Source organism: Cohnella sp. LGH (assembly GCF_017671885.1).
In the GTDB taxonomy this organism is placed as follows: Bacteria; Bacillota; Bacilli; order Paenibacillales; family Paenibacillaceae; genus Cohnella; species Cohnella phaseoli.
The window spans coordinates 7547998-8009370 of sequence record NZ_CP072117.1; the positions used below are offsets into that span (position 1 = coordinate 7547998).

The window sequence follows — 461373 nt, forward strand, 5'->3', positions numbered from 1 at the left end:
GGAGTCAGGCTGTGGAATACAACCGACGAACCGCAACGAATCTGCTGCGCCTGTAAAGATAGCCTATCGAATATGGAATGAAGGAAACATGCGTCTCTTGCCACGGCTGGCTCATCTGTTCCTCATGAATAACCGGATTGTTGGCCCAATCGAGTTGATTTAACTTATACATGCTCCCTCACTCCTTTCTCGTATAAATGATATTGCTGGTAATCCTAACATCTCAGCTTTAACCATGTCAACCATTAATTTCATGAAATACAGAGGAAAATGTGCGGAAAGGTAATCACCACACCACCGTTGCAGCTTCCTGCGGAGGTGGCGGATTGGATTCGAACCAATTTTGAGCCACCGAAGTAACCCTTCCAAGCGCCTCTGTTACCGGGAAACCGTCGACCGTGCGGCCTCGGCTTCACAACCTGATTTTCGCCGATAATCGGATCCGCGAACAGGGCGAAAGTATGGCAACGGATAAAAGTTTCTACGCCGAACCTCTTTATTCACATGAGCAAACCCTGTGAGAAAGCCTACGTAATACAAAATTGACGCCCCTTACTGTCTGGCAGACCGTTACAAGAGTCAATCCGTTCAGTTGACTGCTTCTTACGGTCTGGCAGGCCGTTACACCTGCCAATCCGTTCAGTTGACTGCTTCTTACGGTCTGGCAGGCCGTTACACCTGCCAATCCGTGCGGTTGACTGCCTCTTACGGTCTCACAGACCGTTGCACGAGCGAATCCAAGCGGTTGACTGCCTCTAACGGTCTGGCAGACCGTTGCACCGGCCAATCCGTGCGGCTAGCTCCCCCTTACGGTCTCACAGACCGTTGCACCGGCTAATCCATGCAGCTAGCTCCCTCTTACGGTCTGACAGACCGTTGCATGAGCCACCCTGAGCCAATTAGCCGCCATTAATAATCGCTTCCAACTGATTAGCCGTATCGTACACCGCTTGGTAAGCGTTTGAAGGATACGGGCTGATTTCCGCCGTTAATGTATCGGTGTAGCCGATCTCCTTAAGCGCGGCGATCACTCCCGGCCAATTCACATCGCCCGCCATCAAAGGCACGAAACCGCTGAAATTGCCTGCCGAGGTCTTGAAGTCTTTCACATGAATTTTGGCTATACGGCTGCCCAGAATACGAATCCACTGCTCAGGATAGCCATATAACAGAATATTGCCGACATCGAAATAAACGCCGACATTCGGAGAATCCAACTCGTCCACATATCGCTTCATCTCCAACGGCGAAAGCAAAAACTTGTTCCACACGTTTTCGATTCCGATTTTGACGCCGCGACGCTCGGCCTCTGGAAGCAGCAATTCCAGTTCGCGTTGGCTGTTTGTATAGCAATCATCGTAGGAGGAGTTTTCATTAACTGTACCAGGTACGACGAGAACGGTATCGGCTCCGATTAGTTCGGCAATTTCAAGCTGCTTGTGCACGATCTCGCGGCCGCGCTTTCTCTCATCGGCATCCGAAGAAGAAAGAGGAGCGCCCCACAGCAAGCCGGTTGAAATACTGCGCAGCTTCAAGCCATGCTCGGCTGCCTGCTTGGCAATCGTATCCGCCTCTGCTGCCGTTGTATCCATCGTAAATCCGGCGGGCGCGCCTGAAGCATACAAATTAAGCTCAACGGCATCCAGCCCCGCTTGCTGGCTGACCGAGAACACCTTGTCCAAAGCTGTGCCCTCTGGAAAACACCATTGATTCACACTTTTTAACATACCCGTTTCACCTTCCTCCGCCTCAAATTTTATTCTCCTACAGCAACAACGCCTTGTTTCTCCGCCGCCTCATTAAAAGCCAACGTCGCCGTCAATGTGGCCGCCGCCTCTGCGTAACTGCCCAGAACAAGCTCCTGCCGCCCGGAACGAATGGCCTCGACGAATGCGCTATTTTGCGCAGCATAGAAATCGGTCGTACATGTTTCCGTGATATTCTGGTGAGCATCGCGAATCGTAAGAGAATGGCCGTCAATCGACAGATAGAAATCCGGACCGTAAATCTCGATATCGCCGCGGCCGTGGTAGTCGGATACACAGCTATTCACGAACGAACCTACAGCGCCCGACTTCAGTCGAAACGAAACAACGCCCACATCGGGGATCGTAGCGTCAGGATCTATATTTCGAATGCTGCGCTGCGCATAAACCGCCTGAACTTGATCGAACTCGCCGACCAAATAACGAACAAGATCCACCTGGTGCGTGGACTGCTCCACCATTTGTCCGCCCGACTGATCCATCTGCGCAAACCATTTGGTCGGAGGAAGACCGCCAATGCGATAAGCGACAACCATGTTAATCGGTTTATTCGTCAAGTAAGCTTTCGCCTTCTGCACATTGTCCAAATAACGCAAGCAGTAGCCGGAGCTGTTAATGATGCCGGCCTCGCTAATTTTGCGGCCGATACGGTTTACAGTGTCCATATCGAGGCCGACCGGCTTCTCGGACAACAGATGAATGCCTCTCTCAGCTGCCATCGTCTCCGTATCCCCTCTAGTGAACGGCGGCGTACAAACATAAAGCGCATCCACTTTGCCCGAATCCAGCAGCGCCATCTCGCTCGCAAATACTTCCGCGCCGAACTTATCGCCAATTTGCTTGGCTCGCTCGCCATTAATATCATAGACAGCTGCCAATACGGCCGTTTCGATATTTTGCAACGTATTCATATGATGCTCTGCCATGCCGCCGACGCCGATAAATCCGATTCTCACTTTGTCCAAGATCGCAGCCTCCTTGTATTTCGTACACACGTCAAGAATAGTAGATCGGGCCATAAAAGTATTCATCGAAATCGAAACGGAATTTACGCAAAAAAGACACCCTCAGGTGTCGGAGAATGTACTAGGTTGTTTGGGGCTGCTTGGATCGATAGGACCTTCAGAGTGGGCTTTAATCATTCATGTGAAGCTGCCTCTTCCTCCATCGCGATGGAGAGATGCCTTCCGCTTCTTTAAACCATTGGGAAAAAGAATGCAGCCTGTTAAATCCGATCTGCTCGGCAATTTCATTCAAATCCTTGTCGGTGGCGCTAAGCAGCCATTTCGCTTCCTGCATGCGGCATTGCTGCTGATATTGTTTTGGACTTAAGCGGTAAATCTTCTCGAACGTGCGACGAAAACCGACAGCAGACAAGCCGGTCATGGCGGCCAAATCAGCTACTTTCGGCTGCTGACGCAAATTTTCGCGCAAAAAATCGGCCGCTTTCGTAATGGTCATCGCCTGCGAATCGGCTTGAGAATGCTCGTACAAATAGAGCAGCAGCATCTCCGCCCATACCGCGTATGTTTTGTCTTTCTCCTTCAACGGATAGTTTTGTATATAGATCCACTCGCGTAACAGCTTCGCGAAGCGATCCCGATCCAAGCGAGACAAAGCATAAATTTTCGGCTCTTGACCGCTTTGAGTCAGCTTATTCGCAATCGCGGCGAGCGATAGGGACATGTGCTGCAAATGGATCACGCCAAGTCGAATTTTGGATATCGCGCCGAAACGATGCGGAATCCCTGGAGGAATAACAATGACATGCCCGACTTCTATGCCCATTTTTCTAGCCGTCCATTCGAATATTCCTCTGCCTTCCAGCACGATCTCTATCTCCAGCGTTGCATTCCGATGAAAGCCGGGGTCTTCCCAGTCCTCATCATATGTGCCTATGCCGCTAAAAATAGTAAATCTCTCGTCCACCGCCAGTCCTCCCCCGAAAAACCGGAAAAACCGACACCCTCCCTAGGGCGTGTATACATACACGCCCTAACGTGAAAACGAGGTGTCGGCTTTATAGCCCCTCTCTTGCCATTCAGTTTATTCCTTCACGCTTCCGAGCACAATCCCCTGTACAAAATATCTTTGCAAAAACGGATAGACGAGCAGGATCGGAAAAGTGCCTACGAAAATCTGCGCGGCTTTGGCCGTTCGATCGGATACTTGAGACATCACGAGTGCGTCCTGCCCGGTTATTTTAGTTAAGTCTATTCCTTTAATTATCCTTTGGAGATAGCTGGCAAGCGGATACTGATCCGGCGTATTCATTAAGATCAATCCGTCAAACCAAGAGTTCCAATGCCCGACGATCGTGAACAAGCCAATCGTGGCCATCGCCGGCAGAGAGATTGGCACGAATATTTTCCACAACGTGGTCCAATAGCCCGCGCCATCGATGAAGGACGATTCCTCGAGCTCCTTCGGCAAGCCGCGGAAGAAATTCAATAACAGAATGACGTTGAACACCGGAATCGCGCCCGGCAGCACTAAAGCCCATATGCTGTTCAGTATGCCGACATACTTAATCGTCATGTACCACGGGATCAGTCCGCCGCCGAACAAGATCGTAAAGATGAAGAACCAGGCATACATCGTTCTGAACTTCAAATCTTTACTTTCCTTCGATAGCGGGTAGGCAATCACAATCGTCAAAAACATGTTGATGATCGTCCCCAGGATAACCCGCTGTCCCGTGACAAGCATGGAACGGAGAAACTCGGGTTTGGCCAGTATAAACTCATACGATTTCGTGGTGAAGTCAACCGGCCATAGCTTAACGAAACCGGCGGCAGCCGCGCTGCTGGAGCTGAAGGAAATCGCCAATACATGCAGTAACGGAAACAAGCAGGCAAACCCCAATAAAAACAGCACCGTATAGTTAAAAGTCGCAAACACTCTCAAAGCGCCACACACTCCTTTTTACTCAGAAAATCCGGTAGTTTGCAAACCTGTAGGCTAACCAATAGGAGGTTGAAATCAGGAAAAACGAAATGACGGACTTGAACAATCCAATGGCTGTGGCCAAGCCATATTGAAAATCAACAAGCCCCATTCGATATACCATCGTATCGATAATATCCCCGCTCTCGTATACGGCCGGGCTATACAAATTGAAGATTTGGTCGAAGCCCGCGTTCAGCACATTGCCCAGGCTGAGCGTGGCAAGCAGAATAATAATCGGGCGCATGCCCGGCAACGTGATGTGCCAGGTCTGTCTCCAGCGATTGGCCCCGTCCATTCGCGCCGCTTCGTACAAGGTCGGATTGATGCTCGTCATCGCGGCCAGATAAACGATGGTGCTGAAGCCAAACTCCTTCCACACATCCGAGATGACAATCACATACGGGAACCAGGAGTTGCTGCCCAGGAAAAAGACAGGCTCCAGGCCGAACGAAGATAGAATCTGGCCGATAATGCCGTTAGACGGAGATAAAATATCGATTAGAATGCCGCCTAGAATAACCCAGGATAGAAAGTGGGGCAAATAAATCAGCGTCTGTATGCCTCTCTTAAACCACATTCTCCCGATTTCATTCAACAGCAAGGCAGTGATTAAAGCCGCGATTGTGCCCGCCACGATTTTCATCGAGGAAATGAATAGTGTATTTCGCATCACAAGGCGAAAATCGGGCAATTCAAAGGCGTAGCGAAAGTTGTCCCACCCGATCCACTCCGAGCCGAATAAGCCATGAGTCGGTATAAACTGCTGGAACGCGATCACAATGCCAACCATCGGCACATAACTGAATAGAAGCAACAGTACAATGCCCGGCAGCAGCATCATATGCAAGGGAAGCTGCTTGATTATTTTTTTATTCATGCCGCGCCATCTCCTGATTCTGATCTCTTTCATGCACAAACGGCTGCGTCTTGATTGCGAAGACGGCAGCCGCTATGCTTACGAATTACGTTGCTCGTATGACCTTATCTTCCTGCCGCCCACTCATTCACTTCTTTCATAATGTCGTCGCCGCCAAGCTTGTGCCAATTCGCGACAAACACATCAAACTCGTCCGGACTCTTCTCGCCCATAATGATTTTAGTGAACGTTTCCATCATCATTTTCTCCAGGTTAGCGGTTCTCTGACTCATCGTTGTCGTAGGCGCTCCGAAGAACTCCTGATTCTGAATCAGGCTTCCGTCAACCTTCTCTTTCACGTAAGGCCAAGCGCTGTCTACTCCGTACATTCCCTCATTCGTCCAGCTTGCCGGGTCGCCGGCGCGGTAAGCCATGATCTTGTCGTAGTAGCCTTTCTCCTCCCCAGTCAGCTTGGAAATATCGCCGGAGCTCAATGCATCCTTCAGATGCAAGTGAATGGCCAGATTTCCTTCTGCAGGCGAAGCATATACCAAGGGGTAATTGTTATATAAGAAACCGTCTTCCGCGATGAAATACTTGGTAATATCGGCATTGTCCGAATAGCCGTTCTCGACCAGAACATTGAGCAATTTGACCAGCGCCTCTGGATTCGCAGCGCCTTTCTTCACCACGTAATACTCGTAAGTCGGGAAGGCGAGCTGCAGCTTGCTGGCCTTATCGTCAATAGACGGAATACCGTAGGCTTTCCATTCTGCGGTCGGATCTTGATCTTTGACCGCCTGCAGCGGCCAGGCCGGATTCCACCATGCCCCGTACGATATGCCGATTTTCCCGGAAACCAGCGCTTCCATCACTTTGGAGCCGTCTTTGACTGCGAATTCCTTGTCGATGATCCCGCCCTTGTACATTTCCTGCAGCTTGGCCAGCGCCGCTTTCATCTCGGGCTGTACGCTGCCATACACAAGCTGACCGCTATCATCTTTTACCCAAGTATCCGTGTAGGCATGGAAGCCGTTAAAGAAGCCCTGCAGATTGGCAAAGCCGCCCTGCTGCAGATCCTTCGTCAGAGCCAGACCGAACGTGTCGTTCTTCTGGTTGCCATCCGGATCTTGCGTGGTAAACGCTTCGGCGATCTTAAATACATCCTCCATCGTTTGCGGCTCGGACAGTTCCAGCTTCTTCAGCCAATCGGCGCGAATCCAGAGCACCTGCGAGGAATCATAAGGCGAGCCCGCTCTTGGCAGCGCCATCTGCTTGCCATCGAAAGCGGCGGAAGCCATCTGATTCGGATCTCCGGCCATGATTTGCTTCGTCAGGGGCGACGCGTATTGCTCGTAGACTTGAGTGAGATCCTCGATCTGCCCTGCGTCGACCAATTGCTTGAGCTGAAGCGCATTTACGCTGAAAATATCGGGCAGCTCGCCAGAGGCGATCGCCACGTTAATTCTTTGCGGGTAATCGGAGTTGCTCGTCCATAAATATTTGATCTTGATGCCCAGCCGTTCTTCGTACTCGCGGCTCCACACGTTATTGTCAATCGATTCGCCTTCGCGGAAAGCAATGCTGGCCGGCAAATCTCTTACGGCCGTCACTTCAATCGGCGGATCGTATTTGCCCAGCGGATCGATCTGCGGTTCGGCCGACGCTCCGGGCGTCGAAGAAGCTTCGGCGCCGCTCGCCGATGCAGATTCCGAAGGCTTCGCGACGTTGCTGTCGTTTTTCTTATCGGAGCACGCTGTCGTGATGAGCAGCACGCAAATGGTAACCAATGCGATTAAACTTTTCATTTTGCTGTGGCGCATGGTAATCCCCCTCTAGTGAAAAAATGTTATTGAAGTTTAACGTAATCCGCTCTATTATCGCGATATTTGACCCTAGATGCTTTCCTTATTGTATCCGCTTCAACCCTCCCCGCATCCAACTCAAGCATCGTTATGTTTTAAGTATAGGAATTGAACGGAGGAGCATCTACGAGAAACTTGTTACCTTCTTTATCTTTTGTTTACTACTGTTTTCGAGTATTCTGTGTTACAAGCGCCACACCAACGAAGATGAGGTGAGCACCTTTGTTCAGCATTTCCGCTAACTATCGCGTCTCTATTTTCCCTAAATTGTTTCTCTCCTTTGTGTTCATTATTGCTTCGCTCTACTTTCTTAATGTGACAATGAATCAGGCCAGTATGGGCACGATTAGAACCGGGATTGAAGATTCGCTGACATCGCGCGTTCATTTCTATAACAGTACATTGGTAACCGATCTGAAGCGAGTGATCCAATTGAAGACCGAGTATTTATACGATAAAGATTTAATGGAATTAAGCTTTATCCCCGAGCAAATGAGCGACTATCAGTTCGCCGAAGCTGTGCTTCGCATTCGAACGCGGCTGTCGCTGCTGGAAACGTCCAGCTTGTATATCGAGAACGTGAACGTGCATATCCCGTTAATCGACAGAACGATTTCTTCCAAGGGATACGTGGATTCGCCGCCGGCCGAAGAGCTGAACGCTCTGCAGGACTCGAACTACAGCCATCCGATTGTGGCTTGGAATAATCGGTTGTTGATCGGTGCGCTGTCTCCGGAAAATATGATTGAGGATACAGATCTGCTGATGGCGATTAAGATTCAGCTGTCCAGAGACAAAATACGCCAGTCGCTTAAAGAAATTAACAATGCCGGTGACGGAAAAGCTGTTCTGTTGGATAACCAAGGAGCTTGGGCCGTATTCAGCGAGAACTTGTCTGTGGAGGAGGAGCAAGGGCTGCTGGCGCAATTGCGGATGGAAATCGGGGACGAGCCGCAAGGGACGCTGTATCGGAAGATTAATGGCGATAACTATATTTTTATCTATGAACGCTCGGCGGTGCTGGATGCGACAACCGTCGTTTATTTTCCGGAAAATGAAATATTGGCGCCGCTGAAGACGCATCGTCTGTGGTTCTGGTGGTTTTCGCTATTATCGATCGGGGTTGTCCTTGCATTCTCTGTGTGGACCTATCGTCTTATTCACAGGCCGATCCATAAGCTGGTTCGTGCTTTCCGCAAAGTGGAGGAAGGCGATTTAAGCGTTGCGCTCTCTAGTCGTCAGGGAGACGAATTTCGTTATTTGTATACGCAATTTAACGTGATGGTGAGCAAGCTGAACGTTCTTGTGAAAGAAGTGTACGAGCAGAAAATTCGTTCGCAGCGAGCGGAGTTAAAACAGCTGCAGTCGCAAGTTAACCCGCACTTCCTGTACAACAGTTATTTTGTGTTATACCGTTTGGCCAAAATTCCCGATGTCGACAATGTGCTTCGAATGGCGCGCCACCTGGGAGAATATTTTCGCTTTATTACCCGCAGCCGTTCGGACGAGGTGACGTTGGAGGAAGAGTTCAAGCATACGCTTGCCTATATTCAAATTCAAATGTATCGATTCGATCAGCGAGTGGAGACGTATTGCGAAGAGCTTCCGGAAGCATGCAAATCGATCTCGGTGCCGAGGCTTATTTTGCAGCCCATTGTCGAGAATGCTTATGAGCACGGATTGCGGGAAACGGTCTCCGGCGGACTTGTGCGGATGGCTTTTCAACAACTCGATCAGGATTTGATCATTATCTTCGAGGACAACGGCTCCGAAATGACGGATGAGAAAATCGCTGAATTACACGACCTGCTGCACGCCAAAGCGGACGACGCGATCGAGACAACGGGAATACTGAACGTCCACCGCAGACTGCAATTGAAATATGGCAGCTCGTACGGTTTATCCGTTTCCCGAGCGCAGATTGGCGGTTTGCGTATCGAGATGAGAATTGGATTGGATCAAGACAGCGAATCGATGCCGCCTGGGCAGAGGATGTAAACAGAAGTCAACAAAGGCAACGAGATTCCCGTAGTTCGACCATTTGGGCGGGTCCTATAATAATCGTAAGACATCGTGCCGCGGCGATGTAATTGGGGAGTGGGAACAGGAAAGCGGCTGTCCCATAAATAGAGTTGCTTGAGATGATCGAGATATAAAGAAAGGGGGATGTGCCTCTCGGAGACTGCCTCATACGCTTCTGAAATCACCTTATCACGGGTTTACCTATTCAGATTTCAGAAAGCGTATAGCATCGGAGAGAGACACATCCCCCTTGTACCTTTATCAGCGATTATCTTTCACAGCAACTTGGTTGGCTTATGGGACAGCCCCTTCTTCTCGCAACCTTTTTTGTTTGCGCTTTCATAACGATTGACGTTCTACAACTACACGAAGAGGTGAACAGGATGCGATCCAAATTGGGATTGATTTTAAGTATTGTATTGCTATTTTCCCTGATTGCGTACCCGGCTCCAACCACCTATGCCGCTACGTCCACTATACTGTACCAAACCTCGTTTGAAGACCCTAACGACAGCACTTGGCAAGCTGCATTCACCGAGTACGATACCGCCGACGCCCATACCGGTTCTTACTCGCTTAAGTACACATTTAACGGAACTAATCCGGGGCTTGTAATCCGACTTCCGATTGAAGCCGGATACTCCTACGACATGAGCGTGTGGGTCAAAACGACAAATACTCCCGACTCCTGGCCGGGAGCCAAGATTGCGATTGACGCCTATAGAAATTGGGCATGGGATTGGGCTGGTGGCAAGTACATGTCGGCGCCAGTCAACACGAACGGCCAGTGGCAGAAGATCAGCTTGCCCACTTACACGGCTCCCGAGGGCGCCGCCTCCGCCGTTTTTACTTTATATTCAGAGGGAGCGAGCGGCACGATTCAATTTGACGATTTGAAGATTGTGGAGACTGAAATCGTTGATCCGATTGAGATCGGGACGTCCTATCAGACCTCCTTCGAAGATGCGAACGACAGCATCTGGACTCCATATGAACATACTTCGTATGCGGTCGACGAGCATCATAGCGGGTCGCAATCCTTAAAATACGTGATTCCCTCCGGAGCCAACAATCCAGGCGAAGAAGGGGCCGAAAGGCCGGGACCTTCGATTAAATTTGTAGCAGAGCCCGGTATGGCCTATGATACGAGCGTATGGATAAAAACCGTCGATACACAGGGACTATGGGCGGGAGCGATGTTCCGTATTACCGTTCTGGACCACAATGGAAACTGGTTGGAGAGTAAGAAACACAATCCGCACGGCACCGGCGGCGAATGGCAACTGCTGAAGCTGCCAACCCTTGTCGCAGGCGAAGGGGCCGAGCAAATCGAGATTACGCTATTCGCTTACGGTGGAGCAGGCACCCTCTATTTTGACGATTTATCGATAGAGAAATCTCAGCCTCCCGTATTTCAATCCAAACTCGTAAACCCTACCTACAGAGGGCTTCTGGTTCCTGGCGGAAATCCGCAGGTCGCAATAACGACCCGAGGCGCGGCAGGCATCAACAAACAGCTCTATACCACGGTTGCACAACTGGTAGACCAGAATGCTCAGGTCATGGAGGAGCAAGTCTATTCCGGAAGCTTGGATGTTAACGCCGAATTCGATACTTCTTCCTTATCGGCAGGCCATTACAAAGTCGTTGTTTCCTCGAAGCTGACAGGGACGGAGGGCGGCGGCTACTCGCAACAATGGCCGATCGTGAAAGTGCAGTCCTTGCAGGAAATGCCCGAATCTTATACAGACGATCAAGGACGGTTTTGGAAGGATGGGGAGTTGTTTTTCCCAATAGGGATCTATACGGCGAATACGGACAAGAAAGATTTGGAGGATTTGCTTGGCAGTGCGATCAACACGATCTTGCCATACGGTTATCCAGACAGAGAGAAGCTTGATCTTGCCCATCAGTATGGGATGAATGTTATTTTCTCCATGAAGGATTTCTTCTTCCGATCTCCCTGGGCGCCGGACTTTATCCAGTCCGAAGAAGACGAACTCACCGCTATTGCGCAATATGTTCAGGAATACAAGGATCATCCCGCTTTACTTGCCTGGTATGTAAGCGACGAGACGCCAACTGACAATCGCTTATCCGCTCATTATCAGACCGTTATAGCTAATGATCGGGATCATCCGGTATATGCGGTGGATTACAGATGGGTGGATCATTATACCGTAAACGATACAACAGACCTGTTTGGCTTGGACATATACCCTGTCTATGGGAAGCCAAATGATGATTTGAAGTATTTGGGCGACTTGCAAAAGGCCATGACTACCGATCTGCAGCATAAAGGGCAGTGGGCGGTTGTTCAGGCACATAATCATGGGAACTATGTCTCCTCGGGCGTTGATCCATTGCGGCCGCCGACGACGGAAGAAATGCGCAATATGGCTTGGCAATATATTGCCGAAGGCGCCCGGGGTGTGTTGTTCTATTCCCTCTTCGATCTAGCCAACGATGCAAGCGGAAAAACGTACGATGAGCTTCTTGGCAATGTGAAGACGGTGGCGCAAGAGCTGAAAAATATGGCTCCGGTCATTCTTTCCGCAGAAACAGCACCGGAAGTCAGCTATAATCCGCAAAGTTGGCTGCATGTGATGGTGAAAAGCTATGAGGGCAATACTTATATTATCGCAGTGAACAACAGCAAAGAAACGCAGCAAGCCTCATTCGGCGCGCAGCAATTGAGCGGCCTGTCTGTTCAGGTATGGAACGAAGGACGTACGCTTAATTGGAATAACGATCAGTTTAGCGACACCTTCGCCCCGTATGCCGTCCATCTCTATGAAATAGGCAATGGGGATTCGATAGCCTCTCCCGATCGTCCCGAATGGGCAACGGGAAATCAACTGGCTATCTCCAATATTCAGAGCACAAGTGTAAAATTATCCTGGCCGAGCGCCTCGAACGATACGGACGCTTATTACGTTTATGTCGATGGCGTCAAAAAAGCCGAAGTAGCAGGGACGGCGAATGAGTATGTCGTGCCTGGGCTGACAGCAAGCTCAACCTATACTTTTACCGTTACAGCGGTCAATGCGCAGGGCTTGCAAAGCAACGGATTATCGAGCTCGGCCACTACCGCAGTTTCTGTGCCCTCAACGACGGCGCCGCAGAGCAGCGGTGGCGGTTCGCCTCCTTACAGCCTGAAAACATTGAGCCAGCTTGGGATAACCGCGAACGGCAAGCCTCTAGTCTTGTCGCCTGCTTTCTCGGCAGACGTAACGGAGTATTCCATGGAAACGGCAGAGAAATCTGTTACGATTGCCGCAGCGGCTTTTGGAGCAGCCGCAATGACTTTGAACGGCAACGCGGTAGACAAAGAAGCAACGGTGAACCTGCAAGAAGGGGATAACAAATTCGAACTCATCGTGAAAGCCGCGGACGGAACCAAGCAGGTCTATATCCTCCATATTGTGAAGACTGGCGAAAAGGAGCCTTCTTCTTCAAACCACGAAAAAGCGTCGGATTCTTGGAAGGACATCGCCGGACATTGGTCGGAAAAATCGCTTCTGAAAGCTTGGGAGATGAAGCTGATTAAAGGTTACCCCGACCAAAGCTTTAAACCGAATCAAAGTCTGACTCGCGCGGAATTTAGCGTGCTGCTGATGAGAGCTCTACAAGCAACAGGGGATGATAACGCCCTTGACTTCACGGATCAGACGCAAATTGGAGCATGGGCGCGATCGGAAGTCGCCAAAGCGGTTGAGGCCGGCGTTATTCGAGGATATGATGACGGCAGCTTCCGCCCTGGCGAACCGATTACAAGAGCTGAGATGGCCGTTATGATCAGCAGAGCATTAAAGCTGCTCGACACGAATAATCAAGCAACGAATTTTGCGGACGCAACAGAGATTCCGGCATGGGCCGGCGAAGCTGTGCAAGCCGTGCAGCAGCTCGGCATCATCGAAGGGCGAAGCAGCAACCGTTTTGCGCCGAACGAACCGCTTACTCGAGCGGAAGCGGTCGTTGCTCTCCTAAGAATGCTGGAGAAGACCGCAGAGCATTCTGAATAAGCGATAGGCACAGAGGCCGACCCATAAGCAGAGTCGTACAAGATGATCGATCAGAAAAAGTGCATGTATCTCCCGGAGACTGCCTCATACGGTCCTGAAATTACCCTATCACGGGTTTACCATTCGGATTTCAGGATCGTATAGCATCGTAGGAAGATACATGCACGACAACATTCTCTATCGATCATCTTTTTGTACGACTCTTTTTACTTATGAGACAGCGTCTTCGTACAAATCGGTTTATCCCGTTCGATCAGATACTTGAGACCTCGCGAGCTTCCCGCAGATCATTATCGAAGAGTTGAACCTCCCCTGCTTCCGACCCCGAAGTGCGAAGAAATACGGTTGTGCCGGGAAGCGCCGTACAGTTGGACACACTTGCGGATTCCACATCCACCATCGCGATAGCCGGAGCTTGATCGCCATTCCCCGCCTGCCGACCGGTAAAGCCGCGAATCTGGAGCCGCTTGATCCGTTTGCAGGAGATCGCGCTCCAGCTTCCGTCATATTCGCCGTCCTGCCATACCAAGCTCACTTGATCCATACGAATGGTCTGAACGTTCCGCAAATAGATTCCGTAAGGCGCAAAGTGATGGTGAGCATACGATGGGATCGGTTCGGGAATTTCCAGACCGTACAGCTTTTTCTTAGCGGCAATCTCAAACTGGATATGGGTCAGGGAAACTTCCTCGATACAATCATCGGGCAAGCCGATTACCGTACAAGCCCCATTCGAATGTACAAGCCAATGATTCAGATGGACATGACGAATCGTTCCGTTGCTGCTCATCAGAAAAATAGCCGTTCCTTCCTGCTCCATCCGAACCGTCATATTGGACACTGAGATTCTTTCAATTTGGCCATGCTCTGCCGTCACATTCAGCACGCCCGCTGCATTGAAGACGGAGCAATTGCTGATTGATATATCGCTAATCGAGCTGTAGCTTGCCTCTTTGATCCATGGGTCGAGCCCCGTGTAAATGCGGAACGCATTTACCGAGGTGTCAAAGGTGCAGTCGCTAATCGTGAAATGGCACGAGCTCTGGCAGCCGTTGCTGTCAATCGCAATCGAATCGTCTCCGGTACGGAAATGACAGGATGTAATATGGACATACCGGCAGGAGCTGAAATGAAAGCCATCGCTATTCGGTCCATAAAAATGATTCAGGATATTAAGCCCCTGCAGATTAACGCGATCGCAATCGATGATCCACCCCGAGTATACCGGAGAATTGCACAATTCAATGCCGCTAATCCGAATGTTCGAACAGGCTTCGAGAAGAATCAACATCGGCCGCCACTCTAAGGGATCATAGCGCGACGGCGTAGAATTCCAGCCTTCGCCGATCGTATCCTTGGCGGCCCAGAACGCCAAATCCTGGCCGTGGATACAGCCCGTGCCTGTAATCGTAACGTTCTTTAAGTTGGAGCCGTACAGCAATCCCGGATATACAACAGGATATTTGCATGTAGAATACACTTCCGCAAAATCATAATCCTCTCTGTCCGTGCTCGCCTGCAGCACCGCGCCCGCTTCCAGCCATAGCGTGATATGGTCTTGCAATCGGAGCGTACCCGTTACATATTTTCCCGGAGGAATGTAGACAGTGCCTCCCCCAGCTTGTGCGCAATCGTCGATCGCGGCTTGTATGGCTGCCGTATCCTTGGTCATCCCGTCGCCAACAGCGCCGAACGTTCGAATATCCCGATAGTTCATCCTAGTCGCTCCTCCTGTTACATTCCCTTCGATCCTCTTCGCTATCCGCATAAGGACCGTTGCATTTTAAAGTATAGGAATGGAGCGGAGGAGCATCTACGTGAAACTTGTTACCTTCTTTATCTTTTGTTTACTACTGTATGGCGGCTCTATTGATTGAGCTCCCGGAATTCAGTCGGCGTCAAATTCGTCATCTTCTTGAAAAACCGCGTGAAATAAGCCGCCGATTCAAATCCGAGCGCCTCGGATATTTCATGGATTTTGATTGCAGGCTGACGGAGCAACTCCTTGGCTTTCTTCAATCTCATATCGAGAATGTACTCGGACAAGCCTTCTCCGGTTTTCTGCTTATAGAGCCTGGACAAGTAAGAACGATTAAACCCGACTAAATCCGCAATATGGGTAAGCGATAAATCGCCCGCCAAATTCTGTTCGACATAACGTTTGATCTTACGTATGACTTCCCGATCCCGTTCATCCAGATCGTCGTTTTTGACGGAAAACAGCAAGTCTGCAATCCCCTGCAAGTATTGAACGGCTCCCGCCCATGATCCGTGCTGTTCCATATGAGTTAATCGGCGAATGTCCAACTGACTCCCGCCCTTAGGCGGTTGGCCCAATTGGTGCAGATAGGAAAGGAAGAGGGTTACGATCCCGTAATAAAGGTGCATCTGAACGACATCGATTTCCGCTTCATTCTCCCCGGTTAAGCGCACAAGCTCATAGAACAACTCGTTAAATGCCTCTCTTTGCCCGGTTTCCAAATAGGTATCCAACAAAAGCATTTTGCGTTGCTGGCGTTGGGCGGATGTATCCGGGGACTCTGCATGCAGCCCCTCCTCCGCTTTTGTCAAATTGGCCTCGGATAAGGCCAACTCCCGCCGCATCGCATGATTCACGAATAGCAGCCGTCTTAACCGATTAAATTTGACACGGCAAGTCTCCCACGACACGGCCTCGCTCGCAACGATTAACGATATTGTGATCCCCAAATATCGTTTGCAGGCTTCCAGGATAGATTCGGACGCATTATTCATCAGCAAGGCGATCCGTTTGGAAGAACTTACTGTCTCCGCCGCCAACATCTGACTGTCCTGAATCAGCCAAACCACTTCGCCTTGACCATTCGCGAGCGGATAAAGCTCCGCTGTGGAACCTAAATATTCCTTGACGATATTGGTCATCGCGTACAGCATCAGCATTCGGTCGCTTGTATTCGTCTTATTGCCCCATTCGTCAACCCGTGCCACCATCAGCAGCACCTCCCGATCCAGCGACAAGGGAAAATCCAACTCCTGTATCTGTCTAAGCAATCTCGAATCGTTGTAGGCCCCTTCTTCTTGAAGAAACTCCCATAACAACTCCTTTTGCAAGATCGGCAAAGCTTGTTTTAATTTCAAAGCGGCTTCGGCCATCGAGATATGGATTTCAAGCTGCTTATTCAAGCGCTCAACCGCTTTGCCGACAGACAGAACGATCGTCGAGTCCTCTTCCGTTTTCAGAATATAGTCGGTTCCTTCGTTGCGCAGCGCCTCTTGAACGTAATGAAATTCATCGAATCCGGTCAAGAAAATAAACTGACAGCCCGGCCACAGCTCCTTTACTTTCTTCTGCAGCTCCAACCCTGTCATGCCCGGCATCCGGATATCCGACAATACGATGTCCATCGGCTGAGTTCGAATCAGTTCATACGCCTCTACTCCGGAATAGGCTCGAAAAAGATCCAACTGCAACTCGGATTCTTCTTCGAACAAGCGGAATAACCCGTTTACAATCGCCCTTTCGTCATCGACAATGAGCATCTTGTACATCGTTGACAGCAAAATTCCAATCTCCTTTATCATTGCCGCAGTCTAGTGTCGTACACCCATTATAGAATCCTGTCAAGCGCCAAACTAGGAGAATTTCGTTACCTTGTTGACTTCTGTTTACCTTATCCGCCCGTTCTGCTGGTTAACGCTGACTCCCGCCCCCGAACCCGTCCGCCAACCGAACGACATTAATCGTTGTATGGTATAGATTGTCCCGAGCCTGCTCCAAGCAATCGGACAACGGCATCGGTCTCGGAACGCAGGAGAAGCATGCGGTGAATTCGCTGTTTAATTGCTCCGATTGCAGCCCCAAGCTACCGGAGATCAGCAGCGAGCGAGCTCCGGCGGCTTTGGCCTGCCGTGCTACATAAACCGGCAGCTTGCCAAATAGCGTCTGGTTGTCGCTTTTCCCTTCGCCCGTAATGACCCAATCGGCGTCGATCAGCTTAGCTCGCAAATTCGCCGCGGAGCCGATCAGCTCCGCTCCCGGCATCAGCTGCGCCCCGGCCAGCAGCAGGGCGAAGCCCGCTCCTCCGGCTGCCCCTGCGCCCGGGTGGTTCTGGAAGACAATCCCCATTGCTTTCTCTAATAGGCCCGCATATCGCGCCAGCTCTTGATCCAACGCTCGCACTTGCTCGAAGGTCGCGCCTTTCTGAGGGCCGTATACCTCGGAAGCCCCGTCCTTGCCGCATAACGGGTTCTGCACATCCGACGCCACAAGAATCCGGCATTCCTTCAGACGGGCATCGATAGGGGCGACGTCGACGGAAGCGATCTCAAATAGATCGCGGCCGTAGCCTGCGAGAGGCTCTCCCTCCGCATCCTTGAACCGAACCCCGAGAGCGGCGAGCAGTCCCATGCCCCCGTCGTTCGTGCCGCTGCCGCCAAGCCCGATTATAAAGCTGCGAATTCCTTCGTCCAGCAGATGGACAATCAGCTCGCCCATTCCTCTCGACGTAGCGAGATAGGGATCGCGTTCATTTGCAGGAATCTGGGATAATCCGAACAAAGCTGCCGCTTCCAGCACGGCCGTATTTTGATCTGCTTCTCCGTCTACCGCCTGCTTAATCCTGCCGTAGACGGCGCGGATTCGTTCACCTCGCGGTCCGGTTACTTCTGCAGCATGCAGCGTGCCTTGAGCCGCTTCGACCAAAGCCTCGACGGTCCCCTCTCCCCCGTCCGCCATAGGCACTTTAACGATAGAGGCGTTCGGATTCACGCTTAAGATCGCCTCGCTGATCGTCTGGGCGACCTCGGAGGCTGTTAGACTCTCCTTAAACGAGTCCGGCGCAACGACATATTTGATCCCACCCGTTCTGTCCGCTCTTTTTTCGTCCGTGTGCATCCCTTATTCCTCCCGGCTAAATATTTGGTTCATATTATCATGCTCTTCGACTAGCAGATCCAAATAAATCGAAACCATCGTATTCGTATTCCGCAAATTCAACCCGGTAATCTCTGCGATCCGATTCAAGCGGTAGGTTAGCGTATTGACGTGAACGTGAAGAATGGAGGCGGCCTCCTTCAAGCTCGTATTGCAGCTCAAATAGACGGATAAGGACCGGATAAGATCGGCCTTATGCTCCTGATCGTGCTCTCTTAGCTTCATTAATAACGGGCTTTGCCGTCCGCTGCTTCTTCGCAGTTCAATGATCGCGGGAAGATCCGCGAACACCCCCATATCGTCGTAACGAAAAATATCGCGGGTGTGATACGGAAGCCGCTTCTTCACTTCCAACACGGACAATGCTTCCTGATAGGCGCGCCAAGCCTGACCGTAATCGTCGTATTGCCGGCTGCTGCCCGCGGAGATAGCGGATGGATTTTCGCTCGCGTCGTCCCACTGCTCGATAAAACCTTTAATGAACGACAAAAGCCCCCCCTTCTCCGACGCCTTAAGAGGATGCGAATATAATCCGATCAACTGGTTTCGATCGGACATCAGAAAATGGGCGTCTATGGTGGCAATGGCGGCTACGGTATTGCGTATGCGCTCGAGCACGGAAGACTCGATGATTGTACCGAAATCGCAGATGACGATCCAATACTTATCCGGCAGTCTGACGGATATCGACTGGGCCTCCTGCCTTAACTGCGCTGCGGAACCGTTGCGGGTCGTCAGCAGCTTCCAGAAAAATTCATCCTGAAGCTTGCGCTGCTTGGTCCCCCAGCTTCTCTGCCTAAGCAGGTACAGCTTCGCGATGTCCGCAGCCTTCTCCGCGACCCGCTCCGCCTCCCCGGCGATCAAACTCCCAGTGTCCACAATCCATATATATCCGAGCACCGAGTTATGGTTTTTGATGCAGACCGTCAGCCGCGGCCCCAAGCCGATCTCCGGCATAGCCGGAATCCTCAGCGCAACGTCCGACGTCTCCAGCTGCTGCAGGATACCCGCCTTTCTCAAGCCGGCGATTACTTCATCCGGCACCCGACGACCGATAATCGTGGAAATTCTCGCCGAGTCGCTCTCCTGGCGGTGCGAGCTATAAGCCATCACGTTGTGATTTTCATCCTCTATCGTAACCTGAGATTCCAAAGATTCGCTGATGGCATCGGCAAGCGCTTCCAGATTGGCGTACGTTTGCGCAAGAGGGGGGTAGAAGTGCATATGTCGACCTCCGGGAATATAGCTTTCAGAAGAAATTATAGATGGTTTGATCTTCGTTGGCTACACAAACACGCGAGGCGTTCTCCCGCCAATCAGACATACGACCTCGTAATTAATCGTCCCCATGAGCTCGGCAATGTTGTCCAGCGCCGCAGCCCCCGAATCCTCCGTTCCGATCAAAACAACCTCGTCCCCTAATCGGCATTCGGCAATTCCGGTCACGTCGATCATCGTCTGGTCCATGCAGACTCTACCGACGATCGGTGCCGCTTGCCCGCGGACCCGGACGCCGCCCCGATTGGATAGCAGACGGGAAATCCCGTCCGCATATCCGGCAGGCAATACGGCAATGGTGCGCTCTGTATTTGAAACCGATGTACACCCGTAGCCAACAGGCTGATTTCCCGGTATTCGCTTCAACGCGGAAATTCTCGTCAGCATGCGGAACGCCTGCTTAAGCCGGATCGGATGGCTGATCTTCAGTGTCTCCGCAGGATACAGTCCGTACAGGGCGATCCCGATCCGCACCATGTCCAGATGCATCTCGGGAAAATTCATCGTCCCCGCGCTATTGCAGCAATGCTTGATCTCGATGCAATGTCCCGCCTCTTCCAGATAGTCCAAAGTTTCTTGAAAACGCGAAAATTGGAGGCGAGAATAAGTCGGATTCTCTCCATCGGCGTAGGCAAGATGGGTGAAGATGCCTTCTATTCTAAGTTGGGCGTAGGACCGTGCTAGATTCGCAATTGCCAGCGCCCCTTCCTTGGAGCTCACGCCAAGTCGCGACATCCCGGTGTCTACTTTGAGATGCAGGACGGCAGACTTCTTCAAAGCGGTCGATTGCGCGGCAGCCTCCCGAACCATGTCGGAGCTGATCGCGGTAATGGAGATGTCCGCCTCGATTGCCGCCCTTATTGCACTCAGAGGAATGACCCCTAACACCAGAATCGGAGCGCGTATGCCAATCGCTCTCAATTCCAGAGCCTCTTCCAGCAGCGCAACCGCCAAGTAATCGGCTCCCGCCTCCAAAGCCGCATTAGCCGCGACTACGGCTCCGTGACCGTAGCCATCGGCCTTCACTACCGCCATTAGCCGGGTAGCCGGATCTATAAACTGCTTGAATTGCCGTACGTTGTGCTTAATGGCATCCAACGAGATTTCTATCCAAGTCTCTCTGTATCTCGTCAGGGACTGTGTGAGCTGCAAAGCTTACCTCTCCTTCTAACTCCGACCGGCTTGATGCTGCCGATTTTATCTCTATAATAAGTTGAACCCATGGACGGGAATCCCATTGCATTCCCTTTCTCCATTCCATTGGGCCATCTCTTAGAAGTATCTCTGATTCAACTTATATGCTGGCCGTCAATTGCAGCTTAAGCGCCTCCTCGACTGACACGAAAACCTCTCCCAAGTCGCGAGCAACCGCTTCGGAAGTAATTTGGCCGTTAGCCACATTTACGCCCTGCTTCAACGAATCGTTGTCGCTGATAGCTCGATTCAGCCCTTTGCCCGCAATCTGCAAGGCATACGGAACGGTAACGTTCGTCAGCGCAAGGGTCGACGTTCTCGGAACCGCGCCCGGCATATTCGCTACGGAATAGTGAAGCACGCCATGCTTCTCGAAGACGGGATGATCGTGCGTTGTAACCCTGTCGATCGTCGATACGATTCCGCCTTGATCAATGGCGACGTCGACGATCACCGACCCCGGCTTCATCTTCTTCACCATCTCTTCGGTAATCAGCTTCGGCGCCTTCGCTCCGGGAATGAGCACCGCGCCGACCAGCAAGTCCGCTTCGGCAACCGCTTGGGCGATATTGTAGGGATTGGAGATCAAGGTACGAATCTGCGTGCCGAAAATATCGTCCAGCTGACGCAGCCTGTCTGCGCTTACATCGAGAATCGTCACGTCTGCTCCCAGTCCAATTGCGATCTTCGCCGCATTCGTCCCGACGACACCGCCTCCGACTATGCTTACCTTGCCCCGACCGACTCCCGGAACGCCGGATAGCAGAATGCCTTGTCCGCCGTTGTTTTGCTGCAGAAACTGCGCGCCCAATTGAATCGACATCCGCCCGGCCACCTCGCTCATCGGCGTCAGCAGCGGCAGAGTACGCCCTACGGCAACCGTCTCGTAGGCGATTGCGACGACTTCCTTGGCCTTAAGAGCAGCCGCCAGCTCCGGCTCCGCAGCCAAGTGCAAGTAAGTAAATAATATCAATCCGGGACGGAAATGACCATATTCGCTCGACAGCGGTTCTTTGACCTTCATAATCATCTCCGCCGTCTGCCAGACCTCCGCAGCAGAATCGGCGACGCGAGCCCCCGCTTGCACATAGTCCGAATCCGCGAAACCGCTGCCTTTCCCCGCATTTTTCTCCAGAACGACTTGATGTCCTGCCGCAATGAAGGAAACGACTCCCGCCGGCGTCAACGCCACCCGATTCTCGTTATTTTTGATTTCCTTGGGTACTCCGATAATCATACCAGCCAACTCCCTTTTCGAAGGTTACGAATTTGTGTAAAAAATCATAGCATATTCTTCGGAGAGCTCTTTTGTGGAAAATGAAAAAATTGGCGGGAATTGATTGTGGATTTCAACAGGGGGCTTGAACCGCCAGCTGTCGCAAAAACAAAGCGAAACCCAGATCAGTTCGGCTGATCTGGGTTCCTCGTTCACCTGACTGCTACTGCCAGGCTCGGTTTCATGCTCCTGTTCGAACCATGCGAACAGTCTTTACACGGCTGCCCTGACTGCGGTCACGCCACACCGCTAAATCAAATTCGAACGCTCAAGCAGCCGCTCCGCCATAACCGCAACTTCGGCCCTTGTTACAAAATCCTTAGGCGCAAGCAAGCCGCCGCTCCGGCCGTTAACGACTCCGGAAGCTAAACTCTTCAAAATCCCTTCCGCCGCCCATTTCGAAATCTGCGTCATATCTGCTAAAGCGTATGACTCGTTCGATTCCAATCTCGCCGCTAGCCCCGTAATCGACATCGCTTTCGAGAGAATGACCATGGCCTGCTCCCGGGTGATTCTCTCACTCGGACGGAAGGAGCCGTCTTCGAAACCTTGGATTAATCCATAAGCATGCGCAGTAGCTACCTCATGGTTATACCAATCCACGGTCCGTACGTCTGTAAAAGAAGCGGTCCCGCTCTCCGGCTTAAGCCCTAAAGCCCGAACGATAATTGCCGCGAACTCCGCCCGAGTAATGTCTCTATTCGGGCTGAATCGGCCTTCGCCTGTTCCGTTAATGATTAAACGCGACCCCATATTGTTTATTGAGGCTTTGGCCCAGTGGTTAGTTATGTCTTCGAACTCGAGCGGATTCCAGATTACCGCGTATGCGCTGTTGGTCAAACTATTGATTGTTGCTGTGTACTTTCCATTCACCATTGCAATTTGGGTCGGCACATGACGAACGGTTCCATCCGGTTCTACGATTACGCCGGTTGTCATTCTATTGGGCGTGATGCCCTCCGGCATCGCGAGCGTACGTTCGACATAGGCATTGAATTTGCTGATTTCAATCGTTCGCCCATCTTGGACTGCATTGACTCTGAATTCCAGCGGAGGCGCGACAAGCTTCCATCCTCCCTTTGCTGCCGCAGTCTCAACGAGATTTAGCGTATCCTTCAGAGGTACGGCAATTTCTAAATGAATTTTGACATTTTGCAGGTCCGCGCCATTCCCGACTTGCCGCGCAATGGAGTCGATATCGAACTGTACGGCAGGAATCTTATAGGAGCCCTGACCAATGCGAAGCTCAACAGTCGCTTTCTGCGCTTCCATTTGCTTAACCATACGGCCGCTTAACTCGGCGATAAACACATCTCCAACCGCAGTTACCGGGATTGTAATGACAGCCCCTATCCCTTCGGCCTCCAACCGCTGCAGCAGCTTTCTCTCATCCACGGAAATCGTCAGAGTCTGCCGCCCATTTACTTTATTCTTCGTTACGGTTCCCGCGTTTTCGATCTTTCCGTTTACGAGAACGTTCAGGCCTTCGGCCGTCGACGAGTCGGTTTGTCCCGGCGCTGTCTCTCCTGAAGAGCTATTGTCCGTGCTCGACGAAGCTTGAGGATAAATCGCGTTGGACTCCGACGACCATTCGCTCTCGCCAACCGCATTAACGGCGGCTACCTTAAACGTATATCTTTTTCCATTGGTCAAACCGTTTATTGTCATTGGGCTTGAATTCCCGGTCACAGCGATGTTATCCGGCAAGACCAGCACCTTATACTCCGTAATGGGTCTGCCGCCATGCTCAACCGGAGGCGTAAACCGGACGACAGCCTGACGGTCCCCAGCCGAAGCCGTAACATTCGTCGGCGCATCCGGAGCCGATGGCAGCGTCACAAACCGGCTATTGAGACTAATCACGCCGTTAATGCTTTGAATCGCATAATAGGTTTTGCCGGCTGTCAGACCGCCGTAGCGCCAGACGCCGCTGCCTTGATCCGACGGACTGCTTGATATCACTTGATCGTCCGAGTCATACAAAGTGACGTATGCTCCGTTCAATACATTGCTTACGTCAACGTAGTCCAACCCTGCAGCAGCCGACGGCATCCGCAAGCTTGCTCCAACAAATGAGGAGTTCTCGCTTTCCTCGTTGCCCACCGTCTGCGTTACGTAGAAGCCCAAGCTGTTCGGCACCACACCTGTAAAAGTATAAGTCGCTTCCGTTACGCTTGGCGCTGTCGCGATCAACGATCCGTTCGTCAGATACAGCTTTAACGTCGCTCCCGAGGTAAAGTCGCTTGCGATCAGACTTTCTTCTCCTCCTGTCGCAGTCGGAGGGCTAGGGATATCCGGCTGTACGGTCACGAAGCTGCTATTGAGACTGACGACGCCGTTGATGCTTTGAATCGCATAGTACGTCTCCCGAGCCGTCAAGCCGCTAAAACGCCACACTCCAGCACCTTGATTCGACGGGCTTGACGATATTGCAGCTCCGCTGTCGTCGTAGAGACTCACCGTCGCACCATTAAGCACGTTGCTTACGTCAACGTAGTCCAGCCCTGCTACAACCGACGGCGTTCTCAAGCTTACTCCTACAAATGAGGAATTTACACTTTCTTCGATGCCCACCGTCTGCGTCACATAAAAGCCCAGATTGCTCGGCACCACGTCCGTAAACGTGTAAGTCGCCGTCGTTACACTCGGCGCTGTCGCGATTAACGAATTGTTCCCCAAGTACAGCTTTAACGTCGCTCCCGAGGTAAAGTCGCTTGCGATCAGACTTTCTTCTCCTCCTGTCGCAGTCGGAGGGCTAGGGATATCCGGCTGTACGGTCACGAAGCTGCTATTGAGACTGACGACGCCGTTAATGCTTTGAACCGCATAGTACGTCTCCCGAGCCGTCAAGCCGCTAAAACGCCACACTCCAGCACCTTGATTCGACGGGCTTGACGATATTGCAGCTCCGCTGTCGTCGTAGAGACTCACCGTCGCACCATTAAGCACATTGCTTACGTCAACGTAGTCCAGCCCTGCTACAACCGACGGCGTTCTCAAGCTTACTCCTACAAATGAGGAATTTACACTTTCTTCGATGCCCACCGTCTGCGTCACATAAAAGCCCAGATTGCTCGGCACCACGTCCGTAAACGTGTAAGTCGCCGTCGTTACACTCGGCGCTGTCGCGATTAACGAATTGTTCCCCAAGTACAGCTTTAGCGTCGCTCCCGAGGTAAAGTCGCTTACGATCAGACTTTCTTCTCCTCCTGTCGCAGTCGGAGGGCTCGGGATATCCGGCTGTACGGTCACAAAGCTACTATTGAGACTGACGACGCCGTTGATGCTTTGAATCGCATAGTACGTCTTGCGAGCCGTCAAGCCGCTAAAACGCCACACTCCAGCACCTTGATTCGACGGGCTTGACGAAATCAGAGCGCCGCCGTCGTCATAGAGCCTTACCGTCGCACCATTCAACACGTTGCTAACGTCAACATACCCAATCCCGGCAGCAGACGTCGGCGTTCTCAAGCTTACTCCTACGAAAGAGGAATTTACGCTTTCTTCTCCACTTACCGTCTGCGTCACGTAGAAGCCCAGATTGCTCGGCACCACGTCCGTAAACGTGTAAGTCTCCGTCGTTACACTCGACGCTGTCGCGATTAACGAAGCGTTCCCCAAGTACAGCTTTAACGTCGCTCCCGGAGTAAAGCTGCTTGCGCTTACGCTCTCTTCTCCTCCTACCGCTACCGGAGGAGCCGGGAGCGCAGCCGCCAACGACGCAAACGGGCCGAAGCTTACGCTTAAAAGGATTGCCAGCAACGTAATGCAAGCAATCGGTTTTCTCATTCGGGCATACCTCTTCTGATGCAAATCGCTTCCTTGATTCTTCCACTGTTTGCTGTTGTCCATGGACGGTTCTCCCCGATTGCAAAGTAAAAACAATAGTAAAGAAGTTCGATAGAACTCGTGTATTTCCTGCATTTTTCGACAAAAAAGTATGATGATGAGCTCCCCCTTTAAACTCCCGTTTGAGAGTACGATCCGCTCGATTCGGATGGCTGGTCAACTCGATCCGGGGAGTCCGCTCAGCTCGATCCGCTCTGAGGGGGGGGGCGACTAGTAAGAATAAAGCGGAGATGCCGCTTTAAATGTGACTTTGCACCGTTTCGGAGCCAAACAAAGCGGGTTTCCCGCTTTAATTTCCCAAATTATACTTTTTTATAAAAATAAAGATGATTTTCTGCGTTAAATCAACGCTTTTCTCCTTATTCGAAAAAATAAAGCGGATTTTCCGCTCAAAATTTTCGCCTGTTTGAAAAAAAACTAGGAAGCCCTTCCCTCTTAAAGACGCAGTGAAGCGAATATCCTCAAATGAGCAGACCGAAGAAAACCCGGGCCCTACACACGGCTTAGTACCCAAAATTTCGTAAACAAATTAGCCTATCTTTCCTCGTATTGAAATTGGACTTTGAACTTATGGCAATGAGCGGCTATCCGCTTTAATATAGATAAGAATAATTTGGAAACTGGGCGCAATAGAGATATTTGATACCGCCCGGGAAAAGGAGAGTAGCCTGCTTCATGATGAAAAAAACATGGATTTATATCGGTCTGTTGCTCATTCTGGCAGTGACGCTGAGCGCCTGCCAATCGTCCAACAATTCGCCAAAGTCGTCGAACACCGAAGCCGCGCAGAGCGGTTCGCCCGAATCGGCTAACGCCAAAATGCCAGAATACCTGCCTGCGGATTTCCCTCTTCCTAAGGATGCCAAAATCAACACCTCTCACTCCCAGCTGACGGAAGGCAAGAAGTCCGCATTGCTGATTTTCACAACTGAAGAGAACATGGCAACGGTCACGGAGATGTATACGGAATATTTCAAAAAGCAAAGCCTGGGCGACTCCGTTCAAACGATCGACGACAAAAACATTATTATTCAGGGCGATAATCTGGATAAAAAGGAAAGCTGGTCCTTAATCGGCGGAGCCTTAGCCTCCTTGGAGGGGGTAGTTGAGCTGACTGTTACTTGGTCGGAGTTGTAGAAAATATGGAAAAGGCTCGTTATCCCCTTGTGGTGGGATAACGAGCCTTTCTCTGATAGGCCTGGGCAAATTGCGATTATTCACCCGACTCCATCCATACCTCCCCAATCTGAGGAGCCCAAGAATACGTATTCGTTGCGGGCAGCACGACCTTCAGGAAGTTCGTTCCCGAGGGCAGAGAAGATACTTCGACGTTCCTGCTGAACCAAGGCGAGCCGCCTGGAGCGGAGACGGGCGCGCCCCAGACCGGACTAAGCGGCGACCAGGTGCTGCCGTCCGGCGAAGCGTAGAGCTCCAGCTGTCCCGAACCCTCGTAATAGATCGAGGCCTTGAAGCCGAGCATGTTTGTGCGTTTGTATACGAACCATTCGTCCGAATTCGCCGTCCGGCGAACCCGACCTGCATCCCCTCCCGCAATCTCGTTCGCGTAAGAGCCGTCCATGACGAGGTTGGCGCTGCGAGCGTGCATCCAGCGGAAATTGTCCATCGTATCGCGCAAGACAGCCGGAGGGCCTCCCGCTCCGTAGCCGGAGACGATCTCCATCCGTCCCAACTGCGGAACCCAGTCGTAATCATTGGCGGCGCTGTATACGACCTTCAAATAGTTCGTTCCCCATGGAATGTCGTCTGCGCTCAGTCGGATTCGGTTCCAGGGCGCCGAGGTCTGCACGGAGGTATCTTCCGTTACGGCGATTGGCGTCCAAACGCGATTATCCGGCGAAGCATAGAACCGGAGATCATGTGAGCCTTCATAATACAAAGTAGCCGTAAAAGAACGGATATTGAAGCGATTGTAGACGATATGCTCCTCGGAGCCCGCCGTTCTGCGAATGCGTCCGGCATCGTTCTCGGCAATGACGCCGGCATAGGAGCCGTCCACCGTCAGATTGGCGCTCCGTTCGTAGATGCCGCCGAAATCGTCCATCTCGTCTACGAACGTTTCGTTCGCACCGCTGCCCGCCAGATTGTCCAGAATCGCCTGACGCGCCATTCGAATCGCATTCCCGTCGGCATTGTAGCTCGTCCCGCTATAGATGAGCGCTTCGGCGATATTTTGCGCCAAGTCGGGCTTCGACTCCGCCAGCAGCATCAACAGCTCCCGGTCCTGGATGCCTTCCAGCTCGGCTTCGCCGCGAATCGATTCGAACAGGCCCAAGTTGGCTTTGTCCGGATATACCAGCCAGCGGTCTCCCGGAGTCGGCGTATCCGCCTCCTTCAGCACGTCGTCCATGCCATAGACGGCGATCTCCGCGAGCTGCATCCGATAAGCGCCTCCGTCATTCGGGTTGGAGCGCAAATTCGTGCCCTCGATCTTCACGTAACGAGCCGCCACCGGCGCAAACGAAAAGCTCGGCGCTTCATCGTATACGGTCGGCTGAGGATGGCCGGTTTCCGATACGACGGTCGTCCAGTTGACGTTATCTTCCGATACGTGAATCGAGAAATCGATCGGAAAGCCGTAGCCCCGGTTCGCTCCGTCGTCCCTCGGGAACAGCGTCGCCTTACGCACCTCCGTGCTCGCGCCCAGATCGACCGTGATCCATTCGGAATGGTTAGCCCCCGTATTCGAGCTGCTGCTCCATCCCATCGAGGAAGGCAGAGAGCTGATCGTGCCGTCGGTCAGATTCGCGGTCGACCACCCGGCAGCTTCATAGGAGCTGGATGCCGTAACCGGCCGATTGCCGGAAGCGGAGTTCAAATTCCAGAAGTTGAAGCCCCAATGCAAATACCCGTCCATTCCGTGCCGGAACGTGTACCAGTGCGGAAGCACCGTTTTCGCCAGCGAGGCGTCGATATTGCGCACCAGATACTCCCACGTCGGATAGTTGCAAATGTACAGCCACACTTCCTGCCCGAAATCCTGCCTGATTTTATGGTAGTTGGCTTCGTAATCGTAGTTGCTTTGCTTCACCACCTGCACGTCCAACGTATCCTCGAAAGCATAGGTCGGCACGAAGTTGGCCTCGATCGTCCGGATGCCCGGCGCAAGCGAATGCACCTTGCCGTAAAACCAATTGTCGTCCTCGCGGTCCTGATCGTTGATCGGCTCGTCCCCTCCGCTTTGGTAAAACAGATTCAGCCAGCCCTTCGCGTTCAAATGCGCCTTCAGCGCGGGAAGATAGACGTCGAGCCAAGCCTCCGCTTCGGCCGATTGGGCGGGAACGGGAACCATTTGCGGCGTGCCGTTGATTTTCTGAATCGTGCGAACCTGATAGCGGTCTCCGGCTTTCGTCATCAGGCTTGCGCCGTGCAGCTCCTTCAACGCGCCTTCGTCGATGAAAAGTTGCGCAAATCGATCGAACTTCGTCCAATCGAACGTGTACTCCCCGCTTGCATCGATCTGAACGTCGGGAACCAGATAGCCGATCGGATCGACCCAAATGACGTTATTGCGGTGCTTCTTCATGTACTGGGCAAAACTAGTCATCACGGTCCACCAGTCGTTCGAAAACTCCGTAATTCCATACTGGTAGCGCAGAGCTTCCATTGCCGCCGGCTCCCAACCGGCCGAGGAAAACCAGTTGTCGACCTTATACGAGGACAACCGTCCGTCCGGCAGCGTTACGTCGTACACCCGAACGTTAACCGGTACGCTGGCGCTTCCCTCGTTCGATTGGACCGTTACCGTTCCGGTATACATACCGGCCGGAGTACCGGCAGGCACATAAACGCTGTACCAGACCGGCTGCGTCGTGTTGGCGGCCAATACGGCTAACGTCGAATCGTGGGTGATCCGATCGGGGTAATCCATGCTGGCGTCCGGAGCGAGAACCTGGTGCTCCACCGGCAGTTGATCCGTATGCTGCTTCAGATGAATGAAGTCCACCAATCTCGCACTGATGTTGGAAGCCGCGATATGTGCCCCGCCCGGTCCCGTCAACGGTCCGACGGATACGGACAATTCATTCAGCTCCTGGGCGGAACGAATGCCGAGCTGTCCGGCCCGATACTCGTTGCGAGCCGCCAGCAGGCTGATCGTCCCCGGCGCATCGTCGGGAGGAAGCGTGGCCCGGAACAGCTTGGTTAGCCCGTCGGCCGCCCATACCGTCAAGTTCGGAGATGCAAAAGCGCGAGTCGCATCGGTCATCGGCACAGTCGTTACTGCAACCAGAAACAATAAACCAAGCAGGCAAAACCTTTTTACTCCGCGTTTCATCCTTGATCCCTCGCTTATTAAGAAAGTGGGTTGCCGTTACGGGCGCCAAGCTTCGCCATTGATCAAAATCCGTTTCCCTTCGAAAAAACGGCTGTTAAAATCATAGACCACCGAAACCGCCTCGGGATGACCGACCTTCAGCCTGACTTGACGCTCATCGCCGTCGATTTTCACAGAAATCGGGCCATGAGGCGTAGGGATCGCACCTTCGATCTCGGTCAGGCCGGCGCCAAGCCGCGGAGCGATCAGCGTCTCCCGGAATCCGGGCCGCAGCGGCCTTACGCCTAACGCATAGCCTTGCAGAATCGCCGAGATCCAGCCCGACCAGCCGTGGCAGGCGCTGTTCAGCGCATCCCCTTTGGAAAACTCGAAAAACGACCGCAGCGGAAATTCGCCGTTCTCGGCATCGATCATTTCCCAATACGTGCCCGGCTCTTGAGCCAGCATCGTTCCCCAGCATCTTCGGGTGAGCTCCAGCGCCTCGTAGACCTGATCCGCCAGGAATCGGGCTTCAACCTCGTAGCCGTTCATGAACGGCCAGATCTGCTTGTTGTGCGGCCACATAAAGCTCATCGTCTGCTCGTCCGTCAGGCTCATCCCCGGCAAATACGTCTGGAAATGCGTGCAGCCCACGGCGGGGACTGCCCTCTCCAGCTTGCGATCCAATGTCGCAGAACCGTAAGGGGTCCACATCTCGGCTTTCAAGTAGCTCAGAATGCGTTCGGACATCTCCCGGTCGGCCAAGCCGAAGACGACGGCGTAGCAGTTCACGTCGCTTAATACGACGTCCGCATCTTCGAGATTAAGCACATCGCGGAAGACTCCTTTATCCTCGTCCCAGTAGGTGTCGATAAGTTGACGGCGCAGATGGGCGGCCAGCCGTTCCAGCGCCTCTACCCGCTCGCGCTCTCCCGCTTCTTCTTCGATCCGAGCGGCGCACTGCAATGCCCGATACAAGACGCATTGCGTGGCCGAGCCGTATCCCTCGCGCGGAAACGTCCACATCCACGTTTTGTCGTTGTACAGAAAACCGCGGGAATCGAGTCGAAATTCGATCCAGTCCATTAAGGAGCGATAGCCTTCGTACATTTTATCGAGGAAGGCCCGGTCCTCCGTGAACAGATAATGCTCCCAGATCGAAATGATCCACCACAGGTTGTATTCGGTAAAAGCTTGCCGGGAAGCCGCGCTCCCCGGAATCAGCCCCGAGCTCTCTTGCAGCGCATGGAAAAGGTGCAGGCTGCTCTTCACCGTCTCGTTCGCTCCGAACGCGTAATAAATGTTAAGCGCTTCCGTGCGAATATCGCCGATCCAGGCTTCGCGATCTCTGCGCGGGCCGTCGAAAATGACGTGATCCGAATACGGGCTGCGCCACTCGTTCACGAAAGTCCGATGAGGCTCGGGCAGCTCGTTGCGGAAGGTGCTGGCAAAACGGGAACGCTGCAAGCAGAGCTGAGTCGTATAGGCACCGGTCCGCCACAGCTTCTCCCAGAAAGGATCGGCCGCACGGAAGCTGCCGCGATACACGCAGGGATAGGCGGAAAACTTCACGCCGATCCGCCGAATCGAAGCCTGGCAGGGAGACGGAAGCACCGCCTTGCTGCGGATAGACAGCTTCATGTAGCGCAGGGCGATATATTCTTCGTCGACCCACAGCACTCCGTCAGCAGGCATCGGGACGATAAGCGTTTTGATCAGTGCGTCGCGCAGAGGGCCGTACTGGATGACCAGCTCGTCTCCCGAGCTTTCCTCCAGCTCGACGAAAAAATAGCCGGTCGTCTTAATGCCGAAGTCCAGCAGCACGCTGGGAGCTCGCGATCCGCCCACGGATAGATAAGCGGAGCTTTCTCCCTTATCCAGCATTGAAGATACGTTGAGCGCCTCCCCGTCTCCGGCATCCGCGGACACCAAGCTCGGAAAGATAAATCCTGTTTTCATCACGATTCCTCCCTATCCTTTCACCGCGCCGACGGTCATACCCCCGATGAAATACCTTTGCAACAATGAGAACGCCGCGATCATCGGAAGCGTACACAGCACGCAAGCCGCGAAAAGCTGATTCCATTGCGTCGGGTTTTCCCGGTCTCCGAGAAACCGGATCATCACGAGAGGCAGCGGCTTCTGGTCGGGCTGGGTGATAAACACGAGCGGATAGAGAAAATCGTTCCAGATCCATACCGCCTGCGTAATGATGACGGCCGTCGTGGCCGGGAGCAGCAGAGGGAATACGATTCCCCAGTACCGTCGAAGCAGCCCCGCCCCGTCGATCACGGCCGCCTCCTCCAGCTCATACGGGACGCTGCTATTGATAAATCCGGTATACAGAAAGGTGGAAAACGGCAGGCTGCACGTCAAAAACATCAGGATGCTCGCCAGCTGCCCGTCCTTGATCTGCAAGGCGTCCATCACCGTGTAGATCGGGATCAGCGCCATTTGGCCCGAAACGATCAGCCCCGACAGAAAGAACATCGCCAGAAAACGGCTGGTCCGGCTCTGAATGCGGGCCATCGGATAGGCGGCCGCGGAGGCCAGCAGCACGACCGCCGTCACGGAGACGAAGGTCAGCAGCACGCTGTTCCATAGCGACAGCGGGTATTTCATCGTTTCGTACGCGACCCGGTAGCTGCTCATCGTCACCTGCTCGAACAGGTTAAGCGGAGCGGCCGACTGTCCCGGCGGCCGCAAGGAGCCGGACAATACGATCACAAGCGGATACAGGCTGGCGACAGAGAACAAAGCAATAGCCGCATGAAGAAGGATGGAGCGGATTCGGTTACGGGTTCTCATGCGGACACCTCCCTGGACCTTAGGAGTTTGACGAACACCATGGTTACGGCGGAAATGACCACAAAGGAGATGACGCCAAGCGCGGCCGCCTTGCCGAACAGCGACTCCGCGAAGGCCATCCGAAACATCTCGAACATGAGCGTTCTCGTCGATTTGCCCGGACCGCCCTGCGTCATCGTGTAAATGTAGTCGAATTGCTTAAGGCCGTTAATGAGTCCCAGCGTCACATTGATCGTCACGGCGGCGGCCAGCAGCGGAAGCTTGATCCGACGGATCAGCTGCCAGCCGTTCGCGCCGTCCATGCGCCCCGCTTCCTCCAGCTCCGCCGGCACGGATTGAAGTCCGGCCAAATAAATGATCATCGTTCCCCCGAAGCCTTTCCATACGTCGACGGCCATCGTTGCCCACAGGGCGGTGGAGGCGTCGCCGAGCAGGTTCAGCTCCCAGCCTCCGAGACCGATTTTGTTCAGCAGTGCAGCTAGCAGACCATAATCGGGCAAATAAATAAAGCCCCAAATAAAGCCGACCACGATCGTGCTGAACAAGGTCGGAACGTAGGCAAACGTTCGGTAAAGCCCGCTCAGTCGAAGCTTGGCGTTAAGCCCCATCGCTAAAGCCAGCGCCAGAACGTTGGTCGCGATAACGCTTCCGATCGTGTAGACGAGCGTATTTTTCATAGCGTTGGCGAGCGTTCCGTCTTTGAGAAGATACTCGTAATTTTGGAAGCCGACATACCGGTATTGGGTATCGAATCCGTTCGAATTCGTCAGGCTGTAGTAAAAGGTGAGAAGGACCGGACAGATCCAGAAGGTGACGTACACGGCCAAGGCCGGCACGGCGAACCAGTACATTCTTTTCTTAAAAGCCTCGCTCATAGCTGCTCCTTCCTAAGGGCGGCCGGGGATCGGCCGCCCTCTCGACTCCTACTGCTGCTGCTGGGCCATCAGCTCGGACAGCTTCAGATCGGCCGCCTTGGCCACGCCTTCGACCGTTTCCTTGCCGCTGATCATCTCCTGGATTTTGGCGCACAGCTCGTCGGACAATCCGCCCGGCCAAGCCTGGTTGCTGAAGTACCAGGACGGACTCGTCTGGAACAGCCGGTAATACTCGTCGAACACCTCGCCGCCTTGGAAGTCCACGCCTTTGTAGGACGGAACCTGACCTACGTTGTACTCCACCCAAGCTTTGAATAGCGGGGATTCGCCGTCGTACATGTACTCCATAATTTGGACGATCGTATCGTAATGCTCCGTCTTCGCGTTGATGAACGTTCCTCCGCTAGGCGCCGCGGACAAGCCGATCGACTCGCCCGGATCGTTGCCCGGCAGCGGGAAAAATCCGCGATCGAAGTCGACTGCGCCCTTCTGCGTGAGGTTGGACTGCGACCAGTTGCCGTCGATCGTCATGGCGGCTTTGCCGTCGATGAATAGCTGCTGGGCCTGCGTGTTGCCTGCGCCAAGAGAGTTCTTCTGGACGAATCCGCGATCGTACAGCGTTTTGTATTTCGTCAGCACTTCCTGCCATTTCGGGTCGGCAAAGCTCTGCTCTCCCGCCAACAGCTTGGCGTCGAAATCGTTCTCCTGCGGATACACGATCGAGGCCGCCAGCTGATACAAACCGAACTGCGCAACGAAGCCGTCTTTATCCCCGGAGACGAGCGGCTGTATGCCGACGTCCTGAAGCTTCTGGCAGGCGGCGAGGAAAGCTTCCCAATCCCCGGGAATTTCCGCGATGCCGGCCTGCTCGAACAGCGATTTGTTGTAGTAGACGCCGAGAATGTTAACTCCGGACGGGATGGCGTATTGCTTGCCATCGACGGCGAAAGCGTCTACGACGCCGGAATTAAACTTGTCCAGCACCGACAGCCCGGTAATTTCCTTCGCATAGCCCGGCTTCACGACGTCCAGCGCCTGCATTTTCGGCCAGTAGAAGAAGATGTCGGGTCCGCCGCCTGTCGCCATTCTCGCTTTCAGAGTCGTAATGTATTGCTCGTTCGGAAGCGTCTCGGATTGGATCGTGACGTGGGGGAATTTCTCTTTGACCAGCTCCGGGAAGATCTCCGTATTGAAATCCTTCTTATCCGTCGAAGCGTTCCCGGGTCCCAGCATCGTAATCGTGATCGGTTCGTTTTCTGGTTTCGGGGAATTGGCACCGCTTCCATTATTGGCGGAATTGTCGCCTTTACCGCATGCGGCCAAGGCAAATGCCAGCACAATCGCCAGCGCCGTTACTAAGCTTTTTCTCATTTCGGACAAGCCCTCCCTATGATTGTCGATGCTCGTATGTGTTGCGGCAAGCTCGCCCTTACTGTGCACAAGTCGATTATAATCGAGAATTCGGAACAGGATTTTGGCATTTGGGGTGTACTTTTTTTGGGGACTAGCGCCGCCGGGATTGTCGATAGGCTTGCGGAGTATCGCCTGTCGATTTCTTGAAAATCCGAATCAAATACTTGTCGTTGCTGTAGCCGACCAGTCTGGCGATACGGTCGAGCGGGTAATGGGTTCGTTCCAGCAGCTCCTTCGCCTTGGCGATTCGCTTGGCCGATAGAAACTCCGACAGGTTCATGCCGGTCTTTTCCTTAAAAATGTAGCTGCAATAGCTGGCGTTAACGAAGAATCGCTGCGCCAGCTTCTGCAGCGACAAGTCCTCGTGGTAATGGGCTTCGATATAGCTTTGAAGCTTGCGGACCAGACTATGGGACGATTCTGCGCCGGATGAGCGGAGCGGTGATTCGATCGTTTGCAGAAGCTCCTGCATGTATTCGGTCAACCGTCTACTGTCGTATCCTTCGTCTATCACGACATCTACATTCTTCGCCCAATCGTGAGGCGCGAGCAGCAACTCCTGGCGCGTCGCGTTCGTTATCGCTTCGATCAGCTGCCGGCATCGGGACTTGATCTCCCTCCATGTCGGGGCTTCGCGGAATAAAGCATCGTCTAACTCCTTCGCCGCCTTATCCGCCGAACCGGACTCCAGCAAATAAACAATCCGGTCCGTCTCCGCCCATCGCTCCGACTTTGCGGATGGACGTTCGTAGCTGCCATAGCCGTACTTCGTGTCTGTGGAACAGTCGTCCATCGCCGTCCGGCATTCCAAATAAGCTTCGTGAAGCTGCCCTAGCTCCCGCTTCGGCAGGCTTGCGGCGATCAGAAGTCGGCTTTCGGTCTTATCGTCCACGTGCGCCTCCATCATCCATTGCTTAGCCAGCTTATGAACGCGTTCGGAGTCGTCCTCCGAATTCAACGGCACAACGAGATAAAGCCACGCCTCCACCGAACCCGGAATGAGGGCAAGCTCCGAAGAGAACTCCTGTTGCTTCTGAAGCATCTCGGCAAGTCTACGTAAACCCGTCTTCTGCTTTTTTTGAGCATTGGCTGCATACTGCGTCAACATCATGTAGCGCTTGATCGACTGCAGCGCGCGGCCCCGATGCGACTGATACTCTGCAGAAGCCGCTCCAGGTCTTCCCGATTCGATCTGAACGCGGCACAGCTCCAAATCGTATTGTTCGTGCAAGCGTTCCTGCTCGGCCTGCATGTCGTCGAGCTTCTCCCGCAAACCTTTGGACGCCGCAGCCGCTTCGATCGCCTCGATCGCTTTTGCCATAACCGCCTGAACCTCCTCGCGGCTGAACGGCTTGAGCAAATAGCCCGCGACCTGCGCTTCGATCGCGCCCATCATATACTCGTAATCTTTGTAGCCGCTAACGACGATCATCTGCTTGTCCGAATAGCTCTGCTTCAGCAGGGCAAGCAGCTCCCGACCGTCCACTCCCGGCATGCGCATATCCGTCACGATAATTTGCGGGTCCCGTTCGGCGATGAGAGCCAGCGCCTCTCTCCCGTTGTTTGCTTCTCCTACGCAGAGCAGTCCAAGCGACTCGGCGAAGCTGTCGATTTTACTGCGTATGCCGCTGCGAATGAGCGGCTCGTCGTCCACGATGACATAGCTGTACATGATTGGCCTGCTCCCTCCCTATGGCTTAAGTCTCGGTACGCGGACACGCACGTTCGTGCCTCGGCCCGGCTCGCTGTCTACTTCGATTCCGGCTTCTTGCGACGCTTCGCCGTAATACAAGCGAATGCGCGAGTGAATGTTGGATACGCCGATGCCGCCCTTATCTCTGCGGCCCATCTCCGTGAAGCGAGGCGGCACTTTAAGCTGACGCCGAAGCTGCTCTAGCTGCTTCTCCGTCATCCCCGATCCGTCGTCGCGAATATCGATCTCGAGCGAGTCGTCGTTCATCCGCCCCGAAATCGTAATTTTCCCCGGCCCCTCTTTCGTCTCCAGACCATGATAGATCGCATTTTCCACCAAAGGCTGCAGGATGAGCTTCAATATTTTTTCCTCGCGCAAATGTTCGTCGATCTCAATTTCAAAAACCAGCTTGTCCCCGTAGCGCATCTTCTGGATCGTCAAGTAATTCAGCACATGGGTAAGCTCGTCCCGCAGCCGTACCTGCTCGCTGTCCGTCTTGATGCTGTAACGGAACATATCGCCCAGAGCCTTCGTAATGACCGTGATGCTAACGACGCCTTCCACGTCCGCGATGCTGTTGATTGACTCCAAGGTGTTGTACAGAAAATGAGAGTTGATCTGCGCCTCCAGCGCCCTCATCTGGGAATCCAGCACAATGATCCGGTTCTGATAGCGCTCCTTAATTATCGCCTTGTTCTCCGCAATCATCGCGTTGTACTCATTGTACAAGGTCGCGATCTCGTCGCTGCCCTGCAGGTATTTGTTGTTCAGGAGAACCTCATTGGACTTCTCCGACTTCATGATGCGGCTCAAGTTGACGATTGGCCTCGTGACCATGCGCGACAGGAAAAAGGAAATCGCCCAGAACATGATGCAGCAGGTGGCCGCTATCGCGATCAGCACGTTGCGCACGGGAACGAACTGGTTCTCCAATGCCGCCATCGACACCCGGAGGACGAGCTTCCACTCGTAATTCGGGAACGTTTTGAAGATCGTCAGCCATTCGCCTTTGTCGTCCATGAACTGCCCGGCCTCTTTGCCAGACAGCAGCTCTTCGCCGCTCGCCGATAGAGGTACGCCCTCCTTCCCCTCCGAGCTGTCGTATTCGATGCGTCCGTCCAAGCTCGTGATGAACATAGCGGACTGCTGCGGAAGTATGTTTTTGTCGATGCCGCCGAACAGCTCCAGATTGCAGTCGATCAGGACGACGCCTAACGGCTCGTTCGTCGTCGGGTCGACGATCAGACGAGAAAATGAAACCGACGGCTTGGCCGACATCGAATAGTCCTTGCGTCCGATATCGCTTACATAAATTCCGTCCTCCAGCGTTCTTTTGTACCAGTCCGCCCCCTCAGGACGGTACCCTAGCAGCAAATCATTGTCCGTTCTGGCGTAGTAGAAGGAGTTGCCCCCTGCGGCAAACAAATAAATTCCGTTCATATAGCGATGCGTATAGAGCAGACTCTCGAACAGAAACTTCAAGTCCCGATGGCTCTGAAGCAGCTCGAAGCTGTTCAAATCGTCGGTGTACGCCTTGTGCCGCCGCAAAATGTCGATGATTGAACGATTGTCCGGCGAATAGGGCTGGTAGGCGAACGTCTGGCTCACACCCGCGATCTCGTCTAAGGCATCGCCGAGCTTGTTCATGCTGCTATCCAGTAAGTTGGCGGCGGTCGCGCTCACCTGACGATGAATAAGATCCGAGTATCCCCTGTAAGACACGACAGTAATCAGGAAAATCGGAAGGAGCGAGATAACCAGGAAAATCGCGAACAGCTTATGCTTGATGCTGAATTTGTGCCGAATCGCTCCCATCCCCCGTCCATTTGGCTTTTTGGAATTGATTATAGTGGAACGGGCTGCCGGGGACCAATACTTTTTTTAATGGCGTTAATTGCGGCATAGCAAAAATAGCCGTGCTGTGGTACGTTTTTGCGTATAGTCAATATTAAAGTTGGAGTGAGGCCAATGACCAAAAAAGTAATCGTCAAAATACATGCTTTGATCCGACAACGCGAGATATCCCTAAGAGAGCTTTCACGCTTATCCGATGTTCGACACGCCGCCTTAAGCGAGCTGGCCAACGGCAAACGCGCTAACATCAACTTCTCCCATATCGAAAAAATCGCCGATGCTCTAGGCATCAGCGATATTCGGGAAATTATCGATTTTGTTGAAGTGGACGATTTTGAATAGGAAGCGAATACCTGCGTGTTATAACTCCGCTCCCTTATACCCCATTTTCCGATAACTTTTAATCCGTTTCTTGAACATACTCATCAACATTGGGACTTGAAGATCAATATAATCGTAAATCTTAACTTCCTGTTTGTTGGCATGGGAACGATGCAATCTACCGGCGTATTGTTGCAAGGTTCCGGTCCATGAGATCGGGTGAACGAGAAACAGCGTGTCCAACCGGGAGTCGTCAAAGCCTTCGCCAATCAGCTTTCCGGTCGCAATAAACACTCTCTCTTCATCATTTGGAATACAGGCCATCTTTGCTCGGATATCGTCTCTTTGCTTCTTCCCCATTCCGCCTTGCAATACGATCACATTCTTCGCAAATGGACGCAAGCGTTCTGCAAAATATTCAGCATGTGCTCTTCGCTCTACGAGCAGCAATGGCGATCTTCTCTCCTCCAAGCAATGGAGAAGATCATCGAAAATCATCGTGTTGCGCGCTTCATCATCTACAAGAAATTGGTATACTTCCTGTATCGACGGCTTTACAACGTTGGACGACAGACGAAAATCGGTATAACGCGGCACCACAGATAATGAAAATCCTCGCGATCCCGTCAACATTTTCGCATCCACACGAATACGAACAGGCCCTAACTGCATCATGACGATGGCCTCTTGTCCATCTTGGCGTTTCGGCGTAGCCGTCAGTCCAAACACATATCGCGCTTTGGCCTTCATTAGCACTTGCTCGAAACTAAACGCGGATAAATGGTGGCACTCATCGACGATCACCTGCCCATACTCCTCAATCAGCGAGTTTACTTCTCCTTTTCGGTTCAAGCTTTGGATGACGGCGATATCTACCATATTCGTCCGCTTATTTTTCCCGCCGCCTATCCACCCAATAGCATCCTTAGGCATGTTCAAAAAGGTTTGCAGTCGTTCCCTCCACTGATCCATAAGCTCGCGTCTATGCACCAGAATCAGCGTATTCACTTTGCGACTGGCGATGATAAATGAAGCTACAACTGTTTTACCGAAACCTGTAGCTGCAGACAATATCCCCGTATCATGTGCGAGTATCGCCTTCGCAGCCGTATCTTGCAACATCGTTAGCTCTCCGTCAAACCTAGCGTCAATGGCACTGCCGGAAAACCGGTTATCCTCAACAACGACCTGTACCCCATTTTGCTCAAAAAGATTCTGAACCGCACTTAAGCACCCTCTGGGAAGCGCAATATAGCGAGGCAAATCCTCTGCACAGCTTATCACTCTCGGCTTGCCGTATGTGGACAACCTCATAGCCTGATTTTTATAAAAATCAGGATTGGAGAATGAAGCAAGTCTCATAAGACGATTGATCGCGGAAGTAGGTAACTCCGCTTTCTCCACATATACCCGATCTGCCAATATGATTTTGAGCGTGATCGGTAATGAACCTGTTAGTAGGTCGTTATCGCGTTGGGGACTGGATGTCCACGGCTCCTTATCGTCATCTGAATCTGCATCCATGTCGACGATTCCGAAACGATCTTCCTTCGCATGCAACTGAATGAACTGAGTAACTTCAACCTCCGACAGCTTGCCTTGCTCAGCTAAAAAGCGCCATTGATCCTCATAAGGATTAAAATGACGATCAATAAACACGCTATTCCCTTGCTTGCGCGGCCCTCCTTGAAGCGGCAACGCAATCAAGTTCCCGAATCCACCTTTTGGCAATGTATCCTGGTTAGGAAACAGTCGATCGTAAGAATCCAACCCGATCTGGTATCTGTGGTTCATCGTAAGCGATAAAATAATCGTTCCCATTCTGCGCGCCTGACTTGCCAAGACCGGTTCGGAGAAGAAGAGCCAGATATGGCCTCCATTCCCGGAACGAGAGCGTTCCAATGCAGCAGGAATATGGTTGTCCCTGCATACTTGCATCACGGCCACCGCATCCTCTTTCCAGTTCTTTTTATCGAAATCCATGGCAAGAAACCAGCAAGTCTCATCCGGCAGCATCGGATAAATGCCGATGGCCCGGTCTTCTCTGGCATCCAGGTGTTTGGATAGAACCTCATCGGATAACGACAGAAAATTCTGATGCGTACATGCCGAACATTTGATCTTTGGTTTGTGACACACTGCCGTCCACTCGTTTCCGCAGACAGGCGAATAGCCCGATTTGCCCAGCTTATTCTGCCAGCGAATCGGGTATACATCTTCCCTGCCTCGAAAGTAGCTCCTATACAACGCAAGCTTCTTTTCTACAGTTGAATATTGCGTGACTTGATCATCCGTGTTCGAGACGCTGGGTAATGGCGCCGAATGTTCTGCTGGGGTTTCCTCTTCAATACGTTCTTCAGTTAGAAGCTTTAGCCGGCGATTCTCTTCTCTCAATCGGTCGATTTCGCGCAATGCCGCTTCGTACTTTCGATAGATATCGTCCACGATGTCACACGTATCCTTTCGGTACGTCTAAGTTCGATATCTATAGTTTACCTTAGAATTCAGTGTAATATGAACTGGCATGTACAGGAATTAGCGGGAATTCCATTGAAACCTGCTGTTCGCTTCTTCCGACTCCTCAGGCGGCACCGTCGCAAACAGACTGGAATCGTTATTCATCTGCTCGTGTTCCTCCCACGTAATACCGTATGGGAATCCCCATCCCGTGTAACCTACGATACAATAATAAGTTTCATCCTGCCATGGCGTTTCAATTCTATCTGCAAGCTTTTTGTTTCTTCGGGCTTTTCTCTTTTCATTTCTACTTCGAGCACTCGCGCCTTTTCTTCCATTGGCGATCTCTTCTTTTGTCAAAGGAACCTGCAGCAGCCGAAGCTCCTGAATCGCACATTCCGACGATACCCCAAAATGTTTGCGATAACTGCGAATCCACTTTTTTCCCTTATACTGGCTGACCCACTGCTTGGCCACTTCCAGACGTTGATCTCGTTTTAAGTTCTTGTGCAGTTGCCCTTACCTTCCTCTCGAGCAGAAATGGATGTTAAGTCATATTTTATTCCAAGGATGTATCAAAAGGAAACCTCTCGTTATTCTGCAGGCGTCGGATTGCAGATCTATTGACATCAACGATATCGGGCCTTGCAGCTTCAAGCCCCGCCTACCTTCAAGGCCCCTTCTCTTCATCGTCCAGCATCCTCCTGAACTTCGGAACGACAAAAAACACCGCGCATGCAGAATAAAGCTGCATACACGGTGCTTCCGCATCCGAACTTGCTACGTACATGTCTATAGCTCAACCCGCCGCCAGCTCACACTTTAAGCTGGTTAGGACTCGTATTCTCTATCGTGGCAAGCATTTTTTCGCTTCTGACCATTTCGGCATTGCATTGGGGACAGATAGGAACGATGGAAAACGTGAAATTATCTCTCATCCAGCCCTTGCAGTTCTCTCCGGGACAGGTCCATATGGCGGTGATCTCTTCCGGCAGCTCTTCCAACGGTCTTTTCCGAGAATAATACAAGTACATTCCCTCTTTCTGTTGTGAAATGGATGCAGCGGTAAAAAAACTGCGACTGAGCAATTCGCGTACATGAACACGAAGGTATTGTGCAACACGGTTCGAATTGACCTTGTGGCCAATGGGGCGAGCTTACGCCTTCTCTTCCGGCCTGGGAGACCGTTACATGAGCGAATTCGAGCGATTTGCTGCCTCCAACGGTCCGACAGAACGTATGCAAGCAGGCTGATGTACGTCAATTGATCAGCCGCAGAAAAAAAATGCCCCAAACGCTTGGTTCGGGGCAAGTCCTTATTTACAGCTTGACGACATTCTCGGCTTGCGGGCCGCGGTTGCCTTGAACGATGTTGAATTCGACTCGTTGACCTTCGTCCAAAGCTTTGTAACCGTCGCCGACGATTGCGCTGAAATGAACGAATACGTCGTTGCCGCCTTCAACTTCGATAAAGCCGAAGCCTTTGTCTGCGTTAAACCATTTTACTGTTCCCGATTCCATACTGATGACCACCTTATTAGTATTTACATGATCTTCTTATTCGATTAAAAATAAAAAATTCACATAGTGTACAAGGTTATTAACATAAAAGAATAACCCTCTACGTTATGTGAATTTGTCCATAAGTTCTATAAATTTCATTATAAACCATCGCACTACAAATAGCAAGCATCAATTTGACTCACTGGCCATTGGCCAAGGAATCCCGTTCTGACAACGACCAAAAGCTTCACCATGGAACCATACGTCGAAAAATTCCCATTCCCCCCACCTTCCGCAATTGCTACAATGGAACTTATATGGAAAAAGGAAGAGAACGGAGGAACGACAATGGCTCGGGAAAGCTTCGACAAAGAGGTACAGTTTCTCAGGCTGCTTGCGTTGGCCGGAGGGGCCTATTCCAGGCAGCAATTCGCCTCTCGTTTGGGCATTTCCGTACATACGTATGACAAGACGCTCCGCTATCTCAAGGATATGAGAACGTCTCTTCAGCCTCTCTCCGCTAATCAGGAATCCGACCTCACGGAATGGCTTCGCTATAATCACTATGAATCTGCCGACCCGCTGCTGCTGTTTCTGTTCCGGGCCAAATCGCTCAAGGAGTCGGAAAGCGTGCGGCTCTCTCTAACGATCACCCTTTTGCAGGATCGGGAGCTGACCGCCAAGGAGCTTCTGGACGAATGCAGCGACAACATGCCTCTGGATTTCCCATGCCCTGACGAGAAAACCATTCGCGGCGATTTAAAATACCTCGAAGAGGTCGGGGTCATTACGCGCTGCGAAGGCGGTCGTCCTTATCGCTATAGAGCGGCCAACGAATTGGTCGATCATCTGTCCGACGATGAGCTGCTTGATCTGTACGATTACGTGGACGTCATGGCCAACACGCAAGTCCCGGCGGTTCAAGGCTATCTGCTGCGCGATACGCTGAAGAAGGCGCTCGGTAAACGCGGCTTCTCTCTCGAAACGTCGGAAACTCATCTGTACAAGTACCACTACCATTCTCGCATTTTGGACGAAGCGCATTTGCATACCGTTTTTCAAGCGATTCGCGAGCGGAGACGGCTGCAGTTTCTCTATCTATCCCCCAAAAAGGGTAAAAACTACGCCTCGAAAAATACCAATCCGCTGTTTGAGCGGGATACGGAAGGCAGCGACGAAACGACGCTCCCTCTGCGCGTGATCTACGACCATCAATACGGACGCTGGTATCTGATCGGCCACAGCTCCAAGCTCGGCTTGATGAAATACCGTATGGAGGGACTGACGCAGATCGAGATCGGCGACGCTGTGGAGGAAACGCAATTCACCACTCAGCTTGCCCGCGCGCAAGAACAGTTGGAGCGAAGCTGGGTGACGGACACGCTGCGTCCGGTGAAGGTCGTGGCCCGTTTCTACAATCCCGACCGCGCGGGAGCCAACTTCATTCGGGATCGCGTTGAAGCGCAGGGCCAGTGGGGCACGATTCGCGAGGAGACGGAGGCCACCTTTCTGTACGAGATTACAGTTAATGGCATTTACGAAATCAAGCCTTGGCTCAGAAGCTTCGGATCAAGCTGCGAGGTGCTGGAGCCCGCTTGGCTTCGCAAAGAGCTGATCGCGGAATGGGAGGAGATTCGGAATAATTATGAATCCGTTCGAGAAAATTTTTAACTATCAGATTCTCTCTCGGCTGGACGAGTCGGATGCCCTCGCCCTTACTTCGCAGGAACGGGCATGGCTCCGAACGGCTCTGGCTCACGACTCTTCCGCGGAGGCTTTTACTTCTGCTACGCTGGAAAAGCTGAATCGCATCCTGCAAAACGGACCAGCCATCAACCACCGGGATTTCATCGTCGAGAAGGCCAAAAATGCCGAGCGCCAAGTTTACCACCCGCTACTTCGCACTCTGAGACGACTGATCATGCAGGATAAGGGCATACTGCTCACTTCCCGAATCAAACACGGAGGAACGAAGACGAATCAGCCAGGGCTTCCCGTCAAGCTGGAATATAGCATGGTCAAGAGAGAATGGTACTTGCTCTGGTACAGCACGCGGGGGCGCTCCTTCATGGCGACCAAGCTGCAAAGCATCGTCTCGGTCGAAGAGACCCTCCTCCCTCCCGAACGGGTCGAGGAACTGCGGGCCCGAGTAGCGGCGCATTTGGAGAAACGCAAGGAGCAGGCCGTCATTGAAGTCGTCCGAACCTACAACGCCGAGCTGTCGCGAATTTTGTACGCCTTCTCCTGCTTCGATAAGTCGGTGAGCTATGAGGAGGAGGAAAACCGCTACCTCATTCATGTAACTTACTTAGCGGATGAAAGCGAGTTTCTGCTGTCCAAAATTCGTTTTCTCGGGCTGCGGGTCAAAATTGTGGAGGGCGACGGCCTGCGCAAGCGGATGCTGGAATCGGCGGAGAAGGCTTTGGCGCGTTATGGCAGCTCGGACGATATTGCCATAAGAAAGCCGGCCCCTTGAGGCCGGCTTTCTTTCATTTTATTAAGCGCTTACACCCGATGACTGAGAAGATTCCTTTTTCGCAGCGCTGACCATCAACAGAATACCGGTAACGATGTGCATGATCATACCAACGAAAGGAATCCATGCGACCAAAGACGTTACGATTCCAAGAATGGATCCGTATTTGACTTCGTTATTTTTGGATGAAAGTACTAACGTGATGATGTGCAAAATGAACATGACGACGAGCGGAGTGTAATAGGTTCCGATAATAATCAAGCCGCCGACGAACGGAATTCCCAAAAAGATCTCAAAAGCTCCCGTCACCCATTTCATTACCTTCGAACTTGTCATAGAAATCCTCCATATCTGTTAGATGTTAGGATCAATATAACAAAAGTACTAGGAAAAATCTACTACTTATTTCACAGGTTTTCCCTTTTATCCTATCAGACGTTGTCGATCCCGGACCGAATATGTCGCAGGCGATTTCGATCCGGAATCCTAAGGCCAAGCTACCCTCTATTTCTGAACGATGCGCGCTTGCAGCTCCGCTTCGACTTGAGCGAACGTCGTCTGATCGAGATCGCTCACGAGAATATCGGCTTGAACAAAGTCCATCTGCTTCGTAACCGGGTTCGGAACGGCCAGCCCCCACAATCCGGCGGCTTTGGCTGCGCGCAGCCCGTTCACCGAGTCTTCGATCGCAAGCGCTTCCTCCGGTTTAACTCCTAGAGCTTCTACAGCGCGAATATACAACTCCGGATCGGGCTTGACCCGCTTCACGTCGTCGGAGGAACGGATGACCTCGAAATAATCTCTGATCCCCTGCCGGCGAAGATGCCCCTCTATCCAAGCAAGATCCGAACTGGAGGCAAGACCGATTTTCCAGCCCAAGCTGCGCGCCTCCTCCAACCGATCCAGCACGCCGAGACGAAGAGAGACACTCTGCAGCCGTTCAACGTGCCTCGTCCGAAACATTTTGTGCAGCCCATCCTTATCCAACGTTTTGCCCGTTCTGGTCTGCAGGTCCGCATGCGGATCGAAGCCGCCGATCGTACCGATGCATACGGCCCAAGTCTCCAACGCTAGCTCCTGCCCATGATCCGCATAGATGCTGTTGATGGACTCGTAAGCACTAGATTCGGTATCCATCAACGTTCCGTCAAAGTCGAACACGACTGCTTTTAACGCCATTTCTCCTCGCTCCTATCTCTCTATTTTCGTTAACGCCCCTATTGTAACATTTAAACGCACAGAAAATCGGGATGTATCCGGTATTCGGAAACACCCCGATTAGCTAGGATTATTGTGGCGGAAGCTGCTGTCGGTTCTTGATTGCCCCTATGTCAACAGCTTAGAAGTAGCTACCGCAATCGTTCTGAAGTTGCCGAAGTGAGTGGTTGTATCATCTGGCCGACCTGGCCTGCACGCACAGTAGAAATGATAAAGAATACCCTCATGAAAAATAACCGACGGTTTATGCGCATTGATGCTGTCGAGACTCCCCTCAGGTCCTGACTGAATAATCGGTTCAGAATGCTTAACCCATGTGAGGAGGTCCTCAGAAAACGCTATCCCTTCTTGCGCATGCACACCGTCGTATCCAAAATAAAACATGACCCACTTATCCCCGTATTTCAGCACGCATGGATCGCTGACAAACTTGCTTTGCCACGTTCCCGGTACCACTTGAAGTACGGGATTGCTCTCCAGTCGTGTCCAGTGGACCAGATCCGATGAAGTAGCCGCGCCCGTTTGTTCTACCCATTCGTGGTCAGTGCCCGTCTTATTCTTGGCGTTATAGAATAAATAAAACCATCCGTCGCGTTCAACCAGGCATTCCTTGTATAGACCGCCTTGCTCCCATGGAGCTCCTTCCTCAGGAATTAGAATCGGCTCCGGCATCCTGTTCCAAGAAAGCAATGAAGGGTCCTCCGTCCAAGCCATGCCGATTCGGCCAGGGCCGCTCTCATATCCTTCGCCGGGATAGGCGTGATAGACGAGCCAGTATTTATCGTCCCACTTTTTAAGTACCGGAATACCGTCCATCTCATTCTCGCGCAGAATCCACGTCCCGGCTGCGTTAAGCGAATCCCACCCATTTCCCTCGCCGCGACGAAGGATGGTCCCTAATGGGCGCCAATCAAGCAGATTCTCGCTTGTCGCCAGACCTGTTTGATAGCCAATCCCATCGTAACCAACGTACATCATATAAAACAATCCGAGATGTTTAAACACGAACGGACAGTCGACCGCTTCTTTATCAAAGGTGCCTGCACGACCAGAACCGGTAAGGACAGGTTGAGACCGTTTGTGAGGAGTTAAAAAATCGGATACGTTCATTAGCTCATCTTCTCGCTCTCTTGATGATTCGAATTCGGGGCTGTCCCATAAGGGGGATGTGCCTCTTTCTTTATATCTCGATCACCCCAAGCAACTCTACTTATGGGACGGCCCCGTCCGGATCTCACTATTGTTTAATAAACTCTACATGATCTACGTAGTACCATTTCATTGCCGGAGAATTGGAATAAAACCCGATCGTACATTGTCCGTTTGTTACATTAATATTCGCAATGGTAATCTGCGTCCAAGAAGAGAAGGTCGGAATATTTGTCGTTACGCTTGAGCCTCCATAATCTTTGGCCTGCATATAAGCGGTTCCTAGACCGCCATAATCATTTTTCACCCATGCTTTAAGCGTGTACAATCCATTGCTTAACCCGGTCATCGTTTGATAGGTGTAAGATTCGTAAGGACTGTTTTTCCAATGAACGAGCTTATAGGAGCCGCTGTAGGCGCCGCCTTCCGTATAATCCGAATCCAGGTTTTTACCCGTGGTATACCAACTGGACGGCGATTGAACGGAGGCCGTATTATCTTCGAAGCCCGGATTAACTACATGATTATATACATAATTAAGGCTCACTTTGCTCAACTGCGGATTATACGATAACGCACCGCCCGTAGGGAATTCGACTTTCAGGTATTCGGTTCCGGCAGGCACGGAGTTGAACGTGTACACCCTTCTCGTCCAATCTCCTCCATTAATTGGCGCATCCGCGTTCGTCCCTCCTGTTTGCTGAGTCCAAGTCGTGCCGTTAGGAGAGGTATAAAACTTGAAGTTATTGATGGCTTCCGCATGAGTCGCATACAGTCCCGTCACGCTAAAGCTTCTAATGCCAGGGTATTTATAGATGACATTCTCGGCTGGAGAGGCATTCGTATGGTTACGGGACGCACGGCTTGAATCCCCCAGTACCGTAGCGTTAGCCGTGTCGAAAATTAATCCGGAGCTATGGGAATACGTCTTACTCCAATCGTTCAGATCATCGGTCATTGGCGTCGTCGTGACGGTATTGGTTGCATTCGTAATCTCGTAAAATACCACCCCGTGAGTCGTCAGCGTCGGATTTAATACCAGCTTATTTCCCGTTACCGTTGCTGTCGTCGTCGTTGGAGTTATCGTGGCCAACGATTTATACACGGACTCGCGAGAGTACCAATAATTTCTATCCGAGGCGTTCACTAAGTATTTCGGCACTTCCATAGAATATTTCGACCAACTATATGCCGTGTTCTGCATTCCTCTCGCCAAGACGTCGGCCACCCAAGTATCCCAGAAGTTCCCATGCGTATCATCTACAATCCACTGTTTTACAGTAACGGTGTTCCCCGATACCGGCGCGATGTTATCGATCGTTAACGTAGGTGTCTCGCTTACGGAAGCATTCATATAGCTATTATGGTTGTAAGCCATGACATGCACGGTATTCGTCCCCCGATTAAAGCTGGCTACCCCGTCGACCTCATTCGTGGAATCCGCGGCCGATCCCGTAACGGCCAATCCGACCCGGTTATCCCCAACCATTTTATAAGCCAAATTAGCCACATGAGTACTTACCGGAATTACGCCGCCCCAGAAGGCTTCGGTACTGAGCCCCCATGTGGAAAGCCAGTCGATCTGCGCGTCGTTCATCGTCTTGACTAGCTTTGCATCATACGACCCTTGGTAGCTATGCGCTACGATTCTGGAAAATAAGGCTCTGTTGTCATCGCCCGGGCCGTTAAGAATTCTGCCCTCGTCAATGCCGAATTTCAGATTGGTTAATCCAACGGAGTTGGCTTTGTCGCGAAGCAGGTTGATCGTATCCGCGAACGAAAGTCCGGAGCTGCCTTGGCCGGGAGCGCCATCATAGTAGGATGCCGATAAATAGTCGATTTGCGTGCCTTTGGCGCCTGTTTTATAGTTTGTGCCCGTCGCCACATGGTCGATAAAATCCCTTTCGTCCCAGAGTGCATTAACGACGGTCATGCTATGCGCGCCGACATTCAGGTTTTCTGCGCCGATTGCGGCTTCCAATGCAGCAACCGTGTAGTCGTAAAGCTTGAAATAAGCGATCTTCGTAGAGTTCGGAGAACCGTCGGCGGCGATAAACCAATCCGCATTTTCGTATTCGGTTAGGACGCCCCATGTCCACGTCTTGACTTCATTAATGCCAAACTCCGCTACGACTGCATCGGCTATGGCTTTAATATAGTTATAGTATAAATTGTAATCGGCCGGCGGTCTGACGTTTACGCCAAACGCGGTAGAAATATGGGGATTCGTCGAATACTTCAGCGGTACGGCCCCAGTCTTAATAAACGGCTTCAGGCCTTGATCCACGACGTTGTGCAATGCGGCAATCAGCTCGTCGAATTTGTAATCCGTCATGGTTGACGTATTATTCGGATCGACGAATAAATCGCGCGTTGAATTGCCGCCCGTCGCTGTCATGAACTGCACGTTTTTCACAAAAGGGTAATGGCTGGCAAAATAATTAGAGGGCTGGCCCGCAGCTTGAGAGGTCCAATGAATCCTGAAATCCCATACGTTGATCATGGAGTGCTTGTTTTGCATGACAGGTCCTTGCGCCGCTAAGTTAACGTTGATTTTCACGGTTCCCGCCGCATCTGCGCGTTCGGGCAAAATCGTCAACAGCAGCGTCGATAAAAGTCCGAATAAAGCGCTCCATTGCGCAACTCGACCTGCAGTGTTCCCAAAAAAACTCATGCACGTCATCCCCTTAATCGGTTTGTAGGTGCTTCGCATTCTGAACCTTGTTACTCCTTTACGCTGCCTAGCACCATCCCTTTGACAAAGTACTTTTGAAGGAACGGATATACCATTAAAATAGGCAATGCTCCAAGCAGCGTTTGAGCCGCCTTGAGCGTTCGATCCGAAACTTCGGCTAGCATCGTGATATCCGTAGAATTAATCAGTGCTAGATCGTGATTGATCACAACGGTTTGCAAATAGCTTTGAAGAGGATATTTGTCCGGCGAATTCATCAGAATGAGACCGTCAAACCAGGCGTTCCAATGGCCTACGATTGTAAATAATCCGATTGTCGCGATGGCCGGCAAGGATAACGGAAGAAATATACGCCATAAGATCTTCCAATGCCCGGCCCCATCCATAAAGGCCGATTCCTCCAGCTCTTTAGGAAGAGAACGAAAAAAATTCAACAACAGCACGACATTAAAAACCGGAACCGCTCCCGGCAATATGAGCGCTCCAAGCGAGTTTAGCAAGCCCGCCTCCTTGATGACGAGATACCAGGGAATAAATCCGCCGTTGACAAAGATCGTAAGCACAAAAAACCATGCATACCACGTTCTTCCCGTAAATACGCGGGACTCCTTAGAGAGCGCATACCCCAGCATAACTGTTAACAACATGTTCACGGCAACGCCCAGAAGCACGCGCTGCAAGCTGATCTCCATAGAATGAAGAAATTCCTTTTTCCGCAGTACGAATTCGTAGGACTTCCATGTGAATTCGATCGGCCACAATTTTACGATTCCAGCGCCCGCAGCTGTGCTTGAACTGAACGATAACGCTCCGACATGAACGAGCGGAAGAATGCATAGCAGACCGAGAGAAATCAAAAACACGTAATTGAAAGCCGTAAACAGCCTCCCGCCGAAAGAAGTGTAATTCATCTGTCTCTCCCTCTCCCATCCATCTAGAAAATACGATAATTCGCTAGTCGATAAGCGAGGTAATAGGAAATGGAAACGAATAATACGGAAACGACGGATTTAAACATGCCCATGGCGGTCGCCACCGCATACTGCGCATCGACAAGTCCGAGCCTGTACACCAGAGTGTCGATAATATCGCCGCTTTCATAAACTTGCGGGCTGTACAAATTGAAAACTTGTTCAAAGCCGGCATTCAATACATTGCCCAAACTCAGCGTGGACATCAGAATAATAATAGGCAGCATACCCGGGAGCGTCACATGGAGCGTCTGCTTCCATCTCCCCGCCCCGTCGACGACTGCGGCTTCGTACAAGGTCGGATTGATATTCGTGAGTGCAGCCAGATAGACGATCGTGCTGAATCCGAACTCCTTCCATACGTCGGATAAGACAAGCAGATAGGGAAACCATCGATTGTCGCCCAAGAAAAAAATGGGTTGTATTCCGAATCCGCTTAATAGTTGATTTACGATCCCGCTGGATGGGGAGAGGATATCGATCAAAATACCTCCAAGAATGATCCAGGACAGAAAGTGAGGCAAATAAATCAGCGTTTGGACGCCGCGCTTGACAAACTCGACGCGAATTTCGTTAAGTAGAAGCGCGGTAACGATCGGCGCGCTAAGTCCAGCCGCTATTTTCATAAACGCGATAAATACGGTATTCCATAAGACGTCAAGCGTTCCCGGCAAGGCGAATACATAACGGAAATTATCAAGTCCCACCCAGTCCGAGCCGCTTATTCCTTTGACGATCGAATACTTCTGAAACGCGATAACAAGCCCCGCAATCGGGCCGTAACTGAACACAAGAACGAGAAGCAGCGCCGGCAGCACCATGAGATGGAGCGGCAATTGCCGGAACCCGTTTTTTTCGGACATGCGCTGTGCCACCTTTGCGGAGACATCGATGGGGACCCATTACGGCCCCCATCTTTGTTTACCGGTTTATTTCGTTGCGTACCATTCGTTGACTTCGGCAGTAATCTGATCTCCGCCAAGCTTCTTCCAATCCGCCACAAAGGTATCAAAATCGTCTAGGGATGCCCCGAGAATAATTTTCGTGAACGTTTCCAGTTCGAGCTTTTCCAGAGTAGCTCTCCTGTCTCCCATGGTCGGGGTTGGCGCGCCAATAAACTCATTGACCTTCAATTGTCGGTTCTGATCGTAATATTGGCCGATTACAGAGTAAGCGCTCTCGCTTCCGAATACCCGATCCGTTCCCCAACCGGAATTGTCGCCTCCTTGATGTGCGACGATTTTATCGTAGTATCCTTTTTCCTCGGCGGTCAGCTTGGAAGCATCTCCCGACTCAAAAGCCGCTTTTATATGTTTCTGAGCGCCAATCAGCCCTTCGCCTGTTCCCGTATTCGTGAGAAGGGCGTACTTGTGGAATTCAATCCCGTCTTTACTGTGGTAGATTTCAGGGTTCTGGCTGTCGCCCCCGAAAATATCCACGGTTAGGTTATACAGCTTGATGACGGCTTCCGGATGCTCATAACCTTTGCGGACGACCCAGAATTGGTTGTAGTCCAGGCTGCTTTGAGCATTAGCTATGTTACCGTCAATCGAAGGGATCGGATAAGCTTTCCAATCCGCTTGCGGTTCCTTGTCCTTATTGCCTTGTAGAGGCCATAGCGGATTCCACATCGCGCCGAAGTGCATGCCCAGTTTCCCGTTGATTTCCAGTTCGGATGCTTTGCTTCCGTCTTTGACGCCAAATTCCTTGTCGATTTGACCGGCATTGAACATCTCCTGCAGCTTGGCGAGAGCTGCCTTTACTTCGGGCTGGATACTGCCGTAGACCAGCTTGCCCGAAGCGTCCTTAATCCATATCTTCGGATAAGCATGGAAGCCGTTCATAAAGCCCGTCACGTCAGGGTATCCGCTGAACAGCTCCTTGGAAAGCGCCAGGCCCAGCGTATCCGCCTTTCCGTTGCCGTCCGGATCCTGTTTCGTGAAAGCCTCCGCTATCGTAAAAACGTCTTGCATCGTCGAAGGCTCGGGGAGTCCGAGTTTGGCGAGCCAATCCGTGCGTACCCACAGCAGCGGTGCGCCGCCAAAGTAATCTTGCGATTGAGGGATGGCCAGCAGCTTGCCTCCTACAGTCGACGCAGCCTTGGCGACTTGTCCGTTCTCGATCAGTTCACGGCCCATCGGGGAAGCGTATTTCTCGTATACTTCGGTCAAATCCTCCAACTGACCGGCGTCGGCAAGCTGTTTGAATTGAACAGCGTTAACCCTGAACACGTCCGGCAGATCTCCCGCAGCGATGGACGCATTCATTTTCTGATCGTATTGATCGCTTTGAACGATCCACTTATTCGCGATCTGAATGCCCAGCCGCTCCGCATAAGCTGTATTCCATGCGTTCTTGTCGAAGGATTCGCCTTCTTTGAATTTGTAAGTCGAATCCGTATTTCGGGTAACTGAGACCTTGATCGGAGGATCATATTTGCCGAATGGATCGACCGTTTCCGTCGAAGCGCTTTCAGGAGCTGCAGTGCTTGCTTGCGGGCTGGCCGTCGCTGCCGGCGAGCTGCTTTCTTGGGCGTTGCTGCCCTTGCTTTCGTTACCGCATGCGGCAGTCATGAACATCATCAGAACCGCCAACGACATGCCGAAATACTTTGCCGTTCTTTTCATGCGAATCCCCCTTGAGTCGATTTTGTAAAGAGCAGCTGTCTTACGCTCTTAATTATAGGAGTCTTAGATTTGGGATAAAATCGCACATTTTTGACATCACTCATTCTTTTCTTTACTTTCTTTCTCGATATTCCTGAGGCGTCATCCCGGTCTCCTTTTTGAAAAAGCGTCCGAAATAATTGGCCGAGTCAAAACCGACGCGCCCTGCGATCTCATGAATTTTCAGCATGGACCGACTTAATAAATCCTTGGCTTTTAATATTCTCATATCGGTGGTGTATTCCAATATCCCGACGCCTGTCTGCTGTTTAAACAACCGAGATAGATAAGACGGATTCAGATAGACGATATCGGACAACCGACTGAGCGACAGATCTTGGTCCAGGTTATCGGCAATATACGACTGGAGCTGTCGGATGATCGAATGCGTATTTTCCACGCGCTTTTCCTCCCGCAAATGGATCCAGCCCTCAAGCCGATCGTCCAGGTAACGCAGCGCTTGCTCCCAAGAAGCATGCTCGCCAAGACTTGGCCACTTGTAATCGCCGGATTCCCGCGCCGCTTGTCCACTGCGATTACGGTTGGACAAAGAAATCAGCAAATATCCGACCCCGTAGTAGATTTCGGACAATACTTCCACATCGTTGCGACAATGCAGGGAAATCTCCTTTAGCTTCAAATACGTCTCCGCGAAATCTTCCCTGGCTTCTTTGGAGCCTTCCGGTTCCATAGCAAGAAGCTGTTGCAATTTGCTTCTGGCCTGCAGCTCATAGACGCTTTTATCCTCTTTGCCGGTCGCTACCAAATACCGGTCAGTCAACAACATCTCTTCGCCTTCTCCAAGTCCGTGAAACAACACATCATTCAACTCTGCGTACTTGGCGGGCAGAGATGCCCAATCGGTAGCTCCCGACCCGGTCGCGAACGAGATCGCAACCTTCAAATAGGTCTTGCATGCGGACTGAATAGATTCCAGCGTCCCCTGTACGAAAAGGGCATGCAAATCGGGATTCTCCTCGTGTAAAGCATCCTCCCCTGCCGTTTCCGCCTCTGACTGCAGCAGCCACACGAATCGGGAAGTTTCCGTCATGAGGGAAAACAAGGCCGTTCGCTCGAAGAGCTCCTCCGCCATTTTCTGAATCGCATAAGAGAGCAGCGTGCGGTCCCTGGATGACAATCCGTCCCGCCAACGATCGACTCGTCCCACGACCATAAGCACCTTGCGCTCCGTGCTCAGCCCGATCCCGAGCTCGTCCATTCGCAATTGCGATGCCTGGTTATCCCCGCGCAACAGCGACGTCGCATACTCTTTACGCAGCATAGGCAAAGTCTCATTTATTTGTTCGGCGGCGCTCCGGATCCACCGCTCCGTTTCCATCTGCTCGGACAGCATTTCAGCAGCCTTGGCAACGGCGGCTACGATGGCTTCATCGCCGTCGGTTTTTAGAACGTAATCCACGCCGCCTTGACGGATCGCCGCTTGAACGTAACGAAAATCGTCATAGCCGGATAGAAAAACGACGCGGCAGCGCGGCCAGCGCCGGGTAACCTGACGATGCAATTCCAACCCGTCCATGCCGGGCATCCGGATGTCGGACAATAGAATATCGATTTTAATTTTCTCAAGGCACGCCAAGGCTTCGGATGCGGAGAAAGCCCGGTACACTTCCAATTCGAGACTGTTCTCCTCTTCGAACAATTGCTGCAGCCCTTTGACAATTTTTGGTTCGTTGTCCACGATCAGCAACCTGTACATTTCATTCGCCCCCTTTTTATCCGTTGGCAGGCGCAATTCAATCCGAAGCCCGCCGCTAACCGATCTTCCCGCCTCCATAGCGCCTTCTTCTCCGAAATACAACTGGATTCTCCTTTTGACGTTATAGAGCCCCGCATTTTCCCCCGGCGACTGCTTCTTGGCCAACAAGCCGTTGATCTTCGCTAATTGTTCGTCCGTGAGATCCCCGTTATCTTCTACGATAATCGTTAGAAACTGTTCGTTCTCCATGAATCCGACGCGGATGAATCCAGGTCCGTCCCGATCCTCCAGCCCATGCTGGTAGGCGTTCTCAAGCAACGGCTGCACGATTAATTTCGGAATTTGGCGGTCCCTCCAATGGATCGGAATTTCTTCAAATTCAACGCGGATTTGATCCTCGAAACGAATTTCCTGAATGTCCGCATAAGCTTTCGCATGCTGGACCTCTTCATCAAGACGGATATGGTCGCTTCCCCTCGTAATAAAGCGGAAATACTCCCCGAGGCTCTTCGTCACGCGAATGACCTGATCGATTTCATGCATTTTCGCGATGCGATACAGGTTGAAGAAACAATTGAATAAAAAATGAGGATTAATTTGCGATTGAAGCTGCTTCAATTCGGCAACTTTCGCTTGATATTGCTGAACGTACACCTCGTCGATGAGTTCTTTCAAACGATACACGGTCTTGTTAAAACGCTCGAACAAATATCGGAATTCACCCGTGCCTTTGAGTTGCATGGCCGCATCCAGGTCCCCCTTTTCCAGCTTGCGAAAAGAGAAAACAAGCTGCGCCAACGGTCGATGGATAAGCCTATAAATCCAATACGAGAATATCACGACAATAATGAAAGAGGCGACGGACAGCCACCAGACTCTATCTTTGTATTGCTTTAACGGTCCGATGATTTTGCTTTCTTTTATGAAAACCGAAAGCGAAAGCCCCAGCTTGTCCGACTTTTTAATAAACAGATAATAAGCTTCCCCGCCTACTTTTAAACTTTCGTAACCGTGATTTATCGTAAGGCTGCTGTTTTCGCGAATTCGCTCTTTGACAGTCTCCGTAACGGCAATCGGGGTTTCCCCGCTTTCAACCGACCAATTCGGATTATCATGGGTAAGCAGGCTGCCCCCGTCTTGAAGGTCGGTGAACTCGTCCAAATACGCCTTCAAGCTGGAATCCGCTATTTCCAGTCCTAAAGTGAACATCGGTTGACGGTTCAATGTGCCTGGGTAAGGCAACGTGATCCAGAGCTTTCCTTGGTGCACGATAAAAGGAGACTCGAAGCGGTTGGTCGGATTATTCAATGCAGCTCCGTCCCCCGCCGGAATTTCGCTATAGGCATCCGTAGATATTCGTCGGTCTATGAGGCCGATATCCACGAAACTGTCGCGAACGAAGCTGGCGGCGTGTTTCATAAGTCTAAGCCGGTCCTGCAGCCTGGATACGGCCTCTGTAAACTCTACATAGGACAGGTCTTCCCGCGTACTGAGAATATCGATATCGTCATCGTTGACATACTCCGTTTGCAATCCCATCACGCGGTTGAAATCCAATTCCAGCGTGCTGATATACGAGACCATCCTCTGCTCGATCGATTGCGTGATTTCTTTGCGAACAAGCTCCTTGCTTTGCTCGTTCATCCGAATGCTAAGCGCAAACAACGGCAGCAAAACAATTAAAAAAGCGAGGATTAGTTTTGGAAATATGGACATTTGGTCTCCCCAGCGCGTCTTCATCTGCAGCTCACCATTTTCCTCATAGGATATGAGCCCATTATAGGGAGTACAGGTAAGAATAAAAAGCAAAATCCGTAACGCTCAGTAATCAGCATCTCATTGATAACAAGCGGAAGAGGCGCCCCGTATGTCGGAAGCGCCTCTCGATATAGGATATGGGAGATGGAGTTTACTGTTTACTTGGCTAACGCCCCTTCACCGGTGGTCGGATTTTTCGGCTTGCGGTGAAAGATGCGGTCGGTGCCCTTATGAATCAGCGGGAGCACGTAGCGGTCAAGTCCGAAGCGTCCTGCGTTCGTTCCGGCGACGACGACCAGCATTCCGAGGAGCAGCAGCCAAGGGTTAGTGCTTGTCGTTCCGGCGAACAGGAACATGAAGTTCATCATGAGTCCGAAGAAGGCGGCGGTCAGCGTCAACGTTCCGAGTATGAGTCCAAGTCCGACGAGGAATTCGCCCCAAGGGATTAAGATGTTAATGATCTTCACGTTTGGCAGTGCAAAGTGTTCAAGGAACGCTTGGTAGGTCGGGTAGACCGCTTCCCCTGTCGCCTTGTCGATGATCGGGTTATTCACGGCGTTGTTGAGGAAGCCTCCTGCGTTAAAAGGTGTTGCTCCGGTCAGCTTGTGCCAGCCTGCGGTTAACCAAGCATATCCGACTACGAATCTAACGATCATTACGATCACTGCCGCGATGCGGTGTTCTCTCCAAAGTTTCATCATGTCACTCACTCCTCAATTGGGTAAAGGTTTATTTGAACTGAAGCGATTATGCGTCCGTTAGCTGCTGCTTGTTCGCCGATGTTCGAGATCGTTGGGGAGACATCGGGATCACCTTCCTCGCTGCTTTGTGTTTGTCTTTCATGGCTTTATTGTACATCCGGTTGCGGAATGAGTTTGTGATTAAAATCACAAATTAAGTCGTGTTCAGGAATTAGACATTTTTATCTCCATCGAATGACGCCTTTTAGGGGGAATTACCCATTCGAAAGTCCGTGGCGATGTCCGTATTTATCTCTTGCAATTCGACGTCACGGGTAGAAAATCGTCGATTAGGCATTAGGCCCACGGTCTTAGGTGTCGAATTATGTACCGTACTTTATCATCATTTACATGAAATTACAAATGGTGTCATACTGGTAGCAGAAGGGTTGCAGTTCCCGAAGAACGCTGGCCAGCATTCTGCTCCTGAAACTCCTTCTGCCAATTTCCCAAATTGAAAGGATGGATATTCGTGAAAATGAGCAAGTTAACGGTACTTCTGTTGTCTGTCGTGATGCTCTTTGCTTTCTCGACTGCCTCGAGCGCCAACACTCCGTTGAACCACACGGATACCGTTACAGGGCAAGGGGATATTCTTATTACCGGGACTGCGTATTTCAGCAACAGCCCTCCAGCAGGAGTCATCTTCGCGGACGTATATCGCATCGTGAACGGGGTAGAGGAATATGTAACGAGCTCACGCTCGAATATTTACACCAACCCTAGCGTTGTGAACTATACGATTACGTTTAATACTTCGTTTGCGCAAGGCACGTACAAAATCAAGTATTCTTACGCCGGCTCGCTCGTCGACATGACCACTTATGCTCGGTTTGTCTAAGCGGTAGGTTGTCTATTAGGAGCCGAAAGAGGCTGTCCCACAAGCCAAACCAGTTGCTCTAAAAGATAATCGACGAACAGGTCAAAAGGGGTATGTATCTCCTTCCGATGCTATACGCTCCTGAAATCTGAATGGGTAAACCCGTAATAGGGTAATTTCAGGAGCGTATGAGGCGTCTACAGGAGATACATCCCCCTTCTTTGTCTATCGATCATCTCAAGCAACTCTGCTTATGGAACAGCCTCTGAATTAGGGCTAAGCAGCGGTAAGACAGGGTCTTCCCCTCATTGCATTTTCTTAACAAGAATCGGAGTCAAGCTGTCCTTAAAGCTCGCATCTCCTAGCTGTCCGGCATTATTTTTTCCCCACGCCCATAGATTACCGTCTTCCGTAATCGCTACGGCATGCTGATCTCCCAAGGCGACTGAGATAACCTTCTCTATTCCCACAATACGTCTTATTTCATGCCCCTTTTTAAACTCGATAGGATAGTCGCCAATATTGTTTCCCAAGACCATGAGAGAGCCGTCCTTTTTCAGAGCCAGCGTGGATAACCGATTCGTAACAATTGAAGACACATCGGATAATCCGGTAATCTTTGCAGGTCGATCTACGAATTCCGTCTCTTCTGGCAGTCCCAGGTTTCCTCTGAAGTTCTTTCCCCATCCCCAGACGGATCCATTCTTCTCAATGGCAAAATTATGCTGACCACTACCTTTCGATAAGGCGACGACATTTTTCAAGCCCTCAATCTTAATAGCGGAATAACTCGGATTCATCTCAATATTACGAACGGCATAGCTATTATTTTCGGTAAACTTATGAGTTCTGAACTGCTTATCCGCTAAGACAAACTTGATATCTTCGCCATAAGCCGTCCATTTCCATACCGTTCCGTCTTCCCTCAGGATATGAACTCCGGCTTTGCCGTCCCATGAAATATCTGTAGCATCATTAATATTTTCAAGCTGGTGGTACCCGTTGTAATTCACTAAAGGATGCCACACCCATACAGCTCCGTCTTTGTCGATGGCGGAATAGACCTCGCCGCCCGCGATTTTTACAATATTGGACAATTCCTCGATCCGTTTCGGTTCTGGAAATTCTGTAACCGCCTCATAAGGATGCGCTGAAAGCACCTTCAAATCGGATCTCCAATCCCACACCGTACCCTCTTTTTTCAAAATGATATGATTATTTCGAAATGCTTGAATATCAGCTACATCCTTCAGGCCGGGCATAATTTGCGGGGTATTGTCTCGGAGCGAGTACTTGTCTTTAATAACATCTGCTACTCCTCCCCAATAGAAGATCGATCCATCCGAGGTTTGAGCAACGCTGTGATAATCGTCAGCGATAACGGTAGGGGGGTTCACGTCGGGCTTTGGCGCGGCAAGTGCCGGCACGGATAAGGCTAGGGCTAGTCCGGCAGCGAATAGAACCGACCAGCGAAGCTTCGCCACCGTGCCCTTTGGAGCATTAACTTTCAACAAACTCACTCTCCAATCCTTTTTAATACTTCCAGTAATTAGACAGAATTTCCAGCAGAAAAGTTCCTCACTTTGGTAATTCTCATAATTCTAATGATTGGGAGGATTATAACCATGCAAAATGGCGGCAAGGGATTTTGCCTCTCCCTAGTGCCGCCATTATGATATACATCTTCTTTGCAGCGGGCTAACCTAACCTCGATTAACCTTACACTGTTAATGAACGCCAGAACCCTCATATTTCCTTCAATCGTTATTTATTTGATTGAGGTTTTTAATCGATTTTGCCGGTAATCGACGAAACGAACGGGCGCTCCCCCCGCCGCGACCGACTGCACGGATAGCGGAAACACCGAGCTCCACATTACCGCATCGTACACGTCAACGACAGGCTTCCGGCGTCCCTGGACAGCCGCGACGAACTCCTTCATGACGAACAAATCGCCGCCGCCGTGGCCAGCAGCCATCGCCTCGTCAGACCATTGCTGCCAGTGAGGATGCTCCCACTTCGGCGCACAGGCCCACAGCGACTTCCATTGCGTATCGCTATTGTCTTCGGCAGACTCATTCTCGAGCCAGATCACCGGAGACTCGCCATCGAATCTCGGCCCCATGTAAGCCCCCTTCGTGCCTTGCAGGCCGTAATGAACCATATTGTGCGGACGCGACGATTGCAGATCAACGCGCAGCGAGATAAGGACGCCCCTCTTAGTACGGATCAGTGTGCTTGACGTATCCCCCTGCCGCCAAAATCCCGCCTGCGCACCCGGATGCTCTGCACCGAACCGCTCGCGGAAATAGTCGACCGACGCTCTGCTATTAGAGCTCAAGCTCACCAGTTCCTCGAAGTCGTCTCCGCCTTCCTCGCCAAGACCAAGCCATTTGACGACCGGTCCGAGTGAATGCGTTGGGTACGGCGCTCCATTATAGTCCCGAATATACTCTCCCCGCCATGTCAAACGTCCATCGTCATGATGGAAAATACTTCGGCAATCATGAATGTACCCGCACTCCGCATACGTAATTTCCCCGAATTCTCCAGCGCGCGCGAGCTGCTGCACCATCATATTCTCACGTGTAAAGATGTAGTTTTCCGCCAGCATATATGTTAATCCGGTTTGTTCGACCGTCTCGATCAGCTCCCACCCGTCTTCGATCGTATGCGCGGCTATCACTTCGCTCAATACATGTTTACCCGCGCGCAGAGCCTGAATCGCCTGACGAGCATGAATCAACATCGGCGTCGCGAGGAACACCGCATCGACCATCGGGCTGTCAAGCAGCTTCTCGTAGCTGTCGAACGTCGCGATACCCGGATACTTGCTCTGCCAGCTTGCCAGAACGAGCGGATTAAGATCGCATACCGCCACCAGTTCGACCGCATTGACCATACTTGCGAGCACGTTGCCGAAAGCGCCTCCCCGTTGTCCGCCCACGACTGCCATTCTTACTCTATTCCCCATTGTTAAGCCTCCGTTAAATGCTTATTACGAAAGTATCAGTTTGACCAATCGCTCCATAATCGTTGCAGCTTGCTCGCGCGTAATCCATTCTTTCGGCTCCAAAAGCTTACCAGAAGTTCCGCTAAGGAGTCCGTTGGACGTCGCCCAGGTGACCGCTGGCAAAGCCCAGGTCGAAATATCGCCGTGATCGGCAAATTCTCCGATGGTATTCGCTGTTGTTTGTTCTCCATTCCGGTTGTGCAAATAATTGTAGAGTATGACGCAAAACTGTTCGCGGGTCGCCATGTCCTCCGGATTGAACATAGCGTCGCTTGTCCCGGCAACCAGCCGATTTTCCGCGGCCCAGGCAACTGCTTGGCTATACCACTTGCCGTCTGCAACATCACCAAATCGCGGCTTCCCCGAAGGTGCGGGCGCGCCCTCCAACCGATGCAAAATCGTAACAAGCATCCCCCGTGTCACAGGAGCGGTCGGGCTGAACGTAGTGCCGGATGTCCCCGTGAAAAGTCCTCGGGCCGCTGCAAATCCAATGCTTTCAGCGGACCAACGGTTTACGGCATCTTGGAAGCCGTGCCGCTTCTCCATGAGTTGGAAATCAGACGATCCTTTCAAAGCCATGATCCATTGTTTCCCGATGACAGCCGACTTGCTGACGATATGGCCATCGGCTAGCACCGGAACGCTTTCGGCGGACAACGCCTCCTTGGCGTCCACGGCAATCTTGATGTCGCTACCGAGATGATTCAGTACCCGGTCTCCCGACTTGAGCTTGAACGAGTAGCGGTCAACCGGTTGAATGCCGATGGAAACCGTAAGCTCGCCCTTCATGGCTGCAAGCTCTTTCAGATTACCGGCTGTTAAGGTTACAGTTCCCTGCGGCAAATCGATGAGCAGCCTGGAGACGGCATTGTTGACAAGCTGATCGACGGCTTCTCCGGGAAAAACGACTTCCGTCGCATCGGCAGCTTCCGTTATCCGAGGTCGGATGACAACCTCCCGATCATTCGGCGCGGAACGGGCGATGAGCTGCTCTATCTGTTTAACTGTTATTTTGATATGCGCAATCCCATTTTGAAGGACGACTTCCAGAGCTCCTTCATCGATGTCGGATCCAGGAAGATTCGTAGCCGCACCCCCGCTCCCGCCAGAACCGATCGGCAGAAACTTGGCACGAACGGCCACATTGCCCGCTGGCATGACGAAGCTCGTCGAGGGATTATCCACGCTCTTCAGTACCGCTTCGCCCGCTACAAGCTGCCAGCCTTTGAAGACATAACCCGGGTCTGCCTTTGCATGCAGAAGCACCAATTCGCCAGCTGCTGCGCGCGAGGTATGAGCGATTGACAGACCTCCCGCCGACGATTCTACCTCAATAGAATAAGTAAAAACCGATTCTCCCAACAGTTTGGTAGCACCCATCGCTTCGGCACTCTTCGTACTGACGATGCCCCCATACAGCTCGATAAAGCTGCGTCCGATGTCGTCGCTGTCGTTGGCAGCCACATTGATTCCCACGTTAGCATTTTCAAGCGGGGCAACGCCATTCGCTCCTATTATTGTCCATGGCAGAGCCGCGAAATAAACGGTATGCTTGGTCTCGTCATTGCGTACAATGCGCAATCCTATCTCTTCAGCGGCAATTTCCTGCAGCAGTAACGGCGTGCCAACGATCGTGTTGGAGTGGATATAGGCTTTAGGCGCTGTTCCGTTATTCGTCAGAGCAAACGTAAATTCAATTTTCCCTGCCGCCCCGTAGCCGGCATCGCGTCCGGGATCTATCGCGAACTGAACGCTGTCCTGCATCCACATTTCACCTGTCTGCATCTCTTGAAGATGAACATCGTCGATCACATCCGCTAACAAATAAAAGTAGTTTTCGTCCCATAACGTTTGGACCGTCATCGATAAGTTATCGGGCTCATTGGACGTTCTGACAAGCTTGTCCGCCAGCTGCCAGACGCTGTCGGCGGCTCCGAGGGTTGGCGCAGCTTTCGGTGTCGTATTGAAGAAAGCTTTGCCACTCAACTTGCCCGATACATCGGTATCTTCGATTTGGATGACAAGGTTGACATTGCCCGATGACTGCGCAGGAATCATATCCGACGGTAAGGTTAAGATGTCATAGTAGAAGCTTACCGTCTGCCCCGCCGGGATAAACTTCGCTTCATATATTAGACTACCGTCTATAAAATTAGCAGTAGCCGATTCTATGAGAATGCGAGCAGACACCGGTTCGGCGGAAGTGTTGACGAGTACAAGCTTCATTTTCCACTGATCGTCCACGAATACCGGCGAGATGTTAGCCTCCAAGTAATCCGACAACACCCCGTTCACATCGGTTCCGGTTATGTTCTTGGAGATAACCGTCGCCTCCAACTTTTGCGTGACTGCCGAGGGATAGTTATTGTCCGACACGACTACGCCGTTGACGCCGTTCAAATAAATCGCCGGAGCGTCATCGTTGCTGTCCGTGTACCCCTTGCGCGGTTCGAAAACATTGCCCTCGATCGTTACATCCTGCGCACCGTTGACATTGATGGCGTACATGGTGTTCCGATTCCGGATGATATTGTTCCGGATCGTAATATGCTTGTGCAGCAAATATTGCGGGTCGCTGGTCATCTGCCCATCGCCCGAGATGTTAATGGGACTGTGCAGGACGGAGCCTGTATAAAACCCGCTATTCTCGATCAGGTTATTCTCGATTAATAGGTTCCATACCGGTCCACTTTCGCTCCATCCATCCTCGATTTCGGATTTGACGAGAATCGCGCTCATCCCATTGTTTTTTAAGGTGTTATGCGCGATTTTCCCATCAAATGCCTTAACGAGCAGGCCGCGGGAACGGTTATTGTCTATATAATTGTTGTCGAACACAAACCCTCCGCCGTTTGCAGACTCGTTCTCGATCAGCGTTCCGACCTCAAGGGCAAATGTTCCTTCAATGGTAAATTCGTATTGGTTGTTGCCCAAGGATCGGGTGGCCGAGGTGGCTACCGTGTCCGCCAGCAGCTTGCCTTGACGAGTAAAAACGAGCACATGATCGCCTACCCGGAAAGGGGCATTGAGACCGGTATAGAAGTTATCTCCTTTGGTATAAACAACCGTGTTTCCTACCACACTGACCACTTTTCCAAATTCGCCGTTGACATTCGTCGCATCGTCCGTCATGTTCTCGAACAGGGAGTGGTACACACGCATACCTTCACGCTTGTTCGTAGAGTGGGTCGCGTCAGCGGTGGAGATCAGATGCTTCGGCCCTCGATCCCGCCCCATGGCATCGGATTCTACCAAACCTTGTACGATAGCATTAATCGTTGGTGTAGAACGATTGTAGTTTTTGAAAAAATCAGCGGTCCCCTCTGTCAATAACGGAGCGGCCGCAGGAGTTGCCGCTACGCGCCACAGAGTCGTCGCCTTGTCGCCGCCGTATTCGCTAAATCCAAATCCGCTGCCGTTCAGGACACTGACGTCCTCATAGCGAATATCGCTGCTGTACATCAATTTGTTCACATTTGCCGTAAGGCCGCGCATCACGATTTTATTGCCGACCTCCAGATGATCGCTAGCTGCGCCGCTTACTGTAAAGGTGTTCAATCTCGTATTAGGGTCGTACGTGCGATTGCCCAATCCGCCGTCAGCGAACGGGGTCGCGAAGTTGCCGTTTGCGTCGGGCTTGAGCAAGGTTAATCCGGCGCTTTCCGGGTAGTATGCCGGATCGGTGAAATCAGGCAAGAAGCCCGGATCGGCAATAACCGTAATCGCTTTGCCATTCACAGCAACGATTGTGCCTTGCGCATTGGCGTTATTTTTGGAGTCCATGACAAGACCCTTAATTGTAATATGGGAACTATTGTTCATTGCAATCCCCGGAACGGTATACCGTTCGAATTCCGCCAACGCCCCGTAAGCGTAAATGCTCGTGCCGCTAAGCTGATCGAAGGCGATTTCGTTAGTGGCATATGCGCCTGGAGGAATCAAAACCGTTTGTTGCGTCCCAACCGAATCGGACAAAGCCTTCTTGAGGGTCACCTGTCGACCTTTCCAGTTAAATGTATCTCTGCGCGGCATGCCGACAAATAGCTCCTTGTCGATTTTAGGAAGCAGATCCAGATTGGCGCCGCTCGCCGCGCGAACGGAATAATCCAAAATATTATTTCCGTAGGCGTTGGTTGCCGTCCCCGCATCCACGGAGACTGCGCCCTCGTTGCCGTTAACAAGCGCATATGTGGTGTCGTTTAGTTTAATCGATCCGGTATCCAGTTGATTTTCAATAATGCTGGCGTTGCCGCTGCCATTCTGATAATCGATGTCGCCTTGAGCCTCGTTCCGAACGGAGACAACGTTCCGAGCGCCATTAACTGTAATTGCACTGCCATCGGCGACGATCTTGTTTAGACCAATCAATACATTTTGCCTGCCGGGCTGAACCCTGATCCCGGATTTGCTATTAATGGAATTGTTCTGAATACTCGTGTAGCTCGTGTTTACGTTAATTGCGGTATTATCCTGATCTACGAATACGTTGTTGCCGATATATGCCCCGTTTAAGCTGTTATCGTTCACGGCGTGCTTGCCGCCCTGAATGTAACTATTCATAACGGTAGCGTTGACCGTTTGGAAGGTGTCCACGCCTGTTGATTCCTGACCGTCCATTACAATTCTGACCTTGTCCAGTACAAGATCGGTGATTGCCTCGCCGTTATCCACCCTTACGATCGGCATAGCTCCGCCATTGAGGCCTGCGCCGGCGTCTACATGGATTTCAACATTTTTCAGAGTCAATTTCTCGACATTCCATGTATTGATTACCGCTTCCGGCGCGCCTCCGCGCACATGGATCGTCAGGTCCTCCAAGACAACTTCTTTATAGCCTTGTATAAAGACAGAGAAACGTCTGTCGTTCCACGGTTCGACAATGATATCGCCAATGGTCGATGTTTCAATTTTGGCATTGTTGCCATTGATGAGGATCGATTCGCTACCGTTACCATAAAAGCCTAATGTGGCATTATCGCTGGAACGATAGATCGCCCGCTCTCCGGCAAGACCATTTTTCAGACGACTGGCTATCGCGCTTGAAGATTCCTCAATAACCGGTGTATCTCCGTAGTCTCGCGCTACCAAAGGAAATTCCCCTTCCTGAAGCGTACTGCCGACAACTGTAGGAATAAGCGGTTCATCCGTGACTCCAGGGTCGCTTGGGTCAAAGTTGTTATAGGTAATGATCGGATTTAGCGTGACGGAGTCATGCCAGTTCTGCGTCCCGCCAAGATTGAGACGAAACCAAATATATTCATTCTTCCTGACATTCGCGGAAATCGGAGCGATGCTCTTCGTCTCGCCATTGGCGATATCCTGCATTACATTCATATCCTCCGTATGGCCCGGATACAGATTTTCTATCAAACTGCCGGTACTGCTTAAGAAAATACCGAATTTAACGCCGTCGCCCGCATCTGCGCTTCCGTTGGAATCTGCCAAGCTTACGGCTCCGTTTTCTAGCGCAATCTGAATCGTACCGGTATAAGGCGCCTTAAAAGCGATCAGCGTATCGTTCTCCGCTCCCGCCAACATCCCATTTTGGCGAATGAGACCGGCGCTGTAGCTTCCGTCCATTCTCCAGTTTTCACCATCGTTATGGGGCATTCTAACAGCCCTTTCGCTCCCGAAAGGCACATACATATACTCCCATTGGCCGGAAGGATTATTTGTATTCAAGTACTGCGCTTTGAAATTATAGACGAGATTGGTCGAAGGGATATTCCTCTCGAGATCGAGACTTGCGACATAATTGAAATCGATGTAGTCAATCATCGGGTCAATCCAAACCGGCTGAATGGGCTGCGTGTCGCTCTTGGCAACCACAAAGCGAATCTGATCGCCCACGAAGCCAGATACCGTCAAATTGTCGAATGCAATTGAGGTATCGTTGTTATCCACGGAATGCCAGCCTTCGCCCGTAGGCCAGATTTTAACGTTTCCTTTAAATAGGGCTACATTCGCACCCGATTCGACCGTTATGGCATCGTTCTTCGTTGCGATGCTAACCGTGCCGTTACGAGGCATAGTGTAGGCATATACAGCTGCGCCATTCTCCCCGGGATGCACGGCCATGTTCGCGCTATTGATCGCGCCGTTGCTTGACCCCCATAGACTCTGGCCGGTATAAAGCCATTGACCGTCCACTTGATCGAGCTTCGTAAAGCTTTTGGCTCCATAGGAATAGCTTTCGTACGTCCAGCCCTTGCTCAATTCGGCATCGTTGCTAGCCAAACTTATCATTGCATCTTGAGAAACTGAGGTGTGAGGCAACTGCTTCGCTTGCTCGCTCAGGTCGGCTTCTACCGTATACGTCTCCGACATCAAACTTACATATGGACGCCACTCCAGGTTATCGTTGGATGGATTATCGCCCGCGTTCACGCGGAAATAGAATTGGTCGCCGGCTTTAGCCGCCGTCGTGATTTCCGGCATAGGGATGGCCTCGTTGCTGCTTGCCGTCACCTCAACCCTTTTCCACTTGCTGTATGCGGGCCAGATCCGCTGATCATTTTGATACACTGCAACATTCACATATCCGTCAACCGCCGCGCGTAAGAACAACTTGTCGTCGGAACCGAGCGAATAAACGCCAGTCTCGGAAACTGCATAAGAATAGACCGCATCGTAATCGTCCGAAGGACTGATTTTTACATTGCTGATCCGGCCGTAGGTCCAATTGGGCCCTTGCTGCGAACCGCCACCCGCCGGGGTGATTTGATGAGAATAAGTCCAGTTGTTGTCATAATCGTCATAATAAAAGCTATCCATGTTCGTGTATTGACCCGGCGAAAACGAATCCTTCCCGACAAATTGGTACGACCAACTATTGTAAGGGTTTTTGTTATTATAAATGGTTCCGGAAACAAGATCGGAGGCGAGATACTGCTGGCTCATTTGGCTCTTCGATACGACTTCTGACGCACTGGCCACTGGAGTGTTTGTCCATAAATTAAGTAGCATGCTCGTTACTAATGGTACGATTAGCAATTTTCTCTTCATAGTGGCTTATAACCTCCTACTGAGATGTTTGCGTTTCTTCTAGCTCTGTTGCGCTGCGGCTTTGTCGCCTGCCAAAAGTTAAAGGGCTTTAAAGTAATCCTGACACTTAAGTAGCGACAAGGCGGCAATTGCATTGCAGCCATACCAATCTGCAAAAGATGGATCCAAATGCGTTCCAAACCGCCAATCCACCCCTGAAGTTGAATACCTGCCCTCGGCATGCTGCATCCGCGTAATGGCATTAGCCGCACGCAGCGCCTTGATTTTATAAATTTCTTTCTTGGTTGCCTGGTGCAAGGAAATAAGCGACATAAGCCAATTGCCGGTATGCACTTCCATAGGGAAATAGAAGATATATTGCTCCATGACAGTCGGATAAACCGTTTGGCAAGCCAAATGATTCACATGAGGGCCGAAAATAACAAATTGGTCTTCAACAAAACGATTAATGCTTTCGGCAATATCGATTGCAGAGGGAATTTCATCCGCGTACTTGCAAAGGAAGCGGATCATTTCGCATGCGTCCCAATTTTCCAAATTGCTGTATGGCGGCTGTTCTTTCACATCTTCGTACATGCCTTGCCACCGGTTTGTTCTAACGGGGTGATCCAACGTCCAGCGAATCGCTTTGTTAATGGCAGATTGGTATGAATCGCGATGTCCGACTTGCTGCATTCCATCCAGAAATTTAGCAATCAGTATGCCGGATGACGTATATTCTTCAACGACATCGCCCGTCTCCGGATTCACCCGGTAGGGCCAGCTCCCGTCCTCATTCTGCATGCCGACCAACGTATCGGCCAAATGTTCGGCGTAGTCAAAGTAACGCGCATCGCCGCTGCTATGATATAGCGACAGCATCGCTTCCCCCACTCTTGCCGCTCTGAATACGGTAGTACAGCCACGTTCAGGTATATGTTCTTCCGATATATCCCCGGTAATCCAAGCCGAGATTGGAAATCGGGAGCATTTCCAGTCGGAGTTCAGTGTGTGGGAGATCAACCAATCCCCGATGAAGAGGGCAAGCTGATGTGCCCTTGCCCCCAACACCGTATCGGGAAGGCGCCTTGATACTTCCAGAAACAAAAAAATGTAACTGGGGTAATGGAGCGCCGGATACACGATCTCATGCTGGCTCCCCTCGGTTCTATAATCAATAGTGCTTTCATAGAGCGTAACTGCGCTGCTGCGCATCAGGAGAGGCAGTTCTTCTTCCGGATTTGAAAACGCGAGCAGCCACGTCGTATTGCACAACGCACTCTCTTCCCAGTTCTCCGGAACTTCGATCTCCCCGTCAAAATCCGGCACCTTGGTAAACCTCTGCATTTTGGACTGTTCAAATACTTTTCCATTCGTGTCTTTGGCAATGACTACCCAATAGACTTCGCCTAAGGGAAACTGATTCCAATAAGTTGAAAAATCAAAAGTAGATTCCTTCGTGACGTTCTTTACGGCATGATTGTCAGCAGCAGCAAACTGAATCTCATAAGCTGCCGCGCCTTTTACCGGCTGCCACGTAAACTGGGGCGGGTCAATGAACCTTATCGCTTTCTGATTCCAACTCGTAATCTCAATCATGAGAATGTGTCCCTCCATTTTTCCGGCTAGCCCTTGATGGAACCAATCAACAATCCCTTAATAAAATACTTTTGCAAAAAAGGATATACACAGGCGATCGGCAAGATGGTAATCACGGTGATCGCCATTTTGAACGTCTGCGGCGTGATCGAGCCCATCTGTCTATTCCCTGCCTCCTGCAGCTGCTCAATCGTCGAAAATTGATTCAGCATGTTATATAGCACGTATTGCAGAGAATGCAGCTGCGGATACATCGTATTGTAGATTTGCACATCCATGAACGAGTTCCATTGATTGACGCAATCGAATAGGACAACCGCGGCAAAAACAGGGGTACAGATAGGGAAAATGACCCTGAAAAACAGCTTGATATCGTTTGCCCCGTCCACAACCGCAGCCTCGGATAGTTCCTTCGGCAAAGCCTCGATATAGGTTTTGATGAGCACCATATTAAATACCGATATGGCGCCAGGTATCACATAGATCAGAAAGGTGCCTTTCAGATGGAGAAAGCCCATCAATAAATACATGGGAATGATGCCGCTCGAAAAATACAAGGTAAAAATAAAATACCTGCGAAAAAATTTAATGCCGAGCAGATCAGGCCGGGACACGACGTATGCGGCCATCGAGGTAATAAATAGCATAATCGCCGGCCCAAGTATGCTTCGTGCGATCGAAATGAACGCCCCGTTTAATACGGCGGGATACGCGAATGCTCGTTTGAACGAGTCTAACGTGAATCCCTCCGGCCACAATACGAGCCCCCCCTTCAGCATATTGGGGCTGCTTAGGGAGTAGCTGAAGATGTAAATGAACGGGATGATCATAACCGCAAGGATGATCAACATAAACAACTGATTGGATAAATCGAATGCAGTACCGCTTAAAGATCGTTCTTTCATCTCGTTTGCCTGCCTTGTTAGAAGATTGCCTTATCCGTCGCTTTTTTCGAAATGGCATTCACTGCGACAATGAGGATGAGACTGACAAATGTTTTCATAATGCCGACCGCTGTCGCATAGGGGAAATTCAGCAGTTGAAGGCCGTACTTGTAAATATAAATATCGAGAACCTCCATCTTCTCCCAATTGGTCGGATTCGTGAATAAATAGAATTGCTCGAAATTCGAATTCAAAATCCAGCCGCTGTTCAGTATAAGCAGGACGATTAAGGTCGAAATCATACCCGGAATCGTAATGTACCACATCCGTTGAAAACGGTTCGCTCCGTCTATTTGCGCCGCTTCGTAGTACTCGTTCGATATAGACGCGATGGAGGAAATAAAAATAACGCTGTTATATCCGAGATATTTCCATGCACCCAGTGCGATCATGAACACCCAGGCGTACTTTGGATCTCCCAGAAAATTGAATCCCTCTTCAACGATCCCCCATCCGACAAGCGTCTCGTTAATGGCGCCGGCCGAAGTGGCGAACAGCGCGCTGGAGAACGAGTAGATAATGACCCAGGAGATAAAAAAGGGAAAGAAGGTAATGGTCTGAATCAGCTTCCCGAAAAACCTTACCCGGATTTCATTCATTAACAAGGCGAATATAAACGCGGTCACCAAGTTCGTAATGAGCGATCCGATATTCATAGCCAGCGTATTGCGCAGCAAATAGATATAGTCGCTGCTTTTCGCAAAGAAATTCGTAAATTGCTGCAGTCCCGTCCATTCCAGCGAAGAATAGTCGCTCCCCGGCCGGTAATTGACAAAAGCGATGATCCACCCTGACAAAGGGATATAGGAGAACAGGAAAACCAATACAAACGCCGGCAGCAGCATCAGGAACAGATACCGTTGCTTGACGAACGTTGCCATCACTTTACGCTTCCTTGCAGGTGCAATCGTATTTCCCATGAAACGTCCCTCTCTGTCCGTTGAGCGGAAATAGAGGATCGAATTCTTTGCCCCGATCCTCCATTTCCCTTTCAGCGGCTTCCTTATTTATACTGAGCTAATAGACCAACCTTTTCCTGATAAAGCCTGTTGTATTCGTCCACGACTTCGTTCGGGTTAAGCTTCATATATTCGGCGACGATGGATTGATACAACGATTCGAATTGCTCATCCGTTTTCGGTTCAACAATCAGCTTCGCAGAGTTTTTCACGCGGAAATCGACCATTTTCTGCTGCAAAGCGCCGATCTCCGAAGTGGTGTCGAGCGAGATTGTCGAAATCACGCCGGTATGAGCCGATACTCCCGTTTCCAGGAAGTAATCTTTCGAGCTCGACCAACCTAGTTGATGAAAAGCATCCTTCGCCTCGGGCGTAAGCGTCAGATCATCTCGGATTGCCGGATCCTGATTCAAGCTGTAAGGACTGCCATCTGGGGCATTCGTCGCTACATTGCCAAGGAAGTTAAACAGGTCGAACCCGATTGCGTTATACTTTTCCGAATCTTTCAACGCATCAAGGTAAGCTTCCGTAGGGGTGCGCTTGCCATCCTGAATTGTGTAATGCTTGCCCTCGATACCCGACTGCAGGAGCAGCTTCCCTTCCTCTGTAGCCACCCAGGCAAGCAACTCCTCAATGCGCTCAGGATGCTTGGCATTCTTGGTAATCGCGTACATGGCGTTCGGCCTACTGTCTTCCACGCGAATTAACCGTTTCTCGTTCCGTTCGACCTGCGTCATGCTTCGAACCGGCATATTGATGTATTGCATTTCCGGGTGACCGGCTTTAATGAGCCCTTGATTGGAATCCCCTAGCCCCCACACGTAATACCATGTCGATAAAGCTCTGCCGCTGTTCAACTTTTCTTGTACTTGATCCGCTTTATCCGTGAATGAATCTTTATCCAGAATGCCCTCGCGATACAAATCGTTAAAGAATTGCAGGCCTTCTTTGACATATTCGTTCAGCATATAATCCTCGAAATTCTGCTCCGCGTCATTCCACACGACCCCGAGATTGCCCGCCGCAGCGAAATATCTTCCGCCCTTCTCGTACATAATTCCGGAAACGCCCTGAATTCCCCACGGCTCGCCGAAAGGCACAACCATACCAATCGTTTTCTGTCCGTTCGTCGTCGGATTATCCTTCAGCGCTTGCTTCAAAAAACGGATATAATCGTCAGTCGAAACCAGATTCGGCCAGCCCTGTTGCTTGAGCGCATCGATTCGTACGCCGACATCGTTGACTTCTACCAAGTTCTCGAAGTTCTGAGGTACGCCGCCTTCCCATTTGTACAGCTTCCCGTCGGGTCCTGCCAATTTCCATAACGGAATCTGCACCTTGTATCTTTCCGCGAATTCCGGCGCGCTCTTCACGAAATCGTCCAGAGGCCGCAATGCGCCCGCTCTGGCATATTTATCGAATGTGACGTTGTCCGATATGGCGACGATTTCCGGGTAATCCCCGCCGGCCAACATCAAATTCAGCTTGTCCACCATATTCCCCGGAGTTTGGACAAATTCGAATACGAGATTGAACTTGTCCTTAATGATTTGGCCGATTTCGGTTTCATCGCTTCTTTTCTGTTTGATGGCCAATTGGGTCAGGACTTTAATGACATACTCCTCTTTTGCAGCCTCATTCCCTGATTCTCCTTGCCCGGCGCTTTGACTCGATGTGGACGGAGAAGAACCGGATTTGGAACCGGACTCACACGCAGCTAACGCAACAAGACTTAGAACGATAACGACAGACAACCCCATTTTCCATAACGCCTTCAACTGTATCCCCCCAGAAATTTTAAGTATAGCGCTTACAATTAAAAGCTTATCGAATCCGTGCTAGCTTTCATATCGCTATACATTAGCTGTTTTATATCATTTTTTTAGATGATCCTCGCGATATTCCGTAGCAGAGAAACCTGTTATTTTCTTGAATACTCGAGCAAAATGGAAATAATTGATGTACCCCGCTTCGTACGCAACCTCCTGTACCGAAAGCGACGTATCTCGAAGAAGCCCGCACGCATACGCGATTCGCTTACTGGTCAAGTATTGCAGGAACGTATCGTTGCCCGCCTTGCGGAACAGTTGACTCACATAGCTTATATTCAGGTTAAGCTCGTCGGCAACGCTCTGAAGCGACAAGTCCTCATGGAAATGTTCGTCAATATACGCAATCATTTTGCCATATGTCGTATCGTTAGATTTCGGTTCCCGGGCGGAATGCAGGAGCGTAGGGAAATCCGCAGCTTCCGTTCGTTGGATCGCCTTTTTAGCCAGCTGTCTCTCGCTGAACTTGTCCAGCGCCTCTTTGATCTCCGCCTTTTCAAACGGCTTAAGGCAATAGTTAATTGCCCCATATTGGATCGCCTTCTTCGCGTAATCAAAATCCTTGTAGCCCGTCGCTATGATAAAATCCGCACGATCTCCCCGTTCTACGCACCTTCTTATCAATTCCAATCCATCCATGCCTGGCATGCGGATGTCGGTAAATACAAGATCCGGCGAATGCTGCGCAATTTTCTCGTATCCCTCGATACCGTTAAAGGCTGTGTCCACGATATGAAAACCGTGCGCTTGCCAATTGATCATATTATTCAGGCTTTTGACCACCCATTTCTCGTCATCGATCAACATCACCTTATACATGAGGAACACCTCTTCGTCCTGGAATGTGTATGCTGACTTCCGTTCCTAAACCCGGGGCACTCTTAATGCCGAGCCCGTACTCGTCTCCGTACATCGTCCGCAGTCTGTTGTGCACGTTGACAATTCCGAGATGCTCCTTATTCCGGTCCCTCTCAAGAAACTCGTCTCCGGCGGCAAGGTCCATGCGGATGGATGCAAGCTTCTCCTCGCTCATGCCGACTCCGTCGTCCCTCACCCGAATCACGATATCGCCATCCGGCTTCATTCGGCCCTCAAGATGCAGATGTCCTTTATCTATCCGATTCTCCAAGCCATGCGTAATCGCATTCTCCAGAATAGGCTGCAAAATCATCTTGATGACGCAGCAAGAGAGAACCGATTCCTCGACATCGATCTGAGCTTCGAATCGGTCGTCGAATCGGAACAACTGCAGCTGGATGTAGGATTTCGCGATATCCAGCTCCTGTTTGAATGTCACTTCTTCGTGGCCTTTGATACTGTATCTCAGCATTCGACCCAAGGCAGTAATGTGGTCCAGCAAGTCGTTCGCTCCGGTCTCGCTAGCCATCCCCTTGAACGATTCCAGCATATTGTACAGAAAATGCGGATTTACCTGCTGCTTTAAATAGGCAAGCTCCGCCTGCTTCTTCATCAGCCCGAGGGACATTATACGGGTCTTCGAGGCAACGACCTCATTCGTTAAGTTGCCGATTTCGTCAAGCATTTCGTTAAATTTGTCAGCCATTACCGTAATCTCGTAGTAACCGGTCATTTGCAATCTCATTTGATGATAATAAATATTTTTGACTTGTCTGATTTGAACGAAGCGCATGAATGTGCGGATCGGGTCGATCAGATTGCGGTTGATCACCCATAGCACGAACAGCATGAATGGAACAACCAGTGCAAATATCCATAAATATGTCTTCCAGACCTTCTCCAAACCGCGCTGCAAATCGTACTTCGAATAGATGTTGACCACTTTGCCCTGGATCTCCGGCACATCCGCCGACTGGACAACATATCGTCCGTCGCTGTTCCATTCGGTAAGGTCCAGCCTTTTTCCAAGCATCGCGCTATCGTTTCCGGCACTGACAATTCCGTTCCGGTCTAGCACATAGAAATTTCCGAAACCGTTTTCAAGCATCGTATCGAATTGGGGAAACAAGGCGTCCAGATCCAGAATAGCAACCATATACCCGAGATGTTTGACTGGAACGACATTGCGAATTTCCGCTCCCAGCATGAAGAAATTCTGCTCGCTCCCGTTCGCGACGATCGTTCTGAAGCCGGCGTAATACAGCTTGGACCGACTGTCATTCATCTGCGAGATCTCATCAATCGTTTCCATAACCGCCTGTCTCTTGTACGGATCCGACATATAGTTAAAGTTGCTTCCATTATCGCCAATGACAGTCATGCTATTTATGCCATTCTGCACTTGGGTGACTAGAGCGACATGGGAATCTACCTTACGAAAAAAGTCCATCTTTTCCAGCACGTCTTCCGTTTGCAGATACAGATGGATCTCCGGGTTATAAATCGTATTTTTGACCACACTATCGATATTGTCTAACTGGGATTGAATATATTGCGTAACCTTGTCCAACAGCTCGGCAGAATATTCGCGGTTTTTCTCGTAAAGCATCTTCTTCGACTGGTTAAAGGTCAAAGCCATTACGAGGACCGTCACAAGCAAAAACATAACAAAAACAACCAGCAGTTGGAGCTTAATCGGACGCTTCTCAAATAAATTCAACGTTCTCTCCCCCCTGATTATGCATAGTATAGTTCGCAGTCTCATTACGCTCGTAAAAAACAAAAGCGGGATTATCGACAGTATAAACGTAAGTTAATATAACATAAACGAAAGCATTCCAAATACAATACGAACTAAAATAAGCGGGTTGGGTTAGTGAAATCCGTCAACCCGAACACTTCTGATTTTGGAGGAACTGTTAGAGATAAGAGGGGCGAGCAAAATTGAGCGGATGGGCCGCCTCTAACGGTCTGGCGGACCGTTACGCGGGCGAAATCGAGTGGAAGACTGCCTCTAACGGTCTGGCAGACCGTTACGCGGGCGAAATCGAGTGGGCGACCGCCTCTAACGGTCTGGCAGACCGTTACGCGGGCGAAATCGAGTGGGCGACCGCCTCTAACGGTCTGGCAGACCGTTACGCGGGCGAAATCGAGTGGGTGACCGCCTCTAACGGTCTGGCGGACCGTTACGCGGGCGAATTCGAGCGGATGACCGCTTCTAACGGTCTGGCGGACCGTTACGCGGGCGAATTCGAGCGGATGGCCCGAGCCGGGGAGCGAAGGCCAAAAATGTGCCTCGACGCGACCCGGGCCGGGATGCGAAGGTCGCTCACCGTTCGCCTAACCTGACAACATTGGGAGGAGGAGCAGTCCTCAAGTCGGCTCTAATAAATTTCTAAGACTGTCTATGTTGCGAACGCTGATTTTCTTCCGATCGATACGGATTAGCTGCTCGTTCTGGAATTCAAGCAGCAATTTCGTCACCGTCTCGCGAGCCGTTCCCGTCATATCCGCCAAATGCTGATGCGTCAGCTTCAAATCAATTAAAATGCCGCCGGAAAAGGGCACGCCATGCTGCTCTGCTAATCGCAGCAGCATACGGGCAATACGCGTGCGCGCATCGTGAATGGTCAAATCCGTGATTAATTTATTGGCACCGCGAAGGCGCTCCAAGGTGGTTTCCAGAATGCCAATCAGGATTTCGGGCTTGCTTTTAACCAAGGGAATGAAATGACGTTTCTTCAAAATACAAAGCGTGGACTTCTCGATTGTTCTTGCAGAAGCGGAGTGTTCCCTTTCATTTTGCAGCAAAGCCATCTCTCCAAAATAGTCCCCTTCTCTAAATATAGAAAGAATGATGTCCCTGGAATGGTTATTTTGATAAATTTGAACGACTCCCGATATCACCAGATAGAGCGCTTCCCCTTCATCGCCTTCCAAGAAAATATACTCGCCTTTGGAGTAATTGCATATGCTGCACAGCTTAGAAATCTCGGCTAGATGTTCATCGTTAAGCTGCTCGAAAAGCGGAAAATCACGCAATAATTGTGGATTCATCCTTGCCACCTCCGTTATAACCATTATAACGGTTAATATCGCGAAGAGTTGAAAAAGCTTCGACGAATGCGCAAAAGGCGCTCCGGATATCGGAGGCGCCTCTTGGCATCAGGCTATGGGAGATGGGAATGGAGCTTACTTGTTATTTGGCTAGCGCCCCTTCGCCGGTTGTCGGATTTTTCGGCTTATGGTGGAAGAGACGGTCGGTGCCCTTATGAATCAGCGGGAGCACGTAGCGGTCAAGTCCGAAGCGTCCGGCGTTCGTTCCGGCGACGACGACCAGCATTCCGAGGAGCAGCAGCCAAGGGTTCGTGCTTACGGTTCCGGCGAAGAGGAACATGAAGTTCATCATGAGTCCGAAGAAGGCGGCGGTCAGCGTTAACGTTCCGAGTATAAGTCCAAGTCCGACGAGGAATTCGCCCCAAGGGATCAAGACGTTAATGATCTTTACGTTCGGCAGTGCAAAATGTTCCAGGAACGCTTGGTAGGTCGGGTAGACCGCCTCCCCTGTCGCCTTGTCGATGACCGGGTTGTTAACGGCGTTGTTCAGGAACCCCCCTGCGTTAAACGGCGTTGCTCCGGTAATTTTATGCCAGCCTGCCGTTAACCAAGCATATCCGACTACGAATCTGACGATCGTTACGATGATAGCCGCAATGCGGTTTTCTCTCCAAAGCTTCATCATGTCACTCACTCCTCAATTGGGTGTAGGTTTATTTGAACTGATTCGATTATGCGTCCGTTAGCTGCTGCTTGTTCGCCGATGTTCGAGATCGTTTGGGAGACATCGGGATCACCTTCCTCGTTGGCTTTGTGTTTGTCTTTCATGGCTTTATTGTACGTCCAGTTGCGATTTTAATTTGTGATTAAAATCACAAAGTGGATCATGTTCATTTTTATGCCACATTTGATCGCCCCACTCCGCTCAATTTATCGACTCAGAAACTGAACCGCGGCAAGGCAAACTCCTAGGAAGAGACATAGCGGACTATGCAACTGTGCATCCCATTTGGCGAATAACGTGTTCGTTGGCTTCTTAAAGAAACCGACCCAGCGGAAATCCCCAATAGCTCGCAATAAAAATACGACAGATAATGCCCAGCCTCCATACCGTAGCAGCCACTCCGAGAAAAGAAACGACTCCACAGCTTCATTAGCCTCCAGAACAAACCATCCGGCCAGAGCCAAAGCCACAGCAACGAGGATTGTAGCGGTCTTGGAAGGCCGAAACAATGGAGCCTTGCCGTTGCTTGGAACCGCGGCTTCGCCTCCCCATCTTCCTCCCGCCGCCCAATACCAATGAATTCCGCTAAGCAGAAATAAGATTCCTCCAACGATCCAGGCAATGACCTCTATCATGTGAACGCCTCCCTTATCTATCTGATAAGAATATCCCGTCGCCGATGGCGAACGAAATCAGTTCTTTCTCCCGCTTATATCGTTTGTTCTGTTCCAAGGCCGCCGCATCGTCCACTTCCGCCGCCATCAGAACCATTCGATCCTCAAGCATCCATTCCAGATCCAACGTTTTCAGCCGAAATTCGATTCATCTTAATGTCCGTCACGATCACGTCCGGATCGAGCCGTTCGACTAACAGTAAGGCCTCTTCACCGTCTTCCGCAGTATAGACCTCGCCCACTCCGCACTCCGCCCACGGGAAGACCGTCTTCAGCCCCTCGCGTATTTCCTTCTCGTCGTCGACAATAAGTACCTTATGCATCTCCGCCACGCCCCTCTTCAACGACTTCCATCTATCGGCATCATATTGCATCGGCGGCAATTGTTCAACCTCCGGTGTCGCAATAGAAAATCGGACAACGCAGCCCGGATCAGGCTCAAACGACGTTTGTACGAAAAACCGTACAACGCAGCTCGAATTAGGCTCAAGAGACGGACGTTTGTACGAAAAACCGTACAACGTAGCTCATATCAGTCCCGATCAACGAACATTTGTACGAAAATTCGTACAAAGCGACCAAAATCAAAGGTTGTATGACACTAAAGCGTCTTCGTTGATGATAGGAGGCTGGAATTATCTGTGCTATACTATAAGATCGCATGACTACATAAAATTAAAGGAGATCAACATGAACAGTCACAGCAGTTTACAAGTTTTGCTTGATGACATTTCAAGTAAACAAAAGAAAGGCTTACCCTTTATTTTAGCGTCGATATGTATTTGGGGAATTATCACTATAATTACATTCAGTTCGCTAGATCTAATGGTAAAAAACATCATTACGCTGTCTTGCGGAGCGCTGTTGTTTCCGATATCCACCATTTGGGCAAAAATACTAAAGGTAAATTTATTTTATAAAGAAAATCCCATGATTAACGGACTACTTATTGCCACAAACAATCAAGTGTTATACTTAATTATTTGCGTCTTCCTTCTAATTAAGGCTCCCACGCTAGTACTGCCGGCATATGCCGTCATTTACGGCGCACATTTACTACCCTATTCCTTTTTTTATCAATCAAAAGGCTATAGGATTGTTTGTATTTTTATTTGCTTAGCCATTTTGGTAGGGCTTGTTTTTTTACGACTAAGTGTTGGTTTTATACCCGTAATTGTTGAAATTGGTGTAATTTCTTTAGCCATTCTGCTGCGCAAAGAATTACAAAAAACGAATTAATTCTAGCACAACATAGACAAAGCCCGGGAGCCGAAGCCCCCGGGCTTTTAATTTATGAAGTGGTTCACCTATCATACTCGTCCACGTCAAACGTCAGAATCTTATCGAAGATCACGTATTCGCTGCGCATGGCGAACGGACCTTGATTCCATGTCTTAGTGAACTTGTATTTAGCGGGGCCGACTCCCGCATCCTTGGCATCGTACCAGGCGAGGAAAGCGCTAAGCTCGGCTTCGGAAAGCTCGTATTCCTTGATCTGGCCGCCCAGCAGGTAGATCGTCAGAAGCGCCCCCGTCGAAGTTGTCCCGCCTACTTGGGCAGAGGCTTCGTTCGAATATGCGCTTTCCTGCCCGAGATCGTTCGTTGCCGTGACTACGTAGTAATAAGGAGTGTTCGAGTCGACCTTACTATCAGTGTACGTAGTCCCATAGACGCTCTTGGCAACGGTGATGTACGGCCCTTCCTCGTAGACCGATCGTTTCACTTTATAGTACGTTGCGCCGGTCACGGACACCCAATCCAAGGAAATCGTTCCCTCCGCATCGTTGCCGCGAGCTTGCAGATTTTGAGGCGGGCTTATTTTCGGTACAACCGACACTTCGTTCGATCTCTCGCTCTCTCTTCCCTCCATGATATAGGTCACGACATAATAATAAGTCGTCCCGTTCGTGACAGTGCGATCTTCGTAAGAGTTGGATGTCGAGGTCCCGATATGAACATAAGGACCATCCGGAATTTTCGAACGTTTGATATAGGCGTATGTGGCTTCCGTCACGCTGGGCGTGGACCAACTCAGGGTTACCTTTCGGTCTTCGGCAGTGGCCGCAAGATCCTCAATCGGAGGTTGGGTAAGCGCACCGAATACATCGAACTCATATAGTCGAGCTGCGTTCAGGTTAGGATCGATATTCTCAATATGGATATAGACAACGTTTCTAACCGGCACCTGTAAGTGCACCGTTTGAATCGCAGAGGTGCGTTCGATCTCCTCCGAGTATAAAAATTGTCTCAACCCGTTATAGAAAGTTAATCTGGCCCTCCCCTCGGTTAAAAACGACTTGTAGCTCGTAATCGTCACCGGCGACGATCCCCATTCCAGAATAGACCCCGCATAGATATCCGCAGAAGTTTGCAGATCATTATCCGTTGCACGGCTGTCATATTGCCCCGGCCACGTCGTATAATAGCCTTCTTTACCATTCAATAGTCCGCCCATTGCGGCATAGATCTGCGTTGCAGGAACGAACAAGCCGAAGATCAGCATCAAACCTAGCCATACACATATGTTCTTTTTCACCCGTCTACCTCCAGTAGTTTTTATTACTTTCACTAGTAGGTGGCAATCGTATGACATTGAGTTGTCCCAGGTCGATCTCTCCATCCGCCCCGCTTTATCAATTTCACTTTTCCATGTATAATTGTAATAACAGTTAAACAGTATAATAAGGGGGAATAATTGATGAGTAAGGGGATTGAGATGGAACGTAAAGTAACTAAATTCGGCAACAGCCTCGGCATTACGATGACCGAAGCGTTGAAACAAATCGGACTTGAAGTTGGCGATACAGTGTCTATCGACGTTAAAGAAGAGAATGGCGAAATCATCATTCGCAGAGCTCGTAAAGTCCAGTTGCCGGCCGGAATCAGCTCTGATTTTCTTGATACATTGTCTCAAGTCATGGAAGATTACGATGACACATTAAAGGGTCTGAAGGATCGCTAACATGGACATTCGTTACCTATCCGTTCAAGAAGTCATCGCAATTAACGTAGCTGTAATTCAAAAATATAGCCCTGGTGAACAAATAGGCGTCAAAAGTAGCAGTCTGCTTGAATCCGCTGTTTTACGGCCGCAATCCTCAGCCTTTGGAGATGACGCCTACCCCACTCTATTCGACAAAGCTGCTGCTCTTTTCGAGTCACTCGGGCAGAATCATCCCTTTCATAACGCAAACAAGCGCACGGCCTTTACAGCTCTCGTCATTTTCATTCGATATAACGGCTACCATTTTGTCATGGATCAAAAACATGCTGAGGATCTGACGGTTGACATGGTAAACCACCATTATACTTTCCAGCAGCTTTCCGCCATCAAACGTGAACATAGCAAAATGTAACATTATTCTCGGTTAATCGAACCACAGCGTAATTTCGGCTTTCCCGTCGAATCGTTCGATCAAGACGGTTTGTCGCGAAGGGGAATAGGAACCGCCCATCGTTCGCGAGGGAACCGCGCCTTCCGGGTGCGGGAGTCGGATGCTGACGAGACTCGGCTTTCTGTCCGAATGACAGACGACTTTCGCGGTAATCGTTCCTTGTTCCAAATTCGATTCTACGCGCAACGAGACGGCTCCGAAATAAGTTGCGATTCCGTCCAATTCGATTACGTTGCCGTCCTCCAGCCATTGGCTCGGAATTCCCGGCAGCAAGTTCAACCGCTCCTCCCCGTCTTCCATATAAAGCATCCAACGGGTTTGCATGAGGAACCAGCCTTCTTCGTGCGTCTTGTGCGGGCTGGCGTGCCAGAAGTGCTCCCAGAACGTATATGTCTCCCGGTCCGCCAATCCGGCGAAGCCGTTATAGTAGGCTTTCAGGAACGATTTGACCTCGCCGCGTTTCAGATGCACCCAAGGATGAATGCTGTAGTAAGGCTGGCTTAGCGCGACGTTGCGGGTACACATCAATTCATGATGATAATTCAACATGAATTCCGCTGCGGCTTCGTCCGGACGAACAACCTCTTGAAAAACGAGGTAGAGCGGGCCGAGAAGAGAATCCCGAGCGGCGACCGAACCGTGCGTCAGCCATTTGCCTCCTTCCCCGTTCACGGAAAGCGGTCCTCTGTGCTCCACCCAAGGAGGGACGGTCGGCACCCAGCTTCCGTCGGCAAGCGGAACGACCGGTGAACTCCTCATCGCGGCGAACAAAGCCTGACGGATATCCTCCTTCAGCGCTTGCGCTTCGGTTTCTACTCGCGCGGAACTGTCGGGATCGACGTTCCTCAGCATCTCCGCCAACCGGCTCATCCCCATATACGCATACCCGTTTAACATGAAGGAACGGAACGGGTCTTCCGGATCCGCCGTCTTCCCTTCCAGCATGCCGTAGCCTTTGCCTCGCAGCTCCTCCGTTTTATTGCGGTCTCTCCACTTCGCCAGATAATCGAACGCCTTTAGCAGGTGGTCCTTTACGTTAAGAATCCAATCTTCGTCTCGGGTATACCGGTAATGCTCTCCGAGGCTCCATAATGCGGCTCCCGTTTCCAGCATATAGCCGCCGTAGTTTTGCATCAGACCGTCCTCGTGCTGCTTATCCAAGAAAAATTGCAAGGCTCTCTCCGCAACGTCATTCCAGCCCATAGACTCCATGAATTGGATAATCGGCGAGCTCTCCGAGCCGATCGCCGTATAGACGCCTATCGTCGGAACGATCGTTCCGACGGGCTCCAGGCCGTAGGAGACGAGATCGAGATGGAGCAATCCGGCCTTGACCATCTCTTCGATCCGCGGCTCGGGAAGCTTGATCGACGCCGCCTGGGAAAGCTTCTTCTGCCAGAACGCGCGGCACTCCGCCAATCTGTCTTCAAAAGACTGCCGGCTCAACCCTTCGGCGCGTTCCTTGGAGATCGGACGGTGAGGCAAATAAAATTCAAACGTGACCGATTCTCCCGGAGGAAGGAGAAAGGCCGTCTCCTCCGTTCCAAGCGGCCGTCCGCCCAGCTTGGATACGCAGCAAACCCGCTCCTCCGAGTAGCTGACGAACCCGTTATCTCCGTCGAACTCGTATTGCTTGTCGTCGTTCAGGACGAATGCGTTGGGAACAACGTTCTTGAACCAAGCGTATCTGGGCACTCGCGCTTGGTTCGTGGCTACCGCCCGGAAGTAAAGCACCGTCTCCTCTTCCCGGTTCATCTCCTGCGGAAGGATCCGTTCCCGCAGCGCCGTCTGCTCTTCCGTCAACATATGAAAGTGGCCGAAGCCGTCGGCGGCCAAATAATGAGTGCCCCTTAACGTATCGGCATTCAAAGGGCTGCTTTCGTAGGAGACAAAAGATACCGTGTCGTAGACTACGTCGTTATCCTGGATAGATGCGTGCAGGATGGGGAGCGATCCGTCTTCGAGCCCGCGGGAGACGCCTTCCACGCAGCCAACACCTCGGCCAAGCATATACCGGTAGCAGACGGGCTTGTCCTCGTTCTCCGGCAGCGTCACTTCGTGACCGTGAAATCTCGGCTGCACCCAATCCCACAGCCTTTCCTCTCCGCCGACGCCGCGAAACCCGACGCCGAAAATCCGAATATCGCGCGACAACCCGAGCCATGTCTGCGAAGCGAGCTCGCGGGTATGGGCGGCTGCATTCGCGAAGGTTTCCTCCGGCTCGACTTCAATCCGTTGTAGCTCGGTAACCAGGTTCATCGCCTTGATGTCGAGCTCGATTTGCTCGTAAGTCCGATCATCGTCGGCTTGTGTGACGGCGACTCCGTAAGCGGGTATGTAGATCGGATAGGCCTTGTTCACATCCCGTAGAAAAAAGCTGAACGGGTGCTCCGGCGTATCGATCTTCACCAGGATGGACCGCAAGTCCTTCGCATCCTCCGTTTGCAACGTTACTTCCAGCCGCGCCGGACTTCCGTCGGTGGAGAAGCAAGCCCCTTCAGACTTGCCACTCCCCCGTACAATTGCCGCGTTTATCGTTCCAACGGTTGTCGAGACGGTTCCCCGGCTAGGCCCCTTCCTCCACTCCACCGCGATATTCACATCCATCTATCCAAGTCCCCTTTCTTCGTTCACGATCACGGGTCCTTTCCTTCAATTTTCTATCCTTTCACGCTTCCTAGAATCAAGCCTTTAGTAAAATACTTCTGCAGGAATGGATAGATTATAATGACTGGAATCATAGCAAGTACGATTTGAGCGCTCTTATTGGTCCTTTGATTAACAAAATCCAATAACCCGCCGCTTCCGTTGCTCGACATCGCTTGTATTTGAGCAGCGACATTAATAACTATCGTTTGAAGATAGCTTTGCAAAGGGTAATGTTGAGGCCTATTCATATATAGAAGACCATCAAACCACGCATTCCAATGATTCAGAAAGCAGAATAACACTAATGTTGCCAATGCCGGAGTGGACAATGGGAGGTATATTCGGAACAATATTTTCCAATGGTCTGCCCCATCTATGTGCGCAGCTTCTTCCAGCTCCTTTGGAATTTGTCTAAAGAAATTCAGTAGAACAATCATATTGAAAACAGGAAGTGCCGTAGGAAGTACCAGCGCCCATATCGTATCAATCAGATAAGTTTGTTTAATGACCATATAGGTAGGAATCATCCCACCGGAAAAAAGAATCGTAATAAGAAAGTACCAAGCGTATTGTCCCCTCAACCGAAACACGCTTTTTTCTTTGGATAGCGGGTACGCAGCCAATATCGTTAGAAGCATATTAATCCCAACACCCAAAACCACTCTATGAATAGAGACACCTAGAGCTTTAATATACGCACTTGTACTTGCAACATATTCATAGGATTTTGTCGTAAATTCCACCGGCCAGAACCAAACCTCACCTGCCGAAACTGCTGTACTACTGCTTAACGAAATGGCCAAAACATTCAATAATGGAAGCAAGCATGATAAGGATACCAGTATAAGTATCACGTAGTTCGATACCATAAATAGCTTTCTACCCTTGGTATTATTGTGAAGCAAACTCGCACATCTCCTTTAAAAAATACGGTAGTTGGCAAATTTATCAGCTAATTTGTAAGAAAGAGCAATCATGATAAAAGAAATGACAGATTTGAATAGCCCCACAGCCGTTGCCGGTGAATATTGTGCATCAACGATGCCAAGCCGGTAAACCAAAGTATCGATAATGTCCCCTGTTGCATACACCATAGGGTTATATAAATTGAAAATTTGTTCAAATCCTGCATTCAAAATATTGCCCAGGCTGAGCACAGTCATGAGAATGATAACAGGCTTGAGACCCGGCAAAGTAATGTGAAGGGTCTGCTTCCACCGATTTGCACCATCAACAATTGAAGATTCATATAAGGTCGGATCTATCCCCGTTAATGCTGCAAGAAAGATAACTGTACCAAATCCGAAGCTTTTCCAAATATCCGTAATGACCATAATGAACGGAAACCAGGTTTGATCTCCGAGAAAAAACACTTCTTGAATGCCAACAAAGTTTAACGCCTTGTTGACAATCCCCTCTGAAGGAGACAGGATATCAATAATTAAGCCAGATACAATGACCCATGAAAGAAAGTTAGGCAGGTACACAATGGTTTGAAAAGCTCTTTTGTGAAACTGTTTGGTTAACTCATTCAGTAGAAGAGCAATGAGGATAGGCACGATTAAATTCCCGATAATTTTCATCAGCGCAATGTATATCGTGTTCCATAAAACCTGATAAATATCCGGAAACTGAAGGATATATCTGAAATTATCCAAGCCGACGTACTTCGACCCCAAAAATCCATTTACAGGCGTGAAATTCTGAAAAGCTATAATAATTCCAAACATGGGGATGTAGCTATAAATAAAGACAAAAATAAAGGCCGGTAAAATCATCATGTGCAAGGGTATTTCTCTAATCCATTTCATTTTGTGCAAAGTTAATCACCTTCTCTGGTTATAATTACTTGGGAAAGATAACAAGACTGTGACCTTTCCCAAGAATTATGATCTACGCTTTTGCAAAATTAGTTGTTATAAGTCTCATTAACTTCCTTAGTGATCTGGTCTCCGCCAAGCTTTTTCCAGTCCTCGACGAATTTATCGAAGTCATCCACTGGGCGTACTCCCATAATGATTTTAGTTAGTACCTCTTGCTCCAGCTTTAGCAAGGTAGATTTCTTTTGTACGAGCGTATCGGTTCCCACGCCAGGCATCTGGTTAATCATTAAAAGATTATTGTCTCTATAATGCTTAAGTATGGCATACGAGCCATCGTCGGCCATTTTTTGCATATAAATCTGATGGTTCCCGTTGGAAACATCCCCTTTTTCCACAAAAGCCAGTCCTTGTTTATATTGGCTCTCCAACAAACTGTTGATTTCGCCTTTCATAGGACCATCGGTATATCGAAGCGTCTCATCGCTTTTATTCTTTAAAGCCGTATTTAATTTGTAAAAATCGTTCATCGCCAAGTCCGGATTATTCATGGCAGCAAGGGCGTAGGAGCTGTATAAATACGTACCGTCTTCCGATTTTTCAAATTTATTGCTATCTTCTTTCGTTCTATTTTCATCCACAACATACTTTACATATAGGTTCAGCATCTTGATTAAAGCTTCCGGATGTTTACTATCTTTACTAGCAACCATGTAACCGGATATTGGCCATGGATTTTCCGCCATGGCAGGCTTATCATCTATAGATACCAATGGATAGGGCTTCCATATGGCTTTAGGGTTCGTTTTAAGCATTTCGTCGAACGGCCAGCCTGTATTCCACTCCATCCCTATACTCATACCAATTTTATTTTTATTAATGTCCTCTACGACTTTACCGGGGTCTTTAACCCCGAATTCCTTGTCTATAAGCCCTGCTTTAAACATCTCCTGTAGCTTTATCAATGCATCTTTCATTTGAGGTTGAACGCTTCCATAGACAAGCTGGCCGCTATCATCCTTTATCCAAATGGAAGGATAGGCATGATATCCATTAAAGAAGCCTTCAAGTGAAGCTACCCCCATCAAATAGTCGCCTTGGAATCCACCGAAAAAGGCATTCGTTACAGCCAATCCGTACGTATCGTCCTTCCCGTTATTATCGGGATCCTGTTTCGCGAAAGCTTCGGCTATTTTCACAAAATCGTCCATTGTTTTCGGTGGTTGCAACCCCAGTTGCTCCATCCAATCCTGACGAATCCAGATCATCAAGGACTGACCGGCATAATCTCCTTGAGGGGATAACCCCAATAGCTTTCCATCCAGCTTCCCTGACTCAAAGCCTTGAGGAAAAGCGTTCATATACTTTTTAACAAGAGGGGAAGCGTATTTCTCAAAGGCATCGGTTAAATCCGCTAACTGACCATCATTTGCCAGCATCTTAAATTGTTTGGAATTCACAACGAAAAAATCAGCATATTCACCCGATGCAATAGATACATTTAATTTGTTATAGTAGTATTGAGTTGCTTCATCTGCTGCCCATGTCCATTTCAGTTTGATGCCTAGCTCATCCTCATAAGCCCTAATCCACCGGTTGTCATCAATGGTTTCTCCCTCTTCGAACTTTGTACTTATTCCAATCGCCTTAAAACCTGTCACTTCGATGGGAGGCGAATATTTACCGAATGGATCGGAAGAAGAAGCGCTTTCAGAAGCAGTTGCGGAAGCGGTTTCAGAAGCGGCCGATTCAACAACGGATGACCCCGTTTCGCTAGTAGCCGTATTCTTTGTATTGTTTGTACAGGCTACAAGCGAGACAATCAGCAATACGGATAGGAATGCCACTCTATTCTTGTTGACAAATAATCCCCACATACGATTACCTCCAATTTAATGTAAAGGCAGAGACATAGGTTGTGCACAACGCTATAAATAAATCATACTCGCAGTTAGCGAATCGCATAATATACAAACCGTTTACAATCTTGCCTTCCCTTTACTTGTTCATGCTAAGGCTATGGTCACGATATTCCTGGGGACTCATATTTGTAGCCATTTTAAAGGAACGTGTAAAATAAGGTGCGGAGATATACCCGACAGCTGCGGCAATTTCGTTAATTTTTAAGTTGCTATTTATGAGAAGCTCCTTCGACTTGGCCAACCGAGCCTCTTTGATAAAGTTGAAAATATTGTTGCCTGTAACTTGCTTGAAGAGTCGCGAAAGATAAGATGGATTGAAATGGACTTGCTCGGCTAGCAAGACAAGCGTCAAATCCTCTCCTAAGTGATCGATAATATATTTCTTGATGTGCGATACGGCAACGTCGGAGCGCTTATCTTCTTCTTTTCTTTGAATATCAAAAATCACATTCGCCAGCTGTAAAAAATAGGAGCCTGCATCTTTCCATGACGAGTGTTCATCCGCGCGCGTAAGCTTATTAATATTGATTTTCAATGCTATTTTCTCCATCAGGTTCCAACGGTTAATGTACGATAGAAATAGGATCGAAATGGAGTAAAATAGCTCCAAGGATGGATGATGGTCTTTACTTTCAATATTGTTAAATCCATTCACAGCATCCGATAATCCGATTAATAATTGATCTTGTTTACCGCTATCTAGAAGTCCTCCAAGCTCTTTTATTTTTTTCAATTGAAAATAAAGCTTTTGAGCCTCTATGCCCTCTTGGGCAAATGTTTCGAATTCATTCAGCATAAGGCCGCTGTCAACTAAAAAACCGTCCAATCCGGTACCGATTCGAAAGTTCAATAACTGCTTCAGATGAAAAAATCTTTCCGAGATGACTTCCCAACTGATAAGCCTATTATCTATAACAAAGGATAAGGAAATATCCACAACGTCCTTGCAAGCTGCCTGGATATTGTCTAACATTCCTTTTACAAACACTTGTGTATCAGCCCGATTGTCATCTGTGCCCGATGTCATTCCATCTCCGTTCGGCTGAATAATCCAAAGAAGCGTCGAATGATCGTATAGGATTAAGTAGGTTCTGACTTGGGTGTGAAGGAGTTCTTCAACGATAAGCTTAATTTTGAAATACGTTTGCGTTCTTTCGAAGCTGACTTTGTTGGCATTGAACTTATCTATGCTTCCTGCAAGCAATAATAACGGAGTAGACGCATCCAACTGAATTTCTAAATGACCGAGCTGCTGAGCGATTTCTTCTAAGGAATACGGCACTCCATTCAACAAGTCGAGCAGAAACTCTTTTTGTAACAGCGGTAATGCCTGTAGCATTTGATTTTTGGCATTATAGATGAGCTCATTCATTTCTATCGCAAACTCAAATTCTTTGAATGCCTTTTGCACTTCATTTACGATTACTTCATATCCTTCACTCTTTAATAAGTATTTGACACCGTCGTTTTTAGTTGCTGCATATATATAATCAAATTCGTTATACCCTGTAAGAAAAATCACCTTGCATTTCGGCCACTTCACTTTGATAATATCCAGCAGCTGCAGCCCACTCATCCCCGGCATACGGATATCCGATAGGACAACATCAATTTTGGTTCTGTTCAACCACTCCAATGCTTCATTGGCCGAATAAGCCTTGTACACATCCAGTTCCATAACCTCTATTTGCTTGCAATGCATATACAAGCTGTCTGCTATGTCTTGTTCATCATCCACAATTAGTAAGCTAAGCATCATTTCGTCTCTCCCTTTCTAATTCCATGGTGATCTTAACCGTTAGTCCGCCGTCTTTTCCTCGGTAAGCTTCCACGCCGCTTAATGGACCGAATTTCATTCGGATTCGCTGGTGGATGTTCATGATCCCTGTGATCTCTCCTACATCCGCGTCGCCTGAAATTTTACTGGCAAGGATATCTAGATCTGAGTCACTCATTCCATATCCGTTATCTTCAACAATTACATACAGAAATTGATTCATTGCCGTAAATCGGACTTTTACAACGCCGTCAGACAATGTGTTCTCGAGACCATGCTCATACGCATTTTCTATAAGGGGTTGTAAAATTAGACGAGGTACGACGATGTTCTCGTATTCCGGCGGCAAATCCTCGAACTCCAGACGCATGCGGTTACGGAAACGCCTGGCTTGAATTTCAGCATACGTCCTGGCATGTGCCACTTCAGCCGCAAAACTCACCTCATCGGAAGCATTGCGCGTCATATACTGAAAATATCCACCGATCTGTTTTGCAAACCGTTTGGAATTGTCGTGGTCTTCATTCTCCATCATGCTGTATAAGGTGAAATAGCTATTATACAGAAAATGGGGATTTATTTGCGACTGTAACTGCTTCAATTCAGCCTTCTGAGCAAATATCTTCTGTTTATAGACCTGATCTATCAACGTCCTCGTGTTTTCAACCATGACATTAAATCTTTGAAACAAATACCTGAACTCATCTTCATGATGATGTTCAATGAATACGTTCAAATCGCCATTTTCGACTTTTCTGAAGGAACTAACCAATTTTAGCATCGGCTTGTGAATGTACTTATAAGTTGAATACGAAAATAAAATGATGATAATGAGGGAAGTAATCGAGAAAAACCACAACCAATTGCTGTAACCCTTCAACGATTCAAACATGAATTTTTCAGGAATATACGTAGCCAGCACTAGATTTGAATGAGCAGATAATGCATAAAACACTTGATACGCCTTACCCTTTATTTCGAGTAGATCGTTGCCCACTTTTTTCTTTTCTATTCGTTCACCCAAGTATTGTTTCAACGGGATTTCAACAATCGGGTTATCATCCGTCGTAAGAAAATAATTGTGTAAAGGGTTCATTAATACAGCCCCACTGTCTTTATAATTGTTGAATTGATTCAAGGCTGATCTTATTTCTTTCTCGGTGAGTTCAACCGCTATAATAAAGGGGGATGATTTCGTGTTCTTATTAAATTCCAAAGGGCTCAAAAAGCTTAGGAACAACCTATTATCCCAGAAGCTAAAGTAGTTATGTCTTTTGTCCGGGATGTTATTAAGTAGCTCCCTATCGTTGCTTGTTATTTTGCTTAAGCCATTAGAGGCCGTAATTTTAATTTCGTCTTCGCTCGTTGGTAATAGTACGATAACGTCCTTGATATAGGTACTGCTGTTCTTTATGGCCAACAGTCTTTGTTGCAGACTTAAAATCGCGCTCGTCCGATCATATAGATTCATCGTTTCAGGTAGATTCGCAATCTTATTCAAATTTACATCGTTAATCAAATCACTTTGAAGCAGTTTTATCCTATCCATTTCCTTTTCGAAATTCTCGAAATAGAAGTTGATTTGAGACTGTATGGAATTTGAAATCTCTTTTTTTACTGCACTCATTCCGAGATTAAAAAAATTGATTCCTAACAAACAAATTGGGATCACGACCACAAGAAAGGTAAACAGCAGCCTTCTGAATATCCCCCTTTTCCATAACGTAAGTAACATCTTCATAAAGTTTCCCCCTATGGATTAAAACTTGAATAAGGAGGCGAATAATTCGCCTCCTTACAGCTTAGAGCTTGAATCGGATGTAGTCGATGCTGAACGATCCGGTGGTTACACTATCCTCTGGATCGAATCGTAATTGCTTCAAAACCCCTGTCCATCCTGGCACGGTAGACATATCCACGACATACTCGGTATAGTTCGGATCATTTGCTATCGTAGCAAATGTTTGCGATTTCGCTTCGCTCCACGTCGTATCCGCATTTGTCGTAAAATAGAATTTAGCCGTTCTAGCTGCCGTTGCATTCTTCATTCTAATTTTAATAAAATGATGATCGACTAAGCGTATGCCGAGATGATCCGCAGACGTCAAATTCGGGTCAGTTCCCGTCACATTGCCACCCATATATCCGTCGGCTTGCCATCCGAAGCCACTCGTATTTCCTCCGGCTGTCCAATTCTCGACTGTTGAATCAAAATTCCATATTCCCCCATAGTACGTAATGGTCGGATCAAAGTAAACCGCGTCATAGGCTGAAGAAGCTTTAGAATTAACGACAAACTGGAATTGATCTCCTGCAGTAACTGCAGCAATCTGATCGATAACGATGCCGGCCATATCGCTTACTTGCACAAATCCTCCGCCGATCGGCCACCAATCCTGATCGTTTTTCTTGATTTTCACCTGTACCCCGTCAGAAGCCGCGTTACTGACGCTCCTTCTCACATTAGCCATGATTCTGACAGTGCCGCTCGCAGGAGCAGTAAAGACTTGAACCGATTCTTTGTTAAGATCGGGCTGTTGTATGCCTGCGCCGACGAAGCTATCAGCCGATGTCCCTATCCACCGATTGTTGGTAGAATCCCATGTCATGTTATTTATCGTTCTAGTCGCTCCATCCCAAATCCACTCCTCATAACTCCATCCATTTACCCCCTGCGTGGATGAGAAGCTTCTGGATTGAGTATACATGGCAGCATTAGAAATAGTTATTTCATCTATGCTGAAAGAACCGGATGAAGCATCCTGATTCGGATCAAACCTCAATTGCTTCAACGTCCCCGACCAACCCGGCACCTCCGACATATCAATGAAATATTCGGTATACTTGTTGTCGTTCGCAGTCAACGTGAAAGTCTTAGATTTCGCTTCCGTCCACGATGCGTCTGAGTTCGTCGTAAAATAGAATTTCCCGGTTGTATTCGAGGAATCATTTTTCATTTTAATTCTAATAATGGTATTGTCGTCCGCATCTATACCCAAGTTGTCAGTCGAAAACAGGTAGGGATCGGAGTCTATGATCTCTCCACCCGCATAACCTCCTGTCTGCCAACCGAATCCGCTGATATCGCCGGACGCTGTCCAATCATCAATCGTGGAATTAAAATTCCATGCCTTTGCAGGAGCGTTAAAAATTCTTATATAGTCGATCCCGAACGACCCGCTTGAAGCATTCACCGCGGGAACGAGCTTGATCCTCTTCAAGGTTCCGCTCCATCCTGCAACATCCGACATATCGATATTGTAAATGGTATAATCCGAGTTCGCGTTAATTGTAAACGATTTCGAATTTGTGTCGGAGAAGGCTGTTTTTACTACAGTCACACTGTCAATGCTAAACGATCCACTTGATACATCTTTGTTAGGATCAATCCTGATCCTTTTGATGGTTCCTGACCATAATCCGTTTATTGCTTCCGTCATATCAATCGAATATTCAGTATAATTACTGTCATTCGCATGGATCGGGAAAGTTACAGACTTGGCTTCACTCCAGTTTGTATCGCTTGTCGTTGTAAAGTAGATTTGCCCAGTCGTGTTAGATGTCCCGTTTTTCAATTTGACTTTGATGATTGTATGATTTGCTGCATCAATACCGAGGTTATCCGGCGAAACAAGGAATGGATCCGGACCTGTTACATTCCCGCCTATATAGCCTCCTGTCTGCCATGTAAATCCGCCAACATTGGCGCTCGCAATCCAATTCTCAAGATTGGAATCAAAATTCCAGGCCGTGACATCGGCTGCGGTCGTAAAATACAATTTAGCGCTTGTCGCATTGGTGGCGTTGCTCATCCTGATCTGCACGACCTTTTTATCCGCTAAATCGATATCGGCATCCTTCTTCAATACCGTATAGGAATTATTCATAGAAACCGTACCTTTAAGCGCTTGCTCCTCGGTAACCCCGAATGCAGCCATGGAAGGTTCGTACATTCTCATTGTATAATGATCCGCAATAGGTACGCCGTTGAAATAGGATGTCGTTCCGCTATAACTTCCGGCGCTTTTAATCACTCCAGCATTAGCAACGGGAGTGCTGCTCAACGACACGGTCCACAGATAATCTCCCGGAGGCAATGCCGTCTGCGTCCAAACATAAATCCACGGATTGGCGGCACCGACGCTGTTATGGATGTACGTCATGAAGGGTGCTCCGTTAATCGTCGTTCCGTAGTCCGTATCCCATTTATAGAGTGATAATCGTAGACCCGTACCGGACCCGGTATATACCGGACTTAAGAGTTCAATTCTGTTCAACCAGCTTGTTGTCGTGAACTTCTCCGCCGCTACATCCGCACTGCCAATCGCGACAGTCGTTCGAGCCGCGCTTGCATTGTACATATCCGTTTTAATCGTATCGACTTTCCAGCCCTCCAGATCTGCCGGATTAACAAATTCCCAGGACTTTGCCGTTCCAGGCACATTGACGTTTTCGGCTAGGGGAGCGAGCCCCGGCATCGAAGCTGGGGTAGGAGACGGCGTTGTTACTGCACTCTCGTCCGTATAATAAGCATAGCTTAATCTTCCGTCGGGCGCTGTGTCGCCATTCACGTAAAAATCCATCACATCGCCGTCATTCTGCATATTATCCGCCCATTTGAATGCGATATTGACAGGATCGCCGATAAGTCCCAGATCGTTTCTCGGTATTTGAATCATCATTTCTTTACCGGAAATGCTATAGCTTAGATTAGCGTTCACCGTGGACCAGTTCCATCCCCCCGTGCTTTGTTCAAGCGTTGTGGTACCGGCCGTCACCCCCGTCCGGTTAATCACATAGTCGAATCCATTCCAGCCGTCTGTCGGATTTCCATCCGTGTTGATGAATAGCCGCATCCATGAAGAATCGGTATAAGAACTAATATTCTCCACACATTTTACATAGAAATACAGGTTGTTCGAATCTCTGGCCACCTTCATCACATCGATATCGTTTCGACCGGAATTGTTTTTGAAATAGAGCGCGCCATAGCCCCTGTAGTCTCTCGCCGCCGTGTCTCCCGTATAGTCCTTATAGGCTGGCGAAACATCGCTCCATTGCGAGAAATCCGTATTGATCGTAATGGTTTTATCCGCGCTTGGCGTTGGCATCGCGTTAAAGCCTTTATATTCTCGAATATATTTAGCAAGAAGCATATAGTAATTGTCTTTAAAGCCCTCCTTCATGGGTTGAAGATCGCGACTGTAGGCCATCGTTGCGGCATCATACGAGTTCACCTTGCGATTTCCGATTCCATCCCAAATGCCGGCCATCCATTCATTCCATCCCGTGATAAATACCATCGGAGGATCCTGAGCGATCGCATTGTTCCACTGCTCGATAAAATTGTAGCCCGAGTTGACGGCCTCCAAGCTATCGTCATGCATCCCGTTATGGTAACCCCTTCCCCAAGTACTAGGCAAACCATGAAATGCATTATCGCTAAATAAAAGGGACCCCGAATTTTGAGCGGGAGATACGCTCATGATCTCCTTTTGTCCGTTATAAGTATGGACTTGCTGAGGTCTTACGAAATCAATCCAGGGAAAGCCGTTGTCTTTCGGCGCTTCTGTCGGCCACTGCGCTTCCTTGATCGTGAAGAAACTAGACACAGCCGATGAAGCCTGACTGGAGATGCCAACAATCATAGGCTTGGATCTCCAATTGAACCAAAGATCCGGGTGTCTGTCCGGTGCCCCCGTTTTATAATATCGGTCATAAATATACTCCATGGTGCTGCCTGAATCGGTATTGGTATAAAAGGCGATTTTAGGAACGGGGGCGCCTTGATCGTACAAATCCTGCATAACGTCTAGCAGATTTTTGAGCACCGTATCGTATGTCGGTACATTGGTTGTATCAAATACGATAAAATCGACTCCTGCCTCCCCAAGCATCTGCAGGTCCTTGCGTATGACCCAAGGATCGTGATGATCATAATACCCATATAACGGATTCCCCCATAGATGATTAGTCCCTATTCCTCCCCACTCCGGTCTTCTATTGTCTAAGACGGAATCCGGATATTTTCTATATAAAAACTCCATATCATAAGGACCAATATCAAAGAACGAATTCAGAAAATAGAACATGCCGACGTACCGATTCCCCTTGACGTCCCCCGTATCGCTGTTCAAAGGCAAGCTGCGATTCAAGCTGTCGGTTCCCACTGTTGCATTGTATACATAGGTATCTGCCGCTGTTGCAGGCTCTGTAGGTAGAATGATGATCATTACGCTGCTGAACAATGCAAAACAGGCCAGTCTCAATACCCTTTGAGTCCATTTGCCAACTCTATTTTCTATCATGTCAATTTCCCCTTTCTTTGATTGGACTTCCAATTCGGAGAAGACTTTAATTAATTTGTAAACGCTTTCATTTTGGGTCGTATTCACAACATCTGGAGTGGCTTTCACAGGATGAATTGATATCATCCAATCCAGATTATTTCGTACAGCTTTGTTCATTTTCGTACCTCGACTTCAAATTCCTCCCCTCCGATTTCAGTTAGATACTCGTGTTTCGGAATTCAAGTTGAATATTATTTGACTGATCGCAAGTTTGTCAACACTTTTTTTCGACGTTTTTGTTTAAAAAATAAACGAGCCGTGGACGATCATACAGATCATTCATGGCTCGTTACACGTTAGTCCAACGATTTATTCGAGGCCTATTTCTGTCCGCTCTCTGTAAACCGTAGGCGATGTTCCTTCGATCTTTTTGAATACGCGGCTAAAGTAGAACGGGTCTTCAAACCCGACTTCGGCGGCAATTTCTTGCAGGCTGGCGACGCTGTTCGACAGCAAATATTTAGCCCGCTGGATTCGAAGCTGTTGGACATACGTTACGATCGTGATGCCCGCATACTTCTTGAACACCTGGCAGATGTACTCGTATTTGCGTTCGAGACTGCGTTCTATCGCTTCCTTCCTGACGTTTTGTGTATAGGTCTCGTCCAGATAGTTGACGATTCTACGAAAGGTTAGAAACGAAACCGGAATGTGGAACTCGTTGCTTGATTGCCGCAGTTCTTCAGCGATAAGCCCCAGCATACCGGCCAGGATAAGCGACATCCGGTAGCGATAATACCCTTCCGGCTCATTGGACTCCTCTATCAGCCTTTCGAATTCTGTCATTAGCCGATATCGGTTTGACAACTGGAATTGTCTCGGAATGAGCAGTCCATCGACATCGCTGCGAGATGAGGTTCGCAATTCATTGGGCAGAGCATGGACAATATTAAGATCTTCGCTATAATTCGTCGAGCTCCCCAGCTCATGCAAAGGCGGATCGGACGAAAACTGCACCCAGAAAAACCTGCCCGACTCTGTTTGCTTCAAACTGCTATGCTGCTCCCAGGGCTTTAACAGCAAGGTTTCTCCGGATTTCAGCACCATTTGGCGCTCCCCCACCTGCAGATAAACAGGCCCTTCCGCTACCGCGATCAATTCATAATGCGGATTATGATGGCTGCTCTCCACTAAGCCGCTTCTCGCTTCAAATACACCAGTCCATCTAACATCGAGTGAGGAAGTCCGAGGTAGCAAAAAGTACTCCATGCTTTACCTCCCATTTTTGCGATAGTCCTTATCTTAAAGCTGTACATGGATTTAACAACTCTCTCACTGCTATGATCATTATAACAAAATATAAGCGCTCAGAAGGGGTTTGAATCATGGCTAGTAAGATTATCAATGAACAGGACTACTATCGCCGGGTGTATGGAGGCTGGCTGGGTAAAAATATAGGAGGAACACTCGGAGCGCCGGTGGAAGGCTCCAAGGAACTGCTCAATTTAACGTTCTATCCCAAGTTACCTGACGGACCGCTGGAAAACGACGATTTGGATTTACAACTCGTTTGGCTTCATGCTTTAGAGCAATACGGAGCGCGATTAACAGCTGTCGAGTTAGGACAGGAATGGGTGGAACACGTTTTCTTTCCTTTCGACGAATACGGCTATGCCTTAACTAACTTGCGTAGAGGTCTAACCGCTCCCGTGGCAGGGTGGTTCAATAATCCGTTCACTCATTGTATGGGCTCACCCATCCGCTCGGAAATATGGGCAATGGCGGCTCCCGGCGCTCCGCATGTGGCTGCCTATTATGCCTATCAGGATGCAATCGTCGACCATGCCGGCGGTGAAGGCGTATACGGGGAGATGTTTTTCGCCTCTATTGAAAGCGCAATCTTCTTCGAAACCGATAGGGATCGGTTAATCGGCATCGGCCTACAGCATATTCCTGCAACGTGTCGGACCGCAAAAGCCGTTCGCGATTTGCTCCGCTGGCATAATGAGGGAAAGGATTGGATGGAAGCGCGCCACCTGATTCTTGAGAATCACGGAAACCCCAATTTTACGGACGCTCCGCAAAATATTGCTTTTACGATTCTTGGCTGGCTGTACGGAACCGATTTCGAGGACTGTATCCTGAAGGCAGTCAACTGCGGCTACGATACGGACTGTACCGCGGCGACGCTTGGTGCAATTCTGGGTATGATTCTCGGACCGGAGCTTCTTCCAGAGAGATGGGTTCATCCAGTAGGCGCCAAGATCGTCGTCAGTTCGCAAATCAAAGGCTTTCCCGCTCCAGCTCATTTGGACGAGCTTACGCATCGCACGATGGCGGTCGGACGCGAGATATTGGCGACATGGGGAACGGGTATCGAAATTCGATCCGACGCCTCTACCTCATTTAACCGTCCATCCACCTTCCCGAAAGTACCGGAATCGGTGACATCGCTATGGCATACTCCGTTTACCGCTAATCGTTACCTTCTCCCTCAAGGCACACGGACTGCCGGACTAGGGGTAGAACTGACAATCGATTACGGCATGGACGGCCCTTCTATCGGACGTGGCGGAACCAAACAACTGTCATTGACCCTAGTCAACCATTCCCGGGAGGCATGGAACGGGGAGCTCGATTGGCAGCTTCCTGAGAGCTGGAGCGGCATAGGTACTCGCCCCTATGCCCTCGCACCTGGCGGCGTCCTGGCTTGGACGGAAACGATTTGCGCACCTGATGCCATTTCCGTAACTAACGAGATTTCGCTAATCGTCCGCCGCATCCATGATGGTGCCCTATGGTCGAATGAAACCGTTAAATTCACCCTACTGGCCGCATCCCGATGGCAAATCTCCGGCCCGAATCAATCGGTTCAAACGGTCGACTTCGCCGGTGATCGTATTGACATAACCGGAGCCTTGAATACTACAGCCCCCGGTACCTATACCGCGGTTTCTAAGCTTGTAAATCCAAATGAACAAGCCGTCCGGTTGATTGCCGGAACTGCTAACCCGGTAAAAGTCTGGTTGAACGGGAATGTTTTATTCGAAGACGACCAAGAAACTGAGTTCATGCCTGCTTATCACCGTTCGCCGAGAAGCAAGATGCATGAACTAATGCTGCCTGCCGGCACCCATGAAATCCGGATCGAGATCATTAAGGACGAAAATCCGCTCGAGCTTTTCGTACTGCCGATCCTCGCAGAGAACTTAGCTAAGATCGGCGAGTTTTTTTACTTAATCGAAGTTTACTTCGACGCAGATGCACCATCTGTTCTACTCGAATAAGGGACAATGAATAAGAGTCAACCTAAGACTTTTTTATTTTGCCTCGAAAGTCACATTCAATCTTAGGTTAATCTTTCTTTTGAATAACTAGAGATAATGTAACGACATTCGAATTGACTGCCTCTAGCGGTCTGCCAAGCCATTACGCGAGCGAAATCGAGCAGGTGATCGCCTCTAGCGGTCTGCCAGACCGTTATGCGAGCGAAATCGAGCAGATGATCGCCTCTAGCGGTCTGCCAGACCGTTATGCGAGCGAAATCGAGCAGATGATCGCCTCTAGCGGTCTGCCAGACCGTTACGCGAGCGAAATCGAGCAGATGATCGCCTCTAGCGGTCTGCCAGACCGTTACGCGAGCGAAATCGAGCAGATGATCGCCTCTAGCGGTCTGCCAAGCCGTTACGCGAGCGAAATCGAGCAGATGATCGCCTTATCGATCCATGGGAGGAACTCCGGAGAGGGCAGCAGTCGATGACTGCACAAAGGAATTTTCGAATTTGGAAAATGAATCTTATGAAGAAGTAAAGAGGATATCAAGGAAATTAATAACGAGGAATATCGTTCAGAATGTCCTCTCCACCATAAAACAGCAACCTTCGGGTTAGACGCATTAATAACCTTGCCTCCCTCGGCCCAGTTATCATTTAGCCACCTTAATTCATCTACTGGAGATTGCTTTCGGATAAACTCTTCCGCATATTCCGGTCCCCAAAACAAATGCACGGGCAATGTGTCAGCTCGATCTGAAAGCTTGCCCGACTTCATCGTCTCCAAAGATTACCCTCATTTTAGCAATGTCGACTACAAACTCCACCGCAAACTACGTTCTATTCGTAGTAACATATATACACCATAGAACACCACAGAAAAAGCCCAAGGGTCGAAAGCTTCGGAACAATGAATGTATGGCCCTTCTTCGTAGATCGATTGTTTCACTTTGTAATACGTCGCTTTGACGATTTGTTAATGCTTTTGATAATTTAGCGTATTAACCTATGTGAATTCCTTCAAAACAAATTGCGCAATTTGTAGAGCTTCGCTAAGAGGGAACACGGGGCCAAGGAGGTGGGCGAATGGAAGTTGTCCAAGGAAAGGCGGACCGCCGCAACTATGTAACAGCGCTGTATGGGGCAACGGTATCCAAAGAGGAATTTGCACAGCTATACGATCGATATTTTCAACGCGTCTTCAACTATATCTGCTATCGGATCAATAACCACTATGCCGCCGAGGATATTTGCAGCCAGGTTTTTGAAACGGTCATACGTAAATATCACACCTATTCCAGCGAAAAAGGCAACTTCGAGGTATGGTTGTTTGCGATTGTTCGCAACGCTGTAACCGACTATTTCCGGATGCAGAACAAACGCCGCCATTTCTCGTTGGATTCGATTCTGGATAGAGTCTTTCCCAAGCCATCTCCCGAAGAGCTGGCGATTCGCGATGACAATAACCGGGCATTGTTCGAGGCTTTGGCCCGTTTGCGCGACAAAGAGCGCAACATCATTGCGATGAAATACGGGGCAGGGCTGAAAAACTCGGAAATCGCGCAGCTCCTGGAAGTCAGCGAGTCCAACATCGGCGTTGTTCTGTACAGAAGCCTGAGGAAACTGCATGCAACCTTAGAAGCGGGAGGGTTCAGAAATGAATAAAAAGCACGATCCTACAGCATTTCATACGACCGTTCAGCGGCTGGAAGCTTTTGATCCCGGCAGCCCTTTAATCAAAGAGCGGATTTACAACCGACTGATCGACAAAATGGACAACCGCACAATGGAACCTCAAATTCAGAATAAGGACGGGATTTCTATGAAACAAGCAAAATGGCGCAAAGGATTGATTGCTTCCAGCCTTGTACTTTGTCTCGGAGGCGCCTTCTCGACAACTTCCTACGCTCACGACCTCTTCCAAACGATTGCGGCGAAATTCCAGGTTGGCAATATGACGATCACGAAATACGAAGGCGAGCTCCCTGACTCCTACAGCAGTCCGTCTGCCGGGGCCGAGGAGGAAAGCGGACGACCTACAGAAGTACAGGCACCAACCTCATTAAGCGTCGATGAAGCGCGTGCTGCGATCGGCCTGAACTTCCCGGCTCCGAATTGGATGGAGGGCTACGAATATGTTAACAGCGTCCTTCACGGCACTACGATGGCCGAGGTTCAGTATGCTTCGGGCGACCAAAGCGTGAACTTCCTAATCTCCACAGGCGGAGAAAATGAAATTCTTACAACCGACGAGGTTACAACGGAACTGATTGACGGGGTGAACGTGTACAAGGCTAACGGCATTGTGATGTGGGAATCGCATGGTTTCACTGTGGAACTGTACGCTCAAGAGGATTTCGACAATGTTACGCTTGGAAAAATCATCGACAGCTTTTCCATAGGAGCGCCGGTTAAGCCGTTGACCGAGGATGAAGCGGCCAAGAATGTGAAAGAGCATGCGGGGGCAACGGCGGCCCCTGCTCGCTAGTAGAATCATCCGGCTGTTCCCCGTATGGGAATAGCCGGCTTTTTATTGCAAGGAGGGACATCCCCCTTACACCTTTGAGCGGAAGTAATGTTATACAAGAACAAAGAGGCTGTCCCATAAGCAGAGTTGCTCGAGATGATCGGTAAAAAAAGAAGGTATATGCACCTGGCACCTTTATCATCGATTATCTTTCAGAGCAACTTGAATTGGTTATGAGACAGCCTCTCCTTATTCCGAATAGCCGATCATGCCGATATAAGCCAAATTGGGCTGGGCGATGTCCATTCTTCCATACTGGACGATGACATCCTTGTCGCTTCTGAACCGCAGCGAATACTGTAGCTGGCGCTCAAGCCGAATGCCTCCGATTTCCTCCGGATGGTCCATGCGAATGCATTTCACCCGCTCCGCCTTGACGAGAATGGGGATGTCCCGGTCCGGCTCGCGCTCCTCGTAAAAAATATCCATGCGCACTTCCGCGTCTTCCGATTGGCAGTTCAAAATCATCACCGCCTCGTGGCCTTCGAAAATATCGCCTTCCACTTTTCCCTTGTATGGCAAGTAGCCGTCGATAATGTACCAGTTTTTCGCGCCTTGTCGGCTCATTCCCGGTCACCGTCCCCTGGCAGCAGCGCTACGACACCGCGTTCCTCCATGTCCGGCTCAACTGCCGAACGAGCGCCGACATCGATTCGTAGCCATCCTCGGTAACGACCAAGCTTTCTTCCACCCGGTTCGAACCGTGCGGATGTCCAAACAGGCTGATGTCCGTATTCACCGTCATGCCGGCTTCGAACGCCGCTTCGCTGTTTTCGTCGGGGTACGGGGATTCCGCTTCCGCCAGCCCGCAGCCGTGCAGCGGCGGATAGAGATCATAGTCGGATACCCCTTTGTCCGCGAAATAAGATTTAACGGCACCGACAAGTTCGCCCATCCGCCTGCCGGGCGCAAGCTTCGAAAGCGCGATATCCTCCGCTTCGACAAGCAGCGTGATAAAGGCCCGCTGCTCCTCGCTCATCCGGCCCGCTACGAATGGAAAACCAACGGTCGCCACATATCCTTCATATTGAACAGCGATCGCAGTCATAATCATGTCGCCGTCCCGAATGATTTTGCGCGTTGGCCTGCCGATAATCGTGTCTACCCGCTCGCCGCTGGTCATGACGATAAACGGCACGTTCTCAGCCCCCGCCCTCATGCATTCCCCGTAAGCATAAGAAGCTAGTTCAAGCTCTGTCATCCCCGGCTTGACGTTGTGGATCATCGCTTTGTAGCCTTCGTCCGCGATGCGGGCCGCTTCCTTCAGGCAGGCGATCTCGTCCGTCGTCTTCGTCATGCGAAGCTGGAATAGCAGCCCGCCGGCGTCTATCCATTCCGCGTCTTTAGCGCTGCTCTCGATCGCCTTCAGCAGCGGAGCCGGCATCGCGTCGATGCCCGCGATACCGATCGCGCGCAGCGGATTGGCCGCGTTCAGCTCGTCGAAAATCGCCTTCAGGCTTGTGTAATTCGCCTGCGGATACTGGATTTCATCCGGCACCGTAACGCACGTGAACTGGGGCAGCAGACGTACATCCGGCCAAGCCGCCATCTCGCGGCACATCAACTCTCCCTCCGGCGCGGCGATAACGATCGGCTCGCCGACGAGCGGAACGATAATCGCGCCCCGCTCGAACAGCGGCCAGTAATTGCTCATATAACGCAAGTTTTCCTTCCGGTACTCGTCTCCGTAGACGAGGCACGCCTGAAGCCCTTTATCCGCCATCAACTTTCTTAATCTGTCCGCTCTCTCTCGAAACTCCGCGTTTCCTATCCGACTCATCTGTGTCGTTCTCCCTCTCTCTATTCAAATGAGCTATCCATAAATACGGCTGGGTTCTCGCGCATCAATACGCCAATCTGCTCGAACGAAATACCTTCGTCCTCCATCATCGGCACGACGTTCGTCAGCATGTGATCGTAACCCCAGCCGCCGTAGCGACGCAGCCCGATTTTCAGACAGACGTCGTTGGACACGAGAATTTGCCGCAAGTAGCCGTCGTCGATCAACGCCCCGATCGTTCGTACCCGCTCGATATCCCGGGCGAACAGCCCCTTCAGCACGCTTTTGTGCCGCCGATCCGCATAAAACTCCTTGCCGAAGTTGTCGAACTCGATATACGCCCCCCGGTCGAGCAGCGCCTTCAAATAGTCAGGCACGATGTCGACGTCAACGTGGTTGATGCATATTTTATCCGGCGCGGCCCCGTGCTCCGTCAAAATATCGATGACAGCGAGTCCTTGCCTTGCCCATAGATCCGTATGGACGTGCAGACCGAGCCCCGTCTGCTGTTGCACCATCGCAGCCGCGATCAGCGTCTTGCGCTCGTTCGGGTGAATCGCCGCGCTCGTACCGATTTCCCCTATGACGCCTGCGCGGATGAGCGTATCCTCCATGCCGTATTTGACATCGCGGTATATTTCGTCCGCGATGTCGTCGACTGTCTTCGCATCCATATCCGGCGGGTGCGAAGCGTGAACGTAATACCCGCAGCCCGCGACAATCTGCACCCCGGTTTCCTGGGACAATCCGGCGAGCAGTGCGGGATCCCGTCCGATATCCCGCAGCGTCAGGTCGACGAATGTGCCGCCTCCCGCTTTCTTGAACGCCGTCAGTTCCGCCTTCGCGACTTCCTCTTCGTCGATGACGGCGTTGTCCAGCACCGCGTACGGATTGCGGTGCAGAACACCTAGATTAGTCAAGCTTACACGTTCTTGCGCCAACCTCTTATCGGAAATGGCCTGAGGCGCGGGGATAAGCCCGCGCAAATCGATGAACGCATGCTCATGAGGCAGCACCCAGCCCAATTTCTCCTTCTCCACGCTGCCCGTTACCGTCATTACAGCCAATCGAACCCCTCCTTGAACCACGACAATATCAGCTGTATCGCATCGAAATCCGGCTAAAATTCAAGCTCGACGACGACCATTCCTCGTCCGGGAACGTACAAGCGAAACCGCGAATCGTCCGGAAACACCGGAATGCCCGGAAAATCTGTCATGACGCGCACAGCCGCAATGGTTCGGCCGACATCGAGCTTGGCAATTTTGTAATTCAAATGCAGATTGCGTATAAGCACCAGCCAGCGGTTCGGAGCCATTTCAAGCGCGATCGTGCGAATATAGTCGGCATTGGCCAGCGCTTGCGGCGCGCCGGTGTGCTTCGCAGCCATCTGCGCGCAGCTGTCGACGAAAGCGTCCGGAACCGGCGAGAACGCCAAGTGGTCCAGCCAAATGATCGCATCGTTAATTTCCCCGGTTTTCTCCTGCCATTGCGCCCACCCGGCTTCGTTTTGCGCAGCGACCAAGTGGTCCAGGCTTCCGTCCGCTTCCCTCACAGCACAGAAATAATCGCCTATCACGCACGCAAGCGACAAACCATCTGCGGCTGCAAACGCAACAATCCTCTCCGTCATCCGGCCGATCAGCACGGCGCGGCCGCCACGATAGGCAAGCAGCTCGCGCAGCTCGTCTTCGGGAAGCGCGTGAACGCATGTCGCCACGATCGCCCCTTCCGTCCGCGGAAGATCGCGAACATTGACCACGCCGTGCAGCGGAACGCCGCGGTCGATAAGCTCGTTCGTCCATTTGTGAACAGGCCACTCCCGGGAAGCGACATAATCTTCAAGCGAATGATGAAGCGCTTTGTCGGACCAGACGAGCGTAGGTCCGGCGATATCTTGCGGCTGGCCGTCGAAGCCCAATTGCCAGCGGCTCGTCAGCCATTGCCAGCCATCGCGACTGATGCCGTCCCCGAGGCAGGCCATAAATCCGGACGACGCCCTGCGAATGCCTTCCGGTTCCTTCAAATAAACGTTGGAAAAAGCGAAGATGTCCCGCTCCAGCACGGTAGGCGCATGCCGAAGCGCATCCCACTGCTCGTTCGTATCCTGAATCGCATTAAGGCAAATAAGCTTTGTATCCGGCACGTACGCCTTGATCGTCATAATCATCGTCATAAACTCCGTGCCCGGCTCGTATTCCGTTTCGTCCGCCCCGGCCGAAAGCGAAGCGCCGACGGATTCAACGATAAAGCCGTCGATCCCCGTTTCGGCAAGCAGCTTATAATCGACTCCATAGCGATACAGCGCTTCCATCGGCTCGCGCGTCCATGCCGTGTTGACGAATGTCTTTTTGCCCGCTCCGTGCACGGCGTCGACGATTTTTTGCCAGAATGCCGCCCAGCGCCGGCTGTGAAAAGAAATCCAATCCAGCCGCCGGCTGCGCCAAATCCAGCTTGCCCGTCGCTCCATCGCGTCGGGATCCCCGTCGCAAGCTTCGGCGAACGCTCCTTCAAAGGATATACCGGCGTAACGCGCGAACTGCCCGATCATATCGTCGGAATAATCCGTCTCGGCGAGACATTTGCGCGGGCTTGTATAGCCATCCGCCCCATGATAACCGTCGAAGCCGTAATCCTGCATGACGATCAGCAATTCCCGTATAAATAAATCCTCGTAAAGCGAACCGTCCGCAAGATGCTTCAGCGGATTAATAAATCCGAATCGCTCGCCCCTTCTCCCTGTCTCGTACAGCTCCGGGTGCGCGCCGCACCATTCGCCGTCCCTGTCGCCATGAGCATGGAATAGATCGAAGAAGCTGCAGTAAACGGGTACGCCGAATTTGCGGAGCTCCGAGACCAGACCCCGGAGCTGCACATTCGTCCACGACTGACGATTGCGGTCTCTGCCATACGGTCTGGCGTTATAAGAACAGACTTCGACCGGCAAGGCGTACTCTTGATCCATGCCGGCATGCGCATGTACGAAGTCCGGCGTAAAAAGGAGCAAACACATCCCGTCGGGCACAAAACCGATCCGCTCGATATATTCCGCCACGCCGAAATCGCCCAGCGTATTGTCGAACCCGATCAGCTCGATCCAAATCCATCTTTCGTAAGCGGTCATGCGATTTACCTCGCTTTATTCGATTTTGAGTGCATCTCAACGGCTTATTCTTATTTCCCTTTGTAATAATTCCGAAATTCCTGGGGCGTCATTTGCAGCTTTTGCTTGAACTTGCGAATGAAACTGGACACATCCTTATATCCGACCGCTTCTACGATATCCTGCACCGGCATACTGGTTGTCTTGAGCAGCTCCTTCGCCTTGGAGATACGCATTTCTTTGACATAATCCATAATCGTACTTCCCGTTTCCTCTTTGAAAATCCGACTGATATACGAGACCGAATAGCTTAGATCGTCGGCCATGCTCTGGATGCTCAGGTTGTAATCGTCAAAATGCTGTTGAACATACTCCATAATGCGGTCCGTACCTAAACGATCGGGATGCCGGTTAGCAGTCTGGATCGTCTCGCAAGCCATTATGCAAACTTTCACCGTTTCCTCCAGCAACCGGTCAATGGAGTTGAAGTTGGCGTAGGCGATAATATCGGGCAGCGGCACGGAACCTTTACCGGAGCCCGAATTGTAATGCTGGCGCAAATATTTCAGAATCGTATTGATCACTTCAATGCAGCTCGATTTGGCTTGAAACAACGAATTGCTTCTCTCCCTGATTTCAGACGCGATCATCTCAACCGTCTTCATCGCTTGCTCGACCGCTCCCCGGTCCATATGGACGAGAAGGTTTTCCACAGACGTTCTTACGTCCCAACCCTGCTGCGTCAGCTTCAGATCAAGGTCGGCGAAAAACAGCACCTTCCCGCTGCCGTATATGAATTTATGATCCAGCGCAGTAGAGGCTTCAATGTAAGAATGCGTAACCCGGCTTAACTCGCTGAAAACCGTTCCGACGCCGATTGTAACGGGCGCGTTGACGCTTCTGGTTAAGCTCGTCTGTAGGGCGGCCAATTCGGCTTCTGGAATCAGCCGGTTATCCTCTGCGGAAACAATCAATGTAACGCCTGCCTCCGTATGCACGTCAAATACCTGATGCCCCTTTTGCTCAAGCTCCCGGTAGAAGGATCGGTCTACGGAATCGGACGCCAGTCCGCTCTCATTCTGAATAACAGCGACAAAGTAGTTTTCTTGGACCATGCTAAGTCCGACAAAACCGCCTTGGCGGTTAAACTCCTCTGTATCCGTTAATCTTCCCTGCAGCAGGCCAAGCAGCAAATGCTGGCGGACATAGGGCGCGTTGAATTCGTTCTGCCGGTTCCAACGCTCTGCGGCTTCAAGCAAACGCCGGATCGGATTGTAATTGAACCGCATAAAGACGTAAATCGCGATGCTGCCGAGCAGCAAAATAATCACATAGGATAGGAGCGCAATTTGCTTGATTTCATTGACGTCCCGAAGCAGCTCCTGCTCAGGCGTAAGTACGATATAGGTGAGCCCGGTCGTTTTGGATTGGACCCCGGACGCATAGACCGGCTCGCCGTAACGCGTCTCGTGCAAGGTCTCGTTGTTCTTGGCAGCGGACAGCAATTCGGCAATGAGCGGCGGTTCCAAGGGCTCCTCTCCGTAAACGCCAGTTATGACCGTACCTTTGTTGTCGATAATAAACGCTTCATTTCCTTGAAACAACAAAACGGTTTTCAAGAGGTCGCGAAAGGTCTGTTCCCTGATCAAATAAACGGCAGTTCCACGCGGCTTGCTTGACGATATGGGTATCGGCCGTAGATAAGTAATATACCGATCGCCGTTCAGAGGCTCGGCTTTGCGGATCACCGGGGATGCGACCGTATTGAACTCGTTTCTTACCTGGTCGTCCGGCCACTCCGGATAAGCGAACAATTGATGAAACATATCCAGCGAATACATGCTTTCCGAAGAGTAAAAGGACTCTCCCTCGCGATCGTATAGAAACACCTGGTCGATAAAAGTATTGCTCATTTTGTAATTCATCACGTGCCGCATGGAAAAGAAGTAGAAATAGTTCCTATACTGGCTCAGCGACACTAACGGATTCCTCGACAAATCCGCCGCGATGCTGATCATTTCCTTAAAGCGCGTATCCACGACTTCTTCGACCCGCTTCAAAATTTGTTCGTTGTTGGTCAGAGACTGCGTCCGGACTTTATCGAGGATGCTGCTGTAGATAAACATGCTTGTAATAAAAATGGGTATAAGCAGAACGATCGCGTACGAAATCAAATACTGCATGTATATAGGCAGCCTTACCCGCTTTTTCATGACAACCCCAACCCCCTCATCTGACTGAAAGCGGTTCGACCTTCTATATGGAAGGAGGCGGCTCGAGACAGAAATACGAAGCCGCCTGCTGTCATCATAGCATTACAATTGATATTTCGAATGAATTTCCAGAAATTGATCTACATTCAGTTTTTTCAGCTGACCCAGATGTTTCTCCCACTTCTCGTCCGTCAACCCGTTGATAACGAAGTCGGCAAAGATCGTGTTGACGTAGCCGTTCCAGCCGTTCAAGTCGCTGAATTGCTCAAGCGCTTCATAGTCCTCCGCATCGTAGACGAGCAGCGCATTGATCGCTCCGTAGCGAAGCAGCGGTTCCTTCAGTTCGAAAGCGGCCAGTTCCTCCGTCTCGCGCGGGGTGATGAAGATCCCTTCGGAATAATTCTCGGACGGAATAATATTCGGCGCGTTAAAGCCTGGCGCCAGACTGAATCTAAACGCGACATTATCCATGCCTTCCGGCGGCGGAAGACTCTCATATTTGCCGTTGTCCAGCTTCTTCAGGCCGATTCCGACGGGGCCCTCCTGAATTTCCAGGCTCATCTCCAAATCGTAATGGCTATCGACCCATTTCATCGTAATTTCCGGATTTTGGTTCGCCGTCGTCAGCAGGAACGCTCCGCCCCAAATCCCCGGGTTTTCCCGCTTCCAGCCGTAATCGCCCTTCGGGCCTTTTAAACCGAGCAGCGGTACGTATTCGTCGCCGTTCGTCAAATAACTGTTGATCGGATAAGACGCGACACCCAGTACGGGAACCTCGTTTTGCATCCTTGAAGTGTACACTTGGGAGGTTTGCGTGAACAACTCTTTGTCAAGCAAGCCTTCGCTGTACAATTTGTTCATAAATTGCACGTATTCCTTATATCCTTCCTGCTGAGGGGCATACAGCAGCTTTCCGTCCAGGATATACGAATGATTGCCCTCGTGGTCCATGATTCCAAAGGAACCCGACAAGGCATTGCCGCCGATCCAGTTGGAATTGTACATGAAGCTCATCGGAATTTCGTCCTGTTTGCCGTTGCCATTCAAATCTTTGCCCTTAAACGCTTTCAGCGCTTCGTACAGCTCGTCCGTCGTCGTCGGTACGGGAAGATCTACCGCATCCAGCCATTTCTTGTTGATCCACATCGTATCCGGCGCTTGATAGAACGGAGCATCCACCACTTTCGGAAGCGCATAAATTTTGCCGTCCGAATGCGTAATGGCCGCCTTGTACTCTGGATGTTTCTCGAATATCGCTTTCAGGTTTGGCGCATACTGATCGATCAAATCGTTAAGCGGGAGCAATATGCCTTGGTTCGCCCAATTCGTCAGATCGATTCCGCTTGGCATCGCTCCGTATACGGCGTCGGGGTAATCCCCGCTTGCGAACACGAGATTCAGCTTTTCCATCTTGGTCGATTCGTCGACAAGCGTCCAGTTGATATGGACGTTTGTTTCCTCTTCCAGCCGCTTGAACAGTTCATACTCGTTATAATCCATAATTTTGCTTGCGCTTGCTTTAAAGGCCAGGATGTTCAAATTCGCTTGCTCGGCGAGCGGAAAAGCGAATTCCCCTTCCGCTGGAGGTGTGTCCGTCGATTCTGTCGTCTTCGTTGCCGGCGAGCTCGCAACACTGCCTCCCGAATTCGCATTGTTCTTGCCCGAGGCGCACGCAGCCAACAAGATCAGTGACATCATGAGTACGAAAGCCGTGCCTACCCGTTTCCTCAAATCAATTTCCCCTTTTTCGTTTAATATATATAATGTCGGAACTATGAAAAGCTATCCTTTCACAGAGCCGATCATCATACCTTTCACAAAATACTTCTGCAGGAACGGATAGAGCACCATCATTGGCAAGCTAGCCACGATGACGAGTCCGTATTTGACCAGTTCCGCCTGCTTGGCTTTCTCTTGTGCAGAATTCAAATCGCCCATCATTTCGCTTGACTGATTCTCGATCAGTATGCGGCGCAAAATAATTTGCAGCGGCTGCAGCTCTTCGCTGCTCAAATAGACGAGCGCCTTAAAGTAGGAATTCCACTGCGCCACCGCATTAAACAGTACGATTACCGCAATGATCGGCAAGGATAACGGCAGCACGATCCGAAAGAAAAACCGCAAGTTATTGCAGCCGTCCACCATCGACGCTTCCAGCAGCTCGTCGGGGATTGTCTGTTGAAAAAACGTGCGGACGATCACGATCTGAAACGCGGAAACGGCTCCAGGTATGACCATCGCCCACATCGTATCCAGCATCCCCAAGTTTTTCACCAAAATGTAAGTGGGAATTAGCCCCCCTTGAAAAAACATCGTAAACAGGATGAACAGCATGATGACTTTCCGGCCGAACAGGTCTTTGCGAGACAGCGCATACCCTCCGCTAATTGTGACCGCAGTGCTGATCCCCGCTCCAAGAACGGCATAAAACAACGAGTTGCTGTAACCGAGCCAGATCTGATGATGGTTAACGATGGCCGCATAACCTTTCCAGGAAACGTTCGCCGGCCAGAACCACACTTTGCCGGAATTGACGGCTACCGGATCGCTGATCGATGCAATAAGAATAAAGTATAGCGGGTATAGAATCACAATTAGAACAACAATAAACAACGCGGTGTTGCTTAGATCGAACAGGCGATCGGACAATGTTTTTCGTTGCATGGCGCACCCCCTACCACAAGGAAGTTTGATTCATACGCCGTGCGATCGAATTTACGGCGATGAGCAAAATAAAATTCATGACGGAGTTGAAAAAACCGATGGCCGCCCCATAACTGAATTGCCCGCCAACAAGTCCTTTCTTGTATACATAAGTTTGAATAATTTCCGCGGAAGAAATGTTCAACGGATTTTGAAGCAGGTATGCCTTTTCGAACCCGAGATTGAACATATTGCCGATGCTCAGTATAAGCATAATCGTTACGGTGGGCATAATGCCGGGCAGGTCGATATGCCAGATCCGCCGGAATTTACTGGCGCCGTCCATGACGGCCGCTTCATGAAGCTCGGGGCTGATCGCCGTGAGGGCAGCCAGATAGATGACCATACCCCACCCCAAGTTCTGCCATACGCCGGACCACACAAAAATCGACTTGAACCAGGACGAATCCCCGAAGAAATAAATCGCTTCTCCTCCGAGCATCGTAATGACGCGATTAACTAGCCCGCTGCCCGGCGAAAGGAACAAGTTCAGCATACCGGCCAGAACGACGGTCGAAATAAAATAGGGCGCATACGTTACCGTCTGCACGATTCGCTTGAATTTATGGCTTACAAGCTGGTTAAGCAGCAGCGCCATAAGGACCGCGATTGGAAAGGTGCTCAATTCGTACAAGCTCAACAAAACCGTATTTTTCAGAATGTCCCAAAATAAATAAAAATCGAAGAAACGTTCGAAGTACTTCAGCCCCACCCATTCGCTGCCGGCGAATCCGAGCGCAACCTTGAAATCCTTAAATGCGATTTGCAGCCCGTACATCGGAACGTACTCCAACAATGCATAATAAACGACCGTTGGCAGGAGCAGCAGGTACAGATCCCAGTGTTTGATCCTTCTTATTCTTGTCATGTTCGTATAATCGTATCTCCCCTCGATGTATGCGCTTCATGTGATTTGCTACCCCAATTTATAACGAATCTCGCGTCCTTCGCAATATGCCGTTCTTTGTGCGATAGGCGAAACTTCTACTAATGCGTTGCAGGTGCAAATCTCGCATACCTGTGCAAGAATAAAAGAAAAAGGCCTAGGGGCTTCCCCTGGCCTTCAACACAAACTTCTAATACCCCAGAAAACGAAAGTTATCAAAGTAGACGGTAGTCGGGCTGGTCGGCTTCATCCACAGCTCGATTCCCTTCATCCGAGTCAGATCGAGATTGCCCAGCTCACTGAGCGAGATGCTGACCGATTGCGACGAATTCGGACCGATGACAATCGGATGTGTATCGTTCGGCGTGTTGTCCTCATCGAAAAACTTCGCAGCCACCATCACCTGCGTACTGTTCGGATTGAAGACGTCGAAATTCACATAAATGTAATTCGACCAATCCGCCGACGGGAATGCAGTCCCCGCGCCGAACATTCTCACACTCGGGAATTCTACGTTGGTCGTATAATCCACCTTCAACGAAGAATTGCCTTGCGTCACATGCTGAGTCGACAAGCTCAAGTTGACGTTGTTACCTTGCAAACGGCCCAGATCCTGACTCGTCTCCGCGTAATTGAGCGGAGTTACCGTAAGAGGTTCAAACCCTAGAAAATGAAAATTATCGAAGTAGACGGTAGTCGGGCTAGTCGGCTGCATCCATAACTCGATTCCCTTCATTCGGGTCAGGTCGAGATTGCCCAGCTCATTAAGCGGAATGCTGACCGATTGCGACGAATTCGGACCGATGACGATCGGATGCGTGTCGTTCGGCGTGTTATCCTCGTCGAAAAACTTCGCGGCCACCATCACCTGAGTATTGTTCGGATTGTACACGTCGAAGTCCACTGAAAGATATTTCGACCAATCCGCCGACGGAAAAGCGGTTCCCGCGCCGAACAATCTTATGCTCGGGAATTCTACGTTTGTCGTATAATCCGCCTTCAATGAATAATTGCCCTGCGTAACATGCTCGGTCGACAAACTCAGGTTGACGTTGTTTCCTTGCCAACGGGCCAGATCCTGGCTCGTTTCCGCAAAATTAAGCGGGATTACCGGAACAGGTTCGTAACCGAGAAAATGGAAGTTGTCAAAGTAGACGGTAGTCGGACTGTCCGGTTTCATCCACAGCTCGATTCCCTTTATCCGAGTCAGATCGAGATTGCCCAGTTCATTGAGCGGGATGCTGACCGATTTGGACGAGTTCGGACCGATGACGATCGGATGCGTATCGTTCGCCGTGTTGTTCTCGTCGAAAAACTTCGCAGCCACCATCACCTGCGTATTGTTCGGATTGTACACGTCGAAGTCCACTGAAAGATATTTCGACCAATCCGCCGACGGGAATGCGGTTCCCGCGCCGAACAGTCTTATATTAGGGAATTCTACGTTTGTCGTATAATCCGCCTTCAACGAATAATTGCCCTGCGTAACGTGCTCAGTCGACAAACTCAAGTTGACGCTGTTCGTTTGCCAGCTGGCCAGATCCTGGCTAGTCTCCGCATAGTTGAGCGGAATTGTATATACCGGAGGCGCCGGATCTTGACCGAACAGAACGATCGTTTGCTCTCGCGAGATCCCGTTGCTAGAAACCGTCAACTGCAGCTCGTTAATTCCCAGCTGTACATCGACCGTCTTCGTGTAGACGACATACTGCCCGTGCTGTTCCGCCGGAGACAGTGTCTGTCCCTCCAACGCGACCGACGTCCCCGTCCCGACAAAGATGGTTACCTGCTGCTTCAAGTCCTCGACCGTCTCCGAAGTGACGAGAGCGAGCGGACTTTGTTGCAAGGCGACAATTCGCTCGGCAATCTCCCGGCGCGCTTGCAGCAATCGTTCAGGCTCCTCGTCGTATCGGCTAACCGACTTATACAGCCGATCGTAATAAGACTTCATCTCCGCGTCGACGTCGAACGAAGCGATGCCAAGCTGCAAAGCCGCAGCCTTCATACGATCTTCAAGCAGCCACAAATATTCATAATCCTCCAAGCCTTCGCGAATCGCATCGAGCCGAATGGTCGGTATCGGTCCGTTGATTCCGAGATCCCTGCCCGGATACAATAAGAAGCCATCGCCGTTCGCTCCCGGGTAAGCCATCGGATCGTTCCACACGTCGCGATCGACGTCCTGATTCTGAGACCTGTCATATTTGAGGAAGAAAGTAGTGGACCAGAACAGATTGCCCTCTATCTTGTTCTCTCGCTGCATCCAGGACAGCAGTCGCGCACCCAACAGGTCGTCATCGATATGATAGGACGGATAAGGATGCTGCGGTACGACGCAAGTATACCACCATACATGATCGCCGGCCGCCAGGCGAGCCTGAGCCGCGTTACGGTCGTACAGGTGCAGGAGCGGAGCCCATGTGTCTACGTAGCCGGTCAATTCCGGGACAGGCTCTTTGGTCACGAGAAATTTGGCGTCCGGCGCGATCGTCTTCAGCTCGTTGGAGATTTGCTGCACGAGCGGATAGCGGGCGGGCTCCGGCTCATCCGTGCTCCATACATAGAAATAACCTTTGCTTAGCCAGCCTTTGTTCCGAAGCTTATCCACAAGCTCTTTCGTCTTGGTCGGATTGCCCTCGTAGTAAGGAATTCGGAAACTATTCACCCGCGGATCCGTCAGGAACGGCTCAGCCTTCTGAATATATACGTCGACGTCGTCCGTCGGAATCGGCAAGTCCCCGGATGCGACTCTGTATTCCAATTGGGCCCAGTAATAATTCTCCATCAAAGTCCAATAAGCAGGAGTGTTGGGCGTTACCCCGTGGTAATAGGCCACTTGACTGTTTGTAATGGCAAACGCGGTCTGCGTATGAGGCGTGTCGCCCAATTCGAAATCCCAGACGCGGAAGGTGATCTTCACCTGGAATGAGGTCTCGTTGGCCTGAAGGGTAAGCTGCCCTTGGTAATCTCCCGGCTGCTGCCCTTTCGGAACCTTGACCGTAAGCCAGATCCCCTGGTTCTGTCCAAGCGGCACGTTGAAGACGCTATTCGCATTCAGCGGAATAAGGGCATCCGGATACCAGCCTGTCGGATAAGCGCCTGTCGTTGGCGTCGTCACTTGGACATAATGCTCTCGATACAATTGAATGCTGCTTACGGGAATGACAGCCGTTCCGCCGCCGGTCACGGTAAGAGGGGTGACGCTGGCACTCACGCCGGTCAAAGAAGTATCGGCGGCCTTGAAGATAACCTGTCCGCTTTCGTATTCATTTTTGGCCGCTTCCATGTTCAGAGTCTGCTTCGGGTTATTCGGGAATGGGGCATTGCGCAGCACCTTCTCCGTATTGGTCGGCACCCAGAAGGACGATCCTGCAGGCGTAGGTGTGGGTGGGTTATCCGCATACACAGACATGGCTCCGCTTGAGAACAGCATCAACATTACCAATAGCAAATGCTTCTTCACGGTGATCCCCTCTTTTCATCAAAATGATTACTTCAGACCTGTCATGGAAATGCCTTGAACCAGCTGCTTCTGAACGGCAAAATAAAGCAATAGAATCGGTATGGTCGCCACGGTCAGCATCACCATGATGTTGTTCCATGTCGCGAACGAGCCGTTCTGCGCGGTATAGATTCTGACCATGATCGTCCATAGCTTGTCGCTTGGAAATACGAATAACGGCATAATGAAATCGTTATATACCGCCATGAACGTCTGCAAAATATTTACGGCGAATACCGGCTTGGAAAGCGGTACGATGATTTGCGCAAACATCCGGAAGGCGCCCGCGCCATCAATTTTCCCCGCTTCCATCAGCTCGTTCGGCAAACCGTCGAAAAATCCCTTAAACAAAAAGATCATGTACCCCCAGGAAGCGGAGGGCAAAATATACGCCAGATAGTTGTTCAATAAATTCACGTGGATGATCGGCAGGTCCGATAGCATGATATAAGTCGGAAACATAAGCGCCTGACTGCTGATCATCAGCGTACCAAGAAAGAACAGCAGCAGCGTCTTACTGAATTTAGGCTTAAGCTTGGATAAGGAGAACGCCGCCATAGCGCTGATCGGGATTTGCGTCAGGATAACCCCTCCGCACAACACAATCGTGTTCCACAAATTCTCCCACAGCGGATATTTGGCAAATGTATCGACGACACCGGAGAAATTCCAGGCTTCCGGAAGCAGAGTGGGAGGAATCTGGATGATTTCTAGGCTCGTCTTAAAGGAGTTGGAGACCATCCAAAAAAACGGAAAGAGCTGAAACGGTATGCCAATGAGCAACAGCGCGATGATGCCTCCATGAAGCGCTCTGCCTTTCGTTTTTTTGATCTCGGCTTCATTCAGGACTGACACGTGCTTTCCTCCTACTTCTCTCGGGAAGTCAATTTCATCTGTAACGCCGTGATAATAAAGATGATGACGAAGGCGATATTCGCGAGCGTAATGGCGTAGCTATAATCCAGATTGTTCATGGCGGATTTGAGAGCATAGAGGATCAGCGTCGTCGTTTCTCCTACCGGACCGCCTCCCGTATACACGAGCGGAACCGCCGCTTCGTTAAACCTATTAATCAAATCCATAATAAACATGACTTTGACAATCGGCATAATGAACGGGAGCGTAATATGCCAGATTCGTTTGGCGACGCCGGCTCCGTCAATCATCGCCGATTCGTACATTTCCTTGGGAACCTCGTTTAAGGACGCCATATAGATGACCATCGACATGCCGCCGGAAATAATCAGACCCGGCAAGTACATCGCCCATTTCACCAGAGCCACGTCGTTCAGCCAGGTCAGACCCGGCAAATGGAAGTAATTAAGAATAGCGTTGGCCAATCCATAATCCGGCGAATAAATATATTTCCATAACACAAGAATCGCAATGCTGGGCGCTACGGCAGGAATAAAATATGTCATTCTGAAAAACGTCTTACCCTTCCTGACCTCGTTGACGAGCAACGCCAAAATAATGGGAGGCCAGAAATTCAGGATTAAGCCGATGACCCAAAACTCTACGTTATTGCGAAGCGCGGCATAGAAGTCCGGGTCCGCGAATGCGCGCGAATAGTTGCTGAACCCGACGAAGTTGCCGGGAAGCTCCACGATATTGATCTCATAGAAGGAGATAAAAAAGCCTAGCAGGATCGGATAATATTTGAATATCAAAAAAGCGAGCAGAGCGGGAAGAAGGAAAACCCATGCTGCGAATTGGTCATTCCCGCTCTTTTTTCTCGAAAGAAGTTTCATTTCTGTCTACCACCCAATCTTCAGGGTCTATTTACGGAAAGAGTCCGGATATTTGGCGTAAAGCTCATCCGCGGTTTTGTCCAAGAGACTCTTGACCTCGTCGCGCGAAATGTCCTTCTTCAGCAGAATTTTCTGCAACGGCTTCGACAGTGCGTTCTTCAGATCGTTCCAGTTCGGGCAGAACGGCTCCGACTTAGCGCCCGCGGCAGCGGCGACCAGCTCTTGCTTAATTCTCTCCGGCACGGTAGTGGATAGGCTCAGCTTGAGCTCGTACAGGTCTTTGCGGGCTGGAACGTTCAGGTCGGAAATATTCTCTCTCGCCGCAATTTCCCATTGCTCCTTCAGAAGCTCTTCGTCATAGGTGATATAGGTCAATACGTCGAACGCCGCCTTCTGCTCTTCCTTGCTGGCTTTCGGATTAATCGTAATGACTCTTCCTCCCGCTAGAGAAGGCCTAGTGATGGACTTGTCTTTCACGGGCATCGGCATGATGCCGAAGTCGCTCATCTGTTGACCATACTTATCCAGAGCAGTCTGATCCAGGCCGCTGACGTCAAACCAGGAGAAGGCTGCCCGGCCTGCCATAATATCATCTTGAAGCTTGTTCCAGTCCTGCAGCGTATCCTTTTGCGTCATTTGGTACTTCCATACCATCTCGTTCCAGAATACAGCGGCGTCTACGCCCGCTTCTTCATTAAATGCGATTTTATAGGTGCCATCGTCATTCGGTCTGACCATTTCTCCGCCAGCCGACCATACCCATGCCGTGAACGGCCAAGCATTCCAATCCATGCCGACGATTTCATAGCCGAATCTCGGTACGCTGACATCGGTAATCTTCTGCCCCATCTCCGCGAATTCCGCCCATGTTTCCGGAAGCTTCTCCGGATCTCCGCCGCCTGCTTGGATCGTTTTCGCGTTATACAGTGTATTGATGAATCCGCTGAACACCGGGACGGCATACCATTTCCCGTCTGCTGTCGATATCGATTCGTTGAAGGTGTCGATCATCTGGTCTTTGTATTCCCATGAATTGTAGAATTCGCTAATGTCCGCAATCGTTCCGTTCTTGATCCGGGTTGGAATATCGACGTTCGGCAATTCGCGCCAACCGGTCGGCGCTTCATTGGCCATCAGCGCTTTGTCATATTCCTGTCTGTAGTCCGTGCCCGGCTTCAGCGTCTCATCCTGGATTTCGATGTTGGGGAATTTCTGCTTCACCTTCGCCATCATCGCATTGTAGGCTTCGACTTTGCCCTTAGGCGCATCCGGTTGAGGCTTTTCCCATAATTTGATTTTTACTTTCGCGGCCTGCTCCGTTTGCCCGCTCTGCTCCGCCGTATTGCTCGACTTCCCGGCCGAATTCGACTCGGACTTGCTTCCCCCGCAGCCAGCTACGGTCAATAAGGCTACACCAACAACTGCCGACAAACAAACGGATTTCGTTAACATCTTTTTCATTCTTGTTACTCTCCCCTTTTGTTAGTTATCCTGTAAATCCGCCGGAAACGATGCGGAAAGACATCCTTCACTAAAACTGAATCAGAATTGCGCTAAGCGGCTTCACCGAGCACGAAAATGTTCCCGACTCATCTGCCTGCACAGTAAGCGGCTGCGAGCCGTCCGGATGCGTCAGCAAGACGGCATTCCTCCCAGAGAGAGCCCCCGTTCCCACGCAGAACTCCTGCTCTTCATGGGTATAATTGACGAACAATTGAGCCTGGCTGCCGTCGTCCGCCTCCCATCGGGTGGTAAGCACCGCAGGCACCGCAAACTCGCGGCCGTCATGCATACTGAACCGCTGCACCCCAACGCCGGACAACGGGAACGGCTTCAGCATGCGCCCTTGATAGAGATAAGCTTTGCCTGCTCCGGTACGCCATGGATTCGTATTGCGGATGAACTTAACAATCGACTCCTGCTCGGGCAGACCGACATCCTGACCGACTCCCCAGTTCCACGTTATCTCGCCGTTTTCCGTCAGTACCACGGTCGACATATCGCCCGCATGGAAGGAGTAAGCCATCCTGTACAGCAGATTGTCCGGAGAGCGGCCGTGGTCGAAGGCTTCGTGGGCCATGACCTGATTTCCCATGAAATTGTTGATGTAGCGGTGATACAGGAAAGCATATAGTGGAATCGGCGTCCCGATAAAATAGTTAAGGTTAAACCGAGCGTCGTTGAACAAAAGGTCCGAGATATACGGCTCCGCCGAAGCGGATTCGCATCCGAATAGCACCTTTCTGCCGACCTGATCGGCCGTCTCTCGCAGCTTGCGGAACAGGGCATTCATCGCCTCTGTCTGCCATTTTCCAGGTGCAGGCGGATGACCGTGCGTTCGGCTGTAGCAGAAATAAGAAGTTCCGCCATGGTTTTGGTCGAACGCTTGGATATAGTCGACGCCTCCCTCGATCATTTGCCTGGTCTCGGATACCATCGTCTCGATTGTAAAAGGATGAGTCGAGCACAAGTCGTAACCGCGGCGTTGGGCCGTGCAGATTTTCGAATAAGGCAGATCGCCTTCGGGCGACAGGCACATCGCATCCGCCAGATTTTCCTGATCGAACTGCTCCTTGCGGTTGTACGACGAGATCAGATTGCTCTGCTCCGACCATCCGATACCGCTGCAGTAGACGCCGAGAAGATGTCCAGAGGCATGCAACCGATCTGCGAACGCCCGAAACGCTTCCTCCCCGCCAAACGGCGGCCACACATACGGAGGCGCCCAAGGCGCGCTGCCCTCCCAGTGCATCAGAAGCACCATAATTTTGCCGCCGAACTCTTCTGCCAGCCGTTCGATATGCGGCATCGCTTCCAAGTAAGGAAACAGCTTGTTCGGATCCATGACGTCCATATCGTGCCTGCCCCGCACCGGGTAGGTCACGACAATCGGAGAGTCCGCATACCAGTCGGGAAGCCGATTGTTCTCGGCAATCGGAACCGAGTCGCGCCGGACGTTCGCCTCGTACCAGTCCCGATAAATCGCCGCCGCATCATGCCAGTCCCCGTCGAATACGCCCAGCACCATGTCGTAAGACATCTCATAGGCGCCGCCTCCCGGATACAGTCGAAACTGCAGACGTATCCCGTCTTCAACCGGGTAGAACTCGACGCACTTCACATGTCCGTCCGGATCATGCGCTCCGAAATAGAGCCCGCCGCTGTCGTCGTAGTACGCCATAAACTGCGACGGGACAATAGCCGGGTAGATCCCGTCGATGCCGCGGCTCGGATAATTGGGCTCAACGTAGTGGGCGAAAGTCGATTCGCGGACGGCGACGTCCTCAATCAAGACGCCTTCGTTAAACGGCCAGACCAGCTTGCCCGTACCTCCCGTTGCGATCAGGTCATTCGGCACGACAACAGTCGGAAAATCGATCCATTCGATGATCCAGTCCGTCTCATGATTGGCCTCTATACGCCAGTAGGTAAACGGCGAGTCTTCCGGGCAGCGAATCGTCACCAGCACGCGGAGCGGAAGCTCGCCGAACTCCGAATAGCTCACTTCGATTCGGTCGGCCCCTTCTGCCGCAGATACTGAAACCGCTTTCGATTCATGGGCTAAGACGTCATGAATTCCGCCGCCGGGATCACGAAAGCGAATCGTAAACAACGGCCTGTTCACGCCTGCGCGGATGAATTCTTTATCCCCCTTGTTCAGTGCCAGCAAAGCTCCGGACGTATCGTCCAGTTCCATTCGATAGTAGCGATTATGCACATTCATTGACTCTACGACCTTCCTTGCCTTGATGTTTCCTTTATTATAGAAGGTCGTTTTATGTAAAGCAGTCGCACCTTTTTACTTAATAGTGGTCATTTTGTTCCTGGCGTCTCGCATTTTGCTTGGCGTCAGTCCCGTATACTGTTTGAATATTTTATAAAACTGCTTCTTCTCCCCGTACCCGACTTGGCGTCCGATCTCCTCTACCGTCAGGTCGGTTTCCCGTAGGAGGCGGATCGCTTCGTCCATTCGCTTCTCATGGATGAACGCCATCGGACTTTTGCCGTAGCATGCTTTAAAGATCCGGCTGAGATAGGAGGCGTTGTAGCTGTACTTTGCGGCAAGCTCGTTCAGCGAGATTTTACCGAAGAAGCTCGCCTCCAGGTCCTGCAGCATATCGGAAGCCACTTTATGCGGTAGAAGAGAGGCTCTCTCGTCGCCTTCCTCCCTCATCTTTCTGAAAATATACGTGAGGAGCACCTGTAGATATCCTTGGATCGCCGTTTTATAGCCGATCGATTTCTCCTCGAATTCTTCCAGCATGCTCTCGAACAGCAAGTCCAATTTGAGAAGATCTTTTCCCCGGAAAATGACCTTCGGTACAAACCGACTGACCTTCGTGCTGAACTCCACATAAGCCGACAGCGTCAAAATATCTATCGCGTTCTCCGCGTTCATTAATTCTTTGCCGATAAAAACGGGATCGAGCAAGCAGTTGACAATCGTCATCTGCGTATCCGACGAGAAAGCATGCGTCTGATCGAAGTCGATGAACAGCACATCCCCGCGCTCAACTGAATAGCTCACCCCGCCTACGTTATGTACGCCGCTTCCGGAGGCGATGAACACGATCTCGAAAAACTCATGAGTGTGCTCGTAATCGCTGCTTGTTGTCGAATACCGAAACATATTGATATTCTCTTGAGGATCGATATTATCGGATAGCTTATATTGATACATAGCCGCTTCCTCCCGTGATTCATGTTGTTAACCGAGAAGCATCTAGGTAAAAAAGGCCCTTTGTTGCCTCTATTATCGCATAATCCCCAATTATTCGACACGATCAGATTATTTCAACGTAAAAAACTCCGACCGCTTAAGTCGAAGTTTAGAGAGAAGTCTTAATTTGTTCTCCGTACTATACCCGGTCTCAATTCAGTCACAACGGAGGGCGGCGACGGCTTCCCCCCCAAGCCCCGGTACTCAAGCTTGCTCGTACCATCGTAACAGTTCACGTGTCTCATCATGCGCTGTGCGACAAGCGGCTTCGGGATGCTTCTCTTTCATACACGCGATCGTCATTTCTGCTGTCGTACATTCGTGTCCTCGATCGCATGTATAGCAAAACTGAAGAAGATATTGGGTTAGTTGTTCATCTTTGCGGTTGTTTAACATGAGGATCACTCCTTGCTTCTTGTTATGTCTTAATTATATTACAAGAGGCTCAAAGTTTTTGTGATTTATTTCACAAACTAACTTTATTTCTGGGAGGATTATTTGGTTTGTATGAGCCTCCTCAACTGATTAAGAAGGCTGCATCTTGAGAGAAATCGCCACCTTAAACAAATCGCCATCGACATCAATCGTAAGATGGCCTTCATGGAGATCCACGATCGATTTCGCTATCGCCAGCCCAAGACCGGAGCCCTCCGTATGACGGGAAGAATCCCCGCGCTTGAACCTTTCGAACAGCTCATCCCTGTTTTCGCTGATTTCATATTTGGATACATTCTTAAACGAGATCAGCGCATGATCGCCCGACGTTTGGATCGTAATATAGACGCGCGAATTTTCCAGGGAGTATTTCAGGACGTTGCCGATCAAATTATCGAAAACGCGAAACAGCTTTTGCCCATCCACAAAGGCATATACGGGTATTTCCATATTGGGCAGCCGAAATTGAAGATTGGACTCCTTGATCAGATTATCGTATTCCGCAAGCGTCTGCTGTAAAAGCTGGACCAGATCGACTTTTTCCTTATTCAATTCCACGTTGCCGCTCGCCATTTTCGAAACCTCGAACAGATCGTCGATCAGTACCTTTAACCGCTGCGACTTTTGATCGATAATTTCCACATAAGCGATTCTGTCCTCGTTCGAGACATCTTCCTTTTTCAGCAGCTCAGTGTACGTAATAATGGAGGTCAGCGGCGTCCGAAGATCATGGCTGACATTGGTAATCAGCTCTGTTTTAAGACGTTCGCTCTTGGCTTGCTCGTTCTGCAGCGTTGTTACTCCTTGCTTTAATACGTTCATATTACCGGCAAGCGTGGCCAATACGGATTTCCCCGGCACCTGCACATCCGGGCCCAGCTTGCCGATTGCCAGCTCATTCGCCTGTAATACGATCCGATTAAAATACCCGATTCTCCTGATCAAGACCATCGAGAGAGGGACACCTATAGCGGCAAGCAGCACCATATAAGCAACCATAAAATCGGGATTCAGGATCACCATTAACGCCGCTAATCCTAAACCGAATACGATCGTTAACACGATAAACAATTGCGCCCCCGTGCTCGTCTTGAGGAAAGCGTCTTTCAGGCTGATCTTGATTTGAATGAATTGTGCCTTAGCGCTCTGCCCGGCCTTATTCAAGAGTCCCTTACGCCATTCTTCTTGTATATATTCCCAATCCTTAATTCGTCCCGCCATTAGCCTTCCTTGGGCAAGCGTAATCGCTAAACCTATCGATGCGAATACCATCCCGATAAAAAGACTCCAGCCGGAAACGAAGGGATTATCCAAGACATATAGGAATTGATCTTGTATCGAAAACAATAAATATAGAGTCACCCAACCTGTCAGGAGGATCAATGCTGCCCGTACGTCGATTGGGAGCTTATTGTAATAGGGTGCTCCTCTTTCGACTGCTGCCGGCATAACTCTTGCCTTCTTCATAACGAAGAGACATAGAATAAAAGAAACGATACTTGCCAAAGTATAGGCCCACACAAGGATTTGTTCTTGCTTGTATTTATTGTACTTGATCGCAATGGAGCTGGATGAGGGCAAGGCCTTCGATACCGCTACCTCTCCTTTGAACGGAATGAGTGAATTTGCTCGTTGATTGTATTGGCGTAGCCAGTAATAAGAATCCGAGTCTTCCGTTGGGATCGAATAGCTGGAGATATAGCTCATGCTATGGGAGTTCATCTTATCTGTAATCGATTCGTCATCGGCAAGAATGACATTAGTATAGACCTTATCGGACACATCGCTTGTAAAATAATACTGAAGCTGCCCCTTGTAGCTTAAAAAATCCAAATAATATTGTTCTTTTCCCTGGTAATACTCCTCCACCCTCTTTTCCTTATCCGTTATAATCTTTGCTCTAGCGTAATCGTCGCTTTTGAAAACTTGAGTGATCTCCTCGATCTTTTTATCTCTTTCCGCAATGTAGATCTCCACTGCGTCTTGGTTATTCGCCAATTCGGCTCCATCAATTAGAAATTTATACTCATCTTTGAGGAAGGTCAGTTGCTCCGTGATATTTCCAAACCTGTTCCGGTACTCCTCGATTTCGTCTTGGGATACTGTTATGGATTGCTTCGCACTCTCTATTGGAATATGGTTTAACTCAAACAAATTTAGATATTGGGCAAATAGGTTAAGCTCGTCGCGAAATTGAGTCGTGTGAAAATAATCGCGATGAACGTAAGTGGAACCGAATGCGGATACGATGATGAGCCCGCTCAGGCCAAAAGTAAACAAAAACGCGCATACGCCGATACTGAGCCTACTTTTCCATTTTGTAGCCAATTCCCCACACCACCTTTAAATAAGTCGGATTCTTCGGATTAATTTCGATTTTCTCCCGAATGTTTCGAATGTGGACGGCTACCGTATTTTCCGCGTTAAAGCCGGGTTCCTTCCATACTCGCTCGTAAATTTCATTAATCGAGAACACTCGGCCGGCGTTTGTCATCAGAAACTCAACAATTTTGTATTCAATAGGCGTAAGCTTTACCGGTTCGCCATGAACGGTGACTTCCTTGGCCGATTTGTCTAAGGTAAGCCCCTTAAGATCAATCACTTTCTTAATGCCTTCATACGAGCCCAGCGTTACATACCTTCTCAGCTGGGATTTCACGCGGGCTACGAGCTCCATCGGATTAAACGGTTTAGTCACATAGTCGTCCGCGCCGACATGAAGCCCCAATATTTTGTCGCTATCCTCGCTTTTCGCGCTTAGCATCAGGATCGGAATGTTTTTCTGCTCGCGGATTTTGGACGTAGCGGCAATTCCATCGAGACGAGGCATCATCACATCCATAATAATAAGATGAACGGGATGCTCGTTAATGATCTCCAGCGCCTCAGCCCCATCCTTTGCTTTCAACACTGTAACGCCTTCATTTTTCAAATAAATCTCGATGGCATCCCGTATTTCCTTATCATCATCCACAACGAGCACGAAGAACTTATCCATCTTTCACTCTACTTTCCCTAGGGCGTGTCTGCATACTCCGAGGACAGCAGATTTGGCCGAATTTTCGTTCCATGCGAGGAACTTTTGTGAAGGCGTACCGGAGGTACGTCAAGTAAAAGTGACGAAGCAGGGGGCGAAAAGGCGGTGAAAGATGCCCCTGAGCGAGTTTGCAGACACGCCCTAAGTCGTCTTTCCATATCTTAATAGTAAGCGGAAAATATGAACATCCGTTTAGGATAATTATGAAGAACTTCTTAAGGTTTTGGGGAACGTGGGGTATGGGGCATGCTCATTCGTTCTGGCGTCTCTTCTGGTTAACGCAAAAAAACACCGGCCTCTAAGGACCGATGTTTTATTTGCAGAGATGAACTTACTCTCCTGGGCAAGGTTTGAGGTTAAAAGGACTATGGGCGATCCCGGTCGTTGGCCTCCACTCCACAGCATCGGTAGCTCGGAGGCACTTTTTTAGCCTTCACTCCACAGCTTGGGTAGCGCCGAGGCACTTTTTTGGCCTCCACTCCACAGCATCGGTAGCTCGGAGGCACTTTTTTGGCCTCCACTCCACAGCATCGGTAGCTCGGAGGCACTTTTTTGGCCTCTACTCGCAGCATCGGTAGCTCGGAGGCACTTTTTTGGCCTCTACTCCGCAGCATCGGTAGCTCGGAGGCACTTTTTTGGCCTCCACTCCACGGCTTGGGTAGCGCCGAGGCACTTTTTTGGCCTCCACTCCACAGTATCCGGAATACACCGCCGCCTTTTCATTGGCTTCCGCTATTTTCTGATGCAAGCCCACCTCGGCCTACGTCCTCCCAGCTCTCTCGCGTTACGAAATCCTGTAGCGAATGCTAGGATTCCAACTGGCCCCGTCGTAATAAATATTCGCGTTCTGGTTCACGACAAAGTAAATACGATCGCCTTGCTGGACCTGGACATCGATGTCATGAGCGACGCCGATCAAATCGACCGCCTGGATAGACTGCCATCCGGAGGACGGCCAGACTTGCGTACCGTTTTTCATAATTTTGACCCGAATGCCGTCGCCGCACCCATAACACCCCGATCCGCCGTCGTCGTCCATCTTCGCCGTTCCGTAAATTCTTACCGTACCGTCAAATGGCGCCTCCCAATTCGTAAGCAAATCGTACGTTTCGGCCATCAAATGCGCGGTGGGTTCGACGAACGAGTAGTCGACGGATCCCGGCCCTTGCCATCTGTTATTGACCCATGTCATGTCCACAGGACCGCTGCCGCCGTCGTATTGATACCGCCAACCCTCCTGGCCTTGGACATTGGAATATTGTGCGGACAATTGATAGACCGGCGCCACGTAGCTAATGCTAGGATCCCAGCTCGAACCGTCCCAGTAATTATTCGTTTTCTGATTCATCACGAAATAAATGAGGTCGTTCTGAGCCACATTGACCGTTAGGTCATGCCATACACCTATCAGATCGTCGTCGGCCAGCTGTTGCCATCCGGTAGTGGGCCAGATTTGCGTGCCGTTCTTCATAATCTTGACTTGAATGCCGTCCGCGCACCCGGGGCAGATCGCTCCGGCCATATCGTCCTTCTTCACGTTCCCCTTGATTCGAATCGTTCCGCTCTTCGGGGCTTTCCATACGGGCACAACATCGTATCCGTCCGGCATCATATGGGTCGTGGACTCGATGAACAGATAGGGGTTTGGCCCCTGCCATCTCCCTGCGTTCCACGTCATATTCACGTACCCGTTTCCATCATGGTATTGATAATACCACCCGTTCTCCCCTTGAGTAGCGGAATACTGCGAGGACAAACGATAGATCTTCGGTGGAGCCGGAAACTCGGTAAAATGATAAGACAGAGCGTCCAGGTTAACGAAAGCATCGCTGGACAAGGCGTTTTTCTGACCCGTCGCCACAATTTTGATCGTATGCTCCCCGTCCGTCAGGTTGTCTTTCGCATACAGCACCTGTTGATATTGCTTTTGCCCCGCATACAAATCCACTCCGCTCGCTTCCAGAAGGCCGTCGATATAGATGTCCGCTTTCCCGTGATCAGTCCCTTTAGAACCGATCCATTCGATCCGGTCGCCGTTAAAAGTAAATTCGACGGAAGCTCCGACTTGATCCGTCGCCAGAACATCGCCTTGGAACGGGCCATCCTCCCGCTGCTCCGTCCAATTTCCTTGAAGGATCAGACTGGGATCGTCATTGTTCGTTTTGTGCCAGTCCAACCTGTCGATGTCCCGAAGCAAATGGACATTCATAGGTTCGGGATTGTTCACATAGAGCGTGTCGTAGTATCGCTGATACGCGGCGCTGTTGCGATTCAGCAGCATATCGTAGTCGCTGACGAACATAGATTGCGAAGGGTTGTTGATTTCGGTGACTGGGTCCCCTAAATAGTCGTCGACGATGTCTTCGAAAAGCTGGCCTCTATCGATAAACTTCTGTAAGCTCTTGTTCCAATTGCCGTTCGTGACGTATTTGGCGCCATGCTCGAACGCCGTGGAGGCTTGATGATAATATGTCGCATTGTCTGCCAGGTCCGGTCCGTCGAATTCATGGGCCAGTTCCTTGCCCGGCAGATTGGTTCTTAACAAATCCATCGAGAAGGCATGGTTGTATTCGGGGCCGTCATCTACGAAAACGATATCCGCTTTCTCGGCTAGGTCCACGAAATCCAACGTCCCTCTTTTGCTAGCCGAATCGTCGAACATCGAGCCCATGACCAACGGGAATTTCGTTCCCCCGATAGCGTGGTTGGCATCGGCCAGTCGATCGACCGCGCTTTTTAAGGCGTGGTGTCGAAACTGGTACCAGGTCAGCCCCTTATTCCCGTTGAAGTCGGTAGGCGGCTCCACTTGAGCGAAGGATGCGTATTGCGTGCCCCAGTGCGTATTCAAGCTAGAGATATCCTCATACCGATCAAGCAGCCAGGAACGAAAGGCTTGCTTCGAGGCTTCCGAGTAATCGCCCATTAGCCCGTTTCCGCCGCCCGAGATTTCGTTCTCGCCATACATGCCGAACAAAGCGGAGACGAAGATCGGCTTGTTAGTCGGGTACCGCGCTGTATACCGAGAAATCACCGCCTCGTACGCCTCGACCATTTTATCCATGGCCGTAGCGGAGTTAATAGAGAGATAAGGCGTGAGCGCTCCCGAAGCATCCCTCACTCTTTCCGCTTCCGGTAATCCGCCGTCCGGCCCCATCGCAAAATAAAGCGATAATGCAAACGGCATGTTTTTATTATCGATATAGTCGAGCTGCGCATCCATTAAGCTCCAGTCGAACGTACCGTCCTCATTCTGAAAGGACGACCAAGAGAACCATACCCGAAACGAATTCATCCCGTACACGATCGCCTGATCGACCAAATCCTCATACAGGTTCATGTCCTGCGTATCTCCGGCTCCGTACATGAAGTAGCGTTGATCCGCATTGCCGGAGTTGGCGCTTGCGATCAATTGACGGTTTGCAGGTTGATAGGCCGAGTAAACGGACAGCACAAGCAAAATGGATAGTGCGCAGATGGACGCTTTTTTGAACATTTCGAATTATCCCTCCTCGATGGGTTAAACGCCTACGATTCGAATAATGCCGGATTTTCCGCTTAAATGGCTGGCCCATACCCAGCGGCTATCTCCGGAATCGATGCAGGCGAAAGGAATTTCGCTGCCATTCCAGCACGCGCGCTCGATTCGGGTATCGGGCGGATAAGGTCCCAGACGGATGCTGAGACGATCGACAGGATGCTGGAGTTCGAAGGAGAAGGTATGCTCGCTTGCGCTTCCCCGCTCTCCTCGATCATATACATACGAGATCGATTGTCTTGTTTGGCCGGTCACCACCGGATATTCCGATATTGACATCTTCGTCCAATCCGCCGGGTAACGGGGGACGAGGCGCAGATGACCGGGGTCGTTATCGTCGATGCCCAGAAGCAGGCGAACCGCCTTGGTACTGTCCGCGACATGCGAATCCTGGCCCATGTATCCGTTGACCGGCAAATAGTACTGACCTGAGCGATGCACGATAATCCCTTCCGGGGCGGCCCAGCCTTCCAGATGAGGCAGGTAGGTATGAGTTAGCATCAGGTGCAGAAACTTCTCTGCATCCGCCATCCGATCGAGCAGCAGCGCCGATTGCGTCATCATCCCTTGACCGTACCCGAACATTCGCAAGCAATTGTAATTTTCCGATCTCATCAGATGTCGGTAGGAATTCTCGCTAATCTCCAAAAAGGTTCGATCCATCGAGTCGCCGCTTGCCCAGTCCTCCAACGGCGTATAGGAGTCGCCTTCCGTGGCCAGTTGGATCGGCACGAGCTTATGCGCATGATCCTGCCAATAGCAATCCTCCTCGGTATGCCAGATGGGCCCGTCCTCCGAGGGATCGACCAAATGATCCAGAATGCCTTGGCGAAGTCGCTCGTAAAGCTGCTTCCAGCGTTCCGCAAGCTCCGTTCTTCCGAGCTGTTCCGCCATTCGGATCGAAAGCTTGATTCCATGCAGGCAGTTGTAAGACGAGTAAATGTCATAGGAGCCGTGGGCGCATTCGCTTTCGGTGAACAGCACGTCTTTGCGAACTCCCGGCCGGATGCGATCGTTCGCAAGCTGCCACTCGATCCACTCTACCGCCGCTTCCGTAGCGGCAAAGTGCTGCTCGTTCCAGTCCGCCGGGCGGCCCATCCCGTGCCAAACCATGTAACGACCCCACATGCAGATGCCGTGACCGTCGTTCTCCCGGACTCCCTTCTCGACTGTTCCTCCCACCTCAACCTCGTACGTCGTATAACACGATCGGCCGACGATTCTGTTCCAGTGAGGCGGATTCGCTTCCGCGAACAAGGCGTTGTCCAGCCAATCGACATAGGAGCGGACGAACTTGTCGTAGCCGAACGCCATCGCCTCCCGCAGCAGCTCGCCGACTCCGCGGGCCCACGCTTCGCTAATCCCCGACAGCTCGCCGGGCGACCGCTCCCGATAAAGCTTAAACCAGTTGTCCAAGCTGCCGAACACCGGGTCGAACCCGAACCAGATACCCATCCCGTAGATATAATGAGGGATGGCCTGTCTGGCCGTGGAGGAGGAGCAATCCGTTCCGTTGTCCGCGATATAAGCGGCGCACTCCGGACCATTGCGATACAAAAAAGTAGCCGCGTATACCGAATCGGGATTCCCTTCGAAGCGGTAGCGCGGCCCGAAATAGCCGTCCGGCACTAACGGTTCGTCCAGAACGGGTAGCTCGTCGACGTACGTGTACAGCAGCTTCTGCAGCCGCTCGACTCGATCTTGCCAGTCGCCCGTTTCAATTTGCTCCAGGCTGACCGGCTTCCTAGCACTCTTAACGGAACCGAGATCCGGCAGCATCGGCAGTTCGGAGCACTGCTCCGCGGTCTCCAACGTAACGGCCGATACGACGGGATGTCCGTACAGCAGCGGGTCGTCTTTTAAGGAGATGGACTCCACTTCGCGTTCGCCCAAATCGACGGAGAAGACGAACCGGGCGTTGGAGCTTAACGAGCCCATCGCCCGAATGCCGTCGACAAGAGCGACGGCTTCCTCGACGATCTCCCTTCCATCGTCCCGGCCGCTGAACATTTGCTCGTCCAGATGGCCGATATACTGGCCGTACATCCACCAATGCCAGAACATGTCCCACGCGCGGGAGTACCACATGTTGAATCCGAATACGAGCGGAACGACAGTCTCTTCCCCGTCCGTCCAGCGAATTGCGATTTCCCCGGCCTTGTCTCCAACAAAGTGGGAATAGCCGTGATCTCCCTTCGGCGAAAACCAAGACCCGTTCGCAACGTCGATGCTGTGAATCATGCCGAGAAAATGAGCGGTTCGAACCTTCGCGCCATAACACGGGAGCGTCATTCCGTCGTTCCAAGGATGCAAGCTCCCCCGATCGCCCGGGGAGTCCTTCACCAGATCGTCAATCTCGAATTCGTTAAGCTCGGACAGATGGAACGGGATGCCTCTGACGATCGCCAGCTGCCCATCGGAGATCGGCGGAAGCGCCTGATAAACGCCTCCGCCTTCGTTCCGTCCGACGTCCCCGATCAGTCTCGTGTGCAGCGGTCTCGAAGCGCACAAGGTGAGCGCGAGCTGCAATTCCCTCTCGGAGCCTTGAGCCTCCTCTTCCAGTTGGACAAGAGCTCGATAGCCTTCCCTGGTCCCTTCCATCTTCAGAAAAGCCACTCGTACGGAGCTGCCGTTGATACTTAGACCGTCGAAGCCGTCGAACTTCTCCTCGATCGCTTTGCCCAAGCGGCTGTCCTGATCCGGCCAATAGACCAATTCCAGGGCATGAATTCCCGCAGGAGCCTGCAGCCTTTGGCGAAAGACAGTCGTCTGTCCCTGCTTCACTTCCGGTTCTCTCGTCTGGAGCCGATCAGCCGGCAACACATCGGATTCCCAATTGCCTGTAATATCGATCGCATTCATAGACAAGCTTTTGCCTCCAGTCTCGGTTACTCTTTCACGCTGCCCAGCACGATCCCGGACATAAAATATTTTTGCAGGAACGGATAGACGCACAGCACGGGCAAGGTCGCCATGAAGATTTGTGCGGCCTTCACTGTTCGGTCCGAGATTTCGCCCAGCAGCTTCGCCTGCACGGGGTCGATATTGGCGAACGTCGACGTGTTCATTTTGACGACAACAGTTTGCAAATAGCTTTGCAACGGATAATGCGAAGGCGAATTCATCAGCACGATCCCGTCGAACCAGGAGTTCCAGTGCCCCACAACGGTAAACAGCGTAACGGTAGCCAGCACCGGAGCCGAGAGAGGAACGAAGATCCGTCCCAACGTCGTCCAGTGACTCGCGCCGTCTACGAATGCCGCCTCCTCCAACGCCTTCGGCAAGCCGCGGAAGAAGTTCAGCAGCAGCAGGCAGTTGAACACCTGTACCGCTCCCGGAAGCACCAACGCCCATATGGAATCGAGAATGCCCGTCATTTTAATGGTCATATACCAAGGAATTAATCCCCCGTTAAAGAGGATCGTAAAGACGAAAGCCCAGGCATACAGCGTGCGACCCGGGAAAGCCCGTTCTTCCTTGGACAGCGGATAGGCGGCCAGGACCGAGATGAGCATGCTTAGCGCGGTCCCCAGCAGAACGCGTTCGAGCGTAATGCCGAGAGCGGTAAAGAACTCGTGCCGCAAAAAAACGAATTGATAAGAAGAAAGGGTGAAATCGACCGGCCATAGCTTAACCAAGCCCGCGGCCGCCGCCGTCTTGTTGCTAAGGGACAACGCCAGCACGTTAAGAAAAGGAAAGAGCGCCAGCAAACACATGATCGTCAGAAAACTATAGTTCGCCATGTTAAATGCGATTCTGGAGGTAGACATTTTTCCAACCATATCCGTTACACTTCTCTCTAAAAGATTCGATAGCCCGCCAACCGATAAGCCAGCGCATACGAGACGGAGATGAACAAGCACGAGATGACGGATTTGAACAAGCCGACCGCGGTCGCCACGCCATACTGCGTATCGATTAGTCCGATCCGATAGACGAACGTATCCAAAATATCTCCCGAGCTATACACCTGCGGACTGTATAAGTTAAAAATTTGATCGAATCCCGCATTCAGCACGTTGCCGAGACTAAGCGTAGCGAGCAAAATAATAACCGGCAGCATGGAAGGCAGCGTAATGCTCAACGTTTGCTTCCACCGGTTCGCCCCGTCGATCACAGCGGCTTCGTACAGAGACGGATTGGCGTTCGTGACCGCGGCCAGAAACACGATCGTGTTAAAGCCGGCTTCCTTCCACAAGTCCGTAAAGACGACCGTAAAGCGGAACCAGCTCGGATCTCCGAGGAAAAACACGGGCTTGAATCCGAAAGCGCGTAACAGATCGTTAACGATTCCTTGAGACGGCGACAGAATGTCGATCAAGATGCCGCCCAGCAGCACCCAAGATAAGAAGTAAGGCAAATAGATGATCGTCTGCACCGTTCTCTTGAACAGCTTCAGGCGAATTTCATTCAGCAGCAGCGCCAGAACGATGGGGACGATCAGATTCAGCACGATTTTGCAAAGCGCGATAATGACCGTGTTCGCGAGCACTTGCTTCGTATCCGGCAAACTCCACACGTACTTGAAATTATCCAATCCGATGAACGGCGAGCCGAACATCCCTTTGGAAGGCATAAACTTTTGGAAAGCGATGACGATGCCCGTAATCGGTCCATAACCGTAGATCAACAGCAGCGCCAGGGCAGGCAAAAGCATCAAGTGCAGCGGCAGGAGCCTTTTCCATCTATGCGAGAGCATCTGACTCCCTCCAAATTCCATAGTTCGATTTGGCGGAAGATGCGGAGGATTTCCGCACCTCCCGCTCCACACGTTTATTTGTTAGCGGCATACCAATCGTTGACTTCCTGCGTAATCGCATCTCCGCCGAGCTTCTTCCAATCGGAGACGAACTGGTCGAACGCATCGATCGAAGCGGCCCCCATGACGATCTTCGTGAACGATTCCAGCTGCAGCTTCTCCAACGTCGACTGTTTATCGACCATCGCGTCAGTCTTGGAGCCGTAGAATCGATCCGCCTGCCCCAGTCCGTTGCTCAGATAATAGTCGAGAACGCTTAACCCCGAGTTTTGGGGAGCGGTCCAGAGCGCGGTGGCGTATTGACTCTGATCGCCGTCCTTCGTGAATTTCGTGTAATTGTCGTAGTTGTCTTTCACCTGCAGGTTCTTCAGCGCGTTCTGATCGTTGTTCTCGACGACGGCCTTAAGCCCGCGGTAAATGTTGATGTTCTGCTCCGGATCCGTTGCGTACACGGGAGCGAACCTCCAACGGATGTAGCCGTCTGGATTAGGCACCGGTTGATGGAACGACAAGTCGATGCCGCCCGTATCCCACCCGTATTCTTTATCCGCATAATAGTTCGCCAGCTTAACGATCGCCTCAGGATGGGCGGCACCCTTCTTGAAGACGAAATAGCTACCTGCGCCGAGTCCGATGGACGGAGATGCCGGCTTGTCGTCGGAGGACACGATCGGATACGGTTTCCAGACGGCGTTCGGATCCTGCTTGTAGGAATCCGGCAGCGGCCAGAAGGCGTTCCAATGCGCGCCATAAAACATTCCGATCTTGCCGGAGACGACCGACTCGTTAACCTTGCCGGCATCCTTCACTCCGAACTCGGGATCGATCTGACCGGTCTTGAACATCTCTTGCAGCTTGGCAAGAGCGGTTTTCATCTCTGGCTGAATGCCGCCGTAGACGAGCTTGCCGTCGGCACCCTCGATCCACAGATTCTTGTAGGCATGGTAGCCTTCGAGGAAACCGGTCAGATCATGCAGCCCGCCGTTATACAGATCCTTGCCGATCCCGAGGCCGAACGTATCCTTCTGGTTGTTGCCGTCCGGATCGCGGTTCGTGAACGCATCGGAGATGGCCAGAATGTCGTCCATCGTCTTCGGTTCCGACAGCTGCAGCTTATCCAGCCAATCCTTCCGGATCCAGATCATAGGCGCGTCGTCGAGTCCGGCGGTCGTGACCGGAAGCGCCCTTACTTTCCCGTCAAAGGTGGCCGTTTTCAAAGCCAATCCGCCGTTGGACTCCAGGAATTTCTTGTATTGAGGGGATGCGTATTTCTCGATGGCACCGGTCAGGTCCTCCGCCATATCGTTATCCACCAGCTGCTTCAATTGCTTGGCGTTGACCGGGATAATGTCCGGAATATCGTTGGAAGCGATCGTGATGTTCAGCTTCTGCTCCCCCGCTCCGCCCGGCTCGTCGCCGATGACGGACCAATTCAGCTTGAGGGCGATGCCCAGGTCCGCCAGGATCGCGTCGGACCAAATGTTTTTCTCCGGCGTTTCTCCCGGTTCGAATTTATCGGCCGAGTTAAACACCTTGACGGTCGAGATCGTAATCGGAGGATCGTACTTCCCGAACGGATCGGGCGATTCCTCCGCGCCGGATGACGAAGCGGACGGCGATGCGGGAGAGGACGGCGTCTCGGACGATGCGGCATTTTCTTTGTTCTGGCTGCAGGCTGTCAGCCCGAGCAGTAAGGTAAGAGCTATCAGGAACAATCGATGCGACTTGTGGCCTTTCATTCTGTGTTTCCCCTTTCGATCGGCTGTGTTGGAATCGCTTGCAGTCTTAATTATAATGAGCTCGGCCTGGAACCTATATAGAACTCTTTTTACGTTTATCGTTTTCTGTTGATATGGAAGCAAGTCGACAGGCTGGCCGTTACGCGATGTACTCTATCGCAGGATTCCAGCTGGCGCCGTCGAAGTAGGGATTGCCATTGCGGTTCATGACGAAGTAAAGGCGGTCCCCTTGCTGGACTTCAATCGTGGCATCATGCGAGACGCCGACCAGATCCGTAGCTTGAATCGACTGCCATCCTGAGGACGGCCATACTTGCGATCCGTTCCTCATAATCTTCGTGCGTATCCCGTCCCCGCATCCGTAGCACGCATTCCCTCCGTCGTCATCCATCTTCGCCGTGCCGCGGATGCGGACGGTTCCATCGAACGGCGCTTCCCAGGTCGGCACAGCATCATACGTTTCCGCAAGCATGTGCGCGGAGCGTTCGATGAACAAGTAGGAGATAGCATCCGGCCCTTTCCATTTGGCCCCGTCCCATGCCATATCCACATACCCGTTGCCGTCGTGATACATGTAGCGCCAGCCGTTCTGCCCTTGCACCGAGGAATACTGCTCCGATAACTGATACATTGGATTAAAGCTGCCCGATATCGTCATCGGCTCAGCAGTTACCACTTCGACTCGTCCTATCGAGTCCTTAATGCCGTTGCCTGCCGTCAGAGAGATTGTATCGCCGGCCTCGACCGTCGGGTTATTGCCTAAGGTGATGGTTAACGTCCGATTGTCGCCGCTCCAAGCAAAAGAAGGATACGTGCCGAGCGTATGGCCGTTCGACAATACGAGCTTTCCGGCAACCGGATTTACGTTGCCGTTGGTCGCGTAATCGAACTTCAGTACCAGTTGATCCCCGCTTGCCGTTCCCGGCGTCCCGCCGACGTCGTAGGCTTTGGCTGCCTCAAGCGTTGGCAGCGACGGGATGACCGTCACTTGGCCGATTGTATATCTCTTCTCGGCGTCTTTCCCCTCAATGGCCAACTCGATCGCGGGATTCCCCGACAGTCGATCTACCATTGCAATTTTGACGTCATAGGTGCCGCCTTTCAGATGGGCAGGGAGACTGAACGTAGACTGAGCGGAATAGGAATTGCCCTTGAAGAAGCGGCGTTGATCGAACTCAGAGTCCGTTCCATACCAGACCGTTCGGCCGTTGCCGTCTACCAAGTAGATTTTCAGCGGATATTGCTCCGGCGATTTGCCGGTCGCCCGGTTCACCCAAGTATGATCGAACGTAAAGCTTTCGCCGGCCGCCACCTCCGCCGGATACTGCGCATTCGTCAGGACAAAGCGGTATCCGATGTTTTTTAACATTCTGCGGACTTCATCCGGTCGTTCATTGTAATAATCGTCTGCATCGTGCGCAGGCTCCCACCCCGGCAAATTCAAGAAGTTGAAATGCATTTTGTCGATTATCTCATTGTTGGCCCATTCGACTTTATTGCTGCTTTTGTAATGCTCATAAGCGAAACAATATTCCGCGCCTAACGGCAAATCGGTATTAAAGAAAACATCGTCCAGCAGCTGCTTCTCGTAATCGCGGTAAAAATCCGGAATGCCGTCCCTGCGGAAAGAAATTCGCGGCTTCGAAGCGCTGTAGTCGTAGGCCGACATGTACAGAAAGTCCTCGTAATCCTTATAAGACGGAGCATGATCGTCCGGCCATGCCGTGCCTTCCAGAATATTATTTTGCAGCAGCCATTTTCTTCCTTCCCAGGCGTTGTTCCAGATGTCGATCAAGCCGATAAAAGCCGATCTTCTGCTCTCGGTCGTCGGATACACATAGCCGGTCTGCCCTTCTCCCCACAAGCCGTACGTTCTTAGATCGACGTATTCCACATTCGGGTCGTATTTGTAGCGATTAGCGAATTCGGTCATAAAGGCAGTCAGCTTCTCTTTATAGATCGGATCGTTCTGATCCACCCATTTCGCGTCGCTTCCTCCGCCGAACGTCTGGTATTGATAAGGCAGATTGTATTCCGTGAACAGCCACTCCGGCAGCAGCTCCTGGTGACCGTCCGCGTAATAGAAAGGCTCGACGGACAATTTGAAAGCGATTCTCTTGCCCTTGGACACCCAGTAATTATAGAGCTGATCGACGTACGACCAATCGTATACTCCTTCCTCCCTCTCGATATACCCCCATGTCGTAGCGATCGCGACAATGTCCACTTCTTCGAAGCCTGAAGAGACCCCCATATCCATCAAGCCCGGATAAGCGATCTCGGTTACAGTCAGCCCCATGCCGGGATTATGCAGAACTTCATCCGTCTCCACCGGCGTAATATCTACCGTGGCCGACGCCTCCGCTTTAGGCAACAATCCGACGAAGTTCTCCCCCAGCAAAGCAACCAATAGTAAAATAGGAAGCGCAAATCGTCTGGCAAATTTCAGCTCCATCATCCACCATAACCTCCATTGTATTGGAATCGCTTACAATGTCGATTATAATGAGCTGGATTTTGATCCTATATAGAACTCTTTTTACGTTTATCGTTTTCTGTTGACGTGAGACGCGGCGTGACAGGAATCCAGCCCGCGATTAGCGAATCAACTGTTACATATTCTGACGAAGCTAGGTGGGGAACATCATGAAAGCGCTTTTCGATACGATTAAAATATACCCGAAGCTCATCATCACCTTCCTGATCGTGTTGACGCCGCTGTTCACGCTCAGCCTTGTCATGAACAAGTACGGCTCGGCCAGCGTAAAATCGGAAATTACGAACTCCATGCTATCGAAGGTTCACTTCTACAATAGCACGCTGGAGAACGAATTCGGACGCACGATTGCCATCATGCGGGAATTCGCCCGCTATGACGACCTCGATCTATTAAGCAATCGTACGGAGATTATGAACTACTACGAGCAGCGGGGAGCCATCCGCAACCTGCAGAAGGAACTGTCCGTCATTAAGAACTCAAGCACCTATATCCAAGAAGCCAGCGTTCATATTCCCTCCATCGACAGGACGATCTCGGACGACAACTTCGGTACCATTCAACAAGATGAATTCGATGCGCTTAACGTCCTTACCAATCACTTCGAGTCCCCTTTTATTTACTGGCAGGACCGCCTGTTCATCAGTTTGCCGTACCCGATCAAGTCGAATCGGCAGCCGCCCGATTTTGTCGTCGATATCGAAATCTCGATCCCACTGCTGAAAAACGCTCTGCTGCAATTTACGAACCACACGGCTGGCAATACGATGCTGGTCCATTTCGAGGACCGCTGGAGGATCGGCGGCGATGAGCCCGAAGGCTTCCTGCAAGCCATCAACTCCGTCATTCAAGCGGACAATGCCGACAATGCGGAGCTTCATTCGGCAACCGTCGACGGACAGAAGTATTTAATCGCCTTCGAGAAATCGAAAACGTTAGGCACAACGCTGATCATGTATGAGCGAGAGAGCACCGTACTCGGCCCGCTGGACCGATATACCGTCTGGTTTTGGATGATCTCTATCCTGACGCTTATCGTTATTATGATCGTGTCGTATTCGGTGTACCGTCTCATTCACCGGCCGTTAAGAACCCTAGTGCGCGCTTTTCGCAAAGTGGAGCATGGTAACCTGAGCGTCGCCTTCGACTATCGGGGCCGCGATGAGTTCCAGTACTTGTACACGCAATTCAACGCCATGGTTCAACGGCTTCAGCAGATGATTCAGGAAGTGTACGAGCAGAAATTCCGCGTGCAGCACGCAGAGCTCAAACAACTGCAGTCGCAGATCAATCCCCATTTCCTGTACAACAGCTTATTTATCCTGTATCGGCTTGCCAAGAAGAGTCGGGACGAAAATCAAATCCGCTTCTCCAAGTACTTGTCCGATTACTTTCAATTTATTACGCGCAACTCCAGCGATACCGTCACCTTGGCCGAAGAAGTGCAGCACGCCAAAAACTATGTAGAAATTCAGAAGATGCGATTCGCCGGCCAGATCGAGGTCGCGTTCGGAGAACTGCCGGCGTCGTATGTCGACCTGACGGTGCCTCGCCTCATTATCCAACCGCTTCTCGAAAATGCGTACAAGTACGGGTTGGAAGAGAAAGAAACAGGTGCGAAGCTGACGGTACAATTCGCCGAGGATCAGGCGGACTTGCTCATTCGGGTGGAGGATAACGGGGAATTGGCGGATGAGGAATTGATCGCGAATCTTCGGAGGAAGCTGGACGTACAAGATGCCGGGCTGGAGACGACGGGTATCCTCAACGTGCACAGACGCTTGCAGCTGCAGTTCGGCGCCGAATACGGCCTTGTCATTGCTCAGGGGGAATCCGGAGGGTTCTCAGTCACGATCCGATTGCCTCGAACGACGTCCATGTAACCGGAGAAAGGAAGTTGTTATTATATGTACAGATTACTGCTTATCGACAATGAACCGTTTATAGTAGACGGATTGTACGACCTGTTCCTGGAGCTCGAATCCGTGGAGCTCGACGTTCTGAAAGCCTACTCGGCTTCGGAAGCGCTAGCCCTCCTATCGGCGCATAAGATCGATATCGTGATTGCCGACATTCGAATGCCCGGCATGAGCGGGCTGGAGCTGCAACAAATCATTAAGAAACAATGGCCCTTCTGCAAAACGATTTTTCTGACCGGGTATAACGATTTCTCCTACGTGCAGACCGCCATGCGGCACGGGGGCCTGGATTACGTATTAAAGACGGAAGGCGACGAAAGAATTCTCGAAGCGTTCCACAATGCCATTGCCGCCTTGCAGGAGGAATGGGAGAAGGATCAGCTGATGGAGGAGGCGCGGAAAGAGCTGCATCTGGCCAAGCCCCTGCTGCAAAAAGAGTATTTGTTGAGCCTGCTGAACGGCGAACGTCTGCACAACGAAAGTATTCAACAACGCTTCGAGGAGCTCGACATCTCCTTAAGCACGGCCGATCCCGTATTGCTCGTCGTCGGACGCGTGGATGAATGGCCGGGCGACTACTCCTTCGCGGATCGAGAACTGCTGATGTTTGCCATTCACAACATCGCTCAGGAGTATTTCTCGAATTGCCGGATCGCGGTTCTGTCGTATGACCGTGCCAAATTCATATGGCTGATCCAGCCCCAAGAAGGGGACGGCGCTAACATGTCCGCATTCGTCCAACGCGTCCACGAAACGCTGGATTCCGTCCAGTCCGCCAGCCGCGGCGTGCTTCATCTTCCGATATCGTTCGCAATCTCCGGCAGCTTCTGTTCGTGGAGAGAGCTCCCTTCCGCCTTCCATCGGTTGATTCGTTTGCTGGGACGCGGACTTGGACTAGGCAGAGAAAGTCTGCTGACGGACCTCCCCCCAGTGGAGAGATCGCCCGGGACGGCTTCTAAAGGCGTCCATTCATCCGGAGACAACGCAAGCCTCGCGGGGCAGAGAAGAAATATTCCACTACTCGAATCTTACTTGGAGGGCGGGGACGCTGGGGAGTTCGCCTCCCTCTGCAGCGGGATGCTGCAATCCGCGGCTCACGATCCTTTACACTATACGGAGATGTATTACAGCATAGCCACGATGATCTTATCCTATCTGAATCGGCTGGAAGCGACCCAGGATCTGTTAGAACAGCAAGACTTCGACGGGCTAATGAGAACCGACGACCATCCGAACTGGGAAGCGGCCGCGCATTATTTCGAGAACGTCGTCGCTCTGCTGTTCGCCAAACGGCATGACGAGCAAGAGGAGAAATCCAATTCTGTTGTCACTCGCTTGCACTTGTACATCAAGGAGCATTTGCACGAGGATCTGTCCTTGACCAAGCTTTCCGAAGTGACAAATCTCAGTCCCTCCTACTTGTCCAGATTGTACAAGCAAACGACCGGGCACGGACTCGCGGAATACATTGCCGAGAGTCGCGTCGACAAAGCCACCTCCCTGCTAACTGAAACCGCCATGAAGATCCATGAGGTCGCGAGAGAAGTCGGATTGGAGCATAACTATTTCATCAAAATGTTCAAGAAGCATACGCATATGACCCCTCAGGAGTATCGTGAGCTGAAGGTGCGGGTGCTATAATCAATGAGGACTTACATATTTCACCATAGAGATAGGGGATTCGTATGACTAACCGAAAGATACCTTTTCTTATGCTTTTAACCATTCTTCTGTTTGTGACGGCCGTTCCGGTTTCTTCAGCAGCATCTGCCAGCAAAGCCATTTATGTTAATGGGACAAAGGTACAGTATGCGCAGGAGCCTATTTCGGAAAATGGAACAACGCTTGTTTCCGCCAGAGAGACGATTGAAGCGTTGGGCCTTAAGTTTCAATGGGACAAATCCAGCAAACGCATTATAGGCACTAGCGATAGCGGTGAAACGACGATCGCCATCGTAATCGGGGAGTACACCGCTACCATTAACGGCATGTATTTGATATTGGGAACGCCGGCAGTGGAGAAGAACGGCCGCGTCATGCTGCCCTTGCGTTTTCTGACCGACAGCCTTGGCGCAAGTCTCACCACGAAAGGAAATACGACTCTTATTAAGACGGTTGCCGAGAACAAAGGACCTTACTACACAGGTCTTCCTTTGGAAATCACCAACACCTACGTCAAAAACCGCAGCAAACAAACCCTCACCGTGAACTACGAGGAGTTCTCTTCCAACGATACGCACAACTTTACCTATAGCCATTCCGTGACTTTGGAGCCGGGCAAGAAGGGCGCCTTTAATCTCTACAAGCTCATCCCAGGGGATGCCGTTCCAGGTGAGGATGATACCTATTATCTTGGACGCGCCGTCAAGAGCATCTCCACGGGGGCCGATGACACGGAGAACGTTACGGAGAGCAAGAGCTATAACAAAGCCCATAAATACATCTTCTCCGGGGATTTCGAGAACACGCTTACCGCGCTGTTCAAGAAAGTCATCGAGGAGCAAACAGCACGATTCAAGCAAGAGCTGAAGCAGGAATTAATTAAGAACAAGTATGTTCCGCTTAAAGTCGTCGATTCCTTCATTACTTACAGCGTTCTCGATACTCCGGAAGCCAATATTCGGGTGGCCAATTTAACCGAGAAGAAGATCGTTTCTTTCGACGTCACCTTTAAGTGCTACGATAATTACGGAGATCCGGTAATCGACCCGACTTCGGGCTCCAGCCTGTTCAAAGGCATTACTCGAACCTTCGAGCTCTCTTCCGGCGACTACGCGACATTCACTTGGGATTTGCTGTGGCAGGACAACACAAGCTCCCTCCGCAACATCACAATCACCAAAGTCGCTTACTCTGACGGCACGGTTTGGAAGCGGAAGTAACTAGAGAAAAAAGGGCTGTCTCATAAGACAACCCAGTTGCTCTGCTGGATAATCGATGAACAAGGTGCAAGGGGTATATACCTCTCTCCGATGCTATACGCTCCTGAAATCTGCATGGGGAAATCCGTTACAATGTTGTTTCAGGAGCGTATGAGGTAGCCTCCGGGCTAATCATGACCCACAACGTTTACAATTTATTGGATATTAAACTTTTACGACGGATCTATTTGCACACATGAGCTTACGCAGGGAAGTTAGTCGGAAATTCGTACAAAGCAGCTCGAACCAGGCTTAAATGGCGAACTTTTGTAGGAAAAACTGCACAAAGCAACTCGGATCAGATTCAAACGACGAACGTTTGTAGTAAAAATCGTATAAATCAACCAAGGTCAGGAATTCTATGTCATTAAAGCGTCTTCGATCATTATACGAATAACTTCTGGGAATTAACTGGAAGTATTGTGGGTCAAGCATAGTTCTCCGGAGGTGCATCCCCCTTCTTTGTCTATCGATCGTCTTGAGCAACTCTGCTTATGAGGACAGTCCCTTTTGGTGTAAATGAACTTTTCGATGGCCTTCCCAAAGAAGGCGTTTAAATTATACCTGTCCATTAATCCATACCAATCTAAACGGTGGAACACTTTGCTTATAATCCATGCTACTGGAAAGTAATGATTTCATGACAGCATTGAAATTTAATTTATTGTCATTTGTTAAAACAACCACCTGACTATCCTTTAATGGATTTCCAAATTGCCCTTCTAAATTCAGGAGGTATGCTTCCCACCTCGCTGTTGACCGGTTTGTTCGTCGCGCTGCTCTGCCAACGTTTCCTCCAAACCAATTCAAACCTTCAGTCCCGCTCGGGGCCGCGAACCGCCAATTCGCTTGCCGCGGAGATCAGACGAATCAGGCTGCGCGTCGAGCGGTACAATCCCCGCTCGGCTTTTCGCATGCACTCTTCCAGCGTGGACGGGCCTTCGACGATAGAGAAGCAGCCCGCGAAATTCGGCGCGAGCTTCTCGCTTTCCGCTCCGAGACTGCCCGACAGCAGTACGGCTTTCGTGCCCTCCTCGCGGGCCAGCCGGGCGACGTGGAGTGGAAGCTTGCCGTACATCGTCTGCCCGTCGCTTCTCCCCTCTCCGGTGACGACCCAATCAGCGTCGCGGATTTTCTCCCGCAGCCCGAGATGGGCTTCGAGCACTTCGGCTCCTGGAGCGAGCTTCGCCCCGAGCGCCAGGAAAGCAAAGCCGAGGCCGCCCGCCGCGCCGGCTCCGGGAACGTCCCGCAGAGGAGCACGTCCGGCCTCTACCTTGTCCGCGTAAGCGGCCATCGCGGCATCCAGCCGTCGGCACAGCTCCGGCGACGCCCCCTTCTGCGGGCCGTAGACGGCCGAGGCACCGCTCTCGCCGAGCAGCGGATTGCGGACGTCGCACGCAACCGTAATCCGGGCGGACGCGAGCCGCGGATCGAGCCCGTAGAAATCGACGGTCGCGATCTCCGCCAAGTCTGCGCCGAACCCGAGCAGCGGCTTCCCTGAGCGATCGAGGAACGTCGCGCCAAGCGCCCGAAGCATTCCGATGCCGCCGTCATTCGTAGCGCTTCCGCCCAGCCCGACGACGAATTCCGCGTAGCCGGCGTCCAGCGCCGCCCGCATGGCGTCGCCCAGACCGGCCGACGTCGTCCGCAACGGATCGCGGTCCGCCTCCAGCACCATCGGCAGCCCGAACAGGTTCGCCGCTTCCAGCACAGCCGTTCCGCCGATCGTCCCATAGTACGAACGAACCTGATCTCCAAGCGGTCCCGTCGCTTCCACGAACCGCTTCTCCCCGCCGCCCGCCGTCACGAGCGCGTCGACCGTGCCTTCTCCCCCGTCGGCCATCGGCAGGGCGACCGCCTCCGCGCCCGGCAACTCGTCCCGTACGGCCCGAACCATGATCTCCGCGGCTTGCACGGCGCTTAAGCTTCCCTTGAAGGAATCCGGAGCCAACAACACCTTCATCTTCATGAACTCCCCTTTCTCTTTAGAGGAAAAGGGCCGCCCAGCCGCGATGACGGCCGGACAACCCCGCTTCCGATGATATTAATTTAATATTTAATGCCCGCACCTGATTCAGTCCTAACGCAGAAGCTCGATTACCGGGACTCCTAGAATACCGGAAGGAATCAAGCCGTACGCCTCCGTATACGATTCCCCTTGCGTCAGGAAATGGAATGGTCGGTACTCCGGAATTCTCGTCGGAACGAGATGCAGCGGGCCGAACGTGTTCCTCCGCGTCAGCACGACTTCCACGCATAGCGGACCGCGATTGCGCAGCTCCTTCGTAACGTCGGCTTCGTACGGCTGCCAGGCGACCATCTTCGTCTCCCCGCCATCCGCGCCGACTTTCACGCAGGCAGCGTCGAACGCAGGCAACTTGAGTATCGCTCTCCCTGCGTCTTCCGGCCATGCCCCGAACGCGTCGGCATCGACGAGATAACCAAGCTTGCCGCCGTAGAACGGAAAACCATGAACGGTCAGATCCCCGAAAGGGACAGTCTCCGGCAAGGCGACTAGGCATCTCCGTACGCCGTCCAACCGTACGCCAAACTCTCCCAGCAAATAGACGGTTTCCAGATTGATCTCGTTTCGGAAAGCGGTCTTCAGCTCCAGCCGGTTCTCGCCCAACCGCAGCAGCGCTCCCGGGAGCCTGATCTTGGCGAAACAAGGATCGACCCACCAGCCGTCCGCAACCGTGCGGTCGACCGCAACACCGTTAACCGAAATCTCGAACAGGTCCGGCCGCTCGATCGCGATCCATAAGTCGTCTTCCGGGACGACATCCGCCGAAAACTCGAATCGCAGCTCGAGCGGAGTCGCCGTCTCGTTCAGCTCACGATGATACAGCGCGGCGTACCACGGCTGGATCATCCGTCCGCCTCTGAGCGGCAGCCCGAGCTCGGCGCGAATGCTCCGGTCTGCTTGCAGAATTTCCGCCTTCTCGCTCCATACTCCGCCCGCGATCCTGTAGCTCGCCATGTCCAGCACACAGACATTGCTCTCGCTCAAACGGTAAGGATAAGCGCCATCCAGACGAATAGGCCTCGACAGCGACGTAGGCGTAGTCGTTGTCGTTGTCGTTGTCGACCCGACGACGGCCGCACTGGTCGACTCCGCTACCGGCTCCTTCCCATCGATAACATATAGATGCTCTTCCGACGGATGGAACCGAACGGTCCAGATCAGCTTCCCGTCGCCGCTTTCGCAAGATACCGACTGCTTCCCGCCTGTCTTGCAATCCCACTCCTCGATTGAGCCAACGACGCCGAGCTCGATCCGAACGTCGTAAGCGACGCCTGGATTGACGTTCAGCAGCGCGAAATAATAGCGCCCGTTCTCGTCCTCGTTCAACCGGCAGAAAATATCCGTCGCCGGAGATCCCGTCGCGGCGTCGACGACCCGTACCGGCGCGCTCTGTCCGCCGCGAACGGCTTCTACCATGTCGTCGCCGTCGAACGGAACCGACACCGACCTAGCCGCCAACCGCGCACATCGATCCGAAGGGAGCGCATCGACGTACGCGGGAACCTCGCCCGCGAATACGACCCGGCCCCCGGCTTCGGCGAACTTCTCCAGCGCGGCCACCGTGCTTTCGCGAATCGTGGCCATGCCCGTGACGAGTACGACGCGATACGCCGCTTGTCCGACCCGGAACACTGGCGCGCCAACGCCCCCGGCTTCGACCGAGTACAATCGCCCGAGCATCTCCTCGTCGGCATAATCGAAGTCGACCTGCGCCCCCGCGAGCCAGTGGAACGTATCGCGATACTGGTCTTCCAGCTTTTGCACGTCAGCGGACTGCGTCTTCATATCGATCGACCAGCCCGGATACACCTGGCACCAGACGCTCTCCACCGGGTTCATCACGAGCACGTCGCACTTGCGCTCGCCCTGGGACAACGCCAAGCCGAACCGGGAGAAGTATGTCTCCACGAAATCGTATTCGTCCCACCAAGCCGATTGGAAAGAGATGCTTGCCGGATAATCCCGCTTCGACTCTCCCTCCATCGTGTACCAGGACAGATGATGATTGCGGATGTTAATGCCGAACAACGTCTGCCAATCCCCGACCGCCTTGTGCGATTCGAAAGTCATCTGCCAGCCCGTACAGCCGTACAGCTCCGACAAAAGCCATTTCTGGCCTAGTTGCCTAGCTGCCGACGATAGCTGCTTGACGAGCCAATACTGACGATTGCCTTCGCGAAGCACGTCGACGCCCGGGTCGTCCTGGTATTCGTAGAAACGCATCGCCGAACCGAGGTACGCCGTCTGCGCCGTCAACGTGTCTTCGTGCAGCATGTGGCCGGTCAGCCGCAAGCCGTTCTCCCTCGTCCAAGCTTGCATCGGCTTCAGGTAGTGCTCCAGGAAAAGGCGTTGCGTCAGCTCGACGTAATGCCATTTCACTTGGGAGACGAGCCTGCCCTCCGGCTTCAGGAACAGCTCCGGCAGCCTGCCGCGCAAGTCGTAGCCGAAAGCCCGCTCGAAATCGTCGAACAGCGTATACGTCCAAGGCACGCTCCACAGCCGAAGCTCGTTCGTGATGCCGAAGCCGTCCATCAGTGCCCCGCGGTGCGGTTCGTCCGTGAATACGCCCTGGATCGCTCGCCCGAAATGCCGGCCCACGCGTTCCTTGTAGCGGTCGTGCGTGATCTCCAGATAACGGTCCGTCGCTTCGCGGTTCATCGTATCCACGTACGTGTATCCGTTATAGAAGCTGTCCTTGTTCATCTCGACGATCTCGAACAACAAGACCGAAGTTCCCGCCCCCGGGAGCTCCCCGTGCGCCAACGGAACGCTGTCGGAATAAGCGACGCCCTCCAACCGGCAAGCGAAGGCCGCTACTAACGCTTCCGGATCCGGCACCGACAAAGTCCAGTCGAATTCCTCCGCGGGAACGACCCGCAGTTGAATGAATTTCAACCGGAACCGGGGCTCCTCGGTAACCATCCCCCCGGCCGTGCCGCTGGGCCAGCGATCTTCGTCGTAGATCCACACTTCCATGCCGAGTTTCTCGGCTTCCAGCGTGCAAGCCTCGACGAATTCGAACCATTCCTCTCCCAGATACTCGGTAACGAGACCCGTCCGGGAATGGATGAAGAAACCGCCCAATCCCATCCGGTGGAACACGCCGATCTGCCGAAGCAATTCTTCCTTCTCGAGCTTGCCGTTCCAACTCCAAAAAGGCTTGCCGCGGTATTCGTTGGGAGGCTGCAGGAACAGCTCGTATACGCGGTCGGTCATAGCCCCTCTCTCCCTTCTTTTCTCCCCGGATTAGCCTTTGTTGGCGCCGGCCGTAATACCTTGCACGAAATATTTCTGCATGAACAGGAACACGAGGACGAGCGGCAGCATGACCATGCAGATCGCCGCGGACAACGGTCCCCAGTCGGTCGCGAATTCGGATTGGAACACGATGATGCCGAGCGGCAGCGTCTTCATCGTCGCCGTCGACAGCGCTACGGTCGCCCATAGCAGCTCGCCCCATAGAGAGACGAAGTTGAAAATGATAACGGTCGCGATCGCCGGCATCGCCAGCGGCACCATGATCTTGCGGAACGACAGCCACTCCGAGGCTCCGTCGATCCGAGCGGCTTCAAGGAGCGAATTCGGAATCGATTGAAAATAGTTTTTCAAAATATAGACGGCGATCGGCAGCCCCCACCCCGCATACGGCAGAATGAGAGAGATATGCTCCCCGATAATGCCCATCCGGCTCATCATCAGATAGAGCGGCATGACGAGCGATTCGTGGGGCACCATTTTCATCGCCAGAAAAAAGAGCAGGATCGCTTCGGCATACGGAAGGTTCAACCGGCCGAGCGCGTAGCCCGCCATGACCCCGAACACCGAGATGATCAGCACCGCTATGACGACAACGATCGTGCTGTTCGTGAAATATTGGCCGATCTTCGCGTCGAACCACGCTTCGGAATAGTTGCTCCAGTGGATCGCCTTCGGAAGCGCCCAGACGTTCGCGTAGAATTCGTCCGTGCTCTTCAATGAGTTGATAGTGACGAACACGATCGGATAGATCGTGATCGCCACGAAGAAGAGAAGAACGACGCGCGTGATCCAGCGTTCGAGCCGTTCGGAGTTTTCGCTAAACTTCATAGTTCTCCCCCTTAAACAGGCGCTGCAGCAAGACGATCGCCAGAATGCCCGCCACGGAGAACAACAGCCCCAGCGTAGCCGAATAGCCGAAATTACTGTACGTGAACGCCGTTTTCATCATATAGATCGGCACGGTCTGCGAGACCGTTCCCGGTCCGCCCCGCGTCATGATGTAGACCAGATCGTAGGTGGACACGAGCACGATAAACGAAAATACGGTAGAAACTTGCAGCGACGGACGAATAAGCGGCAGCACGATGGAGAAAAACTGGCGTGGGTACCCCGCGCCGTCCAATCGGCTCGATTCGAACAATTCCCCCGGAATCGAGATCATCGAGGCGAAGCTGAGCATCATCGTGAGTCCCGCCATTCTCCAGGCGCCGATCATAGCGATGACCCAGAGCACCGTGTCGGGATTGGCCAGCCAGGCGCGCTGCAGATTTCCCATGCCGAGAAGCTCGAGCACCTTGTTGATCAGCCCCATCTCCGGGTTCAGCAGGAACGTGAACAGCAAGCCGATGATGGCCAGCGGGATCATGACCGGGACGAACAGGACGACCCGGTAGGCCGAGCCCTCGTACTTGCCGACCTTGAAAACGCAAGCCGCGAGAAGGACGCCTAACGGTACGGCGCCCAGCGTGGATAAGATCCCGATGAAAAACGAGGCCTTCATGCTCTCGATAAAATAACTATCCGAAAAGGCGTTGCTAAAATTGTCGAAGCCGATCCACGTCGCCGCCCCGAAACCGTTCCAGTCCTGAAAAGCGATGACCAGGTTGGACAGCACGGGCAGCAACGTAGTCGCGATAATGGCTGCAGCCGCCGGCGCTAACAACAAGATGCCGAATAAAATGTTCCGTCTCGTCGGATGTTGAGCCATTCCGCATTCTCCTTACTTAAAGGCGTTCTCACGCAGTTTATCCAATTGGCCGAGCACGTCTTTGATTTTCGCTCCCATCAGGTAGTTGGGAACCATTTCGCCTTCGTAGTAGCTCTTCATCTTCGCTTCTTTCGTATGGAACTCGAACGGATACAGATCTTCCGTGAACGTCATGATCTGCTGCAGCACCGGGTTCTCGACCTTGATCGTCCGATTCGCAGGCGGATAGCCGTGCGACAAATGGATCGATTGGATATCCGAGCCGAGCAGCGTCTTCAGCACTTCCACGGCCGCGTCCGGATTGGCCGCGTTGGCCGGGATGAAATAACCGTTGGCTCCGCCCAGCAGCACCGTTTCCGGACCCATCGCCGGCCACTTCACGACCGTCACGCCGAACTCGGCTTTTTCCGAGATCGACAGAGCCGTTCCGGCCACTTCGGCCAGCATGCCGACTTTCCCTTGAAGGAACGCAGCGTTGATCTCGTCGCGAGTGATATTCAGAGCGCCTTCGCCCGGATACCAGTAACCTTTTTTATACAGATCTTTAATGTTGTTAAGGGCCGTTTCGTAGTAGCCGCTGTCGGTCGCGACTTCGCCTTTGGACAGCGCCTCAAGCTTGCCGTCTCCGTTCGCGAGGCTCATGACGCCTTGGCGAATCAACCAGCTTTGACGGTCGGGTTCGGAGCTGACGGCGAACGGGGAGACGCCTGTCTTCGTCTTGATCTGCTCGCAAGCCGCCATAAATTCCGCCCAAGTCATCTTTTGCTTCGGCTCTACGCCGGCTTTCTCGAAAATCTCGTTGTTTACGAGAATGACCGGATAAGCGCTTCCAAAAGGAACGTTGTAGTATTTGCCGTCGATCTTGCCCAGGTCGAGCAGCTCCGGCGTGAACGTGTTCTTCCACTCGCCGCCGTTCGCTTCGAGATAGGGCGTCAAGTCGAGCGCGAGCTTATCCTTGACGATGTTGGCCATGTTCTGCGGCCAGTAGAAATAGATGTCGGCGGGGCTTCCTCCCGCGATGCCGGTCCGGATCGACGTATCGATCGTTCCGGTGTCGACTGTCAGCAGCTCGATATCGTATTGAGGCATCTTCTTTTGCAGCTCGGCGCCCATCTCCTCCATCGAGGTGTACGCCATGTTCATGCCGAAAAATTTGATTTTGACCGGTGCCGCGGCTTTCTCTCCGCCGGACGCGGACGGGCTTGCCGCCGGCTTGCTCGCAGCTCCGCTTGCCGCCGGTTCGTTGTTGTTCGCTCCTCCGCAGGCGCTGACGACAAGCGACAATGCCGTCGCGAGGGCGAGGCCGAATACTCTTTTCTTGGTCATGGGGTGGAACCTCCCTGATTGGTCGCGGTTTGATTAAGTTTCGGATCGACGTAGTCGATCGCTTGCTCCAGCAGCTCGGCCGCTTCCCGGCCGTCCAGCTTGGAGGTGAGCAGCTCCGCCAATACCGTCTGCCGGTAGAGCGCGGGCGCGTCCATGTCCCTCTTGGACAGATGGGCCATGATCGTCGTGAAATTGTCGACGCCGTCGTCGTAGCTCATCAAGTCCTGAATCGATGGCTGCGGCTCAATATCGTCCAGGATCGGAATCATCCCCGTATCGTCACCGAGCAACTGCTGCGCTTCTCTGGAATTCAGGTATTTCAAGTACTCGACGGCTTGGTCGGGATACTTCGAGTTGCGGGAGACCGCATACGTCGTCCAGTTGTTGTAGCTGATCGGAGCGATGCGTTTGCCCTCCGGATTCGGCACGTAAAACTTCCCCACGTTCACTCCGCTGTTCTCATACAACAAATTGTTCCAGCTTCCGTCCACGATCATCGCGGCGTCGCCGTTCGTAAACGAGAGCTGCCAGCCGACTCTGTCCTGGGTCACGTAGTCGCGGCCGAAATAGCCTTTTTCCGCGAAATCGCGAAACGCTTGCAAGCCTTGAACGATCGCGGGATCCGTCAAGCGGACGCCGGGCTTGTCGTTCATGAGCGCCTCCGATTGCTCGGGGGCGAACAGCGCCAGGAAAGCGTAGCTCAGCCACGAACGTTCCTTGTACTCCGTGCCGGGCATGGAGATCGGGGTTACGCCCCGGGAGACCAGGACGTCGAGCAGCGAGACGAAATCGTCCCACGTGCGGGGAGGAGCAAGATCGTACTTCCGGAAAACGTCCTTGTTGTAGTAAACGAGCTGCGTGTCCATGAAAGCCGGCAACGAGGAATACAGCGTGCCATCGACCGTTCCGTATTGCACGGCCCCTTCCGGGAATCTTCGCAAGTCCAGCCCGTAATCGTCGAGCGGCAGCAAATATCCGTTCAGGGCGAGTTCTCTCATCTTGGTCGTTTTGTTCCCTTGGACGTAGAAGACGTCCGGGAGCTCGTTGGACAGGACGCCGAAATCGAGGCTTTCGGGCGTCTGGACGTACTTGTAATTAAGGCGAATGTTCGGATGAAGCCTCATGAAGTTCTCGTTGATGCGTCTGAACGAAGCTTCGAGCGCGACCTGGTTGCCCAGGTCCCCCCATACTTGCAGCGTGACCTGGGGACCCGCGGCTTTAGACGTCGCGTCCGGATCTCCGGCCCGCAAGGAATCCCCTTTCGAACAGCCGGCCGATAAGACGAAGGCCAGCAGCAGGAACGCCGCCGCATGTAATCGCTTGTTCATTGGACCGTACATAGACCACCACATTTCTTTTGTTTCCCGATGTCTTCGATTGTAAGTTCGAGCCGCGTTCCGTTCCATGCACAGTCCCCTCGCTTTGATGCCGGATATTCCGCTTCTGTCCCCGGCCGATTCCCGATTCTCCGATCTCATGCCCGAATCTACGATTTATGTTGGGCTTTGAATTCCGACACCGTCAGTCCCGTTGTTTTCTTGAACACTTTCACAAAATAGTTGGCGTTCACGTAACCGACCGTGGCGGCGATATCCTCGGTCGAACGGTCGCCGCTCTTCAGCAGCTCTTTGGCTGCCGCGATCCGGACGCCGGCGACGTATTCCAAGAAAGTCATGCCGGTTTCCTGGCTGAAGCGCTGGCTGAAATAGTTTTCGCTCCAATAGACGTGTGCGGCCGCGGCCTCCAGGCGGATGGGCTCGGCGTAACGCTCGTTCACGTAGGCTTTGATCTTGACAAGCCATGCCTTGTTCGTCCGCACAGAAGCAATCAACGCATTCGTCCGTTCGAAGACGAGCCGGATCGCCGCGATCCAGCCGTTTTTGCGCTGTGGCCAGCCGATATGGCGCTCCAGCGGCCACAGATCGCCGAAATGCTGCTTGATCTTGTCGACGTCCAAGGCGTAATGCTCGATCAGGAAGTCGGTCGTCTGCGTCGCCAGCATGCCGCCAATTCGCAGCCAATCCCGCGGCCGTAAGAGCCCCGACCCTGAGGAAGGCAAATCATCCAGCCAGGCGAGCAGCTCAGCGAACTTCTCTTGCTGCACGTACTTTTTCAGCGTTTTATAGAGGTCGAGCCATTGCTCTTCCGTATATTCCGTCCACACGAACGCGCCGGCGTCGAGAGCGATGTCACCGTCGCCGTAAAACAAAGAAGCCAGCGCATCCCCCGCCCCGCGGTACGTCGCTTCGTATTCCTCTAAAGGGCCCGGCCGGCCGATCCCGATCGCGAAGTCCGCGTTGCACTTCTGCCGCAGCGTGTCCAGCAGATTCTCGCAGAACGGCAAGACGTGCTCCCGCAGCGTCATCTGCCCCTTCGGAAACTCTCCCGCGTAAAATAAAGCATGAACGACGGAACCTCTCGCCCCGAGATACTCGGTGTAACGGTAACGCTCCAGCTCCTCTTGCACGAGGAAAGAATAGGACGGCGGGAGACTCTCGTCCCGCCAAGCCGGGCCGATCGGGCGGATCGTCATCCAGCACGCGTAAGGCCCCAGCTCCGCAACTTGCTTCTCGAGCTCGCGAAACGCTCCCGGCGAGACCGGCCCCTCGGGGCCCGCTGTCCGAGTCGCCGCAACGATCAGCTCCTCCTTCTCCTTTTTCAGCTGCTGGCTGATCGCCCGCTCTTCTTCTCCGCCGCGTCCGTTCTCTTCGATCTTCAGCCCGTCGAGCATGCGGATCAACTCCTCGGGCTCGAGCCGGTGCTTCTGGATGTAATCCTGCACGCCCAGCTTGATGGCCGTGCGCGTATATTCGAAATCGTCGTAGCTGCTTAAGATGACGATCGGAACGCGCGGCGAGATTTGCCTAACGTTCTTGATAAACTCCAAGCCGTCCATGACGGGCATGCGAATATCGGTCAGGATCGCGTCGGGCATCGCGCGCATGCAGGCGTCGAGCGCTTCCCGGCCGTTATGGTATACGCCGGACACGGAGTAGCCGTAGTCCTCCCATGGAATGATCGACTGCAAGCCGACGCGCACCAACGATTCGTCATCCACGATGATGATGGTTTTCATTATCCGTTCTCTCCTCGTATTTAAGAGTCGCTTCGATCGTCGTTCCCCGGCCGGGCTCGCTGTCGATCGTCATGCCGTAAGGATAGCCGTAATGGGCGACGATTCGCTCGTGTACGTTCAGTATGCCAATGTGCTCCGTCGTTCCCTTCGGCGCAGCGCCGCTCAACTGCCGCCGGATCTCGGCCAGCTTGTCCGGGGCGATGCCGATGCCGTTGTCTTCCACCGTCAGCTTAAGAACGCTTCCGCGGATCGAAGCGCGCACCGTGATCTGGCCCATCCGGTCGAGCGGCTCCAATCCGTGCAAGAGCGCGTTCTCGACTAACGGTTGGATGATGAACTTCGGAACCGAGGCGTCCAGCGCCCGCTCCTCGAGGTCCGTCGCGTAGCCGAATTGACGATAGCGAATTTTCTGGATCGAGATGTAGTCATCGAGTTTCGACGCATCTTCCCGGAGCGTCGCCAGCTCGTTGGCGTCGCGCAGCGTGTAGTTCAGCAAGCTGGACAACGAATCCACGATCGCCTTGATGTTGTTTTGCTTCTGCAAGATGGCGAGCCAGCGGATCGAATTAAGCGTGTTATACAAAAAATGCGGCGACAGTTGCTTGCGCAGCGCCTCGATCTCCGCGGCGCGTTTCTTCTGCTCCTGACTGACCGTCTGCTGGATCAACTGCTCGATCTCGTACATGACGGAGACGAAAATATCGTTCATCTCCCGGATTTCGATCGCGCCCTTGAACTTCGCGAGCTTGCGCGGACTGGCGGACTGAATGCCGGACATCATGTTGTTCATGAGTTTGCGGATCGGATTGACGACGTCGATCGCCAGGTAGCGGGTGACGACGAGCCCGAACACGAACACGACCAAGATGATGAGGATCGTCAACCGGATCATCCGGTTGATCTGGGCGTACAGGTCGTCCATCTTCAAGGAGGCTGATAACGCCCAATCCTCCCGGATATCGGAATAGTCGAGGTGCAGGTCCTGGTAGCTTCCCGCGTCCTCCTCGCCGTTGCCATTGTCTACGAGAATGCGTCCGTCCGCCGTCTGCAGCCGAAGCAACGCGTTCTGGTCCAGCTTCGTCTGGTTGAAGATCGAGCGTACCGCCTCGACGTCGACAACGATCGTCAGAAAGCCGACCTCGTTCAGCTTGCCGTCCCGCACCCAGCGGCCGACCCGGAAAGCTTCGAACTGCTGGAAGCCGTTCGAGAACCGGGCGGGCTCGAACCAGACGGCGCCGCCCCGGTTGTTGCGGACGGCCCGCTTATATTCCGGGTCGCGAATGCGGTACTGGCTCACTTCGTTCTCGTTGTAGAGATACGTGTCGTCGCCCGTATCGAGTACCATCGCGACGATAAATTCGTTCATGTTGTTGTTAAGCCAATAATGATTCATCCAATTTTTGATCGCCATCGTTTTGTCGAGCTGCTCGTAAGTCGACACGTCCGTTCGGCCGACCAACTCCAGCAGCTCTGCGTCGGTGATCATCTGCTTGCCGAGATCTTCGATGGAGGACAGCCGGTAATCCATCTGCTCGACCATCAAGCCGACGAGGTCGCCGGCGTAATCTCGGGAAGCTTGCTTGCTGGAAGCGGTATAGCTGTTCATCAGCAACAGGGACCCTAGCAACGTCGGGATAACGATCAGCGGCATGTACACAAGCACAAGCTTTCGGGGCAATCGGATCCCGCTCCAATATTTTCTGAACCATTTCACGAAGGTTAACCTCGCTTTTGTTAGGATATACGACTCATTTCGACATATCTCGTTAAAATCTTCGGATGTATTCACCCATTTTAAGTCTAGAACAATAGAAACTTCAATTGTATTCGCAATGTATTGATGGCTAAAGACTTCTAGGTATTTGTGCAATTTCGGGCAAATACACCTTCGGCGTCCTTTGACGCTGAAGTAGCAAGGGAAGCCGTGCCTGACTTATCTGTCGCTATCGTCATTCGCGACATCCGAACTGCCAAATATCGGAACGAGGGCGTGATCGCGACCGATTAGTTGCCTGCATTCTCTTCAATCGACAACGAAATCACATAGCTGGAAATGCCATCAGCCGCTACAAACCTTGTAACTACCAAAATAGCACAACGAGGCTGCCGACATGGATCGGCAGCCTCCTTAAAATAACCCCTTCCTTTACCGCCCCCGCCGTTCAAAACGATGAGAGCTTTCCTTAAGTCCGCACAAGTAAACGTAACGCTCATCCTCGTGACGGAAGCCGCTTGTTCGTTATCCGGAAAGCCGATGGCCAGCGCCAGCGCGGACACGGGACCGGGATTACGGCGAATGACGAACTGAAACCCGAACCGATAATCCTTCCAACGCTCCCCTCGGACTGTCAGGCCGACGTCGTTGCCCTTAGCCAGCTTGCGCAGGATGAGCCAGCCCTCCACCATCGTCCAGGCATCAGTGTTCGGAAACGGCGAGACCTGTGCCGTGTACGTGCTCGCATACCATACCCCATCTTTGTTTATCGATCGTCTTGAGCAACTCTGGTTATGGGACAGTCCCTTTCGAGAAGTCGTGGCCTTAAACAGACGCACGGCTTGTTATACGTTGCACAGAACAAGCGGTCAGCGTACCCGACAATATTCTGGAAAACTTTACGCCATCTGCTTATGGGCATTATGCTTTATCAGTAACACCTCTACTCCATTAAAGTATTAATGAAGAATATGAAAAAAAATCGCTGTCTCTCCTTTAACGAAGAGACAGCGATTTTTCTAGGATTATGAGCTCTGTGATTTTCTTCTTCGTAAACTAGCACCTATTACTGTGCCAACAAGATACAAGCCATAACAGAGTAGCATACAAAGAAAAACTAGCCTATAGTCGGATGGAATATCTAATAGTCGTCTGATGCCATATGTCGGTCCTGGAAGTATAAATCCAGTAATAAAAATCAATGGAGTGACACTGAGGAAAAAACCTACAAAGTATAATGCGGATCCTACAATCCAATAGTAATTAAACATTTTAAACAAAGTTGTTTTTCTAGTGAGTCCAAAAAAAAGCCCATATAAAGACCAAAGAATTATATAAAGAATGGAAGTACATACCTGAATTAAGTTTGGCTGGTTTCCCCAAAAATATGCGTTCGAATTCACAAAACTAAAAGCAATAGATATAGCTAAAACTAGTAGCAAATGTATGATAGGTTTATTCATTAGGGTGACTTTGGTACCGAAGACGTAACTAATACTAGGTAATCTTTCTGTATTTTTGGGGTAACTGTAAACACTGAATGCATTTCTTTATTATCCATTTCAGCTTTTGTTATATCCCAATAGTCATTATTGCCGTAAACTCTAAACCCATACCATTCATAAGAATACTCGATTACCCCGTCACATCGTATAAGAGTTATCTCATCAACATCTATCCAGTCACCGAGACTAGTATCAGCATCGTCCCAGTTAAGCATATGCCAGACTGTGTATCCAATTTGTGCATCCTTAAGTGCTCTCGCTTTTCCAACAAATAGATCTCTATAATTTTCAACAATTGATCCACTTGGTTTATAGACGCCCTTGAAGTTGTTACCATCTAAGAAGTTAGCCCAAGAGTCCCACTTAACGACACCTGAACCTGAGTGATGAGTGACGGGTAGATAATAATCGCTATATGCACTATCCATCATTCCAGCATGCCAATCTGCACCAAAGAATACCCCATCTCTATATATCGCATATCCCTGATATCCGGTTGCGGCACTAGTAGTACCTGTATATACGGATGTTGCTACTAATGTAATAAGCAAAGCAGATATAATCAGTTTATATTTCCTCATTTATAGTCGCTCCCTTCAATATTATTAATATTTATTAGTGCTATTAATACTTTTTGATTTTGTTTTCAGTACTTTTTCGCTTTTTTCTATAAGTTCTGAATCATTGATGTTTTTCGTCGCCGTTTCAAGGTCTTCAATTAAATTATTAACTGGAAGTATTTCCAATGCCTGAATCACCATTTCTATATCTGAAATATCAGAAGAATTCTTTAAAATATCCTCTAGTACTTTTGCGTTCTCATCTATTGCATAAGCCTTAAGTTCAATATCGATATTTTTATTGTTGATAATTTCCAATAAAGATTCTTTTGTACCTAATTCCGAAAGTGAAAATAGCGCAGCATCCTTTAATAGTGCACTTTCGTTACTATTAATAATCTTTTTATTCAATTCAATAAACTCATATTCATTTATAGAATAAACAGTATCGCTGGACTTATTTACATTGTTTTTGAAGTATTTGCTAGTTGCTTTCAATGCAGCCGATATTTTGAGTTCTGAATGGGAATCCTGTTCGGAAAGAATATTACTTGAAATCTCGTAAGCAAGTTTTTCATTTATTTTACTTATTCGTTTTAAGCTGTTAAATGCCAGTATTCCAGCATCTTTCTCGACAAAATCAACAAGTAAGTTAATATCCTCAGTCTTTAACGGCACTATAATAACAATTCTAGCTTTAAGCTCTGTTTCAATCTCATCATCAGTAAGCAGACTCTTAATCTCGTTTTTCTTGGCGGGATCTTCAGTATTTTTAATCATAAAAAAGTCTATCATATTTTCTCTAGCAACCACTGAATTCGATTTATTACTAATAAAATCAATAATCTCACTGTTCTGAATCTCATCTTTCCTGTTAACTAATTCTTTCATTAATGGAATCAATACACTGACATCACTTTGTATATTTGTTACACTTGCAATTTTATTGAATTCCGCAAACAGTTGTGCTGTATTAAAATCTTGTATTTCTTGGGTTAGTTCAACTTCATTTTTTCCTAGATATTTTTGAAATGAATCGTAGTTAGATGCAACAGAAACTGAAGAAAATAAAAATACGATACAAAAAACCGATACAATAATTTTCACACTTTTCGTCACTTGAACACACTCCTCTGATTAAATTTCAAACACTTTTCCGCTAACTTCAATTCACCTCGCTACATATCATTTTTACCAATAGTCACACAATTCTCCTATTGGTCAATTGATTTTACCAGATATTTGTAATTAATTACAATAGGTAATCAGAACTTATATATGTCGGATCATGTAGGTTTTTGCATTATTAATAAACCGTTAAGTTGCTTCATTATCGTGCTCATTCGCTCAAATAGTGCTTGTACGGCTCTTCTTGATATTCTTCTCATCCTTTGACTCTCTGGCCAGTATGATAGCCACAGTCACTACAATAGAACACTCAACTGAAAAGGCAGTTGGATCGGAGTCTCCGATGCCTATTGGCCAAATCGAAAGAAGGGAGCTCTCCCCAACTCTTGAAACTCTCGTTAATTTAGCTAGCCGCTTGAGCGTCACGATCGATTATCTCCTTCTTGACTCCCTCGTACCGGGCGATGATAATGTTATCGATTAAATCAGACAGTTGTTTGCAAATCGTTCGTTCGGCCAATGAAAAACAAATGGCTTAGATTTGATAAAAGTGATGTTTGGACATTTGGGGAACAATACGGGGAAAAAATAACGCTCTCCATCATAAAACTCTGACCTCATGTGGTCAGAGTTTTATAATGTTATTTTATGCTCTTCGCTTCTTCACCGGGCCCCATTTGCCCCATCTTCTCAGCTTGTCTTCCAGAAGAGCTCCATGCCAGTAATCAACTCGGAATTTATCGGCCTCTTTTCTTGCCTCTACCGTTAAATCCGATGCCGTTACCAGCATAGATAACATGCAGTCATGGTTTCTTTTGGCCGTATTTAATTCGCGAATAACGCTAGGACCTACATTGTTTCGGTCCGAATAGCATTTCGCTTGAACGGCCGTTTTCTCGCCTCTTCTGTCGATGATGACTAGATCAACTCCGCCATCTCTTCCCCCAACGCCAACTTCATGTACGACATACCCTTGATCGCGAAAATATAAAGCAAGAAGACGCTCAAACTCGACCCAGCCTAATTGATTTAACGGAAGAGAGAGAATGACTTCGTCCGAGCGACAAGTGCTGGACTTTCTCTGACTTGAAGCCCCATTTCCACTGGATGTCGAAACGCTTCTCTTAGCTGTAGGCTTACGTTTTCTTTTTCTCTGTTTTTTCGAAGGTTGCAGTATGCCCGCAATAACACCGAGTATGATTATGCCAATTATGAACCATTTAAAGGTGGGAGGAATCGAAAATTCCAAGCCTTCAAATGAGATGGCCTCAAGTCTCATGCGTTTGTCTCCCCCTGTTTCAGCTTTTCGATAAAAGAAACATCCGCCGGAGCCCACTCGAACTTATCTAACTCCGCCTTCTCCACCCACCGATGGTCATCGTGATCGACTAACCGAATGTCGCCTTGGATGTACTTGGCTTTATAGGCGATCAATCGGATCTGAACAGTTCCGTAGTCATGTTCGTTCGCTCCAAATCGCTCGTACGGCTCAATTCGAATATTCATCTCTTCCTCCAGCTCCCGGATCAAGCACTCCTCCGGCGATTCGGTTGGCTCCAACTTGCCTCCTGGGAACTCCCATAAACCTCCTTGGGCTTTCCCCTTCTTACGCCGAGCTATCAGAATCTGCCCATGCTCATTCTCGATGATCGCCGCTGCCACTTCAATCATGCTGTTCACCCTCTAAGATTAACCCGTTTAATCGATTGGCTTGGTCCAAGTGATAGTCGTTCCAAATAAGCTTAACTTTCCCCAGGCGCCGCTTTTCTCTCCACTCTCGAAGCTCATCATCCGAGTCCAGCCGCAGCTCCGCGATTTCTTCTGCACGATTAAAGATGTGCTCCGACGTGAGCAGAATATTTTTAATCCCATGTCCGCCGGGCAAAATCGGCTTGCTTCTAGGCAGCCACTCCTCCACATCGAACTTGACGTAAAGCTCGGCTGCCGCTTTTCTTCGGGACGGAATTTCAACGATCTGATCTCGAGGAAGAACGCTCCATGCTTTAATTCGGCCGTATAGATGTACTCCCGCGTTCTGCCGTCCGAATTTATCAATCGATTGATAAACCGCCACAATCTCCAGCTTCGCCAGATCGGCATGACTCGCAAAACGAGCCAGAGGCACATGATAGAACCGATGCTCCCGAAGCTCGCTCAATTGGTCCTTGTGGCTTAGCGCCCCTACGAGAACCGTTTTCCCAGCAGTCTGCTCCACGTAATATTCCTTAGTTCCTCTCGGCTGGGTGGCACGTTCGAACGCTTTTTCCGGACTGTCCAGAATCAGATCGTCCAAAAACTTCTCTACTAGCGAAGTCGCGCTAGGCAGGAACGGAAGCGCCCCAACGTTTACGAGCTCTATGCTCCGGTAAAAAGGATGCTCCCGATACTCTTCCTCGTTCGAATACGGGAAAAGGACGTATGCCCCGAACATGGTCCGTTCGAATTGCTGACGATCGCCACCCGCTTCATAGACAATGGCGTCCCTATAGCGATGCATCGTGTTGATATCGTCTTCTTGCGGCCCCGGTGTGACGTAGTCCCTTTTATACGCTGTGCCCTCGAAAGCAGGATTGATCCGGTACTTCGCATCGAAAATATACTTATATTCCATGCGGGATTCCTGCTTCTTAAGCGTGAGGACGTTGTCCGGTCTTTGCGATACTGTCTGGCTCCGATCACCGGAAGGCAAAGCGTTGTAATATAACGTAAACTCTTCGCCGTTGCTCGGATTCCGATAAACCATTCGCGCGTTTTGCGTCCGATCCAACGTTACGAAAAGTCCCCCTCGGTTTAGCTTGATCGCATTCTGTTTTACGAGCTCATATTTTCGGTTTAACAAGTCGTGGATTTTCAAGAAGCACCAGTACTCGTAAAGCTGGGCCACATCTTTCAACGACAGCTTAAACAAGTCGTTTTGGATGGACAGGCCCTTCATGAGAATCAGGTAGTTCCGGTACACTTCACGATAACCCGGAGCCATCTGCAAGACCAGCGAGATCGTGAGCTGACTCATGTCCCCTACACGCAAAAAATCAAACTTCAGCAGTCGCTGCAGTTCCGTTTGCATTCGGTTGAGTTTAGCTAGTAGTACAGGGTCCGTCGCGCAGTCTTTCTTGTTGAGTAGTTGCTTCATTCTTTTCAAGCGTTGCTGGATTCGAAGAAGAACCCAACGAACGAACCGATTTTCCGGCGTATCGTAATCCACCTGTCTTTTGGTCTCCAGCACTCGTGTTGGCATGTAGCTTTGGTTCTGTATCCGAATGATCCCCTGTCCGCCTGTCGGGGCAAGTAGGTGCGGATTCTTCGAGAGATAGGAGATATTGACGCGTCCGGCCTTCTTTACTCGCGAAGAATCGACCACTCGGTTCTCCACACGATGGCGATGATGCGGTGCTTGCTCTATCCGCTCTAAGTGATGTACGAGCTGTTGGAACTGGGTTTGCAGAATTACGAAAAATTCAGTCAGGCTTTGATTGGAGGTCTCTTTTAATCCCGTTAAGTTGTAGGTCTTGCGCAGAAAATCGAACGACAGGTTATAGATCTGTTCGTTCACGTCTCGCAGAATCGCATCATAATCGTTCCTGTAGTCCATTTTCGACGGGAAAATCTCCAGTTGCAGCCGAAAGACCGGCTCCCCATGCAGACGAAGCTCCAACTCGGTATATCCGACCTCGTTTTGGAAGTTCAGCACTCCCGTAAGCAGCCGTTTCCCCTTCGGCAATACCGAGTCCCGCAGCGACACATGGTCATGGTAAAAGGTGAGAGGAATATTCTCTTCCAGTTCAATGACCAGCTCGTACGTTTGCGTTTCGTAGAAAAGCGGCGGACAAGCTTCCCCGAGATCCCACTCCGTAAGTCGTCCCGCCTCGGGAGAGAATCGTTCAACGGCATGTATCGTCAGTTCCGGAGTCAGAGATTGCGGCAGCATCCGTGCCTCTACCCAGGAAGACTCTTGTCTATGAAGTTGCAAAGTTTCGACGGTCGGGTGATAAGGCTTTCCTTGCAAGTAAAGATGAAACCAGTTCGATTTGATCCGAAGCAGCTCGACGGTTCGATTAGGAGAGCCAGTAGGAGGTGAAGCCATCCTCGTCTAACCTCCGTAACATGTATACGATTTTCTGGGTGCTGTGCCGATACTTGGCCGACTCAACCGTCTTGGCCACGTTGCTCCACAATTCGGAAGCGTCGTCTTCCAGCTCGCCTTTTGAAAGCCTCTTATCCAGCGCAATCTCCAGCAACTGAAGCAGAACACGTTTGACCGATCGATTGCTTCCTTGAATTCGCGGCAATATTTTCTGTAGCAGTTGGAAGTCGAATGCTTCGTTGTTGGTCAGTAGAGCGGCTTGCTCGTTATAGATCAGATAGAAGCAAATGGCATCTCGAATACGAAAGCCGACGTGAGAATGAATGGATTCGAGAATGCCATTGATGCGGACCAATTCGTTTGTTGCGTTTTCGATGGTAGGGATTGTAGCTCCCTGATACGCATCGACCAATTGCAAGTAATCCGTGCGCAAGAAGGCATTAGGGGCCGGAAACACTGTAGTTTCACTCGCTGTTAACGAGGGGTACTCGTCCAATTTAATCTCGTTAAACTCGATCGTATTGGCGCGATCCAACACCTTTTTGCTAAACGGATGTGTGGTTTCGTCCATGTTGACAGTACCGATCAAATACACGTTATCCGGGATGTGGAGTCCGCCATATTTTGAGCGATCCTCCTCATTGGCGAGAGAGGAAGAACGAATCAGTTCATCCGTAACGATGCGATCTTCTTTTCGTTTTTGGGTCTCCAAGATACTGAGAATATCGCTAAAATAATGCTCGACCCGCGCCAAATTCATCTCGTCTAGACAAACGAAAAATGGCTTGTCCCGATTGGCCGGTTCGGATGCCTTCACCAATACGTCCGTAAGAGGACCAGGGCGAAAACGATCACTGAGGTCTTTATAACCGATCAGGTCAGATGGATCGCTCCAATCCGGTCTAACCGGGATCAAAGTATACTGTCCATTCTCGCTTGTTGCTCCAATCGCTTCGGCGAAGAGCTGAATAAGCTTGGTTTTCCCGGTCCCAGACACTCCGGCAAGAATAACGAATGGCTTTGTTTTTAATGAGAGGTAGAAGTTGTTGATTAGGTGATCTGGGAACGAGAAGCCTCTCTGGCGGATATAGTCTTTTATAGCTGTCAGTCGTTCGCTTGTGCTTAGATTTGGCACGGGCAGTTGAGCTTCACCCACGGTTGAATTCTCCTGTCCGTCTTCGGATTGTAGAACCATACGAACATATTGTTTGTAGTTGTCGACTAGGTTTTCCAAATCCGCTGAGAGCTGTTCTTCCGAGGGCAAGTTGTCTCCGTCGTACTTATAGTACGCGACCGTTGATACTTGATAGTCACGCCCTAACCCGCCCGAGGTTAGATGGATTTCCTCATCTTTTTGAAGACCTTCCAAGGGAATCATTGAACGGATTTCTTGAACTTTGTGGCGGAAGTATTTATAGGCTTCATTTTTTCCGTTCTTGTTCGGCTCTGTAACTCCTTGAATAAATGTGAGGTACACTGAACTCATGTCTTCAGAGAATAAGTAGACGATATATTCCCCTTTTTGGGTGGTTTCCGTTAATCGACGATCCATAATAGCGATCCATGGTATAGTTGCCCAGGTCCCCATACCGACAGAAGCCTGAACCCTTAAATTAGGATCATTAATGAATGGGTACTCTTTTATGCCAGTAGGGATTTTCTGACGAACGTATACGCCTAAAGAGTTGTTCTTCAGAGGTTCCCGCTTTGCTTCTGGGTACTTAGTCAATACGTTTAAAAGAGCGCCTCTAATTGTAAAATCCGAAATCTGCCGCTGATAGAATTGTTCTAATTCCTGTACGGCATGATCGTGCAACTCGATTAATACATCCTGATGCCATGTATTATATAGGCGTTCCTTAAACCCTATGGTCTGTTGTTGGGTATTCACATCTAAAATGCTATTCAACGCGGAGATCGGTGAATAAATGATTTGCGTGATAAGTGACAACGTAACATCGGCCCACCGAGGGATGTTGTTTGCTGGCGAATCTACGGGTTCCCGATGTTTTTCCCGTACCTGCAAGAACGCCAAAAAGTGTGCCTTCACGTTCTCCAGTGAAACTTCACGCTGATTGGTTTGACTCATTTCCTGCAAGAGCGCGATGATGAGGACCATTTTATATGACTTTTGTTTATGGGTAAAAATACCGGATAACTCGGCTGGTAAACTCATAAATAAACCACCTTGGTTGGAAGATGTAGGAATGAGACAATTTACCTACAAATTCGACAAGATGGTTTGGGGGTCCTGCTATTATGTATATAGTATTGCATTTTAAGAAGATCCAAACGTACCTCTTCAGTAGATGCTATATGTACCGTATGCGGGAAGCGACCGCATTATTGTGACTTCTGTTATAGTCGCTTAGAACCGCGTAGAATCAAGGCTCTTGTAGTTTGCTGTCTTAGTATTATTTTTCTTTACTATACTTTAGCACGAATTTTTGCGGCAGTTTTACGGCAGATACCGGCAGATACCATCTTAATCCCAACGCACTTGAGAATTAAATATACACTACAATGTCGTTGTTTTTCTGAATTCTTGCTCACTCTTCCATAATGCCATGCTACCATGTCAATTCTACGACATCAACTCTATTTTTGTTTTAGAAATTAGGGGATAAATTTATTAGAGATCTATATTAAACCTTGATACTAGTAACTCCACTCAATCTAATTATCTTCTTAGGTCTGAGCGGCTTGTGAAGATGCCTTGGAGGATGCGTCGGGGTGGTAGCATTCTGAAAATGACGTGTAATGCTTACACCATTGTTAAGCAATACTTGATCGTTTTCAGTAGGGCCATCACCGTTTGTAATCAGAGCGGATACCTCAAATGCTGGAGGCCATCCGGCCAAAGGATCGTCGGCACTATTGGGACGAGGAACGCGCAAATTCTCTCTCAGCCAAGCAAAACTCTGGTACTCATGATCACTTATTCTCCCTCTGGCCACCGAATCTTCCTGCCCACGCAACTTTGCATCCCAAATCGCCTTAACATCTTTATACGTTGGAGTAACCCCAGCATGTTCGACCTGCAAGCTAATATCGGGTGCCCGTAATTCACCAAATGGATCTTTTATTTTGGTTCCATGAACCACCTGCCATTTCTTCTTTGTCACCTTGTTCTCAAGAATAAAATAACTAAAATTACGTTTTAACCCCGGCTTTCTTGGTAGAACAATGTCCCCATTGTGCTGCCGATTCTCTATTGATCCTGTCCAGCTATTCTCTGTCATATGGTCAAGAAGACTGAACAATACCTTCATTTCGAACAGATAGTCCGCTGCGTCGGTTGATTTCGCGACTGATCCATATAAATCTTCCGAAGGTAATAAACCAATTACTTGACTTAGATTTTTGGAAAGTTTTTGAATGTTATTTACCATCTGTGGGGACGCCATTCTTTATTTCCATCCCTTCGTGTATCAATATATTCCTGATTTTCTGGTAAGAGCTCGTTTATCATTTTCCAACTTGGCTGAATATCTCGAAGTAGACCAGGCGCTCTATTGATCAACTTAGATATACTCCATCTGCTTGCTTGTCTTTCTCTTACTATATTACTTTCACTATCGTGATCTGGCAGCTTAGCTTCAACATAGGGATTCTCCAAGCCCATACGCGCTAAAGATTTCCTAAACGCTGGCTCGGTTTCCGAACTAATCTCTAGTGGCTGAATTACTAATTTATTGATAAGTCCCTGCAATTCGTATATTGGAAATGTACGGTCTATTTCATAACGTCCTTTGGCGGAGTTCTCTGCCATCGAGCTATATTCGAGATATGCCCTCCAATCAGCAGGTAGATGTCGAAGCAACCCAAAGTACAATGATCTTCTTGTATTTATTGTGCCAGAAATTAATGTCTCTAAATCTGCCTCTTCGATTCGTCCTAAATGACGAAAGTTCAAATACGGCTTACTGAAATTTGATACGCGAGTAAGACTAAACATGAAGGCACCCAGCGTTCTATCACTTGGCAATGATTCAACTTCATCTAGCTGTAATTTAGTTACATATAAACGCTCACTGTCTTCGTTTATCGTTTTTTGCTCTTGTACCTCAACATTTACATCCAAAACAGTAGACGTCCCAAAGAAGTGAAGTTCATCGCCTCTTCCCCTCGCAAACAATATAGTATCGCCCACATTAACGAACCATCGCCTTTTAGAATACTCCAGAATCTCGTTAGAACCCCAATAAAAATGTCCAAATCGATCTACTTTATACAAAAAAATAGTCAATCCTGTTATCCTCCCCTATTTAAATTAAATCATTAAATATCCCCTTTCTAAGGTTGAAAGAATTGTCGGTGATTTCATATTAATAATTGATTTTATTATTATAGATAATTGAAGCCTAGTAGATCATTTCGTAAATTCACATAATTCATCTATCAACTAAATGTCATATTACAACGGTATGAAGTGTTCTACAACAAAGTGCGAACTTTTGAAACGATCCACTAGGATATCTCTTTAAGAAGTTTCATACAATATACCCATTATTTCTTTATCATGAATATCCTGCCATTCGGACGGAATATCTGCTATCCCTTCTCTATGTACAATATATAAATAAACTTTAGCTTCATCTGAAAGTTTATCAAATGCTGTTTTATTAAAATATATATTTAGTGCATTAATTAGCAGTTCCTTTATGAAATTCCACAAATACATAAGTTGTTTATTTTTGTCTTTGCAGGATTCATACTGCTTTTTCAATTTGTCAATGCTAACAATTCTTTTTAGATCTTTATAATAAGAAACAATAATATACGGCTTTTTGCTATTTATTACATTGACATAACAAAATATATCCTCAAACTCAATAACTTCTGAAAGAGAAAGGTTAATCCTGTCAACAGGCAATCCAAAGTAAATGGTTTCTAATTCAGATTCTGCTTCCTGCTTTTTTAATTGTTTTAGTTCATTTAACATTTTTAACATTAAGGGATACAGCCTAAATAACGTTTCAACTGAGTTATAATAGTTCCTAAAGTATTCAGACTGGGAGCCATCAGGTTTACATGTAGCATACCTATTTTCACAAATTAGTTCTGCCATATAAAAAATATTCATAATTCGGTAGTAAATATCAAAAGTAATAGCCTTTAATGAATACTCGATATTTTGGATACTTGTTCCCGAATAATCAGTATTTCCATCCTTTTCAATTTCAGCAAATAGTTCTTCATCATGCTTTTCGCAAAACGAGACTGTAACACTCGCTTTTCTAATAGGCACTTCAGAATAAAACTTTGAGATTTCTTTAACAAGTGTCTCCACATTAGGTACTTTATGATCATTAAATCGAATTACTTTGTTGCCAGAACTTAAGTTATTCAGAACGTTTCCCCGAGACAATGTATGCGAATGTACTATGGTCTCATCGTGATTGCAATCACCAAAAACTTCATGAGCAGAGCAATAAGCAATGTTTTTTTTATTTACAGATTTTTCTTCTATTTTATGACTTATCAATTTGCTGTCTTTTTGGAAATAAAATTGATTGAGCTCTTCTTCTACTAATTCAAAATTCTCTTTTCTAAATTTAATAGCTTCAACAAGTTTTTTTTTGCAACAGTCTTTATAATGTTTCCCTATTAAGCAAACACATACTTCCTCATCCATGGGTAAGTATGATTCTGGTGAAAATTTAGGATACTTTTCTCTATTAAAAAAATCTTCATATTTTTGAAAAATACCTTTATATTTTCGAAAAACACCTTCATATTCTTGAAAGTCCAACCTAATCGCCCCTAGCATATAATTGGGTGAAGTTACAAAAAAAATAAAATTTGTTTAGCGTGTTGTACATCGATGCACACTCGCTATTAATATTCTATTTTCAATTAATTTTGAAGAAATCCGTCAATTTCTGGTTCATACTATATTCTTATTATCGAATTTGCTATACGTTTTTCTCTACCGTCGGGAGTTGTATAAAAACGTTGCCCGATACCGTACAGAAGCAGTTGTAAATCACTCTCGTTATTAACATTAAATTTTCCATTACTAGATAATAGATCAGGGCAGTATTCTTTAATTGATTCGAATATGACAGTTTTCTGTTCTTCTTCAAAAGAATTAAGTTGTTCAAGAGCAAGAGCTATCCGCTTCCTATTAGGAATTTTCACATGATTATAAGTAAATTGTTCATCTACTATTAAAAAATCTTTTGATAAAAACTCAACAATCTCTGCATCAGTCGCTTCACGATAGAGCGAATCAATACCTTTAAAAATGCTGGTTATTGAGGAAAGTTTCTTGAAGTATAATAAGTCTTTGTCTTTTACATACAGTGCATCAGGAAAATCATTGATAATAATTCGTTTACTGCCTTCCACAACCTTGAATTCATCACCCAAACTTATAAACTTCCTGTTAATTACGGTTGCTTTTTGAACTCTTTGAAAATGAAATTCATTTGAGTTTTGATATGAAATGATATATTCTATTTTTCCGATCTCACTGCGTTCTAAAGTTCTGAACCTTGTGGAATTGATATCACTTCTTAATATATCTAAGCAATATTCTTTTGTTGAAAATTCGTTTAAAACAAACCAATTTTCCTCGTCAAGATTGTGTTCTGGAGAATACTGTACACAATTATCATCTGGAATGGTTAATGAGAATATTGTCGTATCAGAGATTACCGTCTTAAACGTAATTCCTCTTCCGAGTTGTGTTACTTTTCCTAAAATTTGATCCAAATTACTCCACCTCTTCATCGATGTAAGTATGATAGTTTATCCTTCTTAAGTTCATAAATTCAAGTTCATTCTCACCTTCAAAAGTTCTTTTAGAAATTATGATATTCATACAATTATCGTCTGTAGTCACATAATAAAAGTGATATTTCAGAAGCAGGAATACTGGGTTGAAGTAGTGTGTTTGGGAAAAGTAAACGAATATAAATAAGATAGAAAACACAAACAAGAATGTATATGTATCAGGCACGCTAAGAGCTACAAAAAAATAGCCCAAATAGCTTGGCAGGTAAGCATTGTTTGCTTCCTCAATTTGTAATATTTTACCTTCAATACTGTCTTTTTTTAGAAGTTTGGAGGTTTTCAAGATCAGTAAAGATAAAGGAATCGGTATTAATACATAAATTAAATGAAGCGTCCATGTTGGGATAAGATGCACTTTGAAAATAGTGATTTTCTCTTTTATCAAATAAACTATCACTATAAATAATAAAGAGTTCAAAGTCAGAAATAACCTGTAAGCTAGTTTTATAAAGCTCACCTCACTAACACAGAAATAAAGTTTAACAGAACGCATGTAATCCACTTCTTGTCCTCATCATTGTGAACGGCAGTGGTAAAATCCCCAATAACGGCACTTGAAAATCCCCCATAATCGGCAGATACTCCATTATTTCTATTATCTACCACTCCTTATTAAAATTAAAAAGATCTTTCGTATCTTCAAAGGTTCGCAATAATACCACTATCTCTTTTATTTCATCAATAGATAACGAGCTTCTACAATCTCGTAAAAGTACAACTAATGATCGTAAGATCATATCCACTTCCCAATTCTGGCGATAACCTACTGAAAGCGTATTCTGGTATTCCGTAATTTTCAGACAGATATTCTCCTTGGTCAATTCTTTTAGTATTAATTTTGATGAGATATAACCAAAAACATCATCTGTAATCTTTGACCTGAATAAAGCCAACTTCAATGCTTCATATACTTTACTTACGTCTACTGCTAAAGTCATATCACGATGGATAGTATAATAACTCTGTATTTCTAAAATAAGATCATGGAGATCTTTTACATTAGCTATAGCTTTGGATTTCGCTGGTAGATAGTTACGCATTGACTTTAAATAATATGGATAGAAATCGTCGACTATTTTACAAAGCTCTTCTACTTCATCACTGTTCAAATGGAAGCGGTTATGTGGGAACTGAACAGTATATGTAGCTGTCTTTTCATCAAAACCAACTAGAAATCTCCTTTTATATTCTTTTGCAGGTGTACTTTTACCATGAAAGAAGGTCTCAATAAGATTTTGTCCATGCAGAGTGAATTTGCAACCTGAGATTTCTTTTTTAACAAATTCAACACTACATGATGCCGAATCATATTTATTGGGCAAAAATGCGGATCAAAACCGAAATGAGTGCTTGACGAAATGAATTGAGGATAGAAATGGAAAAACATCTGCTACTCCTGTATTGTTGTAAGTCCTACCCAACAACAAAAAGGAATAGACAGATGCAAACTCAGTATATCAATGAATGGCTCGACATACCAGAGCTAAAGATTCATCAACTGTTATCCATTCATGACGATGAAGTTCACATAGAAGCCTTGCCGCTAGACGACAAGCAAATCTGCCCATGCTGCGATTCAGATCAAGCAGTGATTCGGAAGGGAAGCAATGGGATGCGAACCGTCCGACATCTATCCGTTTTTGAGAAGAAAACCTATCTGCACGTGCCGACCATTCGTATGTTTTGCAGTAACTGTGAAGCCGGATTTGTATGGGCATACGATTTCGTCGGTCCCAAACAGCGCTACAGCAGGCTTTTCCGCTCCCATACGGTCGAACAGGCGCTTGGGTCCACGGCCGCGCATGGCGCTCGGATACAGCAAGCGCCGGCGAGTACCGTACAACGTATGCATAACGAGGCGGTCCCTGCTCTTTGCGATGCGCTTTACAAACAAGTGTGGGAAGAAGCAAAAGAAACAGCTGAACTGGTTCTGGGTGTCGATGACTTCGCGATCAAGAAGGGTCATACGTATAACACCGGCATTCACAACCTCAAAGGCGAGACGATGCTGGACCTGTTGCCGGGCCGAAAGCTGGAAGCGCTGCGTGCGTACGCTCAGGCGCACCCTGAGTTCCTTCGGCTTGATCCGAAGGCAGTGGTCATGGATTTGGCTCAGGCGTATCACACCTGGATCAGCGAGTGTTTCCCGAAAGCGATTCGCATCGCAGACCGTTTCCATGTTCACGGTTATGTGATTGAAAGCGTACAGGAAGTTCGTAAAACTGTTCAGCCAACGTTATCTCCGCGAGCCAAAACTTATCTAAAAGCAAACCACCGTCTGCTAAATCCGCCTGCCGAATCACTGAGTGAAGAAAGTGCAAAGAAGTTGGACACGATGCTGAATTACTCCCCGCTGCTACGCAGCATGTGGGAATGGAAAGAAGCGTTCACGACTTGGTATGACTGCTCGCCAAACTATACTGTTGCCAAGCTGGGATTTGAGCGTTGGTGTACGCAAGGCGATCAGATCGACCACGCTGCCGTCCAAAGTGCGCTAAAGACCATGCGCAATTGGCAGGAAGAAATCGTGAATTACCATCAATGCCGATGGACAAACGCAACCGTAGAAGGCCGCCATAATCGTATTAAAGCCTTTCAACGCCGCCATTATTTCACAAGGAATCGCAGTCGCTATAAAGCGGGCATTCTGATCGAATGTAACCGCCATCGGATGTTAAGCTATTAATCAAGCACTGATTTTGAGGTTGAGCCAAAATGCAGTTAAATTAACATTTTTAATGCTGTGTTTGTGGTTTGTATCATCAGATCTGAATTTATGCTCATAGAACTCTACTATTGGCTTGTTCTGGTCCCCCTCGGAAAACTCCGCATCTTCTTGCAATCCTACTTTATTTTGTAAGATAAACTCTGGAATATTCCCCAGTTCTGGTTCTTCGTGTTCGGCAGTTTCATAAATTGTGTAGAGCAACTGCTTATATCCTGTCTCATAGCAACTGGCACTTGATAAATCGATATAGATCAATGATGACATGAAGGTAGGTATACATTCCGCGCCATCTTCACCACGTTCGGCTAGTATTGGTATAAACTTCTCCTGCTTAACCCTAGTATAAATACTGTTTGTAATAACTTGCGTCTCAATTCCAACTCCACCTATTCGTTGATTAGCTTTTTCTTTGTATCCTTTATCGCATATTACTAAAACCTTATGGATATCTTCAGAGCCAATCATCTCTTCCATAAATGCGAATCTGTCATGCCCAGCCTTTAGCCGCCACTTATCAATAACTGCATTTACGCCATCCCTGCGTAATCTTCTTGCCAAATCCATTACCCAATTTTCATGATCCATAGATGTCCAGCTATACGATATAAATACACTTGGTGTAAAATTATTTTTTGTCATGATTCGACTCAACTTTCCATGCTAAATTTCGTTGAAAATGTGAAGCGTTTCTTAGATATGATCAAAAAGAAACTACTACCGAGATATTTACCACAGAATATTGACTAGATTCCCCGCATGAAGTTATCGCCTGTTTACTACAACAAATTACATATTTCGGCAACCACTCCTAAAAATCCTCTATAAAATAGGAAAAACATCCTTACGGATGCTAGAAATTTTGGCTATTTAGCACCAATGATCAACTTTGTTATTTATTCGTGTACATTTTCACTAGCTCGACTAAAGTATGAACTGATATCAACTGATCTAGATCTCAAAGCGATGACATATGAGCTTGGATCTGCCCTAAAAAACATTCGTAACATTTGTTAAGCAAGTCCGTTGTCCATGCTGACGAGACAGGACTGCGTGTAGATGGAAACCGCCAACGCAAATGGCTTCACACGGTCTCTACCCCAGAGTGGACACTGCTCTCAAAGATACGATGTATATCCCAACCGGCAGTGGACAGCTGGTCTAAATGCTGTTCACAACCATCTTTATGTGCAGCTACACAGAGCATATGAGTTGGGCGCGTCATTCCGACATACGCCATTTTCAATCCGCTTAGAAGCGTTGAGCCTCTCGGTGGCGAATGGTTGCCTTTCATATATTCGACGATCGATTGAATATCATATTTAATATAAAAGGTTTCAAGGTATAATGTGGCTGTGTGCGTTTCGCCTTTCACACTATGGACACTACAAACATCGATGCTGATCTTCTGATTTGCCTTCTCATGAATATATGTATCGGCTTTTTGTTCTAGTGCAAGTTGAGTTGATGCAGGCGCATCCAAAAATGCCTGCAATTCAGGATTTATTGCTACACCGAACTGCGGACATATTTGGGTTCTGATGAAGTTCCTTAAGTCTACCCCAATATCTTGATTTCTGAACAAGTCTTTGCACCAATGAAGCAGCTTTAAGTTCAACATTTCATACAAAGCCTTGTTTTCTTTGCTTATAAACTCAATAAAGGAAGTTTCGGTATAATGTACGTTATTGTTTTTTCTGATCCCTAACAGTCGTAAGCTTTTCAGTATCGCCGCGAGTATGAATTGTCGGATTGTGGCAATGGATTCACCTTGCTGGTGATCACGTGCCACCTTTAAATAATCTAGTAGGCTCTCAAAATCTTGTTTTTGTTTGCCACCTAATTTACCAAATGAATCAAAGTAAGAAGGCAGTGTACGTCTAGGGTTTGGCTTACCAACCCAGCCGACAGCTTTATATATTTTCTTTTCAACCGTATGCAAGCTATTTTCAATTATTAGATCGCCAAACTTTGGTATAACATTTGCAATTGAAGAATCATCAAAAACAATTAGCTTTGGATTTATATTTTCTATTGCTGGGTTACCGTTTAGATTTTGAGGGCTTGGACAAATAGTTTTAACCCTTTCTGCAATCACAGCGGAGAACCGCTTGCTGTCGGAAATTGATAAGTGATCAGCACGTATTTGCCAAGATGAATTATAAATCGCCTGATTACTATCTCCAATTCTCTGAACGATAACCTTTTCTTGATCAAAAGCCATATCCAATATCCCTTGTTGCTTTGCGTCAGTATCTTGCATTTCATCGATAAACACGTAGGCGAATCTCTCGGATATCACATCTTTAAGGTGAGGATATTCACGCAAATACCAGTATGCAAGCGAATATGCGTCATCAAAACACAGTATGCCTTCGCGCAAAACATCTTCTTTTAAAGACTTTATTCGCTGATACGTTGGTGTGGTACGACCGACTACAATCGTTCCATCAATTGTTTTGGATATGACATCTAAATCATTTAAGGTAAATCTTAATGAAGGCAAATAAATATTATTTCTCTCTAGATATTGTTTAGTTCCAGGAGGGAGTGTTCTGCCCTTCCTCTCTATATACCCTTGGTGTATGTCGTCGTCAATGCGCGCGGGTCGTTTGCCATATTTGTTTATGAAAGCCGGAATCGCCAAAAATTTATTAACAAAAGATTGAATTGTCCCAAAATGATTTGGATATTCAAATAATATTTCGGCTTTATCATCCAGTCTTTCTTTGATTTCATTTACAGCGACATTTGTATGCGTAAGCACGCAAATTCCTTTGTTACTCTTCAGCGGGAGCTTCTGGGATAGTATTGATAGCTTAGCCAGCAATGCTGTAGTTTTCCCGCTTCCCGGACAAGCTTGAATGTCCTTTGATTCCATGCAGCGAATTACGGCTCGTCTTTGCTCATCAAAAGATTCGCCAGCAGGAAGTAACAAACGCTCTGCAAGCTCAATTTCATGATCTTCGATACTAAGCATTTGCGTCATCTAATGTACCTCCTGTTGCGTATGTAATCGCATCAACGAGATATTTAAGATTTGGATCTTGGCTAATGCGCTCCTTCAATTCTTCCTTATCTGCGGTTTCCAGTAATATCTTTGCTAGACATTGGGCCACTATTGCTTTGGATATTGAATTCGCAACTAGTATCTCGTGGTATATTGCAAATGCAATTTCATCGCGTGAACGCTGTGCCTGTTGCCATGCCGCTAAGTATTCTTGTACTTCCTCGTCACACTCCCGCTGCTTAGCCTCTGTTAAACCGAATCTATCACTGCCTTCTATTTTTTTGGCGTACAATACAGCCTGATATAGTTCTTTGGTTAAACACCCTGCAGCCATATCAAACTCCAATGTCCAATATGGAGAGACGAATGCCTTCACAGTTTGATGGGTAAGACGATTTATTTTGTTTTGTCGCGGATTAAGTCCAGTATAATCCATAGCTGTTCTGGCATTTGGGTTAACGCGTTTATATAAATTTGGCTTCACATCGTTATCGGTTATAATCGCAACAGGAATATTCATCTGCCCAAAGGACTCATCCTGACGTTGAAAGATTCTACTGTAACGCAAAAACGCAGTGCTACCCACATTCACAATGGTAGTACCATAACTAGAAAGCGGACGACCAATTATCTCGGCTATTGTAGGAATAAGCAGGTTCTCCGCATCTCCCTCGACCAAAATGACACCTTTGGCGAAAAACAAATTTGACTTGGTAGAATCCAAAAACCTTTCCAAGAAGGAATAATCCCCTTTTTCCAATTTTGTACTTTTATGATCCATCGGGAAACAAAAGCCGTTATTACAAAGAATCAAGTTGTTAAGCGAAACTTTGGACGCAAGTACAGTACTGTGTGTAGTTAAAAGCAGTTGTATGCCTAACGCGTTAGCTTCTTTCTGCAAAAATTCAATTAACCGAAGTTGTGCTTGGGGGTGAATGTGAGCTTCAATTTCTTCCACCAGTGCAATTTTTAGTCCCGTAAACTCTTCTTGATTTAATAGCAATAATTCCACAGCAATGAACAAAAGGTTGTGCGATCCAAGTCCAGATTTATTGGAGGACAGCTGTAGACTCAATTTTTCTAAAATTGACCTGAGCCTCATGTCGGAGACAGAAAAATTTGAAGCAAGTGGTGAAGTTAGTGGTGAAAATTCTTTCAAGTATGTATTGATTTTCTCAAGCATCAACTTTCCGTTTTGATCATCTAAATCGTTTTCCCCATCAGTACCCTTAAAATACTGCTCAATCATTTCATTGGCACTTGCCATCGCTGACTTGAGATGATGCATCTCCTTGTCTTCAAATGCCTGGTGGCTATCCAAGATTTGAGACAGACGAGAATTTTTTCTTGGTGCCAATTCATTTTCTGCATCCCGCAATGGCTTAAGGTACGTAGCCTTAAGAAGCGCCCTGGCTAAACTGTTCATTTGAGTACCTTCGTCATCGCTACCTGCTTTCACATCAAAAAAAACGCGTCTGCCCTTACGAGTAGCCTTTAGAAACACTTTTAGATAATACTGCGTCTGGCCATCAATTGTTTCAATGCTCAGCCATTCAAGAAAGTTTTTCGCTTCTACGGGGGTCATATTGCGAAATACACATTGAATTTGTAAATGGTCGGAACGATACTGCTCTTCAATTCTTCCATTTGGCATGTGAAAGTCATCATACTCGATTTTGAAAAAGTCGCTACTCTGCGTAGTCAAAACTAACTTGATCGCATCGATAATTGCTGTTTTTCCGGCATCATTTTCGCCAACAATTAGGTTTAATCCGGGATTGAATTTCAGTTTTAAACCCGGCTTGGGTTTATGTGTAACCGCATCTATTTCACCGCTACCGTATTTCCTAAAGCTCCAAATACTTAGTTCTGACAAAAACATGTCCCGAGAACCCCTTTATTGATTTGTCTATTCCAATATTCGACAGGGACAACTCTTTTCCTCCATAAAATGGGATTGTCTATGGATACTATATGTATTTAATAATATAATACGGCAGATGCATTCCAAGCCTATAATTTTATGGATTGCAAAGCTCTACAAAAGTTTGTGAGTTTTTAAACAACTCAAAGAAGCTACGCATCAGCATACACTGATTAGTTGCTTCTTCATTCAACCTTGTGACGGCGACTCCTCTCATGAATTCATAGCCGCCCCCCTTTATTCTTTCGGCTCTTCGATATCGAACCCACCTTTAAGAATGAACTCCTGAAGTAAATAGTGTACTTTTATGTTGATCTTGAATGGTGATATCTTTGCATTTTCCAGTTTTTCAAAATAATCCTTTGCCTTAGCTTTGTCTACCGAAGCCTTCAAATCATCGAAGCGACCGAATTCGTTGATGCTTGCCTCAGTTACATTGACAGCCATCAGATTGCGGAGCTTCCTTTCATCAACCCCTAAAAATCGTGAAACACGCCGGATTTGGTCATTCTTTGCTCTGAATTGATATTCTGTGACGTATTCCCTGAAAGTTTTACCACTTTCCATCTTGGCATTTCCGCTTTCTACGTCGTGAAGAAAAATATTTGCATACTTTTGTTCTTCCTGCGTCAATGTAGCGAATGACTTGTGCAGATCATCAAGCGTATTCCGCATTTCAGCTTCATCTACATTATCTTGAGTAAGAATTCTCTGAAACTTTTCAAAACGCGAGTTCATATAATCTGAATCGATTCTCCCGGTATCAATCTCCGTCAGGTAACCAACGATCTCGAAAGGAACATCGTCGCCGCCACCCCCGCCTCCGCCGCCGAACAGCTCTTTATACCGCATAGCCAGAACCAAATAAGTATTTTCATCCAGTTTCATTTCGACTCGGGTCTTTGGCTTACCACTGCCCTGGCTGAACATGTAAGTTGATTGATTCCACTTAAAACCTTGAATTTTTGAAGCTTCCAGATAGTCATTGAATGATTTGAAGAGCGAGGCAAATTTACCGCGGTCCGAACGATCATCCGGCAGTTTTTCAAAGTTCGGAATCCCAGAACGAGCGAACAGTTCACTGATATCAACAAAAATTGCATTCAGCTTGTTTAAGTTATACTCAAGCCGTTCTACAAACAATCCAATTGGCTTATCGCCAGAATAGGTCTTCACAGCTTCTTCGATGTGTTGCTCCATTGTATGCGGATATCTGTAGTATCGTATAGTTCCAAAGGGTTTTTCCGGGCCGAACAAACGATTGGTGCGCGAGAATGCCTGAATGATATTTTCGTATTCAAGCATCTTATCCATGTACAGCGTGTTAATCCACTTGGAATCGAAGCCTGTAAGCATCTGGTTGACAACAATCAGAAGATCGAGCTGCATTTCGGGTGTTCTCTCAATAAATTGATATGGCTTTTTGTGAGCAAGTCTTGCAGCAATGTCCTTTTTCAGCTTGTCGTATCTCTTCAGACTAAATTCCTGTTTGTATCTGGCGTTATAATCCTCGATTATTTCAACAAGACCATCCTCTTTGAAAGCTACTCCACCGTTATTGTCAATGCTTGGGTCAAACAAGCAGGTAGCCTTTAATGTGGGCAGGGCTTGTTTTATTATTCGATAATAACGGATCGCCTCTGGAATGCTGCTTGTAGCAAAGATTGCATGAAACTTGCTATTATGGCTTAATGTCACCCAGTTATCTGCAATGTCACGAATAACCGTACTCCGATGTTCTTCCCTTTGATATTGGGATTTTGCCAAATAGTCCTCAATACCCTTCACATACTTTCCATCATCACCAATATAGCCAGCCATTTTTACTTCAGAGGAATTCATATATTTATAAAAGACTTCGCTCTTATCAGGATCAGCTAGCGCTTCTTCAACGGTAGAGGCTTTTGCCCGCTCCAAAGCAACAGCCTGCCGAATATCCCGATCTCTGTAGGTCAACACTTTATAAGGATCAAATCCAAGAACATTTTTATCACGAATCCCGTCGGCAATGCTGTACCTGTGCAACTCGTTGCCGAAGATGGTCGAGGTAGTGTTCATGTTTTTCTGGTTTTCATCCTGAATGGGTGTTCCTGAAAATCCAAAGAAAACGGCAGACGGAAAAGAATCCTTTATATTTTGGAGCATATCTCCAAAGGTAGTGCGATGCGCCTCATCGACAATAATAACAATTCTCTTGGAATTCATTATCTTAATATCATGAGCATTTAATCCGTCTTCTTCGTCCTTGATATTGCTCATTTTCTGAATAGATGTGACGATGAGTGTATTGGCCGGGTCGTCGCTTTTTAGTTTTGAAATTAATACTATCGTATCTTCCGTTGCCTGAACGGACTCATTTTCATCTGCAAAACCGCGATACTCTTTTAAGGACTGAGTTCCGAGTTCAATTCTGTCCATAAGGAAGATGACTTTATCGGCATCTTTGGAGTTTGCAATCAATTGCGCCGACTTAAAACTTGTCATCGTCTTGCCTGAGCCTGTGGTATGCCAAACATATCCGCCAAGCCTATCTCGACCGTCCCAGTTGGTTTTGGAAACCCGGTCAGAAATCGCATTTGCTGCATAGTACTGATAACTACGCATGACTTTCAATACGCCATCGGTGTCATCAGCAACAGTGTAAAAGCCGATAAGCCGGTGTGCCATCGGAATGGAAAGCAGTGAAGAAGCAATCGTTTTCCAATCATTAATAGGCTCGTTATTAAAATCTGCCCAGTGAAAATAGTAATCTTTATTGAACTTTCCGTCCATTCCGGGATTAGCGAAATAAACAGTTTCTGCCGGTTCCATAGCAACAAATATTTGAATCAGCGCAAATATTCCGGTGAAAATCCCTTCATCGGAGTATTTTTCGATTTGGTTATAAGCCTGGCTGACCGAAACGCCGCTGCGCTTCAGCTCAATATGTATAACCGGCATACCATTGATCAAAAGCATCAAGTCGCCGCGGCGGTCATTTAATATTTGGGACTTGCTCTTATATTTAGGCTGTTGTACGATCTGATAGCGGCTTTGTCCGGCAGCGATTTCACGGCGGTCATAAATTTTAAGGCTAATTTCTTTCCCGAAGTGAAGAGTATCATCGGGATTATCACGAATAATGGCTACAGTTCTCCCATTGATAAATCCGTTTAATTTCAAAGGAGTCCTCAATGTCGTGATCTGCTCCATAATCTGTTGCATCTCGCCGCTTGTCAGAGGATAATTATTTAAACGGTCGATTCCTCTGTTGTTTTCAAAAAGAATATCCGCCCAGTTTCTTATCAAATCTTCTTCAGAGGGATTCTTTAAAACCTTAGATTCCCAACCTTTATGTGACAGCACCTCAATCAAAGCTTCCTCAAAATCAGATTCTTTGTTAAAGACCATCGTGCGTTCCCCCCTCCTATACAAACATTTTTCCGAGCATGGCTTTTTTGATATTTTTCAACTTCTCTAACTTACGCCGATGAAGGGTGATGAGATTGTCGAGATGTGAAAAGAAATCACCAATAACCCTTTGTTCCTCGACTTTTGTTATCAAAATTTCAATATCGTTAATAGCTGTTTTGGATAAACTTGGAACTCCGGTTGACTCATCTTTATTCTTCCAATCTATTCTTTGAAAAATAGCAAATACAAAATTCAAATCATTATTTTTTCTTGGAATTGCATAAAACAATGTATCTACGGTCCAAAACGGTGCTTTCAGAATGTAAGGTTTATCTATTGTTCCTTTTCTTCCAATACCAATCGCATTTTCATCATATGATAATGCTTCATTCACACTCAGCATATATCCGCCTGTTCCGTAAACGGGAATTGTACCTTCGGAAAGATGTTTATAGTCTTTTCCGCTTCGAACATCAACAACGTCCCCGAGCTTACGCTGTTCCCAAGCATCGGTAAATCCCGCAAAGCGAATTTCCGGAACATTTGATCCATCCTTAGGGAACATTTTTTCGAGCATGGATTTTTTAACGATCACCAGCTTGTCATACTTACTCTGATGAAGGGTAATAAGGTTATCAAGTTGGGTGAAGAAGGCCGTAATTCTTTTCTGCTCAGGCAACGCAGGTATACGACACATTACTTTAATAAACGAGTCCCAATATAGCCTTTTTCTGAAGTCGGTCACTCCATAAGAGAGATTATTCATCTGAATAATCATTTCATCTCGGCGTAAACAATAATCCATAAACAGAGGGTAAAGCTGAGCACTGGGAATAGCAGTAATATAAGCAGGACTTACCATCCCTTCGGACTTCACAACTCCGATTGCACCTTGCCACGCACGCATCATGTTTAGAACGAGATCACCGAAATACACATGTTTATAGAGGGACTTATCTTCGCTTCTGCGCACTTTTTTCCCTAAAGTATTGCTGTCTAATTCTCCGTTTGAAATACCATGATGGATGGAAACGGAAAGGATCGGTAACGAATCGTCTCCTCGTTCGTTCCGCTCCGTGTATATTTCCCCCAACTTTCGTTGTTCCCAAGCATCGGTAAATCCGCTGAACCGAATATCTGGTTTTTCATTTTTTCTGGTCATAATGTTATTCACCCTTTAATAGCTTCTGAAGCTCGCTGAGACCTTTCATATCATACTCGGTGCCGACGAGTTCATCCATAAGTACCGAGAGAGTAGACTCCGTTTCTCGAATCTCCGTTTCAACAGCAAAGTAAGTGACAGCGTATTTTTCAGAAAGAGCTTTGACGTTATCTACCAAAACAGAAATTAATGCATGAGGAAGCTGCTTAATACTCTCCGCAAGCGGAACAATCCATTTTAGTTCAAGCAGTTCAAGCGCCTGTTCGTCGGATAGCGATTCAATGGTTTCCTTGGTTTTCATATGCAAGGCTGCGGCATCCGCTTTTACCTGAGCTTTTACTTCCTTTTCTTCGGCCATCAGCTTACTAACTTTGATAATCTTCGCTTCAAAGGATTCTTCCGGGAATTCAAAAACAGATTGAAGCTCCGCTATATAAGCATATACTACTTTTTTAGCATAGGTGCCATCATGGCTTGCTTCCATATTGGACCATACTATGTCGTCGTGTGCGCGGATAAAGGCAAGTTTATCGGCTTTCCTTGAAAGTGCGGCGTAGGCGTTAAGAGCCTTAATTTCCTGGGTATCGACGTCAGCATAAATTTCTTTAAGTTTTTCGTTGACTTCTTTTGCGACGAACGCATCACTGGACTCGTTTGTCACGCTTGAATCCTTTTCTTCTTCGGTAAGTGAGTCGAGTAACTCATCATATTCAGAAGAGATTTCGGCAAGGCGGACCTCTTTTTGCATAACCGCTTCATATTCATCCGAAAGAAGTGTCCGCTGCACAAGTTCAAACGGAATCACATGACCGTTCCAACCATCCTGTACTTCTTCCTCTTTGCCGTCCTTCTTCTTGATGACCATGTTGGGATCAACCTTCTTAACAGCATTGAAGCCCTCTGTCTGAATAACTTCAAGATCAACAGATGTTTTTGCCCACTCATCAGCGAGATATTGATAGGCTTCGTATTTGTTAATAAGTGGAATGGAAGCAAGTCGGGCAAAAATTTCAGCACTCAATACAGCCTCTTCCTTTGAAATATTCAGGCTCGCCATATTTGTTATAAGCTCGCTTTTCATGAAGCCTTCGAAATCTCCAAAAGCATCCATGAAATTGGAAATAAAAGCTTTTACAGCGGGATGCTCGTTGACAGTCTGTTCAATATTTTCAGCTGTCAATTCAGCGTAAGGACCATCACCATATTTAAACAATGTCTCCTTTAATCCCGGAAAAGCACTCCAGTACGCGTCAAGTTTATCAGTTTCGCTCATGGGAATGCCTCCGAACATAGAAGCATAGAGATCCCATTTCTCTGCGCCTTCGGAGGAATCAACATATCTCGGAATATTCAAGTTGTATTCATTCCGGCGAATCTCCTCGAGGCAGACTTTTCTTGCGTATTTGTCAAGATTAGCTCTGGCCGTTACGGTATCAACGATCTTCTTAATATCAGACGCTCTGAGTTTATTGTTCTTACCAGCTTTAATAAAGCCCTTGGATGCATCAACAAACAGAACATCGGTATGTTCACGCTTTTGCTTCAACACCATGATGACTGTCGGAATACCCGTGCCAAAGAATATATTGGCAGGGAGTCCGATGATAGCATCAATGTGATTGTCTTCAATCAGATTTCTGCGAATCTCGCCTTCTTCACCGCCGCGGAATAGGACACCATGCGGAAGAACGATCGTCATGATGCCATCCGGCTTAAGATGGAACAAGTCGTGGAGCAGGAAAGCATAATCAGCTTTTGATTTCGGAGCGAGGCCGAAACGTGCGTAGCGAGGGTCTGATTCCTTATTGCTCGGATCCCAATGCTGAGAGTATGGAGGATTGGAAACAACTGCATCCACATAAAGTGGATTGTACGTTTCAATCGGGTTTGCTTCATCAAAGTATGGCCAATCATCCTCCAAAGTGTCGCCATTGCGGGTTACGATATTATCCGGAAGGATGCCGCGCATAACTAAATTCATACGAGTTAGGTTGTATGTATTCTGCTTCAGTTCCTGTGCAAAATATTTGATGTTATCTTCATCATCAATATACTTTGCAACAGAACGACCGATGTTAATCAAAAGAGAACCCGAACCGCTCGTCGGGTCGTAAATGTTGATTTCCGCCCTGTCCTTCAAATGTCCTGCTACAATTTCGGACATAAGAAGGGATACTTCATGTGGCGTGTAAAACTCGCCTGCCTTTTTTCCAGCATTGGCTGCAAACATGCTAATCAGATATTCATAAATGAAGCCTAGGACATCATAATCCTGCTTGCCATTCATTGGAATATCTTTAATCATATGAATCAGATCGCTGATCGCTTTGGTTCGAGATGCGGAGCTATCACCGAGTTTGCTCAAACCGGCCTGCAAAGTATTAAATATACCCTCGAACACCATCTTATAAGATGGATTAATCAGACGGTTAAATGCTGACAAGGCATCCGTGACATTAGACACGTCGAAATCTTTACCCATTCTGAGCCAGGTTGAGAACAAGTCCTTGTAAGCAATAAAATATCCGATACGTTCACGAACATACTTTACGGTTTCGGCATCGTCTTCAACAAGCGTCTCGATGTCTTCCTGGGGAAAGCCTTCTTCTTTCAGAAACTTTAACTCCCTGTCCGAAAGATACTTATAAAATATGAAGCCTAGAATGTAATCTTTATATTCGTTGGCCTCGATCTTTGAGCGCATTTTATTAGCGGATTCCCATATTTTCGTGGCGAGTTGTCGCTTATTCATGATAATCCTCCTATAGATTCATGTATTGCGGTGTATTTAAAGTTTGTTCATCGTCATTATGTATTGCTACTCCAACTCAAGTGTATCAAAATCAGCTTGAACACCTCCTTATACTATGTTGCATCCGTGCAGTCGTCAACATTATGGAGACAATCATTGATTTCCGATAGATTGCGCAGTGGGGTGCGACAGCACCTTGCCTGTCGCGATAAGGAGTCGGGTTTACTCTTCTATCGCTTCATTAAAAAGGCCGAACCCCACGGGGCCCGGCTTCCTTCATCCTCATTTTAGAGTGCTACGATAAAAATGCAGTCGAAAAATGAAAGCTAACGAGGGGACGGGTGACAATGAACAGGTACGACAAAGCATTCAAAGAAGAAGCAGTAAGATTGAGCGATGAGATTGGACCAAAGAAAGCCGCCGAGCAGTTAGGCGTATCCTACTATACCTTGCAGGAATGGAGAAAGCGAAGAACCCTGCACGGCGACGGAGCGCATATCGGGAGCGGACGGACTTATGCATCTGCCGATGAGACTGCGCGTGAAATCGAATTAGAAAGAGAAATAGGCGAGCTACGCCGAGCGAATGAGATTCTCAAGGACGCACTCGGTTTTTTCGCAAAAGACGGAAGCGGTAAAGGCAATCCAGCTCTATGCTTACATCTGTGTACGACGGGATCGATGGCCCGTCATGATGATGTGCGAAGTACTTACTGTCAGCGAATCGGGCTATTACCGTAGCTTGAAGCCCACGCCCAAACAGGAGCGGCAACAACGCCTTCTGGTCAAAATCAAAGACATCATTGGCGAACATGAAGACAACAGTAATTACGGCGTCCAGCGTATCCTGTTGGCGCTGTCACAGATCGAGATCACAGCCAGCTACAGCACCGTCTATCGCATCATGAAGCAGCATGGCCTACTGAAGAAAGTGAAGCGTCATCCGAACGGCATTACCCGCGAAGATGCCGCAGCTCAAAAGAGCGAGAACCTGATTCAGAGAGACTTCAGTTCTTCAGCCCCCAACCAAAAGTGGCTATCGGATATCACCGAAGTCCCTTGTTCAGATGGCAAGCTCTATCTGTCCGCAGTACTGAATTGCTTTAACGGAGAGATCGTAGGCTTTGCAATGGACGACAATATGCGTAAGGAACTCTGTATTGAGCCTTTGAGAAACTTTGAGAACGCCTGTAAAGCAAGAAACGCTCGCGGAATGATCTATCACAGCGATCGAGGCAGCCAGTTCACGAGCCATGCTTTCCGGAAGTGTCTGGCTAACCGTGATGCCATTCAAAGCATGAGTGGTACGGGGCGCTGCTATGATAACGCAAGGATGGAAAGCTTTTTTGCTACGCTAAAGAAAGAGAAGCTGTACAAGATCCACACTGAGCGCTATCCGATGGCCTCTATTAAATCGATCATCTTCAGGTACATCACCGTTTACTACAACAGACGGCGGATCTACACCTCTAATCCAGGGGGCTGGCCCCCAGCTATTTACCATGAAAGAATGCTGTCACAAGCAGCTTAGCAACCGAATTTCTGCATCAGCATCTCTTGCAGCTTTGCGACGCTGATCGCGATGACCTCTTCGAGCGTTGTGTTCTCTGGACGATATTGTTTTGGCGTTTCCGTCCAGCCGTCGCTTAATTGGTGGCGATAGTCCAAGATATGAAGAAATATTTGTTCTTTGCTCTCGAAGTGCGCGTAGAAAGCTCCGTTGGTCTGCCCGGTCAGCGCCACGATATCCGCAATCGTCGTGGTCGCGAATCCTTTCTCCAGAAAACACTTATCTGCCGCCTCGATGAGCTTTCGATAGGTCGCCTCTCTCTTTAACTGGAACTTGTTTTTCTTCAAATCGCCCGCTCCCTGTCCGAATATAGAATGAATGCAGGTCCCTTTGGTAGAGGTCCCTGCATTAGATTTGCAACTTGTTAAATTATAAATCTATTATATCCGAACTCCGCGATCGATACCTCTGCGAGAGGTCATGGGTAGATAGCGGAGCCGGGACCGAACGGTTCGGGCGTAAAGAATGTCACTTCGAACCGTGTCAGAGCAGCCTCCCTAGATCCCCCGTTCTCCGTTTACCGCCCCCGCCGTTCAATACGATGAGAACCTTCCTTAAGCCCGCGCAAGTAAACGTAACGCCCGTCCTCGTCCAGCGTAAGGTCTTCGGTTGAATCCACCGCAGGCGCAGCGGAATGAAATACCACCGCTCCATTCCAATAGATGACGAACTGCTGACCCTCCGGCTTCGGAATGCCGACGACCGCGTTTGTTCCTTCCGGCGCTTCGAGCGAGGCGAGGAACTCTGTCTCCGCCAATCCCCATTGAAAACGGATTTCGCCGTAAGGTGTAGGAACCGTGCCCTCCGCCCGTTGCAGATCGCACGGATGCGGGATGGCTGCAAAAGAGCGAAACCCGGGCTCCGTAGGTTGAACGCCCAAGATGTAGCCGGACAGCAAGTGAGCGACCGCGGTATCCGGGTGGGAGCTGTCTCCCCAGTTCTTACCTGGCGGCATGACGGACGGTGGATAGGTCATGCATTCCCAGGTTGCATGAGGTCCGCGCCAATCGGCTAATGCGCAAAGCCAATCTACGCCGCCTCCCGGCTTGCGAAGCGTTCCGAGAGCATCCTCGTCATAGCCGTAGTGGAATTTCCCGCGAATCGCCAAGCTTTGATACTTGCCCATGTCTGTTTCCTTAAGCTTTTCTCTGACGGACGCCGCTTGCTCGCCATCCGGAAAGCCGATGGCCAGCGCCAGCGCGTTGGCGTAAAACTCGAATTCGCGGCTGCCCTTCAGCTTGACGTAATACCCCTGCTCTTCATCCCACAGGTGCTCCTGGATGCCCCGACGCAAGACCTCGGCTTTCTCTTCGAATGCCGCGGCATCCGCATCGAGACCCAGCAATCCGGCCAGATATGCGCCTTCCTTGAACGAATCATAGACGAGAAAGTTCACGTACGCGCCCTTTCCTGTATATTCCAGAAGATGGCCCCAGATGCCCTTGGACGTCTCATAGCGCTGATAGAACAAGCCGTCGCCTTCCACGTAGTTCCACAAGTAATCCAAGCTTTTAACCATCACGGAATACAGTTCGCGGGCCAGCTCCAGATCGCCGGTGAATAGGACATAATCGGCCAGAACGGGCGCGAACCAGGCGGAAAATTCATCGGATTGGTAATAGCCGTATTCGCCGATTCCCGGCTTCACCTGATTTTCCGGATAACAAGCGGCCCAGATGTAGCCCTCCGGCGTTTGATGCCATGCGAACATCCTGATCGTTTCTTTCATGTAGGTGTAATTGTCGAATGCGTAATAGACGTTGCGACCCGCCCAATCCAGATCGCCGAGCCACGGCAGTCGGTCCCGCTTGGCGCCGTCCGCAATAAATGCGGGAGTACGGGCGAAGGACCAACCGCTTAGATCCCCATTGAAATCATCCGCGAATAGAAGCTGCCCCGCAGCGTCCTCTACGCGAACCTCGCGTATGAGCGCCCACTTGTCCATGGGTTGGCAAAATCCGACTTTTCCTTCGGCATAAGTATCGTCTATGGTCGTATCGATCAGCGTCCCGTTAAGCAGCGTCTCCATCCTCGCTCCGTCCAGCCTCACCTCCAGATGATAGACGCGCCCATCGACAATTGGAATGGAGAGAGATACCGCCGGCTTCAAGCGCACATATACCCCGTCCGACCGCTTGAACAAATGCAGCCTTCCGTCCAAATCGATCTGACCGACATAGCCGTTATTTTCGTCGGAAGCCCGAACGATCCACCCCACCGCGGACACGGGGCCGGGATTACGGCGAATGACGAACTGAAACCCGAACCGGTAATCCCTCCACTGCTCCCCTTGAACCGTCAGGCCGACATCGTTGCCCTTAGCCAGCTTGCGCGGGATGAGCCAGCCTTCCACAACCGTCCAGGCGTCGGTGTTCGGAAACGACGAGACCTGTGCCGTGTACGTGCTCGCATACCACAACCGATTTAACTCCTCGTCGCTCGAATGGAAGCGGCCTTTGTACGGCGACAAGTCGGACGTGATTTCGAGGCTGAAATATTCGAGCTCCACGCTGCCTTCGGTATCGAGTTGTATGAGCACCCAGCGCTGCTGGCCTTGAATCATTGGCGCGATATACAAGCCGGCTTCTTCAATCGTGTACAGCTCGTACCTGTAAGGGTTAGCAGGCGGAACAGGCAATTCCACGCCGAGATACGTGCACGACCCTCTGCTAAAATCTCCGTTTTCCCCGTGTACCGGATCGACGATCCATTCATACCAGTCGGCATATGCGATTCGCAGCGTCGGACGCCCCGTCTGTCCGGCTATCTTAATGATCGGATATCCTCCCGGAGCGGAAGGGCCAAGATCGAGCAGGATCGACGGTTTCTCGCCCCCTGGAGCGTATACGAGCTTTGCTGCCAGAGCGTCCTCCCGCAACATGTGCTCCGCATCCGTCACGTCGCCAGTCGTCGAATGAACGGCAGTCCCGAATACGCGTTTGGACGCCGGCGTCAAAATGTACTTCTCCTCTTTATTCATTTAAACCACACTTCCTCTCGTTACCGCTTTCGCTATCTACGATCCATTATATTTTTTATCGCTCGCATGCCCAGCCATTATTCAAACCGAAAGATAAACGATTTAAACCTATTTTCGAATTCAGGTCTTTGTTGTATCAACGAATCGCTAACTATAAAATATAGGTATCCAAACTCTCTACCTTCGAGGTGAGCAACCTGTCCGTTCTCTACTTTACGGCCCCTCCCCTACCGCATTACATCAATTCCGGCGAGTCCCGGTTTAAGCCTGGAGACATTCATCCCGCCCGCGGCCCGATCGGATTGTTCGACCTGCTCGTCGTTCATCAGGGCACGCTGTTCATGGGAGAGGATGACCGGACGTGGACCATTAACGAGGGACAGGCGCTTCTGCTGAGGCCCGACCGACATCACTATTCGCCTCGTTCCGTCGACATGGACACGAGCTTTTATTGGCTTCATTTTCATACGAAAGAGCTGTGGGACGATCGGATGCGAGAGGATCGGATGAGGGATAAAGCTGAGGAGGAGCTTTCGGATGGCAAAAATCAATTCCACGTCGAGCACGGGCTCATTCCGCGCGAGTTCGGCTTTTCTATCCCGCAATATTTTACGCTGCAGGATCCCGTGGACGTCTATCGCCGCCTTCGAGAGCTGATCGAGCTGGAGCGGCAGCCGCTATCGTGGGCGCGATGGCAGCAACAGATCCATTTGCAGAACTTGCTTAAAGTATTGGCCCAGGAGCAGGACAAGCTCAGCCAATCGCCTGCCGCCCTGCTCGCCGAACGCGTCGCCGTCCATCTGCGCACACATTATCGCTCGCACCTGACGAACGAGCTGCTGCAGCGCGAATTCAATTTCCATCCCGTCTACATCGCCCGCTGCATGAAGAGAGCATTCGGCTGCTCTCCTCTGGAGTATCTGACCAGGTACAGAATCGAGCAAGCCAAACTGCTCATGATCAGTACGACGCTGTCGATCGAGGAAATCGCATGGGAAATCGGCTTCCGTCATCAGACCTATTTCTCCAATACGTTCCGCAAGCTCGAGTCGATGTCCCCGAGCGAATTCCGCAAGCGTTACGGCGGCCGATAATTGAGGCTAACATAAAAGAAGCTGACCCATAAGTAAAAGAGTCGTACGGAAGGATGTACGACTCTACTTATGGGACAGCTTCTATAGCGCATCTATTCCATTTACCGCCGGCTTTACTTTTCCGCCAACAAATTCGCGATAATATCCAATTGCTGCTCTACCGAGATCGGATCGCTGGGAAGAAACTGATTGAAATCCAGCCTATAGATCTTTCCTGTTTTCCCTGCTGGAGAGTTTTGAATGAGCTTCTCCACTTCCTTCACATGTTCCTCTGCGCCTTCATTCACAGCCAGGAATAAGCGATCGCCTATAAAGTCGGGAATGACCTCGGAGGAGATTTCCCACGTTTCTCCGTTGATGACGTCTGTCTTTACTTTGTCGGTTGGCTTCAACCCCAAATACTTATAGATAATGTTGCCGCCCATATTCGTATCCCCGTAAATGAAAACTGCATCCTTACGCACATTTAAAATGGAGAAGGTTTCATCTGCGCCGACAATCGGACTAATCTTCTCCTTATATTCGGCTATTTTTGTCGCAAATGCTTCATTCCATTGCTTCGCTTCCTCCTGCTTGCCGAGAATATCGCCAAACATTTCGACGTCCTTGATCGGGTCGTTGTACTGCTCCACCACAATGGTTGGCGCGATCTGGCTCAGCGCTTCGTAACCGCCCTCTACGACCTCCGCGAATGGGGCCGTTGTCACAATCAGATCCGGCGCCAGCGATAGAATCTTCTCCGCATCGGGCGGAACTCCAACATCTTCAATCCCGGAAACATCGCTTAGCATCGGATTGCTCAGAATGAAAGTAGTTGCGCCTACCGGCTTCACTCCCAACGCCATGAGTTCACCCAGATGAAAAAGGCTGACTACGCGTTGAGGCTTCACAGGAATTTCTGTCTCGCCATTCAAATGCTTGTAGGTCCGCGTCTTGGCAGCAGTCTCGTCGGTAGGGGCGCCTGTTGATGCAGATTGGGTAGCCGGCGGCGTCCCTGCATTACTGCCTGTATTGCCTCCTGTATTACTGCCTGTTTGACATGCACTCAGAATCAAGCTTGTGCACAATAGCATCATGGCTCCGAACGATGGTCTTGAAAATCTAAACATGGATGTGTCCCCTTCTCTAAATGATTGATAATAATTCTCATTATCATTATGAGAAACAGACATTTGAGATACAATGGACGATTTTAATAGCTGTAATGGATTATTCTGAACAGCCTTCCGATTGTCCTCGCGAAATTGCAGCGGAGAGCGCCCCGTATGCTTTTTGAACAACCGACTGAAATAATAGACATCCGCGTAGCCGACGCTGCTCGCGATTTCCTGGATACGAGCCTCCGACTTCAATAGAAGCTGCTTCGATTTGTGTATGCGTACATGAATCAGATAGTCAATCGGACCGACCCCTATCTGATTTTTGAACAAGCGGGACAAATAACTCGTACTGCAGCCGTAAAATCCGGCCAATTCCTCGGCTGTAATCGGCTCCTTGTAATGGTCTTGAATATAGTGAATGGCTTGCGATACCAAGTTTGGTTTACTGTTTTCCGCTGCCGATGTGCGTATTTGCCTCATCACCTCGTACACAAACGGAAGAAACGCCGACTGCGCCTGCAGCTTGTCCAGCGGAGATGCCTGCTGCCACAGGCGACTCATGGCTTGACACTTTTCCAGTAGGGGTAGCATTGCATAAGGAGTGAACGTATACGACATACGAAAGCTCTGCAGATCCTCCTGCGATTCGCACTCGGCTTGATATAGCACCAAGTAACAAGCAAAGTCGTTCCCTAACGGCATAAAATTCAGCTCCGAGCCCTTCCCTCCATGCAGAATGTGAGGCGAACAAGCCCGATACACCGTTCCCGACAGGCTCACGTTTGCTTCTCCTTGGGTCGTAACTACGAAAAAGCTAGTATGTGCCTCATAGCGTTCAGGGACAGTTCCGCTTTCCACGCGTAACTGCCGAATATCCAGCAATCTTACGGCAGCTCGACCCCACCGCTCGATATGAGCCTCCCACTCCATACTAACCCCCTCCTTTTCACCATTCATCGGCTTACGCCAGTATAACAAAAAAACTCTGACCTCGTACGTGTACGGTCAGAGTTTTGCTGGCGGAGAGAGTCGGCAATTGGGGTGAAATCGGCCGGCGTAGTTGAGATGCCCCCGACCGGCCTCAACTGAAAGCGCCCCTGCCCCTCACAAGGGCAAAGGCGCTTTATCCGACTACCAGCGCAGATTGCTGCAATACTTCGCTTTGATGGACGCTTCCGCTTTCAAGCCGCTTTTCTTGAACAATTCTTTAATCGTCTTCTTAAAGTCGCTTTCCTTGCCCTTAACTGCCGATTTCTTCGGTTTAAGCAAGTCGATGCGGAAAGGACCGGCTTCCGCCCGCAGCATAGGTCCGTCGGTTCGGCAGCGGGTGTCGAAATCGTAGCCCAACTTGTAGCCGGCCTGCAAATTCCCAAGTCCGGCCGTCAGCTTACCCATCGCCTCCAAGGTGAGCTCATGCTTGGCAAGATCCTCAAATGGAGAAACTTCAAGGCCAACGCCGACGCCAAATCCCGTATCCCCGCATGCAGAGACGCCCTCGTCGGTAATACACACTTTTCCGCCAATCCCGACGACAGCATACACCGAGGCTCCGACGCACATTTGGCCGCAAGGGTCGCGGAACATAACCGGGTTGTTGTTCACATAGGCGTACAGGTTCGCTTGACCGCTCTCGATCAGGACCGGGTCTCTCGCCGTCCAGCGGCTCGACGCCGGGTCGTAGTCGCGGAAGCCAAAGCGAATCAATCCCGTATCCCGATCCTCCAAACCGCCGGCATAACCAAGCAATAGCTCGAACGCCGGATTGGAGTCGGCTTGCAGGCTGCCAAAGCTGTCATAACGCAGCTCTTTCACAACAGCTCCGTTATCGTCCAGCACCCGTTGAGGCGTTCCTACGCCATCCGCGACGACATAATAACGCTGCCCGCCGCGCTCCAACGCGATCAGCACTCCCATCTCATTGTAGGAGTAGATCGTTGGCTCGCCGCTCGGATCGACCGACGCCGTCATTAGATGCAGAGAATCCGGGCTGCCGTACAGGTATTGATACGTCCGCCCTGCGCTGTCTTCCTTGGCTACTCTGCGTCCAAGGCCGTCATACGTGTACTTGTAGGTACCGTTCGCCACGGTCGCTTCCAGCAGCTCTCCGCGAACGCCGTAAGTGAACGTATCCGCGCCGCGCTGCGTCAGAAAACCATCCGCGTCAAAGCTGTAGGCAAGATCGCCCACACGCGTCAACACATCGTGCTCTGCGTAGCTGCTGACCACGGGTCCGGCGGCTCCGCCAGTCTGGCTGGTGATCCGGTTCTTGTTTGCATCGTAGCCGTACGCCTCCGTCACGACATTGCCGCTCGGCTCGACTCGCGTCACGCCTGTCAGTTGCCCATCGAGGTCATACTCGAAATGCGTCGTTTCCCTTCCCTGCGCCGAATCCGCGGCAATGTCCGTGACGTAGCCTCTCTTATCGTACGTATAGGCCGCTTTGTAGACTTGGCTTCCCTTCAGCGTATAGGTGGCGCTGCTGATTTTGCCATATTGGTCATAGTCCACTTGAATGTCCAGCTTGTCGTCATGGATGGAATCGACCGCCTTCAAAGGACCTCCCCGATTAAATTGAAAAGCCCCGTACTGAGTCAGATTGTCTTCGTTGTCATACCGGATCGGGGTATGATATACAGCGCCGGCAACCGTCATCGCAATATTCGTCATGTTAAAGAAATCGTCATACGTGTAGCTGAACGAAGCGTTCGCTTTCCCGGTCAGCGCCATTGTGCTGATGCTCTCTCCCGAGTATCCGTACTCAATCTTCTGTCTTCTGGAGCTATCCTGCTGCATGACGCTTTCGATCGTTTGCGCATAATCGGATTGCCCCACATACGTAAGAATGCGCTGAATATCGGCATCGTTAATGCCCACCGGCCGCTTGCCGTCCCCCGGTTCCAGCACGTGGTCGATGACCCGTCCGCTGCTCAGCGTAGTTCTCAGCAGGCTGCCGCCATTGTCATGATCCGCAGCATACCAGAGTCCGGCGCCGCTCGGAGCGAAGCCTTCGAATTGCCCCAGCGGATTAAACTGCTGCTCGTATACCGCGCCGTCAGGCATCGTTAACCCCGTTAAGTTGCCCAGGCTGTCATAGCCCTTGCCGTATACTTTGTTGCCCGGAGTAACCACAGAGATAATGCGGCCTGCGGCGTCGTATTCGTATTTTTTCACGCTGCCGAAAGCATCCGTCTCCTGTTCGACCCGATTTTGCGCGTTATACGTATATTGGATAAACCGCTCTCCCTGCTGCATCCGCTCCAGCCGGCCAATGGAATCGTAAATCGCTTCAATCGGGAAGAGATCGGTTCCCGGCCAAGCCACCTTGCCGATCCTGTCTTTCTCGTCCAGATAGGTTTCCGTCTTGGTACCTTCGGCCGTCGTCTCCGTAAACTTATGGCTGGCCCGGTCGTATTCGATGGTGGACACATCGCCGTTCACCGTATGTTTGACCCTGTAAGATACCAGCTTGCCGTTGTTATCCGTCACAGCGGATCGTTCTTCCTTGAATTTCGTTACTGTACCGTCAGGCGATGTGTAGGTTAATTCCGCAACGAACGGCGTATTTTTGCCCATGCGAGGGTCAGTTCCGAACGTCTTGGTCATTGTCGTGCCGTCGGGTAACGTCGCCGTCTCGCTCTGCTCGCCGATCCTCTCGGTTACGGTCTGATATCCGTTCGGGTCCGTCAGCGTATAAATCTTTTTGCCGTTGGCAGCCACGGTCTCATATGTCGTTGTCCGATTGCTCGGGTCCGTAAAGGTAACGCTGTAGCCGTTGTCGAAAACCGATCTTTGCAGCGTTTTGACGCCGCCCTCCGGATTGACCGCTCTCACCAGCATCCCGGCATCATCGTAAGCATACTGGCTGACGCCTTGCTCCGGGTCCGTGAACTCTGTGAGCAGTCCGCCCTCCTCGTACTTCATGCGGTACGTCTCCCCAGCGGGGTTCGTAATCGCGACCAGCTCGCCGCCGGCATCCACTTCAACAACCGTCCGCTGCCCGCCTGGCGCGACAATCGCTGTCGGGTTCCCTTGCGCATCGCGTTCGATCTGTGTCAGATTCCCGCTACGATCCGCTATCGACAGTAGCCGACCGTCCGGATCATACGCAAAATCTCTCAGCACAACACCGGAGAACGCACTGACATTTTGCAGAATCCGGCCTGTGTGCAGATCGAAGGCATTCACCGACAAGCCGTCCTCCTCCGGAAATTCGGCGATTTGGAGATGAGACTCGCTCATCCGATAGCTGCCGCTGGAACCGTTGCTATAAATGAAGTTCCCATTATAGTCTATCGCAGCCAACGATAACGTGGTTTGGGCTGCTGCGTTGAGGTGATCGAGATCGACCTCCTCCACAATCCCCTCCTTGTTGACTTTATACAGCTTTTCTCGCTCGTAGGTGTTCTTTGAAGCGATAAACCACAAATCCCCTTCCACATCAATGAACATTTTCCTCATGTAAAATAACGCCTTATTCGCAGCCACGCCGTGGGCAATGACCTGATTGCTGTAAGTGTCCGGCGTTTTCCCCACGATCTTGGTGATCGTGCCGTCCGAGCTCATTTTTCTTACCCTCGATGTATATTGCATGTGATTGAAGTTATCATAGATGCGATCGTGAATGTACAAGAAACCGTCGGCGCCCATCGCAACGCTAGTCACTTCGCCGATCGTGGCCGGATTGGCTTTGCCGCTGTCCGCTCCGGATACCCCTTGCGTCGTGTTGCTCATCATCTGAATACGGCCTTCGGCATTAATCCGATATAACAGACTTTTGCGCGCATCCTTATTGTAGCCGACAACGTACAAGGAGCCTCCGCTTGCCGCAGCTATACTATAGACGACATACAAATCCGATTCGACCGCCATAGCGCCATCGACGATATCTCGATTTGCATTCCCCGTCCCGGCAAAAACAGTCCAACGATTTTCGTTAAATTTCTTCAGATAAATCTTTCTGTCCGTGGGAGAGTACCGGTATACATTCCCCTGAGGATCGGCGGTAATGTCTCCGTAAGTTTCATTCGGGAAGCCTTCGCTTTTTTGGAAGGTGCCGTCATTGTTCATACGGATGACAACTTGATCGCGATTGCCGCTTCCCACCTCTCCGTAAGCCATGAAGTAGAACGTATTGCCAGGGCCGGGAACGATTCCTGTATTGGCAATCCGATAACCTCCGAGACCGCTTAATTCGATCTTTTTTAGTTTTTTGTAAGACGCCGTTTTTTTATTGCGATCCCCTGTATACAGAATATTCGTTTGCATACTGAGCAAATGCTGCGCATCCAGGCTCCAGCCCGCGACTCCCGCTTGCTCGTACGGGTTGTTCGGGCTCTCCAAATTCCCGTACCAGACACGGGAGACAGGCTGCCTCATGGAGGCTCTGCTAAAACCGATGACCACGTTAGATCCGCTGACCCGCCCGAAGCTTTGCGTCTGTTCGTCAGCCTCATAATATTGAAAATCGTAGTAAAAGGATACGGTAACCTTGTAAGGGTGCGTGCCGATCAGCTTCCTCTCGTAAGCGTCCAACCCATCCCATTGAAAAGTATGCGTCACGTTCGTGGCCGGGGCGAACGATTTACTGTACGCTTTGCCTCCGATTTCGACCGTAACACTCATGGATTTCAGCGAATCAGGAATCGTATCCCCGCTGACCGGTATCGTGAGCTTTGATTTCTCCTTATAGCCCGGCGTTCTCGTGCTCACGTAATTCAGGTTCATGCCCGTTCCTTCGATCGGGATCGCTTGGCCTAAGCTCTGATTCTGACAACCGATGATCGAGCCTGCTTGCTCGCAAGGATCGTCATCCTCCTCGTTTCGCGGATCTTCGTCGAGCGGCGGCTCGGCATCCATCGGCGGGCCGTAAGGCCAGTTGCAATCCCATGGCGTGAAATGCTCAATCGGCACGCGCCATAAGCTTTGGCCTGCGGCATACAGCTCTGCAAGCTGCTGTCTTTCCTTATCCGTAAATCCGGCTGCGGCCAGCTTCTCGGCGCTGTCGGCCATCCCGTCCCCGTCCGTATCGACAGTGGCGATTCCTCCGTCGATCTGGAGAATGCGGATAACCCGCCCGTTCTCGGACGCCACCCAGCGCCCGGCCTCACGATCGTAGTAGCCCATCGGCACAACTTCTCCGACCGGGAACGCCAGGTAGTTCTCTACATAGTAAAATAATGGCTGATTGAAGCGAATCTCCGTCGCTCCCGCTTGCACCGCTTCGTCGGCGGACAGCTCCACGGCGTGCGTATAGCCGACATAGTCCGGCAGCTCGCCCGGCATGGCCTCCGGCCCGTTCTCGCCCACGGTGTATTCGGTAGCGCGCAGGTGAATCTCCGTGAGCGGCACGACAGACCCGTCCGGCAGCTCCATCGTTGCCGACGACCCCTCCGGGAAAATGACCGTCGATTGCCGGGTGCCGTCCGCATCCGTTACCGGAGAGCCTTGCGCCGCCTGAACGCCTGTCGCCCCATCCAAGTCAACAACCGTCACCTTCGTATCGTAAGCCTTCAGCACCACATCCGGCAGCGTCTCATATTTTTCGGCTACTGCCGCTACTTTCCGCTGGACGGGCATATACCCTTCCTTGGTCATTTGAAGCGTCAGAATACCGCCGCCGTTGACGACCAGATCAAACATTCCGTCTTCGCGGCTCTTGGTAGAGCCCAGCTCGGGCTGGTTCAGGACGCTAACCTGTACGCCTGCCAGCGGCTGATTCCCTGCATCCAGCACCTTGCCGCGAACAACGGCCACCAGACTGTCTTCAATCGCTCCGGCAGCGACTCCCGTCTGCAGCGGTTCGCTTCCCTCGTATAGAAACTTGATCGTCGAAGAAAAGGTCGGCAGCGCTGTTGTTGATATCGGAGTCGCCACTTTAACCGGGTCCGGCGTCCCGCTCGAACCCTTCGGCGTGACTGTGATCGCTTCCGCCCGCTCCGAGAATCCGCCCGCCGTATTGAAGGCCCTCACCGTGAAGCGGTACGCTGTCCCGTTAACCAGACCTGTTACTGTAGCCTCCGTTACTTTGCCGACTTGGGGGCCATTCATCCACGTAGTTCCAGCGTCTGCGGAATAGAGAACCTCGTATCCCGCCAGATCCGTCTCGCTGTTCGCCAACCAGCTTAACGTAACGACCGTATTGCCGGCCACACCCGTTAATCCGCGCGGCGCAGCCGGAGGCGCCGTTTCAACCGGTGGAGCTTGCGGCGTCGCATCCGCTCCGGCCGACTTCTCCGACTCGTTGCCCGAAGTGTCGTATGCGGTCAGCGCGAAGCGGTACGCCACTCCGTTCGTTAATCCGCTCACGATGTAGCTCGTTACGCTGCGGCCGGCGACATTCGTTCCGGCATCCCATGTCGCCCCATGATCCGTTGACCGGTAAACCTTATATCCCGCCAGATCATTCTCGCTATTCGCCAGCCAGCTTAGGCTGACACTGGCGTTTCCTGAAGCTGCGCTCAAGCCCGCAGGTGCGGCCGGCGGCGTCGTATCGACACGTACAGGGTTCCCCGAGCTACCGCCGCCTCCACCGCCCGATGTTGTAACAGGTCGAGCCCCATCAATGGACACCTTCCCCAGCTTCAACGTTTGTCCTGCGCCTAATGAGGTGAAGGTTTGACTCGCTTCATACTTATGACACTCGCAGCCCGGCGTCTGCGTCTGCTCCGAATCGAGCAGAGACAATCCCGGGAATGCCGAACCGCTCGCCCCGTAGATGGACGCCGATCCTCCCCCTTTTACTACGATTTGCGATAGACTCGCGTCCTCCACAAGCGTCAACCGGTACGTCTTCTCCGGCAGCACATTCGCACGAAACGTACCATCTGCAGCCGTAACGGCGTAGAACGTCGGGTTGGTCGTAAACGAAAGAAAAGCCCCGGCCAACGGCTTGCCGTCTGTTCCCAGCACCGTTCCTTCAATCCACGCAGATTGCTGAGCCGTTACTTCCAAGTCGCTCTGTCCCTCGCCGTGTACGACGGGCTGATAGCCAGCGAATCCTTCTTTCACAACGTGCACATCGTAATTCCCGTAAGGAATCGCCGCCGTTGTCCAAACTCCCTGCGCATTCGTGCGCCCCCACGCCTTGTACACGCGCTTCCCTTTCTCATGCACGAATACTTCGGCATCCGCCAGCACCGCCCCGTCCGCCTGACGAGCCTTAATGGACAGCGGTCCTGCTTTCGCCTGATTTCCTCCCGCGCCTGCAAGCTTCTTGGCACGCTGAAGAATGACGGCCACTTCCGCCCGGGTTATGCCGTTCTGCCCCTGAAACGTGTTATCCCCGTAGCCCTGCAGCACACCTGCTTCAACCAGAGCCGTTACCGCAGACTGCGCCCACTTCGGGATCATCCCTTTGTCCTTAAAGGACACTGCTCCCGCAGCGGTCTTGCCCACAATTCGATTCAGCATCACCGCCGACTCTTGGCGGCTCACTGCGGCGCCGGGTCTGAATAGGCCAGCTTCATTGCCTTGTACAATCCCGAGATTGGCCGCTTGGCGAACCTCCTTGGCGAACCACTCTTCTCCGACATCCTGAAAAACCGGAGCCTGCACCTCCTGCAGCTCCAAAGAAGCCGCCTTCACGAACCGAAGCAGCATAACGGCCATCTCCGCCCGTGTGACACTGCGCTCCGCGCGGAACGTCCCATCCTCATACCCCTGAATCACACCCAGCTCCGTCATCTCGGCAATCGAATCCTTCGCCCACTCCGGAATCCGCTCCTCCGGCTTCTGGAGGCTTACGCCGACATCGCTAGCCTCAGCTCCAGCTCCAGTCCCAGTTCCAGTCCCAGTTCCAGTTCCAGTTCCAGTTCCAGTTCCAGCCTGCACCACACCAAACGGGAGCGCTCCCTGGATCAATAAGGACAAGAGGAGCAGCAGGGAAAGCCCTCTTCTCGCCAGCAATTTCTTCATAGGTTTGAGCCTCTTTTCCACACTATTTTGGAATCTCACGTTCCCTCCAATCTACCATGGCGAATTTCACCCTGAGAATTATACGAAAGTATACTTTTTCACCTATACTTTGGCCGCCGGTCCAAACGCCCATTAAAAAAAGCGACACCCTCCGAAAAGTCCGAAGCAAGTGTCGCATTTTATTTTTGTTCAAATCAGGCACCGCTATAACGAAAAATCGGTAACCCCCTTTTTAGAGGCATATTTCAGAGTATAGGTTTCCCCTTCTTTTCCATAGGGCATTGTCGCAATTTTGATACGAGTGTAATCCAGCCTGCTCTCTCTTAAAACCCTCTTAACCAAGGCTATACTCCGTTCTTCGTCCGTTACGACACAAAATATATTAAGTGCAAATTTTTTCGGATCGGAGATGCATTTCCCCATATCAAAACCATCAACAGAGCCTAAGTCGGCATCTGATAGAGCCAGGTCCAAGTATTCCATGACTTTATCTCTTAACCAGTTGTCGCGTTGGCTTCCTTTTGCGCTGTTCAGCGGATATTGTACCGCTAACCAAAATTTTTCGCTCATTTCCACACACCTGCCTTTATTGTTTTACCTTATCCTCAATATCGGATCGCGGGGCTCATTCAGCAATAATTATGTGAAAATTTATATATGAACTGGGCGATTCGATGCCGTTCGACATCATTTCCTATTGTAAAAATAAAGAATTAAATGGTAAATTAAGAGATATCAACTGATGCCCACGAATCTTCCGCCTAATCCTTCATTTATCTTCAAAATGAAAACGCTTTAACATCCTCGCAGACTAAAGAATCCAACCTTTCACATATGTATCATAGCAGTGCCTGTACCGCCACCATCGTTCTCCCATAACTCAGCCTATTGAAGTCCCACTTACTACTGAAAGGAGGTGAGGTCGAATTCGTGCTTTTCAATTAAAAGGAGGTGAGGCTTGACCAGCGATCAGCAGTACCCATTTCACTATTAGCGTGCCCACTCAGCATCGTACGAGCACGGAATAGTGACTAGTCGTTTTAAAAAAGGAGGAGAATTCATGATTAACGGAGGATTTGGATTAAAGAAAGTCGGTTGGGCCTGGGTCTGTTTGCTACTTATTCTCATACCGCTAGTATCCAGCATTGGCGTACAAAAAGTAAGCGCAGCTAACCCCAATGGCAATTACAAAATCGTTGGGTATTTCCCCTCCTGGGGAATCTATGGCCGCAGCTATAACGTTACGAATATCGACGCCTCCAAAGTCACGCACATCAACTATGCTTTTGCCGATATTTGTTGGGAGGGTCGACATGGGAATGGTTCAACAGCGATAGACAATCCGAACAAACAAACCTGGTCTTGTACGGTAACGGGGATTCCGCTTCAATCCGGCAGCGTTCCCAACGGCAGTATCGTCCTTGGCGATCCGGATGCCGACGCCTTGCGCCCGACCCCTGGCGGTCCAACGACCGGCTGCTGGGCCGATGCGGCTTGCGGCAACTTCGGAGCTCTACGGAATTTGAAGGCGCAAAACCCTCATCTAAAAACGATTCTCTCGGTCGGAGGCTGGACATGGTCCAATCGCTTCTCCGATACGGCGGCATCCGATCAAACTCGGAAAAACTTCGCCAAGTCCGCCGTCGATGCACTGCGAGCCTACGGGTTCGATGGGGTGGACCTCGACTGGGAATACCCGAATGTCGAAGCCATTCAAGGCAATAGCTACCGCCCGGAGGATAAGCAAAACTTCACCTTGCTGCTGCAAGAAATCCGCGATCAATTGGATGCAGCAGGAGCGGAGGACGGCAAGCATTACCTTCTTACCATCGCATCCGGAGCAAGCCAAAGATTCGTCGATAACACCGAGCTCAACAAAGTTGCTCATATCGTCGATTGGATCAATATTATGACTTATGACTTCCACGGCGGTTCTTTTGAAGCTACGACGAGTCATAACACCGGGCTTTACGGCGATCCTAGCGACCCTTACTACAGCAACAACTTCTTCGTGGACGGTGCGATCCAGGCCTACAAAAATGCCGGCGTGCCTCTCAATAAAATCGTTGTCGGCTTGGAGTTCATGGCTCGCAGCTGGAAAAACTGTCCTCCAGGGCCGAATAACGACGGCCAATACCAGACCTGCGCGGCAGATACCGGCTCCGTATTCAAATGGGCGCCTAATGGGACCTGGGACGATACCAATTCCGGGAATACAGGGGTGTTCGATTACGGGGATCTCGCCGCAAACTATGTGAATAAGAACGGGTATACGCGCTATTTTAACAACATTGCCAAAGTTCCTTACCTCTACAATCCGACGACCAAAATCTTTATCTCCTACGACGATACGGAATCCATCGGTTACAAAACCGAATACATCAAGAACAACTATCTCGGCGGAGCCATGTTCTGGGAGTTCAGCTCCGATTGCCGCACAAGTCCCAAATACAGCTGCACGGGACCTAAGCTGTTGGATAAAGTCGCTGGAGATTTGAGTCAAGCTACTCCGCCTGCAGATACGGTTCCTCCGACAGCGCCAACGAACCTGGTCGATGCAGGGCATGGCGATAAGAAAGTCACACTAAGCTGGAGCGCTGCTACGGATAATGTCGGTGTTATGGCTTACGATATTTATCGGAATGGTTCGCCGGTTCTGTCTGTTGACGGAGCAACAACATCTGCGCTCATCAAAGGATTAACGGGCAGCACAACGTATATTTTCACAGTCAAAGCCAGAGATGCCGCGGGCAACTCTTCCGCAGCCAGCAGCGCCCTTTCCGTCATCACTTCGCCGCCGATCGTCGACCATCAACCGCCAACTGCTCCAACCAACCTCGTCTCCTCAGCCAAAACAAAAACGACGGTAAAACTAAGCTGGGGAGCTTCGACCGACAACGACGATATCGCCGGCTACGATATTTACCGGAATGGCACGCTTATACAAACGACGGAAAACACAACGGAAACGATCACCGGACTTTCTGCGGGAACGACCTACAGCTTCTATGTGATTGCCAGAGATTTGTCCGGTAACCCTTCTGCATCTAGCAACTCCCTCTATGTCACAACGCCGACCGACCCTGTTTTCCCTGCCTGGCAAACCAACACAACGTATGCAGTCGGAGCTTACGTCACTTACAACGGCAATCTCTACAAATGTACGTATGCCCACTCTTCCATCCAAGGCTGGGAGCCTTCGGCCGCTCCAACGTTATGGCAGCTTCAATCCGCTCCGCCTGCGGATACGCAGTCTCCGAGTGCGCCTACGAATCTCGCCATTTCTGCACAAACGGCAACGGCCGCTACCTTAACATGGACAGCGTCTACCGATAATATCGGCGTAACCGGCTACGACATCTATCAGGATTCGAATTGGGTCGGTAGCTCCGCAACAACCACTTATACAGCGTCAGGCCTCACAGCAGCCAATTCCATATCCTTCTATGTGAAGGCCAAAGATGCCGCAGGTAACGTGTCCGCTGCCAGCAACATTGTGACTAAGACGCCGACAACGCCAGATACAGTACCTCCTGCGGCTCCTGCAAATCTGATTTCTACAGCCAAAACTCACACGAGCGTCACATTGGCTTGGGGAGCTTCTACAGATAATGTTGGCGTAACCGGCTACGACGTCTATAACGGTTCTACGCTGGCCGCTTCCGTGAACGGCACGACGCTCACCGCAGTTATTGGTAGCTTGACGCCTAACACGCCCTATACTTTTACGGTCAAAGCCAAGGACGATGCGGGCAACGTTTCAGCTGCCAGCAATGCCGTGACCGTCACGACCGATGAAACGCCTTCAGTGGATACCGAGCCTCCAACAGCTCCGACAAACTTGACTTCCACAGCCAAAAACCAAACGAGCGTAACGCTGGCTTGGGGAGCTTCCACCGATAACTTCGGCGTAACGGGCTACGACGTCTATAACGGCTCTACGCTTGCCGCCTCCGTGAACGGCACGACGCTTACTGCCGTCATTAGTAACCTAACGCCTAGCACGTCCTATACTTTTACAGTCAAAGCCAAGGACGACGCAGGCAACGTTTCGGCTGCCAGCAATGCCGCGACAGTTACAACCGATGCCCCTGCAGCTGCGGCATGGGTTGCTAATAAGGCGTATGTCAAAGACGATCTAGTTACCTATAACGGAAAAGTATATAAATGCGTACAACCGCACACATCGCTTGCCGGTTGGGAACCTACGAACGTACCGGCTTTATGGAGCGTTCAACCTTAATTCCAGCCGCAGCGATACAGTCTGAGTAGAAGGAGGGGGCGGCAACGCCCCCTCTCTGCCCTCCCTCTTCCCGTTAGGAAGTCGGGAGGGTTTTTGTTTTTGTTTTTGTTTTTGTTTTTGTTTGTGTTTGTGTTTCGGGACATATCCTATGCTATATCATGCCCATCGGTGTGATAGTTAGAGACTGCCCCCGTTAGGATGCAGTCTCCGATACTACGATTTATTACGATCATTGATTATTTGTTATTTATTATTTTTAGAAGTTCTTTCTCAAATAATTCATAAAATGAAACCTCTTGCTTGATAAACTCGTTTAGCTTTTCTTTTCTATCCTCTTGTATTTTATCTTCTGAGTTGTCTATAAAGTTAATTGTAATTAGGATCTTTTGTACTGTAATGTAGTATTCATCCATCATAGGTCTGTCAATATCCTGATAACCCTCTTTTATGTTGGTATTATCTAAATCATTTATTGAATTTATGGTTAGAAATGAAGTGCTTTCATTGTCAGATAAAGTAGGCATATAAATAAAATTTACCTTTATCAGTAGGTCAGATGTTAGAGACTTGTAATATACCTCATAACGAGCAGGAAATTCAACGCTATCGTTAATGACATCGGCCGCTCTATCATCTATCCTGTTATTAGGAAAAGAAGTTGTTTTAACCACTAAATTATCTGGGGAAACCAAAATATAATTAGGACTAGGATTAAATGATTCTTTGAATTCCGAAAATATGCTTTTGAATTTTTCATAAGTGAATGTTGAATTTTCTGGATTATCAACACCTGTGCTACATCCAGTTAATATAAGAAGTAGAATAATCAGAAGAGTCTTTTTTTTAATAATTTCCATCATTTTCACATCCTATGTAAAAAAAGGCCAACAATAATGTTGACCTTTTTTGTTTTTTATTGAACCCAAGATTGCGAATGTAGATCGACATAATCAGCCTTAAAAACTTTGGTAATTACTTGATGATTGGTATAATATCTTACACTAGGATTTTGTGTGTTGTAGGTATAAGTCCTTAATGTCCCCCCACTTTTTTGAGCAGCATACCACACATTAATATATCCCGTCTTATAAGCTGGAACACTCAGTGGTCCAGCTGTCATACCAACAGCTTCGTTAGTAGTGCGAGTTTCTTTATATGATCCACCAACAGTTGCACTTATCTTCGCGAAAATACCCGCTTTTATTTCCCCTGTAAAGCTTACGCTCCCAGTCCATTCGGATCCCTGTGATGTAGAATTAGTAATTGTCACAGACATCGGGAATGGCTGAGAGTTTCTGGTGTTATCATGGGAAAATGAAGCGATTTGCCTGAACATTGGTACTCTAACCTGTGAGCTTGGGTCTGGGGTATATGAGTCGAAATATGGTCCTGCAAGAACGTCCATGGGGCGTATAATTTCTGACTCAGGGACTCCATTTATTGTGGTTTCTGTAGATGGATATACAATTTCATTAAAGTTATATTTTGGTGAAGCTTGAGCGCTCAAAGGTAGAGACAAAATTAATGCGATAACACCTAATTTAATAATAATCTTGTTTTTCATTGATATACACCTTATTTTATTTTAGTATTTTACTTTATGTTCGTTCTAGTTGGATCGCTCGTCCCCCCATTAAGTTATTGTATACCTTTCAAATCGGTACGCTTGTACAAAATCCCTTTAGGGCTTTTATACTCCGCTTCCAATATTTAGCTTACACTAACAACACCCCATTAATCAACGATTTAATTACAAAATCACACTAAATTAGTAACAAAATCCTATAGTTGCGTCAGATTACGACATGTTGCGACGAATCATGGAATCTACCTTTCCCCCCCTGTCGCTAGTTATGACTCATTCCCCCTTCCGTAGCCACACGCAGAAACTGGTTTCTAATTCCGTCTGTGGTTAACCTATTGGCTAGAGCAAATCGTATAGCCTTTTAATCTAGTGTTCCATGGCAGGTTATAATCAATGGAAGAATAGGAGTTGTTTCGTTGAATAACCTATAGCTTTTACTACCGTAAACCCTTTTATATTTTTAAGTATTGCAGAAGAGTGGCAATTTTCTCCGTCATCTCGCTCGAGCTCGCAGGTTCCGAATCGTGGTTATGGGTCTTAGTATCCCTCCCAAGTGCTTGAATCGTAGAGCCACTCGGGCGTTAGCATGACATTGATGTCTAAGGACTGACAGGCATTCAGATACTTATACAGAGACAGTATTTGCGGAGAGTCCCAGGTGAAGCCTTTATAAATTATAAATGTTGAGTCATTATTGTCGTTGACCGGTTCGATAAAGAAGCTAACCATAACTCGATGAATGATGGTTGCGACTTCAGCACGAGATGCCGCACCTGTCGGATCAAGGGTGCCGTTACCTTTGCCGGAAAGCAATTGGTTGCTTACAGCCCATTTCATCGCATCCACAGCCAAAACTCAAACGAGCGTCACACTGGCTTGGGGGGCTTCGACATATAATTTTGGCGTAACGGGTTACGACGTCTATAACGGTTCCACGCTGTCCGCTTCCGTGAACAGCACAACGCTTACTGCCGTCATTAGTAACCTAACGCCTAGCACGACTTATACCTTCACAGTCATAGCCAAAGACGCCGCAAGCAACATATCGGCCGCCAGCAATGCTCTGACGGTGACAACAGATGCGCCAGCAGCTGCAGCATGAGTGGCTAATAAGGCGTATGTCAAAGACGATTTAGTTACCTATAACGGAAAAGTATATAAATGCGTACAACCGCACACATCGCTTGCCGGTTGGGAACCTACGAATGTGCCAGCTTTATGGAGCGTTCAACCTTAATTAAGTTCAGTCGCGGCGATATGCAGCACAGAAAATAAGTAGAAGGGGGCGGCAACGCCCCCTTTTTAACCCTCCCTCTTCCTAGCAGGAAGTTGGGAGGGGTCCTTTACAGTCGTAAAATCGTACCATAATCGTCAAGAGTTGTTTTATTTGTAATCGGGGTTAGCAATGCTCGAAGCCCCCGCCCCAAACTGATAACGATACAAAATAACTACAGCAATGATTAACAGAGACATGACGACAAAAATATTGCTGTATACATGGCCGGCTTCATTCGTAATCACAGGATTAAACTGTACGGACGCGGCGCCCTTATCCAGTATTTTCCCGACTACGCTCATGGCCATCGCGCCAGAGATAAAATTGATCATGGAGAGTAATCCCATGCCCACGCCTGTCTCCTCTTTGGACAGCGTCCGCGAAATCGTATTGGACATCGCAATCTGCATGAAAGTCTGACCTACATTCCCCAGTATCAAAATAATAGCGATGAGATATGCCGATCCCCAATAAAGGTAGATAGCAGGGAAAAAGGAAGAAATAATAATATTGAAGCGACAAAAACAAGGGCAAAATTGCCGCGATCGTCCGCCAGTCGCCCGCCCTTGCGTCCCATGATGGCCGAAGCAATGGCAGCCGGAACTAACACGAAACCGATATTCGCAGGGGACAAACCATTCACTGCCGCTAAAAACTGCGGTGTCAGGAATACCATACTAAAGCTCATTGCAGTGGTCGCAAAAGCAAGCGTTAACCCCTAGCTTTCTAGATCCGCCCAACTAGGCATGAAACATCCTCGCTACCGACTCCACATCATCTTCCATTAAGACACGTAGTATATAAGGAGCGTGTTTATGCCGATTGGGCGAATTGTAGAATTGTGAATAATTGTTCTCGTAGTCTAATGCATATTCTACTAGATGACGTGCCAATTCATATCTAAGCTGATCAAGTGATTCGCCATCTGCTACGATATCTTCAATCTGCTCTATCGAACCGGCGTATCTACCATCTTCATCTTGCTCATACTCGAATGTTAATTCATATACAGCGAGCAATTCCTTCATTTGTTGTTTAGAAAATGCCATAATTACATCTCTGTTACGTTTTACAGCTTGAGGTTTTTCTCGAACAATCGTATCAATGAAGCCCCCAAAATTTGCTCTAACATCAGTCGCATTCAGGATTGTTTGCATGTTCATCCTCCTCACCCCCATTGTAACAAAGTATGTACGCGACGTACACAACGTACACAACGCACATTCTGTACATTCTGTATTTTACTCATTATTTATTGAAAATATTCACTTCATTCACCCCACCTTCTCTAATCACGCGATCTCAAGTTTTGAAGAACAATATTCCCATATCAAGTTTCATTAACCGAATAATTTGAGTAATAAGAAACGAGGGTATTCATTCTTTTTTCAGGAGGCTATAAAATGAATGGGCTCTGTAACGAAGAAGTGAATAATGCAGTGTTACAATTCGCGAATCTTGCCAAGAGGAAGTTTGAGAACGGCTCCTTCTTCAAACTCTATAAGATTATCTTTGCTCACTTACGAGAGACTGAAGAGGATATGACGATAAAAAACCCGGCAGTTTCTTTCACTATCGCAACCTTCGAACATGTACTAACCGGAGCGACAGAATGTCCAAATTGCAGGATGCGCTATCAATTCCGACATAGTATCTCTGACAAGGACTGGCACGGTATCGAGATCCATTGTGAATCTTGCGGCGATCATTTCAATTACTCGGAAGAGAAGGAAACGGAAACCTACTACAACATTAATGTGATGAATAAAATAGCTAGCTATAACAGGAGAAGGAAAGGTCTTAGGATCAAAACTTTTAGAGGGGACCTGTTCCATAAAGCAAAACTAGTATGGGAAGGCGACGATCTGCCGGTTTTATGGCTCAATATTAATAATGTTCGAAAAGTAGACGAGGTTGAAGCCTACTGGCATCAATGTAAGAAAGAAGTTCAGAAGAGAAATCGATTACGAAGAATGCTGCTGGATAATATGAAAACTCCGATGGCTCAATGATATCGGAATAACCACGGACGTCCCCCTATAGATCAGGTTGACCCAACACAAGGTTTGGCCAACCGATCATTCTAATGGGGGACGTCCGTTTCGAATTTACTTTGAATTACAAGTTAAAACTAACCATAAATCGATGAATGATGGTGGCAACTTCAGCACGAGATGCCGCACCTTTGGGATCAAGGCTGCCGTTCCCTTTGCCGGAAAGCAATTGGTTGCTAACGGACCATTTCATCGCATCTACTGCCCACTTAGAGATTTTTTTCTCATCTGTGAAAGCCGCTAGCGACTGATTCGCGCTGACATTCAGCTTGTTTGCTTTGGCATAATTGTAAAGGATCTGCGCAAGCTGTTCCCGAGTAATCGCTTGATTTGGGGCAAAGCGGGTTGGATCAATCCCATTCACGATGTTATTCTGGCTGGCCCAAGCGACTGCCTCTTTGTAATAGTCATTCGCTTTCACATCTTGGAAGCGATGGGTCCCTGCTTCAGGTTTGCCGGCCAAGCGGTGCATGATCGTGACCAGCATGCCGCGAGTCATCGTTGCGTCCGGGCTGAATGTATTTGCAGCCGTTCCGGTGAACAAAGAATGCTCCACAACGTAGTTGATGGATGAAGCCGCCCAATGTTTCGAAATATCATTAAATGTAGGTGTAGACGGCACTGTCGGTTTGGTCGGCTCGGTTGGTTTCTCAGGCTGCTCCGAAATCTTCTCGAAGGTTACAACAACTTGATCGGTAGATTTCACCCCCGTCAATTGCGTGAGCGCGCCCTTGGATACACCATTAATCGTAACCTCTTTAACCTTATAACCTTGATCTGGCGTTATCGTAACATGGCCATTGGAATCGACAACTGCCGTTCCTCCAGCGCCAGTGACGGACACATTCGGTTTACTGGCGTTGCCGCCACCGCCGCCTGATGAGCCGTTGCCTGGCGTGCCGCCGGAAGGGTAAGCTTTTACGATGACAGTATACGGTTTGTCCTGGCTATGGTCGCCTCGAGATACCGTTGCAGTCAGCGTGACATTGGCATTGCTCGAGCCTGAAGATGGGCGTGTAACGATTGCCATGTTGTTGTCGATGCGAATAACATTCTCGTTGCTGCTCTTCCATTCGATTCGGGCGCCATGCACCCCTTCGGCAGGGAGCGGGACGTTCGCAACAATCGCACTCGTATCGCCCAGCGTTGACGTTACATTCGCAATCGTATCGGCAATGGCTTGCTCGTCGCTATATGCAGCCACATCAACAAAGATCGGATTGGAATAAAACCACAAACCTGTATAGTTGCGATCATTAATATTGTTAAAACGCTCTTCGTTCTGTTCCGGAGTTACACTGCCGCTATAATCATAGGACTGATCCTGCAAGGGCTCGCCGTTAGCCGTGAAGCCTGCAACATCCGTGCCTAGGTTCGTTCCCCGCAGACGGTAATAACGGCTTTTGTCCGCAGGAACTTTGTAGGAAACCGTGTAATAACCCTCCGCGTCAGGTTGCCCCCAATCGGCTTCCGTAAACCTTTTGACGACCTGCGTCGTGGCATTGGTCGTGTTGCTGGCATATTGACTTTCTTCAAGCTTGCCGGTCACTTCTCCGGAGATCAGATCGACATGATCGACTTTGACCTCATTTGTGACCGAGGTAGGATGAGGGCTAATCGGCGCATAGTTGTTGCGCTCCGGGCTCTTGAAGCGAATGCTGATCGTTGTCAGATCCCCTTCGGTCACCTGCAGGTTCTCGCCCATCTCAGCCTGATTGCCATTCCCGCTTGCCTTAAAAACAAGCGCATGGATGAGATCGCCATACACAGCATAGGACTTCCCTGAACGCATCCCCTCTACGACGTCTTTAAAGGTATTACCCTCGACCCAAGTCATGTTTCTCGAATACTCGCTCGGCCAGTACCCGCTTGAATAACTTCGATTGCTGCTCACTTTAAAATGAAAGTCGGAATTGGTGAAGTTCCAGAAGCGGCGGCCTTCGCCAAGCAAAGCATCCCACATTCCGCCAAGCTTGCCGACCATGACGTCAGCTCCGCCGTAGATGTCGGCTAATTCCGCTCTGTTCTTACTGGCTGCCATCTGGTTGCCCGGCAACCCTTCCATGCCAAATACAATGTCAGGAGCAGCATCGTTCATTTTGCGAATGTCTTCGATTGTGACCACACCCGAGCTGTCGCCGTTATGTCTGGACGGATGGTTAAGCAGCACATAGCTCTCCGGATAATTCGTTTTCAGCCAGTTAAGGGCTTCAAGGGTTTTATTTTTGTCGGGCTTCAACGTATTCTTGTCCGGCCTTGGTCCCCAAAGCTCGGCCTCATTGGCATGAAACATGCCTGGAGCCGTATCGTAGCTGTACAACCACTCGAATTGATGAATCGCATCGATGGGCACTTCATCGCTCATGGAATCGATAATGCCGACAGACCCGTGGTCCAATCCCATCATATCCCATTCAAAGCCGGAGTAAATGAATTTGCCTTGATACTTGCCGGCGGCCTGGAGCGCTTTAATTTTATCCTGTTGATCTTTAATCGCCTCCCAACGCGCAGTGGCCTTGTTGTTGCCATCCGGGTCTCGCGGCGAGTCGCGCAGATGATCTGCGAGTACGATATAGTCGAAAGGATCGCCGTAAACCAGCGAAGTGACCGTTTCGGCTGGCTTGTTGTCCATATCCTCTCGGAAGGCGGCATCGAGTACATTTTCCAATTTCATAAAAGACTCGGAAGCATCAGCCGATTGTACGGTATGAGTATGATACTCGCCCGACATCCATCTCCCAGTAGAATTAGCTGAGGGCGAATAGTCTGCTGCAGACGTCAACGCCGCGCTCTGGGCAAGTGTTAAAAAAGCGAACGAGGTGCAAAATAATTTCTTCAGCTTGCTGTTCATATTGTCGTAATCCTCTCCAAAAGCAGTATGGTATCGATACCAGTATGGAGGCGAACTGTAAACTTACATCCTGAAGTGATGAAGTGTTTTGTAAAAAGTATCTTGGCCCCCCTCTCTCACGGCTGCAAAAAAAGACCTTTGTCTGATGGAATTCAGGACAAAGGCCGTTATTTCGTTATATTTTCGCTTCTCAGCCACCGGAAAGATGTTTGGCAAGCGCCCTCGCGGCAACATGACCGGAGCTCCAGGCCCACTGCAGGTTATAGCCGCCGCAATCCCCATCCACATCCATCACTTCGCCAGCCAAATAGAGCCCAGGTACGAGCTTGGATTCGAGTGTTCCTGTTGTTAACTCCTCCGTATCGATGCCGCCTGCTGTCGTCTGCGCATGCGTGAAGCCGTTCGTATCGGTCACTTTAAATTCCCAACGCTTCAAGAGTCGATAAAACTCCTTCTTCATCTTCCATGTCAGATCCTGGCAAAGCAGGTGCGACTGCTCGTCGATACCCGCCTCCTTCAGGAGAACAGGAATCAGCTTCTTGTTTAGAATACCCGCAAGAGAGTCCGCAACCGTCCGATGTCCAAAAATCCCCCAGTGAGTCTCCAGAAAATCTACGAGCTCCTCCTCGGTGCGTCCCGACATCAGATCAACCGCTAAGATCACCTCTTCCTCTTTCGCGAGCTGATAGGCAGCCTTTCGGCTTAGCTGGAGAATCGGAGGGCCAGAGATGCCATAGTCCGTAAAAAGAATTTCGCCATATTCACTGCGGATGACTTCATCTCTGACGAGGATACGTCCCATTCCCTCGAACTTGATGCCTGACAGTTCCTTTAAATACGGATAATCCAGCTTCAACTGCACAATCCCAGGCACAGGGTAGATTCGCGTATGTCCCAGACGCTCGGCAAGCACATAACCGGAGCCGTCCGTTCCTGTTTTCGGAGCAGTGAGGCCACCCGTACATAAAAAGAGGTATTCGCTGGTATAGACCACCTGCTCCTCATTCTCTGTCTGACATTGAAGCGTAAAGCGCGGATGGTTCGGCGAATAGGTAACATCCAGCACTTTGGTTTGGAAATAGACGGGAACGTTCCTATCCTCTAACGCAAGCTTAAAAATCTCCAAAACCGCTGCAGCCTGCAGCGACATCGGATACATCCGGCCATCCTCCAAGCTAATCAGCGGCAGCCCAAGCGTAGCAAAGAAATCGATCGCTTGCCGGACCCCGAATTGCTGCAGCACAGGCAGCGGAAATGCCCCTTGATTACTGTGATATTTACGCGCTAGAGCCACCGCTTCATCTGTCCCCGTTGCAGTCGATTCGTTCGTAATGTTACAGCGCCCATTGCCCGTCGTTAATACCTTTTTTCCAATCCGGTCGTTGCTTTCAATAATCGCGGCATCAATGCCCAAGTCCCGTGCAGTAACCGCAGCCGTTAAACCGGAACCGCCGGCGCCGATAATGATGAGTTGATGATGCTGAGAAGTTTGTTTCACTTGTTTTTCCCTTCCGAAATTTGTTTAGCGAGCGCTATCGCAGCCACGTAGCCAGAGCTCCAGGCCCATTGCAGGTTATACCCGCCAAAATCCCCGTCAACGTCCATCACCTCGCCAGCCAAATAAAGCCCAGGCACCAGCTTAGATTCCAACGTTCCTTCGATTAGCTCTGTTGTATCAATGCCGCCGGCCGTCGCATGCGCATTCGCGAAGCCGTTCGTATCGGTCACTATAAATTCCCAATGCTTCAAGATTCGATAAAACTTTTTCTTCGTCTTCCACGACAGATCCTGGCAAAGCAGATAAGGCTGCTGATCGATCCCTGTCTCCTTCAACAATACGGGGACCAGCTTCTTATGAAAAATGCCGATAAAGGAATCCACAACCGTCCGATGTCCGAAGATCCCCCAGTGCATCTCTAGAAAATCGACGAGCTCCTCTTCCGTGCGGCCCGGCATTAAATCAACTATTACAGACACATCGTCTCTTCTCGCGAGATGGTGCGCAGCATTCCGGCCTAGCTGGAGAACGGGAGGTCCGGATAAGCCCGATTCCGAGAAATGAATTTCACCCGATTCGCTGCGAACGACTTCCCCGTTGACTTGGATATGAGCTTTGCCCTGCAGTTTAATGCCGGACAGCTGCTTCATATTCGCATATTGCACCTTCAACTGCACAATCGCCGGTACCGGGTCGATCAAGGTATGCCCCAAACGCTCGGCTAGCGTATAACCTGAACCATCGGTTCCCGAGCTCGGAGCGGTAAGGCCGCCAGTACAGAGAAACAAGTAGTCGCTCGTGTAAACCGCCTGCTCCTCTACTTCCTCCGTCACCACTTTGCATACGACCGTAAAACGCGGATGCTCCGCCCGGACGATAACATCCTCCACTTTGGTGTTGAAGTACACAGGAACATCCCGATCCTCCAGCGCAAGCTGAAAAATATCCAGCACCGATGCAGCCTGCAGCGACATGGGATACATCATCCCTTCCTTCAGCTTGGTGAGCGGAAGCCCGAGCCCAGAGAAGAAATCGATGGTTTGACGGATGCCTAATTGCTTCAGTACTGACACTGGAAATCCAGCCTGATTACTATGGAACTTGCCCGATAAGGCGGCCAATTCGTCCTCTGCCCCCGTCGCAGTAGATTCATTGGTAATATTACAGCGGCCATCGCCCGTCATTAATATTTTTTTCCCAATTCGGTCGTTTCTCTCTAGAATCGCGGCGTCGATGCCTTGATCCTTCGCAGTAACGGCGGCTACCAGTCCCGCAGCCCCTGCACCGATAATTAACAACTTATGATGCATAGAAGTTTGTTCCTCTTTCAGTTGTAGTCGATATGCCCTTAGTTCAACATTATAGTACAAGTATAACCCTTTGCTTGCCGTCGAGCCAAATGTAATAAAAACCGAAGCTCGTTAATCCACTTATTACCTGATCGTCCCCAAAATTTTATAACGGGAGGCTTTTAGTTCAGGCCCTATTGGGTTGTCCTTTCTAGCCCTCGTAAAAACAAAATAGCCCGCCCAGTTTCGCATTGTTAAGAGGCGTGGGCGGGATCGGTTAAATAGATTATGTCTCATCGAATCCGCTGTGCTATTCGAAAGGGTCAGAAGATATTGAGGTCGTATCCTTCATATTTGTTATCCCAAAAGGAACATGAGCAGACGGAGAAATACTTGAAACCCCTTCAATGTGGCCTACTTGATCATCAAAGAAGATATGTGGGCGAAATACCCGAAGTACCCTTCCTTTATCTATCCCCCCTAAGAAAAATGCTTCATCAACGCGTATTCCTAAGCTTCTCAAGGTTGTAACGACTCGTTCATGAGCCGGTGCGTTTCTTGCTGTAGCAATTGCGATTCTTATTCGCGGAATATGAGATGAGTCCTTTTGCTTCTTTTCCCACTCACGATGCTGCATTCGAGCAATTTCTCCAAAAAACTTGGACAAAGGCCCAGGCGGAAGTGCTTCGTTTGCTTTTTGTTTCTCATTTTCATGGAACTGTTGCATCCCTAATTCCTGATAGATCCCTTCGGAAGAATCGTCGGCAATGATTCCATCAAAGTCAAAAGCGATTCGAAGTTCTAATTCGCTTTCATCATCCACAAACTGCGAAGGAAATATTTGTGCAGCAGGAAGCCCACTCCTCACCGCTTCCCTGACATCATTAGGATTGGCTGAAAGAAATAAAGAAGCGTTAAAGGCCTCCATGTAAACAAACGGATTTGCCCCAGCCGTAAAAGCAGCCCTTGAGATTGAAAGTCCGTGGTGTTCGATGGACTTAAATACCCGAAGTCCTGTATCAGGATCGTTCCTCGACAATAGAACAACTTCAACTGGCTGATCGTTTGGATCCTGACCATTGATCATGAGTAATCGCTTAATTAGTGGGAAAGCTACCCCTGGATCTAAGATAACATTTTCGTTTTCGTGCTGGTATTTCCGATACTCCTCTTCACCCTTCTCTCTGAATATCTTATCGGATTCATCAAGGTTAAAAAGAGCACTGGAGGCAACTGCAACTACGAACTTTTCTTCTATGGGAAATGGCATGAGTTCCTCCGCATCTGGGTCTGGAGTGTTCGTAATCCAATTACATCGTAAAGCGAAAAACACTCCGCCGTTTAATAACATCGTCTCCCATTATAGCAAAAATCCACAACCTCTTGCGGTTGTGGAATTACATGTGAGGTGAACCGTGGGAGGTCAAATCCTTAATTGGTCGCCGCTTCTGAATAAGGATGTTTGGTGATGCTGCATAGTTTAGGATCACCAATGGCTCAGTGTAACGACTATACGTCGAAAAACAATTAAATAACAGCAAACTTTTATGATGAATGCAAAAAATCGCTAAAATTGCATGTATTGCGTTTATCAAACTGTAAGTAGACTTCTTTACGTTTTTAAGAAACTTCTAATTTCATCAGTAACACTGAATGTTTTTAGTCCATAATTATTGAGGTTTTGGATGTTTATATTGAACTTGTCATAGAGTTGACTATCTTCGAATGATATTATTTTTATTTTTACACAAGAGACGTTAGATTTAGAATCCACAAAACTTTTAAGTTCGATTTCACTATTAAATCCACAAATTATCTTATTAAATATTTGGTCATTCCATATAGACTCTATACTTTTTTGGGAGTTAGATTCTATAACGACAGAATAAATAACTTGTTTGTTTTCTTGAATAACAAATAAATCTCCAGGACTAGGCAGCAGACTTTCTTTCAATATCCATGGCCATGGAAAGTTTACAGTTCCCGTATTACTCCTGAATATATTTCTAAACCAACGTGATTTCGTTGGAGTTGTAACTTGCATATAGCCGGTTTTTGAGATAATAAATTGATCTGTATGATTTTCTAACGCCTCATGATTTTGCAAAAAAGGACTCTCTCTAAGTTCTCTATGTGTTTTTGATTTTATAACATTTGAAAGTAAGACGAGAGATATTCCGAAAGCCAATAATGTAGAGGCATTATTTATTCTATTAATTGCATCTGAACTCAATTGAAGAAGTCCATACAAGCCGTTCTCATTTATACTACATAATATTGCGAGAAATAATACGATAGTAGATGGTACCCCGAATTTTATTAATTTTTTATTATCGGGTGTAAAATAAGTCGCTAGGAAATCAAACCAAACAAAGATAAAGCCTGAAAACGTAATAAAGGAAATAAAGTTTGGGTTTATATTATTTAAAAAAAGTGCACATAGTCCGCACAAAAAAAATATTAAGCCAGTAACAAGTGTTGAATAGTCTCGATTATTTTGCATAAGCATCTCCGTTAACGATTTAGTAATTTAGTATTTCAAAAATTCTTAAGTTTATTAATTAATGAACACCATAAATTATACCATGAATGGAAACATTATATGTAGTCATAAATATACCCTAAAATCCGTCTTTAGGGGGACACCTACAATTTCTATATCACTTCTATAGATTTTGCCCCCTCTCTTTCTTCCCCCTGTTCTTCGCCCTACTTATGATAAGGCTCACCGTATCATAGGTAGAAGATGGCTGCAAATAAGAAGAAACGGAGCATACAAAACCAAAGAAAATAATCTCTTATCCGGCCTTATTTTCTGCGGAGAGTGCCTTATTTATCATGGTACTGACTTCGCCATGATGGGTAACTCGCGAAATTGCGGTAGGAATAAGTCCAAGTATGTGACCTACCACTGCGGCAACCGTGATCGTACCAACAGCTGCAAAACGGCGTGAGTACATCGGGAACTACGTATTGGACGAGTTGCAGAAGCTTATTTTCAACGACGCGGTGCTCGTGCAAAAACTGAATGCATTCCGGGAGCAGAAGGACGATGGACAACAGGAAGAGAAGAAAAGATTGGAGAAGGCAATCCGGGACACGGAACGCGAAATCGAGAATATCGTTGCGGAGATCGCGAAAGGCTTCACGCGGCCAGCGTTTCTGACGAAGGTGGAGGAAACTTGAAACGCAGAAAATCGACATGTCGTCCCGTTTAGCGGGAATCCGGACCGAAAAAACAAAAACAGCCATCTCTGAGGGAACCTCTGCGAAAGCTGTTCGGCATGTTCAAAAGCTATGTAGCCGAGAAGAACGTCCCGGAAGTTAAGAAGTTCATCGGCAGCTACATCAAAAAAGTCATCGTGTACAAAGAGCACATATGTTATATTTAACCTCAAAATTGAGGATTTGGTTGGGTGGAGGCGAGAGGAGTATTCAATTCCTGATTTAATCTGCTGCCGAAGCCTACTCCACGATGACAACCTTAGCGGTAGAATTGAATTGCGTGCTCAGACTGCTCCGCAGTCTTCCGCGCGATCGAACCCCAATGTCCTCCTTCGGACTGGGTGACTCCCCAAACTTTCCACCAGCACAAAAAAGCCGAACTCATGCGGTCGGCTTTCATGATGGTGGAGGCGAAGCGCGGCTGAGCAAATCCACAATACGCCGCCATGAAACTATTAACAAGAAATAACGTCTTCCTAGAGTCTTAACGAACTTCAACATAACACGTCATGCCAATGGTATAGTGTTCTTCAAAAGTTGCCGTTCAGTGCTCAAGCTAGGATATCATTGAAGATTCAATATTCCATAAGGGAATATCTATGTTATTAGTTTCACTTGACTTATTACTTTTTGTTCCATTGCATTCCCAACAAAGCAGTTGTAAGTTTGTAGGATCATTGCTTCCGTAACTCGCTATTGGTACAATGTGATCTATTGCAAATCTATTTTCTAAATTTAATGTCCCTGAAACATCTTTTCTACAAATAGAGCAAACGCCCTTATCACGAAAAATTATAGCCCTTTCAAGCCATTTCGGCCATGAAACTCTACGAACTTTCCCACCAACAATATGCTCAGGATTTTCGATCATCAATAAATTGATGTCAGATTCGATACATTCTGAAATATGCTCATTAAAATCCCTTAAAAACTTCTTATTACTCATAAACAAATGAAAGACAGTATGCACAAGAGAAAGAACAGAATCATCCCAAGCAGTTCTAATCTCTTTGTTAATTTCCGCATATTTAGAGCACTCGACACATCCATCACAAAAATTGCACTCATTCAACAAATCAAAATTTGGATGCTCAGACAATAGAAAACCTGCATCCTCCACAATCTTCGATTCCAAACTAAAAACATCCCTTTGCTCAAAATGTCGATCCGCGTACCAGTGATGGAAGTTAAACACATAAAATATCCATTCATGCATAATAGTCCATTTATGTGGCTTAAAAATCCTTGGTAGCAGTTGATGTCTTGAATCCCTCCAAAATTCTGGTAGAAGCAGATTGCTTTCTTCATAAAATTCTCCGATGGTGGCTTCCGCCAACCAATACGATTCCAGATACGCGAACGAAAAATGCTTAGCCATTACCTCACCTTAAATATTGAGATTGTCATTTCATTTCACAGAACTAATAGGTATAAGCCACCTAATGCCGTTTTATAAATAGTACTTCTCCAATACATCTAACTCTTTCTTGTATTCCCGTTCTTTCATGAGCCTTTTCAATTTCTGACCATCGTAATAAACATCCAGCATGGACGGCTTCAAACTGCTCTCATTTAGTTTGTTGAGCGTTTCCAGAGCCTCTTCAGAGAATCGAGCCGTCGTAATGTAACATGCCTTCATAGGATGCTGATTAGCTTTATCAATATCACCGTAATATTTCTTGGCAAACGGGAATGTTCTTCTAAAAAACCATCGTACAGTATTTTTAGAATCTTGATCCCCAAGCTTTATTTCGTTACTCCCTTTGTGTCCCTTTAGTTCAAAAATAATACGTTCTTTAGGACCGCCTTTTTGGATAATCAAATCGTACTCGTAATATTCCACCTTGCCTTCCGAATTCTTTTCTTTCAGCACAACACTCTGTTCAATGTATCCTTCACCAATAATTCTACGAAGAACCGAATACATCAGAAATTCAAAAAGATCCCCTTTTAAATTCTGTAAGTTTGTCTCTTGACCGGACTCCCTTAAGTTCTCCAGTATATTCGTTACTTCTGGAATGACCTCTGCAGGATGCGACCGGAATCTAAAAAGCTCATTTATCTTATCCAAGCTCTTCAAAACTTCATATATCCGCTCCCCATAAATCGTACCCAGATGAAATGACAAGAAGCCAAGCTTTCTAATTCGATTTTGTACGCCTGTTTCCGCTATTTCATTTATGATGATGATTGGCAGTACCTTTCTTTTCCTGCTCGAAGAACTGCAAATCACACCCTGAACTCGATTATAAAATCCGTCCAAGTCTTGCTGGGAGTAAGGTCGACTCATTTGAACATCCAGAACAATAAGTGTGTTCTTACCATCCTCTCGGTCATTAGTTATTCCTGTGGCAGACGAATAAGCAAAAGCATCCCATACAAAGTTATTATGTTGAGCACCTTTAGAAAGCTCATTTTTACTCCGATAAACAACTTCTTCACGATTAATTAAGTTATGCTTTTTTAACCAAATAAGCACATCTCTTATAAACGTGCAGTCTAACTTCATCTTACACTCATGGCTTTTCACAACCGATGGCCAATTTGCTCCATGTAACTTATCGATTATGTAGGTCACACTGTTATACGTCTGTAATTCCATAATCAAACCTAGATGAAGCAAGTCTTGAATAATACGATCTAAATAATCCATCTTGGTTTTTTCTCTGTCCAGCGGGCTTGAGGTAACCTTCAGAGCCTCGTAGTACGAGAGAACCCCTTGTGAATTCTCAAGAGTAACTATGAGTCGATACAGAGAAGGTCGATGATTCTTCGTAATATGCTTAATGGCAGATTTGTTTAACGGTCGAGTAAAGTAAACGTATTGATTATTTCCAAAGGTAATCGGAGAAGTCGAGTTAATTTTCCCACTAGCAGTCATGCGTTGAACAATTTTTCTACAGTTCGCAGAAGTAATATGAAATTGCTCGGACAATTTCTGATTTAATTCTTGTGCTGTTAAATATCCTTGCAGTTCAATCTCATTCTTGATAAACGTAAAGTAATCCATGATCCGCTTTGCCTCCAGCATGTCACACTGCTCTTATAGAATATATTAAGTTATTTAAGACGCTCCTCGCAAACCTAATTTTCGTTGTTATATCGGGCTTTTTCCGCATTGATCTTATTGAAAATCGTAAATTCTCTGTCACACTAAAGTAATGATAGCATTAACCGATGCACCATAAATTGCTAGATACGACCTATTTGCTAGTGATGAATTTCACACTGAAGGTTGTGGTTTGCAGGGAGGAAGGCCTAATTCGCAAATGCGAAATACTCAGGTTATGCGGAAATCGCATTACTCAACAGACTACCACTTATCTGTAATTACCATCAAGCCGCTTTCCAATGCATCCTCTCGACCCCCGTATAATGCAATTTCTTTACCCATACAAAAGAAGCCTCACCATAAAAATTTGATCAAGCTTGGAGCAAAAATGAATATCTTTCCGGCATTAATGGTTGTGGTTTTGTATAGACAAGGATTCAAACAACTGAAGCGCGGCGGGGCAAATCCGCAATTTGCCACTGCGCGATTGTTTGGAGAGGTGGCATTATATCCTTCCATATTTAGCTCGACTACACAAGCCTAGACTTTATTGCCTTCTTGACATAATAGCTTAACTTCTGCACACAGTTACTCATCTTCACTACAACCTCATCAAAATTGCTGTCAACCTGTGTATGCCCCACTTGATTACGAAGGTAGGTGTAAATGGTTTCCTTTGTACCATTCCCTCTTGTTGAATCCATTTCTACTTCGGTATCATCAATTCCCCAAATAAACCTGTCTACCTCGTTCTGGGTTCGAAACATATGATAAAACAATCCATACAATAACATAAATTTAGTGAAACTATCATTATTGTTCATAGCCGCACGATACAGCTTATACAAATAACTCTTAGCTTTTCCATTCTTAATCTTTCTGCCAACTTTTTCGAAATTTTCGTCCGAAAAATTTGAAAAAACTTCCATAATCCCGCCGATTTCAGAGTAGTTAATATTTACATGCAGTGCGTAGCTTGAATCAACCTCTTCATATTTATAAAATGATCTTCCGGTGATATAAGTCAAGGAATTAAGAAATTCAACAACTTTTCTCTGACATATTTTCTTCGCTAAACTTCGATCCTTAATGCTATCAAACAATATGAATTTAAGCGTCAACTTTCCTCTTTTATATTGAGATTTATCGTCAGTTGTTGCTTCAACTTCTATTCGCTTAATGTTTTCATGGTCCAACTGTAATGTATATTTCTTATCACGAAAAAAACAGTCCGAGTATGCCTCGTATGTGATGTAGTTATCTTCCATATTTCTCCCTCCTCGATTGCCCTCTTAAGTTTAAACAACGCTAAAGTATTCAATCCGCAGTCGAAATGTACTATTCATAAGTCTTTCTTTCTTGCATGATAACATATCCTCATTCGGATAGTGATTAACATGAAGATCATCAAAACACACATTAACTGTCTTCGTTGCCTCTGCGTGCTTCGGCGGTGTACGATACGGAAAAAGACTGGAGCAGTCTAATAGTCACCATTTAAAACGGTAGACGGCCTTAGCACAATCTGTGCTCTACACAAGTGGGTGCTCTTGTCGGTTACGGGGTCTCCGAAATGCCACCGAGCAAGCGTTAATGACTGCAACGGTGCAGAATATGAAGAAAATGGCCCTCCATCTTGAGAAGAGGGCTTAAGGGCTAATCCCTTTTCCTTACACTTCGCTTCCCTAGAAATACAAAGAGAAATCTTGACGTTTAAAAAACGTAGGGTTTCTCGACGAATCTGAGAGTCAACCATTAACATTAATGGTTTGACTCTGTTATTCCATCTCTCGGGTTTAATTCCAGTGAAACTTAGAAACAATAGATACATATTCATCCGCAATATGCTTAAACCTATCGTATGAGCCTCGAAATAAACCTGCTTTTAGTGGAGGCCACTCCTCTTTTTGAGCCTCTGCTTCTGCTAAGAGAAGTTTGAGCGGACTATCCCCGTAACTATTATGTTTCCAAGCGAATCTCCCAGGAGGCCCCCAGATACCGTATCCCTGGGTATCGTATAGGTCAGCATACACAAGTGCTTGCAAAATTTCATATTTGTCAAATATACCCTCGTAGCTTTTACCCAGAAAAAATAAATCATCCATTTGGGGCTGAAGCATTTTAAAAAGATATTCACTTCTCGGAACATAGTTCCGTTCATGACCCGGTATAGTTTTGAATGCATCATTTAAGTCAGTTAATTCAGAAATCGTTGCAAGTAAAGCTGCTTGATCTCGACTTCGGCGTTCATTCGTTACTTTTGTCAAAAATAAGGCAGCTAACATTTCGTAATTTTGGCTTGCAATGGCCCCTATTCCTCCAGCATACATTGAAAGCAGGATTGGGTACCAGCGCAAATGCAACCACACGACAAGACCACCGTTAACTCCATTTAGATCAGCCAATCGAGAAATTGTTTTCCTCAAACAAGGCACATACCTTGAAGTTCCCCAATAGGACACTGCTGCTACCATTCCAGCAATGTTCTCGGTGATATTTTCATACTTTTTCAGACGTTCAACAAACTCTTCATTACTAAACCTGCCCTGCATTTCAAATTCATTGTTGTATAGTCCAACAGCATGCCTTAACTCTCGGTTAACCAGATCATCCAATTTAATATAGCAACGTTCTTCCGACAGGTACTCTTTCACTTCATCAATCATTTTATCTTCATCATGCTGTCGGCCACTATAAACCGGCTGCACGACAATCATTTGATCAGCTTCTGCACCTCCAGCATCTACTGCCGTAAGAATTGGCGCTTTAAAGATAAAATCACCGTCACCATCAAAATAACCAAAGTGTGGAGTTTGATTAGAATACTGATCCTTCGATACTTTTTCGTAAACGTACGACATGACGCCGTTGGCTGTAATTGTGCCATCCTGCTGAGTCGCCTTACCTCTGAGGGCTTCAATTAAATGTCCAGTAAAGATCGAATGTCCAGGAATGGGCCCTCCAGCATCGGCAACGACTTCATCAGCCTTTCCAGCTGTTAGTACCTGCCGTGTATACCTTCTCAACATATCTTTTAGAAATCTCGTACTTCCTGGTTGTAGTGATCTCGTTATTGCAAGACCACCATAGCACGCATCCATTATAAACAACGCATGTTTCGCTTGAAACAATTCGGAATTTCTGGTTAATTCATCCCATCTAATGAAGCTTGATATGTCGTCAATCTCCCCATCTACGGGTATTAAATAACCAATTTCGCCTCGTTTTCCTCGAATCGTGTGACCATGTCCAGCATAGAACACAAAAATCCTATCATCAGCGGCTGTATAACCGTTTGCATGCTTCATGAATTCTCTCAGAATGTTTGCCTTAGTAGCATTTTCATCGAGTAAAAGAACTACATTGTCAGCAGGGAAATCGAATTCTTCGACCAATAAACTTGCTACTGCCTGTGCATCATTACACGCAAAGCCCAATGGACTAACGTTTTGGTATTTATTAATTCCAATGACAATCGCCCAACTGTTTGAATACGTAGGCTGATAGACTGTAGACAAGCTTCTTCCCCCTAAAGTTTACTATCAATAAGTATAGCAAAAATCCACAGCCTCATGCGGCTGGCTTTGATGATGGTGGAGGCGAGGGGAGTCGAACCCCTGTCCGAAGACAACGCCACATGTGCTTCTACGGGTGTAGTGACAGATTTGATGTCACCCTAGAGACTCCCCGTCTCCATTGAAGGTAATGCCGAGCTGATATATACTAAAATCAAAAGCAATGAACGGAGGTTCATCATGAAGTGGAACGAAGTGCAAAATCTTTACCCTAACGAATGGGTAGTCATTGAAGCTATTCAAGCACACTCAGATGACGGGCTCCGTCTCGTAGACGAAATGGCAATTGTACAAAAGTTCGACGACTCTTTTGAAGCAATGAAGCAATGTAATGAATTGCAGAGAACTCGTCCAGCCAATGAATTTTACTTCTTTCATACTTCTAGACCAAGGGTAGAAATTCGTGAACGGAGATGGATTGGAATTAGAGATAGAGGATGAACATTGAACTTATTGACGGGTTACCTTTCATATCTGTTTCAATTTCATTCCGAGGTCAGGAAATCACCCTCAGCAATGTGCTCGTAGATACAGGGTCAGCTGGAACAATTTTCAAAGCTGACTTGTTGCGCAATATCGGGGTATATCCAGAATCAACTGATTCAACCTGTGCCATTAGAGGTATTGGTGGCTCAGAGATCGTCTTCTTCAAAACAGTAAATTTCTTAAAGATCGAAGACATTCAGTTAGATCATTTTGAAATTGAAGTTGGAGAAATGAATTATGGGTTTGAAATCAACGGCATCTTAGGTTTTGATTTTATGCAATTAGCGGGTATCATTATTGATACTGAGATGCTAGAGATTCATAAAAAGTAAATAGTGTGTATACGATTAACTCCGATCGCTTGCTATCGGGGTTTTACTTTGTTGCAAGAGTCACTCAGCTTCCCAATCGAAACCGACCATTTCATGTCGGATTCTCGTGTCGCAATTTTGGGGAGGCTCGGGGGTATCTGACTTCATTGATTGAACTTGCTGACGAAGCTAATTCGACGAGGACAACCTTAGCGGTAGAATCAGATGCCGTGCTCGGTTTGCTCCGCAAACCTGCGCGCGGAACGCCCCCAACTGTCCTCCTTCGGACTGGGTGACTCCCCAATACTCTCCACCAACACAAAAAGCCGACCTCATGCGGTCGGCTTTCATGATGGTGGAGGCGAGGGGAGTCGAACCCCTGTCCGAAGACAACGCCACATGTGCTTCTACGGGTGTAGTGACAGATTTGATGTCACCCTAGAGACTCCCTGTCACCGGATTCTCTTCGGGTCAGCCTGATTGTCTTCTTCAGCTAGCCCCAGGCGGAGACTAGACAGCGTATCCCACTAAAGTTGAGCCCTTAGCCCGCCACATGGGCGATGGAAGGTAAGAGCCTGGTGACCGTTATTAGGCGGCCAGAGCCAGAGTTGGTTGTTTAGCTTTGCCGTTTAAATTGGCTTCCGCGTTAGTGAAGCAGACGCAGCCCTACTACCCGCTACCCACGCTCGTCCTGTCCCCGTCGAATCCATAAACGCCCCCGAATTTGGGTTGCCGGACGTCATTAACGCCGGAACTCCACAAGGTCACCCGCGACGGATGATTAGAATCAAGCTGTGTTGCAAAATCTATTATAACACGAGCGACTTACCTTTACCGAAAATGTTGATGCCAGCAATGCCACTTTATATCCGTATAACCAATGTCCGAATATAACCCGAGATTGCCGGTATGCACAATCCGTATTAAACCTTCTGCTTCTCCCGAAGAATCCGCTGAATGTCGCGCTGGGCATCCCGCTTAGCATCGGACTCGCGCTTGTCGTACAGCTTTTTCCCTTTACCGAAACCGATCAGGCATTTGGCATAACCATTGCGCACGTACACTTTAAGCGGAACCAGCGTATAGCCTTCTCGTTTCGTCAGTCCAAGCAGCTTGTGAATCTGCTCTCTATGAAGCAGAAGCTTGCGCGCTCTTGTCGGGTCGGACGGATTGTGCCGATTGCCTTGTTCAAACGGGCTGATATGCATGTTGTGCAGGAAAATCTCCCCGTTACGGATCGTCGCGAACGAATCGTTCAGATTCGCCCGGCCAGTTCGCAAGGATTTGATTTCCGTTCCTGTCAGAACCATGCCGGCTTCGTAGGTATCCTCGATGAAGTAATCATGGGAGGCCTTCTTATTTTGCGCCAATGGCTTGTCATACTGGCTTTTCTTGCCCACTTTCCTTCACCTGCTCTCTTAGAATTGCCGGATTTCCATTATACCATGCAGCATGCCGCACCTTCAACCGAACGCTTCGGTTAGGTCTCACATAACCACATAAGTATATACGCATACCTGAATTTCGAGAAAGTTAACAAAAGGAAAGGGAGCACAAGTTGCGCCCCCACGACCCACACCTTAACCCTGCCGGGATTCCGTAATACACTTGTCCACGAGCGCCATCCGAATGTACAAGCCGTTGACGGCTTGCCGGAAGTACGCGGCGCGAGGATCGTCGTCGACTTCCTCGGCGATTTCGCCTGCGCGAGGCAGCGGGTGCAGCACGATCACATGCTTGCTCATCCGCGACATCAGCTCGGCGTCCACGATAAATTGACCAGAAGCTTTCTCGTACTCCTCGACGGAAGGGAAACGCTCCTTCTGAATTCGAGTTTGATACAGCACGTCGATCGATCCGGCTACCGAGTTCAGATCGTTCGTTTCTTCGTACCGTACTCCCTTCTCTTCCATGTATCTCTTGACGTTGTCTGGAATCCGCACATTATCCGGAGAAATATAATACACCATTACATCCTCGTAGTTCGCCAGCATGTAGCTGAGCGAGTGAACCGTCCGCCCGTATGCAAGGTCGCCGACCATCGCGATTTTGAGACCGTCGATCTTACCAAACTCCTTGCGAATCGTATACATGTCAAGCAGCGCCTGCGTTGGATGCTCTCCCGCTCCGTCGCCGGCATTGATGACCGGAATCGAAGCAACCTTCGCAGCTCGCTTTGCAGCGCCGATTTCCGTATGACGCATAACGATGACATCGCTGTAGCCGCTGAGAATGCGGATCGTGTCTTCCAGCGTCTCTCCTTTGATTGCGGAAGAGAACTGCGAAGCATTTTCCGTCCCGATCACTCCTCCGCCCATCCGATGCATCGCCGATTCGAAGGATAGCCGAGTCCTCGTACTCGCCTCGAAGAATAACGTTGTCATAATCCGTCCTTCGTGACGCCGGTCCCCGCCTCGAGCAACGACCTTTTCCATATCCAACGTCGAGTCGAATAGCCGATCGAGCTCATTCCTTTCGAATTGCTTCGCGCCAAGCACATGGTATAACTGCTTCATCTCATGTCATCCTCCCCGTACCTGTCCAGTGCACACCAAATATTATCCTAAAGGATACAGGCACAGTTGTAAATCGGCAATCTTCAACAAATTCCGCTCACGGGATTAAGGCTTCCGACGTTCCCCTGCCATCCATGCCTGCAGCGAAGGCATTAGATTTCTCGCATCCTCCATCCCCCGTTCATACAAAGCCAGCAGCTTCGCCGGATTCCGTTCCATCCGTCCGACTTCAAGAGGGACGCTAGGCCGAATGACATACGCTTTGCCCTCCTGCGCTCTCTTGTCGATATAGCTCAACGTCTCGTTGTAGATCTCATGTCTCCGGAGAATCGTTTTTACGAAGGCCGGATATTTTCCGTAAGCGGCCCGAAGCAGCCAAGGATAACGATTCGGAGATTTCCGGTAGTTCTCGTTTCTCGTTAATATAAGAATATTGTGGGTGCAACCATCTCGTTCCGCTTGTCTCAGCGGAATCGGATCCGAGATTCCTCCGTCCAGCATCGGATGACCATCATACTCGACGCTCGGAGCAATAAACGGCAAGGAACTCGACGCACGCAGCGCCCTCAATACATCAAAGCCAGGAGCACTCTTGTATCGGTATACCGTTTCCCCGGTCTCGCAATCCGTCATCCCTACCACGAGCTCCTCCTTGCTCGCAGAGAATGCTTCGAAATCAAACGGAACAAGAGAATTCGGAATTTCATCGAAAATAAAATCCATGCCGAACAGCTGCCGCTTCCTCAGCCAATTTCTCCAGGACAAATATCGCGGATCCGCTACCCAATCGATATTGACCACTTTATTCCGCCCTCGTTGCCTGGACAAATAGCTTGCCGCTGTGCACGCGCCTGCCGACACTCCGATCGTATAAGGCAAATAAAGCCCCTGCTCCGCAAAATATTCCAGCACTCCGGCCGTATACGCCGTGCGCATTCCGCCGCCCTCCAGCACCAGTCCGATCTTTTCCAATGACAGCACCTCCCTGCGTCCCCTCACCATTTCTTTCCACACTAGCATCTATGCTGCGCACATGCAAACGGACGACTCAATGCCGATCGACTGCTGGAACCCTCCGCCCCGATCCGCTACAATTAGAAGATACGAAAGGCGGTTGAATACGGATGACAGAACGAATCACAAGACTTCAACAATATATGGATCGACAGCAGCTGGATGCGATGTTGATCACCTCTCCGAAACACGTCTATTACTTAACCGGCTTCGCGACCCATCCTCACGAGCGGCTGCTGGCGCTCCTTCTTCCTAGAGGAGAACAGGCCCGCCTCCTTGTACCAGCGCTTGATTACGAAGCGGCTCAGGCGGCTTCCTCCGTCGCAAGCATCCATACACATCAGGATACGGACAACGCATACGAGATCCTCGGACAGTTGCTCCCTCCAGGTATAACGACGCTAGGGGTTGAAAAGGACGACCTCAACGTCAATCGATTCGAGGCCATCCAGGCAGTTGCAGCTGCAGCAAGCTTTGTCGACATCGGTCTTCCACTAAGGGAAATGCGAGCAGCAAAAACGTCGGCAGAGGTCGCGAGCATGAAGCACGCCGTGCGCCTAGTCGAGGAGGTGCTGCAAGCCGGGCTGTCGCTCGTCAAACCCGGAGTGACGGAGATCGAGCTTGTCGCTGAGCTGGAGTATCAGATGAAGAAGCTTGGAGCAGAAGGGCCCTCCTTCGATACGATGGTGCTGACCGGACCGAAAACAGCGCTGCCGCACGGCTCGCCCGATCGGCGGTCGGTAGCCGAGGGCGAGTTGATTCTATTCGATCTTGGGGTATATGCCGAAGGCTACGCTTCGGATATTACACGTACGTTTGCGGTTGGAGAAGTATCTGAGGAACTAAAGCGAATATACGATGCGGTACTTCAAAGCAACCTGCGAGCCATCGAGGCAATTCGCCCTGGCGTATCGCTCGGTAGTCTCGACCGCATCGCTCGGGAAACGATCGCCACAGCTGGTTACGGCCCGTATTTCAACCACCGGCTCGGTCACGGCCTTGGCATGGACGTTCACGAATACCCTTCGATTCACGGGATGAACGAAGATCTTGCCATTGAAGGAATGACTTTCACCGTCGAACCGGGAATTTACGTTCCCGGCGTAGGCGGTGTGCGCATTGAGGACGATGTGCTCGTCACCGCCGGCGGCGTCGAGGTGCTGACATCGTTCCCCAAGGCCTTCACGACAATCGGGGGCTGACGTTGGAGAAAGCCACGCGGTGCTGTCAGCCAAAATGGCCATTACAGAAAAAAAACCTTCCAGCCAGAGCATCGGATTAGGGGCTGCCCCCTTAATCCCGCTGTTCTGCCGGAAGGTTATTTTTATTCCTTCTTTTTTTTGCGTTTCCGAGGCTTCTCGCTGCCGCCGGACTCTTGCGGAACCGCCGCGACGGGCTTGACAAGCGGCTTGGACGGCTTGCCCGCTCCGCGTGCTGCTCCGTCTCCGCGACCTTTGCGTTTGCCGTAGGATTTGCCGCCATCGGCCTCGTCGTCAATCGTCTTGTAGTTGCCGGAACGCGGCAGTCCCCACATATCCAGCCCAGGACCGCGCTTCTTTCCTATGGCCGTTTTGGCGCTCTCACGATCGCCTCTGCCCACCTTCTGGGCGTCCCGATCGCCGCGCCCTCCGCTTGGGTCGCCGTTCTCGCGAACTCTGCTACCCCTTGCCTCATCCCGAACGACAGGCTTCGCCGACTCATCCGGCATAGGCGCGTTGACCGCCTCGGCTCCGCCGCCGCGCGGCTTCTTCTTCCTCTTCCCGCCGCCGGAGACGACGCTGTTGTAGAAGCCGCCGTCCAGCTCATCCGGCACCGACTGACCACGCCCAGAACCGGAGCCGCCGTTACCTTTGCCGCCATGGCGTTCCTCGCGTCCGCCATCAGCTAGGCCGCGCCCTTCGCCTTTGCCACCACTTCCGCCGACTTGGCTGCGTCCGCCTTTGCCGCCACGTCCGCCGTCACTGCGACCGCCGGAGCCTCTGCGCCCGCCGCGCTCGTCCGAGCCGCCGCCGATGCCGACCCAACGGCCAGCTGCGTTCAGCTTTTTGCGCTTGCGATCGGCATTGCGACCGGAACCGGCAGCTCCTCTTGCATCCACGTAGCTGATGCGTTCCGAGCTCCGCGGTCTCATGTTAAGCAGCTCGAAATCGATCGTATGCTCGTTCATGTTGACCCGAGACACGCGAATTTCCACCTCGTCGCCGATCCGGTAGATTTTGGACGTCCGCTCCCCGATCAGCGCCATATGAAGCTCGTGGAAGTGGTAATAGTCGTCCGTCATATCGCTAAGACGAATAAGTCCTTCGACCGTATTTTCCAATTCGACGAACATGCCGAAGCTTGTCACGCCGCTGATAATTCCGGAGAACTCCTCGCCGATCTTGTCCAGCATATACTCGGCCTTCTTCAGCTTCTCCGTGTCCCGCTCGGCATCCACAGCCGTGCGCTCTCGCTCGGACGACTGCGTCGCAATGTCCGGCATACGCGCGTTCAACGCTTCGAAGCGCGACTCCGGGAGCGCCCCTCCGTTTTCCAAAACCTCGCGCATGACGCGGTGAACGATGAGGTCGGGATAACGACGAATCGGCGAGGTGAAGTGCGTATAGTAGTCCGCAGCCAGCCCGAAATGCCCCAGACTCTCCGCATCGTACTTCGCTTGCTTCATCGATCTCAGCAGCATTGTGCTGAGCACCGTCTCTTCCTTGGCGCCGCGAATTTCCTCCAGCAGCGTCTGCAGCGCTCTCGGGTGGACGGTGTTGCCTTTGCCCCGAACCGCATAGCCGAAATTGCTCGCAAACTGCATAAAAGTCAACAACTTCTCGTTGGTCGGCTCCTCGTGAATCCGGTACACGAACGGCACCTTTAACCAGTGAAAATGCTCCGCCACCGTCTCGTTCGCAGCCAGCATGAACTCCTCGATAATCTGCTCTGCGATCGACCGCTCCCGCTTGACGATATCGACCGGCTTGCCCTGTTCGTCCACGATCACCTTCGATTCCTGAAAATCGAAATCGATCGCGCCCCGACGCATTCGCATCGAACGCAGTCCCAAAGCCATCTCCTTCATCAGCTTAAACGTATCCACTAGCTCCGAGTAACGCTCGGCCACTTCCGGGTCTTCTTCGTTCACAATTTTCCGCACGTTCGTATAGGTCATTCTCTCGGTCGTTCTAATAACGCTCGTAAACAGATCGTAGCGAACCCGCTTCATCGTGTCCGGTTCGAATTCCATCTCGCACGACATCGTCAGCCGATCCACCTTCGGATTCAGCGAGCAAATTCCGTTCGACAAGCGATGCGGCAGCATCGGAATGACGCGATCGACGAGATAGACGCTGCAGCCGCGATTGTAGGCTTCCTCGTCCAGCTTCGACTTCTCGCGCACATAGTAGCTGACGTCAGCGATATGCACGCCAAGCAGCAGATTGCCGTTCGGCAGCCGCTCCACGTTCACCGCGTCATCCAGATCCTTCGCGTCCTCGCCATCAATTGTCACGATAACCTTATTCCGCAAATCCCGACGGCCCTGCTGCACGATCTCCTCTTCAGAGATTGCATCCGGCGCCGCTTCCGCCTCGGCCAGCACGTCGTCTGGAAAGCCCTCCGGCAAGCCATGCTTACGGATAATACTCAGAATATCGACGCCCGGATCGTCCTTGTGACCGAGAATCTCGATAATCTCGCCTTCAGCGGCCGTACGACCTTCCGGATATGTAATAATGTTCGCGACGACCTTCTGCCCGGTTACCGCTCCCTTGAAATTTTCCGCCCGGATAAAAATATCCTTCGTAATTCTTTTATCGTCCGGCTCCACGAAGCCAAAGCTCTCGTGATTGTGGAACAAGCCGACGACCTGCGTCACCGCCCGCTTGACGATGCGGACGATCTCTCCCTCGAATCGACCGTTCTCGTTCTTCGCGGACACCCGCGCCAGCACGATATCCCCGTTCATCGTCCCCTTCATGTCGTTGGCATGAATGTACAAGTCGGGATGCTCTCTATCCTCCGGAATCAGGAACGCAAAGCCTTTGGGATTGCTCTGTATGCGTCCGCGCAGCAAATTCATCCGTTCCGGAACTCCGTAACGGTTGGAGCGCGTCAGCAGCACCTTGCCCTCCTGCTCCAGCTCGGTCAACAAACGCAAAAATTGTTTGAATTCCACCGCGTCCTCAATGCCGAAATGTTTCTCAAGCTCTTTGTACGTCAATGGTTTATAAGCGGTTTCCCGCATGAAATCGAGCAGCTCCTGCTCCGTGCACAGCGGCATCCGAATCACCTCTTCCAACTATAGTATGTACATGATATGGGTTTGGCAATCGGACGACGCCCTGTCCAGTATGCCGTTCTATGCAAAAAAGGCGGGAAGCTCTCGCCCCCCGCCTGATTGTTATCCCGTCCTAGTTCTTCACGAAATAAGCAACCACCAAAGAAAGGATGAAGAAACCAACTGCCAAGCCGATCGTCAGACGCTGCAGGAACAAATCGATCCCGCGAGCCTTCTGTTTTCCGAACAAGTGCTCAGCGCCCCCGGAGATCGCCCCAGACAGACCTGCGCTCTTCCCGCGTTGCAGCAGAACGACCGCAATCAGTCCGATCGAGAAAATGACCAGGATAATTTTCAGTACGATGTCCATCGACTACACCCCCTAAATCCCGTTACAAAAACAGTATTTTTATTTTATCACAATCACCGCCCGGTTGACAACCTTCCAAAAAATGCCCGCCGCGGATAGCAAAGTACCTTTACATCGAACATAGCTTCAGCTTTTACTGCAACTCGCCCCGCATCCCCGCAGCGGCAGCCGTCCGGTATTCCGTCGGGGACATTCCGATCTTCTGCTTGAATTTGCGAAAGAAATAATTCGAATCGGAGAATCCGCATAAAGACGCGATTTCCGATGCCTTAAGCGAAGTCCCGGCAAGCTGTTGCATCGCGTCCTCAAGCCGCAGCCGATTCAAATAATCGCTGAAAAACTCCCCCGTCTCCGCTTTGAAAAGGCGCCCCAGATAGATCGGGCTTACATGCAGCTCGTTGGCGACCATTTGCAGTGTCAACTCCTCGCGGAAGTGCTCGCGCAAATATCGTTCCGTCTCCACCGTCAGCCGATTTTTCTCGTGGGAGGATAGCTCTCGGACGATTTCATCGACCGCCTCCAGCAGACGCAGCACGTCCTGGCGAATCGCCGGAACCGTAGCGGACGCGAACGGCCGGGCGAACAGTTCTTCCGGCAAGCGTTGACGAGCATCCTCGGCCCGAAGCAGCCGCAGCGCCTCCTTCACGGTTGCGATCCATTCCGAAGCGATGTATTTTGCCGCAGCCAGCGGGTCGTCCTGTTCCAGCGAGACCGCGAAATCCCGTTCCAACGCTGACTCCCATTCCTCCCGGCGACCGGCGGCCAGAGCGGGAACGATCTGCCCGTGATCGCTGGCCTCATGCCCGGCTTCCGCGGAAGCGGCAGCCAGCGAACGGCGGTCTGCGCATTGAGCGGGACCGGTCTGCTCCATGCCGTCCAGTAGGCGCAGCGCGTCTCCGTACGAGACGTGTGCGAGGTGCAAACGCTCCGCGGGTTTGCCTATCGCGCAGTACCACGGCGTCTTCAACAGACCCGAGCATTTCTCCGACGCGCTTCGCAGCCAGGCCAGATTCGCGTCCGCGAACGCCTCGGCATCCTTCCCTTCGCCAAATAGCAGACAGACGATCTGCTGTCCGGCGTTGAGGAACGCCACGCCCTTTCCCTCCTCCGCGAGCAGTTCGTCCATCGCGTTATAGATCGCGAAAGAACGGAAATTACGCTCCGCCTCGGTTAGCGCTCCCTCTCTCGCATCCTTCCACCCAATCACCGCAGCCTGAATGAGACGCGTATGCGCGACTCGAATTTTCAGAAAATCGAGCTTCTCTCGCAATTGCTCGTCTTCGATTCTGTTCTCTACCCAGCGGTTTAATACATTGTTGCGAAGCAATTGGAACGTTTCCCGGCGGATTTGCTCGTCCATCCATCGGCTTTCGATCTGTTCCACGCAGGATTTGGCGATCTCCTCCAGCTCGCCCGGATCGACCGGCTTGAGCAAATAATCCTCCACCTGGTATTTCATCGCCTGTCGAACGTAGGAGAAATCGTCATAGCCGCTCAGCACGATGAGATGCGTGTTCCAGTTTTTCTTGCGGATTTTCTCCATCAGCTCAAGCCCGTTGCCGCCGGGCATGCGAATATCGGTGAGCACGAGGTGCGGCGCCTTGCTCAGAAACATGGCGTAGCCTTCGTTTCCGCCTTCAGCCTCTCCCACGATCTCGATGCCGAGATTTTCCCAATCGATCAGATGCTTTAATCCGTTGCGGATATATTCGTCGTCGTCGACGATCAGCAGCTTAGGCATGCTTATGCGCCCCTCTCGGTGTGGAATCGGCCGGAAGCTTCATCGTCAAGGAAAACCCCTTCTCGGGAGGCAAGGAATTGACGAACAGGCCGTAAGCGTCCCCATAATAGGACCGGATTCTTTCGTGAATGTTTTTCAGTCCGAGATGCTCCGTCGGAATGACGTGCTTGGCGTTCAGCCAATCGTTCAGCTTGGCCTGTTCGGCGAGCGTCGCTCCCTTGCCGTTGTTCCAGATTTCGATCAGGCGCGCTCCCGTTTCCCGCTCGCGCCCGATTTTCAGAAGAATAAACGGATCTTCCGCCTTCTCCAGTTCCCCGTGCAAAATCGCGTTTTCAACGATCGGCTGCAAGCTGAACTTCGGCATCATGCAATCTCGCAAATCCTCGTCGCTCTCCGCCTCCAGCTCGACTTGTTTCGTCTTCCCCATCAGCAGCAGATCGAGATAATACTGGGTATACCGAAGCTCCTCCTCGACCGGAATCTCCTCGCTCTCGGTTTTAAGCAGCCAGCGGTACAGCCGCCCGAGATAGAACAGCTTGTTCGCCATTTCCGGCTGCTTGCCGACGACCGCCTGCATCCGTAGCGATTCCAGCGTATTGTACAGAAAATGGGGATTGATCTGCATTTTCAGAGCCAAGTATTCCGCATTGCTCTTCTGAACGTCCGCCACGTACACCCGGTTGATATAATCCTGAAGCTCCCGGGTCATTCGGTTAAAGCGGTCGATCAGATCGCCGATCTCGTCGTTGCCGGTGTTCTCCATCGGCTCGGCGAACGGATTGGCCTGCACGCGCTTAAAATGCTGGGTCATGCCGCGGAGTCGCTTGGTGACAAAGCCAAGAATGTAATGGATAAGCAGCATACATAGAATCCAAATCGCGAACAGCCCTCCAACGATTAACAGCGTAATCTCGGACAGCCTGCCCTGAATGCTGGCTTTGCTAACCATGCCGGCAACGCTTATCCCGTATGCAGGAATGTCCGCTGAGGCCCGCAGCATCACTTCTTCGCTCAGTTCCTCTCCCTCGCGGCTGTCCAGAAGCGTCCTCCCCGCTTGGCGAATGACGACCCGTCCATCCCGCTCCTCCGTCGGCATGAACTTGCCGAACAACGTGCGCGAATCGATGACCGTCATAAAATATCCCGTAGCGTTGTCGGCGCGAATATCAGAAAAGTCGAATAACGGATTGATCAGATAGAGCAGCGGACGATCTATATTGCCGTACAAGCCGTCTACGCGCCCGATGAACGGGTATTCGTAGGTTTGAGGCAATGCGGCGAACAAACCCGTCAAATCGAACTCGCGATCCAGGGCGGCCGACGGATAACGGCTCTTGTGAAAAAGTGCTCCATCCGCCCCTCGGTACATGAGCACCGACATCACGTTCGCGTTTCTCTCCAGCATGTAGGATTGCAGTCCGGTGAAATACTTCCGTTCCGCGATCGCCTCCTCTTCCGTCCTTGCAACGCCCTCCGGTAAAAAGCGGGAATAATAGCCGGGTGTTCCGCTCAGCGGGTAGATGGCGATCGTCTCCCGCTTGAACTGAGTGATCAGATCGGCCAGTTCTTCCCGCAACAGCTCCGTACGGACCTTCAGCAAATCATTTTCCCGTTCCTCAAGCAATCCGTAGAACCGGTAATACGTTAGCAGCCCGATCAGCACGAACACGAGCAGCAGCGCCGCGCCGATGCCGAGCGTCAGCTTGCGGAAGACAAACCGTCCAATCAAATTACGGTATAATCTGGCTAACATCGGCACCCTCCTGTCCTCGCGGTGCGAATTCGTTTAATTCGTCCAGCAAATCGCAAGTTATTCCTGTAGAGAGCGTTTTCCGCCTCGAAATATACTAGAACTGTAGCAAATCTCAACAAGATTCGAAAGGGGATCATCAGATGAAAACAAGAAAATGGCCGCGTCTGGCAGCCGCTTCGACGCTTGTTCTGTCCTTGGCGTTCACCGCCGCTTGCGGCAAAAGCAACGATCCGGTCGCATCCGGCAGTCCGTCGGCTTCTCCTGGTCAGTCGTCGTCCCAAACACCTGAAGAGCAGGTGGAAATTTCTTTTTTGTCCCTCATCACGACCAACCTGACGGAAGAATTCTGGGACAAATGGATCGCAGATTTCGAGACGAAAAATCCCGGCATCAAAGTCAAGCGGATTCAGGCTCCTTCGCTTGAGGGCTTGAACGACAATTATGCGAAGACGCTGCTCACTGCCGGAGATTTCCCGGACGTGCTAAGCAACATCTCCTATCAGGATTTCGCCAAGGCCGGAGCGTTGATGGACATTCCGATCGACGACGACATTAAGAAAATCAACGATTACGAATCGCTGCTGCTCGAAGGCAAGCTCTACACGCTCCAAGCCTATCTGCAACCGCACACGCAAATTTTCTACAACAAGGACCTGTTCGCCCAAGCCGGCATCGAGAAGCTTCCTCGCACATGGGACGAGCTTGAAGCGGTCGCCGACAAGCTGAAACAAGCGGGCATCACCCCATTCTTGACCGCGGGCGACTGGATGACGACTCTGACGTTCTCCATTCTGACCGGTCCGGAGATTTTCGGCAAAAATCCGAACTGGTACGCGGACAAGAACGCCGGCAAAGTCAGCTATCAGGACGAAAACTGGATGGCCGTCGCCGGACGCTACAAAGATTTCGCCGCCAAAGGCTATTTCAACAAAGGCGCGCTTAGCATCGGATATGAGCAGGTCGAGCAGGAGTTCCTCAAGGGCAACGGCGCGATGTATCCGATGGGTTCCTGGTTCACTGCAGCCTATGCGGCGGCCGATCCGGGCTTCGAGGCCGGAGTGTTCGCTCCGCCTACGCTGGATGGGGAGAAAACGTACATGTCCGGCTCCCGCGGAACGAGCTTCGCCGTATCGAATACGACGGCTCATCCGGAAGCCGCGCTGAAGTTCGCCAAGTATTTGGTGCTCGATCCCGATTTTCACAAAGCTTTCGCCGCTAGCGACGGCATGTTCTCCGGTCTCGCCGAGCCGGACAACTACGAGTTCTCTCCGCTGCAGCAGGAGATTGCCGATCTGCTTGCGGAAGCAGGCACGATGTCCGGCTACGAGACGCAGCGCGCCGGGGATTTCCCGGTGAACGGGCTCGGCAACCAACTGGCCAAGGTTGGACAGAACCTGCTACTGAACGGTAGCGAGCTCGCCAAGGAAATGAAGAGCCTCGACGATTATTGGGAGAAGAACAAGTAAGAGGCCCGGACGCCCGATCCGCGGCTGGCTTGACCGCAGTCCCGAATCGAACGCCAAGGGTACACGCGCTCGTCGCCTGTACCCTTCCTTTTTCCCGCCGGATCTCGCAAGCAAGGGAGTGAATCGACTATGAGAAAAGACGTATGGACGCGGGGACTTCTGTTTGCCCCGGGCTTCCTCGTCTACCTGATCTTCATGATGATCCCGATCGGCATGTGCGTCTACTACAGTCTGCACGATTGGGACGGACTAAGTCCGGTCTATCAGCTTGTCGGCTTGGACAACTTTATCGCCGCCTTGTCGGATGCCGACTTTCTGCGCGCCCTGCGCGTGACCGCCGTCATCACGATCGCGGGCACGCTGGCGATCAACGTGCTCGGCCTTCTGTTCGCCGTGCTGCTCAACAAGCCCGGCCGCATGACCAATCTGTACCGTTCGGTATTCTTTTTCCCGCTGCTGCTGAGCGCCGTCGTCGTCGGCTTCCTGTGGAAAGCGATTCTGAATTATAACGGCATTCTCAACGGCGTACTGGAGCAGCTTGGCTTAGCGAAGCTGGAAATCTTCGGCGTCCCGAGTAACGCCATCCTGACGATTACGATTCTGATCGTCTGGCAGAACCTTGGGGGCGTCATCGTTCTCTATCTCGCCGGCTTGCAGGGCATACCGAACGACCTATACGAAGCGTCCAAGATCGACGGAGCCGGGCGGCTGCAGACGTTCCGCAGCGTCACCTTCCCGATGCTGGCGCCCAGCATGACGATGTGCATGATCTTCATCTTCACAACGCTGGCGCGGGAATACGACCGCATCGCGGTCCTGACCAACGGCGGGCCCGGGGGCGCGACGGAGACGGCCGCTTTCACGATCGTCAAGCTCGGCATCAACACGAACCGGTTCAGCTACGCCGCTTCGCTGGCCGTCATTTTGATGGCGCTTGTCGCCTTTATCTCCATCGTCATGACCCTTTATTTGCGCAAGAGAGAGGAGCGGATCTTATGAGCGAACGCGCGGCCAACCGACTGCGGCACGTCTTCTTGATTTTGCTCTGCCTCGTGCTGCTCGTCCCTTTCTATATCGCGGTCGTCAACGCCTTCAAGCCGAAGGACGCAATCGTTTCCGATCCGATGGGCATCCCGTTCGCGAAGCTGACGCTGCGCAACTTCGCCGAAGCGGCGTTCACGCCGACGTTCAATATTTTCAAAGCCTACGGCACGACCGCGATTATTACGATCGCTTCCATCGTCTGCCTCGTCGCGCTCGGTTCGATGATGTCGTATGTGCTGGCCAGAACGAAGCATCGCTTCTTCACCTTCGCCTACCTGCTGCTGCTGGGCGGGATGATGATTCCTCCCCAGGTCATCCTCATTCCGATCATTAAGCTGCTGCGGGCGCTTGGTCTGATGTTTTCCGAAACCGGGCTGATTCTGTACAACACCGGATGGTACATCCCGTTTACCGCATTTATTTATACCGGCTTTATTCGCACGATTTCGAAAGAACTGGACGAATCGGCCATGATGGAAGGCGCGAACGGGTTTCAGATTTTCTGGCGCATCATCTTCCCGATTCTGAAGCCGCCGACCGCATCCGTCGTCATCTTCCTGTTCCTGTTCGTCTGGAACGACTTCCTGAACCCGCTCGTACTGCTCGGCTCGACCAAGGGCTACACCGTCACGACCGGAATTTATATGGCCGTCGGTCAGTACAGCACTAACTGGGACGAGATTTTCGCCCTTGTCGTACTCGCCTCGCTGCCGGTTCTGATCGTCTTCCTGTTTTTGCAGCGCTACTTCGTCTCCGGCCTCGCCGACGGGGCCGTCAAAGGATAACCGAAAGGATGATTCGCAATGGGAAAAACGCTGATGAGCGCCCTCGTCTACGAGGGTCCGCGAGAGATGAACGTCCGGGGAATGTCGATCCCTGAGCCGGCAGACGGCGAGGTGCTGATTCGCGTAGCTAAAGCCGGAATCTGCGGCTCGGAGCTGAGCGGATACCTCGGGCACAATTCGCTGCGCAAGCCTCCTCTCGTCATGGGCCATGAGTTTTCCGGCACGATCGCCGCGCTTGGACAAGGCGTTCAAGGCTTCAGCCCAGGGGAGCGGGTGACGGTTAATCCGCTCCTGTCCTGCCATGTCTGTCGAAGCTGCCGGGAAGGGCGCCCTCAGCTGTGCGAGAGCCGGAAGATCGTTGGCGTTCACCGCCCCGGCGCGTTCGCCGAATATACGACGGCTCCGGCCGCCAGCGTCTACCGGCTGCCGGAATCCGTCTCCATGGAAGCCGGCACGTTAGCGGAACCGCTCGCCTGCGCCATACACGCGGCCAGACTGGCGGAGCTGGACCCTGCCGACCGGCTGCTGATTTACGGCGGCGGCCCGATCGGCCTGCTGCTCCTGCAAGCCGCGCGGCGCTTCGGCCTTAGTGGCATCGTGCTGGCCGAGCTGAATCCGCATCGCCGACGGATTGCGGAGGAGCTCGGCGCGATCGCCGTAACCGGCGAGGAGGAACTCCGCGCGGTGATGCCCGAAGGCGGCTTCGACGTTGTTGCCGATGCCGTCGGCGCGGCGGCTACGCGAATGCAAAGCGCTCTGAACGCCCGGCTTGGCGGCAGAGTAGTGTTCTCCGGGCTGCACGAAGCGGACAGTCCGCTGCCGGTCAACGTGATCATTCGCAACGAGCTTAAGCTTAGAGGAGCCTTCTGCTACGACGACGCCGACTTCGAAACCGCGCTGCAATGGCTGGCGGATGGCAGCGTCGGCTTGGACGATTGGTTCAAGATCAGCCCGCTGTCTGAGGGCAAAGCCTCCTTCGAGCTGCTGCTCTCCGATCCGGGCCCAGTCGCTAAAATTGTTCTGTCTATTTAGAGGAGGTTAATCAACCATGAAGAAACTGCATGGAGTCATTCCCATTCTGCCGACTCCCTTTACGGACGACGGAGCGAACGTTGATTACTCCGATCTTCGCTCGATCATCGACACGGTCATCGCCGAAGGCGTTCACGGCGTCGCCTTGCTTGGAGTCGCCAGCGAGTTTTACAAGATAGACGACGCCGAGAGACGGCTAATGATCGAAACAACAGTCGAGCACGTCGCGGGCCGCGTTCCCGTCGTCGTCAACATTACGCGCAACGCCACGGCGCTGGCGGTCAAGGACGCCCGCCATGCGGAAGAGGCCGGAGCGGACGCAGTGATGATCGTTCCGCCGTCCTTCATCCCGCCGGGCAACGAAGCCATTATCGAGCACATCCATGCCGTAGCGGACAGCGTCAAGCTCCCGGTCGTGATCCAGTATGCCCCGAATGTCACAGGCGTTTCCATTCCGGTCTCCACTTTCCTGGATATCGAGCGGCAGCGCGGCGGCGAACTGTATATTAAAGCCGAATCGGTGCCCCCGGGGCCTCTGCTCAGTTCGATCGTCGAGCAGACCGAAGGACGGATGGGCGTATTTATCGGCAACGGCTGCGTCCAGATGTACGACTCGCTGGAGCGAGGAGCGGTTGGAATGATGCCGGGAGCGGCAATGGTCGTCCCCTACCTGGCCGTCTACGAAGCCTTCATGCGCGGAGATAAAACGACCGCTTTCCGCCTGTTTAACGACCTGCTTCCGGTTCTGAACCATACGACGCAAGCGGCGGAGCTGTTCGTCCAATTCGAGAAAACGATTCTAAAGGCCCGCGGCGTCGTCAAGAACGACGTCTGTCGACGGCCGAACGCCGTTCCGGATGAAGCGATGAAAACGATGCTCCGCCGTTACAGCGATTATGTACGGGAACGCTTCGGCGCTCCGCTCATGCCTTAACCCGGGAAGGAAGTGACGAGGATGAGAAGCGTTAACGCCCAATCTCCGGCACGCATCGCCTTCATCGGCTGCGGCGGAGTCGCGGATTTTCACGCCCAAGCGATCCTGCGCTGCTCCGCCGCCCGTCTGGTCGCTGTCAGCGATCGCAACGTCGGCTTGGCGGAGGATAAAGCCGCTGCATGGGGCGCGGAAGCGCGGACGACGGAACGGCTTTTGCTGTCGGACGACATTGAGGCGATCTACGTGCTAACCCCGATGGAAAGCCACATCGAGCTGGCAGAAGCCGTCCTAAAGCACGGCAAGCACGTATTGGTCGAGAAACCGGTCAGCCACGATCTCGAAGGTATCCGCCGCCTGATCGACTTGTCCGGGCAACAGGGCAAGTGGTGCGTTCCCGGCCACAGTTATTTATATTTGCCGGAGCTGGCGCGCATGAAACGGCTGATTGGCGAAGGCGCCGTCGGCCGTCCGCTGTCGATGTTCATGAGCGAGATTTACCGGATGCCGGACGAGCGGGCCCGCCTCTATCACGGCCCCTCCATCGAAGTGCTGTGCCATCAGATCTATCTAATGATCGCGTTGCTCGGCGTACCCCGACGTATTCAGGCGTTCGCGGGGACGATCCGGCGAGAGCTCTTCCCGGACGGCGACGAACAGGTGACGGTAAATGCAGAGTTCGAGAGCGGAGCGCTTGCTCATCTGTACGTCTCCTGGGCTGGAGAAGACGAGACGAGCGATCCTTGGACCTTCAAGCTTAAAGTGCTGGGCGAATCCGGCGGCATGCACTTCTCCCGCCGCGACCAGGTGAACGGGTCGGCGGAGACGCAGCGGGAATACCCGCTCTATCTGGAGATGTTCGAGCAGCAGACCGAGCATTTTGTCCGCCGCTGCCTATTAGGCGGGGAGTCGCCCCTGTCGACAATGGCCGACGCGCTGCGAACGATGGAGATCGCGGCTGCCGTGCGACGCTCCTTCATAAACGGAACGGTGGAAGCTTTGACATTTTAACGAAAGACGGTGATTTTCATGAGCGAGTTGGTCATTACGAATATCGAGACGATTCGCCTGTCCTACCGCTACAGCGAGGAAGAGCGCTGGCAGTGTCCGGGCTGGACGACGCTGCAGCGCAACGCGACCCTTGTACGCATCTGGACGAATAAAGGCATTCACGGCATCGGCGAAGTCAGCGAGGACTCCTGTATTCCGCAATCGGTATCCTCGATTATCGACGAACACTTCCGAGCCATGCTGATCGGGGAAAACCCCTTCGACATCGAGAAGCTATGGCGCAAAATGTTTGTCCGCTCCCTGCACTGGGGCCGTAAAGGCGGCGCGATCAAAATTATTAGCGGGTTGGAGATTGCCCTGTGGGACATCGTGGGCAAGGCGCTGAACCGGCCGGTGTACGACCTGCTCGGCGGGGTCTGCCGCGATCGCGTCCGCGTCTATGCGAGCGCGGGCATGAGCAATGAAGAGAACGAGTTGATCGAAGAGATGCTACGGCATAAGGATGAGGGCTATACGGCGCTGAAAATGCGGATCGGCAGCAGCCCTCGCGGCGATGTGGAGAAGGTGCGTAAAGTCCGCGACGCCATCGGCAAAGACATCGACCTGATGGCCGACGCCGGCATGAGCTACGTGGATGCGACCTGGGACTTCAACACGGCGCTGCGTGTGGCGCGGGGATTGGAGCCAGCCGACTTGTTCTGGCTGGAGGAGCCGCTCATTAACGACGATATCGACGGCTATGCCCGCCTTGCTGCCGAGATCGACATTCCGATCGCCGCCGGCGAGAACGAATATACGAAATACGGCTTCAAGGAGCTCATCGCTCGACGCGCAGTCGACATCGTTCAGCCGGACGCCACCCGCAGCGGCGGCATTATGGAGTGCAAGAAAATCGCCGCGATCGCGGACGCGTTCCAGATGCGCATGGCGCCGCACATTTTCACGTCCGGCGTATCGCTGATGGCGAACCTTCACCTCATCGTTTCCTCGCCCAACGCGATCGTCATGGAGTACGACCGTACGATTAACCCGCTGCGCGACGAGCTGCTGGTCGAGCCGCTGAAATACGAGAACGGCTTCGTCACGTTCCCGAAAGGTATTCCGGGCCTGGGCGTCAACCTGACGGACGAGCTGATCGAGAAATTCAAGTTCATTCCGGGCGAAATTTTGAGCAAGGGCCCCTTCACCTGCGATCATGCGTTTTGATGCGCATCAGCATTTCTGGAACATCGAGCGGCTGCATTATCCGATCCTGAGTCCGGAAGCATTCGGAGAGCTGTACCGCTCAATCGAGCCGCCGGATCTGGAGCCGCTGCTTCGGGAAGCCGACATCTCCGGCACCGTCGTTGTGCAAGCGAAGGACGGCTTGGACGAAACCGAGTATTTGCTCGAGCTGACGGACCGGTATCCCTGGATCGCCGGCGTCGTCGGCTGGGTCGATCTTGCTTCCCCGGAGCAAGCCGCTTCGCAGCTTACAGCGTTCGGTCGCCATCCGAAGTTCAAGGGAGTCCGGCATCTGGTCATGGTCGAACCGGACGACGATTGGCTCGTTCGGCCTGACGTTCTGAAAGGACTAAGCGCGCTCGCCGCTTCGGGCTTCTCGTTCGATGCCGGCGTGGAATTCCCGAAGCATCTGCGCCATGTGGAGACGATCGCACGGTCCGTACCCGACCTGAGAATCGTCATCGATCATCTCGGCCGGCCGCCAGTCGGCACGCCGGACATGGCGGCCTGGGAAGCGGAGCTGGCCCGTGCCGCTGCATTTCCCAACGTCTACTGCAAGCTGTCCGGCCTGAGTGTCGCTCAGCCCATAGCTCCTGCTGTCGTAGCCGCTCTGCGCCTGTTCGGCGCCCGGCGACTTATGCTCGGAAGCGATTGGCCAATCTCGAATGCTGGCCTCCCGTACGAAGAGGCGCTGGACACTCTGGTTCGTTCAGCCGGAGAACTCTCGCAGCCGGAATTGGATGCTTTGCTCGGAGGAACGACTAAGGAATTTTATCGCTTGTAAGCGGCAGCCGGTCCATTCCGGATGATAGGAGCTTTTATGTCGCATATGTCGACGCAACCGCGTCGTTTCGGCAGCGTTGTTCGCGTTCGCGCGGAGCGCTGGGACGAATATCGCAAGCTGCATGAAGCCGTATGGCCCGGAGCACTCCTCTTCGTCCGGCTCTTTGTGGGCCGACATGCAGGAAATTTTTCATATGGATGGTCGCGCGAAAGGAGATTAACGACATGAAATGGTTAACGATGAAAAAAAACGGGGCGCATCGATTGGGCGTGCAGTTGGAGGAAGGCGTGCTCGACGTAGAAGCCTCGCTGGCCTCCCATCCCGCGGATGGCGTTCCAATCGAGCCGACGGCTCTGCTTCAATCCGGCACTCAAGGACTTCAGGCTCTCGCCGACTATGTCTCGGAGATTCGCCGTCTAGGTCTTCCCAAGCTCCTTGCGGCCGATGAAATCGATTGGGCGGCCTGCGTGCCGAATCCCGGCAAAATCATTTGCGTCGGACTGAATTACCGCAAGCATGCCGACGAATCGAAGCTGCCCTATCCGCCCGTGCCGCTGTTATTCAGCAAGTACGGCAATACGATCGCGGGACAGGGAGCGGACATCTGCATTCCGGAAGGAACGGCGGAGGTCGATTACGAGGTCGAGCTCGGCATCGTCATCGGTCTCACGGCCGCCTCGGTCGACGAGCAAAAGGCGCTCGATTATGTACACGGCTATTGCGCCGTGAACGACGTCTCCGCCCGGGACTGGCAGATGCGCACATCGCAATGGATGCTCGGCAAGACGGCGGACGGCTTCTGCCCGATCGGCCCGTATACGGTGACGGCCGACGAGGTCGGCGATCCGCAAAATCTCGGTCTGCGCACGTGGGTGAACGGGGAGCTGCGGCAGAACTCCAACACGAAGGACATGATCTTCTCTTGCGCGGAGATTGTCAGCTACGTCTCGCGCCATATGACACTGGAGCCGGGGGACCTGATCCTGACCGGTACCCCAGAGGGCGTCGTCTTCGGCCTTCCGCCGGAACGGCGCGTCTATCTGAAGTCGGGAGACGTCGTCAACGTAGAGATCGACAAGCTGGGCAAGCTGACGAATCGATTCGTCTAATACGGCTCATGCAATGATTGAACCAAAGTTATGGATAAGAGAACGATGAAAAAGGGGGCATGTATCTCCTGTAGGAGCGGAGCGTTTGCCTTTGCCGATGTGAAATCTCCCTGTTGCGGGTTTACCTATTCAGATTTCACATCGGCAACAGCAACCGGAAGGAAATACTTGCCCACAAAAGTCTAATCGTGAGCATAATCGTCCTTATCGTCAGAAAAAATCCATAAAGAACGGAGTCCGCTCAGGAATACGTCTCTCCAACAGCCTCAGGCTATCCGATGGCCCGCTGACCCGGCCGACCGATGCAAGCCAAGTCGGCTTCCGCCCGCCGAGCAGCATCGCCGTCAGCGCACGAATATCGCAACGGATCGCTTCCCCGTTTCCGCCCGCTTCCTGTGACGTGCTGCCTTCAAGCCGTTCCAGCTTGCCTTCGCCCTCCGAGCTCCACGATAGCCGGAACGCGCCTTCGTTCCATGGCGCATGCCGATCCTCCATGCATAGCAATACGCTCTCTCCGTCCTTCCCGCCGTTCCAAACATATTGCTCTGCGAACGCCTGCGCATCCACGATCCGGGACATGAAGTACGGAACGACCTCTTGTCCGATTCTCGGATCGTCCAGCAAATAAGGAAGATCGTCGTCTATCGGCGCATTAAGGATCGTTTCGCTGAACATGGAGTCGTGATTGGCGATGAACGTCCAAATGGCCGCTCTTGCCGTCTCGTTAAGCGCCGTCAGCTCATGCACCGTCATTTTGCCGTTCAGGCAGTCGTAGAGCAGATAGCCTTCGGGAGAACCGTCCTCATTATAGTAAACGGCAGCCGTCCCTTCCTGTCGCCGCACTCGATCCTCCCACCACTCTGCCGAACGCGCCAACGTCCCGTTATAACGAGAAGCGTAAGCCGTATAGACCATATCCAGAACGGAAACGTCCGGTACCGTCATCCGTCTCACCTCGCCCGGCGTTTCCTTGCGAGTAGGCAGCAGACGGGTCGCGATTGTATACTTCTTGCGATCGATCGTCTGCTCGTAGCCGTACTTCTTATAGAAGGGGAAGAAAAACGGGTGAAGCATGCTCACGCTTTGACCGTTCTTCCTCATCGTCTCCAGCGCATGCGAGAGTAGCCGACCGACGCAGCCCTGCCTTCTGGCTTCCGGCCATGTTGCGACGCTGCCTATGCCGCCGAGAGCCAGCTTTTTTCCCTGAACCCATGCTTCAAGAGGCATAAGCCCCAAAACCGACAGCAGCTTATCTTGTTCATCGAAAAAGCCCCACTGCTGCTCGGGACGAAAGTTCTTCTTCCGCTGCTCCAGTTGCTCTGCCGTTAATCTCTGTTGAAAGGCGAATTGAAACAACGCCATTCTTTCATCGTAATCCGCCATCGTCAATTGTCTGAGTTCCATCGTCGTTCACCGGCCTTTCATCCTCATTTCCTCTCTATCCTAACAAAAAGCGATCCCGCAGTCTCTCTAGTTCCGCGACACCGCACCTCATGACAACAAAGAGACCCGGCTTCCGCCGAGTCCCTCCGCTCTAAATCGATATCGTCCTAATTAGATCCAGCCGCGAGCTTTGAACCACTCGAAGTTGTTTTTCGCGCTGACGATCGAAGACACCTCGTATTGCTCTTGCTCGATGATAACGTATTCCACGCCGGCCGATTCGCAAGCCGCGAGCGCCGAATCCCAATCTACAGAGCCTTTGCCGATCTCCGAATCCGTGCCGTCCTCTTTGAAATCCTTGGCGTGCACGACCGGGAGACGTCCGGCGTATTTGTTCACATAAGCTGCAGGATCTTCGCCAGCCACCTTCACCCAGCCCAGATCGAACTCGGCGAACAGCAGCTCGGCCGGAACTCTTTCCAGAATGTGATCGATGACGAGCTTGTCGCCTACAGGTTTGAATTCAAAAGCATGGTTATGGTAGCCGAAAGACATTCCCGAATCTTTGACGATCCGGCCAGCTTGCTCCAGGGTATCGGCCATTTTGTACACGTCGTCCAGCGTCGGGTTGTCGCCAAGCGGATACCACGGCACAATAAACCGTTGAATGCCCAGCTCTTGCGCATATTCCACTTGCTTCTTCAGATTGTCCCAGATCGCAGCGTCGTTCACCGACAGCCCTACGTGAGCGGAAGGAGCGTGCAGTCCGGCATCGGCCAGCGCTTGCTTCACTTCCTTAGCGGAATGTCCGTAGTAGCCGGCCAGCTCCACGTTTTTATAGCCGATTTCCCCGATCTCCTTGATCGTGCCCAAGAAATCCTTCTCGCTGCGGTCGCGCACGGAATACAATTGAATGCCTACCTGCGGTTTGCTCATTTGATCTCCCACCATCCCATGGTTTCGTTTTGTACGCACGGTGTTCCGCACGGCTTCAAACTTTGCTCCTCTCTATTATAGGCTTGGAAATGCATTCTCACGAGCGGGGTTTTTGTCTTCTTTATATGCATTTTGGAGATCGATTTTATGGAATGGAACAACTTTCCTCCCATTTGCTACGTATTATGGATATCGAACCTTCGGGAAGGATGGACAAACGTCATGGAGCAAGAGTCGACAGACGCAACGAGCCTCTCCAGATCGCGCGCACCCAAGAAACGCATAAGTAAAAAGAAAATGCTGCTTTACGGGGGCCTTGGCGTCTTTCTCATCATCGCTTCAATCGCAGCCTATTACATCTATACGATCGTTTCATTCGCCGGAGAGATCTATCAACCCCCGGCCGACAACCAGCCGAGCGCCGTCATGCCGGCGGACGGAAGCGCTCCCACTCCGGTGCCGGTTATCGAGCCGCCCGAGCGTTTCGCGGACGAGCGGATCAATATTCTCCTGCTGGGAGGCGACTCGCGGGGCGTCAAGAGCAACGCCAAGCCCCGCTCCGATACGATGATTGTCGTATCCATCGATCCGGTCTCCAAGAGCACCCATCTATTCTCGCTTCTGCGGGACACTTACGTGGACATTCCGCGCCATGGCTCCAATCGGCTGAACGCCGCAATTACTTTAGGCGGACCGCTGCTGGCGATGGAAACGGTGCAGAACCTGATCGAGCTGCCGATCCATTACTACGTTTACACCGATTTCGAGGGCTTCATTTCGCTGATCGACGCGTTGGGCGGAATCGATTTCGAAATCGAAAAAAATATGCGGCATATCGACAAACGGGACGATCCGAGATACAGCATCAACTTGGAAAAGGGCGTACAGCACCTTGACGGGCTCACCGCGCTGCAATATGTTCGATTCCGCAGCGATGCCCTATCCGACTTTTCCCGCTCCGAGCGCCAGAGGAATTTCCTCTCGGCGATCGCCGACAAGCTGAAATCGACGACGACCTTGCTCAAACTGCCTCAACTACTCAGCGGGATCGCCCCCTATATCGAGACGAGTATTCCGCCAAGCGATATGTTCGAGCTGGCCCGACTCGGTCTTAAGCTGGACACCGGCAACCTGAACGGTATTCAGGTTCCGCAGATGAACGCGTTCAAGAACGCCATGATCGGAGGGATGGATGTGCTCGTTCCGGATGTGGAGAAGGTTAGAAGCTACGTCCAAGAGCAGCTCTCCGGCCAGCTCGTTCAAGATCCATAAAGTCGACAAAACTCTGATCTTAAAACTTATTAACATCATAGGATTAATATGTTACGATGGGTTCATCTGACAATGGAAGGGATTGGACGGCATGGCAATCACGACATTCAAAGCATCGGCTCATTTACAAGAAGGAGTCGTCGTTAAAGTTAGCTCCAGAAATTTCGAAATGACGATTGACGAGCCAAAAAGCTTGGGCGGAACGGATACGGGAATGAATCCGGTAGAAGCGGTTCTAGGCGCGCTAGGCGCATGCCAATCGATCGTGGCGAGAGTGTACGCCAAGAAGTTCGACGTTCGCCTCGACGATTTCCGCGTAGAAGTGGAGGGCGATCTCGATTTGGACGGTTTCTTCAAAAAATCCGACGTTCGTCCCGGCTATTCGGACATTCGTTATACGTTCTACATTAAAACCGACGCCCCTCAGGAGCGTGTCGAGCAGTTTGTGAAATTCCTGGAAGAAACGTGCCCGGTCGGCGATACGATCGCTAACGCCGTTAACCTTAAACTGAGCAATATCGTGATCGAAGCTCCGGAAACGGTAGAGTAATCCGCAGCTCTCATACGTTTCTCGTTCAAACGGTCCTCAGCCAAGCCTCCCGTGCAAGCGGAAGGCGGCCGAGGACCGTTTTATGATGTATGATGCTTATTCCTACCCTTTGCTCGCTCCCGCCGTCAAACCGTCGACCAAATTGCGCTGCAGCACAAGGAACAGGGTCATGACCGGAAGCGCAACGAGCACCGCCCCTGAAGCGAACAGCGTAAACTCCGTCGAATTGCGCTGGTTCACCATTTTGTACAGCCCGACGGCCAGCGTCCTCTGATCCTCCGAGCGCAGCACCAGATCGGCGAAGATGAAGTCGACGAAGCAGCCGTTAAAAATCATAAGGCTAGCATAGGTCAGCATCGGCTTGGCTAGCGGTATCATAATTCGGAAGAATACGGTCAGATGGCTCGCTCCATCGATCCGTGCGGCTTCCTCCAGACCGGATGGAATCGTATCGAAGAAGCCTTTGGCCACGAACACGTTCGTGACGATCGCCCCGGAGCTATAGACGAGTACAAGCGCCAGATGCGAGTTGAGCAACCCCATCGTATTCAGCACGACATACACGGCGATCATCGCCATGAAACCGGGAAACATCTGCAGCACGAGCAGCGTATTCAACGAAAAACGACGTCCGGCAAAACGGAACCGGGACACCGCGTAAGAGGTCAACAGCAGCAGGAACGTGCCCAGCACCGTCGACAGCGTCGCAATTTTAAGCGTATTCATAAACCATAGCGGATATTTGGTCGCACGAAAAAGCTCGCGGTAATGATCTAATGTAAACTGACGCGGAAACAGCGTCTCGCTGTACAGACTGTTCCCTTCCTTCAACGAGGACAGCACGATCCACAGCGCGGGATACAGGCTGACGATCGTCAGAATAATGAGGATGGCATAGCTGAGACTGAGCTTCAAGCGAGCGTTGGAGCCGTTCATGCGATCATCCCCTCCTCTTTGTAGGATCGGGTGCGGCGGTAGCTCCAGATGGACAGGGAAGCGATCATCAGGAAAATGATAATGCCGATCACCGACGCGAAGCTGTACTGTGCCTGATCCAACGCCAGCTTATATAGCCAGGTGACGAGCAGATCGGTGTGGCCGGCGTATTGGTAATGCGTATTCACCGGACCTCCGTCCGTCATCAGATAGATCACGTTAAAATTGTTGATGTTCCCGGCAAACTGCATGATCAGCACCGGAGCAGTGGCGAACAGCATCATAGGCAGCGTAATGCGGCGAAACTTCTGATAAGAGCCCGCTCCGTCGACCTCGGCAGCTTCATAAAGGTCTCGCGGTATAGTCGTCAAAATTCCGAAAGCGAGAATCATCGTAATTGGAATGCCGATCCACATATTAACAACCATCAGCGTCGCTTTGGCCCACATCGGATTGGTCAGCCACGGCACGCCTTCCAGTCCGATCATGCGCAGCATATCGTTGATCGGACCGAACTTGTTGTTGAACATGTTGCGCATCACCAACAGGGAGATCAGGCTCGGGATCGCGAACGGAACGATCATCACAGTGCGCCAGAATGCCTTGAACCGAATGCGCGGCTGATGGATCAACACCGCCACCAAGATTCCCCCGACATAAGTGGTCGCAGTCGCGACGGCCGCCCAAATGACGGTCCACAGCAGCACGCCGAAGAACGTATCGCTCCATACCTTTAAGCTCACCAGCTTGACGAAGTTCGCGAAGCCGACCCAATCGATGAGGTTCGCCGGCGGCAGGTTCGGGTCCGCATAGTTCGTAAAGGCGAGCAGAATCGAGAAGATCAAAGGAAGCACGGTCAAAAATAAAATGAATACGGCGGGCAGCAACAGAACGAGGTAAGCGAAATTCCGTTGGCTCATCGCCCGGAGCGTCTGCCGGAACGTTCGGATCTTCTGCCCCGCTTCCCGCAGAACGCCCGTCTTATAGGCGTCGCGAATGCCGGCCGCATATAGCGCGACAGCCAGCAGCGCTGCGAGCAGCGCCATCAGGCCTTTGATTAGAAGGAAAATCGAATGATCCCCCTCGACCATCTGCGTCAGCTTGCCGACCTTGACCAAGCCGCTCGGCTGGTCTCCCAGCGTCCACAGCCCCCGCAAATATTCCGGCAGGTCAAGCGCCGCGGCTCCGCCTAGAAAGCCGATTCCGGCAGCCAGAAACAGAAACCCTTTCATCCGCTGTCCTTGATAGAGCTGGCCCAGGCCCATGAAGAGCGCCGACAGCAAGGCGCCCGCGATTGGTTTGCGCATGCGCGATTCCTCTCTTTCTTCGCCTCGGACGGCCTTCACCCGACAGCCGGAGGCCGTCGGGTGAAAGCCGCTCTTGGGCGAACCTTCTCTCTATTGGGAAGCGATGGCCGTCTTCACCGTCTCGACCATGGCGTCCAGCGTCGTCTTGACGTCGGCTTTCGGATCGTCCCACAGCGTCGTGAACGCCGCCTTAAGCGGATCCCATAGCGCATTGATCGCGGAGATGCCGGGCATCGGAGTCGAATTCTCGAATTGCTGGAAGAATCCGCTGACATAAGGATCTTTCTTGATTTTCGGATCTTCTCCGGCCTCTTTGTTCGCCGGGATCGCTCCTGTCATTTCGTAGTTTTTCAGTTGATTCTCTTTGTTCGCCGCGAAGTTCGCGAACAGGCGAGCCGCGATCGGATACGGCGAATACGAATTGACGTAGTAGGATTTGACGCCGGAGAACGAAGTGGACGGCTTCCCGCCGGGTACGGCCGGAAGCGGTGCAACACCGAAATTGACCTTGTCCTTGAAGGCGCCGACCGACCAAGGGCCGTCGATGTTCAGAGCCAGCTTGCCGTCCGTGAACAGCTGCGTCTTGACGTCGTAGGTGATGTCCGCCGCGTTCATCGGCAGAATCGGTTTTAGCGACCGCAAGAACTCGAAGCCTTGCACCGCCCCCGGGCTGTTCAGCCCGATGTCGGTCGGATCAGTATTGTCCTGCCCGAAGAAGTACCCGCCGAAGCTGCCGACGAACGGATAGGAATAATAGCCAACGAATTCCCACATGACGGCGTACTTGTTCTCCTTGGAATTCGTAAACGTCTCCGCGAACTTAATGACCTCGTCCCACGTTTGGGGCGGTTCCGGGAATAGATCCTTATTGTAGAACAGCGCGTACGTTTCTACCGACTTCGGATAGCCGTACAGCACCCCCTCGTAGGAAGAAGCCTTGACGGCCGCTTCCGCCATCGAAGATCGGGTTTCCTCTTCGAACACGTCGTTGGGAAGCAGCAGCCCCGCCTTGACCGCCTGGGCGATCTGATCGTGCGGAAGCGTCAGGACGTCGCCCGCCAGCTTCGAAGGGCCGTCCGTCGCCAATCTTCCGCCTTGATCTCCTCCGGCCACCTCCTCCAGCGTAACGGGAACTCCGTATTCCTTCTCGAAAGCAGCCACCACCTCTTTCATATAAGGCATTTGCTCCTTGGATTCCCACACCTTCAGCTTTGCTCCCGCTTCCGGCTTCAGAGCCTCATCTTCCTCCCCGGACGAAGCCGGACTGGACGGGCTTTCAACCGCGGCCGAAGGACTCTCGTTCTCAGACGGCGAGGCGCTCCCGTTAGCTCCGTTACCGTCCCCTCCTCCGCAAGCGGTCAATGCCCCGAGCAGCAATACGCTTACCAAGCCGATACTCCATTTCTTAATCTTCATGTTCTCAGCCTCCCGTTTTAAGTGCTTCCCCTTTTCATGCATCCGATGATCCGACTGCCGACTGTGCCGATCGCTTCCGCTCCCTTACGTTGACCGCAAAAAAAGGGCACACCCTCGCCAAGTGAATAACTCAACGAGGATGTACCCTTATGGGGTAGCAGTGCCTTCAGAATGTGGAAAAGCCTAATTCCGAATGTTCGTGAAAACGATTGCACAAACTCATCATATACGATGAACAAAAAAGTTAGCAAATTCCATTTTCAGCTCATATTCATGATTTTCGGCTTAAAATTCGCATTAAATCTCATTTTTTCTGTTAAACCCTCCGAAATCGTCCGTATTTCATTCTATTTACAGATTTGGCGATTTGGGATAACATGAAAATTAAGGATAGAGCGTGGCCTCACAGCTAGGGCAAACGGTTGCACCCTGTGTAAGCCACCGAATCGGCCGTATTCCGCTATCCGAATCCGCAAACATCGCACAAGCAACTTAAAGGCGCTGTTACCGTAAGGTACAACCTCGTCCGTGCACGACGAGGCTGTGCCTCTTTTGCATTCTACTTTCTATCCAAAAGGAGTTATGCGCTATGCTGCGAGAAGCCATCTATCATCGCCCCAAACAAAACTGGGCTTATGCCTACGACAACAAAACCATTCATTTGAGGGTTCGGACGAAAAGAGGCGAAGCGGATGAGGCCTTCGTGATCGCTGGCGACAAATACGCCTGGGAACAAACGCGCTATATCGTCCCGATGAAGCCTCTCGCATCCGACGAGCTGTTCGATTATTGGGAAGCAGAGGTCGTTCCCCCTCTTCGTCGATTGAAGTACGGCTTTCGCTTTCGTTCAGGGAACGAGGAGCTTTATATGTCCGAGAAAGGCTTTTCCTCCGTCGAGCCTGAGAACTACCTGACGCTGTTCGAGTTTCCTTTTCTCAACCCGGCCGACGTATTCGAGCCTCCCGCTTGGGTGAAGGACGCGGTGTTCTATCAGATTTTCCCGGAACGGTTCGCCAATGGCGATCCATCGCTCAATCCCGCAGGGACGCTGCCTTGGGGCGGCGCTCCGACTCCGACAAACTTCTTCGGAGGAGACCTGCAGGGCGTTATCGATCATCTCGATCATTTGGTCGATCTGGGCGTCAACGCTATCTATTTTAACCCGCTGTTCGAAGCGACGACCAACCACAAATACGACACGAAGGACTACATGAAGGTCGATCCTCGGTTCGGTACGAACGAGAAGCTGAAGGAGCTCGTAGACGCCTGTCACGCCAAGGGTATTCGGGTCTTGCTGGACGCCGTATTCAACCATTCGGGCAAAGAATTTCCGCCCTTCGTCGATGTGGCGGACAACGGGGCCGATTCCCCTTTCGCCGATTGGTTCCATGTACGGGAGTTCCCTTTGCGTGTGGAGAACAGGATCCCGACCTACGATACGTTCGGCTTTGAACCGATCATGCCTAAGCTGAATACGGAAAACGCAGAGGTCAAACGCTACTTGCTCGACGTCGCTCGTTATTGGATCGAGGAAGTCGGCATCGACGGCTGGCGGTTGGACGTGGCCAACGAAGTGGATCATGCTTTCTGGCGGGAGCTCCGGTCGGTTGTCAAAGGCTTGAATCCCGAAGCTTACATTCTCGGGGAAATCTGGCACGATTCGATCGCATGGCTGCAAGGGGATCAGTTCGACGCGGTGATGAACTATCCGGTGACGGAAGCCGTTCTGGACTTTTTCGCCCGCGGCGTAATTGAAGCGGTTCCCTTCGCCAACACGATCGGCAACCAATTGGCCGCTTATCCGCGTCAGGTCGTGGAAGCGTCGTTTAACCTGCTCGGAAGCCACGACACGCCGCGCCTGCTCACCGTATGCGGAGAGGATGAACGGCGCATGAAGCTGGCCACGCTGTTCCAGCTGACGTTCCCCGGGACTCCAAGCATCTACTATGGCGACGAGGTGGGGATGAACGGCGGCGGCGACCCTCACTGTCGAGGGTGCATGGTATGGGAGGAAGATAAGCAAAACAAAGAATTATTCGAGTTTTTTGCGGCGGCAATCCGACTTCGCCACAATCACGAAGCGCTGCGGAGCGCAAGCTTCAAGTTTCTGGTTGCCAATGGAGGACTGCTCGTGTACGAACGGCTGTCCTCCGACAACTCGGAACGCCTCGTCGTCGCGATGAACGTCTCGGAGCAGCCGGTAGAAGTCGTCCTCCCAAGAGCTACAGCCGGTCAAAGCTGGACACCAATATTCGGCGAAGCCCTCGTCGAGGAGACTGGCGGCCCCATGAAGGCCGAACTAGCGGCCTTCGGCTATTCCATCTGGCGGTGCTAGACAAGGGGGTTGTCCTCTAGACGCTAGGTAAAAGGGGAATGTACCTCCTTCCGATGCTATACGCTCCTGAAATCTGAATTGGGAACCCGTGATACGGTGATTTCAGGAGCGTATGAGGCATTCTCCAGGCTAATCATGATCCACAACACTTCCAGATAATTCCTCGGAATTATCCTTATAATCATTGAAGACGCTTTAGTGACGTACAAACCCTTGATTTTGGATGCTTTGTACGGTTTTCCCTACAAACGTTCGTCGTTTGAGCCTAGGCCGGATGGCTTTGTACGATTTTCCCTACAAAAGTCCGCCGTTTAAGCCTGGTTCGAGCTGCTTTGTGCGGTTTTCCCTACAAAAGTCCGCCGTTTAAGCCTGGTTCGAGCTGCGTTCGGTTGTACGTCTTTCCGACTAACTTCCCCTTTGTAAGCTCATGTGTGCAAATGGATCCGCCGTAAAAGTTCAATTTCCAATCAATTTGAATCGTTGTGGTTTATAGTACATCCCCTTAACAGGCGGCAATACGAATGTAATCCACTTTCAACGTACCCGCAGTTGAAGAAGGAGCCCTAACTCTAATTTAGCTTAGACGGGCTCCTTGTCCATTTATTTTTTTGCGAAAACGATGTCGGAATACAAATAAGTGCCGCCCGGCAAGGACGATTGCTCCGGAGATACGGGCAGAACGAAGATGTCCTCGTCCGCGGGATTCCCTTCAATTCGGAACTCCAAATCCAACGTATGCTCCCCAGCCGCTAGATTCACGTAAACGCAGCGGTTGTGCGCCGCACGATGGAAGGCTGGCATATTTTCTGCCGGCTCGGCGTTATCAAGGACGACTTCGCCGTTCAAACGCGCAACGACCGGTGCCGTTGTGCCGACGATCAGCTTGGCGTCGCGTGCCGTAGGAATAATCAGCTTGGTCGAAGCGCGATACGTCCCTGGAGTCTCGTCGCCCGACGCTTCCGCAAGCCGCAGCTGGTGACCCGGGAAGACGACGTCCTTCCCATCCGGCATGCCGGGTCCGGCAATCCGCCAATGGGTGGCGGCAGCCAAAGCCAAAGGAATATGCTCCGTACTCCATACGACGCGATCGTGGTTTCTGTGAACGTTTAGTTGGAGCGCATATGACGGTCTCACAATCGCGCCCGCTTCAACCTCCGCCTCCCACTCGAACGTCTCTCCAACCGCCAAGGCGAATGGGCGCTCCAAAACCGCCGACCAATCCTCCGGAGTTTCAAGCTCCAACGTTCCGCTCCATGGCTCGCGCGAACGATTGGACACGGCTATGCGGATACTTTTGCGCTGTCCCGCGCCGATCGAAGGTCCTTCCGCTCCGTAGTCGACCGTAACGGATAGTCCCTGCGGCTCCGAAGAACCCTGCGGCAGCAGATAGCGCACCGCGGTGGGAGCGATCTCGTAATCCTCTAACCGAATCGTCCGGTCTTCCCAGACGGCGAGCACTTCCCGAGACATGCGAATCGTCCGCCGCGTCAGTTCGTCCAGATTGGTCGGCGCGGGGAAGCCCTTCACCGGCGGGCTGACGACGACGCGGTCCCCGACCGGCTCGACCCACTCCGCAGGCAGACTGGCGCGCCCCCCGATGATGCCGAGAATCGCTCCGAGCGTCGCCGCCGTGCAGTCCGTATCGTAGCCGCAGTTCGTCGCCTTCAGCAGCGCATCCCCGAAGTTCTCCCCGTATAACCAACCGAGAATCGTAAATGCGATATTTTGTGGTGCGTCCGTAAAATTATCCCGCCCGTGATGCTTGAGAATCAACTCCCGCGCTTCCTTCCAATCGACGCCTTCCCCATGCCAACGAATCAGATCGCGAACGGCCAGGGATGTGCGGCAGTCCTCCGGAATCATCGACAGACCGATGGCGATCAGACGGTCGCGGTCGCTCTCGGAGAAAGCAGCGGCTTCGATGGCCGCGAAAAACATTTCCCCAAAGACGCCCTCTCCCCCCGCATGGTCAACGATCGCATCCTGGTATGCGTAATAGGCGGCCACGTCAGGGCGGTTCGGCGCGACCATCGCCCATATCTCGGAGCGGATCGGCGAGCCCATGCAGTCGTTAAACGGATTGTTGAACGAGCCGCTAAGCGGTGCCGGGAGCCCCCGCCGCAAGTTGCCCAACGCATAGCCGTACTCGTCAAAAGGAAAGAAGATATGCTCCACCCATTCCTGACCCAATTCCTTCGCGGTCAGCCGGGCGCCGTATTGCTCCAGCGCGTGCAGCCATACGAGCTGCATGTCCAGGTCGTCGTTTTCCAGCGGTTCGTCCGGAAGCACCGGATAGAAAGTCAGATCGAGCAGCTCCTTTTTCCCTTCCATGGGGACGCCCAGCGTGCCTCCGATATTTTTGCCTAACCAACCTCCGTACACCTTTTCGTAAAACTCTTCTTCAGATAGCCGGGTCATAGGTACATCTCCTCTGCGCGGTGATATAATCGATTCAAACCGACTATACCGGAGAGCATTCCGCGATAAAATGGACGACGTTACGATTTGCGGCCGTCCGAATCGGAGAGGTGTCCAGTGAACTTCTTGTCAATATCCAGCCGCTCGCGCTTGGACGTAAAATGGGCCAACAGCCATACGGGCGATCCGTTGTTCTTCAACACACCCCATGCCAATCCAAATTTTCAATTGTTTCTCGTGAATGACGGCCCCGTCTATCTACAGGTCGAGGAAGAAAAACTGACTCTGCATTCCGGGGAAATCTTGCTGCTCAAGCCCTGGCAGCGGCATTTCGGATGGAAGGAGGGCGGGGAACATTTCAACTTCTTCTGGGTGCAGTTCAGCGCAGACCCGCAGATCGAGGAAGTGGACGACGAGACCGACTACGCGCAGGATTTGTCGTTTATCGGTTCGTCCGGCGATCTTCGCAGCGCGGCCTCGACCGAGATCCGAATGCTGCTGCCCCGCCGTCATCGTCCCTCGTGCCGATTCGAGTTGGCTTTGAAGTTCGAGCGGATGATCGCCGAGATGAGAAAACCAGCCGGTTATTTTCGCGTACGGCTGTCGGTACTCATCTGGACCGTGCTGGAACTGATCGCCAACGACTTTATGGAGAGCCAGCATCCGGACCCGGCGACGCCGGAATCTTTTATTCTGTATCGCCGGATCGTCAACACGCTGGATGAAAATTTTCAGCGCGAGCTCTCCAAGGAGATGCTCGAAGCGGCGGTCGACCGCACGTACAACCATATCTGCTCCGTCTTCAAAAAATATTCCGGAACGACCATCACCGCCTACACCCACTCCCTGCGCATCCAACGCGCCAAATATTTGCTGCAGACAACGGGCGACACCGTCGCCGCGATCGGGCTCGAGGTCGGTTACGACGACCCTTATTATTTCGGTCGGCTGTTCAAGAAAATAACCGGGGTCACTCCTCTGGAGTTCCGGTATCGCTCTGGGCAATAGACAACGGACCTCGCCATTGCGCGGGGTCCGTTTGTTTTCCTCGAATGTGTATATATTTACCCCAAACAATCTATTTATGAACTTGAAAGCAATTGTCTTCCATTTTATGTTGGTATTACATATGGAGTATCATATTTAACTTACAGGGGTTAGATAAAGGGAGGAATTCTTTTGTCAGAACCTCGTACTCGCGCTCGCGTCACCATACTTTTATTCACCTTCGCCGCACTAAGCCTTGTCTTCCTCTCAGCCTGTCAGAAGAGGGAGAAAGACGACCTGGAAGATTTCGATCCGAATGAACCTGTTAAGCTGAAGGTCATGTATATTCTCGAAGAGACCTTTGGTCAAACCTACGGAAATCTGTTGCAACGGAAGTTTCCCAATCTTGAACTTGAGATTGTAGCTCCGGGACTGGGGACCTTTACAATCGATGATTATTTACAACAGATCAATAAGGAACAACCGGATGTTCTCTTCCTTAGCCTTCCACTCTACGAAAAGCTTGCCGACGCAGGGCGTCTTATGGAATTGGATTCGGTCATCCAGCAGGATCGGTTCAATTTAAGCGGCATTTATCCGGCTGTGATCGAGCAACTGCGAGTCAGTGGAAACGGCAAGTTATACGGACTGACTCCAGAGTTGTTTTCTCACGCGATTTATTACAATGCTGATCTATTTCGGAAATATGGGGTGGAGCTGCCCACAGATCGAATGTCCTGGGATGAAGTTTTCAAGCTCGCCCAACGGTTTCCGTCCGATGGGAACGAAGAGGAACGCGTATACGGTTTTAAAAAAGATGTTACTGGCGGGTTATCCGAGCTGGTTATGGTCGTTGGAGATACGATCGGATTGACATCGGTTAGCTCGGACGGCCTTCGCCTCACGCTCCAATCCGACGGCTGGCGGAAAGTCTTCGAATCCGTCATGAAGACCTATCAATCGGGAAACCTGCACATTCCTACAGGCCCAATAACATTTGCCCCTGAAACTGATCCCTTTATCAAAGGTCATCTTGCCATGAGATTAGATTCCTTTTCGTATTATTCACAAATGTTAGAAGGTAGAAGAAAATGAAATATCAGCGATCCGTTTGAACTCGGAGTCGTCACCGCCCCTGTCAATCCGGCGACTCCGGATATGACCAATCAATTTACGATCGGTTGGATTTTTGCAGTCAATAACCAGACTGCCCACAAGAGAGCCGCATGGGAAGTCGTCAAGTACATCAATAGCGAAGAAGTCGCCAAAATTCATTCTCGGACAGCCTATCTGTCAGCCCCGGCACGCAAGGAATATGCCAAGGCATTCGAGGAGCTTAATATCGAACCTTTTTACGCTTTGAAGACGACTGCGACGCGGCATAGTGATAGCCGTTTCCCGCATACGTTTGCCAGGGTATCATTAGGCCCGCTCGTCACAAACGAGCTCCAACTCGTCGCCGACGGAGCAAAATCGTTGGACGAAGCAATCGAGACGATCCAAACGGAGGGGCAGCGATTGCTGGATGCCTATCTGGTTAAGCCAAGTCCGCAGGGAGGTGAATAAAATGCCAAAGCCTATAATCCCTCACCGGGCTGCTGCCCTTGCGCTTATCGCGCTTAGCATAGCTCTCATAGCCGGCTGCCAAGGCGAGCGTTCAGGGCCTTCGGAAACCTTCGATCCCGATCAGCCGGTTAAACTGAAGGTTATGTTTTCGAGCAGCGATTACTTCTATCAACGTTACGGAAATATGCTTATCGGCCAGTTCCCTAATGTGGAGTTCGAAGTGATCGAACAACCGTCCGGTTCAATCGAAGAACAGAAAAAAGCAATTCTGGCGTCGCAGCCCGACGTCCTGCTGCTCAGCTCCCCACTGTACGAAGCGCTTGCAGAAGATGGCGCTTTGATGGATCTGGAGCCCGCCATCGAACGCGATAAATTTGATCTAAACGGGATTTCCCCCTCGGTGACCGAGCTGCTAAGAGAAGGAGGAAGCGGGAAGCTATATGGTCTTGCTCCCGAGTTTTCGACTTCTGTGCTCTATTACAACAAAGATTTGTTTAATCAGTACGGGGTGGAATTGCCCAGGGATCGCATGTCGTGGGATGACGTATTGAAGCTCGCTCAGCGTTTCCCTTCCGAGGGAACCGAAGAAGAACGTATTTACGGTTTTGAACCCGAATCAGCTCAAGGTTTGTTCGATTTAATACTGGACGCAGGCACTGCGATCGGATTAACTCCGATCAGCGTCGACGGCTCCAACATCGTCATCGCTTCCGACAGTTGGAAGAAGATTTTCGCGTCTGTTATGCAGGCTTATCAGTCGAATGTTCTGCACTTTCCTTCGGGAGACATCGTCGAACAATTTAGAAACGATCTCTTCACGAAGGGCCGGGTCGCCATCAAGGAAAATGAATTTTTCTACTATTCGACGATCGCTGACAAACAGAGAACAGAGCCAAACAGCAAGCCTCTTAACTTCGATGTCGCAACTGTTCCCGTGGATCCCGCGAACCCAGATGTGACGAACGCTCTTTCTCTGAACTCCATTTTTGCGGTTAGCAATCACTCCGTACAGAAGCCGGCCGCTTGGGAGGTCGTGAAGTACATCAATAGCGAAGATCTTGCCAAAGTCGAATCCAAAACGATGAACGGCCAAATTCCGGTACGCAAAGACTATGTTCCGAATAAAGAAATCTTCAATATCGAACCTTTCTTTGCCCTGAAGCCCGCCGCAAAACGTTCGAGCGACAGCGCCGCCACTCCTGAATTTAAGCAAGCGTTCAAAGAATTGGCATCCAATGAACTTCATCTCGTTGCAGATAATGCGAAATCGTTGGACGAAGCAATCGAGACGATCCAAACGGAAGGACAGCAGTTGTTGGATTCTTTTCTGCTTAAGGCGACTCCTTGAGAACCTCCACCAAATAAAAAAAGGACGAACCGCGTCTAAGCGCAAGGGTTCGTCCTTCTTGTCGTTCGTTCTGTCTGACTAAGATGTCGCTATTTACCTTATTTCAGGTTGCTGAGGTTATAGAACGCCGCTTTGCCGCCGTACTTAGCCGTGGAGCCAAGACGATCTTCGATGCGGAGCAATTGGTTGTACTTCGCAACGCGGTCCGTACGGGACGGAGCGCCGGTTTTGATCTGGCCAGCGTTCGTCGCAACTGCGATGTCGGCAATCGTGCTGTCTTCGGATTCGCCGGAACGATGGGAGATTACAGCTGTGTAGCCTGCGCGCTTCGCCATCTCGATCGCGTCGAACGTCTCGGTCAAGGAACCGATTTGGTTGACTTTAACGAGGATGGAGTTGCCTACGCCTTTCTCAATGCCGTCAGCCAGACGCTCGGTGTTCGTAACAAATAGGTCGTCGCCAACCAGTTGAACTTTGCCTCCGAGTTTCTCCGTCAGCAATTTCCAACCTTCCCAGTCGTCTTCGGAACAGCCGTCTTCGATGGAAATGATCGGATACTTCTCTACCCAGCTAGCAAGCAGGTCAACGAACTCAGCCGGCGTGAAGGACTTGCCTTCGCCTTCGAGGTGGTATTTGCCGTCTTTGAAGAACTCCGTGGAAGCGACGTCCATGCCCAGGAAGATTTCTTCGCCGGCTTTGTAGCCCGCTTTCTCGATTGCTTCGAGGATCGTGGACAACGCTTCTTCGTTGGAACCAAGGTTCGGAGCAAAGCCGCCTTCGTCGCCAACTGCCGTGTTCAGACCTTTTGCCTTCAGAACGCCCTTCAGAGCGTGGAAGATTTCCGTGCCTGCGCGCAGAGCTTCGGAGAATGTCGGCAAGCCGATTGGCAACACCATGAACTCTTGTACGTCGATGTTGTTATCTGCGTGCTCTCCGCCGTTAACGATGTTCATCATCGGTACAGGCAGCGTTTTGGCGTTAAATCCGCCCAGATAAGTATACAGAGGAACGTCAAGCGCATCGGCAGCAGCGCGAGCAACCGCCATCGAAACAGCGAGGATCGCGTTTGCGCCCAGGTTCGCTTTGTTAGGCGTGCCGTCGAGTTCGATCATTTTGCTGTCGATTTCGACTTGATCGAGCGCATCGTAGCCGATGATTTCCGGAGCGATAACCGTATTGACGTTCTCTACAGCCTTCAGAACGCCTTTGCCCAAGTAACGGCCTTTGTCTCCGTCGCGAAGCTCGACCGCTTCGTATGCGCCGGTAGAAGCGCCGGACGGAACGATGGCATGGCCTTTAGCTCCGGATTCCAATTGAACTTCGACTTCGACAGTCGGATTGCCGCGAGAATCGAGCACTTCGCGCGCATATACGTCAGTAATGATCGTCATAGGTAGAACACTCCTTCGGTGGGTTTATTTTTAATGCGGTTAGACAATTAAGGATTGGCCCGTCATTTGCTCCGGCTGCGGCAACTGAAGCAGCGCAAGCAGCGTCGGGGCTACATCAGCCAGAATGCCGCCTTCGCGAAGCGTGAGGCCGGCTTGGGTCACAATGCACGGAACGATGTTGGTCGTGTGCGCCGTAAACGGCCGATCATTGTCGTCCAGCACCATGTCTGCATTGCCGTGGTCGGCGATAACCACGCAAACGCCGCCTTTAGCCGTTACCGCGGAAACTACCCGTCCGAGACATTCGTCAGTCGCTTCCACCGCCTTGATCGTCGGCTCCAGCATGCCGGAGTGACCGACCATGTCGGGGTTCGCGAAGTTCAGAATGATCGCATCGTGCTTGTCGTCGGCAATTTCCTTTTCCAGCGCTTCCGTTACCTCGTAGATGCTCATCTCCGGCTGCAGGTCGTAGGTGGCGACCTTCGGCGAATTGATGAGAATCCGAGTTTCGCCCTCCAGAACGTGGTCCCGTCCGCCGCTGAAGAAGAACGTGACGTGCGGATACTTCTCCGTTTCGGCGATTCTGAGCTGCTTTTTCCCGTGTTGAACGAGTACCTCGCCAAATGTATTATCCAACTCTTTAGGCTTATACGCAACCAAGCCGCCTACGGTTTCCGCGAACAGCGTCATACACACGAAATACAGGTTCTTCGGGAAGCCCGGGCCGCGGTCAAAACCGCGAAAATCCTCATTCGTGAACACATTGGACAGCTGAATTGCACGGTCGGGACGGAAGTTGAAGAAAATGACCGAGTCCTCGGACTCCACCAAGCCGTTCGGCTTGCCGTCCGCTCCGACGATCACCGTCGGCACGAAAAACTCGTCGTATACGCCTTGCTCGTAAGAAGCTTTGACCGCTGCGATCGGATCAACCGCCGTAGGACCGTCGCCGTAAACCATCGCGCGATAGGACTTCTCTACCCGCTCCCACCGCTTATCGCGGTCCATTGCGTAGTAGCGGCCTTGCAGCGTGGCAATGCGGCCGATTCCGAACTCTTCGATCTTGCCTTGCAATTGGGTCAGATAGCCGACTGCACTGTCGGGAGCTACGTCGCGGCCGTCGAGGAAGCCGTGGATATACACTTCCTCAAGCTCCTCCCGCTTCGCCAGCTCAAGCAGCGCGAACAGGTGGTCGATATGGCTGTGAACGCCGCCGTCGGACAGCAGGCCGTACAGATGCAGCTTCTTGCCGTTCTGCTTGGCATGGCGCACCGCGCCGACCAACGTCGAATTGTCGAAGAATTCCTGATCGCGGATCGACTTGGAGATACGGGTCAAATCCTGATACACGATGCGGCCCGCGCCGATATTCAGATGTCCGACCTCGGAGTTGCCCATCTGGCCCTCCGGCAAGCCGACCGCTTCTCCGCTCGCCGTCAGCGTCGTGTGCGGGAAAGTGCTCCAGTACTTATCGAAATTCGGTTTGTTCGCTTGAGCCACGGCGTTGCCGTGCTTCTCTTCGCGAATGCCGAAGCCGTCCAAAATAATTAACGCAACCGGTTTGGGAGCTGCCATCTTACTTCGCCCCTTCAACCAACGCCACGTAGGAAGCCGGCTCCAAGCTTGCGCCGCCGACCAACGCGCCGTCGATATCGGATTGGCCGAGGTACTCGGCTACCGTATTCGGCTTAACGCTGCCGCCGTATTGAATGCGCACCTTATCCGCCGCTTCCGCGCCGAACTGCTTGGCTACGACGCTGCGGATGTAGGAGATCGTCTCGTTCGCTTCCGCGGACGTGGACGATTTGCCCGTGCCGATCGCCCAGATCGGCTCATATGCGATCACGGTTGCCGCAACCTGCTCAGCCGTCAGGCCGGACAGCGCGCCTTCCGTCTGTACGCGAACGACTTCGTTCGTCGTGCCGGCTTCGCGCTCTTCCAGCTTCTCGCCCACGCATACGATCGGAACCAGTCCGTGACGGAATGCCGCATGTGCTTTCTTGTTCACAATCTCGTCCGTCTCGCCGAAATATTGACGGCGCTCGGAGTGGCCGATAATGACGTAATCGATGCCGAGATCTTTCAGCATAACGCCGCTGATCTCTCCCGTGTACGCGCCGTTGTCTTCGAAGTGCAGGTTTTGCGCGCCGACTTTGATTGTCGTGCCCTTAACCGCCTCGACCAACGTTGGAAGCGCCGTGAACGGAGCGCAGATAACGCTCTCCACGCCGGATACTTCCGCTTTGCCTTTGACTTCGGCTACGAAGGACGCTGCCTCGCCTGCCGTCTTGAACATTTTCCAGTTGCCCGCGATAATCGGTGTTCTGCTCATCCTTGTCACCTCTATTTGTCGTTAAGAGCTACGACGCCCGGAAGCGCCTTGCCTTCCATGAACTCCAGAGAAGCGCCGCCGCCTGTGGAGATGTGGTTCATTTTGTCAGCCAGATGGAACTTCTCAGTCGCAGCAGCGGAATCGCCGCCGCCGATGACGGTGTAAGCGTCCGAGTCCGCGCAAGCTTGCGCAACTTCACGAGTACCGTTTGCGAAATCATCCACTTCGAATACGCCCATCGGTCCGTTCCAGAGAACCAGCTTGGAGTTTTTGATGACTTCCGCGTAGATTTTACGCGTTTTCGGACCGATATCGACGCCTTCCTTGTTAGCCGGGATTCCGTCGATGCCGACAATATCCATGTTAACAGCCGATTTAAAATCTTCCGATACAACGATATCAACCGGGAGATAGAAGTTTTTGCCGAGCTTCTTCGCTTTCTCGATGAATTCGAGCGTCAGGTCCAGCTTGGAATCATCGCACAGCGACAAGCCGATCTCATTGCCTTGCGCCTTCAGGAACGTATAGGAGAGACCTCCGCCGATGAGGATGTTGTCCGCGATCTCGATCATTTTGTTGATGACGTCGATCTTGTCTTTTACCTTGGAGCCGCCTACGATGGCCGTGAACGGACGCTCCGGGTTGTTCAGAGCTTTGCCCAGTACGTCGAGCTCTTTCTCCATCAGCAAGCCGGAAACTGCAGGAATGTGATGCGCGATGCCTTCCGTGGACGCGTGAGCGCGGTGAGCCGCTCCGAAAGCGTCGTTCACGAACAGGTCCGCCAGCGCGGCCAGCGACTTGGCCAGCTCGGCGTCGTTCTTCTCCTCGCCCGCTTCGAAACGAACGTTCTCCAGCAGCAGCACGTCTCCGTCATTCAGCTCGTCAACCTTCGCTTGCACCGAAGCTCCGACGACTTCGTCAGCCTTCGCTACCGGCTTGCCCAGCAACTCGGACAGACGAGCGGCAACCGGCGTCAAGCGCAGTCCGTCGACGACTTGACCGTTCGGACGGCCCAGGTGACTCGCCAGAATGACTTTCGCGCCCTTCTCGATCAAATGCTTGATCGTAGGCAGAGTTTCGCGAATACGCGTATCGTCCGTGATTGCGCCGTTTTCCAGCGGCACGTTGAAATCAACGCGCACGAACACTTTCTTCCCTGCAACCTCTACGTCTCTTACACTTTTCTTGTTCACGGGTCGAACCTCCTCAGATGGCTGTCTATCTCCTTGCGCAAAGCTAGGCTCCTAGAGGGAGCCCGCCTTGTTTTTGTATCTTTTGACCTTGGTTCGCGAGCGGCGCAGTCATTGCGTGGGGAACTCTCGCACTTGACCTTGGTTCCCGAGCGGCGCAGTCATTGCGTGGGGAACCCTCGCCCTTGACCTTGGGTTGCCGAGCGGCGCAGTCATTGCGTGGGGAACCCTCGCCCTTAGCCTTGGGTTGCCGAGCGGCGCAGTCATTGCGTGGGGAACCCTCGCCCTTAGCCTTCTCTCCTCAAGAAGCGCAGTCATGCGCAGAGGAGAGCCGCCCTTCTTCCGGCCCGCGGCCGCTCTTCCTGCTCGATAGTTAAGCGTAGTCCCGGGTTTGCAGAGCAAATCCGGGACGCAGCGATCCAAGCAGCCGTTCCCCTTCCCCCGTCCTCTGCCACTCATCCGACAGCGCCGGGTGTCCAGAGGGCGGTGCCCTTTGGGGTCCCCCTTCGGGAAGGGGGATTTAGGGGGTAGCGACTTATTATAGGCCTTTGCTTGCGATATAAGCAGCCAAGTCAACAACGCGGTTGGAATAGCCCCACTCGTTGTCGTACCAGGAGATAACTTTAACCATGTTGCCTTCAACGACCATCGTGTTCAGCGCATCGATCGTGGAAGAAGCAGGATCGCCGTTGTAGTCGCTGGATACGAGCGGCTCTTCGGAGTAGTTCATGATGCCTTTCAGCGGGCCTTCGGAAGCAGCTTTCAGAGCCGCGTTCACTTCTTCAACCGTAACGTTGACTTTCAGTTCGGCAACCAGGTCCGTAACGGATACGTTAGGCGTAGGAACGCGCATGGACATACCGTTCAGCTTGCCTTTCAGCTCAGGCAATACGAGAGCAACGGCTTTCGCAGCGCCAGTGGAAGAAGGAATGATGTTCTCTGCGGCAGCGCGAGCGCGGCGCAGGTCTTTGTGAGGCAGATCCAGCACTTGTTGGTCGTTCGTGTAGGAGTGGATCGTGTTCATCATGCCCTTAACGATGCCGAACTTGTCGTTCAGAACTTTCGCGAACGGAGCCAAGCAGTTCGTCGTACAAGAAGCGTTGGAGATGATTGTGTGCGAAGCTGCGTCGTACTTGTCTTGGTTAACGCCCATTACGATCGTGATGTCTTCGTTCGTTGCAGGAGCGGAGATGATAACTTTCTTCGCGCCGCCTTTCAGGTGAAGCTCGGCTTTGTCTTTCGCAGTGAAGATACCCGTGGATTCAACTACGATTTCAACGCCTACGGAAGCCCAAGGCAGGTTGCCCGGATCACGCTCTGCGAAAACTTTAACCGATTTGCCGTTCACGATCAGCGCGCCTTCGCCGACTTCAACCGTTCCGTTCAGTTTGCCGTGCGTCGTGTCGTATTTCAGAAGGTGAGCAAGTGTATTTACATCTGTCAGATCGTTGATTGCAACGATTTCTACTTCAGGGTTGTTCAACGCTGCGCGAAATACGTTGCGTCCGATACGTCCGAATCCGTTAATGCCCACTTTTACTGCTGCCATGTTGGTTCCTCCTTAGAATTGAAAAAGGTGTTGATGCTATATATCAAGGCGCACAGGCGCCGAGACCTCTATAAAGTAAGGATTACCCGATTTGCCGGCTTTAACGCTCTACATACCGCAAAGCTTCGCGGGCCGCCGCCTCGTCCGTGACAAGCACGTCATCGTGCCCGAAACGCATGACGGATGCGATCGCTTCGCCCTTGCTTCCGCCTCCAGCAATACCGATAACCATTTCTGCAGCTTCGATGTCCTCCAGCCTGAGTCCGGCCGTCGCCATCCGATGAACGACCTTGCCATTGCGGTCGAAATAATATCCGAAAGCTTCCGCCAAAGCTCCGTCCTTCACCAGTTCGTCTTTCGTCTCGTCCATCAGCTTTCGCCGACTGGCCATCGTGACCGCGTCGCCGATTCCGTGAACGACGATACGCGCGCCTCGGATCATGTCGACGACTTCCCTGACGTTCGGCTCCTGCATAATCGACTGGTAAGCTTCTTCGCTCAAGTGATCCGGAACGTGCAGCATTCTATACCGCGCGCCCGCTCGCTTAGCCAGCTCCGATGCGATCGTGTTGGCCTGGTAGTCGACGCTCTCGCCCAATCCGCCCCTGGCAGGTACGAACCAGTTATCCTTCAATTGGGACGTAGTAGAAAATTGTTTGGCCAGATGCGCCATCGTAGATCCGCCCATGACGGCAACTACATCTCCGGAGGAGAGACTTTCCCGCAGAACGCGGCTGCCCGCTCTTCCGAGTTCCGCTTTGACGAGATCGGATTCGTCCGAATCTCCCGGAACGACAATAACCCGCTTCAAGCCGAAAGCTTCGCGAATTCTGTCCTCCAGATCGGATAGGCCGAACAATTCCTTGACGATTGGCTCCATCTCTTCCACCAACTGTCTGCCGCCGGCGGTCAACGTCATTCCAGTTGTCGCCGTGTTCAGCAGCCCTTGGGACTTAAGCAGCTCCAGCTCCGAACGCAGTACGCGCTCCGTCATCTCCAGGCTCGCCGCCAGCGTGCGCCGTCCAATCGAACCCTCCAGATAGATCCGGTGCAAAATATCGTACCTCGTCTCCATCACCTGAAGGAGATCCGGAAGCAGCTTTTTCTGTATGTCGATCATTTTTCGCATTCCCTCCGCCTATCCCCCTAAGACCGAATGGTCACCGTCGGCAATGATGCGAATTGTATGGTTGGACGAAAAATGTCCCGCCATATCATTTTGAGTCCCACCTCTATATTAGCGAATTTTCCCGTTTGTTGCAAGGGCTGCGTCGCACGAAATTCTGTTCGCCATTATACAGGTACACGCGAACAATCCGGAAGCCGCGTTTCGCGCCACAAGCGAAATTGCTTAAGATGACCCATACACAAAGTAAGGGGTATGTACCTCCTGTAAATGCCTCATACGCTCCCGAAATTACTCTGCAACGGGTTTACCCATTCAGATTTCGGGAGCGTATCGCATCGGAAGGAGGTACATACCCCTTTAACCTTTAGTATCGATCATCTGTCAGAGCAACTTAAAGGGGCTTATGGACAGCCCCCCTCTTAGCCTCTTACGCAAACGTCAGCGTCAAGCTTTCGCCGACTTCGATCCAGCCGTTCACCCTTCTATCTCCCTCTGCCTCATCCACTCCGTCAATCGCATACTTGGAGATATTACCGTTCTCCACCCGGATGCGAATCGGCCGGTCGGTCGTCAGCGCATACGACCAGCCGCCCGCTTCCTCCCGCTTCCATTCGATGCGAATCGAAGCCCCCTCGTCGGTCAACGACGGGATGACGCCGGAGGCGGACGATACGGAGCCCGGCTGGAACAACAGCCGGTGACGGTTCGAATCGCGATCATCTGGGGCCGGGATCAAGCCGAGCAGATAGCGGGACAGCTGCCAAGTCGGGGCCGCCGACCACGGATGGCAGTGGCTCCAGCGCGTGTCGAACACCTCCAGCAGCGTCGTTGCGCCCTGCTCCAGCATCCACCCCCAGCAGCTTCGGTACTGCTCCAGAACGAATTCGGCCTCCCCGGCCTCCCATAACGCCTGCAGCGAAAAATAGGCAAAGCTGGGGGTGATCAGCCGATCGCTCGCCGCATCCGGGTGGGACAGCCTCGGCGCCTGCGGGTCGTTCGGGAAGCAGCTTGATATATGCCGCTTGACGAATTCGACCGCAAGAGGCTTCGTCCGCTCGTCGAACATCTCGTTCAGCAAGCCGAGAACCGTCGCATGAAACCCCGCCTTGCGCTCTTCGGGCGCACTCGCTCCTTCCGCCGGAACCGACTTGGCGAGCAGCCCTTCCGCCGTCGAGTAACTCTCCCCGGCGATCCGCCGCATCTCCTCGGCCTGCGCCAGCCGCAGCTCCGCCTCGTCGGCCATGCCGAGCGCCCGCTCCCATGCCGCCATTTCCTTCAGCGCCATTATTAGCAGTAGATTCAAGCTGACGTTGATCTCTCCCGCGGAAACCGAATGCCCCCAATCGAGAAAATCCCAGGTGCCCGGTGGCGGACATGTGCCTCTAGCCCCCTTGTGCGAGATAAAGAAGGCAAGCGTGCGCTCAGCCGTGTCGTAGCCTTCCCGCAGCAATTCCAAGCTCCCGGTCAACCGACTGTAACGAACGCAACCGATAATCCAGTACAGGGCGTACGAAGTCAAATACGCCTCCTGACCCGGACATAGCCCGGCCGCCAGTCCATCCTCGCTTCTCCTGCGATAAGAGGCTTGCAGAAGCCCTCTCCGCACCAGCTCCAGGTTGCCGTAGACGACGCTTAGCGTCTCCATTCCCGTAACCGCCGCATCCCCCAGCCACTGTCCTCGCTCCCTCGTCGGAGTATCGATCAGAGCGTCTTCGCAGCAAGCCTGCAAGGTCGCCGCGCCCATACTCCAGATTTCGTTCAACAACGGATCCGCGCACTGAAAGCTTCCTGCCGGTCGGTCATAAAGCGTCCGCATCGTTCCTTCCGCACGAAACACCCGAGCTTCGGACGAGGAAGCGGCGATATGGACCTCCAAATACCGGAAGCCCCGCGGAACGAACGTCTGCAGCACCTGCCGCCCGCCTTTGGCGATCCAGCGGTCCATACTGCAGGAGGTGCTGGCGGAGAGCGTGATGACGGGATGCACCTTGCCATCGGTTAGCGACTCGCTGTACCCCGCCTCCACGATCGTCCCGGCGGGAGCCTCGATCTCGATCCGCGGCCGGTACAGGCCGATCCGGCCGAGATCGTAGCGCACCCAGAAGCCGTCGGCCGGAACGCCCGGCCGAAGATCGCGGCTAAGAAAGCGCAGCGGGGGATCGTCGTCGATATAGCCGAACCGGTCGGCGTATTCGCCCCGGGCGATCTCTTCCGCTTCCGCGGGCAGACTCAGGCAATCTCCGATCGTCTTCGGCCCGTATGCCGCATCTCCGAGCGGCTTAGCAACGACAACCGGCTCCGTCCAGCCTTCGCCTTCGAAAGCCAGCTGCAGATTCGGCAGCCTCCGGGTGTCGCAGTTCTCCATCCAGCCCAGCTGCCCGTTCACCCTGCGTTCGGTCGGCCCAAAGGCAGACAGCTCCATGCACTTCCACTCAAGCGGCAGCGCTCCGTTCGGACCGGTCGCCTCGCATTGCAGGAAAGGAGGGAGCCCGCCCATCAGAATGCGCGTGTGCACGCCGTAATCGTGGACAATCGCGGAGAGGACATGCTCCCCGCCGTCCAAAGCCGGCAGCTCAAGCTCATCGTATTCCGGCCGATCGGGAGAGAAACGCGCCGGACCTTCCCCGATCTCCTCGCCGTCCCAATACAGTCGATACAGACTAATGCCAAAAACGCGCAGCCGCAGCGGACCTGCACCGGCAGCTTGGCCGGAAATTCGCGCCTGAAACAGCACGTAGACGTTCTGCGACCGACTGGGCGCAGGATGCCATAAACAAGGAACGCCGATCATGCGAATCCCTTCCTCTCTTCGAATGCTGCGCGGCTTTCCCAAGCCGTCAATGCTACAGGGCCGATCAGACCAGCCGGGGCCGGAACGTCCCTGCGGAAATCGTCTTCCCTGAAATTGGGGCCGAGCGTGTTGGTCACGGTTACCCTGAGCCGATTCTCGCCGGACTTAAGCGCCTCAGGCGGGAGCACCCACCGGTAAGGAGGACACAGCCTTGGAGACAGCTCTTGGCCGTTTACCGCAAGCGCGGCGATTTCTCCGACCTCTCCCAGATCGAGCGCGTAACTTTCCTTCAAGCTGTCCAGCTCGAACGACGCCTCGTAGTCGACGCTCCCGCAGAACGTCTCCATCCCCTCCATACGGCCCCAATCGCCAAGCCCGGACAAGCGTGCCGAGTCAGGCGCCAGAGCTTCCAGGAGAGAGCTGCGAACGACCGTCGCGCGCCATTCCTCGACACGTCGCTCCCCGATTCGCATCTTCAGCCGGAGATTTCCATCCTCCGTCCGCTGCGCACGATGCCACTCGTCTGTAGACAGTCCCAGCTCCGCCGCGCTCCCCCCATGTCCGTCTCCGTCCGGATCGACGATAATAAAGCAGGATTCGTACGGCTCTAGACGAATCGGAGCGCGAATCCGATCTCCCGCACGGTCGTACAGCGGCAGCTTCTCGATTTTTCCGTCCATCGGCGTCCAGCGCTCAGCCACTCCGTCAGCGGGAAACTCGACGATGTCCTCGAACGTCTCTTCGACGCTTTCGTTGTTGAGGAAGAAAATCTGCAGGCCACTCTTCTCGTAATGACAGAAGCGAAGCTCAGGGAACGGCTTCGTCGTTCCGACGCCTGGCGCCAGCCAATGGGACAGGCGCTCCGCCAATTCGTCCAGCCCGACGGGCTCTCCGCCTTCCACGGCGGCACGGTTCACCGACACCACCTTGCCTCCGGACCGGATAAATGCCTTGAGCCGTTCTCGAACCGATGCCGGAAGCCGGACGATCCCCGGAAGCACGACGACGGAGAAGCGTTCGTCGCGGATACGCAGCGTTCCTCCCCCAATCTCGCAGCGATCCTCGTCTACCAGCAGATCCATCGACAAAATATCAAAATCGTACTGGCTCTGCATCAACGCCTTGCACACCCCGTCCAGCTCGTTCTCGTCTCCTCCCCAGTGCGCCTCGGCCGGATAAAGGACGGCGATCGGCGCGACATGCCGCGCTTCCCTGAGCATGAGGCAGGAACGGTTCGCGTAGTCCCCCCATTGCCTGAAATACGGCCACTGCGGATTGCGTCCGCCCGCATAGAAGTGAGGAGGACAATCCGGATCCGGAAAAATCGGGGAAAACGCGTGCGGCACATACCAATTCGTACCCCTGGCCGTCATCCAGTCGGTCAGCCATTTCATCTCCCGTAGGCCGAGGTCCCAGCCGTAAGCGCCGAAGTTCTCGCACATGACCAAGCTTGTGCCTACCTCCAGATGCGCCGCCGATTGGGCCAGCTTGGCCAAGGTGTAGTGGAAGAAGTCGGGATAAGGACGATCACGATACGTTTTGAATTGCGGAAAATGCTCCTCGTAGGAGGAGCTCTTCTGCTCCGAATCGACCTGGCGCAGCACGAAATCGTAACCGCCCATATCGAAGTGCTTCGTCGTACGAAAAAAATGCCCGACGCCGAAGCCGTGATTCATATGCGCCCGATTATCCTCAACGACGTGCCCGATGAACTGCACTCCGTTCGCGTGGCACCAACGCTGGATGCGGGCGAAAAAGTTTTCCGAGAACAGCTTCGTAAGATGATCCATAAAATCGGTCCGGAAGCTTGCGGTATTCTCCTCGTCTTCGTCCAGCCACAGCGCTTCGACGCAGCCATACAGGTCGTATCCGCACCTCTGCTCGAAAGTATGCCGCACCGAACTCGGCCACGGGAAGCATGGCGTCTCCTCCCCGAATAGCACGTCGTAGGAACCGAAATTTTCAAAGCTGGTCTCGTCCCCGAAGAAGCCCTTCAAGGTCGTGCCCCAATATTCCGGAAAACGGCGCTTGGTCGCTTCGTAGGTAAGCTCGATAAAGCAGTCCGTCACTTCGGGCGACAGGTAATCGACCATCTTGTCGAACATACGCCCGCTCCACGAGGGCTTAACCCCGATGACATGGACCGTCCACGAAGCCGCCTCTCCCGCTTCCCGACGCTCGCGCGCCCATGCCTGCCATTCCGTCCATTGCGCGAATGCCGCCCGTTCTCCCCTCTCCTCAGGAACGCAGACGATTCTGAACAATTCCCCGTCCAGAGGCATGGCCTCGGGCTCTTCCCCTTCGGCGCTCCACAGGAAGCTCGTCTTCGTCAGCACCTGCATCCGATAATCGGGCATTCTCTCCAACACTTTGCCTCCGGCAATGCCTGACGGATAATATTCTTCGTCGAACATCCATACGTCCATGCCAAGCCTTCTCGCTTCGTCCAGACAGATGCCGACGTCCCTCCACCAGTCATCGCCCAAATAATCTGCGTGAGGGCGAGACTCGATGACGAAGCCGCCGCAGCCGCCCTCCTCCATCGCGCGGATCTCCCGCCGCAGCGCTTCCTCCGTCTCCTCTGGCGCTCCGTGCAGCCACAGCAACGGAAACAGGCTGCGCGGCGGTTCGTCGGAAACAAATCGCTCGCGCAGCAAGTCGGATGCTTTCATGAAAATGCCCTCCTCTGTCGATCATAAGCCGATTGTAGCAGTCGGCCGATTCGACCCGGGAGGGCGCAGCTATCGGATGAGGTGGACAATACGATCATTTTCCGGCGAGAAAGTGCTCGCGGTATTGCTTGGGGCTCATTCCTTCGCGCTGCCGGAACAAACGGCTGAAATACTTGCTGTCCTCGTAGCCGCAGACGAAAGCGATCTCCTTCACCGACAGCTCCGTCCCCAGCAGCAGCCGCGCCCCTTTCTCCATCCTGAGCTTGGTCGCATACTCCAGCGGCGGGAGCCCGGTCTGCTCCTTAAACAAGCGATGAAAATGAGGAGCGCTAAAGAACACTTCCTCTCGCCAACGATTGTGGATCTCGCCCGCGTCCGTGTTGTCCCTTACGGCATCGTGGATTTTCAGGATATAATCGGTAATCTCCGCTCTGCCCTTCGATTCCGTCTTCGTCTTCCTGTCGCCCAGCGACTCGTATGTCAGTTCGCCTTCCTGAAGCCCCGTCGCCAGAACCAGCAGCAGCCGCAGCATAGCAGACTGCAGTTCAAGCTTGCGGAGAGGCCGCTCCTGGCGGAACGCCTCGACGACGCTCTCGATCAACCTGCGGATTTCCTCTCCTACCCCGTCGATCCTCACCAGATTCGGCAGCCAGACGGAGCTCAAGCTTGATGCTTCCCCGGGAGCTTCGTCCGGGCGGATCGGTCCGGCCTCTTCCCCGACGATCTGCAGAAGCTCCTCTTCCGAACGAGGCTCCCAATCGAAATGAATCGCCCAATGCGCATAACCGGACGATGCGTCGAGGTCGTCCCGAAAAGAGTGCAGCACCCCCGGAGGGATCATAAGCAGGCTCCCTTCCTTGTAAGCATGGGGCCCGCTTTCCGTGTACAGGACTCCCCGTCCCTTGTCGACCAGAATAAACTCATGGTCGCGAATATAGCGAGAGGGTACCTTTAACGGGAAATCCGTATAATGAGCGAAGCGCACGTAAGGCCTGATCTCCCTGAATTGCGCCAATTGAACGAAGGGCGGCATCGTCTTTCATTCCCCTACTATAAGCTGTGTGATTGGTCTTTTATAACTTTTCGCAGAGGACGACCGGATTCCTCCTAGACTCTATAAGTTGAACCAATGAAGGGGAAGCCCATTACATTCCAAAAGAGATGATTTTGCCGACTTCAGACAGGTTGTTTTGAGCTGCTTGGATCGATAAGAACGATAGAGGTAAGCAGCCCAAAGCCAAAACTCGCGGCAAAACCATTCCCTTTCTCCATTCCACTGGGTCATCTCTTCAAGGTATCTCTGGTTCAACTTATATAGTGGACGATCCTTTTGTTCGCACCCGCTCCGAACTCCAAAATTTAAATGCCAAATCCCTTGCATTTTCAGCCTCCATCCCCTATAATAACTCTTGCTGTACTTAACGAGCGCCCGTGGTCCAACGGATATGACGCAGCCCTCCGAAGGCTGAGATTGAGGTTCGATTCCTCACGGGCGCGCCACCTATACAATTAACATACCGGCCGACTCGGCCGGTTTTTTTGTATTCTCTCGATCGATGAAACGCTCCACGCAAATCAACTTTGACTTTCTTTGACTTTTGCACTCGAATTCGCTATGATAAAAAAACCAATACATGAGGAGGGACGCCAAACATGAGTTTTGTACCTATGGTTGTCGAGCAAACCAATCGAGGAGAGCGGGCTTATGATATCTATTCCCGCTTATTGAAAGATCGAATCGTATTTCTGGGCACACAGGTGAACGACGTAGTCGCCAACTCCATCATCGCTCAGCTGCTGTTCCTGGCGGCCGAAGATCCGGAAAAGGACATCCACCTCTACATCAACAGCCCGGGCGGTTCGATTACGGCCGGAATGGCCATATACGACACGATGCAGTTCATCAAGCCGGACGTCTCCACGATCTGCGTAGGCATGGCCGCATCGATGGGCGCATTCCTGCTCGCCGCCGGCGCGAAGGGCAAGCGTTTCGCCCTGCCGAACAGCGAAGTGATGATCCACCAGCCGCTCGGAGGAGCCGAAGGCCAAGCCAGCGACATCGAAATCCGCGCGCGCAGAATACTGAAGCTGCGGGATAAGCTGAACGGCATTCTCGCCGAACGCACAGGTCAGCCTTTGGAGAGAATCGAGAAGGATACCGACCGCGACAATTTCATGGAAGCCGAAGTCGCTCGCGAATACGGACTGATCGATAAAGTCATCGACAAAGTCAATTAATCCGCTTCACCGCCAAGGAGCTGTTCCGCCTCGTCAAGAGGATGAGAACAGCTCCTTTTTTAACGAAAAATAAATAGCATAATTCCATATTTATGTCAATAAAAATTCAAAAGATTGAATGCCCTCTCTGCTAACCCGCCAAACCATGGTATCCTGTAAGATGTAGGATTCCATTTAGACCCAGTTCTAGCTATCTCTTAGGAACTTTGGAAGAGAGGAATTATGTATGCTCGAAAGACCGTATCCTTATTTAGTATCGTCCGAGACTCCGTCTGCGGCAGGCTGCGCGAACTCCGTTCCCGTAGACATGGTAGCAGCTCGTCGATTGAGCGATAAAGCATCCTTGCTTCGCCCGCTTAAAGATGAGCATCTGTTGGAAGTTTACAGAGAAGCCAAGAAGATGAATCTGTCTCACGAGTTCATCGAGTTGTTGGAAGAAGCGCTCTCTATTCGACAGTTGAGCCACTATAAGGAAGCCTAAATCTGCATCTTGTTATCGCACATCTTATTCCTGCCCGCCCGCCGGTCTTGGCGAGCGGTTTTATTTTTTTTCGAGGTGGGACAATCGTAAAAAGGCCGCCTCGCGCGCCGAAGGTTCCCTGAACGGGAATCCGATCGATGCGCGAGACGGCCTCTACCCAGCCATCCGCCTTACTGCATTTCGTATTGAACGGTCACCTGCGTGCTGATCTCGATCTGCCCCGATTGCACCGAGGAGGATGCACCGGCTGCCGAAGCCATTTCATTCATCATGACCTTCGCTTGGTCGCGGGCGTAAACAACCGGAACGTTGGCAACGTCGCCTTGCACGATGTTGACGACGCCCTTCAGCTGACGGTTGGCCGACGTCGCTAACACTCCTGCTTTAGCGGCCGCATTTTCCATCGCCTTCTTAAGCGCATCCAGCTCGTACTGCTCCTTCTTCTCCGTAGAGAATTGCACGCCGTCCAGACGATTCGCGCCGGATTCGGTCAGAGCGTCGAACAGCTTGCCGATGTCCGGAAGCTTACGGTAAGTCACTTGAAGCGAATGAACGGCAATATAGCCCTTCAGCACGCGTCCGTCCTTCTCCGTATAATCGTATTCCGGCTGTACGTCGAACCCGGTCGTCGTGACGTCCTTCTTGGCGATGCCGAACGTCTCGTACAGCGTCTTCTCCACTCCCGCGAACTGCTTGGCATTCGCTTGCTGAGCTTCCGTCGCTTTCTTCCCGCGCGTCTCGACCGCCAAGCGCAAATAGGCAACGTCCGGCTCCACCATTACCGAACCGTTGGCTCCGACTGTAATCGTGTAAGGCGCCGCTTGCGCAGTTTCAGCAGACACTGTATTCCCCTCCCCCTTAACAAATCCGAACCATCCAATCACCGCTGCGGCCAGTACGACCGACAACACCTGCAAAGCTCCTTTTTTCATGACCATGCCCCTTTCATCGGTTTGTCTTTATAAACGCGACGAGAGAGACAAATGTTTCACGCCTAGGACAAAAAATCCATAAACGCAAAAAGCCCCTCCAGGGGGCCTCATGCAGAACTTATTATTGATTTTCCAGTTCTTCCTTGCTCACAAGCTGCACTAAAGCGGTTACAGCCTGTTCTGCGTCCGAACCTTCCGCACTTATCGCAACTTCCGTCCCCGAGCTAATCGCCAGGCTCATAATGCCCATGATGCTCTTCGCGTTAACCTTCTTCTCGTCCTTCTCTACGAAGACGTCGGAAGAAAATTTATTGGCCTCTTGCACGAATAGTGCCGCCGGTCTGGCGTGAAGACCTGTCTTAAGCCGAACGACTACCGGCTGTCTCGTCATGGACCGGATACCCCCTATCTTTAATTCGTCCCACTAGTCGGGACCTCCCGTACTCCAGCTCTACATCATTATAACATTGATATGAACAAATGCGCCATACGGTTATGCCCCGCCGTTTCGGATTTTTTCCGCCAGTTCGTCGAGCTTGCGGAGCCGATGGTTGACGCCTGACTTACTGACTTGCCCTTTCAGCAGATCTCCGACTTCCTTCAAGTTAATATCGGGATGCTGAAGTCTGACTTCGGCTACCTCCCGCAGCTTGTCGGGAAGATTGTGCAATCCGACTTCTTTGGCGAGCAGCTTGATATTATCGATCTGCCGAACGGCGGCTCCGATCGTTTTGTTCAAGTTGGCCGTCTCGCAGTTGACGATGCGGTTCACGGAATTGCGCATGTCCCGCATAATGCGGACATCCTCGAATTTGAACAGCGCCTGATGCGCGCCGATGATGTTCAGAAATTCGATGATCTTCTCGCCTTCCTTGATGTAGAGGATAAACCCTTTCTTCCGCTCGATAAACCGGGCGTTCAGATGGAACCTGTTCGCCAGATCGACAAGCGCCTTGCAGTGCTCCTCGTACATCGACGAGATTTCCAGGTGATAAGACGAGCCTTCGGGATTGTTCACTGAGCCGCCCGCCAGGAACGCGCCCCGCAAATAAGCTTTCTTGCAGCAGCTTTTGCGCACAAGCTCCTTGTCGATGCTTGGATGGAACAGAAACCCTTCCGAGACGATGCTCAAATCGTTCAATATCGCTTCGGAGCCGGCCGGAATGCGCACGACATAGACGTTGTTTTTTTTCAGTCGCATTTTTTTACGAACGAGCAGTTCGGTCACGACTGTAAAATGACGCTTTAACAACGTATAGATCCGGCGCGATATGGCGGCGTTCTCCGTAGCGATGTCCAGCATGACCCTGCGGTTCGACAGCGAGATCGTACCGTTCATTCGAATCAGCGCCGACAGTTCCGCCCTTTCGCAGCAGCTGTCGCCCTCAAGCATCGTGAGCTCCTTTTTGGTCTGCGCTGCAAAAGACATGCCTTTGTCACCCCTTTCTGAGCATCCAGCCCTCGACCAGCTGGTAAATATGCTCGCTTAGTTTCTTCGCGTCATGACGCAAGTAAGTGCGGAACAGGACAAGCTTGTCTGCAATTACCTTGTAGCCTCGCCGGGTAACTTCCTCCAGATCGAGGTGAACCGCCTTGGACCCCTGTTCGGCGTACAAGCTTTCCACCTGCGGGGGAATTTCCCCATCGTTCACAATAACATAATCGAATAGATGATGGCCGATATGGGCGTGAACGGCGGCCAGGTGATCGCTGACGGAGTAATTGTCCGTCTCTCCCGGCTGCGTCATGACATTGCAGACGAACAGCTTAACCGCATCCGATTCCACGATCGCTTCCGCCAGCTCCGGTACGAGCAGATTCGGGATAATGCTCGTATATAGGCTTCCCGGACCGATCAGTATCGCATCCGCTTCCCGGAGCGCTTCTACCGCTTCCGGAAGCGCCTTAACGTCGGGCGGCTCCAAGTACACTCTGCGGATAGCGAGTCCGGACTTCGGAATCGACGATTCTCCGACTACGATCGAGCCGTCTTCCATCTCCGCCTTCAGCACGATCGACTGGTTAGCCGCCGGCAGAACGCGTCCCCTGACGGCGAGAATCCGGCTTAGCTCGGTAATGCCTGTAACGAAATCTCCGGTAATGTCCGTCATCGCCGCCAGAATGAGATTGCCGAGACTATGTCCGGCCAAGCCCGTACCGTTCTGAAATCTGTATTTCAACACTTCGGCCATCAGCGGCTCCCGATCGGCAAGCGCGGTCAGTACGCTGCGAATATCGCCGGGCGGCGGAATCTGCAGCTCCTCTCGCAAAATACCGGAGCTGCCGCCGTCGTCGGCGACCGTGACGATGGCCGTGATGTCCAGCGGCTTTTGCTTTAAGCCGCGCAGCATGACGGACAGACCGGTGCCTCCGCCGATCACGACGATTCGCGGCTTGCGCGCAAGGGATTGTATTTTGCTCATTCCCTCACCTCAATGCCGATCGCGCTCGGAATCGCGGTGGCTCACCCGCACCGATTCCGTTTCGCTGGCTCCCAGTCTACGTCCCAAATATTCGGCCAGCGCCACTGATCTGTGCTTGCCTCCCGTACAGCCGATACCGATTACGATCTGACTTTTACCTTCCTTGTGGTACATCGGGATCAGAAACTGCAGCATATCGAGCAGCTTCGTCAGGAAGGTCTGCGTCTCCGGCCACTTCATCACGTAATCGTACACGTCCGGGTCGGCGCCCGTTTTTGGACGAAGCGTGTCGATATAATGCGGATTCGGCAAAAACCGGACGTCGAAAATGAGATCGGCATCGATTGGAACGCCGTATTTGAATCCGAACGACGTGACATTGATCGAGATGTTGTTCTGATCCATATTCGTAAACCGGGCGACGATTTTCTCCTTTAACGCCGCCGGCTTCAGGTTGCTCGTATCGATAACCTGATTGGCCCAGCCCTTCAAATCTTCAAGCAGCTTGCGCTCCGAATGGATCCCGTCCAGCGGCAGTCCGTCCGGAGCAAGCGGATGGCGCCTGCGGCTCTCCTTGTAACGCTGCACAAGCACCGCATCCGTCGCGTCGAGGAATAAAATCTCGTAATGGATCGTACTGTTCTCGCGAATGTGGTTCAACGATTCGGACAGCGCCGTGAAAAATTCGCGTCCGCGCAAATCGATAACCAGGGCCACCTTGGCGATTCTCCCCTGCGACTGGTCGATTAAATCCGCAAACTTGGGAATAAGCACCGGCGGCAAATTGTCGACGCAGAAAAAGCCTAGATCCTCCAAGCTTTGCACGGCGATCGTTTTGCCGGCTCCCGACATCCCGGTTATAATGACGAGCCTTGGCTGCGTCGTTATCGTATCCATGCCCTTCCACTCCCCCTGAGGCTCATCTTGCCATCGTCCCTTCGCAGAACGACGAATAACATGAGGCGCCCGGACCGCCTCACAAGCTGCGGAGCCGAGCGCCTTGCTGCGATTATGCCCGCAGGAACAACCCTGCCGCTCCTACCACTCCGGCGTTGTTGCCGAGCTCCGCCGCTACGATCTCCACGCCTTCCGTAGCGTTCGCCGGCGTCAGCTTGCGAAAGACTTCGCGGATTTGCGAGAACAAATATTCTCCTGCTTTGCTTACCCCGCCTCCAAGAATAAAGCGCTGCGGATTGACGACGAGCGCCACGACCGCCATTGATTTGCCCAAGTAGAACGCCGCCCGGCTGACGATCCGTACAGCCACCTCATCGCCTTCCTTCGCGGCGTCGATGACGTGCTTGGCCGTTAATTCGCCCTCCACAAGGGCGAGTGACGTCTTGTCTCCCCTGGCAACGGCGTCCTTCGCCATCCGAATAATGCCCGTGGCCGAAGATACGGTCTCCAGGCAGCCCATCCTGCCGCAGCCGCACTGGATCGCTTCGAGATCGGGCACGATCGTGATATGGCCTAGCTCTCCCGCCATTCCCGAAGCCCCTTCAATCAACCGATCATTCAGAACGACGCCTCCGCCGACACCGGTTCCAAGCGTATAGCAAACGCAATTCTGCACGCCTCTCCCCGCTCCGCCCCAGGCTTCGCCCAGCGCCGCTACGTTGGCGTCATTGTTGATCTTGACCGGCTTGCCCAGCTTCTCTTCCATAATGAACTTCGCCGGCACATCCTTGAACGGAAGATTCGGCGAGAAGTTGATGATTCCTTCCGGAATGTTAAGGAACCCGGCAATGCCGATGCCTACGCCGACGACCTTCTCCCATTCCTCCGTTCCCGGAGGCACGAGCTCCCGGACATAGGCTGCAATATTGGACAGAACGGCATCCGCTCCATCGGAAGCTTGCGTGGGGCCTTCATAAGTACGGAGCAGGTCTCCCTCCTCGTTGCACAAGCCTACCTTAATGGACGTTCCGCCCAAATCTACGCCTACGAACAATGAATCTGACATATTGTCGACACCTCATAAGAAATAATAAGAATACTCGCCGTCAATGGAACGACGGCCTCGTCAAGTCCAGCTTCTCCCGAATTCCGCAGGCTTCGTCGATCCGATTCGCATACCGGCTAATACTCGCCTGAGACACGCCGTATCGGCTGACCAGGTCCGCATAAGTCACTGTTCTGCGATGCATCTTGGCCGTCCAATACTCGAGCGCCGCCGCCCATCCCGTCGACTTGTGCAGCTTCGGCACATCCGGATATACGCGCGACAGAAAATCGACCCACAACGTCATCATATCGTGCTGCTGTACAACGTCATAACGCCCGGACATTCCTTCGAGCGCCTGCTCCAGCACCGTCTGCCATGCGCTGTCCCATACCGGAAGCTGCGCGGATTTGCGACGCGCCTCCAGCGTCAGCGCCCGTCCGCTGAAGATGACGGAAAGCGAATCCTGCACTCCGATGGAGCGGAGCACCAGCACAGCCACCCGCTTCAGTTCGTCCTCCTCGTCCGGATCGACCAGGAAAGCTTTTAGCGCCTCGACCACCTCGTCGTCCGCAACAAGTCCAAGCGCCTGAATAACCTGCACCTTCGTGCGGCGATCGCCGTGCCTAAGCGCCCAGAAGAAAGAGGAGCGGATGAGAGGATCGCTCTTAAGCGCCTCCGTCACCTGGCCGGGGCTGTTTTCCCACTGTTTGAACTGCTCTTCGAAAGGAAGATGGTAGTGATAATGCGCAGGAGGACTCTCCTCACCCGCACTTACCCGCTCCAATCGCTTCAGATGGAATGCCGGCACCTGGGAGCCTGGATCGAGCTTCTCGGCCTGCTGCCAATGCTTCTTGGCGTCCTCATACCTATGCAGATTTACCGCCGCAATCGCGGCAAAATGATGCAAACTCGGCTCTCCCGCCAACTCTCCCGTGCGCAGCAAACGACGGAAATGCTGGTACGCCTCGCGATGCTCCCCTACGATGCCCAGCGTTGTCGCCATTTTGAACACATGCTCGGGATGAAACGGAATCGTCTTGTTCAGCTTGGAGATCAGCGCTTGAAGCTGCCCCTGCTGATTGGAATGCTGATAGAAGATCGCCAGATTGCACAGCGCGTGCAGATTGCCCGGTTCGGCATCCAGCACCTCCGTAATCGTCGCAATCGATTTGTCGAACAGTCCCATGTAATAGTATGCCAATCCCAGGTTATTCCTTGCGGCCAGAAAGTCCGGCTGCCGTCCGATAATTTCTTCCAGCATTTTGACCGCCTCGGCGAACCGGCCTGCCTCCAGCAGCTCCCGTGCCTTGTCGTGCGCGTAAATATTTTCTTTAGCCTTGATGGTCGACAGCTTCGCCGGGCGGTTCAGCTCATAGTGAAGCAGGTCGAGCAGTTCGTCCGACTCCTCCAGAAATTGGCCCTCCGTATCGTTCTCCAGATACCGGACGAGCGCCTCCTCGGCCGCTTCGAAAAGCTCCATATTGGCATAGTTATTGGCCAAATAGTAATAGCATTCCGTCATTGCCGGATCGATCTGATCCAGCACCGAGCGCAGAATCACATTCGATTCCTCGTACCGTCCCATCTCGGATAGAATGCCGGCCATATTGCAGTGGTTGACCGGATTCTCCGGCTCATACTCCACCGCGCGGCGAAAATATTTCAGTGCCTTGTCGTAATGGTACCGATCCAGCGACTGTACGGCGCGCTCGAAGAAAAATGTCGCATCCAATCTCATCGGGATAACTTTGGGACGCCGGGGTTTCGCAGCGCGCTTCCGCTGGTTCATCGCAAGGCACCTCCCTCGTAGTCTGAAACTCGTTATCCAAGATTATAACACAGCCTGCGCCGTCCATAAAATAAAACCCGCTGGCGATGATGAGGTTCTGGTTGCCGCATGCGTCTCGACGCGAATAACAAACAGCTTGCCGCTTGTAACGGCAAGCTAAAGATGGTGTTGCGGATACAATCTATGGTGCGATTTGGCAACGTTACGAACTAATTGTCGTTGTCCGCTTTCTCGCCGCCGCTATAAGCCACATTTATCGAAACATCCGATTTGCGATCGTCGCTCCATCCGGTAGTCGTAAAAGATTGAACGATTTCGGACAGCATCTCGATCCGTTTTCGCAAAGTCGTGCAAAGCGCCTCTTTTCTGGTTTCGTCAATAAATAAAGAGCCCTTCAATATTTCGCGAAATTCTTCCTCGATATCGTGCAGTCGAGACAAATCAAGCCAGTCAAAGCTTGTCACCAGTTTAATTTGCTCTGCATGATCGGTTTTGAATGGCTTGCATGTGATTTTCCGGGTTGCCGAGATGAGTGCCGTCGGCTTGGAAAACCACAGCGACGAACCGCTGTCGTAGATTGGAGCGGCCCCGATCCATTCCAGCGTGTCGGCATTCCGCACCACGCCGAAATTGTTCTGATGCCGATCCTCGTTAGCGATCAGATAGTCCACGACGATCATTCGGTCAAGCGCTTCTACAATATCCGGAATATCCAACGCTTCGCAGCAATTCACATAATGCTGATACACCGAGACATGGTTTGGTTTTTGCTGCGTCTGCATGATATACCATGCCGTGACAAGCTCCGTTTGCGGCGTAATGAAGTTCTCGCATACGCTATACGGATAATCCTCTTGGACCATCAGCGTGTAAGGGACGTGGGGAATGCCGAGCCGCTCCATCAGCTTGCTGGCCAACACCTCGTTGTATGGCTCCTGCTGAGTGGCCCCGCTTCCCCCTTTGACTAGACAGCGCCGACCGTCCATAATCGTCCATTTCTTTTTCAGCCAGCCGTCTGAGGTATTGTCGGGAGACATTAAGCTGATCGCTTCGCTTGAACCGCCCTTGCCAAGCAGCACATTCCCGACGTCTTCGGAGAAATCATTTTCAAAGAAGTTGTACTGGGACCAAGCGGCATCCGTATCCAACGGACAAATCCAATATTGGTCGGACAAACTTAGCCCTAAGCTTTTATCCAACAGCTTATGCGTAGTGGACAGCCTCAATTCGAGCAGCGCTTCTTTAATGCCATCCCGGCTTGCCGGAATGGCTCTCCCTCGCCACCATTCATTGAGCGCTGCCCGATCAATCCGCCCTTTTCTGACGAAGACCCCAATAGGCAAATGACGCTCGTCGGTTGCAGGGCCAACTGCCGAGATGGCGCCTGTCGCCTCATCAAGCTCGATTTCCGTAACCGCGATATTTTTATGTTTCAGCACATACTTCTTGTTCCAAGCATCTGCCATATGATCTACTCCCTAATCTAAGTACTCCTATCATACCCTCTCTTTGTTATTTCTTCTTTTCCTGTCAAATCCCTGCCTATACAAGTTGAACCTGTGAAAGGGAATCCCTTGCATTTCCGAAGTTGCTTCAAAAGATCGATAAAAAAAAGAAGGTGTAAGCACCTCCCGAAGATTGCTTCATAGGAGGTACTTACACCTATCTTGTTTGTCGAATATCTTTCACAGCAACTGGGTTGGCTTATGGGACCGCCCCTTCCGCCTAACCTATGCTTTCTATACGCCCTTAGTCTTGAACAGCGTGCTGATCGAGCCACCCTCCATGATAATGCGCGTCGCTTCCGCAAGCATAGGCGCAACCGAGATGACCTTGAAGCGAGAAGAACGCTCTTCCGGCAACAGGATCGTGTCGGTGACGACCACTTCCTTGATGCTCGGGTGGTCGAGACGCTGCAAGGCGGGATCGGAGAACAACGGGTGAGTGGCGCATACGAACGGGTCTTCCGCTCCGCGCTCCTTCAGCCCTTCCACGACGTTCACGATCGTCGTGCCCGTATCAATCATATCTTCGATAATAATTGGCGTAAAGCCTTCGACGTCTCCGATCACGTGCGTAATGACGGATTCGTTGTGCGCGGGACGCTTCTTGATCATGATAGCGAAGGAGCAATCCAACTGGTTCGCCAGCTTCTCCGCCGTCGAAGCTCGTCCGGCGTCCGGAGATACGACGACCGGATTGCGGATGTTCTTCGACTTCAGATAATCGCTGATTAAATCCAGTGCGGTCAAATGGTCGACCGGAATGTCGAAAAACCCCTGGATCGCAGGAGCATGCAGATCGATCGTCACGATACGGTGAGCGCCGACCGTCGTCAGCACGTCGGCCACCATCTTCGCGGAGATCGGCTCTCGTGGAGCGGCTTTCCTTTCCTGCCGGGCATAGCCGTAATAAGGCAGCACGACGTTAATCGTTCGCGCCGAAGCCCGCTTGGCTGCATCGATCATAACCAGCAATTCTACGAAGTAATCGTTGATCGGATGAGATAGAGACTGGACCAAGAAAACGTCGCAATTGCGAATCGTCTCCTCGTAGTGAACGTACACTTCGCCGCTCTTGAATCGGGAAAGCTTGATTTTCCCCAGCGGCACTCCCAGATTGTCGGCGATCTTGCCTGCCAATAGCGGATTGGATGATCCCGAAAAGATACGAAGCTTACTACTGCTGTACATGTGCCCCTCCATATTTTGGCGATTCGACGCTCCAGGTGTCGAAATCCGTCAGTCATCATTTCCATTATACATGAGTTCGGGCCTTTTTTAAAAAGATTTCAATTTCCGTTTTCTTTCTGTAAACACGGCCAGCTCCGTATACCCCGCTTTTCGCAGCAGCTCCTTCGCCTCCGCCCCTTTTTGTCCGATTTTGTCGGGGTGGTGAGCGTCGGAACCGTACGTGACAGGGATATCGTAAGCTCTGGCCCGTTCAAGGATCGACACGGACGGATACATCTCTTTGCAAGGGGCATAAATTCCGGCTGCGTTCAGCTCAAAGGCCAAATCGTGCTTCTTGATCGCTTGCAGCGCAGCGTCTTCCAGTGCGCTTACATCTTCCTCCGGACGATAGCCGAACCGCTTGATCGCATCCATATGGCCGATATAGTCATAGAATCCGGTAGCCGCAGCCTTCGCGATCGCATCGAAGTATTGCTCGTAAACCTCGACGACACGGCGCCCTTCCCAGCGGTCGACCTGGCGGAAGTCCGTCACATCCCACGCTCCGAGAAAATGCACCGAACCGATCACGTAATCCCACGGATAACCGTTTACGATCCGCTCGATCTTTTCCTCCTGGCCTTCGACGTAATCGCCTTCCAGCCCGACGCGCACCTCGATGCGGCCCTTATACTTCTCCTTCAGGGCAAGAGCCTCCTCGACATAGCGGGGAAGCTCCTCCATCGGCATTGCGGAATCCGGGTTATCCTTGTCGGTGACATGCAGCAAAGGCATGTGATCGGACAAGCCGATCTGCTCCATGCCTTGCTTCATCGCGCTGAGGATGTAGTCTTCGAGCTTGCCGACCGCATGGCCGCAGCGCTCGTGATGCGTATGATAATCGATGAGCATGCCTTGCGTCTGTGTCATGGCCGCTTCACCTAATCCTTCTTGACCGGCTTGCGATGGCGGAACTCCAGCTCTTTCAGCACATCGTCGAACGGAATGCCTTGCTCGCGAAGCAGTACCATCAGGTGGAAAATGAGATCGGCGGACTCGCAGCGCAGTTCGTCTCCGTCGCGGTTTTTCGCGGCGATGATCACTTCGGCGGTTTCCTCTCCGACTTTCTTGAGAATTTTGTCGACGCCTTTCTCGAACAGATATGTCGTGTAGGCACCTTCCGGGCGCTCCGCATCGCGCTGGGCGATCGTCGCCTCCAGCCTGCTGAGCGGACCGAAGCGGTCATCCTGCTGCGCTGCGGCTTCAGATGCATGAGCCGTTCCTTCGCGATAGAAGCAGCTGTAAGCTCCCGTGTGGCACGCCGGTCCGTTCTGGCGCACCTTCACGAGCAGCGTATCGCCGTCGCAGTCATAATGCAGAGACTCGATCTGCTGCGTATGGCCGCTCGTCGCTCCCTTGTTCCACAGTTCGCCGCGCGACCGGCTCCAAAACCACGTTTGACCGGACTCCAGCGACTTTTGCAGCGACTCCTCGTTCATGTAGGCGAGCATAAGCACCTCTTTGCTCAGCGCGTCCTGCACAACCGTCGGCACAAGCCCGTCGGCGTCCCACTTAATCTCTTTTTGCCATTGCTGTTGCTGTTGCGTCATCTGACGTTCACTCCTTTTTCCCGCAGCGCTGTCTTAACCTCTTGCACCGTAACTTCCTTGTAGTGGAAAATGCTCGCCGCCAGCGCCGCATCCGCTTGCCCTTCCGCGAACACATCGGCAAAATGCTCGGCATTGCCCGCTCCGCCGGAGGCGATGACCGGGATGCCGATGCTTGTCGAGACCGCTTTGGTCAACGCGACATCGAAGCCGTCCTTCGTGCCGTCCGCGTCCATGCTCGTCAGCAGAATCTCGCCCGCACCGCGGCGCTCCGCCTCCTTCGCCCACTCAAGTGCGCGAATGCCCGTCGCATTGCGGCCGCCGTGGGTAAACACTTCCCACTCGCCCCACTCCGCGTTGAACTTCGCGTCAATGGCCACCACGATACATTGCGCGCCGAACGTCCGCGAGCCGTCCGTAATCAGGTCCGGATTGCGAATCGCCGCCGTGTTGATGCCGATTTTGTCCGCGCCGGCGCGAAGCAGCCGCTTCATATCCTCCACCGCCGAGATGCCGCCGCCGACCGTGAACGGAATCGTAATCTCCCCGGCCGTTCTCCGCACGACGTCGACCATGGTCGCCCGACCCTCTACTGAGGCGGAGATGTCCAGAAACACCAGTTCGTCCGCGCCTTCCCGATCATAGATCGCCGCCAGCTCCACCGGGTCTCCGGCATCTCGCAAATTCACGAAATTGACGCCCTTAACGACTCTTCCGTCCTTCACGTCCAAGCAAGGTATAATTCTTTTAGCCAACATGTAGCGTTCCCCCTTATCCCTCGTTATCCGTTATGACGACCGCGACGGATCGCAATAGGCCACGACTTCGCTATAGGGAAGAGTCCCTCCGAAAATATCGAGAGCGCTGCCGATCGTAATGTCCAGCTTGCCCCGCGTCAATTCGCGGAATCGCGCCAAATCCGCGAGCGATCGCGCACCGCCTGCATAAGTGGCCGGAATCGTCGCCCATTCGGCGAGCTTGGCAGCCAGCCTCTCTTGGACGCCCTCTCGCTTCCCTTCGACATCGACCGCATGGATCAGGAACTCGTCGCAGTAGCTTTCAAGCTCTCGGACAGTGGTTTCGTTGACTTCCAGATCGCTAAACGTCGTCCACTGGTTGGTCACCACGTACCATTTGCCGTCCCGTTCCTTGCAACTGAGGTCGAGTACGAGCCGTTCCCGGCCGACTTCCGCAACGATACGCCGCAGATTGTCCATCTGAAGGCGACCGTCGCGGAAAACGTAAGAAGTGACGATGACGTGCGAAGCCCCTTCGCGCAAGTAATCTGCTGCGTTCTCCGCCGTGATGCCTCCGCCGATCTGCAAGCCGCCGGGATAGGCCCTTAGCGCAGACAGCGCAGCCTCCCGGTTGCCGCCGCCGAGCATAATAATATGCCCGCCGGTTAACCCGTCTTGTTTATACAGCGAAGCATAGTATTCCGCCCCCCGTTCGGAGACGAAGTTCTCCACGACCTTCGAGGCGTCCGCTTGCAGCGTTTCCCCGACGATCTGCTTCACCTTGCCTTGGTGAATATCGATACAAGGTCTAAACTTCATTTCCCGACAACCCTCTCCGTGAACTTGCGGAGCAGCGCCATGCCGAGCTCGCCGCTCTTCTCCGGATGAAACTGCATGCCGTACACCGAACCCCGGCCTACGATCGCCGTGACCGGCTGGTAGTAATCCGTCACGGCCAGCAGATCGGACTCCCGCTCCGGCAGCGCGTGATACGAGTGGACGAAATACACGTGCCCCGGCTCCACGCCCTCGAACAACGGGCTCTCCTGCTTAAACGTCAGCTCGTTCCAGCCCATATGCGGAACCTTGTAATCCCCTTGAAACCGAACGACGCGGCCCGGCAGCAGATCCAGCCCCCGATGCGTCCCGTGCTCCTCGCTCTCGGTGAACAGCAGCTGCATTCCGAGGCAGATACCGAGAAACGGCTTGCCCGAAGCCGCGTATTCCTTCACCGTATCGACCAGCCCGGTCTCGCGCAAATTCGCCATTGCATCGCCGAACGCGCCGACGCCCGGCAGAATCGCCCCGTCCGCCGCCAGTATTTCGCGCGGATCGGAAGTGACCCGCGCCTCGCAGCCCAGCCGCTCGACGGCTTTGCTGACGCTGTGCAGATTGCCCATGCCATAGTCGATAATCGCAATCACTTACAGCACCCCTTTGGTCGAAGGCACGCCCTTCACGCGCGGATCGATCGAAGTCGCTTCGTCCAGCGCGCGTCCGAGCGCCTTGAACACGGCCTCGACCATATGATGCGTATTGCGTCCATAGTGGACGATGACATGCAGCGTAATACGCGCTTCCAGCGCCAGTTTCCACAGGAACTCATGCACAAGCTCGACCGTGAAGCTGCCTACGTTAGCCGCCGGGAATTCCCCGCGCAGCTCGAAATGCGGCCGGTTGCTAATGTCGACGACGACTTGCGCAAGCGCCTCGTCCATCGGCACGAACACGCTGGCGTAGCGTTTGATGCCCTTCTTGTCTCCCAGAGCCTCGCGCAGCACCTGACCTAAGCAAATGCCGATGTCCTCAACCGTATGATGATCGTCGATGTCCACATCGCCGCGCGCTTCGACCTTCAAATCGAACTGGCCGTGCTTCGCAAACAAGTCGAGCATATGATTCAAGAACGGAACGTCCGTCTCAAGCGACACCTCGCCGCTTCCGTCTACTCCAAGGGACAATTGGATGTCCGTCTCATTCGTCTTGCGGGATACGGCCGACGAACGGCCTCCTTGCACATTTTCTACGCTCACTTCGTCTCCCTGCCTTCCAATCGGATTTCCACCGCGCGCGCGTGACCTTCCAGCCCTTCGTGCCGGGCCAGCGTCGCGATTCCTGCGGCGTCTCTTAACAATGCCTGCTTGCTGTATCGGATCAAACTCGACTTCTTCAGAAAATCGTCCACGTTCAGCGGCGACGAGAACCGCGCCGTGCCGTTCGTCGGCAGAATGTGGTTCGGGCCCGCAAAATAATCGCCTACCGGCTCCGAGCTGTACGGGCCGATGAAGATCGCCCCCGCCGTCTCGATGCGTCCGAGCAGTTCCATCGGCTCGTCCGTCATCACTTCCAGATGCTCCGGCGCCAGCTTGTTGACCACGTCCAGCCCTTCGTCCAGGCTGTCCACGATCAGGATCGCCCCGTGCCGCTCCAGCGAGCTGCGGGCGATGTCCACCCGCGGCAGAGCCGCAACCTGGCGCTCCAGCTCCGCCTGCACCGCAGATGCCAAAGCCTGCGACGGCGTCACGAGCACCGCCGAAGCCATCTCATCGTGCTCCGCCTGCGACAGCATATCCGCGGCCACATAACGCGGATCGGCGCTGTCGTCCGCCAGCACGACGATCTCGCTCGGGCCCGCGATGCTGTCGATGTCGACCGCGCCGTACACGGCGCGTTTCGCCAGCGCCACGAAAATGTTGCCGGGCCCGCAAATTTTATCGACGGCGGGGATGCTCGCCGTCCCATAGGCGAGCGCGGCGACCGCCTGCGCTCCCCCGACCCGGTACATCTCCGTTACGCCCGCCTCTGCGGCCGCCACCAGAATGTACGGGTCGATCCCTTCCCGTCCGCCGGTCGCCGGCGGCGTCACCATCGCAATCTCCGGCACGCCGGCCACCTTGGCCGGAAGCACGTTCATGAGCACCGACGATGGATACGCCGCCTTGCCTCCGGGAACGTACAGCCCGACGCGGCGCAGCGGGCGGATCGCCATGCCCAGCATCGTGCCGTCCGGCGCCACGTCCATCCACGAGCCGCGCTTCTGCTTCTCGTGGAACGCCGTAATGTTCGCCGCCGCCTGCCGCAGCGCTGTGAGAAACTCCGGCTCTACCCTAGCGTAAGCGCCCTGAATCTCTTCCTCCGTCACCCGCAGCTGTTCGGGCGTCAAAGACACCTTATCGAACTCCGCCGTGTACCGCAGCAACGCCTCGTCGCCTTCCAGACGCACCGCCTCCACGACCTCCCGCACGGTCGCGTTCTGCTCCGGAGAGCCGTATTCGCTCTGCCGATCTAACCGGAATCCGTCCGCTTTTCCAATATACATGCCTTCGCCTCCTCGCATCACCGTCTCAAACCCGCCTCACACCGGAGCGCCGATAATCGCGCCCAGCCGGTCGCAAAGCTCCTGAATCGCCGCATTTTTCAGCCTGTAGCTGACGCGATTGGCGATCAGCCGGCTCGTCACCTGGAATAGCGTCTCCATCTCCACGAGTCCGTTTTCCTTAAGCGTCTGCCCCGTTTCCACCATATCCACGATCCGATCGGCCAAGCCGATCAGCGGAGCAAGCTCGATCGAGCCGTTCAGCTTGATCACTTCCACCTGCTGCCCCTGCTCGCGAAAATATTGCGAAGCTACGTTCGCATATTTCGAAGCCACACGAGGATTGATGACCGGCTTCCAGTCGGGCAGTCCGATGACCGACATCCGACACTTCGCAATTCCGAGATCAAGCAGCTCGTAGACGTCCTTATTTTCCTCCATCAGAACGTCCTTGCCCACGATGCCAATGTCGGCCACTCCGTACTCCACGTACGTCGGAACGTCGACCGGCTTCGCCATGATGAACTCCATGTTCGCCTCCGGCACCGGAATAATCAGCTTGCGGGAGTCGTCGAAATCCTCCGGAATCGGCAGCCCCGCCTGCCGGAACAGCTTGCTGGCCTGCTTATAGATGCGCCCCTTGGGCATCGCGACTTTCAAAGTGCCGCTGTCCGTCATGCCAACCCTTCCTTTCCGTCGTCAAAAGGAACCAGCTTGTCGTACGACTTGCCCCGATAAACCAATTCGCCCTTGCTCAAGTGTCGTTCCAGATCCGCAGCGCGCAACTCCTCCAGCTCCGCAGTCGATACGAGCGCCGTTACCACGATCGCTCCTTGCTCGCGAAGCTGGCTTGCCTTCACAAGCGCCTCTTGTCGCCGCGTGCTTGCATACGCGACCAGCGTCCGCTCGCGCTGCTCGGCGACGTCTTCCACGACTTCGAGAATGCGCGTCGTCTTCAATGCAAAGCCCGTCGCCTGAGCGGGACGCCCGAACTGCGCGAGCAAGTTGTCGTACCGGCCTCCGCTGCACACCGGAAAACCCAGATGGGAAGCATAGCCTTCAAAGGTCATCCCCGTATAATAAGAGAAATCCCCGATCATCGTCAGATCGATCAGCACATGCTCTTGAATGCCGTAGGCTTCCAGCACGTCCCATACTTCGCACAGATGACGGATCGCCGATTGCGCTCTCTCGTTCGCGCTCAGCTCCAGCGCTTGATCGCATACCTCCTGACCGCCGCGAAGCCGCAAAATATCCTCCAGCTCCCGCTTCCACGCAGCGTCCAGCGTTAGCTTGCGGATCGCATCCCGGTAGCCGACGTGGTCTCGCTGCAGCAGGCAGGCTTTTAGCGTCTCCTGCTCGCTAACCAGCCCAGGCAGCGTCTCCTCGAACAAACCGTTCAGGAAACCGACATGCCCCATCGCGATCTTGAACGACGGCACTCCCGCCGCCTTTAAGGAAGCGACGGCCAGCGCAATCATCTCCGCATCCGCCTCAGGAGAAGCGTCTCCGACCAGTTCGACGCCGGTCTGATAAAACTCAGAATCCCTTCCGCCCTCTTCCTCGAATGCCCGGAACACATTGCCATGATAGCTGAGCCGGATCGGGAACGAATCGTCCTTAAGCAGCGAGCCGACGACGCGCGCGATCGGCGCCGTCATGTCGGAACGCAGTACGATCGTCGTCCCGCGGCGGTCCAGCAGCTTAAACAGCTTCTGATCCGATGTCGAGCTGGCCATTCCGACCGTGTCGTAATATTCCAGCGCAGGGGTGATGATCTGTTCGTAACCCCACAGCTGCATGCACTCCAGCACGCTTCGCTCGATCTTCCTCAGCTTGGAGACCGCGTGCGGCAAATAATCCTTTACCCCGGTCGGCTTCTCGAACACTTTCGGTTTCGTCATTTTCGCGCACCTTCTTCGTTTTATCCTCTATTGCAAACGGGTTATTTTCAAAATGGGGGGACCGCATCTATAAAAGTTGAACCAATGAAGGGGGAAGCCCATTGCATTCCAAAAGGGATGGTTTTGCCGACTTCAGACAGGTTGTTTTGGGCTGCTTGGATTGATAAGAACGATAGATGTAAGCAGCCCAAAGCCAAAACTCGCGGCAATACCATTCCCTTTCTCCATTCCATTGGGTCATCTCTTAGATATCATTGGTTCAACTTATATAACACCCCGCCAATTACTTCGTTGCGTTAAAGTGCTACCATGTTACCATACTGCCAAAATAAAGAGATTAGTGGTATATTACCATGTCGCTCTATTCGAGTCAATCCTCGCCTGCGCCTGTAAGGACTGCCGCAGGAAATCAAAAAAACCGCCCGTTGCCGTCATCGGCAGCAAGGCGGTGATTCGCGCGCCTAACCTACAACTCCCTGAGAGGATTGCCCCCTACTCTCATTCCAGGCGCAACATCCTTATGAACAACCGCACCGGCCGCAACGACCGCACCGTCTCCGATCGTCACTCCCGGCAGAACCGTTACGTTTGCCCCGATCATCACGTTAGAGCCGATCCGGATATCTCCCAGACGGTATTCTTCAATCAAGTATTCGTGCGTCAACAGCGTCGAATTATAGCCGATGATCGTGTTATCTCCAACCGTAATTCGCTCGGGGAAGAAGACGTCCACCATTACCATGAGCGCAAACGCCGTATGCCGCCCGACTTTCATTCCGAGGATGCGCCTGTAAATCCAGTTTTTAACCGGCAAGCTCGGGCAGTATCGCGCGATCTGGATGAAGACAAAATTGCGAACCGCCTTGAACCGGGACACCGTGCGGTACACCTGCCACAGCGCATTCGCCCCTTCCACCGGATACCGCTCCACGTTCCTCAACTCAAGCACCCTCATTTCCGATTCCGCATAGGGTCAGCAGTTCGTCCATCTCCTTGATGATATACGATGCCCCGGAACTGCGCAGCAGCTCCTCGCCTTTGAGCGACCATGCCACGCCGACGGGAACGGCCCCCGCCCGGAGCGCCGACACGATGTCGACGGAGCTGTCTCCCACCATCAGAGTCTTCGAGGCTTCCGCGCCAAGCGCGGCTACCGCTTTCGCCACCGGCTCGGGATGCGGCTTGGCGTTGTCCACATCGTCCAACGTCACGATCGTATCCATATAGGAATAGATCTCCAGCAGCTTAAGCGCGCGAAGCGTCGTCTCCCTCATCTTCGTCGTCACGACGCCAAGCCGAATGCCCTGCCGATGAAGCTGTTCGATCGTTTCCTTCACGCCGGGGAAGAGCGATACCATCTCGTCATGCTTAAGCAGATTGTAATCCCGGTAAGCGCCTACTAGCGTCGCTACATCTTCTCTCCCGGTAAAATGCTTCATCTGCACGGACAGCGGCTCTCCCATCGACGGGATGATATGCTCCCTCCCGAAGCTTGCGGGAACATGACCGATCAGCGCATGCATGAAAGACTGAATGATCAGTTCGTTCGTATCGATAATCGTACCGTCGAGATCAAACAGGACGGTCGTGATTTTCGCTTGGGGCTTCCGTGCCGCCGACGCCGTTTCCTCCGTCTGCGTCGTTGGAGTCGTTCTTGTTTGCGTCATTCTTGCTGTTCTCCGTTTCTTCGCGCGTCTGCGACGCGGTTTTCCCGGTTTTGAAATTAACTAGCGGGTCGTTGTACCTCTCCGCTACGTATCCCATCGTTCTTCTCGCCACGATCAAAATGATACCGCCAAGGACGAGCAGAAGCGCAAGTAACTGAGAAATCCGGATATTGCCCTCAGCCGGATTCAAATAGCCTTGCTCGAAGACGGCCGTCATCGGAGACCATAGCGCGTCGAGCACCGACTTAAGCCACTCCGGCCCCTTAAAGGCCAAGCTGTCGGTACGAAGCGCCTCAATAAAGAAGCGGCCTATGGAATACCAGATGAAGTAGGTAAACAGCAGCTCGCCTTTCTTCAGGAAATTGCGGCGTCTGATCACGAACAACACAACGAGGCCGAGCAGGCTCCACAGCGATTCGTACAGGAAAGTCGGGTGATGGAACACTCCCTCGACGTTCATCTGATTCACGATAAAGCCCGGAATATGCAGCGTATCGCGCAGGAACGACTCCTCCACCTCTCCGCCGTAAGCCTCCTGATTAACGAAGTTGCCCCAGCGTCCGATCATTTGCCCGATCAGCAGCGAGGGCGCGCAGATGTCCGCGATTCTTAAGAAGCTGTAGCCTTTGGCCCTTATGTAGAAAAAACCGCTGAGCAGCGCGCCGATCAACGCTCCGTAGATGGCGATTCCGCCGTTCCATATCTGGATGATCTCGCCCGGATTCGCCTGGTAGTAGTCCCATTTGAACGCAACATAATACAGCCGCGCGACGATAATGGATGATGGAACCCCGATTAACAGCAAGTCCAGGAAAAAGTCGGCGTTCAGGCCGAAGCGCTTTCCTTCCTGCACCGCAAGCAAAAGGCCCGCCAAAGCCGCCGACCCCAAAATGATGCCGTACCAATGTACATCCAGAGAGCCGATCGAGAACGCGATCGGATTGAGCAGCATCGTAAACATCGTCTTCCTCCACTCGATTATTCGTAGTCGTCCTCGGATATCGCTTCGGTTAGCTTGTTCGTGAACTGCTGCGCCGCATTGTATCCCATCCGCTTAAGGCGATAATTCATAGCCGCCACTTCCAGAATGACCGCCAGATTTCGTCCCGGCCTTACCGGAACAGTGAGCAGCGGCACTTCCGTCTCGATAATCTTGGTCGTCTCCTCGTCCAGTCCGAGACGATCGTACTGCTTGTCCTGCTGCCAGTTTTCCAGACGAACGACTAGGCTGATGCTCGTCTGATTTTTCACCGCTCCCGCACCGAACAACGTCATTACGTTTAAGATACCCAAGCCGCGAATTTCCAGCAAATGCCGAATCAGCTCAGGGGACGTGCCGAACAGATGATTGTCCGCCGTCTGTCGAATTTCGACCGCATCGTCCGCAATCAGCCGATGGCCGCGTTTGACCAGTTCCAGCGCCGTCTCGCTCTTGCCGATGCCGCTGCCTCCGGTAATGAGCATGCCTACGCCGTAGACGTCCACGAGTACGCCGTGAATCGTCGCCGAAGGCGCCAATTTTTTCTCCAGGAAAGTCGTAATCCGACTTAACAGGATCGTCGTCGCGACCGAGCTTCGCAGCACCGGAAAATGACGTTCATTCGCAATCTCAACGAGTTCGCCCGGGATGTCCTGTCCGCGCGTAATGATAATGCAAGGCGTTTCCTCATGGCACAGCCGCTCCATCCGGTCGCGCCGTTCTTCCGAAGTCAATGTTTCCAGGAACGCGAGCTCCGTACGGCCTAACATCTGCGCCCGCTCCGCCGGATAGTAATTGAAATAGCCGGCCATTTCCAAGCCAGGACGATTAAGATCATCCGTTACAATAGTGCGCCGCAATCCGTCTTCGCCGGCCACAATTTCGAGGTGAAATTGCTGCACGAGCTCGGATACTCTCACTTTCTTGGCCATCGTACAGCTCCTTTCCTGTTTTCCCCTATTTATCGTATCGAAAATAATCGGACAAATCAATTTATACTTTCTCTAACCTATATAAAGCTGACCAAGTGACAAAAACCGTCCGGCCATTGGCCGAACGGTTTCCGCTCTTACCGATCTATTAGTTCTCGAAAATGTTCAGTTCCGAGTCTTTGTCGAAAATATGGATTTTGTTCATGTCGATCGCGAGCTTGATGTTTTGGTTCTCGCGAAGACCGGAACGTCCGTCTACACGAGCAATGACGTTCTCTTTGCCCAGACCGTTCAGGTACAGATACTGCTCGTGACCCAGGTTCTCGGCAACCTCGATCGTCGCGTTAACGACAGTGTTCGGGGAAGCTTCGATGAATACGGGTTCTTCGTGAAGGTCCTCTGGACGTACGCCAAGGATGATCTCACGACCGATGTAGCCTTTAGCGCGCAGCACTTTCGCTTTGCCTTCCGTAACTTCAACGTTGAAGCCCGTAGCGCGGAAACGTACGGAGCCGCCTTCTTCAACCAGTTGGCCCGTGATGAAGTTCATCGCAGGAGCGCCGATAAAGCCGGCAACAAACAGGTTGATCGGGTGGTTGTACAGAACATCCGGAGTAGCGGCTTGCTGAATGAAGCCGTCTTTCATAACGACGATACGATCGCCCATCGTCATGGCTTCCGTTTGGTCATGCGTTACGTAGATACAAGTCGTCTCAAGACGCTTCATCAATTTGGAGATGTTCGCGCGCATTTGCGTACGCAGCTTAGCATCCAAGTTGGAAAGCGGTTCGTCCATCAGGAACACTTGAGGCTCACGAACGATTGCGCGTCCCAGGGCGACACGTTGACGCTGACCGCCGGAGAGAGCCTTCGGCTTACGGTCGAGCAAGTGCTCGATTTCCAGCGTGCGAGCAGCTTCGCGTACGCGACGATCGATCTCGTCTTTGCGGAATTTACGCAGTTTCAGACCGAACGCCATGTTCTGATACACGTTCATATGAGGATACAGAGCGTAAGATTGGAATACCATCGCGATATCGCGGTCTTTCGGAGCGACGTCGTTCACGACACGGTCGCCGATATACAGCTTGCCTTCGGAGATTTCTTCAAGTCCTGCGATCATACGCAGCGTTGTGGATTTTCCGCAGCCGGAAGGACCTACGAGAACGAGAAACTCTTTGTCCTGGATGTCCAGGTTAAAGTCGGTTACCGATGCTTTATCGGATCCCGGATATTTTTTATACACGCTTTCTAAACGAACGCCTGCCATGTACATTTCCCCCTAAACTTCGTTTGAAGGTACATGACTATCTTACCTTAAGGCCGGGCCAGATGACTATGCACAAAGCGTACAAAAAATTCATTTCCTTTTCGTGACTTTGTACAATAGCAGCAAGATCCGGACAAGAACGGCGTCGTTGAAGGAACGCACGTCCAATCCCGCCTCGTTTTTGATCTTGTCCAGCCGGTACAGCAGCGTGTTGCGGTGAATAAACAGCTTTTTGGCGGTTTCGCTTACATTGCAGTCCATCGAGAAGAACGCGTCCAGCGTAGCGACCGTCTCCGAATCGGTGAACAGATCGGGCCTGCCCATCATCTCTTCGACAAACCGGGAACGAACCGTCTCGGGAATGCCGCTGAGCAGCCTTTCGAGATGAACGAGCCACGGCAGATGGATCTGCATCCCTACATGGAACTTACGGCCCAGGAAAGTCGTTTCCCTCAGCGTAGCGACGATGCGTACGACGTTCTCCGACGGCACGATCGGCTCCCCCACCGCGATGTGGCACTCTCCGCCCCATTCGGTCGTGATCAGCTCGTGCAGCCCTTGAGCCAACGAAGCAAGCAGCTCCTTCGTCTCTTCATGGCCGATTTCCTCGTCCCCGTCCGCATCCGCCTCGGACAAGACGCTGTCGCTGGTGAGCACGAGCCATTCGTGCTCCCGAAGAGGAATCAACAGCGTGTCTTCCGGAATATACGTCCGAATCGTCTTCTCCAGCTCGCTGTACGACGGTTCCTTGTCTTCCACTTGCTCGCATGACAAAAGGAACGGCACCATTCCATCGAATAGCCGATTGCGCAGCTCCATGCGCTCGGGAACCTCGGCTCTCCACTCGCCCGCCGCCACCGACTGCTGGACCCATTCCCCGAATCGTCTGGCTTGACGTTCCAAATCGGAGGCCGCCGAAACAGGGCGCATGTTTCCTTGACGAATCGCCCAGCTCAGAAGCCGTTTCTCGAGCGGAGTCAGCACGGTGCTAATCTCGACGCAATGAAGCTCGGAGCCGTTAACGCGCGCGATCATCAAACAGCCCGAGTCCGTCTGAATGGCGTCTCCGGCTTCGGGGTGCTTCTCGCCGCCCTCCTTCTGCCATTCGGCTCCGGTCAGCACTTTGGCGACGACCGTCACGTCGAGCAGCTTGCTCAGCTCCTGCAACTTGGTTTTGTTCATCGTTGAAGCCCCTTGTCAGCAAAGATAGCGATATGCGTCATTGTACCATATTTGACGCTGGCCGGGCGATTCAACGAAGAATGAGCAGCACGACGATCGACAATAGCGAGAACACTGCCGCGATCAGATAAAGGAAGCTTACGGTCTGAACCTGAGTCAGTCCCCACTTCATCAGACTGTGATGGGTGTGCAGATTGTCTGCTCGATGCAGGCCTTTGCCTTCGAGCAATCTGCGCGAAAATACGATCATCGTATCCAGGATGGGCACGCCAAGAGCGAGCATCGGAACCGATAGGGACAGCAGCGTCGCTCCCTTGAGCGTACCGTCCACGGCCGTTACCGCAAGCGTGTACCCCAGGAAGGTCGCACCCGCGTCTCCCATGAAAATACGGGCGGGGTGAAAATTGTACGCGAGGAAAGCCAGGCAAGCGCCGGAGAGCGCAATGGCTATGAGCGCGGTGTCTTTATGTGAGAATAGGAGCGAGGCGGCGAACAACGTCATCGAGGAGATCGCGGTTACGCCGGAAGCCAAGCCGTCGACCCCATCGATGAAGTTGAGCATATTAATAAGTGCGAATACCCATAGCAGAGTAAAGAAGGCCGCCCAGCCCGGGGAAAACAGGATCATCGCGGAACGAGACGGCGCCGAAATGCCGGCAATCGAAATTCCGAATGCGGACGGAATGAGCGACACGCCGATATAAGCGATCAGTCTCGGCCACACCGGAAACTCCTTGCCGTAGGCCTTAAAGGCGTCGTCGATCAAACCCACGGCTACGAGCAGCCCTCCCCCGAGCGCCAGCGCGCCCAGCTTCGGACCGCTTCCGAGGAATGCCCATACAGCCGCAATGACTCCAGCATAGATAGCCAGACCGCCGCTGAGAGGAATGGGCTTCGAATGCACCTTCCGCTTGGTCGGACGATCCACGAAACCGATTTTAAGAGCGAGTTCCCTTATGGCAGGGACCGTCAAGAGCACGAGCAGAAAAGAAAGGCCACACGCGTAAAGGTAGATCATCGGGAAATCCTCCTGATCGGTTGCTCGACGATTTCCCTTACTTTTCCCCAAAGACATTCAAAACACCCGGGCTATTTCTACTCCCCTGTTTTTTTCGCTTTATCCGACGACAGAGGGATAACCACACTCCGGGTATGCTCGAATTGGTAGGGGCCTTCTCCCGTACCCGCTGCCGCAAACAAATGCGTCGGTTGTCCGTTCTGAATCAACAAGTACGGTCTCTCCAGGTTGCACATCTCCGTAAGCGTGCCATCCTCCCAGATCACCGTTCTGGAGTAAGCCTTCGGATCGGGATGGATCCGCCACTCAATACAATCCTCGCTCGTCGCATACACTCCGGCTCCCCACTCGCCTGTCAGTCCATACGATCCGTTCTTGCTATCGTCCTTGATCAGCAGATGGAACATCCCGTCCGAATACCATAGGAAAGGGTCCTCCACATGAAGATCCGGATCGGAGAAGCCCAGGATCGGATCGTCCGTCAGTCGGCGAAAAGGGCCTTCCGGGCTATCCGCGGCCGCAATACCGAGCTGCAACGTGGCGCCTGCGTACTCTCTCGACTTGTAAATCATATAGGTCCTTCCGTCGGGCAAAATCGTCACAGCGGGGTTTGTCGTCACTGTGCAGTCCCAATGGCCCAAACGCGGCTCCAGCAACGGCGTATCCCGTCGTGTCCACGGACCGAATATTGACGAGGCTACGGCCAGTCCGATCCGTTTGTTGTTCCACACCTCGATTTGCCGTTCCCCCGGCACCTCGTCTCCAGGTCCCGGAATCGGGCCTCCGTATGTAGTCCCCATATAGTAAAGATAGTAGGTGCCATTCCAGTATTGAATATATGGATTATGCTGGCTCATTCCGTCGAAAAACGAACGATCCCTTCGACTCAGCACGGTCTCCTCATACTTGTAGGGTCCTTCCGGAACATCGCTGGAGGCCCTTACGACTTCGCAATTGAATAGCCAGTTGCTCCCGAAGCCCAACTCCTTGCTCCACCGGGATGCGAACAGATGATAACGCCCATCCTCGCCTCGCACACAAGAGCCGCACCATATATAATGGTCCTTTTCACAGTAACCGCCCCCTGCAGGAGCCGGCATCAGCCGTTCGAAAATCGGATTTGTCACGCCTTGATCTCTCCTTATATCTCCATTTGTTTTGCCAACGATCGACGGCAATCAAATCCCCCGCTCGATTCGCTGATGAGGGAGTACACGCTGTAGTTTTAAAGCTGAAAAACCGCTTTAAATTCGCGGCCGCACTATTTTTGAGCTTTTTAAGGCGGGTTTTCCGCTCTATTCCTGGAATTCTTCCGTTTTGGGAAAATTAAGTAGAATTTTCCACTCTAAATCAACTTACTTTGCTCTTTTAGCCAAATTAGGACGGGTATTCCACCTTAAATTCTCCTATATCGGCCCCACTCGGCGGCCAAATTATCGTGGGCTTCTTCTTAAGCGGGTTTCCGCCTAAATTGTTACGCCTCCTGCTGTGCATAAATCAAAAAAGCAGACGTATCAACGTCTGCTGTCAGTTCAAAAACTGGTGAGCCATGAAGGACTCGAACCTTCGACACCCTGATTAAAAGTCAGGTGCTCTACCAACTGAGCTAATGGCTCGGGTAATGGTGGAGGGTGATGGATTCGAACCACCGAACCCGAAGGAAGAGATTTACAGTCTCCCGCGTTTGGCCACTTCGCTAACCCTCCATATTTGAAACCCGATGAAACGAATGGTGGCTCGAGACGGAATCGAACCGCCGACACGAGGATTTTCAGTCCTCTGCTCTACCAGCTGAGCTATCGAGCCTTGCTTGTCCCTGTTAAAGGCAACCGATGCATAATCGGAAAATAAATGGCGGAGCCGACGGGATTCGAACCCGCGGTCTCCTGCGTGACAGGCAGGCATGTTAGGCCTCTACACCACGGCTCCGCATTGTTATGGTGGAGGCTGAGGGGATCGAACCCCCGACCCTCTGCTTGTAAGGCAGATGCTCTCCCAGCTGAGCTAAGCCTCCATGGGAATAAGGTATGGTAGCGGCGAAGGGACTTGAACCCCTGACCCTCCGGGTATGAACCGAATGCTCTAGCCAGCTGAGCTACGCCGCCACATCGAGTACACGATTCGGCACGATACCTGAACCGATACACGTTTGTTTCAATTCGCAAGGCTTGCGCCCTGAAAACCGGATACGAACCAAACTCGCGCATTGTTCGTAGCGATTTGCATCGCACGATGTTAGGATAAGCCCTCGACCGATTAGTACTCGTCAGCTCCACACATTGCTGCGCTTCCACCCCGAGCCTATCAACCTGGTGTTCTTCCAGGGGTCTTACGAATTGGGAAATCTCATCTTGAGGCAGGCTTCGCGCTTAGATGCTTTCAGCGCTTATCCCTTCCGCACTTGGCTACCCAGCGATGCTCCTGGCGGAACAACTGGTACACCAGCGGTGCGTCCATCCCGGTCCTCTCGTACTAAGGACAGCCCCTCTCAAATTTCCTACGCCCGCGACAGATAGGGACCGAACTGTCTCACGACGTTCTGAACCCAGCTCGCGTACCGCTTTAATGGGCGAACAGCCCAACCCTTGGGACCTACTTCAGCCCCAGGATGCGATGAGCCGACATCGAGGTGCCAAACCTCCCCGTCGATGTGGACTCTTGGGGGAGATAAGCCTGTTATCCCCAGGGTAGCTTTTATCCGTTGAGCGATGGCCCTTCCATTCGGTACCACCGGATCACTAAGTCCGAGTTTCCTCCCTGCTCGACTTGTAGGTCTCGCAGTCAAGCTCCCTTATGCCTTTGCACTCTTCGCGCGATTTCCAACCGCGCTGAGGGAACCTTAGAGCGCCTCCGTTACTTTTTAGGAGGCGACCGCCCCAGTCAAACTGTCCGCCTGACACGGTCCCTCTGCCCGATTCAGGGCAGCAGGTTAGAACTCCGATACGATCAGGGTGGTATCCCAACGGCGCCTCCACTGAGGCTTGCGCCCCAGCTTCATCGGCTCCCACCTATCCTGTACAGACCGTACCAAAGTTCAATATCAAGCTACAGTAAAGCTCCATGGGGTCTTTCCGTCACGTCGCGGGTAACCTGCATCTTCACAGGTACTAAAATTTCACCGGATCTCTCGTTGAGACAGCGCCCAAGTCGTTACGCCATTCGTGCGGGTCAGAATTTACCTGACAAGGAATTTCGCTACCTTAGGACCGTTATAGTTACGGCCGCCGTTTACTGGGGCTTCGGTTCACAGCTTCGGGTTGCCCCTAACCACTCCCCTTAACCTTCCAGCACCGGGCAGGCGTCAGCCCGTATACTTCGCCTTACGGCTTCGCACAGACCTGTGTTTTTGCTAAACAGTCGCTTGGGCCTCTTCACTGCGGCCCCCTCGGGCTATTCACCCTACCGAGGCACCCCTTCTCCCGAAGTTACGGGGTCATTTTGCCGAGTTCCTTAACGAGAGTTCTTCCGCGCGCCTTAGAATTCTCATCTCGCCCACCTGTGTCGGTTTACGGTACGGGCACCTTCTCCTGGCTAGAGGCTTTTCTTGGCAGCGTGGGTGTACGACCTTCGGTACTGTGATTTTCCCTCCCCATCACAGCTCAAGGTTACAGTATGCGGATTTGCCTACATACCCCTCTCACTGCTTGGACGAGCACATCCATCGGCTCGCGTCGCTTCCCTCCTGCGTCCCCCCATCGCTCATAACGGATTACGGTGGTACAGGAATTTCAACCTGTTGTCCATCGACTACGCCTTTCGGCCTCGCCTTAGGTCCCGACTTACCCTGGGCGGACGAACCTACCCCAGGAACCCTTAGGCTTTCGGCGGACAGGATTCTCACCTGTCTTTTCGTTACTCATACCGGCATTCTCACTTGAATGCAGTCCACCAGTCCTTCCGGTCTGACTTCTACCCGCATTCAACGCTCCCCTACCCAAGTCGTAGTCTTCACTTCACCCTGGTGTGCTTAGCTGGGCGCATTTGGTCAGAATCCTTGAACAACCTTAGCGGTTGATTCTGACGAAATGTCCCGGTGCTTAACCAGAACAAAGTGAAGACTACGACATGCCATAGCTTCGGTGGTGTGTTTAGCCCCGTTACATTTTCGGCGCAGAGTCACTCGACCAGTGAGCTATTACGCACTCTTTAAATGGTGGCTGCTTCTAAGCCAACATCCTGGTTGTCTTCGCAACTCCACATCCTTTCCCACTTAACACACACTTGGGGACCTTAGCTGATGATCTGGGCTCTTTCCCTCTTGACGACGGATCTTAGCACTCGCCGTCTGACTCCCGAGTATACATCCATGGCATTCGGAGTTTGACTGGACTTGGTAACCCTTGGCGGGCCCCGCACCCAATCAGTGCTCTACCTCCATGATGCTCAACCTCGAGGCTAGCCCTAAAGCTATTTCGGGGAGAACCAGCTATCTCCGAGTTCGATTGGAATTTCTCCCCTACCCCCACGTCATCCCAGAGCTTTTCAACGCTCACGAGTTCGGGCCTCCAGTGCGTGTTACCGCACCTTCACCCTGCACAGGGGTAGATCACACGGTTTCGGGTCTACGACCACGTACTTAAGCGCCCTATTCAGACTCGGTTTCCCTTCGGCTCCGCCTCATCAGCTTAACCTTGCACGTGAACGTAACTCGCCGGTTCATTCTACAAAAGGCACGCCATCACCCCTAGATCGGGCTCTGACTTCTTGTAAGCGCACGGTTTCAGGTTCTCTTTCACTCCGCTCCCGCGGTGCTTTTCACCTTTCCCTCACGGTACTGCTTCGCTATCGGTCGCCAGGGAGTATTTAGCCTTGGCAGATGGTCCTGCCGGATTCCCACGGGGTTTCACGTGTCCCGCGGTACTCAGGATCCGTCTCGGAGAGAACACACTTTCGGCTACAGGGCTTTTACCTTCTGTGGCAGGCCTTTCCAGACCTCTTCGCCTAATATGCTCTTTTATCACTCCATGTGAGACGTCCTACAACCCCAGAGAGCAAGCCCTCTGGTTTGGGCTAATCCGCTTTCGCTCGCCGCTACTGACGGAATCACTGTTGTTTTCTCTTCCTCAGGGTACTTAGATGTTTCAGTTCCCCTGGTATGCCTCCGACGAGCTATGTATTCACTCGAAGGTAACTATCCATTACGATAGCTGGGTTTCCCCATTCGGAAATCTCCGGATCAAAGCTCACTTACAGCTCCCCGAAGCATATCGCTGTTCGTCGCGTCCTTCATCGGCTCCTGGCGCCTAGGCATCCTCCGTGCGCACTTATTAGCTTAACCCAGTCGTTTGACACTAGTAAGGCAGAGATGCTTCATTCTTCTTCGCGCAGCATGCAATCGTTAGATTGTATGCAGTTTGGTTCGATATCCAGTTTTCAAGGTGCAAGGGGTTATGAAATTGGTTGGCCTTAGTGGACTCGAACCACCGACCTCACCCTTATCAGGGGTGCGCTCTAACCAGCTGAGCTAAAGGCCATCGCATCTTTCCGCTTGCGCAGAAAATAGCATGCCCGGCTTGGCAACGTCCTACTCTCCCAGGACCCTGCGGTCCAAGTACCATTGGCGCTGGAGGGCTTAACGGTCGTGTTCGGGATGGGTACGCGTGGAACCCCTCCGCCGTCATCACCAAACCGGTTTTGCGAAAGATTGCTCTTTCAAAACTGAACATGAGCGTAAGAAACGTTTGCCACTTCCTTGCGGACCGTGGACTTTGATTAGCTCCGAAGAGCTCCTTAGAAAGGAGGTGATCCAGCCGCACCTTCCGATACGGCTACCTTGTTACGACTTCACCCCAATCATCTACCCCACCTTCGGCGGCTGGCTCCCTTGCGGGTTACCCCACCGACTTCGGGTGTTGTAAACTCTCGTGGTGTGACGGGCGGTGTGTACAAGACCCGGGAACGTATTCACCGCGGCATGCTGATCCGCGATTACTAGCAATTCCGACTTCATGCAGGCGAGTTGCAGCCTGCAATCCGAACTGAGACCGGCTTTGTTGGGATTGGCTCCACCTCGCGGCTTCGCGGCCCTTTGTACCGGCCATTGTAGTACGTGTGTAGCCCAGGTCATAAGGGGCATGATGATTTGACGTCATCCCCGCCTTCCTCCGGTTTGTCACCGGCAGTCAACCTAGAGTGCCCACCATAACGTGCTGGCAACTAAGTTCAAGGGTTGCGCTCGTTGCGGGACTTAACCCAACATCTCACGACACGAGCTGACGACAACCATGCACCACCTGTCTCCTCTGTCCCGAAGGCCGCCGATATCTCTACCGGATTCAGAGGGATGTCAAGACCTGGTAAGGTTCTTCGCGTTGCTTCGAATTAAACCACATACTCCACTGCTTGTGCGGGTCCCCGTCAATTCCTTTGAGTTTCAGTCTTGCGACCGTACTCCCCAGGCGGAGTGCTTAATGTGTTAACTTCGGCACCGAGGGCATGATACCCCCAACACCTAGCACTCATCGTTTACGGCGTGGACTACCAGGGTATCTAATCCTGTTTGCTCCCCACGCTTTCGCGCCTCAGCGTCAGTTACAGTCCAGAGAGCCGCCTTCGCCACTGGTGTTCCTCCACATCTCTACGCATTTCACCGCTACACGTGGAATTCCGCTCTCCTCTTCTGCACTCAAGCTCCCCAGTTTCCAGTGCGTCACGGGGTTGAGCCCCGCACTTAAACACCAGACTTAAAGAGCCGCCTGCGCGCGCTTTACGCCCAATAATTCCGGACAACGCTTGCCCCCTACGTATTACCGCGGCTGCTGGCACGTAGTTAGCCGGGGCTTTCTTCTCAGGTACCGTCATCGGATCATCAGTTAAATGATCCTTATTCTTCCCTGGCAACAGAGCTTTACGACCCGAAAGCCTTCCTCACTCACGCGGCGTTGCTCCATCAGGCTTTCGCCCATTGTGGAAGATTCCCTACTGCTGCCTCCCGTAGGAGTCTGGGCCGTGTCTCAGTCCCAGTGTGGCCGTTCACCCTCTCAGGTCGGCTACGCATCGTCGCCTTGGTGAGCCGTTACCCCACCAACTAGCTAATGCGCCGCAGGCCCATCCTCAAGCCACAGATTGCTCCGTGTTTCCCGATCCGGTCATGCGACCAAACCGTGTATCCGGTCTTAGCATTCGTTTCCGAATGTTATCCCGATCTTGGGGGCAGGTTGCCTACGTGTTACTCACCCGTCCGCCGCTAACCTCATCAGGAGCAAGCTCCATCAGAGATCCGCTCGACTTGCATGTATTAGGCACGCCGCCAGCGTTCGTCCTGAGCCAGGATCAAACTCTCCATAATAGAGAGCCAGAAGGCTCATTACTTTATTGCTGGTTTGCCTTCCGACGACCGAAGCCGTCTTCCGACGTTTTTGTTTCTTACGCTCAATGTTCAGTTTTCAAAGAACAATCGGTGTTTCTCAGTGTTGCTTTATTCCGTCACCGCGTTAACAGCGACCTTTATAATGTATCACAGCTGACTACCTCTTGGCAATAGTTTTTTTCAAAAACTTTTTTGCCGTTATTTCGAAGATTGTCCGCTCGTCCCCTCTAAAAGCGGGGCGAAAGCTAATTTACCACAATTTAATAGCGCTGGTCAAGCTCTAGATTCGATTTTTTTCAAGATTTATGAGTTTGCTGCTTTAACCCTAGCGCATAACGCGATAATTCCCTTGGCGGAGCAATGCGCGCGTACATGCGGAAGATGATTTTGTACCGCCTTGTAATTGCATCTTTTACAGGTCCGTCTAACCGACGATCGCTCATATCGAGCAGCATCTCGTCCATTTCCTTGCGAAGCAAGTAATCGAACTCCTTGCATTCCTTATCCGTAAACATCATACCGAGCATAGAACGGAATCATCCTCCCGTAATTAGAAGGCCGGAGCCTTCGCCCGACAGGTCGCGGGCAAACTCCGGCGCGTTCTACTGTTATGCTCCTTTTCTGCCAACTTTATGACATCGATCTGGAGAAATCGCCCTACTTAACTTCAAGGCTTCATTAGCCAGAAAGTAACCGTACTCTCCACAACGGCGCCAAGCAGCAGCAAAACGACGACAACGATTATAGCCGGTAACGCTCCCGTAGCCGTTCGGACGAACGGCTGCCAAGGTTCTTTTTTACCGAATGCCGAACCGAACACGCCCCTGATCAACGTCATACCAAATCTTATTCCGAACGCGCAAGCGAGGAATACGGCTGGCAGCTCCAAAATACCGTGAGGCAGCAAGCCTTTGACGATCAACATGAACATGTTCTCTCCGCTTTCCGAGAATTGCGACAACAAGTAGCCGAGAACCATTCCGTTGGCCACCAGCGTGTAGATCGGCATAATCCCCGCAATAATGCCCATCCCCATTGCCATCAATGAAGCAAAAATGTTATTCGCGGTGATCAGAAGAAACGCCATTATCTCAGGTGTGTCGGAGTTTTTGATCGAGTTCGAAAGGGTAGCGATTCCTTGGAGCTGGCTTTCCAGATATTCCGTAGGCGCGTTCGGCGTCCCCCCAATGACCATTCCGGCAAAAAACAAAATAACCGCAAAAATAAAATACGGGCGCGTTTCTCTCCATGAGAGCAGCAAGCCTTGACGCGTAAACATTAGCTTTATCCCCCAATCGAACGACTGATGTGAGCTTCAACTCTATTCGAATATCTCTATGGGCCAAGCATACATTGATAGTATCCAAGTTCTACGGCCAGTCCCGTCTTAGGCGCAACGAAGCCGTCGAACCATCTTAACCTCCGGAAAGGAGCCGATCGAATCCATGAATCACTTTTTCGTATTTAACGGGCGGCGCATTAAAAAGGCATTTTTTCTTACTATGGCGGCCATGCTATCCGTAGCCGTGATCTGGGTCGAAAAAAACAACCTGAGCGTCTTTGCTCCGCATCCTCCCTCCGCCGTATACAACGTGCCGACGGACCGCAAGGTGATTGCGCTTACGTTCGACATTAGCTGGGGAGAAAAACGAGCCGAACCAATCCTGGAAGTCTTGAAAGCCAAAAACGTGGAAAACGTCACCTTTTTCTTGTCTGCGCCTTGGAGCAAAGCGCACCCCGATCTCGTCAAAAAAATCGCGGATGCCGGTTACGAAATTGGCAGCCACGGTCACAAGCACGACAACTACAGTCAATACAGCGAAGAGGAAATCCGCAGGCAAATCACGATTGCGGACGGCATTCTAAGGGATATGACTGGCAAATCCCCGTCGTTGATCCGATTGCCCAACGGGGATTTCGACAAGCGCGTGCTCCGCATCGCGGACGAGCTTAACTACAAGGTCGTTCAGTGGGATACGGATTCTCTCGATTGGAAAAATCCCGGAGTGGATACGATCGTAAACCGAGTCGTCGAGAAGGCGCACGAGGGCGACATCGTCCTGCTGCATGCCAGCGATTCCAGCAAGCAGACGCATCAGGCGCTTCCCGAAATCATCGATCAGCTTCGCGCCAAAGGTTACGAATTTGTTACGGTATCCCAATTGATCAACCAGACAGAGACCAAAAGCAAAGTCGTGCAGGATCGTTCCGCATGGAACGAACTGGCCTCTCCTTACTTTATTTAGCTAAGGCGGCAGCCGCTCCGGCTCCGGACGGCTGTCCCAATATTTTATGCAATTGCATGATTTGATACCCGTTGCAGATAAATAGCGGGAGCAGTTGGTACAGCAGGGAAGAGATGTCCCCCGTTCTGAAAGCGGGGATGGACTCCAGCACCGTGATGGCGACCATGAAGAAAATCGTCGGAATCCAGGCTCCTGCCGCCGTCTGGCTGACTTTAAACCACGCAACCAGCACCGAACCGACCAGCAGCGCGAGCGGAACGACCAGGAACGTCAAGCTTGGAAAATTCGTGTCGTAAGTCCAATAACCGATTTCAATCAGCACGAACAGAGCGACAAAGCCTTGAATGGCCACCCAATAATAAGGCCGTTTGAAAATGCTGCGAGCGATATAATTCAACATCATATACGCGAAAAAGCCCATATGCGCAAAAGCGCCGAAAGTCATTCCGATCAAAGCCATCATTAACACGTAGGACAACCATCCGCTTGCCTCTACGTTGCGAAAATCAGGATTGAACAGCTGAATGCATACGCTCCCGACCACAGTTACAATAGCGCCGATCACAATCGTCATACCGAATAATTTCATCCATTTTCGTAAGCTCAAGTTAAGGAAACCTCCTCCGAATGTTCAACCTTCATTTTACCATGAACAAGCTAAAAAGCCATGAACAACTCCTTATATTCACAAGGTTGTCGAAGCATACTACAGCCATAACCCTATGAAGGGAATGGTCGGTATGCGATATCGCTTGCGATGGTTAGGATGTCTGCTGGGCGCCTCCCTCTTAGTGACGTCCTGCGGGCAGGAGTCCGGAGGCGGGGGCGGGGGTCAAGTCAGTTATAAAGAAGTCAAATCGATGGTCGTCGACATCCTCGGTTCCGAGGAAGGTCAGAAAGCAATGGAAAAGGCGTCTAACGCCCAGTATGGAGAAAGCACGCTGCAAATGAAGAGCATGACGCCTTCGGATCAGGTCCAGGTCCGACTCGCCGTTAAAGACGTCCTGACTGCACCGGAATATGCCACCGTATTGGAAGGCATTATGCGCGATCCCAAATTCGCAGGAGAGTTTGCCAAAGCCGTCAGCAAAGACAACAAACAAATTCATAAAGATCTTATGAAGGATCCGGCTTATCAGCATGAACTCGTCGACATGTTTAAAACACCGGAAATGACGAAAATTTTGACCGATTCGATGAAAAACCCCGACGTTCGCAAAGTAATTATGAGCTCGGTCACCGAACAAATGCAGAATCCGCTGTTTAAGCTGGAAATTATTAAGCTTCTGCAAAGCGTCGTAAAGGAAGAACTGACTCCGAAGACTCAGAAAAAAGAGGAGAAAAAGGATCAGAGCGGCGGTGCGGAAGAAAGCGGAGAAGGCGAAGGCGGAAGCGGAGATTCGGAAAGCGGCGGCGGTGAATAAAGTTAGACAACGTGGGGCTGTTTCCCGCGGCGGCAATATGCCCGCAGCAGGAAACAGCCCCTTTGCTTCATTATTTGGCGCAGCGGTCGATGATCGTCTGCGCCAGAGCTAGATATTCGCGCCCGATCTCCGAGTCGGCCTTGTACACCGACGGGGAGAAATCCGGTTCAGCCGGATGATTGTCGGGAGCTCCGAGCGGAAATTGCGCCAGCAGATCGGTGCCGAGCGTCTCGGCCAGCTTGCCGCCGCCCCCTCTGCCGAATACATATTCCCTTTCGCCCGTCGCTTTGCTCTCGAAGTAGGACATGTTCTCGACGACTCCGATAATCTCGTGATTCGTCTTGATGGCCATCGCTCCGGCCCGAGCCGCAACGAAGGCTGCGGTCGCATGAGGCGTCGTCACGATGATTTCTTTGCTTTGCGGAATCATCTGGTGAACGTCAAGCGCCACATCTCCCGTTCCCGGCGGCAAATCGAGCAGCAGGTAATCCAGCTCTCCCCAATCGATCTCGGCGAAGAAATTGCGCAGCATCTTACCAAGCATCGGTCCGCGCCAGACGATCGGACTATTGTCTTCGACGAAGAAGCCCATCGAGATGACCTTCACCCCAAAGCGTTCGATCGGCTGAATTTTGTTGCCGACCTGCACCGGACGCTCCTCAATGCCCATCATATCCGGCACGCTGAATCCGTAGATGTCGCTGTCGATCAGGCCTACTCGCTTGCCTTGGCGCGCCAGGGCGACAGCCAGGTTTACCGTCACCGTAGACTTGCCGACGCCGCCTTTGCCGCTGGCGATGGCAATGAACTCGACGCCGCTCTCCGGATGAAGAATCGTATGCTGCTCCAGACCGGCGCCATGCCCTTTAATCGGCGCTTCCTGAGCCTTGGCCGACGACTTGGACGCCGCGCTCTCCCCGCCCGCTCCCGCCTCCGACAGCTCAAGTTCCGTCATCGCGCGAACTCGAATATGAGGCGTGCCTTCGACTACGCTTGAGAGTGCCTTAACGACGTCCTGCTCCATGGCGGATGCCTGTCCCATGCTGTCCGGATGCAGCACGACGGTCAGCGAGACGGCCGACCCCCGAATCATTATATCTCGAACGAGCCCCAATTCGGTCAGGCTTCGTTTAAGCGCGGGCTCAAGCACGGGCTGCAGAGCTTCCAATACCTTTTCTTTGGTGACCACGAGTCGACCCCCATTACTTAATAGTGCATGCCTTTACAATAGCCATTATAACACAGGCTCTTTCGATTCACCGGATTGAGGCGGAGATTCCGGCTGCTCGGACGCAAATTTCAGAATTCCGCGATAAATGGACGCCGCCACCTTCCTCTGATACTCTTCGTCCGCGAGCAAGCTAGCCTCTTCCGGGTGCGACAGAAATCCGACTTCGACGAGCGCGGTCGGCATTTTGAGCGCCTTAAGCAAGTAGACGGTGTCCGCCTGCTTGGCAATCCGCTGCGTGTTGCCCAGCACGTTCCTCAGCTCGGTCTGGATATCTGCGGCCAGACGCTTGCCTTCCGCGTTATTCGCCGCATAGAACGTCTGAGCTCCAGACCATCTGGGTGACGGGATGCTGTTCATATGGATGCTTACGGCCAGATCGACCTGTCGCTTGCTGACCTGCTCGGCTCTGCGCAGCAAATCCTCGGTCTTGCGGCGGGTATAGCTCTTCGTACCGGGCTGCGCCAGATCGTAATCGCCTTCCCGAGTCAGAATTACAAGAGCTCCGGCTTGCTGCAGATAGTCCCGCAAATACAGCACGACAGCCAGGTTCAAATCCTTCTCGATCACCCCGTCTCGGCTGACCGCGCCTCCGTCGGCTCCTCCATGTCCGGCATCTAGCGCAATGACTTTGCCGGACAACGGCAGCGTCCAATGCGTCCACGTCCGCGCCGACGGAATTTCGCTCAGAAACAAAGCCGCGGTCAGAGCGATCAGGCATACGACGATCCCAAGGCGCAGCAGAGCCTGCCTCGTCACCCATACCACCAGATGTTTACGTCTCTTCAGCGTGTGAAGCCATGATTTGCGTTGTCCGTTTAACAAAATAAATCCACCTCGTCCCGGGAAAACTCCCTACATTTTATGGGACAAGGTGGATTTTTATGAGTTATATCGAGTAAGATTTGCTCGCTTCAGCCATGCCTTCGATGAGAATTGCTGCCACTTCGGGACGCGAGAACTCTGGAGGCGGACAGATTCCGTCGCGCAACAAGGCGCGGACCTTAGTGCCTGACAAAGTCAGATGGTCTTCTTTGCCATGCGGACAGGTTTTGCTGGATGCCATATTGCCGCATTTCGTGCAGAAGAAGCTATGCTCGAAATAGAGCGGAGTAATGCCCAATTGCTCGGGAGGGAACGCCTTCAGCAGTTCCTGGGCCTCGTAGGTTCCATAGTAGTCGCCTACGCCCGCGTGATCCCGGCCGACGATAAAATGGGTGCAGCCGTAGTTCTTGCGCACGAGCGCGTGGAAGATCGCTTCTCGCGGGCCTGCATAACGCATCGCCGCAGGGAATACCCCCAGAAACACGCGATCTTGCGGATAATAGTTTTCCAGCAGGGCCAGATAACTCTTCATCCTTACGTTAGCCGGGACGTCATCCGATTTCGTCTCCCCGACGAGCGGGTTCAGGAACAGGCCGTCGACGATTTCCATCGCCGCTTTCTGAATATACTCGTGCGCCCTGTGTACCGGATTGCGAGTCTGGAAGCCGACTACGGTCTTCCAACCTTTCTCCGCGAAAATACGACGGGTTTCCGTCGGTGTAAAATAAAATTCGTTGAACTTTGCGGGAACGGGACGATTCAGCACTTGAACCGGTCCTCCGATGTAGGTGTCGGGACGATCGAACAGCTTTACGACGCCGGGATGCTCGATATCGTCCGTCTTGAATACTTTTACGGCCTCATGCCGCTTATCCGCTTTATAGATACTCTCTACGGTGATCACGCCGTATAGGATGCCGTCGCTCTCTCCGACAAGAGCGGCCTTCTGACCGGGAGACAGCTTTTTCGCGTAATCCTCCGACACGGCCAGCGTAATCGGGATGCTCCAGATCGCTCCGTTCGCCAGCTTCATGTCGTTCACAACCGATAGGTAGTCGTCCTCGTTCATAAATCCGGTCAACGGGCTGAACGCTCCGACACCGATCAGATCCAGATCCGATATCGTCCACGCGTTGACAGGAATCGATACCCATTCGCAGGCTTGGGCCAACAATGCCTCGCGTTCCTGCCCTTCAACCACCCGATTAACCAATGCTCCGCCATGCGGTAAAATTGCGCTCATCTTCTGAGTAGCTCCTTCGTTAAGCGATAAAATGCGATAAAATTGATATCATTCCATTCAAACAGCTCGGCAACTTATTTGTGCAGACCGCACTCCGTCTTCTCATTGCCCGCCCAACGGCCCGAACGGGGATCTTCGCCCGGCATGACCGGCTTGGTGCAATACTCGCAACCGATGCTGGGAAAGTTCTGGTCGTGCAGCGGATTGTAAATCAGATCGTTGTCGCGAATGTAATTCCAGACGTCTTCCGAAGTCCATGCAGCGATCGGATTAAACTTCACCAGGCCGAACTTCGTATCGTATTCGACTTTCTTCGAATTTGCGCGAGTGGGCGCCTGATCGCGGCGAATGCCGGTAATCCACGCTTCGTACTGGGAGAGAATACGCGTCAGCGGCTCGACTTTGCGCAGGTTGCAGCAAGCTGTCGGATCGCTCTTCCATAGCTCCGCCCCGTGCTCCGCCTCTTGCTGCTCCGGCGTCAGCTTCGATTTCACTTCGACGAACTTCAGGTTGTACCTCTCAGCGATGCGGTCGCGCGTCTCGTACGTTTCCTTGAAGTGGAAATCGGTGTCCAGATAAAAAATGTCCGTAGACGGGCTGATCTTCTGAATCATATCCACCAGCACAACGTCCTCTGCTCCGAAGCTGCACGCGAACGTGATGTTCGGGAACGTCTCGATCGCCCAAGCGATGACGGTTTCCGGCGATGCGTTCTCAAACTCTTCGGCTTTGATTCGAATCAGATTTTCCTTTTCGATCAAATTCATCGTTAAGACCTCCGCTATACCCAAGTATTTAAGTATGAATACACCCATTATACGCCTGCAACCCAAATACTTCAATCCAAAATAGATTAAAGTGGATGCAAGATCAGCAATTTAATTGAAAAAAAGGAACGAAATTATCGCTCCTTCTCATTGAAAAACAACAAGAAAGCCCCCGACCATAGGGGTCGGAGGCTGAGTTTCCTTGTATGCCGAAGCTTCTTAACGCTTCGAGAATTGAGGAGCGCGACGAGCGGCTTTCAAGCCGTATTTCTTACGCTCTTTCATGCGGGCATCGCGAGTCAGGAAGCCGGCTTTCTTCAGCGCAGGGCGCAGTTCCGGATCCGCTTTAAGCAGTGCGCGGGAAATTCCGTGACGGATTGCGCCGGCTTGGCCGGACGTACCGCCGCCATGAGCCAGTACGATAATGTCGTATTTGCCGACAGTCTCGGTCAGGTTCAATGGTTGTTTAACGATCAGCTTCAACGTCTCGACGTCGAAGTAGTCGTTGATTTCGCGTTTGTTGATAACGATGCGGCCTTCACCCGGCACGAGACGAACCCGCGCAACGGAGTGCTTGCGGCGACCCGTTCCTAAATATTGCACTTGAGCCATTCGAAAGTCCTCCTTTTATTATCCGCGAAGTTCGTAAACTTCAGGTTGTTGGGCTTGATGTGGATGTTCGCTACCAGCGTACACTTTCAGCTTGCCTTGAAGCTGATGTCCGAGCTTGTTCTTAGGAAGCATGCCGTAAACCGCCAATTCGATGATGCGAGCAGGTTTCTTGTTCAGCATTTCCTGAGCGGTCGTCGTTTTCAGTCCGCCTGGATAGTGGGAGTGCGTGTAGTATTTCTTCTGCTGCAGCTTCTTGCCTGTCAGGACGATTTTCTCCGCATTGATGACGATAACGAAATCTCCGGTATCGATATGAGGAGTAAATTCCGGTTTGTGTTTGCCGCGGATCAGAGCAGCCGCTTCGCTGGCCAGACGACCGAGCGTTTTGCCAGCGGCGTCAATGATAAGCCATTTGCGCTCTACTTCAAGCGGCTTAGCCATGTAAGTTGTACGCATGAAACATCCTCCTTCGGGTAAATTCCCTGCTTTTATGGGTTAGATCAATTACATTCATACATCGGGTAATTCAGCGATGCGCTTGACTTGGATGTGGAAACCGATCGAGGATCGATTCCGTCAAACACACCAAAAGAGTGACTTCTCTGCGCTGGGGCCGTGGGTAGCCACGCAGAAAGCACAAACTCTATTTTACATGAAGCCCAATGCTTATGCAAGTTTAAAGTTGCAAATTTTCGCTCGTAGCCTCCGGCAAGAGTTCATAGACGACCTCCCACAAGGAAAGTCCTTGAGGAATGGCCGTCGGCCCCGACCTTGCGCGGTTGCGAGCCGCCAAAATGCCCGGCATCGCTTCGGGGGCGATCTTGCTTTCGCCGATCTGAATCAGTGTCCCGGCAATAATGCGCACCATATTGTAGAGAAACCCCGTGCCTGTCACGTAGAGATGAATCACACCGCGCGTCTTGCCCGGATAATGGCGCTCGTCCCACTCGCGGTTATAGATCGGATTGGCGTACAGCCCTTCCGCCTCGGTTCTTGTTTCGTGAACAAGCTTCGTCTCAAGAATGGTGCGTACATGACTCGGCTTGGTCGACAGCGGGGAAGTAAACGAAGTAAAGTCATGCTCGCCGACCAGATGCGCCGCCCCGGCTCTCATTGCTTCGAGGTCTAGCGGAGTCGGATGGTGGAATTCATAGCGTCGCCGAAACAAATCCGGCATGCGGTTGCAATTGATCGTATAGCGATACGTTTTGCTGAGGGCATCGCGGCGGGAATGAAAATGATCGGGAACGCTATAAGCGCTCTGCACGACAATATCGTTTGGCAGTCTCGTGCTTAGCGCGATTGCCCATCTCTCGATCGGAATAGTGGAGGACGTCTCAAAGTTGACGACTTGGCAGCGGGCATGTACCCCGGCATCGGTTCTTCCGGAGCCCATCAATCGCACTCGCTCGCCGGTCAGTTTAGAAATTACCTGCTCCAATTTATCCTGAATCGTATTGCCGCCGGGTTGGCTTTGAAACCCACTGTAGTCCGTCCCGTCATAACTGACAATGAGAGCGATATTGCGCATGCCATCTCCTCCAAGCGAGGCCTAAGCGGCCGAATTCCAAGCTTCAGCACAAAAAAAGGATGATCCGAATGCGGGATTCGGTCCATCCTTCTTTGCTCCGTTCCTTAAGCGCGATCTACGAGCTCGAGATACACCATCGGAGCCGAATCTCCGCGGCGAGGTCCCAGCTTCAGGATGCGCGTATAGCCGCCCGGACGCTCCGCATAACGCGGTGCGAGATCGGAGAACAGTTTTTGGATGGCGTCTTGCTCGCCATTCAGCGTTTCACGACGAACGAACGCCGCCACTTGACGACGGGCGTGCAAGTCGCCGCGCTTAGCCAAAGTGATCAGACGCTCTGCGATCGAGCGAACTTCTTTAGCTTTCGCTTCAGTCGTTTGGATGCGCTCGTACAGGAACAGGTCGGTCGTCAGATCGCGGAACAAAGCTTTCCGCGCGCTGGAATCGCGACTCAGTTTTTGATAAGCCATTTTGTTTTCCCTCCTTTGCTGCTGGTAACGATGCTATTCCTCGAAGCGTAAGCCCAATCCCAGTTCTTCCAGCTTCTCTTGAACTTCCTCTAAAGACTTGCGGCCCAGGTTGCGGACCTTCATCATGTCCTCTTCGGTTTTCGTGATCAGCTCTTGAACGGTGTTGATGCCGGCACGCTTCAGGCAGTTGTAAGAACGGACGGAAAGATCGAGCTCTTCGATCGTCATCTCAAGCACTTTTTCTTTCTTGTCCTCTTCTTTTTCCTTCATCGTTTCGGTATCTTTAGCCTCGTCCGTAAGCCCTACGAACAAGGAAAGGTGATCGGTCAAAATTTTGGCGCCCAAGCTCACTGCTTCTTCAGGCCGAATACTGCCGTCGGTCCATACTTCAAGCGTTAGCTTGTCGTAGTTTGTAACCTGACCGACACGCGTATTCTCAACCTGATAGTTCACGCGAGTAATCGGGGTGTAGATCGAATCGACCGGAATAACGCCGATCGGCTGATCTTCCTTCTTGTTCCGATCCGAAGGCACATAACCGCGTCCGACACGCGCGAAAATGCGCATGTGCAGACGGGCTCCCGAAGCCAGAGTCGCGATATGCAAGTCCGGATTCAGAATTTCGACGTCGCTGTCCGCGCGAATATCGCCGGCCGTTACGACCCCGTCGCCTTCCGCATCGATCTCGAGCACTTTCTCCTCGTCCGAATGAATCTTCAGCGATAACTGCTTCAGATTGAGGATGATTTGCGTTACATCCTCAATAACACCCGGAATCGTGGAAAATTCATGAAGCACGCCGTCAATCTGAACCGATACGACGGCTGCGCCCGGCAAGGACGACAGCAGAATGCGGCGCAGAGAGTTGCCGAGCGTCATGCCGTAGCCGCGTTCCAGCGGCTCAACAACAAAACGCCCGTATCTCTTGTCATCATGAAGTTCCACGGAATCGATTTTTGGTTTCTCGATCACTATCATAACCAAAACCTCCTTCAAAAACGTCGCTGACGTTGCCTTTGTTCACCCAATGAGATATTTCAGCAATGTTTATGGGCTAAACCGTGTAGTATGCCTAACCGTTACAACCATTATTCTCAAGTTGTTCTTGTTTGATACCACAACAGCAACGTTGTTATACGCGGCGGCGTTTCGGAGGACGGCATCCGTTATGCGGGATTGGCGTTACGTCTCGGATCATGCTGACTTCAAGACCGGCAGCTTGCAACGAACGAATCGCAGCTTCGCGGCCTGCGCCGGGACCTTTAACGGATACTTCAACCAAACGCATTCCGTGTTCCATTGCAGCGCGTGCTGCGGACTCGGCAGCCATTTGAGCGGCAAACGGCGTGCTCTTACGGGAACCTTTGAAACCGAGGTTACCGGAGCTAGCCCAGGAAACCGCGTTACCGTGCGGGTCCGTAATCGTAACGATCGTATTATTGAACGTGGAACGGATATGTGCCACGCCGGAGTCGATATTCTTGCGATCACGACGCTTGGTACGAACGACTTTCTTGCCCTTTTGTGCCATGTTTTGTTATCCCCCCTTATTTCTTCTTGTTCGCTACCGTACGACGCGGACCTTTGCGTGTACGAGCGTTCGTCTTCGAACGTTGTCCGCGAACCGGAAGACCGCGGCGGTGACGGATGCCACGATAGCAGCCGATTTCGATCAGCCGTTTGATGTTTAGTGCAATTTCGCGACGCAAGTCGCCCTCGACCTTCACTTCTTTGTCGATCGTTTCGCGCAGACGAGCCAGCTCGTCTTCGGTCAGATCACGAACGCGAGTGTCGGGATTGACGCCCGTGGACGCCAGCACCTTCTGGGAAGTGGACTTGCCAATTCCGAAGATGTACGTCAGGGCGATTTCCACGCGCTTGTCGCGCGGGAGGTCAACACCAGATATACGTGCCATAGTAAGAGGCACCTCCTTCTATCGTTAGCCTTGTTTTTGTTTATGCTTCGGGTTCTCGCAGATAACCATGACGTTACCTTTGCGGCGAATGACTTTGCATTTTTCGCAAATCGGTTTGACCGAAGGTCTCACCTTCATGATAATACCCTCCTTAAATGTGGAGCGAACGAACTTATTTGCGGTATGTGATACGTCCGCGCGTCAGATCGTAGGGCGATAATTGAATAACCACTTTATCCCCCGTCAGAATCCGTATGAAATGCATCCGGAGCTTACCGGAAACATGCGCAAGGATTTGATGTCCGTTCTCCAGCTCTACCTTGAACATGGCATTCGGCAACGGTTCAACGACCGTTCCTTCAACCTCGATGACGTCCTCTTTGGCCACCCGTCATTCTCCTTTCTCTTCAGCATCGAGCCGTCGTTCGATTTGATCGATAGCGTACCGAAGCTTCGCGTTGGTTACGCGTCCAGTGTCGCGAATGCTGCTGGCAACCTCCTCGCTTCGGACCCCGATCCGTTCGAGATGCAGCACGTTTTTGCGTTTGGGCCGGTCGAAGCGGCGTTTATCGCCGTCGGCCACGAGCGCGAATCGCTCCTCGACGAGGGCGATCACGACCGCTAGCTCACCTTCGTCTTTTCCACGCCGGCTTCTTACGATGTCGCCGGGCGCAAGCTTCACGTTTACCGTCATATCCTTCACCTGGCTTTATGCACGGGTCAGTATTTCATACCCGTCTTCGGTCACGGCTATCGTATGCTCGAAATGCGCGCACAGGGATCCGTCCACCGTAACGACCGTCCAATTGTCGGACAAGGTCTTTACATATCGCTCTCCCACATTGACCATCGGCTCGATCGCGAGCGTCATCCCCGGCTTCAGTCTCGGTCCGCGGTCCGGCGCTCCGTAATTCGGAATTTGCGGTTCTTCGTGAAGAGCCGCGCCTACGCCGTGTCCGACATATTCTCTGACGACGGAGAAGCCCGCGTCTTCGATCACCTTCTGAATACCATGAGAGACTGTAAACAACCTGACGTCCGGACGAACCAACTCAAGCCCTGCATAGAGGGAAGCTTCGGTCACGTCCAGCAATCTTTGCGCTTCGTCGCTGATCTGGCCGACTCCGTATGTCCATGCGGAATCGCCGTGGTAGCCCTGATACTGTGCACCGATATCGATGCTGATGATGTCGCCTTCTACGAGCTTCCGCGGTCCGGGAAACCCATGCACGAGTTCCTCGTTCGTGGAGGCGCATATGCTGGCGGGAAAACCGTTGTAACCTTTGAAAGAGGGAACGGCGCCTTGGCTTCGGATGAACGCGTCGGCGATCCGATCGAGCTCGGCGGTCGTCACGCCTGGAACGATCGCTTGCTTCATCAAGCGATGCGTCTCAGCGACGATTCGGCCCGCCTCCCGCATCAAGTTCAACTCTTTCTCGGACTTGATCACGATCATAGCCGATTAACCTCTGAGTAGGGAAGCAATATCGCCCGTTACCGCGTCGATATCCTTCTCTCCGTCTACTTCGCGGAGCAAACCTTTGTCGCCGTAATACGTCAGCAGCGGAGCCGTCTTGCTGATATACTCGTCAAGACGAGTGCCCACTTTCTCTTCCGTATCGTCGGAACGCTGATACAGCTCTCCCCCGTCCTTATCGCAGATGCCTTCCTGCTTCGGAGGGTTAAACACAATATGATACGTTGCGCCGCAAGTTTTGCAGATTCGTCTTCCGGTCAGGCGGGCCAACAGGAAGCCGCGGTCCACCTTGAGGTTGATGACGTGATCGATCTTGCGGCCCATTTCGGCCAGCATGCCGTCGAGCGCTTCAGCTTGAGCGAGCGTCCGCGGGAAGCCGTCGAGCAGAAATCCGCTCGCACAATCTTCAGCCGCGAGACGATCGCGCACGATGCCGTTCGTCACTTCGTCCGGAACGAGAAGACCTTGGTCGACGTACTCCTTAGCCTTCTGTCCCAGCGGCGTGCCTTGCTTCATGGCTAAACGAAACGCATCACCCGTCGAGATGTGCGGAATGCCGAATTGCGCTACGATCCGCTCTGCCTGCGTTCCTTTGCCGGCGCCAGGAGGCCCCATAAACAGAATGTTCATTGCTGTTCCTCCTGTCCGTCTCGTAGATTACTTATTGATAAACCCTTTGTAATGGCGTTTGATCAATTGGCTCTCGATCTGCTTCATCGTCTCAAGCGCAACCCCGACAATGATGAGCAGCGAGGTGCCGCCCAGTTGAACTGTACGAGGAAGATCCGCAAGATATCCGAAGAACACCGGCAGAACCGAGATCAAAGCCAGGAAAATCGCGCCTGCAAGCGTGATGCGGGTAATGACCCGCGTCAGGAAACCGGCGGTTGGCTTGCCCGGACGAATGCCCGGAATGTAGCCGCCGTTCTTCTTCATATTGTCCGCCAATTGCTGTGGGTTGAACTGAACGAACGTGTAGAAGAACGTAAATCCGATAATCAGCAGTACGTACAGCACCATGCCAAGCGGCTGGTCGTAGTACATATGATTGATAACCCACTGTGCCCAAGCCTTGTTCGCCCAGAACTGAGCAATCGTGATCGGGAACATCAGCAGCGATACCGCGAAGATAACTGGGATTACGCCCGCGCCATTCACTTTAAGCGGAATGTGCGTCGATTGGCCGCCGTACATCTTCTGTCCGACAACCCGTTTGGCGTATTGTACAGGAATCTTGCGCACGCCTTGCTGAATGAAGATGACGCCTGCGATAATCAGGACGATTACGATCAGGATGATCAGCACCTTCACGATGTTCAGGAACACTTGGCTGGAATCTACGAATTGGGTTTCGTAAATGTCGCGAATGTGTTTAGGCAAGGATGCGACGATCGCCGCGAAGATCAGGATAGAGATACCGTTGCCGATACCTTTTTCGTTGACCTGCTCGCCGAGCCACATCAGGAATGCCGTACCTGCCGTCAATACAATCGCAATCATAAGATACGTCGCGACATTCGCATCGATGACCATTTCGTACGAATACATCCGGTTAAAGCCGATTGCCGTAGCGAAAGCTTGGATAAGCCCGAGAACGATCGTTCCATAACGAGTGATCTGAGCCAGCTTACGCTTGCCGTTCTCGCCTTCCTTCTGCCATTCCGAGAACTTCGGAATAACGTCCATGGAAAGCAATTGAACGATGATCGACGCCGTAATGTACGGTGTGATTCCCAAGGCAAAGATGGAGAAATTGAACAGCGCACCGCCGGAGAAAGTATTCAGAAGGCCGAACAGGTCGGTACCCGCTTGGTCGGCCATCGTCAACACGTCTTTATTAATGTTCGGGACCGGGATAAAGGAACCGATACGGTAAATTAACAGGATGAAAAGGGTGAAGAGGATCCTCTTGCGAAGGTCCTCAACTTTCCAAATGTTAGTGACGGTCGCGAACATTAGATCACCTCGGTTTTACCGCCGGCGGCTTGAATTTTTTCTGCAGCAGACTGAGAAAACTTATGAGCTTTAACAGTCAGTTGCACACTCAACTCGCCATTGCCCAAAATTTTAATTCCGTCTTTTGGATTTTTCAGTATGCCTTCGCTCAGAAGCAATTCAGGCGTAACTTCCGTTCCCGCCGCAAAACGGTTCAAATCATCAAGATTAACGATCGCGAATACAGTAGCAAAACGATCGTTGTTGAAACCGCGCTTAGGAACCCGACGGTACAACGGGTTTTGTCCGCCCTCGAATCCGGGACGCACACCGCCGCCGGAACGAGCGTTCTGCCCTTTGTGACCGCGACCGGACGTTTTGCCGAGACCGCTGCCGGCGCCGCGTCCAACCCGCTTACGGGTGAACTTGGAGCCTGCGTTAGGAGACAGCTCATGCAATTTCATCGTACGTCGCACCTCCTTGATTTTTTATGCTTGGTGTCTATTTTACACTTCTTTAACTTCGATCAGGTGACTAACCGTATTGACCATGCCGCGAATCGCGACATTGTCTTCCTTAACTACGGACGAATGCAGCTTGCCGAGGCCCAGAGATTTCACCGTTTGGCGTTGATTCTCAGGACGGCCGATCAAACTGCGAACGAGGGTAATTTGAAGCTGTGCCATCTGTTTCCCCTCCTTAGCGGAATAGCTCTGCAACGGTTTTGCCGCGCAGTTTCGCTACGTCTTCGGCGCGTTTCAGGCGAGACAAACCTTCCAACGTCGCATTGACCATGTTAATGGAGTTGGAGGATCCCAGCGATTTCGTCAAAATATCGCCGACTCCAGCCAGTTCGAGCACCGCGCGAACAGGACCGCCCGCGATAACGCCCGTACCTTCCGATGCTGGTTTCAACAACACTTTGCCGGCGCCGAACCTTCCCGTAACGGCATGTGGAATCGTCGTTCCAACGAACGGTACGAAGACCAGATTTTTCTTGGCGTCTTCAACGCCTTTGCGGATTGCGTCAGGAACTTCGGACGCTTTGCCGATGCCCGCGCCAACCCAGCCTTTGCCGTCTCCGACAACGACGAGTGCGCTGAAGCTGAAGCGACGTCCGCCCTTGACGACTTTGGAGACACGGTTAATTTGTACCATTTTCTCCGTCAGTTCCAATGTGTTCGGATCTACACGCAAGTCGTTTACCTCCTTGTGTCAAAAGTGAATTAAAACTGTAAACCGGCTTCGCGTGCAGCATCCGCCAGTGCTTGAATACGTCCGTGGTACAAATAACCGCCGCGATCGAACACAACGTTCTCGTGTCCTTTTTCCTTCGCGCGTTTAGCGATCAGCTCGCCAACTTTGCGCGCAGCTTCCACGTTTCCGCCGTTTCCGTTTCCAGCAAGCTCCTTGTCGACTGTCGATGCGCTGGCCAGCGTTACGCCTTGAACGTCATCGATCAATTGAGCATAGATGTGCTTGGAGGAACGAAACACGGACAGACGTGGACGCTCGCTTGTCCCGCTGATTTTCTTACGAACCCGAAGGTGTCTTTTCAGACGTGCCTTGTTCTTGTCGGCTTTAGTAATCATCCGCATTTACACTCCCTTCATAAAATTAACGCCGAACGGCACTCAGGCCGCCGCGTTCGTCTTATTTCTTCTTACCTGCTTTACCCTCTTTACGGATAATGCGTTCGCCTTCGTACTTGATTCCTTTGCCTTTGTAAGGCTCAGGAGGACGAACGGCGCGAATTTTAGCCGCGATCTCGCCAACGGCTTCTTTATTGATGCCTTTAACGATGATTTTGTTCTGAGCAGGAACCTCGAATTCAATACCGTTCTCAGGAACGAACTCAACCGGGTGAGAATAACCAACGTTCAATACCAGCTTCTCGCCGGATTTGCTTGCACGGTAACCTACGCCGACCAGCTCAAGGTTCTTTGCATAACCGTCAGTTACGCCGTTTACCATGTTGGCCACTACGCTACGAGTCGTTCCGTGCAGAGCACGGTGAAGCTTGTTATCGGAAGGACGTTCAACAGTAATGACATCGGACTCGTACGAAACTTTCATATCTCCGTGGAGCGTGCGGGACAAAGTTCCTTTCGGTCCTTTGATTGTAATTACGTTGTTGTCCAGGTTCACGTTCACGCCGTTAGGCACCTGAATCGGTTTGCGTCCAATACGGGACATGGGTACACCTCCAATCGTGTGACAGTTAAATTACCAAACGTAGCAAAGCACTTCGCCGCCGGATTTGCCTTGACGGGCTTCCTTGTCGGTGATGATGCCTTTGGATGTGGAAATGATCGCGATGCCGAGGCCACCCAACACGCGCGGAACTTCGTTCGATTTCGTGTATACGCGCAGGCCGGGCTTGCTGATGCGTTTAAGGCCTGTGATAACGCGCTCGTTGTTCGCGCCGTATTTCAAGAAAATACGGATCAAACCTTGCTTGTTGTCTTCGACATACTCCGCGTCGCGGATAAAGCCTTCGCGCTTCAGGATTTCAGCAATTTGCTTTTTCACCGTCGACGCAGGCAGTTCCACAGACTCATGACGCACCAGATTCGCGTTGCGAATGCGCGTCAACATATCTGCAATAGGATCAGACATAACCATGGGGTAAACCTCCTTCCCGAACTAGGCTGATTACCAGCTCGCTTTTTTGACGCCAGGAATCTGGCCCTTATATGCCAACTCGCGGAAACAGATCCGGCAGATTTTGAACTTTTGTAATACGGAATGCGGACGTCCGCAACGCTCGCAGCGCGTGTAAGCTTGGACTTTAAACTTCGGCGCGCGTTGTTGCTTGATTTTCATCGATGTTTTTGCCACTTGCTTTCACACCTCCATTAGGTAACCTTTTGCTATTGACCGGGTTATCGTCACTTCGCAAACGGCATACCCAATTGGGTGAGCAGCTCACGCGCTTCTTCGTCCGATTGTGCCGTCGTGACGATGACGATGTCCATCCCGCGAACTTTATCGATCTTGTCGTATTCGATCTCCGGGAAGATCAGCTGCTCTTTCAGGCCAAGCGTATAATTGCCGCGGCCGTCGAACGATTTGGTCGAGACGCCGTGGAAATCGCGTACGCGAGGAAGAGAAATGTTGAACAGCTTATCCAGGAAGTGGTACATCCGTTCGCCGCGCAGCGTAACCTTGACGCCGATCGGCAAGTTCTCCCGCAGACGGAAGCCTGCGATCGATTTCTTGGAACGCGTAACTACAGGCTTCTGACCGGCAATCTTCTGCATGTCCTCAACCGCAAAATCGATGATTTTGGAGTTGGAAACCGCCTCGCCGACACCCATGTTGATGACGACTTTCTCGATTTTCGGCACTTGCATAACGGACTTGTAGCTAAACTTCTGCATTAGCGCAGGAGTGATTTCATTCAGGAAACGTTCCTTCATTCTTGCTGCCATGAGTCACAATGACCTCCTTTCCGTTGTTACTCCGATTAGTCGATCGATTCTCCGGAACGTTTTGCGACCCGGATCTTCTTGCCGTTATCGAGCGTTTTGTAGCCGATACGTGTCGGCTTGCCGCTCTTAGGATCGATATGCATGACGTTCGAAGCATGAATTGCCGCTTCGCGTTCGATGATACCGCCTTGTTGGTTTTGCGGGTTCGGGCGAGTATGACGTTTGATCATGTTCACGCCTTCGACAAGAACGCGGTTTTCACGCGGATAGGCTGCGATAATGCGGCCTTTCTTGCCTTTGTCTTTGCCGGAGATGACGATTACGTTATCGTCTTTCTTCACGTGCAGTTTATTGTTGTGCGATTCAAGCACTTTTTTCAGACGGGGCATGGGTACACCTCCTTGAGTCTTTCTCCATCGGTGCGTTCCGGAGTCTTACAAAACTTCCGGTGCCAGGGAAATGATTTTCATAAAGTCGCGTTCGCGAAGTTCGCGGGCAACAGGTCCGAAGATACGAGTGCCACGTGGGCCCTTATCATCCTTAACGATGACGGCTGCGTTCTCGTCGAACGCAATATAGGAGCCGTCCTTGCGGCGTACCGAACGTTTCGTACGAACGATAACACATTTGACTACGTCGCCTTTTTTGACAACGCCGCCTGGTGTTGCTTGTTTGACAGAGCATACGATCATATCACCGATATGTCCTACGCGGCGTCCAGTACCGCCAAGCACGCGGATGCACATCAATTCTTTCGCGCCGGAGTTGTCGGCAACTTTCAGACGCGTAAACGGTTGAATCATCGCAGGGTCCTCCTTTCAATAACGAGTAAGTCGAATTAAGCCAATACAGCTTTCTCGACGATTTCGACCAGACGCCATGTTTTGTCTTTCGACAACGGGCGGGTCTCCATGATTTTCACGGTGTCGCCAATTTGCGCTTCGTTGTTCTCATCGTGCGCTTTGAACTTCTTCGTGTATTTGATCCGCTTGTGGTACAGGCTGTGCTTCTTGTACGTCTCAACAGCTACCACAATCGTTTTGTCCATCTTGTCGCTGACGACTTTACCGATTTGCACTTTGCGATTATTGCGTTCGCTCATGGTCATCCTCCTTTTCCCGGGTTTTAGCCGATGCCGAGTTCACGCTCGCGCAAAATGGTTTTAGCCCGAGCGATTTCTTTCCGCAGTTCGCCAAGGCGGTGCGGGGTGTCCAGTTGGCCGGTAGCCAGTTGGAAGCGGAGGTTGAACAGTTCATCCTTGAAGCCGGCGATCTTCTGCTCGAGTTCCGCCGATGTCAGGTTGCGAAATTCACTGGCTTTCATTTGCTTCACCACCCAGTTCTTCACGTTTCACAAACTTCGTCTTCACCGGCAGCTTGTGAGCGGCAAGACGCATTGCTTCGCGTGCGATCTCCTCGGATACCCCTGCGAGCTCGAACATTACTTTGCCCGGTTTCACAACGGCAACCCATGCTTCTACGTTACCTTTACCGCTACCCATCCGCACCTCGAGAGGCTTTTGGGTGATCGGTTTCGAAGGGAAGATTTTGATCCAAACTTTACCGCCCCGTTTGATGTAACGAGTCATCGCGATACGAGCAGCCTCGATCTGACGGTTCGTTACCCAAGAAGCTTCCTGTGCCTGCAGGCCGAATTCGCCGAAGTGCACTTCCGTGCCGCCTTTGGCGCGACCTTTCATTTTACCGCGATGTACTTTGCGGTGTTTGACGCGTTTAGGGACCAACATGATCAGTTGCCTCCTTCCTGGACAGCTCTTTTCTTCGCCGGAAGGACTTCGCCGCGGTAGATCCATACTTTTACGCCGATACGGCCGTAAGTCGTATGAGCTTCCGCTGTTCCATAATCGATGTCAGCACGAAGCGTGTGCAGCGGCACCGTTCCTTCGCTGTATCCTTCTTGACGAGCAATCTCCGCTCCACCCAGACGACCGCTAACGGAAGTCTTGATTCCTTTTGCTCCAGCGCGCTGCGTCCGTTGCATCGCTTGTTTCATAGCGCGACGGAAGGAAACGCGACGTTCCAGTTGTTGCGCGATGCTCTCGGCAACGAGGATAGCGTCCAGCTCAGGGTTTTTGATTTCAGAGATGTTGATGTGTACTTTCTTGCCGTTCGTCAGCTTGGTCAGTTGGCCGCGAAGCACTTCGACTTCCGAACCGCCTTTACCGATGACGATACCTGGCTTAGCCGTATGAATCGTAACGTTGACGCGATTGGCCGCACGTTCGATTTCGATTTTGGAAACCGCGGCTTCTTTCAGCTTCTTCTTCAGGAATTCACGGATTTTGACGTCCTCGATGAGGAGGGAGCCGAAATCTTTGTCCGCATACCATTTGGATTCCCAGTCACGAATGATGCCGATACGAAGACCGACGGGATTTACTTTTTGACCCACACGTTGTCCCTCCTTATTTCTCGGATACGACCAGCGTAATATGGCTGGAACGTTTGAAAATACTGAATGCACGACCTTGGGAACGAGGCTGGAACCGTTTCATGGTTGGTCCTTCGTTAACGAAGGCTTCGGAAACGACCAATTTGTTCACGTCGAGCTGATAGTTGTGTTCGGCGTTAGCAATCGCGGAGTTCAGCAGCTTCTCCAGAACCGGAGAGGCCGAACGAGGCGTATGACGCAAAATCGCGATCGCGTCTCCAACCTTCTTGCCGCGGATCAAGTCCACGACCAGGCGGACCTTGCGCGCCGGAATGCGAATGTTATTCACAACAGCTTTCGCTTGCTGAGACATCGGTGTACCTCCTCCCTTACGTACGTCTCGTGACGATCGCCCGCTACGCCTTCAACGCTCGGGCTCGATCTCACTTCGTAGGGTTATATTAGCGTTTGCCTGTTTTCTTGTCGTCGTCCGTATGGCCTTTGAACGTACGCGTAGGCGCGAATTCGCCCAGTTTGTGACCGACCATGTCTTCAGATACATAGACCGGCACGTGCTTGCGACCGTCGTATACCGCGAACGTCTGACCCACGAATTGCGGGAAAATCGTCGAGCGGCGAGACCAAGTCTTGATAACGACTTTTTTATTCGAACCGGACAGTTCTTCTACTTTCTTAAGCAGATAGCCGTCCACGAAAGGTCCTTTTTTCAAACTGCGACCCATGGAATGCTCCTCCCTTCAAACCAGCTTGAGAGTTCGACGCTCGCGCCGGCAAGCAAGTAACGATTACTTGCTGCGGCGACGAACGATGTATTTGCCAGAAGCTTTTTTCTTCTTGCGAGTCTTGTAGCCGAGAGTTGGCTGACCCCATGGAGAGAGCGGGGATTTGCGTCCGATTGGAGCGCGTCCTTCGCCACCGCCGTGCGGGTGATCGTTCGGGTTCATGACGACGCCGCGAACGGTCGGGCGTTTGCCTAACCAGCGATTACGGCCGGCTTTACCGATGTTAAGCAATTCGTGGTCTTGGTTACCAACTGTGCCGATCGTTGCGCGGCAAGTTTTGAGAATACGGCGAATCTCGCCGGAAGTCAAACGAATTGTAACGTAGGCTTCTTCTTTACCAAGCAATTGAGCGCTTGTGCCTGCTGCGCGAACAAGTTGTCCGCCTTTGCCCGGCTTAAGCTCAATGTTGTGGATAACCGTACCAACAGGAATGTTCTCCAGCGGAAGCGTGTTGCCCACTTTGATGTCGGCTTCAGGTCCGGACGTAATCACGTCGCCGACTTTAAGGCCTTTTGGAGCGATGATGTAAGCTTTCTCACCGTCCGCATAGTTGATCAAAGCGATATAAGACGTACGGTTCGGATCGTATTCGATTGTAGCCACGCGAGCGGGGATGCCGTCCTTCGTGCGCTTGAAGTCGATAATCCGGTATTTACGCTTATGTCCGCCGCCGTGGTGGCGAACCGTAATTTTACCTTGATGGTTGCGGCCTGCGCGTTTGGAGAGCGGCGCGAGCAACGATTTCTCGGGCTCGTTCGTCGTAATCTCTTCGAACGTGGCGATCGTCATTTGACGACGGCTGGCCGTTGTCGGATTAAACTTTTTGACTGGCAATTGGATTCCCTCCTTACTTTAGAGACTTTTTATACGGAAGCTTCAAAGAAATCCAGCGGTTTGCTGTCTTCGGAAAGCTGCACGATGGCTTTTTTCCACTCGGACGTATAACCGCTGTGTCTGCCGTAGCGCTTCGGCTTGGCAGGCATTCTGAGCGTATTTACGCCGACGACCTTCACCTTGAAGATCTGCTCGATCGCTTGCTTAATTTCCGTTTTGTTAGCTTTCAGTTCAACTTCGAACACATATTTGCGCTGTTCGATGAACTCGCTCGTACGCTCAGTAATGACCGGCCGTTTGATCAAATCGCGAGGGTTTCTCATTACGCGAACACCTCCTCGACTTTAGCGACCGCATCCTTCGTGATGATCAATTGATCATGCTTCATCACGTCGAGGACATTAATTCCGTCTGCAGCGACGAACTTCACGCCTGGGATGTTGCGGGCGGACAGAGCCACGTTCTCTTCGTAGTCCGCAGTAACGACCAGCGCTTTGCGGGATACTTTGAGATTGTTCAAGATTTTTGCAATTTCCTTCGTTTTCGGTTGGGCCAGGCTCAGTTGATCTAGAACGATCAATTGGTTATCCACAACTTTGCTGGATAGAGCCGACTTGATGGCCAAACGACGAACTTTACGAGGCAATTTGAAGCCATAGCTGCGTGGCGTCGGTCCGAAGACGATGCCGCCGCCTTTCCATTGCGGCGAACGGATGCTGCCCTGACGAGCGCGTCCGGTACCTTTTTGTTTCCATGGCTTACGTCCGCCACCGCGCACTTCAGAACGTCCTTTAGTGTCGTGTGTGCCGGAACGAACGGCAGCTTGCTGGAGCAATACGGCGCTGTGCAGAACGTGTACATTCGGCTCTAGGCCGAATACTCCTTCCGCCAGATCCAATTGTCCGACTTCTTTGCCGTCTACGTTAAATACGGATACTTTCGGCATGAGTGGTCCTCCTTTCCTCTTACGTTACGAATTATTTCTTCACCGCTGTGCGGATTTTGAGATAGCTGTTGCGAGCGCCCGGTACGGAGCCCTTGATCAGCAGCACATTGCGCTCTGCGTCGACTTTGACGATTTCCAGGTTTTGAACCGTGATCGTCTCGCGGCCCATGCGACCGTGCATTTTCTTACCTTTCGGTACGCGGTTGGCGTCACGAATCGTCGCGAGCGAACCGTTACCGCGGTGGAATTTCGAACCGTGCGTCATTTTGCCGCGGGCAAAGCCCCAACGCTTAATGGCGCCTACAGTTCCTTTACCTTTGGAAATCCCCGTTACGTCAACAATATCGCCCTCGGAGAATTGGTCAACTTTAAGTTCCTGACCAACTTCAACTTCTGCTGGCGTAAGTCCGCTAACTTCGCGGATGAAGCGCTTGGGGCCCGTGCCTGCCTTCTTTGCGTGGCCGATCGCGGGTTTGGTAGCCAGCTTTTCGCGTTTGTCCGCGAAGCCGAGCTGAACTGCTTCGTATCCGTCGTTATCCGCAGTTTTCTTTTGCAATACGATGTTCGGAGTCGCTTCTACTACAGTAACAGGCACTACGCTGCCGTCCGCTGCGAAGATTTGCGTCATTCCGAGTTTACGTCCCAAGATTCCTGACATGTTGACACCTCTTTTCTTGATGAATCTGTTTGGCTCCAGGCCTTATTACAGTTTGATTTCGATATCGACGCCAGACGGCAGATCAAGGCGCATCAGCGCGTCTACCGTTTGCGGCGTCGGATTGACGATATCAATCAAACGCTTGTGCGTACGCATTTCGAACTGTTCACGCGAGTCCTTGTACTTGTGGACCGCACGCAGAATCGTGATGATCTGCTTTTCAGTCGGCAGCGGGATTGGACCCGACACACCTGCACCAGTACGTTTTGCAGTTTCTACGATTTTCTCCGCGGATTGATCGAGAACACGGTGATCGTAGGCTTTCAAACGGATGCGGATTTTTTGCTTTGCCATAGAATTCCCTCCTTCATTCGCCCAATTTTGGAATCGGACATACTCCGTGAGAATAACCCGACTTGCACCTGTTGGCCACCCTTATGGCAAAGGGGCCGGGTGTGTCGGCAACCTCTCACATCAGCGCACAGTCACAGACCAACATTCACTATTATAGCGATCTGCCCATGCAAATGCAACAAATAATTTTCATAAATTAAAAACGTACGGATTCGATCCGTTTGGCCCCTTCATCTTCTCATCACGGCTCATACATGAGGGCGATATTTTTGGAGACACTGAAGCAATGAACGTCTACAACTTCGGTTTGCAGCACAGCAACCCTTTAATGGAGGAATCGGTATGCCGACATGGCTGGAGATTACGCTTCGAACTTTAATGGCTGTAACAGTCTTATTTATCATCACTCGCATTCTCGGGAAGAGGCAGGTGTCCCAGTTGTCTTTATTCGAGTACATAACGGGAATTTCGATCGGCAACCTGGCCGCCTATCTGTCACTTGATACAGACTCCGAATGGTACATCGGTATTATTGCCCTTGCTGTCTGGGTAAGCATTTCCTTCGGGATCGAGTTTCTGCAGTTAAAAAGCAAGAGAGCGCGCGACTTTCTGGACGGCACTTCGACCATCCTCATGAGGAACGGGAAAATTCTCGAAGATAACTTGAGGGAAGAACGAATCACATCGGACGAATTGCTGGAGATGCTGCGCAAAAAAAACGTGTTTAACGTGGCTCAGGTCGATTTCGCAATTCTGGATACTAGCGGAGAACTGAACGTCCTGCTCAAAAAGGAATACCAGCCGCTTACTCCTTCCGACATCAACTTGCCGGTGCCTCCCGAGAAGTACAATATGGCGGTCATTATGGACGGAAAGATTATGGAGGACTCCTTGAAGAAAGTCGGGTTGAATCGCGACTGGCTGAATAGCAAGCTCCGTCAACTCGGAGTCTCTATGGATAAAATCTATTTCGCCCAGGTCGACTCGCAGAACAAGCTATATATCGATCCATATGACGACTCCCTTAAGCGCCACTAGTAGAGAACGTTTTTCCCCTTTTTTCCAGTTAAACGTCATTCTCCGCCTGTCTTCTCCATATAAATAAGACAGGCAGGGAATGAAAGGGATGATCGGTTTTGCTCTCGTTTCGAAAGCTTGTCGTTATCGTGGTCGGTTGTCTGTTAATCGCCGTAGGAATCGACTTCTTCGTTATGCCTCTCAAAGTGCTCGACGGAGGTTTTATCGGAATCGCATTGATCAGCAATTATTTGTTCGGAGTCAAGGTCGGCATTATCCTTATCGCATGCAGTTTGCCTGTCTTCGTATATACTTGGTTTAAGGATCGAGGCTTTTTTTTCAACAGCCTGTTTGGAATGATATTTCTGTCCTACGCCATCGATCTCCTCGATCCCTACAATCCGTTTGCCCCTATTATTGCGGTTCACCCCTTCGTCGCCTCGGTTGTGGGCGGAATGTTTATCGGAATCGGCTTCGGAATACTGCTAAAATTCGACACAAGCACCGGAGGCGTCGACCTGTTGGCCAAGCTGCTGGCGAAAAAGATGAAAATCAATGTGGGCATTCTTATTCTCATTATGGATGCGATTGTGATCGGAGCAGGAGGAATTCTATTTTCGCTCGATACGTTTTTTCTGTCCATTGCGACAATCACTTCCGGCGGTCTTGCGACGAGCCTCTGCACCTCTAAATTTTTCGCTTACTGATTACATATATAATAGAAGAAAAAAAATGTCCAAGGCTGAAAGCCTTGGACATTTTTGTTTTGAAGCTCTTATTTTTGGATGGATGCAACTGCGCCTGCGCCTACCGTACGGCCGCCTTCGCGAATAGCGAAGCGAGTGCCTTCTTCGATAGCGATCGGGGAGATCAGTTGAACCGTAACTGTGATGTTATCGCCAGGCATAACCATCTCAGTGCCTTCCGGCAGGTTGATGATGCCCGTTACGTCCGTCGTACGGAAGTAGAACTGCGGACGGTAGCCTGTGAAGAAAGGCTTGTGACGGCCGCCTTCAGCAGAAGTCAGAACGTAGATTTGAGCCGTGAATTCCGTGTGAGGCTTAACGGAACCTGGCTTAGCGATAACTTGACCGCGCTCGATATCTTTACGGTCAACGCCACGGAGCAATGCGCCGATGTTGTCGCCAGCTTGAGCTTGGTCGAGCAATTTACGGAACATTTCAACGCCCGTTACAACCGTTTTGCGAGTTTCTTCGTGCAGGCCGATGATTTCAGCCTCGTCGCCGACTTTGATGATACCACGCTCAACACGGCCAGTAGCAACCGTACCGCGACCTGTGATCGTGAACACGTCCTCAACCGGCATCAAGAAAGGCTTGTCAGTTGCGCGCTCAGGAGTCGGGATGTAGCTGTCGATAGCTTCGAACAGCTCAACGATTTTGTCAGCCCAAGGGCCGTCTGGATTAGCCAGAGCTTCACGGGAAGCGCCGCGAACGATTGGAGTGTCGTCGCCTGGGAACTCATACTCGTTCAACAGGTCGCGAACTTCCATCTCAACCAGCTCGAGCAGCTCTTCGTCTTCAACCATGTCGCACTTGTTCAGGTAGACGACGATGTAAGGAACGCCTACTTGACGGGAGAGCAGGATGTGCTCGCGCGTTTGCGGCATTGGGCCGTCAGCAGCGGATACAACCAGGATTGCGCCGTCCATTTGAGCAGCGCCCGTGATCATGTTTTTAACGTAGTCAGCGTGTCCTGGGCAGTCAACGTGAGCGTAGTGACGGTTAGGCGTCTCGTACTCAACGTGAGCCGTGGAGATCGTGATTCCGCGCTCGCGCTCTTCTGGAGCTTTGTCGATTTGGTCGAATGCTACAGCAGCACCGCTTCCGTATTTTTTGTTCAATACCGAAGTGATTGCAGCAGTTGTCGTCGTTTTACCGTGGTCAACGTGACCGATCGTGCCGATATTCACGTGGGGTTTGTTACGTTCGAATTTAGCCTTAGCCATTGATACTGTTCCTCCTTAATGAGTAAAAGGATTTGATTTTTTATTTAATGACGTGGGAGCGCCGCATCAAGCGATTCTCCCTCCGCCTGCTTTCCAGAAAAGGCAAACCTTACGCTCAGCCTTTTGCCTTGGACACGATTTCTTCGGAGATGGATTTAGGCACTTCTTCGTAGTGCGACAGCTCCATCGAGAATACACCGCGACCTTGCGTACCGGAACGAAGAGTTGTGGAGTATCCGAACATCTCTGCCAACGGCACCTTCGCACGAACGATTTGTGCGCCGAAACGCATATCCGATCCTTCGATGCGTCCGCGGCGGGAGCTCAGCATACCCATAACGTCGCCGAAATACTCTTCGGGTACCGTTACTTCAACCTTCATGATCGGCTCGAGCAACACAGGATTACATTTGTCCTTCGCTGCTTTAAGCGCCATCGATCCGGCGATTTTGAACGCCATCTCCGAGGAGTCGACGTCGTGATAAGATCCGTCGAAGATCGTTGCTTTGATATCTACGAGCGGGAAGCCGGCAAGTACGCCGTTCTTCATCGACTCTTCGATACCGGCTTGTACCGGAGCGATATATTCGCGCGGTACGACGCCGCCGACGATCTTGTTCTCGAACGCGAAGCCGGCACCCGGCTCCTGAGGTTCGAACTCGATCCAGACGTGGCCGTATTGACCGCGTCCGCCGGATTGACGAACGAATTTGCCTTCGACTTTCGCCGGCGTGCGGAACGTCTCGCGGTAAGCAACCTGCGGCTTACCAACGTTAGTCTCGACTTTGAATTCGCGAAGCATACGGTCAACGAGAATTTCGAGGTGAAGCTCGCCCATCCCCGAGATAATCGTTTGGCCGGTTTCTTCGTCCGTGTGAGCACGGAACGTCGGATCTTCTTCAGCCAGCTTCTGCAGAGCGATACCCATTTTGTCTTGGTCGGCCTTTGTTTTCGGCTCAACCGCAAGCTGGATAACCGGCTCTGGGAAGTTCATGGACTCAAGAATAACCGGATTCTTCTCGTCGCACAGCGTATCGCCTGTCGTCGTATCCTTCAGACCTACTGCCGCAGCAATATCTCCGGAGTAGACGATGTCGATTTCTTGACGGCTGTTCGCGTGCATTTGGAGAATACGGCCGATACGCTCGCGTTTGCCTTTCGTCGCATTAATAACGTAAGAACCGGAGTTCAGTACGCCAGAGTAAACGCGGAAGAAAGTCAGACGGCCAACGTATGGGTCGGTCATGATTTTGAACGCCAGCGCCGCGAACGGCTCGCTGTCCGAAGACTTGCGCGTCGTTTCCGTGCCGTCGTCCAGAACGCCCTTGATGTCAGGAACGTCCGTCGGAGCAGGCAGGTAAGCGACTACAGCGTCCAGCATTGGCTGAATGCCTTTGTTGCGGTAGGAAGTACCGCAGACGACCGGGAAGATTTTCACTTCGCAGACGCCTTTGCGCAGAGCTGATTTGATTTCTTCAACGGTAAGCTCTTCGCCTTCCAGATACTTCATCGTCAGCTCTTCGTCAAGCTCTGCAACCTTCTCTACGAGAATAGCGCGCAGCTCTTCGACTTTGTCGGCATATTCCGCAGGAATTTCGATCTCGTCCGGCGCTTTGCCCTTGTCGTCGGTGTACTTGTATGCGACCCGCTCAACGATGTCGATCATGCCGATAAATGTATCCTCGGCACCCATCGGATATTGAATTGCGACCGCATTCGCGTTCAGACGTTCTCTCATGTCGTTGATAACATTGAGGTAGTCTGCACCGATGATGTCCATCTTGTTAACGTAAGCGATCCGCGGTACGCCGTAACGGTCGGCTTGACGCCATACCGTCTCGGATTGCGGCTCTACGCCTTCTTTGGCGCTAAAAACGCCAACGGCCCCATCCAATACGCGCAGGGAGCGCTCGACTTCTACCGTAAAGTCAACGTGACCCGGAGTGTCGATAATATTGATGCGGTGACCTTTCCACTGAGCAGTCGTTGCGGCAGACGTAATCGTAATGCCGCGCTCTTGTTCTTGCTCCATCCAGTCCATCGTCGCAGCGCCTTCGTGCACTTCGCCGATTTTATGAGTACGGCCGGTAAAGAACAGAATCCGTTCAGTAGTCGTGGTTTTACCCGCATCAATGTGCGCCATAATCCCGATGTTGCGCGTATTTTGCAAGGAGAACTCTCTAGCCATGAATATAGTCTCCCTTCAAAATGTCTAGCTTCGCGAAAATTACCAGCGGTAGTGAGCGAACGCTCTGTTCGCTTCCGCCATTTTGTGAGTGTCCTCACGCTTCTTGACTGCTGCGCCCGTGTTGTTGGAAGCGTCCAGAATTTCTGCTGCCAGACGTTCTTCCATCGTTTTCTCGCCGCGATTGCGTGCGTAGTTCACGAGCCAACGCAGTCCAAGCGACGTGCGGCGCTCAGGTTTAACTTCGATCGGAACTTGATAGTTTGCTCCACCTACACGGCGAGCTTTAACTTCAAGCACTGGCATGATATTCTTGATCGCCGCTTCAAAAACCTCCATTGGGTCTTTGCCGGAGCGCTCTTGAATCAATTTGAACGCATCATAAAGCAATTGTTGCGCTACGCCTCTCTTACCGTCGATCATGATACGGTTAACAAGGCGAGTTACCAGTTTGCTGTTGTACAGCGGATCCGGGAGTACGTCCCGTTTCGGAACCGGTCCTTTGCGTGGCATTAAGGTTCCTCCTTTCTCGTTCTTAACGTTCAGTCAGCTTAGGCCGTCTGTAACGAATTAGGATTTCTTCGCTTTCGCTCTTTTCGTTCCGTACTTGGAACGAGCTTGTTTACGGTTGTTAACTCCCGCCGTATCCAATGCTCCGCGAACGATGTGGTAACGAACACCCGGAAGATCTTTAACCCGGCCTCCACGTACAAGAACGACACTGTGTTCTTGCAGGTTGTGGCCGATTCCTCCGATGTAGGCTGTCACCTCTACGCGGTTCGTCAAGCGAACACGAGCGTATTTACGAAGAGCGGAGTTCGGTTTTTTCGGCGTCATCGTACCTACACGGGTGCAAACCCCGCGCTTTTGAGGAGCGCTCAGATCCGTTTCCACGCGTTTGAGAGCGTTGAAACCTCTTTGAAGCGCCGGCGATTTCGATTTTACAACCTTCGATTGACGACCTTTACGAACGAGCTGGTTGATTGTTGGCATGTTGCCACCCCCTTCCCTTGACGGGTAAAAAATATAAAGAATAAGCGATCGGATCGACGCGGTCGCGAAGCCCACAGATCCAGGTGGTTCATTTTGAGAGACGAGAAAGGGCCCGACCGGAGATCCGCACGCAAGCGGTCAACCGCATCAAACCCGTTATTCCTATTCTCAAGCGGCTCGGCGAATCGCCGGCCGACAACACTTCACCATCGCCCAGGTCCGCACCGGTCAGGATACGTCGGATGGACGCACCTCTGGCACACACTAGAACATATTATCACTTCGAAAATGGCGTGTCAAGAACCTAGATTCCAACTTAGGCGTGTCTGCATACTCCGAGGACAGCAGATTTTGCCGAATTTTCGTTCCATGCAAGGAACTTTTGTGAAGGCGTACCGGAGGTACGTCAAGCAAAAGTGACGCAGCAGGGTGCGAAAAGGCGGTGAAAGACGCCCCCGAGCGGGTGTGCAGACACGCCCTAGAGCATCTTTCGTTTCATCAGTCGCAAATAAATGAGCAATAAAATCAGACCGTACAGCGGCGGAGCGAGCAGCGCGTAAGCCGCCTCCGCCATCGAAGCGGTTTCGTAGCGATTAAAAGCATCGATCAGGGAAAATACCGGAGGAAGCAAATAGGCGATAAAGCTCAGCCCTTCGGGAAGCGATTCCCGGATGCCGCCGGCGGCAAAGGAAAGACTCAATACCAGAACCAAACCCGTAATGGCGTAATTTAGTTTTCCAACCAGTCTGCAAGTGAAGAGATAGGCGATTCCGACTCCCAGCAGCGCCATTCCCATGTGACCGGCCAACGCCGACAATACTTCTTCGACTCCAGGCTGTCTGTCGAACTTGTTGAATAAGATCGGGTAGAACGTCGCAAAAATGGTCAGACACGCGCCAACTCCGAGCATAAGCAGCCACCTGCCGACAAAATACGTAATCCATCCTCCGGCATGCAGTACACCGACAAGCTGTTGCGTTTCATCTTCAGCGTCTACGAACCCGAAGCCTAGCCAAGCCGCAATCAAAAACGTCAAGGAGACCGTCATAGAGTAACTCGGCATCACCGGATTCGGCACAACGGTATAGACGAAGATGAGGAATGTCATGAACGCCAAGAGCGGTGCGACATAGCGATATGATCTGACATAATCATGGAAAGCAAAACGCAACGTTCCGATCATCTCGCTCCCGCCCCTCCTTCTTCATCCGCAACGGAATGAATGCGGCCTCCGGAGTTCAATATAGCAAGCAGGAAAGCGTCGGCCTGTCCAGCCTCGACCACGGCCCGCCAACCCGCCCGCACTCTCTGTAACCGAATATCCGCCGTCATCAAGTTGCACACCTGTTGCGCCGCTTCCTCCTCCGGTTGAAAATCAATTGTTTTGACGCGGATAGGAGCGATCTTTTCATTTTCCTCTATGGTGATTTTCCCTTCCGTCAGCCGTACGGTCCGATCGGCGATCCGCTGCGCAAGGTGGAGCTCGTGCGACGAGTATACGATCGCAATTCTCTAAAATGAAGTGGGGGTGCTCGTTAGCGCGCGAATTTCGCAAAAAAGCGGATACCGCTGTCGGTATCCGCTTCTATGTCTATCGATTTTACTCCGCGCCTACCGGCTCAAGCTCGGCCTCTTCATCCGTTTGCTCGTCAAACGGCGAGACGACCTTGATGTTGCGGTAACGTGCCATTCCCGTACCTGCAGGAATGAGCTTACCGATAATGACGTTCTCCTTGAGTCCTAGCAGGCGGTCGACCTTGCCTTTGATAGCGGCATCGGTCAGAACGCGAGTCGTCTCTTGGAAGGACGCTGCCGACAGGAACGAATCCGTCTCGAGAGACGCCTTCGTAATCCCCAGCAGTACCGGGCGAGCAACCGCAGGCTCCTTGTCGGAGAGGATCGCTTCGCGGTTGGCTGCTTCATACTCATGCAAGTCGACAAACGCGCCTGGAAGCAGCGGCGTATCTCCGGGATCAACGATGCGGATCTTACGAAGCATCTGCTTGATCATAACTTCGATATGTTTGTCGTTGATCTCAACGCCCTGGTTCCGGTATACGCGCTGTACCTCTTGCAGAATGTAGTTCTGCACCCCGCGAATGCCCTTGATGCGCAGCATTTCTTTCGGGTCGATCGAGCCGTCCGTCAGTTCGTCGCCGGCTTCGACCTGCTGGCCTTGCACGACGCGAATGCGCGAACCGTAGCTGACCGGGTAAATCTTCGATTCAGCTCCGCCCTGCAGCTCGATTTCACGACGGTCCTTCGTCTCGCGAATTTCCTTGATGACGCCGTCGAGCTCGGAGATGATCGCTTGACCTTTTGGATTACGCGCTTCGAACAGCTCCTGAATACGCGGCAAACCTTGAGTGATATCGTCTCCGGCAACGCCGCCGGTGTGGAACGTACGCATCGTGAGCTGCGTTCCCGGCTCGCCGATCGATTGCGCGGCAATGATGCCGACGGATTCGCCGATCTCCACTTGCTTGCCAGTCGCCAGGTTGCGTCCGTAGCAGAGCTTACAGACGCCGTGACGGGCGCGGCAGCTAAGCACGGAACGAATCTGAATGCTCTTGATGCCCGCGCGAACGATCTCTTCCGCCTTCGGCGTATCGAGCAGATCGTTGCGGTGAGCAATGATCTCTTTCGTCTCCGGATGGCGAACCGTCTCGAACGCGTAGCGTCCTTCGATTCGGTCGAACAGATCTTCGATAACCTCTTTGCCGTCCTCGATCCGAGAAACGGTAATGCCTTTATCCGTGCCGCAATCGTCCTCGCGGACGATGACGTCCTGCGCGACGTCGACGAGACGACGAGTCAGATAACCCGAGTCGGCGGTACGAAGAGCCGTATCGGCCAGACCTTTCCGCGCTCCGTGCGTGGAGATGAAGTACTCCAATACGGTAAGGCCTTCGCGGAAGTTCGACTTGATCGGCAACTCGATAATCCGTCCGGACGGGTTCGCCATCAAGCCGCGCATTCCGCCCAACTGGGTGATTTGCGACTTGTTGCCCCGCGCCTTGGAATCGACCATCAGCATGATGCTGTTGTAGCGATCCATAGACTTCATCAGGATGTCCGTGATCTCGTCCTTCGTCTTGCTCCAGATTTCGATAACGCGGTCGCGGCGTTCTTCGTTCGTGATCAGACCGCGACGATATTGCGTTGTAACGACTTTGACGCGCTCTTCGGACTTCTTGAGAATCTCTTGCTTCTCCTCAGGTACGATAACGTCGGAGACGCCGATCGTAATACCCGCCCGCGTCGAGTACGTAAAGCCGAGCTGCTTGATGTTATCCAGGATGACCGACGTCTGCGTCGTATGGTAAATACGGAAGCATTCGCCGATGATGTTGCCCAGATATTCTTTGCCTACTGCTCCAGGGATGGCCGGATCCTCGATAAACTTCGAGAGGTCGGCGCCCTTTTCGTAGATGAAATATTTATCCGGCGTACCTTTAACGAGGTTTTCTTTTGTCGCCTCGTTAATGTAAGGGAACGTGTCCGGGAAAATTTCGTTGAAAATGATTTTGCCGATCGTCGTTACGATCAGAGCTTCCTGCTGTTCCGGCGTGAACGTCTTCTTCTTCAGTTCCTTAACCGGAATAACGACGCGGGCGTGCAGCGAAACGCCTTCCGTACCGCGTTGATAAGCGGAAACCGCTTCGTTAACGTTGGCGAACTTAAACCCGGAGCCGTAAGATTTGTTGTTATCCATCGTCAGGTAGTAGCAACCAAGTACCATATCCTGCGACGGAGTAACGACCGGCTTGCCGTCTTTCGGGTTCAAGATGTTGCCGGCAGCCAGCATGAGCAAGCGGGCTTCCGCTTGCGCTTCGGCCGACAATGGCACGTGAACGGCCATCTGGTCGCCGTCGAAGTCGGCGTTATACGCTGTACAGACGAGCGGGTGAAGCTTGATTGCGCGGCCTTCGACCAGAATCGGTTCGAAAGCTTGAATGCCCAATCTGTGCAGCGTCGGCGCGCGGTTCAGCAGCACGGGGTGCTCCTTGATAACTTCCTCCAGCACGTCCCATACTTCTGGGCTTACGCGTTCGACTTTGCGCTTCGCGCTCTTGATGTTGTGAGCCAAGCCTTTCAGCACAAGCTCCTTCATCACGAACGGCTTGAACAGCTCCAGCGCCATTTCCTTCGGAAGACCGCACTGGTACATTCTCAAGCTCGGGCCTACAACGATAACCGAACGACCGGAGTAGTCGACCCGTTTACCGAGCAGGTTTTGACGGAAACGTCCTTGCTTTCCTTTCAGCATATGGCTGAGGGATTTCAGCGGACGGTTGCCCGGTCCCGTTACCGGACGGCCGCGGCGGCCGTTGTCGATCAAGGCGTCGACCGCTTCCTGAAGCATCCGTTTCTCGTTCTGCACGATAATGTCCGGAGCGCCCAGGTCGAGCAATCTCTTCAGCCGGTTATTCCGGTTGATGACGCGGCGATACAGGTCGTTTAAGTCGCTCGTCGCGAAGCGTCCGCCGTCCAGTTGGACCATCGGGCGAAGCTCCGGAGGAATGACCGGAAGCACGTCGAGAATCATCCAGTCCGGCAGGTTGCCGGAGTTGCGGAACGATTCGATAACTTCCAGGCGCTTGATCGCACGGTTGCGGCGTTGGCCTTGAGCCGTGCGAAGCTCTTCCTTAAGCGTCTCGAGCTCGCGATCGAGGTCGATGTCCTGCAGCAGCTTCTTGACCGCTTCCGCGCCCATGCCGGCATGGAACGCATAGCCGTACTTGTCGCGGTAGCTGCGGTACTCTTTCTCGGAGAGCAGCTGTTTCTTCTCCAGCGGCGTATCGCCCGGATCCGTGACCACATAGGATGCGAAGTAGATGATCTCCTCGAGCGAGCGAGGAGACATGTCCAGCGCCAGACCCATGCGGCTAGGAATCCCTTTGAAATACCAGATGTGGGATACCGGAGCGGCAAGCTCGATATGGCCCATCCGCTCGCGGCGCACCTTAGCCCGCGTGACTTCGACGCCGCAGCGATCGCAGACGACGCCTTTGTAACGCACTCTCTTATACTTGCCGCAATGACATTCCCAGTCCTTGGTCGGTCCGAAAATTTTCTCGCAGAACAAGCCTTCTTTTTCCGGTTTTAATGTCCGGTAGTTTATCGTCTCCGGCTTCTTGACTTCGCCTCTGGACCACGATCTGATCTTATCGGGCGAAGCCAAACCGATCTTCATAAACTCAAAGTTATTGACGTCTAACAAGGAGCAAGCCCTCCTTCATCGTTGCTAAGATTTCGGATCCTAAAGTTATTCGACGCCAACCTCGGAACCTTCGAGGTTCAGATTCAGCTTATCTCCCGCGGAATCCTCATCGTCGTCGATTTCCTTCATTTCGATCTCCTGCTCGTCGCCGGACAGGATCTTCACGTCCATACCCAAGCTTTGGAGCTCTTTGATCAATACTTTGAACGATTCAGGAACGCCCGGCTCCGGTACGTTCTCGCCCTTAACGATCGATTCGTACGTTTTCACGCGCCCGACGACATCGTCGGACTTGACGGTCAAAATCTCTTGCAGCGTGTAGGCCGCGCCGTAAGCCTCGAGCGCCCATACTTCCATCTCCCCGAAGCGCTGGCCGCCGAACTGGGCTTTACCGCCGAGAGGCTGCTGCGTAACGAGCGAGTACGGACCTGTGGAACGGGCGTGAATCTTATCGTCAACCATGTGCGCCAGCTTGATCATGTACATGACGCCGACAGTAACTTCGCGTTCGAACAGCTCTCCCGAACGTCCGTCGCGAAGGCGCCATTTGCCGTTGCGCGCCATGCCGGCCTCTTCCATCGTATCGAAGACGTCGTGTTCGGACGCTCCGTCGAATACTGGCGTAGAGGCGTGGATGCCGAGCAGCTTACATGCCATGCCGAGATGGACCTCAAGCACTTGCCCGATGTTCATCCGGGAAGGTACCCCCAGCGGGTTCAGAACGACCTGTACAGGCGTTCCGTCCGGCAGGAACGGCATATCTTCTTCCGGCAAAATACGGGCGATAACCCCTTTGTTTCCGTGACGTCCGGCCATTTTGTCGCCTTCGGAAATTTTCCGCTTCTGGGCGATATAGGCACGCACGAGCTGGTTAACCCCAGGAGGCAGCTCGTCGCCGTTCTCGCGGGTAAACACTTTAACGTCAACGACGATGCCGTCCGTACCGTGCGGTACTCGCAGCGACGTATCGCGCACTTCGCGCGCCTTCTCGCCGAAGATCGCATGCAGCAGCCGCTCTTCCGCCGTCAACTCAGTAACGCCCTTCGGCGTAACCTTGCCGACGAGAATGTCGCCTGCGCTGATTTCCGCGCCGACGCGGATGATGCCGCGCTCGTCGAGATTGCGCAGCGCGTCTTCGCCGACGTTCGGGATGTCGCGCGTAATCTCTTCAGGCCCAAGCTTCGTATCGCGCGCTTCCGACTCGTACTCTTCGATGTGAATCGAAGTGTAGACGTCCTCGCGAACGAGTCTTTCGGAGAGCAGGATCGCATCCTCGTAGTTGTAGCCTTCCCACGTCATAAAGGCAACGACGACGTTGCGGCCGAGCGCGAGCTCGCCTTTGTCCGTAGAAGGACCGTCCGCCATAATGTCGCCTTTCTTGATCACGTCGCCGCGGCGAACGAGAGGACGCTGGTTGATGCACGTCCCTTGGTTGGAACGCATGAACTTTTGCAGCTTGTATTTGATAATGTCGCCTTTGACTTCCTTGCCGTCGATGATCTCGACGCGGCGCAGTTGGATTTCATTGGCAGACACGCGTTCGATATATCCGTCGTATTTGGATACAATACATACCCCGGAGTCCTTCGCAGACTTATGCTCCATGCCCGTTCCGACAAACGGAGCTTCCGGAATGAGCAGCGGAACGGCTTGACGCTGCATGTTCGATCCCATCAGCGCGCGGTTGGAGTCATCGTTCTCAAGGAACGGAATCATCGCTGTTGCGACCGACACAACCTGCTTTGGAGAAACGTCCATGTAGTCTACCCGGTCGCTCGGCATCGTCAAGATATTATCGGTCTGCTTGTTGTAGCGCACGATAATGTTCTCTTCTTGGAACGTACCGTCCGGGTTCAGCAACGCGTTCGCTTGCGCGATAATGTAGTTATCCTCTTCGTCCGCGGTCATGTAGACGATCTCTTCGGTGACGCGGTTCGTGTTCGGATCAACTTTGCGGTAAGGCGCTTCGATAAAGCCGTACTCGTTAATTCTCGCGAAGGAGGACAACGAGTTGATCAGACCAATGTTCGGTCCCTCCGGCGTCTCGATCGGACACATCCGGCCGTAGTGCGAGTTGTGAACGTCCCGCACCTCGAAGCCCGCGCGTTCCCGCGTGAGACCGCCTGGTCCGAGCGCGGACAGACGGCGCTTGTGCGTCAATTCCGCCAACGGGTTCGTCTGGTCCATAAACTGCGACAGCTGGGAAGATCCGAAGAACTCCTTGATCGCCGCAATGACCGGACGAATGTTGATCAATGCTTGCGGCGTGATCGCATTCTGATCCTGAATCGACATCCGCTCGCGAACGACGCGCTCCATCCGGGACAGACCGATACGGAACTGGTTTTGCAGCAATTCGCCGACGGAACGCAGACGACGGTTGCCCAAGTGGTCGATGTCGTCGGTGTTGCCGATGCTTTGCAGCAGGTTCATGAAGTAGTTGATCGACGCGATAATATCCGCCGGCGTAATGTTCTTAACCGTCTTGTCGATGATCCCGTTGGAGATTACCTTCACGACTTTGCCGTCTTCCAGCGGAGAGAATACGTTGACCGTCTGCAGAGGAATATCCTCTGCTTCTTGAACGCCGCCGACAACGCGATAGTTCTTAAAGCCGACATTCTTCTCAAGCATCGGCAAGATTTGATCGAGCAGTCTGCGATCGATCATCTGGCCGGCTTCGGCGATGATCTCGCCCGTCGAAGGATCGACCAGCGTCTCGGCAAGCCGTTGGTTGAACAAGCGGTTTTTGATATGCAGCTTCTTGTTGACCTTATAGCGGCCCACGTTCGCCAGATCGTAACGCTTCGGATCGAAGAAACGAGCAATCAGCAAGCTGCGCGCGTTCTCGAGCGTAGGAGGCTCGCCCGGGCGAAGACGCTCGTATATCTCGATGAGCGCTTTCTCGGTCGAATCCGTGTTATCCTTCTCAAGCGTGTTGCGAATGTAATCGTCTTGTCCGAGCAGATCGAGAATTTCGGCGTCTGTTCCGAAACCGAGCGCGCGAAGAAGCACCGTAACGGGAATTTTCCGCGTACGATCGATCCGCACGTATATAATATCTTTAGCATCCGTCTCAAGCTCAAGCCAGGCTCCGCGATTCGGGATGATGGTGGCGGTGTAATTCTTCTTGCCGTTCTTATCCACTTTCGTACTGAAATAGACACTCGGGGAGCGCACCAATTGACTGACGATAACGCGTTCCGCGCCGTTGATAATGAACGTGCCCGTCTCCGTCATGAGCGGGAAATCGCCCATGAACACTTCCTGCTCTTTCACTTCGCCGGTTTCCTTGTTAAGCAACCGAACTTTCACGCGAAGCGGAGCCGCGAAGGTGACGTCGCGTTCCTTGGATTCGTCAACCGAATATTTGGGCTCTCCCAGGCTGTAGTCGATAAACTCCAACACCAAGTTGCCCGTAAAATCGGAGATCGGCGAAATATCCTGAAAAATTTCCCGCAAACCCTCGTCCAAAAATTTCTGGTACGATTGCTGCTGGATTTCGATCAGGTTGGGAACGTCCAACACTTCATTAATTCGGGCGTAGCTGCGCCGCGTACGGCGGCCATACTGAACAAGATGTCCTGCCAACTTAACCTCACCCCTTAAGTCTGCTTCAACACATAAATAAAGAAAAGCCACTTATGCGCCGGTAGGCGGCACAATGGCAACTCACCCTGCCTTTACCCCAAAACAAACCCATTATACGCCAATTGATGCAAAGTTATTCCTGGGAAAGGACCTGAGTTTGAGGGCTTCCGTGTTGAAGACAATTAGCCCATCCTAATACTGACATTTTCTAATAATACCACAGCGAATTTGTCAAGTCAATTTTTTTATGCACTTTTTGTTTTTTTGGCCTTGTAAATCCGAAATCCTTTGTCCTTAGCGACTTCCGCGACTTCTTCCTCGCCAAAAATTTCTTCCAATTTGGCTCTCGCGGATGGAGCGCCCTGCTTGTTCTGGATCACAATCCAAAGCTCCCCTCCGGGATTCAGCCTTTCGAAAGCTTCCGAGAACACCCGGTGAACAACGGCTTTGCCTGCGCGAATCGGAGGATTGGACAGAATGATGTCGAAGCTGTCCTCCCGAACGGCTTCGTACAGATCGCTCTGCGCGAACGAGACGTTGCTTATTCCGTTCGCTTCCGCATTCAGTCTGGCCAACTCAACCGCCCGCTCGTTAATATCGATCAGCTTGACATGTCCTTGCGGCGCAAGGCGGGCCGCAACAAGTCCGATCGGACCGTATCCGCATCCGATATCCAGCACCTTCGCATCGGCGGGAAACTCCATATGCTCGATCAGCGCCCGACTGCCGTAGTCCACCCCGTCCCGCGAAAACACGCCAGCATCCGACATCAGCCTCAGACGAACGTCGCGCAGCGTCGTTTCGAAGACGCGCCGATCGCTCGCCGACTGAGGCTTGACCGAATAGTAATGATCGTTCATTCGTGTGACACCTCCGCACTTCTGTAGGGATGCCTTCTTTGCGAGGGAGTTCATAAAGCCCGCTTTTGACCACATATTTAAGCATGATCAACTTTACGCATGAACAAACCCCTCGAAGAAAATCTTCAAGGGGTTCGTGAGGTCCCGCTTATTATTTTACTTCTACTTTAGCGCCAGCTTCTTCAAGCTTAGCTTTAACTGCGTCCGCTTCTTCTTTGGACGCTTTCTCTTTGATTGGCTTCGGTGCGTTGTCAACGAGGTCTTTAGCTTCTTTCAAGCCAAGGCCCGTCAGCTCGCGAACCGCTTTGATAACGTTGATTTTGGAAGCGCCAGCGTCAGTCAGGATTACGTCGAATTCAGTTTGCTCAGCAGCCGCTTCAACAGCGCCGCCTGCAACTACAGCTACAGGAGCTGCTGCCGTTACGCCGAATTCTTCTTCGATTGCTTTAACCAGGTCGTTCAGTTCGAGAACAGTCATCGCTTTGATGGCTTCCAAGATTTGCTCTTTGCTCATTTGTGTATCCTCCATTGTATTGAGATCAGTTGATCTTCATAATTTGATGAAAATTGGGATTATGCGCTTGCTTCGTTCTTCTCCGATACCGCTTTAACCGCGAGGGCGAAGTTGCGGACAGGAGCTTGAAGAACGCTAAGCAGCATGGACAGCAAGCCTTCGCGGGAAGGAAGATCCGCCAACGCCTTCACTTGAGCCGCGTCGTAGAACACTCCGTCTACGATGCCGCCTTTGATTTTCAGCGCATCGTTCTTCTTCGCGAAATCGCTGAGGATCTTAGCTGGAGCTACGGCGTCGGCGCCGAATGCAACAGCCGTCGGTCCGGTCAACACGCTGTCAAGATCGCTCAGGTCCGCGCTTGCTGCAGCGCGGCTAACCAGAGAGTTCTTCAGAACTTGGAATTCAACGCCGGCTTCGCGCAGCAACTTACGGAGCTGGGTCACTTGAGCTACGTTCAGACCGCGATAGTCGGCAACGACCGTGCTGCTGCTCTCGCGGAGCTTGGCTGCAATCGCGTCGACTTCCTGCTGTTTAGCTGCAATGATTTTCGCATTTGCCATTGTGTGCACCTCCTATAGTGGTTTGGATAAACTCCGTATATACTCTCGCAAAGTCCCGAGGCATAAGAAATGCCCCCACAGAAGTTGCGGAGGCATGGCACGACTTGCTTGCATGCGGACGCACACGGCGTCCGGCACGCAAGATAAGCTCTATTCACACACCTCGGTAGGAAATTAAGCTGGACGACGGTCTCATAGTCGGCGAATGCCGCTATTATACCCGCTCCCCAAGCACCTACGGTCTACGGTATCCATATTCGTTTGTCAACTTCATCAGACTACCATTAAAGCGGTCCGATGTCAAAGACCGTTTGTTGCCAGCAGCTTAGGAATTAGCGATATACCGCCACGTTAACGCGAGCGCCTGGTCCCATCGTGGAAGAAACCGCGATGTTCTTCAGGTAGATTCCTTTAGCAGATGCAGGCTTAGCACGGTTCAGCGCGTCGATCAGAGCTTTCAAGTTCTCGTTCAGCTTCTCAGCGTCGAACGAAACTTTGCCGATCGGAGCGTGAATTTGTCCGGCTTTGTCCAGACGGTATTCGATTTTACCGGCTTTGATCTCTTGGATAGCCTTCGTAACGTCGTTCGTTACGGTGCCAGCCTTAGGGTTCGGCATCAAGCCTTTGCCCCCGAGAATACGGCCGAGCTTACCGACTTCGCCCATCATGTCCGGAGTCGCGACGCAGACGTCGAACTCGAACCATCCCTGTTGGATTTTGTTGATGAGGTCGGCATCCCCCACGTAGTCCGCTCCGGCAGCTTCAGCTTCTTTCAGCTTGTCGCCTTTCGCGAATACGAGGACGCGTTGCGTTTTGCCGGTGCCGTGAGGCAGGACGACTACGCCGCGCACTGCTTGATCTTGTTTTCTCGGATCAACGCCGAGACGGACAGCCGCTTCGACAGTTTCGTCGAATTTGGCCGTTGCCGCTTTCTTCACGAGCTCGATCGCTTCCAACGATTCGTAGGTTGCGTCGCGGTCGATCAGCTTGGCGGACTCATTGTATTTCTTGCCGTGTTTTGCCAAGTTGTTCTCCTCCTTTTGTGGTATTAACGGTTTCGATCCGCCACCCGTAATAGGGAACAGGCAGAATCTCCTCCCACTTGCGCGTCCATTCGGGCGCGCGAACCGCCATTAAGGCGATTAATCTTCGATAGCTACGCCCATGCTGCGAGCCGTACCTTCGACCATACGCATAGCTGCTTCAACGGAAGCCGCGTTCAAGTCTTGCATTTTCTGCTCGGCGATCTCGCGAACTTTCGCACGCTTAACCGTAGCGACTTTCTTCTTGTTCGGCTCGCCGGAACCTTTTTGGATTCCCGCCGCTACGCGAAGCAGTACCGCTGCCGGAGGAGTTTTCGTCTCGAACGTGAAGGAACGATCCTCGTAAACGGAAATAACGACCGGAATTACCAGGCCGGCTTGATCCGCCGTGCGAGCGTTGAACTCTTTACAGAATTGCATGATGTTAACGCCAGCTTGACCGAGCGCAGGACCGATTGGCGGCGCAGGGTTAGCTTTACCCGCGTTAACTTGCAACTTTACCAGCTTAATCACTTTCTTTGCCATGTTGCACACCTCCCTGACCCATAATGCGGTTTAACGGAACTCTCGCCCCTCCCGCTCTTTCAAGAAACCCGAACCACAAAGATAACTTATATCTTCTCCACTTGAGTGAAATCCAACTCAACCGGGGTTTCCCTGCCAAACATGTTGACATGCACCTTAAGCTTGCTCTTGTCGGCGAGAATCTCTTCCACGGATCCGACAAAATTGGCGAAAGGACCGACTTTGACGCGGACGTTCTCTTTCAGTTCGAAATCGACTGCCGGCTTCGGCTCGTCCATGCCCATATGACGCAGAATTCCTTCCACTTCATCAGGCAGAAGCGCCGTCGGCTTCGATCCCGATCCGGTAGAGCCTACAAAGCCGGTAACGCCCGGCGTATTGCGGACTACATACCAAGAATCGTCCGTCTGGATCATCTCTACGAGGACGTAGCCCGGATACACTTTACGCATAACCGTCTTTTTCTTGCCGTCCTTGTTGACGATCTCTTCTTCCATCGGCACGAGGACGCGGAAGATTTTGTCTTGCATACCCATAGATTCCACGCGCTTCTCCAGGTTCGCCTTAACTTTGTTCTCGTACCCGGAGTACGTGTGCACTACGTACCATCTTTTCTCCATGGAAAAGCCACCTTTGGTTCCTGCGTCAGATGATCATATCGACGAGGGATGAAATACCGATGTCCAGCACCCAGAAATAGATCGTAACCAGAACCACCGTCACAATAACAATGACAGTGTAGCTTACGAGTTCTTTCCGGTTGGGCCAACGGACCTTCTTTAGTTCGTTCCAGCTATCGGCAAAAAACGAAAAAAAGGACCCAAAGTTTTGCTTCATTTTAGCCAGGAAAGTCACGTTCATACCTCCTAGGGTTACCGCGTCTCGCGATGAGGAGTATGTTCATTGCAAAATTTGCAGAACTTCTTCAACTCGATGCGATCGGCGTGAGTCCGTTTATTCTTGCTCGACGTGTAGTTCCGTTGCTTGCAGCTCGTGCAAGCCAGCGTGATGATCACCCGCATCCCTTCCACCTCCCGGGACCATGACTTCATAAAAATACAACCATTCAGCGGAAACTCCAGCTTGGCGAACCAAGGCTGAGTTTGAAATTGTCGACTGATGGCAAGCCATCAAGACAACAATTCCTGGTGTTTCGCCGATGATTCAGAGCCAGCGCATAAGAAACCACATTAAGGTTACTAAAATAATTTATCACAGGGGCATATCGATGTCAACGAAAACCGTCTGGACAAGTGTTAACCTTACAAAATCGGCTTAATACCATTCTTCCTGTTTTCGCTCTATTTAACCGTCGGCCCCGGAAAAATAGACTTCCCGCTAACCGATGCGCTTGTTGATGACGACCAATTTCGTCTCCGTCATTTCCTCGACCGCATATTTGACGCCCTCGCGACCCGTCCCGCTTTCCTTGACGCCGCCGTACGGCATATGGTCGACGCGGAACGTCGGAATATCGTTGATCATGACGCCCCCTACCCGCAGCCTCTCGGCCGCGCCAAGCGCCGTAAACAAATCGGTCGTATAGATGCCGGCCTGCAGTCCGTAGGGCGAATCATTCACCTCGCCGATCGCTTCGTCCACCGACTTTACGCTGCCGATTACGACGAGCGGAGCGAACGCTTCCCGACACGAAACCTTCATTTGCCGGTCCGCCTCCGTAATGATGGTCGGCTCGAGCATCCCGTTCTTGACGGCTCCCCCCGTCGCAATTTTAGCTCCTTCGTCCCTCGCCTCCCGAATCCAGCCCAGTGCCCGCTCTGTCTCACGGGGAGATATCATCGCCGACAGATCGGTCTCGGGATCGAACGGATCGCCCTGTTTTAAGCGTTTTGCCGCCTTTACAAACTTCTCGACGAAGCTTTTGTAAACTTCCTCATGGACGTAAATCCGTTGAAGAGAGATACATACCTGACCTTGGTTGGAGAAAGCGCCGGTCACGCAGCGCGGCATGATCGCATCGAGATCGACGCCTCTGTCGACGATAAGCGCCGAATTGGAGCCAAGCTCCAAAGTAACGCGCTTCAGTCCCGCTTTCGCTCGTATGCTTTTGCCAACCGCGGGACTTCCGGTGAACGTAATCATCGCGACCCGCTCGTCCTCCACGATCGCGGCGCCTGCGACCTCCCCGTGCCCGGGCACCACGTTCAGCGCCCCCGAAGGCAGTCCGGCTTCCGCGAACAGCTCGGCGATATATAGCGCCGACAGAGGCGTCTGCTCGGCCGGCTTCAGCACAACGGTATTGCCGGCGGCGATCGCGGGCCCGACTTTGTGCGCGACCAGATTAAACGGGAAGTTAAACGGCGTGATCGCCCCGATAACGCCCAACGGCTCCCGCACCGTATACGCCAACCTGTCTTCTCCTCCCGGAGCGGCATCGAGCGGTATCGTCTCTCCGCCGATTCGCTTCGCTTCTTCTGCAGCGAACTTGTAAGTCTGCACCGTGCGGCCGATCTCCGCCCTGGCCGCCTTGATCGGCTTGGCCGCCTCCAGGACGATTAGCCGCGCAGCTTCCTCAATGCGGCTGTCGAGCAGTGCGGCTACCCGCTCCAGAATGGCCGCCCGCTCATGCGCCGGCAGAGCGGCCATCGCAGCTTTCGCCTCGCAGGCCGCGCGAATCGCTTCGTCCATCTCCGCTTTATCGGCGACGGGGACTTCAGCAATGATCTCCCCCGAGTAAGGCGACCTCAGTTCCTCGCAGCTCCTCGCTTCCTGCCATCGACCGCCGATGAACAACCTTTTTCTCTCTTCCACTTCACTTCGACTCCTTTCTCTCCGCTCTTGCTTTTCTACGCTGAGTCCGCTTCTGCACTCCCCTTCGATCCTCATTGCCAATAAAGCGGGAAACCCGCTTTATTTCCGGCTACCGGGCCGATTCGGAGCAATTAAATCGAGTTTTCCGCTTTAATTTTCGAAAAATCGGCTTTTCTCAAATTTAAGATGGAAAACCCGCTTTATATTTTTTCAAAACGACCGACTCCCCAATTTAAGCCGGATATTCCGCTCTATCGCCGCCAATCGTCCAACCAGTTCATCTACTCCCCCCGCATCCGGGGAAATGAAGCTAGCGCCTGAGGAACGGAGTGTAGAAGAAACTACAACCTACATGAGTACCGGAAGGTCCGGCTGAACTCAAGCTTCGACGTCGAATCTGTTCCCCGAAATGCCTAGCGAGCAGAAGCGGACTCTCGGAACAACCTCACAAAGGGCGTAAAAAAAGCAGCTACATGTTGGCTGCTTGTGCTGTACTGCTTATAGAATGTATCGGATCAGTGCTCACTGCCTATGTCGCGAATCTCCAAGTACCGTTCGAGCTTGCGCTTAACGCGCTGAAGGGCGTTGTCGATCGATTTTACATGCCTGTCCAGATCAACCGCGATTTCCTGATAAGAGCGGCCATCCAGGTAGAGCATCAACACCTTGCGCTCCAGATCGCTCAAGATCTCGGACATCTTGTCCTCAAGCCCGTAAAATTCCTCTTGATTAATGATCATTTCCTCAGGGTCGCACACCCGCGAACCGCAGATGACATCGAGCAGCGTTCGGTCCGAGTCCTCGTCGTAAATGGGCTTGTCCAAGGAGACGTAGGAGTTCAGAGGAATATGCTTCTGCCGAGTGGCCGTCTTGATCGCGGTGATGATCTGTCGGGTGATGCACAGTTCCGCGAAGGCCTTGAACGATGCCAGCTTATCGCCCTTGAAGTCGCGAATCGCCTTGTAGAGGCCGATCATCCCTTCTTGAACGATATCCTCTCGCTCCGCTCCGATGAGGAAGTAGGATCTCGCTTTGGCTCGCACAAAATTGCGATATTTATGAATGAGAAACTCTAACGCTCCGCTATCTCCCAAGCGAACGAATTCAACGATGTCCTCGTCGGCCCTGAAGTCGTACTCTATTGTTGCCAGTCTCTCCAAGTCGACGCTCACGAACATCCCTCCGGTCTGCATTGGCGTACTGGAACCTCTTGCTCTAACAAACTATTATCAATATACTTGATCCGGCGCATAGCGTCAATGGATGCGCCGTTATTGGTCCACAAACCCGCCGTGGAAAAATTGTAAATAAAATGCACAATTCGACACAAAGCTTTACAATTCGTCACGAATCCTTAAGCCCGCGTCTCATCCGTTCCAGTCGCAACTGCACATCCTCCGGCAAAATTCCTTCCAAAGGATTTTTTTTCAGCTGCTTATCGTTCCGGATTGTCGCCTGAATATCGACGCTACTCTGCCGAACCGCATGCCTCAGCTCGCGCGCCGACACCCGAAGCGCCCCTCGTCCAAAAACGACATGTTGTTCGACAAGATCGGAAGTGGCGACGTAGACGTTGCGTTTGACCGACAGCCAATCTCCGACAAGCCTTTCGATGCATTCGTCGGCGGTTTCCCGCTCCCTGGTGTAGACGACGCTGAACTTCTTGCGCGGACGATACTCCTTGCCGGTTCCGGGCACTCGGAACGCGTCGAAAACGACGATAACGATCAGTCCCGCGTAGCCTTGGTAGTCCGACAGCATATCCAGCAGCCGATCTCTCGCATCCTCCAGTTTTTCGTCTTTGAGCGCGCTAAGCTCGGGCCACGCTCCGATTACGTTATAACCGTCGACCAGCAGAACGTCCTCTCTCTGGAACTTTCTTCCCTCACGCATGTCCGGGAGGAGACGCCGGAGGCGGAGGATTGCCGCCCTTCGCCGCCGCTTGCCCACGCTGGCGAACGACCTCGTACAAAATGACGCCCGTTGCTACGGACGCGTTCAAAGAATTGATCTGTCCGGCCATCGGCAGCGACAAAATAAAATCGCATCTTTCCTTCACGAGCCTGGACAAGCCTTGACCCTCGTTGCCGATCACGATTGCGAGCGGCCCGGTCAGATTCGTCTCGTAGAAGCCTTCCTTCGCTCCGACGTCGGCTCCCGCGATCCACAGTCCCGCTTCCTTGAGCTTCTCCATCGTCTGCACGAGATTCGCCACTCTGGCGACCGGAACGTACTCGACGGCCCCTGCCGACGTTTTTGCGACAACGGCGGTCAATCCGGCGCTCCGGCGCTTCGGTACGATGACGCCGTGAACCCCGGTGCAATCGGCCGTCCGCAAAATCGAGCCCAAATTATGCGGGTCCTCGACTTCGTCCAGAAGCACGATCAGCGGCGCTTCGCCCCGCTCGGCGGCGCGGGCCAGCAGCTCGTCCACATCTGCATAGGCTACGGCCGCCGCTTGCGCGACAACCCCTTGGTGCTGCATGTCGGGAACGAGCCGGTCAAGCTTGCTTTTGTCCACCTGCTGCACGACGATGCCGCGCGTTTTCGCTTCCTCCAGAATCGGCTGCACAAGCGAACGCTGCGCCTGGGCGGATAAGAAAATTTTGTTGATCGAACGTCCCGCCCTAAGCGCCTCCAACACCGGATGTTTACCGGCTACATACTCTTCCTCGTTCTTTAAAGCCCCGCCTTCGCTCTGCCAATCGTCATCCTGCGCGTTCGCATCGGCCTGAATGCTGCGGGGCGGACGAGCGTCATGCTTCTGCTCCTTGCGGTCGCCTCGCCAGGAAGCAGGGCCGCCGTGATTGCGCCCTCCCTTGCCTTTGGAAACCGGCTTCCCGCCTTGAGCGGGACGGCCGCCTGCCGAAAATTTCGGATCCTTGTTGCTCATTTGTGTCCATCTTCCTTTATCGTTTAATGCGCTTAGTCAACATCCGCTGCTGCGAACGTCAGCTCCATCAGCTGTTCCAAGCGCTCTTTTTTCCCTTGGTAATACAAATAACCGACAAGACATTCCAGACCCGTCGCCTGGCGGTAATCCGCAGGATCGGCATTGCGGGGCGGCTGACCGGACTTCGTATTGCGCCCTCTGCGAACGATGTCCGCCTCTTCCTCCGTGAGCAAGGGCGCCCAGCGCTGCAGCAGCCTCGCCTGCGCCGCGGCGGATACATATTTCGTCGCGGCGCGGTGCAGCTCGTGCGGCTTGCGGCTGCTGCCCGCGATTAAGCGCTGGCGGACGTACACCTCGAATACGGCGTCGCCCACGTAAGCGAGCACGATCGGGGACAGAAGATGAACCGGAACGTCGGCTGGAACGACCGGCGCAATGACGGGTGCAATGACGGACATCTGCGTGCGTTCCGTCATTTGCGGCGCCAGCGGATGCCCTGCGGGGTATCTTCCAGCACGATGCCTCGTTCCGCGAGCAGATCGCGAATTTCATCCGCTCTGGCGAAATCGCGATTCGCGCGCGCAGCCGTCCGCTCGGCGATCAGAGCGTCCACCTCTTCGTCCAGCAGCTCCGCGTCCGCTTGATCGGGGATTAAACCGAGGACGCCGTTCAACTCTTCGATAAGCTGGCCGATGTACAACAAATCCGCCTCGCTGACGATTTCCTTCTGCAAGTACGCATTGGCTTCGGATACGATCCCGAACCAGGCGGTAATCGCGTCCGGCGTGCTGAAGTCGTCCTGCATCCGGGAATGGAAATCCGCGCGCAGCTGCTCCAGCCGGGCCTTCAGCTCCGCGTCGGAAGCCAGAGAGAGCTTGCCCTTGGCCACTGTAGACAGCCGGTGCTTTACATTGTCGCGGCAGTTGGTCAGCCGCTCCACGCTGTTGGCGGCTTGACGGATCGTCTCGTCGCTGAAGTTCAGCGGACTGCGATAATGCGTCGCCAGCATCAAATAGCGGATCGCGTACTTGCTCGCGCCTTGCAGAAGCTGGCGAACGTTAACGCCGTTGCCGAGCGATTTGGACATTTTCTCGTTGTTGATGTTTACGAAGCCGTTGTGCATCCAGTAGCGCGCCAACGGTTCGCCCGTCAACGACTCCGACTGCGCGATTTCGCATTCGTGGTGCGGAAACTGCAGGTCATGGCCGCCTCCGTGAATGTCCAGCGTATCGCCGGCGAACTTGCGCACCATGGCCGAGCATTCAATATGCCAGCCCGGGCGCCCTTCTCCCCACGGGCTGGACCAATGAATCTCGCCCGGCTTTGCCGCCTTCCACAGCACGAAATCCTGCGGGTTTTCCTTGCGCTCATCCACGTCGATGCGGATCCCGTACTGCAGTTCATCGAGATTTTTGTGAGACAGTTTTCCGTATTCAGGGAACGTCGACGTGCGGAAATAAACGTCTCCCGCGCTTTCATACGCTTTGCCCTGCTCGACCAGCTCGCGGATGAATTCGACGATCTCTTCGATCGTCTCCGTCACGCGGGGCGACACCGTCGGAGGATAAGCTCCCAGCGCCTCGCGATCTTCTTTGAACGCAGCGATAAACTTCTCCGCCACCTCGGGCACCGTAATGTTCATGTCCGCTGCTTTGCGGATCATTTTGTCGTCGACGTCCGTATAGTTCACAATGTAATTGACCTGGTAGCCGATCGCCTCCAAATAGCGTCTCACGACATCGAAGAAGATAACCGGCCTGGCATTGCCGATATGAATGTAGTCGTACACAGTCGGGCCGCATACGTACATATTCACTTTTCCCGGATCGCGCGGGACGAAAGCCTGCAGCTCCCTGGTCATGCTGTCGTATATTTTCAAGTTCACGTTTATTTTAGCTCCTTTTTTTCTCCAAATCCGGAGAATGCATAAGATCGCGCATAGGGTCGGAAGTATTACCCTCTCCCGGCTGCGAATAGTCGATTGGGCCGGATGGCTGCCCTAATCTTCCGCCGTCAGGTTGAACGCCCGGTTGGCGTCCCCCTTTGAGCCGTTCCACTTCGGCCTTGAGTTCATTGATTTCCTTCTGCATGAACCGGAAAGTCTCGATAAGCGGATCCGGCAGGTTCGTATGGTCGAGCCGATCGCCGATCTTCTTGCCGTTGCGCTTGACGACGCGTCCCGGAATGCCGACGACGGTGCTGTTCGGCGGCACCTCGCGAAGCACGACGGAGTTGGCCCCGATATTCGTATTATCCCCGACCGTGAACGATCCGAGCACCTTGGCCCCCGAGGCGATGACGACGCGGTTGCCGATCGTCGGATGGCGCTTGCCCTTCTCCTTGCCCGTTCCTCCGAGCGTGACGCCCTGATAGATGACGACCTCTTCCCCGATCTCGCACGTTTCGCCGATCACGACGCCCATGCCATGGTCGATGAACAGCTTGCGTCCCAGCTTCGCTCCCGGATGAATCTCGATCCCGGTAAAAAAGCGACTGGCTTGAGAGATCAACCGGGCGACCGTATACAACCGACGGCAGTAAAAAAACTGCGCGACGCGATGCGCCCATATCGCGTGCAGCCCCGCATACGTAAAGACGACTTCAAACCAGCTCCGGGCCGCGGGGTCGTTCTCGAACACAGCTTCGATGTCCGATTTGACCGTGCGCCATATCCCCATAGCCCATCCCCCCTTTTCTCTGACTCCTACGGCACTACGATTTCAATGCACTCTATAATAAAAAAAGCCCCTGCAGCGAAATTTCGCTGCAGAGACGTCGTGACGCGGTCCCACTCTGCTTAAGCAAGCGCCAATCGCGGCAAGCCTGCTCCTCAACGGATCGGTAACGGGAATCCTCCCGGCACCGCTTAACGAAGCCGCGGCAAACGCGACTATCGTCGCATCCCCTGTCGGTTGTCCGCTCGGCGGCGCAGCTCCCAGGCGCATTTCGGTTCTGCGCGAATGAGGCGGCTCTCAGCCATGGCCGCCCTCTCTGGGCATTCTGCAGCAAAACTTACTTTCCTGTTCGTCGCACATTTTCGATATGACTCAAGTATATCCCAACCCCGAACCGGTGACAAGACGCAGCCGCCGATCCGGGCGCGGTAGCCCTACAGCCGCTCCGCCAGACGCTTCAGCACCTTGTCCCGGCCGAGCAGCCAGATTGTGCCGTTGAGGTCCGGGCCATGCATCTGTCCGGTCAGCGCGACGCGGATCGGCATGAACAGCCCTTTTCCCTTGACCCCGGTAGCCGTCTGCACCGCTTTAATCAGTGCCTTCATATTGTCGATCGTAAAGCCGGCTTCGCCCGCTTCCTCGATTTGCTGACGGAACGCCTGCAGCACGGTCGGCACGGTTTCTTCCGCAAGCACCGCGCTCGCCTCGTCGTCAAAAACCAGCTTCTCTTGGAAAAATAAATCCGACAGAGCCACAATCTCCGCTCCGAACCGCAGATGATCGCGGAACAGCGTCACCAACGCCGAAGCCCACTCCGTCTCCTGCTCGTTCGGCGCTTCCGGCAATCTGCCGGCCGCCTTAAGATGCGGCAGACACAGCCCCAGCACCCGCTCCGGCTCCGCCTGCTTCAAGTAATGCTGGTTCAGCCAGCTCAGCTTGGCCGTATCGAATACCGCCGGACTCTTCGACAAACGGTTGGCGTTGAAAATTTCAATCAACTGCTCCCTGCCGAAAATCTCTTCCTCGCCTTCAGGGGACCAGCCGAGCAGCGTAATAAAGTTGAACAGGGCCTCCGGCAAATAGCCGAGCTCGTCGTATTGCTGAATGAACTGCACGATGGACTCGTCTCGCTTGGACAGCTTCTTGCGCTGGTCGTTGACGATCAGCGTCATATGTCCGAATTCCGGAGGCGTCCAGTCGAACGCTTCGTAAACCATCAGTTGACGAGGAGTGTTCGTAATATGGTCTTCCCCGCGCAGTACGTGCGATATCGCCATTAGATGATCGTCGACGGCTACCGCGTAGTTATATGTCGGAATTCCGTCCTTCTTAACGATGACAAAATCGCCGAAATCGTCCGATTTGAACGAGATCTCGCCTTTAACGATGTCCTGGAACGTATAAGTGCGATCGGCGGGAACAGTGAAGCGAATGCTCGCCGCTCGTCCTTCCGCAGCCAGCTTCTCTTTCTCCTCCGCACTCAGGCGACGGCATTTGCCCGAATATTTCGGCGTTTCGCCGCGCGCGGATTGCTCCTCGCGTTCCCGCTCCAGCTCTTCCTCCGTACAGTAGCACGGATAAGCAATCTGACGATCCAAAAGCTGCTGCGTATGGGCACGGTAAATATCGAGACGTTCCGTTTGGCGGTATGGCCCGTATTCACCGGGGCGATCGATGCTCTCGTCCCAGTCGACGCCCAGCCATTTCAAATATTTGAGCTGGCTCTCCTCGCCTCCGGCAACATTGCGCTTAACGTCCGTATCTTCAATGCGGATAATAAATTCTCCCCCGTGATGACGGGCAAACAAGTAGTTGAAAATAGCGGTTCTCGCATTGCCGATATGCAGATGCCCCGTCGGGCTAGGCGCATAACGGACGCGGACTTTAGTAGACATAATCCGTTCCTCCTCGAACAATCGTGTATCTATTATGTTGCGCGCAGGCCCTTGCAGCCTACTCCTTCACCAGAAGAACGACCGCCTGCGAAGCGATTCCTTCGCCGCGCCCCGGAAAACCGAGCCGCTCGGTCGTCGTCGCCTTCACGTTGATCTGAGTCTCCTCGCATTCAAGCGCGCGGGCAATGACCGTGACCATTGCCGGAATATACGGAGCCATCTTCGGCGCTTGCGCAATAATCGTCGCATCGGCATTGCCCAGCTTGTAGCCCTGCTCCTTCGCCAGCTCCCAGACGCGCTCAAGCAGCTTTACGCTGTCGGCGTCCTTATACGCCGGATCGGTATCGGGAAAATGCTTGCCGATATCCCCCAGACCCAAAGCTCCGAGAACCGCGTCGCTGATCGTATGCAGCAGAACGTCGGCGTCGGAATGGCCGAGAAGGCCTTTTTCATACGGTATCGTCACGCCGCCGATAATGCACGGCCGGCCTTCCACCAATTGATGAACGTCAAACCCTTGTCCCACTCTAATCATATTGAAAGCTCCTCCCCTAACTCTGCCGTCTCCATTTATCCAGCAGAAGCTCCGCGATCGGCAGATCCTCCGGCGTCGTAATTTTCAAATTCGCGTAATCGCCCCGGACGATAGCCACCTTGCGCCCCAGACGCTCTATCAGCATCGCGTCGTCCGTCGCCGCCGCTCCGTCCTCCTTCGCCTGTCGGTGCGCCTGCATCAGCTCCAGCCGCCCGAACGCCTGCGGCGTTTGCACGCTCCACAGCGTGCTGCGCTCCGGCGTCGCCACGATAAAGCCCTGCCCGTCCGATACTTTGATCGTATCCTTCACGGGCACCGCCAGCGCAGACGCGCCATGGTCCTCGGCAGCGGCGCAGCAGGCCGCGATCTGCTCCGGGGAGACAAGCGGCCGCGCCGCATCGTGTACGAGCACGCCCTGCGTCCGCAAGGCTCCCAGCCCGGCATATACGCTGTCTTGGCGTTCCGCGCCGCCGACGATCACGTCGGCAACTTTGCCGTAGCTTCCCGCCGCCACAATCGTCGCCGCCCGCTCCGTCTCGCCTTCTCCGACGACCAGCACGATGGAGGAGACGACGGCGCAGCGCTCGAAAGCGTCAAGCGCGTAATCGAGCACCGTCTTGCCGCCCAGTTCCAGGTATACCTTGTTGTCCGCAGCTCCCATGCGGGTTCCCCGGCCTGCCGCGACAACCACGGCCCCCCACTCCCAAGACATTTTCAAGATCCCCCAACGCACGATGCTAGAATAACAAACGAAAGACGGGACACTGTAGGACGTGACTGAAAACCCGCTCGGGGGCATCTTTCACCGCCTTTTCGCCCCCTGCTTCGTCACTTTTGCTTGACGTACCTCCGGTACGCCTTCACAAAAGTCCTTGCATGGAACGGAAATTCGGCAAAATCTGCTGCCCTCGGAGTATCCAGACACGCCCTTGAGCGCGTCCCGCCCGTAATTCTATTATCATACCGCTTCAGAGCGCTTTTTCCAATAGCTTCGGCTTGGCGAAAATCATTCGGCCCGCCGAAGTCTGAAGCACGCTCGTCACGAGCACCTCCATCGTCGTTCCGATGTAATCTCTCCCGCCCTCCACAACGATCATCGTGCCGTCGTCCAGATACGCGACGCCTTGCCCGTGCTCCTTGCCGTCCTTGATGACTTGCACGATAATTTCTTCTCCAGGCAACACGACCGGTTTGACCGCATTGGCGAGATCGTTAATGTTCAGGACGGAGACGCCCTGCAGCTCGCATACTTTGTTCAAATTGAAATCGTTCGTTACGACCTTGCCCTGCATCGCCTTGGCCAGCTTCACCAGCTTGCTGTCCACCTCGCCCGGCTCTTCGTTCGCATCCTCGTAGATAAGTACTTTGACGTCCAGTTCCTTCTGAATCTTATTCAGAATGTCCAATCCCCTGCGTCCTCTGTTGCGCTTGAGCAGATCCGAAGAATCGGCAATGTGCTGCAGCTCCTCCAGCACGAACTCCGGAATGACAAGCGTGCCTTCAATAAATCCGGTTTTGCAAATATCCGCAATCCGGCCGTCGATAATGACGCTTGTATCCAAAATTTTATGCTCTTCGTAACGCGGTCCCGTCTTCTCGGAGGGTTCTCCCCTTCTACGTCCTTGCAGCAGCGTGCCGAGCTCGTCCCTTTTTCGCAGACCGACGCTCAACCCGCCGTAACCGAGCGCAAGCGCAACTCCCGCCGCCAGCACCTGTCCTACATAAGGAATATCAGTCACGTACGGATACAGGAAAGAAGAAAGCGCAAGGCCGATCAGCAGCCCGACCATACCGGTCAGCAGCTCTGACAGCGGATAGTCCGACAACCTGTCAATCGTGTGATGCAGCGAACGCGATAGCGGCCCCGCCACGGAAGTAGCCAGCAGGAATCCGGCCCCCGCTCCGATAACCAGGCTCAACGTACCGCTCGCCCCCGTAGTCGCTCCCAGCAGCGTACCCATCCAGGGCGACTCGCCGGCAAGCTGCGGAGCCGACATTTGCTGGCCAAGCAGCGCTCCGATCAGCAGCCCGAACGTCTGAATTACTCTTTTCATAAGCATAGAATCACTCCCTCTCTTGTGACTTTCTGAACACTTACTTCTAGTATGTTCCAATTTTTCGCTCGCTAACCTTCCCTCCCGTCTGCATGTTAAACTTTCCTTAGAAAAAACAACTTTCTTTGAAATCTTGCCCCCCTTGCTCTATAATGAAGAGGAAAAAGTAAATAAAAGGTAACCGAGGTGGAACGGATGAGCGCGCCTACGCTTAAGGAATTTCAAAGTCAGGTGTCAGAATTGTTGCTCCGCCATCGCAGTCTGCTCGACGTGGTCACGAAGTTCAGTCAATCTAATGCTTCCGTCAACCGTGCCGTCTCCAAGTCGATTACGGAATGCGGTTGTATCGCTCTTAATGCCAAAAACCAGGGATTCTCCGAAGAGATGCCGCTCGATCAGGCCCATCTCCAATCGAAGTCGCATATGGAGGGCGAGCTCTGCGAGCAATGTCGTGAAATTATTCGCAACGAAATGGGCAAAAATCTATTTTACATGTCGGCCATGTGCAATCTTCTGGATATCAGCCTTGAAGATGTCGTCGCAAGGGAATCTGACAAGTGCTCAACGCTCGGCTGGTTTAACCTCACTTAACTTCCATGCCGACAACTGAAGGGGCTGTTCCGTAAGCCAATCAAGCCGCTCCGTCTCGAGCAGCCCTGGTTATGGAATAGCCTCTTTCGTATAAGAAAAAAACGGGCGAGTTGCCCGTTCTTGAAGTCGCTGACGGATCGATCCAGTATTCAAAAAGACGCCGACCCTTCCCGTTAAAGGAAAGATTCGGCGTCTTCGTTTATTTATGCGCTGTGTTTGGAGCTTTTTTTCTCTTCGTCCGCTTCGTCTCGAGCGGCTCTTCTTCGGGAAGGGAACAGGCTTTCAACGTTTTTTTTTAGTCCCCACAATGCGTACAGAAGCAGCAAGGCCAGAATGACCTTCGGAATCGCCTCTTGGAACATATAAGCGAGCACCGCGGCGCCCAGCACAACGACGGGAATCGCCCAGATCGCTTTTCTCGGGAGGCCCAGCTTTTTGAAGTTCGGATACTTCATATTGCTGACCATCAGGAACGAGAGAGCGAGCGTGCTTAGAAGCAGCAAGGAATAGTGCAGCTCTGTATGGAACAGCGCCAGCGTTGCCAGCACGCCTCCCGCAGCCGGAATCGGAAGTCCGATGAAATAGCCCGGAATGCCGTCTTTGACGTTGAATCTAGCAAGTCTTAATGCGCCGCAAATCGGGAAAATCGCCGTCACGGCCCAGGCCAGCGCCGGAGGAAGTCCCTGGAAGGCCGCCTGATACATTATGAATGCCGGAGCAACCCCGAAGGAGATGACGTCCGACAACGAATCCAGCTCCTTGCCGAATTCGCTCTGAGCATTAAGCGCGCGCGCTACGCGGCCGTCCAATCCGTCCAGCAGCATGGCGATAATCACCAGCAGCGCGGCCGTATTCGAACTGTTCGTATCGTTATTGAATGCAAGGATGATGGCGATTACGCCCAAACCCAGATTACCTATGGTAAATAAATTCGGTATTGATTTCGTAATCATGTATGCCACCTCGACTTTACTATACCCTAATGGCTTGTTCGTTAAGCATTAAGCGACATTGTTCGCCATTCTAGAAAAGGGATGATCTGGAAAACGAGACCATTAAGACCCTTCCCATTGTAGTCCGCTTATATCTGTCTGTCAATAAACACCTGATCCTGAATTCTTTTTAAACCTTCCTTGATCGCCCGCGCCCGAACCTCTCCGATCCCGTCAACCTCATCCAACTCCTCGATGGAAGCCGTCACAATGCGCGGCAAAGCTCCGAACCGCTCAACCAGGTTGTGAATAATGACGGAGGGCAATCTCGAAATCTTGCTCAAAATCCGATAGCCTCGCGGATGCAAGCCTTCGTCCGCGACGGAATTGATCGACGGATAGCCCAGGATTCGAATCAGCGCGGCCGGGTCCAGCAGCTCTTCGGAAGACAGCTTGCGAATCGCTTCCTGAATTTCCTTGATCTTGGCTTCCCCGTTGTCCTTGGCGTAATCGCGCAGCAGCAGCCTGGCCTCTTCCTCTGCGGAGCCGATGAGCTCTTCTTTCTGCATGCTGATCAAGCGCCCTTCGTTCCCCAACTCCAGCACGTATCGGTTAATCTCGTTGTTGATTCGCAGCACCATCTCCGCGCGTTGAATGACATGGGCCACCTCGTGCATCGTGACCATCTCTTCGAACTCTAACGCGGACAAATTCGTTAGCGACTGCGTAAATACGACCCGATATCTCTCCAGCGTCTGAATCGCTTGATTCGCCTTCGTCAGAATAACGCCCATCTCTTTAAGCGCGTAACGCAGCTGCCCCTGGTACAGCGTGATGACGTTGCGTCGCTGCGAGATGGACACGACCAGCTTGCCCGTCTGCTTGGCCACCCGCTCCGCCGTCCGGTGACGGATGCCGGTCTCCGAAGAAGAAATGGATGAATCGGGAATCAATTGCGTATTGGCATAAAGGATACGCTTTACGTCTTCGTTCAGAATGATCGCGCCGTCCATCTTGGCAAGCTCGTACAGGTAGTTGGGGCTAAAGTCGCAATTGATCGAGAAGCCGCCGTCCACGACCTCCATTACTTCCGGACTGTAGCCGACGACGATCAGCGCGCCGGTCTTGGCCCGCAGCACGTTCTCCAAGCCATCGCGAAAAGCAGTGCCGGGGGCGACCATCCGAAGCAGCTGGTTCATCGTCCGTTCCTGCGGTTGGCGCTCTTTTTCTTTGCCGTCCTTTTCTTTAATCATGATGTGATCCCCCCTTATTCCAATGCAGCCTTTAATGCCTCGGCCACCGTACTGACGCCGATCAGCTCGATGCCCCGTGGCGGCTGCCAGCCTTTTATGCTCATCTCCGGCAAAATGACGCGTTTGAAGCCTAACTTGTGCGCTTCCTTGACTCTTTGCTCCGCGCGCGAGACGGCCCGCACCTCCCCGGTCAGGCCGACCTCTCCGAAGACGGCGTCGAACGGCTTGGTCGGAGCATCCTTGAAGCTCGACGCGAGGCTGACCGCAGCAGCCAAATCCGTCGCGGGTTCGTCCAGCTTTACTCCGCCCGCAACGTTCAGATAGGCGTCCTGATTTTGCAGGAACATTCCCATCCGTTTCTCCAACACGGCGATAACGAGCGACATCCGATGGTGATCGAACCCTGAAGCCATTCGCCGCGGAGACGGAAAATGAGTCGGAGACACGAGCGCCTGCAGCTCCACGAGCACGGGACGAGTTCCCTCTATGCTGGCTACGACCGTAGAGCCCGCGACCCCGAGCGGTCTCTCGGAGAGGAATAGCTCCGAAGGATTGGCCACTTCCCTCAAGCCGTCCTCCGTCATATCGAAAATGCCGATCTCGTTCGTGGAGCCGAAGCGGTTCTTCACCGCCCGCAAAATGCGATAAGTATGATGACGTTCGCCCTCGAAGTACAGCACGCAGTCGACCATATGCTCCAGCAGCCTCGGCCCGGCAATCGCGCCTTCCTTGGTCACATGGCCGACGAGCACCGTCGCCACTCCGTTTACTTTAGATATTCTCATAAAGTGGGCGGTACATTCCCGCACCTGCGCCACGCTGCCCGGCGCGGAAGCGACCTCCGGCCGATAAACCGTCTGAATGGAATCGATCACGAGAAAATCGGGCTCCACTTCAGTAATCGCCTCTTCAATCGTTTCCAAATTCGTCTCGCACAGAACGTACAGTCTGTCGTTCAATGCGCCCAGCCGATCGGCCCGAAGCTTCGTCTGGCGAACCGATTCCTCGCCGGACACGTACAGCACCTTGAGCCCCTGCGCGGACAAGGAATGGGAAGTTTGCAGCAGCAGCGTCGATTTGCCGATTCCGGGATCTCCGCCGACAAGCAGCAGCGAGCCGGGAACAAGCCCTCCTCCGAGCACCCGGTTCAGCTCGGACATGCCCGTCTCGACGCGGGGTTCTTGCCCGCTTTCTATATCTATGATCGCGCGCGCCTTTTCTTTCGTTCGGATCAGCTCGCTTCGTCCGACAGGCGCCTTGATCTCCTTCTCGGTCTCCTCTACCATCGTGTTCCATTCGTGGCAGCCCGGGCATTTGCCCATCCATTTCGGAGATTCGGTTCCGCACTGGGTGCACACGAATTTTATTTTAACCTTAGCCATAACAGATGATGGCTCCTTTAGCTTATGAAGTCCTTATTCAAGAATTTTACCACTTTCGCCCTCGCATAGGAACCGAACGGGATTTAAAAATCATCCAAAGAATGCTTGCCTTAAGCGATCCAAAGAATCTCGATTGATCATTTGACAACCATTCTGCTCGCGCAACGGCCTTCCAGACTGCAAGAGACAGATAAATGTAAAAAACGTCTACAGTGTGGGAGGGCTGTTCGGCACATCCCGGTTTGACGTTCTGGCCCGGCCCAGTCAGCTTGCAGCTTCAGACATAACGAACAATTGTTCGCCTAAGACGGAAAAGCCGCCTTAAAAAATGCTGCCGCACCATTCCGAGAGCCAATAAAGCGGATTTTCCGCCTTGTTTCTGTAAAATCACCCGTTTTGAAAAAATAAGCTCGATTTTCCTGCTTATTTTCACCATTTATGCCCATTTCGTGGAATTATGGCGGTTTTTCCGCTTTAATTTTGACGCCCGGGTGACCTGCTGCCCGTGACCTATTCCGCCGCTCGGGCGACCTACTGCCCTGTTGGCTCGCCGCCCGCCAGACAAAGAGAGGGTATCAACAATAGATCAGCTAATTGTACTTCCTGGCAGAAAAAAGAAGCTGTCCCATAAGCAGAGTTGCTTAAGATGATCGAAAGACAAAGAAAGGTGTATGTACCTCCCGGAGACTGCCTCATACGCTCCTGAAATCACCTTATCACGGGTTTATCCATTTAGATTTCAGGAGTGTATAGCATCGGAGGGAGGTACATATACCTTTTGCTCTTATCATCGATTATCTTATAGAGCGACTTGAATGGCTTATGGGACAGCCCCTTGCTATAGCATCAACCAACCTTATTTGACCTGCTCTCGTCTGCGAAATACTTTCGGCAGTGCCATCAGCGCCGGTACAAGCATCGGCAGCAGCACGAAGACGAGCGCGACGAGACCCACGATGACGGCCGTAGCCATCTCGATCAGCAGCACCAGCCCCGAAGGCATCAACGTAGCGAAGGTTCCGCCGAGGATGATCATCGCGGAGATGATGACCCCTCCTACGCTTCGCGTCGCCCGCTTGATCGCTTCTTCATGGTCGATGTCGCCGTATTCCTTATACCGCATCATCAAGAAGATGCCGTAATCGACGCCAACCGCAACGATAACGATGAAGGAGAAGAACGGCACGAACGAAGACAAGCCCTCCGTTCCGAGAATATGCTCGGCAACCAGCTTAGAGGCCCCCATCGCCACATAATAGGAAGCGATAAGCGACAGCACAATGTACAATGCAGGCAATATCGAACGAATGACCATCAGCAGCACCAGGAAGACGCTGACGATGACGATAATCGCCGCGCTATTGAACGACGCCAGCTGAGACTCGTTCATATCGTGCGTAATCGATGTCGGTCCCGCCGCTCCGCGAGCCGCATCGGCCAGCACGGTGCCGTCGAGGCGGCTGTCCGTCGTGGCGTTGACCTGGTCGATAATCTTAAGCGCTTCGGGGGAATACGGATCCTCGTTCAGCACGACGATCAGCTTTGTCACCGTGCGATTCTTCGACATGAAAGCATCCTTCGCCTGGGCGAATTGCTCGCTCTCCAGAGCCTCGCGCGGAATGAAGAACGTCTTCGTCGTTCCCATCTGCACGAGGAAATCCCCGGTCATCTTCAAGCCGTCCGAAATGTCCGACAGTCCTTGACCGCTCTTCTGCAGTCCGTCCTTCAACTGATCGAAGCCCCCGTTCAGAGCTCCGAGCCCTTCGTTCAACTGCTTCTGGCCTTCTTCGATGTCGGCCAACGCCCCGCTCAGCCGCTTCATCGAAGCCGCGAGCTTCTGGCCGCCGGATTCTCCTTGAGACAGGCCGGAGGACAGTTGCTTGGCTCCCTGCTCCAGCTCCTTCAGCCCGCCCACGATCTGCTGCTGTCCTGCAGCCAGCTTCCGCAAGCCGTCGGCGGAAGAGCCTAATCCGGTTTGCAGCTCGGACGAATTACGTTCCAATTGGGCAAATCCGTCGGCAATGCCGGCCAGAGCGGTCGCCAGCTGTTGTCCCGTGCTGCGAAGCGTCGCGTAGTCCTGGTCTTCGGCCAATTCGCTATGCGTCTGCCCCAGTTTGTCGATTAGGCCGTTCATTCCGGCCATACCGTTCTGCAGCTCCGGAATTCCGTTCCCAAGCTCCTTGTAGCCGCCCCCGAGCGCTTCGTAGCCTTGGCGAAGCCGTTCGAGCGCGTCAGCCAGCACGCCGGTTTGCGCGGCGATGTCCGTCATGCCTCCGCGCAGCTTGGCGATTCCTTCTTCCAGCGCGCGGCCTCCGCTTGCTCCGTCGCCGATACCGGAGACGATCCGGTTCACCGCGTCGGTGACCTGATCCAATCCGTCCCGTACCTGGCCGGTGCCTTCCGCCAACTGCTTCACCTGCGAGAAGTCGGGCGACTTCAGCTCGGAACGCATCTGATCCAGTCCGTCCCGCACGGCGTCAACTCCGTCTCGCGATGCGGCAATGCCTTTGGTCACCTCGGCCGTCTGGCCCTTAATATAGAATTCGTCAATTGGCTTGCCTTCCGGCTGAGTGACTCCGGACACTTGGTGCACGCCCGGAATATCCCTGATCGCGTTCGTCAGATCGTCGATTACTGCCAAAGCCTCGTTGTTGTCCAGCTCTTCCTTGCCTTCGATCACAAGCGTCGTCGGCAAAGCCTGCCCTCTGCTGAACCTCTCGGCCACGATGCCGAACGCCTTGGTCGACGGATGGTCGTCGCCGAGCTCCGCCAATTGGTCGAAGCTGAGCTTCTGGCCGCTGGTCAGGAAGACGGGAATCAGCAGCGCGACAATGACGGCAATCGTGATCAGAGGCCGCTTAACCGCCGTTTGAGTCAGCCCCGCCATCAGTCGGCTTTCCTTATGCCCGGCCGCTCCGCGAGAAGGCCAGAACAGCTTCGCCCCGAACGTCTTCATCACGAACGGCGTCAGCGTCAGGAGCACGAGCACCAGAATGACGGTTCCGATCGCGACTACGTTCGCCGACTGATAGATGCCGAAATCCGAGAACGTTAAGCCCGCAAACGCGATAAACACCGTCAGAATGCTGTAGATGATCGTCTTGCCCGCAGTCCGGTAGGAAGCGATGATCGCTTCGTCCGTCGTTTTACCCTGGGACAGCTCCTCCTTGAATCGGTTGAACAACAAAATATTGTAGTCCGTTCCGATTCCGAACAGGATCAGCACAAGCAGCATCTGGGTTACGCTGGTGATCGGAAATTCAAGCTTATCGATCAGTTGAGCCGCGATCCCCATCGACACCAGATACGATATCCCCACCGTCAGCAGCGACACGAAAGGAATGACGATGGAACGGAACATCAGCAGCAGCACGACCAAAATGAAAATGACCGTCAGCGCGGCGCTCTTCTCGACCCCGGCGATCGTCGCCTTCAAATAGTCGTTTTCAATAAAGTCTTCGCCCGTCAAATAAAACGGAACCTGTACGTCTTTGAGCGCCTCGGTGAATTGATCGCCAATATCGTCCACGCTGCGCCCGTTGACCTGGAGCACGAACGGGACCATAACCGTCGTACGATCTTGCGAGATCAACTGCTTGCCCGCTTCCGGGGAGGAGAACGGATCGATCAGCTCCGCCGCGCCAAGCGCATCCGACTTCGCTTGGATTCCTTCTACCCCGCTTTTGATACTCTTCATGTCGTCCTCGGACAGTCCTTCTTCCTTGAAAAAGACGACGATATCGCTCCGCCCCTTGACATTGCTCATTTTCTTGAGCAGATCGTGAGCGATGACGGCGCGGCTGTCCGCAGAAAGCGGGTTTTGTCCGCGTTCGTGCAGGATGGCGTTGACGTCCGGCTGAATGACCGTCAGCACGACGGTAACAGCCAGCCATATCGCCAATAGCGGCCAGCGCCAGCGTATAATTCGTTGCATTTCGTTTCCTCTCCTTCTCTCCTCAGTCTCTCTTCACTCCGCCAAGTCCGCTCGAAGAAACGATTGAGCGCTTCACCCGATAAGATCCCGGTAAACCAACAACCTTTTCTCCACTCTGCCGCCGAACACATCGATCAATTGCTCGACCAACGTTCCTAATCTTTCGGAATCGTGATACTTAGCCGCGATCCAGGCAACGCCTTCAATCAAGGTCGCCGACAGCATGCCGATCTCGATCCGTTCGTTCTCGTTCAGCGGTCCTGCCGCTGCTTTAGCGGCCGAGAAGGTTTTCGTCAGCAGGCTTTCGACGAACCCGGTAAGCTCGCTGCGGATGCTTTCGTACTTCGAGCCTTCGCTGCGGCACAGCAGCAGCAGCAGACTGGGGCCGGACGCCATCAACAATCCGATGAGCGTAGCCTGAACCCGTTCGAAGAAGATCGTTCTCGCCTGGACGTCCCAGCCACCCGTCACGATCCCTTCGGCAGTTTGCAAGTATTCCTGCGCGTAACGGCTATATTCGCTATAGAGAGGACCGACAATAGCGTCGAACAAATCCTCCTTATTGCGAAAATAGCGATAAATGTTGCCCGAGGTCATTCCGGCGGCGGCGGCAATCCGGCGTATCGACGCTTCCGAATAACCGCTCTGCCGAAACTCCTCGTATGCGGCCAGCAAAATGGCGCTGCGCACTTCCTCCTTTAAAACCTGCATTAGTAATCACCTGATCATTATTGTACTAAAAGCTATTATACTCCTGTTGCCGTCATTTTAACAATTTACAAAAATGTGAACGGAGACACTCCCCCGTTTTGAGAAACCCGCCGGGACTTATGGCCTGTCGCGAATAAAAATGTAGTATCGCTCATGCCGATTCATCCTGTCTTTTCCAGTGGCCAAGCATATGATGTGTTATCCGACAAGGAAAGGAGGTCATGATATGACGACGTTATTCAATTACAACGCGACCGTAGTCACTCCGATTGCCGGAGGGACAAACATTGCGGTCCCGCTGACCCCGGCCAAAACGGACATCGCTTCCGTCATCGTCAGCGTTCCGAATACGGTGCCCCGATATGTTCAAATCGTTGCAACGGTCGGCATCCAGAGCAATCCGGGTTCCGGGTCCGTTCTGTATCGCATTCGTCGCGGAGGTACAGAAATCTATTATTCCCGGATCGGCATCGAAGCTTCGTTCACCACGTTCCAATTGAACTCCTTGCTGACCATCGATGGAAACTCTCCTTCCGGCCCTCAGATTTATACGCTTTCTATCGAGAGCGTAACTCCCGGATTGACCGTTGCCGTCATAGGTCCCGTAGAAATCAGCGCCTCTTCTTTCGGCTAATGCGCGTCCGGATTCGTTCCCGAGTCGCGGCATCGCCCGAACGGCGGCGCGGTCCGACCGCGCAAATCCCCCGAGCGATTACCGCACGAGGACTGTCCGCGTCCATTCGTCCGAGGACGAAACTTGAGGGACGACGCCATAAAAAAAACCGTTCCAGGCGCGAGCCTTACGGAACGGTTTTTTTATGGCGTCTTAAGCCTTGGACAGCTCAATCTCGCCTTTCAGTTTAACTACGAGACTTCCATTCTCCTCGTCGATAACAAGAGCGTGGCCTTTGGCGATTTTGCCGAGCAGCAAATCCTCCGACAGCCGATCCTCGATATGCTTCTGGATCGCTCTGCGCAGCGGACGCGCTCCATATTGCGGATCGTAGCCTTCCTTCGCCAGGAACGCTTTGGCCGAGTCGGTCAGCTCGAAGCTGACGTTGTGCTCGACAAGGCGCTTGCGAAGATCGTCGGCCATCAGCGTTACGATCTGAGCGATGTGCTCCTCGTTCAGAGGGTGGAACACGATCGATTCGTCGATCCGGTTCAGGAACTCCGGACGGAACGACTTCTTCAGCTCCGCCAGCACCTTCTCCTTCATGTTCTGATAGTCGCGTCCCGCATCCTGCGCGGCGGTGAAGCCGAGCGTGGAGTTTTTCCGGATCTGCTCCGCGCCTACGTTGGACGTCATGATGATCAGCGTGTTGCGGAAGTCTACCGAACGACCCTTGGAATCGGTCAGACGGCCGTCTTCCAGCACTTGCAGCAAAATATTAAACACTTCCGGATGCGCCTTCTCGATCTCGTCCAGCAGCACGACCGAGTACGGCTTACGGCGCACTTTCTCGGTCAGTTGGCCGCCTTCGTCATAACCGACGTATCCCGGAGGCGCTCCGACGAGGCGGGACGTGGAGTGCTTCTCCATGTACTCCGACATGTCGATGCGGATAACCGCGTTCTCGTCTCCGAACATGGCCTCCGCAATCGCGCGGGCCAGCTCGGTCTTGCCGACACCCGTAGGTCCGAGGAAAATGAAGGAGCCCATCGGACGCTTCGGATCCTTGAGTCCGGCGCGAGCGCGGCGAATGGCGCGGGACACCGATTTAACGGCTTCCTCCTGGCCGATGACGCGATCGTGCAGAATGCTTTCCATCTTCAGCAGGCGCTCCGTCTCCTCCTCCGCCAGCTTGCTGACCGGGATGCCGGTCCAGCTTGCCACAACCTGAGCGATATCCTCAGGCGTCACTTCGGAATCGGTGCGGCCTTGCTTTTCCTTCCACTGGTTTTTCGTGAAATCCAGCTCTTCGCGGATTTTCTGCTCGGTATCGCGCAGAGCGGCCGCTTTCTCGAACTCCTGGCTTTGAACGGCGGCGTCCTTCTCCTTGCGGATGTCCTCCAGACGCGTCTCAAGCTGCTTTAGATTAGGCGGAACCGTGTAGGAATTCAGCCGAACCTTGGAGCCGGCTTCGTCGATCAAGTCGATCGCTTTGTCCGGCAGGAACCGGTCGGGAATGTAGCGATCGGACAGCTTCACCGCCGCATCGATCGCCTCGTCGGTAATTTTCACCCGGTGATGCGCTTCGTAGCGATCGCGCAGCCCAAGCAGAATTTGCACCGCTTCTTCCGGAGTCGGCTGATCCACCGTAATCGGCTGGAACCGGCGCTCCAGAGCCGCATCCTTCTCGATATATTTGCGATATTCGTCCAGCGTCGTCGCGCCGATGCACTGCAGTTCGCCGCGTGCCAGCGCCGGCTTCAAAATGTTGGAGGCGTCGATCGCGCCTTCCGCGCCGCCCGCTCCGATGAGCGTATGCAGCTCGTCGATGAATAGGATGACGTTGCCGGCTTGACGAATTTCGTCCATGATTTTTTTCAGACGGTCCTCGAACTCGCCGCGGTACTTCGTGCCTGCGACGACCGAGCCCATATCCAGCGTCATGACGCGCTTATCGCGCAGCGTCTCGGGAATTTCGTTGTTGACGATGCGTTGGGCCAGCCCTTCGGCGATCGCCGTTTTGCCGACGCCCGGCTCCCCGATCAGCACCGGGTTGTTTTTCGTCCGGCGGGAAAGCACTTGGATGACGCGCTCGATTTCCTTCTGCCGTCCGATGACGGGGTCAATATTGCCTTCCCGCGCGCTTGCGGTCAAGTCGCGGGCCAGGCCGTCCAGCGTCGGGGTGCTGACATTGGCGGACGGACCGTGGTTCGGCGATGCGTTCTCGTTGCTGCCGAGCAGCTGAAGCACTTGCTGGCGCGCCTTGTTCAAGCTGATGCCCAGATTGTTCAGCACCCGGGCGGCGACGCCTTCGCCTTCGCGAATGAGTCCGAGCAAAATATGCTCCGTGCCGACGTAAGTGTGGCCGAGCTTACGCGCCTCGTCCATCGACAGTTCGATGACCTTCTTCGCTCGAGGCGTATAAGCAATGTTCGTCGGCTGCTCCTGTCCGCGGCCGATGAGCGATTCCACCTCGTCCTGAATTTTCTCCAATCCCAATCCGAGAGCGATCAGCGCCTTGGCGGCGATGCTCTCCCCTTCCCGAATCAAGCCGAGAAGAATATGCTCCGTACCGATATTGTTGTGTCCCAACCGCACTGCTTCTTCCTGGGCCAGGGCCAACACCTTCTGCGCGCGTTCCGTAAATCTGCCAAACATCATGAGACACACCTCCTAATAAATTTAGAATAAAACATTTATGAAAGAGTTGCCAGTCGAGTGCGGATTAATTCCGCCCGCGACTTATCGCGATCCTCCGGGCTCATCGCTTCCCCAAACGTCAATTGCAGGAAGCCCGGCTGCGTCGAGACGAGCAATTCGTTCAATGCGTGCGGCTCAACCTCCGGCAGCAGCCCCAGATGGGAACCGAGGCGAATATCGGACAGGCGCTGCGCGGCTTCCTTCGAGTCGATGATCAGCGCCTGTGTCAAAACGCCGTACGATCTGCGCACGCGGTCCTCTACACGCAGCCTCGATTCGCCGAGCAGCTTCACCCGCGCCGACTTCTCGTGCTCGATGATCTGATGCGCTACCTGGAATAGATTGTCGATAATCTCCTGCTCCGACTGTCCGAGCGTCGCCTGGTTGGAGACTTGGAACAGGTTGCCCGTCGCTTCGCTGCCCTCGCCGTAGATGCCTCTGACGGCCAGCCCGACCTGCGTCACCGCCGACAAAATCCGGTTGATCTGTCCCGTCATGACGAGCGCGGGCAGGTGCATCATGACCGATACGCGTATGCCCGTGCCGACGTTGGTCGGACAGCTCGTTAAGTATCCGTGCTTCTCATCGAAGGCGTAATCAACCTGTTCCTCGAAAATATCGTCGATCTTGCTGGCCGAATCCCAAGCCTCATTCACCTGAAATCCCGGGTATAAACATTGAATGCGAAGATGGTCCTCTTCGTTAATCATTACACTAATATCTTCTTTTGGACTCAGAATCAGAGCCCCGTTGCGCGATTCATTCGCCAGATTGGGGCTGATCAGATGCTTCTCGACCAGCACCAGCTTCTCCAGCTCGGTCAGCTCCGCAAGCCGAATCTGATCGATCTTGCCCAAGCCGTTCAGCCGCCCGCTCTCCGCCACCCCGAGAAGCTGGTCCGCCGCCGACAGCGATTGTTCGGGACTGGCCATCAGCGGAAAAGGAATATTCCGCAAGTTGCGCGCGATTCGCACGCGGCTGCTGATCACGACCTCGGATTCGGGGCCTTCCCCTTTCATCCACTGACTGAGCGCTTGCTTCGTGAATTTTCTTTTCGCCATCGTTCAACCCCTCCCTTTCATCCGCTCATTTCGCTCTCGAGCTCGCGGATCCGGTCTCGCAGCTGCGCGGCGGTCTCGAAATCCTCCCGCTCGATCCTGCCCTGCATTTCCTTCTTCAGCCGCTCGATTTCGCGCTTCGTCTTCAAGTGACCGGCCGCCCGCTTCGGCATTTTGCCAACGTGGACCGTGCTGCCGTGTACCCGCTTCAGAAGCGGATCTAGCCGCTCGGAGAATTGCTTGTAGCACTCGCTGCACCCGAAACGTCCTACCTTGCTGAACTGAGTATAGGTCATCCCGCAAGCTTCGCACTTAACCGCCGGCTTGACCGTCTGGTTCCGGGGCTCGAAGTCGAGCAATCCGGAAAGCAGATTATGAATGGAAAATCCTCCGGCCGTCCCGGGAAGCATCTCCCCTTTGTCCCTGGCGCACGTCTCGCAGATGTGCAGCTCGGTTTTCTCCCCGTTGACGAACTTCGTAAAATGAAGCGTAGCCGGCCGTTTGCCGCATTCCTGGCACTGCATAGCCTTCTTCCTCCTCCCGTCATTTCGCAAGCAAGGCGATCAGCATCGCCTTGAGCAGCTTCGCCCGAATCTCGTCTCTGACCGGAAGCTTAAGCGCCAACGCATCCCGCGAGACGGCCGCCTTCAGCAAATGCGCTTCCCTCTCGGTCAGAAACCGGGCCTCCTCCAACTGGTAAATCAGACCCTCCGCGGTTGTCTGGTCGATCCGTTCCCCGACCGTCTGACGGATATGGCGCTGTACGGCCTCGACCGACGGCAGGCTCACGCGCTGAATACGGATGTAGCCTCCGCCTCCGCGTTTGCTTTCCACGTAGTAGCCCTTCTCAAGCGTGAACCTCGTGCTGATTACATAATTGATCTGCGACGGCACGCAGGAGAATCTGTCGGCCAGCTCGCTCCGCTGAATTTCAATAGCGCCTGCCTGGCTGTTCTCCAGACTCTGCTTAAGGTAGTGTTCGATAAGATCGGAAATATTACGCAACGTCCAACCTCCTTTCTTCGATCCAAGCCGGCATAGCCGGTTAGTCAATGAGGGGTGGATCTGACTTTGACTTTCTTTGACTATAACTTTATTATACGCCGCTTTTTGAAAAATGCAACTTCGCATGCACGAGATTCCGATGCTGCGGAAAAAGCAAAAAAAGCTGCCCGGATTCACGAGGCCGCATCGCCTCCCGGACAGCCATGCTTTTATCCGCTTCGACCCGGTTCCGGACCGTTCCTTCGCTTCTCCAACCGCTCCCGGATCTTCTCGCCAACCGCTTCCGGGGAAAAAAAAGTTCGGATCGTTCTCTGTCCGTTGCTGGCGATCCGCCGTCTCCATTCCTCGTCGTACACTGCTTTCCACATGAGATGGACGGCATGCTCCTGATCGGGCTCCGCCCATTGCTGGTGCGCCTTATACGGGCCGTAGTGGGTTCCGATCCGGGTTAGACGATAGCGCACCGCACCTGAGTTCATCTCGTCCATAAAATCCGCGTTGCCCGACCAATGCGTTCCGATGACCGGTTTGCCAAGATACATCGCTTCAGCCAGAGGCAGGCCGAAGCCTTCGGAGCGATGCAACGCAATGTAGCAATCCGCGCAAGCAAGCAGAGCGTTGGCTTCGGAGCGGCTGAGCACCCGATCGACGATCCGCACGTTCGGCAGTCCCTCCGCCTCCTGCTGCAGATTGTCGACCTCCGCCTGCTGTGGATTGTTCATTTTGATAACCAGCCCGGCCTGCATACCGTATCGCTCGACAGCTAAGCGATAAGCCCTCAGAACGGCCGACGGATTTTTGCGCGAAGAATAGCTGTAAGTATCGTACATGCATAGGAACAGAAACTTTTTCTCCGGCAGGCCGAACGATTTCCGCTGGACGTCTTGGGGAACCTCCACTCGAATGCCATGAGGGACGACGTAGACGGGAACGGGGGATTTGCGCGCCACGCTGTCCCGGACGAAGGCCGAAGGAACCCATACTTCGTCCAAATGACGAAAGCCTTCGGCGTATTCGTCGGGAAACTCCGGAAGCTCCCAGTGCCAGTAACCGATGTTCGTTCTTCCCCCGAACCATTCCTCTCCAAGCTCCGAATAGGCGAGCGGCATCCGATCGGCATTGATGTGAAACAGATTGACGGGGTAGAGCGGCGCGTCGATCTCGGCCGAGCTCCAGGACAAATCCCGATCGCGCGAAATATTGCCGCCCGAGTAGTTCAGAATGCCGAACGGAATTCCCGCTGCGCTCAGCGCCTTGGCCGCCAGCCTGCAGGACTCGCCGATCCCCATCTCATATCTCGCGTATCCGATCAGATTGACGCCAGGCAACATACCGTCCCCCTCCTAAGCGTAGATCATGGAATCGATCACCGGTTGCCAGACAATCGGGTCCATGCCGTATTCGATCGGAACGAACTGCCTGGCCCAGGTCATCAATCCCTGCCGGTCCGCTCCGTGAGCGGCGGGAAACAGCCTTTGCAGGTCGACCCGAGTCTCGTAGATTTCCTTCAGCAAATTCGGCATCGGAGCGGCGACGCTCGCCGGAGCGAACAGCCAGCGGTAGAATCCGTTCGGAGTCAGCGTGTGGAAAGGGTTGCCGAACGTCGATGGCGCTCCGAGCTTCCGATACAGCTTGCGGGCGACTGTCGGAATTACGACGCCGTTATCGAAGTAATTGTAGGTATAACGGCTGCCTGCCGTTGTCGGATAGCCGTTCGCGATCAGGCGAGAGACGTAGGCGTTGAACAGCCCGTGCAAATGCGGAGCATCCGTCCATTGGTGACGGTTCTGATGCTTCGAGATGCGGGAAAGATCCGGAGTCAGACCGCTGAAATGGTAGAAGATCAACGGCTTCCCGTATATCTCGTACATCCCGTTGCGCCAAAGGATCGGCCGTTCGTGAAGATTCCAATATGCGGCATTGTATGCCGGGTCCTTCAAAATATGAACGCCCTCGAACAGAGCCGGCGCGAAGTCCATCCATTTCTGATCGACGTGGTAGCCTTGAGCGGGCTCCATCAGACATTCGCATGTCAGCCTGTCTTTCCACCAGCGCAGCATCTTGAACGTCTCGTCCGTACCGTGCAAAGCGATAAAGCCGAGATTGTATACTCCCGCCTGCAGCAGCTCCGCCTCGCCGGGCTTATGCCGGTCGGATGGAAGAGGCGTCAAAATATGCGGAGTCAGCACGATCGCATGCTGCGGCAGCAGCCGGTACAGATCGTCCATCCGGTGCGTGATGAGAATGTCGGGATCCATGTACACAATCGATTCCAGTCCCCGCTTAAGCAGCAAATATTCGAGAAAGAACGGTTTTACCGCCGTATTGAATTCCGTAATGTCATACTGGAATCGCATATCGGGCCAAATCGGCAGACCGATCTCGGGCAGGCGCACCCATTCGAACGGCTCTTCGCGATGCGCAAGCGTCCCGTCGTCCTCATCAGCCAGCAAAACGTACACTTTGCCAGTCGGATGCTGCTCAAGGAACGATTGCCCAAGCGTTCGGGCAAACGCGATATAATTTTTAGAGACAATCGTGCACAGATTATCCATTAGTCCTCTCCTTCCTTCAAGGCTGCGAGCGCCAGTATTGAAGGAGATCCTGCATCGTCCGTTCGAACGGAATTTCCGGCTTCCACCCTGTCGCTTCGTTAAATTTACGGTAATCCCCGAGCAGGATTTGCACGTCCGAAGGACGCAGTCGGCTCGAATCGGTCTGCACTTCAATATTGACGTTGCTGAAGCTCAGCAGCGTATTCAGCATCTCGGCGATCGTGTAACAGGTTCCAGACGCGATATTATAGTTTTCGCCCGGCTGCCCCTTCTCCAAGGCCAGCCAATAGCCGCGGACAACGTCGCGCACGTCGGTGAAATCGCGTTTGGCTTCCAAATTGCCGACATGAATGACGGGCGCTTTCCGGCCCTTCTCGATATCGACGATCTGTTTGGCGAAATTGGACGTTACGAAGTTTTCCCCGCGGCGCGGACCGGTATGATTAAACGTAATCGTTCGAACGACGTGCAATCCGTAGCTTCTAAAATATTGGTAGCCCAAATAATCCTGCGCTACTTTACTGATCGCGTAGGGGCTCAGCGGACGAAGCGGGTTTGTTTCCCGAATCGGCGTCTCCTCCGGCTCCACTTGACCGTATTCCTCACTTGAGCAAGCGATCTGGATTTTCGCCGGCAACTCGAACCTGCGAACGGCTTCGAACAGATTAACCTGACCCGCGACATTGTTATGAATCGTATCGATTGGCGAATTCCACGACGTCGGCACGAAGCTCTGCGCCGCAAGATGGAAAATAAGATCCGGCTTCTCCTGACCGATCAGCGTCTCTACCGAGAATGGATCGCGCAGCTCGCACTCCGCGAGACGAATGTCCTTCCGCAAATGAGAGATATGGTCCATCCGGCTCCGGTTGCGAATCGTTCCGACCACTTCCACGCCCTGGCGCAGCAGAAATTCCGCCATATGACTACCCACGAAACCCGATATGCCGGTCACGAGCGCTTTCATCAACCGACGCCTCCCCCCTGTTTTTCCACGTGCTGAACGATCGATTTTAGCTTCTGCTCCATTGACTTATGGCAGATCAATACGCCTTCCGCGGTCGAGACGATAATCAGGTCTTCCGCTCCTATTACGATCGTCTTGCGACCTTCGGAGAAAATAATGCTGTGGCTCGAATCGAACGCATGGACGGAGCCGTGCAAAATATTGCCGTTCGAGTCCGCCTCCTCCTCCCGGATTCTCTCCAGCGAAGCCCAGCTTCCCATGTCCTCCCACTCATAGCGGAACGGCAGCGTAAACAAATTATCCGCCTTTTCCAACACGGCGTAATCAACCGATATTTTCGGCAGGCTGGCGTACACCTTTTCCGTATGCTGACCTGCTTGCGAAAGCGCGTTCCAGATGGTCGGCTGGTGCTTCTCCATTGCCTCCGCGATCGTAGACGGCCGCCATACGATTATGCCGCTGTTCCAGAAAACGTCCGGCTTCGCCGCCAATTGGCAGGCCGTCTCCAAGTCCGGCTTCTCGATGAAAGCGATGACCTGCCGCTCGCCCTCGATTCCTTTTCCCCCGGCGGTCTGAATGTAACCGTAATTCGTCTCGGGACGAACCGGGACGATGCCCAGCGTCACGATGGCGCTGGAGGCGTCGGCGATCGCCTCCGCTTTGCAGAACGCTTCATACAGTGCGAGAATATTCGGGATATGCTGATCGGACGGCATCATGACGAGCGTCTCATTGTCTTCCTGCCGAAGAAAATACAGCGCCGACAACGCCACGCACGGCCCCGTATCCCGCTGCACAGGCTCCAAAATAAGCCGACTCTCGTTCAATTCGGGCAGTTGCTCCAGAACGAGTGACCGATATAACTCCGCGGTGACGACATAGATCTGCTTCGGAGGGACGATTCGGGCCAAACGGCGGTACGTCAACTGGAGCATCGTCTCCTCCGAGGTCAACGCGAGAAACTGCTTGGGCCGATCCTCCACGCTTCTCGGCCATAGACGGCTGCCTTTGCCGCCTGCCATTATGACGATTTTCATTTGTCTGTCCCCTTCGCTGATATCAACGGAATCCGATCCCGGCGGATCGACCGCTGCAAATACACGGTTTATTGTATGGATCGCCCGCCCTGACGGCATGGACGATTAACTACCGCGCCGCAAAATGGTCCATCCGCCCTGCTCCGTCGCCTACGAGCGGAACCCCGTTACCGCATGCCCAACAGCTGCTTGATCCTGCTTCCGACAACGGAAGGGGAATATTCGAAATGAACGTCGAAAGCCGCCTTTCTGCTGATTTTCTCCCGCTTAGCCCTGTCCTCGTACAATTCCCGCATCGCCCCACCTACGCGATCGGGCCGAATGTCGGCCCACATATGGCTGTAGTAATATTCCGGACGTTCGGACTGCAGCTTGGCGTCGACCGGCACCAGCTCCTTCTCCGGCTCGATCAGCACGCTGTTGTCCTCATTCATAAATTCCGTGTATCCTCCCCAGTTCAGACCGATCGCCGGCTTGCCGAGCGCCATCATTTCCATCGCGGGCATCCCCCAGCCGGCCCGGTCTACGGATACGTAAGCGTCGCAGCTTAAATACAGATCGATCAGCTCCTGCTCGCCGAACGGTTCAACGATAACGAAAATTTGCGAGAACAGCCGATCTGCGGGAACGTAAGTGCGAATAACCGCCATGACGTCCTCCGGTTTATAGCCGCTGTGCACATAAACCTTCAGCACGAGCGAGACGTCCTCCGTCCGGTCGAACTCCCTGCAGAACGAATAGATCAGCAAGTCAACGCCTTTGCGAAAATCGAATCCGAATACGTAAAGGAACGAGAAATTCCTGAGCGGAGGAGAGAAGACGACCCGGTTATACGGCCTGCCCGGGTAAAAGCGCGTCACGTCGATCGGATAAGGAACGACCCGCAGCTTGGAGGCATCGACACCGCTTCGCGAAAACGTATCGTAGTTAAACTTGGAAGGCACCCAAACTTCATCTAATTGGTTGCACAGACGCGGCCAATCGACCGGAACGCGGTCGGTCTCGAACAACGTGACACCGATCGTTCCCGTAACTCTTACACTGGGGCGATGCATATGGAAATGAGCCGGAACCCCGTGCTGGACGCAGACCGGTCGGTCTCCGATGTTGCCCGTAGACAGCCGCTCCAGCCAGTTTACCGTCTCTTCCCCAATTTCCGTATTATGCCGGGTGGCCATACTCGGAGCGATATAGACGGGAATGTCCGCCGCCTCCAGCGCCCGCAAGTAGTTTCGCGATACGTTCCCGTAACCGCCCATATCGTACACCGGGCCGACCCAGTAAACTCCCGTACAGGTCACTTAAACACCGCCTCTCTTTCATTGCCACTCCTTTTCGTCAGTATATGAACGCTTGAGCGGGGTTGCTTCGCCCTCGCCGCCCTTAACGCGACCTGTACCGACATTTGTCCATGCACAATAACGTTAGCCGCATATACTTCATTACTGGTGTGAATTATCTACCCCGTTAAGGAAGGAGTGCGCCCTATGGGAATTACCGACCTGGAGCTGTTCAACTATTTTCTATGCGACCGGGAGCCGCTTCCCTACAATCAGCTCCCCTACGGCAATTGTTCCGAACGCACGATAGAAATACCGATCGCAATCCGTTTTCTTCGCCGGATGGAAGCAGGGATTCGTGAGCCGTATCTGGAGATCGGCAACGTCTTCGCCAATTACTTGTCGCTGCTCGATCCGCACCCCGAGCTGAAAAACCGCATCGTCCTGGACAAATTCGAGGAAGCACCCGGCGTGCTGAACGAAGATCTGATGGACTATACGCGCAAGCATTCTTTGATTCTCTGCCTCTCTACGGTAGAGCATATCGGCCAGCATGCGTACGGAGAGCAGAAATCGGGCGATCGCGAAGCCCCGCTCCTCGCCCTTCGCCACTTGTATAATTTGCTGGAGCCGGGCGGCTCCGCTCTCGTTACCGTGCCTTTCGGCAAACTGATGGACATGGGGTGGCTCATCCAGTTCAGCGACGAGTACCTCAGGCTGCTGACCGACAGCTACGGCGTCCCCGCCGAAGCGCTGGAGATCTCCTATTTCCGCAAGCTCGATATGGATATGCATCTGAACAATCCCAAGCAGTGCTGGATTCAATGCGAGAAGGAGGAAGTTGCGGAGGCGCGTTTCGACAGCCCCTTCATGTTCGCCAACGGCATTGCAGTCATTCATATGAGGAAGATCGGACGCGACGTCGCTTCCGCTCCGCTGGCCCACGAACCGTTGAGCTTCTTGTCCGCTCCGGCCGTCTCCAGCGTCTATTTCACCCCTTTTGTCCGACCGGCCGGCTTTGATAAGGACGGCTATTTTCCGGCGGTTCGTCCCGGTTACATTTTCTATGGTCCGTCGCTAACGTTGGCCCCCAAGAGCTATATCCTGCAAGCCTCGTTCGAAATCGACGGTCCGGGCGAGTTTACGTTGGAGATGACTTCCAATCGAGGACGACGCCTTCTGTGGAGCCGCACCATCCTTCGCAGCGAGCAGTTGTCCGAACCGATCGAAATCGGGCTCGAAGAGCAGCAAGCGGAAATCCGTCTGTATCAGCACAATGCCGCGCATTGTCGTGTCAGAGTCCCTGTACTCATCCTGAAAGAGGCGTAAACGAATTTAGGAGGAATTGAATTGTTCGATCTGACCAGACCTTACGTCTATGTAGGGGATCATACGATATTGACCAATTTAAACGCCGGTCCCGCCATGTTTCTGGATTTGCGGGACCCCGTCTGCATGGCGATCTATCTTACCGGTCAGTGGGAGAGCTGGCTGACGGGCACCTTCCTCTCCGTTGTCAGGCCCGGAATGATCGTTCTGGATATCGGCTCGCACAGCGGCTATTTTACTCTTCTGGCCGCCAAGCAGGTCGGTCCTACGGGGTATGTGCATGCGTTCGAGCCCAACCCGTTCCACCATCGCAATTTGATCAAGAGCGCCGCCCTCAACGGATACGCCCATGTGCTGCTTCACCGCGTGATGGTCTCGGATAAGAACGGCGAGGAAGTCATTGAGACGAATGGAGACGGAGGTTCCAGCATTGTCTATCCTCAGTTGGCCCCGCTCATCAAGCCTACTAAAACCAAGGTGCGCAAAGCTGTCCTGAAGGAGCTGATCCTTCCCCATACGAAAGTTGACGTTATCAAGATCGATATCGACGGCGGCGAGCCGTATATTATGGACAGTCTGTTCGAAGTAATCGACGCGAGCGGACGGATGGTGATCTTCATGGAGTACTTGCCATTTCTGTGGGGCGGAATCGATCCTGCTCCTATCATGCAGAGGTTTTACGATAAAGGCTTTGCGATCTTTAACGTGGCAATGAACGGATCGGGCATGAAGCCTGTTACGATACACGAGCTTGCCGCACATACCGGTCACTTGCATTGGGATTTGATCATGGTGCGCAACTAAAGTCCGAATCGAAAGAGCGAGGTGCATGCGTCTTTGCGAAGCAATCGGGAAACGGCTTCCCGGCTGCCTTCGGAGACGTATGCACCTCGTCTTTTGTTACGGTTTCTCGATAATCAGACCGATCGATGTCGAGACATATTGACCGAGCAGAAGCCGAAGATGAACGGGATTGCTATAGGGGGGAAGATCGACATAAGATTCGAACGGTCCGGTGCCCGCCGTATAATCGACCGTTACGAGATAGCCTTCTCCTCTAAGCTCCGCGGCCATCGCTTCAATATCCTGATGGCGGAAAATGACCAGCACCGGCGCTTCCAGCGTAGCTACGTTAGACGTCAGATTGTACTCCGTCGTATGCACGGCGACTCCTCCGGGACGAAGGCATTTCATCTGATTAACGATAAACCGTTTGCCGTGCTCGATCGATCCCAGATGCTCGAAGCTGCAGGAGGACCACGTAAAATCGAATTGGCCCGTGTATTTGGGATGGATATTGTTCATATCGGCGCTTTCATAAGAAACCAGCTGCTGGAATTGGTGCGGATCGCAAAGCCCCTTCTCATTGAGATCGGCGAGGCCGACAGCATGCTGATTCGTATCCACCCAGCCTTGAGCTTTGGCGAGGTCTACGTCCAGATCCGTAGCTACGATCTCCGCTCCCTGCGAAGCGAACGCGGCAGCAAGCGGCTCCTTGCCCACTCCGAAGCCAAGCCCGCGCCTGAACGGCATCAGCTTGCCGCGTTCGCGCAGCGCTTCGTAAATATAACACCATTCCCACAGCTTGCGGTGAAACCTCATCGGTTCGTTCAGCTTGACGCAAGCGTCGACAAACCAGGTCTGCGAGAAATCCGTCTCCCGGCACAATTGCGATTGAAGCATCGCACGTCCTCCTTCGTTACGTTGTTCGGATTTGCGGGACGCCTCCCGGACTTTCCTGAATTCGCCATAGCACCGTCGGATTTTCGCCTAAGGAACTGCTCAGCTCTATCGCCTCCTGCAGCGCTTCCGAGAAAGTCACCATCGTGCGGAGCTCGCCCATGCAGGCCGAGGCGCGGGCAGATAGAGCTTCTCTGTCCTCCTTGTCGCGATACAATCGACGCATCGCTGACAGCAAGGCATTTTCGACATCGTCTCCCGGTTGAATTTTTATCGCCGCATCATCGGGTACGAACCGGCAGAAATCCGCGTCGTACATGATCGTTGGAATGCCTGATGCGATCAGCTCATTCACGATATCCGACAAAGCATAGGCCTGCGGATCGCTCAGCTCGATCGCGGCATGCGCTTTAGCGAGCTGTCTTTTATACTGCTTATACTGAGGTGCGATCTTGAGGTGAACGTACTTCTCCAGCCCAAGCTCGGTCACTAGATCCTCTACTCCTTCGGGGAGTGCCGACCCGTCGCCGGACAATAACGTATAGCTGACATTCGAGCAACCCTCGTCGATCAGCCTTCTCAAGCAGCGAAGAATCAAGCGATAAGACGTTTCGCTTCGCTCCGTGCAGACCGTTGCGAAGAGGATGTGCGAACGGCTGCCAGGATTGCCGGGTTTGCCGGGTTTGCCGGGTTTGCCGGACGCAGACGAGATTGCGGGCGGCGGCGCTTCGATAACCGTGCGATACTTCTCCTGCAGCAGCCGTTCCCTTGTGTTCCGTTCATCGACAATAATGGCTTTGGCATGCTCCAAATAGTACCGATTGAGCGGTACGGCGGAACGGGGCGCCGCCCCTCCAAGTATGGCGTCCATCCAGTTCGGCGCAAGCGATCCGAACTCCTTGGCCAGTACCCGATAATACGCATGCAGATCGTTGCGTTCAATCGTAAGCCTCCAGGTCAGCTCATGCAGATTGCTGCCGTGTAAGACGACGATACCGGGAATATGCGCCATCTCGGTCAGATAGGGGGCGATAAACGAAAAGCGTTCCCCATTGCCGATCTCGTAGACGACAAAATCGTATTTACCTTTGCGACTCTCGAAATCGGTATGAACGTAAACCGCAATCGGACTGTCCTCCGTCCTTTCTTCTCCGACCCGGTCGTCCAGCAGCCGTTCGACGAACACGTCGACTTCCCCCCGGTTCGTTAAATAAGGCACGGTGTAGTAAAGCGCCCCGTAGGCTTGCGGATAAAAAGGATGCCGCGATGCAAAAACCGCGATTTTGCGCCGATATACCTTCTCGTAGCCTTCCATCACCTTCTGCGCGACCGAATCCCAGTTGTATTGCCGCGATTGCTGCAGCCCTCGGGCCGCCAGCTCCTGAGCCAACTGCGGATGGGTCAACATCTGAACGATGCCTTCCGCAATGCTGTCCCGGTTTGCGGGATCGACTTGATAGACTGCATCCCCTCCGATCTCCGCCAGCGAGGAATTGTTGGAGGTCAGCACGGGGGTGCCGCAAGCCATCGCTTCCACGATCGGCAGTCCGAACCCTTCGTACAGCGATGGAAAAGCAAACAACGCAGCTGCCCGGTACAGCTCCACCAGATCTCCGTCCGGAACATAGCCCGTGACGACAATCGAGCCCTCTCCTCCGAGCAGACGGGCATGCTCCAGCATGGCCTGTTTCTCATCCTCCGAGGAGTTGTAGACGATGACGAGCTGGTAAGCGTTGGACAGAATTCGATTCGCCGAAATGAAGGCTTCGATGAGCCGCGCCAGGTTTTTACGCGGATCGTCGCCTCCCGTGCATAGCACGTAAGGCTTCGCAATGCCGTAACGATATGGCGCCATTGGGATGGCTCCTGCGGGAAGTGGGGTGAATTTGGGATCGTAGCCGCCCATAATGACGCTGATTTTGTCAGCATCCATTCCGGTTAACCTGACGGCATCGGCTTTCGTCGTCTCCGAAATCGCGTAAATAATGTCGCATGAGCGGATCATCTCAATAACCCGCATGTAGATCGGTCTGACAAAATCGTTCATGTACTGATGCTCCAGCACAAGCGGGATGACATCGTACAGCGTGGCCGCAACGCGAGTGTAGCCGAACCATGCCTTGTTCAGCATCGTATCGCTGTAAGCCTGAAACAGATTCGCCGGCAGGTGGAAAAGATTGAACGGACTCGTCATATGGTACACGTCGATACGGTTGCGATACAGAAACTGCTGCAGCTGGTCCTTCAGATATTCCGCGCCTTTGCTCACGTCCGGATAGAAATAATAATAGGAGTGCCCCGTTTCCTGCTGCAAAATGGCCTCGATCATATTTTGCGAATAGCGACCGATCCCCCTCTTCATCGCCTCCGTCTTGGCGAAAAACATATCGAACGCAATATTCATCTGAACAGATTCACCACCGTTCGCAGACGTCTTCATCTTACACATGGTTATCGTATGTTTCCTCGGCAAGAGGGGATGGGCAAGCGCGGGGCATTCAGAAAAAAAGGGCGGGCTTTGAGGCGACAACTTCGCGGGGGAACATTTTTTCTGCGACGATCTCATTCACGTAGAGGTATATGCCCCATGGTGGGGCATCCGTAAAGCAAGTAACGCCAATTTCCTGAAAGATCATCGATTGCCTCTTACGGTCTCTCAGACCGTTACGCAGGCGGATTCGGGGGATTCGCTCCTTCTTACGGTCTCGCAGACCGTTACGCAGGCGAATTCGGGGGATTCGCTCCTTCTTACGGTCTCGCAGACCGTTACGCGGGCGGATTCGGGGGATTCGCTCCTTCTTACGGTCTCGCAGACCGTTACGCAGGCGAATTCGGGGGATTGGCCCACTCTTACGGTCTCTCAGACCGTTACGCAGGTGGATTCGGGGGATTCGGTTGCCTAAAGGAAGGGATTGCTCAAAAAAATCGCCTATTAGCGCTTTCGCACCATATAAACACAAAAAACACCCGGTTAAGGGTGTTTCTCTTGTCTATCCAGCCCTGGTCGTCGACTTCGTCGACTGCTCGGGCATGCATCCAGCCTGGCGACGTCCTACTCTCCCAGGACCCTGCGGTCCAAGTACCATCGGCGCTGGAGGGCTTAACGGTCGTGTTCGGGATGGGTACGCGTGGAACCCCTCCGCCGTCATCACCAGACCAGATTGCTTCATTTCAAGCCATGTTTAACATGGCATTCAAAGCTTGCGCCCTGAAAACCGGATACGAACCAAACTCGCGCTTAGAAGAAGGTGAAGTGTCTTGCTTTGTAGGCCAATTCACTGTTCGTAGCGATTTGCATCGCACGAGGTTAGGATAAGCCCTCGACCGATTAGTACTCGTCAGCTCCACACATTGCTGCGCTTCCACCCCGAGCCTATCAACCTGGTGTTCTTCCAGGGGTCTTACGAATTGGGAAATCTCATCTTGAGGCAGGCTTCGCGCTTAGATGCTTTCAGCGCTTATCCCTTCCGCACTTGGCTACCCAGCGATGCTCCTGGCGGAACAACTGGTACACCAGCGGTGCGTCCATCCCGGTCCTCTCGTACTAAGGACAGCCCCTCTCAAATTTCCTACGCCCGCGACAGATAGGGACCGAACTGTCTCACGACGTTCTGAACCCAGCTCGCGTACCGCTTTAATGGGCGAACAGCCCAACCCTTGGGACCTACTTCAGCCCCAGGATGCGATGAGCCGACATCGAGGTGCCAAACCTCCCCGTCGATGTGGACTCTTGGGGGAGATAAGCCTGTTATCCCCAGGGTAGCTTTTATCCGTTGAGCGATGGCCCTTCCATTCGGTACCACCGGATCACTAAGTCCGAGTTTCCTCCCTGCTCGACTTGTAGGTCTCGCAGTCAAGCTCCCTTATGCCTTTGCACTCTTCGCGCGATTTCCAACCGCGCTGAGGGAACCTTAGAGCGCCTCCGTTACTTTTTAGGAGGCGACCGCCCCAGTCAAACTGTCCGCCTGACACGGTCCCTCTGCCCGATTCAGGGCAGCAGGTTAGAACTCCGATACGATCAGGGTGGTATCCCAACGGCGCCTCCACTGAGGCTTGCGCCCCAGCTTCATCGGCTCCCACCTATCCTGTACAGACCGTACCAAAGTTCAATATCAAGCTACAGTAAAGCTCCATGGGGTCTTTCCGTCACGTCGCGGGTAACCTGCATCTTCACAGGTACTAAAATTTCACCGGATCTCTCGTTGAGACAGCGCCCAAGTCGTTACGCCATTCGTGCGGGTCAGAATTTACCTGACAAGGAATTTCGCTACCTTAGGACCGTTATAGTTACGGCCGCCGTTTACTGGGGCTTCGGTTCACAGCTTCGGGTTGCCCCTAACCACTCCCCTTAACCTTCCAGCACCGGGCAGGCGTCAGCCCGTATACTTCGCCTTACGGCTTCGCACAGACCTGTGTTTTTGCTAAACAGTCGCTTGGGCCTCTTCACTGCGGCCCCCTCGGGCTATTCACCCTACCGAGGCACCCCTTCTCCCGAAGTTACGGGGTCATTTTGCCGAGTTCCTTAACGAGAGTTCTTCCGCGCGCCTTAGAATTCTCATCTCGCCCACCTGTGTCGGTTTACGGTACGGGCACCTTCTCCTGGCTAGAGGCTTTTCTTGGCAGCGTGGGTGTACGACCTTCGGTACTGTGATTTTCCCTCCCCATCACAGCTCAAGGTTACAGTATGCGGATTTGCCTACATACCCCTCTCACTGCTTGGACGAGCACATCCATCGGCTCGCGTCGCTTCCCTCCTGCGTCCCCCCATCGCTCATAACGGATTACGGTGGTACAGGAATTTCAACCTGTTGTCCATCGACTACGCCTTTCGGCCTCGCCTTAGGTCCCGACTTACCCTGGGCGGACGAACCTACCCCAGGAACCCTTAGGCTTTCGGCGGACAGGATTCTCACCTGTCTTTTCGTTACTCATACCGGCATTCTCACTTGAATGCAGTCCACCAGTCCTTCCGGTCTGACTTCTACCCGCATTCAACGCTCCCCTACCCAAGCATGCCATAGCTTCGGTGGTGTGTTTAGCCCCGTTACATTTTCGGCGCAGAGTCACTCGACCAGTGAGCTATTACGCACTCTTTAAATGGTGGCTGCTTCTAAGCCAACATCCTGGTTGTCTTCGCAACTCCACATCCTTTCCCACTTAACACACACTTGGGGACCTTAGCTGATGATCTGGGCTCTTTCCCTCTTGACGACGGATCTTAGCACTCGCCGTCTGACTCCCGAGTATACATCCATGGCATTCGGAGTTTGACTGGACTTGGTAACCCTTGGCGGGCCCCGCACCCAATCAGTGCTCTACCTCCATGATGCTCAACCTCGAGGCTAGCCCTAAAGCTATTTCGGGGAGAACCAGCTATCTCCGAGTTCGATTGGAATTTCTCCCCTACCCCCACGTCATCCCAGAGCTTTTCAACGCTCACGAGTTCGGGCCTCCAGTGCGTGTTACCGCACCTTCACCCTGCACAGGGGTAGATCACACGGTTTCGGGTCTACGACCACGTACTTAAGCGCCCTATTCAGACTCGGTTTCCCTTCGGCTCCGCCTCATCAGCTTAACCTTGCACGTGAACGTAACTCGCCGGTTCATTCTACAAAAGGCACGCCATCACCCCTAGATCGGGCTCTGACTTCTTGTAAGCGCACGGTTTCAGGTTCTCTTTCACTCCGCTCCCGCGGTGCTTTTCACCTTTCCCTCACGGTACTGCTTCGCTATCGGTCGCCAGGGAGTATTTAGCCTTGGCAGATGGTCCTGCCGGATTCCCACGGGGTTTCACGTGTCCCGCGGTACTCAGGATCCGTCTCGGAGAGAACACACTTTCGGCTACAGGGCTTTTACCTTCTGTGGCAGGCCTTTCCAGACCTCTTCGCCTAATATGCTCTTTTATCACTCCATGTGAGACGTCCTACAACCCCAGAGAGCAAGCCCTCTGGTTTGGGCTAATCCGCTTTCGCTCGCCGCTACTGACGGAATCACTGTTGTTTTCTCTTCCTCAGGGTACTTAGATGTTTCAGTTCCCCTGGTATGCCTCCGACGAGCTATGTATTCACTCGAAGGTAACTATCCATTACGATAGCTGGGTTTCCCCATTCGGAAATCTCCGGATCAAAGCTCACTTACAGCTCCCCGAAGCATATCGCTGTTCGTCGCGTCCTTCATCGGCTCCTGGCGCCTAGGCATCCTCCGTGCGCACTTATTAGCTTAACCCAGTCGTTTGACACTAGTAAGGCAGAGATGCTTCATTCTTCTTCGCGCAGCATGCAATCGTTAGATTGTATGCAGTTTGGTTCGATATCCAGTTTTCAAGGTGCAAGGGGTTATGAAATTGGTTGGCCTTAGTGGACTCGAACCACCGACCTCACCCTTATCAGGGGTGCGCTCTAACCAGCTGAGCTAAAGGCCATCGCATCTTTCCGCTTGCGCAGAAAATAGCATGCCCGGCTTGGCAACGTCCTACTCTCCCAGGACCCTGCGGTCCAAGTACCATTGGCGCTGGAGGGCTTAACGGTCGTGTTCGGGATGGGTACGCGTGGAACCCCTCCGCCGTCATCACCAAACCGGTTTTGCGAAAGATTGCTCTTTCAAAACTGAACATGAGCGTAAGAAACGTTTGCCACTTCCTTGCGGACCGTGGACTTTGATTAGCTCCGAAGAGCTCCTTAGAAAGGAGGTGATCCAGCCGCACCTTCCGATACGGCTACCTTGTTACGACTTCACCCCAATCATCTACCCCACCTTCGGCGGCTGGCTCCCTTGCGGGTTACCCCACCGACTTCGGGTGTTGTAAACTCTCGTGGTGTGACGGGCGGTGTGTACAAGACCCGGGAACGTATTCACCGCGGCATGCTGATCCGCGATTACTAGCAATTCCGACTTCATGCAGGCGAGTTGCAGCCTGCAATCCGAACTGAGACCGGCTTTGTTGGGATTGGCTCCACCTCGCGGCTTCGCGGCCCTTTGTACCGGCCATTGTAGTACGTGTGTAGCCCAGGTCATAAGGGGCATGATGATTTGACGTCATCCCCGCCTTCCTCCGGTTTGTCACCGGCAGTCAACCTAGAGTGCCCACCATAACGTGCTGGCAACTAAGTTCAAGGGTTGCGCTCGTTGCGGGACTTAACCCAACATCTCACGACACGAGCTGACGACAACCATGCACCACCTGTCTCCTCTGTCCCGAAGGCCGCCGATATCTCTACCGGATTCAGAGGGATGTCAAGACCTGGTAAGGTTCTTCGCGTTGCTTCGAATTAAACCACATACTCCACTGCTTGTGCGGGTCCCCGTCAATTCCTTTGAGTTTCAGTCTTGCGACCGTACTCCCCAGGCGGAGTGCTTAATGTGTTAACTTCGGCACCGAGGGCATGATACCCCCAACACCTAGCACTCATCGTTTACGGCGTGGACTACCAGGGTATCTAATCCTGTTTGCTCCCCACGCTTTCGCGCCTCAGCGTCAGTTACAGTCCAGAGAGCCGCCTTCGCCACTGGTGTTCCTCCACATCTCTACGCATTTCACCGCTACACGTGGAATTCCGCTCTCCTCTTCTGCACTCAAGCTCCCCAGTTTCCAGTGCGTCACGGGGTTGAGCCCCGCACTTAAACACCAGACTTAAAGAGCCGCCTGCGCGCGCTTTACGCCCAATAATTCCGGACAACGCTTGCCCCCTACGTATTACCGCGGCTGCTGGCACGTAGTTAGCCGGGGCTTTCTTCTCAGGTACCGTCATCGGATCATCAGTTAAATGATCCTTATTCTTCCCTGGCAACAGAGCTTTACGACCCGAAAGCCTTCCTCACTCACGCGGCGTTGCTCCATCAGGCTTTCGCCCATTGTGGAAGATTCCCTACTGCTGCCTCCCGTAGGAGTCTGGGCCGTGTCTCAGTCCCAGTGTGGCCGTTCACCCTCTCAGGTCGGCTACGCATCGTCGCCTTGGTGAGCCGTTACCCCACCAACTAGCTAATGCGCCGCAGGCCCATCCTCAAGCCACAGATTGCTCCGTGTTTCCCGATCCGATCATGCGACCAAATCGTGTATCCGGTCTTAGCATTCGTTTCCGAATGTTATCCCGATCTTGGGGGCAGGTTGCCTACGTGTTACTCACCCGTCCGCCGCTAACCTCATCAGGAGCAAGCTCCATCAGAGATCCGCTCGACTTGCATGTATTAGGCACGCCGCCAGCGTTCGTCCTGAGCCAGGATCAAACTCTCCATAATAGAGAGCCAGAAGGCTCATTACTTTATTGCTGGTTTGCCTTCCGACGACCGAAGCCGTCTTCCGACGTTTTTGTTTCTTACGCTCAATGTTCAGTTTTCAAAGAACAATCGGTGTTGCTTGTCCGCTCCGTTCCCGAAGCAAGGTCTTTATCTTACCTCATTCGCCGCCGTCTTGCAACCCTCAATTTTTACCAGATTCGATATTTTTCGAGGATATTCGACTTTGCGAATTCATTCGTTATCCGTCCGTCTCGCGGCCGGAATTAGAATATATCACGTTTCATCATAGATTGGCAACCCCTCAAAATATTCCATTTTAAATCGGGAGTGCAATCTCTATCGTCGTCCCCTCGCCCACAACGCTCCGGATCGCCAGACTCCCTCTATGAGCTTCAATAATCCGGCGGCATACCATCAAGCCCAGCCCCGTTCCCTGTTCCTTTAAAGAAAAAAACGGTTCTCCGATTTTCTCCAAACGGTCCTCAGGAATTCCGACTCCTTGATCAACGATGCGGGTCAGAACCATGCTCTCGCCTATCTTCTCCATCGATATTTCAATGCTGCCGCCTGATGGCATGGACTCGATAGCATTCTTTAGAACGTTCATATATACTTGCTTGATTTGGTTCGACTCGCAAGGAACAAAGTATTCGGGAGAACTCGTCGTTAGCTTCATTTCTACATTGAACAGCAACGCCTGAGGATTCATAAAGACAATAACGCTATTCATGAGAGTCAAAATATCGCATTCGATGAAATGATTCACCTGAGGTTTGGCCATGCCCAGAAATTCGTTTACGATATAGCTTATTCTATCGATCTCCATGAGCATGATGTCAACGTAAGCGGTATTTTGGACTTGTAGCAACTGCAGGAACCCTTTGAGAGCGGTCAGCGGATTCCGAATCTCGTGCGCCACGCCCGCGGCCAACTCCCCCGCGATCGATAACCTGTCCGACCTGCGGATCATTTCTTCCGTTCTTTTGCGCTCGGACAAATCCCGAATGACCAATTGTACGACGGGATTAGCCGAAGTCCGATTGACGCAGATGGAAGCCACCTCGATGTCTACCAACTCCCCGTCCAGCCTTTTCAGCTTCATCTCGATGAAATCCATCATTGCGTCTATTTGTACGACTTTCGTCATTCTCTCTACAATAATCGGAAGATAACTGGAACAGAAAAAGTCCACAATCGGCTTCCCGACGAAATCCTGGTTGGACTGTCCCTTCAATAGCTTAACGCCTGCATCGTTAACAAAAGTAATCATACCCGCTTGATGTAAAATGATCGGTTCGGGGGATAGCTTGATTACTCGGCTGAACTCCTTTTCCTTTGCAGCAAGCTCCAGCTCGGCCCGTTTGCGGTCCGTCATATCCCTGATTAAGAGCTGAACGGCCGTTTCCCCCTGAAAGTCGATCACGACTGCCGTCGCTTCCACATAGATGAGGCTTCCGTCGAGCCGAATCAAGTGTTTCTCCACGCGGTCGGACGATGCGTTGCCAGACATCAATTCCGCAAGAGCCGTCGGCAACTTGACCATTTCTTCAGCGGGAAGGAATCGCGAGACATGCTGACCGAGCAACTGCTCCTGACGATCGGCGCCCATAAGACGCAAAGCGGCCTGATTCACGAAAGCGATCTCATAATTCCGATAAACGACGATCGGCTCGGGCGAGCGTTCTACTAATACCCTGTAGCGTTCCTCGCTCTCCCTCAGCTTGTCCTCGGCTCTCTTTTTCTCCGTCGTATCCCTTTCGATCGCGATGACCGCGACTAGGACCCCTTCCTCGTCGTGTACGGGCGAGATGGTCACGTCTGTATGAAAATAGGTGCCCTGTTTCGTCTTCTTGACCGCTTCGAGCACCGTGATTTGTTCTCCGCGCCTAATTCGTTCCAATATCTGCTTGGATTCGACTCGGACGGCCGGGTCCAGAGGAATTTCCTTGCCGACGATCTCCTCCCGGCTCCAACCGTGCAGCTCCTCGAATTTCTTGTTTGCTTCCAACACAATACCGTTCAGATCGACGACATATACCGCATCCGAAGTCAAATTCAGGAAAGCATTCAGAAGCATTAATCGCTTATTGACGTCTAAGAGCAAATTTTCGCTAATGTTAATCACCCTGAATATGAAATGAGATACTTGAGATACTATTCACCATTCCTCTGCAAAATCCTGTATGTTAACGGAAGCTCCGTAAAAGAATGCTATCTCCTTATCTCTCACTGAGCGAATAATCCGTCCATCGAGCCTGATTGTTGCGATCCAGCTCGTTATCTCCGCCCCTCGAACATTGTAAAAAGCCCTCGGTTCCCGATAACGGGAAAGCCAAGGGCTTTTCTAGTAGAGTTCTATTCACGGGACTTTCCCATCTCCATAACTGAACCGCTCGGCATCGAACCGCCCAGATGCTTCAACCACCCCTTGTACTTCTCCAAAGAAAACGCCGGAAAGCCGAGCAGATAATGATTGCCGTACGTCTGACCGTCGACGGTCCAGCGGATGAGCAGCATCCGTTGGTCGCTATGCGAGATCCGAATGCGGCCCAGCTCGATATTGCCGTTAACGGCGGAGACGAACGGCCCTTCCAGCAGGGTCTCGCCCGAATCGGCGTCCCATACCCGGTACGTTCCCCGCTTCTCCTCCAACGTATCGTTGGACAACACGACCCGGACGTGCCAGTCGGACGGCTCGTCGATCATGACGCACAGATCGCGATGCACGTTTTGCAAGTATTGGAAAGCCAGCTTCTTATTATAATAGTAATCGACCACCGCATCGGAAAACTGCGGCCAGCCGTCGATCATGTTCCACCAGATGATGCCTGTCCTGCGCCATTTTTTCAGCCGCGTCATCTCGACGAAAAACTTCTTGGCCTCGGCCTGGGAAATTTGCGAAGCCAGTGCGAAGTCTTCAAGCCGGTCCGGCACCTCGCCGAACAGCTCCTTGATCTGATTGGCCATCAGCCCGATCCGGTACCCCCACGTCCCCTTTGTGCCGATCGGATCGGAGGCGTGGATCGCCCACTGCTCGTTGTCTTGCCAGGGCCAGAGATGGTCTGCGTCGATGAACCGCTTGATCGATTCGACGTCCGGACATGAGGGGGCATTCCTGGCGGTACGGCACTTCGTGCAAAACGGCCACATTCGCATCGGGTACATCGGCGACAATAAGCTGTCTCCGGGATTTCTCGCCCGCTACCGCGGCTTCTGCGACGCGCTCGATTTCTGGGGGTTGGAGCGCCGCTCCGAATATATGTACGACGTTCATTTCGCCGATTCGTTCGGAGACATCCACTTCGATATAATTCCGTCCAAGCTGGATTACGGGAACTTGCCGTCCGCCTTCTTCTGCGCGAACGATCCGATAGCCTTCGTCGTCAATCACGCTTTGACCGCGCAAGGTATCCGCACGCCGGACGACGTGTCGATTATCGGATTCGATAACCTGGAGTCTTGCCAATGGCAATCCCCGCCGATCAGTTCGCTCGATTATCAGCGGGAGCAGGTCGCCATCCAAGCCGTGAACCTCATGCTGTGGCGCATGGATCACCCGGATGCGCCCCGCAACAAAATTATGGTGAAGCCCGAGCTGGTCGTACGCAAATCCGTGGCCCCTCCGGCAATAAAATAAACGAAAGAGGCTGTCCCATAAGTAAAAAGAGTCGTACGAAAAGATGTTCGATAGAGAATGTTGCCGTGCATGCATCTCTATGAGGCAGTCTCCAGGCTTCAGGAGATACATGCACTTTTTCTGATCGATCATCTTGTACAACTCTGCTTATGGGACAGCCTCTTCGCGCACAACCATCAGCAAATCTTTTCCTTCTGCCAGCGGATCGATTCATCGTACTTCGAATAATGGAATCCGATGCTTTCCCAGTATCTCTGCAAATCTTGACGCTGCCAGCCCTCGTACAGTTCCTCCCACGTATACGGACCGTGCGGCAGCAGCGAGCCGGGCTCGATGACCGTGTCCGGCTTCAAAGCCTGGTACCTGAAATCGCAGGACATTCGGATTTGCCCCGGCTCCTGGTTCGGCATCGACTTGTGAACGGTCAAGCTATTAAAGGTCAACACATCTCCGGCTTCGAAATCGATCGTCTGCCATTCGTAATCAAGGCCGCACAGAATCGTTTCCAGCCCGCCGGCTCCCGGCGCTTCCGTAACGCCCAGCAATCCGGCTTTATGACTGCCTTTCAGCACAGCGAGACCGCCTAACTGACGGGAAACGTCTCCAAGAGGAATCCAGGCCGTCCAAGTTTCGGTTTCTCCTTGTATATGAAGAAAATCCTGATGAGACGGCGTGATTGTGGCATCTCGATGGGGCAGCATCACCCGGGCGATATTTCTGGGATGGGGGAACGGTTCGTAGCCGAATAACGTGCGATACATGGAGAGCAGCTTTTCGTGATGGGCCATTGCATGAAAAGACTCCAGCCCCTGAATCGCCCGATAGATATCCCTCGTCACCCCTACGCCATTCCAGCGAAGCTCTTCGTCGGAATGGCGATTAACCGCTTCCACATCGGCCATCCCGTCGATCAGCGAATAGCGGGAATCCATCAGGCCGCGACTTTCCAGAATCTCCATGACTTCAAGCCTCAGCTTCAGTACGGTCTCCCGCGGAATAAGCCCTTTGAAGAAAAGCATGCCGTCCTTCTCCGCTCGGCCTCGAAGCGCCTCGGAATCGGCAAGCAACGGTGAAGAGTCTAGAAACGTCCCTGCGATCGGACTTAGATTATTGTCCTTAACCGGCTGTTCTTTCACGATTCATCTCTCCTTGGAATATTGATTTTGATGCCATATTATCATAGAAAGAAGATAGAAGGATTTAGCGGCAGCCGGGTCGTATTTGTCATTTATCGGTTTTTACGTTTTCCGTCAGGAGGTATCGTCCATGTCCGACAACGAGCGCAAATTCAACCCAATCGTTCATTATGCAAATCGACTTGCCTGCCGGCCGGGAGAGACGTTCGGTCCGAGAGTAATCGATGATTATCAGTGGCTGTACGTTGAAAAAGGGAAGGGCGAGATCACGATCAACGGTCAAGTGCACCCCGTGGAATCGGGTTGCCTGCTCGGCTACGGCCCGGAGGTTCCGCACCGAATCTACGCCGATACAGAAGATCCCTTCGTCCTGTTCGGCTTGCACTTCGCACCCGATGAATCCGAATACGTCGACCGGCCGCATCATCCCTCCGTACGCAACATCGAGCTTTCTCCGGAAATCGTTCACGGCTCCTCTGCCTCGGACGACGTTCCGAACGCCCTGATCCCCCCTTGTTCGCTTGTCGGGTCATGGGCGCTTCCTTTTTTCGAAGAGCTGGTTAAGGAATTTGATCGTCGGGACGAATATGCGCCGCTGGCTCTTCGCGCCGCGATGATTCGACTTTACGTTCGTCTACGTAGAACGGCCAATGCCGATTCCGCCCCGACCAGGCGCAACGACATCGCCGAACGGATTCGCACTGCGCTCGAAAAGCGTGCGGAAGAGGATTACCGGATGGAGTGGTTGGAGGAGATCACGGGGTATAGCCACGACTACGCCTCAAAAACCTATAAGGAAATCGCCGGAACCTCCCCTCATTCCGATCATCAGAGGATGAGGCTTCAAGTCGCACAAAGGTACCTCGAAACGACCGGGCTGTCGGTGACGGAGATCGCGGATACGCTGCAATTCGGGAGCATTCATTATTTTTGCAAATGGTTCCGCCGTATGTCCGGCTTGTCCCCAAGCGCTTATCGTTCGCGAAAACGGATGATCTAACCTATTGCGAACGCCGCCTCAATCGATTAGGATAATCTCAAGTAAACTTATCGACATTGAGGTGATTTGAATGCGCGAAGTTCCTATGAGATATGTAAAGGCAAACCAAGCGGGAATCGTGCTATCGGTTATTTTATTTTTCCTGCTGCATCAAATTTGGATTTTAGCAGCCCTGTGGGCCATCCAATTGGCCGGCCTGCTTACCGAGGGAAAGCTGAATCTGTTTGTACAGATCGCCAAGCTCGCGCTTAAAAATAAAGGAGAAGAAACGCAGGCGCTTGAGCTGCAGCGCTTCAACAATCTGCTAGCCGTCCTGTTTCTGACGCTTGCGCTCGTCTTTTTCGGCCTGGGCTGGGACATTGCCGGATACGCCTTCGTAGCCATGCTGCTGTTGGCAGCCGGGGCGGCGCTGGTCGGGTTCTGCATCGGCTGCACGATCTATTTCTGGATCAAACAGATACGCGCGGGGCGTTTTCGCCGGAATTAACGGCAAATCCCCCACATACTTTGGTGCATGAAAATATAATTATACGAATATATATTGCGACGGCATCGTCAAGACAAAAACGGCACAGGTTGCCGTTCCTTGAGGTCGACCAGATTAAACGGTCTATGCGTTACTCCGGCCGTTGGGCAATAAGGCACTGATTTAGCCTCCGCTCCACGGCTTGGGTGACACCAGGGCACTTTTTTGGCCTCCACCTGACTCAGACGGATCGATTTAGTCCCTCCCAGACACTTATCCACCTGTCATCAACTCAGACGGATCGATTTAGTCCCTCTCAGACACTTATTCACCTGTCACTGACTCGGACGGATCGATTTAGTCCCTCCCAGACACTTATCCACCTGTCATCGGCTCAGACGGATCGATTTAGTCCCTCTCAGACACTTATTCACCTGTCACTCCGCGGCTTGGGTAGCATAAGGGCACTTTTTTGGCCTCCATTCCACGGCTCCGGTTGGCTAGAGCATAATCTAATCGGCTGGACCGCGGAGTGAGTAGGTTTAGGCTTAAACTGACAACATTGGGGACTCCCCGCCTTTTGCCTTCAACCGTTGAAAACGGTCAATTTGCCTTTATCTCCACAACCTCGCCTCGCCTCACCGCTCCGCCCCACCACGTTACGTCACGTCACGACTGCCGAATCTGTTTAAAAGAAGAAAAAAGCCCCTGCCCACTTGTAAAGTGAGCGCAGAGGCTTTATCGATTTGTTCTATTCCGTGCCGCCGAGAAGGCGAACCAACTCTTCCTCATCCTCCAGCACGGGAACGCCGAGGTCGCGCGCCTTGGTCAGCTTGCTGCCGGCGCTCTCGCCCGCAATGACGAGGTCGGTTTTCTTGGATACGCTGCCCGACACCTTTGCACCGAGCGCTTCCAGCTTTTTGGCGGCTTCGTCCCGCGTCATCAGCGTTAACGTACCGGTTAGCACAACCGTTTTGCCGAAGAGAGGATGGTTCGCGTCCGCGCTCGCAGCGGCCGGGGCGGCAGCTTCCGCCCTCACGCCAAGCTCGCGCATCCGGGCGATGCTCGCTTCATTAAGCGGGTCGCGGAAGTAGTAATAGATGCTCTCAGCGACGATGCCGCCGACGTCCGGCAAGCCGATCAATTCTTCCACTTCCGCGGCCATCAGGCGATCCAGGTCCCCGAAATGATCGGCCAGCATTTTCGTCGTCGCCTTGCCCGTATTCGGAATGCCGAGCGCGTTCAGGAACGAAGCGAGTCCGCGGGACTTCGACTTCTCCAGCGCATCGAGCAAGTTGGACGCCTTCTTTGCTCCGAACCGCTGCAATCCGACCAACTGCTCCAGTGTCAGGCTGTACAGATCAGCAGGCTCCCGAACGCCGAGCTCATCATACAACTGCTCCGCCGTCTTACCGCTGAACGTCTCGATATCCATGCAATCGCGCGAAGCAAAATGGGTGATTCGTCCGATAATTTGCGGCTTGCAGCCGAGACGATTGTTGCAGAACAGATGAGCTCCGCGCATCTCAAGCGGGAAGCCGCAGCCGGGACATACCTCGGGAACGGCGATCGCCGCTCCTTCCTCGTCATCCGCCTTGCCGAGTATTTCCGGAATAACGTCATTGGAACGGCGAATAAAGACCCTCGTTCCGAGCGCATTCAGCAAGTTTTTCCGTTCGATGTCGCCGATGTTGTTGAGCGTACAATTTTGCACGGTCACTCCGGCCAACTCGACAGCCTCCACGCGAGCAAGCGGAGTCACTTTGCCTGTACGGCCCAGCTCCCAAGAGACGGACTCGAGCACGGTTGTCGTTTCCTCGGCCTCGAATTTGAAGGCGACGGCCCAACGAGGAAATTTGTCCGTATAACCAAGCGCCTCGCGCGTTCTCATATCGGTCAGCTTGACGACCGCTCCGTCGATCAAATAATCCAGCTCTCCGCGACGTGCGACGATCGACTCAAGCTCCTTAACAAGGTCGTCCACATTCGAAAAATAGGCGATGTACGGATTCACCGGAAACTTATTTTCCCGCAGGAACGCCATCATCTCGCGGTGGTTGGCGAACGAAATTCCGTCCGAATAACCGACGTTGTAGAAGAACGCGTCCAGCTTGCGCGAAGCCGTCACCCTCGGGTCGAGGTTGCGGAGCGCCCCGGCGGCGCCGTTGCGTGCGTTCTTAAGCGGCTCCGCCGCCGTTTCGTTATACTTTTCCAGCACGGAGAGCCGCATAAAGCCCTCGCCTTGAACCTCGACCGTTCCGCCATTGTACCCGACCGTCAGAGGAACGGTCCGAATCGTACGAACCTGGGCCAAGATGCCTTCTCCGACTTCTCCGTTCCCTCTCGTCGCGGCCTGCGTCAACTCCCCGCCGTCATAAGTCAGATTAAGCGACAGTCCGTCGAACTTCAGCTCGACGACGTACTCCGGATCAGGGAGCGGCTGTTCCGGATTTTTGGCGTTGTAGTCGGCAATCAGCTTATTGACGCGCGCCAGCCATGCAGTCAGATCCTCGATATCCTGCGCTTTATCCAGGCTCCACAGCCGGGACAAATGGCGGTGAGGCTCAAAGCCTTTCAGAATGTCTCCGCCGACTCTACGCGTCGGGGAGTCCGGCAATACCGTGCCCATCGACGCTTCGAGAGCGGTCAATTCGTCGTAGAGAGCATCGTATTCCTTGTCGCTGACCGTCGGATTATCCTCCGTATAATAACGATGGCCATGCGCGTTTAACTCGTCCACGAGGTTCCGCATCCGTTCCAGCAATTCCATTTGCGCCATGCACGTTGTCCCCTCTTAATTAAAAGTAATCTCGGGCTTCTCTTAAGTGTGAATGTTCAACAAGTTCGAGTGGTCAAACTCCGACTTACTGAACAACATCTACGTCTATTGTAGCTCGGAAAGCCGCCAAATGATACCCGGGAGCCAGCCGCCTTCATTGAAGGAGTTGGAGCTTGTTCTAGACCCGACTAAGTCAGCTTGCAGCTCCAGCTTCCATGCCATTAGCCGCTCCAGGCCTACCCAGTCAGCTTGCAGCTCCAGCTTCCATGCCATTAGCCGCTCCAGGCCTACCCAGTCTGCTTGCAGCTCCGACTTCCGTGCCATTCGCCGCTCCCATCGCGAACTGAACTCTCCAGAAAGAAAAAACTGCATAGAATTTAATTCTACGCAGTTTTCTAAAAACCTTTGAATATTCTGTTTGTCGGAAAAGGCTAGCTTTGCGAGGCTTCCGCAGCAATCTCCGCGGCGGTCAGCGCATAGCGATACAGCTTGACTTCGTCGACCAGTCCGTCCATCGTCCGCGCGGAGTTATGGCCGATCGTTAGCGACAGCTTGTTGGAAATATCGCCGCCGAGCAGCGAGGCGTTCTCCCCGACCAGCACCCCGTCTACGTACAGTCTCAACCCGGCGTCTCGATCCGCGACGGCGGCGACATGGTGCCACTGGCCGTCCGCATATCCCGCAGAGGATTGTACCTGATCCGCGTTGCTGCCGTAATCGAGCCAGAAGCGGATCGTATCGTCGCTTTCGATTCGCAGGGCGTAGCTGGCATTCGTATCGCCTTTGTTCGCGATATATTTGAACGTGCCGGACACGTCGGTCTTGAACCAGGCGGTTAAGGTGAAATCGCCGTCCGTGCCGAAGTCGTAGGCGCCGGAATCCGGATCGCCCAGCTTGACGAACTGCCCGCTCCCGCCGAATCGAACGGCTCCTCCGGATCTGCCCGCGGAGCTGCGCGACGCACCGTTAAGCAGCATGCCGTATTCGTAGCCGTTGGCGTCATTGGCCGTCACAATCCCCGCACCTGACTCGTCGAAGCTCCAGCTTCCGGCCATGCCGCCCAAGCCCCGTACTTCCTCTTGGCCAAGGGCATAGTTGTAAAGCTTGACCTCGTCGATCAGCCCCTTCATCGTTAAAGCCGAATCGGCGCCGATCGTCAGCGGCAAAGCGGTAGTCACGCTCCCGCCGACCATCGTCGACGTCTGCGCGGCAAGCGCTCCGTCCACATACAGCTTCAGCCCGGCATCCCGGTCGGCTGCGCCGACGACATGATGCCACTTGCCGTCCGCATAGGAGGCGGCGGATTGCACGGCATCGTACGTGCTGCCGTAATCGAGCAGAAAGCGCAGCTTGCCGTCGGCTTCGAAACGAAGCCAGAATGCGGCATTCGTATCGCCCTTGTTCACGATGTATTGAATCGAGCCGGTATGGCTCGTCCGCACCCAGGCCGACACGGTAAAATCCTGCGACGTCCCAAAATCGAAAGCTCCATCGGCCGGGCTGCCCAGATCGACGCGATCTCTCGCCGCAGCGAAGCTCAGAGAGGCGCCGAAACGGCCCTCCGCGCCTGGAACGGCACCCAGAATCGCGCCGCTTCGTCCTGCTGCCGAATCGTCTGCGGCGACGGTGCCGGCCGTTTCGTTGAGCGCCCAGCTTCCCAGCAAAGAACGGTTCCACCAGATACGGGACACGATCGTGCTGTTAGGCTGCAGCGACTTCCATTCATTGCTCGTCACGATGCTCAGCTCCGGCGTCACGTCCAACGTTCCGAAGTTGCCGAGCTGTGCCCGGTCCGTCGTATTGGGCATGACGATGCGCTCGGTTTCTTTCATCAACCGCAGCGTTGCCGGATTCACCTCCGCCATCCATAGAGGCGCGCGGTAGCGGAACATATCTTCATTGATCGAATCCTGACGGGTGTATACGAGATAGAGGCCGTCCGGACGCGCGATCCAATGCATCTGCGTGTTCATGCTGCCGGACACGGGAGTGCCGTCCTCCCACAGCAGATCGACGGCAGGCTGCCAGAGCAGGCCGTCCGCGCTTTTGGCCAACCGATTATAGGAATCGTCCCGGCTGGTCAGAAAATATTCGCCGCCGAACCGGGTCAACGACGCTTCGATGCCCGATCGGTTGCCGTTCGACCCGGTGTTCGCCACTGTGCCGCTCATGCTCTGGTAGACCAGCGCGGTTCCGTCGAACGACGCGGTCACGACCTGCAAGGCGCCGGAACCGGCCGTCGAATGAATCGGCCATAGCACGCTGCCCGTCTGCTCGTCGACGTAAGGGTAAGAGCTTCCCGCATGACCGTATACGGGCGGCCAAGAGAATAACTGCCAATCGGCGCTCCACGCTCCGGAGGACGGATCGTATACGGCATAGGCGGGATAGGTTTGCCTTTTGCCATAGGAGGCGTCGTAGGTTTGAGCCATTCCGAGCAGGAGCACCTTGCCGGTGGCGGCATGGTAGACGGGTACGGGATCGATCAGCATGCCGCCGTAGCCGTTCGGCAGCGTCTTCCATTGATATTGCGGAATAACGGAATAAGGAGTCCAGCTCTCGCCAAGATCCGTGCTGATCGTATAGCCGATGTCGTAAAACACGTCGGTATGATTGTCGTTCAAATCCTGGGAGGCGGTGCATAGAATCGCCGGCCCGCCCGCCTCTCCCTGCCCGGGAATGGCGGCGCAGCGAGTGTGCGTCCACCAAAAGTCGTTGGAGCCGTCGTTCTCGTATATTCGTTTGGGCTCGATGAGATAGTCGGCAGCGGGCGAGGCCGCGGCGATAGGTGCGGATAACGCCAGAACAAGCAGCGCGAAAACGGCAAACGGACAAACGAAGCTTATAGCAGTCGCGTTATTTTTCATGGTATTCGTCAGCTCCTCGATCGAAATAGGCAGCACATGCGATTCAAACCATTCCGTTTCCTGTTCCTCTGGCGTTTACGCTCTTGTACCCGCCGCTTGTCGCAGCGTTCCGTTGCCTTCATAAAAAACGCGGATCGCCGCCGTCTCCTCCTCCGTCAACTGCTTAAGAGGCTGCCTGGTCTTCGGAGTGCGGATGATGCCTTGTGCGTAACAAATGTATTTCTCGTACGGAATGACGTCGAACCGAACCATGTGGGCGATGACCTCATTGGCCTCGGCCTGCAGCGCGGGGAGCTGCTGCCAACCTCCCCGCGCAGCCTCCCGATACATCCGGACGAACAGCGGCGCCATCATATTGTAAGTGCTGCCGATTGCGCCGTCGGCCCCGGTAAGCGCGCCGGCCGCATACACCTCGTCATGGCCGTTGAAGACGAGAAAGTCTTCGCCGCAGCGAGCGCGAATCTGCTGCATCTCGAACAGGTTAAGCGAGGTGAACTTGACGCCGATGCATTGGGGATGCCGCGCCAGCTCCTCGTAGAAGTCCATCGACAGCTGGACGCCGGTCGCGCCCGGGTAATGGTACACGATCATCGGCAGCGGCACGGCCGCCATAATGGCATAGTAGTGCTCCTTGATCTGGTCCGCCGTCGTTTTATAGTAGAACGGCACTACCGCGGACATCGCGTCGACGCCTTGCCCGTGCGCATGCCGCGCCAACTCGATGGAGGCTTCCGTGCCGATCGACCCGATATGGGCGATGATCTTCGACTTCCCTTCCGCCGCACGCACGACCGTCTCCAGCACCGCCTTCCGCTCCTCCCCGCTCAGGATGAAGCCCTCTCCGGTGCTGCCTCCTACGTAAAATCCCGTTACCTCCTGCTCCTGCAAATGCTGGACAAGACGAACCAGCGATTCGTGGTCGATGCTGCCGTCCTCGTGCATCGGCGTAACGAGCGCAGTGTAAATGCCTTTGAAATCGTTCGATTGGGTCATCTTCAACAGCTCCTTTTATGTGCGTCCGTCGGAAAAATCAACCTTTCACGCTTCCCGCGGTCATGCCTTCGATCAAATATTTCTGAATAAACGCGAACAGGACGATAATCGGCAATATGACGATGACGCCGCTGGCGAGCAGGCCGCCCCAGTTCGTGGAGCCCATGCTTTCCATCAGCTCGGCGATGCCGACCTGAACCGTCTTCGCTTCGATCGAGTTCGTCAGAATGAGCGAGTACTGGTAATCGTTCCATCCGAGAATAAAAGCGTACAGCGCGATGGATACGAGTCCCGGCAAGGCGAGCGGAATAATGACGGTGAACAGCGTGCGCCATTTGCCCGCTCCGTCGATAGCCGCAGCCTCCTCAAGCTCGGTCGGAATCGTGCGGAAAAACCCGCTCATGATCCATACCCCGACCGGAATCGTCAATGTGCCGTAGATCATGACCAGAATCGCCTTCGTATTGAGCAGCGAAAAGGCCGCCGCCATTTTGTACCACGGAATCATAATCAGCGGGCCTTGAATCATCTGCGCCAGCACGATCAGGACGACGACGAGTCCGACGCCCGGCACCTTATAGCGGGCCAGACCGTAGCCGCTAATACAGGAGATAGCGCCGGTGATCAGCGCGGTAGCGCCGCAGGCGACGATGGAGTTGAGCAGCAGCCGGGGCAATCTCAGCCCCGCGTCGCCCAGCGCCCAACGGTAATGCTCCCAAGTCAAGTTGTCCACGATCCAGGTCGGTACGGACAGGAAAATTTCGTTGTCCGGCTTTAGCGTCGTATCGATCAGCCAAGCGAACGGCAGCAACGTAAAAGCCATCAGCAGCGCGAGCCAGACGTAATTGGCCGTTCTTTGGACCAACGTTTCTTTCATAATGCGTCACCTCTATTCCAGATTCCGGCCGAACAGCCGGGCGTACAGGCCAACGAGAACGAGCACCATCGCCATGGACAGTGCGGCGATCGCGGAGCCTTTGCCCAGATCGAAATACACGAACGAATTCGTATACAGATAGGTCGGCAATATGCTGGTCGCATATCCCGGCCCGCCGTTCGTCAGCGCCCAGATCATCTCGAATTTCGTCCAGGAGGACACGATGCTGACCAGTCCGGTCACGTACATGATCGGCTTCAGCATCGGCAGCGTAATTCGCGTAAACCGCTGCCAGGCGGAGGCGCCGTCCATATGGGCCGCCTCAATCATTTCCTTGGAGATGCCCGTCAAGCCGGACAGCATCATCAGCGTAATGTAAGGAAACCCCTTCCACGCCGACGTCAGCAGCAGCGCGGGCCAGACCAACACCTCGTCCCCGAGCCAGACGATATTTTCCGAGATGAAGCCGGCCAGCTTCAAATAGTGGTTAAACAGCCCGTAATGACCGTCGTAAATCCACTTCCAGACGATGCCGATAATGACGACGGGCGACACCCACGGAACCATCATCAATCCCCGCCACAGCCCTCTCATCCGGATTTTCCCGAACAGGATCAGCGCCGCCGGAATGGCGATGGCGAATTGCAGCACGGTGGAACCGAGCACCCACACTAGGCTGTTCTTGAATATACGCCAGAAGGCGTTGTCGTTCATTAGCAGCTCCTTGTAGTTGTCGAAGCCGTTAAACGTCATGCCGCGCCCGGAAATAAGCGAGTAGTCGTACAAGCTCAGCCGGACCGTCTCCACCAGCGGATAAAATTGAAAGATCACAATATAAAGGACGACAGGCGCCAGTAAAAAATACCCGAAGCCGAATTCCCGAAAAAACGCCGAAGCGCGTCTCCGCCGCTTGCCGAGCGACGGAGCCCGTTGTTCCATCCGCAGTATGTCGGACATATCTCCCGCTCCCTTTCTCTGCTCCGTACCCCTTGAAGCCAAGAGGAGCCGCAGTGCCTCGGCACGCAGCTCCCCCGGAGTCCGGCCCTATTCCAGCTTGGCCTTGATTTTGTCTATGCCGTCCTTGATGGCGGCGTACGTATCCTCGACGGTCGCCTTGCCGGTCAACAGCTTCACCATCTGCTCCTGCACGACGACCTCCATCTCGCTCTGTCCCGGAATCTTGTCCATCGGGACGCCCGATTCGTCCAGCAGACGGCTGAAATCGTTCAGCAGCGTCTTGTGGCCTTCGATCGCCTTCGGATACACCTTCTCGGCCTTCTTCATGATCTCGTCCAGGCTTGTGCTCTTGATCGCCGTTACGTTAACGACGGATGCCGCCGTACTGTTGAATTCCTGGGACGACCATTCCTGCATCAGCCGCCAGGCGATCTCCTTGTTTTTGCCATTCTTGAACATCGCGATGCCGACGTTGGACACCGGCGCCTTGGCCGAGGAGGAAGACGGACCGTGCGGGTAAGCAATTGTCCGCGACACGTTAACGATATCCGGATTGATGCTGTACACGTTGGCTGTGAAGAACGTCCCCGCCGCGATCATGCCGACTTCGCCGTTGCTGAACGCCCGGAACATCTCCGGATAGCCCCAGGTGAGGTGCGCCTTCGGCTGATACGGCTCAAGGTTTTGAAAATGGCGCAGCGTCTCCAAATATTTGTTTTTGCTCGCATCCGAAGTATCGCTCAGGAGCAAGTCGTTGCTGTATGCCGCCGTGAACGGCACGCGGAAGGCGAACCGGGCGGTGCCCAGCGGATAGCCGAAGCCGTACTTGCCGTCCTTCGTCATCGCCTTGGCCGCTTGCTCGACGTTCTCCCAAGTCTGCAAGTCCTCCAGCTTCATCCCCGCTTCGTTCAGCATCTGTTCGTTGACCATCAGCGTGAAGGAGTTGGCGAGGTTCGGCACCGCGTAAAGCTTGCCGTCCTCCTGGGCGTACTCCATCGTGCCGGGGAGGAAATCCTCCTTCTTAAGCTGCTCGCCCTCCCGCTCGAAGTATGGCGTCAAATCCTCAAGGCCGTTCAAGCGAACGAGATTCGTCACGTCCTGCGTCTGCGTCAGATCGGGTACGTCGCCCGAATTGAGCATGACCGCCAGCTTCTTCTCCATATCCGCCCACGACAGATACATATATTCGATATTGACGTTCGGATATTTCTCTTTCATTCTGGCCTTGAACTGCTCGGCCAGCTCCTTCTCCGCCTCGGACGTTCCCGGATAGACGAAGCGGATGTCCGCCTTGACCGTGCTCCAGTCGATCGCTTCTCCGCCTGCCGATGCCGGCTGGCTGCTTCCGCTCTCTGCCGCTTCGTTTCCGCCCGACGCTCCGCACCCGCCGATCAGCAGCGTCAGCGCCAGCGCCGCCGCTCCAAGCCCGAACCCCTTTTTCCCTCTGAGCATGCTTCCCATCATCCTCCCGTTTCGACTTGCTTAGCTTGTGCACACTCTCATCTTACTCGCCGCCTCCCAAGCCAACAATGCGGCAATTTCAAGATTTGGTGGACTTCGTCAAGAACCTCGTCCCCGGGAGCGATTCCCTTATTGAATGCCAGGAAAGCGTTTGCTAATGTAGTAGAACAAGAGATCACGCCTTACTGCCGACGGAGGAATCGCCATGTTCGTATTCAGACAATTGCAAACTAAGCTGTTCGTCTCCTTCGTCCTGCTCGTCCTTATCCCGCTGCTCACGCTCGGCTTCTTCTCGTTCCGCACGGCTACCTCCTCGCTGGAGAAAGAGACGAAGCAGAATCAGGCGCAGACGGTGCGTCTCATCGGCAACAACATCAAGCTGATGCTGGACGACGCCGGAGAGATGACCTCTTATATTATGAACAACGTCAGCCTGCAAAGCTTGCTGAGCCAGGATGGCAACGGTCCGGTCAGCGTGGAGCAGGCGGCGGCGCTCGCTTATCTGGACAACATCAAGTCGGCCAAGAAATACGTCAGCTTCCTCGTGATTTACGGCAAGAACGGATTTCTGTACCGGGATTTCAGCGAATTTTTCCGCCAGGTTATTCCGTATTCCGATTTTATCGAGATGCCGCTGTATACGGCGGTCGCCGCGCGGGACGGCGAAGCTTTCTGGACGTATTCCAGCACTCCTCTCTTTACTTACGGGCACAGCTATAACGAGATTATGGTCGGACGCCGCATCGTGGATCTGTACGACCGGGACAACAAGCTCGGACTGCTGTTCATGGGCGTCAACCGCGACTCGATCGGCAACATCATTCAGGATATCGAGATCGTGCGCTCGTCCAACATTTTTATTTTCGACGACAACTACAATCTCGTATCAAGCAAAACCCGCGACAACGAGCTGAGAAAAACGCTGACGAACGACATCGGCCTGAAGCAGAAACTGTTCCTGGAGACGCATTCGGAAAATTACGAGATCGGCGGTAAAAGCTACGCCGTCGCCAGCGCCGTCGTCGAGCCGTACAACTGGAACATCGTCAGCCTTACGCCGATGGAGGTGATCCGCAGCGAGCACCGCATCGTGCTGAACGCGACGTTGGCGCTATCGCTGTCGCTGCTCGCCCTCGCGGCGATCAGTTCGGTATTCCTGTCGCGAACGATTACGAAGCCGATCAAGCTGCTGCTGCGCTCGATGAACAATTTCAAACGCGGAGATTTCAACCAGAAGGTCGAGGTCGTCTCGCGCGACGAGATCGGCCTGCTTACCCATAAGTACAACGAGATGGTCACGGAGACGAACAGCCTGATTCAGAAAGTATACGTCAGTCAGACGAACCAGAAAATGATCGAGCTGAAAACCTTGCAAACCCAGATCGAGCCGCATTTTCTGTACAACACGCTCGATTATATTTTCCTCAATTCCAAGATGAACGGGGATGAGAAAACGGCCAAGGTTACGCAATCGCTGACCGAGCTGTTCCGGCTTTCCCTGAACAAGGGGAAGGATTACTATACGATTCGGCAGGAGATCGGCCAGGTGAAAGCCTACATTCACATTCAGCATGCCCGTTTTCCGAACCGTTTCGTGCCACGTTACGAGATCGATCCGGACATTCTGCCGTTCTACACGATGAAGCTGCTGCTGCAGCCGTTGGCGGAAAACGCGATTTTGCACGCGTTTAACGCGAAGCGCGAGCGGCCGGGCACATTGACGATTACGGGGCGGAAGCTGGACGGGGAACGGGTGGAATTCATCGTCGAGGACGACGGCTGCGGCATGGAGGCGGAGCTGGCGAATTCGCTGCTGTCCGGGGACGGCGGCGGGCTCGGCGAATCCGGCGGATCTCGCGGAGGCGGCGGCTCCGGATCGCCCACCGGAAAGAGCTCCGGCTCGGGGTATGGCATTCGCAATGTCAACGAAAGGCTGACCATGCTGTTCGGTGCGGAATATGCCCTGCGCATCGAAAGCGAACCGGGCCGCGGAACGAAGATCAGGCTCGCCATCCCGCTCCTATCCGACGACAACGAATGGAGGCTGCTCTATGAAAATCATGGTCGTTGACGACGAGCCAATTGTGCCCCAGGCGCTGCGCGCCCTTATCCCTTGGGAGGAGCACGGCTTTACCTGGCTGCCCCCCGCCGACAACGGCGCCGAGGCGCTGGAGCTGATCGAGCGGGACAGGCCCGACTTGCTGCTGCTCGACTGCCGGATGCCGGGCTTGACCGGGCTGGAGCTGCTGGAGGAAATCAACGCGCGCGGGCTTCCGATCAAATCGGTCATTCTGAGCGGACACGACGAGTTCGTATATGCGCAGCAGGCGATCAAGCTAGGAGCCCTCGACTACCTGCTGAAGCCGCCGGACCTCGATCAGCTGCTCCATGTCGTCTTGTCGGTCAAGCAAAGCTGGGAGGAGGAACGGAAGCTCAAGCATCAGCTCACAGATCATCTGCCGATGGTTCGCTTCCGCTTCCTGACCTCTCTGCTGGAAGGCGCCCGTTTTAACGAGGAGCTGTTCGAGGAGAAGACGGGTTTTCTGCAAATTCCGTTGCGCGTTGGTCCCATCTATCTGGCGATCGTCGACCTGGAAGAGGATCCGGACGATCCGAAAAACTATTCCTACGAGGATCAGCAGCTCATGAACTTCGCCGTGTTGAACGTCTCCGAGGAGACGCTGGCAGCGTGGCCGCACAAATTCATGATCTGTCCCGGGCACAATCGGTTCGTGCTGCTGGTTAACGTCGCGGATGCGGACAAACGGAAGTTCCGCAACGATCTGCGCGCCCTTGCCGATAATCTGCGGACGACGCTCCGCTATTCGGCGATGATCGGAGTTTCGGCGCATGGATCGAGCCTGAATACGGAGGGAAAAAGCCTCTATCAATCGGCCAAGACGGCGCTGGAGTACAAATATTACACGGGTCCCGGCGAGGTCGTGTTCGTGGAGGATCTCGAATGGGAGAACGTCGTCGCCCCCGATCTGGAGCTTCCCGCTTCCGCTCCCGTCGATGAAGCGCTTCAGCTTGCGCTCAAAATCGGCAGCCCCGAACAGCTAGACGCGTGGCTCGGCGACTTTATCGTTCATTTGAAAAGCAGCGATTACCCCGTTCAGGTGACCAAGTCGATCGCCGTTAAGCATATGGTGACGGCAGCGGACTCGCTGGCGACCATGCATCCGAAGCTGACCCTCGACGAGCTGCTGCCTCCGCCGCAAATCTCGCTGTTTTTCGCGGCGGCCACGCTCGACCAGTTGGCTGGAGAGCTGCGCCGCTACTTGGACGGGCTGCTGCGGCGGACGCTGGATTTGCGCAAGGACGGCAAAAACGCGGTCGTGGAAAAAACGAAGCTGTTCATCGCCGAGCGCTTTCGCGACAACATCACGCTGGAAACGGCCGCTCAAGAGGTGCACATGTCCCCCGTCTACCTCAGTTTTCTGTTTAAGCAGGTCGAAGGCGTCAATCTGTCCGACTATTTGACCGAGACCCGGCTCGGCGAGGCAAAGCGGCTGCTCGCGACCACCTCGCTGAAAAACTACGAGGTTGCGGTTCGCGCCGGCTATGCGGACGAGAAGTATTTCAGCCGCTTGTTCAAGAAGAGAACGGGATTGACGCCGACCGAATACCGGAATCGGGAAGCGTGATAAAGCCCGGCAGCGCGGCTCCGAGGAGCTCCGCTGCCGGGCTTTGTAGTTAGACTTTGGTTACGGGAGCGAACGCCGCAAGCAATCGCTTGACGCCGGTCGGCGCCGGGAAAGCGATCTGCAGCTCGGCGTCGTTGCCTGTTCCTTTGACGGAGACGACGGTTCCGACGCCCCACTTGGCATGCTGCACCTTGTCGCCGGCTGCGATCGCCATGCCGTCTCCGACCGGCTTGGCCGCGGAAGGCGTCTGCGGACGGGCAACCGATGACGAGCCGCCTGACGAGCCGCCGTTCATCGGAGAAACGGTTGGACGCGCTCCTAGACCGGAAGGCGGATAACCGCCTCCTCCTCCGCTTCCCGTCGTCGAGCCGGAACCGGTGTAGGAGGAGCCTCTCTGAGAGCCGTAGCCCGAACCTCCGTAAGAGGAACCGGAGCCGCCTCCGCCTATCCGAGAGCCGTAGCCTCCGTATGAGCCTGGACGCGCCCCGCCTGCCGGCGCAAATGCCTCCTTCAGCTCGTTCGGGATTTCCCCAAGGAACCGGGACGGCGCATTCGAGCTTGTGCGGCCGTATAGCAGTCTCATTCTTGCGCAGGTCAGGTACAGTTTTTTCTCTGCGCGCGTAATACCGACATAAGCCAGCCTCCGCTCCTCTTCCATCTCCTCGTTGTCCATCAGAGAACGGCTTCCCGGGAAGACGCCCTCCTCCATACCGACGATGAAGACGATCGGGAACTCCAAGCCTTTGGCGCTGTGCATCGTCATGAGTATGACGGCGTCGCCGTCGTCTTCCTCGTCCTCGCCCATCGAATCGATGTCCGCGACAAGCGCCAGCTCCGTCAGAAAGCTAAGCAGCGATTTGTCTTCGTTGCGTTTCTCGAATTCCTGGGTAACGGACAGGAATTCTTCGATGTTTTCCAGCCGGGCCTTGGACTCAAGCGTATTCTCGCGCTGCAGCTCCAGCCGATACTCGGACAGTTCCAACAGCTTCTCGGTCAGCTCCGTTACCGACAAGTAGTCGGTCATCGCACTGAGGTTACGGATCAAATCGCGGAAGCTGCCGAGCGCCGCCTTGGCCCGATTCTGGATATCGAGGTGATACAGTCCGTCGCCAAGCAAGCCGTCCCCTTCGTTCAACAGCCGCAGAATCGAGATGCCTTTGCGGGTCGCTTCCGCCTGCACTTTCGTCATGGTCGTATCGCCAAGCCCCCGTTTAGGCTCGTTGACGATTCTCAGCAAGCTGTTGTCGTCATCCGGATTAGAGATCAACCGCAGGTAGGACAAAATATCTTTGATCTCTTTGCGATCATAGAACTTGATGCCGCCGACGATCTGATATGGGATTTCCGACTTGATCAAAATTTCCTCAACGACCCGCGACATCGCGTTTGTTCGATACAAGATCGCATGATCGCCGTAACGTCGGCCGCTCTGACGATTTTTGCGAATTTCTCCGGCGACGAAATAGCCTTCCTCATGCTCTGAATCGCCTTGATAAATCGTAATTTTGTCCCCGCCGGCCTGGTCCGTCCATAGATTTTTCGCTTTGCGGCCAATATTATTCTTAATAACCGAGTTGGCGGCGTCCAGAATGTTCGAGGTGGACCGATAGTTCTGCTCCAGCAAAATACTGCACGCTTCGGGATAATCCTTCTCGAAGTTGAGAATGTTCGTAATGTCCGCGCCCCGCCAGCGGTAGATCGACTGATCGCTATCCCCGACGACGCAGAGGTTGTGGTGCTTGCTGGCCATCATTTTACAGAGGGTATATTGCGCTTTGTTGGTATCCTGGTATTCGTCTACGTGAATATATTTGAATTTGTTCTGATAGAAATCGAGCACTTCGGGGGCGTCCTTGAACAACTGGATCGTCAGCAGCAGCAGGTCGTCGAAATCGAGCGAATTGTTCGCCTTCAACCGCTTCTGGTACTGCGTATAGACTTTGGCGACGATCGATTCGAAGTAGTCTCCCTGCCGCTGATCGTACTGCTCCGGGGACACCAGCTCGTTCTTGGCGGCGCCGATGGCGGCCTGAACGGCTTTCGGCTCGAATCTTTTGACGTCGAGGTTGTTGTCCTTCATGATGTTGCGGATAACCGACAACTGGTCGCCGGAATCGAGGATGCTGAAGCTCGTGCCGAAGCCGATTTTATCGATATCCCTACGCAGAATACGCACGCACATCGAGTGGAATGTGCTGACCCAGATGTCCCGGCCGGATGGGCCGACCAGCTTGGATACGCGCTCCTGCATTTCGCGCGCCGCCTTGTTCGTAAACGTGATGGCCAGAATGCTCCACGGCGCTGCCAGACGTTTGGAAATAATATAGGCGATGCGATGCGTCAGTACTCTCGTCTTGCCGCTTCCCGCCCCCGCCATAATGAGCAGCGGGCCTTCGGTCGTGACCGCCGCTTCCTTCTGCCTCGGATTAAGTCGATTGATTGAATCGTCGATATCGATGGAATGTTCGTTATCCCTTTCGAAGAACATCTTTTTGCTCCTTTACCGCTTGGTTAACCGCGTTAACTGTAGCCAACGCGGCAGCCAGATTTTCGTAAATGATATTGCCTACGACAACCGTATCCGCTCTCAGCGCCGCTTGCGCCGCCTTGTCGGGGCTGTCGATGCCCCCTCCGTAGAAGAGATGGGCTTGATGCAGCGTATCGCGGATGGTCCCGAGCAGCTCCATATCGCCGAACGTCCCGCTATACTCGACATACAGCACCGGCACGTTCCACAGTCTGTCGGCCACTTGAGCGAAGGCGACCGCTTCGGCGGGAGAGATGTCGGCGTCCGCTTCGGTCAGCTTGGCGACGGTCGCATCCGGATTTAGTACCAGATACGCTTCGCCAACGATCGAATCCCATGGCAGCAGATGCCCGAATTCCCGAATGGCGGCCGCATGATGGCCGATCAGCCACTCGGCCCGCTTCGTATTCAGCACACTCGGGATAAAATAACCGTCGAAGCCCGGCACTCCGCACGCCGGATCGGACAGCTCGAATGCGCAAGGAACCTCGTACCTGCGTATCCGGGCCATCAGCTCCACCGTGTTGTCGAAGGTCACCCCGCTCGAGCCGCCGACGAGGATCGCATCCGTACCGGAGGCGCATACCGCCTCCAGCGCTTCGTCTCCGATGTCCCTGTCGGGATCGAGCTTAAACACATGTTTCCAACCGCTATAAAATGAGGGGCGCATACAGCCTCCATAATTCCGCATAATGTAAAATGCCGGCAAACGATTCCGCTCTAATAGAGTCGGCTAACTAGGGCGTGTCTGAATACTCCGAGGGCAGCAAATTTTGCCGAATTTTCGTTCCATGCAAGGAACTTTTGTGAAGGCGTACCGGAGGTACGTCAAGCAAAAGTGACGCAGCAGGGGAGGTGAAAGGTGCCCCTGAGCGGGTTTTCAGACACGCCCTAGTAGAGGGACTCAAAAGTAACGTAATCCAAACATCGGAAACCTGCAAGCTTGGCCAACATGCTTGCAGCTGCGTAACCTCGTGGTTGGACGCTCTAAGCTTGGCCAGCACGCTTGCAGCTGTGTAACATCGCAGTTGGACGCTCTAAGCTTGACTAGCACGCTTGCAGCTACGTGAACATCGCGGTTGGACGCTCTAAGCTTGGCCAACGCGCTTGCAGCTGCGTAACATCGCGGTTGGACGCTCTAAGCTTGGCCAGTCGTATTACGCATCTCCAGGCGAATCATTACGTTATTTAGGGATCGCTCTTCTAGTTAATAGTCTACAGGAAATCGGCCGCTCTTCCAACCTGGGAACTAGAACTAATTTAGCCTCGGCTCAAAGTGGTGAGCGAGGCAGTCATGAACGATTCATTCGAAATAAATCTGAACGAATAAGCACGTAGGACGGTCTAATACCTGCCGTTCGACCCGATCCCAGGCGAATAAGACCGCGCAGCGGTCTTATCGCTCACATCCCGGCTCCGTTCAGACGAATAAGACCGTGCGGCGGTCTTATCGCTCACATCCCGGCTCCGTTCAGACGAATAAGACTGTGCGGCGGTCTTATCACCCACATCCCGGACTCGTTCAGGCGAATAAGGCCGCGCGGCGGTCTTATTCCAGCCGTCCGTCCCATTGCAAGGCAGATAGGTAAGCAAGTCGCTGGGGAAAAAATTATGAAGTCATCATTTCATAAGCAATGTCTTCTGTCTTCTTGAACTTCCTCGTCTTGAATGCAGCATGTTTCACGATTAATTCCTTATTCTTGATTTCAAAAGTAAAACCTTCGCCTGAGAGATTGCCGTTTTTTAAAGACAATCGAACATAGTTTGGCTTGGCGGAGCCTTCTTTTTCTACCCTCGCCCACCACTGGTAAAACAGAACTCGTTCTGTTCGATCCTCATTTTCCCATACCCCTGAAAATTCAATCATCATTTGTATATACTTCACATATTTCCGGCTCAACTCATCGTTTGCAGCTCTCGACAGCAGCAGATTCGCATGATGAAATTTGCCTTCTTTATATTGGTCAATTCCGTAAGCGGAATTCACTTTTTTGAGGAACGCCACTGCCTCTCTATGATCCTGCAGCTCCTTGAGAACATCGATAGCTTTCGTATATTCTTTTGCGGAAAAATGGCGCTTGCTTATGTTGAATTTTGCTTGGTAGAGCAGCTCCTCGCTGTCCGAATAACTTCCGAGCTCTTCGTATGCCTGCGCGGCGTTCTCATAATTTTCCGCATTCATTTGCCGGGCGGCCCTCTGGTATTTCCTTTCCAAGCTACCCTGCGAGGAAAGCTGCAGCTCGATCGTATCCCGAAACTTCCAGAAGGATTCCTTAACGCTTACATTCTCCGATTCGGTATATTTGATCACCCACATAATGACAATAAAGACCGCGGTCGCCAGCAACAGCAAATTTCTGCCTAATCCTCCCGGCTTAGAGGAAACGGGAGCGGTTTTCTCGTAGCTGGTCACTTCTTCGCTGCGACTTATCTCTTCTTCCTCTTCTTCGCGACCTGCCTCTTCTTCCTCTTCCTCTTCCTCTTCCTCTACTCCGAGGTCTGTCTCTTCTTCCGCTGACGCTCCCGGCTCCTCTATCCGCGTTCCGCACAAGCGGCAATAGAGATCCCTCTCGGTCACGGGCTGTCCGCACTGGACGCAATTCATCGCATGTCCCCCTATTCAAACAACTATAGAGTATCATGCTCTCCCAAATTCAGGCAATAAACATCTCCGCTGACGACTTTTTTCGGGATCGATGGAAAAAGTTCAAGCCGGCGGATAGGCCGCCGGCTTGTTCGTTGTGGAAGTGCGCAAATGGGATTATTCCTGAAAATTGACGTCCCGTTAGAGGTTAGCGTCCCAGCTTTTCCTCCAAATAGGCCCGAACCTCATCCCGCAAGTCCGGACGATCAAGCGCAAAATCGATGATCGTCTTCAAGTAGCCGAGCTTCTCCCCCGTGTCGTACCGAGTCCCCTCGAACTTGTACGCATAGACGGACTCGTCGTGCATCAGACGGTAGATCGCATCGGTCAATTGGATTTCTCCTCCGGCCCCGACGTCCTGGTGCTCCAAAATATCAAAAATCGCAGGCGTTAAAATATAGCGCCCGATAATAGCCACGTTCGACGGTGCGTACCCCGGTGCGGGTTTCTCCACGACCCCGCGGACTTTCATAATCCGTCCCCCGTCGCCTCCGGACGGATCGGGATCGACGATGCCGTAGCGGGACACCTCTGCGTCCGGCACTTTCTTCACGGCGAGCACCGAACCTTGAACCTGATCGTACACGTCAATCATTTGCCGCAGACACGGTACTTCCGACTGGACGATGTCGTCACCTAGCAGTACGGCGAACGGCTCGTTCCCGATAAACTTGCGGGCGCACCAGATCGCGTGTCCAAGCCCTCTCGGCTCCTTCTGGCGAATATAATGAATATCAATCAACTCGGACGGCTTCTGAACCTCCGACAACAGGTCCAGCTTGCCCTTGCTCAGCAAATTGTGCTCCAACTCGAACGAGCTGTCGAAATGATCCTCGATAGCGCGCTTGCCTTTCCCGGTCACGATCAGAATATCCTCGATGCCTGCGGCAACCGCTTCCTCGACAATATACTGAATTCCGGGTTTATCGATAATCGGCAGCATTTCTTTCGGCATCGCCTTCGTCGCCGGAAGGAAACGCGTTCCCAGTCCCGCCGCCGGAATAATCGCCTTGCGAATTTTCATCTTGCAGGCATCCTCTCTACAATTACATTGCGAGCTCGCCCGCCCTGCGAGAGGACGGCCCTGGAATGGATGGCAGCCGTCCGACCCCGATGCAGACAACTCCCTGCGCATTCAGGCTCTCGGCGTCCAAGATATTCCTTCCATCCATAATTATAGGCCGATTCATCCAACTTTTAAAGTTATCTGCCTGAATATGCCTGAACTCGCTCCAGCCAGTGACGACAATGGCAGCGTCTGCGCCGCAAAGCGCCTCCTCCGCGGATGCGCAGATCGCGACCGAAGCAGGCAGCACGGAACGGGCCGCAGCGACGGCTTCCGGATCGTATGCCGTTAATACGATGCCGGGATGGCGGCGACTCAGCTCCGCGATGAGGCGCAGCGACGGCGCGTCCCTCATATCGTCGGTTCCCGGCTTGCAGGAAAGACCAAGTAGAGCCACCTTGCGGCGGGCCGGGTCGGACAGCGCCGCTTCCAGCTTGCGTACCATGCGCAGCGGCAGCATTGCGTTAGCGCGAACTGCGGCCTCCACTAGCGTCTGGGGCGCTCCCGCATCGTCGGCCATACGGACGAGCGCGTGGGAATCGCGCGGCATGCTGGAGCCGCCGAAGCCGAGACCCGCTTCCAGAAAATACGGCCCGATCCTCGGATCGAGTCCAAGCGATTGCGCCACCAAAGGGTAGTCTGCTCCGACCTGCTCCGCGAATGCGGCCATCTCGTTCGCGAATGAGATTTTGACCGCCAGGCAGGCGTTGGCGGCCAGCTTAGCCAGCTCGGCGCTTCTGCGATCTACCGCAATAATCGGTCCCGGTAGTCTGCGATGAAGCTGCGTAAGCCGATCCGCCGCTTCGGGGGTAGCCGTCCCGATCACAATCCGCGCCGGCTCGAAAAAGTCGCGAACCGCGTTGCCCTCCCGCATGAATTCCGGGATGGACACCACTTCCACCGCGCAGCTTGTCGGCAGGCGGCCGCGCAGACGCGACTCGGCCCTCTCCGCGGTGCCGACCGGCACGGTGCTGGCGATGGCGATCAGCCTTGGGCGACCGTCGTCGGCCGACCATGCCTCGATGCGGTCGATTACCTTCCAGAGCGCGGCGAGCGACATATCGCCGCGCTCGTCCGCAGGCGTAGCGACGGCAATAAACAGCAGCTCCGCCTCGTTCATAACAGCCGACGGATCGTTACCGAAGCTTAGCCGTCCGGCAGCAAAATTCCGCAGTACAAGCGATTCCAACCCCGGCTCTCGATAGGGAACGATTCCCTGCGACAACTGCGCGATCTTCCCTGAATCGCCATCCACGCATCGCACTGTATGTCCGAGCTCCGCAAACCCCGCACTCATCGTCAATCCGGCCGCGCCCGCTCCCACAATCGCCATTTTCATATTCCGAGCCTCCTCTATGTCCAGCGCACTCATGCGCAATGTTGACTTGAACCGATTGTAGCATCGGAATGAAAACGAGAATGCGCGATTGTGTTAGCGGAGTGTAAATTATGCGCAAAACCCCGCCCCCGCAGCGAGCGGGAACGGGGCCTGGTCATGCCGTTTATTTCACCAGTTGACCTCTAGTAACGCCCAACTGGTTGATCGCTTTAAGCTTGCGCCAAACCTCGGTGCCGGAGATACGGCCATCGATGGCGGCGCGGTAGAGGGTGAGCACCTCGTGCACCTTGTCGGCGCTCTCTTCGAGAAACTCGACGCGATAGGAGCGTACGCCCAGCTCCATGAACAGGTCCAAGTACTCCGAGCCGGACTGCTCGATTGCGTTGTAAACCGTATTGCGGCAGCCCTCGTCCACGCGCACCGGATGGGACATCCCGATCCGGTCCTGTAGCGACGCCCGCTTCTCTTCGCACGGACGGCCGCAGTTGGTGTAGTTCGTGCCTTCGCTCATGAACGTGCAGTAGACGCAATGCTCGGTATGGAACATCGGCATATGCTGGTGAATGACGACCTCCAGACGGGACGTGTCCGCCCGGCGCAGCATATCGACCATCTGCTGAATGTTCAAATCGTAGGAAGGCGTCACCCAGTCCAAGCCCGCTTCGCGGAAAAGATTGACCGTCTTATGGTTCGCCACGTTCAGCGAGAAGTCGCCGATCAATAGCGGATGCTCCTGCCCCGGATTCTCCATGCGATTCTTCAAATAGTAGTACAGCGCCCCGGTGTTGCGTACAAGCACGGCATCCGGCTTCAGGTTGAGAATGTTGCGATGGTAGCCGTTCTCGCCCGGCATATGAATGCGCGGCGTCACCAACGCAATTCTCTTGCCCGCCTCGCGGCACACTCGAATCGCATCCGGGAACTGCTTAATAAATTCGAAGTCGGCGTAGATCAGCTCGACCTCCGTCTTCGCCACCGCTTTGACCTGTTCCAGCGTCCGACACAGCGCGGTCAGCTTCACCTCGCTTGGCTTCACGCTGACATCGACGGCATCGGAATCGAACGCATCGGCAAACTCGTCGATTTGCCGCTTCACATATTGCGGCGGCAGCTCCCGCATCGCCTCAAGCTGCTCGACGGCTTCGCGGCGCATCCGGTTCAGCTCGCTCTTGGGCACGATGACGTCGCCCTTCAGTCCGACCTCGAGCTGGTCCAGACGGTACAGAGACCCGCCCAGCCGGCCCAACTGCTCGCTCAGCACCTCGTGTCCGAGCGGCCGCTTCTCCGCGCGTTCCAGAGGCATTTCCGACTCAACGGCCACGGTCGTTCCCTTGCCCGTATCCGTCCAAATCGTTCTAAGCGGCACGCCCTCCTGTCCGAATACCGAGACGGCCAGCGGGAACGTGCGATACGGTTTCTCCGTCTCGAAGCTGGCGCGCAAACGGCGATCCAACGCCGGATCGCTTGTCTTCCAGATCCGGTCGCCCTCGTGCACGCGGTTGAGGTCGATGTCGTTGCGTCCCGGCACGATCTCGATTCGCAGCCCTTCCGCCGCTTCTCCCTCCAGCTTGGCTCCGGACACCCGCACGTCGTAGACGCGTCCGCCTTCTTCCTTCTTCGTCGGATCGCCCGCATCGAAAACGATGCCGTCGCCGCGTTTCAGCGGAGCTTCCAGCTTGCAGATCACCGCGTCGCGCAATATTTTCTCGACTTTGCCCAGATAGACGCCGCGGCTCTTCGGGAACGTTCCTTCCACAAGCTGCTTGTTGTTCGTCCCTTCCAGAAAACCGTGCGTAAAGCCGCGCGAGAAGCTCTGCTGCAGCTCCCGGACCTCCTCCTTCGAAGGCCCGTTCTCGTCTCCGGCGAAATATTTATCAATCTCTTTAGTGTACTTGCTGACGACGTTAGCCACATACTCGGGGCTCTTCAGCCGCCCTTCGATCTTAAACGAGGCGACGCCTGCCTCGATCAGTTCCGGCACGATGTCGATCGCGGCCAGATCTTTCGGAGACAGCAAATACGCAATGTCGCCCATCGGCTGCTGCACGCCGTCAACCATCAGATCGTACGGCAGTCGGCACGCCTGCGCGCATTCGCCGCGGTTCGCCGAACGTCCGCCCCAGACCTCGGAAGTGAGACACTGTCCCGAGTAAGAGACGCACAGAGCGCCGTGCACGAACACCTCCATCGGCAGCTTCGCCTGCTCGCCGATTTTCTGAATTTGCTTCAGATTGTTCTCCCGGCCGAGCACAACCCGTTCCATCGCGAACGGTTTCGTAAATTCGACCGCCTCGGGCGACGTAATCGTCATCTGGGTCGAACCGTGGATCGGAAAATCGGGCGAAATCTCGCGGATCATTTTCACCAGGCCCAAATCCTGAACGATCACCGCATCCACTCCGGCGTCGATGCACGCTTCGATCAGCTTGCGCGCTTCCGGCAGTTCGTCCTCGAAGACGAGAATATTAAAGGTAAGAAAACCTTTTACCCCGTACTTGTGCAGAAACGCCATAATCTCCGGCAGCTCGTTCATCTGAAAATTGTGCGCCCGCGCCCGCGCGTTAAACTTCTCCACGCCGAAAAACACGGCGTCGGCCCCGTTGGCCACCGCAGCCCGCATACACTCCCAATCCCCGGCCGGGGCCAGCAGTTCAATATCTTCACGCCGCAAATCGGCTTTGTCCACCATGTTGTACCATCCTCCAAACCGCTCCGAACGAGCGGTATTCGCTGATCTCATTATTGCGCTTTACGGCCGATCAGGTCAAGGAAATTGGGTTTCCAGCCTCGCCATAACCAAAGAGGCCGCCCCTCGTCGACTCCACGGGAGCGACAGGGCAGCCTCTCTTATTCTTGACTCCGATTTAACGAGTAAATGCGAACGTGCTGAGCGCCGCCTCCATGTTTTTCACATTAAAGTCGCTGGCGTTGGCCAAATAGTAGAACCCCCATACGTTGTACACTTTGTCGCCCTTGAGCACGAAATAATTCGTAATCCGATACGGAGTGCTGTCTTTATTGTTGGTCTTATCCTCGAAGACGACCTTCTTGGCGGTAAATCCGGCGAATTGGACGGTTGTGTTCTCGATGATTTTGAATTTCGTATTTTTCTCTGAGCGCTCCTTATAAAAGCCGTCAATCGTCGACGTAAGTTCGCTCAACGTAAATGATTCCTCGTCCCAATAAGTTACGCCGGCAAAAACTCCAGTCGTGCCGTACTCCATCTCGGTCTCTTCCAGGCTTTTCTTATCCCCTGTCCAATACTGCGGAAGCGTGATCCGATAACCGTATTTCTCGCTCGTTCTCGTCACGACGGCGCTGCGATCGATATTGTCCAACTCGTCGGCGAGTTCGCCAAAATTGCTCTCTACCGTCGCAAAATCAGCCTTCATGGAACGAAGTACGTTATCCAACAAGTTGGACTGGGCGGCCGGGGAATCCTTCGGATAGGCTAGCTCTGTATAATAGCGGTACTCCCCCTCGATCGCGAAAATCTCGTACTCCTCCCACCACTTCTCCGTATCCCAGGAATAAGCAAGCTTCATCAACTTGGCGGACACGCCGTTCCAGACGACGTTTTTGATTTCCGGCTCCTTCCGGAAAGCCGTCGCGAAAGTCTGTTCGAAGCGAGCTTGCTTACGCTTAATCCACTCATCCAGCGTATCCCCCGGAACAAGAGAGGTGACGTCTAGGTACAGATACCCGCTATCCTCCAAATAAAACCACGGAATGGAGGCTTCCGTGTCGGTCTTCCACTCTTTGGGAAGCTTGACGCTGAGCCCGTAATCCTCGTCGGCAAACGTCTTGAAGCCGTTGACGATCTGCGTCAAATCTTTGACCGAAACGTCCGAGCGGTTAAAGGCAGTGCGGAAGCTATCCAGCAATCCGGTGGATTTCGCCAACTCCTGGGCCGTCTTCGCCTTCTTACCGAAAATGACGATATACAAAGAGTCGTTCGCTTGGATTCCCCGATATTCGAAGAAGAACCCTCCCTTATTCTTCGTGGTCACCCGCTCGTAGGCTGCGGCTCCGCTTCCGACCGTCTTTTTATCGACGACTTTCTCTCCCTCGTCGAAGTAGCCGTAGATCGTATCCCGCGTTTCTTCCATCGTCAGCTTGTCCTTCGCTTCCTCGACGATAACGGCCAAGTAGTATTCCTTCTTCACATCCTCGAATACGACGATATCGCCGTCCTGCGTCTGCGAGCTCATCGTCAAACCGGTCGGATAATTCATCGACCAGCCGTAATAGCTATCTCCGATCTTGGATTTGCCGGCATCGGTGTCGATGTTCTTGCCCCCGGCGCTCTTGTCGTTGACGGACACAAACTTCAGCACGAGCTCCTGCGTCGCCGCATCCTTCGCCAGCGTCGCCTCGAAGCTCTTGGCGATAATCGACAGCGGAACCATCGTGACTCCCTGTTTGCTGGCCGGAGCGACCGGAAGCGTCGTTTTCTTCCCGTCGATCGTTGCGTCTTTGCTGCCCAGAGTAACTACGATTGTATGAGTGCCGTAAGTGAGCTTAATAATTTTGTTGTTCGTCAGTTGAACCTTAGCTCCGAATCCTTTCTTATTCGTAAACACGCTGAGAGGAACCATAACGGTACCGGATTCTTGATACGGAGGTTGAATAGATACGGACTCTCCGTTGATTTTCATCTGCTTGCTGCCGACCTTCAGACGGATTTCCGTCTTGCCCGGAGCCTCATCCGCATAAGCCGGAATGGCGCTTACCGCCAACAGTACGACCGTCAGCAGGAGCATAACGAAGCCTTTTCCTTTATGAAGCATAAATAAATGAACCCCTCTCCACCTTTACGTCCCTAAATGTTAATGCCCCGAATATTCGGACAATACCAGCTTGCGAGTCACCAAGTCTCCGTCGGACAGCAGCGTCACGTTGACAGTCTGACCTGGAAGAAACGCCTTCAGCAGCTCGTTCAGCTCGACGTTCGTCGAGACTTGTTTCCCGTTCACGGAATAGAGCTGATCCCCGGCGGAAATGCCGACTTTCCTCGCATTCGGCGAAGCGGCTCCGAGCACGGTCATCGGCTCCTCCGTAGGCAGCCCAACGACCGCCGACCAGCTCTCTTCCAGCTCCAAGCCAAGAGAGGCCCGCTTCACTTTGCCGTATTTATCGAAATGATCCAGCACGTATCGCACCGTATCCGCTGGAATGGCGAAGCCCATACTATCGATATCGACATCGACGAACTTCATCGAGTTAATGCCGACGACCTCTCCTTTCAAATTCACGAGCGGACCGCCGCTATTGCCCGGATTAATCGCCGCATCCGTCTGCAGCAAATTATAATCGGAAGAGACCGAGCGGTTCATCCCGCTGATCACGCCCACGGTGGCTGTATTGCGCAGCGAGAAGGAGACGGGCGTTCCAATCGCGATTACCGTTTCTCCCACCTCCACCTTCAGCGGAGCCGCGGCAAGCTTGGCAGGCTTGAAGCCCTTCGCATTGATCTTCACCAGAGCCAGGTCGCTTGCCGGATCGATCTGCTTGCGGGTTCCGGTATATTCCTTGCCGTCGGACGTGACGACAACGATTCGCTCCATATCCTGAACGACGTGCGCATTCGTCACAATCCATCCGTCGCTCTTGACGAATACGCCCGTTCCGTGGGATAGCGCGAACCGGCTCGCGTTTTTCTCGTCCGCCGGTTTTCCGATGATCGCCACGACCGAAGGCGATACTTTCTTGATCACGTCGGGTACGAGAGAGGCTTTCACATACAACTCGCCGTCAATGACCCGAGTCGACGGCCCTTCCTTACTCCCCGCAGCAATAACGCCGCTCGTTGACATCGTCAAAGCCAACAGCGCCGTCGCCAGCATCATGACGACTTTCCGTTGCCGATTTCCTCTCAACAACTTCCTCTCCCAACTTTTTCAAATAAACAGATTTACTTTATCATAGATTCCAGCGAATGGAAATGAAAAAATACATACGTCGAAACGTTGCACGAAATCACAAAAAAAACAAGCCCAAAGCTCCGCAGCCTAGGCTTGTTTATGTATCGCGGTATTTTCCTTACCAGCCGCTGATCATCTTGAAATCAGCCGCAAGGAATACGAGAAGACAGACTGTGGCAAATCCGATTGCAAGCATGTTTTTGCGAGGCCTCTGCAGCAGCAGACGCACTAAACCGATTGCAATGAGAACCGTGAAAATCAGCATGAAAATGTCGAAATGCGAGTATGTGCTCTCCACAGCTTCCGTTGCCGCTTCGGCTAGAAACATTAAGGGGACCTCCTTTATCTGACCTAATGAACCCATCTTTATCTATGTTATCTTCTGAGCGTCCTCGTTGCAAGTCCAATATTGGTCTCGTAACAACTTTGTCACACATTTCTAGCTCCGGCTCGACCGACCTGCGTTAGGGTTAGTATCCGTAAGATAGAAGAATCGTATTCCAAAATCCGGTTGGTGATAAATGATTTGCACCTGCGTTCGGATTCCAAAGAATGGGAAGTGTCGTTTTGTCCATACTAATGGAGAATCCAAGAAAGGGGCAGAACACGACATGAAACGTTATTTGCACGCTTTGCTGACCTTTACCGCGCTGGCCCTCGCCATCCCGGCGGTTGCTTCCGCCCATCCGGACGGTCATCACCACCACGATCACCAGCACCCGGCCCGGCCGAACATCGATTGGAGCGCGATGCCTGCCGATATTCAAGCGTTAAAGACCCAGCTCGATCAAATTAAAACGGAGCAGAAAAGCTTGTTCCAACAGATGAAATCCCAGAACGAGCAGATCAGGGAAGCTGGAAAGGCACTGTCGAAGGACAAGCGCAAATCGCTCAAGCAACCTGCCAAGCTGCTGATCGAGAAAATGAAAGCCTCCAAAGAAGCGATCCGCGAAATGCGCGATCTTAAGCGTGAATCATGGAGCAGTTTCCATGAGCATGCCGAGAAGAAGCAGTGGGCTGCCGCCAAAACCGATATGGAAACGATTGTGAAGCAGAAGCGGCAAATTATCGAGAAGCAGCAAAATATCGTTAGGCTGCAGAAGCAGCTGATTACTTTGATTGGCCCTTCGGCTCAATCCTAGGGCGTGTCTGAAAACCCGCTCAGGGGCACCTTTCACCGCCTTTTCGCCCCCTGCTGCGTCACTTTTGCTTGACGTACCTCCGGTACGCCTTCACAAAAGTTCCTTGCATGGAACGAAAATTCAGCAAAATTTGCTGCCCTCGGAGTATTCAGACACGCCCTAGATTACGGGCGCCCCACTACCTGAAGATCACGCAGTGATCGGCCGCGATGCGGTCAGGCGGTGCGGGCGTCTTTCTTATTCATAGGGAGATCGAGAGGGAACTGCTGCTCGTCAAGCTGACAGCCGAGCCCGAGATGAAGGCCGAGCTGTTAAGCCTCATCGAGACGTTCCGCTCTTCGATCGTCGACGTCGCGCCGCGGACTCTCATCGTTCAAGCGGTCGGCGATCGCGACAAGAACGATGCCTTCCTCCGGCTTCTGCGCCCTTACGTCATTCTCGAAATCGCTCGTACCGGGGAAACGGCGATGCTTCGGGAGTGAAATTAAAAGGGATTTATTCGGGTTGGACGCTGTTGGCGCCGCTGTAGAGCGCTGTTAGTTCAAACCGCTGAGTGGAATGTATACGCCTTGTTGATTGAAAGCGGAAAATCCGCTTTAAATTCGCTGCCGAGTGCTTTTTGGGCTAATTAAAGCGGGTTCTCCACCTTATTTTCTCATTTTTCCTTTTTTAGAGAAATTAAGTCGGATTTTCCGCTCTAAATCTGCGTAGAATTCTCTTTCGACAAAATCAGCGCGGATTTCCCGCTCTAAATTCTCGACACTCCCCTTCAACCGAGGCGAACCACCAAAATTCAGCTATCTACCCCGAGAGAATATAAAGGAGCAGGCCGCGGGCCTGCTCCTTCTTAACATCTATACAACGACGACTGCAGCGATCAAACCTTGGACATAGCCGCTTCCGTGCGAGCGCGATCCCGCTCCAGAACCGGGCCGAGATACTTGCCCGTATAGGACTTGTCGACGGCGGATACGTCCTCCGGCGTGCCGGTGGCGATAATCGTTCCGCCTCCGCTGCCGCCCTCCGGCCCCAGATCGACCAAATAATCCGCCGTCTTAATGACGTCCAGATTATGCTCGATAACGAGTACGCTCTCCCCGGAATCGACGAGACGGTGCAGCACTTGAAGCAACCGATCGATGTCGTCGACGTGAAGCCCTGTCGTCGGCTCGTCCAAAATATACAGCGTCTTGCCCGTGCTCCGACGGTACAGTTCCGCTGCAAGCTTAACGCGCTGCGCCTCTCCGCCCGACAGCGTCGTCGCCGGCTGGCCGAGATCCATATAGCCGAGTCCGACGTCCATCAGCGTCTGCAGCTTGCGGTGAATGCGAGGAAGATTGACGAAAAACTCCGTCGCGTCCTCGATTGTCATCTCCAGCACTTCGGCAATATTCTTGCCCTTGTATTTCACTTCCAGCGTCTCGCGATTATAGCGCTTGCCTTTGCAGATTTCGCAAGGCACGTAGACGTCCGGCAGAAAGTGCATCTCGATCTTGATAATGCCGTCGCCCTTGCACGCTTCGCAGCGGCCGCCCTTGACGTTAAAGCTAAAGCGGCCTTTCTTGTAGCCTCTCACCTTGGCTTCGTTCGTCATCGCGAACACGTCGCGAATGTCGTCGAATACGCCGGTATACGTCGCCGGATTGGAGCGCGGCGTGCGACCGATCGGAGACTGGTCGATGTCGATGACCTTGTCCAGATGCTCCAGGCCGATAAATTCCTTATACTGACCCGGTCGCGTCTTCGCCTTGTTCAAGTCGCGAGCCAGCGTCTTGTACAGAATCTCGTTCACGAGCGTCGACTTGCCGGAGCCGGATACGCCGGTCACCGCCGTGAATACGCCGAGCGGGAACTTGGCGTTCAGATTCTTAAGGTTGTTCTCCTTCGCTCCCTTGATCTCCACCCATTTGCCATTCGGCTTGCGGCGGTTCAGAGGAACGGGGATGAACTTGCGGCCGCTCAGGTAAGCCCCGGTCAGCGAGTTCTCGTTCTCCATTACTTCCGACGGCGTGCCTTCGGCGATGACCTGTCCTCCGTGCTTGCCCGCTCCCGGCCCGATGTCGACGATCCAATCGGCGGCCATCATCGTGTCCTCGTCATGCTCGACGACGATCAGCGTATTGCCGAGGTCGCGCATATGGTTCAGCGTCTGGATCAGCCGGTCGTTGTCCCGCTGATGCAGGCCGATGCTCGGCTCGTCCAGAATATACAGCACGCCCATCAGGCTGGAGCCGATCTGCGTCGCAAGTCGGATCCGCTGCGCTTCGCCGCCAGACAGCGTACCGGCCGCGCGGGAGAGCGTCAAATATTCGAGACCGACGTTAACGAGGAAGCCCAGCCGGTTGTTGATCTCCTTGAGAATCAGGTTGGCGATCGACAGCTCCTTCTCGGTCAGATCGAGGCCGGAGAAGAAGCGCTGCGCTTCGCCGATGGACAGCGAGGTGACGTGAGCAATATTCTGCGCGCCCACCGTAACGGCTAGCACTTCCCTCTTCAAGCGCTGTCCGCGGCACTTGCCGCAAGGCTTGGCGGACATATACACTTCGATAAACTCGCGAATGCCTTCGGAGCCGGTCTCCCGATAGCGGCGTTCCAGGTTGTGGACGACGCCCTCGAACGGCACCTGCGCATCGCGCGTATGGCCGAATTCGTTCTCGTAGCGGAAGCGGATGCGTTCTCCGCCCGTTCCGAACAGAATGATCTGCAAATGCTTGTCCTGCAGCTGTTCGATCGGCACGTCGGTCGGTATGCCGTAATGCGCGCACACCGCGTTCAGAAATTGCGGATAATAGTTGGAGGTGCTGCCCGCCCAGGCCTCGAACGCGCCCTCTTCGATGCTCTTGGAGCGATCGGGGACAAGCAATTCGGGATCGACGATCATCTTGACGCCAAGCCCGTCGCACTCCGGACAAGCGCCGAAAGGCGAGTTGAAGGAGAACATGCGCGGAGCCAGCTCATCCATCGAGAAGCCGCATTCCGGACAAGCAAGATTGGAGTTGAACATCAGTTCTTCCTTATCGATAATGTCGACGAGAACTTGACCCCCGGACAGCTTCAGCGCCATCTCAAGCGAGTCGGCAAGCCGCGTCTGCACATCGTCCTTGACGACAATGCGGTCGACGACGACCTCGATCGAATGCTTCTTGTTCTTCTCCAGCTCGATCTTCTCGGAGAGATCGCGGATCTCTCCGTTGACGCGAACGCGCACGAAGCCCTGCTTCTGCACGTCGGCCAGCAGCTTGGCGTGTTCGCCCTTGCGCCCCGATACGACAGGAGCCAGAATCTGCAGACGCGTCCGCTCGGGATATTCCATAATGCGGTCGACCATCTGCTCGACCGTCTGGGAAGTAATCTCGATGCCGTGATCCGGACAATGAGGCTTGCCGACACGGGCGTACATGAGACGCAAGTAATCGTAAATCTCCGTGACCGTGCCTACGGTCGAACGGGGGTTGCGGCTCGTCGTCTTCTGGTCGATGGAAATCGCCGGAGACAAGCCGTCTATGGAATCGACGTCAGGTTTATCCATCTGCCCGAGAAACTGACGGGCGTAAGCGGACAAAGACTCGACATAGCGGCGCTGCCCTTCGGCGTAAATCGTGTCGAAGGCGAGCGAGGATTTGCCCGAGCCGGACAGCCCGGTTAGCACGACAAACTTGTCGCGCGGAATCGTAACGTCGATGTTCTTCAGGTTATGGGCGCGAGCGCCCTTAATGACGATCTGCTCGTTAGCCAAAACGAAAAAGCCCCTTTCGCGACAAGGCGGGGGCTGCTCTTCCAGCTTGACCGTCCGCAGTCGCACTCCGTATAGGAATGTACGTTCCCGTTAATTATACCGAACTGAGGACGGCCTTGCAAATAGATTTGAGAGGATGTTCAAAAAGTCAACTTTTGATGACGAAGTAAAGCAGGAAGCGGATTCGACATCGAATCTTGAATTCAGCCGGGCCTTCCGGTGCTCACGTAGGTTTTCCTACGCTCTGCTCCTCACTCCCTAAGCCTCATCCAACCTTCTTGGTCCTGAAAAGCCGACTTTTTGAACACGAACTTGTATGGAAGGTCTACGAAAAGCTACATCGTAGCCTTCAGCTCAAGCAACGCGTCGCGGAGCTCTGCGGCGCGCTCGAACTGCAGGCTCTTCGCCGCTTCCTTCATCTCGAACTCCAGACGCTCGATGACAGAAGCGCGATCCTTCTTCGATAGCTTGCTGAGATCCTCTGCGCCGGTCAGGAACGAGCTCTTCGTTTCTACGGCTTTCGTCGCTTCGATCAAGTCTCTGACTTTCTTGATGATCGTCTGCGGCGTAATGCCATGCTGTTCGTTGTAAGCCAGCTGAATGGCGCGGCGTCGCTCAGTCTCGCTGATCGCCCGCTCCATCGAATCGGTTATCCTATCTCCGTACATAATGACGCGGCCTTCGGCATTCCGCGCCGCACGGCCGATCGTCTGAATAAGCGAGCGCTCCGAACGGAGAAACCCTTCCTTATCGGCGTCCAGAATCGACACCAGACTGACCTCCGGCAAATCGAGTCCTTCCCGCAACAGGTTGATGCCGACGAGCACATCGAACGTCCCCAGCCGCAGGTCGCGCAGAATCGCCATCCGCTCCAACGTCTTGATGTCCGAGTGCAAGTAGCGAACCTTGATACCGACTTCCTTCATATAATCGGTCAGATCCTCGGACATCTTCTTCGTCAGCGTCGTTACCAGCACGCGCTCGTCCTTCGCGATCCGGTCGCGAATCTCTCCAAGCAGATCGTCGATCTGCCCCTTGGTCGGACGTACCTCGATAATCGGGTCGACCAGTCCCGTCGGACGGATGATCTGCTCGACGACGGTTGGACAGTGCTCCAGCTCGTAAGGTCCCGGCGTTGCGGAAACGTAGATCAACTGCTTCGCCTTCTGCTCGAATTCCTCGAAACGAAGCGGACGGTTATCCTTGGCCGACGGCAGGCGGAAGCCATGATCGACGAGCACCGACTTCCGGGCCTGGTCACCGTTGTACATCGCCCGCACCTGCGGCAGCGTAACGTGCGACTCGTCGATGACGACGACGAAGTCGTCCGGGAAAAAGTCCATCAGCGTGTACGGGGTAGCGCCGCGCTCGCGGAACGTCATCGGCCCCGAATAGTTCTCGATGCCGGAGCAAAAGCCCATCTCGGCCATCATCTCCAGATCGTACCGCGTGCGCTGCTCCAGCCGCTGCGCTTCAAGCAGCTTGCCCTGCTCTCTCAGCTCGGCCAGCCGTTCCTCCAGCTCGCGCTCGATGTTCACGAGCGCCCGCTTCATTTTCTCCTCGCCGGTAACGAAGTGAGACCCCGGGAAAATGACGACGTGCTCTCGTTCGCCCGTAATCTCGCCCGTCAGCACGTCGATCTCCGTGATCCGTTCGATCTCGTCCCCGAACATCTCGACGCGAATCGCCGAATCCCCCCGCGACACCGGGAAAATCTCAATCACATCGCCGCGCACGCGGAACGTGCCCCGGACGAAGTTGAGATCGTTGCGCTCGTACTGAATGTCGATCAACTTGTGCAAAATGGCGTTGCGAGACTTCTCCATCCCCACTCTCAGGCTGAGCCTGAGATCGCGGTACTCCTCGGGAGAACCGAGACCGTAAATGCAGGACACGCTCGCCACGATAATGACGTCGCGCCGCTCGAACAGCGCCGCCGTGGAGGAGTGACGCATCTTATCGATTTCGTCGTTGATGCTGGAATCCTTCTCGATATACGTATCGGTAGACGGTATATACGCCTCGGGCTGATAGTAATCATAATAACTGACGAAGTATTCCACCGAGTTCTCCGGGAAAAACTCCTTGAACTCGCTGCACAGCTGCATCGCCAGCGTCTTATTATGAGCGATCACGAGCGTCGGGCGGTTCACCTTCGCGATCGTCTGGGCGATTGTAAAAGTCTTTCCCGTCCCCGTCGCCCCGAGCAGCGTCTGATGCCTCTTGCCCGCCGCTATACCTTCCGCAAGCTGGCTGATCGCACCCGGCTGGTCGCCGGAAGGCGCGTACTCCGAAACCAGGTTAAACGGCTTATTCAACAATTCCGTATCGGCCATCCGTTATCGTTGCCCCTTTCCGCATCCGCAGCTGCACGTGATCGGTTCAATCCCGTTCTTCTCTGCGAATCGTTCGTTTATATCCGTCCCGTCAACAGAATGTGTGTTCCCATCTATTATATCGGTTTGTCGGCGAAGCGTCAAAAGAGCCCGCGCCCAAGACGGGGTCGGATTTTGGCGATTATGCAGCAAACTTTCGTCTTTTTATGATACGATATAACTAATTGAACATATTCGCTAAAAAATCGCCTTTCGAGCGTTCGGAGGCAGACTGGAGAGTGACGCATGGGTTTGTTTGATTTCATTAAAGGACAGTTCATAGAAGTCATCGAATGGCTCGACGATCGGGGGATTGTCGTCTATCGCTTCCCGGCCTACGACAACGCGATCAAGATGGGAGCAAAGCTCATCGTCCGCGAATCCCAAGCCGCTATTTTCGTTAACGAAGGGCAGATTGCCGACGTTTTCGGCCCTGGCACCTATACACTAAGCACGCAAAACATGCCTGTGCTTACAGCTCTTAAATCGTGGAAGCACGGCTTCAACTCCCCATTCAAATCGGACGTTTACTTCGTGAACATGACCACCTTTACCGATCAAAAATGGGGCACGACAAACCCGGTCATTATGCGCGATCCCGAGTTCGGGATGATTCGGATGCGAGGCTTCGGCAATTATTCCTTCCGAGTGCAGGATCCCGTCATCTTTTTGCGCGATATTTTCGGAACGAAAAAGGAGTTCACGACCGCTGGCATCACCGGCTATCTGAAAGCGGTCGTCGTATCCGGAATCAGCGATCTCGTCGGCGAAGCGAAAATTCCGGTGCTCGACTTGGCGAGCTCCTACGACGAGCTCGGACGAATGACTGCGGAGAAGCTGCTGCCGAACTTTGCGGCGATCGGTCTTGCTCTGACGAACGTAACGATCGAAAACCTGTCGCTGCCGCCGGAAGTGGAGCAGATGATCGACCGCAAATCGTCGATGAACATCGCCGGCAACCTGGATCAATATATGAAGTATCAGACGGCCGAAGCGCTTCGCGAAGCCGCGAACAACCCGCACGGCGGCGCGGCGGGCGCAGGCGCGGAGTTGGGCGCGGGCATGGCGATGGGTCAGATGATGGGACAAATGTTCCAGCAGATGAACTCGGGGGGCGGCGCGGCGGGCGCGGCCGGGCAAGCTTCTGCAGGCCAGAGCTCGACGGGGCAAGGGGCGGCTCCGGGAGATGCGGGGCAGCAGGGGCAAGCTTCAGGCAGCAAGAAGTTCTGCTCCGAATGCGGAAGCCGGCTGAACGAGAACGCGAAATTCTGTTCCGATTGCGGAAGTAAACTTTAGCCGGAGGCGTCATTTAGATGAATAACGCTGCGACCGCGATTCGATTCCCGTGCCCCAGCTGTGCGGGTCCGATGGTATTCGATGCGGAAAGTCAAAACTTGAAATGCCAATATTGCGGAGCGAATAAGGAAATCGAGAAAATTCTCGACGAGCCCGTGGAGCATGCCTTCAACCGGCGCGACGAGAATCTGGATCGCCTGCAGGACTGGGGTGCGCAGCAACAGGCAATTCACTGCGAGACATGCGGCGGAGAGACGCTGATCCCGGCGGGGCAGACGACGTCCACCTGCGTCTTCTGCGGCTCTCCGAAGGTGCTAAGCCAAGAAAATGTACGCAGCATCCGCCCGGAATCCGTTATCCCCTTCCGGGTATCGCGCGATGAGGCGCTCACCTCGTTCGCCCGTTGGAAGAAAAAGAAATATTTTATGCCTAATCACTTCAAAAAAACCGATGTCGACTCCCAGTTGAACGGGATCTATATCCCCTACTGGACTTACGACACCGAGACGTATTCGGTTTACTCCGCAGAGGTTGGCATATATCACTACCGGACGGTAACCAAGACGAGGGTCGTCAACGGCAAAACCGAGACGTACACCGCCCAGGAGAGATACACCGTCTGGCATTCTACGCGAGGGGATTACGGCAGGAGCTTCGACGACATTCTCATCCCGGCTTCAGGGCACTATAACTCCGATTTGCTAAAGGAGCTGGGAGATTTCAAGCTGTCCGAGCTTCACGGCTACAAGCCGGAGTATTTGAGCGGCTACATCTCGGAGCGTTATTCCATCACTCGCGAGGAAGGCTGGGAGAAGGCACAGCAGCGAGCCGACAGTACGCTTAATACGGAAATCCGCAGTGTGATCGGCGGGGACGAAATCCGCAACCTGCGCATCCGGACTACGTACAATGCCATCACTTATAAACATCTGCTGCTCCCGGTATGGAACGCCAACTACGTCTACAAATCGAAGAAGTATTACTACATGGTGAACGGTCAGACGGGAACCGTCTCCGGACGCGTTCCCCGCAGCGCCCTCAAAATCACTCTGTTCACGCTATTCCTGCTGGGTATCGTCGGCTCCATCGTCTGGTTTATCGCCAGCCACCCGGAAATCACCTCGACTACAACATAACAAAGCGAAGTTCGGTTCATCGCCGGACTTCTTTTTTTTTTGCCTTCGACAGATAGTTGACTCCTTTCGATATTTAGCTTATCATCTAAATATAAGATTTAGATATTTATCTAAATATCGAAAACACCACCCTCGCGAAAGGAGGGGCCGCTTTTATGAACGACGCGTTCAAGGCGCTTTCAGATCCGACAAGACGCAAAATTCTCCAGCTGCTGAAAGACCGGGACATGTCTGCGGGAGAGATCGCCGACCACTTCGACATCTCCAAGCCGAGTATTTCCCATCATCTGAGCATCCTGAAGCAGGCGCAGCTCGTTCAAGACGAAAGACAAGGACAGAGTATCATCTATTCCCTCAACATGTCCGTGATGCAGGAAGCCATGAGCTGGTTTCTCGGCATGATCGGGACTAAAGGAGAGACGCCCAATGACTGACGGCAACGACAAAAAAACGACCCTATGGTCAAAAAACGACTGGCTGCTGCTTGGCATGAACATCGCGATTTTTATCACACTGTTCCTTGTATTCAATTCCCGGCTTCCCGACACTGTCGCCTCCCACTATAACATCAACGGCGAAGCCGATCGCACGATGACAAAATGGAGCTTCTGGCTCTTCAACGCCGCGTTCACAGTTGCGCTGCCCGCTCTGCTGTCCCTGATGCGTTACGTTGATCCCCGAAAAAGCAATTACAGCCGATTCGAAGGCTACTATCATCTGATGCGTTGGGCGATTAGCCTTTTCTTCCAATCTGTAATGCTGATTGTCATTCTGGACAATACCGGCCATAAAATGCCGATGCTCAATCTGGTGCTCGGAGGAATCGGGCTGTTGTGGATTATTATCGGCAACCGCATGGGGCAAGTGCGCAGCAACTTCTTCATCGGCATCCGTACGCCCTGGGCGCTTATGGATGAGCGCAATTGGCGTTTGACTCACCGTCTAGCCGGTCGCTTGTGGTTCATAGCCGGCATCGTGATGTTCGTGTCCGCCTGGTTTGCCTCAATGCAATGGATAGCGGCAATCGTTATTATATGCGCCTTGGCGAGCGCTCTGGTTCCCGCCATCTATTCTTACCTGATTTTCAAAAATAAAACGGAGGTATGACCCATGAAAAAAATTAGAAAAACCGCCCTGATCGCAACCGCATCCGCCATGCTTCTATCCGCAATCCCGTTATCGTCCTCTGCCGCCTCAGCGACTGCTTTTAAGCTTAACATCGACGGTCAAGCGCTTCTCTTCCCCGATGCCCAGCCGTACAGGAGCGGCAATGACGTCATGGTCCCGCTTCGTCCAACCGCGCAAGCGCTGGGCTTCAAGGTCGAATACGTTCCCGCTTCCAAGGAAGCCGCAATCACCGGCTCCGCCGTAACGGCAACCGTCAAGTCGGGCAGCAACGAAGCGCATATCGGAGGCCAAGCCAGCATCGCGTTTGGCGCCAATGCAGTCGTCAAATCCAACCGTATGTTCGTCCCGCTCTCCTTCTTCGAGAGAACGCTCGGCTTGCAAACGGCCATTCATGAAGATAGCGCAACGGCTTCTATTCTCACGGCGAAGGCTAGCGAAAACGCCGTGAGGACAATTGTCGAGAAGCTCGTTGCGGGCGAATATGAACAGCTGTCCGGCACTTATTTCGATAACGCACTGCAGAAAGCAGTACCGCCTGAAGCGCTGAAAGCCGGCTGGGAGCAAACGGTTGCTCCAGTCGGAAAATATAGCGGAATCGAAGCGATTCAAGTAAATGCCGCAGCTGCCGATCAGCCTCAGTTCATCGCTCTATTAGCCTTTGCCAAAGCAAAAGTCGCACTAACGCTAGCCCTGAACACCGACAATCAAGTTACCGGGATATGGATAAAGCTTGTTGCGGAGCAAACTCCCGTTCCGGCCGGCCTAATCGAGGAGGAAGTCACCGTCGGAGAAGGAACGAAGTATCCTCTTCCAGGCACGCTTACACTGCCCAAAAACAGCTCCGGCAAGCTGCCCGCCGTCGTTCTCGTCCACGGCTCAGGCTCAACAGACCGGGACGAAACCGTCGGCCCCGCCAAGCCGTTCCGCGATCTTGCCTGGGGGCTTGCCGAGCAGGGGATCGCCGTCTTGCGCTACGACAAGAGAACGTTCGCTCATGGACAGAGCTTCACCCCCGATATGCTCTTATCCTTCACGGTTAAGGATGAGACGGTCGACGATGCTATCGCGGCGGCGAAGCTGCTGAAGGCTGACCCGCGCATTGACTCCTCGAAGGTGTTTGTCGTTGGCCACAGCCTGGGCGGCATGCTAGCCCCCCGCATCGACGCCGACGGAGGAGATTTCGCCGGACTTGCGATTCTGGCAGGCTCTCCCCGCACGCTGTGGGAAATTATCGCCGACCAGAACGCTGCGGCGATCGCCACAATGAAAGACGGCGATCCGGCTAAAGCCGCCAACACGGAGCTCGTCGCCGCCGAGGTTAAGAAAGCGCAAGCTCTTGCCGGCCTTACCGACGATGAAGCGAAAAAACAAACCTTATTCGGCATCCCGGCTTACTACTTCAAGGAAATGGACAGCCGCGGTGCCGACGGCATCGCCGCCAAGCTGACCAAGCCGGTGCTCGTACTGCAGGGCGAGGCCGACGTCCAAGTGTATGCGGATAAAGATTATATTCAATGGCAGGAAACCTTGAAAAACAACAGTAAAGCATCCTTTAAGCTGTATCCGGGCCTTAACCATTTCTTTGCGAAAGACAAGGACGGGCATGTCGACGCGCAAGTCATTCGGGATATCGCCGACTGGATTATCAAGTAATCGCGATTACTCGCCTCCGATTGCCTTAAGACCGACTACAGCCGAAACTACAAGCGCAAGGAAAAAAATTCTCCGGGGCTGGCGGGGCTCTCCATACAGCAGCATGCCGACGAGCGTTCCGCCGACCGTCCCGATCGCAGTCCATACCGCATATGCGGTTCCCATAGAGATCGACTTCATCGCTACGGACAGCAGACTAAAGCTGATTATAAAGCCCAAGACAAGCATGAGCATGCTCAGCTTGTCTTTTTTCTCCTTCAGCCGATTCATGGCAAGCACGCCCACAACCTCAAACAGCCCCGCGAAGACAAGCGCAATCCACGCCATTATTCGCTCACCCCCTTCGCTTTGACATCCGTCGTCATTTTCAGTCCCCCGATACCGACAATCAGCACGGCGACAAGGAGCAGCTTGACCGCATTCCACTCCGCACCGAAAAACAAAGACTCCGCCAGCACCGCACCCGCCGCTCCGATCCCCGTAAACACCGCATATACAGTGCCGACGGGCAAGTCGCGCGTTGCCCGCAGCAATCCCGCGAAGCTGAGTACGATGCCGACGACGGTCAGCGCCCATTCTCCCAAATTCGACGCATGCTTCAAGCCGGATACCCAGCCTACCTCGCACACACCGGCCGCAAGCAGCAATAACCAGGATCGATTCATGATTTCATACACCTCCGAATGTAGTGTGTCCCGCCGCCTCCAGTACTTCCGGCCGAACGACAAAAAAAGCCCGAAGCATCGCAGACCTTCGCGATCCGTGCAGGCGTCGCGGGTCGTCATCGATACTCCCGGGCTTTTATCCCTCCGTGTTCATCCCGCCACAACGGCGAAGATGCGCTCCCTCTCGGACCGAACCGGCGTTTGCTGCGCCGTGGAACCCTAGGGATCCTATTCCTGATGATCACTTAAAAATACTAAACCTTCCGCCCCTTGTCAAGACTTCATCCGGACATGGGCGGCGCGGGGAGGCAAGCCGATTTCTTCCTCCGCCTTCTTCCGCTCGGCCTCCGCCAGCGCCTCCGCAGCAGCTTGCGAAGCGGCCGCTTGTTCGGCTGCGGCCAGCTCCGCCTCGCGGCGAGCTTCCTGCTGCCTCATCGTTGGAGAGTTCCTTAGACGCCGTGCTCCCGCTTCTCTTAGCCCTTGCCAGATCGACGCAGAGCGCGGCGAGGCCACGAACTCGATGTCGTCGTCCGGAGCCGGAATAAGCCCCAGCTGATAATGCTCGCCCTCGTAACGCGCTCTTTGGAGGAACTTGACGTGTCCTTCGCGATTGACGACCTCCAGTTTGCAATAGGCCGATTGAAGCTGCAATGCGGCATGCAGTTCCATCTTGTTGCGCACGACGGCCCCGTTAACTTTTTTGATGACTTCTCCGGCCTGCAAGCCAAGCTCGGCCGCCGGCGTTCCGGGGAGCACCGCCAACACCTTTACTCCTGTTCCGTCCTGGGAGTACAAAGGATCTTTGCCTGCTTCTCCGATCCGGCTAATCCATAGCAAGCCTTCATGCAGCAGGAAGGCTGCTGCCGAAGCGATCGCGACAAGCGGAGACCAGTAGACAGCGCAGACGGCCAACAAGGCGATAATCACGCCGTAAAGCATTAGCAGATTGCCCGACATCCCGGCCTTGCGTTCCGGCCAATTGGTCGCCGTTCGGTCGCTGAAACCGATCAAAACCGGAAAAGCCAGGAAGCTCCAGGCCGCCGCATCGCCGCCGAACAAAGGCGCCCACGGCAACGTAAACCCGCCGCTCGATGAAGGCACAAGCCAGAGCAGCGGAATGGGCCATACACCGGCAATCGCGTATGCCCCCATTGGCTTGCCTCGTTTCCCTTGCAGAAACAGAGGAATCGCAATCGTCCCTCTCTGCAATCGGACGAGAAAACCTTCCGCGATATGGAGAACGCCTGCTATGAAGAGCAGAGCAGGAACGTCGATCGCCAGAAGCATCCTCAACGCTTCTGCGACAGCCGAACCTTGGGCGGCCTCTATTCCGGCCCATTCCACCCCGGACTGCAGCAGACCGAGCGCCCCCGCAGCGTATGCCAGGCACACGTACCTGAAGCGAAACAACGCTAACACGGCCATTGCGATCCAGACGAACATTAAAGTCTCGCCGTTCAGAACGGCGCCGGCTCCCAGGCCGACCACGGAAAGAACGATCCCGACAGCCAGCCCGGACGCCGTTCTCGTCAGCGTTAACCGCATTGCGCCGTATAGACGAACATGATATAGCCTGCGCTGCAGCGTGACTGTATGACGGGTATGCCACCATACGAGCGCAATCGCAATATAAAAATATGGAAAAGTGAACAGACCGACCGCGGCTTGTCCAGCCTCTTTAAGTATATTCAAAAGATCATCCATCGCGCCTCTCCTCTTCCTTGCAACTCAACGCACGCCAACGCAAAAAAGGAAGCTGATCGAGATCAACCTCCTAATTGATATTCGACGGCGCGAGGGAAAATCCTTCTCCCGCCGTTTTTTTGAAACACACCATTTTATGGAGATTCCGATGACTCCAGCAGCTTGCGGGCTTCGGCGAGCGCCGTCTGCCACTGGGCGTCGTTGGTTTTATCCTGAATAATGGAGTAGAGCTTCTCTTCCAGCCGTTGGGCTGTTGCGGAATCGACTTCGCCGGTCTTCGGCAGCGATTCGTCGGCCTGGAATCGTTCGACGGCCTGCTTGGTCTTCTCGCTGTAATAGCCGTCCCTGCGGTCCGTCGGATAACCGACGCCCGACAGAATCGTTTGCAAATTCCCGATGTCTCCGCCGGTCGAATCGAGCTTCAGCACCCGGTCTCGCGGCAGCCGCCACGCCAGAAAATAATCGGGCTGAGCGACCGGAACATCCGGCTTAAGCCCCTGCTCGTTGATCCAGGTCCCGTCCGGAAGCAGCCATTTGTATACGGTCAGCTTGATCAGACTGTCATCGCCCAATTCACTGTTGAAGTGAACCTGTACGGTTCCTTTGCCGTAGCTCGTATCTCCTACAAGCACGGCGCCGGCCGATTGCTTCAGAGCGCCTGCCAATATTTCCGACGCGCTGGCGCTGCCTTTGTTGATCAGCACGACTAGCGGGTACCGCTCGCCGTTCTTCGCCCCATGCTCGGCAACGTCCACTTTGCGCTGGCCGTCGCGATATTCCGATTGCACGATCGGCTTGCCTTTCTCCAGCAACTGATCGGCAACTTCCACGACCGACTGAAGATACCCTCCCGGGTTGTTCCGAACATCGATCACGAGAGCCTTAAGTCCCTGGCTCTTCATCGCTTCGAGCTCTTCGGCCACTTGCGACGCCGTCTCGCTCGTGAACTGATTGATGAACAGATGCCCGATGCCGTCCTCCCCGACCTCCGAACCGACCGCGATCGGGTCGATCCGGTCGCGAACAAGCTCCAGGTCCAGCGGTTCCGCCCTGCCTGCCCGCTGTACCTTCAGCTTAGCTTTGGTTCCCTTCGGCCCCCTAATCTTGGCTATAGCTTCGCTTAGGGATAAGCCGTACAGGCTTTCCCCGTTAATCGAGAGAAGCACGTCGCGCGATTGCAGTCCCGCCCTCTCAGCGGGAGAGCCCCGAATCGGCGCTTCGACGACTACCGCCCCTTTTTCCATTCTCAGCTCTGCGCCAATGCCCGTGAATGCCCCTTGAAGGGCGTCAACGTACGCATCGGCTTCGTCAGCCGACTTATATATGGAATACGGATCGCTTAGCGATTCCACCATGCCTTGCAGCGCTCCGTCGAGCAGCCTGTTGCGGTCGGCAGGAAGGAGATAACGCTTCTCGATCAGAGACACGGCCTTGTTGAGCTTGTCGATCTCGCTCTGTCGAAGGCCTTCCTGAGTCTGTCCGTTTCCCCAGACCGCCGTCCCTGTCGCTATTCCGTTCCACCTCGGAAATTCAAGGACGGCATAGGTCGCGACGCAGGCCGTTACTGCCGTTAGCGCCATCAATGCCGCGACTGTGCGACCTCTGAATCCCACATGCCCCACTCCCCAAAATTTTCCTCGTCTATCATCTTATAGAGGTTATTCAAAAAGTCCGATTTTGATCACGAAGCCTCCCAGGAAGCCTACTCGACGTCGAATCTTGAATTCAGCCGGAACTTCCGGTGCTCACGTAGCTCCCACTACGCTCCGCTCCTCATTTCCTAGCTTCATCCAACCTTCTTGGTGCTGAAAACCGGACTTTTTGAACTCACACTTATAGTTAGATTATGACAGGCTTAGTTCATTTAGACAATTCCTGTCCAAAAAGAAGCAGCCGATTCTCGACGATTCGTCGGGAGTCGACTGCCCTTGACCGTTACTTCAAATAAGGCGCCGGATCGACCGGCTCGGAGTTTTTGCGGACTTCGAAATGCAAGTGATTGCCTGTCGATTGACCCGTAGATCCGACCAGTCCAATCTTTTCTCCGCGTTTCACCGTATCGCCTTTTTTCGCCAAAATCTCGCTCATGTGCCCGTACAGCGTCCACAAGCCGCCGCCGTGATCGATAATGACGCAGTTTCCGTAGCCGCTCCACGATTGAGCGATGATGACAACGCCCGTCTCCGCAGCATAGATCGGCGTTCCCTTAGGCGCAGCCATGTCCATGCCCGCATGCAGCTTCTTGGAGCCCGTAATCGGATGAATCCTGTAGCCGAACGGAGAAGATAATCGGTACTCCGACTTCAAAGGCATCCCCAGCTTGCCGCCCGTGTAGTAAGTCTTAATCCGGTTCTTCTTCGCTTCCAGCTCGGAAGCCTTCTTCGCCAGCTCCGTGAGCTGCTTGGCCGATTCCTCGCTAATCTCTTCCAGCTCTTCGATCTCCACCGCCAGCTTGGCGATCAGCACTTCCTTGTCCTTCTCTTCCTGCTCCAAGGTCGACTTATGCTGCTCGATCTCTTCGTACAGCAAGCGGATTTCTTCAAGCTCCTGCTCGCTCTGGAGCTTCAAGGCGGCAACCTCGTCTGCATACTTCTTCTTCTCGTCGAGGATATTGCGATCCTGTACGGCGATCGCCTCTACCGCATCGTACCGCTCCAGGAAATCGGAGAAGCTAGAGGAGCTGAGCAGTACGTCCAGGAACGATACCGGTCCTGCCGTATAGGCCATCTTGACCCGCGACGCCATCAACTGATCGCGGTTGTCGCGCTGCTTGATTGCATTCTCCAGCTCCACGCCCGTCTGGATCAGCTTCTCTTCCGACTCTGCGATTTTCACTTGCGTATTTTCCAATCGCTTCTGTACCGTCTCGATCCGGCCCAGCAGCTTCTCGATGTCTTCCTTGGTCGCTTCCTGCTTGCCTGTCAGCTCTTGAACCGTCTTCTCCGCATATCTCTGGTTGTGGGCCGCTCGGTCCATATCCTTCTTGAGCTGCTTAAGATCCTGCTCGATCTTCTCCAGCTCCGTCTTAGCCTGTCCATCATACGGTCGGCCGACCAGACCGACAACCAACAGCATCGCGAGTAACAGCAACAGCTTCTTTTTCACTAGGCTCCTCCTCTGAATAGCGTGGACGTATTCCACAATATCATTAGACCCTTAAGTATCTGCGTACTGAAATCGTGCTTCCGAATATCCCGAGCAGCGTTCCCAGCCCGATTATCGCGCCGCCTACGCTGTTCATGACTTCGTCCATCGTCGCGAACTGGATCATGTACAACCCTACGGTTGCGCTGGTCGACTCGACCATCTGAGAATATCCGAACATTAGAATAACGGCGCTCACCAGCGAACCGAAAAATCCGATAATCGCCCCTTCGATGAAAAAAGGCCAACGGATAAAGCTATTCGTGGCTCCGACCAGCTTCATGATCGAAATTTCCCTGCGCCGCGCAATAATCGTCGTCTTGATCGTCGTCGAGATCAGGAACATCGCCATTACGGTCAAACCGAGCACGATGACGATTCCGATGTTGCGTACCGCATTCGTGATGCTGAACAGCTTCTCAATCGTGTCTTTGCCGTATTTGACCCGCTCGATCGACTTCTCGGGGTCGGTTAGATTAATCGCTTCGATCTGCTTGGCAATATAGGCGATCTGCTGCGGATCGAATGCTTCGATCTCGAAGGAATCCGGCAGCGGATTGTTCTCTTCGTCGTATCCGTCAAGCGCTTCGCGCCCTTCTTCGCCCATGCTCTCGCGAAACCGCTGCAGCCCCTCTGCCTTGGAGACAAAAGTGACCGTCTTGACCTGGGGAATCCGCTTGATCAGCCTCCCGACCTCCTCCGCTTTCGCTTCGGCGGTCCCGGTCTGCAAGTAAACGTTGATCTGGACCTGGCTGTCCAACTGATCGGCCAGCTTGTTGACGTTCATGGCCAGAAGCATAAAGACGCCGAGAATAAACAGGGAAATGCCGATGGAGCTCATCGAGGCGAAGGTCATCCAGCCGTTGCGGCCGACGTTCTTGAGGCCCTCCCGAATATGGCGGAGAATCGTGCTAAATTTCATAGCCGTATTCTCCTCTCGCCTGATCGCGCACAATGGTTCCCCGTTCGATGGCGATTACGCGCTTGCGCATCGTATTCACGATCTCCTTGTTGTGGGTAGCCATGACGATCGTCGTGCCGCGAAAATTAATCTCCTCCAACAGGTTCATAATGCCCCATGAAGTCTCGGGGTCCAGGTTTCCCGTAGGCTCGTCCGCTACGATTACCGCAGGATTGTTGACGATCGCGCGAGCGATCGCGATTCTCTGCTGCTCGCCCCCCGACAGCTGCGCCGGCAGGCTGCCCGCCTTATGCTTCAGGCCGACAAGCTCGAGCACTTCCATCGTTCTGCGACGAATGAGACGGCGCGGCGTCTCGATGACTTCCATCGCGAACGCCACGTTCTCGAAAGCCGTCAGCTTCGGGAGAAGCTTGTAGTCTTGGAAAACAACCCCTATGTTGCGTCTCACGAACGGAATTTTGCGATGCTTCAGTTTTCCTATATTAAAGCCGTTGACCGAGATTTGTCCCTTCGATGGATATTCTTCCCGGTAAATCAGCTTCATGAAGGTGGACTTACCCGCACCGGACGGACCCACAATGTACACGAATTCGTTGCGGTCGATCACAACGTTAATGCTTTGAAGAGCTGTCGTGCCGTCTGGATAGGTCTTCCAGATGTCCTGCATTTCGATCACGGTATCACTTCCTGTTAAGATTCAGACTTTAGATACTTCGACATCATGCCTCATTTTCCTCTCTCTGTCGATCGATTGCCCGGGAAATCTGTCGAAGGCGCGGACTTCCGAGCCTTATTGGGCTTGGGCTTCAGCCATTTGTTTAGAAATTTTTAATTTTTGGAAAGAACGAATCGATGAAACCGCAGTATAACTCATTAGAAACATTTTACAGACGTTTGCGGTCATTTGATCGCAGGAAAGGCGGGTAGAAAACGACAATGACGCAGACGATGAATACAAGACAGTCCCGTCACGCCGTAAGCAGAAGGAGGAAGGGGTCCGGCATGAAAAAACTCGGCATAATCGTTCTTATCTTCGTATTCTTACTGGTTGGCGCAGGAGTCGGCAGCGCGATGAGCTACGGAAGCGATCAAGCTCTGCCGGACGGCTTCCGCGTCGGCGGACTCGAGCTCGGCGGCAAGTCGCCGGAGGAGGCTTTGGCAACGATCCAGGCGCGCATAGCGGAAGCGCAGGCCGTTCAAGTGTCGCTGGATCCGAGCAGTCTCGGAGGGCCGGTCAGCGCGGTTAGTACGACGGGAGCGAGTTCGAGCGCGGGCATTCCGGCTTTGACGCTTGAGGAGCTCGGCTTACGAATCGCGGCTGACGAGGCGATCCAGGCGATCGAGCGCCGCCTAGATTACTCCTGGTGGGAACGGGCGAAGCTGCGGATTTATGGCGAACAGGGAGCCTCATACGGCATTGACGTGGCGTGGGATTCGGAACGGCTGGAGCTGGCCGCGAAGCAGGCATGGGGAGACCTCGTGCGGGAAAAAGGGGCCGACGCGAGCCGTACGATCGACGAACGCGACAATGTCGTGTACACACCGGAAAAGATGGGCCGGAGCATCGAACTGGGCCCGGCGATTGAAGCCATCCGCGGGCTGGCCCCGTCCTCGTTGGCGGATATCGGCAGCAGCTCGCGGCTCGTCCCGGCCGCTATCGTCGAGACGCCTCCCGAAATTACGGTCGCCAAGCTGAGGGAAGAAGGGCTTGAGCGCAAAATTGTCGAATTCACCACATCGTTCACTACAAGCGGAGAAGGTCGCTCGCACAATGTCACCGCAGCCGCCCTGTCGCTGAACGACACGCTGCTGCAGCCGGGGGAAGTGTTCGAATACGGCAAAATCGTCGCCAAAGCGGAGAAAGAACACGGCTACAAGGAAGCTCCGGTTATTCTTAAGGGCAAGCTGACGCCCGGCATCGGCGGCGGCATCTGCCAGGTGTCGAGTACGCTGTACAACGCCGCGCTGCTGGCCGGGCTGGAGATCGTCGAGCGACGCAATCATTCGCTGCCGGTCAGCTACTTGCCGCGCGGACTCGACGCCACGTTCGCGGACGGCTACGTCAACTTCAAGTTCCGCAACTCTACCGGCAAACAGCTGCTGATCCGCACCGTCGTCGCGGACAAAACGGTCACGGTCAAGCTGTTCGGAACGATGGACGAACGCGTATCCTACAAAACGGAAACCGCTCAAGTGAAAGTTAACCCGCCGAAAACGGTCTACGTCGCCGACAGCTCCGTCGCGCTAGGCAAGCAGAGCGTGCTGCAGAAGGGCGAGAACGGCTATATTGTCGAGGCGTTCCTCGTGAAGCTGATCGATGGAAAAACCACTGAGCGCAAAAAGCTGTCCAAGGACACGTATCGCACGCAAGACACGATGATCGCCGTCCACCCGAACGACCCGCGGCTGAAGCCTCAGGGCGCCGAACAGACGCCGGGCGGCGGATCGGGCTCGGAGCCGGCTCCCAATACTCCGGCTCCGGAAGACGGCGTTATTGTAGAGCCGGTGTGAGGGAAGCATGACGCTGTAAGATAAGCAAACGGCCAGGCTGTGGAGTGGAGGCCATGAATGTGCCTTGGCTCCTCCCAAGCTGTGAGGTGGGGGCCATAAATGTGCCTTGGCTCCTCCCAAGCTGCGAGGTGGAGGCCAAGAATGTGCCTTGGACCCGCTCGATCTGCGAGGTGGAGGCCACGGATTGCTCCACTACCAGCACGTCATATTGGCCTTCGTTCAAATCCGGTTATTCGCGAGCATTCGACATCGCCGCCTCCAGCCATTTCGTGCAGTTTTCCCGATCCCAGCCGTCGATCTCGCTCTCCCGCTCCAAAGCCTCCCGCCAATGAGTCGCAGCCTCCTCCCACCGCTGTTCGATGGCGCAAAGCTGGCCCAACGATTGCGAGAGGATGGAGCGAAGCTTGGTAGAGACAAAATTATAGTAGCTCGTCAGTTCAGCTGCGTCGGCGCTAGGCTCGATGGACGACGATTTGTGGGTGGCAGAGTCGTCAGAGGAATTGGATGCTGCAGCATGCTTGTTCGATGAGTCGGTTGTCCCAAGTTCGGCGGACGACGGCCCACTTGCGGCAAGAGGCGATTCGAGAATGGCCAACGCCCGCCGGCATTCGGCGATTCGAGCACGGGGAACGGCTCCGTCATCCGCGGCCGGTTGCCAGTCGAAAACGGCTTCCCCGTCCGTCCTCAGCCACGTATCGGTAAATCTGAGCTTGAAAAACTCCGTATTGTACGCCGTGAGTCCAGACAAGGCGTCCGAGAGCCGCTCCAGCTTCACTCGGCAGATCTCGGCTCGCGATCCATACAGATGACGGCATAAGCGATCAATCGCCGTTCCCGTCTCTTCTCCACCCCAAGACATCCGGGCAAACACGTAAAGATTCGGCCACATCGCGGCTCGCTCCGAGTCCATCTCCCGTCCGGCGTCGGCTGCCGTCACCGCCTGTCCCTCGATCTCCTCCCGGATAATACGGACCGACTTGCCGTAAGGCACGATTAAGCTCATGACGCCGGTCGCCCCGATGCGACGAAAATAAGCCATGTCCTCTCCGATCGTTCGAAACAGCGGTGGGAACAAGGAGGTCAGCATCCAGTAGTCGGAGTAATATTCGAACGCCGTCCAGCCGGTTCCGAATGTCTCGCACGCCTCCGCCCATCGGTCGACAGCCGCTTTGAACCTGACGTCGCGCGGCAGCGTCGGCGCCTCGAACGAGTCCCGATAGTTCCGCCCCCAGCAGGCGATCAAAGTATCCAGCTCGCTTGATGCCGGAACGTCCTCCAACATGCGCCATTCCAACTGCGCATTGTAGGCGATGTGCTCTACGTTTACCTCGATGCCATTCGTCTCGAACGCTTGGCGAAGCCGATCGAGAAACCCTGTATAAGCGGCTATGAACCCGGCTTCGCGGCAAGCGGTACAGCCGCATACGCGCTTGTTGTCGTTGGGCCACAGCGACAGCGTCCGCAGCACGACGCCCTTTTCCAGCTCCCGCTCCACGAAAGAGACGATGTTTCCAATCATGACCTTGACGCCTGCCTCGCACGAGTAGCACGGCTGATCGGTCATTCGTACGCCTTCCTCGCCCGCCAAGGCAAACCATTCCGGATGCACCGGATAAAGCTCCGCCGTCGGGAAAAACCGGCCCAAATTATGGCCGCCCAATGTCAGCCTCAATTGGCGTTTAGCAAGCTCGGGCCTTAATTGTTCCGCGTCCCTCTCCCATAGCTCGATTGTAAAAAACAGATCGTTTAAGCCGTTTTTGGCGGACCAATCGATGAGAGCCAGTGCGTATTCGGACGTCTCCGCGCTTTCCAGGACGATCCCCCTTCTCGGAAACGACGGTTTGAAGCGTCGGCTGCCGGTTATCGTTGCGGGTTTGTCCATGGGAACTGAGCGGTGTTCAGGCGTCGGCCAGGCGATTCCCGTATGCTCCTCCAGAAAGCGATAGGCGCCATACAATACCGCTCTTGGGCTGCCGCCAACGATGACTATGCAGCCGTTCTCGGCGGCAAGCGCAAACTCCTCCTCCTGCATCTCGTCTCCGGGACCGGCCAAGCGAAGCGCAAGCCCGCCGTTTTCCGCCGCCCTCTCCTCCTCTACTGAACAACGATAGCCGGCAAGCGCCAGATGCGTCTTCAACTCGTCCGCAGCAAAGTGCAGCGTTTCATGAGGCGACGCGGGAAGAGATAGGAGCAAGCCGGATTCGCGATAGTCTGCTAGACAAAAGCTTTTTTCCTTTTTCAAAAGGATCATCTCCTTAAATATAAGGGAAGGCACGGTCCGCATCAGGCGCCGCGCCTTCCCGCTTGCTATTGTTCGGGTACGAACAGAACGTCCCGGAAATAGTTCGTATCGTTAAACGTATAGATCGGCATCGTGCCGATCGCGGTCGTGCTTACTCCGCTGCCCGTGTAGGTAACCAGATCCCCGTTCGAGTTCGATTGGGCAAAGCCGTGCGGAGTCGCAGCGTAATAATAATCCGACGGTCCGTTCGTGATCGAGACGATATAGTCCGTCCCGGCGGAGACGGCAACCGGCTCGGGCAGCAGGAACTCCCGCCATCCGGCGTGCCGCGTGGACACGTTCCACGTATACGGACCCGCGATTCTCTGCCCGTCGCTTACTCGCCAGAGAGAGACCAGATGAGCTCCCCCTTCGTCCGGATGAGCGTACAGCCGAACGCCGACAATGCGGCCGTCGACCGTCGTCTTGAACTTCGTCCCCAACTCGTAACGGGCATCGTTGGAGAAGCCGAGCGGAACTTCCGATCCCAGAGCGGTCTGCTCGTGATCCGCTACGAAGACGACGTCCCGGAAGTAATTCGTGTCGTTAAACGCATAGGTCGGCATCGTTCCGATCGAAGCCGAGCTTACGCCTTCCTCATAGGAGACGAAACTTCCGCTTCCAGATGGACCCGAAGGACCCCCTTGCCCGCTGACGGCATACAGCTTGTCATACACGCTGTTCGTGACCGACACGACGTAGTCGGCGCCGGCCTTGATCCTCACCGGCTCCGGCAAGACGAACTCCTTCCAGCCGGACGAACCGGCGCTTACGTTCCAATCGTAAGGACCGGCCAGCAGCGTTCTGTCGGCGGCCTTCCACAGCGATACCTTGTGAACGCCTGCCTCGTTCTCATGCGCGTAGATTCTTACTCTCGTCACGTACCCGTTCGTGTTGGCGGAGAATCGGGTTCCAAGCTCGTACACCGCATCGCTGTCAAAGCGCTCCGGGACTTGCCCGGCCTGCAGACTTCTGCCGTTGTTCGGCGTGAACACGATATCCCGGAAATAATTCGTGCCGTTAAACGAATACGTCGGCATCTCTCCCAATTGAGACGAGTTGACGCCGCTGCCCGCGTAAGAGACCAGGTGCCCCCGCTCGATCGGTTGCGAGAAGCCTTGCGGCGTATAGACGTAATGTTTGTCTGCCGCGCTGTTCGTGACAGAGACGATATAGTCGGCCTCGGCCTGAACGGCTAGAGGCGATGGCAGCTCGAACAGCTTCCAGCCCGCGGTCCCCGCAGGGAAGGTCCAATTCAACGGGCCGGCTACCCGCACTCCGTCATCGGCTCTCCAGATGGAGACATCGTGCTGTCCGCCTTCATTGGCATGCGCGTACAGCTTCACATGCGTAATCGTCCCGTCCACCGTCGTCTTGAACCGGGTGCCGAGCTCGTAGCGAGCATCGTTGCCTGACGCCGTCGGCGTTTCTCCGACCAGAATCGATTCGCGTCCCGACTCTGGAGCGGACGCAGGTGTCGCCGCCGTCGGAGCCGAAGCAGTAACGAAAGCGTCTGCGAAAGCAGCCGTTCCCGTGGACAGACGATGCTTGTCCGCAGACACGGTTAGTGTGGCGGTGTGCGTTCCGGCGGGCAGATCCAGCGCCAGAACAAATTCCTTAGCGTGCTCTGTCCGAGCAGCGTACAGCTCGGCGTAAGGGTATTTCACGCCGTCGATCTCGACGTCGATCCGGCCTTCGTCCGGTCCGGCGGATGCGATCAGCGACAAATACGAGCCGGAGAAAGAAAACGTCAGCTTAGAGCCTGGAACGCTCGACGATAAGGCAGCGCCCCCGGAGTAAGAAGGATTTGCCGCATCATTCCATGTCCCTGTTCGGACGACCGAGCCGCTTTCGGCTTCGATTGCCGCAGTGTCGTAAGGAACGACGGCGAATAGAGCAGTTGCCTCGGCCTCCAGATCGTAGCGGAAGTTGGATACGTTCTCCCCTACCGTTGCCCGATTCAGCACGTCCACCACTCTCGACGGCTTCGGCAGCGCAATCGACTTTATCCCCGCGTTGCCCGACGCCGAATGAACCATCAACAGCTTGCCGTCAGTGCGGATATTATCTTTGCCGCCATAGGAATACACGTGAGCGCCGCCCAGATTGTCGGCGATCGAGCGGATCAATCCGGCCTTGAGCGGTCCGGAGCCGCTAAAGATCGAGGTCCACGTTCCCATGTCCTTGCGGGCGAAGGCCGTTTTGCCCGGTTCTCCGTCGTAATAGCCGAGCTTGACGGCGGAGGCGTCCGTGACATGGAAGGACGGAGTGTGCGCGTATTCCGCTTCCACGCCGCCGCTGTCTTCGCCGACCATCCAGCCTCCGATCGTCGTCGCTCCGCTGCCTTCGGTAGCAGGGTCGGCAAAATTGGAAATGATCGTAGCTGGGCTGGAATAGTCGGACTTGGCGACGGTCATGCCGATCAAGTCGGTAATATTCGCGGCGCTGGAGCCGGAATCGTTGAAATAGCCGGGCGCTCGCAGAAAAACGAGTACGTTGTCGTCCCGCTTCAAGGCGTTAATCTCCGTTCGCTGAGCCGACGTGGCGCGATATGCGTTCAGGAACACGAACGTTTTGACCGAATCGGGGATGTTCGGCAGATCGGACATCACGTAGTAGCCGAACTTCACGCCGCTCCGGGCCATTTCCCGCTGCTGCTGCTCGAACAGATGAAAAAATCCGTAATCCAGATGGTACTGCGGGCCATAAGGATTGTTGGTAGGCGTTACCTGATTGACGTTTAACGTATGGTACGGAAGCGAGTTCTCGTCCACGATGACCGCCACGTCCGGCTTGAACTGCCGGTCGGCGCTTTGCAGATAACGGCTCGCTTGTACGGATAACAGCTTCTGGTATTCGTCCCAAATTTCCTCCTGCTTAAACCAGCCCTTGGAGTTGATGTCCATCAAGTACTGGCCGCCTCCGGTGACGATCTGATTGCCCGTCTCCCTCCGCAACGCTTCGAGCGTCTCGTCCAACGAGTACGTTCTCGGGGTGAACAAAATATCGTCGCGGTAAGGCAGGCCGTCCACGAGATGCGTACGGGTGTCGTTTTCCAGAATGAACATTTTGCCGTGCAGCGCCAGCGAGTCGAAGGAGCCCATAGGTCCCGCGTTTACGCCCATGGCGCGATCCCCGTATTTGACGGGGGCGCTGATGAAATCGACGGTGGAGGAAGCCAGAACGTCGCCCAGTGCATAGTGGCCGTTATTGGACGGACGCGCGTAGTGGGCGGCGACGTAATGATAGCCGTACATCGAGCCGAGCAGCGTCTGCCCTCCCGTTTCCCGCTTGAACAGTC

General features: G+C 52.4%; 357 protein-coding genes, 10 tRNA genes, 7 rRNA genes, 1 other RNA gene, 1 pseudogene, 1 riboswitch and 1 other annotated feature (1 of these 378 only partly in view). Of the genes and pseudogenes, 72 read left to right on the plus strand and 304 right to left on the minus strand.

Translation table 11 applies throughout. The features are described from left to right. Nucleotides 1-4: 4 nt before the first annotated feature. Complete coding sequence (locus tag J4772_RS31140) at nucleotides 5-172, minus strand: hypothetical protein (protein WP_209072876.1); 168 nt, start codon at nucleotides 170-172, stop codon at nucleotides 5-7. A gap of 420 nt (nucleotides 173-592) precedes the next feature. On the opposite strand from J4772_RS31140, the gene J4772_RS31145 reads away from it, so the two are divergent. Beyond that, nucleotides 593-838 carry a hypothetical protein gene (locus J4772_RS31145; protein WP_209072877.1) on the plus strand — a complete coding sequence of 82 codons (246 nt, stop codon included), beginning with the start codon at nucleotides 593-595 and terminating at the stop codon, nucleotides 836-838. A gap of 61 nt (nucleotides 839-899) precedes the next feature. On the opposite strand, the gene J4772_RS31150 is transcribed toward J4772_RS31145, so the two are convergent. From J4772_RS31150 to J4772_RS31175, 6 genes are all read right to left on the minus strand, one after another. Beyond that, nucleotides 900-1727 (minus strand): sugar phosphate isomerase/epimerase family protein, encoded by an 828-nt coding sequence (locus J4772_RS31150; protein ID WP_209072878.1) that lies wholly within the window; start codon nucleotides 1725-1727, stop codon nucleotides 900-902. A gap of 29 nt (nucleotides 1728-1756) precedes the next feature. Further along, nucleotides 1757-2722, minus strand: a complete 966-nt coding sequence (locus tag J4772_RS31155) for a Gfo/Idh/MocA family protein (protein ID WP_247741247.1) — start codon at nucleotides 2720-2722, stop codon at nucleotides 1757-1759. 178 nt (nucleotides 2723-2900) lie between these two features. Beyond that, nucleotides 2901-3695 carry a helix-turn-helix domain-containing protein gene (locus tag J4772_RS31160; RefSeq protein ID WP_247740903.1) on the minus strand — a complete coding sequence of 265 codons (795 nt, stop codon included), beginning with the start codon at nucleotides 3693-3695 and terminating at the stop codon, nucleotides 2901-2903. Between the two features lie 117 nt (nucleotides 3696-3812). Beyond that, nucleotides 3813-4673 (minus strand): carbohydrate ABC transporter permease, encoded by an 861-nt coding sequence (locus tag J4772_RS31165; protein WP_371822787.1) that lies wholly within the window; start codon nucleotides 4671-4673, stop codon nucleotides 3813-3815. A 22-nt stretch (nucleotides 4674-4695) separates the two neighbouring features. Further along, nucleotides 4696-5592: an ABC transporter permease gene (locus tag J4772_RS31170; RefSeq protein WP_246016644.1), complete on the minus strand. Its 897-nt coding sequence runs from the start codon at nucleotides 5590-5592 to the stop codon at nucleotides 4696-4698. A gap of 104 nt (nucleotides 5593-5696) precedes the next feature. Beyond that, nucleotides 5697-7394: an extracellular solute-binding protein gene (locus tag J4772_RS31175; protein WP_209072880.1), complete on the minus strand. Its 1698-nt coding sequence runs from the start codon at nucleotides 7392-7394 to the stop codon at nucleotides 5697-5699. A 264-nt stretch (nucleotides 7395-7658) separates the two neighbouring features. Between J4772_RS31175 and J4772_RS31180 the strand changes: the two genes are divergently transcribed. Together J4772_RS31180 and J4772_RS31185 are read left to right on the plus strand one after the other, a co-directional pair. After that, nucleotides 7659-9434 (plus strand): sensor histidine kinase, encoded by a 1776-nt coding sequence (locus J4772_RS31180; RefSeq protein WP_209072881.1) that lies wholly within the window; start codon nucleotides 7659-7661, stop codon nucleotides 9432-9434. Between the two features lie 407 nt (nucleotides 9435-9841). Further along, the gene (locus J4772_RS31185) at nucleotides 9842-13483 is read left to right on the plus strand and encodes an S-layer homology domain-containing protein (RefSeq protein ID WP_209072882.1); all 3642 of its coding nucleotides are present in this window, start codon (nucleotides 9842-9844) and stop codon (nucleotides 13481-13483) included. 253 nt (nucleotides 13484-13736) lie between these two features. Here the strand turns inward: J4772_RS31185 and J4772_RS31190 are convergent, their stop codons facing one another. From J4772_RS31190 to J4772_RS31220, 7 genes are all read right to left on the minus strand, one after another. Further along, nucleotides 13737-15200, minus strand: a complete 1464-nt coding sequence (locus tag J4772_RS31190; RefSeq protein ID WP_209072883.1) for a glycoside hydrolase family 28 protein — start codon at nucleotides 15198-15200, stop codon at nucleotides 13737-13739. 149 nt (nucleotides 15201-15349) lie between these two features. Further along, nucleotides 15350-17023 carry a helix-turn-helix domain-containing protein gene (locus J4772_RS31195; RefSeq protein ID WP_209072884.1) on the minus strand — a complete coding sequence of 558 codons (1674 nt, stop codon included), beginning with the start codon at nucleotides 17021-17023 and terminating at the stop codon, nucleotides 15350-15352. Between the two features lie 130 nt (nucleotides 17024-17153). Further along, on the minus strand, nucleotides 17154-18356 hold the full coding sequence (locus J4772_RS31200; RefSeq protein WP_209072885.1) for a glycerate kinase: 1203 nt from the start codon (nucleotides 18354-18356) through the stop codon (nucleotides 17154-17156). 3 nt (nucleotides 18357-18359) lie between these two features. Next, nucleotides 18360-19619, minus strand: coding sequence for a PucR family transcriptional regulator (locus J4772_RS31205; RefSeq protein ID WP_209072886.1), 1260 nt, complete (start codon nucleotides 19617-19619; stop codon nucleotides 18360-18362). A gap of 60 nt (nucleotides 19620-19679) precedes the next feature. Next, complete coding sequence (alr, locus tag J4772_RS31210; RefSeq protein WP_247740904.1) at nucleotides 19680-20825, minus strand: alanine racemase; 1146 nt, start codon at nucleotides 20823-20825, stop codon at nucleotides 19680-19682. Between the two features lie 142 nt (nucleotides 20826-20967). Next, nucleotides 20968-22104 carry an alanine dehydrogenase gene (ald, locus tag J4772_RS31215; RefSeq protein ID WP_209072887.1) on the minus strand — a complete coding sequence of 379 codons (1137 nt, stop codon included), beginning with the start codon at nucleotides 22102-22104 and terminating at the stop codon, nucleotides 20968-20970. A 288-nt stretch (nucleotides 22105-22392) separates the two neighbouring features. After that, entirely contained in the window at nucleotides 22393-25995 is a 3603-nt protein-coding gene (locus J4772_RS31220) for an S-layer homology domain-containing protein (RefSeq protein ID WP_209072888.1), read from the minus strand. Between the two features lie 672 nt (nucleotides 25996-26667). Between J4772_RS31220 and J4772_RS31225 the strand changes: the two genes are divergently transcribed. Next, the gene (locus J4772_RS31225; protein WP_209072889.1) at nucleotides 26668-27129 is read left to right on the plus strand and encodes a hypothetical protein; all 462 of its coding nucleotides are present in this window, start codon (nucleotides 26668-26670) and stop codon (nucleotides 27127-27129) included. A 76-nt stretch (nucleotides 27130-27205) separates the two neighbouring features. On the opposite strand, the gene J4772_RS31230 is transcribed toward J4772_RS31225, so the two are convergent. The 7 genes from J4772_RS31230 to J4772_RS31260 all read right to left on the minus strand — a co-directional run bounded on the left by J4772_RS31230 (nucleotide 27206) and on the right by J4772_RS31260 (nucleotide 38869). Further along, nucleotides 27206-30286 (minus strand): glycoside hydrolase domain-containing protein, encoded by a 3081-nt coding sequence (locus J4772_RS31230; RefSeq protein ID WP_209072890.1) that lies wholly within the window; start codon nucleotides 30284-30286, stop codon nucleotides 27206-27208. 36 nt (nucleotides 30287-30322) lie between these two features. Then, nucleotides 30323-32224: an alpha-L-rhamnosidase-related protein gene (locus J4772_RS31235; RefSeq protein WP_209072891.1), complete on the minus strand. Its 1902-nt coding sequence runs from the start codon at nucleotides 32222-32224 to the stop codon at nucleotides 30323-30325. Between the two features lie 12 nt (nucleotides 32225-32236). Further along, nucleotides 32237-33073 (minus strand): carbohydrate ABC transporter permease, encoded by an 837-nt coding sequence (locus tag J4772_RS31240; protein ID WP_209072892.1) that lies wholly within the window; start codon nucleotides 33071-33073, stop codon nucleotides 32237-32239. Continuing rightward, nucleotides 33070-33948: a carbohydrate ABC transporter permease gene (locus tag J4772_RS31245; RefSeq protein WP_116062844.1), complete on the minus strand. Its 879-nt coding sequence runs from the start codon at nucleotides 33946-33948 to the stop codon at nucleotides 33070-33072. Before J4772_RS31245 ends, J4772_RS31240 begins: the two co-directional genes overlap by 4 nt. Before the next feature lie 48 nt (nucleotides 33949-33996). Continuing rightward, nucleotides 33997-35319 (minus strand): ABC transporter substrate-binding protein, encoded by a 1323-nt coding sequence (locus J4772_RS31250; protein WP_209072893.1) that lies wholly within the window; start codon nucleotides 35317-35319, stop codon nucleotides 33997-33999. Between the two features lie 133 nt (nucleotides 35320-35452). Continuing rightward, nucleotides 35453-37033 carry a response regulator gene (locus J4772_RS31255; protein WP_209072894.1) on the minus strand — a complete coding sequence of 527 codons (1581 nt, stop codon included), beginning with the start codon at nucleotides 37031-37033 and terminating at the stop codon, nucleotides 35453-35455. An 18-nt stretch (nucleotides 37034-37051) separates the two neighbouring features. Further along, nucleotides 37052-38869 (minus strand): cache domain-containing sensor histidine kinase, encoded by a 1818-nt coding sequence (locus tag J4772_RS31260; protein WP_209072895.1) that lies wholly within the window; start codon nucleotides 38867-38869, stop codon nucleotides 37052-37054. A 153-nt stretch (nucleotides 38870-39022) separates the two neighbouring features. Between J4772_RS31260 and J4772_RS31265 the strand changes: the two genes are divergently transcribed. Further along, entirely contained in the window at nucleotides 39023-39250 is a 228-nt protein-coding gene (locus tag J4772_RS31265) for a helix-turn-helix domain-containing protein (RefSeq protein ID WP_209072896.1), read from the plus strand. Nucleotides 39251-39268: 18 nt separating this feature from the next. Here the strand turns inward: J4772_RS31265 and J4772_RS31270 are convergent, their stop codons facing one another. The 4 genes from J4772_RS31270 to J4772_RS31285 form a co-directional block, all read right to left on the minus strand. Beyond that, the gene (locus J4772_RS31270) at nucleotides 39269-41674 is read right to left on the minus strand and encodes a TOTE conflict system archaeo-eukaryotic primase domain-containing protein (RefSeq protein ID WP_209072897.1); all 2406 of its coding nucleotides are present in this window, start codon (nucleotides 41672-41674) and stop codon (nucleotides 39269-39271) included. A 90-nt stretch (nucleotides 41675-41764) separates the two neighbouring features. Continuing rightward, on the minus strand, nucleotides 41765-42163 hold the full coding sequence (locus tag J4772_RS31275) for a hypothetical protein (RefSeq protein ID WP_209072898.1): 399 nt from the start codon (nucleotides 42161-42163) through the stop codon (nucleotides 41765-41767). 338 nt (nucleotides 42164-42501) lie between these two features. Beyond that, nucleotides 42502-42720 carry a cold-shock protein gene (locus J4772_RS31280; protein WP_371822788.1) on the minus strand — a complete coding sequence of 73 codons (219 nt, stop codon included), beginning with the start codon at nucleotides 42718-42720 and terminating at the stop codon, nucleotides 42502-42504. Between the two features lie 286 nt (nucleotides 42721-43006). Then, nucleotides 43007-43207, minus strand: a complete 201-nt coding sequence (locus tag J4772_RS31285; protein ID WP_094042991.1) for a cold-shock protein — start codon at nucleotides 43205-43207, stop codon at nucleotides 43007-43009. Nucleotides 43208-43537: 330 nt separating this feature from the next. Here J4772_RS31285 and J4772_RS31290 point away from each other — a divergent pair, with 330 nt between their 5' ends. Further along, a complete protein-coding gene (locus J4772_RS31290; RefSeq protein ID WP_209072900.1) occupies nucleotides 43538-44860 on the plus strand; it encodes a helix-turn-helix transcriptional regulator in 1323 nt (440 codons plus the stop codon). After that, nucleotides 44835-45665, plus strand: a complete 831-nt coding sequence (locus tag J4772_RS31295; protein WP_209072901.1) for a WYL domain-containing protein — start codon at nucleotides 44835-44837, stop codon at nucleotides 45663-45665. Before J4772_RS31290 ends, J4772_RS31295 begins: the two co-directional genes overlap by 26 nt. A gap of 21 nt (nucleotides 45666-45686) precedes the next feature. On the opposite strand, the gene J4772_RS31300 is transcribed toward J4772_RS31295, so the two are convergent. The 9 genes from J4772_RS31300 to J4772_RS31340 form a co-directional block, all read right to left on the minus strand. Beyond that, nucleotides 45687-46001: a hypothetical protein gene (locus J4772_RS31300; protein WP_116062851.1), complete on the minus strand. Its 315-nt coding sequence runs from the start codon at nucleotides 45999-46001 to the stop codon at nucleotides 45687-45689. 168 nt (nucleotides 46002-46169) lie between these two features. After that, a complete protein-coding gene (locus tag J4772_RS31305; RefSeq protein WP_209072902.1) occupies nucleotides 46170-46844 on the minus strand; it encodes an HAD family hydrolase in 675 nt (224 codons plus the stop codon). A 147-nt stretch (nucleotides 46845-46991) separates the two neighbouring features. Next, entirely contained in the window at nucleotides 46992-47993 is a 1002-nt protein-coding gene (locus J4772_RS31310) for a glycoside hydrolase family protein (protein WP_209072903.1), read from the minus strand. Nucleotides 47994-48120: 127 nt separating this feature from the next. Next, the gene (locus J4772_RS31315; protein ID WP_209072904.1) at nucleotides 48121-50706 is read right to left on the minus strand and encodes a GH39 family glycosyl hydrolase; all 2586 of its coding nucleotides are present in this window, start codon (nucleotides 50704-50706) and stop codon (nucleotides 48121-48123) included. Nucleotides 50707-50756: 50 nt separating this feature from the next. Beyond that, the gene (locus tag J4772_RS31320) at nucleotides 50757-51638 is read right to left on the minus strand and encodes a carbohydrate ABC transporter permease (RefSeq protein WP_209072905.1); all 882 of its coding nucleotides are present in this window, start codon (nucleotides 51636-51638) and stop codon (nucleotides 50757-50759) included. A gap of 23 nt (nucleotides 51639-51661) precedes the next feature. After that, nucleotides 51662-52561: an ABC transporter permease gene (locus J4772_RS31325; RefSeq protein ID WP_116062861.1), complete on the minus strand. Its 900-nt coding sequence runs from the start codon at nucleotides 52559-52561 to the stop codon at nucleotides 51662-51664. Nucleotides 52562-52627: 66 nt separating this feature from the next. Then, nucleotides 52628-54325, minus strand: coding sequence for an extracellular solute-binding protein (locus J4772_RS31330; protein WP_209072906.1), 1698 nt, complete (start codon nucleotides 54323-54325; stop codon nucleotides 52628-52630). A gap of 112 nt (nucleotides 54326-54437) precedes the next feature. Then, a complete protein-coding gene (locus tag J4772_RS31335; protein WP_209072907.1) occupies nucleotides 54438-57821 on the minus strand; it encodes a response regulator in 3384 nt (1127 codons plus the stop codon). Between the two features lie 176 nt (nucleotides 57822-57997). Beyond that, complete coding sequence (locus J4772_RS31340) at nucleotides 57998-58540, minus strand: DoxX family membrane protein (protein ID WP_209072908.1); 543 nt, start codon at nucleotides 58538-58540, stop codon at nucleotides 57998-58000. A gap of 511 nt (nucleotides 58541-59051) precedes the next feature. Between J4772_RS31340 and J4772_RS31345 the strand changes: the two genes are divergently transcribed. Further along, on the plus strand, nucleotides 59052-59420 hold the full coding sequence (locus J4772_RS31345; RefSeq protein WP_209072909.1) for a hypothetical protein: 369 nt from the start codon (nucleotides 59052-59054) through the stop codon (nucleotides 59418-59420). Nucleotides 59421-59704: 284 nt separating this feature from the next. On the opposite strand, the gene J4772_RS31350 is transcribed toward J4772_RS31345, so the two are convergent. The 9 genes from J4772_RS31350 to J4772_RS31390 form a co-directional block, all read right to left on the minus strand. Next, on the minus strand, nucleotides 59705-60910 hold the full coding sequence (locus J4772_RS31350) for an RCC1 domain-containing protein (RefSeq protein WP_209072910.1): 1206 nt from the start codon (nucleotides 60908-60910) through the stop codon (nucleotides 59705-59707). Nucleotides 60911-61167: 257 nt separating this feature from the next. After that, nucleotides 61168-62373, minus strand: coding sequence for a Gfo/Idh/MocA family protein (locus tag J4772_RS31355; RefSeq protein WP_209072911.1), 1206 nt, complete (start codon nucleotides 62371-62373; stop codon nucleotides 61168-61170). 24 nt (nucleotides 62374-62397) lie between these two features. Then, nucleotides 62398-69417, minus strand: coding sequence for an S-layer homology domain-containing protein (locus J4772_RS31360; protein ID WP_209072912.1), 7020 nt, complete (start codon nucleotides 69415-69417; stop codon nucleotides 62398-62400). A gap of 78 nt (nucleotides 69418-69495) precedes the next feature. Next, nucleotides 69496-70995, minus strand: a complete 1500-nt coding sequence (locus tag J4772_RS31365) for a hypothetical protein (protein ID WP_209072913.1) — start codon at nucleotides 70993-70995, stop codon at nucleotides 69496-69498. A gap of 26 nt (nucleotides 70996-71021) precedes the next feature. Next, the gene (locus tag J4772_RS31370; protein ID WP_209072914.1) at nucleotides 71022-71900 is read right to left on the minus strand and encodes a carbohydrate ABC transporter permease; all 879 of its coding nucleotides are present in this window, start codon (nucleotides 71898-71900) and stop codon (nucleotides 71022-71024) included. Between the two features lie 17 nt (nucleotides 71901-71917). Next, entirely contained in the window at nucleotides 71918-72859 is a 942-nt protein-coding gene (locus J4772_RS31375) for an ABC transporter permease subunit (RefSeq protein WP_209072915.1), read from the minus strand. An 83-nt stretch (nucleotides 72860-72942) separates the two neighbouring features. Next, nucleotides 72943-74676, minus strand: coding sequence for an extracellular solute-binding protein (locus tag J4772_RS31380; RefSeq protein WP_209072916.1), 1734 nt, complete (start codon nucleotides 74674-74676; stop codon nucleotides 72943-72945). 96 nt (nucleotides 74677-74772) lie between these two features. Beyond that, the gene (locus J4772_RS31385) at nucleotides 74773-75546 is read right to left on the minus strand and encodes a response regulator transcription factor (RefSeq protein ID WP_116062887.1); all 774 of its coding nucleotides are present in this window, start codon (nucleotides 75544-75546) and stop codon (nucleotides 74773-74775) included. Beyond that, entirely contained in the window at nucleotides 75539-77305 is a 1767-nt protein-coding gene (locus J4772_RS31390) for a sensor histidine kinase (protein ID WP_209072917.1), read from the minus strand. The genes J4772_RS31385 and J4772_RS31390 overlap by 8 nt, the downstream gene beginning before the upstream one ends. 224 nt (nucleotides 77306-77529) lie before the next feature. Between J4772_RS31390 and J4772_RS31395 the strand changes: the two genes are divergently transcribed. Beyond that, nucleotides 77530-77934: a hypothetical protein gene (locus J4772_RS31395; protein ID WP_209072918.1), complete on the plus strand. Its 405-nt coding sequence runs from the start codon at nucleotides 77530-77532 to the stop codon at nucleotides 77932-77934. Nucleotides 77935-77958: 24 nt separating this feature from the next. Here the strand turns inward: J4772_RS31395 and J4772_RS31400 are convergent, their stop codons facing one another. From J4772_RS31400 to J4772_RS31420, 5 genes are all read right to left on the minus strand, one after another. Further along, nucleotides 77959-78642 (minus strand): Crp/Fnr family transcriptional regulator, encoded by a 684-nt coding sequence (locus J4772_RS31400; RefSeq protein WP_209072919.1) that lies wholly within the window; start codon nucleotides 78640-78642, stop codon nucleotides 77959-77961. Between the two features lie 142 nt (nucleotides 78643-78784). Further along, nucleotides 78785-79327 carry a DoxX family membrane protein gene (locus J4772_RS31405; RefSeq protein ID WP_209072920.1) on the minus strand — a complete coding sequence of 181 codons (543 nt, stop codon included), beginning with the start codon at nucleotides 79325-79327 and terminating at the stop codon, nucleotides 78785-78787. Between the two features lie 245 nt (nucleotides 79328-79572). Then, entirely contained in the window at nucleotides 79573-80001 is a 429-nt protein-coding gene (locus J4772_RS31410; RefSeq protein ID WP_209072921.1) for a DUF3995 domain-containing protein, read from the minus strand. A gap of 13 nt (nucleotides 80002-80014) precedes the next feature. Next, nucleotides 80015-80152, minus strand: coding sequence for a hypothetical protein (locus J4772_RS31415; protein ID WP_209072922.1), 138 nt, complete (start codon nucleotides 80150-80152; stop codon nucleotides 80015-80017). Further along, nucleotides 80145-80414 carry a response regulator gene (locus tag J4772_RS31420; RefSeq protein WP_247741248.1) on the minus strand — a complete coding sequence of 90 codons (270 nt, stop codon included), beginning with the start codon at nucleotides 80412-80414 and terminating at the stop codon, nucleotides 80145-80147. Before J4772_RS31420 ends, J4772_RS31415 begins: the two co-directional genes overlap by 8 nt. 316 nt (nucleotides 80415-80730) lie before the next feature. Here J4772_RS31420 and J4772_RS31425 point away from each other — a divergent pair, with 316 nt between their 5' ends. Next, nucleotides 80731-81279, plus strand: coding sequence for a DUF7010 family protein (locus tag J4772_RS31425; protein ID WP_209072923.1), 549 nt, complete (start codon nucleotides 80731-80733; stop codon nucleotides 81277-81279). 64 nt (nucleotides 81280-81343) lie between these two features. Here J4772_RS31425 and J4772_RS31430 read toward each other — a convergent pair whose 3' ends face one another. After that, nucleotides 81344-82576, minus strand: coding sequence for a fibronectin type III domain-containing protein (locus tag J4772_RS31430; protein ID WP_209072924.1), 1233 nt, complete (start codon nucleotides 82574-82576; stop codon nucleotides 81344-81346). A 162-nt stretch (nucleotides 82577-82738) separates the two neighbouring features. Between J4772_RS31430 and J4772_RS31435 the strand changes: the two genes are divergently transcribed. Both J4772_RS31435 and J4772_RS31440 read left to right on the plus strand, forming a co-directional pair. Continuing rightward, nucleotides 82739-83002: an AbrB/MazE/SpoVT family DNA-binding domain-containing protein gene (locus tag J4772_RS31435; protein WP_209072925.1), complete on the plus strand. Its 264-nt coding sequence runs from the start codon at nucleotides 82739-82741 to the stop codon at nucleotides 83000-83002. A gap of 1 nt (nucleotide 83003) precedes the next feature. Continuing rightward, nucleotides 83004-83396: a type II toxin-antitoxin system death-on-curing family toxin gene (locus J4772_RS31440; RefSeq protein WP_209072926.1), complete on the plus strand. Its 393-nt coding sequence runs from the start codon at nucleotides 83004-83006 to the stop codon at nucleotides 83394-83396. Between the two features lie 12 nt (nucleotides 83397-83408). Here J4772_RS31440 and J4772_RS31445 read toward each other — a convergent pair whose 3' ends face one another. From J4772_RS31445 to J4772_RS31480, 8 genes are all read right to left on the minus strand, one after another. Then, nucleotides 83409-86042 (minus strand): glucosidase family protein, encoded by a 2634-nt coding sequence (locus J4772_RS31445; RefSeq protein ID WP_209072927.1) that lies wholly within the window; start codon nucleotides 86040-86042, stop codon nucleotides 83409-83411. Nucleotides 86043-86095: 53 nt separating this feature from the next. Then, the gene (locus J4772_RS31450; protein ID WP_209072928.1) at nucleotides 86096-86989 is read right to left on the minus strand and encodes a carbohydrate ABC transporter permease; all 894 of its coding nucleotides are present in this window, start codon (nucleotides 86987-86989) and stop codon (nucleotides 86096-86098) included. 15 nt (nucleotides 86990-87004) lie between these two features. Continuing rightward, the gene (locus J4772_RS31455) at nucleotides 87005-87895 is read right to left on the minus strand and encodes an ABC transporter permease (RefSeq protein WP_209077557.1); all 891 of its coding nucleotides are present in this window, start codon (nucleotides 87893-87895) and stop codon (nucleotides 87005-87007) included. A gap of 98 nt (nucleotides 87896-87993) precedes the next feature. Then, the gene (locus J4772_RS31460) at nucleotides 87994-89781 is read right to left on the minus strand and encodes an extracellular solute-binding protein (RefSeq protein ID WP_209072929.1); all 1788 of its coding nucleotides are present in this window, start codon (nucleotides 89779-89781) and stop codon (nucleotides 87994-87996) included. Between the two features lie 121 nt (nucleotides 89782-89902). Continuing rightward, complete coding sequence (locus J4772_RS31465) at nucleotides 89903-91585, minus strand: response regulator transcription factor (protein ID WP_209072930.1); 1683 nt, start codon at nucleotides 91583-91585, stop codon at nucleotides 89903-89905. After that, nucleotides 91575-93344, minus strand: coding sequence for a sensor histidine kinase (locus J4772_RS31470; RefSeq protein WP_209072931.1), 1770 nt, complete (start codon nucleotides 93342-93344; stop codon nucleotides 91575-91577). Before J4772_RS31470 ends, J4772_RS31465 begins: the two co-directional genes overlap by 11 nt. Before the next feature lie 61 nt (nucleotides 93345-93405). Continuing rightward, a complete protein-coding gene (locus J4772_RS31475) occupies nucleotides 93406-98070 on the minus strand; it encodes a glycoside hydrolase family 71/99 protein (RefSeq protein WP_209072932.1) in 4665 nt (1554 codons plus the stop codon). 192 nt (nucleotides 98071-98262) lie between these two features. Next, entirely contained in the window at nucleotides 98263-99162 is a 900-nt protein-coding gene (locus J4772_RS31480; RefSeq protein WP_209072933.1) for an AraC family transcriptional regulator, read from the minus strand. A 116-nt stretch (nucleotides 99163-99278) separates the two neighbouring features. On the opposite strand from J4772_RS31480, the gene J4772_RS31485 reads away from it, so the two are divergent. The 4 genes from J4772_RS31485 (at nucleotide 99279) to J4772_RS31500 (ending at nucleotide 103653) form a co-directional block, all read left to right on the plus strand. Then, a complete protein-coding gene (locus tag J4772_RS31485; RefSeq protein ID WP_209072934.1) occupies nucleotides 99279-101180 on the plus strand; it encodes an ADP-ribosylglycohydrolase family protein in 1902 nt (633 codons plus the stop codon). 113 nt (nucleotides 101181-101293) lie between these two features. After that, nucleotides 101294-101653, plus strand: a complete 360-nt coding sequence (locus tag J4772_RS31490) for a hypothetical protein (protein WP_209072935.1) — start codon at nucleotides 101294-101296, stop codon at nucleotides 101651-101653. Between the two features lie 598 nt (nucleotides 101654-102251). Continuing rightward, nucleotides 102252-102830 carry a sigma-70 family RNA polymerase sigma factor gene (locus J4772_RS31495; RefSeq protein WP_209072936.1) on the plus strand — a complete coding sequence of 193 codons (579 nt, stop codon included), beginning with the start codon at nucleotides 102252-102254 and terminating at the stop codon, nucleotides 102828-102830. Beyond that, on the plus strand, nucleotides 102823-103653 hold the full coding sequence (locus J4772_RS31500; RefSeq protein ID WP_209072937.1) for a hypothetical protein: 831 nt from the start codon (nucleotides 102823-102825) through the stop codon (nucleotides 103651-103653). Before J4772_RS31495 ends, J4772_RS31500 begins: the two co-directional genes overlap by 8 nt. A gap of 228 nt (nucleotides 103654-103881) precedes the next feature. Here the strand turns inward: J4772_RS31500 and J4772_RS31505 are convergent, their stop codons facing one another. The 22 genes from J4772_RS31505 to J4772_RS31610 all read right to left on the minus strand — a co-directional run bounded on the left by J4772_RS31505 (nucleotide 103882) and on the right by J4772_RS31610 (nucleotide 140313). Then, entirely contained in the window at nucleotides 103882-104259 is a 378-nt protein-coding gene (locus tag J4772_RS31505; RefSeq protein ID WP_209072938.1) for a sensory rhodopsin transducer, read from the minus strand. A gap of 28 nt (nucleotides 104260-104287) precedes the next feature. Next, the gene (locus tag J4772_RS31510; RefSeq protein WP_209072939.1) at nucleotides 104288-105472 is read right to left on the minus strand and encodes a M24 family metallopeptidase; all 1185 of its coding nucleotides are present in this window, start codon (nucleotides 105470-105472) and stop codon (nucleotides 104288-104290) included. Nucleotides 105473-105492: 20 nt separating this feature from the next. Beyond that, nucleotides 105493-106530 (minus strand): phosphotriesterase family protein, encoded by a 1038-nt coding sequence (locus tag J4772_RS31515; RefSeq protein WP_247741249.1) that lies wholly within the window; start codon nucleotides 106528-106530, stop codon nucleotides 105493-105495. A gap of 62 nt (nucleotides 106531-106592) precedes the next feature. Beyond that, nucleotides 106593-108596 (minus strand): hypothetical protein, encoded by a 2004-nt coding sequence (locus tag J4772_RS31520; protein WP_209072941.1) that lies wholly within the window; start codon nucleotides 108594-108596, stop codon nucleotides 106593-106595. A gap of 50 nt (nucleotides 108597-108646) precedes the next feature. Next, nucleotides 108647-110788 carry a helix-turn-helix domain-containing protein gene (locus J4772_RS31525; RefSeq protein WP_209072942.1) on the minus strand — a complete coding sequence of 714 codons (2142 nt, stop codon included), beginning with the start codon at nucleotides 110786-110788 and terminating at the stop codon, nucleotides 108647-108649. Between the two features lie 102 nt (nucleotides 110789-110890). Continuing rightward, complete coding sequence (locus J4772_RS31530; protein ID WP_209072943.1) at nucleotides 110891-112519, minus strand: extracellular solute-binding protein; 1629 nt, start codon at nucleotides 112517-112519, stop codon at nucleotides 110891-110893. A gap of 51 nt (nucleotides 112520-112570) precedes the next feature. Next, on the minus strand, nucleotides 112571-113452 hold the full coding sequence (locus J4772_RS31535) for a carbohydrate ABC transporter permease (protein ID WP_209072944.1): 882 nt from the start codon (nucleotides 113450-113452) through the stop codon (nucleotides 112571-112573). A gap of 10 nt (nucleotides 113453-113462) precedes the next feature. Further along, nucleotides 113463-114359, minus strand: a complete 897-nt coding sequence (locus J4772_RS31540) for an ABC transporter permease (protein ID WP_209072945.1) — start codon at nucleotides 114357-114359, stop codon at nucleotides 113463-113465. A 208-nt stretch (nucleotides 114360-114567) separates the two neighbouring features. Then, a complete protein-coding gene (locus J4772_RS31545; protein ID WP_209072946.1) occupies nucleotides 114568-117840 on the minus strand; it encodes a DUF4091 domain-containing protein in 3273 nt (1090 codons plus the stop codon). Between the two features lie 27 nt (nucleotides 117841-117867). Then, on the minus strand, nucleotides 117868-118734 hold the full coding sequence (locus tag J4772_RS31550) for a carbohydrate ABC transporter permease (protein ID WP_209072947.1): 867 nt from the start codon (nucleotides 118732-118734) through the stop codon (nucleotides 117868-117870). A gap of 11 nt (nucleotides 118735-118745) precedes the next feature. Beyond that, nucleotides 118746-119630: a carbohydrate ABC transporter permease gene (locus J4772_RS31555; RefSeq protein ID WP_209072948.1), complete on the minus strand. Its 885-nt coding sequence runs from the start codon at nucleotides 119628-119630 to the stop codon at nucleotides 118746-118748. A 27-nt stretch (nucleotides 119631-119657) separates the two neighbouring features. Next, the gene (locus J4772_RS31560) at nucleotides 119658-121091 is read right to left on the minus strand and encodes an ABC transporter substrate-binding protein (RefSeq protein WP_209072949.1); all 1434 of its coding nucleotides are present in this window, start codon (nucleotides 121089-121091) and stop codon (nucleotides 119658-119660) included. Between the two features lie 70 nt (nucleotides 121092-121161). Next, nucleotides 121162-123354, minus strand: a complete 2193-nt coding sequence (locus J4772_RS31565; protein WP_209072950.1) for a DUF6259 domain-containing protein — start codon at nucleotides 123352-123354, stop codon at nucleotides 121162-121164. Nucleotides 123355-123429: 75 nt separating this feature from the next. Next, nucleotides 123430-124311 (minus strand): AraC family transcriptional regulator, encoded by an 882-nt coding sequence (locus J4772_RS31570; RefSeq protein ID WP_209072951.1) that lies wholly within the window; start codon nucleotides 124309-124311, stop codon nucleotides 123430-123432. A 564-nt stretch (nucleotides 124312-124875) separates the two neighbouring features. Then, the gene (locus J4772_RS31575; protein ID WP_209072952.1) at nucleotides 124876-127113 is read right to left on the minus strand and encodes a sensor histidine kinase; all 2238 of its coding nucleotides are present in this window, start codon (nucleotides 127111-127113) and stop codon (nucleotides 124876-124878) included. Next, entirely contained in the window at nucleotides 127091-127783 is a 693-nt protein-coding gene (locus J4772_RS31580) for a response regulator transcription factor (protein WP_116062912.1), read from the minus strand. Before J4772_RS31580 ends, J4772_RS31575 begins: the two co-directional genes overlap by 23 nt. Before the next feature lie 823 nt (nucleotides 127784-128606). Further along, entirely contained in the window at nucleotides 128607-131315 is a 2709-nt protein-coding gene (locus J4772_RS31585) for a beta-galactosidase (protein WP_209072953.1), read from the minus strand. A gap of 24 nt (nucleotides 131316-131339) precedes the next feature. Further along, the gene (locus J4772_RS31590) at nucleotides 131340-134225 is read right to left on the minus strand and encodes a hypothetical protein (RefSeq protein WP_209072954.1); all 2886 of its coding nucleotides are present in this window, start codon (nucleotides 134223-134225) and stop codon (nucleotides 131340-131342) included. Nucleotides 134226-134245: 20 nt separating this feature from the next. Next, nucleotides 134246-135139, minus strand: a complete 894-nt coding sequence (locus tag J4772_RS31595) for a carbohydrate ABC transporter permease (protein WP_116064649.1) — start codon at nucleotides 135137-135139, stop codon at nucleotides 134246-134248. A gap of 17 nt (nucleotides 135140-135156) precedes the next feature. Further along, the gene (locus J4772_RS31600; protein ID WP_116064648.1) at nucleotides 135157-136056 is read right to left on the minus strand and encodes an ABC transporter permease; all 900 of its coding nucleotides are present in this window, start codon (nucleotides 136054-136056) and stop codon (nucleotides 135157-135159) included. Nucleotides 136057-136130: 74 nt separating this feature from the next. Continuing rightward, nucleotides 136131-137855, minus strand: a complete 1725-nt coding sequence (locus tag J4772_RS31605; RefSeq protein ID WP_209072955.1) for an extracellular solute-binding protein — start codon at nucleotides 137853-137855, stop codon at nucleotides 136131-136133. A gap of 139 nt (nucleotides 137856-137994) precedes the next feature. After that, a complete protein-coding gene (locus J4772_RS31610; RefSeq protein WP_209072956.1) occupies nucleotides 137995-140313 on the minus strand; it encodes a DUF4832 domain-containing protein in 2319 nt (772 codons plus the stop codon). A gap of 188 nt (nucleotides 140314-140501) precedes the next feature. Here J4772_RS31610 and J4772_RS31615 point away from each other — a divergent pair, with 188 nt between their 5' ends. From J4772_RS31615 to J4772_RS31625, 3 genes are all read left to right on the plus strand, one after another. Beyond that, nucleotides 140502-142235, plus strand: coding sequence for a sensor histidine kinase (locus J4772_RS31615; protein WP_209072957.1), 1734 nt, complete (start codon nucleotides 140502-140504; stop codon nucleotides 142233-142235). A 24-nt stretch (nucleotides 142236-142259) separates the two neighbouring features. After that, nucleotides 142260-143912, plus strand: coding sequence for a response regulator (locus tag J4772_RS31620; RefSeq protein WP_209072958.1), 1653 nt, complete (start codon nucleotides 142260-142262; stop codon nucleotides 143910-143912). A gap of 71 nt (nucleotides 143913-143983) precedes the next feature. After that, nucleotides 143984-145153 (plus strand): copper amine oxidase N-terminal domain-containing protein, encoded by a 1170-nt coding sequence (locus J4772_RS31625; protein ID WP_209072959.1) that lies wholly within the window; start codon nucleotides 143984-143986, stop codon nucleotides 145151-145153. A gap of 853 nt (nucleotides 145154-146006) precedes the next feature. Here the strand turns inward: J4772_RS31625 and J4772_RS31630 are convergent. The 21 genes from J4772_RS31630 to J4772_RS31730 all read right to left on the minus strand — a co-directional run bounded on the left by J4772_RS31630 (nucleotide 146007) and on the right by J4772_RS31730 (nucleotide 173700). Further along, complete coding sequence (locus J4772_RS31630) at nucleotides 146007-147155, minus strand: glycerate kinase (protein WP_209072960.1); 1149 nt, start codon at nucleotides 147153-147155, stop codon at nucleotides 146007-146009. A gap of 117 nt (nucleotides 147156-147272) precedes the next feature. Continuing rightward, nucleotides 147273-150434, minus strand: a complete 3162-nt coding sequence (locus J4772_RS31635; protein WP_209072961.1) for a glycosyl hydrolase — start codon at nucleotides 150432-150434, stop codon at nucleotides 147273-147275. Nucleotides 150435-150464: 30 nt separating this feature from the next. Further along, on the minus strand, nucleotides 150465-151304 hold the full coding sequence (locus tag J4772_RS31640; RefSeq protein WP_116064640.1) for a carbohydrate ABC transporter permease: 840 nt from the start codon (nucleotides 151302-151304) through the stop codon (nucleotides 150465-150467). After that, on the minus strand, nucleotides 151294-152184 hold the full coding sequence (locus J4772_RS31645; RefSeq protein ID WP_116064639.1) for a carbohydrate ABC transporter permease: 891 nt from the start codon (nucleotides 152182-152184) through the stop codon (nucleotides 151294-151296). The genes J4772_RS31640 and J4772_RS31645 overlap by 11 nt, the downstream gene beginning before the upstream one ends. Before the next feature lie 12 nt (nucleotides 152185-152196). Beyond that, a complete protein-coding gene (locus tag J4772_RS31650) occupies nucleotides 152197-153510 on the minus strand; it encodes an ABC transporter substrate-binding protein (protein WP_209072962.1) in 1314 nt (437 codons plus the stop codon). After that, a complete protein-coding gene (locus J4772_RS31655) occupies nucleotides 153507-154916 on the minus strand; it encodes an ABC transporter substrate-binding protein (RefSeq protein WP_209072963.1) in 1410 nt (469 codons plus the stop codon). The genes J4772_RS31650 and J4772_RS31655 overlap by 4 nt, the downstream gene beginning before the upstream one ends. Nucleotides 154917-154996: 80 nt before the next feature. Next, nucleotides 154997-156586 (minus strand): response regulator transcription factor, encoded by a 1590-nt coding sequence (locus J4772_RS31660; protein WP_209072964.1) that lies wholly within the window; start codon nucleotides 156584-156586, stop codon nucleotides 154997-154999. Next, complete coding sequence (locus J4772_RS31665; protein WP_209072965.1) at nucleotides 156561-158300, minus strand: cache domain-containing sensor histidine kinase; 1740 nt, start codon at nucleotides 158298-158300, stop codon at nucleotides 156561-156563. Before J4772_RS31665 ends, J4772_RS31660 begins: the two co-directional genes overlap by 26 nt. Nucleotides 158301-158590: 290 nt before the next feature. After that, nucleotides 158591-158992 (minus strand): hypothetical protein, encoded by a 402-nt coding sequence (locus tag J4772_RS31670; protein ID WP_209072966.1) that lies wholly within the window; start codon nucleotides 158990-158992, stop codon nucleotides 158591-158593. Nucleotides 158993-159762: 770 nt separating this feature from the next. After that, nucleotides 159763-160386, minus strand: a complete 624-nt coding sequence (locus J4772_RS31675; protein ID WP_209072967.1) for a hypothetical protein — start codon at nucleotides 160384-160386, stop codon at nucleotides 159763-159765. A gap of 24 nt (nucleotides 160387-160410) precedes the next feature. Next, nucleotides 160411-161484, minus strand: a complete 1074-nt coding sequence (locus tag J4772_RS31680; RefSeq protein WP_209072968.1) for a hypothetical protein — start codon at nucleotides 161482-161484, stop codon at nucleotides 160411-160413. A gap of 655 nt (nucleotides 161485-162139) precedes the next feature. Further along, the gene (locus J4772_RS31685) at nucleotides 162140-162772 is read right to left on the minus strand and encodes a restriction endonuclease (RefSeq protein ID WP_209072969.1); all 633 of its coding nucleotides are present in this window, start codon (nucleotides 162770-162772) and stop codon (nucleotides 162140-162142) included. After that, the gene (gene mutT, locus J4772_RS31690) at nucleotides 162769-163164 is read right to left on the minus strand and encodes an 8-oxo-dGTP diphosphatase MutT (protein ID WP_209072970.1); all 396 of its coding nucleotides are present in this window, start codon (nucleotides 163162-163164) and stop codon (nucleotides 162769-162771) included. The genes J4772_RS31685 and mutT overlap by 4 nt, the downstream gene beginning before the upstream one ends. Continuing rightward, nucleotides 163157-165577, minus strand: a complete 2421-nt coding sequence (locus J4772_RS31695; protein ID WP_209072971.1) for a restriction endonuclease-like protein — start codon at nucleotides 165575-165577, stop codon at nucleotides 163157-163159. Before J4772_RS31695 ends, mutT begins: the two co-directional genes overlap by 8 nt. Then, nucleotides 165549-167753 (minus strand): McrB family protein, encoded by a 2205-nt coding sequence (locus tag J4772_RS31700; protein WP_209072972.1) that lies wholly within the window; start codon nucleotides 167751-167753, stop codon nucleotides 165549-165551. Before J4772_RS31700 ends, J4772_RS31695 begins: the two co-directional genes overlap by 29 nt. 469 nt (nucleotides 167754-168222) lie before the next feature. After that, nucleotides 168223-168969 carry a hypothetical protein gene (locus J4772_RS31705; protein ID WP_209072973.1) on the minus strand — a complete coding sequence of 249 codons (747 nt, stop codon included), beginning with the start codon at nucleotides 168967-168969 and terminating at the stop codon, nucleotides 168223-168225. Beyond that, nucleotides 168963-169826 (minus strand): hypothetical protein, encoded by an 864-nt coding sequence (locus tag J4772_RS31710; RefSeq protein ID WP_209072974.1) that lies wholly within the window; start codon nucleotides 169824-169826, stop codon nucleotides 168963-168965. The genes J4772_RS31705 and J4772_RS31710 overlap by 7 nt, the downstream gene beginning before the upstream one ends. Nucleotides 169827-170060: 234 nt before the next feature. After that, nucleotides 170061-171332, minus strand: a complete 1272-nt coding sequence (locus J4772_RS31715) for a hypothetical protein (protein ID WP_209072975.1) — start codon at nucleotides 171330-171332, stop codon at nucleotides 170061-170063. 140 nt (nucleotides 171333-171472) lie between these two features. Then, nucleotides 171473-172297 (minus strand): hypothetical protein, encoded by an 825-nt coding sequence (locus tag J4772_RS31720; RefSeq protein ID WP_209072976.1) that lies wholly within the window; start codon nucleotides 172295-172297, stop codon nucleotides 171473-171475. Between the two features lies 1 nt (nucleotide 172298). Then, complete coding sequence (locus J4772_RS31725; RefSeq protein WP_247741250.1) at nucleotides 172299-172871, minus strand: hypothetical protein; 573 nt, start codon at nucleotides 172869-172871, stop codon at nucleotides 172299-172301. Between the two features lie 106 nt (nucleotides 172872-172977). After that, nucleotides 172978-173700, minus strand: a complete 723-nt coding sequence (locus J4772_RS31730) for a hypothetical protein (protein WP_209072977.1) — start codon at nucleotides 173698-173700, stop codon at nucleotides 172978-172980. A gap of 53 nt (nucleotides 173701-173753) precedes the next feature. Here J4772_RS31730 and J4772_RS31735 point away from each other — a divergent pair, with 53 nt between their 5' ends. Continuing rightward, entirely contained in the window at nucleotides 173754-175064 is a 1311-nt protein-coding gene (locus tag J4772_RS31735) for an ISL3 family transposase (RefSeq protein ID WP_247740839.1), read from the plus strand. Here J4772_RS31735 and J4772_RS31740 read toward each other — a convergent pair whose 3' ends face one another. From J4772_RS31740 to J4772_RS31765, 6 genes are all read right to left on the minus strand, one after another. Continuing rightward, nucleotides 175065-175745 (minus strand): toll/interleukin-1 receptor domain-containing protein, encoded by a 681-nt coding sequence (locus tag J4772_RS31740; RefSeq protein WP_209072978.1) that lies wholly within the window; start codon nucleotides 175743-175745, stop codon nucleotides 175065-175067. Nucleotides 175746-176187: 442 nt separating this feature from the next. After that, nucleotides 176188-178092 carry a UvrD-helicase domain-containing protein gene (locus tag J4772_RS31745; RefSeq protein WP_209072979.1) on the minus strand — a complete coding sequence of 635 codons (1905 nt, stop codon included), beginning with the start codon at nucleotides 178090-178092 and terminating at the stop codon, nucleotides 176188-176190. Beyond that, nucleotides 178076-179995 (minus strand): ATP-dependent nuclease, encoded by a 1920-nt coding sequence (locus J4772_RS31750; RefSeq protein ID WP_209072980.1) that lies wholly within the window; start codon nucleotides 179993-179995, stop codon nucleotides 178076-178078. Before J4772_RS31750 ends, J4772_RS31745 begins: the two co-directional genes overlap by 17 nt. A 279-nt stretch (nucleotides 179996-180274) precedes the next feature. Further along, the gene (locus J4772_RS31755) at nucleotides 180275-183427 is read right to left on the minus strand and encodes a type I restriction endonuclease subunit R, EcoR124 family (protein WP_209072981.1); all 3153 of its coding nucleotides are present in this window, start codon (nucleotides 183425-183427) and stop codon (nucleotides 180275-180277) included. Between the two features lie 16 nt (nucleotides 183428-183443). Next, complete coding sequence (locus tag J4772_RS37210) at nucleotides 183444-184592, minus strand: restriction endonuclease subunit S (RefSeq protein WP_247740906.1); 1149 nt, start codon at nucleotides 184590-184592, stop codon at nucleotides 183444-183446. 4 nt (nucleotides 184593-184596) lie between these two features. Next, a complete protein-coding gene (locus J4772_RS31765; RefSeq protein ID WP_209072982.1) occupies nucleotides 184597-187344 on the minus strand; it encodes a type I restriction-modification system subunit M in 2748 nt (915 codons plus the stop codon). 347 nt (nucleotides 187345-187691) lie between these two features. On the opposite strand from J4772_RS31765, the gene J4772_RS31770 reads away from it, so the two are divergent. Together J4772_RS31770 and J4772_RS31775 are read left to right on the plus strand one after the other, a co-directional pair. Continuing rightward, nucleotides 187692-188084, plus strand: a complete 393-nt coding sequence (locus tag J4772_RS31770; protein WP_209072983.1) for a transposase — start codon at nucleotides 187692-187694, stop codon at nucleotides 188082-188084. Beyond that, a complete protein-coding gene (locus tag J4772_RS31775) occupies nucleotides 188035-188874 on the plus strand; it encodes an IS3 family transposase (RefSeq protein WP_209077670.1) in 840 nt (279 codons plus the stop codon). Before J4772_RS31770 ends, J4772_RS31775 begins: the two co-directional genes overlap by 50 nt. Here the strand turns inward: J4772_RS31775 and J4772_RS31780 are convergent. Next, a complete protein-coding gene (locus J4772_RS31780) occupies nucleotides 188871-189200 on the minus strand; it encodes a TetR/AcrR family transcriptional regulator (protein WP_209072984.1) in 330 nt (109 codons plus the stop codon). The two genes, J4772_RS31775 and J4772_RS31780, sit on opposite strands and share 4 nt — an antisense overlap. Nucleotides 189201-189430: 230 nt before the next feature. Then, nucleotides 189431-191893 (minus strand): alpha-L-rhamnosidase-related protein, encoded by a 2463-nt coding sequence (locus J4772_RS31785; RefSeq protein WP_209072985.1) that lies wholly within the window; start codon nucleotides 191891-191893, stop codon nucleotides 189431-189433. 188 nt (nucleotides 191894-192081) lie between these two features. Here J4772_RS31785 and J4772_RS31790 point away from each other — a divergent pair, with 188 nt between their 5' ends. After that, complete coding sequence (locus J4772_RS31790) at nucleotides 192082-192987, plus strand: helix-turn-helix transcriptional regulator (protein ID WP_209072986.1); 906 nt, start codon at nucleotides 192082-192084, stop codon at nucleotides 192985-192987. A gap of 113 nt (nucleotides 192988-193100) precedes the next feature. On the opposite strand, the gene J4772_RS31795 is transcribed toward J4772_RS31790, so the two are convergent. The 3 genes from J4772_RS31795 to J4772_RS31805 all read right to left on the minus strand — a co-directional run bounded on the left by J4772_RS31795 (nucleotide 193101) and on the right by J4772_RS31805 (nucleotide 203570). Beyond that, entirely contained in the window at nucleotides 193101-195017 is a 1917-nt protein-coding gene (locus tag J4772_RS31795; protein ID WP_209072987.1) for an AraC family transcriptional regulator, read from the minus strand. A gap of 201 nt (nucleotides 195018-195218) precedes the next feature. Beyond that, a complete protein-coding gene (locus J4772_RS31800) occupies nucleotides 195219-203000 on the minus strand; it encodes an S-layer homology domain-containing protein (RefSeq protein WP_209072988.1) in 7782 nt (2593 codons plus the stop codon). 204 nt (nucleotides 203001-203204) lie between these two features. Beyond that, nucleotides 203205-203570, minus strand: coding sequence for a hypothetical protein (locus J4772_RS31805; RefSeq protein WP_209072989.1), 366 nt, complete (start codon nucleotides 203568-203570; stop codon nucleotides 203205-203207). 490 nt (nucleotides 203571-204060) lie between these two features. Here J4772_RS31805 and J4772_RS37215 point away from each other — a divergent pair, with 490 nt between their 5' ends. Then, on the plus strand, nucleotides 204061-207243 hold the full coding sequence (locus J4772_RS37215; protein ID WP_247740907.1) for a glycosyl hydrolase family 18 protein: 3183 nt from the start codon (nucleotides 204061-204063) through the stop codon (nucleotides 207241-207243). A gap of 236 nt (nucleotides 207244-207479) precedes the next feature. On the opposite strand, the gene J4772_RS31815 is transcribed toward J4772_RS37215, so the two are convergent. The 3 genes from J4772_RS31815 to J4772_RS31825 all read right to left on the minus strand — a co-directional run bounded on the left by J4772_RS31815 (nucleotide 207480) and on the right by J4772_RS31825 (nucleotide 209665). Continuing rightward, nucleotides 207480-208103 (minus strand): hypothetical protein, encoded by a 624-nt coding sequence (locus J4772_RS31815; RefSeq protein WP_209072990.1) that lies wholly within the window; start codon nucleotides 208101-208103, stop codon nucleotides 207480-207482. Between the two features lie 53 nt (nucleotides 208104-208156). Then, on the minus strand, nucleotides 208157-208807 hold the full coding sequence (locus tag J4772_RS31820; protein ID WP_209072991.1) for a hypothetical protein: 651 nt from the start codon (nucleotides 208805-208807) through the stop codon (nucleotides 208157-208159). Between the two features lie 558 nt (nucleotides 208808-209365). Beyond that, on the minus strand, nucleotides 209366-209665 hold the full coding sequence (locus tag J4772_RS31825) for an S-layer homology domain-containing protein (protein WP_247740908.1): 300 nt from the start codon (nucleotides 209663-209665) through the stop codon (nucleotides 209366-209368). Here J4772_RS31825 and J4772_RS37700 point away from each other — a divergent pair. After that, on the plus strand, nucleotides 209571-209930 hold the full coding sequence (locus J4772_RS37700) for a fibronectin type III domain-containing protein (RefSeq protein WP_371822922.1): 360 nt from the start codon (nucleotides 209571-209573) through the stop codon (nucleotides 209928-209930). The genes J4772_RS31825 and J4772_RS37700 overlap by 95 nt on opposite strands. After that, on the plus strand, nucleotides 209931-210065 hold the full coding sequence (locus J4772_RS37705; RefSeq protein ID WP_371822790.1) for a carbohydrate-binding protein: 135 nt from the start codon (nucleotides 209931-209933) through the stop codon (nucleotides 210063-210065). It abuts the gene before it with no gap. A gap of 146 nt (nucleotides 210066-210211) precedes the next feature. Here the strand turns inward: J4772_RS37705 and J4772_RS37710 are convergent. Both J4772_RS37710 and J4772_RS31840 read right to left on the minus strand, forming a co-directional pair. Continuing rightward, nucleotides 210212-210822 (minus strand): annotated as a pseudogene (locus tag J4772_RS37710) (MFS transporter); the annotation flags it as partial. 22 nt (nucleotides 210823-210844) lie between these two features. Continuing rightward, nucleotides 210845-211261, minus strand: coding sequence for a hypothetical protein (locus J4772_RS31840; protein ID WP_247740911.1), 417 nt, complete (start codon nucleotides 211259-211261; stop codon nucleotides 210845-210847). A 246-nt stretch (nucleotides 211262-211507) separates the two neighbouring features. Here J4772_RS31840 and J4772_RS31845 point away from each other — a divergent pair, with 246 nt between their 5' ends. Continuing rightward, nucleotides 211508-212116 carry a hypothetical protein gene (locus tag J4772_RS31845; protein WP_209072994.1) on the plus strand — a complete coding sequence of 203 codons (609 nt, stop codon included), beginning with the start codon at nucleotides 211508-211510 and terminating at the stop codon, nucleotides 212114-212116. Between the two features lie 106 nt (nucleotides 212117-212222). Here the strand turns inward: J4772_RS31845 and J4772_RS31850 are convergent, their stop codons facing one another. The 5 genes from J4772_RS31850 to J4772_RS31870 form a co-directional block, all read right to left on the minus strand. Further along, the gene (locus tag J4772_RS31850; protein ID WP_209072995.1) at nucleotides 212223-215009 is read right to left on the minus strand and encodes an S-layer homology domain-containing protein; all 2787 of its coding nucleotides are present in this window, start codon (nucleotides 215007-215009) and stop codon (nucleotides 212223-212225) included. Nucleotides 215010-215199: 190 nt separating this feature from the next. Beyond that, entirely contained in the window at nucleotides 215200-216507 is a 1308-nt protein-coding gene (locus tag J4772_RS31855) for a BaiN/RdsA family NAD(P)/FAD-dependent oxidoreductase (protein ID WP_209072996.1), read from the minus strand. Continuing rightward, nucleotides 216504-217817 (minus strand): aminoacetone oxidase family FAD-binding enzyme, encoded by a 1314-nt coding sequence (locus tag J4772_RS31860; protein WP_247740912.1) that lies wholly within the window; start codon nucleotides 217815-217817, stop codon nucleotides 216504-216506. Before J4772_RS31860 ends, J4772_RS31855 begins: the two co-directional genes overlap by 4 nt. Nucleotides 217818-218106: 289 nt before the next feature. After that, nucleotides 218107-219066, minus strand: a complete 960-nt coding sequence (locus J4772_RS31865; RefSeq protein WP_209072997.1) for a 5'-nucleotidase — start codon at nucleotides 219064-219066, stop codon at nucleotides 218107-218109. 342 nt (nucleotides 219067-219408) lie between these two features. Then, the gene (locus J4772_RS31870; protein ID WP_209072998.1) at nucleotides 219409-220299 is read right to left on the minus strand and encodes a hypothetical protein; all 891 of its coding nucleotides are present in this window, start codon (nucleotides 220297-220299) and stop codon (nucleotides 219409-219411) included. Between the two features lie 470 nt (nucleotides 220300-220769). On the opposite strand from J4772_RS31870, the gene J4772_RS31875 reads away from it, so the two are divergent. Then, on the plus strand, nucleotides 220770-220982 hold the full coding sequence (locus J4772_RS31875; RefSeq protein ID WP_209072999.1) for a hypothetical protein: 213 nt from the start codon (nucleotides 220770-220772) through the stop codon (nucleotides 220980-220982). A gap of 595 nt (nucleotides 220983-221577) precedes the next feature. On the opposite strand, the gene J4772_RS31880 is transcribed toward J4772_RS31875, so the two are convergent. From J4772_RS31880 to J4772_RS31900, 5 genes are all read right to left on the minus strand, one after another. After that, entirely contained in the window at nucleotides 221578-222357 is a 780-nt protein-coding gene (locus J4772_RS31880) for an HNH endonuclease (RefSeq protein WP_209073000.1), read from the minus strand. A gap of 114 nt (nucleotides 222358-222471) precedes the next feature. After that, the gene (locus J4772_RS31885; RefSeq protein ID WP_209073001.1) at nucleotides 222472-224031 is read right to left on the minus strand and encodes a hypothetical protein; all 1560 of its coding nucleotides are present in this window, start codon (nucleotides 224029-224031) and stop codon (nucleotides 222472-222474) included. Between the two features lie 572 nt (nucleotides 224032-224603). Continuing rightward, nucleotides 224604-225341: a hypothetical protein gene (locus J4772_RS31890; protein WP_209073002.1), complete on the minus strand. Its 738-nt coding sequence runs from the start codon at nucleotides 225339-225341 to the stop codon at nucleotides 224604-224606. A 528-nt stretch (nucleotides 225342-225869) separates the two neighbouring features. Then, nucleotides 225870-227591 (minus strand): caspase family protein, encoded by a 1722-nt coding sequence (locus tag J4772_RS31895; RefSeq protein WP_209073003.1) that lies wholly within the window; start codon nucleotides 227589-227591, stop codon nucleotides 225870-225872. A 73-nt stretch (nucleotides 227592-227664) separates the two neighbouring features. Next, nucleotides 227665-227768: transfer RNA gene (locus J4772_RS31900), tRNA-OTHER, on the minus strand. A 60-nt stretch (nucleotides 227769-227828) separates the two neighbouring features. Between J4772_RS31900 and J4772_RS31905 the strand changes: the two genes are divergently transcribed. Both J4772_RS31905 and J4772_RS31910 read left to right on the plus strand, forming a co-directional pair. Further along, on the plus strand, nucleotides 227829-228089 hold the full coding sequence (locus tag J4772_RS31905) for a hypothetical protein (protein WP_209073004.1): 261 nt from the start codon (nucleotides 227829-227831) through the stop codon (nucleotides 228087-228089). Beyond that, a complete protein-coding gene (locus J4772_RS31910; protein ID WP_209073005.1) occupies nucleotides 228086-228466 on the plus strand; it encodes a retropepsin-like aspartic protease in 381 nt (126 codons plus the stop codon). The genes J4772_RS31905 and J4772_RS31910 overlap by 4 nt, the downstream gene beginning before the upstream one ends. A gap of 332 nt (nucleotides 228467-228798) precedes the next feature. Here the strand turns inward: J4772_RS31910 and ssrA are convergent. The 4 genes from ssrA to J4772_RS31930 all read right to left on the minus strand — a co-directional run bounded on the left by ssrA (nucleotide 228799) and on the right by J4772_RS31930 (nucleotide 231963). Beyond that, nucleotides 228799-229165, minus strand: a transfer-messenger RNA (tmRNA) gene (gene ssrA / locus J4772_RS31915). 203 nt (nucleotides 229166-229368) lie between these two features. Next, entirely contained in the window at nucleotides 229369-229845 is a 477-nt protein-coding gene (gene smpB, locus J4772_RS31920; RefSeq protein WP_209073006.1) for an SsrA-binding protein SmpB, read from the minus strand. Between the two features lie 180 nt (nucleotides 229846-230025). Next, nucleotides 230026-230961 (minus strand): aspartate carbamoyltransferase, encoded by a 936-nt coding sequence (pyrB, locus tag J4772_RS31925; protein WP_209073007.1) that lies wholly within the window; start codon nucleotides 230959-230961, stop codon nucleotides 230026-230028. A gap of 105 nt (nucleotides 230962-231066) precedes the next feature. Continuing rightward, nucleotides 231067-231963 carry a patatin-like phospholipase family protein gene (locus tag J4772_RS31930; RefSeq protein WP_209077563.1) on the minus strand — a complete coding sequence of 299 codons (897 nt, stop codon included), beginning with the start codon at nucleotides 231961-231963 and terminating at the stop codon, nucleotides 231067-231069. Between the two features lie 122 nt (nucleotides 231964-232085). Here J4772_RS31930 and J4772_RS31935 point away from each other — a divergent pair, with 122 nt between their 5' ends. Beyond that, nucleotides 232086-233177, plus strand: a complete 1092-nt coding sequence (locus tag J4772_RS31935; protein ID WP_209073008.1) for a M24 family metallopeptidase — start codon at nucleotides 232086-232088, stop codon at nucleotides 233175-233177. A gap of 122 nt (nucleotides 233178-233299) precedes the next feature. Here J4772_RS31935 and rnr read toward each other — a convergent pair whose 3' ends face one another. From rnr to J4772_RS31955, 4 genes are all read right to left on the minus strand, one after another. After that, nucleotides 233300-236236 (minus strand): ribonuclease R, encoded by a 2937-nt coding sequence (gene rnr, locus J4772_RS31940; protein WP_209077565.1) that lies wholly within the window; start codon nucleotides 236234-236236, stop codon nucleotides 233300-233302. A 136-nt stretch (nucleotides 236237-236372) separates the two neighbouring features. Continuing rightward, the gene (secG, locus tag J4772_RS31945) at nucleotides 236373-236609 is read right to left on the minus strand and encodes a preprotein translocase subunit SecG (RefSeq protein WP_116064662.1); all 237 of its coding nucleotides are present in this window, start codon (nucleotides 236607-236609) and stop codon (nucleotides 236373-236375) included. 133 nt (nucleotides 236610-236742) lie between these two features. Next, a complete protein-coding gene (locus tag J4772_RS31950; RefSeq protein ID WP_209073009.1) occupies nucleotides 236743-238350 on the minus strand; it encodes a response regulator transcription factor in 1608 nt (535 codons plus the stop codon). Continuing rightward, nucleotides 238343-240103 carry a sensor histidine kinase gene (locus tag J4772_RS31955; RefSeq protein WP_209073010.1) on the minus strand — a complete coding sequence of 587 codons (1761 nt, stop codon included), beginning with the start codon at nucleotides 240101-240103 and terminating at the stop codon, nucleotides 238343-238345. The genes J4772_RS31950 and J4772_RS31955 overlap by 8 nt, the downstream gene beginning before the upstream one ends. A gap of 140 nt (nucleotides 240104-240243) precedes the next feature. Between J4772_RS31955 and J4772_RS31960 the strand changes: the two genes are divergently transcribed. The 9 genes from J4772_RS31960 to J4772_RS32000 all read left to right on the plus strand — a co-directional run bounded on the left by J4772_RS31960 (nucleotide 240244) and on the right by J4772_RS32000 (nucleotide 249489). Beyond that, on the plus strand, nucleotides 240244-241569 hold the full coding sequence (locus J4772_RS31960) for an ABC transporter substrate-binding protein (protein WP_209073011.1): 1326 nt from the start codon (nucleotides 240244-240246) through the stop codon (nucleotides 241567-241569). Nucleotides 241570-241698: 129 nt separating this feature from the next. Beyond that, on the plus strand, nucleotides 241699-242568 hold the full coding sequence (locus tag J4772_RS31965; protein ID WP_209073012.1) for a carbohydrate ABC transporter permease: 870 nt from the start codon (nucleotides 241699-241701) through the stop codon (nucleotides 242566-242568). Next, the gene (locus tag J4772_RS31970; protein ID WP_209073013.1) at nucleotides 242565-243398 is read left to right on the plus strand and encodes a carbohydrate ABC transporter permease; all 834 of its coding nucleotides are present in this window, start codon (nucleotides 242565-242567) and stop codon (nucleotides 243396-243398) included. Before J4772_RS31965 ends, J4772_RS31970 begins: the two co-directional genes overlap by 4 nt. Before the next feature lie 18 nt (nucleotides 243399-243416). Next, entirely contained in the window at nucleotides 243417-244430 is a 1014-nt protein-coding gene (locus J4772_RS31975) for an alcohol dehydrogenase catalytic domain-containing protein (RefSeq protein ID WP_247740913.1), read from the plus strand. 16 nt (nucleotides 244431-244446) lie between these two features. After that, a complete protein-coding gene (locus J4772_RS31980) occupies nucleotides 244447-245364 on the plus strand; it encodes a dihydrodipicolinate synthase family protein (RefSeq protein ID WP_209073014.1) in 918 nt (305 codons plus the stop codon). Nucleotides 245365-245385: 21 nt separating this feature from the next. Next, complete coding sequence (locus J4772_RS31985; protein ID WP_209073015.1) at nucleotides 245386-246372, plus strand: Gfo/Idh/MocA family protein; 987 nt, start codon at nucleotides 245386-245388, stop codon at nucleotides 246370-246372. An 18-nt stretch (nucleotides 246373-246390) separates the two neighbouring features. Further along, the gene (locus J4772_RS31990) at nucleotides 246391-247578 is read left to right on the plus strand and encodes a mandelate racemase/muconate lactonizing enzyme family protein (protein ID WP_209073016.1); all 1188 of its coding nucleotides are present in this window, start codon (nucleotides 246391-246393) and stop codon (nucleotides 247576-247578) included. Further along, complete coding sequence (locus J4772_RS31995; protein WP_209073017.1) at nucleotides 247568-248380, plus strand: amidohydrolase family protein; 813 nt, start codon at nucleotides 247568-247570, stop codon at nucleotides 248378-248380. Before J4772_RS31990 ends, J4772_RS31995 begins: the two co-directional genes overlap by 11 nt. 224 nt (nucleotides 248381-248604) lie before the next feature. Then, nucleotides 248605-249489, plus strand: a complete 885-nt coding sequence (locus tag J4772_RS32000) for a fumarylacetoacetate hydrolase family protein (protein ID WP_209073018.1) — start codon at nucleotides 248605-248607, stop codon at nucleotides 249487-249489. A gap of 210 nt (nucleotides 249490-249699) precedes the next feature. On the opposite strand, the gene eis is transcribed toward J4772_RS32000, so the two are convergent. Both eis and J4772_RS32010 read right to left on the minus strand, forming a co-directional pair. Continuing rightward, a complete protein-coding gene (eis, locus tag J4772_RS32005) occupies nucleotides 249700-250893 on the minus strand; it encodes a GNAT family N-acetyltransferase (protein WP_209073019.1) in 1194 nt (397 codons plus the stop codon). Nucleotides 250894-251043: 150 nt separating this feature from the next. Continuing rightward, nucleotides 251044-251808 carry a sugar phosphate isomerase/epimerase family protein gene (locus J4772_RS32010; RefSeq protein ID WP_116064675.1) on the minus strand — a complete coding sequence of 255 codons (765 nt, stop codon included), beginning with the start codon at nucleotides 251806-251808 and terminating at the stop codon, nucleotides 251044-251046. A gap of 222 nt (nucleotides 251809-252030) precedes the next feature. Here J4772_RS32010 and J4772_RS32015 point away from each other — a divergent pair, with 222 nt between their 5' ends. Then, the gene (locus J4772_RS32015) at nucleotides 252031-253080 is read left to right on the plus strand and encodes an LCP family protein (protein WP_247740914.1); all 1050 of its coding nucleotides are present in this window, start codon (nucleotides 252031-252033) and stop codon (nucleotides 253078-253080) included. A gap of 91 nt (nucleotides 253081-253171) precedes the next feature. Then, nucleotides 253172-253630, plus strand: coding sequence for an OsmC family protein (locus J4772_RS32020; RefSeq protein WP_116064676.1), 459 nt, complete (start codon nucleotides 253172-253174; stop codon nucleotides 253628-253630). A gap of 102 nt (nucleotides 253631-253732) precedes the next feature. On the opposite strand, the gene J4772_RS32025 is transcribed toward J4772_RS32020, so the two are convergent. The 3 genes from J4772_RS32025 to J4772_RS32035 form a co-directional block, all read right to left on the minus strand. After that, on the minus strand, nucleotides 253733-254566 hold the full coding sequence (locus J4772_RS32025) for a sugar ABC transporter permease (RefSeq protein WP_209073020.1): 834 nt from the start codon (nucleotides 254564-254566) through the stop codon (nucleotides 253733-253735). Next, entirely contained in the window at nucleotides 254563-255873 is a 1311-nt protein-coding gene (locus J4772_RS32030; protein WP_209073021.1) for a carbohydrate ABC transporter permease, read from the minus strand. Before J4772_RS32030 ends, J4772_RS32025 begins: the two co-directional genes overlap by 4 nt. 90 nt (nucleotides 255874-255963) lie before the next feature. Beyond that, a complete protein-coding gene (locus J4772_RS32035; protein ID WP_209073022.1) occupies nucleotides 255964-257289 on the minus strand; it encodes a sugar ABC transporter substrate-binding protein in 1326 nt (441 codons plus the stop codon). Nucleotides 257290-257878: 589 nt separating this feature from the next. Here J4772_RS32035 and J4772_RS32040 point away from each other — a divergent pair. Beyond that, nucleotides 257879-259624: an alpha-glycosidase gene (locus tag J4772_RS32040; RefSeq protein ID WP_209073023.1), complete on the plus strand. Its 1746-nt coding sequence runs from the start codon at nucleotides 257879-257881 to the stop codon at nucleotides 259622-259624. Between the two features lie 600 nt (nucleotides 259625-260224). Here the strand turns inward: J4772_RS32040 and J4772_RS32045 are convergent. Continuing rightward, the gene (locus J4772_RS32045) at nucleotides 260225-262042 is read right to left on the minus strand and encodes an ADP-ribosylglycohydrolase family protein (RefSeq protein WP_209073024.1); all 1818 of its coding nucleotides are present in this window, start codon (nucleotides 262040-262042) and stop codon (nucleotides 260225-260227) included. Between the two features lie 117 nt (nucleotides 262043-262159). Here J4772_RS32045 and J4772_RS32050 point away from each other — a divergent pair, with 117 nt between their 5' ends. From J4772_RS32050 to J4772_RS32065, 4 genes are all read left to right on the plus strand, one after another. Continuing rightward, nucleotides 262160-263050 carry an AraC family transcriptional regulator gene (locus J4772_RS32050; protein WP_209073025.1) on the plus strand — a complete coding sequence of 297 codons (891 nt, stop codon included), beginning with the start codon at nucleotides 262160-262162 and terminating at the stop codon, nucleotides 263048-263050. Nucleotides 263051-263221: 171 nt separating this feature from the next. After that, the gene (locus J4772_RS32055; protein WP_209073026.1) at nucleotides 263222-264124 is read left to right on the plus strand and encodes an ABC transporter substrate-binding protein; all 903 of its coding nucleotides are present in this window, start codon (nucleotides 263222-263224) and stop codon (nucleotides 264122-264124) included. 63 nt (nucleotides 264125-264187) lie between these two features. After that, nucleotides 264188-264595 (plus strand): type 2 periplasmic-binding domain-containing protein, encoded by a 408-nt coding sequence (locus J4772_RS32060; RefSeq protein ID WP_209073027.1) that lies wholly within the window; start codon nucleotides 264188-264190, stop codon nucleotides 264593-264595. A 1-nt stretch (nucleotide 264596) separates the two neighbouring features. Beyond that, nucleotides 264597-265943 carry an ABC transporter substrate-binding protein gene (locus tag J4772_RS32065; protein ID WP_209073028.1) on the plus strand — a complete coding sequence of 449 codons (1347 nt, stop codon included), beginning with the start codon at nucleotides 264597-264599 and terminating at the stop codon, nucleotides 265941-265943. Nucleotides 265944-266041: 98 nt separating this feature from the next. On the opposite strand, the gene eno is transcribed toward J4772_RS32065, so the two are convergent. The 9 genes from eno to J4772_RS32110 form a co-directional block, all read right to left on the minus strand. Next, nucleotides 266042-267334, minus strand: coding sequence for a phosphopyruvate hydratase (eno, locus tag J4772_RS32070; protein ID WP_116064686.1), 1293 nt, complete (start codon nucleotides 267332-267334; stop codon nucleotides 266042-266044). A 39-nt stretch (nucleotides 267335-267373) separates the two neighbouring features. Next, the gene (gene gpmI, locus J4772_RS32075; protein WP_209073029.1) at nucleotides 267374-268909 is read right to left on the minus strand and encodes a 2,3-bisphosphoglycerate-independent phosphoglycerate mutase; all 1536 of its coding nucleotides are present in this window, start codon (nucleotides 268907-268909) and stop codon (nucleotides 267374-267376) included. 1 nt (nucleotide 268910) lies between these two features. Further along, the gene (tpiA, locus tag J4772_RS32080; RefSeq protein ID WP_116064688.1) at nucleotides 268911-269666 is read right to left on the minus strand and encodes a triose-phosphate isomerase; all 756 of its coding nucleotides are present in this window, start codon (nucleotides 269664-269666) and stop codon (nucleotides 268911-268913) included. A gap of 11 nt (nucleotides 269667-269677) precedes the next feature. Continuing rightward, nucleotides 269678-270859, minus strand: a complete 1182-nt coding sequence (gene pgk, locus J4772_RS32085) for a phosphoglycerate kinase (protein ID WP_209073030.1) — start codon at nucleotides 270857-270859, stop codon at nucleotides 269678-269680. Between the two features lie 535 nt (nucleotides 270860-271394). After that, entirely contained in the window at nucleotides 271395-272405 is a 1011-nt protein-coding gene (gene gap, locus J4772_RS32090) for a type I glyceraldehyde-3-phosphate dehydrogenase (protein ID WP_116064691.1), read from the minus strand. A gap of 100 nt (nucleotides 272406-272505) precedes the next feature. Then, nucleotides 272506-273534: a sugar-binding transcriptional regulator gene (locus J4772_RS32095; RefSeq protein ID WP_116064692.1), complete on the minus strand. Its 1029-nt coding sequence runs from the start codon at nucleotides 273532-273534 to the stop codon at nucleotides 272506-272508. A 427-nt stretch (nucleotides 273535-273961) separates the two neighbouring features. Then, nucleotides 273962-276325 carry a family 78 glycoside hydrolase catalytic domain gene (locus J4772_RS32100; RefSeq protein ID WP_209073031.1) on the minus strand — a complete coding sequence of 788 codons (2364 nt, stop codon included), beginning with the start codon at nucleotides 276323-276325 and terminating at the stop codon, nucleotides 273962-273964. After that, nucleotides 276322-278997, minus strand: a complete 2676-nt coding sequence (locus J4772_RS32105; protein WP_209073032.1) for a glycosyl hydrolase — start codon at nucleotides 278995-278997, stop codon at nucleotides 276322-276324. Before J4772_RS32105 ends, J4772_RS32100 begins: the two co-directional genes overlap by 4 nt. A 94-nt stretch (nucleotides 278998-279091) precedes the next feature. Continuing rightward, nucleotides 279092-280030 carry an AraC family transcriptional regulator gene (locus tag J4772_RS32110; RefSeq protein WP_209073033.1) on the minus strand — a complete coding sequence of 313 codons (939 nt, stop codon included), beginning with the start codon at nucleotides 280028-280030 and terminating at the stop codon, nucleotides 279092-279094. Between the two features lie 392 nt (nucleotides 280031-280422). Here J4772_RS32110 and J4772_RS32115 point away from each other — a divergent pair. From J4772_RS32115 to J4772_RS32125, 3 genes are all read left to right on the plus strand, one after another. Next, a tRNA-Arg gene (locus tag J4772_RS32115) sits at nucleotides 280423-280497 on the plus strand. A 153-nt stretch (nucleotides 280498-280650) separates the two neighbouring features. Further along, entirely contained in the window at nucleotides 280651-281235 is a 585-nt protein-coding gene (gene clpP, locus J4772_RS32120) for an ATP-dependent Clp endopeptidase proteolytic subunit ClpP (RefSeq protein WP_116064703.1), read from the plus strand. Nucleotides 281236-281461: 226 nt separating this feature from the next. Further along, the gene (locus tag J4772_RS32125) at nucleotides 281462-281716 is read left to right on the plus strand and encodes a sporulation histidine kinase inhibitor Sda (protein ID WP_246016941.1); all 255 of its coding nucleotides are present in this window, start codon (nucleotides 281462-281464) and stop codon (nucleotides 281714-281716) included. Between the two features lie 170 nt (nucleotides 281717-281886). On the opposite strand, the gene J4772_RS32130 is transcribed toward J4772_RS32125, so the two are convergent. The 38 genes from J4772_RS32130 to J4772_RS32315 all read right to left on the minus strand — a co-directional run bounded on the left by J4772_RS32130 (nucleotide 281887) and on the right by J4772_RS32315 (nucleotide 314677). Then, nucleotides 281887-282648 carry an SIMPL domain-containing protein gene (locus tag J4772_RS32130; RefSeq protein ID WP_181918071.1) on the minus strand — a complete coding sequence of 254 codons (762 nt, stop codon included), beginning with the start codon at nucleotides 282646-282648 and terminating at the stop codon, nucleotides 281887-281889. 121 nt (nucleotides 282649-282769) lie between these two features. Then, on the minus strand, nucleotides 282770-283039 hold the full coding sequence (locus tag J4772_RS32135; RefSeq protein WP_094042918.1) for an HPr family phosphocarrier protein: 270 nt from the start codon (nucleotides 283037-283039) through the stop codon (nucleotides 282770-282772). 102 nt (nucleotides 283040-283141) lie between these two features. Beyond that, nucleotides 283142-284077, minus strand: a complete 936-nt coding sequence (gene whiA, locus J4772_RS32140; protein ID WP_209073034.1) for a DNA-binding protein WhiA — start codon at nucleotides 284075-284077, stop codon at nucleotides 283142-283144. A gap of 7 nt (nucleotides 284078-284084) precedes the next feature. Further along, entirely contained in the window at nucleotides 284085-285071 is a 987-nt protein-coding gene (gene yvcK, locus J4772_RS32145) for a gluconeogenesis factor YvcK family protein (protein ID WP_116064706.1), read from the minus strand. Nucleotides 285072-285080: 9 nt separating this feature from the next. Next, nucleotides 285081-285968 (minus strand): RNase adapter RapZ, encoded by an 888-nt coding sequence (rapZ, locus tag J4772_RS32150; RefSeq protein ID WP_116064707.1) that lies wholly within the window; start codon nucleotides 285966-285968, stop codon nucleotides 285081-285083. A 112-nt stretch (nucleotides 285969-286080) separates the two neighbouring features. Continuing rightward, a complete protein-coding gene (locus tag J4772_RS32155) occupies nucleotides 286081-287034 on the minus strand; it encodes an ROK family glucokinase (protein WP_116064708.1) in 954 nt (317 codons plus the stop codon). 40 nt (nucleotides 287035-287074) lie between these two features. Continuing rightward, nucleotides 287075-288805, minus strand: a complete 1731-nt coding sequence (locus tag J4772_RS32160; RefSeq protein ID WP_209073035.1) for a tetratricopeptide repeat protein — start codon at nucleotides 288803-288805, stop codon at nucleotides 287075-287077. 209 nt (nucleotides 288806-289014) lie between these two features. Then, a complete protein-coding gene (locus J4772_RS32165) occupies nucleotides 289015-290271 on the minus strand; it encodes a HipA domain-containing protein (RefSeq protein WP_209073036.1) in 1257 nt (418 codons plus the stop codon). Nucleotides 290272-290544: 273 nt separating this feature from the next. Next, a complete protein-coding gene (locus J4772_RS32170) occupies nucleotides 290545-291498 on the minus strand; it encodes a ribose-phosphate diphosphokinase (protein ID WP_116064711.1) in 954 nt (317 codons plus the stop codon). 87 nt (nucleotides 291499-291585) lie between these two features. Continuing rightward, complete coding sequence (hisJ, locus tag J4772_RS32175; protein WP_209077571.1) at nucleotides 291586-292389, minus strand: histidinol-phosphatase HisJ; 804 nt, start codon at nucleotides 292387-292389, stop codon at nucleotides 291586-291588. Nucleotides 292390-292418: 29 nt separating this feature from the next. Beyond that, on the minus strand, nucleotides 292419-293087 hold the full coding sequence (gene hisIE, locus J4772_RS32180; RefSeq protein ID WP_209073037.1) for a bifunctional phosphoribosyl-AMP cyclohydrolase/phosphoribosyl-ATP diphosphatase HisIE: 669 nt from the start codon (nucleotides 293085-293087) through the stop codon (nucleotides 292419-292421). Continuing rightward, nucleotides 293084-293842 (minus strand): imidazole glycerol phosphate synthase subunit HisF, encoded by a 759-nt coding sequence (gene hisF, locus J4772_RS32185; protein ID WP_209073038.1) that lies wholly within the window; start codon nucleotides 293840-293842, stop codon nucleotides 293084-293086. Before hisF ends, hisIE begins: the two co-directional genes overlap by 4 nt. Before the next feature lie 30 nt (nucleotides 293843-293872). Beyond that, on the minus strand, nucleotides 293873-294640 hold the full coding sequence (hisA, locus tag J4772_RS32190; protein ID WP_209073039.1) for a phosphoribosylformimino-5-aminoimidazole carboxamide ribotide isomerase: 768 nt from the start codon (nucleotides 294638-294640) through the stop codon (nucleotides 293873-293875). Then, nucleotides 294637-295245, minus strand: a complete 609-nt coding sequence (gene hisH / locus J4772_RS32195) for an imidazole glycerol phosphate synthase subunit HisH (RefSeq protein ID WP_116064715.1) — start codon at nucleotides 295243-295245, stop codon at nucleotides 294637-294639. Before hisH ends, hisA begins: the two co-directional genes overlap by 4 nt. Next, a complete protein-coding gene (gene hisB, locus J4772_RS32200; RefSeq protein ID WP_116064716.1) occupies nucleotides 295246-295854 on the minus strand; it encodes an imidazoleglycerol-phosphate dehydratase HisB in 609 nt (202 codons plus the stop codon). Next, nucleotides 295851-297140, minus strand: a complete 1290-nt coding sequence (gene hisD / locus J4772_RS32205) for a histidinol dehydrogenase (RefSeq protein ID WP_116064717.1) — start codon at nucleotides 297138-297140, stop codon at nucleotides 295851-295853. The genes hisB and hisD overlap by 4 nt, the downstream gene beginning before the upstream one ends. A gap of 36 nt (nucleotides 297141-297176) precedes the next feature. After that, nucleotides 297177-297815: an ATP phosphoribosyltransferase gene (gene hisG, locus J4772_RS32210; RefSeq protein ID WP_116064718.1), complete on the minus strand. Its 639-nt coding sequence runs from the start codon at nucleotides 297813-297815 to the stop codon at nucleotides 297177-297179. Continuing rightward, nucleotides 297812-299041: an ATP phosphoribosyltransferase regulatory subunit gene (locus J4772_RS32215; RefSeq protein WP_209073040.1), complete on the minus strand. Its 1230-nt coding sequence runs from the start codon at nucleotides 299039-299041 to the stop codon at nucleotides 297812-297814. The genes hisG and J4772_RS32215 overlap by 4 nt, the downstream gene beginning before the upstream one ends. A 466-nt stretch (nucleotides 299042-299507) precedes the next feature. After that, nucleotides 299508-299996 (minus strand): acyltransferase, encoded by a 489-nt coding sequence (locus tag J4772_RS32220; protein ID WP_116064720.1) that lies wholly within the window; start codon nucleotides 299994-299996, stop codon nucleotides 299508-299510. After that, a complete protein-coding gene (ppaX, locus tag J4772_RS32225) occupies nucleotides 299983-300708 on the minus strand; it encodes a pyrophosphatase PpaX (protein WP_209073041.1) in 726 nt (241 codons plus the stop codon). Before ppaX ends, J4772_RS32220 begins: the two co-directional genes overlap by 14 nt. Beyond that, nucleotides 300614-301669: a prolipoprotein diacylglyceryl transferase gene (lgt, locus tag J4772_RS32230; RefSeq protein WP_209073042.1), complete on the minus strand. Its 1056-nt coding sequence runs from the start codon at nucleotides 301667-301669 to the stop codon at nucleotides 300614-300616. The genes ppaX and lgt overlap by 95 nt, the downstream gene beginning before the upstream one ends. A 17-nt stretch (nucleotides 301670-301686) precedes the next feature. Then, nucleotides 301687-302619, minus strand: coding sequence for an HPr(Ser) kinase/phosphatase (gene hprK, locus J4772_RS32235; RefSeq protein WP_116064723.1), 933 nt, complete (start codon nucleotides 302617-302619; stop codon nucleotides 301687-301689). Nucleotides 302620-302767: 148 nt separating this feature from the next. Beyond that, nucleotides 302768-303889 carry an ABC transporter ATP-binding protein gene (locus tag J4772_RS32240; protein WP_209073043.1) on the minus strand — a complete coding sequence of 374 codons (1122 nt, stop codon included), beginning with the start codon at nucleotides 303887-303889 and terminating at the stop codon, nucleotides 302768-302770. A 90-nt stretch (nucleotides 303890-303979) separates the two neighbouring features. After that, a complete protein-coding gene (locus J4772_RS32245; protein WP_209073044.1) occupies nucleotides 303980-305071 on the minus strand; it encodes a PucR family transcriptional regulator in 1092 nt (363 codons plus the stop codon). A gap of 70 nt (nucleotides 305072-305141) precedes the next feature. Next, nucleotides 305142-306089, minus strand: coding sequence for an MraY family glycosyltransferase (locus J4772_RS32250; protein WP_209073045.1), 948 nt, complete (start codon nucleotides 306087-306089; stop codon nucleotides 305142-305144). Nucleotides 306090-306166: 77 nt separating this feature from the next. After that, nucleotides 306167-307216 (minus strand): glycoside hydrolase family protein, encoded by a 1050-nt coding sequence (locus J4772_RS32255; RefSeq protein ID WP_209073046.1) that lies wholly within the window; start codon nucleotides 307214-307216, stop codon nucleotides 306167-306169. 413 nt (nucleotides 307217-307629) lie between these two features. Beyond that, nucleotides 307630-307705 (minus strand) — tRNA-Lys (locus J4772_RS32260). A gap of 6 nt (nucleotides 307706-307711) precedes the next feature. After that, nucleotides 307712-307795, minus strand: a tRNA-Tyr gene (locus tag J4772_RS32265). A gap of 24 nt (nucleotides 307796-307819) precedes the next feature. Continuing rightward, nucleotides 307820-307895, minus strand: a tRNA-Phe gene (locus J4772_RS32270). A 46-nt stretch (nucleotides 307896-307941) separates the two neighbouring features. Beyond that, a tRNA-Asp gene (locus tag J4772_RS32275) sits at nucleotides 307942-308018 on the minus strand. A 9-nt stretch (nucleotides 308019-308027) separates the two neighbouring features. Beyond that, a tRNA-Val gene (locus J4772_RS32280) sits at nucleotides 308028-308103 on the minus strand. Nucleotides 308104-308117: 14 nt separating this feature from the next. Next, a tRNA-Met gene (locus tag J4772_RS32285) sits at nucleotides 308118-308194 on the minus strand. A 131-nt stretch (nucleotides 308195-308325) separates the two neighbouring features. After that, nucleotides 308326-311367, minus strand: a 23S ribosomal RNA gene (locus tag J4772_RS32290). 119 nt (nucleotides 311368-311486) lie between these two features. Beyond that, a tRNA-Ile gene (locus J4772_RS32295) sits at nucleotides 311487-311563 on the minus strand. Nucleotides 311564-311600: 37 nt separating this feature from the next. After that, nucleotides 311601-311717: ribosomal RNA gene (rrf, locus tag J4772_RS32300) — 5S ribosomal RNA — on the minus strand. Nucleotides 311718-311823: 106 nt separating this feature from the next. Beyond that, a 16S ribosomal RNA gene (locus J4772_RS32305) occupies nucleotides 311824-313377 on the minus strand. The 16S, 23S and 5S rRNA genes sit together here with 7 tRNA genes alongside, the layout of an rRNA operon. A gap of 317 nt (nucleotides 313378-313694) precedes the next feature. After that, a complete protein-coding gene (locus J4772_RS32310) occupies nucleotides 313695-313925 on the minus strand; it encodes a hypothetical protein (RefSeq protein ID WP_116065591.1) in 231 nt (76 codons plus the stop codon). A gap of 140 nt (nucleotides 313926-314065) precedes the next feature. Next, the gene (locus J4772_RS32315; RefSeq protein ID WP_116065590.1) at nucleotides 314066-314677 is read right to left on the minus strand and encodes a stage II sporulation protein M; all 612 of its coding nucleotides are present in this window, start codon (nucleotides 314675-314677) and stop codon (nucleotides 314066-314068) included. Nucleotides 314678-314843: 166 nt separating this feature from the next. On the opposite strand from J4772_RS32315, the gene pdaB reads away from it, so the two are divergent. Beyond that, entirely contained in the window at nucleotides 314844-315644 is an 801-nt protein-coding gene (gene pdaB, locus J4772_RS32320) for a polysaccharide deacetylase family sporulation protein PdaB (protein ID WP_116065589.1), read from the plus strand. Here the strand turns inward: pdaB and J4772_RS32325 are convergent. Beyond that, nucleotides 315637-316251, minus strand: a complete 615-nt coding sequence (locus J4772_RS32325) for a KinB-signaling pathway activation protein (protein ID WP_209073047.1) — start codon at nucleotides 316249-316251, stop codon at nucleotides 315637-315639. The two genes, pdaB and J4772_RS32325, sit on opposite strands and share 8 nt — an antisense overlap. Before the next feature lie 133 nt (nucleotides 316252-316384). Here J4772_RS32325 and gerD point away from each other — a divergent pair, with 133 nt between their 5' ends. Next, nucleotides 316385-317068: a spore germination lipoprotein GerD gene (gene gerD, locus J4772_RS32330; RefSeq protein WP_247740915.1), complete on the plus strand. Its 684-nt coding sequence runs from the start codon at nucleotides 316385-316387 to the stop codon at nucleotides 317066-317068. A 70-nt stretch (nucleotides 317069-317138) separates the two neighbouring features. Here the strand turns inward: gerD and J4772_RS32335 are convergent, their stop codons facing one another. The 38 genes from J4772_RS32335 to rpsJ all read right to left on the minus strand — a co-directional run bounded on the left by J4772_RS32335 (nucleotide 317139) and on the right by rpsJ (nucleotide 338492). Next, complete coding sequence (locus J4772_RS32335) at nucleotides 317139-318257, minus strand: P-loop NTPase (RefSeq protein ID WP_209073049.1); 1119 nt, start codon at nucleotides 318255-318257, stop codon at nucleotides 317139-317141. Between the two features lie 45 nt (nucleotides 318258-318302). Then, entirely contained in the window at nucleotides 318303-319121 is an 819-nt protein-coding gene (gene cwlD, locus J4772_RS32340; protein WP_246017109.1) for an N-acetylmuramoyl-L-alanine amidase CwlD, read from the minus strand. A gap of 64 nt (nucleotides 319122-319185) precedes the next feature. Further along, nucleotides 319186-320364 (minus strand): sulfate adenylyltransferase, encoded by a 1179-nt coding sequence (gene sat / locus J4772_RS32345; RefSeq protein WP_209073050.1) that lies wholly within the window; start codon nucleotides 320362-320364, stop codon nucleotides 319186-319188. Nucleotides 320365-320438: 74 nt separating this feature from the next. Beyond that, nucleotides 320439-321131: a phosphoadenylyl-sulfate reductase gene (locus J4772_RS32350; RefSeq protein ID WP_116065584.1), complete on the minus strand. Its 693-nt coding sequence runs from the start codon at nucleotides 321129-321131 to the stop codon at nucleotides 320439-320441. Between the two features lie 219 nt (nucleotides 321132-321350). Next, nucleotides 321351-321743, minus strand: a complete 393-nt coding sequence (rpsI, locus tag J4772_RS32355; RefSeq protein WP_116065583.1) for a 30S ribosomal protein S9 — start codon at nucleotides 321741-321743, stop codon at nucleotides 321351-321353. Nucleotides 321744-321761: 18 nt separating this feature from the next. Beyond that, on the minus strand, nucleotides 321762-322199 hold the full coding sequence (gene rplM, locus J4772_RS32360) for a 50S ribosomal protein L13 (protein WP_116065582.1): 438 nt from the start codon (nucleotides 322197-322199) through the stop codon (nucleotides 321762-321764). Nucleotides 322200-322419: 220 nt separating this feature from the next. Further along, complete coding sequence (truA, locus tag J4772_RS32365; protein ID WP_209073051.1) at nucleotides 322420-323274, minus strand: tRNA pseudouridine(38-40) synthase TruA; 855 nt, start codon at nucleotides 323272-323274, stop codon at nucleotides 322420-322422. Between the two features lie 104 nt (nucleotides 323275-323378). Beyond that, on the minus strand, nucleotides 323379-323744 hold the full coding sequence (gene rplQ / locus J4772_RS32370; protein WP_116065580.1) for a 50S ribosomal protein L17: 366 nt from the start codon (nucleotides 323742-323744) through the stop codon (nucleotides 323379-323381). A gap of 33 nt (nucleotides 323745-323777) precedes the next feature. Continuing rightward, complete coding sequence (locus tag J4772_RS32375; RefSeq protein ID WP_116065579.1) at nucleotides 323778-324722, minus strand: DNA-directed RNA polymerase subunit alpha; 945 nt, start codon at nucleotides 324720-324722, stop codon at nucleotides 323778-323780. A 154-nt stretch (nucleotides 324723-324876) separates the two neighbouring features. Beyond that, the gene (gene rpsK, locus J4772_RS32380) at nucleotides 324877-325275 is read right to left on the minus strand and encodes a 30S ribosomal protein S11 (protein ID WP_094050605.1); all 399 of its coding nucleotides are present in this window, start codon (nucleotides 325273-325275) and stop codon (nucleotides 324877-324879) included. 16 nt (nucleotides 325276-325291) lie between these two features. Next, a complete protein-coding gene (rpsM, locus tag J4772_RS32385; protein WP_094050606.1) occupies nucleotides 325292-325660 on the minus strand; it encodes a 30S ribosomal protein S13 in 369 nt (122 codons plus the stop codon). Between the two features lie 24 nt (nucleotides 325661-325684). Beyond that, nucleotides 325685-325798, minus strand: a complete 114-nt coding sequence (rpmJ, locus tag J4772_RS32390) for a 50S ribosomal protein L36 (RefSeq protein WP_003333770.1) — start codon at nucleotides 325796-325798, stop codon at nucleotides 325685-325687. Between the two features lie 34 nt (nucleotides 325799-325832). Then, complete coding sequence (gene infA / locus J4772_RS32395; RefSeq protein WP_116065578.1) at nucleotides 325833-326048, minus strand: translation initiation factor IF-1; 216 nt, start codon at nucleotides 326046-326048, stop codon at nucleotides 325833-325835. A gap of 3 nt (nucleotides 326049-326051) precedes the next feature. Next, on the minus strand, nucleotides 326052-326354 hold the full coding sequence (locus J4772_RS32400; RefSeq protein WP_116065577.1) for a KOW domain-containing RNA-binding protein: 303 nt from the start codon (nucleotides 326352-326354) through the stop codon (nucleotides 326052-326054). A gap of 15 nt (nucleotides 326355-326369) precedes the next feature. After that, nucleotides 326370-327116, minus strand: a complete 747-nt coding sequence (gene map / locus J4772_RS32405) for a type I methionyl aminopeptidase (RefSeq protein WP_116065576.1) — start codon at nucleotides 327114-327116, stop codon at nucleotides 326370-326372. Nucleotides 327117-327122: 6 nt separating this feature from the next. Then, nucleotides 327123-327767: an adenylate kinase gene (locus tag J4772_RS32410; RefSeq protein ID WP_116065575.1), complete on the minus strand. Its 645-nt coding sequence runs from the start codon at nucleotides 327765-327767 to the stop codon at nucleotides 327123-327125. 27 nt (nucleotides 327768-327794) lie between these two features. Beyond that, nucleotides 327795-329093: a preprotein translocase subunit SecY gene (gene secY / locus J4772_RS32415; protein ID WP_116065574.1), complete on the minus strand. Its 1299-nt coding sequence runs from the start codon at nucleotides 329091-329093 to the stop codon at nucleotides 327795-327797. Beyond that, nucleotides 329093-329536: a 50S ribosomal protein L15 gene (gene rplO, locus J4772_RS32420; protein ID WP_116065573.1), complete on the minus strand. Its 444-nt coding sequence runs from the start codon at nucleotides 329534-329536 to the stop codon at nucleotides 329093-329095. Before rplO ends, secY begins: the two co-directional genes overlap by 1 nt. Before the next feature lie 42 nt (nucleotides 329537-329578). Continuing rightward, nucleotides 329579-329758 (minus strand): 50S ribosomal protein L30, encoded by a 180-nt coding sequence (gene rpmD, locus J4772_RS32425; protein ID WP_116065572.1) that lies wholly within the window; start codon nucleotides 329756-329758, stop codon nucleotides 329579-329581. Between the two features lie 13 nt (nucleotides 329759-329771). Beyond that, on the minus strand, nucleotides 329772-330269 hold the full coding sequence (rpsE, locus tag J4772_RS32430) for a 30S ribosomal protein S5 (RefSeq protein WP_116065571.1): 498 nt from the start codon (nucleotides 330267-330269) through the stop codon (nucleotides 329772-329774). A 29-nt stretch (nucleotides 330270-330298) separates the two neighbouring features. After that, nucleotides 330299-330664, minus strand: a complete 366-nt coding sequence (gene rplR / locus J4772_RS32435; RefSeq protein ID WP_116065570.1) for a 50S ribosomal protein L18 — start codon at nucleotides 330662-330664, stop codon at nucleotides 330299-330301. A 61-nt stretch (nucleotides 330665-330725) separates the two neighbouring features. Next, on the minus strand, nucleotides 330726-331268 hold the full coding sequence (rplF, locus tag J4772_RS32440) for a 50S ribosomal protein L6 (protein WP_116065569.1): 543 nt from the start codon (nucleotides 331266-331268) through the stop codon (nucleotides 330726-330728). 30 nt (nucleotides 331269-331298) lie between these two features. After that, nucleotides 331299-331697 (minus strand): 30S ribosomal protein S8, encoded by a 399-nt coding sequence (gene rpsH, locus J4772_RS32445; RefSeq protein WP_116065568.1) that lies wholly within the window; start codon nucleotides 331695-331697, stop codon nucleotides 331299-331301. A 30-nt stretch (nucleotides 331698-331727) separates the two neighbouring features. After that, nucleotides 331728-331913: a type Z 30S ribosomal protein S14 gene (locus J4772_RS32450; protein WP_027087364.1), complete on the minus strand. Its 186-nt coding sequence runs from the start codon at nucleotides 331911-331913 to the stop codon at nucleotides 331728-331730. A gap of 50 nt (nucleotides 331914-331963) precedes the next feature. Then, on the minus strand, nucleotides 331964-332506 hold the full coding sequence (gene rplE, locus J4772_RS32455) for a 50S ribosomal protein L5 (protein ID WP_116065567.1): 543 nt from the start codon (nucleotides 332504-332506) through the stop codon (nucleotides 331964-331966). Between the two features lie 35 nt (nucleotides 332507-332541). Continuing rightward, a complete protein-coding gene (rplX, locus tag J4772_RS32460; protein ID WP_116065566.1) occupies nucleotides 332542-332895 on the minus strand; it encodes a 50S ribosomal protein L24 in 354 nt (117 codons plus the stop codon). Nucleotides 332896-332940: 45 nt separating this feature from the next. Beyond that, entirely contained in the window at nucleotides 332941-333309 is a 369-nt protein-coding gene (gene rplN / locus J4772_RS32465; protein ID WP_116065565.1) for a 50S ribosomal protein L14, read from the minus strand. 35 nt (nucleotides 333310-333344) lie between these two features. Further along, nucleotides 333345-333608 carry a 30S ribosomal protein S17 gene (rpsQ, locus tag J4772_RS32470; RefSeq protein ID WP_094050619.1) on the minus strand — a complete coding sequence of 88 codons (264 nt, stop codon included), beginning with the start codon at nucleotides 333606-333608 and terminating at the stop codon, nucleotides 333345-333347. Between the two features lie 23 nt (nucleotides 333609-333631). After that, nucleotides 333632-333829 carry a 50S ribosomal protein L29 gene (gene rpmC / locus J4772_RS32475; protein WP_094050620.1) on the minus strand — a complete coding sequence of 66 codons (198 nt, stop codon included), beginning with the start codon at nucleotides 333827-333829 and terminating at the stop codon, nucleotides 333632-333634. Further along, nucleotides 333816-334253 carry a 50S ribosomal protein L16 gene (rplP, locus tag J4772_RS32480; protein ID WP_116065564.1) on the minus strand — a complete coding sequence of 146 codons (438 nt, stop codon included), beginning with the start codon at nucleotides 334251-334253 and terminating at the stop codon, nucleotides 333816-333818. The genes rpmC and rplP overlap by 14 nt, the downstream gene beginning before the upstream one ends. 2 nt (nucleotides 334254-334255) lie before the next feature. After that, complete coding sequence (rpsC, locus tag J4772_RS32485; RefSeq protein WP_116065563.1) at nucleotides 334256-334918, minus strand: 30S ribosomal protein S3; 663 nt, start codon at nucleotides 334916-334918, stop codon at nucleotides 334256-334258. A gap of 13 nt (nucleotides 334919-334931) precedes the next feature. Continuing rightward, entirely contained in the window at nucleotides 334932-335270 is a 339-nt protein-coding gene (gene rplV, locus J4772_RS32490) for a 50S ribosomal protein L22 (RefSeq protein ID WP_094050623.1), read from the minus strand. Between the two features lie 88 nt (nucleotides 335271-335358). Next, nucleotides 335359-335640, minus strand: coding sequence for a 30S ribosomal protein S19 (gene rpsS / locus J4772_RS32495; protein WP_135153599.1), 282 nt, complete (start codon nucleotides 335638-335640; stop codon nucleotides 335359-335361). A gap of 63 nt (nucleotides 335641-335703) precedes the next feature. Continuing rightward, nucleotides 335704-336534 carry a 50S ribosomal protein L2 gene (rplB, locus tag J4772_RS32500; RefSeq protein WP_116065561.1) on the minus strand — a complete coding sequence of 277 codons (831 nt, stop codon included), beginning with the start codon at nucleotides 336532-336534 and terminating at the stop codon, nucleotides 335704-335706. A gap of 29 nt (nucleotides 336535-336563) precedes the next feature. Beyond that, entirely contained in the window at nucleotides 336564-336857 is a 294-nt protein-coding gene (gene rplW, locus J4772_RS32505) for a 50S ribosomal protein L23 (protein WP_094050626.1), read from the minus strand. Beyond that, nucleotides 336857-337480 carry a 50S ribosomal protein L4 gene (gene rplD / locus J4772_RS32510; protein ID WP_116065560.1) on the minus strand — a complete coding sequence of 208 codons (624 nt, stop codon included), beginning with the start codon at nucleotides 337478-337480 and terminating at the stop codon, nucleotides 336857-336859. Before rplD ends, rplW begins: the two co-directional genes overlap by 1 nt. A gap of 31 nt (nucleotides 337481-337511) precedes the next feature. Further along, complete coding sequence (gene rplC / locus J4772_RS32515) at nucleotides 337512-338138, minus strand: 50S ribosomal protein L3 (RefSeq protein ID WP_116065559.1); 627 nt, start codon at nucleotides 338136-338138, stop codon at nucleotides 337512-337514. A gap of 45 nt (nucleotides 338139-338183) precedes the next feature. Then, complete coding sequence (rpsJ, locus tag J4772_RS32520) at nucleotides 338184-338492, minus strand: 30S ribosomal protein S10 (RefSeq protein ID WP_116065558.1); 309 nt, start codon at nucleotides 338490-338492, stop codon at nucleotides 338184-338186. Between the two features lie 342 nt (nucleotides 338493-338834). On the opposite strand from rpsJ, the gene J4772_RS32525 reads away from it, so the two are divergent. Together J4772_RS32525 and J4772_RS32530 are read left to right on the plus strand one after the other, a co-directional pair. After that, nucleotides 338835-339530 carry a DUF421 domain-containing protein gene (locus J4772_RS32525; protein ID WP_209073052.1) on the plus strand — a complete coding sequence of 232 codons (696 nt, stop codon included), beginning with the start codon at nucleotides 338835-338837 and terminating at the stop codon, nucleotides 339528-339530. 98 nt (nucleotides 339531-339628) lie between these two features. Further along, nucleotides 339629-340216, plus strand: a complete 588-nt coding sequence (locus tag J4772_RS32530; protein ID WP_209073053.1) for a YitT family protein — start codon at nucleotides 339629-339631, stop codon at nucleotides 340214-340216. Nucleotides 340217-340284: 68 nt separating this feature from the next. Here J4772_RS32530 and tuf read toward each other — a convergent pair whose 3' ends face one another. The 27 genes from tuf to J4772_RS32665 form a co-directional block, all read right to left on the minus strand. After that, complete coding sequence (gene tuf, locus J4772_RS32535; RefSeq protein WP_116065555.1) at nucleotides 340285-341478, minus strand: elongation factor Tu; 1194 nt, start codon at nucleotides 341476-341478, stop codon at nucleotides 340285-340287. A 115-nt stretch (nucleotides 341479-341593) separates the two neighbouring features. Then, the gene (fusA, locus tag J4772_RS32540; protein WP_209073054.1) at nucleotides 341594-343666 is read right to left on the minus strand and encodes an elongation factor G; all 2073 of its coding nucleotides are present in this window, start codon (nucleotides 343664-343666) and stop codon (nucleotides 341594-341596) included. Between the two features lie 39 nt (nucleotides 343667-343705). Continuing rightward, complete coding sequence (gene rpsG / locus J4772_RS32545; RefSeq protein WP_116065553.1) at nucleotides 343706-344176, minus strand: 30S ribosomal protein S7; 471 nt, start codon at nucleotides 344174-344176, stop codon at nucleotides 343706-343708. A 57-nt stretch (nucleotides 344177-344233) separates the two neighbouring features. Next, the gene (gene rpsL / locus J4772_RS32550; RefSeq protein ID WP_116065552.1) at nucleotides 344234-344656 is read right to left on the minus strand and encodes a 30S ribosomal protein S12; all 423 of its coding nucleotides are present in this window, start codon (nucleotides 344654-344656) and stop codon (nucleotides 344234-344236) included. A gap of 478 nt (nucleotides 344657-345134) precedes the next feature. Continuing rightward, nucleotides 345135-345839: a hypothetical protein gene (locus J4772_RS32555; RefSeq protein ID WP_209073055.1), complete on the minus strand. Its 705-nt coding sequence runs from the start codon at nucleotides 345837-345839 to the stop codon at nucleotides 345135-345137. Next, nucleotides 345836-346000, minus strand: a complete 165-nt coding sequence (locus tag J4772_RS32560) for a hypothetical protein (RefSeq protein WP_209073056.1) — start codon at nucleotides 345998-346000, stop codon at nucleotides 345836-345838. The genes J4772_RS32555 and J4772_RS32560 overlap by 4 nt, the downstream gene beginning before the upstream one ends. 256 nt (nucleotides 346001-346256) lie before the next feature. Beyond that, nucleotides 346257-349880, minus strand: coding sequence for a DNA-directed RNA polymerase subunit beta' (gene rpoC, locus J4772_RS32565; RefSeq protein ID WP_116065549.1), 3624 nt, complete (start codon nucleotides 349878-349880; stop codon nucleotides 346257-346259). A 45-nt stretch (nucleotides 349881-349925) separates the two neighbouring features. Further along, nucleotides 349926-353471, minus strand: coding sequence for a DNA-directed RNA polymerase subunit beta (gene rpoB, locus J4772_RS32570; RefSeq protein ID WP_116065548.1), 3546 nt, complete (start codon nucleotides 353469-353471; stop codon nucleotides 349926-349928). A 245-nt stretch (nucleotides 353472-353716) separates the two neighbouring features. Then, nucleotides 353717-354331, minus strand: coding sequence for a class I SAM-dependent methyltransferase (locus tag J4772_RS32575; protein WP_116065547.1), 615 nt, complete (start codon nucleotides 354329-354331; stop codon nucleotides 353717-353719). Nucleotides 354332-354482: 151 nt separating this feature from the next. Next, nucleotides 354483-354845, minus strand: a complete 363-nt coding sequence (gene rplL / locus J4772_RS32580; protein WP_116065546.1) for a 50S ribosomal protein L7/L12 — start codon at nucleotides 354843-354845, stop codon at nucleotides 354483-354485. A gap of 59 nt (nucleotides 354846-354904) precedes the next feature. Then, complete coding sequence (gene rplJ / locus J4772_RS32585) at nucleotides 354905-355405, minus strand: 50S ribosomal protein L10 (RefSeq protein WP_116065545.1); 501 nt, start codon at nucleotides 355403-355405, stop codon at nucleotides 354905-354907. Nucleotides 355406-355461: 56 nt separating this feature from the next. Continuing rightward, nucleotides 355462-355671: a sequence feature (ribosomal protein L10 leader region), on the minus strand. A gap of 66 nt (nucleotides 355672-355737) precedes the next feature. Further along, nucleotides 355738-356430, minus strand: coding sequence for a 50S ribosomal protein L1 (gene rplA / locus J4772_RS32590; protein WP_116065544.1), 693 nt, complete (start codon nucleotides 356428-356430; stop codon nucleotides 355738-355740). A 117-nt stretch (nucleotides 356431-356547) separates the two neighbouring features. After that, a complete protein-coding gene (rplK, locus tag J4772_RS32595; RefSeq protein WP_116065543.1) occupies nucleotides 356548-356973 on the minus strand; it encodes a 50S ribosomal protein L11 in 426 nt (141 codons plus the stop codon). Between the two features lie 86 nt (nucleotides 356974-357059). Continuing rightward, entirely contained in the window at nucleotides 357060-357593 is a 534-nt protein-coding gene (gene nusG / locus J4772_RS32600; RefSeq protein ID WP_116065542.1) for a transcription termination/antitermination protein NusG, read from the minus strand. Between the two features lie 25 nt (nucleotides 357594-357618). Further along, nucleotides 357619-357828, minus strand: a complete 210-nt coding sequence (gene secE / locus J4772_RS32605; RefSeq protein ID WP_116065541.1) for a preprotein translocase subunit SecE — start codon at nucleotides 357826-357828, stop codon at nucleotides 357619-357621. A gap of 17 nt (nucleotides 357829-357845) precedes the next feature. After that, complete coding sequence (gene rpmG / locus J4772_RS32610; protein ID WP_094050645.1) at nucleotides 357846-357995, minus strand: 50S ribosomal protein L33; 150 nt, start codon at nucleotides 357993-357995, stop codon at nucleotides 357846-357848. 316 nt (nucleotides 357996-358311) lie between these two features. Next, entirely contained in the window at nucleotides 358312-359745 is a 1434-nt protein-coding gene (locus J4772_RS32615; protein ID WP_247740916.1) for an aldehyde dehydrogenase family protein, read from the minus strand. A 515-nt stretch (nucleotides 359746-360260) separates the two neighbouring features. Further along, entirely contained in the window at nucleotides 360261-360917 is a 657-nt protein-coding gene (gene sigH, locus J4772_RS32620) for an RNA polymerase sporulation sigma factor SigH (RefSeq protein WP_116065811.1), read from the minus strand. Nucleotides 360918-361089: 172 nt separating this feature from the next. After that, a complete protein-coding gene (locus tag J4772_RS32625) occupies nucleotides 361090-361638 on the minus strand; it encodes an NYN domain-containing protein (protein ID WP_209073057.1) in 549 nt (182 codons plus the stop codon). Next, nucleotides 361631-362482 (minus strand): 23S rRNA (guanosine(2251)-2'-O)-methyltransferase RlmB, encoded by an 852-nt coding sequence (rlmB, locus tag J4772_RS32630; protein ID WP_256442744.1) that lies wholly within the window; start codon nucleotides 362480-362482, stop codon nucleotides 361631-361633. The genes J4772_RS32625 and rlmB overlap by 8 nt, the downstream gene beginning before the upstream one ends. 188 nt (nucleotides 362483-362670) lie before the next feature. Then, nucleotides 362671-363114, minus strand: a complete 444-nt coding sequence (locus tag J4772_RS32635; RefSeq protein ID WP_116065806.1) for a Mini-ribonuclease 3 — start codon at nucleotides 363112-363114, stop codon at nucleotides 362671-362673. After that, nucleotides 363111-364523, minus strand: coding sequence for a cysteine--tRNA ligase (cysS, locus tag J4772_RS32640; RefSeq protein ID WP_209073059.1), 1413 nt, complete (start codon nucleotides 364521-364523; stop codon nucleotides 363111-363113). The genes J4772_RS32635 and cysS overlap by 4 nt, the downstream gene beginning before the upstream one ends. A 7-nt stretch (nucleotides 364524-364530) precedes the next feature. Next, nucleotides 364531-365316: a serine O-acetyltransferase gene (cysE, locus tag J4772_RS32645; protein WP_371822792.1), complete on the minus strand. Its 786-nt coding sequence runs from the start codon at nucleotides 365314-365316 to the stop codon at nucleotides 364531-364533. A 431-nt stretch (nucleotides 365317-365747) separates the two neighbouring features. Further along, on the minus strand, nucleotides 365748-367208 hold the full coding sequence (gene gltX, locus J4772_RS32650) for a glutamate--tRNA ligase (RefSeq protein WP_209073060.1): 1461 nt from the start codon (nucleotides 367206-367208) through the stop codon (nucleotides 365748-365750). Nucleotides 367209-367266: 58 nt separating this feature from the next. Next, nucleotides 367267-367743, minus strand: a complete 477-nt coding sequence (gene ispF, locus J4772_RS32655) for a 2-C-methyl-D-erythritol 2,4-cyclodiphosphate synthase (RefSeq protein WP_116065802.1) — start codon at nucleotides 367741-367743, stop codon at nucleotides 367267-367269. 16 nt (nucleotides 367744-367759) lie between these two features. Continuing rightward, a complete protein-coding gene (ispD, locus tag J4772_RS32660) occupies nucleotides 367760-368455 on the minus strand; it encodes a 2-C-methyl-D-erythritol 4-phosphate cytidylyltransferase (protein WP_116065801.1) in 696 nt (231 codons plus the stop codon). A 256-nt stretch (nucleotides 368456-368711) separates the two neighbouring features. Then, entirely contained in the window at nucleotides 368712-369803 is a 1092-nt protein-coding gene (locus J4772_RS32665) for a PIN/TRAM domain-containing protein (protein ID WP_209073061.1), read from the minus strand. A gap of 189 nt (nucleotides 369804-369992) precedes the next feature. On the opposite strand from J4772_RS32665, the gene J4772_RS32670 reads away from it, so the two are divergent. Beyond that, complete coding sequence (locus tag J4772_RS32670; RefSeq protein ID WP_209073062.1) at nucleotides 369993-370388, plus strand: nucleoside triphosphate pyrophosphohydrolase family protein; 396 nt, start codon at nucleotides 369993-369995, stop codon at nucleotides 370386-370388. Nucleotides 370389-370591: 203 nt separating this feature from the next. Here the strand turns inward: J4772_RS32670 and pssA are convergent, their stop codons facing one another. The 5 genes from pssA to J4772_RS32695 all read right to left on the minus strand — a co-directional run bounded on the left by pssA (nucleotide 370592) and on the right by J4772_RS32695 (nucleotide 378600). Then, nucleotides 370592-371341: a CDP-diacylglycerol--serine O-phosphatidyltransferase gene (gene pssA, locus J4772_RS32675; protein WP_116065798.1), complete on the minus strand. Its 750-nt coding sequence runs from the start codon at nucleotides 371339-371341 to the stop codon at nucleotides 370592-370594. Between the two features lie 128 nt (nucleotides 371342-371469). Continuing rightward, nucleotides 371470-372573, minus strand: coding sequence for a DNA integrity scanning diadenylate cyclase DisA (gene disA, locus J4772_RS32680; protein ID WP_246017176.1), 1104 nt, complete (start codon nucleotides 372571-372573; stop codon nucleotides 371470-371472). Nucleotides 372574-372587: 14 nt separating this feature from the next. Then, nucleotides 372588-373955 (minus strand): DNA repair protein RadA, encoded by a 1368-nt coding sequence (gene radA, locus J4772_RS32685; protein ID WP_209073063.1) that lies wholly within the window; start codon nucleotides 373953-373955, stop codon nucleotides 372588-372590. A gap of 856 nt (nucleotides 373956-374811) precedes the next feature. Beyond that, nucleotides 374812-377889 (minus strand): MMPL family transporter, encoded by a 3078-nt coding sequence (locus J4772_RS32690; protein ID WP_209073064.1) that lies wholly within the window; start codon nucleotides 377887-377889, stop codon nucleotides 374812-374814. A gap of 72 nt (nucleotides 377890-377961) precedes the next feature. Then, complete coding sequence (locus J4772_RS32695; protein WP_209073065.1) at nucleotides 377962-378600, minus strand: TetR/AcrR family transcriptional regulator; 639 nt, start codon at nucleotides 378598-378600, stop codon at nucleotides 377962-377964. 226 nt (nucleotides 378601-378826) lie between these two features. Here J4772_RS32695 and J4772_RS32700 point away from each other — a divergent pair, with 226 nt between their 5' ends. Beyond that, complete coding sequence (locus tag J4772_RS32700; protein WP_209073066.1) at nucleotides 378827-379234, plus strand: hypothetical protein; 408 nt, start codon at nucleotides 378827-378829, stop codon at nucleotides 379232-379234. 192 nt (nucleotides 379235-379426) lie between these two features. Here the strand turns inward: J4772_RS32700 and J4772_RS32705 are convergent, their stop codons facing one another. From J4772_RS32705 to J4772_RS32745, 9 genes are all read right to left on the minus strand, one after another. Then, complete coding sequence (locus J4772_RS32705) at nucleotides 379427-381874, minus strand: ATP-dependent Clp protease ATP-binding subunit (protein WP_116065793.1); 2448 nt, start codon at nucleotides 381872-381874, stop codon at nucleotides 379427-379429. Between the two features lie 35 nt (nucleotides 381875-381909). Continuing rightward, nucleotides 381910-382974, minus strand: coding sequence for a protein arginine kinase (locus J4772_RS32710; RefSeq protein WP_209073067.1), 1065 nt, complete (start codon nucleotides 382972-382974; stop codon nucleotides 381910-381912). 17 nt (nucleotides 382975-382991) lie between these two features. Continuing rightward, nucleotides 382992-383495: a protein-arginine kinase activator protein McsA gene (locus J4772_RS32715; protein WP_209073068.1), complete on the minus strand. Its 504-nt coding sequence runs from the start codon at nucleotides 383493-383495 to the stop codon at nucleotides 382992-382994. 19 nt (nucleotides 383496-383514) lie between these two features. Then, nucleotides 383515-383976 (minus strand): CtsR family transcriptional regulator, encoded by a 462-nt coding sequence (locus tag J4772_RS32720; RefSeq protein WP_116065790.1) that lies wholly within the window; start codon nucleotides 383974-383976, stop codon nucleotides 383515-383517. A 209-nt stretch (nucleotides 383977-384185) separates the two neighbouring features. After that, nucleotides 384186-385307: a glycosyltransferase family 4 protein gene (locus J4772_RS32725; protein WP_209073069.1), complete on the minus strand. Its 1122-nt coding sequence runs from the start codon at nucleotides 385305-385307 to the stop codon at nucleotides 384186-384188. Between the two features lie 12 nt (nucleotides 385308-385319). After that, nucleotides 385320-386531, minus strand: a complete 1212-nt coding sequence (locus J4772_RS32730; protein ID WP_209073070.1) for a hypothetical protein — start codon at nucleotides 386529-386531, stop codon at nucleotides 385320-385322. Nucleotides 386532-386547: 16 nt separating this feature from the next. Further along, entirely contained in the window at nucleotides 386548-387498 is a 951-nt protein-coding gene (locus J4772_RS32735) for a GDP-mannose 4,6-dehydratase (RefSeq protein WP_209073071.1), read from the minus strand. After that, nucleotides 387498-388535 carry a mannose-1-phosphate guanylyltransferase gene (locus J4772_RS32740; protein ID WP_209073072.1) on the minus strand — a complete coding sequence of 346 codons (1038 nt, stop codon included), beginning with the start codon at nucleotides 388533-388535 and terminating at the stop codon, nucleotides 387498-387500. Before J4772_RS32740 ends, J4772_RS32735 begins: the two co-directional genes overlap by 1 nt. Nucleotides 388536-388702: 167 nt before the next feature. Next, a complete protein-coding gene (locus J4772_RS32745) occupies nucleotides 388703-389836 on the minus strand; it encodes a glycosyltransferase (protein ID WP_209073073.1) in 1134 nt (377 codons plus the stop codon). A gap of 186 nt (nucleotides 389837-390022) precedes the next feature. Here J4772_RS32745 and J4772_RS32750 point away from each other — a divergent pair, with 186 nt between their 5' ends. Together J4772_RS32750 and J4772_RS32755 are read left to right on the plus strand one after the other, a co-directional pair. Continuing rightward, a complete protein-coding gene (locus J4772_RS32750) occupies nucleotides 390023-391144 on the plus strand; it encodes a hypothetical protein (RefSeq protein ID WP_209073074.1) in 1122 nt (373 codons plus the stop codon). A gap of 21 nt (nucleotides 391145-391165) precedes the next feature. After that, nucleotides 391166-391948 (plus strand): FkbM family methyltransferase, encoded by a 783-nt coding sequence (locus tag J4772_RS32755; protein ID WP_247740917.1) that lies wholly within the window; start codon nucleotides 391166-391168, stop codon nucleotides 391946-391948. 96 nt (nucleotides 391949-392044) lie between these two features. On the opposite strand, the gene J4772_RS32760 is transcribed toward J4772_RS32755, so the two are convergent. Both J4772_RS32760 and J4772_RS32765 read right to left on the minus strand, forming a co-directional pair. Beyond that, nucleotides 392045-392827 (minus strand): methyltransferase domain-containing protein, encoded by a 783-nt coding sequence (locus J4772_RS32760; protein ID WP_209073075.1) that lies wholly within the window; start codon nucleotides 392825-392827, stop codon nucleotides 392045-392047. Between the two features lie 16 nt (nucleotides 392828-392843). After that, nucleotides 392844-395228, minus strand: coding sequence for a glycosyltransferase (locus J4772_RS32765; protein WP_209073076.1), 2385 nt, complete (start codon nucleotides 395226-395228; stop codon nucleotides 392844-392846). A 235-nt stretch (nucleotides 395229-395463) separates the two neighbouring features. On the opposite strand from J4772_RS32765, the gene J4772_RS32770 reads away from it, so the two are divergent. Further along, complete coding sequence (locus J4772_RS32770) at nucleotides 395464-395727, plus strand: hypothetical protein (protein ID WP_209073077.1); 264 nt, start codon at nucleotides 395464-395466, stop codon at nucleotides 395725-395727. Between the two features lie 136 nt (nucleotides 395728-395863). Here J4772_RS32770 and rrf (J4772_RS32775) read toward each other — a convergent pair. The 7 genes from rrf (J4772_RS32775) to J4772_RS32805 all read right to left on the minus strand — a co-directional run bounded on the left by rrf (J4772_RS32775) (nucleotide 395864) and on the right by J4772_RS32805 (nucleotide 404233). Next, nucleotides 395864-395980: ribosomal RNA gene (gene rrf, locus J4772_RS32775) — 5S ribosomal RNA — on the minus strand. A 152-nt stretch (nucleotides 395981-396132) separates the two neighbouring features. After that, nucleotides 396133-399049: ribosomal RNA gene (locus J4772_RS32780) — 23S ribosomal RNA — on the minus strand. A gap of 119 nt (nucleotides 399050-399168) precedes the next feature. Beyond that, nucleotides 399169-399245: transfer RNA gene (locus tag J4772_RS32785), tRNA-Ile, on the minus strand. Nucleotides 399246-399282: 37 nt separating this feature from the next. Continuing rightward, a 5S ribosomal RNA gene (rrf, locus tag J4772_RS32790) occupies nucleotides 399283-399399 on the minus strand. A gap of 106 nt (nucleotides 399400-399505) precedes the next feature. Then, nucleotides 399506-401059: ribosomal RNA gene (locus J4772_RS32795) — 16S ribosomal RNA — on the minus strand. A 316-nt stretch (nucleotides 401060-401375) separates the two neighbouring features. After that, nucleotides 401376-403136 (minus strand): PAS domain-containing sensor histidine kinase, encoded by a 1761-nt coding sequence (locus J4772_RS32800; protein WP_209073078.1) that lies wholly within the window; start codon nucleotides 403134-403136, stop codon nucleotides 401376-401378. A gap of 278 nt (nucleotides 403137-403414) precedes the next feature. Continuing rightward, on the minus strand, nucleotides 403415-404233 hold the full coding sequence (locus J4772_RS32805; protein WP_209073079.1) for a phage tail protein: 819 nt from the start codon (nucleotides 404231-404233) through the stop codon (nucleotides 403415-403417). Between J4772_RS32805 and J4772_RS32810 the strand changes: the two genes are divergently transcribed. Beyond that, nucleotides 404193-404696: a substrate-binding domain-containing protein gene (locus J4772_RS32810; protein ID WP_209073080.1), complete on the plus strand. Its 504-nt coding sequence runs from the start codon at nucleotides 404193-404195 to the stop codon at nucleotides 404694-404696. The genes J4772_RS32805 and J4772_RS32810 overlap by 41 nt on opposite strands. Nucleotides 404697-404872: 176 nt before the next feature. Here the strand turns inward: J4772_RS32810 and J4772_RS32815 are convergent, their stop codons facing one another. Beyond that, nucleotides 404873-405832 carry a phytanoyl-CoA dioxygenase family protein gene (locus J4772_RS32815; RefSeq protein ID WP_116060549.1) on the minus strand — a complete coding sequence of 320 codons (960 nt, stop codon included), beginning with the start codon at nucleotides 405830-405832 and terminating at the stop codon, nucleotides 404873-404875. A 130-nt stretch (nucleotides 405833-405962) separates the two neighbouring features. Here J4772_RS32815 and J4772_RS32820 point away from each other — a divergent pair, with 130 nt between their 5' ends. Together J4772_RS32820 and J4772_RS32825 are read left to right on the plus strand one after the other, a co-directional pair. Beyond that, nucleotides 405963-406832: an AraC family transcriptional regulator gene (locus J4772_RS32820; protein ID WP_209073081.1), complete on the plus strand. Its 870-nt coding sequence runs from the start codon at nucleotides 405963-405965 to the stop codon at nucleotides 406830-406832. Between the two features lie 70 nt (nucleotides 406833-406902). Further along, nucleotides 406903-407319: a DUF4395 domain-containing protein gene (locus J4772_RS32825; RefSeq protein ID WP_209073082.1), complete on the plus strand. Its 417-nt coding sequence runs from the start codon at nucleotides 406903-406905 to the stop codon at nucleotides 407317-407319. 730 nt (nucleotides 407320-408049) lie between these two features. Here the strand turns inward: J4772_RS32825 and ligA are convergent. From ligA to J4772_RS32860, 7 genes are all read right to left on the minus strand, one after another. Next, nucleotides 408050-410068, minus strand: a complete 2019-nt coding sequence (ligA, locus tag J4772_RS32830; protein WP_209077578.1) for an NAD-dependent DNA ligase LigA — start codon at nucleotides 410066-410068, stop codon at nucleotides 408050-408052. A 114-nt stretch (nucleotides 410069-410182) separates the two neighbouring features. Further along, on the minus strand, nucleotides 410183-410401 hold the full coding sequence (locus J4772_RS32835; RefSeq protein WP_209073083.1) for a hypothetical protein: 219 nt from the start codon (nucleotides 410399-410401) through the stop codon (nucleotides 410183-410185). 107 nt (nucleotides 410402-410508) lie between these two features. Then, nucleotides 410509-412944 (minus strand): LamG domain-containing protein, encoded by a 2436-nt coding sequence (locus J4772_RS32840; protein ID WP_209073084.1) that lies wholly within the window; start codon nucleotides 412942-412944, stop codon nucleotides 410509-410511. Nucleotides 412945-413019: 75 nt separating this feature from the next. After that, entirely contained in the window at nucleotides 413020-413937 is a 918-nt protein-coding gene (locus J4772_RS32845; RefSeq protein ID WP_209073085.1) for an N-acetylneuraminate lyase, read from the minus strand. 37 nt (nucleotides 413938-413974) lie between these two features. Continuing rightward, on the minus strand, nucleotides 413975-414814 hold the full coding sequence (locus J4772_RS32850; RefSeq protein WP_209073086.1) for a carbohydrate ABC transporter permease: 840 nt from the start codon (nucleotides 414812-414814) through the stop codon (nucleotides 413975-413977). A 12-nt stretch (nucleotides 414815-414826) separates the two neighbouring features. Continuing rightward, nucleotides 414827-415771: a carbohydrate ABC transporter permease gene (locus tag J4772_RS32855; protein WP_209073087.1), complete on the minus strand. Its 945-nt coding sequence runs from the start codon at nucleotides 415769-415771 to the stop codon at nucleotides 414827-414829. 87 nt (nucleotides 415772-415858) lie between these two features. Next, entirely contained in the window at nucleotides 415859-417223 is a 1365-nt protein-coding gene (locus J4772_RS32860; RefSeq protein WP_209073088.1) for an ABC transporter substrate-binding protein, read from the minus strand. A 214-nt stretch (nucleotides 417224-417437) separates the two neighbouring features. Between J4772_RS32860 and J4772_RS32865 the strand changes: the two genes are divergently transcribed. Both J4772_RS32865 and J4772_RS32870 read left to right on the plus strand, forming a co-directional pair. Then, nucleotides 417438-419303 carry a sensor histidine kinase gene (locus J4772_RS32865; protein ID WP_209073089.1) on the plus strand — a complete coding sequence of 622 codons (1866 nt, stop codon included), beginning with the start codon at nucleotides 417438-417440 and terminating at the stop codon, nucleotides 419301-419303. Then, the gene (locus J4772_RS32870) at nucleotides 419284-420879 is read left to right on the plus strand and encodes a response regulator transcription factor (RefSeq protein ID WP_209073090.1); all 1596 of its coding nucleotides are present in this window, start codon (nucleotides 419284-419286) and stop codon (nucleotides 420877-420879) included. Before J4772_RS32865 ends, J4772_RS32870 begins: the two co-directional genes overlap by 20 nt. Nucleotides 420880-420928: 49 nt before the next feature. Here J4772_RS32870 and pcrA read toward each other — a convergent pair whose 3' ends face one another. The 9 genes from pcrA to J4772_RS32915 all read right to left on the minus strand — a co-directional run bounded on the left by pcrA (nucleotide 420929) and on the right by J4772_RS32915 (nucleotide 434707). Then, nucleotides 420929-423367, minus strand: coding sequence for a DNA helicase PcrA (pcrA, locus tag J4772_RS32875; protein WP_209073091.1), 2439 nt, complete (start codon nucleotides 423365-423367; stop codon nucleotides 420929-420931). Next, nucleotides 423348-424076 (minus strand): heptaprenylglyceryl phosphate synthase, encoded by a 729-nt coding sequence (locus J4772_RS32880; RefSeq protein WP_209073092.1) that lies wholly within the window; start codon nucleotides 424074-424076, stop codon nucleotides 423348-423350. The genes pcrA and J4772_RS32880 overlap by 20 nt, the downstream gene beginning before the upstream one ends. Before the next feature lie 939 nt (nucleotides 424077-425015). After that, nucleotides 425016-426011: a zinc ribbon domain-containing protein gene (locus J4772_RS32885; protein ID WP_209073093.1), complete on the minus strand. Its 996-nt coding sequence runs from the start codon at nucleotides 426009-426011 to the stop codon at nucleotides 425016-425018. 187 nt (nucleotides 426012-426198) lie between these two features. Continuing rightward, on the minus strand, nucleotides 426199-427074 hold the full coding sequence (gene galU, locus J4772_RS32890; protein WP_116060562.1) for a UTP--glucose-1-phosphate uridylyltransferase GalU: 876 nt from the start codon (nucleotides 427072-427074) through the stop codon (nucleotides 426199-426201). Nucleotides 427075-427096: 22 nt separating this feature from the next. After that, nucleotides 427097-428455 carry a UDP-glucose dehydrogenase family protein gene (locus tag J4772_RS32895; protein ID WP_209073094.1) on the minus strand — a complete coding sequence of 453 codons (1359 nt, stop codon included), beginning with the start codon at nucleotides 428453-428455 and terminating at the stop codon, nucleotides 427097-427099. A 163-nt stretch (nucleotides 428456-428618) separates the two neighbouring features. Beyond that, nucleotides 428619-431144 (minus strand): U32 family peptidase, encoded by a 2526-nt coding sequence (locus J4772_RS32900; RefSeq protein WP_247740918.1) that lies wholly within the window; start codon nucleotides 431142-431144, stop codon nucleotides 428619-428621. A gap of 175 nt (nucleotides 431145-431319) precedes the next feature. Further along, nucleotides 431320-433245, minus strand: coding sequence for a stalk domain-containing protein (locus J4772_RS32905; RefSeq protein WP_209073095.1), 1926 nt, complete (start codon nucleotides 433243-433245; stop codon nucleotides 431320-431322). Between the two features lie 39 nt (nucleotides 433246-433284). Beyond that, a complete protein-coding gene (locus J4772_RS32910; protein WP_247740919.1) occupies nucleotides 433285-434334 on the minus strand; it encodes a S1C family serine protease in 1050 nt (349 codons plus the stop codon). A gap of 163 nt (nucleotides 434335-434497) precedes the next feature. Then, nucleotides 434498-434707 (minus strand): hypothetical protein, encoded by a 210-nt coding sequence (locus J4772_RS32915; protein ID WP_209073096.1) that lies wholly within the window; start codon nucleotides 434705-434707, stop codon nucleotides 434498-434500. Between the two features lie 283 nt (nucleotides 434708-434990). On the opposite strand from J4772_RS32915, the gene J4772_RS32920 reads away from it, so the two are divergent. Together J4772_RS32920 and ilvN are read left to right on the plus strand one after the other, a co-directional pair. Next, a complete protein-coding gene (locus J4772_RS32920; protein ID WP_209073097.1) occupies nucleotides 434991-435521 on the plus strand; it encodes a hypothetical protein in 531 nt (176 codons plus the stop codon). A gap of 209 nt (nucleotides 435522-435730) precedes the next feature. Continuing rightward, the gene (gene ilvN, locus J4772_RS32925) at nucleotides 435731-436003 is read left to right on the plus strand and encodes an acetolactate synthase small subunit (protein ID WP_209073098.1); all 273 of its coding nucleotides are present in this window, start codon (nucleotides 435731-435733) and stop codon (nucleotides 436001-436003) included. Between the two features lie 395 nt (nucleotides 436004-436398). On the opposite strand, the gene uvrA is transcribed toward ilvN, so the two are convergent. Next, a complete protein-coding gene (gene uvrA / locus J4772_RS32930; RefSeq protein WP_209073099.1) occupies nucleotides 436399-439257 on the minus strand; it encodes an excinuclease ABC subunit UvrA in 2859 nt (952 codons plus the stop codon). A gap of 335 nt (nucleotides 439258-439592) precedes the next feature. Further along, a complete protein-coding gene (gene uvrB, locus J4772_RS32935; protein WP_305827798.1) occupies nucleotides 439593-441593 on the minus strand; it encodes an excinuclease ABC subunit UvrB in 2001 nt (666 codons plus the stop codon). 285 nt (nucleotides 441594-441878) lie between these two features. Between uvrB and J4772_RS32940 the strand changes: the two genes are divergently transcribed. The 5 genes from J4772_RS32940 to J4772_RS32960 all read left to right on the plus strand — a co-directional run bounded on the left by J4772_RS32940 (nucleotide 441879) and on the right by J4772_RS32960 (nucleotide 446845). Continuing rightward, nucleotides 441879-442928 carry an SPFH domain-containing protein gene (locus J4772_RS32940; RefSeq protein WP_209073100.1) on the plus strand — a complete coding sequence of 350 codons (1050 nt, stop codon included), beginning with the start codon at nucleotides 441879-441881 and terminating at the stop codon, nucleotides 442926-442928. Between the two features lie 17 nt (nucleotides 442929-442945). Further along, a complete protein-coding gene (locus J4772_RS32945) occupies nucleotides 442946-444064 on the plus strand; it encodes a TFIIB-type zinc ribbon-containing protein (protein WP_209073101.1) in 1119 nt (372 codons plus the stop codon). 155 nt (nucleotides 444065-444219) lie between these two features. After that, complete coding sequence (locus J4772_RS32950; protein ID WP_116060573.1) at nucleotides 444220-444498, plus strand: autorepressor SdpR family transcription factor; 279 nt, start codon at nucleotides 444220-444222, stop codon at nucleotides 444496-444498. Next, on the plus strand, nucleotides 444491-445171 hold the full coding sequence (locus J4772_RS32955; protein WP_209073102.1) for an SdpI family protein: 681 nt from the start codon (nucleotides 444491-444493) through the stop codon (nucleotides 445169-445171). The genes J4772_RS32950 and J4772_RS32955 overlap by 8 nt, the downstream gene beginning before the upstream one ends. A gap of 3 nt (nucleotides 445172-445174) precedes the next feature. Next, nucleotides 445175-446845 carry an alpha/beta fold hydrolase gene (locus tag J4772_RS32960; protein ID WP_209073103.1) on the plus strand — a complete coding sequence of 557 codons (1671 nt, stop codon included), beginning with the start codon at nucleotides 445175-445177 and terminating at the stop codon, nucleotides 446843-446845. Nucleotides 446846-446851: 6 nt separating this feature from the next. Here the strand turns inward: J4772_RS32960 and J4772_RS32965 are convergent, their stop codons facing one another. The 7 genes from J4772_RS32965 to ftsE all read right to left on the minus strand — a co-directional run bounded on the left by J4772_RS32965 (nucleotide 446852) and on the right by ftsE (nucleotide 453956). Further along, the gene (locus J4772_RS32965) at nucleotides 446852-447172 is read right to left on the minus strand and encodes a DMT family transporter (RefSeq protein ID WP_305827800.1); all 321 of its coding nucleotides are present in this window, start codon (nucleotides 447170-447172) and stop codon (nucleotides 446852-446854) included. Continuing rightward, complete coding sequence (locus tag J4772_RS32970) at nucleotides 447172-447510, minus strand: DMT family transporter (protein ID WP_209073104.1); 339 nt, start codon at nucleotides 447508-447510, stop codon at nucleotides 447172-447174. Before J4772_RS32970 ends, J4772_RS32965 begins: the two co-directional genes overlap by 1 nt. A 123-nt stretch (nucleotides 447511-447633) precedes the next feature. Beyond that, nucleotides 447634-447744, minus strand: a riboswitch (guanidine-I (ykkC/yxkD leader). A gap of 39 nt (nucleotides 447745-447783) precedes the next feature. Beyond that, nucleotides 447784-449214: a PDZ domain-containing protein gene (locus J4772_RS32975; RefSeq protein WP_209073105.1), complete on the minus strand. Its 1431-nt coding sequence runs from the start codon at nucleotides 449212-449214 to the stop codon at nucleotides 447784-447786. A 134-nt stretch (nucleotides 449215-449348) separates the two neighbouring features. After that, a complete protein-coding gene (locus J4772_RS32980) occupies nucleotides 449349-450827 on the minus strand; it encodes a S41 family peptidase (RefSeq protein ID WP_209073106.1) in 1479 nt (492 codons plus the stop codon). A 322-nt stretch (nucleotides 450828-451149) separates the two neighbouring features. Continuing rightward, complete coding sequence (locus J4772_RS32985) at nucleotides 451150-452319, minus strand: peptidoglycan DD-metalloendopeptidase family protein (RefSeq protein WP_209073107.1); 1170 nt, start codon at nucleotides 452317-452319, stop codon at nucleotides 451150-451152. Between the two features lie 43 nt (nucleotides 452320-452362). After that, complete coding sequence (gene ftsX / locus J4772_RS32990; protein WP_116060581.1) at nucleotides 452363-453280, minus strand: permease-like cell division protein FtsX; 918 nt, start codon at nucleotides 453278-453280, stop codon at nucleotides 452363-452365. Next, nucleotides 453270-453956: a cell division ATP-binding protein FtsE gene (gene ftsE / locus J4772_RS32995; RefSeq protein WP_116060582.1), complete on the minus strand. Its 687-nt coding sequence runs from the start codon at nucleotides 453954-453956 to the stop codon at nucleotides 453270-453272. Before ftsE ends, ftsX begins: the two co-directional genes overlap by 11 nt. A gap of 326 nt (nucleotides 453957-454282) precedes the next feature. On the opposite strand from ftsE, the gene J4772_RS33000 reads away from it, so the two are divergent. Further along, nucleotides 454283-455791, plus strand: a complete 1509-nt coding sequence (locus tag J4772_RS33000; protein WP_209073108.1) for a VanW family protein — start codon at nucleotides 454283-454285, stop codon at nucleotides 455789-455791. Between the two features lie 229 nt (nucleotides 455792-456020). On the opposite strand, the gene J4772_RS33005 is transcribed toward J4772_RS33000, so the two are convergent. Both J4772_RS33005 and J4772_RS33010 read right to left on the minus strand, forming a co-directional pair. Continuing rightward, nucleotides 456021-458033 (minus strand): DUF4838 domain-containing protein, encoded by a 2013-nt coding sequence (locus J4772_RS33005; RefSeq protein ID WP_209073109.1) that lies wholly within the window; start codon nucleotides 458031-458033, stop codon nucleotides 456021-456023. Between the two features lie 65 nt (nucleotides 458034-458098). After that, nucleotides 458099-461373: the 3' portion of a DUF4082 domain-containing protein gene (locus tag J4772_RS33010; protein WP_209073110.1), read on the minus strand. 880 nt of this gene lie beyond the right edge of the window; the window shows 3275 of its 4155 coding nt (coding positions 881-4155); its start codon lies beyond the right edge, outside the window — the gene reads right to left on this strand; it ends in the stop codon at nucleotides 458099-458101.

Bases quoted from the DNA above. Each gene is read 5' to 3' on its own strand.
- J4772_RS31315 (WP_209072904.1), bottom strand. From the start codon at position 50,706: ATGAGTTTTTTTGGGAACACTGCAGGTCGAGTTGCGCAATGGAGCGCT.
- J4772_RS32040 (WP_209073023.1), top strand. From the start codon at position 257,879: ATGCTGCGAGAAGCCATCTATCATCGCCCCAAACAAAACTGGGCTTAT.
- hisF (WP_209073038.1), bottom strand. From the start codon at position 293,842: ATGTTGGCTAAAAGAATTATACCTTGCTTGGACGTGAAGGACGGAAGA.
- J4772_RS32095 (WP_116064692.1), bottom strand. From the start codon at position 273,534: ATGCGAAAAATGATCGACATACAGAAAAAGCTGCTTCCGGATCTCCTT.
- J4772_RS31705 (WP_209072973.1), bottom strand. From the start codon at position 168,969: ATGGTAAATAACATTCAAAAACTTTCCAAAAATCTAAGTCAAGTAATT.
- J4772_RS31860 (WP_247740912.1), bottom strand. From the start codon at position 217,817: ATGCATCATAAGTTGTTAATTATCGGTGCAGGGGCTGCGGGACTGGTA.
- J4772_RS32855 (WP_209073087.1), bottom strand. From the start codon at position 415,771: ATGTCCGACATACTGCGGATGGAACAACGGGCTCCGTCGCTCGGCAAG.
- J4772_RS31845 (WP_209072994.1), top strand. From the start codon at position 211,508: ATGAATGGGCTCTGTAACGAAGAAGTGAATAATGCAGTGTTACAATTC.
- J4772_RS31280 (WP_371822788.1), bottom strand. From the start codon at position 42,720: ATGTACTTGTATTATTCTCGGAAAAGACCGTTGGAAGAGCTGCCGGAA.
- J4772_RS32030 (WP_209073021.1), bottom strand. From the start codon at position 255,873: ATGCGCAAACCAATCGCGGGCGCCTTGCTGTCGGCGCTCTTCATGGGC.
- J4772_RS31335 (WP_209072907.1), bottom strand. From the start codon at position 57,821: ATGAAGACGCGCTGGGGAGACCAAATGTCCATATTTCCAAAACTAATC.
- J4772_RS31820 (WP_209072991.1), bottom strand. From the start codon at position 208,807: ATGAAAAACAAGATTATTATTAAATTAGGTGTTATCGCATTAATTTTG.
- sat (WP_209073050.1), bottom strand. From the start codon at position 320,364: ATGAGCGCAATTTTACCGCATGGCGGAGCATTGGTTAATCGGGTGGTT.
- J4772_RS31400 (WP_209072919.1), bottom strand. From the start codon at position 78,642: ATGAATCCACAATTATTGCGTGATTTTCCGCTTTTCGAGCAGCTTAAC.
- J4772_RS31495 (WP_209072936.1), top strand. From the start codon at position 102,252: ATGGAAGTTGTCCAAGGAAAGGCGGACCGCCGCAACTATGTAACAGCG.
- J4772_RS31515 (WP_247741249.1), bottom strand. From the start codon at position 106,530: ATGACGGTAACGGGCAGCGTGGAGAAGGAGAAATTGGGCTGGGTGCTG.
- hprK (WP_116064723.1), bottom strand. From the start codon at position 302,619: ATGGCCAAGAAAGTGAGAGTATCCGAGCTCGTGCAGCAATTTCACCTC.
- clpP (WP_116064703.1), top strand. From the start codon at position 280,651: ATGAGTTTTGTACCTATGGTTGTCGAGCAAACCAATCGAGGAGAGCGG.
- J4772_RS32010 (WP_116064675.1), bottom strand. From the start codon at position 251,808: ATGAGCAAACCGCAGGTAGGCATTCAATTGTATTCCGTGCGCGACCGC.
- J4772_RS32725 (WP_209073069.1), bottom strand. From the start codon at position 385,307: ATGTTGCCTGGCGTCAATCTGATCGGATACGCGAGATATGAGATGGGG.
- radA (WP_209073063.1), bottom strand. From the start codon at position 373,955: ATGGCTAAGGTTAAAATAAAATTCGTGTGCACCCAGTGCGGAACCGAA.
- J4772_RS31805 (WP_209072989.1), bottom strand. From the start codon at position 203,570: ATGAGCGAAAAATTTTGGTTAGCGGTACAATATCCGCTGAACAGCGCA.
- J4772_RS31935 (WP_209073008.1), top strand. From the start codon at position 232,086: ATGACAGAACGAATCACAAGACTTCAACAATATATGGATCGACAGCAG.
- J4772_RS31360 (WP_209072912.1), bottom strand. From the start codon at position 69,417: ATGAAGAGAAAATTGCTAATCGTACCATTAGTAACGAGCATGCTACTT.
- J4772_RS31815 (WP_209072990.1), bottom strand. From the start codon at position 208,103: ATGATGGAAATTATTAAAAAAAAGACTCTTCTGATTATTCTACTTCTT.
- J4772_RS31540 (WP_209072945.1), bottom strand. From the start codon at position 114,359: ATGACAAGAATAAGAAGGATCAAACACTGGGATCTGTACCTGCTGCTC.
- rpsG (WP_116065553.1), bottom strand. From the start codon at position 344,176: ATGCCACGCAAAGGACCGGTTCCGAAACGGGACGTACTCCCGGATCCG.
- lgt (WP_209073042.1), bottom strand. From the start codon at position 301,669: ATGTTTACGATGCTGCTCAATCCGATCGCGTTCTCGATCGGCTCTCTG.
- J4772_RS32130 (WP_181918071.1), bottom strand. From the start codon at position 282,648: ATGAAAAAAGGAGCTTTGCAGGTGTTGTCGGTCGTACTGGCCGCAGCG.
- J4772_RS31170 (WP_246016644.1), bottom strand. From the start codon at position 5,592: ATGAATAAAAAAATAATCAAGCAGCTTCCCTTGCATATGATGCTGCTG.
- J4772_RS32245 (WP_209073044.1), bottom strand. From the start codon at position 305,071: ATGAACAAAACCAAGTTGCAGGAGCTGAGCAAGCTGCTCGACGTGACG.
- J4772_RS32940 (WP_209073100.1), top strand. From the start codon at position 441,879: ATGGGTTTGTTTGATTTCATTAAAGGACAGTTCATAGAAGTCATCGAA.
- rplJ (WP_116065545.1), bottom strand. From the start codon at position 355,405: ATGGCAAATGCGAAAATCATTGCAGCTAAACAGCAGGAAGTCGACGCG.
- galU (WP_116060562.1), bottom strand. From the start codon at position 427,074: ATGAAAATTCGCAAGGCGATTATTCCGGCGGCGGGACTGGGAACGCGT.
- J4772_RS31755 (WP_209072981.1), bottom strand. From the start codon at position 183,427: ATGGTCTTTAACAAAGAATCTGATTTTGAGGAAGCTTTGATTGAGGTG.
- J4772_RS31930 (WP_209077563.1), bottom strand. From the start codon at position 231,963: ATGGTGAGGGGACGCAGGGAGGTGCTGTCATTGGAAAAGATCGGACTG.
- J4772_RS31520 (WP_209072941.1), bottom strand. From the start codon at position 108,596: ATGACCGCTTACGAAAGATGGATTTGGATCGAGCTGATCGGGTTCGAC.
- J4772_RS31890 (WP_209073002.1), bottom strand. From the start codon at position 225,341: ATGGAAGATAACTACATCACATACGAGGCATACTCGGACTGTTTTTTT.
- rplO (WP_116065573.1), bottom strand. From the start codon at position 329,536: ATGAAATTGCATGAGCTGTCTCCTAACGCAGGCTCCAAGTTCACCCGT.
- J4772_RS32410 (WP_116065575.1), bottom strand. From the start codon at position 327,767: ATGAACATTCTGTTTATGGGGCCTCCTGGCGCCGGCAAAGGAACGCAG.
- J4772_RS31660 (WP_209072964.1), bottom strand. From the start codon at position 156,586: ATGAAAACCATCATCATCGTGGATGACGAATCGTTGGTGCGCGTCGGC.
- J4772_RS32220 (WP_116064720.1), bottom strand. From the start codon at position 299,996: ATGAGGGTGCTTGAGTTGAGGAACGTGGAGCGGTATCCGGTGGAAGGG.
- J4772_RS31340 (WP_209072908.1), bottom strand. From the start codon at position 58,540: ATGATGAAACTTTGGAGAGAACACCGCATCGCGGCAGTGATCGTAATG.
- J4772_RS31585 (WP_209072953.1), bottom strand. From the start codon at position 131,315: ATGTTCAAAAAAGCGTCCATCTGCGCACTATCCATTTTGCTTGTGCTG.
- J4772_RS32045 (WP_209073024.1), bottom strand. From the start codon at position 262,042: ATGACCCGGCTATCTGAAGAAGAGTTTTACGAAAAGGTGTACGGAGGT.
- rpsQ (WP_094050619.1), bottom strand. From the start codon at position 333,608: ATGAGCGAACGCAATAATCGCAAAGTGCAAATCGGTAAAGTCGTCAGC.
- truA (WP_209073051.1), bottom strand. From the start codon at position 323,274: ATGCGCAATATCGCTCTCATTGTCAGTTATGACGGGACGGACTACAGT.
- J4772_RS31905 (WP_209073004.1), top strand. From the start codon at position 227,829: ATGAAGTGGAACGAAGTGCAAAATCTTTACCCTAACGAATGGGTAGTC.
- J4772_RS32710 (WP_209073067.1), bottom strand. From the start codon at position 382,974: ATGGCGAAAAGAAAATTCACGAAGCAAGCGCTCAGTCAGTGGATGAAA.
- rpmJ (WP_003333770.1), bottom strand. From the start codon at position 325,798: ATGAAGGTGAGACCTTCGGTCAAACCGATTTGCGAAAAATGCAAAGTC.
- ispF (WP_116065802.1), bottom strand. From the start codon at position 367,743: ATGATTAGAGTGGGACAAGGGTTTGACGTTCATCAATTGGTGGAAGGC.
- J4772_RS31685 (WP_209072969.1), bottom strand. From the start codon at position 162,772: ATGAGACTTGAGGCCATCTCATTTGAAGGCTTGGAATTTTCGATTCCT.
- J4772_RS31385 (WP_116062887.1), bottom strand. From the start codon at position 75,546: ATGTATAAGGTGATGTTGATCGATGACGAGAAATGGGTGGTCAAAAGC.
- J4772_RS32315 (WP_116065590.1), bottom strand. From the start codon at position 314,677: ATGTTTACGCGTCAAGGCTTGCTGCTCTCATGGAGAGAAACGCGCCCG.
- rplE (WP_116065567.1), bottom strand. From the start codon at position 332,506: ATGGCAGCAAGAATGAAGGAACGTTTCCTGAATGAAATCACTCCTGCG.
- J4772_RS31725 (WP_247741250.1), bottom strand. From the start codon at position 172,871: ATGCGTTCTGTTAAACTTTATTTCTGTGTTAGTGAGGTGAGCTTTATA.
- J4772_RS32695 (WP_209073065.1), bottom strand. From the start codon at position 378,600: ATGCAGGTTTTAAAGGAGGAAGTGCGCAGCGCCATTTTGCTGGCCGCA.
- J4772_RS32800 (WP_209073078.1), bottom strand. From the start codon at position 403,136: ATGCTTCTGAATGCTTTCCTGAATTTGACTTCGGATGCGGTATATGTC.
- J4772_RS32215 (WP_209073040.1), bottom strand. From the start codon at position 299,041: ATGACGAAACCGAAAGTGTTCGAGAAGCCGACCGGGGTAAAGGATTAT.
- J4772_RS32665 (WP_209073061.1), bottom strand. From the start codon at position 369,803: ATGCTTATGAAAAGAGTAATTCAGACGTTCGGGCTGCTGATCGGAGCG.
- J4772_RS31465 (WP_209072930.1), bottom strand. From the start codon at position 91,585: ATGATGCTTAGCTTACTAATTGTGGATGATGAACAAGACATAGCAGAC.
- rpsH (WP_116065568.1), bottom strand. From the start codon at position 331,697: ATGGTTATGTCTGATCCTATTGCAGATATGTTGACGCGCATTCGCAAC.
- rplW (WP_094050626.1), bottom strand. From the start codon at position 336,857: ATGAGAAACCCTCGCGATTTGATCAAACGGCCGGTCATTACTGAGCGT.
- J4772_RS32060 (WP_209073027.1), top strand. From the start codon at position 264,188: ATGACCAATCAATTTACGATCGGTTGGATTTTTGCAGTCAATAACCAG.
- J4772_RS31225 (WP_209072889.1), top strand. From the start codon at position 26,668: ATGATGAAAAAAACATGGATTTATATCGGTCTGTTGCTCATTCTGGCA.
- rpsJ (WP_116065558.1), bottom strand. From the start codon at position 338,492: ATGGCAAAGCAAAAAATCCGCATCCGTTTGAAAGCCTACGATCACCGT.
- J4772_RS31250 (WP_209072893.1), bottom strand. From the start codon at position 35,319: ATGAGAAAAAGCTTAGTAACGGCGCTGGCGATTGTGCTGGCATTTGCC.
- J4772_RS32885 (WP_209073093.1), bottom strand. From the start codon at position 426,011: ATGAATTGCGTCCAGTGCGGACAGCCCGTGACCGAGAGGGATCTCTAT.
- J4772_RS31260 (WP_209072895.1), bottom strand. From the start codon at position 38,869: ATGGGAGCGATTCGGCACAAATTCAGCATCAAGCATAAGCTGTTCGCG.
- J4772_RS32740 (WP_209073072.1), bottom strand. From the start codon at position 388,535: ATGAAAATCGTCATAATGGCAGGCGGCAAAGGCAGCCGTCTATGGCCG.
- J4772_RS32165 (WP_209073036.1), bottom strand. From the start codon at position 290,271: ATGGCAGATGCTTGGAACAAGAAGTATGTGCTGAAACATAAAAATATC.
- pdaB (WP_116065589.1), top strand. From the start codon at position 314,844: ATGAATCACTTTTTCGTATTTAACGGGCGGCGCATTAAAAAGGCATTT.
- J4772_RS32950 (WP_116060573.1), top strand. From the start codon at position 444,220: ATGAACGACGCGTTCAAGGCGCTTTCAGATCCGACAAGACGCAAAATT.
- J4772_RS31630 (WP_209072960.1), bottom strand. From the start codon at position 147,155: ATGAAGGTGTTGTTGGCTCCGGATTCCTTCAAGGGAAGCTTAAGCGCC.
- J4772_RS31255 (WP_209072894.1), bottom strand. From the start codon at position 37,033: ATGTACAGCTATGTCATCGTGGACGACGAGCCGCTCATTCGCAGCGGC.
- J4772_RS32750 (WP_209073074.1), top strand. From the start codon at position 390,023: ATGGGAATTACCGACCTGGAGCTGTTCAACTATTTTCTATGCGACCGG.
- rpsK (WP_094050605.1), bottom strand. From the start codon at position 325,275: ATGGCACAAAAGGGCAAGAAAGTCGTTCGTACCAAGCGTCGTGATCGC.
- J4772_RS31795 (WP_209072987.1), bottom strand. From the start codon at position 195,017: ATGGAGTGGGAGGCTCATATCGAGCGGTGGGGTCGAGCTGCCGTAAGA.
- J4772_RS31355 (WP_209072911.1), bottom strand. From the start codon at position 62,373: ATGGGGAATAGAGTAAGAATGGCAGTCGTGGGCGGACAACGGGGAGGC.
- J4772_RS32760 (WP_209073075.1), bottom strand. From the start codon at position 392,827: ATGCTTCAATCGCAATTGTGCCGGGAGACGGATTTCTCGCAGACCTGG.
- pyrB (WP_209073007.1), bottom strand. From the start codon at position 230,961: ATGAAGCAGTTATACCATGTGCTTGGCGCGAAGCAATTCGAAAGGAAT.
- J4772_RS31640 (WP_116064640.1), bottom strand. From the start codon at position 151,304: ATGAAGTTTAGCGAAAACTCCGAACGGCTCGAACGCTGGATCACGCGC.
- J4772_RS31825 (WP_247740908.1), bottom strand. From the start codon at position 209,665: ATGAAATGGGCTGTAAGCAACCAATTGCTTTCCGGCAAAGGTAACGGC.
- J4772_RS32700 (WP_209073066.1), top strand. From the start codon at position 378,827: ATGACGACGTTATTCAATTACAACGCGACCGTAGTCACTCCGATTGCC.
- J4772_RS31635 (WP_209072961.1), bottom strand. From the start codon at position 150,434: ATGACCGACCGCGTATACGAGCTGTTCCTGCAGCCTCCCAACGAATAC.
- pssA (WP_116065798.1), bottom strand. From the start codon at position 371,341: ATGATTACGAAATCAATACCGAATTTATTTACCATAGGTAATCTGGGT.
- J4772_RS31365 (WP_209072913.1), bottom strand. From the start codon at position 70,995: ATGATTGAGATTACGAGTTGGAATCAGAAAGCGATAAGGTTCATTGAC.
- J4772_RS31980 (WP_209073014.1), top strand. From the start codon at position 244,447: ATGAAGAAACTGCATGGAGTCATTCCCATTCTGCCGACTCCCTTTACG.
- J4772_RS32240 (WP_209073043.1), bottom strand. From the start codon at position 303,889: ATGGCAGGCGTTCGTTTAGAAAGCGTGTATAAAAAATATCCGGGATCC.
- J4772_RS31435 (WP_209072925.1), top strand. From the start codon at position 82,739: ATGAGTAAGGGGATTGAGATGGAACGTAAAGTAACTAAATTCGGCAAC.
- J4772_RS31455 (WP_209077557.1), bottom strand. From the start codon at position 87,895: ATGAAATGGATTAGAGAAATACCCTTGCACATGATGATTTTACCGGCC.
- eis (WP_209073019.1), bottom strand. From the start codon at position 250,893: ATGGAACTCAGACAATTGACGATGGCGGATTACGATGAAAGAATGGCG.
- J4772_RS31565 (WP_209072950.1), bottom strand. From the start codon at position 123,354: ATGAATGTGCATAATCGCTACTATCGAATGGAACTGGACGATACGTCC.
- rpmD (WP_116065572.1), bottom strand. From the start codon at position 329,758: ATGGCACAGCTTCAAATTACCCTCGTTCGCAGTTTGATCGGCCGTCCT.
- J4772_RS31645 (WP_116064639.1), bottom strand. From the start codon at position 152,184: ATGGCTCAACATCCGACGAGACGGAACATTTTATTCGGCATCTTGTTG.
- J4772_RS31305 (WP_209072902.1), bottom strand. From the start codon at position 46,844: ATGGCGTTAAAAGCAGTCGTGTTCGACTTTGACGGAACGTTGATGGAT.
- J4772_RS32575 (WP_116065547.1), bottom strand. From the start codon at position 354,331: ATGAACGATCATTACTATTCGGTCAAGCCTCAGTCGGCGAGCGATCGG.
- J4772_RS37210 (WP_247740906.1), bottom strand. From the start codon at position 184,592: ATGACCAGAAAAAATGAAAAACCAGATATTCGGTTCAGCGGATTTACC.
- J4772_RS32715 (WP_209073068.1), bottom strand. From the start codon at position 383,495: ATGCAGTGCCAGGAATGCGGCAAACGGCCGGCTACGCTTCATTTTACG.
- J4772_RS31205 (WP_209072886.1), bottom strand. From the start codon at position 19,619: ATGCACTTCTACCCCCCTCTTGCGCAAACGTACGCCAATCTGGAAGCG.
- rplC (WP_116065559.1), bottom strand. From the start codon at position 338,138: ATGTCAGGAATCTTGGGACGTAAACTCGGAATGACGCAAATCTTCGCA.
- J4772_RS32400 (WP_116065577.1), bottom strand. From the start codon at position 326,354: ATGACGGTAAACGTGAAGCTTGCGCCCGGCGACATCGTAAGAAGCCGG.
- J4772_RS31510 (WP_209072939.1), bottom strand. From the start codon at position 105,472: ATGAGTCGGATAGGAAACGCGGAGTTTCGAGAGAGAGCGGACAGATTA.
- J4772_RS32125 (WP_246016941.1), top strand. From the start codon at position 281,462: ATGCTCGAAAGACCGTATCCTTATTTAGTATCGTCCGAGACTCCGTCT.
- J4772_RS31285 (WP_094042991.1), bottom strand. From the start codon at position 43,207: ATGGAATCGGGAACAGTAAAATGGTTTAACGCAGACAAAGGCTTCGGC.
- J4772_RS31615 (WP_209072957.1), top strand. From the start codon at position 140,502: ATGAAAGCGCTTTTCGATACGATTAAAATATACCCGAAGCTCATCATC.
- J4772_RS32105 (WP_209073032.1), bottom strand. From the start codon at position 278,997: ATGAAAGCATCCGACTTGCTGCGCGAGCGATTTGTTTCCGACGAACCG.
- J4772_RS31420 (WP_247741248.1), bottom strand. From the start codon at position 80,414: ATGCAATATGATGCCGATAGATGGAAGTCGTTGAAGAGGGGCGTGGCG.
- ald (WP_209072887.1), bottom strand. From the start codon at position 22,104: ATGATTATCGGAGTACCCAAGGAAATCAAAAATAACGAGAATCGGGTG.
- J4772_RS31525 (WP_209072942.1), bottom strand. From the start codon at position 110,788: ATGAAAAAGCGGGTAAGGCTGCCTATATACATGCAGTATTTGATTTCG.
- J4772_RS31190 (WP_209072883.1), bottom strand. From the start codon at position 15,200: ATGAACTATCGGGATATTCGAACGTTCGGCGCTGTTGGCGACGGGATG.
- hisJ (WP_209077571.1), bottom strand. From the start codon at position 292,389: ATGCTCATCGATTATCATACGCATCACGAGCGCTGCGGCCATGCGGTC.
- J4772_RS31445 (WP_209072927.1), bottom strand. From the start codon at position 86,042: ATGGATGTGAATATCGCGGTGGAGTGGAGGAAGGGGCCTAGCCGGGGA.
- rpsS (WP_135153599.1), bottom strand. From the start codon at position 335,640: ATGGGTCGCAGTTTGAAAAAAGGACCTTTCGTGGACGGCTATCTGCTT.
- rplD (WP_116065560.1), bottom strand. From the start codon at position 337,480: ATGCCGAAAGTATCCGTATTTAACGTAGACGGCAAAGAAGTCGGACAA.
- J4772_RS31735 (WP_247740839.1), top strand. From the start codon at position 173,754: ATGGAAAAACATCTGCTACTCCTGTATTGTTGTAAGTCCTACCCAACA.
- J4772_RS31240 (WP_209072892.1), bottom strand. From the start codon at position 33,073: ATGAGAACCCGTAACCGAATCCGCTCCATCCTTCTTCATGCGGCTATT.
- J4772_RS32735 (WP_209073071.1), bottom strand. From the start codon at position 387,498: ATGAAAGCGCTCGTGACCGGCATATCGGGTTTCGTGGGTAGTCATATG.
- J4772_RS31985 (WP_209073015.1), top strand. From the start codon at position 245,386: ATGAGAAGCGTTAACGCCCAATCTCCGGCACGCATCGCCTTCATCGGC.
- J4772_RS31330 (WP_209072906.1), bottom strand. From the start codon at position 54,325: ATGAAAAGAACGGCAAAGTATTTCGGCATGTCGTTGGCGGTTCTGATG.
- J4772_RS31975 (WP_247740913.1), top strand. From the start codon at position 243,417: ATGGGAAAAACGCTGATGAGCGCCCTCGTCTACGAGGGTCCGCGAGAG.
- J4772_RS31655 (WP_209072963.1), bottom strand. From the start codon at position 154,916: ATGGAACGGAACGCGGCTCGAACTTACAATCGAAGACATCGGGAAACA.
- hisIE (WP_209073037.1), bottom strand. From the start codon at position 293,087: ATGACGCAACAGCAACAGCAATGGCAAAAAGAGATTAAGTGGGACGCC.
- J4772_RS31310 (WP_209072903.1), bottom strand. From the start codon at position 47,993: ATGAACGTATCCGATTTTTTAACTCCTCACAAACGGTCTCAACCTGTC.
- J4772_RS31235 (WP_209072891.1), bottom strand. From the start codon at position 32,224: ATGAAAACAGGATTTATCTTTCCGAGCTTGGTGTCCGCGGATGCCGGA.
- J4772_RS32920 (WP_209073097.1), top strand. From the start codon at position 434,991: ATGAAACGTTATTTGCACGCTTTGCTGACCTTTACCGCGCTGGCCCTC.
- tuf (WP_116065555.1), bottom strand. From the start codon at position 341,478: ATGGCTAAGGCTAAATTCGAACGTAACAAACCCCACGTGAATATCGGC.
- J4772_RS31610 (WP_209072956.1), bottom strand. From the start codon at position 140,313: ATGATGGAGCTGAAATTTGCCAGACGATTTGCGCTTCCTATTTTACTA.
- hisA (WP_209073039.1), bottom strand. From the start codon at position 294,640: ATGAAGTTTAGACCTTGTATCGATATTCACCAAGGCAAGGTGAAGCAG.
- J4772_RS31965 (WP_209073012.1), top strand. From the start codon at position 241,699: ATGAGAAAAGACGTATGGACGCGGGGACTTCTGTTTGCCCCGGGCTTC.
- ispD (WP_116065801.1), bottom strand. From the start codon at position 368,455: ATGTCTTGGGAGTGGGGGGCCGTGGTTGTCGCGGCAGGCCGGGGAACC.
- J4772_RS31485 (WP_209072934.1), top strand. From the start codon at position 99,279: ATGGCTAGTAAGATTATCAATGAACAGGACTACTATCGCCGGGTGTAT.
- disA (WP_246017176.1), bottom strand. From the start codon at position 372,573: ATGATTAAAGAAAAGGACGGCAAAGAAAAAGAGCGCCAACCGCAGGAA.
- map (WP_116065576.1), bottom strand. From the start codon at position 327,116: ATGATCGTGATCAAGTCCGAGAAAGAGTTGAACTTGATGCGGGAGGCG.
- J4772_RS31325 (WP_116062861.1), bottom strand. From the start codon at position 52,561: ATGTCCGAAAAAAACGGGTTCCGGCAATTGCCGCTCCATCTCATGGTG.
- J4772_RS32870 (WP_209073090.1), top strand. From the start codon at position 419,284: ATGAAAATCATGGTCGTTGACGACGAGCCAATTGTGCCCCAGGCGCTG.
- J4772_RS32170 (WP_116064711.1), bottom strand. From the start codon at position 291,498: ATGTACAGCAGTAGTAAGCTTCGTATCTTTTCGGGATCATCCAATCCG.
- J4772_RS32955 (WP_209073102.1), top strand. From the start codon at position 444,491: ATGACTGACGGCAACGACAAAAAAACGACCCTATGGTCAAAAAACGAC.
- J4772_RS32900 (WP_247740918.1), bottom strand. From the start codon at position 431,144: ATGGTGGACAAAGCCGATTTGCGGCGTGAAGATATTGAACTGCTGGCC.
- nusG (WP_116065542.1), bottom strand. From the start codon at position 357,593: ATGGAGAAAAGATGGTACGTAGTGCACACGTACTCCGGGTACGAGAAC.
- J4772_RS32705 (WP_116065793.1), bottom strand. From the start codon at position 381,874: ATGATGTTTGGCAGATTTACGGAACGCGCGCAGAAGGTGTTGGCCCTG.
- J4772_RS32845 (WP_209073085.1), bottom strand. From the start codon at position 413,937: ATGACCCAATCGAACGATTTCAAAGGCATTTACACTGCGCTCGTTACG.
- J4772_RS31140 (WP_209072876.1), bottom strand. From the start codon at position 172: ATGTATAAGTTAAATCAACTCGATTGGGCCAACAATCCGGTTATTCAT.
- J4772_RS31230 (WP_209072890.1), bottom strand. From the start codon at position 30,286: ATGAAACGCGGAGTAAAAAGGTTTTGCCTGCTTGGTTTATTGTTTCTG.
- J4772_RS32835 (WP_209073083.1), bottom strand. From the start codon at position 410,401: ATGGCACGGAAGTCGGAGCTGCAAGCAGACTGGGTAGGCCTGGAGCGG.
- J4772_RS31460 (WP_209072929.1), bottom strand. From the start codon at position 89,781: ATGTGGGGATTATTTGTCAACAAGAATAGAGTGGCATTCCTATCCGTA.
- J4772_RS31850 (WP_209072995.1), bottom strand. From the start codon at position 215,009: ATGAACAGCAAGCTGAAGAAATTATTTTGCACCTCGTTCGCTTTTTTA.
- J4772_RS32965 (WP_305827800.1), bottom strand. From the start codon at position 447,172: ATGGCGTGGATTGCGCTTGTCTTCGCGGGGCTGTTTGAGGTTGTGGGC.
- J4772_RS31650 (WP_209072962.1), bottom strand. From the start codon at position 153,510: ATGACCAAGAAAAGAGTATTCGGCCTCGCCCTCGCGACGGCATTGTCG.
- J4772_RS32865 (WP_209073089.1), top strand. From the start codon at position 417,438: ATGTTCGTATTCAGACAATTGCAAACTAAGCTGTTCGTCTCCTTCGTC.
- rplP (WP_116065564.1), bottom strand. From the start codon at position 334,253: ATGTTGGTCCCTAAACGCGTCAAACACCGCAAAGTACATCGCGGTAAA.
- J4772_RS31620 (WP_209072958.1), top strand. From the start codon at position 142,260: ATGTACAGATTACTGCTTATCGACAATGAACCGTTTATAGTAGACGGA.
- J4772_RS32100 (WP_209073031.1), bottom strand. From the start codon at position 276,325: ATGATCGGCGTTCCTTGTTTATGGCATCCTGCGCCCAGTCGGTCGCAG.
- rpmG (WP_094050645.1), bottom strand. From the start codon at position 357,995: ATGCGGGTGATCATCACGCTGGCTTGCACGAGCTGCAAGCAACGGAAC.
- gerD (WP_247740915.1), top strand. From the start codon at position 316,385: ATGCGATATCGCTTGCGATGGTTAGGATGTCTGCTGGGCGCCTCCCTC.
- J4772_RS31750 (WP_209072980.1), bottom strand. From the start codon at position 179,995: ATGTTTTTGTCAGAACTAAGTATTTGGAGCTTTAGGAAATACGGTAGC.
- gap (WP_116064691.1), bottom strand. From the start codon at position 272,405: ATGGCAGCAGTAAAAGTGGGCATTAACGGATTCGGACGTATCGGACGC.
- rplF (WP_116065569.1), bottom strand. From the start codon at position 331,268: ATGTCCCGTATTGGACGCAAACCGATTCAGGTGCCTAACGGCGTGAAC.
- ftsX (WP_116060581.1), bottom strand. From the start codon at position 453,280: ATGAAATTTAGCACGATTCTCCGCCATATTCGGGAGGGCCTCAAGAAC.
- rapZ (WP_116064707.1), bottom strand. From the start codon at position 285,968: ATGGATACGATAACGACGCAGCCAAGGCTCGTCATTATAACCGGGATG.
- J4772_RS31785 (WP_209072985.1), bottom strand. From the start codon at position 191,893: ATGAATAAAGAGGAGAAGTACATTTTGACGCCGGCGTCCAAACGCGTA.
- J4772_RS31375 (WP_209072915.1), bottom strand. From the start codon at position 72,859: ATGGGAAATACGATTGCACCTGCAAGGAAGCGTAAAGTGATGGCAACG.
- J4772_RS31470 (WP_209072931.1), bottom strand. From the start codon at position 93,344: ATGAAGATGTTACTTACGTTATGGAAAAGGGGGATATTCAGAAGGCTG.
- J4772_RS31955 (WP_209073010.1), bottom strand. From the start codon at position 240,103: ATGTTAGCCAGATTATACCGTAATTTGATTGGACGGTTTGTCTTCCGC.
- J4772_RS31675 (WP_209072967.1), bottom strand. From the start codon at position 160,386: ATGAGGAAATATAAACTGATTATATCTGCTTTGCTTATTACATTAGTA.
- J4772_RS31560 (WP_209072949.1), bottom strand. From the start codon at position 121,091: ATGAAAAAGATGTTAACGAAATCCGTTTGTTTGTCGGCAGTTGTTGGT.
- J4772_RS32065 (WP_209073028.1), top strand. From the start codon at position 264,597: ATGCCAAAGCCTATAATCCCTCACCGGGCTGCTGCCCTTGCGCTTATC.
- J4772_RS31410 (WP_209072921.1), bottom strand. From the start codon at position 80,001: ATGATAGAGGTCATTGCCTGGATCGTTGGAGGAATCTTATTTCTGCTT.
- J4772_RS31695 (WP_209072971.1), bottom strand. From the start codon at position 165,577: ATGGCTTCACCTCCTACTGGCTCTCCTAATCGAACCGTCGAGCTGCTT.
- J4772_RS32975 (WP_209073105.1), bottom strand. From the start codon at position 449,214: ATGGATGATCTTTTGAATATACTTAAAGAGGCTGGACAAGCCGCGGTC.
- J4772_RS32970 (WP_209073104.1), bottom strand. From the start codon at position 447,510: ATGAATCGATCCTGGTTATTGCTGCTTGCGGCCGGTGTGTGCGAGGTA.
- J4772_RS31415 (WP_209072922.1), bottom strand. From the start codon at position 80,152: ATGCTTGAGGATCGAATGGTTCTGATGGCGGCGGAAGTGGACGATGCG.
- rpmC (WP_094050620.1), bottom strand. From the start codon at position 333,829: ATGAAAGCCAGTGAATTTCGCAACCTGACATCGGCGGAACTCGAGCAG.
- whiA (WP_209073034.1), bottom strand. From the start codon at position 284,077: ATGTCTTTTGCAGCGCAGACCAAAAAGGAGCTCACGATGCTTGAGGGC.
- cysE (WP_371822792.1), bottom strand. From the start codon at position 365,316: ATGGGGATATGGCGCACGGTCAAATCGGACATCGAAGCTGTGTTCGAG.
- J4772_RS32820 (WP_209073081.1), top strand. From the start codon at position 405,963: ATGTCCGACAACGAGCGCAAATTCAACCCAATCGTTCATTATGCAAAT.
- J4772_RS31700 (WP_209072972.1), bottom strand. From the start codon at position 167,753: ATGAGTTTACCAGCCGAGTTATCCGGTATTTTTACCCATAAACAAAAG.
- hisG (WP_116064718.1), bottom strand. From the start codon at position 297,815: ATGACGGACAGCGGCACTTTGAAAGTCGCGATGCCCAAGGGGCGCATC.
- secG (WP_116064662.1), bottom strand. From the start codon at position 236,609: ATGGACATCGTACTGAAAATTATCCTGGTCATTTTCTCGATCGGACTG.
- J4772_RS31670 (WP_209072966.1), bottom strand. From the start codon at position 158,992: ATGGTGGAGGGCTGGCTCATCCTGCGCAAGCTGGCTAAGGGCAACGAC.
- J4772_RS31885 (WP_209073001.1), bottom strand. From the start codon at position 224,031: ATGGATTACTTTACGTTTATCAAGAATGAGATTGAACTGCAAGGATAT.
- J4772_RS32110 (WP_209073033.1), bottom strand. From the start codon at position 280,030: ATGCCGCCCTTCGTTCAATTGGCGCAATTCAGGGAGATCAGGCCTTAC.
- J4772_RS32555 (WP_209073055.1), bottom strand. From the start codon at position 345,839: ATGATCGGAACGTTGCGTTTTGCTTTCCATGATTATGTCAGATCATAT.
- J4772_RS31440 (WP_209072926.1), top strand. From the start codon at position 83,004: ATGGACATTCGTTACCTATCCGTTCAAGAAGTCATCGCAATTAACGTA.
- rplR (WP_116065570.1), bottom strand. From the start codon at position 330,664: ATGATTACTAAAGCCGACAAGAACAAGGCACGTCTGAAAAGACACCTT.
- J4772_RS31770 (WP_209072983.1), top strand. From the start codon at position 187,692: ATGAACAGGTACGACAAAGCATTCAAAGAAGAAGCAGTAAGATTGAGC.
- J4772_RS32025 (WP_209073020.1), bottom strand. From the start codon at position 254,566: ATGAACGGCTCCAACGCTCGCTTGAAGCTCAGTCTCAGCTATGCCATC.
- J4772_RS31990 (WP_209073016.1), top strand. From the start codon at position 246,391: ATGAGCGAGTTGGTCATTACGAATATCGAGACGATTCGCCTGTCCTAC.
- J4772_RS31740 (WP_209072978.1), bottom strand. From the start codon at position 175,745: ATGACAAAAAATAATTTTACACCAAGTGTATTTATATCGTATAGCTGG.
- J4772_RS31425 (WP_209072923.1), top strand. From the start codon at position 80,731: ATGAACAGTCACAGCAGTTTACAAGTTTTGCTTGATGACATTTCAAGT.
- J4772_RS31625 (WP_209072959.1), top strand. From the start codon at position 143,984: ATGCTTTTAACCATTCTTCTGTTTGTGACGGCCGTTCCGGTTTCTTCA.
- ligA (WP_209077578.1), bottom strand. From the start codon at position 410,068: ATGGAATTGCTGGAACGGATGCGGAACCTCGTGGACGAGTTAAACGCG.
- rpsM (WP_094050606.1), bottom strand. From the start codon at position 325,660: ATGGCACGTATATCTGGTGTTGACCTCCCGCGCGACAAGCGCGTGGAA.
- J4772_RS32635 (WP_116065806.1), bottom strand. From the start codon at position 363,114: ATGACGGAACGCACGCAGATGTCCGTCATTGCACCCGTCATTGCGCCG.
- J4772_RS31970 (WP_209073013.1), top strand. From the start codon at position 242,565: ATGAGCGAACGCGCGGCCAACCGACTGCGGCACGTCTTCTTGATTTTG.
- J4772_RS31840 (WP_247740911.1), bottom strand. From the start codon at position 211,261: ATGCAAACAATCCTGAATGCGACTGATGTTAGAGCAAATTTTGGGGGC.
- J4772_RS32625 (WP_209073057.1), bottom strand. From the start codon at position 361,638: ATGCGTGAGGGAAGAAAGTTCCAGAGAGAGGACGTTCTGCTGGTCGAC.
- J4772_RS31370 (WP_209072914.1), bottom strand. From the start codon at position 71,900: ATGAAAGAACGATCTTTAAGCGGTACTGCATTCGATTTATCCAATCAG.
- J4772_RS31605 (WP_209072955.1), bottom strand. From the start codon at position 137,855: ATGAAAGGCCACAAGTCGCATCGATTGTTCCTGATAGCTCTTACCTTA.
- J4772_RS32690 (WP_209073064.1), bottom strand. From the start codon at position 377,889: ATGCAACGAATTATACGCTGGCGCTGGCCGCTATTGGCGATATGGCTG.
- rplX (WP_116065566.1), bottom strand. From the start codon at position 332,895: ATGCCCCGTCTGAAAAAAGTGCTTGAATCGCACAACAATAAACTGCAC.
- J4772_RS31775 (WP_209077670.1), top strand. From the start codon at position 188,035: ATGATGATGTGCGAAGTACTTACTGTCAGCGAATCGGGCTATTACCGT.
- hisD (WP_116064717.1), bottom strand. From the start codon at position 297,140: ATGTATATTGGAAAAGCGGACGGATTCCGGTTAGATCGGCAGAGCGAA.
- J4772_RS31265 (WP_209072896.1), top strand. From the start codon at position 39,023: ATGACCAAAAAAGTAATCGTCAAAATACATGCTTTGATCCGACAACGC.
- J4772_RS31500 (WP_209072937.1), top strand. From the start codon at position 102,823: ATGAATAAAAAGCACGATCCTACAGCATTTCATACGACCGTTCAGCGG.
- J4772_RS32155 (WP_116064708.1), bottom strand. From the start codon at position 287,034: ATGTCAGATTCATTGTTCGTAGGCGTAGATTTGGGCGGAACGTCCATT.
- J4772_RS32015 (WP_247740914.1), top strand. From the start codon at position 252,031: ATGGAGCAAGAGTCGACAGACGCAACGAGCCTCTCCAGATCGCGCGCA.
- secY (WP_116065574.1), bottom strand. From the start codon at position 329,093: ATGTTCGCGACCGTCACTAACATTTGGAAAGTTGAGGACCTTCGCAAG.
- J4772_RS32525 (WP_209073052.1), top strand. From the start codon at position 338,835: ATGCCGACATGGCTGGAGATTACGCTTCGAACTTTAATGGCTGTAACA.
- J4772_RS31865 (WP_209072997.1), bottom strand. From the start codon at position 219,066: ATGCCATTTCCCATAGAAGAAAAGTTCGTAGTTGCAGTTGCCTCCAGT.
- J4772_RS32895 (WP_209073094.1), bottom strand. From the start codon at position 428,455: ATGAAAATGGCGATTGTGGGAGCGGGCGCGGCCGGATTGACGATGAGT.
- J4772_RS32960 (WP_209073103.1), top strand. From the start codon at position 445,175: ATGAAAAAAATTAGAAAAACCGCCCTGATCGCAACCGCATCCGCCATG.
- J4772_RS32375 (WP_116065579.1), bottom strand. From the start codon at position 324,722: ATGATAGTGATCGAGAAACCAAAAATCGATTCCGTGGAACTTCATGAT.
- J4772_RS37215 (WP_247740907.1), top strand. From the start codon at position 204,061: ATGATTAACGGAGGATTTGGATTAAAGAAAGTCGGTTGGGCCTGGGTC.
- J4772_RS31185 (WP_209072882.1), top strand. From the start codon at position 9,842: ATGCGATCCAAATTGGGATTGATTTTAAGTATTGTATTGCTATTTTCC.
- rplQ (WP_116065580.1), bottom strand. From the start codon at position 323,744: ATGGCTTATCAAAAACTGAGTCGCGATTCCAGCGCGCGGAAAGCTTTG.
- J4772_RS31290 (WP_209072900.1), top strand. From the start codon at position 43,538: ATGGCTCGGGAAAGCTTCGACAAAGAGGTACAGTTTCTCAGGCTGCTT.
- J4772_RS32880 (WP_209073092.1), bottom strand. From the start codon at position 424,076: ATGCGCCCCTCATTTTATAGCGGTTGGAAACATGTGTTTAAGCTCGAT.
- J4772_RS31535 (WP_209072944.1), bottom strand. From the start codon at position 113,452: ATGCAACGAAAAACATTGTCCGATCGCCTGTTCGATCTAAGCAACACC.
- J4772_RS32860 (WP_209073088.1), bottom strand. From the start codon at position 417,223: ATGCTCAGAGGGAAAAAGGGGTTCGGGCTTGGAGCGGCGGCGCTGGCG.
- J4772_RS33000 (WP_209073108.1), top strand. From the start codon at position 454,283: ATGAAAAAACTCGGCATAATCGTTCTTATCTTCGTATTCTTACTGGTT.
- J4772_RS32670 (WP_209073062.1), top strand. From the start codon at position 369,993: ATGAGCGCGCCTACGCTTAAGGAATTTCAAAGTCAGGTGTCAGAATTG.
- J4772_RS31245 (WP_116062844.1), bottom strand. From the start codon at position 33,948: ATGAGCGAGGCTTTTAAGAAAAGAATGTACTGGTTCGCCGTGCCGGCC.
- rpsL (WP_116065552.1), bottom strand. From the start codon at position 344,656: ATGCCAACAATCAACCAGCTCGTTCGTAAAGGTCGTCAATCGAAGGTT.
- J4772_RS31200 (WP_209072885.1), bottom strand. From the start codon at position 18,356: ATGCACACGGACGAAAAAAGAGCGGACAGAACGGGTGGGATCAAATAT.
- J4772_RS32840 (WP_209073084.1), bottom strand. From the start codon at position 412,944: ATGAAAAATAACGCGACTGCTATAAGCTTCGTTTGTCCGTTTGCCGTT.
- mutT (WP_209072970.1), bottom strand. From the start codon at position 163,164: ATGATTGAAGTGGCAGCGGCGATCATCGAGAATGAGCATGGGCAGATT.
- J4772_RS32945 (WP_209073101.1), top strand. From the start codon at position 442,946: ATGAATAACGCTGCGACCGCGATTCGATTCCCGTGCCCCAGCTGTGCG.
- fusA (WP_209073054.1), bottom strand. From the start codon at position 343,666: ATGGCTAGAGAGTTCTCCTTGCAAAATACGCGCAACATCGGGATTATG.
- J4772_RS32905 (WP_209073095.1), bottom strand. From the start codon at position 433,245: ATGCTTCATAAAGGAAAAGGCTTCGTTATGCTCCTGCTGACGGTCGTA.
- J4772_RS31800 (WP_209072988.1), bottom strand. From the start codon at position 203,000: ATGAAGAAATTGCTGGCGAGAAGAGGGCTTTCCCTGCTGCTCCTCTTG.
- rplV (WP_094050623.1), bottom strand. From the start codon at position 335,270: ATGTCTCAGCAAGCGAAAGCTGTTGTGAATAACATTCGCATTCCGGCG.
- J4772_RS31765 (WP_209072982.1), bottom strand. From the start codon at position 187,344: ATGAATAAGCGACAACTCGCCACGAAAATATGGGAATCCGCTAATAAA.
- J4772_RS31220 (WP_209072888.1), bottom strand. From the start codon at position 25,995: ATGGACAACAGCAAACAGTGGAAGAATCAAGGAAGCGATTTGCATCAG.
- rplM (WP_116065582.1), bottom strand. From the start codon at position 322,199: ATGCGTACAACTTACATGGCTAAGCCGCTTGAAGTAGAGCGCAAATGG.
- gltX (WP_209073060.1), bottom strand. From the start codon at position 367,208: ATGTCTACTAAAGTCCGCGTCCGTTATGCGCCTAGCCCGACGGGGCAT.
- J4772_RS32250 (WP_209073045.1), bottom strand. From the start codon at position 306,089: ATGATCTACCTTTACGCGTGTGGCCTTTCTTTTCTGCTCGTGCTCTTG.
- J4772_RS32000 (WP_209073018.1), top strand. From the start codon at position 248,605: ATGAAATGGTTAACGATGAAAAAAAACGGGGCGCATCGATTGGGCGTG.
- J4772_RS32850 (WP_209073086.1), bottom strand. From the start codon at position 414,814: ATGAAAGAAACGTTGGTCCAAAGAACGGCCAATTACGTCTGGCTCGCG.
- J4772_RS32765 (WP_209073076.1), bottom strand. From the start codon at position 395,228: ATGAATATTGCGTTCGATATGTTTTTCGCCAAGACGGAGGCGATGAAG.
- pcrA (WP_209073091.1), bottom strand. From the start codon at position 423,367: ATGTTCTTCGAAAGGGATAACGAACATTCCATCGATATCGACGATTCA.
- J4772_RS32915 (WP_209073096.1), bottom strand. From the start codon at position 434,707: ATGTTTCTAGCCGAAGCGGCAACGGAAGCTGTGGAGAGCACATACTCG.
- J4772_RS31405 (WP_209072920.1), bottom strand. From the start codon at position 79,327: ATGATGAAGCTTTGGAGAGAAAACCGCATTGCGGCTATCATCGTAACG.
- J4772_RS32135 (WP_094042918.1), bottom strand. From the start codon at position 283,039: ATGACGAGACAGCCGGTAGTCGTTCGGCTTAAGACAGGTCTTCACGCC.
- J4772_RS31745 (WP_209072979.1), bottom strand. From the start codon at position 178,092: ATGACGCAAATGCTTAGTATCGAAGATCATGAAATTGAGCTTGCAGAG.
- J4772_RS31595 (WP_116064649.1), bottom strand. From the start codon at position 135,139: ATGGTTGGAAAAATGTCTACCTCCAGAATCGCATTTAACATGGCGAAC.
- J4772_RS31870 (WP_209072998.1), bottom strand. From the start codon at position 220,299: ATGCAAAATAATCGAGACTATTCAACACTTGTTACTGGCTTAATATTT.
- J4772_RS31505 (WP_209072938.1), bottom strand. From the start codon at position 104,259: ATGAGCCGACAAGGCGCGAAAAACTGGTACATTATCGACGGCTACTTG.
- J4772_RS32035 (WP_209073022.1), bottom strand. From the start codon at position 257,289: ATGAAGATTAAGAAATGGAGTATCGGCTTGGTAAGCGTATTGCTGCTC.
- rplN (WP_116065565.1), bottom strand. From the start codon at position 333,309: ATGATTCAACCGTTTACGCGTCTGAAAGTTGCCGACAACTCCGGCGCG.
- J4772_RS31320 (WP_209072905.1), bottom strand. From the start codon at position 51,638: ATGAATTACACTTCTTTCGGCGGGAGGCTGTTTACGGCTTTCAATTAC.
- J4772_RS32160 (WP_209073035.1), bottom strand. From the start codon at position 288,805: ATGAACCAGCGGAAGCGCGCTGCGAAACCCCGGCGTCCCAAAGTTATC.
- J4772_RS32350 (WP_116065584.1), bottom strand. From the start codon at position 321,131: ATGAATTTGATCGAAAAGGAAAATCTGATTCGAATCAAAGCCGAAGAG.
- uvrB (WP_305827798.1), bottom strand. From the start codon at position 441,593: ATGGCCGATACGGAATTGTTGAATAAGCCGTTTAACCTGGTTTCGGAG.
- J4772_RS31600 (WP_116064648.1), bottom strand. From the start codon at position 136,056: ATGCTCTCGCATAGATGGAAAAGGCTCCTGCCGCTGCACTTGATGCTT.
- J4772_RS37700 (WP_371822922.1), top strand. From the start codon at position 209,571: ATGGTTGCGACTTCAGCACGAGATGCCGCACCTGTCGGATCAAGGGTG.
- yvcK (WP_116064706.1), bottom strand. From the start codon at position 285,071: ATGAGCAAAATACAATCCCTTGCGCGCAAGCCGCGAATCGTCGTGATC.
- J4772_RS32310 (WP_116065591.1), bottom strand. From the start codon at position 313,925: ATGCTCGGTATGATGTTTACGGATAAGGAATGCAAGGAGTTCGATTAC.
- J4772_RS31580 (WP_116062912.1), bottom strand. From the start codon at position 127,783: ATGGATAAGTTCTTCGTGCTCGTTGTGGATGATGATAAGGAAATACGG.
- J4772_RS31300 (WP_116062851.1), bottom strand. From the start codon at position 46,001: ATGACAAGTTCGAAGGTAATGAAATGGGTGACGGGAGCTTTTGAGATC.
- J4772_RS31175 (WP_209072880.1), bottom strand. From the start codon at position 7,394: ATGCGCCACAGCAAAATGAAAAGTTTAATCGCATTGGTTACCATTTGC.
- J4772_RS31570 (WP_209072951.1), bottom strand. From the start codon at position 124,311: ATGTATCAATATAAGCTATCCGATAATATCGATCCTCAAGAGAATATC.
- J4772_RS31295 (WP_209072901.1), top strand. From the start codon at position 44,835: ATGAATCCGTTCGAGAAAATTTTTAACTATCAGATTCTCTCTCGGCTG.
- gpmI (WP_209073029.1), bottom strand. From the start codon at position 268,909: ATGGCAGCTCCCAAACCGGTTGCGTTAATTATTTTGGACGGCTTCGGC.
- rpsI (WP_116065583.1), bottom strand. From the start codon at position 321,743: ATGGCTCAAGTGCAATATTTAGGAACGGGTCGCCGCAAGCACTCCGTT.
- J4772_RS31960 (WP_209073011.1), top strand. From the start codon at position 240,244: ATGAAAACAAGAAAATGGCCGCGTCTGGCAGCCGCTTCGACGCTTGTT.
- eno (WP_116064686.1), bottom strand. From the start codon at position 267,334: ATGACGATCATTACTGACGTATATGCGCGCGAAGTGCTCGATTCTCGC.
- J4772_RS32730 (WP_209073070.1), bottom strand. From the start codon at position 386,531: ATGGATAATCTGTGCACGATTGTCTCTAAAAATTATATCGCGTTTGCC.
- tpiA (WP_116064688.1), bottom strand. From the start codon at position 269,666: ATGAGCAGAACACCGATTATCGCGGGCAACTGGAAAATGTTCAAGACG.
- J4772_RS32825 (WP_209073082.1), top strand. From the start codon at position 406,903: ATGCGCGAAGTTCCTATGAGATATGTAAAGGCAAACCAAGCGGGAATC.
- J4772_RS31475 (WP_209072932.1), bottom strand. From the start codon at position 98,070: ATGAACAAAGCTGTACGAAATAATCTGGATTGGATGATATCAATTCAT.
- J4772_RS31995 (WP_209073017.1), top strand. From the start codon at position 247,568: ATGCGTTTTGATGCGCATCAGCATTTCTGGAACATCGAGCGGCTGCAT.
- J4772_RS31555 (WP_209072948.1), bottom strand. From the start codon at position 119,630: ATGAAACTTCTTTCGAGAAAAAAGAGCGGGAATGACCAATTCGCAGCA.
- J4772_RS32020 (WP_116064676.1), top strand. From the start codon at position 253,172: ATGGCAATCACGACATTCAAAGCATCGGCTCATTTACAAGAAGGAGTC.
- ilvN (WP_209073098.1), top strand. From the start codon at position 435,731: ATGCGGTCAGGCGGTGCGGGCGTCTTTCTTATTCATAGGGAGATCGAG.
- J4772_RS31150 (WP_209072878.1), bottom strand. From the start codon at position 1,727: ATGTTAAAAAGTGTGAATCAATGGTGTTTTCCAGAGGGCACAGCTTTG.
- rplL (WP_116065546.1), bottom strand. From the start codon at position 354,845: ATGAGCAAAGAGCAAATCTTGGAAGCCATCAAAGCGATGACTGTTCTC.
- J4772_RS31950 (WP_209073009.1), bottom strand. From the start codon at position 238,350: ATGCCTAAGCTGCTGATCGTCGACGACGACGAATATATCCGCAACGGA.
- rplK (WP_116065543.1), bottom strand. From the start codon at position 356,973: ATGGCAAAGAAAGTGATTAAGCTGGTAAAGTTGCAAGTTAACGCGGGT.
- J4772_RS31480 (WP_209072933.1), bottom strand. From the start codon at position 99,162: ATGGAGTACTTTTTGCTACCTCGGACTTCCTCACTCGATGTTAGATGG.
- ppaX (WP_209073041.1), bottom strand. From the start codon at position 300,708: ATGACGCAAACAAGAACGACTCCAACGACGCAGACGGAGGAAACGGCG.
- J4772_RS31910 (WP_209073005.1), top strand. From the start codon at position 228,086: ATGAACATTGAACTTATTGACGGGTTACCTTTCATATCTGTTTCAATT.